Source organism: Cytobacillus solani, from assembly GCF_006704205.1.
GTDB classification, from domain to species: Bacteria; Bacillota; Bacilli; order Bacillales; family Cytobacillaceae; genus Cytobacillus; species Cytobacillus solani.
Genome location: NZ_CP041305.1, coordinates 1268772 through 1730144 on the forward strand (window position 1 = coordinate 1268772; position 461373 = coordinate 1730144).

Here is a 461373-nt window from a genome sequence, read left to right on the forward strand (position 1 = left end):
GCTGCCAGATCAATGATCATACACCTCACAATGATTTAGCCAACTAATTTATCGCAAATACTATTTGCTACTGCATGCCACAAATTTTCGTCAACTTGATAAGATTTTACTAAACTTTTGTACATCGCCTTTTGTTTATCTGTGAAATCAGGGTCATCCTGTGAAGGGAGCTTACTCCTTTCTTGATCAACAAGGTTTTGAAGCTTCTTCGCTCTCGGTCCCCATACGGCCAGTTCTTTCCCATCCTTATTGATAAAAATATAGATCGGAATCGCACGTGATGTTCCATTCGTTAAATATTGATCCATCAATTCTAGATTTTGATCTCTTAATAAAAAGCGCACGTCCATTTCAATTTCATCTGCAATTTTTAACAGAATGGGGTTATTTAAAAGCGCATCTCCACACCAGTCCTCTGATAAAGCAATGACCTTCAATCCTTTTCCTTTAAGAGGAGCCAATCTTTCCTTTTCTTCAGCCGATAAGGAAAATTGTTCAGAAATCTGTTTCGTCCCTGCTTGATTTACACTCATTCCTGAAATATACTGTTCAGCTGTTAATCCCTTTTCAAACCATTGATTTAAATTCATAAATAACCCTCCATTTCTTATATGTATTTCTTCCTTATTATTACATATTCCATTTATTAATGCGAAGCATCGATCTCCGATTGAAGTCTGCTGCGAATTTTGTCGAAAAGAGCTGTCCTTTCCTGGGAAATAAAAGGATATTATGTAATAGGAAAAAATAGAAAGGCTGATGGAAGATCCATCAGCCTTTTAAATAGTCGGTAATAACTAACATAGTGAACAGTAACCCACCGACAGTCAATACATTCAATATGTTGAATGTATGATTAATCCATCATTCGTTTCTTAAATGTAGCATACGCCAGTAGAAAGGAAGCAGCAATCCATGCACTTATTACTGCAAGATATGTCCAAACATCTCCAAATCCCCCACCTGCTTCAACTGCCTTTGCCAATTCAACTAGCTGGCTATTCGGCATATATTCCGCAACTTTTAGAATCGGGAATTTCTCAGCTAATCCAGCAGCAAATGACCCGAAAGTAAAGATAAAGAAAAATGGCATAATGACAACAGAAGCTTCCATGACTGACTTCGTGACAAGACCAAGGAGAGTTCCCAGTCCGATATAAAAAATAGCTGACAATATCATACCAACCGCAACAAGACCCATACTCTCAGGTTGATAATCGACAATATAAGCAGACAGAACAATGATAATCATCGTAGTAATAAAAGTGAGGAGACTCTTCCCCGCCAGAATTTCTAGTGTACTAGCTGGTGAAAGCATTAAGCCACGCAGGGTATTTTTCTCTTTTTCTTCTGCTATTAACGAACATTGAACATATGCCCCTACTAAAGACAGTGTCATATTAAATACAACATAGTGCATATCAATTGTCATATTCCCTTGCCAGCCATATAGAAAGGCCATAAATATTGGGATCACCACTGTAAAAGACACATACATATTCTTGCTGACATCTTTATAATCCTTTTGAAAAATCGCCATCGTCCGCTTCAATGAAAAAGTCATGATAATTTCCTCCCTGTAATTTCTACGAATATATCTCCAAGAGTCGGTTCATTCGAGTGCACAGATATAACTTTATTTTCACTCATTAGTTGATACATTGTTTGTGCACCTTTTTCTCCTTTATGAAGAATTTCAATCTTGCCATCTGCAAGCTCTACAGTTAGCGTGTCGTCCGCATACTTTTTCCGCAGCTCTCTTGGCGGGCCAATCAATTGGATTTTTCCATTATTTAAAAAAGCAACTCGATCACAAAGCAGCTCAGCCTCATTCATATCATGTGTTGTCAAGAAAATCGTCGTCCCATTCTCTTTTAGCTGCTCAAGCCCTTTATAAATATGCCTAGAATTAACTGGATCAAGCGCAGAAGTCGGCTCATCAAGAAACAATAGCTCAGGCTTATGTAGAAAGGCTCTTGCTAGTGTTACCCTTTGGAGCATACCTTTTGAAAGCTTCGAAACGACCTTCTTTTTGTTATCCTTAAGGTTTACCATCTCTAGTACTTCATCAATTCTTGATTCATTTACATCATATAGACCGCAATAAAGCTTCAAGTTATCCAAGACCGTTAATCTTTCATATAGTCCGCTGTTATCTGTCAATACGCCGATTTTTTTGCGATAACGAGCTTCCTTTAGCTTTGAAGCTGAAACACCGAAAACATATGCATCTCCGTCCGTTTGAGCTAATTGTGCAGTTAAAATTTTTATTGTCGTTGTTTTTCCGGATCCACTTGGACCTAAAAATCCAAATGTCTCTCCTTTTCTTACATTAAATGAAACATCCTTTAATGCTGTTTGATTGGCAAACATTTTTGCTAATCCCGCAACTTCTATAATGTTCTCCATTTTCATCCTCCTGGCAAATTTGATTTGTAAATTATCATGTATGCATCGGCACTGTATGGCGCCTCCGCTTTCGTATGATCTAATCTTATGAAACAAATCTTTGCCATGCATTATTATTTGGATGAAAAGAGCATTTAACAGACTGAATGGAGCATTATTCACATGGAGTGGAGCATTATTTAAGACCTAACATGCCCTTTAGTTCTGCCATTTTCGTCTTTGATAACGGGATAGATGACTTTTTCGCATCACCTAATACTAAAGTAAAGCTATTTCTTGTCCAAGTGACTACCTCACGAACCTTTTGCAAATTCACAATGTAAGAACGATGACATCTAAAGAACCCATATGGATGCAGGCGGTTCTCAAGTTCGGTCATTGTAAATACACTTGGATACATTTCTCCTTTAATATAAATATTGGACTGTCCTTCATTGCTTTCTATGTAATCTATTTCTGGCGGATCAAATAAAACGATTTTGTCATTCACCTTTGTAGGAATCTTTTCAAAGCGGACAGGCTGGATAATTATTTCTTCTTCAATTATTTGATCCTCAGATTTAAATTCTTCTTTTGATGGTGCATCAGTTGTTTCTTCGTCAAAAACGACATCCAGTACATGCAAACCCGTTTCGTCTAAGCGGCAGACCTTATCTGTCACTGAAAGTGCACTCTCCATGTTTCCGGTTAGTACAAGCACGCCTTTGCCTTTTTCACTCAGTTTTCTTACAAGCTTTAAAAATACTCGTTTTGTTTCCAAATCAGTATTCTGGTCAGGTTCTTCAAATATAAACAGGGCTGGATTCTGAAAAAGCAAGCGACCAAAATGAACTCGTCTTTTTTCGGAAGCGGTTAGCCTGCTAAGGCGAATATTCCGTTTAGGCTCTAGCTGAGTCATGCGCAGCGCTTCATCCATTGAAAGCTCCGAGCCATATAGTTTTTGGAAAAAGGAAAAGTGATCCTTTACACTCAATCTTTCGTATAATCCATCATCTAAAAGATACATGCCGACTTGATCAAAGTAAGCATCTTTTGATTTCGTGAGTTCTTGCCCATTTATGCTTAATTCTCCACTTGAAACAGGTAGCTCTCCTAAAAATAGCTTTACTAAAACGGTCCGCACATTCGTACTCGAATGAATAGCTACCACCTCATGCTCCGATACCTCTAAACAAAAGGCGGGAAAAACTAACGAATGCTCCTCATGTTTTTCTAAATCATTGATTTTCAAAATACTCACTGTGATCACCTAATGTTCATATAAAATATCAATAAGTTGTAAAAAGGAAAAAGACAATTTTTTTACATTTTTTTCTTTTCATATTATAACTTTATTATTTTACATTTTCACTACTATCTATTAGTTAATAGGACATATTTTTGTAGATTGTTATCTTTTCCTGGGAAATATAAGAGGTATTTGTCGAAAAAGGGCTGATGGAAAAATCCACCAGCCCTTTGCTGCCTTATCTTTTCTTTATTTCCTCTAATAATATCTTGTTCACTAATGGCGGGTTTGCTTGACCTTTTGTTGCTTTCATGATTTGACCCACTAGGGAACCAGCCGCCTTTTCTTTTCCGTTTTTGTAATCCTCAATAATTTTTGGATTATTATCTAGTACTTCTGTAACAATTTTCAAGAGGGCGCCTTCATCTGAAATTTGGACAAGTCCCTTGTCCTTTACAATTTGCTCAGCGCTTCCGCCATTCTCGATTAATTCTTTGAAGACCTTTTTCGCAATCTTTGAGGAAATCGTTCCGTTCTCAATAAGTTTAATCATTCCGGCAAGACCTTCAGCAGTCAAAGCTGTTTCAACCAGCTCCTTTTGTTCGGCCTTTAAGTAGGCTGACACTTCACCCATGATCCAGTTCGACGCTTGCTTAGCTTCTGCGCCAGCATGAACAGTCGCTTCAAAGAAATCAGCCATTTCCTTTGTTACCGTCAAAACAGCTGCATCATAAACAGGTAGGCCAAGCTCTTCGACATACCGTTTTTTCCGCTCATCTGGAAGCTCAGGAATCTCCGCACGAATTCGGGCTTTCCAGTCTTCATCAATATGAATGTCTAAGAGGTCTGGCTCAGGGAAATAACGATAATCATCAGATCCTTCTTTCACACGCATCAAGATCGTCGTGTTTGTTGCTTCATCATATCTAAGTGTTTCTTGTCCGATTTCGCCTCCAGCAAGCAAAATTTCCTCTTGGCGTTTTTCTTCATATTCTAATCCTTTACGGACAAAGTTAAAGGAGTTTAAATTTTTTAGTTCTGTTTTCGTTCCAAATTCTTCTTGCCCAACTGGACGGAGAGAAATATTGGCATCACAGCGCAATGAGCCTTCTTCCATTTTACAATCTGATACACCCGTATATTGAATGATTGACTTTAATTTTTCAAGATAGGCATATGCTTCGTTTGGTGTACGAATATCTGGTTCTGAAACAATTTCAATCAACGGTGTTCCTTGACGATTATAATCGACTAATGAATATCCATTGCCATGTGTCAGTTTTCCAGCATCCTCTTCTAAATGGATACGGGTAATGCCGATTTTCTTTTTATATCCGTCCACTTCAATTTCAATCCAGCCATGCTCGCCAATTGGTTTGTCAAACTGGGAAATCTGATATGCCTTTGGATTATCAGGGTAAAAATAGTTCTTTCGGTCAAATTTCGTAATTGGAGCGATCTCACAATTAAGTGCCATCGCTGCTTTCATCCCATATTCAACGACCTTCTTATTCAGAACCGGTAGAACACCTGGGTAGCCAAGATCAATTACTGTCGTATTTGTGTTTGGTTCAGCTCCAAAATGGTTCGGGCTCGCTGAGAAAATCTTCGAATCTGTTTTTAATTCAACATGGACCTCTAGTCCAATAACCGTTTCAAATTTCATTCCTTCTCCCCCCTTACAATCCAGGCTTTTGCTTATGAAATTCTGTTGCCTGTTCGAAAGCATGTGCCACACGATAGACCGTGCTTTCATCAAAGTGCTTGCCGATGATTTGCAATCCCAGCGGCAATTCGTTTACAAATCCACATGGTATAGAGATTCCAGGTACACCAGCAAGGTTCACTGGAATCGTTAAAATGTCATTCGCATACATCGTTAACGGGTCTTTTGTATTTTCATCTAGTTTAAAAGCTGGTGTAGGTGTCGTTGGCCCAATAATGACATCATATTTCTTGAATACTTCTTCAAAGTCATTTTTGATTAATGTACGAACCTTTTGTGCTTTTTTGTAATAGGCATCATAGTAACCCGAGCTTAGGGCAAATGTTCCAAGCATGATTCGGCGTTTTACTTCTTCACCGAATCCTTCTGCCCGAGTCTTTTTATATAAATCAATTAAGCTTTCCGCATTTTCTGTCCGATATCCATAGCGCACACCGTCAAATCTGGCAAGGTTTGCGGATGCCTCTGATGAAGATAATAAATAATAAGCAGCAAGTGCATATTTTGAATGCGGCAGTGATACTTCTTCCCATGTCGCACCAAGGTTCTCCAGCACCTTTAAAGCGTCTAATACTGATTGACGCACTTTTTCTTGTACGCCTTCGCCTAAATATTCCTTCGGCACGGCAATTTTCAAGCCTCTAATATCACCTGTTAAGGATTCAACAAAGCTTGGTACAGCAACATTTGCAGATGTTGAGTCCATCGGATCCAAACCAGATATCGCCTGCAATAAATAGGCGTTATCTTCAACCGTTCTTGTAATTGGGCCAATTTGATCAAGCGACGAAGCAAATGCAACAAGTCCAAAACGAGAAACGCGGCCATATGTAGGCTTCATTCCAACAACGCCACAGAAAGAAGCTGGTTGTCTAATCGATCCGCCTGTATCAGATCCTAAAGAGAATAATACCTCTCCTGCAGCAACAGAGGCAGCTGAACCACCGGAAGATCCTCCAGGAACTCGATCTAGATTCCATGGGTTTCTTGTCTTCTTGTAAGCTGAATTTTCATTCGATGAGCCCATCGCAAATTCATCCATATTTAATTTCCCGATCGTAATCGTCTCTGCCTGGTGCAATTTATTAACAACTGTCGCATCATAGATTGGATCAAAATTCTCTAATATTTTGCTAGCACAAGTCGTGCGCAATCCCTTTGTAACAATATTGTCCTTCACACCGATAGGCATTCCAAACAGAAGCCCTTTTGATTCATCCGTTCCTAGCTTATCATCCATTTGTTTTGCAGTTTCACGTGCTCTTTCTTCATCTAAAGTCAAAAACGCTTGTACTTTTTCTTCAACCTCACTAATGCGCTTGTACGATTCATCTACTAGATCGGTCACTTTCAACTCTTTTTTATGTAATTGCTCATGAAGCTCTGATACTTTATGATCAAATAAACTCAAAACCTTTCCCCCCTTATTCCATAATGGACGGTACTTTCACTTGACCGTCTTGATGTTCTGGTGCATTTTTCAGCACTTCAGACTGTGGCAATCCCTCTTGCGGGACATCTTCTCGCATCACATTTTTCATATCTAAGATATGAGATGTTGGTTCGACACCATCCGTATTTATTTCATTCAATTGTTCAGCAAAAGAAATGATCGCATCCAATTGATTCGTAAATTTCTCTGTCTCTTCTTCCGTAATTGCCAGTCTCGCCAAGTTTGCCACATGCTTAACCTGATCAGCAGAAATTCTAGACATGTAAGCCACCTCCAAATATGTTCTTTTCTTCACACAATATGATTTATCATATCAAACTTTCATGCGTTAAACCACTACCTGATTTGACATAATATCCGATCCTTCTGCCTATTTTAACATGATTTGCAGTCATTACGCAGTTAATACTCTATATATTAAAAAAAGCTGTACCCTATTGGATACTGCTCTTTTACCGATGAATATTATAGACTCAAGTTAGAATCTGGAAAAACATCATAGCTATTCATTCAGTTCACCGCCAACTGTACCTTTTTATTTTTTAAATTAACATGAATTTTATATTTTTGGCAGTTTATTTGCAATCATCCTTATTTATTTGCAAATCATTATATTTTTTTGCAAGATTACTTCTTTATTTGCAGCCTCTAGTATATTTGCAAGTTTCCTCCTTTAGTTTGCAAACAAAACGAAAGGAGTCCTATTGGCTCCTTCGTTTAAATACATTCGAAAGTATTGTAAAGGCACCTTTTTTCTCCTTGGCCTTTTCCTGTTTTTGCACTCCCGTTTCCTTTTGTACATAAATATCTTCTTTATCAATCGCATGGTCGTATGCAAGGACGAGACCAATTTCCGAGTTATGATCTTTATTTGTTACGATTGTATAATCTACTTTGTAATCTCCCGCAGCTTTTATATATTTTGAAAACTCGCCATAGCTCATATTTCCATTCAGGTACAGATGTGCCTTTTGATTTTCTTTTAATGCCGCCTCTACCTGTTTATACATTCCTGATTCTCTTACTTGCGACTGGGTTAGCGCAATAATTATTCGTTCTCGCAGTGTTCCGAGAAATTTCCTTCGTTCATCTGGCTTCGTTTGTTTTTCCCCATAAATCCCTTGCTGAATATAATCATCTACATTTTTTGACAAAGTCACATACCTCCCATTTATTTAAGGAAAAGAAGGGCTATTACTATGTATGTATTCATTTTAACAGTTGTGCTAGTATAATCATTACCTTTTTATACAAAAAAATCCTCCCTTCAAATGAAGAGAGGTGCAAAATAGGAGAAAAAAGTTAAAATCACGATAGAATGGATAAAACATGTTGAAGGCTCTGAATCCTTCATACTTTCAACATATTGTTTAGCAAAAGGGAATTAAACCTCTTGCTTTGCAGCAGTAAATTGCTCTTCTTCAGTAGACCCTTTTAGGGCTGTTGTTGAAGAAGTTCCACCAGTAATTGTCATAGAAACTTGATCGAAATAGCCTGTCCCCACCTCCCTTTGATGTCTTGTTGCTGTATAGCCATATTCCTCACTTGCAAATTCAGCCTGCTGCAATTCCGAGTATGCAGCCATGCCATAAGCCTTGTAACCGCGTGCTAATTCAAACATGCTATGGTTTAGTGCATGGAAGCCAGCTAATGTAACGAATTGAAATTTATACCCCATTTTTCCAAGCTCCACTTGGAATTTAGCAATGGTTTCTTCATCTAGCTTACTTCTCCAGTTGAAGGATGGGGAGCAATTATAAGCTAATAGCTTGCCAGGAAACTTTTCATGAATCGCTTCAGCAAAACGTCTAGCTTCTTCTAAATCAGGTTCAGAGGTTTCACACCATACAAGGTCAGCATATGGCGCATAGGCTAATCCTCGGGCAATCGCTTGTTCTAAACCAGCCTTCGTCCGGAAAAATCCTTCAGGGGTACGGTCGCCAGTAATAAATGGAGCATCATGTGAATCTACGTCGCTCGTAATTAAGTCAGCAGCATTTGCATCTGTACGGGCTACAATTAGAGTTGGCACGCCCATGACATCGGCTGCTAATCTAGCAGCAATTAGGTTTTTTACTGCAGTCTGGGTAGGCAGAAGCACTTTGCCGCCAAGATGACCGCATTTTTTCTCTGAGGAAAGCTGGTCTTCAAAGTGCACGCCGCCTGCACCCGCTTCAATCATCCCTTTCATCAATTCAAACACGTTTAGCTGCCCGCCAAACCCAGCCTCCGCATCTGCGACAATTGGAGCAAACCAGTCAATCGATTGATCCCCTTCCATATGGTGAATTTGATCGGCACGCTGCAGTGCCTGATTAATTCTTTTCACAACACTCGGCACACTGTTTGCAGGATATAGACTTTGGTCCGGGTACATATGACCAGACAGATTAGCATCTGCCGCGACTTGCCAGCCGCTTAAATAAATTGCCTTCAATCCCGCTTTCACTTGCTGTACAGCTTGATTTCCAGTTAACGCACCTAATGCTGGAACGAAATCCTCTTCATTAACAAGCTTCCAAAGCTTCTCCGCTCCCTTTCGTGCAAGTGTATATTCAATGTCAATCGATCCTCGCAGTTTAATTACCTCTTCAGCAGAATAAGGTCTATCAATTCCATTCCACCGCTCATCCATTTCCCAGCTTTCTTGTAATTGCTGCACTCTTGTTTCTGTCATAATTAAGTTCCTCCTTTAAAAATTCCGATAGATTTTTTGTGTGAGTAACTAGCTATGGGTTCATTTAAGGAATGAACATCTTTGTTGTTATAATACAGTTATCAAACTATGTTATTTATTGTATAACAACAACGATATTTTTGGAACAGTTAATTTTAAAATTTTCAGAAATTTAATTCGACATTCTTCGATAGGAACAAAAAAAGAGTGATCTGCCTAAGGCAAATCACTCTTTCATCTATTTGTTTTCTATTAGAACATTTCAGAAGTTGTTTTCGCTTGCATGTGAAGCTGGATGTAGTCAGGTCCGCCTGCTTTTGAATCTGTTCCTGACATATTGAAGCCGCCAAATGGCTGGTATCCAACGATTGCACCTGTACATCCACGGTTGAAGTAAAGGTTACCGACATGGAAATCTTCACGTGCTTTTTCGATATTCTTACGATTATTTGTGATAACTGCTCCTGTTAGACCATATTCTGTGTTGTTCGCAATTTCAATCGCATGATCGAAATCCTTCGCTTTTGTAAATCCAACGACAGGGCCAAAGATTTCTTCTTTCATAATGCGAGCTTCTGGGTCAAGGTCTGCAAAAATAGTTGGCTTAATGAAGTAGCCTTTGGAGTCGTCTCCTTCTCCACCTGTCATTAGCTTTCCTTCTTTTTTGCCAATTTCGATGTAGCTCATGATTTTATTATATGCACTTTGGTCTATTACTGTAGCCATGTAGTTATTCGGATCAGTTGGATCCCCTTGTGTTAATTCATTTGTTAATTCAACGGCACGATTTAACACTTGATCGTACACATCTTCAACGATGACTGCACGAGAACACGCAGAGCATTTTTGTCCAGAGAAGCCAAATGCAGATGCAACGATTGAAGTTGCAGCTAGCTCAAGATCTGCTTCCTTATCGACAACGATTGTGTCTTTTCCGCCCATTTCTGCAATGACACGCTTCATCCAAACTTGGCCTTCGCTTAATTTAGATGCACGTTCGAAAATACGAAGACCAACATCACGAGACCCCGTAAAGCTAATGAAACGTGTATCCTTATGGTCTACTAGGTAATCCCCAACCTCTGCACCACTTCCAGGTACAAAGTTTAGAACGCCCTTCGGAAGACCTGCTTCTTCCATCACTTCAACGAATTTCGCAGCAACAACTGGTGTTGTAGAAGCTGGTTTTAGAAGAACGGTATTCCCTGCTACGATTGCGGCAACCGTTGTTCCAGCCATAATCGCAAGCGGGAAGTTCCAAGGAGAAATAATGATTCCTACTCCTAACGGAATATAGTCATAACGGTTATATTCATTTGGACGGCTGTTTACAGGCACTCCGTCTTTAATGTTTAGCATTTGTCGCGCATAGAATTCAAGGAAATCAATCGCTTCCGCTGTATCTGCATCCGCTTCATTCCAAGGCTTTCCTGCTTCTTTTGTTAAAAGGGCAGAGAACTCATGCTTGCGGCGGCGAATGATGGCAGCTGCTTTGAATAAAACGTCCGCACGTGTTTCTGCTTTTACTTTTTTCCACGTTTTAAACGCTTCTACTGCAGCTTGCATCGCTTTTTCAGCAAGATCACGGTTGGCTTTAGACACACGGCCAATTACTTCTGTTTTATTAGCAGGATTATAAGATACGATTTTGTCTTCTGTAGAGATGCGCTCTCCGTCGATCACTAGATCGTAATCCTTTCCCAAATAACTTTCAACTGTTTTTAAACCAGTTAAATAGGCTTGGTGATTTTCTTCCAATTTAAAATTAGTAAATGGTTCATGTTTGTATGGTTGTACCAAAGTTTCCGCCTCCTATGTATTAATACTACACCCTTTTTACCAGATGCTATCCCTTTTAAGTATTAGTATATCTCTTAAAAAGGCTCCCAATCCAACAAGCTTATCTTATCATGTTTCATTTCACTACTTCAAACATTCTGTGTAAATGAATACTATACTACACTAATAATTGGAGATAATAGTGTGATTCTTACAATCAGTCATATTATCTCCAATTTTCTTATTGATATATATGAACAAATGGCTCGTTTTGATCTGCTTTACGGACAATAAGCCCTTCTGGACCATTCACTGATGAAATTTCCACTTGCACAGAAATATAAGCAGGAAAATGCTTCACAACAAGGGCGGTCACATATTGTGTGAAGCCAATTCCTTCTGCTTTTCCATAGAATTGAATAGGAATACTAATATTAAGCTCCTGAAGTTGTCCATCTGCATAAAAAGCCTTCCCTATTACTCCATTAAAATTAGGAAAATAGGCTTCTACATCCTGTTTAAAATTGAGAAAAGCATTTGCATCGTCTCGATAGCTCTCCGATGCTTCTGTTGATGGGAATTGGAGGTATTTCTCATTTACCTTTTCCCAGCCTCCAAGATTGGCACTTCCCTTTTCTGCATTCGCATAGGTAAAGAAAGTACCCGGAACAACGGATGTCCTGCTTTGTTGTTCAAATAAAGCAATTGTAATAGGAACATCCTTTAATTTATCTATTTTACGTAATCGCTTTAATACTTCATCGGCAAGCTTTTTTCCTTCTTTTTCTAGCTCTGCATGATCAATTTTCGTTTCATACCAAGCGCCGAATTGAACTTTTTGATAATAATATACCGAGTTCAAGGCTAGACCAACAACTACTCCACCTAATTTATATTTTCCCTCTTCAATTTTCTCATAATAATCATGCTCTAAAATATGTGCAAGATATTTTGGTGTTTCTTCTTTTCCATTATCAAGAGGATTAAGACCGAGGTTGTCTTCTTCCTCTAATTTTTTTTCCTTTAATTGTGCAGCCGAATACTTGCGATTTAGCCAAAGACGTACTTGATCGCTTTCTATAAATTGCCCTTCTTGAAATACATATTTATCTGTATCATACATATTCTGAGCCACTCTCATTAGCCCTGTCTCAAATTCAGTAAGATTAAATTTCGAATTAATATTATTAACGACAAGCCCTCTTGACTTACTTGGTTTGAAAGGCAGAATTGTTTGATAGTAATTATCTGAAATTTTGTAGTTTGGTATGATCGCTTTCTCTTTTGCGTCTCCTTTATCCTGAACGACCTCCTCCTGCTTATTAAAGTTCGGCGCACAGCCTGTAAGCAGAAGAACAAGAGACAGAGATAGCATTATTATTTTCTTCATGGCATTTCCACCTCTTACACATTTAATTCTTCAATCAGTCTCTCCTCGTCCCAAATCTCAATTCCTAATTCCTGTGCTTTTGCAAGCTTTGATCCTGCATCTTCACCAGCGATAACAATATCTGTTTTCTTGCTGACACTACCAGATACATTGCCGCCTAGAGCTTCGATTTTGTCCTTTGCTTCATTTCTCTTCAGCTTCTCTAACTTTCCAGTAAGCACGACTGTCTTTCCGGCAAAAATCGATTCTGATTGCTCTATGGATACACGCTTTGGCCCGGTATATTCCATGTTGACTCCCGCAGCTTTCAATTCATCTATCAGCGCTCTTGCTTCTTCCAATTCAAAATAACTGACAATGGAATCCGCCATTTTCTCCCCTATTTCATTAATTGCCGTTAATTGTTCGTAGCCTGCATTCATTAATTCATCCATCTGTACAAATTGCTGGGCCAATGTTTTGGCTACTTTCGCGCCTACATGTCGAATCCCCAGACCAAATAATAGCTTTTCAAGAGAATTAACCTTGGAGGCTTCTATTGCTTCCAGCAGATTATTTGCAGATTTTTCACCCATGCGTTCAAGCCCAATAAGCTGTTCAAAGGTAAGCTTATATAGGTCAGCTACATCCTGTATTAGATTTTTGGAAAATAACTGGCTGATTACTTTTTCACCAAGACCGTCAATATTCATTGCATTGCGGGATACAAAGTGGATTAAACCTTCTCGTATTTGTGCAGGACACTTCGGATTTATACAGCGCAGAGCAACCTCGCCATCCAAACGGACGAGTTCACTTTCGCATTCCGGGCAGTGAGTTGGCATGTGAAACTCAACTTCTTCTCCTGTTCTGCGTTCTGCTAAAACATTGACTACCTCTGGAATAATATCCCCAGCTTTTTTTATAACCACTTGATCACCCATTTTGATATCCTTCTCACGAATAAGATCTTCATTATGAAGGGAGGCACGTTGAACCGTTGTTCCTGCTACACGTACAGGCTCAAGAATCGCAGTAGGAGTAATCACACCTGTTCTGCCCACACTCAACTCGATCGACTTTAAAGTCGTGACGACTTCTTCTGCAGGAAACTTATAGGCAATGGCCCAGCGCGGACTTTTCGCTGTTGTCCCAAGCTCCTGCTGCTGATCAAGAGAATCTACTTTGATTACGATCCCATCAATATCATACACGAGGTTTGGCCGCTCGCTTGTCCATTTTTCGATAAATTCCAGGACTTCTTCTATATTTGCGCATTTTTTCCGTTCTTTATTTGTCTTGAAGCCAAGTGTATCTAATAAATCCAGTGCCTCACTATGGGATTCAACACCTGTCTCACCTGTATCTGACACTCCATATAGAAACACATCAAGATTTCTTGATGCTGCTATTCTCGGATCCAGCTGTCTTAAAGAACCTGCTGCAGCATTTCGAGGATTTGCAAAGGCATCCTCTCCTTTTTCAGCCTTCAGCTTATTTAAAGCCTCGAAAGAACGTTTCGGCATAAATGCTTCTCCACGTACTTCCATGGATAGATCTTTATTTAAGCGCAAAGGAATGGAACGAATGGTTCGTAAATTTGCAGTAATATTTTCACCTATTGAGCCATCTCCGCGCGTTGCCCCGAGGACAAATAAGCCCTCTTCATAGCGCAGGGAAACTGCTAATCCATCGATCTTCAATTCACATACATATGAAACATTTTCCCCTGCAGACTGTCGAACTCGACGATCAAAGTCCCTAAGATCCTGTTCATTAAAGGCATTTCCCAGACTTAGCATTTGAGATTGATGCTGTACCTTCTCGAACATATCAAGGATTTCTCCACCAACACGCTGAGTTGGAGAATCTGTCGTTTTCAGTTCAGGATATTGAGTTTCTATTTCTATCAGTTCTTTAAGCAGCCGGTCATATTCTGAATCCGGAACAGATGGCTGGTCAAGGACATGGTACTCATAATTATATTGATTGAGCAATGTTTGTAATTCTTTTACTTTTATTTCAGCAGTCTGAAGGTCCATATATCCAACCCTTTCTAGATAACATTAGCCTTTTGTAATCGGTGCAAATTTAGCCAGTAACCTTTTAATGCCGATTGGTTTTGGAAAAGCAATATCAAGTTCGGTGCTCTCTCCATCTCCTTTAACACTAACAACTGTCCCTGTTCCCCATTTGCCGTGAACTGCCTTATCGCCAACCTTCCAGCCGAGTTCATCCCCGCCAGTTGTATTCATCGCAGGGCGAATAACTGGCTTTCTTTGCGGCTGTCTTGAAGATGCAGTGCCAAATGATGAAGCTCCAAAAGGTGAAGCAGTTTTTTGAGCAGGCTGCACGCCGTCTAATAGTTCTTCAGGAATTTCTTTAATAAAGCGTGATGGCAGATTCATATTTGTTCGTCCGAACAATGTACGCATCTGAGCGTTTGTAATAAACAGTTCTTCCTCCGCTCTTGTGATTCCTACATAGGCGAGACGGCGCTCTTCTTCCATTTCCGCTTCTTCCATTAAAGAGCGGCTGTGAGGAAATACCCCTTCCTCTAAACCAATTAAAAAGACAACTGGGAATTCCAGTCCTTTTGCTGAATGAAGGGTCATTAGTACAACTGCATCCGCTTTTTCTCCATCATCATCTAACTTATCAATATCTGCGACAAGTGCCAAATCGGTTAAAAAAGCAACAAGGCTTTTGTCTTCACTGCCTTCTTCAAAATTTTTAGTCACGGAAAGAAATTCTTCCAGGTTTTCAAGTCGGCTCTGCGCTTCAATTGATTTTTCCGCAACAAGCATTTCTCTGTAGCCTGATTTCTCCAATATTTCCTCGACAAGCTCTGTTACAGAAAGGTATTCCTGCATTCGAGTATAACTTTTGATTAGATCTCTAAATTCAGCTGCTGCTTTTGTTATTTTTGGACTTAGACCAATTAGATCGATTGAATCCAGCGCATCAAACATTGTCATTTCATGGAGCAAAGCGAAATTGGCAATCTTATCAATGGAACCAGAGCCGATTCCACGCTTTGGTACATTAATGATCCTTTGAAGGCTGATATCATCATCAGGATTGGCAATTAAACGCAAGTAGGCAAGAATATCCTTAATCTCTTTTCGATCATAGAACTTGATTCCGCCAACAATTGAGTACTCCATATTCGATTTTAGAAGCACTTCCTCCATCACACGTGATTGTGCATTCGTTCGATATAAAATGGCGATATCAGATAGATTTCGATTCCCTTCACGCATCAATTCTTTAATTTTTCCAACAACAAATTGTGCCTCACCTTGTTCACTATCTGCTCGGTAATAGAAGATTTTATTTCCTTCCAAATTCTCCGTCCAAAGATTTTTCGGCTTTCGATTCATATTCCTTCCGATGACTTCATTGGCTGCTTGAAGAATTCTTTTGGTGGAACGGTAGTTTTGCTCGAGCAAAATGACCTGTGCATTTGAGTAATCCTTCTCAAATGAGAGGATGTTGGCAATATCGGCCCCTCGCCAGCGATAAATGGATTGGTCTGAATCACCAACAACACAAAGATTTCTAAAACGTGCAGCAAGAAACTTTACAAGCATATATTGAGCCCTGTTCGTATCCTGATACTCATCCACGTGAATATACTGGAATTTGCGCTGATAATATTCAAGTACTTCTGGCACCCGCTGAAATAACTGAATCGTTGTCATAATTAGATCATCGAAATCTAATGCGTGATTTCTTCTCAATCTTTTCTGGTATTCAGTATACACATCACTGATTACATTCTGAAAATAGTCGCCTGCCGTTTTTGCGAATTCCTCAGGTGTTGTTAACTCATTTTTTGCTGAGCTGATTGATCCGAGTATTGCACGAGGATCAAACTTTTTCGGATCAAGGTTTTTATCCTTTAATATTGATTTAATAACTGATTGCTGATCCGTCGTATCGAGAATTGTGAAATTCCGGTTAAAACCAAGCCGATCAATATCTCTTCTTAAAATTCGTACACACATCGAGTGAAAGGTAGAAATCCAAATTTCATCCGCTGCTCCACCCATCATTCTTTGAATCCGTTCTCTCATCTCTCTTGCCGCTTTATTTGTAAAAGTAATCGCCAAAATATTATAAGGGTTTACCCCTTTTTCAACCATTAAATAAGCGATTCGATGAGTTAATACTCTTGTCTTTCCACTGCCTGCCCCTGCCATGATCAAAAGGGGGCCATCTGTTGCCTTTACCGCATGCTGCTGCTGTGGATTCAATCCATTTAATAGTTTATCTGATAAATAATTCATCGACTTTCTTCACCACCATACAAACATATGTTCTTGAATTGATTCTAAATCTTCTTCTATTACGAATCAAGTTCTATAAAAGAGTTTTTTTATAAAATTTCTCACACACAAACCTAACTAATTTGTCCGAGAGGTGTACTTTTTACTGCGGGTACTGTTTTAAGTGCAGCACTTACATCTGTATATATAATGTTTCCAACGACTATGACATCTGAAGCCGCAGCCATTTCCTTCGCCTGCTCTGCTGTTTCAATCCCACCGCCGTAAAACAAAGTAGTCTTCTCTAATATTTTTTTCACTTCAGATACTGTTGCTGGATCGCCATATGTTCCACTATATTCTAGATAAAAAATCGGCAGCTGGAACATTTTTTCTGCCATCATCGCATATGCTTTAACCTCATCTATTGATAATGCTGTCTTCGCATTCGTAAGTTGGGCTGCCTTGCACTCTTCATTAAGAATACAATAGCCTTGGACTAAAATTTCTTCCCAATTCATCACTTCGCCAAATTCTTTAACTGCCTCATGATGAAGCCCTGTAATCCATTTTGTATCCGTACTATTTAAAACAGTCGGAATAAAGTAGAAATCAAATCCTGGTGTAATTGAATCAATCGCAGATACCTCAAGTGCGCAAGGAACTGTATACCTGCGGACTCGTGACATTAAATCAAGCACCTTTTCTAAAGTAACGCCATCCGTTCCACCAACAATTATCGCATCTGTTCCTGATTCACAAATCATTTCTAAGTGTTCATCAGAAATACTTTTATTCGGATCGAGTTTAAACACATGTCGCCACTCGCGGACATTATACATCCATACTTCCCCCATTCTATCATTCCATTTCACCATTATATCATTAGTATAATGATGAAAAAAGTAAAGCGCAGACGCCTTGATTTGCACTGACAATCATAAGAGGAACTGGCAGGAAGGGGTGGTTCTTTAACCTGTATGATGTACGGTTCAAGTTGGGACTTCCTCTCACTTATGAAAGACTTTTTTTCGGCGGCCTGAGCAATTTTGGTCTTCATTCCTATTATGAGTGACCTTTTTCTATGGGTTTACAAGAAAATCAAAAAAGCCTGAAACAACGAATGTTCCAAGCTTTCTTCGCTTAACCTGCTAACAGACATTTATAAACTGACTTCACCTTTGCAAGTCTGTCCTACCCATAAATTATTCTGCTGTTTCTGCATCTTCTTTCTTTATCCGTTCTAATGCCATTTCATATGCGTCATTTCCGTAGTTTAAGCAGCGCTTGACGCGAGAAATTGTTGCTGTACTTGCTCCAGTTTCTGTTTCAATTTTATGATAGGTTTTCCCTTCGCGGAGCATGCGGGCAACCTCTAGCCGCTGGGCAAGGGATTGAATCTCATTGACCGTACATAAATCATCGAAGAAACGATAGCATTCTTCTAAATCATTTAATGACAAAATTGAATTAAAAAGCTGATCGAGTTCTTTTCCTCTTAGTTTATCAATTTGCATGCATGTATCCCCTTTGTATAAAATTACTATTCCTTTACATCAAAAGAAACCGTTTGTTCAAGACCAGGGCTTGAAGGAATGATATTAATCCAAGTCCTTCCGGGTACAAGCCCTGCTTGTTTTCCATTTATGACAGGCAGAATTTTCCCATCGACATTTTCCCATTTTACTTCTTTCCATTTCCCTTTTTGAAGTAAATACGCCCTGCCGCCTGAAGTTAAATCAATCTTTCTGCGCCCTGCATTATCAATCACTTTATGATCAGTTTCGACAATAAAAATATTATCCAGCAATACTGGCTCTTCGGACTCATAGTCCTTAGTCAGTTCTCCATTTGTATACCGTTTATACTTTTCAAGCTCTTCATCATATTCATAAATGGAATTAAAAATATTGCTGTTAAAATAGGATACCATAACCGATAGTGCTTCTTCTCCATTTAGATTTTCTAACTCACTTTCATTCAAGAAAGTAAGCGCAGATGGTGCATCATCCATTTCATAGCTTCTTTTCTCTGCTCCCTTAAGGATATTTTCAAATGAAATATAAGAATTATGAGGAGCCTTCCGGAAACTTGCACGCTTAAAAAGTGTTCCATCATAGGTAATCCCATTTAAGTTATCAATATAGCCTTTATCAAGCATATCCTTCGCCTCTGGACTATACCCATGGGCAATATATAGACTGTCATACCCTTTTGCTAACTCAATATAATAATCCCTTGCGCTTCGTATAGGACCAATTTTCTCTGGCTGTTCACTCTGGTAAATAGCAAGAAATCGCGTTATATTTCCTTCCGCCAATAATTCATAAACGATATCTGCTTTCTCAAGTCCTGATTGCGGACGGGCTTTCGGATCATTATTGATCATAACCGCAACCGCTCGGCTATCCGATTTACTTTCTGTCCCAACACCAGTTAACGGAAATTGATAAGGAAGATCTTCTTCACTAGAATCCACAATAGATTCTTCTTCCGGAATCTCATTCAATTCATCTTCATTTTCAACGGCTGTATGATCATTTTTGCTGCAGCCTGCAATTAAGAGTAAGACAGCAATTGAAACAGCCATCCATCTATTAAACATAGAGCACCTCGGTATTTGATCTCGTCGTTTATTTAAGCTGAATATGTTGCAAAATTAATGAATCAATTTCATGATACGTATTGGTAAATCATCAAACTCTTTTATATTTTAACGCATTATCGTTGGAAAGAGTACTGTTTTATTCATCACATCATACATTCCTTGCTGAGTGATCCGAATATACGGCAAATGAGTGGATGAAAAAAATAAAAGTGAATAAATCGGATCAGAAAATTGATAGCCTCTTTCTCTCAAATAGACAAGAAGTTTCTTTTCTTGTTCAATTAACGTTTCAACTTTTTGATCAGACATTACACCTTTGACTTTTAGAGGAATTTCTTGAACAATTTCCCCTTTGTCAGAAACAACGATGCCTCCTCCAAGCTCCTTCATTCGATAAAAAGCCTTCATCATGTCTTCCTTGTTTTTGCCGATTAGTATAATATCACCAGTATTAGAAAACGAGCTCGCTAAACCATCTAAACGATCAGCAAATCCCTTTAATAATGTATTCATCCGCCATCGGCCATTTTTATCAATTAACACGAAAAAACATTCATCGTTCGTATCATTCAACCGATCAACTGAGGCATCAATCGATATGGAATATGGTTTTGTAATGACTGCGTTTTCCATTTTTATCCCGAATGGCATTGAGAACTGCAAATCTTCCGGATAAAGATTCCAATTTATCGTTAAAGGTTCAAACCCCTTATCTCCCCAAGAAATATCGGGATAAGCATCCAATGGCAGTCCATCCTTTTTCACCCATTTCCCCTTAGCCAGTACGGAAATGGGTGTCGGGTCTGTTTCAGAATAAAGGAAATTTATATTCGCCACTCTTCCGGTTGCAATCGCTCCATGAAGATGATTGATTTGATAATAACGAGCAATATTAATCGTCCCCATATTATAGGCATCAATCACCGGAACACCCTTTTCAATCGCAATCCGAATCATATGATCAATCATTCCCTGCTCATAGAAGGAAGAGGAAGAACCATCCGTTGTAAAAATCATTTGATCATAATAATCAATTCCAAGCTCATGCATTTCATCCAGAAGTACCGGCAAATCTGGACGGATCGAAGAATATCGTAAAGATACGGTGTAGCCTTGCATTAACCGGTTATATACTTCCTTCCCGGTCATCGCTTCATGATCACAATCTGCCCCAAGCAGCATTAATTTTGCCAACGTTTTTTCTGATGCACCCGGAAAATGGCCTTCAATTTTCTTTCTCATTCTCTTCGCTTCCTGTATCCAATGAAGCATTAAGTCATCGCCAGCTAATAATTTCGGCCAGGCTGTCAGTTCTCCTCCCTGAAGAACAGCCTCATGTTCAAGCCATGATTTTACATTCCGATGAGAAAAGATCACCTCTTCATTTTGAATTTCTGTTTGTGCATCAAATCTGCACCACCAATACATAGTTGAAGGAAGATTCCTTAATTCACTTAAAAAAGAGAACGCTCTATTTTTATCCATCTGCAATGCAAGGACCATATTATCATTAATTAGCGTCGTTGTACCAAACTGAGATGCATAGCTCGCAAACGAATGGGGATTATATAATTGAAACGGGTGGGCATGGGGCTCTATATAACCTGGAACAAGCATTAAGCCTTCACAATCCACAACTTCACAATTTTTGATGGTTACAGGCAGCATTTCCCCCACATAAACGATGCGGTCATTATATATCCAAATATTTGCCGTCATCCACTTACGAAATGCTTGATTAAGATAACGTGCATTTTTCAGTAATAGCGTCGGGGAAAGTTTTCCATCTAATACAGAAACATGATCACGTAAATATTTGTTTTTCCAACGGTAACGCTGTTCCAGCACAAGAATCCCTCCCTCTAGTTTCTTTATTTATCTGTATTTGTTATTAGTTAAAATGGCTATAAATCAAACAAGAAAGCCCTTTCATAGTTTGTTTTATATTACCATAATTCACTATTTAACGCATTAAAGAAATAGAAAAGTTTATGAAATATTCAAGAGGAGGGTAAAGGAATGAATATCAAACCGAATATCGGGATTGTCAATGCATTAATCCGCATTACTTGTGGGCTCACACTAGTGGCTTGCAGTACAGCAAAGCTTACGAAAAAACCTTGGCGTGAATCATACATGATCCTAGCATTTCTTGGAGCAATGAAGGTGGCTGAAGGAATTGTCCGTTTTTGCCCAATAACCGCTCTTTTTGAAAATAGACAAGAACTTCTTGGTTCAATGAACCAAAATGGGAACGGGGAAGATATCGAAATCAGCGATATCTTTCCATATAACCCTTCGTAAGTGTATTCAAAATAGCCCCCATCAATTGGGGGCTTCATAAAAAGGAGCGATTCATATGTTTTGGGAGTATTTAACTGATATGTCATTTGTATTGATTGCGTTGATTGGCAGTATCGTTGCTTTGCTATTTGTATTTATTCGAAAATCTAATAAAGGGCGTGCTGAATAGCCCGATGCCCAATATCCTTACGATAAAAGATGCCTGTGCAATGGACTTTTTTCAATTGAGCATACACCTTGTTTTGCGCTTCTTCCAGTGTCTTTGCCTTTGCACCAGCTAATAGGACACGTCCGCCATTTGTGAGAAAAAGTCCTAGATTATTTTTGTCGGTCCCCGCATGGAATACGTAAACATCGGAATTTATTTCATCTAGCCCTTCCAGTACGGCACCTTTTTGGTATTCGTCTGGGTATCCGACTGAAGCTGCAACAACACCAAGCATAACTTCTTCATCCCAAATGATTTCAGGTGTATTTCCATTGATAACTGCTAGCAACACGTCAGCCAAATCAGATTTCATTCTTGGAAGGATTACCTGTGTTTCGGGATCTCCAAATCGTGCATTAAACTCAATTACTTTCGGTCCAGATTCTGTAATAATTAATCCGGCATATAAAACTCCGCAAAATTCTCTTTCTTCTTGGACAAGAGCTTTAGCAGTTGGCTGCAGAATTGTTTTCACAGCCTCTTTAATAATCTCATTACTTATATGCGGTACAGGTGAATAGGCACCCATTCCGCCTGTATTAGGGCCTAAATCCCCATCATATGCGCGCTTATGATCTTGAGCAATTTCAAGTGGAATGACGACTTCTCCGTTCACTAAAGCCATAAGAGAAATTTCCTCACCTGTTAAAAATTCCTCCATGACGACTGTTGTAGAAGCGTTGCCGAATCTTTCATCTAAGAGCATTTCCTTAAGGCTATCTCTCGCTTCCTCCATTGTCATCGCAACAGTGACTCCTTTTCCAGCTGCTAAGCCATCTGCTTTAATGACAATCGGTGCACCTTTTTCTTCCAAGTAAGCAAGAGCTTCCTCATAGTTAGAAAATACCGCATACTCAGCCGTTGGAATCCCATACTTTTTCATTAATTCCTTGGCGAAGGATTTACTTCCTTCTATAACAGCTGCCTCTTTTTTCGGACCGAAAACGGTCAATCTCTCACTCTGAAAATGATCTACAATCCCAGCTAATAAAGGAACTTCTGGGCCAATTACCGTTAAACCAATGTCATTTTCTTTCGCAAAATGGACTAGCCTTTCTTGGTCACTTTCCTGAATATCCACTAACTGAGAGACATCTTCCATTCCTGGATTTCCGGGTGCTACAAATACTCGCTCTACTGTTGGACTTTCAAATAGCTTTCTGCAGATTGCGTGCTCACGGCCGCCTCTGCCAATGACTAATACCTTCATTTCTGGCACACCCCCAAAGATTCGATTAATGCTTAAAGTGCCTTACCCCTGTAAAAACCATAGCAATTCCGTACTCGTCTGCTTTTTTGATCGAATCCTCGTCTCTTACAGAGCCGCCTGGCTGAATGATTGCTGTAATGCCTGCCTTTGCTGCTGCTTCAACGGTGTCATTCATTGGAAAGAAAGCATCAGATGCCATAACCGCTCCAGCAGCCTTTTCGCCTGCCTGTTCAAGGGCAATTTTTGCAGCACCTACTCGGTTCATTTGGCCAGCTCCAATCCCAAGCGTCATGTCTGCATTATTCACGACAATTGCATTTGATTTCACGTGTTTTACGACTTTCCAGCCTAGCTTGAGCGCCTTCCATTCCTCCTCAGAAGGCTCCCTCTTTGTTGGCACAGATACGTTAGCATGATCCAATGTGTATTGATCATATTGCTGAACAAGCAATCCGCCTTCAACCGAAGTAAGTCTTATTTCTTCCTTTCCACTTGTAGGAAAAGGGATAGTTAATAAACGAAGATTCTTTTTCCCAGTTAATATAGCCAGTGCTTCTTTTGTAAAGGCTGGGGCAATAATGATTTCAAGGAAGATTTCATACAGCTTTCTGGCCGTTTCTTCATCAACCTCCCGATTAAAAGCGATAATTCCGCCAAAAATAGAAACCGGATCAGCTGCAAACGCCTTTGAAAACGCATCATAAACGGTTGTTCCGCTGCCAATTCCACATGGATTCATATGCTTCACAGCTACAGCGGCAGGCTCCGTAAACTCTTTAACGATTTGCAGGGCAGCATCGGCATCATTAATGTTATTATAGGAAAGCTCTTTTCCATGCAGCTGCTCTGCGTTAGCAATTGAAAATTCAGAACCAAGGGGCTTACGATAGAAAGCTGCCTTTTGATGCGGATTCTCTCCGTATCTTAGTGATTGCTTTCGTTCAAAAGTAACTGTAAGCTTTTCTGGCACTTCTTCGTTTACAAGGTTTGTCATATAGTCTGCAATCATCGCATCATATGCTGCTGTATGACGAAAAACCTTTGCGGCAAGCTTCCTGCGGGTTTCCTTTTCAACTCCACCTTCAGCTTTTAATTGAGATAGAACCGTTTCGTAATCTGCTGGATCCACAACTACAGTTACATGCTCATGATTTTTAGCTGATGCTCGCAGCATGGCAGGTCCGCCGATATCAATATTTTCAATCGCATCTTCTACCGTTACATCTGGTTTAGCGATCGTTTGCTGGAAAGGATATAAGTTAACACAGACAATTTGGATAGGCTCAATATGATGTTCTTCAAGCTGTGCCTTATGGGCAGGCTCATCAAACTTAGCCAGAAGCCCCCCGTGAATCATTGGATTTAAAGTTTTTACTCGCCCTTCTAGAATTTCTGGGAACCCCGTTACATCACTCACTCCGATTACAGGAACGCCACTTTCTTCCAATGCCTTTTTCGTACCGCCAGTCGAGATAATTTCATAGCCTTGCTCACTTAATTGCTTGGCGAATGCCGTTACACCTTGTTTATCGGACACACTGATAAGCGCTCTTTTTTTCATTTGTTATCCTCCTGACTAGTTGTAAATAATCGCTGCAATACTTGCGGGTATAATTTATGTTCAATTTCATGTATTTTGGCTTGGAGACTTTCAATTGTTTCATTTTCACTCAGCGAAACAGATTGCTGTGCAATAATTGGACCAGTATCCATCCCTTCATCAACGAAATGAATGGATACACCGCTCTCCTTCACCTTTGCTTTAAGCGCTTGGCCGATGGCATCCTTTCCCGGAAAGGCAGGCAAAAGAGAAGGATGAATATTAATAATCCTGCCCTCGTAGTTTTTAAGAAGCGTTGGACCGATTAAGCGCATATAGCCTGCCAGGACGACATAATCAATCTCTAATTCTTTTAATCTCTGTAAAATCTCTGTCTCGTACTCTTCTTTACTTGCATACTCTTTTGCCGTAAATACAAACGATGGGATTTTTTCTTTTATCGCTCTCTCAATGCTGTATGCGTCTTGGCGATCACAGACGAGCAGCTTAATAACTGCAGATAGCTTATCTGTCTTTACAGCATCTACAATCGCCTGAAAGTTTGTGCCGGTCCCGGAAGCAAATATGGCGATATTTTTCATAGGGTACCCCTATATATTTCAACATCTGGTTTCTCTACTACTTTACCAATGACATAAGCTTTTTCACCTAAGCTATTAAAATGTGCCATCACTTCATTTGCTCTTGCCTCATCTACTGCAATGACCATACCTGTTCCCATATTAAAAATATTGTACATTTCCTTACGATCCAGCCCGCCAATTTCCTCCATCAGCCTGAAAACAGCTGGCACCTCCCAGTTGCTCTCAATCAGTTCAGCACCTAATCCCTCAGGCAGCATACGGGGGATATTTTCAATAAAACCACCGCCAGTAATATGGGCCATTCCTTTAATAGGAAACTTATCCAAGGCTGATAAAATCGATTTCACATAGATTTTTGTCGGCCGCAGCAGCTCTTCCCCTAACGTGCAGCCTAATTCATCCACGTACTCTGTTAATGCTATATTTGCTTTCTCAAAAAATAGCTTTCTTACAAGCGAGTATCCGTTGCTATGAATACCACTGGAAGCTAGACCAATTAATACATCACCTGACTGAATATTTGTACCATCAACCAGCCGTGATTTTTCACAGGCACCAACAGAAAACCCAGCGAGATCATATTCTTCCTCACTATACATGCCTGGCATTTCCGCCGTTTCTCCACCAACAAGTGCACAGCCCGCCTGTTCACAGCCTTCAGAAATCCCCTTAACAATGGCCTCAATTCTAGCTGGTTCTGCTTTTCCACATGCAATATAATCTAAGAAATACAAAGGCTCTGCACCTTGTACAACAATATCATTTACACACATTGCAACTGCATCAATCCCGATTGTATCGTGTTTATCCATCTGAAAGGCAAGCATCAATTTCGTTCCGACACCGTCCGTACCTGAAACAAGTATAGGCTCCTTTAAATTTAAGACAGATAGATCAAACATACCCCCAAAACCGCCTAAACCACCAAGCACCCCTGGGCGGATGGTCTTTTGCACATGTTTTTTCATACGGGAAACCGCTTCGTAACCAGCTTCAATGTCCACACCGGCTTGCTTATAAGCATTCGCCATTATATTTTCCTCCTATAAGAACAGCGCAAGCGCCTTGATCATCGCCGTACAAACTGGAGGAGCTCTTCCTTTCGATAAAGGAAACACGGTGAGCGTGAGCGAACCGATGTTGACTTATCGTAGGGAGGAGACCTGAAGTTTGATAGTTATAGTCCGCTTGCGCTAGACAATTCTCCAACTTTATGTTTTTGCACTTTTTGAAAAGAAAAACGACATCTTGCCAATGCCGCTTTCCTTTTCATATGTCATTAAACAGTAGGAACCTTATCCTCTGAAGAGACAGGGTAGATCTCCGTTGGATACTTTCCAGTAAAGCATGCAAGGCATGAGCCGCGTGTTTCCCCGTCTTCCTTTCGTCCGATCGCTTCTACCATGCCCTCTACACTAAGAAAAGTGAGTGTATCTGCACCGATTATCTCTCTAATTTCTTCAACTGAATGGTTAGCAGCAATCAGCTCTTCTTTTGTAGAAGTATCAATCCCATAGAAACAAGGATTTTTAATGGGCGGTGAACTAATTAATACATGTACCTCTGTTGCACCTGCTTCTTTAAGCATAGAAACGATTCTTCTGCTTGTCGTCCCGCGGACAATGGAATCATCTACCATAATGACTCTTTTTCCATCCACCACACCTCGAACAGGAGAAAGCTTCATTTTCACCCCCTGCTCCCTTAACGATTGGGAAGGCTGAATGAATGTACGGCCAACATATTTATTTTTGATTAGTCCCATTTCGTACGGAATCCCAGATGCCTCGGCATAGCCAATCGCAACCGATATGCTGGAATCTGGAACACCTGTGACAACATCTGCCTCAACTGGAACCTCGATGGCTAATTGTTTTCCAAGATTTTTCCTTGCTGTATGAACATTAATTCCATTAATATTGCTGTCTGGACGAGAAAAATAGATATATTCCATTGTGCACATGGCGATATTAGAAGCAAATGCAAACATTTCTGAACGGAATCCTTGATCATCAATAATAAGCAATTCACCCGGCAGCACATCGCGCACAAATTCGGCTCCAACGATGTCAAAGGCACATGTTTCTGATGCAACAACATAGGCATCGCCAATTTTCCCTAAAGAAAGTGGTCTCATCCCGTTCGGATCTAGTGCTACCATCAATTCTGTTTCCGTCATAATGAGAAAGGCATAAGCACCCTTAACCATAGATAGTGCATTTTTCACCCTATCTTTAAAGGAAGAGAACCCTCCACGTTTAATTAAATGAGCCAGCACCTCTGTATCCGAGCTTGTTTGAAAAATGCTTCCTTGAGCCTCGAGCTGACTCCGTAATGCAGTGGCATTAATTAAATTCCCATTATGGCAAAGAGAAAGGCTCCCGCTTTGAGAATTGAACAGCAGCGGCTGGACATTTTCATAACCGCCGCCTCCTGCTGTGGCATACCTCACGTGTCCGATAGCAGCGTTTCCTTCCAGTTCCTGAATCGCTTCAGAAGTGAAAATTTCTGAAACAAGCCCCTCTCCTTTTTTCCCCTTCAATTTCACACCATCTGTTACAACAATACCTGTACCTTCTTGGCCACGGTGCTGCAGACTATGAAGCCCGTAATAAGTAATTTGCGAAGCTTCAGGATGTCCCCAAACACCAAAGATGCCACATTCCTCATTCAATCCTTTTAATTCAGCAAGCATGGGATTGCTCCTTTCCAGGCTTCTTTCAATACTTCAACCTGCTCGGCAAGCACTAGCCCTTCCTCTGAAGAAATTTGAAGGACAGGCAAATCTGTGACTTCTCCAATTAGCCTAGCATCTACTAAGCTTTCAAACGCTTGCTGATGCTCTTTTTTCACTGATAGCAAGAATCGGGATTGGGATTCACTGAACAATGCAGATACTGTATTACCCGCAATTTTTATATTTGCACCAAGGCCATCCGAACTTATAAGACTCTCCGAAGCAGCAACAGCCAATCCACCCTCAGCGACATCGTGAGCAGAAACAATCAGACCCTCACGAATGGCTTGTAATACTTGATTTTGGAACTTGGCTTCTTTTTCTAAATCAAGCTCGGGTGCTTTCCCAAATATCTTGCCATATGTGAGCTTTTGCAGTTCACTGCCGCCAAACTCATCCTTCGTTTCTCCTAACAGATAAATAAGATCTCCAGCTGATTTAAAGCTTTGAGTTGTCACATGCTCTATATCTGCAACAAGACCGACCATCCCAATAACGGGTGTAGGATAAATAGCTGCTCCATTTGTTTCGTTATATAACGATACATTTCCGCCGATGACAGGAGTCTTTAAAGTACGGCAGGCTTCACTAATTCCATCAGCTGACTTTTCAATCTGCCAGAATATTTCTGGCTTTTCTGGATTTCCGAAATTCAAGTTATCCGTTATAGCCAAAGGCTCTCCGCCTGAACAAACAATATTTCTAGCCGCTTCTGCGACAGCAATCTTGCCGCCTGTTTCCGGATCTAAGTACATATAACGTGAATTGCAATCCGTTGTCATTGCTAGGCCTTTCCGTGTTCCGCGAATTCGAATCACTGCAGCATCAGATCCTGGAGCAACCACTGTATTCGTACGGACCATATAATCGTACTGATCATATACCCACTCTTTGCTTGCAATCGTCGGCTGCTGAAGCAATTTGATCAGCGTTTCCTTATAATCAGCAACTGCAGGAATTTCATTTTCCATTGCTTGAAACTCACGATAATATTCAGGTTCACGAGATGGTTTATGGTAGACAGGTGCCTCTTCAGCAAGAGCATCCGCAGGAACATTTGCTACGATTTCTCCGTTATGGATAAGGCGAAGCATTTTATCATCTGTAACCCTGCCTATTGCTACCGCTTCAAGATCGTACTTGGAGAACAGATCCACAATTTCTTGCTCCCTGCCTTTTTTAACGACAATTAACATTCTCTCCTGTGATTCAGAGAGCATCATTTCATAAGCAGTCATGCCTGTTTCTCGCTGAGGAACAAAGTCGAGATTCATTTCAATGCCTGATCCTGCCTTACTCGCCATTTCAGCTGATGAGCTTGTCAGACCCGCTGCTCCCATATCTTGAATACCCACTAGGGCATCTGACTTCACGAGTTCAAGACACGCTTCAAGTAAAAGCTTCTCCATGAAGGGATCACCTACTTGAACAGCAGGACGCTTTTCCTCTGATTGATCGGTTAATTCCTCAGAAGCGAAAGTCGCTCCATGAATTCCATCACGTCCGGTTTTTGCTCCTACATACATCACTGTATTGCCAACACCATGTGCCTGGCCTTTTTGAATATCCTTATGGTCAATTAATCCTACACACATCGCATTGACTAATGGGTTACCCTCATAGGCTGATTCAAATTGTATCTCCCCGCCGACTGTCGGAATCCCAATACAGTTTCCATACCCTGCAATACCAGCAACCACTTCTTTAAACAGATACTTCGTACGTGCATTGTCCAGCTCCCCAAAGCGTAAGGAATTAAGCATAGCAACAGGACGTGCACCCATTGAAAAGACATCACGGATAATTCCGCCAACTCCTGTAGCCGCTCCTTGATAAGGCTCGATTGCTGAAGGGTGGTTATGGCTTTCAATCTTAAAAACAACAGCCTGCCCGTCACCGATATCAACAATCCCTGCACCTTCTCCCGGTCCTTGGAGTACCTTCTCACCGGTAGTTGGGAACTTTTTTAAGACTGGCTTGGAATTTTTATAGCTGCAGTGCTCGGACCACATAACAGAAAACAGACCAATTTCTGTATAATTTGGCAGACGCCCGAGAATCTTTTCAATCATCGCAAATTCTTCATCCGACAATCCCATTTCTTTGTATACCTTCTGTGCCTTTAATTGTTCTGGATTTGGTTCAAGCATTAACGACATGTGCTTCCCTCCATTGTTTTACGATCGATTGAAAAAGTTTCAAGCCATCTGCTCCTCCTAAAAGCTCATCCACTGCTCTTTCAGGGTGCGGCATCATTCCAAGAACATTTCCCTTTTCATTGATGATACCCGCAATATCTTCTAAACTACCATTTGGATTGCTGCCGTTATAAGTGAAAACAATTTGGTTGTTAGCCTTCAATTTAGCCAGTGTTTCTTCATCACAATAATAGTTGCCTTCACCGTGGGCGATAGGGATTGTAATCACTTCATTTTTTTCATATGCAGACGAAAACATCGTATGGTTATTTTCAACCGTCAATTCTACTTGGCGGCAAATAAACTTCAAGCTCTCATTTCTTCTCATTGCACCGGGCAGAAGTCCTGCTTCTAATAAAATTTGAAAGCCATTGCAGATGCCTAAAACTGGCTTTCCTGCTTCTGCGGCTTTCACAACCTCTTTCATTACATTGCTAAAGCGAGCAATCGCACCGGAGCGGAGATAATCCCCGTAAGAAAAGCCTCCGGGAAGAAGAATGCCGTCATACTCATCTAAGCTTTCTCTGTCATGCCAAACATATTCCACTTCAGCACCAAGCTCATCCTTCACAGCATGATACATGTCGACGTCACAATTGGATCCAGGAAAAACTATGACCGCAAATCTCACTGAGCAACAGCCTCCTCAATTTCATAACGGTAATCTTCAATGACAACATTGGCTAGTAAACGTTCACACATTTCCTTCACTGCTTCATCAATTGGCCGATCAGACTTTTCAATCGTCAATTCCATGTATTTACCGATACGGACATCTGTAACTTCCTGATAATTTAGCGAATGGAGCGAGCTTTTCACTACTGTTCCTTGAGGATCTAGCACACTTTCTCTTAATGTGACGAATACCTTTACTTTGTACATACTGATTGGCCTCCCAGTCTGGCTAGAATATTTTCATAAGCATCTGTCAAATTACCCAGGTCTCTGCGGAATACATCCTTATCTAGCTTCTCATTCGTTTGAATATCCCAAAGCCTGCACGTATCAGGCGAAATTTCGTCAGCTAGCAGAATATGTCCATCTTGGTCTTTCCCAAATTCAAGCTTAAAGTCGACAAGGCGAATGCCTAGCTCTTTGAATAAATCAGATAACACTTCGTTTACTTTCAGTGCCTTTTCTTTTAAAATTTCGACGTCATCTTTGCCGGCAAGCTGAAGGACTTCAATATGGTCCTCTGTTAGAAGGGGATCTCCCAGTACATCATCTTTTAAATAAAACTCTACGATTGGCCTTACGAGTGGGGAGCCTTCTTCTACTCCCAATCTTTTGGCAAAGCTTCCAGCGGAAATATTACGGACAACCGTTTCAAGTGGTATAATTTCTACCTTTTTTACAAGCTGTTCCGTTTCTGAAACCTTTTTAATGAAGTGGGAATCAATCCCAAGCTCTTGAATCTTCGAAAATAGCAAACTAGTAATCTCGTTATTCAAACGGCCTTTCCCGGTAATGCTTGCCTTCTTCTCTCCGTTAAAAGCAGTTGCTGAATCTTTATACTCAATCCAAACAATACGCTGATCGTTTGTTTCGTAAATTTTTTTAGCCTTGCCTTCATATAACAATGTTCCTTTTTCCACTTGGAAAGCCTCCTATTTTAAGAAGATTGGGAATTTTATTTTTATTAAAGAGGTAAGAAATGCTCTTACCTCTTATTTTTTATTAGATACGAAAATATAACTTTGGAGTTAGAGAATTGTCTAGCTCCAGCGCCTATCGCCTATCAAACTTCAGCCCCCTCCCTATGATAAGTCAACATCGGTTCGCTTTCGCTCACCGTGTTTCCTTTATCTCAGTCGCGGTCCTTCCAGTTTGTACGGCGATGACCAAGGCGCTTCCGCTTTTCTTATAATCCTAAACGATCAAAAATGGTATCTACATGTTTGATATGATAGTTATAGTCAAAGCAATCATCAATTTCTGCTGAAGATAGCTTTGCAGTGATTGTTTCATCCTGCTCAATGAGACTGCGGAAGTGAACTTGTTTTTCCCATGCCTCCATTGCTTTAGGCTGAACAGTATCATATGCCTCTTCACGAGTTAAGCCTTTATCAATTAGTGCAAGAAGAACACGTTGGGAATAGATTAAACCAAGTGTACGATCCATATTGCGTTTCATATTTTCCGGGAAGACCGTTAAGTTCTTCACAATATTGCCAAATCGGTTCAGCATGTAATTCAATGCAATTGTTGCATCCGGAAGAATGATTCTTTCAGCAGATGAATGGGAAATATCACGCTCATGCCATAATGCTACATTTTCATACGCTGTCATCATGTACCCGCGAATGACCCTTGCCATTCCTGTCATATTCTCTGAACTAATCGGGTTGCGTTTATGCGGCATGGCAGATGAGCCTTTTTGGCCCTTTGCAAAGAACTCCTCTACCTCACGCGTTTCACTCTTTTGCAAGCCGCGAATTTCAGTTGCAAATTTTTCAATGGAAGTCGCAATGAGTGCGATCGTGCTCATATAATGTGCATGACGATCACGCTGCAATGTCTGTGTGGAAATTGGCGCAGGCTGCAGGCCGAGCTTTTCACATACATATTTTTCAACAAATGGGTCAATATTTGCGTATGTTCCAACTGCCCCTGAAATCTTCCCATATTCTACTCCTGCTGCTGCCTCTTTAAAACGCTCAAGATTTCGCTTCATTTCCTCGTACCAAAGAGCAAGCTTTAATCCAAAAGTAGTCGGCTCCGCATGAACCCCATGTGTACGACCCATCATAACAGTATGCTTATGCTCTTTTGCTTTATTTTTTAATATCTCAACAAAACGCTCTAAGTCCTTTAACAAAATGTTATTTGCTTGTTTAATTGTGTAGGAAAGTGCGGTATCTACTACGTCCGTTGATGTTAAACCGTAGTGAACCCATTTGCGCTCTTCACCAAGTGTTTCTGACACGGCACGCGTGAAAGCAACAACATCATGTCTCGTTTCTTCTTCAATTTCTTTAATTCGCTGAATATCAAATGATGCCTTTTCACGGATTTTTTGGACATCTTCCTTTGGAATGTCACCGAGTTCTGCCCAAGCTTCACATGCTAGAATTTCAACTTCTAGCCATGCCTGAAAACGGTTTTCCTCTGTCCAAATAGCCCCCATCTCTGGTCTTGTATAACGTTCAATCATGTTTTATCCTCCGATCTTTTCTGTCACATCGGCCCATATCTTGCTTTTCACCATTTCAGCCAAAGCCTCTTCAACTGAATCACGTAAAAGCGTGACATGGCCCATTTTGCGTTTATACTTGGCTTCCTCTTTACCGTATAAATGAATTTTCCAGTCGGACAATGAAGGAATCTGATCAATGATTCCTTGCTGATGTTCTCCTAATATATTTACCATTACTGCTGGTTTTAATAGCCTCGTTTGTCCAAGCGGCCAATTACAAACCGCGCGAATATGCTGCTCAAATTGAGAAGTTTCACAAGCTTCGATCGAATAATGTCCTGAATTATGAGGTCTTGGAGCTAACTCATTAATGTAAATTTGACCATCTTTGGTCAGGAACATTTCTACTGCTAATGTTCCAACGAGTTCCAAGTTCTCTGCCAGCTGCTTAGCAGCTTGTACTGCTTGTTCCTCAACATGCCTTGTTACTCTTGCTGGCGCAATGGTCTGATGAAGAATGTTCTCTCTATGGATATTTTCTGCCACTGGAAACACAGCTATTTCAGCTTTGCTGTTTCGGCAAATAATTACTGAAATCTCCTTTTCAAAGGGAATCCATTTTTCTAGAACACATATGCCTTGATTAAGAAGCTGTTTTGCCTCTGTTATCTCTTCTTTGCTTTTTATTACATATTGACCTTTTCCATCATAGCCGCCTCTGGAAGTTTTTAATACCGCTGGAAGCCCGAACTTATCTATATTATCATAAATTGCCTCTTCCGTTTCGATTACGGCATATGGTGCGACCACTAAGCCAGCACTTTGGATAGCAGCCTTCTCTTGTATGCGATCCTGAGTAATTTCCAATAAAGCAGTTCCTTGTGGAACATAGGCATTCCTGCATAACCAGCTTAGAGCCTCTGCATTTATATTTTCAAATTCATAAGTGATTACATCACTCATCTTTGCAAGTTCTTGGATTGAATGAAGGCTGTCATACTCACCAATAATCTTGTAGTCAGCAACCTGCCCGCACGGAGAATCCTCAGCGGGGTCTAGCACAGCAATTCTGAATCCATTGACCTTGGCTGCAATCGCCATCATCCGCCCTAACTGGCCCCCGCCAATAATCCCTATTGTTTGGCCTGGTAAAATGACCTTATTAGACAAGTTCATCACTACTTTCTAAAACTTCCTGTTTTGTATTCTCTCTTTTCTGTTCTAAACGGTCAGCAATGATAGCATCTTGTGTACCTATAATCTGTGCAGCAAGCAATCCCGCATTCGTTGCTCCAGCTTTTCCGATTGCTACCGTTGCTACAGGAACTCCCCCCGGCATTTGCACAATAGATAACAAAGAATCAAGACCATTTAATGCCTTGGATTGAATAGGAACCCCTATTACGGGCAGGGTTGTTTTTGCAGCGACCATTCCTGGAAGGTGAGCAGCTCCACCTGCTCCAGCAATAACCACCTTTATTCCTCTTCCTCTTGCACTTTCCGCATATGAAAACATTAAATCTGGAGTGCGGTGTGCGGAAACAACCTTTTTTTCGTATCCCACTTCGAGCTCATCTAGTACCTTGCAAGCATGCTTCATTGTTTCCCAGTCTGACTTGCTTCCCATGATTACAGCTACTTTTGTCACCATTATTCTCCTCCAGTTCATCTATAAATCTATCATTTTTCAATAAAGTGAAACCGGGCATTTACGGCTGTTAGATCCCACACTTAGAATTTTTTGTTCCCTCAACTTCTTGAAGTGGGGGTCTTACATCCCGTTAATCTACGGTACAATATAAAAAACCCGGACAGACTCTTTCTACAATGAGAGAAAGTAATCTGACCGGGCACAAATAAGCATAATGAATAGAGTATCCATACTTCAATTGGATAACTTTCTTCATTCGCCGGGCTTATCGACTTTCCCTCATAGTCCAATAATTTACGGTTATCGGGTAGAAACTTATGGGCCATATTCCCATTATTATACGAGGGTATTCAGTTCATTTTTAACTTCTATATTCATCTTATCAACTTTATATGAGTCATGTCAACCTAAAATCGAACATTAACAGAAGTCATACATCTATCGTTCGTGTTTTACGATTGGATAACTTTCGCTTCGAAGATAATTTGCCGGCCTACTGGTTCATAGGTTACAGTCGCACCATTTTTAATTTCTTCAAAAATCGGCTTCTCCGTTCTTTTTACAGGCATATAGCCAGCTTTTTTTATTCGATCAAGGCACATATCTATTGTTTCATTTTCCTGTACCTCAAATAATATTTTCTGTTTTTCCTTACTCACGAAACAACTTTCCTTTCTTTACTGATTTCACCCAGAAACCGCCATGAATCGTTTTAGGCTCGTATGCGATAATAAACGCCTTTGGGTCTAGCTCTTTAATTGTTTGGTAAAGCTTTAATTCATACTTTCTTGGCGTTAAAATTTGCAGAGCCATTCGATCACCTTCTAAACCGTTTGCAGCCCAATTTGTTACGCCATACCCTTTATCCCTTAACATCTTCGGAACATCTTTATCATATTCCTTCGTAATCACATTTACAGTAATATAACCAAGCGCAAGCTTCTCCTCAATCTTCATGCCAACTATGACACCAATCCCATAACCAACGGCATAGGCAATCAAATTCTGTATTTCATTTAGATTATCTAGAACAAGCCCAAGTCCAATCACATAAATGACCACTTCAATTGTGCTAATGAATGCCGCAAGATATCTTTGCCCTTTTAGTGTCAAAATCATCCTGATTGTAAAAAAGGAAACATACACGATATTGATCACAAGAATTATCACGACCATTATAAAACTATTTTCGAGCAATGAAAATCCTCCTTTTAGGGTAATGGATTCATCCTTAGCAGCTAAGGCTCAGTGAGTTCTTATTTTATAGAATAAATGGGTGTTTGCGTACCTTTTAAAAAATTTACTAGTCATATATTTATTTTAACCTGTTTTATAGCTCTTGAAACGATAAATACAAATAGAATACTTCCATCGTGAGTTACATCCCGGAAGAGTTTGTTGATGTAGGATACTCATTTTTTCATGTAACTAAAAAGTTACTTTGCTGACTCTAAGCCTTTCTATACTCGCTTTTTCATTTATTTATTAATATAACAAAAAAAGAGTATCCAATGGATACTCTTTTTAATTTTGCCTAGCGACGTCCTACTCTCACAAGGGGGCAGCCCCTAACTACCATCGGCGCTGAGAAGCTTAACTGCCGTGTTCGGGATGGGAACGGGTGTGGCCTTCTCGCCATCGTCACTAGACCTATTTATGATGAGGTTTGTTCCCTCAAAACTAGATAATGCTAAAGAAGAAGTTGAGTAATCATTTATGGTTAAGTCCTCGACCGATTAGTATTTGTCAGCTCCACGTGTCACCACGCTTCCACCTCAAACCTATCAACCTGATCATCTTTCAGGGGTCTTACTAGCTTGACGCTATGGGAAATCTCATCTCGAGGGGGGCTTCATGCTTAGATGCTTTCAGCACTTATCCCTTCCGCACATAGCTACCCAGCGATGCTCTTGGCAGAACAACTGGTACACCAGCGGTGCGTCCATCCCGGTCCTCTCGTACTAAGGACAGCTCCTCTCAAATTTCCTGCGCCCACGACGGATAGGGACCGAACTGTCTCACGACGTTCTGAACCCAGCTCGCGTACCGCTTTAATGGGCGAACAGCCCAACCCTTGGGACCGACTACAGCCCCAGGATGCGATGAGCCGACATCGAGGTGCCAAACCTCCCCGTCGATGTGGACTCTTGGGGGAGATAAGCCTGTTATCCCCGGGGTAGCTTTTATCCGTTGAGCGATGGCCCTTCCATGCGGAACCACCGGATCACTAAGCCCGACTTTCGTCCCTGCTCGACTTGTAGGTCTCGCAGTCAAGCTCCCTTATGCCTTTACACTCTTCGAATGATTTCCAACCATTCTGAGGGAACCTTTGGGCGCCTCCGTTACTTTTTAGGAGGCGACCGCCCCAGTCAAACTGCCCACCTGACACTGTCTCCTGCCCCGATCAGGGGCATGGGTTAGAATTTCAATACAGCCAGGGTAGTATCCCACCGATGCCTCCACCGAAGCTGGCGCTCCGGCTTCCAAGGCTCCTACCTATCCTGTACAAGCTGTACCGAAATTCAATATCAGGCTACAGTAAAGCTCCACGGGGTCTTTCCGTCCTGTCGCGGGTAACCTGCATCTTCACAGGTACTATAATTTCACCGAGTCTCTCGTTGAGACAGTGCCCAGATCGTTACGCCTTTCGTGCGGGTCGGAACTTACCCGACAAGGAATTTCGCTACCTTAGGACCGTTATAGTTACGGCCGCCGTTTACTGGGGCTTCAATTCAGAGCTTCGCGTGAGCTAACCCCTCCTCTTAACCTTCCAGCACCGGGCAGGCGTCAGCCCCTATACTTCGCCTTGCGGCTTCGCAGAGACCTGTGTTTTTGCTAAACAGTCGCCTGGGCCTATTCACTGCGGCTTTTCAGGGCTATTCACCCTAAAAAGCACCCCTTCTCCCGAAGTTACGGGGTCATTTTGCCGAGTTCCTTAACGAGAGTTCTCTCGCTCACCTTAGGATTCTCTCCTCGCCTACCTGTGTCGGTTTGCGGTACGGGCACCTTATCCTCACTAGAGGCTTTTCTTGGCAGTGTGGAATCAGGAACTTCGGTACTATATTTCCCTCGCTGTCACAGCTCAGCCTTCACGCAAACGGGATTTTCCTCGCTTGCAGCCTAACTGCTTAGACGCACATATCCAGCAGTGCGCTTACCCTATCCTCCTGCGTCCCCCCATTGCTCAAACGGAGTTTGGTGGTACAGGAATATCAACCTGTTGTCCATCGCCTACGCTTTTCAGCCTCGGCTTAGGTCCCGACTAACCCTGAGCGGACGAGCCTTCCTCAGGAAACCTTAGGCATTCGGTGGATGGGATTCTCACCCATCTTTCGCTACTCATACCGGCATTCTCACTTCTAAGCGCTCCACCAGTCCTTGCGGTCTAGCTTCAACGCCCTTAGAACGCTCTCCTACCACGGACATCGTAGATGTCCATCCACAGCTTCGGTGATACGTTTAGCCCCGGTACATTTTCGGCGCAGAGTCACTCGACCAGTGAGCTATTACGCACTCTTTAAATGGTGGCTGCTTCTAAGCCAACATCCTGGTTGTCTAAGCAACTCCACATCCTTTTCCACTTAACGTATACTTTGGGACCTTAGCTGGTGGTCTGGGCTGTTTCCCTCTTGACTACGGATCTTATCACTCGCAGTCTGACTCCCATGGATAAGTCTTTGGCATTCGGAGTTTGTCTGAATTCGGTAACCCGATGGGGGCCCCTAGTCCAAACAGTGCTCTACCTCCAAGACTCTTTCTACATGAGGCTAGCCCTAAAGCTATTTCGGAGAGAACCAGCTATCTCCAAGTTCGATTGGAATTTCTCCGCTACCCACACCTCATCCCCGCACTTTTCAACGTGCGTGGGTTCGGTCCTCCATTCAGTGTTACCTGAACTTCAACCTGGACATGGGTAGATCACCTGGTTTCGGGTCTACGACCACATACTCATTCGCCCTATTCAGACTCGCTTTCGCTGCGGCTCCGTCTATTCAACTTAACCTCGCATGTAATCGTAACTCGCCGGTTCATTCTACAAAAGGCACGCCATCACCCATAAACGGGCTCTGACTACTTGTAGGCACACGGTTTCAGGATCTCTTTCACTCCCCTTCCGGGGTGCTTTTCACCTTTCCCTCACGGTACTGGTTCACTATCGGTCACTAGGGAGTATTTAGCCTTGGGAGATGGTCCTCCCTGCTTCCGACGGGATTTCTCGTGTCCCGCCGTACTCAGGATCCACTCTGGAGGGAACGAAGTTTCAACTACAGGGCTTTTACCTTCTCTGGCCGGCCTTTCCAGACCTGTTCATTTACCTCGTTCCTTTGTAACTCCGTGTAGAGTGTCCTACAACCCCAAGAGGCAAGCCTCTTGGTTTGGGCTAATCCCGTTTCGCTCGCCGCTACTCAGGGAATCGCGTTTGCTTTCTCTTCCTCCGGGTACTTAGATGTTTCAGTTCCCCGGGTCTGCCTTCAATACCCTATGTATTCAGGTAAAGATTCTATCCCATTACGGATAGAGGGTTCCCCCATTCGGAAATCTCCGGATCAAAGCTTACTTACAGCTCCCCGAAGCATATCGGTGTTAGTCCCGTCCTTCATCGGCTCCTAGTGCCTAGGCATTCACCGTGCGCCCTTTCTAACTTAACCTACTTCGGTCAATGATAAGCTGCGTATTTCTGCGTCAACTCAATCGTCAACATCCTCACGTGCCAACTACGCACGCTCCGGTGTTTCCTCAATCGTTTCCTTGAACTACTTGCTTCTCATTGCCCTCATGGTTTGTACTCTTATTTTGTTTCTAAAACATTATAAGAGAAAAAACTAAGATGGCGATTACTCGGTTATTCTTCTTTATTACATTATCTAGTTTTCAAAGAACAAAAAAGTTTCGAGAGAAAATCACTCTCTCAAAACTGAACGAACAATGGAACGTCTTTTAATGAAGTTAGACTTCATTTCATCCTTAGAAAGGAGGTGATCCAGCCGCACCTTCCGATACGGCTACCTTGTTACGACTTCACCCCAATCATCTGTCCCACCTTAGGCGGCTGGCTCCTTGCGGTTACCCCACCGACTTCGGGTGTTACAAACTCTCGTGGTGTGACGGGCGGTGTGTACAAGGCCCGGGAACGTATTCACCGCGGCATGCTGATCCGCGATTACTAGCGATTCCGGCTTCATGCAGGCGAGTTGCAGCCTGCAATCCGAACTGAGAATGGTTTTATGGGATTGGCTAAACCTCGCGGTCTTGCAGCCCTTTGTACCATCCATTGTAGCACGTGTGTAGCCCAGGTCATAAGGGGCATGATGATTTGACGTCATCCCCACCTTCCTCCGGTTTGTCACCGGCAGTCACCTTAGAGTGCCCAACTGAATGCTGGCAACTAAGATCAAGGGTTGCGCTCGTTGCGGGACTTAACCCAACATCTCACGACACGAGCTGACGACAACCATGCACCACCTGTCACTCTGTCCCCCGAAGGGGAACGTCCTATCTCTAGGATTGTCAGAGGATGTCAAGACCTGGTAAGGTTCTTCGCGTTGCTTCGAATTAAACCACATGCTCCACCGCTTGTGCGGGCCCCCGTCAATTCCTTTGAGTTTCAGCCTTGCGGCCGTACTCCCCAGGCGGAGTGCTTAATGCGTTTGCTGCAGCACTAAAGGGCGGAAACCCTCTAACACTTAGCACTCATCGTTTACGGCATGGACTACCAGGGTATCTAATCCTGTTCGCTCCCCACGCTTTCGCGCCTCAGTGTCAGTTACAGACCAGAAAGTCGCCTTCGCCACTGGTGTTCCTCCAAATCTCTACGCATTTCACCGCTACACTTGGAATTCCACTTTCCTCTTCTGCACTCAAGTCTCCCAGTTTCCAATGACCCTCCCCGGTTGAGCCGGGGGCTTTCACATCAGACTTAAGAAACCACCTGCGCGCGCTTTACGCCCAATAATTCCGGACAACGCTTGCCACCTACGTATTACCGCGGCTGCTGGCACGTAGTTAGCCGTGGCTTTCTGGTTAGGTACCGTCAAGGTACCGCCCTATTCGAACGGTACTTGTTCTTCCCTAACAACAGAGTTTTACGATCCGAAAACCTTCATCACTCACGCGGCGTTGCTCCGTCAGACTTTCGTCCATTGCGGAAGATTCCCTACTGCTGCCTCCCGTAGGAGTCTGGGCCGTGTCTCAGTCCCAGTGTGGCCGATCACCCTCTCAGGTCGGCTACGCATCGTCGCCTTGGTGAGCCGTTACCTCACCAACTAGCTAATGCGCCGCGGGCCCATCTGTAAGTGATAGCCGAAGCCATCTTTCAGCTTTTCTACATGAGTAGAAAAGGATTATCCGGTATTAGCTCCGGTTTCCCGAAGTTATCCCAGTCTTACAGGCAGGTTGCCCACGTGTTACTCACCCGTCCGCCGCTAATCTTTGGGAGCAAGCTCCCTCAGATTCGCTCGACTTGCATGTATTAGGCACGCCGCCAGCGTTCGTCCTGAGCCAGGATCAAACTCTCCAATAAAGAGTAAGATTAGCTCTTAAGTTTTAAAACTTGAATTTACGTTGACGTTTTTTGTTCGTTCAGTTTTCAAAGAGCAATAACAATTGATAGCTTCGCTCAAAAGCGACTTTACTAATATATCATCTATCAATTACAGTGTCAACTATTAATTTAAATTCAATTAAATTCTTATAAGTTGTTAACGACCGTTTTTTTATAATAACACCTCTTCACATATTCAGTCAACAATTATTTTTAATTAATACTTGATTATTTTTCCTTCAACTTTCTACTCATTATAAAGCAGACACAGTATGAAAATTCCTGGTAGTAAACTATTTTAGCGAAAAAGAGAAACCAGTCATCGTAAACATGACTGGTTTCCCCATTTATATTACGCCTTGGATATAGAGATAATATCTTCCTCCTTCAATTCAACCATACCTTGCTTTTTAATAACAACACCTTCTCCTTCCTTCAAATTAGTAAACACAATAGGGGTAATAATTGAAGGTGTATGATTCTTTACGAAATCAAGGTCCACCTTTAACAACGGCTGCCCCGCTTTTACATACTCATTTTCTTGTACACTAACTTCAAATCCTTCTCCTTTTAATTTCACAGAATCAATCCCTATATGGATTAAAATCTCCCGACCGGAATCAGATAGTATTCCTATCGCGTGTTTGGTTGGAAAAAGATTTATTATTTTACCGTCTACAGGAGATACGATTGTTCCTTCAGATGGAAGAATCGCAAAACCATCACCCATCATTTTCTCTGAAAAAACTGCATCAGGTACTTCCGTAATTGGCATCACTTCACCTTTAATAGGAGAAACGAATAGGTCTTTTTCCCCTTCGTTTTGAAGTGCATCTGGATTTACTTCTTCTATTTGCTGCTTCACTCCATCCTCAGGGGCTTTAACAGCTGCGCGGGGTCTTTTTCCATTCATAATGTCTTTCATTTGTCCTTTAATCGTTTCAGATCTCGGCCCAAAAATTGCTTGTATATTTTTCCCTACTTCAAGTACCCCTGCTGCACCAAGCTTTTTCAGGCGATTTTTATCTACATTATTAATATCATTCACCGATACCCGAAGGCGTGTAATACACGCATCAAGATTTGTGATATTTTCTTTTCCTCCCATCGCCTCTAGAACTTCATATGGCAAATCTCCACCTTTACCAGAAACCACAGCCTCTTCTTCCTCCTCTGTATCTTCCCGTCCAGGTGTTTTCAAATCAAATCTCCGAATGGCAAAGCGGAAACCAAAGTAATATAAAACAGCAAATACTAATCCAACAGGGATAACAATCCATGCATTTGTCTGCGGATTAATTAAACCAAATAATATATAATCGATCAGTCCCCCAGAAAAGGTCATACCGATTTTTACATTTAATAAATGCATAGTCATAAAGGAGAATCCTGCAAATATAGCATGTATACCAAATAAGACAGGAGCAACAAAAAGGAAAGAAAATTCAAGTGGTTCCGTAATCCCAGTTAAGAATGAGGTTAGTGCCGCCGAAGCCATAAGTCCGCCAACAACCACTTTCTTTTCCGGACGAGCTTCATGATAAATAGCTAATGCAGCTGCCGGCAAGCCAAACATCATAAACGGAAACTTCCCTGTCATAAATGTACCTGCTGTTAAATTTTGAACATTATCAGTAATTTGCTTCATAAATATCTTTTGGTCTCCACGTACTACTTCACCCGCTTTTGTAACATATTCCCCAAATTCATACCAAAACGGCGAATAGAAAATATGATGAAGTCCAAATGGGATAAGCGAACGTTCGATGACACCAAAGATAAATGCTGATATAGTTAAGTTGGCATTCACCATATTTTGCGAAAATGCATTTAAAGCTGTTTGAATCGGAGGCCAAATAACAAGCAGTAATAACCCCAGCAGAACCGCTGTGCCTGCTGTAATAATCGGAACAAATCTTTTTCCAGCAAAAAAACCTAAGTAAGAGGGCAATTCCATTTCATAAAATTTATTATAAAGGGAGGCCGCGATGATCCCCACGATGATTCCACCAAACACCCCGGTCTGGAGAGTCGGAACCCCTAAGACACTCGCATAGTTTAGTCCATTCACATCCTCTGCCGTAATACCTCCCGCTGTGCCCATCGTTACATTCATAATTAAGTAACCAATTATGGCTGCTAAACCTGCTACACCATCTCCTCCTGCCAAACCTACCGCTACACCTACAGCAAATAAAACAGGCAGATTTCCAAAGACAATATCCCCAGCGTTCTGCATGATTGAAGCAACCATTTTCACACTGTTATTATCCAGAAATGGAGCCAACTCGAGCAGTGCCGGATTCTTCAGTGCCGCACCTAGAGCAAGCAGTATTCCCGCTGCTGGCAAAAGGGCAACAGGCAGCATCAACGCTTTACCTACCTTTTGTAATACACCAAATGCTTTTTTAAACATACTTAAACCTCCCTAAAATAAGCAAAAAAACAACCATTTGACCTATCATTTGCATAAATAAAAAAGCATAAGCCAAAAGAAAGAAAAAGAAGACTTTATGGGTATCTTACCCAAAAGTCTCCTAATCATTTACTTTCATTACTTATGCTTTATAGACAAAAAAACGGAGATCCTTTTGACAGGGATCTCCGTTTCGAAATTATTGCAAGAAGATAAAGTATAGAAGAAAGATGACAAAGAAGAAATACATGATTGGATGAATCTCTTTTGCTTTTCCTTTTACAATCATTGTAATCGGATAGAAAATAAATCCAACTGCTATACCCGTTGCAATGCTGTATGAGAGAGGCATTGTAATCATCGTTAAAAAGGAAGGGACCGCAATTTCAAACTTCGTCCAATCAATTTTCCCAAGAGAAGATACCATCAACACACCGACAATGATCAACGCTGGTGCAGTTACCTCTGGTGTTACAACCTTTAATACCGGAAAAAAGAATAATGATAAAAGGAAACAGCCTGCAGTTACTAAGGAAGCAAATCCAGTTCTCGCACCAGCAGCAACTCCAGCAGATGATTCAACAAAAGATGTAACGGTTGATGTACCAAGAATCGATCCAGAAACTGAAGCAACAGAATCAGATAATAACGCTTTACCTGCACGAGGTAGCTTATTATCCTTTACAAATCCAGCTTGGTTCGCAACTGCCACTAACGTCCCTGCATTGTCAAAGAAATCTACGAATAAGAATGTTAAAATAATTCCAAGCATCGTTGCTGTGTAAAATGAACTATCTCCAAAAGAAGAGAATAAAGCACCAAAGGTAGGAGCAATACTAGGCACACTATCTACTACTTTAGTAGGTACGTCAATTAGATTGAAAATCATACCGACGATAATCGTAATGACCATTCCATAAAAAACGCCGCCCTTTACCCCTCTAGTCATCAATATGACAGTCACTATAATTCCAAAAATCGCAAGCAATGTATTAGGGTTTGATAAATCCCCAATTCCAACTAGAGTTGCATCATTATTTACGATAATTCCAGCACTTTGCAAGCCGATAAAGGTAATAAACAAACCAATGCCCGCCCCAACTGCATATTTAAGCTCAATCGGAATGGCATTAATTAGTTTTTCACGAAGACCTGTTAACGTTAAAATTAAAAAGAAGATACTCGAAATAAATACGGCACCAAGCGCATGCTGCCACGGAATCCCACTTCCTAATATCACCGAGTAGGCGAAAAAGGCATTCAAACCTAAGCCTGGAGCGAGACTGAGCGGATACCTGGCAACTAGACCCATTATTACGGAACCAATCGCTGCTGACAGGGCAGTCGCAACAAATACTGCACCATAATCCATTCTAAGGGCTGCAGGCAGGTCTGGTACATCTTGCAATGTTAATGTGACCGGGTTTACAACTAAAATATAAGCCATTGCGAGAAATGTTGTCAGCCCGCCCATTATCTCCCTACGATAATTTGTTCCAAGTTCTTCAAACTGGAAATACTTTCTCACACATTACTCCCCCTAATAAGTCTATTTATTTTCTTTTAAAATTTCTTTCATTAATGTATATTGCCGACATTGAATTAATAGCATTCAAATTAACTAAATATAAGGAATTTTCCAAAAATAATCGAAAGAATACTTACTTCCCTTATACTTCAGCAACATCCAATGGAAACAATAAAAAAAACGCTACGGAGTAAATGTACCGAAGCGTTGACAAACAGGGTTTATGTAAAATGTGTAGCACCTGCCTAATGTAAGGAGATCTACAAAACTTACACTTACCTCGTAGTCAAGCCATTTACGGTAGCTTGGTAGATACTTTTGGGCCATATTCCCCAGATTATACGACGTAAAACGACAATATTTAATTCCTCTTTATTCTATCAGCAAAAAATAAGTTAGTCAATATAAAAAGCGAACATTTTCATGTTCGCTTCAGTTATTGTTCGTATTTATATTTTTCATATGATAAAAATTACTAAGCGGGGCGCTTCCGCTTTTCTTTATTCCCACTCAATTGTTGCTGGTGGCTTGCTCGTAATGTCATAGACTACACGGTTAATGTGATTTACTTCATTCACAATCCGGGTTGAAATAATCTCAAGCACATCCCAAGGGATTCTTGCCCAGTCAGATGTCATCCCATCTATGGAAGTCACTGCACGAATGCCGATTGTGTAATCATACGTTCGGGCATCCCCCATTACACCTACACTTCGGATGTCAGGAAGCACGGTAAAGTACTGCCAGATATCGCGGTCTAGGCCTGCTTTCTTGATTTCCTCGCGTAAAATATAATCTGATTCACGAACGATTTCAAGCTTTTCTTCAGAAATTTCACCTAATACGCGAATACCAAGACCAGGGCCTGGGAATGGCTGTCTCCAAACAATTTCGTCCGGAATGCCTAATTCTGTTCCTAAGGCACGAACTTCATCTTTAAATAAAGTGTTTAGCGGCTCAATTAGCTTAAATTGCATATCTTCAGGTAGCCCGCCGACATTATGATGAGACTTAATTGTCTGTGCAGTAGCCGTACCACTTTCAATAATGTCTGTATAAAGCGTTCCTTGAGCTAAAAATTCGATTCCTTCAAGCTTTGTCGCTTCATCGTCAAACACATAAATAAATTCATTGCCGATAATTTTACGTTTTTGTTCCGGATCAGATACACCTTTAAGCTTGTCCAGGAAACGGTCTTGGGCATCCACTTTGATTACATTCATATGGAACCCTTCTGCGAATGTCTTCATAACACTGTCAGCTTCCCCTTTACGAAGCAGACCATGATCAACGAAAATACAAGTCAGCTGATCGCCGATTGCCTTGTGAATAAGTACAGCTACAACGGAAGAATCCACACCGCCGCTTAATGCACAAAGGACCTTTTTATTTCCAACCGTCTGACGGATTTTTTCCATTTCTACTTCAATAAAGTTTTCCATTGACCAGTCGCCTTTGCATGCGCAAATACCAAAAACAAAATTCTTTAAGATATCATTTCCATAAACAGAATGAAGTACCTCTGGATGGAATTGTACGGCATATAAGCCCTTTTCTTCATTACTCATCGCTGCAATTGGGCAAGATGGGTTTGTCCCATCAACCGTAAAGCCTTGAGGAGCTTCTACTACTAAATCACCATGGCTCATCCAAACCGTTTGTTCATCAGGAAGCTCAGCAAATAGCTTTGATTGATTTTCAAGCTTTAGTAACGCCTTTCCGTATTCACGATGCTTTGCCTTTTCCACCTTGCCGCCAAAATGCATCGTCATTAGCTGCATCCCGTAGCAAATACCAAAGATCGGCAATCCAAGATCAAAAATCTTCTCATCACAGTGGAAGGCACCTTCTCCATATACACTGTTTGGACCACCTGAAAAGATGATTCCTTTTGGATTTAACTGTTTAATTTCCTCAGCTGTAATCGTATGTGGATGCAACTCACTATATACGCCAAATTCTCTAATTCTGCGTGTAATTAATTGATTGTATTGACTGCCAAAATCCAATACAATAATCATTTCTTGATTGTTCCATTCTGTTTTCCCCGTCACACGGTTCACCTCATTATGTTAATTAAATTCTTTTAAACATATTTTTATTGTTCTCTTTTTTGCATAAAAAAATCTTAAAAACTAGCTAACCAAACAAAAAAACCAGAATTCTCCCTCACATTATGGCGAAGGCAGAATTCTGGTTCCTAAAAAGAAATAGCAAATAGAATCATCTGCCTTCATAGTCAAATCATTTACGGTGATCTGGTAGAAACTTTCGAACCATATTATCGAGGATATATGAAGGATACATTTAGTTTTTATTTATACCTATTGTATCAACAGGTCATTTTTTTGGTCAAGCTATTGTCTTTTTAATTAAATTTTCCCATAATTCCTTCGTTTCCTTCCAGCTTCCCTTTTGGAGATTTCCCCGGTAGATGAGCTGTTCATATCGAGCCGTTAACCTGCCCATCTCTCTAGACGAGAAGAACCGATCGACATAGTCTGCATAATCTCTAAGTGTTTGCCCATCCTTTCGATGCAATCCATAGCGTTCTAATTCTCTAAGTAATAGCATGTAAGCCTTTTGGAAGTTTTCATCTTTTTTCGTCCATTTGAATCTCAAAGTTAAATAATGCGGAAGCCATCGGCCACGGATTTTATAGATAATGAGGGCAAGGACAGCTAATACAATAATAACCAAAGCGATCCATTTCCAATAAGCCTCAAAGAAGTTTTTTATTGGAACGAATAACTTTTTAAATGAACCTTCAGAAGAAGCAGCTTGTCTCTCATTATTCTCTTTTAATTCCGGCTTATCCTTTTCCAATTCTTCAGGATTCATCACTGAAGGCTGATCATGACTTTGCGAAGCTGTGTCAAAGTTAAATTGAACACTATTTGAAAAGCCTTGAGTAGGTTCAAACGGAACCCATCCGATTCCAGGAAAATAGACCTCAACCCATGAGTGTGCATTGTTATTCGTAATTTCAAACATACGGCTTCCCGACTCACTTATTCCTTTGTACTCCCCTTCTGTATACCCTTTCACCCACCTTGCCGGTATACCGATAGACCTTGCCATTACAACCATCGAAGTCGAGAAGTTATCACAATATCCTTGTTTTGTGTCAAATAAAAACTGATCCACATAATCTTCATCATCTCCAGGTACAGCCACATCTTTCTGATCATAAGAGTACCCCGATCTACTAAAATAACTCTCTAACTCCCTTGCCTTCTCAAACCAGGAATCTTTCCCATCCGTAATCTCTTTAGCTAATTCCTGAATACGCTGAGGCAAATCCTCGGGAAGCTGTGTATACCTGTTGATCAATTCATTATTTTCAACTATATTTTTCTCTGAACTAGCTTCATTTAGAGCCGTTACACTGTATCGAGGAACAACATAATCAAGTGTATATTGTTTAATAGGAGAAGGACTATCCCCTTCTAAAGAATGAATTTTCTCTGTGGCCACTTCCAATTCAAAGGAAAAGAAGGAGGCTGCATCTATTTTCTTAATACCTAATGGGTAAACAATATGCGAATTGTTGTTCAGTGAATAAACTGTACTTGATTCCTTGACTGTTTCCACACCTGGTCTATTGAAAAAAGAAGTAATAGGAACTTGATCTGCAGAACCAAAAGGACTTCTTACTTCCCTTGAGCCTGAGGTAATCCACCCCTTCCCAGTGTACACATCCTTTGTCTCTACTTTCCAGTAATGACGTGACTCCGCTTCTACAGTGAAAACGACTTGATTGTCACCAATGAAAGGTCCGCCAAGACTAGAATCATCCAGTCCATACCCGATTTTCTGAACCCCTGTACCATCGCCGCTTTCTTTCCCATATGACGTTAAATATGGAACCGGATCAGGCCAGATTGGTTCTGCTTTCGGAGCAGCCAGGCCAAAGCCTATACTTACAACAATCATAGCAACTAAAGGGATCATCCATTTTCGTGAAAGATTTGTCTCTTTTTTGATTCCTTCTTTATCAAGAAGCCTGAAGAAGGTTAGCATCCCTAAGACGGCAAATCCTGAAATAACCGTTCGTACAATCGCCCATCCAGCTTTATATGGAGTAAAAGTATCTAACACCGTAATATAGACCAATGTCATGAAAAAAAATATAAATATTTGCTTACGATTTATTAACCAATATTGGATTAAATAAGTCATCAGCCAAAGCAGAACAAAAAACAAAAAGCTTCTGAAAAGATTGCTTAAATTTGCCCAATCTCTTGCCATTACAAACTGAAAGCTTTCGATAAAATCAGTAATAAATACAGAAACCCACTTAAATTGAAAAAATGCTTCATCGATATATAAAAAGTCTAAAGCAGCGATGATAAATACCCATTTTATACATCCGCCAATTATAACAGGAGTCCCGATGAACGAAAGCAAGAGTGAAATGAAAATAAAAGAGAGGAAGACCCAAATATTCGAAGTATCTGTTAGTTGTTCCAGCGGTCTTAGCCATTCCCAAAGCAGCAAAAAGCCAAATATATACATAATAAAAGTCATTAAATCCTTCTGTACCTTCCGTGATGTCATTATCGTACCACCTCCGAAAATACAGATGAAAATTGTCCATCATGCACCATAACTATACGTAAGCCCCTTGCATTTGCAGCAGCTTTTAAAGAAAGCTCATTCTGAGAAAGGAACTCCTTTTCATTTTTCAAGAGGAAGATCGTGACTGTTCCATTTTTCGAAGTAAACCTTCCTGCCTTTTCTATTAAGCTTCTAGTCAATTGTGCCGTAATAAGCATCATATTGTTGCTTTGAAGCAGAAAGGTATATTCCATTTCAAGCACACGATCGAACGGAACAGGACTGTTATCTCTTACCTTAGCTAAATGGTAAAATAGCTGTTGCTGCTGACTTTCTCCGCCTCTAACCGGGAAAGCAACACGCTCAGATGCAGAAGAAAGAAAGCCGATATGTGCCCCTTTTAAGAGAATTGCCTTTATGATGGATGCTGAAAAGGAAACAATCACTTCAAAATGATTGTCCGGCATACAATCCATTAGCATGTACACATCATGCGACTGTCTTTGCTCAAATTCCTTTGTCATAATATCATTCCGCTTTGCAGTCGCTTTCCAGTTAATCCATGAAAAACGGTCTCCAGGCTGATATTCTCTAATTCCAATCGCCATCGTTGTATCCCGTTGGACACGTTCTTTTGAAGCAGTCATCCCCTGATCATATTGATTTTCCATTGTCTTGTAGATAATCTCCTCATATGAAGGGTAAACAAGTATTTTATCTTCTGCTTGGAGCTGCCTTTCTTTTTCAATCAGTCCAAGGAGGTCCCCTGTCTTCATACGAATATTCCGAAAAAAATGTTCGCCTCTTGGTAACTTATCCACTTGATACTCCCAAGTGATTTCTTTACGGATGCCCGGGATTAGAAATACCTTTGATTGATTGCCCTGCTGCGAAAAGAAAAGAGGGTCGCCAATACAATCTTCTAATACTAGAAAGAACAACGGAAACGCAGATTTTCTTGTCATTGTAATCGTAACCTTTAATGTTTCTCCTGCATTATATTCACTCTTAAGGAAGGATCTCTTTGCCTCAAAATTCCTCATCGGATAAAAGGCAAGGGTAAGTGCATAGAGGGCAAATGGAAGGAAGCTATAAAATAAAAACCAGCTGACAAACCCGCCCTGGAACATAGCATAAGAAAAAGTAATCGCTATAAGCAAAAATAAAACGATTAATTTCCATACTTTTTTAATGACCGAAAAGAACCGATTCATATTATTTCACTAGCCTTCGTACTGGAACAGGTACTCTCGATACCACACGATCGACTATTTCTTCCGCTCGAATCCCTTCAAATTTCGCCTCTGATTTTAGAATAATCCGGTGGGCAAAAACAGCTGGAGCCAAATATTGAATGTCATCGGGAAGTACATAATCTCTGCCATACATAAATGCATAGGATTGTGCTGCTTTCATTAAAGCAATGGATCCTCTCGGGCTTACCCCAAGATAAACACTTGCATGAGTTCTCGTCCGACTAGCCAATTCTACGATATAGCGCTTGATTGTATCATCCACATGCACTTCTTTAATCTGTGTCTGCAATCCTCTTAATTCTATCAAATCGATTACTGGCTCCAGCTCATCAATGGGCTTTACTTTCTGCGCCCGATTTAATACTTCTATCTCATCCGCCATATCAGGATAGCCCATTTTCATTTTTAATAAAAATCGATCCAGCTGGGCCTCAGGAAGTGGATATGTGCCTTCATACTCAATTGGATTCTGAGTTGCCATTACAAAGAAAGGCTTTTCAAGCTGATGTGTAACTCCATCAATTGTGACGCTGCTTTCTTCCATTCCTTCCAGCAAAGCGGACTGCGTTTTTGGAGACGTACGATTAATTTCATCAGCTAAAATAATATTCCCCATAATAGGCCCTGGTCTAAATTGAAATTCCATTTCCTTTGGATTATAGATGGACACTCCTGTAACATCTGACGGAAGCAAATCGGGTGTAAATTGAATTCGCCTAAAGTTTGCACCCACAGACTTCGCCAGTGCACGCACCATCATTGTTTTCCCGACACCCGGAACATCCTCTAGCAATACATGTCCTTCTGCAAGCAAAGCAATGATACTTAATTCCGCTACGCTGCGTTTCCCAATCATTACTTTTTCTATATTTTTCAATATCTTATCTATCATCGGGTGAATATGTTCATGAGTCATAAAGATCCTCCTGTTATTAGCCCTATTTTTCTAAATTCATCCATTTATGTAATTCGATATTTTTTGTCAAAATCCTGCGGAAATTAAAATTCCCTGAAAGGAATTCCTCTCAGGGATATTTTTTGTATTCTGCTGATTTGCCGCAAATTCTTCAAAATGGTTTACATAATCTTCTCTTCAAATGCTTTATTATTCATTTCCATATTACTTCTCAACCCAAGCGCCCCTGCAATAATGTAAAGTACGCTTGGGACAAACATAAGAAAAATCGATATCGGAAAGGAAAGGACGCCACATGTAATCATTAATCCGCCATAAAGTTTATTGTCCATCCGATTCACCAGACAGCTCATGATTAACGCGCCTATTTGGATAATAAAAAATACAAATGTAATGATAGCAACCACCCAAGCAGCACCTGGGTCATCAGCTAAAAAACCAGCAATACTAAAAAAGAAACCGACTAAAGACAAAAGTATGCCTATTATTCCCCCGACTAATCCTAATACAAATTCCGCTGTTCTATTCATATACTCCTCCTGTTGCACACCACAATCTTAAATAAGATAATTTTCATTGTCCTATTCATTTTCCAGCTCTTTATACCACTTATCCTTCCACGCCTGAACCTTTGCATCAATTTCTTCATGCGCCTTTTTTGCCTCTGCATCTTTCTCTTCTTTAATCGCTTTAAAATGGTCTGTGCGCAAAATACGCATTTCCTCTGCTTTGTCAGAGACTTCCGTTCCATCTTCACGGCTAATCAGTTTGTTATCCTTTAAATAATAAACTGCCGTTTTTATTCTGTCAGCTTCCCGTTCAGATGCATGATAAAGGGGTCCATAAATATTCTGCAATCTTTCCATTTGATCTACATATTCATGCAGCTAAACACCTTGCGTCCCAATCAGCTGAAAAATACTTGGTTTCCATTTCTTTAAAATAACATCCTCAAACTCTGATTTATCACGAACAGTAGCATAATTACCTCCACCCGCTTCAGCAACCTGTTTTAGCTGCTTCTGCCCATCATCATCTACATCAAATCCAATAATATTTACCTTCGCCTCCGGTCCCGATATGACCGTACGCCAAAAGTGAAACATTCACATCCTCCTCAAGCTGATCTGTAAATTGCTTAATCGTTTCCTTGGCTAAATCCATCTTCACTCCACCAGCGACACTTGCTTTCATGCTTCCACTCACATCCATTAAGATGACTACATTTGTTATCTGTTTTTTGGCTATTTCAATTTCGGCTTCTCCATTTCCTCACTTGCGGATGGCTTTGCTTTGTCTGAACATCCAGAAAGAATAAATAAACATAGAATTATACTCAAACTGCCTGCTAAATAATAACTGCTTTTTCTTAGCATTTCATATCCTCCTGATTTGTACCTTACTGTTCATTTTCCGCACGTATTTGTTCCATCCGTTCAGCCCAATCATTGATCTTCTTATCAATCCGATTGACTTCATCATCAATTTCCTTTAATTTTTGTTCTTTTAATTGATTTGTAAGCTGTTTTAATCGCTCTCCATGCTCCTCAATTTTGCCAATTAGATTCTTTTTTTGTTCCTCTGTAATTAGGCCCTCAGCAAACATGACGTTCGCAGCTCCCATGAACCTTCCTTGCTCTACATTAATTGCATCTGAAATTTTCAGTGCCATTTTATGTATATCCATATTCATCCACGCAACCGTAAAGGTTCCCTTAGGTGTGGACCACTGCTTTCCGATAATATCAATCAGACCAGGCGGCACCCATTTTTGGATAACTGTACTTTTTAGTTCCTCCGTATTTTTCGCTGAGAAATATGCTCCTTGTCCAGCTTCCGCAACAGCCTTTAATTGATTCTCTTGCTTTACATCGACATCAAAGCCAATAATATTTACTTTACGATTTTCTTGCCCTTGTACAAATTGCTTTGCTTCAGCAATAGGGTCTCCATCACATGTTTCTGCTCCATCGCTTACTATATAAAGAGTGATCTCCCCATCTAGCGATTGACTAACTTCATATGCTTTTTTAATTGCACCTGCTAATGGGGTCCAGCCTTTCGCTTCGACACCATCAACTGCTTGATAGAAACCTTCTTCTTCATACTTTTGCAGCGGATAAACTTCATCTATTGTCGAACACGATAATTGCTTATCTTTATTTTCCTGAGATCCGGCATGCCCATAGATATAGAGAGAAACCTCACTAGCTGAGCCAATTGTTTTCGCAAAGCTTCGGACAGCGCTTTTTGCGATTTTCATTTTCTGCTCACCATCTACGTTCAGCAGCATACTAGAGCTTGCATCTAACATGATAATGGCTTTTGAAGGAGCTGCATTCTCTTGAACTGTTTCTTCTGAAACTTGCTCAGGTTCTGGCAAATACGGTTCATCAAATTCAGGCTTAAATGTTAGTAACTCCTTAACCACTTGCGGATACGCACTGTTGCCAATGTAATAAATGAGTGATTGATAAAGCTTATCCACATCATCCGTTTCACCTGCAACTGAACGCAAATGCTCAGTCAGCTCACTCTCAATTCCTTCTAACGTATGCAGACTTGGCCAGGATGCTGTTTCTTTTTCATAGGAAAAATTTGATGTAAGTTTGCCAGGCTGTGAGTTTGCAAAGTCCTCTATCGTTTCTGGGATTTTCACTGCCTCTATTTCTGTTAATATACTGTCCTTTTTTACTTCATCCTTTTTCTGAACATTTCCAGCTTCCTCTTCTACAGCCTTCTCTGGTTCTGCTTCAGGCTTTTCCTTGATTGTTTCATTTTTCTCCGAACAGCCTGAAAGAATTAGCAATAAAATAGCAATCATTGAAATTGTCCGTTTGAACACTTCCCCACCTCAATCAACGTTTTATAAAATTATATTACAGGATTCCCCGATAATTTTTCCTAAAATATACAAAAACAGGAAATAAGTTATAGGTATGGATTCATTTCTTCTAGGAAAAAAGATAGAATAATAGTTGTTGCTCGATGAAACTATTTTCACAAAAAAACCTTAATGGGCTTATTTGCCAATCAAGGTTTTTTCGATATGTCATAGCTAAGTTAGAAAAAGCCATGTCTCGTTCATTTTCATCTTGACAACATATTCTTTGGACACGCCTTCGTCTTCAACATCCACTTTCCTAGTTCCCTTTTACTATCCATACTACATTTCAATATTAGTGAATACAAAAAAAGCCCATTACCAAAGTACATAGTTATCCCTTGGTGACAGACTCCTCCAAAATTTCATTTCTATTAATTTGTGAACTAGTAAATCAAAATTTTTTATACCCGCCTAAATCGATAGCACTATATAAGTTATTTTATGAAGTAAGTTTTAATCCTATTGCTGCACCTAGAACCATAGCTATGAAGACCAGTCTTTTCCAGTTTTTTGATTCACCATATAAAAGCATTCCTAATATTGCTCCACCAGACGCACCAATTCCTGTCCATATCGCATAAGCTGTCCCCATAGGAAGTGTTTCCATTGCATAAGATAGAAGCACGAAGCTTGCTCCAAATCCAAAAACTAATAGAACAAGTGATTTCCAATTACGATCCCTATGAAGTTTATTTATCATAGCAACACCAAACATTTCAAATAACCCCGCTAAGACTAAAGAAGTCCACGCCATTAGGAATCAGCCCCTTCCTTAACGTCATCCTTTGTAACTAATTTCAAACCAATTACTCCCGCAAGTAACAGTAAAATCAAAAGTATTTTACTTATTTTAAATGGCTCTCCAAAAAATATTATTTCAGAAATAGCAGTGCCTGCAGTACCCAATCCCACAAAAACTGCATATACAGTTCCTACAGGAAGTTCTCGTCCCGCCCTTATCATTACATAGAAGCTTATGATAATGGATATCACTGTTCCAGTCCAAGTCAAAAAGTCATCAGCATGTTTTAAGCCAATAACCCAAAACACTTCAAAAAAAGCAGCAACAAATACTTTAATCCAGTTTGCATTCATATAAATGACACCTCCAATTTTATTTATTTTCCCCCAAAAAATAAAAAAGCCTGAGAGAAACTGATAAACAGTTTTCTCCCAGGCTTTTATCCCTCCGTGACACAGCAAGCTGTGAGTTTTCTCTCGGACCAGACCAACAGGTAGTTGCGGAACCCTAGAAAACATTTAAATTATTCATTTTTCTTTTATTATACGCACATTTAAAATTTATTCAAGATTAAAATTATGGGAATTTAGAATACAAGTTTCAAGTTTGCTTTTTTGTTTCTACAGTTTCTAGATTTATTTCTATACTCACTTTTCAACAAATTTTGGTATACTTTTAAATGGTTTGATAATAAAATATAATTGACTAATAAAATAAAATTTATCAAAAAAGAGGTGAATTCTTATGAATTATTTAGACTTATATTTGCAAAGACATCATTGCAAAAGATATGATGTCTATAAAAAAACCGGTGTGAGTCAACAGTTACTTGCAACTCACATCAATAAAAGCATTGAAAAATACTCCAGTAAAGTAATAATTGCAATTGCAGAAACATTAGATAAAACTCCGGGTGATGTACTAAATGAGCTCTTGCTTTTAGAGAAAGAAAAACCGACTTATGAAGCTTATAATCCAAATGATTTATTAGTGGGGTTAAAGTCAAAGTATGACAAGATTATTATACAAGGAGCATACTACAAAGAGGTAAAGAAAATAATGAACACTCAGCTTTCAGATAATGAACTTTTAGGAGTTGAATTGGGGAGTGCTGGTGTGTTATCCATTCTAATCTTTGCGATAGAATCCGTCATGGGCTTATTTAGTAATTCAGAAAAAATTGAAAAGGAAATAGAAAAAAGGTTACAATTGTATAATATTTTAGAGATGACTGATGAAAGTTTAGTTTTAGGTTTAAAACAATTAGATTATTAATCAAGTATTGTTTCATAATAACTTTTATCAAGTGTTCTGCATCTTTAATTGTACAAAAATAGGCTTAGCCCTTCTAAAAGGAAAACCCTGCTAAGTTCATATGATGAGTATCTTATATCAAATCAACTACCAAAAAGCTATTAAAGAATTAAGAGCCATTAACATAAAGAAAGAGCGTAATTCTTCCTGCTGAATTGCGCCCTTATGTGGAAGATTGATATTAAAGTAAAGCCACTTTGCGTAAGTACTATTTTAGTAAATAATATTTTCGACTACTTCGTAAAGTATGTCATTGAGATTAAATCATAATATATATCCTCATTAACTTTTATAGCTTTTACTTTACGACCTTCCTCAACAAAGCCGACCTTTGCATATAAAGATATTGCATTCGTATTTTCAGCGAACACCTCAAGGCAAACTTTTTCAATTAAAGGGTTTTCTTTTGCCCAAGCTAACAGTAAAGATAGCATAGCATTACCAACCCCTTGATTCCTAAATTCGTCAGCAACACTCATACCAAATGAACCTTGATGTTGTATTCTCTTTTTATGACCATTATGGAAATCTAAAAACCCAATAATATTGTTTTGATATTCTGCTACAATTGCTAACTTGCCATTGTCATCAAAAATCTGTTTTATAAATTGTTTTTGTTGTTCATAGGATACTTTGAATTCGGCTTCCGTAGTAAGTAAAAATGGTGCTTCGCTAATAATGGTTTGATTAAACCTCAATACCTTCTCCGCATCTTCAGGTAATGCCGTTCTTACTGTATATGGTTCGCCTTTATTATTGACGAAGTGCTTCGGTTGAATGAACCCCATAGAATATCACTCCCTCTTTTGTTTTATATTTAATTTCTTCCGAACTGTGTGATTCTCCTTTCTCATTACCTGCATTTATAGTTGAATTAAAAAAGCGATGCTTCGTTAATGAAGTATCGCGCCAATTAGTTGAACTAGATTTGTATAATTTTTTTGTTCATTTGAATACAGGTCGCATAAAGCTTCTCTCATAACTTAGAATACATTTCGTTTCCTCAGCAAATTTAAAAGCTTCCTGACATTCGGCATCCAATGCCATCTTTCCTCGGTACTCTTCATATGCTGCTAAACTAGGGAAAGTGAATAGGGCATAAGCAATATTATTAGCACCTTCATGTGGAAGGAAATATCCTTGATGTGAACCGCCTAATTTATTAACTAATCGAATCCATATCTTACCGTATTCTTCGAATTCCTTTACTTTATACGGGTCAATAACATATTTCAGATAGCATGTAACCATCTTACTCCCCCTAAAAATCTATTTTTTTATCATAACATAATATTCAACTAACCTCCCTCTATATAGAAAGGAAAACCTCTCGATTTCTCTTGTTTTCTCTGAATTACACAATAGTCTGTTTTAAAATTCATTTGAATATTGGAAGAGTTGCCCTAACAATTAAAAATGTATATTTCTTAGGTCTAAAGTATAGTTTTTTAATCTTTCCCCAAGCCACTTTTGCTAAGAACTAATAGTTATCAACAATCCCCCCTAAAGATGCAGCTTTTACACTGGGTTCTTTCATCATTTCTAGAATTTGATCCTTCGTCCCATAAACGACTACTCCTAATATTTCTATATCTTCTATTTTTATATTTTTAAAGGTACTGTATACTTTCTTATGTTCACTAGAAACACTCGTTTGAAGTAATTTGAGAAACCGATCATAATCATAGTCTAAATCTGCTGTTGAAGTAAAAGGACTATTTGTGGAAAAACCTAAAACATCATGTTCTCTAATAAATGTTGAAGACCAGTCATTTTCTTTTGCTTCTTTTTGAAATGCTTTTACTTCCCTATTCGTATACGTATTTATCCAAAACCAAGTCATTTCAGGAAGTACAGCAAAAGGTAATTCATTTGGCTTGTATGGCTTATCAAATGAGAGCGCAACCTCATATATTTTATCTCCCTGCATTTTTTCAATCAGTTCTTCATCCTGTTTGTATTTTTTATACGTAACATTAGGATGAAAAAACATCATTTCTCTCCAGCCGTTTTCTTTATAGGAAACTTGCCAATCCTCTCCAGTGACTCCGATACTTCCTCCTGAACCTCTTGAAATCAAAACAGATGGAATCAGACCAAACGAATATTGTTTTTGTTCGATAACGAGCGATTTGATTTTCATGTCTTTTGCCACTTTATAATTGCTTATTCCTCCTAAAAAACCTCTCGAATCAACTGTTTCGCTTATATAACCATTTGGCGTACTAAGTCTGATATAAGCATCCCATTGTTTAAATGTCTTTTGGCTATAATAAGCAGAAATAGCAAAGTTTAAAATGTTCAAAATAACAAATACGATTACCGAAATGATTCCAATCGTAAAAATCGTCTTCCTTTTGCCTTTTTTAATCGCTTTTTTTATCTTCCTTTCATCAAAAACATCATCTGTAAAGTCATTCATGAAGATTCCTCCATTTCTTTTGAAAATCTTTTCTTGCTCGAAACAAATACGTTCTAATGGTTTCTTCCTTCATTCCTAGTAATAGTGCCATCTCTTTATAACTTAGTTCCAGTTCGTATTTTAATAATAAAAGCTGCTTGTAATTTTCTTGTATACAATTTAAAGTAAGTGCTATTTCTTTATTCATTTCAATAGTTAATACATTAGATTCCGTATCATGGTCATTGGTGAAATTATTCCAGAAGCGATCATCATTAATCGAAATCACTTTTTCTTTTCCTTTTTTCTTTAGATTTTTTTTAAACTCATTCATAGCAATAGAGAAAATATACGAAAGAGCTTTATGTGAAGCAACACCACTGCTGTAAGCTATAAATTTTGTATAGCTTTCTTGGACAATATCTTCTGCATCTTCATGACTGCACCCGTTCTTTTTTAAATAAAAATAGATCATTTTTGCTTGCTTTTTATATAATTCCAATAGAAGCTGAGAATCCATAGTTCCTCCTCTCTACTATCCTCTATAAGTATAGAGTCCTTTTCCCTAAAAAAGTTTACAGCAAAGCAAAAATAAAATTAGAAAAAATAAAACCTTGACAGGCTTAAGCCTGTCAAGGTTTTTGGTTAAGCTTACTTATTGTTGAGTATAAGTATGGATTAACTCCGTTTTAAAATCTTCATACATAACCTGATAGCACATGTAAACTGCAATAAAAAACTTCCATATAAATGACAGTTTTTCCAACTTCCTTATTCTCCTACTATTTTTGCATCCTTTAACATTTCTTCTGTAAGTGTAATTCCTTCCTGCTCAGCTGCAGTTTTGTTAATAACAAGCTCTAAGCTTTCTGGAAAACCTACTGGAATCTCACTCGGCTTTTTCCCTTCAAGAATTTCGACTGCCATTTTGCCAGTTGTATATCCTAAGTCATGATATTCAAAGCCATATGAAGCAAATGTTCCGCGTTTAACTGAATCACTTTCCCCTACAAATGTTGGGATATCCTTCTCGTTGGCTACAGTAATAACTGATTCAAGAGCGGAAACAACTGTATTATCCTTCGGAATATAGAAAACATCCGCTCTTCCGACTAATGACTCTGCTGCTTGTTTTACTTCAGAGCTCGCTGATATGGTTGTTTCAACAGCCTCTAATCCAAGTTCCTTTAGAGCCTTTTTCGCGTTTTCCACATTAACAACAGAGTTAGGTTCCCCAGAGTTGTAAATCATCCCTACTTTCTTGGCATCAGGAAAAAATCTTTTAATTGCATTCATTGTATTTTTAATTGCGTCTGGATGTGTATCGGACGTACCTGTTACATTTCCACCCGGTTTTTCAAAGCTTTCAACTAATTCAGCACCTACCGGATCAGTGATTGCAGTAAACAGGATAGGAATTTCCTTTGTCGATTGAACAGCTGCTTGTGCACTTGCTGTTGCAATAGCTAAAATCAAATCATTATCATCCGCAACGAGATTTTGAGCAATCGTCATGTTGTTGTTCATATCTCCTTGCGCATTCTGGTAATCTAGCTTAAGATTTTTTCCTTCCTCGTAACCAGCATCCTTCAAGGCAGCAATAAACCCTTCACGTGCCGCATCTAATGATGGATGTTCAACCAGCTGCGTAATTCCTATTTTGACTGTTTCCTTTTCTTCCTTGCTTCCCCCTGCTTCTTTGCTTCCTGGTCCACAAGCAGAAAGCAATAATAGGGAGCTGCATAGCAATGCAGATAAAATCCTTTTCAAGCACTTTCCCTCCTTCGACTATTTCGTGCATGTTCTAGTTGAAGGCATAAGGATATGTACTCAGATGCAGTCATGGATAGTGTCCTTTCAGCCAATATTAGATTCATATTATTCATAATATTTAGATATTACCATATTTAGAAACATATAAACAATGATAACTTCTGCTATCAACGATTTTTTTATTAGAAATATTGAAAGTCCAAAATGTTGCTATTACAATGCTCCTAAACTGTCAAACCATTTACGATAAAATTGTAATTGTTCTGCAAGGCTAACACATTTTAATGTTTCTTCATATCCGAAAATGTGAACGATATCCTCTGTGGAAGCTGGCTTACCTAAGGTTAATTTATAAGCTAGCTCCCCGGTTCCCATAGATATTTGCATGGGGGATGGGTAAACATTTTCAGCTGCACCATTGCACAATATTTGAATCTGTTGAGCCTCTAACTGTTCTCTAAGTAATTGAAGCGATAGGAAAAAGCTTTCTCCCTGATGACTCATTCTACTTCCTTCTATTATTAATTCGATCAAAACAAGATCATCATTAACCGGTGATTCCTCAAACAACAATAGTTGTCCATTAATCAAGTTTCCCTCATTATTTATAAGTTTAATATTCTTCTCTTCTCCAATCATAACGGCTACCTCCTAAACGATGGATTTGGAATAAATTCTCCGGTTAATTTCCCTTTCTTCTTCACATGAGCTCTTACAATTACACTTGGCTTAATTCCACCGGGTATAGAATGCTCTAATTCCTTATTTAATATTTTTCAACTACATAGAGGAAAAAATATTAAATTTTTACACCTATCTACTTATTACCATCTGTTTAATATTCGGTCAATAACGCCTAACTTTCCGATATTACATACTTTTCATTTCAATAGATATAAAACAGTACTAAATCATTATTTTTACTATAAATAGCAAGAAACGCTTGGAAACTTAACCAAGCGTTTCAACTGCATTATTAATCGTAGCCCTTTCTTTCTTGCCATGCAGTAAATAATAAAGACCAGAGGATACCAAAACAACATTGCCTAAAATCATGTAAAGTGTACTATAGCCCGTAATTGGTGTGAAGAATCCCAATAGATAAGGTCCGAATCCAAGCCCTGCATCAAGAAAAATAAAGAAAGTTGATGTAGCTAATCCCATTCGATGAGGTGGAGTGAGCTTAATGGCAATTGCCTGTGTACATGACTGCATATTTCCAAATCCGAGTCCAATTAAGATGCCGGCTGCTAACAGCGTAACGCTGTTGTGAGCCAAACCTAAAAGCAGCATACCGGCTGTAAAGAAAATAAACGCCGGATACATCACATAGTTTGCTCCTTTTACATCCATTAATCGGCCTGTAAATGGACGTGAAACCAATACCGCTATTGAATAGACAAGAAAGAAAAAACTTGCTGCGCTAACAAGGTCAATTTCAATAGCATAGAAATTAATAAATGATAGGACACTAGAGTAACAGAATGCTACAACTAAAGTAATCAATGCGATCGGAACGGCCTTTGGCTCAATAAATTGAGAAAGCTTGAATCCTTTTATCTCATTTGTTTTTGCTGATCCTTCCAATACCGGTACATACACAAAGAATGCTGTAATCAGACTAATGATTCCTAAAACAAGGCAAAGACTAAAAATAATTTGTGTACTAGTATGCTGGCTCATATACAGACCAACGAACGGTCCGATTGCAGTAGCCAATGTGGCACTCATACTATAATAACCGACCCCTTCACCTCTTCGTGTTTCCGGGATAATCTGAGCTACAATTGTTCCCGTTGCAGTACTCGCAATACCTAACGTAATTCCATGCAATAAACGAGTAATAAGGAGGAAGACGATCCCGAAGTGGATAAAATATAATGTTGTCGATAAAATATATAAAATTAATCCAATAAACAATGTTCTTTTACGCCCAATTGAATCGATACTGCGGCCGATAAATAAACGGCCAATTAACGTCCCCACAATAAAAATTCCTGTTACAAGTCCTGCCTGGCTTGCTGTCGCATGATATTCATCTACCGCATAGACACCTATAATGACGATTAATAAATAAAAGACTAACGTTAACAAAAAATTGATGCTGGACACAATAATAAAATCCTTCGTCCATAATTTAGGCTTACTCACTTTTATTACCCTCTCTATTAAATAGGTTCTCTTGTATTTTAGGAAGAGTGTGAAAAGTAGCCTTTTGCTCGTCTTTCGCTACCCCTTCCATCACACTATTTTCTAAATCAGTTATTTTTTTTCTGCATCCCTGGTAAATCTTATCTCCTAATTCAGTTAACTGAATCACTTTTTCTCTCCTATCCTTACCGGGAATTTGCTTCACCATTTGCAGTTCTTCCAAACGGTGAACCCTCCTCGTAATGGTCGGCTTTTCTACATTATATCTAGAAGAAATATCTACAAGTGTCGACGGTCCATTGTTTTTTATATGATAGATAACTTGCCATAAAGAATAAGAAAGCTCATAAGCGCTCAATAATTCATTCAATGTAGTAATTAGTGATCGATAAAGACTTAAATAACGTTGAAAAAAACCTTCCAACTCTTACACTTCCTTTCACGAAATATAATTACCATAGATAACTATTACCAAAGGTAACTATATGGTTATTTAAAGAAAAAGTCAAGTTACTCTCTATTATATGGTAAAATATTCAAAGCTATAAGCTTATTGAATATCATTAAGAGAGGTGGTATTTGTTATGGAATATAGAGGATCCAGCGCCTATGACCAAGCTGATTTTTTTAACAGTTACACGAAAAGAAGGGATAGAAAGGACAGTCCCAACAATGCGATTGAAGGCCCTATCATAAAAGAACTTATTGGTGGCGTTCAATATAAGGATATTTTAGATTTAGGCTGTGGTGATGCCTCATTTGGTAAGGAATTACTAAAGCAAGGAGCAGCATCTTATACAGGAATAGAAGGTTCTGAACAGATGATAGCTTCTGCAGCTTTCAATTTATCTGGATTAAATGGAGCCCTTCTGCATGAAACTATGGAATCCTATCATTATCCTGAAAGCGATTTCGATATTGTCACCTCTCGTTTTGCCATACACTATGTTCAAGATATTCTTTTACTATTTCAAAACGTGCATAGCACCTTAAAAGATAATGGAAAATTTTTTTTCAGTGTGCAGCATCCGCTCACTACTTCTTCTTTTATAAGCAAGCAAAAAGGAGATAAGCGCGGGAACTGGGTCGTTGATGATTACTTTATAGAAGGAGAAAGGAAAGAACCTTGGATCGACCAAACCGTTGTAAAGTATCATCGAACCATTGAACATTACTTTAAAGCACTTACTGCATCTGGTTTTTCAGTGGTTGATTTACGAGAAGGAACACCTAAGCGTGAGCATTTTTCTAATGAGGAAGAGTTCACTAGAAGACTAAGAATCCCAGTCGTACTTGCCTTTTCCTGTACCAAATAAGCAGAAAAATTTATGTTCCTCAGTGTCATCTGCAATGGCAAAAGCCCCTTTTATACAGGGGCTTTTGCCTATTTAATTAACTATATGCAATCCTCTATATTTAAGGAGCGATCTGCCCATTGCCGATAGAACTTTTCTTCATGAGAGACTAGTAATACACTGCCTTTAAACTGAATTAATGCCTTTTGTAATGCTTCTTTTGTTTCCGCATCTAAATGATTGGTAGGTTCATCTAAGATAAGAAAATTGCACGGCGAAAGTACGAGCAGGCATAACTTCACTTTCGACTGTTCTCCGCCGCTCAGTGTCGCTATTGCTTGAGTCGTATGGGTATTCTTTACACCACATTGAGCCAATCGGCTTCGAATTTCCTTCAATCCCAATTTGGGATAAAAATCTGAGATGATTTGAAGCGGTGTTTTCGTTCCATCTTCCCATGCTAAATCTTGTTCGAAATAACCAATCTTTACTGATTCTGAAAATCGAAAACTGCCTGCTACAGCCGATATACGTTGTACAAGTGTTTTTAGCAATGTGGATTTACCGATTCCGTTGAAGCCTGTAATTACTAGCTTTTCACCGCCTAGAACGGAAAAATTCAATTTAGGCAATAAGGGTTTTCCGTAACCAACCTCTAGGTCGTTTACAGAGAGTGCAATCTGCGCGGAAAGTGAGATTTCCTTAAAGGCAAAAGCAGGTTTATGAGTGAAAGTTGGTGGTGCCAATCGTTCCATCCTTTCAAGCTGCTTCCGGCGCCCTTGTGCGATCTTCGTATTAACTCCAGCAATATTTTTTCTAATAAATTCCTCCGTCTTTTCAATCTTTTTTTGCTGGGCTTGATATTGCCTGACATAATCCTCACGTAAATGCTCTTTTTGACGAAGAAAATCCGAATATTTCCCAGCATACTTTTTGATCGTTCCAAACTCAATATCGCATATGCAAGAAGATACTTTTTCTAAAAAGTCATAATCATGGGAAACAACGATATAGGCGCCATCGAAAACGGCTAAATAATTGGCAAGCCATTCTACATGTTCTTTATCAAGGAAATTCGTTGGTTCATCCAGCAATAGAACATTTGGCTTTTCCAGCAAAAGCTTCGCCAGAATGACTTTCGCCCTCTGCCCTCCGCTCAGTTCATGAATTAAGCGATCCGTGCCAATTGCATTTATCCCTAACCCGTATACGACTTTATCAATATGACTGCCTATTGAATAAAAATCACTCGCCTCAAGCTTTTCCTGATAGGCTGCCGCTTGCTCCAGTAGATCATAATTACCTGTATCCGCCATCTGCTGATAGAGATCATTTATTTTCTGTTCTAGATCAAATAGATTTGCAAAGGCCGTGTTTAAATATTCAATAATTGTTTGCGTTCCCTTCATTTTGGCATATTGATCAAGATGTCCTATACGAATAGAAGATTGCCATTTGATCAAACCGTTATCCGGAATAATTTCTCCCATCAATATTTTTATCAGGGTGCTTTTCCCTGCACCATTTTGTCCTACAATCCCCATATGCTCGCCTTTGTATAAATCAAAACCTGCTTTATCATATAGAACCTTATCTATATAACTGTGGGTTAAATTTCTAACTTCAAGTAAACTCATTCTCATTCCTCTTTTCCTAAAAATAAAAAAAGCAAAGAGACGGCGTTTTTAGACGCCAGCTCTTTGCTTTGGGGTTTTGCTGCAATAGATGCAACAAAATTCTTTCAATAATCATTGAAAAATCCAAAACAAAGGGCCATAGACAAAGCATTGTCTATGGCCCTTTAATCTTTGTATCATCGGCAAATAGTCATACTCAAATAAGCATAGTACCCTACACTTTTATCAGCAAACGATTAGCCGATGAATAGAGGAAGCCGCGTGCTTCCTGATTAGGCTCCTGACACAATGCTTCATCGTATACATTTGTGCGGAGCAAATCTCTCTAATGAAAACTCGATTCTGATTATTCATTTTATGGAAGCACCTCCTTTCCTCTTTCTATATTACGATTAATTCATAAGGATGTTCTCTACATACAGCCTATAATGTCAAACCGCCATCCACAAGAACAATCGAACCAGTCATATAGCTTGCGCGATCTGATGCTAAGAAAGAAACCATTTCAGCTAGTTCTTTCGGGTCAGCATAACGGCCCATTCTCATATTTGAAATCTCTTCTGGAACATAACCGCCTTTTTCAAATTGAGTGGCTACACTAGCAGTTAGGGCTGTTTGTACCCCGCCCGGACATAGGGCATTAATACGGATTCCCTTATTAGCATATTCTAATGCAGCCCCTTTTGTAAAGCCTATCACTGCATGTTTACTTGCAGAATACACTGCTACACTGTGCTCAGGACGAACTCCAGCAGTAGAGGCTGTGTTAATAATAGAACCACTGCCTTGCTCTTCCATTACTTTTAACACATATTTCATGCCAAGGAAGACCCCTTTTACATTGATCGCCATAATTCGATCAAATTCAGATTCTTCCACTGAAGTGAATGGAGCAAACTTTTGAATAATACCTGCATTATTGAAAAATACATCTATACGTCCATATGTTTCGACTGTTTTATTTACATAATTTTGTACTTCTTCATCTTTTGAAACATCTGCTTGAACGAAGATCCCTTCTCCGCCCTGTTCTTTCACAAGCTTTAATGTTTCTTCCCCTGTTTCTTTATTGAAATCGACTAGAACAACGGTTGCGCCTTCACCAGCAAGTTTCAAACTGCTCGCTCTGCCAATCCCGCTTCCTGCTCCAGTTATGACAGCAATTTTGTTTGTTAATTCCATTTATAGCTCCCCCTTGTTATTAAATAGTTGATACATCAATTATTTTAAAACTTGCAAAGCTATATTTATTGCAATATTTTACGAATAATAGTATTTTTTTATCATCTTTAATACACAAAATAAATTCAACTAAACTTGAATGGAGCTTGTAATTAAAATGGAAATGCCAAAAGAAGAATTACTATCTATTTGTCAGTTAATTTATGAAGCTCATCAAATTCCCATTTATTATGTCAATACACTAGGTGAGATCGAATACGAAATTTCAACAAGTGACATGCGGAGAAATCCATACGATGTCCCGTTCAAGCAGCAGATAAGTGTATATTCTAATGAAGAGGATCCCAGTGATTTTCCTATCTTCTTTTCGAATTCTAATTTGAACTTCTTTTTTGTTCATCTGAAAATGGAGATTCATTTTTTAGGTTCTATTATAGTGGGACCTGTCCTTGAATCGGAAATTTCAGATGAAAATATCTCCAAAATTATAGACGCCTTTAAAGGAAACGTGAATAAAAAAAGTCTTACTGACTACTATCACTCCATTCCGATTATTGATAAACAGCAGCTGCTGGCGATCAGTTTATTAATGTATTTTTTGATTTACCGTAAAAAGCTAGATAAATCATTTGTCATACAAAACAATCATGCACTAAACCTCGTTAATATTGAATCAGAGGATTTAGATCTTGAGTTTTCTAATGGAAGAAGGAATTTAATTTTTCATTCAAATCTTTTATATGAACGAGTTTTGCTCGATTATGTTAAACACGGCCAAAAAGATAAATTAAAGGACATTTTCGACTACTCGATTATCGGTGAAGCAGAATTGGGGCTATTGTCAAAACGAAATCGTTTAAGAAGTGAAAAAAATCTGATGATAACAGGAATTGCACTTGTTTGCAGAGCGGCGATTGAAGGTGGTTTAAATGATGAAATAGCCTTTACTTTAAGTGATTTCTATATTCAGCAACTCGAGGAATTAGGAAGTTTGAAAGCCATTCTGAAATTAACAGAAGAAGCCATAAGTGATTTTACCAATCGTGTGCACCAATTAAATGTAGCAAAATATTCGGCACCCATAACTGCTTGTCAGAACTATATTTATAACCATCTGTATAGCGACATCTCACTTGATCACCTAGCAGAAATATGCCATTTAAGTCCCAATTACTTGTCATCCCTTTTTAGAAAAGAAGTTGGTGCGCCTATAAGTGAATATATTCAGCGGCTTAGAGTGGATGAAGCAAAAAGACTAATTGATTTAACAAACTATTCAATTGCCGAAATTGGCACATTTCTAAACTTCAACGATCAAAGCTATTTCATAAAAACCTTCAAAAAACATACCGGACTAACACCTAAGCAATATAGAGGAAGGGACAGAGAGACAGGATCATTGTCCCAGTTATGATAATGATCCTGATAAAAAGCTTCTATTGTAACCACAAGATTATGAAGAGACAAATAAAAAAAAAGACTACCTCCTGATTTTTAGGACCGCAGTCTTTAATCATTTAATTTGTTCAAAGCAGCAATCTCAGGGTACTGTAAAAGTAATTTTTCATTTGCACTTTCCATTTGCTCATAATATTTCGAATATGAAACACTTAATTTTTTCATCGCAGGAATAAATACATCATAATAACCACTTGTACGATTATATTCTTTCAGTATTCTTTGCATATGATAAACCGGTGATTGTTTATATTCCTCAGATTGCTTATATTCTAAGTATTGTTCTAACATTTCCCTATTTCCAGATAAAAATTTCTGGGGATCTTCTATAGATCGTTTTGTGTTCTCTATCATGCCATGAATATCTTCTATATTGATATGTTTTGTGCTTTCAACTAAAAACGATTGTACTTCTTTAGGAAAGTCTATAGATGGTGCGTTATCCAAAAACGTGATAATTTCTTCATAAGCAGCTTGCTGTTCACTAGTTGTAATAGGTTCATTCAAAAATCGTGCAAAATGTAAGCAGATAAATCGTCCATAGTATCCTGGGAATGCTTCCAACAACTTTTCTGTTACCGTTGCACCCTGCTCAATCGTTTCCAGTTCCTTATCAATTTCAGCAAAGCTATAGCCACAACTAAGCTTATCAAGAATAGCCTTTTTAGCTTTTTCCCGCTGTAAACTTAATTCCTTCTGTACGGATATCTTTTGAAGTGCAGAGCTAGTTTCATCCGCAAATATCATCTTAATTTCTTCTATTCTAAGACCAAGCTTTCGTAAAACGGAAATTTCCTTTAAGCGTTCAACATCCTTGTCACTGAAATCTCGATACCCATTTTCTAAACTGTCAGGAAAAATAAGATTTTGTTCTATATAATAGTTAATTGCCTTTTTAGTCAAATTTGCTAATCTGCTTGCTCACTCATCAACACGTTCTTCACCTCCATTTCATCTTAAACTAGCACCCAAGGGAATAGTCAATAGCTCTCTACTGAAAGGAGCGAGAACAAGAGTAACTGTCTTTTTTTATAAAAACAGTCTTTGCATAAAGAAAACCCCTTCCGAGCAGAGACTACACTTGAAAGGGGCACTTTTATTTATGCAATGCAGGAGCGGATATCACTCAGGCCGCAGCTGTTTCTTATTTCGACCATTAACAAACACATTCCCTTACACTACTTGTTCTATTTCCATAAGCATTTTACCTAACTCTTTATTGTTCCTTTCTGCAAACTCTTTCTCCCATTTAAAAATACTTTGGAATTCCTTCATAATTGGTTGTCTCCATTTTTTCACCCACTCTATATTAAAGAGCATCGCACCCGTTCTACGAACAAAAAAGTCACTAGCAGTCATAGTCATTTCATAATGAACCGAGTACTGTATTAATAATCGGATAAATAGAGGCAGCCCTTCTTTTACTTCTATTTTCTCTGCAAGTTGAATGAGAACATCCGAATTTGTTCCATAAATAGAAACTAGGCTGTATGCCTCATCATGAGAAAAGCCTGCACGAATAAATTCTCTCGTTTTTTCTTCTACGTAGCGGTCATATTCAGACGGCATTTCAAAATCTCCCCCTGAAATTCGCAAATGCTTTGTTTGACACGGACTAAAGAGAGAACCCTGTTTATCCAAATCCGCTGCAACAACATCGATAATTTGTTCTGCCATCTTTCGGTAACCTGTTAGCTTACCACCGGCAATAGTAATTAGACCTGTAGGAGATGTCCAAATTTCATCCTTTCTTGATATCTCAGATGGTCCCTTTCCTTCTTCACGAATTAATGGCCGAATTCCTGCCCATGAAGACTCAATATCTTTCATTTGCACCTGAACGTCTGGGAACATAAAATTGATCGCTTCGACTAAGTATTGTTTATCCTCCAAAGCTGCAACAGGATTTCTTATATCACCATTGTATTCTGTGTCAGTCGTACCCACATATGTCTTTCCTTTTCTCGGAATGGCAAAAACCATTCGTCCATCTGGTGTATCAAAATAAATAGCTTGTTTTAATGGGAAAATTGATTGATCAAATACAATATGTACTCCTTTTGTATGAAATAAATGTTTCCCTTTAATGAGTCTATCTTTTTTAACTAAAGATTCAATCCATGGGCCTGTTGCATTGACAATCTTCGAGCCAAATACCTTTACTTCCCTATCAGAAAATTGATCTACTCCGATCACCCCGATAATTTTATCTTCATCGTATATAAATGATTCAGCTTTAACATAGTTTAATAGTATGGCGCCGTTCTCAACAGCCTTTTTAGCAACCTCAATCGTTAATCTTGCATCATCAGTACGATACTCAACATAGTATCCTCCACCAATTAAACCATCTTTTTTTAATAAGGGCTCTTTTGCGAGGGTTTCTTCTTTCGACAACATTTTTCTTCGTTCATGTTTTTTTACACCAGCTAAAAAGTCATACATCCGAAGACCAGCAGAGGTAGAGTATTTTCCAAATGTGCCTTTTTTATAAATTGGAAGAAGCATCCACTCCGGGTGTGTGACATGAGGAGCGTTATTATAGACGATTTCACGCTCTTTACCCACCTCAGAAACCATTTTTATTTCAAACTGTTTTAAATAACGAAGGCCACCATGTACTAATTTCGTTGATCTACTAGAGGTACCTCCTGCAAAATCCTGCATTTCAATAAGTGCAACCGACATCCCTCTTGTAACCGCATCTAATGCTGTACCTATACCTGTGATGCCTCCGCCAACAATAACAACATCAAAATGCTGCTGATTTACTTCTTTCATCCATTGATCTCTTTTTGCAAAAGAAAATTCACTCATCTTGTTCTTCCTTTCTAGTATTGCTGCAAAAAAAATCCATACTTTTACACACCACAAAAAAACGCAGTGTAAAAAGTATGGTCTCTCATCTATTCTCCAACCAAAAAACTTTATATTTATTTTATTCTGAAAATGATATAATTGTTTTACTATTATTTACTTTTTTTACATTAAAGGAGACTTTTAATATGAATATTGTTGACCTCGTAGAATCTCAAATCATAGCTTCTGTTGTTGAAGAAAAAGATTTAGATGTTGCCTGCTGCTCAAAGCCAAATGTTGTGTTCTTGTTAACTGGTGATCTATTAACAAGTGCAGACTACATTAAAAAGTTACAATCTAATGGAAAAACTGTCTTTCTTCATTTAGATTTTATTGAAGGATTATCCAATTCAAAATCTGCTGTTGAATATATTGCTAAACACTTGAAACCTACTGGAATCATTACAACTAAAAGCCATGTTGTAAAGTATGCGAAGGAATATGGTTTAGTGACTATTCAACGTATCTTTCTTCTAGATGCTGCTGCTATTGAAAAAGGAATTGAAATGGTTAAATCCTGTAATCCAAATGCAGTCGAAATTCTACCTGGTATTATGCCCAAAATTATCGACCAGCTTGTGAATCGCCTGCCGCATCCAATCATTGCAGGGGGTCTCGTAACTGAAAAGAAAGAAGTGCTATCTGCATTAAAGGCTGGTGCACTCGCAGTTTCCGCTGGAGACCATTCCATGTGGAACTATGATTTATAATTGATCAATGTATTTTACACTATCTAATATATGCTTAGGCTTGTGAATTGAATCTTCTAAAAGCTCTTTTGTCGTTATTCCGGTCATCACTAGCACGGATGACATGCCTGCTTCATTGCCCATTTTGATATCCGTTTCTAAACGATCACCAATCATGAAGCATTGATCCACAGGCATCTTCAATACTTCTTTTAATACATACTGTGCCGTAAGCTGTGATGGCTTTCCAGTCACTTGAAATACAGACTCACCAGTAACAGCCTCTAACGCTCCAATCATCGCGGCGCAATCCGGAATCTCTCCTCCTTGAACAGGACAAGTACGATCAGGGTTCGTCGCAATAATTTTCGCACCATTCTTCCACGCTTGATAGGCATTATTAATTTTATTATATGTGAATTCCCTATCCCAGCCTAACACAACATAGGATACATCATTCGGCTTGTCTGATAGCTGAATCCCCTGCTCTCTAAGTTCATCTAACAAAGGCTCTTCACCGATACACATCACTTTTTCGTCCGGCTGCAATACCGATTTTAAATAGAGCGCAGTAATATAATTCGAATTAATCACTTCTTCTAATTCCACTTGAATGCCTAAATCATTTAGTTTTCTAACGTAATCAGATCGTCTCGAGATGGATTTATTTGTTAAAAAAATGACTTTATCCCCTCTTTTTTTTAGACGGCTAATGGCTTCTGGCACCCCATCAATGACATGCTCATCTACATAAATCGTTCCATCTAAATCAAATACATAGCCTTTCACCTTATGTTACCTCCTTAATCCCTACAAGCGCTGCTTTTTCCCTATATAACTAGCAAGCCCTTGAAGCACCAAGACTAAAGCTACTAGTATTACAGACATAGCTGCTGCTGAATAGTACTCTGCTCGAAGGATATTCTGAAAGATTGCTAAGCTCATAGGCGCCCACTCTGGTGGTGCAAGTAAAATTGATATACTCGTTTCCTTTATGACAGTAATAAATACAAGAACTGATCCTGCAGCAATTCCCGGTAATAATAATGGACCAATCACAGTGATTGCAGCTGTTAAGGGTGTAGCACCAAGATTAATTGCCGCTTCTTCAATATCTTGCTTAATTGCCCGCATCGCACCCATTGTCGATCGAACCATATAAGGAAGACGACGAATGGTATAAGCAATAATTAATAAAATTGCTGTACCTGTCAGCTGCAAAGGAGCCACATTAAATGTTTGGATTAATGCAATACCAAAAGCAATACCTGGAACAACCAGCGGAATGGAAGTCATGAAATCCATTTTCGCCGAATTTTGTCTTACGACGAAATATGAAACAAACGTAGCAATAATTACACTTAATACAAGTGCACCAATTGCTAGAACAATACTATTTTGGATATTTCCTAATGATGTTGAAAAAATAGTTTGATAGTGTTTAAGTGTATAGCCAGAAGGGAGTAAATCTTTCCCCCAAGTTGTAGCAACCGACTGAAGCAATACAGATAGCATAGCAAGCAGTGGCACTAGCACAATGATAAAAGAGTAGACTGATAGAGAACGAGTCACTACTTTATTTGTAACCATTTTTTGTTGTTTCGGCTTTCCTGACACTGATCCGTAATTTTTCCCTTTTGTCAGAATATGCTGCAACCAGAAGAAAAGTGCAGCAACGATAATCATAATGACAGTTAAAATCGCCGCTCCTCCCCAGTTGAAAAATCCTGAGATTTCACGGTATGCTTCAACAACCATTAAGTTTAAGTCTTTAGGTGCCAAAACGATCGGTGTTCCAAAATCTGAAAAGCTAACTGTAAATATTAGCAGTGCACTTGAAATGATCCCTGGAATGGCTAATGGAAACGTCACGAATATAAAGGTAAACCAGTTTTTCGCGCCTAAATTGAGCGAAGCTTCTTCTAGTGTTACATCGCTTATCTTAAAAGCGGCCACAAGCGGCCAAAGAGCATACGGGAAAAAGAAAAATACTTGAACTAGAATGATTCCCGTCATTGAATAAGGATCTATCAACATTCCTTCCCCGCCGAGCATCTCATAAAAATACGTTACCCAGCCCGCTCGACCGAACATAATAATGAAAGCGTACGCTGAAATAAAAGTAGGGATAATCAACGGAATTGTACATAATGCTGAGATCGTTTTTTTGAAAGGCATATTTGTACGGGCAATTCCGTATGCTAATGGAATACAAATCAAGATTACAAGAACCATAACAACAAGAGCTAAAGACAGACTATTTTTTAATGAATCTAAGTAACCCGCATTTGAAAATATTTGCCGATAGTTTTCTAGATTAATTGCTTTTAGTTTATCGATAGTTGAACTGAAAACGGCTGGATCAGTAAATGTCCCAATAATATTAACAGGCTCATTTGTAAAGCTGATTAGAAAGACAGCCAGCAAAGGGATAATTAGGAAAAGTCCAAAAAAGGCATAAATGAATATTTTTACTACGGAAAGACCATTAAACCTTGCCTTCATATGAGAAGTACCCTCCCATGTTCAATCGATAGTTTTACCTTTCTGCCCTCTTCAAAAATGCTCGTTCCAGATGAGTACGTAGTATCAACAATCATTTCTTGATTACCAACTTTCATGTCATATCTTACGGTTGGACCTAAATAAGTAGACATTACTACAATTCCTTCTAAAACAGTTACTTCCTCATTATTTACTGCCGTGTCATATGGCAAAACTTGAATATGCTCTGGCCGGATAACAGCTTTAGCCTGTTTCTTCTCAATCGTATTTGTTGATTGAAGCAGGAAACTATCTCCTTTTAATGTGGTCGGTCCATTCAGTTGATTATGATCAACAACCTCTACATCTAAAATATTCGATGTTCCTACAAAATCAGCAATAAACGGAGTAAGTGGATTACTATATAGCTCGGTTGGCGTGCCAATTTGAACAATATTCCCTTTATCCATAACTGCTACACGGTCTGCCATGCTCATCGCTTCTTCTTGGTCATGTGTTACAAAAATCGTCGTAATCCCTAAATCCTGCTGAATGGTACGAATCGTATTACGCATCGAATGGCGAAGTTTTTGATCTAGATTCGATAACGGCTCATCCATTAACAATACAGCAGGCTCCATGACAAGCGCACGAGCTAAAGCGACACGCTGCTGTTGACCTCCAGATAATTCACTTGTTAATCGTTCTGCATGCTGATCAAGCTCAACATATTTTAAAATTTCCATTACTTTTTCTTGGATATCCTTCGGTGTACGGCCTAAACGCTTTGATAATAATCGTGCATAGATGCCTAATTGCTTAACAGGATTACTTGCATTTAACTGCTTAATATTCAAGCTATAAGCAACATTGTCAAAAACATTCATATGTGGAAATAAAGCATAGCTTTGAAAGACCATTCCACAGTTTCTGCGGTTAGCAGGGATTTTCTCTACTTCTTTATCACCGATTTTAATCTTACCTGATGTTGGATGCTCAAACCCTGCAATACAGCGCATAGTAGTTGTTTTTCCACAACCCGAAGGTCCCAAGAGAGCAAAAAATTCGCCCTCTTGGATCTCAAGGTTTATATTGTGGAGTGCAGTAAAATCGCCAAACTGCTTTGTCATATTTTCAATAATTACTGAACCCATTCATATTCCTCCTACGTTCTTACTTACTGAAACTTGTCCTTCCACTCATTACGCACACGGTCATAATTTTCATTTACCCAATCAATATCTAAATCAACTGCAACCTCTTTTACTTTATCAATTGATAATGGCGTTTTTGATTCAACCTCTGGATTAATTGGAATATGATACCAGTCTGCCATAATTTGCTGCGCCTCTTTAGAAAGTAAGAAATCAATGAACTTTTTACCGCCTTCTGCATTTGGAGCTCCTTCAATTAATGTTGCTGGATTTACAAGAACTGGTGTTTTATCCGGTACGATAAAATCAACAGTCTCTCCTTTAGCCTTTTGTTCATAAGCCATGAAATCAAAGCCTATTCCAATATGGGCTTCACCCATTGCTACCGCCTTCGTTGGAGCAGATCCAGAATCCGGTGTGGAATTTGCTTGATCTACTAATTTCTCAAAATACTCCCATGCCTTATCTTCCCCTTGCCTCATCATTTGGTCCATAACCATAAGAGTTGCTGTTCCTGATGCCGCTGGGTTCGGGAACTGAATTTTTCCTTTCCATTTTGGATCTAATAAATCTTCCCAAGTTTTTGGTGCTTCTTCTTCAGAAACAAGCTCTGGATTATATGAAAAACCAAGTACAAAAATTTCTACTCCAACATATTTGCCGTCTTCGTGCTTTAATTTGATACCGTTTTCAGTAATGTCCCAGTCAGCTGCAAAATCTGGGATATAGGATGCTAGAATGCCTCTTTCTACTGCAGCTTCAAACGGTAAAATACCTCCGCCGCCATACCAGACATCCGCTTTAGGATTTTCCTTTTCCGCTAACATTTGATTGACTAAAACATTCGTTCCAGCGTAATGTACATCTACATTCCCACCAATTACTTCTTCATACTTTTTCGCTAGCTCTTTTGTAAAATCTGGTGTTTCAGGTGAATATAAAGTGATCCTTTTGCCATCTCCTTCACTGCTGCCTCCTGACTTTTCTCCAGCACATGCTGTTAACATACTAACAGCAAGTAACATGGCCCCAGTGAACTTAAACATTTTTTTCATCAGAAATCCCCCTTAGACTATTTTTGGCAAGAAAAAAATGAATGCTAAATAGCAACACTCCAGGATTTCTCCGAAAGCGCTCCCATTTAGGCATTCATCTCAGGTTCTCTGCCTTTTTTAAACTTGTTTATAAGTATAGTAGACAGAAATTAAATTAGCAACATAAAATTTATAAAATTTAAATTTATTAGAATTATCCATATTACAAAATATTTATTTTAGTCAGACTTTTTTATATATAATCTTGTTTAATTAGACAGATACACTTGAAAGGGGTACTTTTTTATAGTGCCTGTTTTTTTGAAGATGTTGTATTGCTTATTGGTTTGTTGCTTGTCTTGGAAGTATGGATTAGCTCCCCTTTAAGTCCTTTATAGGTTGAATAACACATAAACAGCATTAATATCGCAAGGGGGATAGAGGTAGCTACAAGTGCTGACTGCAATCCTTGTAAGCCGCCTGTCACAATTAGAACTGCAGATACGGCTGCAATGACGACGCCCCAAATGATCTTTGTGAACGAAGCAGGATTAGGATTTCCATTTTCACTAATCATACCTAGTACAAAAATCGCTGAATCTGCAGAGGTAATAAAGAATATAATCACAAGCACCATGGCCAAAATACTTAAAAACGTACTCATTGGGAAGAAATTAAAAAACTTAAATAAGGCAGACGTCACATCGGAAGAAACAGCTTCTGCAATGGCTGTTTTGCCGTGATTTTGGATAAGATCAAGCGCCGAACCACCCATCACTGCGAACCACAAAAATCCGCCAATAACAGGAATAAAGACAGCCCCCATCATAAATTCTTTAATGGTTCTTCCTTTCGAAATCCTTGCAACAAAGCTTCCTACAAGTGGCGCCCATGCAATCCACCAGCCAAAATAGAATAATGTCCAGCTGCCAATCCATTTCCCCTGCTCGGCATTATACGGCTCCAAGCGAAATGACATGCCTACAAAGTTTTGGACATAATCGCCAATTCCTTGTAAAAAAATTTTTAAGATAGATTGTGTAGGACCGAGGATCAACATAAACCCTAATAAAGCAAAGGCTAATAGCATATTCAAATTGGATAAGTGTTTGATGCCAGCCTGCAACCCAGAAACAGATGAGGAAAGGTAGAGAATGGTTGTAATAGCAATGATGGCTACTTGAGCGTAAAAACTAACCGGAGTCCCCCAAAGATAATGCATGCCGCTATTCACTTGAAGTGTTCCAAATCCTAAGGAAGTAGCAATTCCAATAACGATGGAAAGGATGACAATAATATTTATAAATTTACCAAAAGCACCGTAAATTTTGTCACCTACCAATGGATAGAAAACTGAACTTAAGGATGATGGCAGTTTTTTCCTAAACTGGAAGAAGGCTAATGAAACTCCAACAACAGCATAACATGCCCAAGCGGAAACTCCCCAGTGCAGATAGACAGTTTGCATGGCAAGCTTTGCTGATTGCTCGGAATTTGCTTGACCAAACGGAGGATCTATATAGTAGGAAACAGGTTCTGCTACACCCCAAAATACAAGGCTGATACCAATAGATGCACTAAAAAGCATAGCAATCCAAGTGGCTGTTTTATATTCAGGGCGATCATCGTCATCCCCCAAACGAATATGGCCAAATTTAGAAATGCCGATATACATACAAAAAACAAAGAAAATAAAGGTGCTTCCAAGAATAAACCATCCTAAATTATTATAAATAAAATTTAGTGATGAATTCGAGAATGTCTCTAATTGCTTTGGAGCAAAAACACCCAAACTAATCAACAATAGGCTAAGTACCAAAGAAATATGAAAAACAGCTTTCTTGCTATTCATCTAACCACTCCTTATTCAATTGATTTTAGTACAGGGTTCCTTTATATATGTAAGCGATTTCTAAAATACCAATCGTAAATCGATTGAATATAGTTGTTAGTCAGAAATTAGGATTGGCAACATATAAAAGCTAGAACTTCATATGCTGCCAGTATACTTATTACTCTACCATCACAGATGGCATCAGTGAGCTAACAATCTTAGACACCCTATCGCCAACTTCAGCTGTCGATGCCGCTCCCTTCATATCCGGAGTTAGCACTTCACCTTCTAAAAGCAGCCCTTCAATAGCATCAAGAACGAGTTGACCATATTTTTCATGCCCTATAAAGTCGAGCAGCTGACTTGCAGACCAAATGGCTGCAAGTGGATTAGCTAGACCTTTTCCGGCAATATCCGGTGCAGAGCCATGAATTGGTTCAAACATTGATGGGAAATTTCTTTCTGGATTAATATTCGCACCAGCTGCAAGTCCAATTCCTCCGGCTAAAGCTGCGCCTAAATCTGTTAAAATATCACCAAATAAATTCGACGTAACGACGACTTCAAATCTTTTCGGATCGGAAATCATCAACATTGCAGCTGCATCAACAAGATAAGAAGCCGTTTGGACATCCGGGAATTCTTTTGCAACCTCTTCGAACACTTGATCCCAGAATACCATCGAATAATTTAGGGCATTCCCCTTACTAATGCTTGTAAGTGATTTCCCTGCTTTTCTCGCTGTTTCAAACGCATAGCGGATCACCCGCTCAGTCCCCTTACGCGAAAATACACCGGTTTGCAGCACGACCTCATTTGCCTGCCCCTTGAATAACCAATCGCCAGCACCTGCATATTCACCCTCGCTATTTTCACGGATAAACAGCATATCGATATCTTCACGATTCACGTCTTTCAATGGGCATGGGGCACCTTTAATCAACTTAATGGGACGGATATTAATATATTGATCAAAGCTCTTTCTAATTTTTAACAGTAAATCCCATAGTGAAATATGATCAGGGACACCCGGGAATCCGACTGCGCCTAGAAAAATAGCATCAAAGTCTTTTAATCTCTCAACCCCATCCTCATCCATCATGACACCATGCTGGGAATAATACTCACACCCCCACGGAAAATACGTATATTCAAAATGAAGCGAACCATCTAATTCGGCGATTGTATTTAACACTTTGATCCCTTCTTGAAGTACCTCAGGACCAATTCCATCCCCGGCAATCACTGCAATATTATATATGCTCATTGCTATTCCCCTCGGTTCCAAACAACTAGCTTTAATTCTGTCATTTCTTCCACTGCATATTTAATTCCTTCACGGCCGGTTCCACTCTCTTTTACCCCGCCGTAAGGCATATGGTCAACCCGGAACGTTGGAATATCATTGATCATAACAGCCCCAACTTCCAGCACTTCACTAGCAAGCAATGCTTTATCTACATTTTTCGTATAAACCCCTGCCTGCAGACCGTATCTAGAATCATTCACGTATTCGATAGCTTCTTCAACAGATTTCACTTTATTAACAATAACCACTGGAGCAAACACTTCTTGGCAGGAAACCTTCAGCTTTGGATCTACATTTGTAATAATAGTTGGCTCCAATACACCATCGTCTGTTAATTTTCCGCCGGTTAATACTTCAGCCCCATTCTGTTTCGCCTCTTCAATCCAGCCTAAAGCACGTTCTGTTTCCCTTTCAGAAATTAACGCTGAGATATAAGTATTTGAATCTAGCGGATCACCTATTTTTAATTGTTTTGCTTCCACAGTAAACTTTTCTACAAATTCATCGTACACTTCTTCATGGGCGTAAACGCGCTGTAAGGAGATACAGACCTGTCCTTGATTCGAGAAAGCACCTGTTATATGACGGTCAACAACTTGATCAACATTCGTATCTTTATCTAAAATAACAGCAGCGTTTGAACCAAGCTCCAATGTTGTTCTCTTTAACCCAGCTTTGCTGCGGATTGAAATACCTACTGCCGGGCTGCCAGTAAAGGTAATCATTGCTACACGCTCATCTCTAATTATCGCCTCTCCTACGACAGCCCCTGAACCCATCACCACATTTAACACACCATCTGGCAAACCCGCCTCTTTAAACAGCTCTGCAATATATAGCGCAGATAATGGTGTTCGTGAAGCAGGCTTCAACACGATCGAGTTGCCTGAAGCAATAGCCGGACCTACCTTATGTGCCACTAGATTCATAGGGAAATTAAATGGTGTAATTGCCCCAATCACACCAATCGGCTTGCGTACCGTATAACCGATTCTTCCAACACCGCCAGGAGAAGCATCGAATGGAATCGTTTCTCCGTGAATTCGTTTTGCTTCTTCTGCAGCGAATTTATAGGTTTCAACTGTTCTTAAAACCTCGCCTTTAGCAAATGCAATCGGCTTCGCGGATTCTTTTGAAATAACCTCTGCAGCTTCGTCAATTCTTTCTTCTAACAGCTTTACAACATTTTCTAAAATAGCTGCCCGCTTATAAGCTGGCATTTTAGAGATCACTTGAAATCCTGAAACTGCCACTTTAATAGCATCCTTAGTCAATGTTTCATCTGCGAGTGCAACTTGGGCGATTTCTTCTCCTGAATACGGTGAGAATAGAGGGGCATACTCTGCCCCTTCTACATCTCCACCATTAATAAATAAATGCTTCTTCACTGATATTTTTACTTTTGTCATCGTCCTAACGCCTCCAATACCATTTCGTGAAATTGTACAATTGCCTTTTCAGATGAAGAGTAAACACCTTGGTTAAAGGCACGTGAACGGAAGCCTACTTGCTCCAATTCTACTAATTCAACATCCTCTGCTCTTACTTGTTCAGCAAATGTTACTAAGTCTTGTTCTTCTTGCGTTAAGTTTTCATCTCTGAAAAAGTAAGTATAAACCCCTAAAGTAGTTTCGTGGTCAATTGGGACCATCTGAATCGTTGCCATATTTGCTGGACCTGGATAGATGGTCACCATCAGATTTGGCCATAACCAGTAGAATTCTCCTCCCTGGAACTCTGCTTCATTTAAGTCTGTTGTACCCATTTTTTTATCTGGTTTCACAACAGATGCCTGGACTGAATAGTTTTGACAGGTAACAATTTGGTAGTTTTTCATATCTAACGTTGCGATAAAACTTGGATGGGCTACATGGCAGTGGTCACACTCTAAATAGTTATCAATAAACGCTTTCCAGTTTGCTTTAATAACCCGGGTCTTTTGGTTAATTCTCTTAAGCTCGCCTAAGAATGGGAACTTTCCTAAACGAGCAAAGAAATCACCGTACGCTTCAGCTAAAGGTGCAGCATGATCATCAAGATTAACGAAAATGAGTCCCTCTCCAATTTCCATCCTAACTTGACGCAAACAGCGGTCGCTTACACAATGGGCATCTTCACCAGAAAAGTTTGGAGCCTTATTTAATTGGCCATCTAAATGGAAAGTCCAGCCGTGATAGCCGCAGGCAAAAATTTTCTTTGTTCCTGAGTCAGCTTTTTCAAGCTTTGTTGCACGATGAGGACATACATTGTAGAATGCACGAACAACTTCATTTTTGCCGCGTGTTACAAGAATTGGCTCTCCAGCAACTTCAGTGGTGAAAAATTGACCAACTTTTTCAACTTGGCTTACATGACCGACGAGCTGCCATGACTTTGCAAACACATCATTAATTTCCTGCTGATATACCTGTGGATCTGTATATAGATCATAGGTTAATGTTCTTTTAAATATTTTGCCTGCCTTGTTTATCACTGGATTATAAGTTGCCATTGAAAATACACTCCTTCATTCACTTATTTTTTTAAAAGCTCATTCTTGTATTGCACTAAACACTCCGTTTAATTCCTCCCTAAAAAATGAGTCAGAAACAATTCATCTCGTAAATCTCTTTAACACTACAAATATAGTGTAAAGCGTTTACAGGATGCAGAATATTTAGTTAAATTAGAATAAGAGCATTTATAAATAGATAAATCTTACTGCACTTATTTATAAATTAATGCAATTATCGTGCCAACTTTTAAAAACCTTCTATATCATTGGAAAGTGTCAATCTTTCTTCAAATTTCACCAGGAATTTGAGTCGTTTTCAACTCATATGAACTAAAAACAACTCATTTAGGAAGGAGATAGAGCTCGATGTTAGATAAAATACAAATACCAGAAATTACAGGAGAAACATTAAGAAGAATTCTTGATCATTCATCCGATGAGATTTTTGTCATTGATAAAGACCAGCGGATTATTTTTGTGAATAGTGTGTGTGAAAAACATTACGGTTTAAAGCCCTCAGAAGTTGTAGGCAAATGTAACATAGAATTACTTGAGAAGGGGTATTGGAAACCATCCATTGTTCCATTGGTTTTTGAACAGAAGAAGCCAGTATCCATCAAGCAAACTACTTATATTGGGGCAGAATTAATAACAACGGCTGTTCCAATTTTAAATGAGGATAATGAAATTGAACTAGTAGTAACTACCTCACAGGAGATACAAACCTTTAAAAATATTAAAAAGAGCAGAGAAAGTAATCCTGCCAGCATCAATAGCTCTACACCAATTACAAATTGCAGCAAGATGAAAGACCTTTTAAAGGTTTGCGAAAAAATAGCTAAAGTGGATTCGACCATTCTTATTCAAGGAGAGTCCGGAACAGGGAAAGGGGTATTGGCTCATTACATTCATGAGATTAGCAAACGGAAACACAAAACATTTCTAAAAATAAATTGTGCTGCCCTGCCTGGGGATTTGCTCGAATCTGAGCTTTTCGGCTATGCCGAAGGGGCATTTACCGGGGCCAGCAAATACGGGAAAAAAGGGCTGTTGGAATTAGCAGACCAAGGAACATTATTTCTTGATGAGATCGGCGAGATGCCTTTATCATTGCAGGCCAAATTGCTGCAAGTTATCCAAGAGAAACAATTTATACCGATTGGAAAAAACGAAATAAAAAAAGTAGATGTTCGCATTATCGCTGCAACCAACCGCGATTTGGTGGATATGGTTAGTAAAAATCAATTTCGCGAAGATTTATTTTATCGCCTGAATATCATCGATCTCCATCTGCCGCCCTTAAGGGAGCGCAGGGAAGATATTATTCCACTGACCTATAATTTTTTATATAAATTTAATAAGAAATATGAGATGAATAAAATTATCTCACAGGAATGCTTAGACATGTTTTATTCATACTCTTGGCCGGGAAACATCCGTCAGCTTGAAAATGTCATGGAGAGGCTTGTTGTTACAAGCGACTCGATTATCCAAATCAGTGACTTGCCGGAGTTAATCACAAGGAATATCCGACCACAGGCCCAATACACACTCCCATCAAAGCTCGATGATGCCCTAGAACATGTAAAGAAAACATTAGTTGTTCAATCGTATAAAAAATATAAAAGTTCAAGAAAGGTTGCAAAAGATTTAAACATCAGTCAAACGAAGGCGGTAAAGCTCATTAACCAGTATTGCGGAGGGATGGTGGGAAAAATTTGATTTTGAAAAGACCTGTCTCTTTATAAAATAATGCAGCAGGTCTTTTCAATTTCAACCACAAAAGAAGCTTCCCGCTAAACGCTATGAAGATGCTAGTTAGAAGCCGTGTTCTATTAACCACTTCATAATGCTTTCCTCTCTGTTCTTACTATTTTCATACCTCCTATCGAATTTGCTCATTTTCTTCTGTGCAACAAGATTCCCATCTAACATAAACAAGACTCTTTCAGTTTTTGCAGCCACCTTGGCATCATGCGTGACAAGTATGACTGTTGTCCCTTTTCTATTAATCTCTGTAAGAATTGACATAATTTCTACTGTTGATTTGGAATCCAGCGCTCCGGTCGGTTCATCTCCAAAAATAATGTCCGGTTCATTTATTAATGCCCTGCAAATAGCGACTCTCTGCAGCTGTCCTCCAGAGCCTTGAGTAATTGTATTATTTGCAAGCTTTTCAATACCTGTCATTTTCAATAGTTTCTTTGCTTTAAGATTTACCGCATGTTTATCGGCACCTTTTGATACGAGAGCAGGAAACATCACATTGTCGATCAGTGATAGATTCTTTAAGAGGTTAATATCCTGAAAAATAAACCCCATGTTATTCAAGCGAATCCGCGCTAGTTGCTCTTCTTTTAGACTGGTGATTTCACTGCCTTTAAACTTTACACTGCCGGAACTTACTTTATCCATACCGCTTATATTATAAAGCAATGTTGTTTTCCCACTTCCGGATGGCCCCATAACCGATACGAATTCACCTTCTTCGATTTCCAGGTTTATATCTTTTAAGATATGAAGCTCATGATCATTTCCTAATTTTACCTTTTTGTTCATATTTCTTGCTTCTACTATCAGACTCATTTATATCCCCCTTGCAAACTAATAAAATTCACATCTACTATCTTAAAGTTACAGATAAATCATCTTTTACAGCTACTTTACAAGACACAAATATCGTAATACCAACTATTACAATCAATGCTAATGGACATAACAGCCAAGTCTGCCATGCAACATTAATTAATTCAATTTTTGCAGCTCCCATAAAAGTCATAGCTATACTTACTAGGATCTCTCCTAAATAACTGGAAGCGAATGCTCCAAATATGATTCCAAATACGAGTACCGTCAACGTTCCTGCCAAATATTGATGACTAATATTTTTAGAAGTTAAACCCATACTTCGCATAATGGCAATCTGAGACATATCCTTTGATAATAACATCCGGAGGAATAGTACAGTAATCAACACAATAATCATGACAGCAATGGCAATTCCCCCTAATACCATGGTGTACATTTGTTCAATAATATTTCCAAGTGTCTGTTGTGTGTATTCTTTAATATCATTAACTTGTGCAGAATCATACGTATTCTGATAGTCGTTCATTTTCTCGTGAATATCCACACCGGGCGCCACATCCATGCTCACAATATACCAAAGAACGGCTTCCTTATTTATTTCAAGACTTGCATCTGCTTTTGCTGTTTTTCCGCCATTTGTAATATCTTGATAAATACCAGTCACTCTCAACGTCTTTTCTTTCCCATTAACCTTTACTATTACCTCATCTCCAACCCTCTTGTTTAATGCGTCTTTTGAGGCATTCGCATAAGATAGTGAGATTTCTCCTTCAGCCTTTGGTGCCCTTCCTTCAAGGTATTCTAATGGGAATATGGAAAAATCCCCAATTTCAATATTAATATAGTCCCATGAATCTTCAGTATTTTTAATCTGGTATGAACTCGTGACGTATGCTGCGTTTTTCACAATCTCGGAATCATTTTTTATCTCTTCGAGCAGCTTGTTAAAATCTTCTGTTATTGTATCTGTCTTTCGAAAATCAATTCTAATATCGGATTTTTCAATGCCCATGTATGTAGAAAATTTTGGTGAATTCATGGTGTTATAAAGATTGATAGGAAGTATGATAATAAATGTACATACGATAAAAATTAAGAACAGCAGTCTATATAGTTTGCGTCGTATCCAAACATCCCTAAGTCCCATATAGATATTGGTGCTAAACCATTTATTCTTTTGCAGTGGAAAACTGTATTTGCGGTTCTTTCCACGCTCCATAATATTGGAACGTAAGGCTTCCACCACTGAAATTTTATCGATTCTTTTCAGTACTTTCTTGCAGTACATGACAATCATGAAATAAAACATAATTGGAGCGATAAGTGAAAGTACATACTTCAAATTTCCTGATAAATCTGAGGATATATAAAGTTTCATGTTACCGTTAATCAGATTAACAATTGCAAAGGAAAGCAAATACCCGATTGTACCAGCTAGTACCGACATCATTCTATATTTGTTCAGATATACCTTACTTATTTCCATTTTGGATATACCGATAGCTTTCATTACACCAATTTCTCTTATATCTTCATCAATCGTTGCTAAAAACGTAAGTCTAATACAGAGAAAACTAATAATAATCAATAGAATACTGATTAGTATAATGACCATGGCCACTGCGGTATCTGACAAAGCATTAAATACCAGGAATATTTTCCCATCTATTGCAGGACCGTTTGCTGGAAGTCCAGCTTCAATATAGGCAGTCTGAACAGCCAAGGAATCCCCGTTTTCATTTAGTTTGAATTCGATGAGATATTCTATTTCTCCTACCTGAAATTTCCGCATTTCATCATAGTCAACTTGATTCACAACAAACCGTTTCGAAGAAGTAAGAGAAGAGTTCATCTCATAATCTCTTGCATAATCGGAAATGACAAACTCTTTTTCATAGTCTCCATTTTTCACTGTAATTGTTTCACCGATTTTTAAATCATAATATTGCATGAAATAAATAGGAACCGCGACCTCACCTTCCATTACCTCAAGCTTTTCGTTGTCTAGATTTAAGATGAAGTCAAATTTTTCATTCTGAACAACAAATGAAATATCCTGTACAGTTCCCGACATCGTTTGATTTTTGCCAAAATGAATATGTCTTCCATCAAGCGTCAGAAGAACCATTGTCTCCTGCATCGCAATATTCTCACGATGTTTCTCAGTAAATTGATCAATCCCTGCCTGATCAAATTCTCCAGAATGCATCTGTGTAATATCAGCTGGCACTGCACGTTCCTGTAATTCTGACATCGATTGAATCAAATTGGCAATATTGTTGATCGCGCTAGCTGCCAAAATAACTGCCATCGTAATAAATACAAATACTGCTGTCGTTATTATTTTGGTCCTTTTAAAATCGTTCTTTACAATCTTAAAAAACATCACTTTCCCCCTGACTTTGTATTCCTCTTCTTTAGTATCCAGATTATTGAGAGAGTCATTCTAACTGCAAGCTCCCTTCATTTCCATCTTCTATTAGTAATTTCTATGTTTTTCACTAAATGGAGATCCTATATTATTCATTATCGTTGCTGTCTTCGCCACCAAACAGTTGCATGATGTACATAAGGCTTCCGCTTTCTGTACCAAGCAGCCTTTCTAAGTTGAAAACAAACGCACGTATACGTGATACTCTTTCTTCATTCGTCATCTCCACCATATCATCATCAAAAACAGTATTCATATATGCCACAACCATCTCCATGCACTCATACGGGAACGGCGTATCAAACAGTCCCTGCTCAATGCCCTCGCGGATAATACCTGCTAGTATCCCAGGAACGTTGTTAATGATGACCTTCTGTATTTTCTGATGCATAAGCGCGTTCTGCGGCTTATGCATGTGCTCCTTGATTTCCTCGCCGCTATCCCCCTTTACATTTAAAGCCATTACAACACCAATAATGCGCTCATTTACAGGTATGCTCTTGTCTACAGCAACTTCCCTTGCTGCATGTAAAATACGGTCACCATATCGGTCAATCAGCGCATCCATAATAGCCTCCTTCGATTGGAAGTGGTAATAAAGCGTTCCTCTTGCAATTCCGACCTTTTCTAGAATATCTTTTGTACTTGTTCCGTCAAAACCCTTCTGACCAAAGAGCTCCTCCGCTGCATCAAGTATTTCATTTCTACGTATCTCTGCATCTTTTACAACTCTCATTATTACATCTCCTTGTTTTATAGACTGACTGTCTGTCAGTATTAGCATAACACACCGTCGTTACTTGTCAATAGTTTGGAAAAACAGGGGATATAAAACAAAACTAAGAGGCCACTGAAAATTTCAGTGACCTCAAACAAAATGGTATTTTTAATGATTCATGACTGATAAAACTTTGTTTCATTAAGGGATTGCATGATTTATGGGTAATGTGATTGTGAATTTTGTCCCTTGCTGTAATGAACTCTCTACTGCAATCACACCCTCATGCGCTTCAATTAAACTTTTCACAATCGCCATACCTAACCCTGTTCCTTCAGATTTTTGTTCGGTTGTTGTGCCCCGGTAATAACGATTAAACAAATTTTGCTGCGTTTCCTTTGTCAAACCGATTCCATTATCTTGGATACAGATGGTTAATATACTTTGGTCCTTTACCAAGGTAGTTGTAATTGTAATAGGCGCTTCATTGTGGATTACTGCATTTATATATATATTTTGCAGTGCCCGTTTTAATAAATGAGAATCAACTTCCATCACTAAAGCATCGAGTTCCGTATACATTTCAAATTGATGTTTTTGCGCTCGCAAATCATTGCTAACATCAGCAAGCACTTGTTGGATAAAAGTAACAATATTTTGTGCTGTTTTACTAATGGGCACCAATTGTGCGCCCTCAAAACGTATGGCTAAATTTAGATCTTCTACAAGCTGCTCCATATGTGTCCCTTTATCATCAATTTCTTGAATGAAATTATGCTGCTCCTCTTTTGACCAATCATAATCCGGGCTTAGTAATAATTTAGAATATCCTTTAATGTAGGTTAATGGTGTTTTTAAATCATGTGAAACTCCTGCAATCCAATCCCGCTTCGACTCTTCTACCTGCTCACGTTCGCCCTTTGCTTTTTCTAGCTGTGAGCGCAGGTCAGAAAGCTGTGAGATCACTTCCTGATATAATCGATAGCGAATTTTTAACTTTCCTTTGCGTGTATATATTTTTTTTTGCTCTTGAAGAGTAGTAAAATCCTCATGAGCAAGCTGGTTAATCCCCTTCATCACAAGCATTAAGGGACTGCCAAAATACCAGCCAAATAGAATTATGCATAACAGTGTCACAATACAAATAACAATGGGCACTATCCACTCATACTTCTCACCAGCAAGCCCGAACTTTGGTAAAATAAGCTGCATAATAATTGGTATTATGATAGCTAAAAGCAATAACCAAAAAGCAAATCCTAATAATAGGTATCGAATAAAGCGGTGTTGAACTTTCACCTTGTATCACCTGTTGGAGGAATAAACTTATAGCCAATGCCTCGCAAGTTAACGATAATCGTTGGATTTCTCGAATGATCACCTAACTTTTTACGCAGCTTTGCAATATGAATTGTGACCGTTTTCTCTTCTCCAAACACATCCTCTCCCCATACAAGCTCATAAATTTTTGAAGTCGTAAACACACGGTTTGTGTTTTTACAAAAGAAATGCAATAATTCTAATTCCTTTGCAGTAGCTTTTACTGCTTCCCCATGCACAGTTAATAAAGCCTCATCCGGTGAAAATGAAAATGTGTTGTATTCATAGATTTTCTTTTCAAATAGCCCTATCCTATTTTCGTACACTCTCTGTCTGCGTAAAATGGCACGTATTCTCGCCACCACTTCAAGTGGATTAAAAGGCTTTGTAATATAATCGTCCCCGCCAATACTAAGCCCTGTTAATTTATCAAAGTCACTAGAACGTGCACTAATAAATAAAATGGGCGCTGTCGTTTGCTGACGAATCGCTGAACATAACGCAAACCCATCACCATCTGGCAGCATGACATCTAATAAAATAATATCGAATTCTTTTTCCTCTAAAGCCCGTAATGCCTCTTCTTTTGTTGATGCTGTTGTAATATTGGAAAAGTGCTCTCTTTTCAAAGTGATATCTAGCATTTTTAAAATGCCCATTTCATCATCCACAATTAAAATCCTTGCATGATCTGTCATACATTTTCCTCTTTTTATTTTCATTCTAGCATTTTTCCCCACCCCTACCCACCTTTCAAATAAAAATTACGTACATTTTCCATTCTGTTTACTTTGTTTTTACTTTCATCTTTTAAGCTGTAAATAAGCAAGTAGAAACAGGAGGCTTATGTATGACCTATATTATTCAGACACACCAGTTAACAAAACGATTTACACTCGATCCTGTCATTACCAATGTGAACATGAATATAAAAGAAGGAGAAATTTATGGGTTTCTTGGACCAAATGGTGCTGGTAAAACCACGATAATGAAAATGATATTAAACTTAGTTAAACCGACATCCGGTGAAATCATTATTCAAAACGAGCAGATCACTAAAGATTCTTATCATTATTTAAAAGACATCGGCAGTTTAATTGAATATCCAGTATTTTACGATAACCTTACCGCCTATCAAAACCTGCAATTGCATTGTGCATATATAGGATATAAAGATCATAATCGCATTGTTAAGGTTTTAGAAATTGTAGGACTCAGGGAGATAGAGAAGAAAAAGGTAAAAGAATTTTCACTCGGTATGCGCCAACGCCTAGCAATTGCACGTGCAATTGTCACAAAACCAAAAATATTAATATTGGATGAGCCAGTTAATGGGCTGGATCCAATCGGCATAAAAGAAATGCGTGAGTTATTTATCAAATTAAAAAAACAGTATGGAATGACCATTATAATTTCCAGCCATATTGTCTCTGAAATTGAGTCCATTGCCGATACAATTGGCATATTACATCATGGTAAATTAATTGAAGAAATCACAATGACTGAACTCCGCAAGCTGCAACAGCCAATGATTGAAATGGTAGTGAGTGACACTGATAAGGCAAAGCGTTTACTAGAAGAGGCGTTTGGTGCTAAAGTACAAATCTTTAGCGAAAAAACGCTGCAGATTACAAAAATAAACGAAAAGACAACCTCTATGACAAAGCATCTAATTCTTAATGGGGTAGATATCGAGAAAGTGGAAATAAGGCAGCAAACATTGGAAGAATACTTTGTTCGCCGCATTAACGGAGGGATCACAAATGCTGCAGATCATGAAGCTTGAATGGAACAAAAATCAGATGACACGTTATTTTAAAACCTTTGTATGCTGTATTTTGAGCATCTATGGTTTTGTCACATTAATAGCAATTGACAGTGGAGATATGGGTTCGTTCCAAGAATTTATGTCACTTATTACAGTTATCTCCAATATTACATTCATTACTTTTGGCAGTGTCATTCTATCGCGCTTAATCATTTCGGAATTTCGAACGAAAACGATGCAAGTGCTATTCACATACCCAATCGAGCGAAAAAAATTGTTACTGGCTAAATTAATCCTTGCCTATACCTTTACGACAGGAAGTTTATTGATTGGTATTTGTTTTATGCAAGTGATCACATTATTTCTACAGCCTTCTATCGGACTATTTGCAGGCACAATCACTTGGCAAGAAATAATAGCCACTTTTCCCAAAACAGTCACAAACGCATTTTCAATGGGTGCGATTGCATTAATTCCATTGTTTTTCGGCATGCGAAAAAAATCAACAGCGACAACGATTACCTCAGCTGTCATTATTGGCTTTTTAGTAAATTCAACGGTTTCAGATAGTGGAAAGACATTTAGCCTAGCCGATGTCGTCATTATTCCACTGATTCTAGCGCTGCTTGGAATCGGCATTGCTTATTTATCCTTCCGTTATATTGATAGAAAGGATGTAGCCTAATGAAACGAACAATTTTAGCAGTACTATTGCTCGGAATTGTAGGCACAGCTATTTTTTTTCTATATATAAAACAACCCGCTAAAACTATAACAATTGGTGAGTATGAAGCGGTGTCCCATCTCGATGTGTCACTTGATATGTTAAATACCGAATTTATCAACTCATCTGATGATAAAATACATGTACAAATAAAAGGACATCAATTAAATAAAAATATGGTAAACATTCGAGAAGAATACAATAGATTGGTGATGGAAGAGCAGCAACAAAAGAAAAAATGGACAGATCATATTCACATTCGTCAGACACCTACTATTCTCGTACAGCTACCTAAAGGTCAACTTAAAACACTTACACTTCATACGGATGATAGTAACTTAAATATTAATGACTTAGTGCTGGAATCAGTAGAGGTAAGGACTTCTGCGGGCGATGTCATTCTAGAAAATATGTCCATCTCATATGCAGATATCCAATCAAAAGATGGTAGTGTGTCAATAGCTGAAAGTACAATTGAAAACCTTTCGATTACGACAAATGCAGGTGATGTTGCCATAAAAGAAAGCAAGGGCATCACTCATAAGATACAAACAGTTGATGGGCAAATTTATATAACAGAGGCAAAGGAACAGCCAAAGGTTCAAGCAAAAAGTGCTTCAGGAGATATTCGTATTCACTATAAAAAAACACCCGATTCCCTTCGATTGACAACTGCTGGTGAAGATATTGAAATACTGTTACCACATTATAATAAGAAAGCACATATTATTGGTAAAGGCGTTAACATGCTTTCAGCTGAAACGGAAGATGGTGCAGTTTTGATAAAGTAGCCCACCATTCTTTTAAATTTCACAGATTGATAATCAAACGGAATAAAGCTTATAAAAAGAACCCCCCCTCTTTCATTAGGAGGGGGTAAAATACTTAGTATGTAAATTGCGAACATGAAGATCATGTACATGTTAATACCCTTGAAAACCTTGAAATATCACGAATTGGGTCAGATTACACCATGCCGCCCGTGAAGAGAAAACTGGATGACAACTTTATTTTGACTTTTAAACGAGTACAGTTTAGTTTTTCAGTGGAATTTTGTATTGGTTGATGAATAATCTAATCCATTTGTTTATCCACTGAAATTTTTACATTAAGCAAACATAAGCTCTGAAAGGTTTTCAACAACGTAATCTGGATGTAGTTTTATTCACCTACTTAAACTTAGCTGTTGAACCAGACCTAGTTCAAGCGCTTTCAAAAGTTTCTTTTGTTTCCATTGCCCATTGTTTATTCCTTTGTTGGTTTTAATTTTATAGGTTTAGGATTGGCGCCTATTTTTCCATCATGCTTCACGCGATGCCTGCTCGCTTTGGGAAGAGATTAGTCACAGACGATGGTAGGTTATCAAATGGACGCTGGCCTATAATGGAAGTACATTCTTATCTCCCCTTCTTGGATTCATTGCTACTCATTTATAAATAGACGTATTCCCGTTTGTTATCGTGTTTTATATGATTGTAATACTCATAGGTTTAGAAAAGCTCAATTTTTTAATGAGAACACGTCTTTGTATAATTGGGAAGGTTTTGACGACGATTAAGTAGGAAGCACAGGAACGGTACTGGTGTTTTTTTGCGAGGAAGCTAGAGAAGCTTCTCCATGCTTCCTCCATTTTTATTACCTTCTTCAGCTTCATCTTCCACTAAAAAACCGGCAAGGATCGACAATCACGATTACGTTGAAAGAACAAGCGCTGATATTTCCAGCCGCATCTGTAGCCGTACATGTGACAGTTGTTGTCCCCCGAGGAAAAAAGGAACCTGATGCCGGGGTGCAGACAGCTGTTGCGCCAGGACAGTTATCGATTACAGTAGGATCTGGAAAGCTGACAAATGCTCCATTACTTCCAGGATCATTAAATACCGTTATATCGTCAGAACAAGTAATCACTGGAGGTTCAGAATCGACTATTGTAACTGTAAAAGAGCATTCGGCAGTATTGCCAGCGCTATCAGTCGCAGTACAAATAACTGGTGTGATGCCTACACTAAAAAAGGTTCCTGATGCAGGGGAGCACGAAACCATCACACCAGGGCAGTTGTCGCTTGCAATTGGAGCCGGAAAGTTGACAATTGCTCCACATTGGCCAGGAGCATTTGATGTCATAATATCATTAGAACAAGTGATGTTCGGCGCTTGGGTGTCTTCGACAGTAACGGTAAATGAACAGGAATCAACTACAATTCCGGAGGCGTCTGTTAGCGTACATGTCACCATCGTCGCCCCTACAGGGAAAAAGGAACCGGAACCCGGGCTGCATGATGCAATAGCTCCAATACAGTTACCTGAAACGGTAGGAGTAGGATAGTTTACTACAGCTCCGCATTGGTTGAGATCATTTGCTACCGTGATATCGGCGGGACATACTATTTCGGGCTCACAGTCGTTGAGTAAAATCGAAATTGTGCCAGATGTAAAGTTTGTGACTGCTAGATCAACCAGTCCGTCTCCATTAAAATCGGCGGACGCTAGCGAGGTTGGGCCAAGTCCGCCACTTGAAAAAGGACTTCCAGGCGCGAGAGTGAATCCTCCCGTCCCATTTCCTAAAAGCAGCGAGATTGTGTTGTCGCTTGTGTTTGTGACCGCGATGTCTGGAATCCCATCGCAATTAAATTCCCCAAACGTAATATCACGTGTACCACCTATACCTCCGGTTGGAAAAGGACTACCAGAAGCTAGGGCGAATGCTCCCGAGCCATTCCCTAAAAGCACTGAGACAGCGTTGTTAATAAAGTCCGTGACAGCAAGGTCCAGAAATCCATCTCCATTAAAATCCGTGGCAATGATCTCTGCAAATACTGAACCTCCACTTGGAAAAGGACTTCCAGGACCTAAAGCGAATGCCCCTGCTCCATTCCCTAAAAACACTGCGATGGTGCCTGTAGAGTTTGAGACAGCGAGGTCAGCAAACCCGTCTCCGTTAAAATCGGCTGAAATGACGGCGGTTGGAGCAGCACTTATCAAATTAACACCGAAAACAAAGCTCCCCGTCCCGTTACCTATAAACACAGCGACATTGCCGTTTTGGTTTGAGACAGCGAGGTCAGGAATCCCGTCCCCATTAAAATCGGCAGAAGCAATATCGGATGCAGACAAACCTCCGCTAGAAAAAGGACTTCCGGGAGCGAGGGTGAACGCTCCGGTCCCATTCCCTAAAAACACCGAAACAGTATTGCCAATCCCATTCACAACAGCAAGATCAGGAAACCCGTCTCCATTAAAATCATCGGAAATGATCGAATCTGGACTCAGGCCGCTGCTAGAAAACGGACTTCCGGGAGCCGAAGCGAAACCGCCTGAGCCATTCCCTAAAAACACTGAGATATTGGCGGAAGTCTGATTTGTGACAGCGAGGTCGGGATTTCCATCCCCATTAAAATCTGCGACAACAAGATTAACCGGAGCAACACCACCGCTTAGGAAAGTTGATGTCTGAAATGATGGACAAGGCATAGTAAAACCTCCAAATTTGCTTTCATTGGAAAAAGATGAGGACTTTATTTGAAAAAGGAATTTCTTGATGGTGCGGGAGCCATATCTTTACATTAATTTCACTATAAAATTTTCATTGAGAACAAAAAATTGATTTTTTCATTCTACAACCTATGCTCAATTTTGAAATAAATGTAAAACAATATACCTCATATCCTGTGCTTCACTTGTAATCGGTTGTACAAATAGCCCTCTCTGTACCAATGTTTACATTATTATTGTATGGATTTTTGGATAATGAGATTGGGTTATTTATTGTTTTTAAATTAGCTTGGCTCCTGTACTTTAGTACAAGCAAATTTAGATTTTCATTATATGATATTGGAAAATTAATTAATTAATTAATATAAGGAGGGATGATTCAAGACCTAACCTAAGGGCTATATCTCAGAGCAGTTTAAAGAAGCGTCTCTTTTTTATTTATTAATTAAATAACTTTTATAATTGTGTATTATTTATTATAATCCAATAGTTCAATTAAGAATGTGTAGTTTTCACTCATATAATTGCAGGAATATGGCCTGAAAGCTTCTACTGCACGCTTATTTGGAGACAGATTTTGTTAATAAGCCCAGGAAATATCGTTCACTCACCTAAGTGCATAATATTTTTTGAGTTTTTTTTGATCGTTATATCAGAATAAAGAAGCATAGGGGCTGTTCTTGTCTTTTTTACGAGCAAGCAAGAGCCCCGTCCCCTTGCTTCGGAAAATTTGTGGTGATTTCCGTTTTTTTGCATATTGAAAGGAAAACTAATAAGGCTTTAAGAATGTGGCCCTGTTAATGTTTGCTGTTGTTTTATAGCCTTTGGTGTACATGTTCATTTAATTTTATTCGAATGAATAACTAAATGAGTATGTGCACCAAAGGTAGTGTAGCTAATCAACAATTGTTTAACATAGCCTCTAAAAATACTAAGGTGTAATTCACTGGGACTCTCCGATTAATCTCGCTCCACAGATTGATTTTTACAAAATAGCATACATTTTTGTTAATCATACGTTTGATTAACAAAAATGAAGCTCCTCAAAAGTCTAATGACTAATGAGAAGCTTCATTTAATTGGTAAGGTGTGATTACATCATGCCGCCCGTAAGCTGAGAGTGTGTAATATCTTTAACGATGAGTGTGAAAAGTACGTTAAATTAAGATTTTTTAAATTCTGTCTGTAACATCTTTAACGGGGATTTACCGTTTTTCATAGGATTGCGTTAGTTCAAAATGTTAGCATTTTCACTTCCGATTCTGCCAGCTATGTAATCAAAATTGTAATCTATAGCTTTTAGTAACGTCTATCTAAACCATATACTCAATATGTGAGAAGTAAGCTGCGCTGTTAAAAAACGGAAGCTGTCTCAATTTTCATTTGAGACAGCCACTTATGAATAGGATATGCGATTTCGCATTCACCATCGGCATTAACAAGTAACTTTGATAGTCCCTGTATTTACAAACAAATGCCTGTTATGCTTTTGGAGGTGTTCCCTCAGCGTTTGCTACAACTGCATCGATTTGGATTAAAGCATCTTGAGGTAAAGCTGATACGCCAACTGTTCTTCGTGCAGGAATACCGCTTGGGAAGAATGTTGTGTAAACTTCGTCTACAGCATCAACATCCGCGATATCTTTAAGGAAGATATTTACTTTAACCACATCGTCCATATCATGGTTGATACTTTCAATAATTGCCTTGATATTTTTTAAGCACTGTTCAGCCTGCTCTTTTATACCACCAGCTACTATTTCACCAATTTTTGGGTCCAAAGGTAATTGAGCTGAAAGGTGATTGTAATGAGAAAACGCTACAGTTTGTGTAGATAGTGAACTCTTTGGTGCATCTTCAGTGTTGTTTGCCCATATAACGATTCCATGTCTGTCTTCAACAGCTTGTGGAGGTGTACCATCTCCGTGTGACACCACTGCTTCAATTTGTACCAAAGCATCCATAGGTAAAGCGGAAGCTGCAACTGTTGTCCGTGCAGGGACATAGGCTACAGCCCTAGCAATAGCCGAGTCTGGGAAAAATGTTGTATAAACTTCATTTACCGCATCAATATCCGATAGGTCTTTAAGGAAGATATTAATTTTAACAATATCATCAAAAGGAACGTCGATACTTTCTAAAATTGCCTTAATATTCTTTAAGCACTGTCCAGCCTGCTCTTTTACACCGCCAGCTACCAATCTACCAGTTTTCGGATCGATAGGTAATTGAGCTGAAAGATTATTGTAATGAGAGAAAGACACGGTTTGTGTAGATAGAGAACTTGTTGGTGCATTTTCCGTGTTATTTGTAAGCTTTATGAGATCGCCTGCTTGTGGTGCGTTTGGAATGGTACCTTCACCGTGTGAAACAAGTGCTTCAATTTGCACCAAAGCATCCATAGGTAAAGCTGCAACTGCAACTGTTGTTCGTGAAGGAACATAGGTTGGGAAGTATGTTTTATAAACTTCGTCTACAGCGTCAATATCTTTGATATTCTTAACGAATACAGTGATTCTAACAATATCGCTCATAACATGATCAATGCTTTCTACAATTGCCTTGATATTTTTAAAGCACTGTTCAGCCTGCTCTTTTATACCACCAGCTACCAATTTACCAGTTTTGGGTTCGATAGGTAATTGAGCTGAAAGATTATTGTAATGAGAGAAAGCTACAGTTTGTGAATATAGACCGTTACCGTTTGGAGCATTTTCCGTATTTCTTGCTAATACTGCGTTAAAGCCGCTCATAATAGTATTCCCCTTTTAGATAATTTTTTTATAGATATATGTATTAACTCATGTTTCGCACCGAAATAACCGGCTAAACCATAAAAAATGATTTGTTTTGTAGAAATGCAAGGAATATTAAGTAGTTCAACCTTGCGACTTAACTATAAAATATAGGGCATTACAGGCGAATAAAACTGTAAGGAGATACATTGCAAAAAGATTAAATTATATAAAAATACCCGTATTGCTCATTTGCAATACGGGGGTCAAAGGTTTATTTCAGATTCGGTTTCACCTATATGTCTCTAGATACTTTTCAACATATAACCAAGACCAGGGTAAGTAACAGTGTATTAGTATCTTAGAACCCCATCGGCTTTAGCCGTGGGAGTATCAGGAAAAATATGTATCTCCAAGTAACCCAAGAAATGAAAAAAGAAGCCCCCCAAAAGTTCAATGAACTTAAGAGAAGCCTCTATTAATATCCTCAATGTTAGCAAACCACTCTCACCTTACTAACAAACCCAGTCATATCAATGGTTGGAGGGGCTTATTACATCATGCCGCCCATTCCACCCATACCGCCCATGTCAGGCATACCCATGCCTGCACCAGCTGGTTCTGGCTTATCAGCAACAACTGCTTCAGTTGTTAAGAACATAGCCGCAACAGATGCTGCGTTTTGAAGAGCTGAACGTGTAACCTTAGTTGGGTCAACGATTCCAGCTTCAACCATGTTTACCCACTCGTTTGTAGCAGCGTTGAAGCCTGTGCCGATTGCTTCGCGCTTTAAGCGGTCAACAACAACAGATCCTTCTAAGCCTGCATTGTGAGCGATTGTGCGTACTGGCTCTTCCATTGCACGTAATACAATGTTGATACCTGTAGCAACGTCGCCTTCAGCTTGAAGAGCTGCTACTTTATTGTATACGTTTAGAAGGGCAACTCCACCACCAGAAACGATTCCTTCTTCTACAGCTGCGCGCGTAGAGTTTAGGGCGTCTTCGATGCGAAGTTTGCGCTCTTTTAATTCTGTTTCAGTAGCAGCACCAACTTTAACAACTGCTACACCGCCAGCTAATTTAGCTAAGCGCTCTTGTAATTTTTCACGGTCAAATTCAGAAGTTGTTTCATCCATTTGAACACGGATTTGGTTTACACGGCCAGCGATTTGTGCACTGTCTCCAGCACCTTCAACGATTGTTGTGTTTTCTTTTGTAACGACAACTTTAGAAGCGCGTCCAAGAGAAGCGATTGTAGCAGATTTAAGGTCACGGCCTAATTCCTCAGTGATTACTTCCCCGCCAGTTAAAATCGCGATGTCTTCAAGCATAGCTTTACGGCGGTCACCGAAGCCAGGAGCTTTAACAGCAACAGCATTGAATGTTCCGCGTAGTTTGTTTACTACTAATGTAGAAAGAGCTTCGCCTTCAACATCCTCAGCAACTAACAATAATGGTTTGCCTTGTTGAACAACTTGCTCAAGTACTGGCAATACTTCTTGAATGCTTGAAATTTTCTTATCTGTAATTAAAATGTATGGATTATCTAGGACAGCTTCCATTTTTTCCGTGTCTGTTACCATATATGCAGAAGCATATCCACGGTCGAATTGCATACCTTCTACTACATCTAGCTCAGTAGTGAAGCCTTTAGATTCTTCGATCGTAATAACGCCGTCGTTGCCAACACGTTCCATTGCTTCAGCAATTAGTTGTCCTACTTCTTCGTCAGCAGCAGAAATAGCAGCAACTTGTGCGATGGATTCTTTGCTTTCGATTGGCTTAGAAATTGCTTGTAATTCTTCTACTGCAGTTAAAACTGCTTTTTCAATTCCTTTGCGAATGCCCATTGGGTTCGCACCAGCTGTTACGTTTTTAAGACCTTCACGAATCATTGCTTGAGCAAGTACTGTTGCAGTCGTTGTACCATCACCAGCAACATCGTTTGTCTTGCTTGCTACTTCAGCTACAAGCTTTGCTCCCATGTTTTCGAAAGCATCTTCTAATTCAATTTCTTTAGCAATAGTTACTCCATCATTTGTGATTAATGGAGAACCGAATTTTTTCTCAAGAACCACGTTGCGTCCTTTTGGTCCAAGAGTTACTTTTACTGCATCTGCAAGGGTATCTACACCGCGTAGCATCGCACGGCGAGCATCTTCACTAAATTTGATCTCTTTTGCCATTTGTAAAAACCTCCTCTAGAATTATGAAAAGTTATCTTTTAGAATCTATCTGAGTATTGTTTATTAACCGATAATAGCAAGAATATCATTTTCACGTAAAATCAAGTATTCTTTGCCTTCGTATTTCACTTCTGTTCCAGCATATTTTGAGAAGATGATACGGTCGCCGTTAGCAACTTCAAGGGCTACACGCTCACCATTTTCAAGAACGCGGCCAGTTCCTACAGCAACAACTTTACCTTCTTGAGGCTTTTCTTTAGCAGTGTCCGGCAAAACGATGCCGCTTGCAGTTTTTTCTTCAGTTTCAACAAGCTCGATAATAATTCGATCACCTAGTGGCTTTAACAAGTGAAACAACCTCCTCAATTTATATGTAATATTTTTTATTAGCACTCTATCCATCCGAGTGCTAACACAATTATTATATTAAAGAAAACGAACACTATTTGCAAGGGTGAAGCTCAAATTTTTACAAAAAATATTCATAGCCAAAATTTGCTTCAATCGAAGTATTATTTTGCAATAGTTATGACTATCGAACTGTTCTATTTGAAACTAGAAGCTAATTATGAGTAAAATGAAAGATGGTAGAGAAGCGAGTGAATAATCACCTCGGCCAACCAACCTATTAGAAGGAGACAATACATTGAAAAAAGAATACTGGATCATTCTTATTGCATATATAGCCATGCAATTTTCATCGATTATAGGCGTTCCACTTCTCATGTTTACCGGTACTTTTTTTGGCAAAAGTCCTAAAGACATGCAAGTACTTTCTGTACCCTATTGGATTGTCATTAGCTTTTCAATTACCTTCATTATTACTCTTGTGCTATTACGGAAAGAAATGAAAACAGTCCGGGAATTGCGGGATGCTTCTTCTGTTCCAACTTCTATCGCATGGGCAGTTGGAGGGATCTTCCTAGCCTATTTCGCCCAAATAATGGCGGCAAGTATCGAAAACATGGTTGGCATTGAAATGGGGTCCGAAAATACACAGGACATCCTGATGCTTATCCAAACCTTCCCGGCCGTAATAATCGTCAGTTCCATCATCGGACCTATATTAGAAGAAATCGTTTTTCGAAAAATCATTTTTGGATCCCTGCATAAACGATTGAACTTCTTTTTATCAGCATTAATCAGCTCTGTCATTTTTGCCCTAGCACATGCAGAGATTGAACATACGCTTTTATATTCTGCGATGGGATTTACGTTTGCTTTTCTTTATGTAAAAACAAAGCGGATTATTGTACCGATCTTCGCTCACGTGACAATGAATACACTTGTTGTTATTCTGCAGCTTAATAAGGAGCCAATAGAAAACTGGCTGGAAAAAATAGAAAAAATACAATCTTTTATTGGAGGATTTATATGAGAAGGTCACCATTATTTTCAGGCATTATCTATATTATTCTCGGTCTCCTCTTTACATACATCGCCATTCAAAACATACAAAGGGAACAAGGATGGGGAATTTTCACTGTATTTCTAATTATTATTGCAACCTTTGACTTAGGCGGCGGTCTGCGCATGGTTGCTTTTCATTTCAAATTAAAAAATAGCCTAAAAAATAAATGAGCCTCCATTTTGAGAGGCTCATTTACTTTAATATTTTATTCTTCTTTTTCACTTTCTGTCGGGTAATGCTTTAAGAAATAAATAAGAGACTGAAGCTCTACAGCTAAATCAATATGATGAATTCTTATTGTCGATGGGACAGATAGCCTAGCTGGTGTAAAATTCAAAATTCCATTTACACTTCCCTGAACAATCCGGTCAGCGATTGATTGAGCAGCAGGTGCAGGAACGGTTAATATCGCCACTTGAATATTGTGTTCTTTAATTACTTTTTCTAAATCATCCATATGAAAAACGGGAACTTCCCCAATTTTTGAACCGACTTTATTTACGTCTACATCAAAAGCAACTTCAATTTTTGTATTATTATTTTTCAAAAAGTTATAATTCAGAAAAGCAGTGCCTAAATTTCCTACTCCGATTAATGCCACCTTTGTCAGTTCATCCTGGTCTAATGTCTTCCGGAAAAATGTAAGCAAATAATTGACATTATACCCGTATCCCTTTTTCCCCAATGCCCCAAAGTAGGAAAAATCCCTGCGAATGGTGGCAGAGTCCACCTTTACTGCCTCACTTAGCTCAGCTGATGATACCCTTTGCTTGCCAGAGGAATGTAAATTTTTTAGAAATCGATAGTACAAAGGGAGCCTTTTTGCAGTTGCTTGCGGAATTTTCACTGATTCATTCGCCATTATTCATCCACTCTCCCAAAGTTACATTATTTAGTGTCTCTTTTAAAGTCTCCATTTTTACCGCCTGTTTTTTCAACTAAATACGTTCTGCCAATGATCATTCCCTTATCAACCGCTTTACACATATCATAAACGGTCAAAGCACAGACAGATGCCGCTGTGAGCGCTTCCATCTCAACGCCAGTGTTTCCTTTTGTTTTAGCTGATGCCGTAATTAATAGGGTATATTCCTCTTGATCCATTACCCATGAGAAGGAAATATCCACACCAGTTAGCGGAATAGGGTGACACATCGGGATGATTTCCCAGGTTTTCTTGCATGCCATCACTCCTGCAACTTGAGCGACTGCAAGGACATCCCCTTTTTTCATTTTATTAGAAGTAATTTTTTCATATATTTCTTTATTTACAATAATACTTGAGTGAGCAATCGCTGTTCGGACAGTTTCAGGCTTATCACTAACGTCAACCATTTTTGCTCGGCCCTCTTGATTAAAATGAGTAAAATCTGTCATGTACATACACCTCTCTACAAAATGATACACTATTTTTATCCATTTGTATGCAATTTGTACAACCATTCACTTACGCAAAATGTATCGGTTATTGCCCATCATATATGAATGAGTTACACTAACTCTAGAATATAGAGGTGAAAAAAATGATTTTATTACAAGTAAATCAATTAATGAAAAATTTTGGTGCTGATCCTATTTTATCGAATATAAAGCTAGAAGTACAAACAAGAGATCGAATTGCCCTTGTAGGCCGTAATGGAGCTGGTAAATCTACTCTACTAAAAATTATTGCAGGGCAAATGTCTTATGAGTCCGGAGAAATAATTAAGCCTAAGGATGTAAAAATAGGTTACCTAGCTCAAAATACAGGCTTAGAATCTGAACAATCCATTTGGAATGAAATGTTAACAGTATTTGCGCATTTTCAAACCCAAGAAAAAGAATTACGCAGGCTTGAAGAACGTATGTCTGATCCCGAAGCTATGGGAAATCAGCAGGAATATGAGCGAATTTTGTCCGAATATGATAAACGTCAAGTTCAATTTAAAGAAGAAGGCGGTTATCAATACGAGTCAGACATCCGTTCAGTTCTCCACGGCTTAAATTTCCATTCCTTTAGCTACGATACAAAAGTATCAACATTAAGCGGAGGGCAGAAAACAAGACTTGCTCTCGGAAAACTATTATTAACAAAACCCGATATTTTAATCCTGGATGAGCCTACCAATCATTTAGATATCGATACTCTAACGTGGTTAGAGCAATATTTACAAGGATACGACGGGGCCATATTAATTGTCTCACATGATCGTTATTTTTTAGATAAAGTGGTTTCACAAGTATACGAACTATCAAGACTTCAAATTCGTAAATATACAGGGAATTACAGTGCCTACCTCGACCAAAAGGCAGCAAATTTTGAACGTGAAATGAAAGAATATGAAAAACAGCAGGAGGAAGTAGCAAAGCTTCAGGATTTCATTCAACGAAATCTTGCACGAGCTTCCACAACAAAAAGAGCTCAGAGCCGCCGCAAGCAGCTTGAAAAAATGGAAGTAATGGACAGGCCCCTAGGAGATGAAAAATCTGCCTCTTTTGGCTTCCAAATTGATAGACAATCGGGAAATGATGTATTAAAGGCTGACTCAATCGCTATTGGTTATCATGGAGAAGAGATTTCAAACAGTATTTCCTTCAGGATTACTAGAGGGGAAAGCATTGCCCTTGTGGGACCAAATGGGGTTGGAAAATCTACTCTATTAAAAACAATCATTGATAGATTGTCACCTATTTCAGGTCATTTTCATTATGGATCAAATGTTTCCATCGGATACTACGATCAGGAACAAGCCGAACTATCATCGAATAAGCGAGTTTTAAATGAGCTATGGGACGAATTTCCACTTAAGCCTGAGAAGGATATCCGAACTGTGTTAGGGAATTTCCTTTTCTCTGGTGATGATGTTTTAAAGAATGTATCTACCTTAAGCGGAGGAGAAAAAGCTCGGCTAGCACTAGCTAAGTTAATGATGCAACAAGCAAATTTTTTGATTCTGGACGAGCCTACTAACCATCTTGATTTAGATAGTAAAGAAATATTAGAAAACGCACTTATCGATTATCCTGGGACTATCCTTTTCGTTTCTCATGACCGCTACTTTATTAACCGTATTACAACAAAAGTGATTGAACTGAGCAAGAGTGGCACAACTGAGTACCTTGGTGATTATGATTATTATATTGAAAAGAAGCAAGAGCAAGAAGAATTGAAGGCATTAGATACCGTACAAAATCATTCAGCATCAAATCAGCCTAATCAGGAAAAAACCAGCTATCAGCTTGATAAAGAAGCAAAAAAAATGGAAAGGCAACGCCAAAGAAGATTAGAAGAAGTAGAAAAGCAAATCGGAGAATTAGAAGTTCAAATATCTGAATATGAGCAGCAATTATGTGAGCCTGAGGTTTATCAAGATCATGAAAAAGTACTGGAGATTACGAATAAAAACAATGAGGCAAAAGGTAAATTAGACGAACTGGTCGAAGAATGGACCGAATTAGCAGATTAAGAAAAGCGGAAGCGCCTTGATCATCGCCGTACAAACTGAAAGGGCCGTGACTGAGATATAGGAGACACAATGAGCGATAGCGAATTGATGTCGACTTATCGTAGGGAGGGGACCTGAAGTTTGATAGGCGATAGGCGCTGGCGCTAGACATAAGAAAAAGGAACTGGGGATATGTACACCCTTTGTTCCTTTTTTGTCCACAAAACTATTCACAAAATATAGCCTGAAATGAAAGACTTCCACAGACTTTTCCACATTATCCACAATAAACAGCCTTATTATCCACAATTCCCACAGAAATTATCTGATTTTTCTATTTATCCACAAGAAAGTCCCCACTTTCCAATGAGGACTTCTTCCTAGCTGTTCCTTAATTGTGGATAGTAATATCGAGACCTGGATTTGCATTCAAAGCCATAGTTGATTGTATCCCTTTTTCAAATAAAACACTGCCTGCAGCAGCGATCATTGCCGCATTGTCTGTACATAGGGATAACGGCGGGATAACTAGCTCACATTCAGGAAGCTTAGTAAACTCTTCCTGTAAAGCTGTACGCAAACCTTTATTAGCTGCTACACCACCAGCTAATAGTACCTGTTTCACGTTATATTCTTTTGCAGCCTTACTTGTTTTTGTTACCAGTACATCAATCACACTTTGTTGAAAGCTTGATGCCAAATCCTCAGGCTTAATCTGGTCCCCTCTTTGTTCAGCATTGTGGACAGTGTTAATAACTGCTGACTTTAATCCACTGAAGCTGAAATCATAGGAGCCTTCCTCCAGCCATGCACGAGGCAATGAAATAGAAGGTTCTCCTTCCTGTGCTAACCGATCAATATGAGGCCCTCCTGGATAGGGAAGACTTAAAGTTCTTGCAACTTTATCATAGGCTTCTCCAGCAGCATCATCCCTAGTTTCACCTATGACTTCAAAATGGCCATGCTCCTTCATATACACAAGTTCTGTATGTCCACCCGAAACAACAAGTGAGAGCAAAGGAAATGCCATCTCCCTTACAAGCCGATTCGCATAAATATGTCCAGCTATATGATGAACCCCCACTAACGGAATCCCATGAGCAAAAGCAACGGCCTTTGCCGCATTTACCCCCACTAATAATGCCCCAACTAATCCAGGTCCTTCTGTAACGGCAATGGCACTTAAATCTTCGTAACTGATATTTGCCTGGTTTAGCGCTTCCTCTAGTACAATCGTAATTTGCTCTACATGATGACGAGAAGCAATCTCTGGAACAACACCGCCGAATCTTTTGTGGCTTTCAATTTGAGAGGCTACTACATTTGCAGCAATTTCTCTTCCATTTTTAATGATTGCAACTGCCGTTTCATCACAGCTTGTTTCAATTCCCATGATTAATTGATCTTTGTTTGTCATAAATTCACCCACATTACTAAAGCATCTTCTTGATTATCCGAATAGTAGTTCTTTCTAATTCCGCCATTTTGAAATCCAAGCTTTCGATAGAGAGACTGGGCAATCGAATTGGATACACGCACCTCGAGCGACATCGTCCTCGCTCCTCTCTCTGAGGCAATTTCCATCACTTGTCTCATTAATGCCTCTCCCAGCTTCCTTCCACGAAACTCCGGCAAAATAGCAACATTTGTAATTTGCGCTTCATCCACAACAATCCATACACCACAATAGCCTATGACTTTCCCGTCTTCTTCTAAACCTAAATACAAAGCATATTGATTTGTCGTTAACTCATTTAGAAATGCCTCTCTGCTCCATGGAAGGGTAAAAGATTCATGCTCAATTTTTAGAATGTCATCTACATCATTAATATCCATAAATCGGAAGGTTAAAGACTTATTCATACTGCTACTTCCTTATCTTCTCTTTATTCGCTTTGATCCAATTAGCTTCCGCTTCTGCTAAACGGATGTAATTAGGAACAAAAGAATGTATATCTTCAGCTTCCTTATCCCTGCCCAATAATGCAAGCTCAGCAGGTCGAGGATTATGCTCCGTTATTTCAGCAAAAACTGCTTGTGTTCCAATTATTTCTTCAAATGTTTTTCGATGAAGAGGCAAATCGTTCCCAATAAAAAGAACCTTATCACTTCTCTCTTTCAGTTCAGCAGCCCAGTCCATAGATAATACCAGCTGATCTTTATTCTTTGTGATTAAGTTCCCCTCACTGAATTGATAGAGACCCGTATATATTTGACCTCTGCGTGCATCAAATACGGGAGAGATCACACCTTCGAAATAACGGCCTGCAGATGCTGCTAATACCTCTAAGCTCGAAACGCCTGTCAAAGGGATATTCAATGTCCATGCTAACGTCTTTGCAATAGTCACACCAATTCGAACCCCAGTATACGAGCCCGGGCCTTTAGCAACAACAATCTTTGAAAGATCACTTGGCTTCACATCACAGTCTTTCATCAATGCTTCAATTGCAGGCATTACGCGTACAGAGTGATTTTTCTTTATATTTGTTATATATTCACCTATCACTTGATTTTCATCTAATAAAGCCACACCTAATGAATAATTAGACGTATCGATCGAAAGCAACTTCATATAAAAAACTCCTTACATAATTCCGCATATCTTTCACCTTTAGGGGTTACTACAATTTTTCTTGCTCCATTTTCTCCTAAAAACAAAGATATCATTAATAATTCCTGTGGAAGCTGTTCCTCTATTAAATGAGCCCACTCAACAACTGTAATTCCGTTTCCCTCGAAGTATTCATCGAACCCTAAATCTTCAAATGAATCCTCGACTCGATATACATCCATATGATAAAGAGGCATTCTTCCTTGATACTCCTTAATAATTGTAAAGGTAGGGCTATTCACGTTTCTTTTGATATCTAAACCAAGAGCCAGCCCTTTTGTAAACGTCGTTTTTCCTGCACCAAGATCGCCTTCTAAAGCAATTACATCGCCAGGCTTTAAAAATTCTGCAAGCCGTTTAGAAAAATCCATTGTTTCTTCGGGCTGGTTCGAGATAAACTCAAATTGCTTCATATTAATTACTCACCTTTATTTTCATTTAAGTCCCTTTTTTCAAAAGACTGTTTTCAACAGTGTTCATTTACATAGCTATCCTTTATTAAAAAACCTTACTAGAAAAGAATCAACTTTAGATAAAAGTCCGATCTTCTTATTCTGAACAAAAAAACCTTAGGATGGATCCTAAGGAGTATCTATTATATGTATAGTCTACATGATTTTTTGTTACTGAGCAAAAAAGCATGGATAAAAATAGACAAAAAAAAGACGAAACAATGTTTCGCACTTAACTTTTGTGTATAATGGCGGTCCGGACGGGACTCGAACCCGCGACCTCCTGCGTGACAGGCAGGCATTCTAACCAACTGAACTACCGGACCAGATTGCGGGGACAGGATTTGAACCTGCGACCTTCGGGTTATGAGCCCGACGAGCTACCGAACTGCTCCACCCCGCGATAATAATATTTTATATTAGTTAAACAGCCTAGCGACGTCCTACTCTCACAAGGGGACAGCCCCTAACTACCATTGGCGCTGAGAAGCTTAACTGCCGTGTTCGGGATGGGAACGGGTGTGACCTTCTCGCTATCGCCACTAGACCTATTTATGATGAGGTTTGTTCCCTCAAAACTAGATAATGCTAAAGAAGAAGTTGAGTAATCATTTATGGTTAAGTCCTCGACCGATTAGTATTTGTCAGCTCCACGTGTCACCACGCTTCCACCTCAAACCTATCAACCTGATCATCTTTCAGGGGTCTTACTAGCTTGACGCTATGGGAAATCTCATCTCGAGGGGGGCTTCATGCTTAGATGCTTTCAGCACTTATCCCTTCCGCACATAGCTACCCAGCGATGCTCTTGGCAGAACAACTGGTACACCAGCGGTGCGTCCATCCCGGTCCTCTCGTACTAAGGACAGCTCCTCTCAAATTTCCTGCGCCCACGACGGATAGGGACCGAACTGTCTCACGACGTTCTGAACCCAGCTCGCGTACCGCTTTAATGGGCGAACAGCCCAACCCTTGGGACCGACTACAGCCCCAGGATGCGATGAGCCGACATCGAGGTGCCAAACCTCCCCGTCGATGTGGACTCTTGGGGGAGATAAGCCTGTTATCCCCGGGGTAGCTTTTATCCGTTGAGCGATGGCCCTTCCATGCGGAACCACCGGATCACTAAGCCCGACTTTCGTCCCTGCTCGACTTGTAGGTCTCGCAGTCAAGCTCCCTTATGCCTTTACACTCTTCGAATGATTTCCAACCATTCTGAGGGAACCTTTGGGCGCCTCCGTTACTTTTTAGGAGGCGACCGCCCCAGTCAAACTGCCCACCTGACACTGTCTCCTGCCCCGATCAGGGGCATGGGTTAGAATTTCAATACAGCCAGGGTAGTATCCCACCGATGCCTCCACCGAAGCTGGCGCTCCGGCTTCCAAGGCTCCTACCTATCCTGTACAAGCTGTACCGAAATTCAATATCAGGCTACAGTAAAGCTCCACGGGGTCTTTCCGTCCTGTCGCGGGTAACCTGCATCTTCACAGGTACTATAATTTCACCGAGTCTCTCGTTGAGACAGTGCCCAGATCGTTACGCCTTTCGTGCGGGTCGGAACTTACCCGACAAGGAATTTCGCTACCTTAGGACCGTTATAGTTACGGCCGCCGTTTACTGGGGCTTCAATTCAGAGCTTCGCGTGAGCTAACCCCTCCTCTTAACCTTCCAGCACCGGGCAGGCGTCAGCCCCTATACTTCGCCTTGCGGCTTCGCAGAGACCTGTGTTTTTGCTAAACAGTCGCCTGGGCCTATTCACTGCGGCTTTTCAGGGCTATTCACCCTAAAAAGCACCCCTTCTCCCGAAGTTACGGGGTCATTTTGCCGAGTTCCTTAACGAGAGTTCTCTCGCTCACCTTAGGATTCTCTCCTCGCCTACCTGTGTCGGTTTGCGGTACGGGCACCTTATCCTCACTAGAGGCTTTTCTTGGCAGTGTGGAATCAGGAACTTCGGTACTATATTTCCCTCGCTGTCACAGCTCAGCCTTCACGCAAACGGGATTTTCCTCGCTTGCAGCCTAACTGCTTAGACGCACATATCCAGCAGTGCGCTTACCCTATCCTCCTGCGTCCCCCCATTGCTCAAACGGAGTTTGGTGGTACAGGAATATCAACCTGTTGTCCATCGCCTACGCTTTTCAGCCTCGGCTTAGGTCCCGACTAACCCTGAGCGGACGAGCCTTCCTCAGGAAACCTTAGGCATTCGGTGGATGGGATTCTCACCCATCTTTCGCTACTCATACCGGCATTCTCACTTCTAAGCGCTCCACCAGTCCTTGCGGTCTAGCTTCAACGCCCTTAGAACGCTCTCCTACCACGGACATCGTAGATGTCCATCCACAGCTTCGGTGATACGTTTAGCCCCGGTACATTTTCGGCGCAGAGTCACTCGACCAGTGAGCTATTACGCACTCTTTAAATGGTGGCTGCTTCTAAGCCAACATCCTGGTTGTCTAAGCAACTCCACATCCTTTTCCACTTAACGTATACTTTGGGACCTTAGCTGGTGGTCTGGGCTGTTTCCCTCTTGACTACGGATCTTATCACTCGCAGTCTGACTCCCATGGATAAGTCTTTGGCATTCGGAGTTTGTCTGAATTCGGTAACCCGATGGGGGCCCCTAGTCCAAACAGTGCTCTACCTCCAAGACTCTTTCTACATGAGGCTAGCCCTAAAGCTATTTCGGAGAGAACCAGCTATCTCCAAGTTCGATTGGAATTTCTCCGCTACCCACACCTCATCCCCGCACTTTTCAACGTGCGTGGGTTCGGTCCTCCATTCAGTGTTACCTGAACTTCAACCTGGACATGGGTAGATCACCTGGTTTCGGGTCTACGACCACATACTCATTCGCCCTATTCAGACTCGCTTTCGCTGCGGCTCCGTCTATTCAACTTAACCTTGCATGTAATCGTAACTCGCCGGTTCATTCTACAAAAGGCACGCCATCACCCATAAACGGGCTCTGACTACTTGTAGGCACACGGTTTCAGGATCTCTTTCACTCCCCTTCCGGGGTGCTTTTCACCTTTCCCTCACGGTACTGGTTCACTATCGGTCACTAGGGAGTATTTAGCCTTGGGAGATGGTCCTCCCTGCTTCCGACGGGATTTCTCGTGTCCCGCCGTACTCAGGATCCACTCTGGAGGGAACGAAGTTTCAACTACAGGGCTTTTACCTTCTCTGGCCGGCCTTTCCAGACCTGTTCATTTACCTCGTTCCTTTGTAACTCCGTGTAGAGTGTCCTACAACCCCAAGAGGCAAGCCTCTTGGTTTGGGCTAATCCCGTTTCGCTCGCCGCTACTCAGGGAATCGCGTTTGCTTTCTCTTCCTCCGGGTACTTAGATGTTTCAGTTCCCCGGGTCTGCCTTCAATACCCTATGTATTCAGGTAAAGATTCTATCCCATTACGGATAGAGGGTTCCCCCATTCGGAAATCTCCGGATCAAAGCTTACTTACAGCTCCCCGAAGCATATCGGTGTTAGTCCCGTCCTTCATCGGCTCCTAGTGCCTAGGCATTCACCGTGCGCCCTTTCTAACTTAACCTACTTCGGTCAATGATCAACTGCGCATCTCGGCGTCAGCTCTCTCGCTGTGCTCCTCACGTACTGAGTACGTTCCGGTGCTCGCTCGGTCGCTTCCTTGATCTGCTTGTTGCTCATTGCCCTCATGGTTTACACTCTTACTTGGTTTTAAAAACTCAATATAAGAGAAAAAACTAAGATGGCGATTACTCGGTTATCTTCTTTATTGCATTATCTAGTTTTCAAAGAACAAGGCTACTGATTTCAATCACAACGTGATTAAGCTTCGTAGCTATTCATCATGCTGCCTTGCGACGAGCTGAGGTTTATCTTCCTCGAACTACTGCGGCGCAGGAGCAAAATAATATGAGAGATTACTCTCTCAAAACTGAACGAACAATGAAACGTCTTTTAATGAAGTTAGACTTCATTTCATCCTTAGAAAGGAGGTGATCCAGCCGCACCTTCCGATACGGCTACCTTGTTACGACTTCACCCCAATCATCTGTCCCACCTTAGGCGGCTGGCTCCTTGCGGTTACCCCACCGACTTCGGGTGTTACAAACTCTCGTGGTGTGACGGGCGGTGTGTACAAGGCCCGGGAACGTATTCACCGCGGCATGCTGATCCGCGATTACTAGCGATTCCGGCTTCATGCAGGCGAGTTGCAGCCTGCAATCCGAACTGAGAATGGTTTTATGGGATTGGCTAAACCTCGCGGTCTTGCAGCCCTTTGTACCATCCATTGTAGCACGTGTGTAGCCCAGGTCATAAGGGGCATGATGATTTGACGTCATCCCCACCTTCCTCCGGTTTGTCACCGGCAGTCACCTTAGAGTGCCCAACTGAATGCTGGCAACTAAGATCAAGGGTTGCGCTCGTTGCGGGACTTAACCCAACATCTCACGACACGAGCTGACGACAACCATGCACCACCTGTCACTCTGTCCCCCGAAGGGGAACGTCCTATCTCTAGGATTGTCAGAGGATGTCAAGACCTGGTAAGGTTCTTCGCGTTGCTTCGAATTAAACCACATGCTCCACCGCTTGTGCGGGCCCCCGTCAATTCCTTTGAGTTTCAGCCTTGCGGCCGTACTCCCCAGGCGGAGTGCTTAATGCGTTTGCTGCAGCACTAAAGGGCGGAAACCCTCTAACACTTAGCACTCATCGTTTACGGCGTGGACTACCAGGGTATCTAATCCTGTTCGCTCCCCACGCTTTCGCGCCTCAGTGTCAGTTACAGACCAGAAAGTCGCCTTCGCCACTGGTGTTCCTCCAAATCTCTACGCATTTCACCGCTACACTTGGAATTCCACTTTCCTCTTCTGCACTCAAGTCTCCCAGTTTCCAATGACCCTCCCCGGTTGAGCCGGGGGCTTTCACATCAGACTTAAGAAACCACCTGCGCGCGCTTTACGCCCAATAATTCCGGACAACGCTTGCCACCTACGTATTACCGCGGCTGCTGGCACGTAGTTAGCCGTGGCTTTCTGGTTAGGTACCGTCAAGGTACCGCCCTATTCGAACGGTACTTGTTCTTCCCTAACAACAGAGTTTTACGATCCGAAAACCTTCATCACTCACGCGGCGTTGCTCCGTCAGACTTTCGTCCATTGCGGAAGATTCCCTACTGCTGCCTCCCGTAGGAGTCTGGGCCGTGTCTCAGTCCCAGTGTGGCCGATCACCCTCTCAGGTCGGCTACGCATCGTCGCCTTGGTGAGCCGTTACCTCACCAACTAGCTAATGCGCCGCGGGCCCATCTGTAAGTGATAGCCGAAGCCATCTTTCAGCTTTTCTACATGAGTAGAAAAGGATTATCCGGTATTAGCTCCGGTTTCCCGAAGTTATCCCAGTCTTACAGGCAGGTTGCCCACGTGTTACTCACCCGTCCGCCGCTAATCTTTGGGAGCAAGCTCCCTCAGATTCGCTCGACTTGCATGTATTAGGCACGCCGCCAGCGTTCGTCCTGAGCCAGGATCAAACTCTCCAATAAAGAGTAAGATTAGCTCTTAAGTTTTAAAACTTGAATTAACGTTGACGTTTTTTGTTCGTTCAGTTTTCAAAGAGCAACTTTTGGAGCGGGTGAAGGGAATCGAACCCTCGACAACAGCTTGGAAGGCTGTGGTTTTACCACTAAACTACACCCGCATTATTATTTATAAATGAAATCGAATGGTCGGGAAGACAGGATTCGAACCTGCGACCCCTTGGTCCCAAACCAAGTGCTCTACCAAGCTGAGCTACTTCCCGGATTAGATTAAGAGGTCGAAGAGGAAAGTTTATTTCATCCCTGCTTCTAACTTCCGAATTCTTATATTATAAATGGCGCGCCCGAAAGGAGTCGAACCCATAACCTTCTGATCCGTAGTCAGACGCTCTATCCAATTGAGCTACGGGCGCATTTATTAAAGCAACTTTTATATCATATATTAAATCAATTTAGTTGTCAATATATTTTTTGGTGCGGCCGAGAGGACTTGAACCTCCACGGGGTTGCCCCCACTAGGCCCTCAACCTAGCGCGTCTGCCATTCCGCCACGACCGCATTTAAATAGCGACAAAGTTAATCGTATCAATATTTTATAAAAAAGTCAATAATCAATCATGCGGGTGAAGGGAGTCGAACCCCCACGCCTTGCGGCGCTAGATCCTAAGTCTAGTGCGTCTGCCAATTCCGCCACACCCGCATATTATAAATGGTGAGCCATGAAGGACTCGAACCTTCGACCCTCTGATTAAAAGTCAGATGCTCTACCGACTGAGCTAATGGCTCTAAATAAAAAAATGGCTGGGCTAGCTGGATTCGAACCAACGCATGTCGCAGTCAAAGTGCGATGCCTTACCGCTTGGCTATAGCCCAATAATATTCTCAAAACAAAAATGGCGGTCCGGACGGGACTCGAACCCGCGACCTCCTGCGTGACAGGCAGGCATTCTAACCAACTGAACTACCGGACCAAAATTGTCATTCCATTGCATTTTCAATTAATACAAATTACCGAAAACCTATGGATGACCCGTACGGGATTCGAACCCGTGTTACCGCCGTGAAAGGGCGGTGTCTTAACCGCTTGACCAACGGGCCACATTAAAATTTCGCTGGCGGAGAAGGAGGGATTTGAACCCTCGCGCCGCTTACGCGACCTACACCCTTAGCAGGGGCGCCTCTTCAGCCTCTTGAGTACTTCCCCAAAATAAAAATGGCTCCGCAGGTAGGACTCGAACCTACGACCGATCGGTTAACAGCCGATAGCTCTACCACTGAGCTACTGCGGAATAGTACATATCATCTTTTTGACTCTTCCTATTATAAAAACCTGCCTATTAAAAGTCAAGAATGTTTTTCAAAAAAATAACCCTTTTAGTAGCACCTTATCTAAAAGACAAACCTTTTATATTTTCCCTTCATTCTTCTTAACTAATTTTCCCCTGCACTTTCCGCAAACGTATTTTTGTGTATTTATATTTCTTCTTCTATGATACTCTTGCCCACAGTTCTTACAAGAATAGATAATAATCTTCTTATCTCCATTCCTCCGATTATCCCCTGGCAGTGGTGAGCAAAAACGAGGAGCTCCAACAGCTTTCATTAATATCTTGAAATCTCGATCCTGGTGTTTATACCCTTTTCCCTCTATATGCAAATGATAGTGACAAAGTTCATGCTTTATAATGCCACATAACTCTTGATACCCTAGCTGCTCTAAATATTTTCGATTTATTTCTACATGATGGGTACTCAACATATATCGTCCGCCAGTTGTTTTAAGTCTTGAATTAAAGTAAGCCTTATGTCGAAATGGTTTACCAAATTCCACTAAAGAAATTTCTTCAACCAGTCTTTGTAACTCTAAATCATCCATCTTCCTCTTACCCCTAAGAAATATTGTCAACATGACAACCTATTATAGCATACATTATATATACCTTTTGATCTGAGGAGGTACTCATATGCCTGTATGGTTTCAAAATCAAATCCAACGTGCTTTCTACGAAAAAGATCGTAATCAAATAAAATTGTTAAACCAATGCTGGTTTTTCTACAGAAAAAAACACTGCTCATAGAAAGGCGAAAGCGCCTTGATCATCGCCGTACAAACTGGAAGGGCCGTGACTGAGATATAGGAGACACAATGAGCGATAGCGAATTGATGTCGACTTATCGTAGGGAGGGGACCTGAAGTTTGATAGGCGATAGGCGCTGCAGCTAGACATCACGAAAGGCGGAGGTAGCTTGTTCACCCCCGACAAGCATAAGACAAATCGGCAGGAAGGTTGTTCTTTAACCTTCTTGACGAGTTGGCTTATGACCTCGAGCCCCTAGCCACCGTAGCTAGACAATTAGAAAGGCGGAAGCGCCTTGCCCACCACCTACAAGAATGGAAAAAGCCCTTGCAAAGTGAAATATTTTCACCTGCAAGGGCTTGGCTATTGTTTAAGCCTCAACAATTTTTTTATTCATTTGGCGGGAGCATTGTTAATGATACTCTTCCTTTATTTTTATCAACAGAATCAACCCATACGGTAACTACGTCGCCTACTGAAACGACGTCAAGAGGATGCTTGACGAATTTTCGGCTTAATTTTGATATATGAACAAGTCCATCCTGCTTTACTCCAATATCAACAAATGCACCGAAATCTACTACGTTTCTGACGGTACCTTGAAGCTCCATTCCGAGATTTAAATCTTCAAGCTTAAGGACATCCTGCTTTAATAAAGGTTTAGGCAAATCATCACGGGGATCCCTTTCAGGTCTTACAAGTGCATCAATAATATCCTTTAACGTTAATTCCCCAATCCCTAACTCTTCCGATAACTGTGCAACATTCAATCCAGAAAGTGATTCCCTTAAAGCTGGACTCCCTAAATCAGCTGTTGTAAAACCAAAATTATTAAGCAGTTTCATTACTTCAGGATAACTTTCCGGGTGGATACCTGTACGATCCAACGGCTCTGTTCCATCTATGATTCGCAAGAAACCGATGGCTTGCTCGTACGTTTTAGCACCAAGTCTAGGAATTTTCTTTAGTTGTTTCCGATTCGAGAATTTGCCCTCTTCCTCACGCTTTTTCACGATGTTATTGGCAACCGCTTTAGACAATCCAGCAACATACTGAAGTAACGATGACGAAGCTGTATTTACGTTGACACCAACCTGGTTAACTGCTGTCTCAACAACAAAGCTTAATGATTCGGTTAATTTTTTTTGGGAAACATCATGCTGGTACTGCCCTACACCAACAGACTTAGGATCAATTTTTACGAGCTCTGCCAATGGGTCTTGAAGTCTGCGGGCAATTGAAACCGCACTTCTTTCTTCCACCTGCAGCTCAGGAAATTCCTCTCTCGCTAGATCTGATGCGGAATAAACACTCGCTCCAGCCTCATTTACAATGAGATAGAAAATTTCTTCATTTAGTTCTTTCAAAATATCTGAAATAAACTGTTCTGTTTCCCTTGAAGCCGTTCCATTACCAATGGCAACCATTTCCACCTTAAATGTCTTTAATAAATTAATAATTTGTGATTTGGCCTCTTTCGTTTTCGAGACAGGCGGATGTGGATAAATCACAGATATTTTAAGAACCTTTCCTGTTTCATCCACAACTGCTAGCTTGCAACCTGTTCGATAGGCAGGGTCAACAGCTAATACCACCTTGCCTTTTAATGGAGGCTGTAATAATAAATTTCGTAAATTCTCGGAGAAAATCATGATAGCCTGCTCTTCAGCTTTCTCCGTTAATTCATTTCGAATTTCTCTTTCAATGGATGGCTGAATTAGACGCTTATATCCATCCTCATAGGCTTCTTTCACAAATACAGCAGCGGGTGATTGCTCATTTTTAACCCACTTTTTATGAAGATATCTTAAAATAAACTCTACATTCGGCTTCACGCTTATTCGCAATATATCTTCTTTTTCTCCTCGATTAAGCGCTAACGTCCGATGCGGAACTATTTTTGCTAGTGGCTCCTCATATCCGTAATACATTTCATACACTTTCTTCTCATCATTTTTTTCGTCTTTAACAGCAGACTCGATTGTTCCGGTTTTTATCGTTTCATGACGAATCCACTTCCTGCTTTCTGCATCATCCGATACCCATTCAGCAATGATGTCCTTTGCCCCTGTAATAGCTTCTTCAACCGTTCCTACTTCTTTTTCTTCAGAAAGAAATTCGGCAGCCTTCTCGTTTACTGGTAGAGAAGTCGGAAAAGTAAGCAGCCATTCAGCAAATGGTTCCAAGCCCTTTTCCTTTGCTATCGTTGCCTTTGTTCGGCGTTTCTGTTTATATGGACGATATAAATCTTCTAACTCTTGAAGCTTACTCGCTTTTTGAATCTGTTCATTTAAATCATCCGTTAATTTCCCTTGCTCTTCGATTAATCGAACAATTTCCTCTTTCCGTTGCTCAAGATTCTGTATGTACTGCCAGCGTTCCATTATATCTCGAATTTGAACCTCATCTAAAGCTCCCGTTAACTCTTTCCGATAACGGGCAATAAATGGAACAGTATTCCCCTCTTCAAGAAGATTAATTGTATTCTTCACTTGTTTTAGCGATAAGGATAGCTCCGATGTAATCATATCTAATATTTGTTCTTGCCTATTTACTATTTTCTCCAAGGTTTTACCTCCAGCTTTTTAGGTCATCATCTTATCTTATCAAAATCTTGCTCGAGTTTCATACTGCCGCACTTCAATAGCAAATAAGCTTATCTTGTTTGTAAGATAAGCTCAAAATAAGCTTCCTGTCACGAACGCTATTCTGGATTCTTTTCCTTTGCGTTAATTGCTTCCCTTAACTTTTTTATTGCCTTTCTTTGCAGGCGTGATACGTGCATTTGCGAAATAGCCAGTCTTTCCCCTGCTTCCTTTTGACTCATATTCTCTATATACGTATATTGAATGACACTTCTTTCACGTTCAGTTAGTACATGCAATATTTTTTCAAGTACAAGAATTTGGTTTATTTTCTCATAGCCTTCATCTTCATTCCCTACAATGTCATGTAATGTTGTTGTCCCACCTTCAGAATCAGCATCAATCGAATGATCTACAGAAAGCGCATGATAGCTTTTGCTAATTTCCATTGCTTCTAATATTTCCTCTTCTGATACACCAACAACATCGGCAATTTCAGCCATTTTCGGGGACCGCTGCAACTGGATGGTTAGTTCATCAATTGTCGATTTTATTTTTGGACCCAATTCCTTTATCCTGCGAGGTACATGAACACTCCAAGTTTTATCACGCAAAAAACGTTTAATTTCTCCGATTATCGTTGGTACTGCGAAGGCTTCAAAATTCTTCCCATAGGTTTCATCATATCTTCGAATCGCCCCTAATAATCCAATTAGACCAACTTGAGAAATATCTTCATGAAAAGATTTCCCTTTCGAATATTTACGCGCAATAGACTCCACCATCTTTCGATAATGGAGGACAAGTAATTTCTGTGCCTCTTCATCTTGTTCAAGTTGGAAAGCCTTTATGAGTCTATTAATTTCTTCAGGAGTTATCTGGTTAGGTTGAGATTGTCTTGACATCCCTCTCCACCCGCTCTCCCTCAAGGTATTTGATCATGAAGACCGTCACACCCTCTTTGTTATGAATTCGAACCTCGTCCATTAACGACTCTATTAAGTAAAGACCTAAACCTCCTTCACGTAAAAACTCAACAGAATCATTCTCTTCATAACGGCCAATCCCTTGCTTAGCTGATAGAAAGTCAAAACTTTTCCCATTATCTGCTACCATTACTTCCAAACGGTTCCCATAAAGACCGAAGCCAACAATCACTTCCCCATGCTCATTATTGGTATAAGCATGTTGAATGGCATTTGTACAAGCCTCGCTTGTAGCAATCTTTAAATCTTCAATTTCATCATAGGCAAACCCCATTCGGCTCGCAATACCTGACAGTGTAAGTCTGATGACACTCAAAAATTCTGCTTTAGCAGGAATTTTCAATTCTATGTAATCAAACGATTGAGTCATTTAGCTTCACCTTCAATCTTGCTGGAAATATCCATAATAGTAGACAAGCCTGTGATTTCAAAAAGCCTCATTAATCGGTTGGATAACCCTAAAAGCCGTAACTGTCCATTATTTGAACGGATATTTTTAAAGACGCCAACAAAGACACCTAATCCAGTACTATCCATATAAGTAACTTCAGAAAGATTAATGATGATAACTGATTCCTTTTTTTCTGCCAAATGAAAAAGAGACTCCCTTAGTTTAGGTGCAGTATATGCATCAATCTCACCGCTAATATCTACAGTAGTTAAATGATCCTTTTCTTTCGTTTCAATTGAAATATTCATGACTGACCCACCTTTTTATGCCAATTTGCCTATTAAGTACCCTGATTTTACAGAGGGTAAACCTGTTATTTACAATTAATTAAAAAATAATTAATTTGAATTTTCGAAACATACCACTGATAAAAAAGGCAAGCATTTTATGCTTGCCTTGGGCAGACGATCTATTTTTTATAAAAATGGTGGCTGTTTAACCAATGTTCTATTTAGCTGTTCAAGATATAAAAACGCTCTTTAGCAAGAGCGTTTTGTATTAAAATTCGATGAGACCAAGGCTAATCTGCACAGCTTCATCCACTTTTTCCATCATTTCGTCATCGAGATGGGTAATCTTATCGGTTAAGCGCTGTTTATCAATTGTACGAATTTGTTCTAAAAGAATAACCGAATCCCGTTCAAAGCCATAACGCTTCGCATCAATTTCAACATGAGTAGGCAGCTTAGCTTTTTGAATTTGAGCAGTGATTGCTGCAACAATTACTGTGGGACTAAACCGATTCCCGATATCGTTTTGGATGACAAGCACTGGACGAACGCCACCTTGTTCTGAACCAACAACTGGGGATAGGTCTGCAAAATAAACGTCACCACGTTTGACAATCAAAGGATTACCCTCCGCTTACTAGACGTTCAACTGTATGTTCTGCCTCGAATTCCGCTTGAAATGCTTCAGATGCAATCGTCAAATTTATTTTCGCCATCTCCATATAGCCACGACGCATGGATTCACGAATTTGTCTCTTTTTCCGTTCACGCAAATACATTTTGGTTGCTTGATAAATGAATTCACTCCGGTTAACGTTTTCCTGTTTAGCAAAACCATCTAACTCTGTTAATAGATGTTGCGGTAATTTAACCATTATCTCTGTTGTTGCGCTAGACTCAGCCACAAACAAACACCTCCACCATCACTACACACCATTTTATATCTACCAATTTTAATATTATCATCAAACACGCCTTATGCAAAGAGGATTTATCAATTCTTCTGTATTATCGGCTAAAAAATTAAGTTTTTATGCATAATCTTATTTTTCCAGTAAAAAACCTGTCTTTCAGCTAAATTAATTACAGTAAAGAGTTAATAATCCTTTTAACTTTTCCATTCTTTTTATACACCCTTGGTATCCTTCCTGCTACCATACATGTAATTTCATAATTAATGGTATGAAGCTTTTCAGCAACCTCATTCACAGAAATATACTCTTCTCCCTGCTTCCCAATCAAAGTCACTACCGTCCCTATAGGTAACTCAGCGGGTAGCTTAACCATGCATTGATCCATACAAATTCGCCCAACAATTGGGACTCTTTGCCCCTCGATAAGCACCTCTTGACCTTGTAATTTGCGTATCCATCCATCAGCATAACCAATTGGCAAAGTCCCAATCCATTCATCTTCGGTTGCTTCATAGGTAGCACCGTAACTAAGTCTCTCTCCTTTACTAATCTTTTTAACATGTACAAGTTTTGTATGGAGAGAAAAGGCAGGCTTCAATCTAAATGGCAGCACTGGCTCAATCTCTGGTGAAGGTGTTAGTCCATACATAGAAATTCCCATTCTTACTGCATTATGGTGCGTCTCTGAATGTATTAAAGCAGCTGCACTATTTCCTGTGTGGATAAATTCTGGTCTTGCCTCAAACCAGGAAATCATTTCTTGAAATCGTTCCATTTGCCGTTCAAAATATGCGAAATTCAGCTCATCAGCTGTTGCAAAGTGCGTGTAAACACCTTCTAAACAGAAGCGAGGATCCTCTTTAATTGTGCTTTCTAGCTCCTTTAGCTCGTCTTTATTGCGCACACCTAGTCTTCCCATTCCAGTATCAAGCTTTACATGGATGTCTAACCTAGCATTAGAAGGAAGGATTTCCTTTGCTTCACACAGCCACCGCTGTTGAAAAACGGTTAATGAAATCCGATTTTCAACTGCAATTCTGACGTCTCCTGGTCGGCATATTCCTAACACAAGGATAGGTGCTGCTATTCCTTTTTTCCGGAGAGCAAGGGCTTCATCCAAAAACGCAACAGCTAAATAGGAGGCACCTGAATTTAATGCCTCTCTAGCGACCTCTTCGTCACCATGGCCATATGCATTAGCCTTCACAACTGCAAACACCTTCACACCTTCACCAACATGCCGCTTCATTTCATCCATATTATATGAAATATGATCCAAGTTTATTTCCGCCCAAGTATCTCTATAATAAGCCAATTGGCTGTCCACTAACTTCCCCATCCTTTTAACAGTCATAAATATTACTATTATCAAACTCTCTATATAAATTTGTCAAATTAATTTATTTTTTATCTGAATATTCACAAATAAAAAAGGCTCTTTTCAAAGAGCCTGAAAGTTAATACTTATTTTACTGTATTTCCTTGGACGGAACGGGCGATTGCAGTTAATTCTTCGTCCGTTAAATCATTAGATGCAATTAAATAATCCACTCCTTGATGTGTCCAAGTAATTGTATTATTAGAAAGAGCACCAATCGTGAAACCTAGGTCCACAGGGTCACCACTTACAGATGTTAATGAAGAAGCAGTCCTTACTTCTGCCTTTTCCTGAATAAGTGTAAATGATTTTTCACCATCATATGTTAAAACTACACGCTTTCCATTTTCCGTTTTTATTTCCTTTTGATCAATCAATTCATATTCTGAATACTCAGTAGGATATTTCACTGAGAACTCTTCATCTGCTACTTCTCCCATGACAGGAACTTCTAATTGAGCACTCGTCATATTCTTTTTCATATCAAAGTCTTTTTTATCTAAAGAGGTATTAAATTTCACACCCGTAAATTCAACGGTTACAAGCGCATTTTTATCTGTATCCATTACTTTCACACTTACAGGAGATAGATCTGACTTTTTCAGTGTAATTTCTTGGGTAGGAAGCATTTGGTTATTTTGATATTTCGTTTTTGTTTCAAATATATAATGTTGTTTTGTAGCTTTAAACGTGGCTTCTTTGTCGTCAATAATATCATTTATTAACGATTCATATAAATAAGCCTGACTGCTATTTTTCGGCCACTCGCTTTGAAACTTGAAGCTCTTATTTAGCGCAGGTGTAAGGACAAACACGCCTTCATCATTCCGAAGAATCATTTGGCTTTGATCCTTTTGCGCATTTTTAAGATCTACCTTATAATACATTGGATCCTTGTGCCAAACCTCAATATCATACGTTTGTGGCTCTGTTCCCATCTGCAATGTCATCTTCGCATTTGCCTTATAGCTTTTAATTTCCTCGAGCTTCCCGCTCAACTCCTTCGTTACGTCTTCTTGGGATTTCGTTCCGCAAGCAGACAATGCAATGACAATCAATAGCCCGGCTAACAGCATTAACCACTTTCTTCTCATTCCTTCAACCCCTTTAGTCTCGATTCAGTGTATTGTCCAGCCACTGCACTAAGCCAATTCCTAACGGAAAAATCAGCTTTGATCGCGCGTTTATTGTGGAGGAGATGGAGGCAAGATTTTCAGTTGCAAAAAACCAGCCTTGTCTCTCCTATTGCACTATGAATATATGAGACAACCTTTAAGAATATGCTAAAGGGAATGACAAGCTTTTATTTTTCTTTCAGTTCTTGTTTTTCAATAACAACCTGTGCAACGGCATATTCTTTACTATGGGAAATAGAAAGATGAACACCTTCATTAAACGGTTTGGAGATAAACGGCTTCCCTTTCTTATCTTTTTCGATTTCAATATCTAAAAATGACAAATTCCCGCCTAAACCTGTTCCTACTGCTTTCGAAAAGGCTTCTTTTGCCGCAAAACGTCCGGCTAAATACTCAGCTTGCCTTTCTTCTGTCAAACTGTTAAAGATCTCCTTTTCCTTCGCGGTTAATATTCTGTCAACAAACTTTCGCTGTCTTAAATAAATTTTTCTTATTCGATTAAGCTCTACAATATCTATCCCAATACCAGAAATCATTGGACATCATCCTTCTAATTAAATTATTCTATGCATAAACAATTAAGAGAAAAGAAAAGCGCAAGCGCCTTGGTCATCGCCGTACAAACTGGAAGGACCGGTTCTTTCGATAAAGGAAACACGGTGAGCGAGAGCGAACCGATGTTGACTTATCGTAGGGAGGGGGCCTGAAGTTTGATAGGCGATAGGCGCTGGAGCTAGACAATTCTCTAACTTCAAAGTTATACTTTCTTATCCTTTAATACAGGGAGGACCCACATGTTCACTAGAACGGAGAGCTTTAAACAATTTCTGCGCTATTACCCAGTAGTTTCTATCATTGTTTTCATTCATATTGTACTTTATTTAATATCCATCCTGCCATTTCTTCCAAACACATGGCTCTTTGAACATTTTGCTGGGGTGAATTTATATATTGTAGAAGGGGAATACTGGCGGTTGCTTACACCTATTTTTATGCATAGCGGCTTTTCTCATGTACTTTTTAACAGCTTTTCACTCGTCTTATTCGGCCCTGCTCTAGAGCAGATATTAGGGAAAGGCAAGTTTATCTTTGTTTATGTAACTGCTGGGGTGGCCGCAAATGTAGCTACATTACTTTTCGAGCCATTAACTTATATTCACGTTGGAGCTAGCGGGGCAATTTTTGGGTTATTTGGCTTTTTCGCAGCCATCATTATGTTTAGAAAAGACTTGATTTCTTATGCAAATGCACAGCTCATTTTAACTATTACTATCATCGGTGTAATTATGACCTTCTTGCAGCCGAACATTAATGTAGTTGCTCATTTAATTGGGCTCTTAGCTGGTTTTCTAATCGGGGCTGGCTTACTCTCGAATAAAAAAAGACCAACCTTTTCATTTAACCGTCCCTCTTCCAATCGTTTTGGAAACCATCGTCCTTCATTAAAAGAAATCGCTCTTTCTAAACGATTGCTATGGGGCATTATCATTATTCTAGCATTAGTAGGATTTTTATTCAGATAAAAAGGGGCATTTTCAGCCCCTTTTCCAATTCATTATTTATATTCTTTATACTCATCCCAAAGTTCTCGGTTTCCCCGATTGCTTAACTCTGCTATTTGCTTGATGCCACTTTCTAACTTTTCATCGACAACACTTGCATCACTAATATGCTTAATAATCATTTCATTTGCTTCATCAAAAGTTGATCTTGTTTCTCTGATTTCATTCATTACATCATTTGAGTAGTCACGCTGCTCCTCAATGGTGCTAATAACATCCTTAACCTCTGTTTGGACATTATTAATGACAGACAAAATATAATCAATCGTACTTGTTGTATTTGTGCTTAGTTGAATTCCTTCTTCAATTAGTCCTGTACTCATTTTCGTCGATTGCAAGGACCCATCAATATCCTTTTGGATATTTTGTGTCAGCACACTAATATTGTGCGTACTTTCCGCCGTATTTTCTGCCAGCTTTCGAACCTCTTCAGCAACGACAGCAAAGCCCTTCCCGTGCTCTCCAGCTCGTGCCGCTTCAATTGATGCATTAAGTGCAAGAAGATTCGTTTGGTCTGCAATTTCTTTAATTACTTTAACAATCATTTCAATTTCTTTTGACCGCTCATTTAATTGATTCATTTTAACAGAGGTTTCATGCAGCTGTTCACCAAGCTTTGCGATAAGACCCTCTACTTTACTTACAGAATCTCTTCCTTCTTCTGATATTTTCACCATGTCTACTGTAGATTCAATTAGGCTCTGGCCCTTTTCATGAAGTCCAATGGATTTATCATAAGACATTTGACTTATGACATTCACTTTATCAAATCGCTCCATGATTTTTCCAACTAAATCAGCAAGAATATTATGCTGTCCATTCACCATTTCATGCTGTTCAATTGCAATATTTATTTCATTATTAAAGCTTTCAATAAAACTATTAAGATATTCTTCATTTTGCTGAGCTTTTTCAAATATAGTCTTTAAGCGATTTTTCAACTCCGTATTTTCCTCTTGAAGCTGTGTCGATCCTTTTTTTGTTTTAAACATAGTCAGTCACTCCATTGTTCAATTTTCATACCACTTCAACCCGTTTTTCTATATATGTTATTGGAATCAGCTAGGTCTTATCCCCTACACCGAAATGGATTCGAAAAATCTGGGAGGGGCAACTCAATTTAAAACATAGTCCATTATTACTATCGGTTATTTTACCTTTTTATTTATTGATTTGAATCAAGAATTGAAGAATATTCAATAATTTTTTAATTTTTCTCGATTACTTTGTATACGAGTACCATTCATATATACCTTCTACATCCTTCTTTTCCAAATCAACCACTCTCCCACCAGTTCCACCTGAACCAGACATCACCGTTGCTTCAATCGAAGCCAATTTATTTTTATTTTGAAAATAGCTTTCTTTCATTACTAGTGATTGAATTCGATTTCTTTTCATAAAAATCGTATTTCTTATTATGGTTCGGTATCTCAAAGTCAGCTGCTGGTGATCAACCTTCCAGCCCGCGTCCATAAATTTTAAATACGACAGGAACATCGCAGGGATGACGATTAGAAGCGATAAATACCCCCATGGCCTAAAGAAAAGTACTGAAACAGCCATGATTGGCAGCATATATACAAATCCTCTAAATAAATACCGTTTTAAAGATCTTCTTGGAGCAGATAAAATGGAAGTCTCCAAATTATATTCAGGTAAATACGGAGATAAAATAGTCGTAATAACATTCCTTTTCGCGATTGGCACAAGCATTTCACGAGTACTTTCTGTATCAGTTGCAGATCCGCCAGCACTTTCAATATATACTGTACTTAATCCCAATGGCTGCCTTATGAGGTTTTCACTTATTCGAATCGCCTGAATGCGATGCAAAGGTATCGTAAGCTGCCTTTTTTCAAGCAGCCCTCTCGTAATAATGAAGTCATCTTCGTTCTTCTTTACAGTAAATCCAGCATACTTAAGCATCGTTCCAATCAGCGCAGCTGCCCACGCAACTAAAAAGCCAATAAATACAAGTAAACTGACAACAAGAACCCCACTTGAAATAAAATTCTCCAGCCCGTTGAAAACTTTTTCATAAGGAATAATTTCCTCAAATTGAAAGATAAATGCAATAACTGCAGAAATAACTACCCCTACTCCCCCGGACGTAGATGCAAGCAGAAAAAGCTCCTTCGGTGTTATTTGATAAAGAATGGTTTCTTTCTCATCTTTAACCACTTCTTGCTCGTCTATTGAGGTGCCATCTTTAGCGAAGGATAAAGCTTGTTGAATGATAGTTGCTTGACTCTTTGAAATAGCTGTTAAAACAGCCTCTGCCTCTCCACTTGAACCGGCGGTTTCAATTTTCACCTTCACTAGGCCAAATGGGCGCTGTAAAATCCCTTCTGACAAATCAAGACTTTGTATTCTTTCAAAGGGAATATATCTTTTCTTTCGTACAAACACGCCGTATTCAATCCGCAATTCCCCATCTTCTAAACGATATGTAAATCTAAGCCATGTAAGAATTCCAATGATCAATACTAAAACAATGACCCCTAAGGAGGCGAATAACTGAAATAAGCCGTTTTTGCTCCCAAATACAACAAATACTAGAAAGGGAATGATTAATTCCTTTAACTGTTTTATACAGTTAATGACAGCAGCTATGGGATGAAGCCGTTTTGGTTCAGACATCCTCATCAGCCACCCTCGCTAGCTTCGAAATGAAAAAACGCAGCTCCTCTGCTTCATCCATCTCCAGTGCCGGAATCTCATGAACGGTTGCGGCAGTAGATACGGTTATGGTTGCTAACTGATATTTCCGCAAAATTGGTCCTTGCTGCGTATCAACATGTTGAACTCGTATCATAGGAACTAATGTTCTTTTTATGATAAATACGCCATGCTGAAGCTCAATTTCATTTTCACGCACCTCATACCGCCAGCGCTTCCACCGTATTGTTGGAAGAAGCATAATAAAAAGATAGGCATACAACAGAAAGGTAAGAACGGCGATCCCAATAATCCAGCCCGGCCAATCAAAGATAATTGTAAGAGCGATCGCTGCTCCAGATACAAGGAAAGCAAAAAATGAATGAATAGCCCCTGATATCCTCCAAACGGTCAGCCCCTTCTTTGAAATTCTTTTTTGTGGTTCCAAAATCATGTGTAACCTCCTAATAATTAACTACTCTTATTAGTATACATGACCGAAAAAGGCATGTATAAACTTTAAAAGAAAACATAGAAAAAAAGAGAGCACTCTCTATGCTCTCTCTTTTGCTTAACGATAACTATTAGAATTAGATCGATTATTATTGTTATTATTGTTATTGCTGTTGCTATAGCGTTTATTTTGGGATCCTTGGCGTGATCTTACTGGCGCCTTTTGTCTTCCTCTTTGACCGCCATATGATTTATTTTTGTCATCAAATCTGCGTTCTCTTTTTTGTGGCAGCGGTTTTTCTTCTGTTAACTTGACTGGCGTTGTATCAGGTTCTTTTGTTAACATCTTTAATACTGCTTGAACAATCGTTGTTGCATCTTGCTGCTCTAATAATTCTTCAGCTGCTTGTTTATAATATTGCAGATTATTCGATTCCACAGATTGCAGAATTCGTTCGATAACAGCTTTTTGCTGACCTTCTAACGCCTCATCTAAAGTTGGTGGCTTCATGCGTTCCATTTTCCGTTTGGTTGTTCTTTCAACTACCTGCAGATATGATTTTTCTCTCGGTGTAATGAAAGTCATTGCTACGCCTGTTTTGCCAGCACGTCCGGTACGTCCAATTCGATGAACATAGCTTTCCGGATCTTGTGGAATATCGAAATTGTATACATGTGTAACACCTGAGATATCCAAACCACGTGCCGCAACATCTGTTGCCACTAGCACATCAATAGAGCCTTCTTTAAATTTGCGTAATACAGACATCCGCTTCGCTTGACTTAAATCGCCATGAATTCCCTCTGCATTATATCCTCTAAGGTTCAACGCCTCTGCCAATTCGTCAACCCGACGCTTTGTTCGTCCAAATATAATAGCAAGTTCAGGTGATTGAATATCAAGCAATCTTGTCAAAATATCAAATTTACTTCTTTCCTGTACTTCTAAGTAATACTGCTCAATTTGCGATACAGTTACTTCCTTTGTTTTCACACGGACGATTTGTGGTTCTTTCATAAAACGTTCAGCAATTTTTTTGATCGGACCAGGCATTGTTGCTGAGAACAAAAGAGTCTGGTGTTCTTCAGGAATTTGTGCAAGGATTGCCTCGATGTCCTCAATGAATCCCATATTCAGCATTTCATCAGCCTCATCGAGAATCACTGTATGAACATTTTCTAGACGTAACGTTTTTCGGTTAATATGGTCAAGCAGTCGTCCTGGTGTACCGACAATAATATGAGGACGGTTTTTTAACGCACGAATTTGGCGATTAATATCTTGGCCGCCATAAATCGCTAACACTCTTGTTCTTTTTCCATAGCCGATTTTATACAATTCTTCCGATACTTGAATAGCAAGCTCACGTGTTGGGGCAATGATAATTCCTTGAATCACATCTTGACTGTAATCAATTTTGTCGATCATCGGTATACCAAACGCTGCTGTTTTTCCTGTTCCTGTTTGAGCTTGTCCGATCAAATCTTTGTTTTCTAGACTCAAAGGAATCGTTTGTGCTTGAATTGGGGTCGCTTCTTCAAATCCCATTCTCTTAATAGCCTTCATCGTTGCAGGGCTGATGCCCAAATCTTGAAACTTTGTCAATGTGTTCATTCTCCTTCTAATCTTCGTAGAGTATTTTCCATTAATACAGGAAAGATATTTTCGTGAATTGGGTACGAGGATGATTCTTCATTTGTTTTCAATAGAGAAATCTTTACCTTACATGAAGAAACCCGCTTGAGAGGAAGGATGTGGCAAGGAGATTGGTTCCCCTTTAAATCTATATATACAAATTCACGTAATGAATGAGTGATCCGCATCCTACTTAATGCAGTATAAAAGTGAAAAAAGACATTCTCCAATTGGAGTATGTCCGGGTTTCTAAAGTGTTCCTCATGATCCTATAAAATTAATTTTATCATTTTCTATACACAATTGCAATCTGAGACAGTATTGGATTCCTTTAATTTCCTAACTGTTTTAAAAATTGGTGCACTTCCATAAAAAGGTCTTCACGTTCCTCACAATGGCAAATTAAATGCTTGGACTTCTTAAAAAATATCAGCTTTTTAGAAGTGGTTCCAATTCGATTATATAAATATTCTGCACTCTTCGGGGGAACTACTCCATCAATTTCCCCTTGTGCAATTAAAGTGGGGATAGTCACTTGAGACAAGATTGGCCGAATCGACGCAACCAATCTTCGAAACTGAATGGTTGCTGTAATAGGGGTAGCCTTGATTTTTCTCCTATATCTAATAAATAGTTCATTTTCTGTTAGCCTTCCCTTTGCTGCGTCCCTCAGGATTTCACCGATATCCTTAAAAAGCTGCTTCGGATTAACATAATAGGCAGCGGCGCTAAGCAGGACTAATTTAGCAACGGGATAATGAACAGACAAATAACTGGCAATTAGTCCTCCCATAGAAAAGCCAATAACATAAACTGTTTCACATTTTTCAATCAGCCTTTGTAATTCATGTTCCGCATGTTCAATCCATTTCTTATATTCTATACCCTTTAATTCGAGCTTATCCCCATGCCCCGGGAGAGTAGGTACAACTATTTCCCAATCCGTACGGTCCTTTAAATAGCTAGCTAAAGGCTCTACCTCATAAGGTGAACCTGTAAATCCATGTATACACATGCAGCCAATCATTTATAATCACCGCCAAATTAAGTTTATTTTGTTTTATTTTACACTAAAAGCTTTTTTCAATACTATTAATAGCACTCATAATTAAATCCCTTCAACTTCTTGTTGAAGGGATTTAATATTAATATCTCAGCCATTTTAATATCTCTTTTGGTGTAGCATTTTTTCCATACATTAAAATACCAATTTTGAATATTTTTCCTGCTAACTTCATAAACAGCCATATACTGATCAGAAGAATAATGATTGAAATAGATATTTCAATCCACGGCCAGCTTTCAAGCACAGATAGCCTCATAATTAATACAGCTGGCGATGTTAAAGGAAAGTACGAGGCTGCTTGTGCAATAATCCCTTCTGGGTCAGATATGACTGGAGAAAACAATGCTGCTGGCAGCCACGGCAATAAAAAAACAATCCCTTGGAAATTACTCGTTTGGTCCATATCCTCGAGAGTGGCACCAATTCCGGCAAAAATAGCAGCAAACAGAAGATAGCCTAAAACAGCAATAAAAACGAGCAGCAAGGTTTCTGGTACTAGCAAATATTCTAGAATCGGAAAATCATTTTTCCAAATGAAAAATGGAACAACTATTAAAATCCATGCAAAAACTTGAGTAATTCCAAGAGCAAAGTAACCGATTATTTTACCTTGCATTAATTCAGAGGAATCTACCGATGAGAGAACAATTTCAGCCACCTTTTCCTTCTTTTCATTAGAGGCGCTTTGAAAAATCATCATTCCTGTCATGACAATAGAAAAAAGAATGATACCTGCAAAAACTCCAGGAACAAGTCTTTTTAACGGATCTTCCTTCACTTCACCAACATCTTTTGATAAAGAAACAGCATCAATTGTGATTCCCTGATTAATGATATCTTTATCTTGCTGTGATAAATGAAGGTTTTCTATTTGCAAGTCTCTTAAAGGCTGCACCAATACATTCACTTGCTTTTCAAAATCTTTATCTATTTCTTCATTTGTATAAACAGTCAGCTTCCCTTGTTCCATCAAATTTTTACTGAAAGAAATATAAGCTGTATTTTCTGTGTTCTTTATTATTTCCTTCATTCCGCTTTCATCAGTTTCCGCCTCTTGAACATCCCATTCAATCCCTTGTGAGAGAAGCGTTTCTTCAACACTTTCCCACGTATTCATTTCATCCTGAATATAAACCTTCACAGGGTCAGATTCACTTTTAAACAAATCCATGAATGATGGCAATGAGGAAAAGATAATAAAAATTAGCGGCGTGATTAACAGGGAAATAATAAATGATTTGTTTTTCATATTTTTCCTATATTCCCACTTTGCTACCTTCATACTGTTACGCACTCTTTTCACCCTCTCCCAATAATTTTTTATCTGTTGCGATATCTATAAAAATTTCATGGAGCGAAATTCTGCTTACTGTTAGCTCTTGAATTTGAATCTCTTCTGGAAGCTGCTTTAACCAAGTGGATGGTTGGATATTTGCCTCCAAGTACAATGTTGCAAGCTCACCGCTCTGCTCGACTCTTTGAACCTGAGGGAGCCTTGCTAAAATACTCTCCTCATTATTCCCGCGGATTACACATTTATAGTTAGCATACTGCGCCTTCACTTCCTCCATCGTTCCGCTGATAACCTTTTGACCTCGGTGTATCATAAATAGACGATCGCATAATTCTTCTACTACATTCATTTGGTGCGCAGATAATAAAATCGCTGTTCCCTTATTCGCTAATTCTTTAATCTCGCTTTTAATCAATTCTTGACTAACAGGATCGAGCCCTGAGAAAGGTTCATCTAAGATAAGAAGGTCAGGCTCATGGATTATCGAAGCAATAAATTGAACCTTCTGTCCCATCCCTTTTGACAATTCTTCAATCGAGCTTTTTTCCTTCCCTTCGAGCCCTAATTTCTTTAAGTATGTCAATGCTCGTTCTTTAGCCTTTTTCACAGGATAGTCCTTCAATTCAGCAAAATAGAGCAGGATATCCATTATGCTAACCTTTTTATATAAACCGCGTTCCTCAGGAAGATAGCCAATTCTATGGCGAGGAATACTTCCTGCTGAGTGGCCATGAAATTTCACTGTCCCTTCATCAGGATGAAGAATTCCCATAATGCTGCGGATTGTCGTCGACTTCCCGGCTCCGTTTGGTCCTAAAATAGCCATTATTTCACCTTTTTTAACTTCAAAAGAAATATCCTTAATAATTTGTTTATTTTTAAAAGATTTACCAACTTGGTTTACTGCCAAAACAGGTCCACTCATTTCCCATTCAATCCTCTCTCCTAATTATGATGCCTTCCCAATAAGCATATAGGTGATAATCTCTTCTATTTCTAAGTTTTTGGCACGAAGCCATTTTAATTGCTTACTTGCTAAATACGACTCTGTTTCTTCTGCACATTTAGAAACTAGAATTCGTTCATTTTTCCGTTCGATTACTCCCGGGATGGGTTCGTTTGGAAGGGAATCCTCCATCCAATATTGCTTATATTGGCTCGTTAATTCTTCTTTTTCGAATTTTCCAAGCAGCTGCCCCTCTTTCATAACAACTACATAATCTGCAAGTTTTCGGATATCCTCAGCCTGATGACTTGAGATAATGATTAATTTTTCTCCTCTTTCCATCCATTCAACAATCACATCTAAGAGCAATTGCTTTGAAGGAATATCCATATGAGCAGTCGGTTCATCAAGTATTAAAATTTCAGCATCCCTAGCAAGTGTTAGTGCAAGATTTAGTTTTTGCTGGACACCTTGAGATAGCTTTCCATATTTTTTTGTCAGCGGAATTTGGTACATCTCCACTAACTGCTCAAATAACGATTGGTCCCATGTTGGGTACCATTTCGAAACAAGCTCCCTAAGCTGGTTTCCATTGAAAGAATCACATCCTACTAGTGTCTGCGGCAAATAGGCAATTCTTTTTTTCCATCCTTCCGCTTCACTATCTATCAGCTGTCCAAATACTTTTATTTCTCCTTCATTTTGTGCAGCTAAGCGCATCAAAACCTTTAATAACGTACTTTTTCCAGCCCCATTGTTACCGACAACAGCAGTGATGGTGCTAGCCTCAAAGGACAGGTCAATTGGTCCTAATTGAAAATCATCTACATTCTTTTTTAAACGATTTATTTCAATCCATTTTTCCATCGTCATCATGTCCGCCTTTCTCTTTCAAACTAGCGATGATTTCTTGAAAAACTGCTTCTATCTGTTCAAGGGTATAATCATGGCGCAGAGCTGTTTCTACAGCTTTTTCAATTGCTTGATAAACTGCGGAAACCGTTACTTCTTCCTTCTTAGATGCCTCAATCTCTGCGACAAATGTCCCTTTCCCTTGAGTCGTTCTTATGAATCCTTGGTATTCAAGATTTTGGTAGGCGCGCCGTGTTGTGATCACACTGATTTCAAGCTCCTTAGACAGAACACGTATGGATGGCAACGGTGTTCCGGCGGGCAGCTGACCTCCTGCAATAAGTGCTTTTATTTGCTCTTCAATTTGGTGATAAATTGGCTCTCTTGATTCCTTTGAAAGGCGAATAGGAAGTTCCACTTAATCGCCACCTTTCTTATTAATCCATTAGTGTAAATAATCCACTTTATCAATTCTTTTGTAGACATAGCCTTTGTAATATAAGAGACCGATGGCAGCCAACAAAATTGAAATAAGAATTGAAGGTAGCGGCCACTCCTTTGCAGCATACATAGTCATTTCGACAATTCCTTTATTAAACACATAATAGATCACTATAAGAACAGCAAGTATCCCACCATAGAATAGGACACTGTAGACGATTGCCTTTAATGTACTAATCTTCTCTCCGACATCACTTGCCGGAAACATGGAACCGCATAATACACCAAAACTAAGCCAGATAATCGAAAATACTAGATATGAACCGACGGGCATATATGCTCTATACTCTGATGAAAGCGTATAGATAAGAATAAGCACTAATATATGAAAGGGAATTGAAATCGTAAAATAACTAATGAATCTGCTCAATACAAGTACATTTTTCTTAACCGGCAATTGGTTAAGCATGATGAAATAAGGGGAGACCCAGATATCTCCTCCCATCCTTTTTAATTGATGCTCCTTTGGTCTGAACGAGGCAGCAAGCACCCAAAAAGTGAACAAAAAGAATACGTCAAAAACAATTGGAACATCTTCCATGATCGTGATCGAAAAAACCTCTGTAAAAAAAATGGCTAATCCAAATGATAAAGCAATAAGTGTAATAATTCCTTTCAATGATGCCTTCACTTCAAACATAGCAAGCCACCGCGCTTGTTTCCACTCGCTCATAGATAAGTCCTCCTATAGCTGTTATACTGTTTATATCTATATACACACTATATGATACATGGAAACTTTTTGCAACTGATTTCTAGTAAAATAAAAAATCCCTATTCAGAAAACTGAACAGGGATTTTTACAATTCTATTGTAATGCCGAGACAACTTCCTCGAGCATCATTCCTCTTGATGCCTTCACTAATATAATTGTGTCTTCATTTACTAATTTTTTCAGCTCATCAATAAGAGGCTGTTTCTCTGTATAAGCAAAAACTCGATTTGCTGGCAAGGAGATTTTTGCCCCTTCAGCAATATGCTTTCCTAGGTTTCCAAAAGTAAAGACATAATCTATTTTATTGGAGTCAATAGACTCGCCCATTTTGCGGTGGAATTCTTCTTCTTCTGGTCCTAGTTCAAGCATATCACCAAGAACAAGAACCTTATTCATATACCCAGGAAGATGGGCAATTAACTCAATAGCTGCATACATCGATGTCGGACTTGCATTGTACGCATCATTAATAATTTTTTCACCCATTTTTCCTTGAAGCAGCTCTGTCCTCATATTTGTCAATTTCAATCCGGTAAAACCGTCATTCATCTTTTCATAAGGAATACCGAAAAAATTGGCAACAGCCATGGCTGCCATCGCATTTAATACATTATGCGTTCCAAGGACAGGAAGAAAAAATGTTGACTCAGAAGCATTGATGACAAACGAGCTCCCAGTATCATTTTGTTCAATTTCCACTGGATAAAGGTCATTTTTGATCGTTCTTCCAAACGTCTTTGTGTCGATACTTCTTTCTAAGTTCTTTAATTGTTGTGTTAATAAAGGTTCGTCCCCGTAATAAGCAAGTAAGCCATTTTCCTGTAGACCGTTAACAATCTCCAGCTTTGCTTCCGTAATCCCTTCTCTTGAACCTAAATCTAGAAGATGGGATTCACCGATATTCGTAATAATAGCAGCCTCTGGCCGTGCTAAGCGGGTAAGAAAATCAATCTCTCCCTTGCTGCTCATCCCCATTTCTAGAACAGCCATTTCTGTATCTTTTTCTAATCCAAGAATCGTTAATGGGAGGCCAATTTCATTATTAAAATTCCCCTCTGTTTTTTGCACTTTGTATTTTAAGGAAAGCAGGTTTGCCGTTATATCCTTTGTCGTCGTCTTTCCATTACTTCCTGTAATCCCAACTACCTTAACATCCAGCTCATTGCGGTATTTACGCGCTAACTCTTGCAAGGCTATCAACGGATCCTCTACAACTAAAATAGGCAAATGCAGTGGCGGGTTAGGAACATCCTTTTGCCAAAAGGCTGCTGCTGCTCCTTTTTTAATAGCTTCCTCTACAAATCGATGACCATCTGAATTTTCCCCCTTAAAAGGAATAAACAGATTCCCCAAATTCAATTTTCTTGAATCAATACTGACACCGCTAATAGCTGTATCTTTAAATGCTGAAACGTCATTCTCAACTTTTATCATCTCAGAAATCTCACGAAGCGTTCGCTTAATCATCTATTTACCTCCTTTTCAGACAGCATTTTATTAATTGTGCATGCGTCATTATGTATAAAAGAGAGCACGCCGAAAATATCGCCGTGTCTTTTCGAATTGTCCAGCTCCAGCGGCTAGGGGCTCGAGGTCATAAGCCATCTCGTCTTGAAGGTTAAAGTACAACCTTCCTGCCGATCTGTCTTATGCTTGTCTCCCCTGGGCAAGCCCCCTCCGCTTTTCGATTTGTCTAGCTCCGGCGCCTATCGCCTATCAAACTTCAGGTCCCCTCCCTACGATAAGTCGACATCAATTCGCTTTCGCTCATTGTGTCTCCTATATCTCAGTCGCGGCCCTTCCAGTCTGTACGGCGATGATCAAGCCGCCTCCGCTTTTCTTTATTCCATCGTATGTTTAATATTTTGCTTTTCTGCATGTCTTTCTTTTGCAAGATTGACTAGTTTTTCAATCAGCTGCGGATATTCTACCCCAGTATGCTTCCAGAGTAACGGAAACATGCTAAATGGTGTAAAACCAGGCATGGTATTAATCTCGTTAATATACCATTTGCCTTCTCTTGTCAGGAAGAAATCAGCTCTTACAAGCCCTGAACAGTCAAGTTCTTTAAAGGCTTTGATTGCCATTTCCTTCAGTTCATTATATTCCGTCTCCGTAATTTCAGCTGGGATAATTAATGCTGTATTGCCATCTTCGTATTTTGCCTTATAATCATAAAATTCCTTCTTTGGAACAATCTCACCAGCGACCGAGCATTCCGGATAATCATTTCCAAGTACCCCCGCCTCGATTTCTCGTGCAGTGACACCTTCTTCAATGATAATTTTTCGATCAAATTGAAAGGCCTCTTTAAATGCTCGCTCAAGCTCTGAACGGTTTGAACATTTACTTATACCAACACTTGAGCCAAGATTCGCTGGTTTAACGAAACAAGGATAGCCAAGCTCATTTTCTACTTTATTGTAGGCATCATCCTTCGCATTTTCCCATTCGCTGCGGATAAACCATGTATACTTCACCTGTGGAAGACCAGCCTGTGCAAAAACGTTTTTCATAATAACTTTATCCATGCCTGCTGAGGAAGCAAGAACTCCATTGCCTACATAAGGAAGGTTCATAAGCTCTAATAATCCCTGTACTGTACCATCCTCTCCATTTGGTCCATGTAATAATGGAAAAATCACATCAAAAGGACCGCTCTGTTCGGATGCTTGAAATAAGTCAGGTGCTAAAGCTGCTTGTGGCAATGCTTCCGTGTTAGAAAATGCCAATTCTTTTATATTTGTCACAGGTCTCAATAATTGCTGACCTTTAATCCATTCCCCGCTTGTTGAAATATATATTGGATGAATTTCAAATTTCTCTAGATCTAATGCTTTTATTACAGCCATTGCCGTCTGCATCGAAACATCATGTTCTGCGGATTTACCGCCATATAAAAGACCAATTTTTGTTTTCATCATTTAAACAAACCTCCATTTGGAATTGCACCTACCTATTTTACCACTTACTTAATTAAGAAAGGGAGTGATTCATATATGTTTATTGAGGAATTTTTTCCCGACTGTCTCCGCCCATATTTATATATGTATGAATCACTATTAAGAAAGGAAACTTTTCTTCGTATGATTTCTATTTTACTTTTTATTCACTTAATCTATCGCTTCATACGTATGCAATTTTAAAAAAAGCTGCCTGATTTCACAGGCAGCCTTTTAATGTTGCTATTCTTCAGATTCAACCACTTCAGATTCATTATATTTATATTGCGAGCGGTCAACTGGAGTAAACCCTTCAGGCGTATAGAAACGCAATAGATCCCCATTGACAACCCTATCAGAAAGAGATAATTTATGACTCGCACTTTCCTGCAATTTTTCTGCTTCAGGTAATCTGTCTTCTTCTACTAGCAAACCAGTCTTTGAATCATAGAATTTGCCATCAATAGCAGTAATCGTTGAGCTTACAAAGTTGCCATTTCGGAAAGGAACTAGATCATCATGCTGTTCAGATAATAGATCTGTTCCGAACTGTACATAATCCTTTGTTTCTATTCCCAGCAAGTGAAGAAGGGTTGGGAGTATGTCCATTTGTCCGCCATACTCATGGTTCACTCCACCTTGCACGCCAGGCACTCGGATAAATAACGGCACTCGTTGTAAACCAGTGCTCTCAAAAGACGTAATTTCTTTACCTAGCACTTTTTCCATTGCTTTATTATGATTTTCTGAAATTCCATAATGGTCACCATACATGATAATAATCGAATTATCATATAACCCGGATTCCTTTAGGTAGTCAAAAAATTGCTTTAAGGCTTCATCAGCATAACGAGCTGTCTGGAAGTAGCGGTCAACTGATTTATCACCAGTTGTATGCGGGGCAATTGTCGCATCTTCATCTTTAATTGGATATGGATAATGATGTGTTACTGTAATAAATTTTGTATAGAACGGCTGTGGCAATGATTCCAATAGTGGAATGGATTGCTCAAAGAACGGCTTATCCATTAACCCATAATCCGCTAAATCTTCCGGCTTCATATCATAATAGCTTGAATCAAAAAATTTGTTAAAGCCAAATGATTTATAAATTTCATTACGGTTCCAGAAGCTTCCTGAATTCCCGTGAAATACTGCGGACGTATAGCCTTGCTGACCTAGAATAGCTGGTGCAGCCTGGAACGTATTTAATCCTTTTGTTGTAAATGCTGAGCCTGAAGGCAATCCATGCAATGAATTTTCCAGCATAAATTCTGCATCGGCCGTTTTGCCTTGTCCAGTTTGATGGAAGAAGTTATCAAAGTAAAGCGTGTTTCCTTCACTTGTCAATGAATTTAGAAACGGTGTTACCTCTTCCCCATTCAGCTTGTAATTAATCAGGAAGTTCTGAATGGATTCAAGATGCAAATAGATAACATTCATTCCTTCGCCCTTAGCAAAATATGCCGGATTTGGCTTAGCATAATTCGATTGAGTAAAGTTAACGACTTCTGTAATGTCATTGCTATCTGCCATAACCCTTTGGGCAGATGCTTTCGTGCTTTGAACCGCATCATAAATTGTGTAGTTATACATTCCCAAATATTTAACAATGTAGTTTCGGTCAAATCCTCTTGTTAATAGCTGAGGACGGTCTGCCTCTGCTATAGCAAGGTTTAAACTTGAAATCCCTAAAGCAAGTGATAATATAGCAGCTACCTTCCGGCGGCCAATATCTTTCACTTCAATCTTCACAAATTTAAAAGAAAGCAAGCCTATCAAAAGAATGATATCAATAAAGAATAAGAAATCATACGGTTTTAAAAGAGAGCTGATGCTTCCACTTACATCGCCAAAATTTTGTGTCTGCGTTAAAGTCGGCAATGTAATAAAGTCATTAAAGAATCGGTAAAACAATACATTGGCAAATAAAAGAAATGATAATAGAAAATCAATTATCAGCAAGAAAATATACTTTTTCCTTCCTTTAAAAAAGAAAGCTAGTCCCAAAAATAATAAAGAGGACCCTAATGGATTTAAGAATAATAGAAACTGTTGCAAGGAACTTTCAATTCCTAAGTCAAACTGTGTGGATTGAACAATAAATGTTTTCATCCATAGAAGAACAACTGCTAAAAAGAAAAAGACCACATATTTATTTAATATATTTTGATCTTTTTGAAACTGTTTATTCATTTTTACACCTTCCCCTATTCTTTGCATTACCGTATGAACATAACTAAGATCCATTAAACCGAAAACTCAAAGAAAGGTTATTTATATATTGATTAATTTTTTATCATTTTAACCGCGATAAACAATATATCATGTTTTACTAAAAAAATGAACCATTTTGATCTATTTACCAATATCCAATTTATGTTCTAAACGTTGAAGAAATGTCCAATTTTATTGAAAAAAATCACTTAATGACCGTGATTTCTATTGACCTAAAACTTCGCTCCAGCCTTAGGATGAACGGCTAATCGATCAATTAAATTCGAACTAGGTTTATTTAACCCAGATAATTGAACAGATACCCCATGAGCCCTCAGCTTTAATACAATTTTATCAATCGCTGCAACCCCTGAGTCATCCCAAATATGCGCGTGGGTGAAATCTATATCTACTTCATTTACATCTCCGTTATAATCGAAAGCCGTAACAAGTTCATCAACTGAAGCAAAAAACACTTGCCCTTTAACCGCATATACTTTCTTATTACCTTCTATTTTTGAGATTACCTGAACCTTAGAGATTTTTGCGACAAAGAAGATGGCACTTAAAATAATCCCTGCAAATACCCCTTTTGAAAGATCGTGAGTGAACACAGTCGTTACCGTTGTCGTGATCATGACTATGGAGTCTGTGACAGGCGTTTTAGCTAATCCTTTAATTGAAGCCCAATCAAAAGTCCCAATTGAAACCATAATCATCACACCAACTAGGGCAGCCATCGGAATCTGAACAACGATGTTTCCAAGTGCTAAGATCAAAAACATCAAAAAGGTTCCAGCAACAAGAGCAGAAAGCCTACCTCTTCCACCAGATTTTACATTGATTACGGATTGACCAATCATAGCACAGCCAGCCATTCCTCCAAATAATCCGGCAACAATATTTGCCACTCCTTGACCACGGCTTTCACGATTTTTATCACTAGCTGTATCTGTCATATCGTCTACAATAGATGCAGTTAATAATGACTCCAATAAACCTACAATGGAAAGAGCTAGTGAATATGGGAAGATAATTTTCAACGTTTCTAAATTTAACGGAACATCCGGGAAGAAAAAAGATGGGAGAGCAGATGTTAAAGTGCCCATATCCCCTACAGTTTTCACATCACTTTTTGTCATAATAGCAATAATAGTAATAACTATAATCGCAACTAATGGTGATGGAACTGCCTTCGTTATTCTTGGGAAAATATAAATGATCGCTAAAGCTCCAGCTACCATTGCATACATAACCCATGTTGCATCAACAAATTGTTCAAGCTGCGCCATAAAAATTAAAATAGCTAATGCATTAACGAAACCAATCATAACGGATCGCGGGATAAATTTCATAAAACGAGCCAATTTCAACACACCAAATAAAATTTGCAGAAGACCGGTCAAAATCGTGGCAGCAAATAAATATTGCATCCCATGATCAGCAACTAATGTAACCATTAGTAGTGCCATTGCTCCAGTTGCTGCAGAAATCATCCCAGGCCTGCCGCCTACAACGGAAATCGTTACCGCTATGCAGAAAGAGGCATACAATCCTACCATTGGGTCTACTCCAGCAATGATAGAAAATGCAATGGCTTCTGGAATAAGCGCTAATGCGACCACTATTCCAGCAAGTATATCTCCTCTAATATTGCCTAACCATTGTTCTTTAGTTGTTAGTACTTTCAAATAAACACCTCATTCTTAATCTTTTTCCAAAAAAAAAATGACTTTGAACTCGCATCAAAGTCGGGGCCGATAAAAACATATAGAATCATAACATATTTGCGAAGAATGACAAGACTCAATGAAAACGTTTACTCCCTTGCATTTTTTCAAATTCCTCCGTTTTTCTCTTAAATACTATATAAAGACTTTTAAAATAAAAAAGAGACACTTAAACGTGTCCCTAGGATAAATCACTTTTTGAAATTTGCGTAAGTGCTTGACCAGCTTTTTGATCAGCTTGTTCACGAATCGCTAGATCTCCGAGAGATACCATCCCAACTAAATTTCCATTATCTACAACAGGCAAGCGCCGAACCTGGTGCTGAGACATTAATTGTGCTGCTTCCTCTAAAGATGAAGAAGATGAAACAGTTATGACGTTATTTGTCATTACACTTTGAATCGAATCATTTGGAGCCCCATTTGTTAATCCTCTGACAACCATATCCCTGTCAGTGACCATTCCTACCACTTGGTTGTTTTCTACTACTGGCAGTGATCCAATGTTTAATGCCTGCATTTTAGAAGCAACCATGCTTAAATTATCTTGGTTAGAACAACTTTGAACGTTCGTGCTCATAACATCTCTTACTTGCATAGTGCCGTACTCCCTCCATTGGTAATAAACCTTACTGGAGTATTATTTGCAAGTTAAGCATTACTATTCAAATGAATTAGAAATTCCTATTCCTAATAAAATATTGAATGATTAAATGTGAAATTTCCCCTTAAACTCAGGACTTAACTCGCTCCAAACATCGAATAGATTACCATCTAAGTCACTAAATACAAAGTTTTTTCCTGCATGGCCCCTATCTTCTATATCTCCAACTTTTATTTGGCTTTTAAGAAACTCCCTATGTAATTCCTCTAAAGCAGATAATCCATTGACTTCGAACGTAAGTGAAAAACGTTCCTGGCCCTGATAATCATAGAAATTAGCCGTTTCATTTTCTTTTGCTCGCACTAGAAAAAAACTTTGATTAGCAAAATTAAGAATGGCTTTATCCTCGTCTTTATAGCTAAGCTCAGCCCCTAATTTACTGATATACCAGCTGGATGATTGCTCGATATTTCGGACTGGAATATAGGTTGTTCCTACTCTTAAAATTTTCCCTTTCATCTCAATCACTCCCTTTTAATAAACTATCTTCATACATTCTCTTCATCTCGTGCAAACCCTTTTTTTGCAGAAAAAAAGAGCTGCATATTTTATACGCAGCTCCTCTTAGTGATTATTTTAAAGGGATCCAAATCTCAGAATATAAATCTGGGCTTGAAGGATCTTCATCTGAATAAACTTCCAATTCAGGCGTTCCCGCATGTTCATATTGATTGGAAGGGAACCATTCTGAGAAAATTTGCTTCCATACTTTTGGCATTGCACCTGGCATAGGTCCATGCACCTCGAATACGCCCCATTTCGATGCTGGGATTTCTAGAGTTAGAAAATCCTCGGATGCATCTCCTATATGTTCTGTAGCAACCCAGTAATCAATGGATGGTTCGGACTGTGTTAACCTCTTATCTACACAGACCCCTAGAATCCCTTTAATTTCCCCATTATTTAACTCTGCTAATTTGCCAACCGTTCCATCCCCATTTACTTCATCCCACATTTTAGGGATTCCCTTTAGATTTTCCTCATTTTTTAATGAAAACTCTCTTTTAATACCTGCTACTTGAAAACTGTCTCTTTCCACAATTTTGTACCTCATCGGTTCCGCTCCTTTCAGATTCACCTGGATGACCAGGCGGTTATAGCAATTTAGCTTTCCAATGTTCTTTCTTGCCTCACTTGGTGTAATCCCGTGCTGCCTGCGAAATGCCTTTGAAAAAGCCTCAGGAGTGTCATAGCCATACTTGTATGCCAGGTCAATGATTTTGTGATCCGTATTGGATAATTCTTGAGCTGCTAACGATAATCGTCTTCGCCGAAGGTATTCACCAACAGAGACATCTGTTAAAATCGCGAAAGTTCTCTGAAAGTGAAATTCAGAAGTGTTTGCCTGCTTCGCAATACTTTCCATTGATAGATCCTCTAATATGCGTTCTTCCATATAGTTAATAGCCTTCTGCAACGATTCAACCCAACCCATATCGCTCACTCCTTAATGAAATAATAACAACCGTACTGCATTACTTCCTGTCAATTTATGCTTTGTTAAGACCGTTTTTAATCGAAAAACTCCATGTGCTTTTTTTCTTGCTGATAATACGTCAGTCTATCTTCTAAAGTACCTGTATGGAATTCAAATTTATGACCGTCCGGATCCGTAAAATAAATTGATTTTTTATCTTTTACATCTCTTTCTCGGCCTGTAAGGATATGTACATGTAATCGATTTAATTTCTCGTATACTTTCTCAAAGTCATCTTCCTCAATTGAAAAGGCGATATGTGTATAGGAATGGCTAATATCATTGCGAGGGATATCCCTTTCTTCATTCAGCGCAAGCCACATCCCATTCAAATCAAAATACGCCGTACTTCTCCCTTTTACTAAAAGCTTTGCATCAAAAACATTTTGATAAAAATCGATCGAATTCTCCAAATTTGAAACCGAAAATAAAAAGTGATTTAAGCCTTTAATATTCATCTTAAAGTCAAAATCGCTTCTAACCGGGAAACTAAATATGAATTGTTCTCCAATCTTCCCCATTTTCCGGCGGCCAGTGTCTTTATAACCGACTTTCTCATAAAGTTTCTGGGCAGCCAAGTTCCTTTTATTCACTGCTAATACAATCTCATCACACGACGGAAATTTCTGATTGACAAAATCCTTTATTTGCTCCATTCCTTTTTTCGCAAATCCTTTTCCCTGGTGAGAGTGATTAATGGAAAATGCCGTTAATAACATGGCATTCGGGTTATCAGAATACTCTTTTACTCGGTCACTTGAATGGAGTACAAAAAATCCAACTGGCTCATGATTGTTTAAAATGACAATTGGGTGCCGCTCATGAGTCATTTCTAGTGAATGAATGGGTAATGCAGTAAATTGTTCTTGTTCTTCAGGTAATTCAAATCGGCTTAACGATTCGAAGTATTCAGATTTATACAACTGTAAATTTACTTTCTTTATTGAGTGCATAAAGGAGTCCTCCTAATCTTTGGATGTTTCCTATTTTACCACAAGAACGTTTGTTTGGTACTAAGATTTTTTTAGATATTTTCCACAAAAAAGGAGTGTAAAACTTTTAGATTTTACACTCAACCACGATTCTTATTAATTATTTTTTACTGCCTTAATAATAAAACGGTCCGACCTTACCTCAATATATCCTTTTTCTTCAATTATCTTATGGATATTGTAAAGCTATGTTTCATACTTATGAATTGAAAAATCATCAATCTGCCAGGGTATAGCTTTTAAGTAGTAACAGATTGCTCCTACATCATAAAACCTTGTAAGCGGATATGCCTCTTCTTTTTCTATTATTGAAAAACCAGCTGCTTTAATATCCTCAACTGCCTTTGCTAGCTTCCACTGTATATAGCCAAAATCCATTGGGGTACCAAGGAGCTCATTCTGTTGTTCGTTATCAAGTATCCATATAGGAGGTCCTCTTATACGGTTGCTAATTATCTGTTAAAAGATTGTACATTTGTAATCACGTTACTAGTTTTCTGCCATTTTAATGCAAATATTTGAAACATTCAAATACAGATTGATACAATAGTGTACAGATAGGAGAGATAATATGACAAAAATACTTACAGGAAGAACAGTAACTATACGTCCTATTTTGGAAAATGATTTAAAACCGCTATGGGATTATATTTATGGAACAGAAAATCCAGAATGGAAAAAATGGGATGCACCCTATTTTCCTCTTGTTTTTAAAGAATATGAAGATTTCCAAAAAGATTTTATCAAGATTCCAGACAATGCCCCTGCACCAAGAATGGCCATAGAAGCCAATGGGAAATTGATTGGAACAGTAAGCTACTATTGGGAGCATCGTGAGTCCAATTGGCTGGAAGCGGGAATTGTTATCTATGATCCGCAGTATTGGAATGGCGGCTATGGAACGGACGCCCTATCCCTCTGGGTTGAGCACCTCTTTGCTTCGCTTCCACTAGTAAGAGTTGGGATCACGACATGGTCGGGCAACAAAAGGATGATGCGCGCTGCTGAAAAAATTGGGATGAAGCTTGAAGCTCGCCTGAGAAAATGCCGTCTGTATAATGGGGAATACTACGATTCCATTCGAATGGGGATTTTAAGAGAAGAATGGGAAGAGCAAAGCTGTTAAGATATGGTTTTTTCAAATACGAGACAATTCTACATTCTTGCAGGAAACAAGCTTCTTTCCATTGGTGACTGCTTTTTCTCTTTTCTGCTTTTTAAAGGCACCAATCTGCTCTATTGGTTACCATAACTTCTCATTTCCTGCTTTCTCGGTCGCCTATCAACTCTATTGGCGACCGTCGCTTTCCTTTTCCTGCTTACTCGGGCACCAATCGACCCTATTGGCTACTGTAACTTTCCTTTTCCTTCTTTTTCGGGCACCAATCAACCCTATTGGCAACCGTAACTTCCTTTCTCCACCATTTACGTTCACCAACAACTTTTATAAAAAAAGACCCGCTTCAATTACGAGCGAGCCTAACAGCAATGAGCCATGCATCCTTCCAGTACGAGCTCTTTCTCTCCATTATGAAGTTTAACAATCGTAAGGCTTGTGCCATGTATAAAAGGCGGATCCCAGAGCTGATCAATCGACGCATTTCGGCAGAGCAGGTAGAGTGTTTTAAGAACAACCCCATGTGTAACAACAAGCACATTTCCTAAAGGAGTTGTGTCGATTAATTCCTCTAAAAAGCTAGCAACCCGATCCATTACGTCTATAAATCTCTCACCTTCAGCATTTTCATACATATGAGGTTGATTCCAATATAAATCGTACTGAGAAGGAAATAGTTCCTTGATTTCATCCTCAGTTTTCCCCTGCCAAGCGCCTAGAGCAATTTCCATTAAGCGCTCGTCGGTTTCTATTGGAATATCCCTTTTTCCGCAAATATGCTTAGCTGTATCGAGCGTACGCTGACTAGGAGAGGAAATAATCCGCTCGAAAACGGTATCCTTCAGCCTCTCACCCAATAACTGTGCATCATTTCTGCCCTTCTCCGTCAAATCCGAATCGAGACGCCCTTGCATTCTTTTTTCTGTATTCCATTCTGTTTCACCATGTCTAATGATATATAAATGTAGCATTTTAACCCCTTAACTCGTAAAAATAACGCCCCGCTAGAGCCATCACTTCATCCTTTTTCCCCTCAGGATAAGCTGCGATAAAACAAGTTGATGGACCAGAGGACTTAAGCAGATTCAAGCTCGTATGAATCTCAGGCTCAGTAAATACTTTATTTAAAAATAAACCGTTCAATTCTGATAAAATCCCCCTCGATCCAACTGGCATAGTAACAACATCTGTCAGCGAACAAATTTTCTTAAACAACGACAATGGAGCGGCTTCCTCTTCCCTTTCTACTAACTCATTTCCTACTAATGGAACACCGATTACAGCCAGCATCGTTTGATCCGAGTACACAGGCTCATACATATTCTCCCTCGTTTTCCCGAGAACTGTAATCCCAATTGCTGACTGGCTCAAGGAAAAATTACTCTCTGTGCTTCCGGTAATAGAAACTCCATCCAGTTCAAGTTCAGCAAGACCCTTCCTAATTCCATCTATCAATGCCTGCCATGCCTCATCCCCGCAAAAGTTCTGCAATGTAACAGCAAACGGTTCCGCTCCTGCGGCCATACATTCCATAACTGCCACTCGAAAAGAGTAATAGGAAACCATTTCATAAGGGACCTTTACAGCATCTCCCGATTTCAGACCGATTGCTCCGCTATTATCACTCGCAATGACAATAGATTCTTCACTGTTAAAAGGGATACGAAGGACGTCCCTCATTGGCTTGCCCGTTCCTTAGAAATCACTAACTCTACAATGGGAGATAGCCGTGGAACAATAAGTAAGGCGATAATTGTGTTTAAAACAGAGCCAATAAAAAGAGACGGCACAATAGATAAATAAAAGGCTTTCCCCATTAAAAATAAAAATGGCAATGGCGCAGCAAATGTATTTCCTAAAATAAAGAGAATTCCCGCCTTCCACCTTTTCCTATTTCGATAAAAGAGTGAAAAGACGAAAGCTAAGAACGCCATTTCAACGGCTACTACAAAATGCAACGGACCAAGCGGCATGCCGCCTAGAAGCGCAGACAGCAAATGCCCCATCCCGCCGACAATAGCTCCAGCTGGACTTCCTAAAAGAGCAGCAGCCAGCAAAGCCGGGAAGGCATCTAACGCCACACTGCCAATGATTGCTGGAATCTTTAGGGCTGCCCCAATAGCAGTCAGCGCAACGAGCAGGCTGATCAAAGCCATTTTCTTTGATTTCATTTATTTATCCTCCTTACGCTTCCCCTCACGAAAAACCTTTGCGCTGCGGATGTACTCGACATCTTTTTGATTCAAACGGAAGTTAATCACTCGTGCTAAAGCAAAGAAGTAATCTGATAAGCGATTGATGAACTTTAATGATATTTCAGAAACCTCAGGATCTGCCTTCATTAGGGAAACAACTAATCTTTCCGCTCTTCTTGTAACAGTTCTTGCAATATGAATAGATGCAGATGCAGGAGTCCCGCCCGGCAAAATAAACCTCTCTATCTTAGGAGCCTCTTCAGTGAAAGCATCAATTCTTTTCTCTAAATACTCCACCGCTTCCATCGTTAACTTTAGCTCACGATTTTTTGTAACATTCGCTAAATCCCCGCCGCAATCAAAAAGCTCATGCTGAATTTTCTCCAAGTCTTCCAAAACGTCTTGAAAAATCGCTGGATCTAATTGTGTCATAGCTTGCCCGACAAAGCAGTTTGCTTCATCAACTGTCCCATACGCTTCTACCCGAATATCATCCTTGTCTACTCGTCCGCCAATAATGCTTGTTTTTCCTTTATCCCCAGTTCGTGTATAAATTTTCATTCATCCCATCCCCTTTTATTTGATTTTTTGGCAGATCCCATACCAGATTAAGTCGACCTTTTCTGCCGTTTCTGCTATATCTTGGTAGACCCATCCAGTTACATCCCGCCAGTTACGTTCTTCGGCAAGCATCGGCACAATTCCTTTTGAGATATCCGTTCCAATTAAAATTAATTTTCTATGCCCCGCTTCTTTCTCCCATTGAATCCAACTTTGTAATAGTATTCGCCATTTTTCCCTTATCTCATGAATGGCTAATTGACCATTCCATTCCTGAACCCATTTTTCAAGCCCCTCAAGGATCACATAATCCAGCCAGTTTTCTCTATTCTCTGGAACAGGATTGCCTTGATAGGCGGAAAACCATAAATGAGGAGCAGCGTTCAGCTTGTAGTGTTCCTTCACCCATTTGGACTTGCCGTTAAAGGCACCTCCTGTAACAAAATGCATCGCTCACCTCTCCTTAATCCATCCCGCGTCCAAATCAGCTCGTATCCTATGCCGTGTGGAATATTCCAATCCCAAAAGTCCTTCACATAAGGCGCATGCTTTGTTAAAAAATAACGAATAACCCCGCCATGTGTCATAACTGCAGCCCTATGAATATTCTCTTCCATTATTCTGTCAACTATCTTTTCCCAACCGCTTTCCACTCTCTGGGAAAATTCTGAAAAGGACTCTCCTTTAGGTGGTTTAACTGTAAACGGTGCATCTACCCACTTCTGATAAAAGAAATCACCCTTTAAATCAGCATAGGTTTTTCCTTCCCATTCCCCAAAATGCATCTCTCTTAGTTCGGATAAACGTTCTGGATGGCAGCTTGGGAACAGGATATCTGCCGTTATAAGACATCTGTCCAAATCACTTGAAAACAAAAGCTCATAGTTTTCTGTACGGCAAACCAGTTTCTCTTTTTCTATTGAACAAAGCGGTGAGTCCGTCCATCCAAGATAGGCATGACGCTTATTTGCTTCCGTCAGCCCATGGCGAAATAATGCAATAGCCACAGTATCATCCATAGCACAAGCTCCATCCCTTCTACACTCGCACCAAGCACATCCCCTGTCATACCGCCAAACCAGCTGATAATTTTCCTAGAAAGAATAAGCAGGAACAGTATGGATACGACTGTGAAAACAATCATTCCGAATAAAAGATGATTAAATAATATACCCGCTGCCGCAAGAAGAAGAATGACATAAATCGGATAAATGACAAGTGTTCTTTTATTCGATGCATTTTTAAACAAAGTACCTAACCCTTCTTTTTTCGCTGCTTTTACCTTTAAAAGTAAAACACCCATCACCATTTTGCTAAAAAAAGGGATCGCTGCAATAAAAAGATACGTAGCCGGAAGAGCCTTCTGCGTGATTTCATACATAAAGAAAAATTTGGCGGTGAGCAAAACAATAACAGAAAGGACACCAAATGCGCCTGTTCGCGGGTCCTTCATAATTTCTAGCCTTTTCTCCCGGTCTCTATATGAAAAAAAGGCATCGCTTGTATCCATCCAGCCGTCCAGATGAATTCCCCCTGTGATAATGATTCCTGCAAGCCAGAGAACCAGCGCTGCAGTTAACACAGAAAACGGAGTCCAATGAAGAATCGCGTAAAACAGCGACGCATAAATGCCACCTTGTATCAAACCTAGCAGCGGAAAGGTCTTAATTGCTTTTTCAAGATGATCCTTATCCATTGGCAGTTCGACTGGAACAGGAATGGAGGTGAAAAACTGAAAATTAATTAATAATCCTTTAAGCCATTTCATTTTCAGTTCTCCAGCTGAATATTATTTCCTTCAGCTTTTCCCAATTAAGATGCGCCACTAAGTGGGCGGCCAGCTCATCATATTTTTGATCCTTTAGCTTACTAATATAAACAGTTTCCTTTAATGGGATCCCCTTTGCATACCGCAGTCCATTCAGCCATTTATTTCTCCATTCATCATTATGAAAAAGGTGATGCAAATACGTACCGATGATTTTGCCATCATTCCCATAATATCCTTCTTCATTGCCATTGTTTAATAGGAGAAAACGATTTTCCTCCCCTTCACTAAGCTTCGTTTCACCTAAGTGTATTTCATAGCCTTGGATCTGCTGCTGAATGCCTGTTCGCGGATGCAAGGTTCCCTCCGCTCTGACCGTAACCTTTTCTCTTAAAAAAGTTGTTGTTGCTGGGATTAGACCTAAACCCTCTTCCATTAAACCAGCAACTCCAGTATCAGAGCCCTCATGATCTACCAATAACTGTCCAAGCATTTGATACCCGCCGCATATACCAACAATATGCCCGCCTCCGCTTTCAAATGTGTGGAGCCACTCATTAAGTCCTGCCTTCTTAAAAAACCGCAAATCGCGTATGGTGCTTTTTGTCCCTGGCAATATAACCGCATCTGGCTGACCAATTTCGTCAAGATGGCTGATCCAACGAATGGAAACATCATCTTCATAGTAAAAGGGCTCAATATCACTATAATTTGAAATATATGGCGGCTTAAGGACTACAATATCAAGGAAATTCTTCCCCCGATTTCCCGAAGAGGCTGGCATCGATAGAGAATCTTCTCCATCAATCATATGATTATCGATATGAGGGACTACTCCAAGGACGGGGATTCCTGTTCTTTCCTCGAGCCACTGCACTCCATCCTCGAATAGCGAAAGGTCACCGCGAAACTTATTAATAACAATGCCTTTTACTCTTGCTCTTTCCTCTTCAGTTAAGAGCTCTAACGTTCCAACAATGCTGGCAAAGACGCCTCCCCTATCAATATCCGCTACTAAAATCACAGGAATATCAGCCATCTGTGCAACCTTCATATTCACAAGCTCTTTTTCTTTTAAATTAATCTCTACCGGGCTCCCTGCACCTTCCATAACAACAACGTCGAATTCCTGACTTAAGTGGTGAAGGGCGGTTTGAATCGCCTTCAGTCCTTTTTCATAGAATAAATCGCGATATCCTCTTCCAGAAAATGTTTCAGTCGTTCTTCCGAATAATACAACCTCAGATTGCTGATCCGATCTCGGCTTTAACAAAATGGGATTCATCCATACGGTCGCTTTTATCTTTGCCGCCTCGGCTTGAATCCCCTGGGCCCGCCCAATTTCCTTCCCATCAAGGGTAACATAGGAGTTATTGGACATATTTTGTGATTTAAATGGTGCAACTCGAATCCCTTCATTGGCAAAAGCCCTGCAAACCGCTGTCGCTATCAGGCTTTTCCCAACATCCGATGCAGTTCCTTGAATCATGACTCCCTTCATGTCCGTCCACCCCTTTCATTCGTACCGGAATGCCTGCTTCCACAAGATAAGCCTCTTTTGCAATAGTAACTATTTGCTGGTGGAGACTGCCAAGCATTCTGCCATATGTAAAAACAAGCTCATTATTATTGATCATTTCATTAAGAACTTCATTACTTACTATAATTAGAGCACGACAGCTCTTCGCAATTTCCCCAACTCCCTCAATAATCGAACACATTATCTGCTCTTGAAAGAAGGATTCCTTCCATAGGTCTTCCTTAGTGAAAAATTCATTATTTAGTAACGTCGTTAAACAATCAAGGAGGACAACATCATTAGAAGTAAAGACTCTAGAAAGCCGCTTTAAATCCCTTGGCTGTTCCCATGTCTTCCAATTTAGCCCGCTCTTAGTTCGATCTTTTTGATGGCGGGCAATTCTCATCTCCATCTCGGGATCACTCGATTGGCCTGCGGCAATATAATGAAGACTTCCCTCTGTTTGATTCACGATATTAGCAGCAAGCCGCTCTGCAAAACTGCTTTTTCCACTCCGAACGCCCCCGCTTATAAAAATTAAAGATGACTGCTTGACCATTCTTTAATCGCCTCCATCAAACGGCTATTATCTTTAGAACCTTTGATTGCAAACCTTAGCCACTCGCCTCTAAGACCTGGAAAGTTCATTGTATGTCTAGGAATAATGCCTCTCTCAATTAAAAACTGAAACAACGGCAGCTGGTCCTTTAAAACCGGGTCCTTAAGTAAGTAGAAATTAACTTGAGAAGGAGAAAATTGAATTCCCTTTTCTTTATAAAATCCAAAAAGACGCTCACGCTCTTGTTTGATCATGCCTCTTGTTTCAATCATATGCGATTCACTTTCAAGACACCATTCACCAGCCATTAGCGCCAGCGCATTCATGCTCCACTGAGGCTGAAAAGCCGACAGCTCCTCAATTACTGATGGAGCTGCCATTAAATAGCCAAGGCGTAAGCCGGGAATCGCAAACATTTTTGTCATCGATCGAATAATAAGAAGGGTAGGAAAGTTATTTATGTATGGAACGATAGATTCATAATCAATAAGAAAATCATAAAAGGCTTCATCTACAATCAATAGACAATCATTTTTCTCACATGCTTTGATTAATTCAAGCACCAGTATTTTGGGATAAAAAACACCAGTTGGATTACTTGGATTGCAAAAAAACAGCGCATCCGCCTTTTTCAGTTTAGAAGCTATTCCTTCCTGCCACTCCCAGTTGTCAGGTTCCAATTGGTGGTAATCGATTGTACAGCCATTGATCCGGCATGCTTCCTCATATTCCGAAAATGCAGGCTGAACAATAACGACTCTTTTCCCTGCCAGCATTCTGCCAATTAGCGAGATAATCTCGGCACCGCCATTGCCAATCAATATTTGACTTTCTCGAATATCTTCTTTTATAGCAAGCTTCTTCTTTAATTGATAGCCCTTAGGGTCAGGATAATCACTTACTACATCATAAAGCTGATCCCATTTCTCCTTTAAAATCCTTGGCGGTCCAAGAGGATTAATATTCGCACTGAAGTCTATCTTTTGGTCAGGCATCGGTATTCGTAATGCTTCAAATAAATAATGCGGGTTAGCCCCGTGTGCAGGCCATTTCAATGAGCATCCCTCCCAGCCATAAAAGTAATAGAAAAATAGGAACCGTACGTGCAACAATTGTATTCGCTTTAAGTATGTGACTCTTCTCTAAATGAATAAGAGGATCCCCCATTTTTGCCCGGTTAGAGACGATGCCTTTATAATAATTAATGCCACCTAGCTGAATTCCTAGGATTGCCGCAACAGCCGCTTCTCCCCAGCCACTATTCGGACTTGGATGCTTTTTTGCATCACGCCAGACAATTTTCCATGCCTCTCTGACATTCATATATTCGGGCTGACTGCTGACAAGCATACAGATAGAAGTAATTCTGCTTGGAATCCAATTCACAGCATCATCTAAGCGAGCCGAAGCCCAGCCAAATTCTTGATACTTTTCATTTCGATAACCAACAATGGAATCACATGTATTAATTGCCCGGTACATCAGCGCTAAAGGCGCTCCGCCAATCAGTGCCCAGAATAAAGGTGCTGTAATCCCATCACTTGTATTTTCAGCAACCGTTTCAATTGCTCCTCTGACGATTTCAGGCTCTTCAAGTTTATCTGTATCTCTTCCAACAATGTATGATAGCTTCTGCCTAGCCTCTTCTATATCTCCCTTTTCTAAAGGAGCATATACAGAAAGAGCGGCCTTTTTTAAGCTTTTCTGGGCAATAGCAGTAGAGATCAAAATTCCTTCTGCCACTATTCCAGCAAGGGGATGAATCCAAAAAAATAAACGAACGATTAGAAAGGAAATTCCACCTACAATAAGCAAAACCGTTAGCAGCATCCCAATTCCTTTCGCTCTTCGTGAGGTTCCCTTATTCCAGCTTTTCTCTAGTTTATAAATCAAAGAACCGATCCAGCGAACAGGGTGCGGCCAATTCTCTGGATCTCCAATTATCCGATCTAGTATACAGGCAAATGTAATAGCAAATAGATGAAAAGTAATCATTTCTTTTTCCTTTTTCTAGACTTTTGGATGGCCATCATTGTGCATTCATAGACGCCTTTTCCAATTAATTTTCCTAGCGGTGTAATCGTTCCGGCATAGTCTTGTCTTTGCCCCTTTTGAGTGGCCGCAATTAATATACTATCCGTTGAGGTTCCTGTAGCAACGGTTCCTGTTACTGCATCCATAACTTCTAGATCATGCATCGCTTTCACCTTCGCTTCAGTAGCAGTCATAATGCTTTGAATGAAGGCTTCTTCTGTTAATTCTCCATTAACAAATACCCAGGTATTGATTGTTCCTGGTGTCTTATTAAAGGTATGCTCCTCGCTTCTTGCTGCATCAATAGCATTTCCTACTCCTGCTGTCACAACAATAAAGGCAGAAAAATCATCCGCCTGATAGAGTTGATGGCTCACATCCTCAGGATAAACGGCTGTCATCATCCCAACTGTTTCCCCAGGTTCAAAGTGATAAGATTTTAAATAATTGACCATTTCTCTTCGATGATCACTGCAATCATAATCCTTATCCACATGCCTATTCACAAAAAACTGATGCCATCCTGTTCCAGATCCGACAACGCCAGAAGACATCGTTCGAAGCGGAATCGGACACTTAAGTGCAATATATTCTTTGGATACTTCTAATAAGGATTCATCAATTGTAAAGCTTCCTTTTTCCTCAGAAAGTTCTTCTGGGAGCAGCACCATTTGCGGTGCAGGTACTTTCGGATGAGGCTGTTTCTGTATCTTCGTTCGATAAACCTTCCTAATTCGTTCTTCACGGAGGACTTCATTTGGAGTATGGTTAATATTAATTTCACCATTTTCTAATAGCAGCAGCCGATCACAATATAATCCTGCTAAATTTAAATCATGAAAGATAGAAATGACGGTTAGTCCTTTCACCTTCGTCCATTCCTTCAGCAAATCAAGTAATTCTTTCTGAAAGGAAAGATCAAGGTGATTCGTTGGTTCATCAAGAAGCAAAATTTCCGGTTCCTGAGCAAGTGCCTGAGCAAGAAAAACCCGCTGCCTTTCGCCGCCTGATAACTCATGAATAGGATGATCTTCAAAATGAGCGACACCCGTTTGTTCCATTACCTGCCTCACGATTCTTTCATCATCCGCAGACCATGTTTGAAACCAGCCTTTCTGATGTGCATACCTGCCAAGCGAAACCGTTTCCTTAACTGTATAAGAAAAGCTCTGGGATGTATGCTGAGGCAGAACAGCAACTACCTTCGCTAATTCCTTTGCCGTATACTCCTTAATCGGGATTCCTTTTAAAAGAATTGTTCCTTCGGAAAAAGGAAGTATCCCGCTGAGCATTTTAAGCAAAGTTGTTTTCCCGCTGCCATTAGGTCCTAAAATTCCGAACAATTCGCCCTGTTCCAATTCAAAGGAGACATTTTTCAAGACTGAATCAACTGAATATCCGCCTGTTAATTGCTGTACACTTAGCATCATCTACCCTCTTCTTTCCTTTCTTCTATTCATCAATATAAGCCCAAATACAGGTGCACCAATAAGTGCTGTAATGACACCAATTGGCAATTCAGTAGGAGAAATAATGGTACGGGCCACAAGATCGGCCAGAATGAGAAAGCCTCCACCTGCTAAAATGGAGAGCGGCAATAAATGCCTATGGTCCGGTCCCCATAACAGCCTTGTTAAATGCGGAATAACAAGTCCAACAAACCCAATGGTTCCTGAAACCGCAACGGCAGCCCCTGTTAAAATAGAGCCCGCAATTAATATCGTCATTTTTCTTTTTTGGACATTTACCCCAATATGCTGTGCTCTTTCTTCCCCAAAAGACATCGCATTCAATTCCCTGCTGTTTATAAGCAAAAGAAGCGAACCAATGATAAAGAAAGGAAAGATAATTTTAATATACGCCCAGCCTCTCATTGAAACACTGCCTAGCAGCCAGCCAATAATTTGTCTTAATTCCTCACCCGTAAGCGCAATCATAAGCGAAATAAGCGACCCTAAAAAGGAACTAAATATAATACCGGTTAGAATGATTGTTTCTACTTTCATCGATCGGTCAATTTGGCGGGCAAAAAATAACACCAAAAAAATAGTAATAAATGCAAAGAGAATACTGAATAACGGCAGAGTAAACATGCCTGCAACTGGAATGGAAATACTAAAGAATAATGTCAATACCGCGCCAACTGATGCTCCAGAGGAAACACCCAATGTATAAGGATCAGCAAGAGGATTCCTTAATAAACCTTGAAAGGCGGCTCCCGCAATTGCAAGAGACGCCCCAACTAAGCCTGCTAAAATAACCCTTGGCAGACGAATATTTAAAACAATATTCGAATACATCGGATCTATATTTTCATTTGGTGCGATACGAAAAATTTCTGCACCAATAATTTTAATAATGTCTATCACCGGAACAGAGACTGTTCCTATTGATATCCCAAACAGCATCGCAATGATTAGAAATGCTGCTGCAATCAAGTAGGCAACGAACTTATTATTTAAATACTTCAGGGTAAACAGCTTTTGCAAGTTCCTCTACTCCTTCAACAAGCCTTGGGCCTGTGCGGGTAACCATATCAGAATCTACATCCACGACTTCCTTATTCTTCACAGCGGTGATATCCTGCCAGCCATCTCTGCTTGTTACATTTCCAACTGGATCTTCTGTATAATATCCGTGAGTTGTGATGATTACATCCGGGTTTCTTTCAATAATTGCTTCTGGGTCCATTGGAATCCAGCCATCTTCCGTTACAATGTTCTTCGCATTAATGGTCTGCAGCATGACGTCCATGAACGTATTTTTACCAGGTGTAAAAATTTCTGGAGCAGGTGCTACTTCAACAAAAACAGTTTTCTGATCCTCTGTTTTTATTTCCTGTGCTTTTGCCTTTATTTCTTCAAGTTTTTCTTTCATGTCAGCAACAAGTGCTTCTGCCTTATCCTTTACGCCGTTTGCTGCACCAATCATTTCAATGGATTGATACACTTCATCGAAGTTTTTCGCATCATTCACTACTAGTACCGTAATTCCAGCATCTCTAAGCTGCTGGAGGCCCTCTGCAGAATTATGTGCACCAGATGCATGCGCAAGGACAAGATTTGGTTTTAAAGAAATGATTTTCTCTACATTAAATTCCATGCTGCCAATCTTTTCAATTTCATTTACTTCTTCAGGATAATTATCGTAATCGTTCACTCCAACAACTAGGTCTCCTAATCCTAATCCGAAAGTGATCTCTGTATTGCTTGGAATCAATGATACAATTCTTTCTGGCTTCTCTTGTATGACAACCTCATTATCAAGCGCATCTTTGATGGTGACTGGAAATGCTGGTTCTTCCTTTGGAGCTTGTGTTTCCTCACCTGATACATTTTCATTTTCCTTTTGATTATCCAAACTTCCTCCGCACCCAGCTAAGAAACCAACTGCCAGCAAAAGTGCAAATAATAATGAATAAAGCTTCTTCATTCTATCTTTCCTCCTAATTGAAAAAACATCTCCACAATTGATATGGAGATGTTTGAATAGGCATATCTTCAAAAGAGGTATGAAACCTGTCAAACACCCCCTATCCTCGTAGGCTGTGGCGCAAAAAGATCAGGCAGGTCTCCTGGCTCATGGTCATTGCTTTACTGCTCCTTCCCATACATCCTCGTACAGTGGCCATTGCAGTATGCTCCCATTTACAGTGGCGGGACCGCGTTGGAATTACACCAACTTCCCTTTTAAGTCTTTAAACATTGAAAGACACCTATCTTTACATATGTATAAAATTTTCCGCTAATTTCGATTATACACGATATTTTTTTGTATTGACGAATAAATTTATGATTTTGTCCAATAAAGTCAAGACAACGGCGAATATAATAGATTTTAGCGGCTTAAACATGAGCTAAACGGGCAATTCTTCTTCATTATCGGCCGTAAACTTTCCATTCACGTGATTTTTTATCAAAAACCAGCTTGGCTTCACAAGGTTCTTTTACAATGTTTTCATATTCCTCGTACATGTCGTCCATGTTTGAAAAGTCACCGATCGTCCATACTGGTATTTCTATTCTTGTACGATTTTGTTCAATATCCTTAATGGAAATAAGAGCGCCTTCTCTCATCAGCGGTTTCAAAAGACGAAGGATATCACTTGAAATTGATGGATAAGACCGTTTCTTCTTTATCCCAAGCAATGACTTTTCAACCTTAATCTGCCCCATTTTTTCAGGAATGACTTCACCTAGTAAGGAATAAAAATCACTGAAATCGCGGTAATATGTTTTATTATACCAACCATCATCATGTGCCAGGTAGACATAACGATTGCTTAGATGATTATAAAAAGGGAGCTTTAAATGTTCTTTCAAATGACCAAGGTACAGCAGCTCAGCTATGGATTGACTTGGCAGTTCATTTAATGCTTCTTCTTCTTCAAAATCAATCCAGCAAAAATCTCCATATACATAGACATCTTCTTCCATTAGCTTTTTTAATTTTTCTTTTGGCACAAACTCATGCAAGGTATGCATATTAAAATCCCCATCTTCATAGCGGTGCTTCAGCAATAGAAGATTATTTAGCGTGGCAAACAACGACTGGGCAAACTGGGCAAACTCAATACCATAAGTAATTGTATAGTGTTCACGTTCATTTATATGAATATAAATAATATCACGAACCCCTTGATTCCTCTTTTTCAATGGTGAAACCTCCGTACATTGTAAATAACTAATAATAAGATCATATCAAAGTATAGCTTATAATAAATCTAATAATGAATATTTTTATTTATATTAACCATAACACATTTTATTCCGCGGCAAAATTTTTTATAATAAGCGTGGCATTATAATATAGATAAAGGTCCGGCGGAAGGAGTGTGAGAAGTTTGATACAAAGCATGACAGAAAATCAGATTACTCTTCACATTATAAAAACATTAAAAGAGAATAAGAAAAAGGAATTTGAATTGATTCTCGATGAATTACAGCCATATGATATCGCACATATTTATGAAAACCTGCCGGAAAAGCATCAAACTCGCTTTTTACTATTTATGAATATAGATTTGATTGCTGACCTGCTCGAAGAACTGAATAAGGACCGTCAGCTTGAGGTATTGAATAAACTAGGAATTGAAAAAACAGGGAAAGTCCTTGATTTAATGGACAACGATGACTTAGCTGTTCTCTTAGACGATTTATCACCAGAAAAAATCGCCTCTCTTCTTTCCGGCATGAAGAAGAGTGAATCAGACATTGTCCAGGATATTATGAAGTATCCCCCTGAAACAGCAGGACGATTAATGACAAATCGCTTTGTATGGATAAGGGATTACTATACGGTAATTGAAGCGGTTGGGAAGCTGAAATCCTTTGCTGAATTTGCTGAAACAATCAATTATTTATATGTGATCGACCAAGACAGAAAGCTTGTTGGAGTTGTTTCTTATCGGGATCTCCTAATCGCAGAACCAGATGAACCCATTCGAAATGTGATGTATGAGCGTGTGATAGCAGTAACCGTTACTACCGATCAGGAGGAAGTAGCTAGACTAGTTGAAAAATATGATTTTCTCGCTATTCCTGTTGTCAGCGACGAAAATGTCTTAATGGGAATTGCGACAGTTGATGATATTATTGACGTTGTCATCCAAGAAGCAAACGAAGATATTGAAAAACTTTCTGCTTCAGGAAAATCGATTGACTTTGAAACGAAGGCTTTTGTTGCTGCCTATCGAAGGCTGCCTTGGCTGATTTTATTATTATTCATAGGAATTGTATCAGGCAGTATTATTAGCGGTTATGAAGATACATTACAAAAGGTTGTTGCTCTTGCTTTCTTTATGCCAATGATTTCGGGGATGACAGGAAATACAGGTACCCAATCATTAGCAGTTGTTGTCAGGGGGCTCGTTTCGAATGACATTAATAAAAATGTCATTTTCAGACTCATTATGAGGGAGTTTCTTGTTAGTTTAATCATTGGAATTGTTTGTGGAGTTCTTATTTCTTTAATTGCATTTTTCTGGCAAGGAAGTGCCATTTTAGGAGCAGTAGTTGGCATTTCTCTGTTTCTGACATTAATCATCGGGACACTTGCCGGGACAATTATACCAATCATTCTTTATCGTTTGAAGATTGATCCTGCAGTGGCATCTGGGCCACTCATTACAACATTGAATGATATTTTCTCACTTGTTACCTATTTTGGGATTGCCACGATGTTTATTAATCATTTGATGTAATAAATTAAGGAAACCATCTCCCTTCTTCTTACGTCTTATATTATGTGATTAATTTTACTTAAAAGGAAATCGAAATACATTGAAAGGCTATTTTTTCTTTGTTACGATGGTAAGAAAAGCAGAAGTGTCTTGATAATCGCCGTACAAACTGGAAGGGCCGGTTCTTTCGATATAGGAAACACGAAGAGCGATAGCGATTCGATGTTGACTTATCGTAGGGAGGGGACCTGAAGTTTGATAGGCGATAGGCACTGGAGCTAGACAATTCTCGAGCAAAGGAATTGAACGGAAATAGGTGCATGGTAAATGAATAAGCCAAAAAAAGTTGCGGAACGATTTGATTGGACACTATGTCTGTTGTTATTTTTATTTTTTCTTATTAGCTGTGTTGCTATCTACAGCGGCCAAGCATCAGGACAATATGAAGGAAACTTTGTACTCGGACAAATAAAAAACTATGCTGTAGGTATTTTCATAGTTGCTGTTGTCATGTATTTTGACAGTGAACAAATTAAAAGACTTTCTTGGGTATTTTATGGGATTGGCATTTTACTCCTTATCGGGTTATTTGTTCTTCCAGATAGCATTGTTCCTGAGAAAAAGGGGGCATCCCTCTGGTATGTCACTCCTTTAGGGCAAATTCAGCCATCAGAATTTGTTAAAGTCTTTTTAATTATTGCTTTAAGTAAGGTTGTCGTTAGTCATCATGAAAAAATTACAACCAAAACGATAAAAACGGATATTCTGCTCCTCCTCAAACTTGGTATAGTTACGGTTGTACCTCTAGGCTTGATTATTGTTGATGATTTAGGTACGGCGCTTGTTATTATTGCCATCTTGGCTGGGATCATTATGGCATCCGGCATCACTTGGAAGATTATCGTTCCGATGTTCGGAATTGGCGGGGCTTTTGCTGGAGTCATTCTATATATGGTTATTGCTTTTCCCGAAATTCTTGAAAAATATTTAAAAATTGATACGTATCAATTCTTTCGGATTTATTCTTGGCTTGATCCAGTAAGCCATAAACAAGGAGCTGGCTTGCAGCTTTATAATTCATTGCTCGCAGTTGGATCCGGACTTATTACTGGAAAGGGATTTGGCGACAGACAGGTTTATATCCCTGACAGCCATACTGACTTTATCTTTAGTGTAATAGGCGAAGAATATGGCTTTATCGGTGGCAGTATTGTCATTAGTTTATACTTCCTGCTTATCTATCACTTAACAAAAACGGCACTTGATACGAAGGATCCTTTCAGTACCTATATTTGTGTTGGTATCATAAGTATGATTACCTTCCATGTTTTCCAAAATGTCGGGATGACTATACAAGTATTGCCGATCACCGGAATCCCTCTGCCATTTATCAGCTATGGGGGCAGCTCCTTAATGGGCAATATGTTTGCTATGGGACTGATCTTCAGTATTAAGTATCATCAAAAATATTATATGTTTGAATCCGATGCAAACTACGTCGCAAAAAAAACAAGCTAATCCAAAAGGAGAAGGGATCCCCTTCTCCTTTTGGACTTTTTTATTTATTTGCTGCCCATAACCTTTTTTTCACCCTTACTTTAATAATCGATCTTATAAAAAAGATTCCAGCAAAAACTGCTAAAAGAATAAGACCAATATAGCTTAAATCCACTAGTTTCATTACCACACTTACCAATGTTGCTAAATATAATACACCAAGCAATAGGCTAATTTCTCTGTTTTCATAATATTTAATAAGTCTTACACCAATTTGTGAACCAATTAATCCACCTGCTACTAATATGAATCCAATTCTGTAATCAATAGAAATTGTAAAAGCGTAAGACAGAAAACCCCACATAACAATTAACAACACAGCAAACATACTCGAGCTAACAGCTTCTTTAGGGGCTATCCCTAAAAAGGTAATAGCAAGGGGCACGATGATGAACCCTCCACCCACTCCAAGTGTTGTTGAAATAAAACCCGCAAACAAACCGATAAAGATCATTTTAACAATGGAAGGTGAAGCGGGAGGAAGCTTCCCTTTTGCTTGATTTCTTTTTCCTTGCTTTAGCATCTTTAATGCAAAATAAGCAAGAAGGAAAATGTAAAAAATAGGAATGGCTAATTCATCCCATCCTTTCATTTCAAGAAAAAAGACAAACGGCTTGGCAATTTGTGTAGCTGCCATCCCACTGATGCCTATAATCATCCCTTCTTTCCAAAGAATACTTTTCATACGAATATGTGCTATTATGCTCGAAAGCGAAGTACCAATTGTAAACAATAAGCTTGTCGCAATTGCTTCAAGAGGAGAAAAGCCCATTAACATAAGCATTGGTGTTAGAATGAATCCTCCTCCTACACCAAAAAAGCCTGCTAATACACTAATACATCCCCCTAATAAGAAAAATGAAAAAATCCCCATAAATACTCCTAACTTAGTACATTTTCTTCCTATTGTAAGTTATTTTTCTCATACATGCCTTTAATATTAATTGAGAAGTAAGATTTTACTTGTATAAATAACTTATTTATAATTATTATAATTTAGTATTGATTTTAATATTATATCTGTTATAATGTAATTAAGATAATAAGAGGAGGAATTATGAATGGAAAATTTATATTCAGCATTAAATGTACAAGTTGCTAACTGGAGTGTCCTTTATACTAAACTGCATCGTTACCACTGGTTTGTAAAAGGACCGCAATTCTTTACATTACATGAGAAATTTGAGGAATTATACAATGAATCTGCAAGTGTTGTGGATGAAGTAGCTGAACGTCTCTTAGCAATCGGCGGTGAGCCAGTTGCCACTATGAAAGAGTACATTACCATTGCAACCATCGAAGAAACAAAAGGTGAAACAAATGCAAACGAAATGGTTTCAAGCCTTATTAATGACTATAAACATTTAAAAACAGAAATTAAGGAACTTGCCGGGCTTGCTGAACAATATGATAATGATGTCATTAATGACCTAGCAGTTGGCCTATTAGTTAAATTAGATACACATATTTGGATGCTAAGTGCCTACTTAGGAGAATAATAGAAATAGCAGAAAAAGTCAGTGAATTTTGTCACTGGCTTTTTCTTATGTTAATGTAATAAGGAAATAGTATCGGAAACATCATATTGTTAGAGTTGAAGAATATAGTTAATTAAATGTATATGAAAATAATAGAAAAGGAGAAATATATTATGCACTTTAAGCATATCGTCACTTCTGAAGACGAGCTCCGCTCATTATTAGGCACTCCTAGTAAAACAGTAGCAAATAAAACGATTTATCATCTAGACGGTCATTGTAAAGAGTTTATTTCAAAGGCTCCAATCGTATTCATTTCCACCTCAGATACCTCTGGACATTGTGACACCTCCCCGCGTGGAGATGAGCCGGGTTTCATACATATCATTGATGATCACCACTTCGTCATACCTGAAAGACCTGGAAATAAACGAATGGACTCACTTAGAAATATCATAGCTAATCCCTATATTGGCCTTCTTTTTGTCATTCCAGGATTAGAAGAAACTTTGAGAATCAATGGAAGGGCAGAAATTATAAGAGATGCAGGTATTCTAGAACAAATGGCTTCTCATGGAAAAACACCATTACTTGGAATCGCTGTAAAAGCGGAAGAATGCTACATCCATTGTGCCAAAGCATTTAAACGTTCAAAACTATGGCAGCCAGATTCTTGGCCAGAAAAGTCTGCTCTTCCCTACCCGCCGAAAATTCTTGCCGACCATATCAATATGCCCGATGTCAACAGCGAAACAATAAAAGCAGCGCTAGAAGAAAGTTATTCAAAGCGATTGTATTAAATGAGAAAAGCGCAAGCGCCTCGATCATCGCCGTACAAACTGGAAGGGCTCCGACTGAGATAAAGGAAACACGGTTTGCGGTAGCGAACCGATGTTGACTTATCGTAGGGAGGAGGCCTGAAGTTTGATAGGCGATAGGCACTGGAGCTAGACAATTCTCTAACTCCATAGTTATAGTTTCATATCTCAAAATATAAAAAGACCTGACTCCATTACAAGTCAGGTCTTCTTATTGTCTATTTTAATTCTGCCAAAACTTCTTCGATTTTTGCAAGTTCAGATTGTAAACCGCCTCCACTTAAGTACCAAAGTGGACCATCTAAGTATACGATTCGATTGTTTTTGTAAGCTTCTGTTTTCTTAACGATTTCATTTTCCATATCAGCTTTGATGTTAGACTCTCCACCTACTGCCGCAGTACGATCGATTACGAATAATACTTGTGGATTAAATTCCAAAATTGCTTCAAAACCGAAGTTAGAACCGTGAGAAGAAGATTCGATATCTTCTGTTACTGGTTTGAAGCCATAAATATCATAAATGTAGCCAAAACGAGAATTTGTTGAGAAACCAGATAATTTACCTTCGTTGTACATCGTAACTAATGAAGTTTCATAGTTGCCAGCTAATGTTTTGATTTTTTCTAATGCTGAATCGAATTTACCTAAGTATTCTTCAGCTTCTTTTTCTTTACCGAACATTTCAGCTGCCATATCTACTGAAGCTAAAAAGGTGTTCCAATAATCTTCCTCAGAAGTACCAACATATACTACTGGAGCAATTTCTTTTAATTCTTCATAGAATACAGATTGACGGCCAGAAATAAAAATTACATCCGGGTCAAGTTCAGCGAGATCTTCAAATAGTGGCTCCTTTAAAGTACCGATGCTTACATACTCATCAGCAGAATATGCTTCCAATTGAGCTGGTAAAGCAGAGTCTTTAGCAACCCCTACAACTCCTTCAACGCCAAGTGCATCTAATGTATCTAAGAAGCCAAAGTCAAATACTGCGATTTTTTCTGGCATCTTCTCGAATGTAACATCTTCAAAGGTATACTTCTCACTGCTATCTCTGCCCTCAATTGAAGCGACTGTTGGTGATATAGTCATTGGATAAGCAGCACCTTGCTCCTCCGCAGCTGAATTATTTTCTTTCGCTTGATCTTCAGCTTGAGTAGTATCTTTTGTCTTTTCATTTGAAGCTTTCTCGTCAGTGCCGCAAGCTGTAAGCATTAGAGACAAAGCTAATAGTGCACTGGCAAACTTCCACTTTTTCATATACGTTCTCCCCTTTTATGTATTAACATTTTCTTATCATTAATGATTATCATTATCACTGATAACAATTCTCATTATAGGATCTTTACTCACTCTCGTCAATACCAATCTATAAACTTTTTTGGAAATTTTTTATAATGATAAATATATCAAGTTTTATTAGCGTTTTTGCACTAATGGCCTTTTTTCAAAAAAACACCTAGAGAAAACAATTAAACTAGTAACCTTCCTCTAGGCATGCTCTTTGTAATTATATTATTGGTTTAAGCATGTGAATTAAAGTAAACACAAATGCGGCATCCATTTTGTTCTTGAATAGGAATATCCATATCGTAAATTTCGCGCAATGCATCTGAATTAATAATCTCATGTGTTGGCCCATTTTTGACTAGCTTACCGTCCTTCAATGCGACAATACGATCTGAATAAACGGAAGCGAAGTTAATATCGTGTAATACAATGACAACAGTTCTGCCAAGCTCATCTACAAGTTTCCGCAAAATTTTCATAATTTGCACTGAGTGCTTCATGTCTAAGTTGTTCAAAGGCTCATCAAGCAAGATATAATCTGTATCCTGAGCAATTACCATCGCAATAAACGCACGTTGTTTTTGACCGCCAGATAATTCATCTAAAAACTTATCCTGCATATCAGTTAAGTTCATATATTCAATCGCTTGATCAATGAATTTTTCATCCTCTGCTGTCAGACGTCCCTTCGAATAAGGATAACGGCCAAAAGCAATAAGCTCACGTACCGTTAATCGTACATTCAGATAGTTTGATTGCTTCAAAATTGAAACGCGTTTCGCAAATTCAGATGATTTCCATTTTTTCACATTACCTTGATCAAGTAATACTTCCCCAGTATCTGCTTCTAATAATCGGCTCACCATCGAAAGAAGTGTAGATTTACCTGCCCCATTCGGTCCGATAAACGATGTAATCGTACCCGGCTCAATTGTGACAGATACGTCCTCTACAACAGGTTTTTTGCCAAATCGTTTCGTTAAACCCTTGATTTCAATCATCCTGCTGCCCTACTTTCCTTTAATAATAAGTAAATGAAGTAAATACCACCGATAAAGTTAATAATAACACTTAACGTTGTACGTAATTCAAATACATGTTCAACAAGGAACTGACCACCGACTAATGCAATAATTGCAATTAAGCTTGCACCTAAAATTAATACAGAGTGTTTATACGTAACTAAATATTGATAAGAAAGGTTCGCAACGATTAAGCCAAAGAACGTAATCGGGCCAACTAAAGCTGTTGATGTTGCAATTAATACCGACGATAAAATTAATACATTCATTACCATACGGTCATAGTTAATACCAAGATTCATTGCATTTTCACGGCCAAGTGACATAACATCCAGCTTACCCATAATGCGATAACCGTAAATAAACGCAATGAATAAAATACCGACTGAAATATATAATAAGTCTGCCTTTACGTTTGAAAATGTAGCAAATAAGCGGTTTTGCAGGCTTAAATATTCGACAGGATCAATCAATACTTGTAAGAATGTCACAAAATTCCCTAAAAGCGCTCCTAAAATCATCCCTATTAAAAGGAGCAAATAAATAGGATGCTTATCAGCACGGAAAAGGAAACGATATAAAATGAGTGCAAATAATACCATTGCGATAATTGCTGCACCAAAATTCAAATATTTATTTAACACCCATACTGACATGGATCCTGCAAAGAAGTAAATGCACGTTTGTACGACTTCATACATAGAATCAAGACCCATTACAGAAGGTGTTAAAATGCGGTTATGTGTAATGGTCTGGAACACGACTGTCGAATACGCAATTGCAATCCCTGTTACAACCATTGCTGAAACACGAATCATCCGTCTTGGAAAAGCGTAATCAAAACCGCCTTTTATATCATAAAATGCGTATAACAAAATACAAATAAACGCTAATACTGCTAAAAAAATTAGCTTTGTACTATTTTTTCGCATATGCTCTCCCCCTAAATAACATAATTAAGAAGATCGCACTACCGATTACTGCCACAGTCACATTAACCGGAATCTCATATGGGTGAATGACAATACGTCCAATAATGTCACATATTAATAGAAATACAACCCCTAATATTGCTGTGTGTGGAATCGTTTTTCGTAAATTATCCCCTAAGTAAAGCGAGACAATATTAGGTACAATTAAACCTAAAAACGGAATGACTCCGACAGTTAGTACGACAGTTGTAGAAATAATCGCAACAAGGATTAGACCTAAATTTAAAACTACCTTATAACTTAAGCCTAAGTTTTTTGCAAAATCTTCGCCCATTCCTGCGACTGTAAATTTATTCGCATAAATATACGCTAAAATAACCGCCGGGACACTTACATATAACAGTTCATAGCGGCCAGCAATAACTAATGTAAAGCTCCCCATTAACCAAGAAGAAATATTTTGAAGAAGATCTGCTTCATATGCAAAAAACGTTGTAATAGATGACAAAATATTTCCATACATAATTCCAATTAACGGAACAAAAATGACATCCTTAAATTTAATACGATCTAAGATTTGCATAAAAATAAATGTACCTGCTAAAGCAAATGCGAAGCTAAAAATAATTTGCTGCGTATACGTTACATTTGTTAAGAACAGCATCGAGATTAAAATACCTAGTTTTGCTGCATCTAACGTACCAGCAGTCGTTGGCGATACAAATTTATTTCGGCTTAAAGACTGCATAATTAAGCCTGCAATACTCATTCCAGCTCCCGCCAATATAATAGCCATTAAACGTGGCACTCGACTAATTAAGAAAATTTGTGTCTCATCCGAATGCCAATCGAGCAAGTCACTTACCTTAATATCAATTGCACCTATAAATAGCGATATAAATGACAGGACTATAGTTGCAATAATTAACATCCATAGTTTCATATGTAGCCCTCATAATATGTTTATTCTCAGCATGACAATTAGAAGTTTATTATCATTCCAAGTGAAAATCCAATTTAATATATCGAAAAATCGAATATCAATCCCAGACTTTTCTCTACGTATTCATACACACTTATATTAGAATTATTCTAATTAAGAATCATTCTCACTAAAGTGCAAAAAAAATATTGATAATGAATTTCACTATCAATCTTAACTATAATTTAACTAAATTACTGGAAAAAAGTCAATATCTTATCTGATATTCATTCTCATTTTCACTAAATGTTCATAATGTAATTTAACTATATTGTAAAAATTGGGAGATTAATTGACCAATAGATGATAATGTCTGCCTTCCATCCTTTGGAACTGTTAACTGATCAATTAAGACAGCAGCATACACGTTTCTGTTCTCGTACTGTATAATCGCACAATCATGCTCAATGCCTAATAATTCACCCGTTTTATTTGCAACCTTGAATATATCTAAATCGATTTGATCAGATAACTTATTATTAAATTGCTGATTCTCCATAATTTCTTTAGCCTTGCTCGCGCTTTCATTAGATAAAATCTTATTTTGGCAGATTTCTTTTAAGCAAGTAAGCATGTCCGATGCAGTCGTATAATTATCTACCCCGTTATTCAAAGCTGTAAAATCCATCATTTTTCGATTGAGCTCCGTTTGATGCAAATTCAGCTCCTTCATCCCTTGATTAATTTGATCCATGCCGAGAAGATCAATTAATAGATTTGTAGCTAAATTATCGGAAACGATGATCATTAATGTCATTAAATCGATTATTTTTAACTTTAAATTTCCTGATAATGCCTGCAGGACCCCTGCTCCACCTACCTTTTCAACTAATGCTATTTGGATAGACTGCTGCAGGTCGAGAGTTCCCTTTCCAGACTGTCTGAAACATTCGACTAGGATCGGAACTTTAATTAGACTAGCCGAAGAAAACCTTCCTTCACTATTTATCTCTATTCGTTTATCTTCGGCTTCAATGATTAGACCTACTCTCCCCTTACATCTGGATGCTTCCGTATATACTTTTTCCCTAAGCTCGTCAAAATCTATCTTCTTCATTTTAGTACCGCCGCCTGTGGATATCTTTGGCGGCCATGGATATCTTTATAATACAAATGACAGGCTACAAAGTGATCCTTCTCTACCTCCTGCCATTCGGGCTTAATCGTTTGACATGCATCCATCGCTAAAGGACAGCGGGTTTTAAATACGCAGCCACTCGGAGGATTGATTGGACTAGGAAGCTCTCCTTTTAATATCATTCGTTCTCTTCTATCCTCTACATCCGGATCAGGAATAGGAATGGCTGATAAAAGCGCTTGTGTATATGGATGAAGAGGATTTTTATAAAGGTTAGCACTTTCTGTTTGTTCAACAAGATTACCTAAATACATGACCCCGATTCGGTCGCTTATATGTTTGACCATCGATAAATCATGGGCAATAAATAAAAAGGTTAGCCCCTTCTTTTTTTGCAAATCCTTAAGAAGGTTGACAACTTGTGCCTGTACGGAAACATCTAGGGCAGAAATGGGCTCATCAGCAATAATAAATTCTGGATCAAGTGATAATGCTCGTGCAATTCCAATCCTCTGTCTTTGGCCGCCGCTAAACTCATGTGGATAGCGATTGGCATGATCCCGATTTAAGCCTACGTCCTCTAATAATTGATAAATTCGCTCCAAACGCTCCTTCTTATCTGGATATAGCCCATGAACTTCCATTGGCTCAGAAATAATTTCTCTAACCGTTGAACGCGGATTTAATGAAGCATAAGGATCTTGAAAAATCATTTGCATTTTTCGCTGGAAAGCAAATCGCTCCTTACCTGTCATTTGATGAACATTTTCCCCTTCATATATGACTTCTCCCTTAGTCCGGTTATACAATCCAATTATTGTTCGTCCTGCCGTTGACTTCCCGCATCCAGACTCACCAACAATTCCAAATGTTTCTCCTTTCTTAATATAGAATGAAACACCATCTACCGCCTTTAATAACCGATCTTTGCCTAGAGAAAAATACTTTTTTAGATTCTTTACTTCTAATAGTGCATCCTTACCCATCCTATATCCTCCAATCATTTACCAAAAACGCTTTGCTGCGCATAATTCCTTCTCATAAATCGTATCCTTTAATTCGATTATTTCAATGCATTTTCCTGTATTAGGTGAATGAATTAATTTGCCTTCTCCATAATAAATTCCTACATGATGAATGCTTCCTTTTCCTTCTTCATAAGCAAAGAACAAGAGATCTCCCGGCTCCATTTCAGTTAGTTCAATCTCCTTTCCAGCTTGAGCCTGGTCATGTGCATCACGTGGAATGATATAGCCATTCGCTTTACACATCGAATAACTAAAACCTGAACAGTCGTAGCCAAAACTGCTCATCCCCCCCCACAAATACGGCAATTGAAGAAATTGCTCACCAGCTAAAACTATATCTTTACCGCTTCCCTTAGGGATTTTTTCTATGGAATCATAAATACATACGTCCTCTGCTCTCAGAAAACCCTCTCCTGTTGGTGTTTGAACTTGAATCCAGTTCTCATCCTTGCTAATAATCGGAAGAATCGTTTGATAGCTTAATGCAAACTGTGGTTTTCGGTAATAACAATAAAGGGCAGCTTTTTTTTCGGAAATAACAGCGACCGGACTTTTATTTATTGCCCAGTCGTCCCGCAAAATCAATTGGTCCTTAGGCATCCACCCTGGATATCCTCTATCATCTTTAGAGGAAGACTGACTCGGAACAATGACGTGAACCCAATTCCCCTTCTCTTCTATCACATGTACTTCTTCTCCGTATAAAACCTGTGACTGCACTAAGTTTTTATTACAGAGCTCTAAACTAGTCTCGTATGTTAAACTATTCAGCCATTCTTCAACATGTACAGGATGGCTTATTGCATTCTTATCGATTTCTCTTGGTGAATCATACGAAGTCCACACAGTAGCAACAGCAACATCAACTAGCCATTTAGGATTTTTCTCCAATTGCAATGCCCCCTTCGATATGAACATTCCTTATTCCTAAGCCAGGCTCCTTTGGAAAAGCAATCTTTCTCCCGTTGTATTTAATTCCTCCCTCGATCACTTCCTTGGCAAGCATTAAGGGAGCATCAAAGTCAAAACGTGTGATGTTCTTCTTACTGGCTGCAAAATGTGCCGCTGCAGATATTCCAATTCGTGTTTCAATCATGCTGCCTACCATGCATTCCATCCCGCAAACCTCTGCAAGCTGATTAATGATTTGTGCTTGATAAATTCCCCCTGATTTCATTAATTTTATATTGATTAAATCAGCGCTTCTCGACTTTACAACATCAAACGCTTGCTTAGGCGTAAATACACTTTCATCTGCCATTATTTGTGTATCTACATTGTCTGTTACTTGCTTTAGCCCTTCAATATCCCATGCTTTCACAGGCTGTTCCACCAGTTCAATATTTAAATCAAGACTTTCCATTTTTCTAATAGCATAAATGGCTTCTTTTGGCTTCCAGCCTTGATTGGCATCAAGGCGGATTTTCACCTTTTTGCCTACCCTGTTACGAATTTCACGAATACGTTCGATATCTGTTAAAATATCATCTTTTCCTACTTTGACTTTTAAGACATCAAATCCTTGCTGAACATAAGAAACCGCATCTTCTCCCATTTCCTCCGGTCCATTGACACTTACTGTAAAATCGGTTTCGATTTCATCTTTATGTCCGCCTAAATATTGATATAATGGCAGCTTGCAAAGCTTAGACAAGCAATCATATAGGGCCATATCGACCGCAGCCTTTGCACTTGAATTCCCTATCAGAATTGATTGGATTCCTTGAAAAATTTCTTCATAGTTTCTTAAACTTTGATTTTCTAAGAACGGTTTTAACACGTGATGAATAGCTGATTCTATGCTTGATAGACTCTCCCCTGTTATCACAATTGTCGGAGGAGCTTCTCCCCATCCAATCGTCCCATCCTCACATGTGATTTTCACAATAATTGAATCGGCTATATGAACGGTTCTTAATGCTGTTTTAAACGGCTTCATAAGTGGTATCGCTACCCTGTACGTTTCAATTTTGTCTATTTTCATTTTCTCCCACCCTTTTTGAACACTTCCAGTTACCGGACTCCACTATCAATAATTAATTGTTTTTCAGATGTGTCCATTTCTGCCTGAACACCTAAAGGAATGGAAATATGCGGGGAACAATGGCCGAATTTGAATCCTTTTAGAGCAGGTTTATTAGCTAAATGAGTATAATGAGAGATTACTTCGTCAAGCTCAAGTGAAAGTTCCCTTTCAGGTACACAATTATTAAAATCTCCGATAATTAGACCAGCCGCATCGGTAAGCTTACCAGCCATATGCAATTGATTAAGCATACGATCGATCGAACGCGGTTCTTCATTTATATCCTCTATTAACAGCAGCTTCCCTTTCGTATCAATTTCAAATGCTGTCCCAATGGTGCTTGCAAGCAGAGATAAATTTCCTCCAGTGATCTCCCCGCTTGCTTTTCCATCAATTAAAACTTCCAATTCCGAGACTTCATTCGGATACTGAATCGAGGTTAGTTCAAACAATTGCTTAAAATATTCCTTTGATAGAGGATCTGCATCGGCCTTTCCAATATCTGATGCAAGCATCGGTCCATGAAAAGTAATAAGACCCGTTTGCTGCCGGATAGCAGTATGCAAAAAAGTAATATCACTATAGCCCCAGAATATTTTGGGGTGATTTTTAATCATCTGATAATCTATTTGTGAAGCAATTCGTCCCGTGCCATATCCTCCACCTGCACAGATGACAGCCTTCACTTCACTATCCATAAACATAGTATGTAAATCAGCTAGCCGGTCCTTATCCTTTCCGGCCAAATAGCCATACTGGTCGTACACATGCTTGCCAAGCCTTACTTTCAGTCCTAATTCCTCTAAAAATGCAAAGGAACGCTGTAAATTCTCCTGATTTGGCGGGCTGGCAGGCGCAATGATCCCAACCGTATCTCCAATCCTTAACCTTTGTGGTTTTACTCCCATGCTGTCACATCCTTCATTTTATTGATCTTTCTTTACATCCATATTCAGTGATGAGAATAAATAAAGGTCGTCTAAATGATTATTTTTTTTAAAAGGGATGTTCAAGCGAACATCCCCATTTTAGATACATGTTTTCTTAATTTTTATCTGCCCATTTCAGTTCCAAATAGCCAACTGGGTGGCGGACAATACCCGAAACTGACTCATTTTGCAAATACACTTGATTATAGAAATGGATTGGGATGATTGGCATTTCTTCAAATAGAATTTTCTCTGCCTTATACATCATCTCATAGCGTTTCGTTTCATCTGCTTCATTTTTTGCATCTTTAATCAACTGGTCATATTCTTCATTGCTCCAGCCAGTACGGTTCATCGAATGGCCCGTTTGGAAGTTTTCCAGGAAGTTGATTGGGTCGGCATAATCAGCAAGGAAGGAGCTCCTTGAAAGCTGGAATTTTAAAGCTGTTTGCTCTTCAGCAAATACATTCCATTCCATGTTAGCTAGCTTCACTTCTACACCTAAATTATCCTTAAACATCTGTTGAAGTGCTTCAGCAATTTTCTTATGTGTATCACTCGTACTATAAGTCAAGGTCACTTCTGGTAGCTTTTCATATCCTTCTTCTTCCATCCCTTTTGCAAGCAGCGCCTTTGCTTCTTCAATATCTGTTTTCACAAGATCTCCCGCTGTTTCGCGGAAGTCTTTTCCTGCTGGATCATTAAAACCGTAAGCAACAAAACCATAGGCCGGCTTTTCTTTATTTTTTGTTACAAAGTCTACGATTTGCTGTTGATCAACCGCCATTGCAAATGCCTTACGAATATTTACATTTTGGAAAGGCTCCATTGTTAAGTTAAATCGATAGAAGTAATCCCCTGCCTGATCACCAACTTGCACTTTCCCTTCTGAGAATAGCTGCTCACTTAAATCAGCTGGTATATCGGAAACATCTAGATTTCCAGTTTGATACATTTGATATTCTGTATTTGTGTCATCCACAATTGCCCAATGGATTTTGTCTAACTTTACTGTACCTGCATCCCAGTACTCGTCATTCTTTTCCATTAAAAAGTGGCTGTCATGCTCCCATTCAGTTAGATTAAAAGGACCATTTCCAACAAATGTTTCTGCCTCAGCAAACCACTGTGGATTTTCTGTTGCAACCTTCTCGTTAATCGGGAAGAATGCCGGGTTTGTGATCACACTTAAAAAGTATGCCTGTGGACTAGTTAATGTCACTTCAAATGTTTTATCATCAACAGCTTTAACCTTTACATCATCTGCTGACCCTTTACCCGTGTTGAATGCTTCTGCACCTTCGATAAAATAGCCTAAGAAGGCTGCTGGAGAGCCTGTTTCAGGGTCTAATAGACGTTTCCATGCAAACTCAAAGTCACCAGCCATTACACTATCGCCATTTGACCATTTGGCATTTTCACGAATATGGAATGTATAGGTTTTCCCATCTTCAGACACATCCCATTTTTCTGCTGTCGCAGCTTCAGGTTCATGGTTTTGACCTAAACGGGTTAAGCCTTCCATTATATTATTTAACCCGCTCCATGAGACAGAATCAAAACCAATCGGCGGATCAAACGAGGTTGGTTCCATTCCATTATTAAGATAAAGAATCTTTTCACTCGCTGCCTCTTCCTTTGTACCTTCTTCTTTATCTGTTGGTTTAGGCTCATTTCCTGTTTCCTGTTTTGCCGTACAGGCAGCCAGAACAAAAATCAATAAGCATGTTAACAACAAAGATACATACTTCTTCACGCCACTTCCCCCTCTTTTTTTATGTTTCTAGCATTTCTAATTTCAGCTATATGATAATGGCTGAAAAAAAGAACAAACTACTTGATACTAGCAAGCATTTTTATGGCGCGCTCATCCTGCAGCCAGCAATCCACATGATGTTCCTGACTTAGACGAGTCTTAAATGGGTATTTCCGATCACAAACTTCCATGGCATATGCACATCTAGCTGTAAAAGGACACCCTGTCGGAGGTGAAAACAAATCAGGAGGTGAACCACCAATCGGCACAAGTTCTGTTTCTTCAATATCAAGACGTGGAACAGAATTTAATAAACCCTTTGTGTAAGGATGCTGAGGGTTATAAAAAATCTCCCTTCTTGATCCTGCTTCCACTATTTTTCCTGCATACATAACCACCACCCGATCCGCAACCTGTGCGACTACACCAAGATCATGGGTGATGAGAATAATGGATACGCCTGTTTTACTTTGTATCTCTTTAAATAAATCTAGTATTTGTGCTTGGATCGTGACATCTAAAGCTGTTGTTGGTTCATCCGCAATTAAAACTTCAGGCTGACAGACGAGCGCCATCGCAATAACAATTCGCTGTCTCATCCCCCCGCTGAATTGGTGGGGATAATGCTTTAAACGTTCAACCGGGTTTGGAATCCCAACAAGATCCAGCATTTCAAGTGCTGTTTTTTTTGCTTCCTGCCTTGTGACTTGTTTATGCTGTAAAACCCCTTCAATGATTTGTTCACCTATTGAGATTGTTGGGTTCAAAGCTGTCATCGGGTCTTGGAAAATCATCGAGATATCCGCCCCGCGGATATTTCTCATTTGCGGTTCTTTCACAGCTGTTAAATCCATTCCTTTAAAAAGTATGGAACCATGCTTAATTTTCCCAGGCGGATTTGGAATCAGACGCATAATACTTTGAGCGCTTACGCTTTTCCCGCAGCCTGATTCACCAACAATCGCTAATGTTTCCCCTTTGTATAAATCAAAAGTAACGCCACGAACAGCCTTGACTTCTCCACCATAAGTTTTAAAAGAAACATGGAGATTTTTTACCTCAAGAACTTTTTCCATGCTGCTTACCTCCTCAACTTCGGATCAAGCGCATCCTGCAGCCCATCCCCTAGAACATTAAATGAAAACATCGTCAGAGAAATGAAGAAGGCTGGGAAAAATAGCCGCCACCAATGTCCTGATAGAATCGTAGACAATCCATCACTAGCCATGGAACCCCAACTCGCCAAAGGGGGTTGGATTCCTAAGCCAAGGAAGCTCAAAAATGCTTCTGCAAAGATTGCTGAGGGAACCGTTAAAGTCATTTGGACAATAATTGGACCCATTGTATTTGGCAATAAGTTTTTCTTTATGATTCGAGAGGTTTTCGTTCCAAATGTTTTCGATGCAAGCACAAATTCGTAGTTTTTGATTTGAAGGACCTGTCCTCTAACAATTCGGGCCATCCCAACCCAACCGGTTATAGATAAAGCAAATATGATTGTAAACAAGCCAGGACCCATGACAACACTTATTAAAATAACGACAAGTAAATATGGGAGGCCATACAAAATTTCTACAAATCTCATCATTACATTGTCTGCTTTCCCGCCTTTATATCCAGCAATTCCTCCGTAAACGACCCCAATAAGAAAATCGATTAATGCGGCAACAGTCCCGACAAACAAAGATATTCGTGCCCCAAGCCATGTTCTCGAAAATACATCCCTGCCTAATTCATCTGTCCCAAACCAATGCTTACTAGAAGGAGGTAGATTTTGATTTGCAAGCTTTTGTTCTGCAGCATCATGTGGCGATATGATTGGTCCAAAAATAGCCATCACTATAAGGAGAATAAGAAATGTTAATCCTGCCATGGCTAATTTATTTTTCAGAAGGCGCCGCCATGCATCCTGCCAGTAGGATAAGCTTGGCCTTACAACCGCTTCCGCTTCCGTTTGATCCTTTACTTTTGGAACAAACCATTCATCAGGAATATTTGGTTCAATATGATGTTCATGCGGTTTCCTTAGTTCCATTAGCTTCCCTCCTTTTTATGCAGCTTGATCCGAGGGTCGAGGATGCCGTAAGCAATATCTACTAGAAACAGCATCATAATGAGAATCGCACTGTAAAATACCGTCGTTCCCATAATGACCGGGTAGTCGCGCTGGTTAATACTCTCAACAAAGTATTTGCCCATCCCCGGGATCGCAAAAATTTTCTCGATAACAAATGTCCCAGTCAGAATACTTGCTGCCAAAGAGCCTAGCACGGTTACAACAGGCAAAAGGGCATTCCTTAAAGCATGTTTAAAGATAATTTTCACCGGCGAGAGCCCTTTAGCCTTCGCTGTTCTTATATAATCCTGTGTAAGAACCTCTAGCATACTGGAACGGGTTAATCTCGCAATAATCGCCATCGGTCCTGTTGCGAGAGCTAAAGTTGGGAGAATCATATGCTTTGGGCTCACCCATGTGGCTACAGGCAGGATTCCCCAATTTACAGCCACCTGCTGAATAAGGAGGGTAGCCATAACAAAGTTTGGAATAGATATGCCAAGTACCGCTATCGTCATCGCCGTATAATCAAGAATCCCGTTATGACGAAGTGCAGCAATGATTCCAAGCGTAATTCCCGAAATAACTGCCACAATAAGAGTGACAAGCCCCAATTCGAATGAAACAGGAAATCCTCTTCCAAGCATTTCATTGACCGTTTGAGATGATTTTTTGATAGAAGGTCCAAAATCAAAAGTAATAACCGATTTTAAGTACAATCCATATTGGACAATTAGCGGTTCATCCAGATGATAGTATTTTTCTAGGTTTTTCTGAACGGTTTCATTTGTGGCTCTTTCCTCATTAAAAGGAGACCCTGGCACCGAGTGCATGAGGAAAAAAGTGAGTGTAATGATTAGCCAAAGAGTTACAAGCATGGCAATGAGGCGTTTTACGATGTAAGCTGTCATCAATTAACACTTCCTAACAGAATGATGTTCTCATTGCTAATTCAATCATCACAAGCATCGCTCGATACGCTTCCAAAATATCCTTCGCCTGGAAACGCACTATCGTTGTATTTCCTTCCATTTCTGTACCAGGCATTAAATGAGCCCATTCTGCCTGCCCATAGTTGGCAAATTCAATTCTCAAAAGCGGATGCTCTGGTGGAATCAGCGGTTTCACTAGATCTTTATTCTTAAATGCAGCTAAAGTCTTTTCCTTTAGAAGTTCTCCTGCCTTAGCCGGTGTCAATGATTTGACAGCTGAACGAGTAATCGTTTCCTTTACAATGGCAGTAGTCACATTCGGGATAAGCTGTTCTGCTTCCAATGCTGCACGGTCATCCCCTGCTACTAGAAGAACAGGTACACCATAGTACCCTGCAACGTAAGCATTGAATCCCATTTCACCAATTGCCACATCATTGATATACATATTTCGGACACCAAAAATCATTGAATGGGACATAACACCTAACATAGATGCCCTCGCATGATAGCCAATAAACATGGCACCTGAATAAGAAGAATCAAGCCCTTGGACCATGGAATATGGTTTCACATCCCCAACAATTACCTTTGCCTCCGGATGAATCCTTTCAATTAATAGATTATTCATTTTTGAATGGCTATCATTCACTAAAACCTCTTCACAACCTTCATTAAAGGCAGCTGCAATCACATGATTCGCCTCATCTGTCATAATCAAACGGCTTCGCTCGTAATTATGTTTGGAAGAGTCAACATGTGTATGATCAGCAAGTCCTGTGATTCCCTCCATATCAACTGAAACATATAGCTTCATTTACATCCCCCCTGTTATTTCATATACTATTTTCCTAGATTCTATTCCTACATTTTGAGTGTGAATCTATTAAATAAAAAAACCAGCTGTCAGAGAAAAAACACTAATCTCTAACAGCTGGATTTCATCTGCGATAAACAGAAAAAGCAGCTTATTATTTATTCTTTATTTGTAAATATTTAATATGAGCATTCTTAAACGCGACTATCAATGCTTTTTGCGAGGATCCAAAGTAGCGCTGCTCAATTTCTTCCGTTAACCTATCCACTTCCAAAATGGATTTTTCCACAAATAATGAATGGACAAAGCGAGTAGTTAAGTCAATGGTTGATGAGCATTCTGCATCAATAATCTTATCTGTTTTTCTATCAATGACAAGACCTACAAAAAAGGCTTTATATTGCTGCATGATAGGATTGTTGGATGAAGTTTTGCTATCCCCGATAACATAAACAGTGCCTTGCTGATACATGAACGTACCTCCTATAGAGCAAGGATATTACATGGGGTGTTCATGTGAAAAACATAAACATTCAATGTAATGCATAGCTCCTATAAGAATTGTAATATAACAGAGGTAGGCTTGACAACTACTTTATTTGACTTTTCTAAATATTTTATTAATTTATCATTAAGAACACTGGTTTTAATCCTGCTCCATATATTCTAATCCCTGATGAAATAATTGCTCTGCAGTTATCAGCGCTTCTCCTCCACCTTGGGCAAACAAATCATTTCCCCCGCCCTTCCCATTTATTAATGGCAAAAGTTTATTTGTTATTTCTTTCATGCTGCCATTCGGCGCCTTTCCTTTTGCACAAACAAATTGCAGCTTTTCTTCTGCATCATTCACGAAAAACACAACAGCCTCCTCTGATAGGACTGTCACTGCTCGAGCTAGCTTCTGTACTTCCTGGATCGATCGATTTTTAAATTGTTTACTTATAATTAATCCGTTGCTTGAAGATTTTCCGTTCGTAAGGAGATCTTTCGCTTCATATGCGACAAGCTCATCTTTTAATTCCTCAATAGATTTTTCAAGCATCTTTTTGTCTTCAATTAGCTTTTTCGCCGTGTCCGCAAGGTTTTCTTCAGGTGCGTTCAGTATACTCGTCAAGCGTTTGATTTCCTTTTGCTTTTGATGAAGCTGGTTGAGTACGCGGTCACCGCAAACAAAATGAACACGGATCTTTTTCCGCTGTTTCTCCCAATCTAAAATTTTGATTGCCTTTACTTCTCCAGTTGAATGCGGATGCGTTCCTCCACAGCCGTTGTAATCAAAATCAGGAATAATCACGAGACGGATATTTTCGGTGACAGAAAGCTGCTTTCTAAGACGATAGGAAGATAGCTCGTCCATTGTTACCCATTTCGTTTCAATCGAACGGTTTTCTAATATGATTTGATTGGCTAAATCCTCTGCTTCTTCCGCTTGTTCGTCTGTTAACTCCTCAATATCCAGATCAATCGTTAACACTTCATTCCCTAAATGAAAACTAACGGTGGCAAAACCAAATTTTTCTTCAAAAGCTGCCGACAGGATATGTTGGCCTGCATGCTGCTGCATATGGTCAAATCTTCTTTCCCAATCAATTTCGCCAGTTATTTCCCCAGGCTCGTTGAACGGTTGCGCTATATAATGACGGATCTCCCCATCGATTTCCTCCACATCAATAACCTTAATCCCATTTAACGTACCTGTATCATACGGCTGCCCTCCACCTGTTGGATAAAAGGCTGTTTCCTCTAAAATAGCGTACACCCTTCCTTGTTCATCCTTTTGCTGATCCTTTAAATGAGTTGTAAATGACTTTATGTATGGATCTTGATAATATAGTTTATTTTTCAATGAAAAAGGCCTCCAGTTTATTAGTTTTACTAAGTTTTTTTTGTGAACATTCATTTTTCTGTAAATGTAAATTATCTATTTTTGCGATATGCTATTTATTTTTGCAAAATTACTGGTTTTTTTGCGATATCCTATTTATTTTTGCAAACGCTATTAGATGCCTCTCTCATAATATTTCTTCATTTCGGCTTTAGGAACCATGCTGCCGCCCGTCCCCCAAATGATATGTGTAGCCTTTTTCAATGAGACATCGAGCTTGTTATTTCCTCCCATTTGCGATTTCAACAGCTGTACAGGTCCTAAAAATCCTGCAAGGGCAGACGGTTCAAGATATATTCCTTCCGTATCAGCTAGTATAGTCAGCAAAGTAAATAATTTTTCATCTTCTACTGTGTAGATCCCACTTATTTCTTTTTCAAGGAATTTCCCCACAAAGCCCGATGGTCTGCCAACCGCAAGTCCATCTGCCTCTGTTTGGTTATCCAGACCAAAGTCTTGGACTGAAACCTGATCATGCAATCCTGTCATTAAGCCAAGGAGCATACATGGCGAATGTGTAGGCTCAGCAAAAAAACAATGCACATGCTCTTTAAAGACTTGCTTTAGTCCGAAGGTTATCCCTCCAGGTCCGCCGCCAACACCACAAGGGAGGTAGACAACTAGCGGATTTTCCTCATTAACCTGAATGTTCATATCCTCCAGCTGTTTCTTTAACCGAATGGCAGCTACAGAATATCCTAGAAAAAGATGACGGGAGCTTTCATCATCAATAAAATACATATGAGGATCCCCAGCAGCCTGTTTCCTTCCCTGTGCAACTGCCTCGCTGAAATCAGAATTATGCTCGACTACATTGACCCCTTTTGCTCTAAGCAAGTCCTTCTTCCACCTCTTTGCATCTGCTGACATATGAACATACACGTTAAAGCCTAGCTTTGCGCTCATGATGCCAATGCTTAACCCTAAATTTCCTGTTGATCCAACTGCAATGGAATAACGGGAAAAGAAGTCCTTAAATGTTTGATCCGCAAAGACTGAATAGTCATCCTTCAAGGAGATCATTTGATGCTTCAATGCTAGGTCTTCCGCATACTTTAATACTTCGTAAATCCCGCCTCTTGCTTTAATGGATCCTGAGATTGGCAGATGACTATCACATTTCAACAAAAGACGGCCTGGTAATTCAAAATGATAGATTTGCTCCAGGCCCCTTTTCATTTGTGGGACAGATATAAGAGGAGACTCTATCAATCCGCTACTGTTTTCTGTTTCAGGAAAAACTTTTGCAATATAGGGCGCAAATCGAGCTAGCCGCTCTTCAGCATCCATAATGTTTTTAAATGAAAGTGAAGACGGCTCAGAAGCTGTTTGATACATAGGGTTTGTCCAAAAAACTTCCTTAAGATCTATTACTTCATTCAATAATGGGAGCCTTTTTTTCCATTCCACAAGAGTTCTTCCTAAAATAACTTTCTCAGACATTATAGCCACCCCTATTCAAAAATGATAATCTATTAATTCAAATTTGCCTGAAAGGCGTTTATTTTTCAAGTGAAGGATAGGAAAATAAAAAACAAGCAAGCTTTTATATCATCAGCCTGCTTGTTTTTCACTATATATCTTTATATTTTAAAGCGATTTGCTAGTTTCTCCATTTCATTTGCCGTATGAACGAGCATTTGAATGGCTGCAGACACTTCTTCCATGGATCCAGTTTGTTGCTCAGATGAAAGAGCAACATCCTGCATTTGGCTAGATATCTCCTTCGAAATCGATGCGATGTTTATTATTTGAATGTTAGCAGCACTTATCTCTTCCTGAATTTCAACAGTAGATGTAAGAACATGTTCAACTTCTTCACTTAATCCTTTCGTTGATTCCTTTATTTCATTAAAAGAGTGACCTGCATTTTTTACCTTTTCCATTCCAATTTGTACAATCTTATCTCCCTGCTCAGATAGTTGAACTGCTTCTGTTGTTTTACTTTCAATCTCAAAAACAATTGATTTTATACTTTCAATACTCTTTGATGTTTCCTCGGCTAAGGTGCGTATTTCTTCAGCAACAATAGCAAAGCCTTTCCCATGCTCGCCAGCCCTTGCACTTTCAATTGAAGCATTTAGAGCAAGCAGATTTGTCTGTTTAGATACATTCATAATTATATTCAGTATTTCCTTCACTCTATCCGATTTTTCCTTCAGCTCGTGCATTGTCTTTGAGACATTCGTTGAACTTAACCGAATATCGTCCATTTGTTTAATGGATTCTCCAATAATCACATTTCCATTCACGGCATAGTCGGAGACTTCACGCGAATTTTTTGTAGTGATTTTTATTCTTTCTGCTATATCATTCGTTTGAGTAGCAATTTTTTGAAAGATAGCCTGTATATGTTCAGCCTCTATTGCTTGATGATTAGATGACTCGGCAACGTTTTGGAATGTGGCAGAAATTTCTTCAACGATGTCCACTACTTCTGAAGTATTGACGGACAGCTCCTCAGTCGATGAGGCGACTTCTTTAGAGGTTGATGCGGTTTGAAGGAGAGCGCTCTTTAAGTTTTCAACCATGATATTAAAGTTTTCATTCAGAATTCGTATTTCTCCTGTTGCTTTAATTGTAGTTGCCTCTTTGCTTAAATCACCTTCAGAAATTCTCTTTGTATATTCTGTCAAAAACTTTAATGGCAGAATCGTTTTCCTTACATACAAAATAATAATTGTTCCAGCTGCAAGCAATGAAATAATTCCAACAATGATGGTTGATGATACCATACTCCAAGTTCTTTCCGTTAGAATCTCTGCATCGAAATCAATTGCACTAATTGCAACAATTTCACCATGCATATCATGATTTTTAAAAATAGGAGCATATCCAGTCAAGCGTTTCATACCCGAATAATCGTAAACATCTGAGAAAACTGGCGCCTTCGTTTCTAGTAATGTATTTAATATATCCTCATCAACAGGTGTCATGTCCCCAACTTTGATTCCTTGTTTGTTCGATTTTTCATCAGGAACAAGCACTTGCCCCTTGATAGACATAATATACTGGTTTTCAAAAATTGGCTTATGGGCCGTAGTCCAGTCGATTTTTTCACCAAGCTCTTCAGCCTGTGAAGACGTAAGCGAATTCAGGCTGTCAATATCATTCCTTGTTAAAAGACCAGTAGTAATATTCGCGCAGCCAAACAGTTCAATTCCGGCTGATTCCTTTACCTTTAAATAGGTCATTCGATAATTCGCAAACGAAATAACCGTTAAACTCACGAATATAACAACAGACACAAGACCAATCAGCTTTGTTAGAATGGATCTCTTCAAAGTAACCCTCTTTTCCACATTTAACATAGTAAAAATTTCCTGCTCTGATTATAAATGATTCATTCTACTCGAACTGTTATAAAAGTCACTACTTTTAAAAAAATTTGGTTGTTTTTATCGGATTTTGTCGAATTTTTCAGATAAACAAAAAAACACGAGGTTGTTATTTATACCCCGTGTTTCATCATTATTTTTGATTGGAATGGCAGGCAAAGCCTGTAACAAACTGCAGCCATGCATATACACCAGTTTTGACAGTTTCTGCTACATTCGTATCCTTGCTAGGATCCAAACAAACAAAATCTATATGCCGAACTGCTGTGTTTTTTCCTATTTCAAGCAGTGCATCGAATAGCTCTATGGCAGTTAAGCCTCCTGGTGTAGATGCTGGTACACCTGGTGCAACGGAAATATCAAGTACATCCATATCCACTGTGACATATATGCGATCCACCTGCTTGGCAAGTCTCTCCAGTGCATCCTGAATCGTTTTTACTACACCATCTTTTCGTGCTTGCTTTAATGTCACCATTTGAATCTTGTGCTCTTTTGCATAATCAACTAATGGCTTCGCATTAAAATACCCATGTAAACCAATATTTATTACATTTTCTCCCTTGACTGCATTTCCATCTATCAATTGTCTAATTGGTGTTCCATTTGCCGGCCCTAATTCTGCTGGATCTCTTACATCCAAATGCGTATCAAGCTGTAAAATTCCGATTGTTTCCTCAGGATGGGCATCCTTTACTCCTCTAACAGCACAAGCAGTTGTGGAGTGATCACCGCCAATCATACATGTCAAGGCATTCGGATAGTCAGCTGCTAATGCTTGAGTTGATTCCTGAATACGCCGGTGGGATAAAAGGATATCTGTCGTATGCATGGCTACATCTCCTGCATCCCCCACCCGAATAGAGGTTAAATCGATATCCTCATCCAAATTATAAGTAGCATAGCCTTTCCACATTTTGCGGAATTCTGTCGGATAAAGAGATGCACCAGAGACACTGATTGAGGAACGTGAAATAGGTGCCCCGTAAAGAATGAGGTCCGGTGATTCAGCGAATTTATCTAATGGCTGAACCCAGTGATGAACATATGTTGGTTGCCCTTCCGTTTGATTCCATGACCATTCAGGCTTTTGCAGCCAATTCTTTTTCATAATTATCCCACCACCTGAACGCCTTTTTTCCAAACCTTTTTGACATGATTAACTCCGAATAAGTATTGTAATTCCTGATAATTCTTTACGTTCCATAAAACGATGTCCGCTTGTTTTCCAGTCTCAAGTGAACCTACCAGGTCCTGACGGTTGATGGCACAGGCAGCATTATATGTTGCCGCTGTCAGCGCCTCTGCAGGAGTTAGTCTCATCGATATACATGCTAAATTCATCACAAGCGGCATCGATGTTGTTGGCGAAGACCCTGGATTACAGTCTGTTGAAATAGCTACTGCCACACCCCCATCAACCATTTTCCTGCCTGCTGCTGCCCCTTCACGCAAATAGAGGGCTGTTGCCGGAAGCAGACAGGCAATTGTTCCCGCTTCCGCCATTGCTTTGATTCCTTCATCCGATGCTTTTAACAAATGCTCAGCTGAAATCGCTCCAACCTTTGCAGCAAGTTCTGCCCCGCCGTATGGCTCAATTTCATCCGCATGGATTTTTGGTGTCAATCCGAGCTTTTTCCCTGCTTCTAAAATTCGCTCCGACTGCTCAGGCGTATACACACCCATTTCACAAAAAACATCGTTAAATTCCGCTAATGTTTCTTCAGCAACAACTGGAAGCATGTCATTAATAATATGGTCAACGAATGCATCTTCTTTTCCTTTAAATTCAGGAGGTACCGCGTGTGCACCCATAAAGGTTGGAACGAGATCAATCGTATGTGCTTCCTGCAATCGCTTCATCATCCGCAATTGCTTAAGTTCTGTCTCAAGGTTCATACCATAACCGCTTTTCCCTTCAACTGTCGTAACACCATGCTGAAGAAAAGAATCAAGCCTTCGGGATGTCTGCTCAAAAAGCTCTTCTTCTGTTGCTTCACGAGTCATACGGGTTGTAGCATGAATTCCGCCGCCGGCATTCATAATTTCCATATAGGTTGCACCTTCAAGACGCATTTCAAATTCACGCTCACGGCTTCCCCCGTATACAACATGTGTATGAGGATCGACCAATCCCGGAGTAACTAAATGTCCTGCTGCATCAACAATTTCTGCTTCATGAGCCTTTGCAGAATACCGTTCATTTAAATCCTTCGTAGTACCAACAGCTTGAATCTTTCCATCTTCCAGCCATAAGCTGCCATCCTCAATTATCCCTAACTCAGACATTGCTTCTTTTGAGCGTGGACCATTGCTGTTTGAGGCAAGTGTAGCAAGCTGCGATATATGTTTAATCCAAATTGGTTTCTTCATTTTTACTCATTTCCTTTATTAAGCATTGGGATGTTAACCCCTTTTTCTTGAGCTGTTTCTTTCGCCAAATCATAGCCTGCATCAACATGACGGACAATCCCCATTCCTGGATCTGTAGTTAATACACGCTCAAGACGTGCTTCCGCTTCCTTTGTTCCGTCAGCAACAATAACCATTCCTGCATGCATGGAGTAACCCATTCCCACACCGCCGCCGTGATGCACAGATACCCATGTTGCTCCGCCAACTGCATTAATCATCGCATTCAAAATCGGCCAGTCTGCAACAACATCAGAACCATCCTTCATAGCTTCTGTTTCTCTGTTTGGAGAAGCTACTGAGCCAGAATCGAGGTGGTCACGACCAATGACGATTGGTGCTTTCAATTCTCCGCTTGCCACCATATCATTAATGATTTTTCCAAAGCGTGCCCGCTCCCCATAACCAAGCCAGCAAATACGAGAAGGCAGTCCCTGGAATTCAATTTTTTCTTGCGCCATACGAATCCAATTGCATAAATGCTCATTATCGCTAAATTCACGCAAAATGACTTCGTCCGTTTTATAAATATCCATTGGGTCACCTGAAAGTGCTACCCAGCGGAAAGGTCCTTTTCCTTCACAAAATTGCGGGCGAATATACGCTGGCACAAATCCAGGGAATGCAAAGGCATTTTCTACCCCTTCATCCTTTGCAACCTGACGGATATTGTTGCCATAGTCAAATGTAACTGCACCTTTTTCCATCATTTCAAGCATGGCTTCAACATGTTTTGCCATAGCAGCTTTTGAAAGCTTCACATATTCTTCCGCATGACTCTTCCGCAGCTCTGCCGCTTCTTCAAGAGACATTTTTGAAGGGACATATCCATTCAGCGGATCATGTGCAGATGTTTGGTCTGTTAGTACATCTGGAATGAAATTTCGTGCAATCATTTCAGGCAGAATATCTGAGGCATTTCCGATAAGACCGATAGATAGAGCCTTACCAGATAGTTTTGCTTCCTGTGCAAGACGAATCGCTTCATCAAGGGAGTCTGTTTTCACATCTGTATAGCGTGTTTCAATTCGGCGATCAATGCGAGTTTCATCCACATCAATACCAATGCAAACTCCGCCATTCATCGTAACAGCAAGCGGCTGAGCTCCACCCATCCCGCCAAGTCCAGCTGTAAGCGTGATTGTATGTTTAAGTGTACCATTGAAATGCTGCTTAGCTAGTTCCGCGAATGTTTCATATGTTCCTTGCACAATTCCTTGTGAGCCAATATAAATCCAACTGCCTGCTGTCATTTGCCCGTACATCATCAAACCTTTTTTATCAAGCTCATGGAATGTCTCCCAATTTGCATAGGCAGGGACAATATTCGAATTCGCGAGCAGAACACGTGGGGCATCCGCATGTGATTTAAAAATCGCCACTGGTTTTCCGGATTGAACAAGCAGCGTTTCATCATTTTCCAACTCTTTCAATGATTTCACAATTGCATCAAAGCAATCCCAATTACGTGCCGCCTTTCCAATTCCTCCATAAACAACAAGATCCTCTGGACGCTCTGCCACATCCGGGTCCAAATTGTTCATTAACATCCGAAGTGCTGCTTCCTGCAGCCACCCCTTCGTATTCAAATCTGTTCCACGGTAACGCACAACCTTATCATTCGAAATCGCTTTCATTTCTAAATCCCTCCATTTCTATATTTTTATTTTATAATGAAATTTCGGATAATTTATTATAAATTAAGGATATTTTTATAATCTATTGCTTAACAATTTATTAAAATGACTATTATTATAAATTGATTCATTCTATTTTAATTTTAGGTGAGTTAGTATCCATGGATGGAGGATAGGAATAACATCCGTTTTTTCTTGGCTACTTATTTTCCATATTTTTGAGGAAAAGGGCAGCATGAGGCTTTTTCACCTCTTAACCCCAGTCCGAAAAGCCAAAGGGGTACTGCCTACATACTGTTTAAATTTTGCATTGAAATACGTTTGATGAGCATAGCCGATTAATCGTGCTACTTCATCTAATGAAATATCTGTTTCCTGCAGCAATCGCTTTGCTTCACGAATTCTTACTTGATGAAGATGCGTGCGGAAGGTTTGTCCTGATTCAGCCGAAAAGCGCCTGCTAAGCGTACTTTTGTTCATGCGCAGTCCTTCCGCACATGCCGCTAAATTCCATCCAGCATCCCAATAATTCGATTCAATCATTTCCTGTACTCTCTCCACTAGTGTCCGGGGACCGTCTTGTATTTGCTCCTGAACCTGAAGAAGCAATCTCTGGATAAATGTTAGAAACTCTTGAACAATTTGATAAATAACAGATTGATGAACAATTTGCTTAAAAACCTCATGATAACTCGCTTCAAGTGATATACTTTGTAGATTATATGCTTTCATATGTCTGCGGATTTGTGCGAGTACACTCGTTAATCGGATTCGAACCAATTCTGGGTCTGGATAAGGACGGTCATAAGTTAGAAATTCGCGCTCAACCCACTCTCTTATTGCCTTTATATTCCTTGTTTCAAGCATCTCAATCCATTGACGCTGCTCAAGTGGCGTAAGAAAGGGATCCATTTCTAAAGGAGCTAGTTGCTTATTTTCTTCCAAAATAATATCATAGCCCTCAAAAAAGACTCTTTTTGTTAATTGCCTCGTTTGCTGATACGTTTTCTTTAATGATCCTCTTGAAGAATCTATGTTAATAACAATTGCAAGCGGTTCATCCATTCGCTCTTTCCACCTTGATAGGAAAGAATGATAAACTTCCCTAATCGATTCTATTTTTTCATTCTCCTGAACACATAAAATAAAATCAGATAATGCAAAAAGCTTATGCTTACCTGGAAAGGAATAACGCTGTAGGGCATCATAGACAAACGGCAGTGTCTCAGGGTTCGGTGTCAAAAAGGCAACCATTGTTATCGGATAAGATCTGTTCTTATCTAACAAAAATAAATCTGGATAATCAATTGTGTAGGTATCTACTTTATCTCCGGTCTGATTTGAGAAGAAATTATGGTCATTTCTTGTTTGATAACGGATTTGCTGAATTTGTTTTTTCAAATCATCAGGTGATATCGGACGGAATAAAACATCTTCTGCACGAAAACGGAGTGCACGATAGGCAGTTTGAAAAATCCGCTCAGAGGATAGACCTAACCAGCGAATTTTATACCGTTGAAGCAGCTCACAGAATCCTTCACTGCTCTTCATCCAACCGTCCATATCCAAAATGACAAGGTCTGGTCGTTCATTTTGCACTGCTCTTGAAAACTCCTCCAGCGAATCCCATACCGTCAACTGAATACCAGGCAAATGTGATTCAATCATCCACCGAATCCCTTGAGCCTCTAACGTATCTTTTGCCATCACATGAATATTCAAATGTATCTCACCTCTAAAGATCAGCATAACTAATCAAACGTTTGATTAATAGATATATTCTGATTTCTTCTTAATCAAACGTTTGATTAAGGGGTATGTTCGCATTTTTTACTAATCAATCGTTTGATTAAGAAGCATAGTCGCAGTAAATAGAATACTAAATTAGAAAAAAAGCACTACACCTATTGGTGAGTGCCTTTTCAATTGCTTAATAGTTTACATATCTTAGAGGGTTAACAGAATTTGATCTGCTTCCATTCCAAGGTCCATGATGGATCTCAAAGTGTAAATGCGGTCCAGTTGAATTACCTGTATTCCCCATATACCCTAACAGCTGACCTTTTTCAACACTTTGTCCATTGGATACAGAAAGGGATTCCATATGACCATAGACAGTTGTCATGACTTGTCCATCAATTACATGTGTAATCATGACGACATTTCCGTAGCTGCGATCAAAATTCGCTTTGATTACCGTTCCCGATGCTGAAGCAACAATTGGAACTGCTTCTGTTCGGCCGCCTTTACCAATATCGATCCCTGAATGCAATCTGCCCCATCTTTGTCCATAATGCGATGTAAGCCTACCTGTTGCTGGGTTCATAAATGCTCCATTGGTAATTGCCGGAGGAGCGCCCACACTGTTGTTTCCATTATTATTAGCCTGTTTTTTTCTTTGTTCCTCTAGTTCACGCTGTTTCTTCTTCCAAGCTGCAATTTCACGTTCCATTGCCTTTTCCTGTGCAGCAAGTATAGCTGCTTCATCTTCAAACTCTAAAAGTTCTTCATGCATATGTTGTTCTTCTTGTTCTAATTCTTTATATAGTTTGTTTCTTTCAGCTTTTTGAATCTCAAGCTTCTTCTTCATTCCTTCAAGATCGGCCAATTTTTTATTAAGTTCTTCTAATTGTTTCTGTGCTTCTGCTTCTTTTTTATCAAGCAACGCCTTATCTTCTTGGTGCATGCGAAGTAAATCACGGTCTGCTTCCATGAATGAAGTTACCGCACTTACACGATTAATAAAGTCGCTAAAGCTTTGCGCACCTAATAATACGTCTATGTAGTTAATGACTCCACCATTTTCTTGAATGGAACGAATACGTTCCTTTAATAGTTCGTCTCTCTTTTTTATCTGTTCCTTTAGAACGGCAATCTCTTGTTGGAGTTTCTTAATTTCCTCTTTTGCATCTGCAATCTGAGCTTCTTTTTCTTTAATTTTATTCTCCGTGTCCGCAATTGTAAGTTCTAATTTATCTAGCTCTTTCTGAACTGCTGACTTTTCTTCTCCTATTTGCACTAAGTCATCTTTCTTTTGATTAATCTCTGATTGAACATTTGAACGTTTTTCTTGTATATCCTTCTTTTTTTCCTCTAGCTGCTTATTTGATACTGCATAAGCAGTGCTTGACATAGGCATTAGTAAACTGCCGCTGCCTATTATGATTCCTATTCCTAGAGCGAGAAATTTTCTTTTCAATTTCATCCATGTCTCCTCTCTATTACTTTAAAATTATCTATGTACTTTAAGATTCTATTACTATAGAAAAGTAATCCTCATTTGTCTAGTTATGGCGAAATTTCACAGGTAATTTATGAGGTAGAATGTAAAATGTTGTATATTATTTTGGGAAAATGAGTCATATTTTGTTGTATATTCACATCTTTTATATTATAGCATTGCCATTTATAAATTTAATCCCTAAAATTATTACATTTATATTTCAGTAGATTCCATCACTTGTAAAAATAAGTAATATTTCATAGAATGATTGTAAATCTTGATTAGAGGATGGTGCCTATGGTTATTAAACCTCGTAGTGAATCAAAAGAATTAAAGCTTTATCGAATGTTGAATATGCGCATGGATTTATCAGTTGAAGAAGTGCAGTATTATGGGAGCCTTGAAAAAGGTTTTGAGGGCGAAATTCAGTTTGATGCGTGGCTTGAAAGTTTGCCAGAATCAGAGAATCGGCTGATCCTGAATGATTTATTGCTTGAATGCAATCATACTACTTTTCAAATAGATTCGCTGCTGCTAGTTGACGAGACTCTCTATGTTTTCGAGGTTAAAAATTATGAAGGAGATTTTTATATCGATGAAAATGGAAGATGGCTTACTTTATCAAAGAAGGAAATAAAGAACCCCTTACTCCAATTGGAACGAAGTGAATCATTACTCAGGCAATTGCTTCAAAACCATGGAATTAAAACACATATAGAACCCTATGTAATCTTCATTAACCCCAACTTTCAACTCTATCAAGCTCCCCTCGGTCAACCCATTATATTTCCCACTCAGTTGAAACGATTTTCGAAAAAGTTACCTGTTAAACCAGCAAACAGAAAAGGCATACAAATTGCCGAAAAGTTACTATCTATTCATTTAAAAGAATCACCATTCAAAAGACTGCCTAAATATACTTATGAGCAGTTAAAAAAAGGGAATCATCTGTCAGTCCTGTCATTCTTGTGAGTTACAATTTCAAGATCAGATATTAGTATGCACAAAGTGCTCATGTAAGGAAGATGTCAGATCCTCAATTATCCGGAGTGTGGAAGAGTTTATCCTCCTTTTCCCAGATAGGAAAGTAACTACAAATGCTATCTTTGATTGGTGCAAAGGAATTAAATCTAAGAAAGTTATACGAAAAATTCTATCAGAGAACTTTACATGCATTGGTTATGGTAAATCTTCATATTATGTAGATTAATTAATTTTATGTGCCCTCTTTTTCTATTTATTTCCACATGTGAGCGCCATCCTCTTTTTATGCGACCTCTTTTTACACTTATAACCATTAATGAACTCTATTCTCTTTTTACGTGACCTCTTTTTACATTTATAACCATTAATGAGCTCTATTCTCTTTTTACGTGACCTCCTTTTACATTTATAACCATTAACGAGCTCCATTCTCTTTTTACGCGACCCCTTTTTACATTTATATCCATTAATGAGTTCTATCTTCTTTTTACTCGACCGTTTTTTCATTTATATCCATAAATAAGCTCTATTCTCTTTTTACGTGACCTCCTTTTACATTTATATCCATAAATAAGCTCTATTCTCTTTTTACTCGACCACTTTTTACATTTTTAACCATAAATAAGTTCCATCTTCTATTCATGCACCTTATTCCCCCAAATAAACAAGCCGCCCAGTATCCACCGAGCGGCTTGTTTCCAATTTATTTACCTTTATCAACCTTCATCGTTCGTCTAAGGACTTCTATTTCCTGTTTTAGCCTCAAGTTCTCTTGTTGGATTGCTGTGATTTCATCCTGATTGTCTTTCTTGGTTGGGGGCAGAAGTGTTACCTTGTACCAGTTTTTTCCGTCTAAAGTTTCCTTTTGGAAACTTTTATTAAAAATAGCTTTAGGGTAGGTCTTTTTAATATATTCAGTTTCTTCATTAGATAAGCGTAATTCCCTAATGTGTACGCCATCTCCAAATGACTCTGACAAAAACTCCTCGAATCTCTCGACTTCATTCAGTTTCAAAAGATACCCCTCCCTCAAAATTACCTCAATCAGTTTTTCTCTTTTTTCACAATCCCGCCGGAATACTCAATCGATCTCTCGACTAGTATATCCATTGCATCCACACAGTAAGGTGTCACTTCATCATTTAATTTCAAACATGACAGCTCCGTGCAGGCTAGGATGACACAGCTGCAGCCTTCATTATGAATCAAGTCCGTTATAATTTGTTCGATTACATTCACATCGATGTCTAAATCACTTTTCACATTATAAATTGTATTCATAATTTGGTCTTGATAGACCTTGTTCGGCTTATACAACTGCATATTGTAGGCATTACAGCCTTTTTCATATATGCCGCTGCTTACTGTACCATTCGTTGCTAAGATGCCCACCTTGCTTTGATCTCCGTATGATTGATGAATTGCTTTACAAGTCTCATCAATCATATGAATAATATTGACCCCGGTCATTTCCTGCATCTTATCATAGAAATAATGTGAAGTATTACATGGAATCGCAATATTTGCTACACCAGCACTCTCAAGCAGTTTTATATCTTTTTCAACCGCATGTAAAAAAGTATCTTCCTCTTTATTCAAAATCACACTTGTTCGATCGGGCAATGTAGCATGATTAAGAATAATCATATTAATATGATCTTGATCAGCACCAGCAACTGTATTTTCAATGACCTTTTCAAAAAAAACAGATGTGGCCATCGGTCCCATTCCGCCGATTACACCTAAGCTCTTCTTTCCCATTATTCAACCTTCTCAATTAACAATTTTTAGATCTACGCTCTATTCAAGTATTTCAATACGAAGTTCATTTTTTTCCCGCAGCAATTGCAAAGCAATCTCAGCTCCGTGGTCCATTCCTTGACAGCCAGCTAGAAGGACAAGATCTCCTTCTTCCGCCTTAGCCAATGCACGGGCAATCGCATCTGGTAATTCGTCATATAAATCAACCTGGATACGTGCTTCGCCCATCACCTCTTCAAAGACGCGCTGTTCCTCATCTGTCACCTTATCCTTAGCTGTTACATGAGAGACACTCTTCGTAGCAATGATCTCATACAAACCAAGCTTCGAAGCCCATTCAACAATCGCTTCCGCATTTTCCCGGTTAACTGTTGGTCCGCGCTCCCCACGAATGGCATATACTATATGAAGCTTTTTGTAATCCATATACTTTAACGTTTGCAGCGTTACATTGATATTTCCTGTATTAGCAAAATGATCATCAATAATCTTTATATCTTCTTCATAAATAAATTCAAAACGTCTTTCTACACCAGCAAAATTTTTCAACGTATGCTGGATCGTTGAGACAGCCACACCGGAAAGCAATGCTACCGTAATCGCAACCATTGAATTGTACACTGAATGAAGACCAGGAACAGACAACTCGATATCAAATTCTCCAGGGATGTATTCAGCCCCATTCGCTTTAAATGCCTTCAAAATTTCAACTGTAAATTTAGCTCTTCCCGTTGTTAAATCTAAGTTTTTACAATGGATATGCCCTTCTGTACTGTTCACACCAAAGGTAATTACTCGTGCATTTGTTTTATTAACAAGTGATGCGGAATAAGGGTCATCCAGATTTAAAACGGCCATGCTTCTTTCGCTCGCATTTCGAATGAGACTGGATTTCGCTTCAAAATACTGTTCAAAGGAACCGTGTGAATCGATATGTTCACGGCTGACATTGTTTAATGTAACAATATCATAATCAACTGTCTCTACTCGATGAGTCTCTAAAGCAGCTGACGATACCTCCATACAAACATGCGAAACATCTTTCTCAACCATTTGATTTAGGTAATTTTGTAAATCCAATGATTCTGGTGTTGTTAGCTCCGCAGGGATTGACATATCATCAATTTTGATTGAAACAGTTCCAATTAATCCTGTTTTAAAGCCTTCATTTTCAAGAATGGCATTGATCATATAAGATGTGGTTGTTTTCCCATTTGTCGCTGTTACACCAATCATCTTCATTTTTTTCGAAGGATGATCATAGAAGGCATCCCCTAATTGGGCGAGAGCAATTCTGCTGTTTTGCACAACAAATTGCGGGATATCGAATGCCTCTTGCACTTCTTCCACCACCGCAGCTACTGCTCCATTGGCTACTGCCTGTGCAAGGTATTTATGTCCATCTGTTTTATATCCGCGAACACAAACGAAAAGATGTCCATTGGAAACCTTTTGTGAATGGTAAGAAACACCGCTAATCCTCATATCCTTGTCATTATAAACACGCTCAACCGTTATCGAACGTAGAAGTTCCTCTAACTGCATCATTTACTACCTCTTTTCTGCATCTATCGATTATTTTCTTTTGAGCATCTTCCCAGCCGTTTTCCTGAAAAAGATCATTCCAGGCTTCGGATCTTGCCAATCCCAGATGGCATAAGCTTTTTTCTTGAAAAGCGATTTAAAAACTTCGCCTTTTGTCAATTGACCCGTTCGAATATAACCCTTTATCGCTAACATATCCTCATAAGCGTACCAAAATACACGATTTTTATCTTCTTTCACTGCTTTTGGTGGAAGTGGAGAACCTGTTAATTCGCGGTAGGTAATATAAGGAAAATTAACACCAACCTTATACAACAGATTGTTTAGGTTTGTAATTCTCGCATTAATTTCGATTAAATAATACTTCCCTGTATCCGCGTCTTTCTTAAACTCAATTTCAGCAAATCCTTTAAACCCAATTTCCTCTAAAAATTTTGCTCCGATTTCATAAAGCTCAGGAACATATTTTTGCTCTGTATAGACAGAGGCACCAAAATTGATTGGATATTGACGATGCTTTTGACAGGTTACCCAGTGGGTTACCTTTGAATCTTGGTTTAAATACGCATCAAATGTGTACATATGATCATCGAAACCAGGAATAATCCGCTGAACAATAACTTCTAAGCCTGCTTTTTCTGCTTTTGCTAAAGCTTCTTCCAATTCCTCTTTATTATGAACCTTAAATATCTTTCTCCTAAAAGTGGCTACAAAGGTAGGGGAATCCGTCGGCTTCACAATACAAGGATATTTAATGATCGTATCGATTTTCTCAAAAAAGTTCTCTTCATTCACTCGAACCGTTTCTGGTACTAGCATTCCTTTTTCCATTGCTAGTGCATGAAGGGCTTCCTTATTCATAACTTGCGAATACAAGCCTTTCTTCGTTTGAGGAATTAGATAGCTTTCTTTCAGTTCATCTAAGTACTCATCGATTACTTCTACATATGAATCATGACAAGGGATAAGAACTGGCTTTTCATTTTCCTTGCTCGCATATTCCTTTAAAAATTGCACGAAAGCTTTTGTTTCTTTTTTATAATGAGGAGCAATCAGCTGCTCCGAACAATACTTCGATTCTGCCCCGTATGTATCAGCTCCAGCATAATCCACTGCAACTGTATGTATTCCATTCACACCCAAACATCGGATGGTACTCAAACCTATATAATAATTACACCCTAAAATAACTGCTTTATTCAACTTATTCATCTCCTCGAATATCTATTATAACGACATTCATCAATATATAGATATTGACACAGAAATACGTAACCATGCAAGAGATAATACGGAATTTCGAACAAATAGCACAGGTATTTTATGGTTTGAAATACAATCTTCACATGTTAGAAAATTGACTACATTTTCGCTCAATTTAAATAAAAGCGGAAGCGCCTTGATCATCGCCGTACAAACTGGAAGGGCTCTTCCTTTCGATAAAGGCAACACGGTGAGCGTGAGCGAACCTATGTTGACGCAATCGTTGCGGAGGAGACCTGAAGTTTGATAGGCGATAGGATGCTTGCGCTAGACAATTCTCTAACTAAAAAGTTATAGTTTCGTATCTTTCAAAAAGAGCACACCCATTATGGATGTGCCCTAACTTCCTGAAGAGGCGGCCGCAGTAGCCGCAGCAGTCACAGCTGCAGCCGATGCCTGCTGTGCTTGAATCATCGCATGAATCGCTGTTGTCAGTCCAGCAGACGCATCAATGTAATCCTGTGATACAAAGGTTGCGGCTACCGTAATAGCCATCTCCTTATACCATTTAAATTCCTTCATTTCTGCTAGTTTGACAGCAAGGCTTGCTGCTTCCTTAATTTTCCCTGTAAGAGCAATGACACCAAGAGCAGGATAATGAACTTCCTTCACCTTTAGACCGCGACGGATAAGTTCCTCTTTTGTATAGATGACGTCTCTCACTAATTCGTGCTGAAAGTCTCCACACATCACAAGCATATTAGCCAAGAATTGCAGATTGTTTCCCTTCCATAGTCCCTTTTCGTTCAGCCCTCGGTAATAACGCTCGGAAATCTCAATTAGTTCTTTTACCCTTCCATCCCTTTTGGCTATAATCACAGCCGCCGGGTAATCATCATAAGAAGTAAGGAAACGGTGATGCTTTTTCATTTCTTCATATATCGCACTGATCCGGCTTGCATCCATTTCTTCATCTAATAAATATGCAGCAATATATGTGAACGCAGATGAACGCATATTTGCCTTTCGTAATATTTGATAATTATGATGTAAGCGGCTAATTTCCACTTCTGGATGGCTATCCTTTGCCATAATTAGACCAGTCATTGGAAAATATATCCCTCTTAGCGGCGAAAACATAGATGTACTGCTTTTCACAAGATCAGAGACTTTAATAAAAGCATGTCCATCAATTTTTTGTCCTTTTGCAGCAAATTGAGCAGCTGTCATAAGTACAAGCCGGCGATCCATCCAATTTCCTGCTGCTCGACGCAGTACTTCCACATTCTCTACAAGTAATTTTTTCTCCAATATCCATCACTCCGATCCTTCTCTATTATTTTCATTTACGAAAAATCAGAAAAAAAGTTCCCATATTTTGAATCTTTCTGTTATACATTTTCGTCTTAAAGGTTGAAACCCATTATTTCTCAGACATTTATAAATTGCATAGCAAATAAATATACTTACATGTATACTTTTGTTTGCAAGGTTTAAAGAAAATTGAATTATTTAGTTAGAGGTGCTTTTGTATGCAAAAGTGGGATTTGAATCTAAAAAAACATATTTCCTATCCTTTTATACTCATTATGCTTGTGCTATTTATCAAAATTACGGCATTTCAAATGGTCATTTTTGATAACAAGTCTATTTTCCATATTGTTCTCATTGAATTTCCCATGTGGGCACTCATGGTAACTGGTCTTCTTCTTATTTTCAAAAAGCGGAAATGGCTTTCAATCTGGCTATTTAATCTATGCTTATCTGCACTTTTTATCGTTATTATGTATTACACAAGGTATTTTTCAACCGTTCCTTCCTATTATGATGTTAAACAAATATACCAATCCAATTCTGTAGGAGGAACAGTCGCATTGCTTGGCAGCCCATATGACTTTCTATTTTTCTTAGATGTTGTGCTAATTCTGCCGCTAATTTGGTATTTTACTAAAATGTCTGATCCGCTTTCCTTTCAATCAGCTAAAAAATGGGCTATTGCCTTTAGCTGCGCAGGACTAGTTACTACAGTAATTGCGTTTTTCTATCCATTAGTGGATGTTTCTTACTTTGCCAAGAAGCATGGTTATATTCAATCCCAATTTGTTCAATTATATGAACGTGGAATTGGTACTGCCCTTGCAAAGAATGACCATTTATCCGATAAGGAATTAGAAAAATTAAAGGGAAATGTTTTTCTTCCTCCCTCCGAACATGAAACATTCGGCCTTGCTAAAGATCGCCATGTATTTACAATTCAGGTAGAGTCCTTGCAGGAATTTGTTATAAACAAATCGATTAAAGGGCAAGAAATAACACCAAATTTAAATAAACTTCTTAAGGACAGTGCCTATTTTGATCATGTTTATCAGCAGATCGGGGCTGGGAATACGTCAGATGCTGAATGGATTATGCACACTTCCCTTTACCCTGAGGGAATGGATCCAACAGTAAATGTCATTGATGGCAGTGATATCCCTTCCCTTGTACGTACATTGGAACGTAATGGATATGGAACATCTACTTATCATGCTGATGATATTACATATTGGAGCCGAGATAAGTTATATCCTGCTCTTGGATTTGACTATGTATATACAAGCGAAGATATTCCCAACAAGAATGAAATTGGGTTTGGACCAGCCGACGAAGTATTGTTTAGTTATGTAGAAAAGCAGCTTCCAGGTCAAATGGAAAATCATCCGCGCATGTACTCAAATATTATTACATTAACAAGCCACACCCCTTTTGAAATGCCAGATGAATACGAATATCTTAACTTGCCAGATTCATATAAGGATACGTATGTTGGGAATTATCTCCAATCCGTTCGGTATACTGATGAACAGATTGGGAAGTTTATTCAATCATTGAAGGAACTGGGCATATATGATCAATCACTCATCCTCATTTACGGGGATCACTCAGGCTTACATGGGGCACCAGTGACAGAGAAGGATGAACAGCTTTTAAAAGAAATGCTTGGGCATGATTACAATTTACATGACCGTTTTGTTGTCCCTGTTATATTTAACGCACCCGGAATCTTTAACGGGGAAACACATTCCCAATTAGGCGGCCAAATTGACCTTATGCCTACGTTATTAAACCTGCTTGGAATAGAGCATGATTCGCAAATGATTGGCCATAATCTTTTTCAATACAAAAAAAATCTGCTCGGAATGCGCTATTACATGCCAGGCGGTTCATTTATCAGTAATAACACTTTATACACAGCACCAAGTGCTAAACTTCCTGCGTTATTATATAATCGGGAAACGATGAAGAAAACGAAGAACACGAAGAATATGCAAAAATATATTGATAACACATTACAAATTATGCAGTATTCAGACTTTATTAGAAAAGAACAAGAGAAGAAATAAACACCCCGTATGCAGTCTCTATCTGGAGGCTGCATTTATTTTTTTATGACCGAATGCCCACTTCCAAACAAGTAAAAATATGGTATAATCATTACAGTTTCCTTCATTAACAGCTACTTTATCTTTCTAACAAATTATGCTTTATAAAAACAAATAGATTATCATATTCATAAGGAGGTCATTCGAATGCAAAGATATCGAAGAAGAAATACAACTGCATTCACCGTATTAGCCTACTTTACGTTTTTTGCAGGCGTGTTTCTATTTTCCATCGGTCTATACAATGCCGATAATCTTCAACTGAACGAAAAAGGTTATTACATTGCTGTTATGATTCTAGTTGCAGTTGGAGCGATTCTTACTCAAAAGGTTACAAGAGATAACGCTGAAGACAATGAAATCATTGCAGAGCAAGAAAGAAAGCAAAACCTTAATAAAATTGATTAATTACGTAAGGAAGACACAAACCCATGTGTCTTCCTTTTTTATATTTTTTTAAACATTGGATAAAACTAAGTACTTAATTTCATTTAAATTTAATTTAATTGTTGAACAATTTGCTAATTTATATCATAATATATATATATGAGCATATATTCATATAATAAAATAGGAGGCATCAATTATGGGACATCACCACGGTCATTCACATGGTCATAATCACTCACACGGTCATACAGGAAATAAAAAAGCTTTATTTTTGTCTTTTCTACTCATTGCATCTTTCATGATTGTTGAAGTTGTTGGGGGCTTATTAACAAATAGTCTCGCACTTCTTTCAGATGCAGGCCATATGCTTAGCGATGCTGCCGCATTAGGTTTGAGCTTGTTCGCAATTAAGCTTGGAGAAAGAAAAGCTTCTGCCTCAAAAACATACGGATACAAACGGTTTGAAATTATTGCTGCAGCATTAAATGGGCTTACACTCATTGTGATCTCCGTTTATATTTTCTATGAAGCATACCAGCGTTTTTGGAATCCGCCTGAAGTGCTTAGCGGAGGAATGCTGATTATTTCAAGCATTGGTTTACTAGTTAATATTATTGCAGCATGGATTTTAATGCGTGGGGATAAAGATGAGAATCTAAATGTTCGCAGTGCTTTCCTTCACGTAATCGGCGATATGCTTGGCTCAGTAGGAGCAATTATTGCCGCTTTGCTGATGATTTTCTTTGGCTGGGGAATTGCGGACCCGATCGCAAGTGTCATTGTTGCAATACTCATCTTAATCAGCGGATGGAGAGTAATGAAAGAGTCTTTCCATATTTTAATGGAAGGAACACCAGCAAACCTTGAGATGGACAAAGTGAAATCATCTTTATTAAAGATCCCAGAAGTAGCAGAGGTGCATGATATGCACATATGGTCGATTACTTCAGGCATGCCGATGCTAAGCTGCCATATGGTTATCGAGGGAGAAGGTGTTCACGATACCATTCTCCACCATGCACAATCCATTCTCCATGATGATTTTGAGATTGAACATAGTACGATTCAGATTGAAAAAATAGAGCATGGCTGCCCGAATCATCATGGAAGCTGCAATTAATGATGATTCGCATGCTCGATCGTTTGTCTTAAAATATCCATTACATGCTCGTCATCACATGAATAGAATAGGGAAGTTCCTTCTCTTCTAAATTTAACTAAACGTAAGTTTTTTAGAAAACGAAGCTGATGGGAGACAGTTGACTGCAGCAAGGACAGTTTTTCAGCAATATCGTTCACGGAATGCTCGCCCTCAAATAACAAATGCAAAATGCGAATCCTTGTTGGATCTGATAATGCCTTAAACGTTTGTGAAACTATGAAAAGAGTTTCTTCATCAAGTTCTTTTAAATGAAAATGCTGATCTTTTTCCAAATGAATCATCCTCCCTATCCCTATTATAACAATACTTGAAGAGGAAAAAATCATGGGCTTATGTAAAACCCATGATTTTTTTATATTATTCGCCAACAAAGATTACGGACATTTCTGTTCCTTCAATTAATTCCAGGTTTTTCGGAATACGCATGTACAAATATGGACTGTTCACTATAATATGGCTTCCTTTTTCCCTAGCACCAGTAAATTGATTGATCGTAAATTCATTTTTCACTATGGAAACTTTAACTTCTCTCTCTTTCGGTGGTTTAATCGTTAAGATATTATTCTCTAGCACATAGCTGAGTGGTTCACCAGCCATATCGGTGAAATCAAGTGTATCAATTGTCAGTGCACCAGCAAAACAGAAAACCTCTATTTTTCCGTCATCCACTTGTTTTCTCTCCACATGTAGTTCAGGAACGTTCCCATAGATTGTATCAATTTCAAGTGTCTTCCCTTGATAATTGTCAAAGTTCTTTTGATTGACTAGGTACTTCTCATCAATGTCTTCAATCCTTCCCGCTCTAAGTGCTTTATGAAGTTGATTATCCGCTTGACTGATCTCCTTTTCACTGACGGTTTCTCGAGCATGTAATTTTCCATCTGCAACAAATGGTGCAGCAGCCATTGAAAGAAGCAGCACACCCACATAAGTAAAAAGAAGCCAATGAGTTATTTTCACAGTAACAAACTTTTTGCGCTTATTAATTGATAGGAATGCAATAGCAAGTGCAACCAGTAATATAGGAATGATACTACTCATCTTCTAACCTCCATCCGATTCAAAATAGCAATGGAAGTAAAAAAGAATAAACAACTGGTCAATAATATCTTTAAAAGCAATAAAAGAAGGGATGGCTCAAAAAAGTAGAATTTAAAGATACTTGTTAAGAATGGCTCCTTTTGAACACTCGTTTTAAGCAGAATAGTACCAAAGAATAAAACAGGAACGAAAAGGATAAATAGTTTACTGACTTGAACTAACGTTCCTACTAAATAGCCGAATGCACTTATGCAGAATACATATAAAATGGTCATACTTATCCCAAGCGCAAGTTCCCTAAATCCGCTCTGAAAGCTGTATAACTGCTCATTAAAAATAAAATAAGCAATAATTTTCAGCAGGTTGTTTGCAAGCATAGCAGTAATTCCACCAATGATACTAGCTGTTAGTAAAAATATTATATTTGCAAGGCTACTGCTTAAACGATTTGTCACATAAGTAAAATCTTGATTTCGATAAGGCTTTGTAGTAATTATAATGGCTGTTACGAAAGCCCAAATCATTGTAAAAGCAATAACTAAGTCTGCGGAATAATACTTAACTTCAATACTAAGATAGCCTGAGGAGGCAAGCGTTGAACCAACACCGCCTAAAGAAAATAGCAAAGCTAATAATTGAATCCATATAAGTGAACTGAAAGAGTCGATATTTGCTTTTAGTTTAAAAAGATACTGTTTTTTTACAATATCCACTAAATTAGCGATCACTAAAGACATTGTCAATTCCTCCTTTCGATTCACTGGTTAAGTAGACACATAGATCACTTGCGGAAACAGAGGTAATCTTTAATCCTGCAAGACTAGCTTTCATAAGTGAAGGCTCATCGAAATCATTTTTCACCACTGCGTACAACGTATCTGCACCTATTTGATTCTTGTAAATCAGCTCTTTTTTATCCGACCATTCAAGAACAGTTGCAGTTGCGCCTTTTATACCAATCGCCCATTCTTTCAGTTCTTCCATTGGCATATGCAAATGTTTTTTGCCATCGTTTATCAGAAGAATATCTTCCAGTAAATCTTCTATTTCATCTAAATGATGACTAGAAAGTATAATTGTACGTGGAAAAGCCAGATAATCCTTGAGCAGCGCTCGGTAAAAGTCCTTTCTAACTACTGCATCCATACCTGTTGTCGGCTCATCAAAAATCGTTAACGGACATCTTGCTGCTAAGCCAACAATCATATTGAAAGTACTCGTTTTCCCCTTAGAAAGCCGCTGATGATAAGCCTTTCGATCAAAGGAAAAGTAATCAAATAGGCGTTCCGCCAAATCCATATCCCAATTTGGATAGAAACTACCCGCAGCTTCTAATAATTCGTATAGCTGCAATGCTGGTGGAAAGCTCATTTTATCATCGACAAAAATGGAGTGTGCAGACACATTTAGGCTATTAAATGGCCTTTCTGAAAAAACTTGGATCGTCCCAGAGGTTTCTTTGAGGAAACCTCCTATTATTTTCAACAATGTTGTTTTCCCTGCCCCATTTCGTCCAACCAGTCCTGTAATTTTATTTTCTTCAATAGAAAAGGAAAGTTGATTTAAGGCATTTTTCCCTATATAGGCTTTCGTTAAATCTTTACACTCAATAACCTTCATTGCTCCCCCTCCTCGTTTTGAACGGCCTTTATCATTTCAATTAATTCATCTTCACTCATTTGCAAACGAGCAGCCTCTAAAACCACTTCTTGTACTAATCGCTTCAATGTTTGGTTCTTCCGTTTGTTTATTATCATTTCTTTCGCATTTACTGAAACAAACATCCCAAGCCCCCGCTTTTTAAATAGGATGCCTTCATCAGCAAGCAAGTTAAGTCCCTTTGCTGCTGTGGCAGGATTTATCGTATACATTTCCGCTAACTGGTATTGGGAATACACCTTTTGGTCACTTTCAAAGTGGCCTTTCATAATCTCTGTTTCAATCCATTCTGCGATTTGCACATAAATAGGCTTCGTTCCATCCGTATTAAGAATAGAGATCGCCCCCTTCCGATATAGTGCATTACTGTTGTAATGTAGTATATATTATATTTCTAGAATATTCAAGTTCCCCACTCAAAATATTAGGTGCTACTATTGCGAGATGATTGGTATTGCATCCAACTGATTTTTCTGATAATATAAATTCCTTGTCACTCACGCTCCTATGTTTTTCTCCATTGCGGCTGAATTTGTAAATGGAAAGGAGATTCAAATGTCATTTCAACAACAGCACCCCGATTTTCAACATGAAGTTCAACGTCTAGACTTTACAAAGAAGTATATTGATGTCGTTATTAAGACGGCTGAAACGAGCAAGGACCAATTTCTAGAAAATATGAAAGAAGCTTTTCAAGATACGGATGCGCTCGAATCCAGCATGAGCTATTTATCCCTTTTAACCAATGCACGATTTTTTGAAATGTCCCGTGAAGAATTGAAAAATTTAAAGGTTGCGAGAAGGAAGCCATATTTTGCAAGACTTGATCTCTTACGTGAAGGCTTGGAAGAGAAAGAAAGCTTATACATTGGAAAAACGTCTTTATATTCGAGGGAGAATCAAGAACAAATTATTGTGGATTGGCGATCGCCGATTGCCAATCTGTATTATGAAGGACGGCTTGGTGAAGTTCATTACGAATCATATGAGGAAAGCTTTAATGGCTATTTATCCCTAAAACGTCAGTTCATGATTGAGGATGGGCAGCTTGATGAAATTCGTGATATTGATCTAACAACAACCGATGAGCTTCTGCAGGAATCACTTTCAAAAAGCTCAAGCAACCGACTTACAGAAATTATCTCCACAATCCAGGAGGAGCAGAATAAAATAATTCGGGCTGACTTAAATCGCCCAATTATTGTACAGGGTGCTGCTGGAAGCGGGAAAACAACGATTGCTTTGCACCGAATTAGTTATTTCATTTATCAATATAAAGAAAACTTTGCTCCTGAACAGCTGATGATTTTGGCGCCAAGCCGCCTCTTCATTGACTACATATCAGAGGCACTGCCGGAATTAGGCGTTGAGAAAGTCAGGCAAACGACTCTACAAGACTATATACAGGCATGCATTGCCCAAAAGCTGAACATTCAAGATGATGACAAGCTTGTACGCCTTTTGGAAAACTCAAATCACAGCGAAACGGAAATCGCAGCATGGGCATCCTCCATAAAAGGCTCCCCTGTCTTTCATCGAATATTAACTAACTATATTACTAGTATTTATGAATCCTTTTATCCTTCAAAGGATTTTACTGTCGATAAATTTCGGCTCTTCAGCTACAAAAAATTCATCCAACTTTTTAAGGATGACTATAATTATCTTCCTTTATATAGAAGATTGGAAAAGCTGAAAGCTGTCCTACAGAATGATCTCGCTAAGAAAAAGAAAAACATGATAGATAAAATCGAAACGTATTACGATGACCGGATTGAACGGGCAATCTATCGAGGGAAAGATCCAGACAAAAGAAGGCAATATGTATCTGATGCACTTGATAAAAAGGCCTTAAGACTTGCAGAAATAAAAAAGGCCATTAGAAGTGCCGTTTCTACTTATATGAAGCAGTTTCCAAAAAGGACGTTAATTCAATACTATCATTCTTTGTTCAATGATCCGAAGCAGCTTTACCATTGGGCAGAAGGTCAGCTCTCTGAACAAGAAACCCAGAATCTCTGCCAATATAATAGACAGCTTTTTGCAAAAAAACAGTTCGAGAGAGAAGATCTTGCTCTTTTGCTGTATTTACAGGTACACCTCTTCGGAATACCAAAGGAACTGAAAGCGAAAAATATCGTCATTGATGAAGCACAGGACTACAGCTTTATGGAGCTGCTCTCTCTGAAAAAAGCACTTGATACAGACATGTTTACACTTGTAGGCGATCTTGCACAGGGAATTCATTCCTATCGAGGACTGACATCATGGGAAGAGGTAGTGAATAATATTTTTCCGCGGGCAACATATACAGAACTGCAAAAAAGCTATCGTACGACTGTTGAAATTATGGAAAAGGCAAACGAGCTTCTGCGGCTGCTCCCCTACTCTTTCCCTGTTGTAGAACCAGTTGTCAGACACGGGGAAAGCCCAAAGTTTATTAAAAGAAAAAACGGAAAAGAACTCGTCAGCCAAATTGAACAACAAGTGACCCATTTAAAAAAAGAAAATTATAAAACGATCGCAGTCATCGGGAAAACAATGAAAGACTGCCGGCTCCTTTACAGCCTTTTCAAAGAACATTCCCATGAGTCTGTTAAATTACTGGAAGAGCAAGAAAAAATCCCTAAAGATGAAATGGTGATTGTTCCATCCTTTTTAGCCAAAGGCTTGGAATTTGATGCGGTTATGATCGTCTGTGTAGATGAGACATTTTCAAGTGAGTCAGAACTAGATATCAAGCTGCTTTATGTAGCAATGACAAGGCCTTTGCATCGCTTGTACTTTTACGGTGAACGAAAGGAAGACTTCATAATTTAGTTTTTCCTTAAGTAAAAGTGCCTGCCACTCTATATTTTTAGTAGCAGGCGCTTTTCCTATTCTTCTTCATCCTCTTCCCAAAATAAATCATCCAATGTTTTTGACAGTGCCTTACAAATAGCCACACATAAATTCAAGCTTGGATTATACTTCCCTTGCTCAATTAGCCCAATTGTTTGTCTTGAAACCCCTACAATCTTGGCTAAATCATCCTGTGATAAATCTTTTGCAACACGTGCTACCTTTAATTTTATGTTTTTCATTGCTTCCCCCCGCCTTTTTAGACTGTCATTCGTCTAAATCCTTTTCAGTTGCTTTTATACTAGCCTTCTTGGCAACGGAAAAGCCGCCAGCAAATAATACTAAAAAGAGCGGAAGATAGATCATTAGTGTGGCAAAAAATACGATGACAAAATAAAAGATGCTGTTCAATAAACCACTTCCATATACTATTGCACTTCGAATCCCAAAAAATAAACCTATAATTACACCTAATCCCAAACCAATATACACATTTTTTGAACTCATAGGGACTTTGCTGTTTCGATCATGAAGCTCCACTTCATCCGAAAAAATTCCTATGCTTGCTGCACGAACCGTATAGTAAATGCCAGACACGAATAAAATGATTAATTCAGTGGTAACTATCTTTGCATCTATCCCATACAGATAATACTTAGTAACAATTGAAATTAAACAAAGTATCATCACAATCGTGTAAATTTCCTTATAGATTTTGTTTTGCATATTGATCATTCGTTCGTCAGCTATTTTCTGTCTTTTACTTAGCCATTTCATGCTCATTCACTCCCTTAACAACTTCCTATATATCCTATTATATATTATTAATTACAAAATGCAACATATATATTACATTTTAATTTATATAAATTGCATTATCTATCCAACATAAAAAGAGTCTATTTTGTTTAAAAAACAAAATAGACTCTAAATTATTTTTTCCTTCGTATCTTCCACATGGGCTGAGGTGATTCTATTTAAATTAACGATTTCTTTAAATTACGCAAATAGTTATAGCGAATAAAGAAGAAATAAACAATCTGTGCAGCAAGAAAGCTGGCAAGAACAATGACTACCTCTCCTGCAATCGATAATGTAAAGTAGCTTTGCAAAGCCATAAACGCAAATCCGCTATGAATAAAGGCAACCACAATAGGAACAAAGAATAGCAATGCTAACTGGCGAGTCACAATCTTATTCAATTCTTGGTCGGTTAAGCCTATTTTCTTGATGGTTAAATATTGACGGCGGTCATAATCTAAATCCGCATAGAGACGGAAGTAAAGGAAGCTCCCTGCTGTGATAAAGAAGACTGCGCCTATTAATAAGGCAACAAATAACATCATCTTAAACATGCTCATTTGTATATTTAATAAGGTACCGCTGACTGTCATCGAATAGGAACTATCATCAGAAGGAAAGGCAACTCCATCTTTCACTAAATTGTTTGCAATACCTAACGTTTTCTCAATATCCTCTATATAAAATCCGGTAAATAACTCTGTACTTACTGGTGTAAGTTTTTCATATAATGGATCGCTTACGACCATTCCTTCATCATAAACAAGCTGCCAAGGCAATACAACATGCTCTGTTGAGCTTTCAGGCTCCAGCTTTATATCTTCCTGTTTTAATATAAAAGATAAAAAATTGGAATTTCCGAGGGATGATGACTTCATTTCCAGTGCATCTTGCTCTGCTAGAGGTTTTTCGGTAAAAACATATCCTGCTGCCTCTGCAATTTTTTTATAATTAGAGAAAGAAATGACAGCCAGTTCTTCAGGTGGATATAGAGCTTCTGAAGATGAAGATGCTATTTCAACTATTTTTATTGGCACTTGATTCTTGTGATAGCTCAGTTGTTTCTCTTTTAACTCTGACTCTATTTGTTCTAAATTCCTTTGATGAAGCGGCTCCTCATCCATCGCAATATAACTGATTTCCGCAGGATACTCAGTATCAATTTGCTCATTCAGCACATTCATTGAAGCAAGTGTCCCAACGGCACAAAATGCTACTGTCGAAACAATAGTAACCAAAAAAAACATCCTGGCATTATCCTTCAAACGATAGGCCAGACTAGAAATCGTAATTATATTTGTTTTATTCCAAAACAGCAATCGATTTTTCTGCACTAATTTCGTCATAAAAACTGATAGCTGGGTGAAGAAGAAGTAGGTTCCGATTATTGTCATGCCAATGACAGGCAGCATGCGAAACAATAATGAATACACCGTTGCTGTTGCAGCTAAATAATAGCTGACTAGCAGCAGCACGGCTGAAACCACTGAAAGGAATACCGATGTTTTCGGATCCTTTTTCGGCTTTTCTCCTGCCTGAAATAAATCGATTAATTTATTCACTCGGACAAGGATAGCTGTAAATAAGGATATGCAGAAGAATAAAATTAAAAAAGCGCTTATTGTTATGATTAATACCTTTGTTGATAGAATGAACGGCAGTGGTTCAATTCCAATCATTCTCGAACCAATCATTAAAAAAAGCTTCCCCGTGATTATTCCAATACCTATCCCTGTTAGAATAGATGCGATCCCAATAAGCATATTTTCCAAAAACACCATGCGATTTAATTGACTTCTCGTCATACCATGCATCATTAATATCCCAAATTCACGCTTTCGCGATTTTAGAAATGTGCTAACAGAATATAATACAAATAAAAAGGAAAAAACATACATAATCACTTCTGCCGCTACCATAAGCTGTACAGCAAGCGAGGCAGTCACCCCATTTTTAATATCAGGGTGAAAGATAAAAAGTGCATAGACAAAGAAAATGAGCACGGAGAAGGCACTGCTTAAAAAATACGCCGCATATGTCCGCTTATTACGGATGACGTTTCTAAAGACGAACTGTGGAAAGGTCATGACTATCCCCTCCTAACAATGCGAGCATATCAATAATTTTTTGGAAGAAAGCCTGACGGTTATCCCCGCGGTAGATTTCATTATATAATTCTCCATCTTTAATAAAGATGACTCGATGACAAAAGCTCGCAGCAACAGCATCGTGAGTAACCATTAAAACAGTCGCCCCATCTTCCTCATTCAACGCTGTCATCGTCTCCATAACATCCTTTGATGCTTTTGAATCCAAATTTCCAGTTGGTTCATCAGCTAAAATGAGTGAAGGTTTATGAATAATCGATCTCGCTATCGCTGTTCGCTGCATTTGCCCACCAGAGATTTCGTATGTCCGCTTTTTCAGAATTTGATCAATCCCTAGTTTTTTTGCAACTTGCTGAAGTCTAGCTTCCATCTCTCGAACACTTACACCATCAAGTGTAAGGGGAAGAACAATATTTTCCTCCACCGTTAATGTATCAAGCAGGTTAAAATGCTGGAAGACAAAACCAAGCTCACGTCTTCTGAATAAAGCTGTTTCTTTTCGATTGAGCACGTGCGGATTTTTGCCTCCAATAAATATCTCTCCCGATGTTGGACGGTCAATCGTTGCTATTAAATTTAAAAGGGTGGTTTTCCCGCTCCCGGACGGGCCCATAATCCCGACAAACTCCCCTTTTTCAATGGTGAAATTTATATTGTTAAGTGCTTTATGAGCCACTTTTCCTTCATAGATTTTTTCTATATGTCTTACGTCTAGTACCGACATACCGTTCACTCCCTGTTCATTTGTAGCATCATTGTATCTTGAAAACTGTAGCTCGTGCTATGTGGCTAACTTACAGTTAGCTTACAGACTTGTAAGGTAGCTAATCCTTAATTGTCCACCCCAGCATACATAAATGAAAAAAGTGCCTTCACGCGGTGCTGGGCATCGCGAAAAGACACTAGAAGATGATGCGTACAGTAGTCCCATGATTAACTTTTGATTCAATTTCGATTTGGTGGCCGAGTTTTTCACAGATTTGTTTTGCCAAGTACAGCCCCATTCCGGTTGATTCCTGAAAGTTCCTCCCGTTTTCTCCAGTAAAATACGGATCAAACACACGGAGAATGTCACTACTTGGAATTCCAACACCTTCATCTTGTATTTCCAATATCCTATTTTTGCCTCGACTGTACTCTCTAAAGTATACCTTTCGATTTTCCTCCACCGTATAGCGGATCGCATTCGTAATCAATTGTGTTATTACAAATGACAGCCATTTTTCATCCGAGACGATTGTTGAATGAACATCTATTTGAATGGATGGAAAAATACGCTTGCGAATAAATAAACGTTTTTGGTTTGAGGTAACCGATCTTACAATGGATTCTAAATAGAGGGTTTCTACATAGAAATCTCGTTCAAATGTTTCGAGCCGCGCAATATATAAGACCATTTCCAAGCCTTTCTTTAGGCGATCAATCTCATCAGCAATTGCCTTAAACCTTGGGTCGTCCTCTTCCTGAATCATTAAATGAATAACTGAAATCGGTGTCTTCATCTGGTGAACCCACTGATTAATGAACTGAATATGATCTTCCAGCCTATGTTTATAAGTATGTAAGTCTTTTTTATACTGACTATATTGATTTTTCAATAGCTGCTGTAAACCTTCAGTCAGTGGGGAACCTGCTCCTTGTGGTTCATTCACTAATTCGTCTATCGAAGTCAGCGTTTTTTCTAACCGCTGATAAAATCCTTTATTCCGTATATAGCGATAAATAAGGTACCCTGTAAGTAGACAGAGGCTCAGTACAGCAGCATACACACTCACTGCCATATTGCGATAACCATCGAGCCAATAAACAAGTAAGATTAGGAATAATTGCATGACATAAATAAGAAGGAGAGGCATTTGTTCCCGGAAAAATAACTTCATTCATCATGCCCCCAGTTTGAATTGAAACGATACCCTTGGCCGCGAATGGTTTGAAGTGCATTACTTATATGTAAAGCATCTAACTTTTTTCGAACACGTGTGATATACACGTTCAATGTATTATCGTCAACAAATGCCTGATCATCCCAAATTTTTTCTAATAATCGATCCCTGCTGACAACACGTTCTGATTTCTTCATTAATTCATCCAAAATTTTTGCCTCTGTATGACTCAGTTCAATGTTTTCATCATTGAACGTGAGAATCATTCGCTCTACATCAAGCTTTAAGCCTCCCACTGTAATAGTTCGGCCATTTTGAGAGGTTGCATATGAACCATATGCCCGTCTAAGATGGCTATTAATTTTAGCAATAACAATCTCAAAGTCAAACGGTTTCGTGATATAGTCATCCCCTCCGTTTTCCAGTGCCATCACTTGATCCATTTTACTATCACGTGCAGAAATAAATACGATGGGGCAAGTAGATAGATTTCTGATTTGACGGCACCAATAATAGCCATCATATTTCGGCAAATTTACATCCAGCAAAACGAGGTGTGGCTCATATTGTTCAAATTGCGATCGAACAGCATCAAAGTTTTCAACAGTCTTTACATCATAGCCAAATTTATTCAGATGCTCTTCTAATAAGCTAACAAGCTGCTTGTCATCTTCAATGATAAATATTTTAAACATCGCTACTCCCCTTTTCTTCTTTTAAAATTGTATCAAAAAAATAGAAGATAGCCTAAAAGCTACCTCCGATGAATTTGTAACCAACTATATATTTCGCTTTTTCTAGAAATGAAGCTGTAACCTCCCTTTCATTATTCATAGAGGTGCCCTGAGGTGAAAGGTAGGAAAAAAGCTGTCCCTCGTATATTAAACTGAATTTCTCACAGTTTGCTAAATCATTCGGTTTTACTAGGCTTGGGTGTTTACTACTAATTGCGATCCCGCCAGAATTTAAAATAGTCGCCACAAATTCCGAACAAAAGAAAGCTTTTTTTCTATTAATTTTTTTATTTAAAAGAACCCCAAAAAGACCAATAAAATTATATTTATACGCTTGCTTTTCAACTTCGATTTGTCTAACTCCATTAAGCATCTGTTTATATTCAAATTCTGAAACAGAACATTTGTAAACTGCACATTTTGCTTTCCTGAACAATTTCCCGTTCATATCTTCCTTTACAAAACCACCGATAAATGGGTTGTTTGCACGTTTTCTGCCAAAGCTATATGTTGTATCTAATTCTTTTGTAAAGGAAATGGAAGCATGATTTAATGGGTATTTCGTAAACCTTCTAATCATTTTAGTGAATAATGTCCCTGTATCTGTAAGAATGATATACACTTCCATTTCTAATCCCCCTTGTAGCAGCTGCTAAGCTCTCATATAATTTTAACGTATCTATTCTTAATTCTATATTCCTATAAATCCCTTATTTGCAGAACAATCGCGAGCTCTATCTTCATCTAGGACTAGAGTCTTATTATTAATAAAAACGCTTAAAATGGCATTAAAGTTTCACTTTTGATTATTTTCAGTATAAAGAAGAATATATAAAAAAAGCTTAAGAAAACTCTTAAGATTTTCTTAAGATTCCTAAGCTTTTTGATTTTCTTTTTACAATAGTAAATACTTGTATAAATGTTAGATTAATTCTCTCAAGTTACTTTATGGGCAGCTTTCTTAAATGGGTTTTATTCTAAAAAAGACTTTCGAAGTATGTTTTTGCTGCCCAATTACTTTCTTCAGTTTAAACACACTGATGCCTGCAATCATTAAAGTAAGTCCGACCAATTTGTTTATTGTAAATGAAATAGTTTCAAATCCAAACCAACCAAATGTATCAATAAGCACTGCAATAAAAAGCTGAGCTACTAGAACAATGGAAATTGCATAAGCTGATCCGAGCATACGAATCGCCTGCATTATACAATAGACAACCCCTACCCCAAGGAATCCACCTAATAAATAGATCTTATTCACATTTCCAACAGAAAACAGCTGTGTGTCGTCCATAATGATAAAAATTGGGAAAGATGTAAATAAACCTAACCCCAAGACTAAAGTAGTTGTCGCCCACATACCAACCTTTTCACTTACTCTTGTATTAAAGACCGTCTGCAGGCTAATGAATACACCAGCCATTATAGCAAACAACATTCCTTTCATGTTTCTCTGCCTCCTGCCTTATTCATAAATATTTCCATCAGCAAGTTTCTTCAGTCGCTGTATATCCTTTATATACAACGAACCTTTTTTTCGTTGTATAATCCCTTCCTTGCTTAGTTTGTGAATGACTCGATTTAAGTGACGGTAGCTTGTACCAATAAGATCTGCGATATCCATCAGATTTGATGTTTGCATTTCACTGTAAAAAAAGAGATCCTTCTCTTTCTGTTGACAGAGACAATAAGTAGCTTGCAAGGCGTATATCAACTGGATAGAGCATGTTTAAACTTGTGGCATGTGATTCCGTATAGAATTTTTCTGTGACAATTGCTAGTAAAAATTTCAGGAAATCAATTTGATTCGTTTCCATCCCTCTTAATTCGGCAAAATGAACACCAATAACTAGCCCTTCACTAACAGCTTCAACCGTGTTAAATACCTCTGTTCTTTTTACATATTCTATATCCCCAATTACAGCCAATGGTGTTTTGAAACGTACAATTAACGTCTTACCTTCTGGAGATGTTGTGAAAATTTTCACCTTCCCCTTCACAAGGAAATACATATGCTGAATTTCTTCTCCCTTTAAACATAAGATTTCTCCTTGCTGAAAGTGATAGAGAGACATTTTTCTTTTCACTTCTTCTGAAAAAATTGGATTCAGCCCAAACTGCTCTAGACATTCTAATAACTGATTTTTATCTATTATTTCCTTCACAATTTTCTCCTTTTTACAATTTAAATATAGTCACTCCTGCTATCATCATAACCATTCCGATTACTTGATGAATCGTAACATGAATTTTGTTCATACCGAAAAGCCCCTTCGCATCCACCATAAAGGCACATAGCAGCTGGGCGATTAACAGTATAGCAATCGCTAAAGACATGCCAAGTAGATTAATCGCTGTCATTTCTCCAACAACAATTACAACACCAAACATTCCTCCAAGCACATATATAAAAGGAACCTCTTTAAATCCCTTTCTTCCATCCCGAACAAATAAATAGATAATGGCAGAAAAAGTTAACCCAACGAGATGAACCATCGTGGTTGTATGCCATGGGCTAAGCTCCTCACCTAGTCTTGAATTAAATACACCTTGCAGAGAAATGAATATCCCAGCAATAATGGCAAATAAGACACCTTTCACACTTTCTCCTCCTAACATTTCTTTCTATTAAAATACAGAAGGAGAATACAAAAAAGGACAAATGTCCCTTTGTATAATAAAAGAGGCTCCATTTCTATCTAGAAAAGAGCCTCTTTCTGCTTATCCTGCAGCTTTTTCAGAGAATTGACTGTTGTAAAGATCGGCATAGAACCCATTACCTTCAAGAAGTTCTATATGTGTTCCTTGTTCAATCACTTTGCCTTGGTTCATGACAAGAATTAAATCGGCATCTTTAATTGTTGAAAGACGGTGAGCAATTACAAAGCTGGTACGTCCTTCTAATAACCGATTCATCGCCTGTTGAATAAATACTTCTGTCCTAGTATCTACACTAGAAGTTGCCTCATCCAGTATCATAATTGGCGGATCTGCAAGAATCGCTCGTGCAATCGTCAGAAGCTGCTTTTGACCTTGCGAAATATTAGATGCTTCTTCATTTAATACTGTCTCATATCCATCTGGCAGTGTACGAATGAAGTGATCGGCATGGGCTGCTCGTGCAGCTGCAAAGATCTCCTCATCTGTTGCTCCTTCTTTTCCATAAGCAAGATTGTCTTTAATCGTTCCATTAAAAAGCCATGTATCTTGAAGCACCATTCCAAAGCTTTTTCTAAGATCTCTGCGTGACATATTCCGTGTATCAAGACCATCAATCTTTATCTTTCCGCCATTCAGTTCATAAAATCGCATGAGGAGGTTAATCATCGTCGTTTTTCCAGCACCAGTTGGTCCAACGATGGCTACCGTCTGACCTGGTGAAACATTGATATTCATATCTTTTATTAACAATTCTTTCCCATATCCAAAATCCACATGTTCAAAGGTAACAGCACCCTTTGCACTCATTAACGTTTCTGATGTTACTTCTTTCTTTTCTTCTTCTTCATCAAGAAGTTCAAAAACACGCTCAGCAGCCGCAACAGTTGCTTGAATAATATTTGCAATATTAGCAGTTTGTGTTATCGGCTGTGTAAATTGCTTTGAATAAGTAATAAATGCCTGAATATCCCCAATGGTAATGGCTCTCTGCGTCACTAATATCCCGCCGACAACACTAATGATGACATAGCTTATATTCCCAATAAAAAACATGATTGGCATAATAATCCCCGATATGAATTGAGCTTTCCTTCCTGCATCATACAATTCCTCATTAACAACATCGAATTGCTTTAACGCCTTTTCTTCATGCCCAAATGCTTTTACTACTTGATGACCTGTGTACAGTTCTTCTATATGTCCATTTAATTGACCAAGAGTCCGCTGCTGATCAGCAAAATGTTTTTGTGATCTTTTCAAAATTGGTCCGATAGCAAACATTGACACTGGTAAACTAATAATTGCAATTAACGTCAGGATTGGGCTGATTGAAAGCATCATAATAATAATCCCGATAATCGTAACAATGGAGGTAATGAACTGTGTTAAGCTTTGCTGAAGTGTACTGCCGATTGTATCAATATCATTCGTTACGCGGCTTAGCGTTTCTCCGTTCGAACGGCCATCAAAATATTTAAGAGGCAATCTCCCCAATTTTTCATTTACATCCTCCCTAAGATCATACACCGTTTTTTGAGCAACACTAGACATGATATATTGCTGCAAATAGCTAAACAAACTGCTAAAAACGTATAGTCCGGCTAGTAAAAGTAGGATTTGCCCAATTTTTGTAAAGTCAATCTCCGCTCCAGGAACCCCCTGAAACTTCCCATATGCACCTTCAAATAATTCCGTTATCGCTGTTCCCATAATTTTTGGGCCAACAATCATGAAGATTGTACTCAAGATGGCCGCAACAAAAACAGCAGCCAATTGGTACCTTCGAGGCTTCAAATAGGCCAAAAGACGTCTCAATGTCCCCTTAAAATCTTTTGCTTTTTGCCCCATCATCATCATGCTTCCGCCACCTGGACCTTGCCCCATCTGTTGGCTATCTTGAGGTTTTTTCTTCTTGCTCATGCGATCTCCTCCTCTGAAAGCTGTGAAAGGGCGATTTCTCGGTAGACATCATTCGTCTCAAGCAGCTCCTGATGTGTCCCAATCCCTGCAATTCGTCCATTTTCTAAAACGATGATACGGTCAGCATCAACGACTGTACTGATCCTCTGCGCAACAAGCAGCATAGTTGCATCCTTTGTTTCATCTTTTAGTGCTTGACGAAGCTTTGCATCTGTCTTGAAATCAAGTGCAGAAAAACTATCATCAAATATATAAAGATCTGGTTTTCGAACAAGAGCTCTAGCAATCGACAATCTTTGCTTCTGTCCTCCCGATAGGTTGGATCCGCCTTGTTCAATTTCTGACTCATATCCATCTTTCATTTGCTGTATAAATTCTTCTGCTTGTGCAATTCGAGTGGCTTGTTCAATCTCATCTTGTGAAGCATTTGAATTTCCAAAGCGAATGTTCTCAGCAATTGTGCCAGTAAATAGCATTGCCTTTTGCGGCACAAAGCCAATTTTTGATCGTACCTCGCTTTGTGGGGCTTCTCTAATATCAACCCCATTCACACGAATAGAACCGCTAGTTACTTCATAAAAACGAGGAATCAAATGGACGAGCGTTGATTTTCCTGAGCCTGTCCCCCCAATAATAGCTGTTACTTCACCCCGCTTGGCTGTAAAACTAATATCTGTCAATGCAGGTTCTTCAGCACCAGGATAACTAAAAGTCACATGTTCAAACTCGAGTGTCCCTTGCTCACGATCTGCTTTCAGTTTTCCTTCATCAAGAAATGCCGGTTTCATATCAAGCACTTCATTGATCCTTTTTGCTGATACTGCTGCACGCGGAATCATAACAAACATCATAGAAGCCATAACAAGCGCGAACATAATTTGCATAACATATTGGATAAACGCCATTAAGTCCCCTATTTGCATGGCCCCATTATCAATACGAATTCCACCAAACCAGATAATCGCAACAACAGTCAAGTTCATAACAAGCATCATCACAGGCATCATAAACGCCATTACTTTATTCACTTTAATTGAGACATCTGTCAGTTCTTTATTTGCTTTCTTAAGACGTACTTTCTCCTGTGGTTCACGATTAAACGCCCGTATCACTCGAATCCCTGTTAAATTTTCACGTAAAACAAGATTTAAACGATCCAGTCGTTTTTGAACAGTTTGAAAAAGTGGCATCCCTTTTTTAAAAATAAAAAGAATTGAACCAATCAACACAGGCATTGTGATAACAATGATAATGGATAATTCTGCATCCTTTGAAACAGCCATAATGATTCCCCCGACTAACATAATCGGTGCGCTTACAACCATACGAAGCATCATGATGACTACTTGCTGGATTTGCGTAATATCATTTGTTGTTCGTGTAATGAGTGATGCCGTTCCAACCTCATCAAATTCCTGCAGTGAAAATTTCTCCACATGATTAAAAACCTTTCGCCGAATATCACGACCAAGTCCTATTGCAGCATTAGAAGAATAATAGCTGGCAATAACAGAAGCGATAGCACCTACTGCTGAAACAACAAGCATTAAACCGCCAATCTTCCAAATATAAGGGGTATCCCCTAAAACAACTCCTTTATCCACGATATCTGCCATCAGTGTAGGCAGAAAAAGTTCAGCCATTGATTGTACAAAGACAAGTCCTAAAACTGCTAAAATAATCCACTTATAAACGGATAAATGCTTCAGTAATTTTATCAATTCATTTTCCCTCCTTGATCTGTCACTTGGGATTCTAAATAGGCTGATAGAAGCAAATGTGATTCAAGCAGTTCTTCATACTGTTTGTCTGTTAACTGCTCCATAGCAGATTGAAATAGCTGATGAATTCCTCCATCTTGAAGGTGCATCCTTTTTAAAAATGCCTTCCCTTTGTCCGTAATCTTTAACTCCATCTCACGTCGGTTCCCTTCCACTTGCTGACGGTTTAAAAACCCTTCCTGAGCAAGACCATCCACAGCATGGCTCAGCGTGCTTTTAGGAAGAAAAGTTTGTTCTCCAACTTTTTTTTGTGTCAGTTTCATTTCTTTATGTAGAGTTAGTGTCATCAATATCGTATATTGCGGGACAGATAGCCCATTCTCAACGGCAATTTTTTGAACGAAGCGCACAATATTTTTCTGCACACTCCAAAATGAACGCAATAATTGTGTTGAGCGTACTAACTTTTGATTTTCATGTTCCATTAAACATACCCCTTTCATCACTACTTGATAGTTCAATAATGGACAGTTCAATATAGGAGTATTTAAATTTACACCTTTTTATTTTTGCAGTCAAGCGATAGCAAATTCCAAAGATAAACTTTCGGTGTCCAAAAACATAAAAAGACCAGCTAACTGTTTATTAGCTGGTCTTTTATTAGACTGATTTTTAGAAATCCTTAGATTTAGATTTTGAAGGCAATATATATCCTTCTCCTTTTTCATATAACTTCAATAATTTTTGAATGAAGCTTATCCTAGGGACAACATAGTAAACAACAACTGCTGAAACAATACTTATTAATGCTCCTGCAGCGACATCAGCAGGATAATGCACGCCTACCCACATTCTTGATATTCCTACTAAGATAGCGGCTATCATCCATAAAAAGCCGTACCCTTTTTTAAAAAGCCAAAAGGTCATACAAAATGAAAAGAAAAGTATGGTATGGTCACTTGGAAATGAGTTCCCCACTGTCTTTTCTATTAATTTATTCACATTGGCCAGTTCAGCAAAAGGCTGATAGTTTGAATGGAATGTTCCTGCTAGTTTTCCTATGATTTCAGCGAAAATAAAAGTAATTCCTGCACTTATTACCATCATTCTATTCTTATACTCACGAGTAAACCAATAAACGATCGTTGCCAGTGCTAAAAGATATACTGTATATTCAGCAATGAAAATAAACGGAGGGTTTAAGAATGTGTATTCTTTCCCTAAGTCGTTAATCATTCTAAATATATTAATGTTCGTTTCTGTAAATGACATTAGCTGCTTTCCCCCCTAATTTCTTTCTTATACTACAATTATGTCCCATGCGCTGTAAATGGAAAATTTGTTTACCTTACATTTGCTTACATTTTTGTAAGGTAAGAGTTTAAACCAATAGGTTAATAACTATTGCATAGAATTAACAAAACAATTAAAAAATAGATAACTAACTATATCTCAATGACATGGTTAGTTATCCATTTTTTAAAATCGCCATTTCCTATAAGAATTAGGCTAGCTATCTATTCATAAATGATGGGCCTAAATGGACTCGAACCATCGACCTCACGCTTATCAGGCGTGCGCTCTAACCAGCTGAGCTATAGGCCCGCATTATGGGGCGGCTGATGGGAATCGAACCCACGAATGTCGGAACCACAATCCGATGCGTTAACCACTTCGCCACAACCGCCAAAATAAAATGGCAGGGGTAGTAGGAATCGAACCCACACTGAAGGTTTTGGAGACCTTAGTTCTACCTTTAAACTATACCCCTATAAATGGTGGAGGGGGGCAGATTCGAACTGCCGAACCCGAAGGAGCGGATTTACAGTCCGCCGCGTTTAGCCACTTCGCTACCCCTCCATAAGCTTTAAAACATGCCGGCCAGAGGACTTGAACCCCCAACCTACTGATTACAAGTCAGTTGCTCTACCAATTGAGCTAGGCCGGCATAGTAAATATTAGTATATTATTTAACTCCAATATATTTATAGCGTCGTCCTGATCTCAGAAAGCTTTTACAAGCAGCAGCTCGATCAGTACGCTAAAGTATTTCAAGAAGCATATTCGATCGTGCTCTACCAATTGAGCTAGGCCATCATCATATAAATGGTGGCTCAGGACGGAATCGAACCGCCGACACAAGGATTTTCAGTCCTTTGCTCTACCGACTGAGCTACTAAGCCATATATTGTTTTATTTCCTAAACATTGATTGCATTAAAAACTGTGCGGCAAAGCCCTTTGGTCTTTGTTGCAAATTGAAAGTTTTCTATTCATGGAAGCATTGCTTCGCAGGTAAACTTTCAATTCTCTACCAACTGAGCTACTGAGCCAAATACAAATAAAAAAATAGCGGTCCGGACGGGACTCGAACCCGCGACCTCCTGCGTGACAGGCAGGCATTCTAACCAACTGAACTACCGGACCAAATTATTATACCAAATGAAGTGGAGGAGGAAAGGGGATTCGAACCCCTGCGCGGTTTGACCCGCCTGTCGGTTTTCAAGACCGATCCCTTCAGCCGGACTTGGGTATTCCTCCATATTAAATAAGTAGCGGCAGAGGGGATCGAACCCCCGACCTCACGGGTATGAACCGTACGCTCTAGCCAGCTGAGCTACGCCGCCAAAATATTATTTTAAATCTATGGTGGAGCCTAGCGGGATCGAACCGCTGACCTCCTGCGTGCAAGGCAGGCGCTCTCCCAGCTGAGCTAAGGCCCCATAAATAATAAAAAATCGGGAAGACAGGATTCGAACCTGCGACCCCTTGGTCCCAAACCAAGTGCTCTACCAAGCTGAGCTACTTCCCGTTAAGAATATGGCGCGCCCGAAAAGAGTCGAACCCATAACCTTCTGATCCGTAGTCAGACGCTCTATCCAATTGAGCTACGGGCGCATTTATTCAAATAGTACTGAGAAGTGATCTAAACTCAATGGGAAATTGGAGCGGAAGACGGGATTCGAACCCGCGACCCCCACCTTGGCAAGGTGGTGTTCTACCACTGAACTACTTCCGCACATAAAAGACAAATAATGGTGACCCCTACGGGATTCGAACCCGTGTTACCGCCGTGAAAGGGCGGTGTCTTAACCGCTTGACCAAGGGGCCCATATTAAATTAGACGAAAAAAATAGCCCAACATTAGGGCCTAGCCTGGCGGCGTCCTACTCTCACAAGGGGACAGCCCCTAACTACCATTGGCGCTGAGAAGCTTAACTGCCGTGTTCGGGATGGGAACGGGTGTGACCTTCTCGCTATCGCCACCAGACTATTGTTAGTTAAAGGATTATTCCTTCAAAACTAGATAACAGACAGACATCATGTATTTCATTTTGGTTAAGTCCTCGACCGATTAGTATTTGTCAGCTCCACGTGTCACCACGCTTCCACCTCAAACCTATCAACCTGATCATCTTTCAGGGGTCTTACTAGCTTGACGCTATGGGAAATCTCATCTCGAGGGGGGCTTCATGCTTAGATGCTTTCAGCACTTATCCCTTCCGCACATAGCTACCCAGCGATGCTCTTGGCAGAACAACTGGTACACCAGCGGTGCGTCCATCCCGGTCCTCTCGTACTAAGGACAGCTCCTCTCAAATTTCCTGCGCCCACGACGGATAGGGACCGAACTGTCTCACGACGTTCTGAACCCAGCTCGCGTACCGCTTTAATGGGCGAACAGCCCAACCCTTGGGACCGACTACAGCCCCAGGATGCGATGAGCCGACATCGAGGTGCCAAACCTCCCCGTCGATGTGGACTCTTGGGGGAGATAAGCCTGTTATCCCCGGGGTAGCTTTTATCCGTTGAGCGATGGCCCTTCCATGCGGAACCACCGGATCACTAAGCCCGACTTTCGTCCCTGCTCGACTTGTAGGTCTCGCAGTCAAGCTCCCTTATGCCTTTACACTCTTCGAATGATTTCCAACCATTCTGAGGGAACCTTTGGGCGCCTCCGTTACTTTTTAGGAGGCGACCGCCCCAGTCAAACTGCCCACCTGACACTGTCTCCTGCCCCGATCAGGGGCATGGGTTAGAATTTCAATACAGCCAGGGTAGTATCCCACCGATGCCTCCACCGAAGCTGGCGCTCCGGCTTCCAAGGCTCCTACCTATCCTGTACAAGCTGTACCGAAATTCAATATCAGGCTACAGTAAAGCTCCACGGGGTCTTTCCGTCCTGTCGCGGGTAACCTGCATCTTCACAGGTACTATAATTTCACCGAGTCTCTCGTTGAGACAGTGCCCAGATCGTTACGCCTTTCGTGCGGGTCGGAACTTACCCGACAAGGAATTTCGCTACCTTAGGACCGTTATAGTTACGGCCGCCGTTTACTGGGGCTTCAATTCAGAGCTTCGCGTGAGCTAACCCCTCCTCTTAACCTTCCAGCACCGGGCAGGCGTCAGCCCCTATACTTCGCCTTGCGGCTTCGCAGAGACCTGTGTTTTTGCTAAACAGTCGCCTGGGCCTATTCACTGCGGCTTTTCAGGGCTATTCACCCTAAAAAGCACCCCTTCTCCCGAAGTTACGGGGTCATTTTGCCGAGTTCCTTAACGAGAGTTCTCTCGCTCACCTTAGGATTCTCTCCTCGCCTACCTGTGTCGGTTTGCGGTACGGGCACCTTATCCTCACTAGAGGCTTTTCTTGGCAGTGTGGAATCAGGAACTTCGGTACTATATTTCCCTCGCTGTCACAGCTCAGCCTTCACGCAAACGGGATTTTCCTCGCTTGCAGCCTAACTGCTTAGACGCACATATCCAGCAGTGCGCTTACCCTATCCTCCTGCGTCCCCCCATTGCTCAAACGGAGTTTGGTGGTACAGGAATATCAACCTGTTGTCCATCGCCTACGCTTTTCAGCCTCGGCTTAGGTCCCGACTAACCCTGAGCGGACGAGCCTTCCTCAGGAAACCTTAGGCATTCGGTGGATGGGATTCTCACCCATCTTTCGCTACTCATACCGGCATTCTCACTTCTAAGCGCTCCACCAGTCCTTGCGGTCTAGCTTCAACGCCCTTAGAACGCTCTCCTACCACGGACATCGTAGATGTCCATCCACAGCTTCGGTGATACGTTTAGCCCCGGTACATTTTCGGCGCAGAGTCACTCGACCAGTGAGCTATTACGCACTCTTTAAATGGTGGCTGCTTCTAAGCCAACATCCTGGTTGTCTAAGCAACTCCACATCCTTTTCCACTTAACGTATACTTTGGGACCTTAGCTGGTGGTCTGGGCTGTTTCCCTCTTGACTACGGATCTTATCACTCGCAGTCTGACTCCCATGGATAAGTCTTTGGCATTCGGAGTTTGTCTGAATTCGGTAACCCGATGGGGGCCCCTAGTCCAAACAGTGCTCTACCTCCAAGACTCTTTCTACATGAGGCTAGCCCTAAAGCTATTTCGGAGAGAACCAGCTATCTCCAAGTTCGATTGGAATTTCTCCGCTACCCACACCTCATCCCCGCACTTTTCAACGTGCGTGGGTTCGGTCCTCCATTCAGTGTTACCTGAACTTCAACCTGGACATGGGTAGATCACCTGGTTTCGGGTCTACGACCACATACTCATTCGCCCTATTCAGACTCGCTTTCGCTGCGGCTCCGTCTATTCAACTTAACCTCGCATGTAATCGTAACTCGCCGGTTCATTCTACAAAAGGCACGCCATCACCCATAAACGGGCTCTGACTACTTGTAGGCACACGGTTTCAGGATCTCTTTCACTCCCCTTCCGGGGTGCTTTTCACCTTTCCCTCACGGTACTGGTTCACTATCGGTCACTAGGGAGTATTTAGCCTTGGGAGATGGTCCTCCCTGCTTCCGACGGGATTTCTCGTGTCCCGCCGTACTCAGGATCCACTCTGGAGGGAACGAAGTTTCAACTACAGGGCTTTTACCTTCTCTGGCCGGCCTTTCCAGACCTGTTCATTTACCTCGTTCCTTTGTAACTCCGTGTAGAGTGTCCTACAACCCCAAGAGGCAAGCCTCTTGGTTTGGGCTAATCCCGTTTCGCTCGCCGCTACTCAGGGAATCGCGTTTGCTTTCTCTTCCTCCGGGTACTTAGATGTTTCAGTTCCCCGGGTCTGCCTTCAATACCCTATGTATTCAGGTAAAGATTCTATCCCATTACGGATAGAGGGTTCCCCCATTCGGAAATCTCCGGATCAAAGCTTACTTACAGCTCCCCGAAGCATATCGGTGTTAGTCCCGTCCTTCATCGGCTCCTAGTGCCTAGGCATTCACCGTGCGCCCTTTCTAACTTAACCTAGTTCGGTCAACGATAAGCTTCACATCTCTTCGTCATCTTCGTTCGTCAGCATCCTCACGTACACACTACGTACGTTCCGGTGCTTCCTCGCTCGATTCCTCGACCTGTTCGCTTCTCATTTCCCTCACGGTTCACAATCTTATAAATAAGAAAGAAAACCTAAGTTTGTTTAAAAAAGAACTTACTTTTATGATGTCTTGTCAATTTGTTATCTAGTTTTCAAGGAACAAGTTTTGAGAGTTAGTTCTCTCAAAACTAAACAAAGCAAGAAACGTCTTTTAATGAAGATAGACTTCATTTCATCCTTAGAAAGGAGGTGATCCAGCCGCACCTTCCGATACGGCTACCTTGTTACGACTTCACCCCAATCATCTGTCCCACCTTAGGCGGCTGGCTCCTTGCGGTTACCCCACCGACTTCGGGTGTTACAAACTCTCGTGGTGTGACGGGCGGTGTGTACAAGGCCCGGGAACGTATTCACCGCGGCATGCTGATCCGCGATTACTAGCGATTCCGGCTTCATGCAGGCGAGTTGCAGCCTGCAATCCGAACTGAGAATGGTTTTATGGGATTGGCTAAACCTCGCGGTCTTGCAGCCCTTTGTACCATCCATTGTAGCACGTGTGTAGCCCAGGTCATAAGGGGCATGATGATTTGACGTCATCCCCACCTTCCTCCGGTTTGTCACCGGCAGTCACCTTAGAGTGCCCAACTGAATGCTGGCAACTAAGATCAAGGGTTGCGCTCGTTGCGGGACTTAACCCAACATCTCACGACACGAGCTGACGACAACCATGCACCACCTGTCACTCTGTCCCCCGAAGGGGAACGTCCTATCTCTAGGATTGTCAGAGGATGTCAAGACCTGGTAAGGTTCTTCGCGTTGCTTCGAATTAAACCACATGCTCCACCGCTTGTGCGGGCCCCCGTCAATTCCTTTGAGTTTCAGCCTTGCGGCCGTACTCCCCAGGCGGAGTGCTTAATGCGTTTGCTGCAGCACTAAAGGGCGGAAACCCTCTAACACTTAGCACTCATCGTTTACGGCGTGGACTACCAGGGTATCTAATCCTGTTCGCTCCCCACGCTTTCGCGCCTCAGTGTCAGTTACAGACCAGAAAGTCGCCTTCGCCACTGGTGTTCCTCCAAATCTCTACGCATTTCACCGCTACACTTGGAATTCCACTTTCCTCTTCTGCACTCAAGTCTCCCAGTTTCCAATGACCCTCCCCGGTTGAGCCGGGGGCTTTCACATCAGACTTAAGAAACCACCTGCGCGCGCTTTACGCCCAATAATTCCGGACAACGCTTGCCACCTACGTATTACCGCGGCTGCTGGCACGTAGTTAGCCGTGGCTTTCTGGTTAGGTACCGTCAAGGTACCGCCCTATTCGAACGGTACTTGTTCTTCCCTAACAACAGAGTTTTACGATCCGAAAACCTTCATCACTCACGCGGCGTTGCTCCGTCAGACTTTCGTCCATTGCGGAAGATTCCCTACTGCTGCCTCCCGTAGGAGTCTGGGCCGTGTCTCAGTCCCAGTGTGGCCGATCACCCTCTCAGGTCGGCTACGCATCGTCGCCTTGGTGAGCCGTTACCTCACCAACAAGCTAATGCGCCGCAGGCCCATCTGTAAGTGATAGCCGAAGCCATCTTTCAGCTTTTCTACATGAGTAGAAAAGGATTATCCGGTATTAGCTCCGGTTTCCCGAAGTTATCCCAGTCTTACAGGCAGGTTGCCCACGTGTTACTCACCCGTCCGCCGCTAACCTTTGGGAGCAAGCTCCCTCAGATTCGCTCGACTTGCATGTATTAGGCACGCCGCCAGCGTTCGTCCTGAGCCAGGATCAAACTCTCCAATAAAGAGTAAGATTAGCTCGATGAAAGATAATAAACTTCGCATCTCTTCGTCAACTCCCTCGCTCCGCTCCTCATGTACCCTCGTACAATCCGGCGCTCACTCAGTCGTTTCCTTGACCTGCTCGTTTCTTATCTTTCTTTAAAATAAGAATTAACGTTGACGTTTTTGCTTTGTTTAGTTTTCAAAGAACTATTTTTTAGCAGATTCATAATATAACATTATATAATCTCGCTGTCAAATATTTTTTAAATCATTTATGTCTTAGCGACAAAATATATAATATCAATTCTTCTTTTATTTGTCAATTAGTTTTATATAACTTTTAATAAATAATACATATTACTAATTTGTTATTTTTAAAAACGAACATAAAAGATAGATTTAATGCTATAGATTCAAAAAGGCAGATCAGTAAATACAGATCTGCCAGACAAATTAAATAATTTTCTATTCTAATTTGATTTCATTTTTTCTTCCTTTGTACCATTTATAAAACACGTTAGCCAATTCCTGCGGGACATCCTCTATTCCTGCATGATAGACAGGCTTTGCCCGGTTGATTGTCTTAATCGAAGCAAGGCCTAGAAGCTTTTGAATGATATTCCTTGAAACTCTTACTTCAATGACCTTTTCTCTTTTGGATACAAATAATGTAGTAGTCAGACTCCCTTTTTTGAATTGAACAAAACGATCATTCAGAACATATCGGGTATTATAGAAATCAAGTAATCTTGTTACACCAATGATAACGAACAGACAAGCAGATATTATCCACCATGCCTTCTCCACATTTAGAATAGCAGGTTTGAAATAATATAGGACTGCAGTTGTTATAATCCAAATCCAGCTTGGCCACAGCAAACGTACCCACAAGGATTTTTTCGGAAGTCTATCCATCTTTTCAGTTACCTCATATGTTGGCAATATATCTGAAACGATTTCATATGCACGTCTAATAGGAAGATATGGATAGAGAGAGTTGATCTCATGTTTATCTTCCTCGGAACCAAGCCCACCCGCACTGGTTAATTTTACTTCAGCTAGTCCAAATACTCTTTTTAATGTAGATTGTTTTATTTCTATCGCCTGTACCTTTTCTTTTGAAATAGAAAAGGAAGTTTCATTGATTACTCCTTTCGTTATATAGATTCGATCAAAATCGGAGGAAATTTCATATTTTCCGTATTTCAAATATGTCGAAACAATCCCAAAAGCCGCAGAAGCAATAACTAGGAATATAATGATGCCAAAAACAAGCCACCAGGAGTTCAAAATTTCGGAAATAACCCCTTCTGCCTCTTCTTCCACATGGAAGATATCATTTATTTTGAAATAAAGAGAAGCAATTAAAGGAATAAGGAGGAGAAAGCTAAACGATGTGAAAGAAGCTTTTAACGTATCCTTTTTTGTCGGTTTAAAATGCAAGACTCGAATTGAATTTACCTTTGAGTCATCCTCTTCATGGGGGAATGTTTCCATATTCGCGTCACTTTCCTGAATGGAAGGTAAGTCAACGTGTACAGTGCTAGACAAATGCGCCTCCATCCGATCGGCCTCTATCCTTGAAACGACTTCGAATTTTACCGATGCATTCTCCCCTTTAATACCTGTCTCAAAACTAATAGAAGTCACTCTAAATATCCGATGGAATAAAGCGGTATGCCGATTTATGTTTTGAATCTTTGAAAAAGGAATAGATCGCTCAGATTTACTAAAAATCCCTTTGTAAAGATAAAATGATTTATTATCAAATGCATATTTAGTGGTGAACCACTTGATAATGATCGAAATAAACGTTATTACGAAAGCTAGAATGAAAATAACCTTACCATATTTAATAAAGGCTGAATCTGAACCTGCCTTGATTACAAATAAAAAAACTACAAAGAAAATGGAGTTCTTTATTAAATTAAATAATTGAAAAAGCATAAGTAAAGGGTTATATCTCTTTGCCTGAATCACGATTCCACTTCCTTTACTTTCGCAAATTGAGCAATTTGATTCCTTAACTCAACAGCTGTCTCTTTTGGAAGTGCGGGAATTGTATGTGTAGATGCCATCGTTTCTATGGATACAGTGTAAAGGTCATATCTTCTAAGCAATGGTCCTTGGTTAGTAGCAACCGATTGAATCTTTGTCATTGGGATAAGCTGATGCTTTTCAATTAGTGCACCATATTTCAATTGCAGAAATTCTTCATCTACAGCATAACGCCATGTTTTATAGAGTAAAAATGGTCTAATAAATGACCAGACTGCAAATAGTACAGAGATACTTGCAACCCCAATTAATATCCACCCAATCCACTCTTTCCATGAAAACAAATAATCTAGATAAAATAAAACACCAAGTACGATGAATCCAATTACATTTTCAATTACTTCACTAATTATCCATACTTTAACCGCTTTCTTGGATAATTGATTTTGGGGTGAGAGGATATGAGAATTCATAAGTCCACTCCTTTCTTTCTAATCTAGCTGAAACTCTCTAGTTATATATACGGTTAAAGACGGAAATGGTTCTATTATATTTTTAAATGCATAGGAGAATTATCAAAAGTTTAATGCTGCAAAATAAAGAAGGAAGAAAAAAACGAATGACCAGCAAATCTGAATCTGCTGGTCATTCCTAGCAAGAACAAAATTGTTTTACCCTTGAATATCCCGGTTTTTATACTGTATAAAGCCCACAGCTATTATTACAATAGCAACAATAGTAAGGATGAATAGCTTCATATAATCTATTTCTTCAACAGGCAGCTTCGGTATATGATTATAAGGAGATAGTGTACTCATCCATTCAGGGAGTTGAAGTAACCCTCCTAAATATACGACAAAGAAGGAATAGGTTAAGTAAGCCCATACGATGCCAGACAGTTTTGGAGCAACACCAATCAATAATGCAGCTAATCCAATCATAATCCACATCGCAGGCAGATAGACCATTGCTGCACTATAAAGTCTGCCAAAAGCAATTCCTTCCTCCATTACCGAATTTCCGACTGCCCCTAATCCAATTGCAGCAAGCGATAGCATGGCAAACCCACTAACAATGGATATAACAAAATAACTCCCCATCAAGCGGATCCGAGATACAGCACGACTTAGTAAATGTTCTGTTCGATTCTTACTTTCTTCCCCTTTAAGCTTTAACATCGCCATTAGTGGTGGAATCGTACAAATCATTGAAATAACTGACATTAACATCGTTAGAAATTGCTCCGTTAACGAAAAGCCTTCAACCGGAGGCAATAAATTTTTCATCATATCATTATCTGCGAAAAAAGATTCTAAATCTCCTAAAACGGAACCGTAAGACCCACCCAAAATAAATGTCCCCACAGCCCAGGCAATCAGCCCTGTACGCTGTAGTCTAAGTGCTAACCCAAGCGGACTTAACAAAAAGGGAGACGCCTTTTTCCTGCCAGACTTGGCTCTTACAAACCCAGCCTCTAAATCACGAATTGCATTCAAATAAAGTGAAAGAACAACTAAAATAGATGCCACACCAACCGTTAAAAAAATTGGCCACCAGTAATTATTTACATATACCTCAGAACCTAGAATCCAACCTAATGGAGATAACCAAGATAGTGCCTCATTGCTTACATCACCAACGGCACGAAGCAGATAAGCTATCAGCAAGATTGTAATTGAAAATCCTATCGTCCCTCGAGAACTTTCTGAAAGCTGAGCAAACAATGCCGTTATGGCTGTAAAAACCATTCCTGTTGCCCCTATAGCTGCACCATATAAAAGAGAGCCTTCTAAGTCCATACTTTCAATGCCTAGAGCATTCAATCCAAATCCAACAATTAATGCTAACAGCACATTCACTCCAAATAAGACTAGGATCGTTGAATTTAAATTAGCTAAACGGCCAGCTGGAAGGGCGCGGATGATTTCAATCCGTCCATCTTCTTCATCTGCCCGGGTATGGCGCACAACAAGTAATATACTCATGATCGCCACTGCCATTGCCGTGAAAAGCAACATTTGATGAGCCATCATTGCACCATTTGTATAGTTTTCCAATCCATATCCTTGACCTACCATTGCCGTCATAGCTGGGTTCCTCATGGTTTCAGCTATCGCCTGTCTTTCTCCTTCATTCTTATACAAATCCGTAAATGATGCTGCAACGATAATTGTCAGAGTACTTAACGAAATTAACCACACAGGGATACGAACACGATCTCTCCTTACGATTAACCCTGAAAGAATCCTTGTATTTTTATATAATTGCTTCGACATTACTTAGCACCTCCCACTCCTGCTTTCGGAGTTTTCCCTGCACCTTCATAATGACGCATAAATAAATCTTCTAAAGTTGGCGGTGTACTTACTAAGGATAAAATGCCAAATCGACTTACATACTTGATCACATTATCCAACTCTTCGGCATCTACTTGGAATGAAAGGGCACGATCTTTCTTTTCTACACCATGTACTCCTCTCATTTCATTTAAATTAATAAGAGGTTGTTTTGTTTCTACCGCCAAGCTAGTTCTCGTTAAGTGACGCAACTCATTTAATGTACCTGTTTCAATCATTTTCCCTTGTCGTATAATTCCTACCTTGTCACATAATCTTTCAACCTCAGACAGGATGTGGCTGGATAGGATAACACTCTTCCCTGTACTTTTCGCTTCTAATACACACTCCTGGAATACTCTCTCCATCAATGGATCGAGACCTGATGTTGGCTCATCTAATATATAAAGATCAGCATCTGAAGAAAAAGCAGAAATTAATGCAACCTTTTGCCGGTTCCCTTTTGAATATGTCCGGCATTTTTTCGATGGGTCTAAATCGAATTTTTTTATCAGTTCTTCACGTCTGCTTTTATTGTTTGACCCTCGTAACTTTACAAAAAGATCAATTACTTCCCCTCCTGTTAAATTCGGCCATAAATTTACATCACCAGGAACATAGGCGATCCGTTTATGGATATCGACAGCATCTTCCCACACATCCATGCCAAAGATTCTCGCTTCCCCTTCAGTCGCTTTCAAAATACCAAGGAGTAAGCGTATCGTAGTTGACTTTCCCGCACCATTAGGACCAATAAACCCATAAACCTCACCTTCGTTTACCTCTATATTCACCCCATCTAATGCAGTAAACGCCCCAAACCTTTTAATTAAATTTGTTGTTTTTAATACACTCATTTCCATCCTCCTCAATTGTCTCTATAAAATTATGAAATATTTCAAATTATTTAGTTCATAATATACAAAATAGGAATCCTTGACAATAGTTTATGAACTATTTAATTTGTTTTATTTCATAAATTTCATTAAAATGAACATGAGGTGAAAAAATGGACGGGTTTGAACGACGCAGAGTACAGAAGAAAATGAATATATTAGAAGCTGCTTTAGCTTTATTTATGGAATATGGGGTTCAAAAGATCTCAATTGCTGAAATAGCCAAAGAAGCTAATGTATCCCAAGTAACGATATATAATTATTTTGACAGTAAACATAATTTAGTTCGTGAGGTTTTTCTATATTACGTAGAGAAGGCAATGGATGAATTTGATCAAATACTTAATGGGGATATTGCTTTTCCTGAAAAGATTAAGCAGATTATTTTCACTAAAAAAGAAACAGCCAATCAGATTCATGAAGATTTCTATCAATATCTAATGAAGGAATATACAACAGGGGTCAATTATATTGAGAAAATGTATGTAGAACAAATCATCCCTCGCTTAATTGATCTTTTTAATGAAGGGAAGAAGCAGGGACATGTGGATCCGAATGTATCTAATGAAGCCATTTTATTTTTTATCCAAGCGGTCCATGAATATATACAACGAGAAGATGTGTATCAAAAAATCCTCCCGCTGACTGAGGATATTATGAGGCTTATGTTTTATGGAATCGTGGGAAAAAAAGAAGATTAGCACGCAGGATAAAGCAGCATTAAAAGGAGTATGAAGGAAAGACTTCATACTCCTTTTTGATCCCTCGTTTATACTTGTGTTAATCTAATATATTGCTTATATTTTTCCGCATCAGACCTTTTGCATTCCACAATTATTTTTGTTCCATTGTCCTCATACTCACTTAACAGAATATGACTATTCTCATTAAAATAAGAAACGATCTCACCTTGCGCATAAGGAATGAGCAGCTCACATTGAATAGAATCACTAAATATCTCTTGACTGATTAATTGAGTTAATTCATTGAGGCCTAATCTATTCTTTGCTGATAAATACACACAATTTTGTTGACTGAACGGATATTCCGCTTCTGTTAAGTCTGCTTTATTATTTGCGTAAATGACAGGAATTCCTTCGATCCCAATTTCACTTAAAATTTCATTCGTCAGCCTTTTTTGCTCCTCATGATGCGGACTGGAATAATCCAAGACATGAATGAGTAAATCAGCTTCACCAACCTCTTCAAGGGTCGAGCGAAACGCCTTTATTAAGTGATGTGGAAGCTTATTAATGAACCCCACTGTGTCAGTTAATAAAAAGGTTTTGTTTTTTGTTAGCTTAATCTTTCGTACAGATGTTTCCAGCGTAGCAAATAACATATCTTTTTCAAAAACTTGCTTATCCATTGCCTCATTATATTTTTCCAGCATGGCATTCATTATTGTAGACTTACCGGCATTGGTGTATCCCACTAATGAAACAACAGGAATATTATTCTTTTTACGCAGCTTTCTTTGAGTCTTTCGCTGGTTTATTAATTTTTCAAGTTCTTTATTGAGCGCCGTTATTTTTATCTCAATTTTCCGGCGATCCAGTTCTAGCTTCGTTTCACCTGCTCCTCTATTCTTCAACCCTGCACCACCACCTTGGCGTCCGAGTGATTCTCGCATGCCGACCAGTCGAGGCAGCATATATTTCAACCTAGCCACCTCAACTTGCAGCTGAGATTCTCTCGTTTTTGCCCTGTTGGAGAAAATTTCCAAAATAAGCATCGTGCGGTCGATTACCTCACAGTCAAGCTCTGACTCTAAATTACGGATTTGCGAAGGAGACAGTTCATCATCGAAAATGACAACATTTGCATCCTTTTCTTTTAAAAGCGATAGTAGCTCTTCAACCTTTCCTGCCCCTATATAATGTGACTTATTTAATTGGTGTAAATTTTGAGTTATCTCACCAACAACTTCCACATCGCATGCCCCAGCTAAATTTGCTAACTCTCCCATCATATATTCAAAATCTGACTGAGTGCTATTTAGATTCACACCGACTAAAATGGCCTTTCTTTTCATAAATGATTTCCTCCATTTCATATAAAGTGAAACTCAATCAGTGGGGGTTTTCCTTTATCCTATCCCCCACTGATTCTTAGTTGAACCAATCGGGCATTTACGGGCTGTTAGATCTCCCACTTAGAATTTTTTGTTTCCTCAACTTCTTGAAGTGGGGGTCTTACAGCTCCGTTAATCTGCGATAAAATAAAAAGCACAGGCATCTGCCTGTGCTTAATTAATAAACGGAAATGGATATGTCTAAAAAAACCACAAAGATAGCTGTTGACAAAAAACTACAACTGTCAGAACGGTAAAGTGAAAGATCCTTCACAATAAGAATGGTCCATGAATCTATCCTTAATATTCAGCAAAATCCAGGCTAAATCTTCTAGCTTAAGATCCTGCTATCATTAAAGATAAATATCATGATATTAGATGAACTATTTTATTTTAAAGACAACAAAAAGAGAGTGAGTTCGTCCTCACCCTCTTTTTACATATGCCGTAAAATAAGGTTTCCTTAAAAAAGGCAGACCAATCCCGTTTACTCTGCGCACAAGCAGAGCCTTGAACGTATTCAATTACTGGTTCAAAGTTTGGAATCGAAGTCTGTTATCTAACACTAAGGAAAACCTCCATTCATTATAATTAACATTATCATAACATACCAAAGCAGCTATAACAACGCAAAAATTCAAAAATATTCCAGAATTATAATAATCAAAAGCAATTTAAAACTAATCAAACGTTTGATTAAGATATTAGCACTGATTTATGCTTTCTCCATCTTCACCTTAAACTTGTTATTTAATGCACGTTTTTGCCATACAATCGTCGTCGCTAACGTGATCACTAGGAGTATTAATCCTAAAACAAACGGATAAACTATTTTAACATCGTACAGTAGACCAGCAAGCGTTGGTCCTAAAACATTCCCTATACTCATATAAGCGTTATTCATTCCCATAGCAAATCCTTGCTCGTTGCCTGCCAGCTTGGAGATAAGTGTATTCAAAACAGGACGAAGGATAGAAGTTGCAAGGAAAATTAATAGTGTAATACCGAAGAAAAGCACATAGCTGGATGCGAATAACGACAGTAGAAAACCGAATGTTGCTACACCAATAAACATCGTCAATACGGTTCCTTCACCAAAACGGCTTACAATGCGATCGACGATAAATAGCTGAACGATGACACTAATAATCCCAGTAGAAGTAACCATAATGGCAATATCCTGCGGAGATGCACCAAACTGATTATCAACAAATAAACCAAGAACCGATTCATAAGCCATTAAACCAAAGCTCATGACAAGTGTAATGATGAGTGGAATGAAATAAGGCATCTTTACAGAACGTACCATTTTTCTTGCCATTGATTCATCCTCAGGGATATCACCCATAGCTCCTGACGGCAGATCATGCTGGCTTTCTTTAAGAACAATGATTGAGAAAACGACCGCTACAAGTGATACGACTGCCGAGATCAAGAAGGGCATCTTAAGGCCGAAATCAGCTAAAAAGCCACCGACTCCTGGACCTATAACAATCCCAAGTGACATAGCCGCTGAAACTAAGCTATTTCCCTTAGCTCGTTGATCCATGGTCGTAATATCTGCTACATAAGCGAAAATGGCAGGTACTAGCAGTGCAGCTCCTACCCCGCCAATAAACCGAGAAATATATAGCCACCAAATAGAATTAGTCCCATAAAACACAAACATAGAAGCCGTTAAGCCTATTAGCCCGTAAATAATCATTTTTCTTCGCCCATATTGATCCGTCCATTTTCCCGCAATTGGTGAAAAGATCAACTGTGCACCCGCAAAAATAGCAATCATTAAACCTGCAGCTGTTCCGCCTTGATTAATTGACTCCAAATAGGCTGGGAGGATTGGGATGATGATCCCAAAGCTGCCGATGGCAATAAACATATTAATCATCAAAATGGTCAATTTTTTCCTTTGATCCTTTGTCATATAATAAACACCTCTTTCCCTTAAATTCATTCGAATGAGAAGGTTCCTATCTAATGTTATAATCCCTTTACTACTTTAGGAGATTGATAACATAATTTTACAGCCGCTAAAAAGAAAATATCATATCACGATATACAAATGATGTCAATACATTCAAATAAAATTGGATGAAAATATTATTCTAAATCCTTTATTATAATCAGCACTCTATTAATCAAACGTTTGATTAATAGTTATTTCCTTTAATATTCCGAAAAAAAAAGGGATTAGACCAGCCTAACCCCTCCTCTTGTTGAAACTTTTTAAGAATAATCTTCAATTATTCAGACTTTTGAACATTTAATGCACTTTGAACCTGGCTTACAGCCGTTTGTGCTTGTGCAATTTCTTCCGCCGCCTGTTTAAGCGCCTGTTCAGCTAAAGCTGGGTCTGAAGAAGATTTTTCAATTGCTTGGTTTAATAATGTTTGTGTTAATGTTACATTGGCTTTTGCTTGATTTAATTGATTGACATCCATTTGTTGAGGCACTCAAATCTCTCCTTATCAATTTGAAATTACCTCTATATCTTAACCACACATGAAATTTTTATTATTAGAAAAAAACACCATGAATTAGTCTATTTACACTTTCCTAAAATCGAGAATTATTTTTCAAAAAAAGTCACAGGAAAATGTTCCTGCGACTCTTTCCTATATATACTATTTTTTTGTTACTCTTTTCTTAATGAATAAAACAACGAATACAATAACTGCCAGCGCTAAGAACGCATAAACAAAGTTTGAATAGATATCCATGTACTCCACAATCGTTTCCCATGAATCCCCCACTGCTGCACCGACATTCACAAGAATCACATTCCAAATTAACGTTCCTAGTGTTGTAAATAAAAGGAATACACCAAAGTTCATATGTGACATTCCTGCAGGTATAGATATCAAACTTCTAATTAATGGGATTAAACGGCAGAAGAAAACGGTCCATACTCCATATTTGTCAAACCATTGATCAGCCTTTTGAATATCCTTTTTCGTCAGGCGAAGAATATGTCCCCATTTTTCTATGATTTTTTCCATTCTGTCTACGTCGATCAGCCGGCCGATCCCGTAAAGGATAACCGCTCCAGCTACTGAACCAATAGTGGAAAAAGCAACTACTCCCAATACGGTTAATTCTGAAGTAGTTGTCATAAACCCGCCTAATGTTAGAATAACCTCAGATGGAATTGGCGGGAAAACATTTTCTAATGCAATCAGCAGTAATATCCCCATATATCCGAATTCATTCATAATCTCAGTAATCCAGTTTTCCATTTATGACACTCCCCATAAAATTTCATCCTCAACTAATTTATCATGATACATTCTCTTTTAACTTTCGATAAATCATTGCATCAAATAACTTATACACAAAAAACAATCCCACAAATCCTAAACTATAAGCAAACAGCATAGATTCAACAATAAGCAATAAGGTGGATGAAGCAAATAAAACAATCCAAAATACCCCTATAAATGTAAAGAAAATACAAGCTAGAATTACCCAGCCTAATAAATAGTAGTGTGCATGTAAATTAAATAGTAACGTATTTTTCGATAATGATAAAATCTCTTGGACCTTAAAATGGTTAATTGCCTCTATTGAAGCATCTTCCTTTGTCTTTCCTTGCTGAATTAAATCTTCCGCAAAGTCCTCTAAATAAGCTTGAAGCTCCCATTTATCCTCTTGGCTTAACGCAAGCTGAGCAACATAAGCATGGATATTGTTTTGTTTTTGGTACATCACATTCATTCGAATATGCCCAATATAATTGATGGCTCCCCATAAAACCGCAATGGAAAAGGAAAGAAGATAGCCAGTGGTTACTATAGCCGAATCAATCAAAAGATCAGCACGATCAATATAAAATATCAGAAAGCATAGAATTATTGATAGCAACAGAATCCAACTATAGTTTATATCATTTAAACTAAACATTTTCCGCATAAACTGACTCATTTTTTATCCCTCCCTCTATATAAACCGATCAACCATCTCAACAGTTTGCTTCCATTCATATATAGACTTTTGCAATAGATTCAATCCCTCCACGGTTACAGCATAGTATTTGCGCCTGCCGCCATGGCTTTCATTGCCCCAATAAGAAGTGATTGCTTGCTGTTTTTCTAATCGTTTTAATGATAAATACAGAGTAGCTTCCTGTATTTCAAAGGTTCCTTCTGTTCTTTCCTTTATCGCCTTTGAAATCTCATAGCCATAATTCTCCTTTTCTTTAAGAATAGAAAGAATAAGAAGATCAATCGTTCCTTTCAACATCTCTTTATTCAAAATCATAACCCCCAAAATTACTTAATAAAATTAAGTACTTAACAATCATAAGTTATATTACTTAAAATGGCAAGGTAAAAGAAAAGTGAAAGCGCTATGCTTAGTGACGTATGGACTGGACGTCTCCTGACTGAGATAAAGGAAACAACACGAAGAACGAGAGTGATTCGATGTTGACTTATCGTAGGGAAGGAACGGAAGTACATTAGTCGCTGGGCGCTGGAACTAGACAATTCTCAGACCCAAAAGATACACTTTTTTATCTGCAACAAAAAATCCACTGCTCTATTTTTTAGAACAGTGGATTTTTAATGGTTGTTATTTATTTCTTGTAAACTTTGTCATCACGCATCCGATCACTCTTATTAATCTTGCGAACCTAGAACCTCTTGCTTCTGCTCTACTTTCATATTATAAATTGGCAATATGAATAACAAACCAATAATAAACAAGATCGCTGCTGATTCAAAGATGGCAACTAATGAAAATTGTTCCTTTAGAATTCCTGCAGCACTCATTGTTAATACCATGGAACCCGTGAACAGCGGACTTAATATTCCATTGACCCTGCCTATAAAAGCAGATTCTGTTCTCTGCAAAATCATTGTATTAATTCCAATCTGGATACACGGAAGCATTAATCCGTTTAAAAACTCAGCACCAAGTGTTAACCAAAGATTTGTTGATAATCCCATGACTGCCAAGCCAATGCCATTAGCAAGCATTCCAAATATTAAAAGCTTCTGTGGTGGGACTTTTTTGGCAAATATCATGACTCCTGCCCCACCGATAATCATACCAATGCCATTAGCAGTAAGTAACCATTGCAGGTTTTCCTTTGGTAAACCTAATTGTTCCGTAACAAGAAAAATAGAGAGAGGCTGAACAAAACCAAGTCCAAGCCCTGCTGCTAAAAAGCATAAACCTAATTGGCTTAATTCCTTCTTATTTAACACATATTTAATGCCGCTCTTCATTTCTTCCCATAGTGAAGTCGTACGGCTCTCCTCTTCCATGAAGCGATCTTGAGGAAGGAAAGCTAAGGCAGCAGCTGATAGCAAGAATGCTATTCCTGTAATCGCAATGGAAATATTAATGCCAAATGCTTGAAATGCAAATGTTCCAAGAATTGGACCTAACACCATAAATACAGCAAATACCGTTTGATAGACAGACATCCCCGCCTGAATTTGTTCTTCCGGCAAATGCATCTTAAACAGCTTCATCCCAGAGGGCTGAGAAAATTGCGACAGAATGGCAGATATTAATGTTGCAAAAAACACAACCTGCCATGTTCCGAACATAAGTGTCACTAATACTGCAAATACAGATATGGCACTTAAGATATCACACCAAACCATTGTTCTTTTCGGACGCCAGCGGTCAGCAAACGTTCCTCCGATAAAAGAAAAGATAAAAATAGGCGCGAACTCAGCAACAGAAATCATTGAAACTGCAAAAGGATCTCCCTTTGTCTGCTCCATTACAAACAGCAGAACAGCAAAGTTTCGTACCCAAATTCCTATCTGTAAAAACAAGCCTGACATAATAATAGCTTGAAAAACCCGATTTCCAAACAGGCTTGATGAACGACCAGCTAATTGATTTGTTTCCAAAATAAAACCTCCTGTCAATATTCTAGACAGGAGGAGAAGGTACAATACAACACCAAAATGGCATAATACCCCTGATGGAAGGGACACAATGAACATATCGTTTGTATAAAAGTGTACAGACTAATCCTATCTAGAAAAAATGAATCGTATCATAAACGAATTTTTTCTTAACAAATAGGATTAATTGTTCATTGTTCCACGGACACCCTTCCTTTTTTTGATATTAACATCATAATTGAAAAATTATGGGAACGCAAGGTTTTTCGCAGCCTATTTTTTTACATATACTCTCAATTTAAAGCTCCCATTCACACTTCATATATAATTGATTCTCTTTTAATTCTGCCGTTAGTTTCCCATTCATTTTCAGCATTAGGCTTTTCGCAATAGATAATCCTAACCCTGTACTTTTTTCTGACCGGGTTTTATCTCCTTTGTAAAACCGGTCAAAAAGCAGATGAACATCTTTTTCGCTTAATTGATGTACAGGATTACTTATTATCAGTTGAACTGTTGAAGAAAGCTGATCAAGCTGTATTTTCACATTCCCTTTTGAATGTTTAACCGCATTAAGCACTAAATTTTCAATCACACGTTTAACTGCCGACGAATCAGCCTTCATTCGAATATCTTTCTCAGGAATATGAATGGAAGGCTCTAATCCCCTTTGGTTAAATTCCTCATAAAAACCTGCTAAAACATCAAATACCAAGTTATTCAATGAGATTGTTTCAACATTTAATGGATAATCTGCAGACTCAATGATCGATAATTCGAAGAAATCCTCTAATAAATCTTTCAACCTTAGTGCCCCATTTTTAACAATCTCAAAATACGCTGATCTATTCTCTGATGTATGTTCATCAGATTCCAAAAGTTGAATATACCCTAAGATAGAGGTCATTGGCGTTCGTATATCATGTGAAATATTAGCGACTGCCTGCTTTAACTCATTTTCTGTTCGCATTTTTTCTGCATTTGCCCTTTTTGTTTCATCTATTTGATCATTGATTTCTTTTGCCAGCTCTTCAAGATCCCTATCAAACAAAGTAAGGTTAATTTTTTTTCCCGTTATTTTGTTGTTCAGTTCCCTCAATTGACGGGCTGTACTCTTTATTTCTTTTTTCAAACGATAGTAGCGAGTGAGAAATAAAAGGGCTACTGCAGCACAGATAAACAACGTAATATAGTACATATCCTCACTCGCTTTCATCGTTATTTTATTTCTTTCTTCTGAAATACCCAGCTGCCTATAAGTCCAAAAACTGCAAAGGTTATGATTGGAACAAGCACAAATTTCAGAAGGGTGCCATGACTTATGTTAAATTCGCCGATTTCTAAAAACAGCTTGAACACTGAGTAATTAAAGATTTGTTCAATAAAAGAAAACTTTTGACTTAATGCATAGAAGATACTATCAAAAAGAATGAAGAATAAAATAAGAAAACCAATTGTCTTGCCGCTGTCAGTAAATATAATTGAAACTAAAGCCATAATGGAAGCAAATGCCGCTGCATAGATGATGGTTAAACCGAGAGTCCGAACGATGTAATCTAGTGCTGGCATATCATTAAAACCTGATAACATGGCTCCCACTACCATTATGACAATTGGGAAAGTTAATGAAATAATCATTGCTCCAATAGAAAAAATCATTAATTTAGAAAAGTAGATTCGAATTCTGCTATTGCCAGATGCTCCGATACTTTTCATTGTACCCATTGAATACTCACCGGAAATAAAGAAACCTGCAAGGATACAAGGGACAAGTTTAACGATGTAATTATTGCCGCCAAGTGCCGTATAAGCATACAATTCTTTCACCGAAATAGCATCTGCGCCAAATACTCCATCATTAAAAAAGATCAGCATCGGATAAAAAATTCCTGATGCAAGCAACCCAATAATTAATGTCGCAAAGGAACGATCCTTCCTTAACTTAAATAACTCTGCCTTTACTAAATTATCCATGCTGAACACCCCCGATCCGATTGGAGAAATATGTTTCCAAATCTTCCCCCATCGGCATGAATTGCTCGATTATTAGCCCTTCATCTGCAAGTGTCTTGGAAACACGGCCGGGAGCATCCAGATAGTCGAACAGCTTAATGGTACCTTCAGGCATGACTTCATATTGAGTTGTCCCAAGCTTCGTTTCAAAAATGGCTGCCGCTTTATCTGGATGATCGACTTTCACATGAATGTACTGCTGGCATCTTTCATTAAGTTCCTTTACTGTCAATTGCTCTAACAATTCCCCTTTATGAATAATTCCATAATGGGTCGCAAGTAAATGAAGTTCGCTTAATATGTGGCTCGAAATCAAGATGGTGATCCCATACTCCTGATTTAATTTCTTCAATAGCTCTCTTATTTCTACAACGCCCATAGGATCTAATCCATTTATCGGTTCATCAAGAATCAAAAATTCCGGATCACCTAATAAGGCAATTCCAAGACCGAGGCGCTGCTTCATCCCTAAAGAAAAATTCTTTGCTTTTTTCTTCCCTGCTCCTTGAAGACCGACAAGAGCAAGCATATTTTCCACACAATCTTTTCCAGGTATACCTTTTAAAAGTCTGTGCGTTTCAAGATTCTCCGCTGCTGTCATTTGCGGATACAAGGCAGGTCCTTCAATAATTGTCCCAATTCTTTTTCTAGCCTGAATAAGCTCTTGTTCACTGCTCTTTCCGAATAGCTCAATGGAGCCGCTTGTCGGATACGCAAGCCCTGTTACTACCCGTATGAGTGTTGATTTTCCAGCGCCATTTTGCCCAATAAATCCATAAATAGACCCCTTTTTAATCGTAAGGTCAATATTATCGAGAGCAAATTGATTCTTATATCTTTTTGATAAATGATTGGTTCTTAGAACGTAGTCATTCATTTTCTCCCCTCCCTCATGTGATGCTTTTAGTATAAAAAGGAAAACATAAGAAAGGCTTAAGATGATTCTTAAGAAAACCTTAAGATTTTAAACGATAGCCCATTCCCCATATTGTCTCGATATATTCTTCATTTGGATTGGCCTTGGCTAGTTTATTCCTTAAATTGCTCATATGTACATTAATCGTATTATCATCTCCATAAAATACTTCATCCCATACAGCTTCAAATACGTTGGCTTTGGTAAACACCTTCTTAGGTGAAGAGAACAATAGAACTAATATCGCGTATTCACGTGCAGTTAATGGTACCTCTCCTCCATTCACCTTTACTGCTTTTGCTTCTGTATCAATACTAATATCTTTATGCTTCAACTCTGGATTTTTCCGTAAATCCCCTGAACGTTTATATCTTCGCAAATGGGAGTCAATCCTTGCTGCAACCTCCTCAATATCGAAAGGTTTTGTAATATAATCATCTGCTCCTGTTCTTAATGTCTCAATTTTCGTTTTCTGCTCCAATTTTGCGGAGATGATGAGGACGGGAACCGAACTTTTTTTACTAATTTCCGCAAGGATTTCTTCTCCACTCATTCCAGGCAGCATTAAATCTAACAGAACCAGATCCCACTCTTGTCTTTCTAAATAAATCATCGCTTCAGTACCTGAAAAGGCAGGCTGTGGGGCATAACCGCTCCTTTTGATTATGCTGCATAGCAATTGGCTAATATCATTATCATCTTCCACTACTAAAATGTTTATCTCTATATCCATTTATCTTCACCTCATTTCTGTGTAAAAAATAAATTGTCGGTTCTGATTAATTAAACAAACCTTTATTTATGAAGAATTAACCAGCGCAGTAAAATTAGGCAGACCGACATTTATAAACGTGGTAGTTAGCAGATGCTCTTGAAGCTTTATTGATTTTGTATAGCTATCATAATCTTTCAAACAATCCTTTTACAATAACACCCTATCTTACAAAAATGTAAGAGTCTTTATAAGGGAAAACAATATATAATTCATCCGGACTCATGTAAGATAAATGAAGTCAGACTTACAAGGAGGTTTTATGGAAAACCCAAAAGCGAACAAACGAATTGATGTACTTGATTACATTCGAGGCTTTGCATTACTCGGTATTATTTTAGTTAACATTCTTGCACTGCTTCATATTAAAATACCAGATCCGCTTACTATAGATGCAAGCTACCAGCGTTTTCTATACTTATTTGTAGAAGGCCGTTTCTACACTATTTTCTCCTTTCTATTTGGAGTTGGCTTCTATCTCTTTATTACACGAGCCAATGCAAAAGGAAAAAAAGGGCATGTCCTTTTTTTACGCAGGATAGCTGCAATGTTTGTGTTCGGAATTCTTCATTCCTTGTTTCATCCAGGTGAAGCTTTAATGGTTTATGCCATTTGCGGTTTCATTACATTGCCTTTTTATAAAGTTAATAAACATATAAATTTAGCAATTAGTATCATTCTTATTATTATATTTGGTGTCATGGGAATAAAGGTAGCTTTACCTCTGCCTCTTATTTTACTAGGACTTGCTTGCGGACAATATGAAATATTTGAAAAACTGAAGCAAAAAACAAAACAGCTTTTTACATTTACAGTAATTATGCTTATCCTTAGCATGATTGGGTTGTATATCCAATACTTAAACATGCCTGAACAGCCATTTGAAACGATGATTTTACTAAGTGAAGATGGCCCCCTCGATCAGGCAAGTAAGTTTCTCCAAATCGGGGTAACAAACGGACCGATTATATCAGCCTTTTATATAGGAATTTTGCTCTTGCTCCTACAAACAAATATCGTACAAACCATTCTTAGCCCCCTTAAATATTACGGGCGAATGGCATTCACAAACTATATTGGTCAAACAGCTTTTATTTTACTTTTTGGCAGGATATTTCATTTCATAACCAATCTGACTTATGTCCAAACGCTTTATTTATGCTTAGCTATTTATGCTATTCAAATCCTCTTCAGTGTTGTTTGGCTGCAATACTTTAAGATGGGACCGCTTGAATGGATTTGGCGTATGTTTACGTACTGGCAAACAGTTCCTTTGAGAAAAACTGTGATTAAAGAAAATCATGTTCAAAATCATGGAGGCTTATAGAATAAAAACACCATTTGTTGATAAAAAATATGTGGCAAAAGTATATTATCTCCCAAAATCAGAATAAAAACAGAACGAAAAACGGACTATCCTTTATCGGAAGTCCGTTTTATTTACTCTATACAAATCGTATCCAAATGATGTTCTAACACACGAACGATTCGCTCCTTGTCAACCCGCTTCGGCTCAAGCAATGCATGAAGAGCAATCCCGTCAATAAGGGCATACAACCTTTCTGTTTCTACAGCTATATCCAGTTCTTTCCGCAGCAGGCCATACTGATCCATGGAATCAACTAGCTTTTTTATGCCATTAAAGACACCATCATCCTTTATATTAAAAATATCTTCCCTATGTCTGGCATGGGCAATAAAAGCAATCCATACCTCCATTTCGGCCATGGTTTCCTCATTTATAGGGACCATTTGCAATAAAATGCTTAAGATCATTTCTTTTGGCGGCAAATCCTTCCTAGTTATTTCATTAATACGTACAGTTGCCTGTTCCTTCACAAGATCCATCGCGTACACAAGCAATTCATCCTGTGTAGAAAAATAATGACGCAAGGCTCCAAGCGATAGCCCTGCTTCCTTTGCGATATTCCTAACGGTCGCTCCTTCCATCCCTAGATTTAAGATGACCCGCCATGTAGCTTCAGCAATTTGTTTTCGTCTTTTTTCATGATCAACAATTTTTGGCATAGTATTATTTTATCAATGAAAAATTAATTTTTCAATTTTATAATACAGTTGTATTATATAAAATAGCATGGTAAAATACTTTTTATATAATACATCTGTATTGAAAAGAGGTGCACGTTTGAATTTCCTTGCATGGATGATTATTGCGTGTGAGATCGGCTTCTGGGTCGTTATTGCCTTAGGTTTAGTCACTCGCTACGTATTTAAGATGAATAAGCTTGGTTTAGTATTTTTAGGCTTAACACCTGTTATTGACTTAATTTTATTAGTAACGACAAGTATTGATTTATACCGTGGAGCAACTGCATCTAGTATTCATGGGATTGCAGCCGTTTATATAGGTGTATCAATCGCCTTTGGGAAAAGTATGATTCAATGGGCAGACGAGCGCTTCCAATACTATATTACAAAACAAGGACCGAAGCCGGCTAAACGTTATGGGCTGGAATATGCTAAGCATTATCTTAAAGGATGGGGCAGGCATGTCATTGCATTTCTCATAGGTGCCGGGCTTCTTGCCGGGATGATTTATTTTATAAATGACTCCTCCCGAACCGAAGCATTAAGTGGGATATTAAGGTTATGGTCAATTATTTTAGGAATTGATTTTCTAATTGCCATTTCAAACTTTATCTGGCCAACGAAAGCGAAGGAAAAGCAAGTACATTCAAAGGACCGATGAAAATAGAAGCGGATTTTCCACTTTAGGAAAATCCGCTTTTTATAATTAAACAATAAAATAAGCGATAATTGATAAACAGATAGAAGCAATCCCCATGGCAATTAACGGCTTTAATGCTTTCGTACGCAAATCGTGAAGGCTGACATTCAGGCCAAGTCCGACCATTGCTGCTGTTAAACACCAAGTAGTAAGATTCGTTACCCCGTTCGTAAACGTTTCAGAAACAGGAATCGACTTTCCTAGTACATAACTGCCAACTACACTCATAATCATAAACCCAATGAGAAACCATGGAAATTCAATCCTCGTATCAGAATTTTTATCTCCTGCGTTTTTCTTTTTCATCATGTACATAAAAATAAAACATAGTGGAACGAGCAAAAATACTCTGCCTAGTTTTGCAAGCAAGCCAATAGCGAGTGCATCCTGTCCCCCAGGTGCAGCTGCTAATGCAACATGAGCGATCTCATGTAAACTAATTCCTGACCAAATGCCATATTCACTTGCCGTTAATGGAAGGACATGACGTAAAATCGTATAGCCAATTGCAAAAATAGTACCTACAAGTGCAATAATTCCAACCCCAATGGCTGTATCCTCATCCTTGGACTTGATAATTGGAGCAATAGCCGCAATGGCAGCTGCCCCACATACCCCAGTTCCTACTCCGACCAGCAGTGATATATTCTTATCTGCTTTTAACAAGCGGGCCAGCCAAACGGTTAACAAAATAGCAAAAACAATAACCCCAGCATCACGGATAAGTAATCCAAGACCATCCTCTAAAACCGTCCCGATATTGAGCTTTAACCCATATAAAATAATGGCAAATCTTAAGAGTTTTTTTGAGGAAAAACCAATACCTGCCCGCAAAAGCTCCGGGTATCCAAAAATATTCCGGTATAAAACCGCAATTACTATTGCGGAAGCCAGCTGACCAACATGGTCAAACCCAGGTAATTTTGCTAGTAAGTAGCCTAATAAAGCGATCAAAAAAGTAAACGCAATCCCACCGACCAATCTTCCAGTTGAGACAGGTTTTTTTTCTGGCTGAAGCTGTTCTTTACCAGTTGAATCTACTTTAGCTGCTTGTGCTGACATTTCAACACCTCCAAACTGATTGTAATCTTAGCATAATGTTTTCTTTACTATAAGGAAAATAATATTTTATAATGCTAATAATAAGTAAAACACATACCTAGCGGAGGTGATGATTTGGACCAGCAATTAGCTGTCTTTGTCACTGTAGCGGAAAAGCAGAACTTTTCACGTGCAGCTGAAGAATTACATATGACCCAGCCTGCTGTCAGCCAGTACATTCAAGCTTTAGAACGTGCAATGGGCACCAAATTATTAGAACGAACCAATAAATATGTCCATTTAAATAAAGCCGGAGAAATTGTTTACCATCATGCTAAAGAAATATTAGGGCTCTATGGGAAAATGCACTATTTAATCGATGACCTTACAAATAATCCAAATGGACTGTTATCCATTGGAGCAAGCTATTCTTTCGGGGAGTATGTTCTGCCTCACTTAATTGCTGACATGCAAGAAAAATATCCACAAATAAAGCCAGCCATCACCATTGGAAATACGAAGGAAATAGCTGAACTCGTCCTTGGACATCAATTAGATATCGGCATTGTGGAAGGACAATACAAGGAGAAAAATTTAAAAATTGAGCCTTTTGCAGTTGATAAGATGAGTATCATCGCCTCTCCAAAAAATCGATTATCACACATAGAAGGCGAGGTATCTATCGCTGATATTGAGGAAGAAACATGGGTTGTAAGAGAAAACGGCTCAGGAACAAGAGAAGCGACTGAGAAACTTTTTAAACAATTTAACATTGCACCTCAAAAAATATTAGAATTTGGGAGTACACAATTAATTAAAGAATCTGTCGAAGCCGGAATTGGCATTAGTCTATTGTCTGATTGGGTCATTCAAAAAGAAAGAGAAAACGGCTCATTAGCAGTAATCGATGTGAAGGGAATTTCTCTTACAAGAGAATTTTCAGTTGTTTTGCGCTCTCCCTTCCAAACAAAGGCGTTGTCTGTATTTTTAAAACTATTGAAAGATGAAAATGAGGAAATATGAAAAAGCTGATAAACGGCTCATAAGGCAATCGTTTATCAGCTTTACTAATGATCTTTCATATGAAAACTAGCTAAAATCAGGTGATTTATAAATCATTGGTTTTCCGAAACTAAAGTCATGTTCGATCATTTTTTCACTTGCCTGATGCGGATAGAGAACAAGATTTCCTTTAAATACTAATTCAAGCTTGTTCACCGCCAATAAATCTTGAGGTGTACATTGGCTCGGGGATTTATCAAGCATTCCTTTTTTTTCATTTAAAATGGTTGCAACAAATTGAGAGCAAAAGAACGCATTTTTTCGTTTAAGATTATATCTAAGCATAATGGCAATAAGTCCTAAGAAGTTATATTTATATAAATCTTTCTTTGCTTCAATTTGTCTAACCTTTGTTTGCATTTGTTCATATTCCTCTTCTGATAGGGAATAGCTATATATCTCACATCTCGCTTTTTTAAACAATCCCTCTGCAATTCTTTCCCTTACAAAGCCGCCAATAAAGGGATTATATGGCTTCTTGCGCCCGAAGCTGAATATATTCGTTAATTGTTTATCAAATGAAATCGATACATGGTTTAATGGCTGTTTCGTATATAGCTTGATTAATTTCGTAAAAAGTGTTCCTGTATCTGTAAAAATGATATAGACCTTTTTCTCCTCCATAATCTACCTTCACTTTCTTCTAGAATTCTAATCAATTTACTCTTCTCTTCTTATAGACGAAATAATACATAGAAAGGGGCCACCATAATACACAAAAAATTGGATAAACCGCCCAAATTGTGTTTGGAGAGGAGACTGCATTCACAGTAATGAAAAATAAGATGATTAATAAACTAGCATGTACCGAGAATGTGAAAAATGTCTTTTTCAACGCATGGTATAAAGATAACGGCCACCATAACACGACAAACGCAGGATAGATTGCCCAAGGATATCCGGGAGAGATGAGTATGTTCAAGATTAAATAATATAGAATTATACTTATGCTCCCTACCCATGCAATGGACATGGTCTTAGCCCTTTTTCCTAAAATAATTAGGATTGGCCACCATAGAATAGGAAAGATGGCATACAAGGACCACGGGTGAACCGGCGAATGAATCATATTTTCAGAAATAAGAAATAGAATAATGAGTCCACTGCATAAAATAGAAAATAGTTTATGTTTTTCCTGTTTCGCACAGTACAGACCAATTGGCCATAGCAGCAAGGCTAAAGAAGGATAGATAAACCATAAATACTCGGTGCTTGTTACATAATTTACGATCATAAAAAAGAGAATACTCATAATGCTTCCAGCTACCGCAAAACCAACATCATATTTTTTCATTTATTTCCACCCCTCATTTGGAACGCTGCCATTTAAAATACATTGTTAAAGGCCACCATAATACTGCAAACGTCGGATAAACAAACCAGATGACATCAGGAGAATAATAAAGGTTAATAAAAAGAAATAAAGCAATGATTAATGCGCTTCCCCAAATTGAATAACCTAAATTTAATTTCGTCATATTTTTCTTTATTGGCTGTTTGACACCAAGCTCCTTTTTCAAATCTTCTATATCCCCAAACTCCACAATGGCTTTATTAATCGCATCTTCCTCTTCTTTTCCGTTAGCCTTTAAATCCCAGACCTTTTCTTCAAGATTTTCCAAAACCTCTTGCTTAATTGCATTTTTTTGTTCACTTTCAGGAATGTCCTTAAACAGTTCTTCCACATGATTTTTTAACTTCTTCACTTTAACCCCTCCATAAATAAATCGATGATCGCCCTTACTTCCTTCCACTCTTTCACCATTTCTTGCAAGTAAGCTTTTCCCAGCGTTGTAATTCTGTAATATTTCCTTTTTCCGCCTTGGGAAACTTCCCCCAAGTAAGATTCAATTAGTTCTTTCTTCTCAAGCCGCTGGAACACTGCATATAAAGTTGCTTCTTTTATCTGAAATCGATTGTCTGTGCGTAAACTGATTTCCTTTGAAATTTCATACCCATAACGATCCTCTTCGTAAATCAAGCGCAAAATAATCGAATCCAAATGTCCGCGAATAATATCACTTCTAATCATTCTGACACACCCTTGTACATTCACTATTCTATCTGATAGAGTAATATTAACCGAAATTACTCTACCTGTCAAAGTAATTTTTATCCCTTTTTTAGCTTTTTTTGATTTTTTTGTAAAAAACAAAAGGAACATCTCCTTTTTCTAGAAGATGTTCCTTTTCAATTTTAGATTAGACGAACAATTTGCTTTTTCTTCCACGACCAGCGGTAATAAGAATACACGAATGCAAAGGTCACAATGAATGCTGCTGGATAACCAATCCATATCCCTTTGATGCCAAGATTTGTGTAACTGGATAACCAATACGCAACAGGAACCTCGATCAGCCAGATTGGAATAATACTTAAAACAGTCGGCCATAGGACGGTTCCGCTTGCCCGCATCGTCGAATTTAATATATGTGCATGCCCAATAATCACATAACTCCATAATGTAATCATAATCAAACTATTCGCAATTTCAATTGTTTCTTTACTTGTAATAAATAGCGAGAGGATGTTTTCAGAGAAAATATAGATAAGAATAATCAAGACCCCGCTGATTACATAATTAAATAAGACCCCTGTTCGAATGACCTGGTTTAATCGATCAAATTGACTGCCTCCAATAGCCTGTGCAGCAAACACAGAAACAGTGATGCTTAAACTGATTGCTGGCATCTGTACATAACTTGCCACTTGATTCACTACACCATATGCAGCTGTTGCATCCGATCCATAGCGGTTAACAAAAGTGATTACTGCGATTTCAGAAAGTGACAGCAAAATCATACTGATACTTGATGGAATACCGAGGCGCAATAGCAGTTTAAGCAATTCTTTATCCATTCGAAGATACTTCCGAATCGAAGCATCCATTTGCAGCGGATGCTTTACTCTGTGTAAATAGAAAAGCATGACAACAAAAGTAATGATAGTGGATAGTAAGGATGCATAGGCTGCTCCATACACACCGAGCTGCGGAACACCAAACCAGCCGAACACTAACAGCGGCAATAAAGCCACATTAAGAACAGTGCTGACAATTAGGAAATAAAAAGGCGTTTTTGAATCTCCTGTCCCCCGCATAAAAGTGGTGTATACAGAATACAAAAACAATACAGGCAATGACCAAAATAGAATTCTTGCATAATGAACACTAATATTTATAATATTATCCGGTGTGCCAATTAAGCGAAGAATATCCATGGCAAAGATTCCTCCGAGGATTGCCAGCACAACGCCTAAGATGAACGTAAATGTTAATGTTGTCCCTACGACAGCCTTAAGCTTTTCTTCATTTCTCGCTCCGAATGCCTGACCAATCAAGATTGCACTGCCTGATCCGATCCCGATGGCAAAAGAAATAAGCAGAAAGAATAAAGGAAAAAAAGCTGAAATAGCAGCCAATTCATTCACACCTAGCCAGCGTCCAACAATGACCATACCAAATAATTGACCAACAGATTGAAGAATATTGCTGAGAATCAAAGGAATGAGGAACATAAGCATGGGACGCCAGACTGGCAATGGGCTCGCTCCTAGACCTTCAGATTTAAGCTTTTCCATTTTTATATTTTGCTGTGATTCCAACTTTCATTTCTCCTTTTAACGGGTCTTATCCTGGTGATACCCGCGTTCTCCGAATGGCTGTAGCTGATTCAGCCATTTTTCTTCTAGTTTCTCTAATTCTTCCTTCTCATTGTAGTAGAGATCATCCTTCTCTTTCAAAATCTCTAACACTTCCATTTCAAAAGCGTCTTTTCCGTATTCGCTCCATTCTTTCTGGAGCATTTTATTTGTGTAGGCACCATTTTCTAACGCAAATTTTGTCCCATTTAATGTTTTTAAATTTCGTGTACTGCCAATAAAGATTTTATTGTTCTTTGTATTTTTAATTTGAAATATCCCTGCTTCAATTTTTATTTCTTTATATTGCTGCTTTAGTTCTTTTTTTCTGTCCATTTTTCTCTTTCCTCCCGATTATTTTTTCAGCCAATACTTGCTGCCATCTGCTTTTCGATCTAGAAAGCCGTATTCAATTAGATAGCGTCTTAATAATACATAATCATCGAAAGCATCATTTAATATTTGATTAACTTCCTTTTCCCCGTAAAACTTTTCACTATTGAAACGATTGGCTATTGCTCGAAGAACGACTAGCCTTTGCTTTTCCTTCGGTGGAAAGGATTTCAGTTGTTCATTTGTTCCCGCAGGAAAAAATTTCTTCAAGATTTCTTCATTTTCTTCCTTCGTCACATTGTATCGGTCATCTACCATTCTTGCTGTTTTATGAATATCAATGAAGTCTGGTTTATGATTGTCTTTTTCTTTTAAAAGCTCCATCAATGTTAAAAATAGCTTAGCCTGACGCTCTTTTTCTTTTAAGACAAAGCGATGATTCCGAATGGTCGATACACTGCCAATTCCCATGTCCTTCTGCACTTCCGCATCACTCTTCCCTTCATAAAAGAGCCGCAGAAGACGATTTTGATGATCTGTCAATCCCGTCAGCTTTTTATCGAGATCAATCAGGTAATCAAACACGGATTCATGTTCGCTCTGAATATGAAGAGACATATATCTTTCCGCTTCATAAAAAACATCCTCTGCTTGATAAACAATCCCCTTCTCCGTTGACTTCCCACATAAAAGACATATATAATGACGGTCTTCCTCAATATAACCTTGCTTCAATTCCTCAATTGAGGCATTCCAAAAAATTTCTGATAAACCCATTTATAGTCACAACCCTTATTTGTTTATATTATAGTAGACATTATATGTTTTTGTTTATTCATTGTCAAACAAATTAAAATTACATCTATATAACTGAGCATTTCCGCGAAATAAAAAGAACCTGACAAAATGCCAGATTCTTTTATTGATAAGCTTCTATATTTAATAATGTTTCTAAGTCTACCATTTCAAAGCCCTTTTCCTGCAATCCTTCAATTAATTCAGGCAATGCCTTTGCAGCTTCTGTCTTCTTCGCATCAGAGTGCATGAGAATGATGTCGCCATTTCTAACATGACTCATAACATTATTCACGATATTGCTTGCCTCTTTTTGTGACCAATCAAGTGTATCTATTGACCAAAGGACAACAGAATATCCCTCCTGCTGTGCCATCTCTACAACTTGTTTATTCGTCTCACCATACGGCGTTCGGATAATGGAAGGTTCTTTTCCAATAACCGATTTAATTGAATTTCCAGCTTGCTCAATTTCTATTTGAATTTCTTTTGCTGATAACTTCGGCAGTTCTACATGATTATAGCTATGGCTTAAAACTAAATGACCACTGTTATATGCCTTTTTCACAACTTCCGGGTACACTTCTACATTTCTGCCCAGAAAAAAGAAATTCCCTTTTACCTTATATTCATCTAAGATATCAATAATTGCTGGTGTTACTTTCCCATCTGGACCATCATCAAAGGTTAAAGCAACTTGTTTTTTATTTGGACCATTTATATACACATTCTTATTCTTTTGAGCAAATGAAACAATTTGTTTACGCCATTCCTTCATGCTTTCCCATGCCGATGCAGACAGTTGACTAGATTCCCCTTTAATATCAAGTACATACTCATCCTTTGCACGTTCTGAATTAAAAACAGATAGGTGATGAACGGCTTCTTCTTTTGATATAATGAATTTTAGTTCAATTTTCTGGTCTAATTCGTAAACATAAATCTCTTCATTATTTGCTTCCCTCAAATGGTCTGGCTGACCAAAACGTTCTTCAATCTGTACGGACGTAATTTCATTAAGTTCCTTAGCATAGGAACGGACATCAAATATTTCCCCTGCCTCATTAAATCCTAACGCAAAGTTTTTATTTTGATAGGTAGCATAGAAACCTTGACCTGCTTGATCGATCTGATCTGGCTCTCCCCACTCCGCTTTTACTTCATCTATTTTACTGTCCAGTACATTGTATGGACTGCCTAAGGTCATTCCGCTATCCGCTTTTTCCATCACTCGATTTAGCAAATCAGCAGCCACATTGCTTTCTTTCGGCTGCAGTCTATCTTCCCTCTGCTGTAATTGATCTGATGAAGCGGGGGTATCCGCATGACAAGCCGTTAATAGAGTAAATAACATGCCAATAACGAGTATGCTTTTCTTATTCAAGGTCCTATGCCTCCTTAAAAGTCATTACATCTTATCTGTCGGAAGCATTCAATTAAAAGTTGCAGGAATGCTTAAAGTCAGTTCTGCAAAACATTAGGATAATGCCTTCAAACCCGTTACACCGATTACGATAAGAGCCACACTTGCAATTCTTAGCTTATTCTTAGATTCCCCAAAAAGCACCATATTTAACAGAACCGCTCCTGCTGTTCCAATTCCAATCCACACCGCGTAAGCAATACTTAACTGCAAATAGTTGAATGAAGTGTATAAAAAGGCAAAGGAGGCACCAAATCCCCCTAAATAGATGATTCCATTTTTTATTGTTTTTTTCTGGCTATATAATTTTAATCCTAATACACCGATCACTTCACTTACAGCAGCACAAATGACAAACAACCAGCCCATACTTAAGCAACTCCTTTCGATACTGTTTCCTCTTCTTTGTTATCAGCTAGATTTAAACCGATAACCCCCATTATTAAAATTGCGATAAAAAGAAACTTCCCTATGCTAAAGCTGCCTCCGAAAAGGAAAATATCCATTAGGGCTGTTCCAATTGTTCCTACCCCCGCAAATACTGCATAAACGGTCCCTGTTGGAAGACTTTCACACGCTTTTGGTAGAAAGTAAAAATCAATCAGAATAATTCCGATAATGATTACCCATTGCCACCATGTCTCGGCTACATTAAATCCATACACCCAAATTAATTCAAATAAACAAGTTAAAAAAACATATATCCATGCTCTTTTCATTTTTTTGCTCTCCCTCTCGATGACTGACTGTCATTCATTTTTAATCATAAGAATTGGAACACTCAATTTTTGCTATTCTTGAATGCCTAGTCCATACCTTAAAAATTCTAAAACCTCAGCTTTTTGTATAGAAGCTTGATCATCCTGTTTTGAATCATATAAGTAAACCTGTTCAGCTGCTGATTCTACTAAGCCGATGAATAGCTTTGCAGTACGCTCAACATGAATCGAATCCCGGATCATTCCTGAAGACTTTGCCTCGTTTAGGAATTGGCTGATCCATGAATAGAATGGCTCATATACTGTTTCCCATTCCTTAATATGTTCCGTTGATCCCATACCCGCATAGATAAGCGCAAGAATTTCCCGGTAATCACATGTGATCTTAAAGATCGCATCAACTACTTGGGTAAGCTTTGCAGTAAAAGAGGCGTCCTCTTGTACTTCATTTTTCACCGCCGCAATGGTTTTCTCTACCATTACTTCTGCAATTGCCGGCATGACGGAAAGCTTAGAGGGGAAATACAAATAAAACGTGCCTTGTGCGATATTTGCTATTTTTACAATATCGGATATTTTCGTTTTCTCAATTCCCTTTTCACGAAAAACTTCAATTGCTGCATGAACAATCTTATCTTTTTTATTCATGATTTATTGTCCCTTCAAAAATATATGACTGACTTTCATTCATTTTATAAAAAATAATACGTGCTGTCAAAACGTAATGTCTCGTTTGTAAAGTTTCAAAGGGATCACTTTAGGGAACTTCTAAGAATACAATGAAACGATAAAGATCAGAGGAGTGTATAAAAAGTGTACCCGTCTTCCAATTATGGATACCAAAAAGTATGTAAGAATCAACCTATTGCCTTTCCGCCTCAGCATCAACAAACTCAGCCAGGGCTTGAATATTTAATGGTTCCAAGACCCATATCAGAGAAACCATCCTATAAAGGATCAGGGAAACTTAAAGGAAAAGTAGCCATTATAACCGGCGGAGATAGCGGAATCGGCCGTGCAGTCTCCTATGCTTTTGTTAAAGAAGGGGCAAAGGTCGTTATTGTTTATTTAAATGAACATAAGGATGCGAAGGAAACCGAACAAAGAATTAAAGAGCTTGGAGGGGAGTGCCTCCTCATTTCTGGTGATTTAAAAGATGAGAAAATGTCCCAGCAAGTTGTTCAGCAAACATTACAGGCATTTGGAAGAATTGATATCCTAATCAACAATCATGCCATTCAATATGTAAGAAAAAGCATACTCGAAATTACTAAAGAGCAGCTGGAACAAACGTTTCAAACAAATATTTTTTCATTCTTTTACTTAACGAAAGCCGTACTTCCTCATCTGAAGGCTGGCAGCTCCATTATTAATACAGCTTCCATAACCGCTTATGAAGGAAATAAGAAACTAATCGATTATTCAGCAACCAAGGGAGCTATTGTAGCATTTACACGTTCATTGTCCCTTTCTCTTGAAAAACAGCAGATTCGAGTAAATGCGGTTGCACCAGGTCCGATTTGGACCCCGCTTATTCCTGCGACCTTTTCCGAGAAAGAGGTTATAAAATTTGGACTGGATACCCCAATGAAAAGAGCCGGCCAACCATTTGAATTAGCCCCTGCCTATGTATATTTAGCATCTGAGGACTCAAGCTATGTTTCGGGGCAGATTATCCATGTGAATGGAGGGACAATGGTGAGTTCATAATAGCGCAGGTTTTTCATAGGTACGAAGCTGCCATTTAACATACACATGTCCAGGTCGGATCCTTCCTGTAACTGTCTTCCAAGAATTTTATTCTTCGTGGTCACAAGGTACCCATGCTTGTGACCTTCTTTTCTTTTTTTCACCTTTCACGGGCACATAATGACTCTTCTAGTGACCGCGATTGCTCTTTTCCTATCTTGCTCAGGTACATGGAACCCTCACTTGTGACCAGACTTCTCTTTTCCGACCTTACTCGGGCACATGGGACCCCCACTTGTGACCGCAACTTCTCTTTTCCGACCTTACCCGGGCACATGGGACCCCCACTTATGACCGCGACTCCTCTTTTCCGACCTTACCCGGGCACATGGGACCCCCACTTGTGACCGCATCCTCCCTTTTCACTCCTTTCACTGGCACATGCAGTCCCTATTTTAATCGGATCCTCATTGTTATATGTCTTGTATAAAGAAATATCCCATTCATTCTCCGTTCATATTCACTTCTTACAATGAAGTCAACATCAAACAGTAAGGAGTTGGATTGAATGCTTAAACCATTTCGTAAGTTAGTTCAATATACAAGCAGTCAAAAGGGAGCAAAGATGACTATCCTTGCCTGGATCTTAGCAGTTGTGCTTTTTAGCCTGCTAGCTCCATCGGCAAAAGAGTACGAGGTCAATAGTAAAGAAGGAAGCATAAAAGGAGACAAGCCATCAGAAGTAGCTCAACAGATTTTAAAGGAACAGTTTCCTTCTACGGATGGGCTGCCAGCCTTGCTTGTGTTTCACCGTGACGGGAAAATCTCAGAGGAAGACATCGGAAAAATTAATGAATTAAGTGAGTGGCTCGGATCAGACGAAAAGCCGGAACAGATTATGAGTGCACTTCCCTTTCATTCATTGCCGCCGAATGTTCAAAAACAGATGTATTCTGAAAATGAATCTACACTGCTCATTAATCTATCATTAGAGCCTGATTTAGAATCTTCTGAGACACTTGCAGTCATGAATGAAATAAAGGAAAAAGCAAATAAAATCGATATGAATGGAATGCAATTTGAAATCACTGGTCCTGCCGGGATTTCTGCTGATACCGTCTCTCTTTTCAAAAGTGCAGATATCGTTCTCATGCTTGCAACTGTAGCCTTAATATTTATTCTCTTGATTATTATTTACCGCTCTCCCATACTGGCAATCACTCCATTAATTATCGCGGGTATCGTTTACGGAGTTGTCGATCGAATTTTAGGATTGGCGGGGAAAAATGGTTGGTTCACCATTGATAGTTCGGCCGTATCCATTATGCTTATTTTGTTATTTGCGGTCCTAACAGATTATAGCTTATTTGTTTTCTCGCGTTATCGCGAGGAATTAAAGAAGCAGGAGTCTAAGTATGTTTCTATGAATGAAGCCATTTTCCACGTTTCTGAACCAATTGTTTTCAGTGGTGGAACAGTTCTTCTTGCAATGCTGACATTGTTTGTTACGATTTTTGAACCTTACAATCATTTCGCACCTGTTTTCTCGGTGGCAGTTGTCGTAATTCTCATCGCTGGCTTAACACTAATCCCTAGTATCTTCGCGATAATGGGACGCAAAGCATTTTGGCCGTTTGTTCCTAAGGTTGAAGAAGCACAGATAACAACACATGGGATTTGGTCTGCGATCAGTAAGCAAGTGATGAAGAAGCCAGCTTTATTAGGCGGCATCTTACTAATAGTCTTACTTATTGGCGTATTTAACTTTACTTCCATTCAATATTCTTTTAACCTATTAAAATCCTTCCCTGAGGACATGCCGTCACGGCAAGGTTTTGAGCTTCTTGAAGAAAATTACCCTGCAGGCCAATTAGCACCTATGACAGTATTAATTAAGTCTGACAAAGAGTTTCCTATAAATGCAGAGTTATTCGAAAAAGTGAATCATCTTGTTTCTATACTTAGTGACGAAAGCAATGTTGCCTCTGTTACTCCAACTATTCAGGATGAAATGTTGAATATTCCAGAATCACTGCCAAGAAATTATTTAGCAGAATCAAACAAAGCAATTAGACTTCAATTCGTGCTAGACAGCAATCCATATGAAAAAGAAGCACTTGATACAATCCAAAAACTGCGTGATTCAGAAGCATCCCTATTAAAAGCAAGCGGCTTTTCTACAGCGGATGTGAAGCTTCACTTTGCTGGCCAGACCGCTCAGCAATTAGATGTTAATCATATGAACCAGAGGGATATGATTGTCTTATTCTCACTTGTCACTGTATTTCTTACTATTATTCTAGGGTTCCAAACAAAATCTGTTATGATGCCAATTTTGATGATGGCAACGATTCTGCTATCTTTCTTTTCAACAATGGGTTTTGGCTGGTGGATATTCAAGCACCTTATGGGCTATGATGCAATCAGCTATCGATTGCCTGTTTACGCTTTTGTCTTCATGGTCGCACTCGGAATTGACTACAACATAATGCTTGTTTCAAGAATTAAAGAGGAAGCGACAAAGCTGCCATGGAGGGAAGCAGTTGGAAAAGGGGTCGCTGTTACAGGAGGCGTGATTTCCTCAGCAGGTTTAATCTTGGCTGCGACCTTTGCCGTGTTGATGACACAGCCATTACAGGAACTATTCTTATTCGGATTTACAATGGCATTCGGGATCTTACTCGATACATTTTTAATACGTGGCATATTCCTGCCATCTATTTTAGTATTGACAGGTAAAAAGGAATAATTGAGGCCTGATTCCCAACCATTAGTTATGGGGAATCAGGCTTTTTATTCAAAAATGACATAACATCTTTCTTCTTATTCAAAAAAGCCTGTTTTCCCAATTCAATCAGTTCATCGATAAATTTAATTTCATCAAAGGGCATTTCTTCCCCAAGATCCCCATTTAATCGAAAATAGTGATTACCAAGCAGATGCTGACAATGATACGTAACTGATTCGGATGACAATTGAAGGGCCAAGTCCAGCAATTTTGGTGTCATCTTCATTGATGGAAAATGAATTGGCAGCCAATGCTTTGCCCCCCAGTATTTTTCCTTCCCAATAGTAAAATCAATATGCTGCATACCTGTACCAATAGAAAAGATCTCTATTTCCTTTATATCTTTTTTAAAATGATGAAGTGCCTCCGTCACACAAACGAGCGATGGATTATTTGCCCATAAACCCCCATCAATGGACAAGTACTGATTATTAATATTGTTAGGCGGAAAAAAAAACCGGTGCCGAACAGGAGGAGAGAACAGCATCCCAAAGCTTAATAGATAAATCATCATTCTCCGTATGTCCGTAGTTCGATCGATGAATAAAGGGCTTTCCATTTGTCACATCCACTGCAGGGATCAGCAGCGGCTTTTTAATATCTGCAAGTGCCATTTCACCAAATGCCTTCCGAAAAAAACGACGTAAATACTGATCACTATATATACTTTTAAAAAGGCCCACCTTTGCTTGCCTGACAAAAATTTTCTTCCCATATAATTCATAACTTTTCATGACTTCTCTCATACTCTTCTTCAATACAATAGATGCAGATATAATCGCCCCTGTACTTGTTCCAGCCACCACATCAAATAAGTCGTCAATCGGACATTCCCACTCTTCCTCTATTGCTTGTAAAATAGAAATAGCAAATACTCCTCGAATTCCACCGCCATCAATGCAAAGCATTTTCATCTTTTTCACCTTGAAATTGCGTCTTTCATACTACTATTCCCTAAGTCATAGACCTTTAGCATGAACACGAATCGATTAATGAGTACCCTGTTATACTTGGGAAAATTCTATTTTATTTTCGGAGTCAGTATCCTCCCAGCCTTTACAAACATCAACCCATTCTTTTGCAGAGGAAAATTCAAAAATTTCATCACATGTAAGTTCAATGGCTGAGTTGGTACTTCCACAAGCAGGGAAAAGAGTCTCGAAACGTTTCATGGAGACATCTAAATAAACATCCAAATCATTCGCCAACCCAAACGGACAGACACCGCCAATCATATGCCCCGTTTGCTCCACTACCTCATCTGCTGAAAGCATGCGCGCTTTCAATTGGAAAGCTTGACGAAATTTCTTATTATCAATCTTTGCATCCCCAGCTGCAACAACAAGAATAGCTTTGTCCCCTTCTCCTCGAAATGAAAGAGTCTTTGCAATTCTTGCAGGAATGACACCTATTGCTTCAGCAGCCAGATCAACGGTTGCGCTTGATGTATCAAACACCATCATATCCATTTCACGATTCCATTTTTTAAAATGAGCTTTTACACTTTCAAATGACATCTTCATCCTTCCTTTCCGTATATTATGTAAAATAATACCATCCTTTATTGCGTTGAAGCAACAGGAGTGATGTGGAATTTAACTAAATCAGAGTACATTTCTCCTTTTTTTAGTATAACAATCCCGAATATTTTAAAATAATCTAATTATTAATACATTTATTTTTCACCATTTTTTCACTTTTCACCCATATTTTTCTGATATAATGATTTTTTGAATAGCTTTACTAAATTTAATAGTAAATAACCAATTAATAAAGGAAGTGTGTAACCAATTATGGCAACAGGATCTTATTCGATGAATGTAAATCAAGTGAAAAAGACAATCGACATGACGGTTAGTGGAAGTTTTACACCTGAAAAGGCACAAGAATTTATTAATGAATACCAGCGTAAAACAAGTGCTATTAAGGCTGATGAATTTATACTTCAATTTGATTGCCGAGATTTAAATCTAGTTACGCAAGAAATGATTCCAGATCTTGAAAACTGCTTCCGACTTTATCATAGTTCTGGGTTCAAAAAAATTGTTATTGAAATAAAAAAGAGTGCGGTCTTGAAAATGCAATTAAGCCGTTTAGCTCGCAATACCGGTTTAAATAATGTAGAGGTCACTGAAATTTAATACGATAAGTAAATGAGTAAGGCTTTTTTAGTCTTACTCATTTACTTAATACATTTATAAGACATCCATAGGAGACGTTATGACAAACATTAAAATCAATGCAATTGAGGTTTACCACCCTAATAAAATTGTTAAAAACGACTACTTTATTGATCATTTTAAACAAAAAGGCAGAGATATTACTCATTTTTTGGATGTTATGGGACGTAATGAAAGATACCTAATTGAGAATAACAGTGAAAATGGGATAACAATGGCGGTAGAAGCATCCAAACGCGTATTAGAAAAGGCAGGGTTAACAGGAACAGATATTGATATGATTATTTTTTCAACTCAAGTCCCAGAGAAAACTGTGCCTACCAATGCCATCTATGTTCACCATTCTATTAAGGGAAAAAAAGATACAATTGTAATGGATACAAACGCAAATTGTGCTGGAATGACCATTTCAATAGAGCAAGCTTCACGTTATATGTTATCTAATCCACATGTACGTACCGCCTTAATTATAGGTTCAGATAATTTTTCACTTATTGCTAATCCTGAAGAGGAAATCACATATGCTAATTTTGGCGATGCTGCTTGTGCCGTAATACTCGAGAAAACCGAAGAGAATACCGGATTTATCGATGCGATCTATGAAGTAGATTCCACTTATCGAGATAATATTCTTTATCCTGAAGAGGGTTTATCCCAGGCTATTAAAGGAGAAGGATCGATTGATTATATGAAATGGTTTCCATTTGATGGAAGCGTCTCTTTGCCCTTTACATATGAAAAAATCAAAAAACTATTAGAACGCAACCACTTAAAAAGTGAAGATATTGATAGTTATTGTTTATCACAATTTGCTCTCTCTAATATCCTAAAAATCCAAGAACATTTTAACATTCCTGATCAAAAAATAATGTATGTGGGTGACCAATATGGCTATACAGGAACAAGCAGTCCATTTATTGCCCTTTATGAAGGAATTGAATCTGGTCGAATAAAACGTGGAGATCATATCCTTTTTTGGACAATTGGCGGAGGCCACGAATTTATTGCGATGTTATTTAAATATTAAATTTCAACAAATTGTATCGGGCCATTTAAATGCATATCATTCCCACCATTTTTTATCAGTCAATTGACAAATACCAGCTAATTGTATATTGTAATAATAACTATACGCGAAAGGGTGACCCAATTAGATGAAGTTCTAATCCTATTTTTCGAAAGCAATCAATTGAAGACTGTCTTAGTTAGCAGATATCTGCTCTATTTCGTGTTGTCTTCAATCGAGGTTTTCAGAATAGGATTAGGTTTCTATAGTTGGTCCTTCAAAGGGAGTAGTCTCTTTGTGCACCCCTATGCCTCCTATTCTGAATGCAGATAGGAGGCTTTTTTGTCTCCAAGCACTTATGAAATGGGGATGATTGTATGATGCTATTAGAAGCAAACCATATCAAATTATTTATAAAAGACCGTTTATTATTAGATATAGAAAAATTACAAATTCAAAAACATGATCGAATTGGTCTTGTTGGCAGGAACGGCTGTGGAAAAACAACCTTATTAGAGGTTTTAGCAGGAGAAACATCTCCTGACAACGGAACGATCGCAACAAATGGCATATGCGAGCTTTTACCGCAGCTAAAAAGAACGGATACGACAAAAAGTGGCGGAGAGGTGACACAGGAATATATTAATGCCGCACTCGCAAAAAGCCCTGCTATTTTACTAGCAGATGAACCAACAACAAATTTGGATACGAGCCACATTGAATGGCTGGAAAAGAAATTCAAAAAGTCCCTCAGCGCACTTGTTCTTGTTTCACATGACCGTGCATTTTTAGATGCTTTATGTACGTCCATTTGGGAGCTTAATGAAGGAAAAGTGAAAGTATATAAGGGTAACTACTCCGATTACATGGAGCAGAAGGAATTGGAGCTGCACCAGCAGAAGCAAGCTTACGAATCATATGAGAAGAAGAAAAAACAGTTAGAGGAAGCATTAATATTAAAAGAGAAAAAAGCAGAACGAGCTACGAAAACACCGAAAAATGTAAGTTCGATCGAAGCGGGAAAATCCAAGCCTTACTTCGCTAAAAAGCAAAAGAAACTGCAAAAAACGGCAAAGGCGATTGAAACGCGTTTAGAAAAGCTTGATAAAGTTGAAAAAGTCAAAGATGCGCCTGTCATAAAAATGAATTTGCCTAACGAAGAAACCTTTAAAGGACGAATTGTCCTGCGAGCAGAAGATATACAATGTTCGATCGGTAAGAGATTACTCTGGAAATCTGCCAGCTTTCATGTACGCGGAGGAGATAAGCTTGCTATCATCGGACCGAACGGATGCGGAAAAACAACGCTCGTGAAAAAAATAATGAATCAGGAGGAAGGGATATCGATCTCCCCTTCCATGAAAATCGGCTATTTTAGTCAAAACATCGATATTTTAAATACAGAAAAATCCATACTTGAAAATGTCAGCACAACCTCGATACAGAATGAGACATTCATACGGACAGTCCTGGCGAGGCTGCATTTTTTCAGAGAGGATGTCTATAAGCCAGTTGGTGTCCTAAGCGGCGGGGAACGAGTAAAAGTAGCATTCGCTAAATTATTTGTTAGTGAAATTAATACAATTATATTAGACGAACCAACAAACTTTCTTGACATCCCATCAGTGGAAGCACTCGAAGCCCTCTTGCAGGAATATGAAGGAACCGTTATTTTTGTTTCTCATGATCGGCAATTTATCGAGAGCATTGCCACACGAATTTTAGCGATTGACAACCAAGAGATTCAGTTATTTGATGGGACATATGAGCAATTCAAAAACTATACACCAAAAGTTGCACACGATACAAAAGGGGATCAGCTCCTCCTATTAGAAACTAGGATAACAGAAGTACTGAGCCGCCTTAGTATGGAACCTTCTGATGAGCTGGAATTAGAATTTCAAAGACTTTTAGCTGAAAAGCGAAAATTGGCAAACCAATAACAAGGTAAAAACGGCAGAAATCGATCTGCCGTTTTTTCCATTATGCTGCGTTGATTTATTAAAAAGTGAAATTTTAAAGGAAAGAAAGCATAAAAACATTTACAAACTCATAGTCTTACTTTAGAATGTAAAACGTAATAATTACGATTTAAGCCGCTGATAGTTTCATGTACTAGTAAATTAATGAAGATTGGAGTTACACATATGAAATTTAAAAAACCTCTTCTCACCTCCCTATTTACATTCAGTCTAATGCTTTCAGGCTGCGGAAACACAGAAACAGCAAAGAAAGCTGACGGAGAAAACGTAGACAAGGATGAGGATAAATTAACTGTTTTAACAACTATTTATCCTCTAGAAGATTTCACAAAGAAAATTGGCGGAAACTATGTTGACGTTAAGAGTATTTACCCGCCAAATGTGGATGCTCATTCCTTTGAGCCTTCTACGAAAGATATGATGGGACTTGCTGTTTCTGATTTATTCATTTATACAGGAGTTGGAATCGAAGGATTTGCAGAGAAAGCAACAGAATCTTTGAAGAACGAGAACGTCGCTATTCTAAAAGCTGGTGATGGTATTGATCTATTAAAATCAACCCATGAGCATGAAGAACACGGTCATCACCATGGTGATTATGACCCTCATGTATGGCTGGATCCTATTCTATCAATTGAACTTGCTACTAATATAAAAAACTCACTAATCCAATTAATGCCAGAACATAAATCAGAGTTCGAAACTAATTTCTTGCAACTAAAAGGCGAATTAGAGAAACTTGACGAGGAATATAAAACGGCCATCGAGAATTCAAAAACAAAGTATTTGCTCGTTTCTCATGCAGCCTATGGATATTGGGAAGAAAGATACGGAATTGAACAGATTGCTATTGCAGGCCTGTCTCCAACACAGGAGCCTACACAGAAAGGCTTGCAAAGTATTATTGAAGAATCGAAGGAACATCAAATTCAATACGTGATCTTCGAACAGAACCTATCAACAAAAGTAGCGGAAATTATTCAGAAAGAGATTGGAGCCGAATCTCTTATTCTTCATAATCTAGAAGCAATTACAGAAGAGAATTTGAAGCAAAATGATGATTACTTTAGCATAATGAGAAGGAATCTAGAAACTATTAAGAAGGCATTAAACAATTAAGGTTTGAATCCCCCTTCCCTGCCACATGAATGGCAGGAGGGACTTTTTATTTTTTTGTTTGACAAGCCCTGATTAGTCACAATAGGCTGCTTGTTAAAATACACTTATCTTTTGTAGGAGGAATTCATGAAACGCCTTTTCCATGCTAATATCATAGATATAACGGGGATTTTAATTATCGGATTGGCTTTATTCTTTTTTTCATTTGGCTCTAATATAAAAAATCTATTTGAAGTACCAGCTTCTTTTTTAAACATGAATACGATATTTTTGAGTATTTTAATAGAAGCACTTCCTTTTGTACTCGTCGGTGTCCTTATCGCAGGAATTATCCAAATTTTCGTAACAGAAGAACATATCAAGAAATGCATTCCCAAAAATAAATTACTGGCTGTGCTTATGAGCTGTATTATAGGAGCCCTGTTCCCTGCATGTGAATGCGGGATTGTTCCTATTGTTCGAAGACTTATCTCCAAAGGGGTGCCTATCCACGCTGCGATGGGCTTTATGCTAACAGGACCTCTTATCAACCCAATCGTTATCGCCTCTACATACATGGCCTTTGGAAACAACTTTAAAATTGCAGGATTAAGAATGGGCTTAGGTTTTGTCATTGCCATTATCATATCCATCGTAATCAGCCTTCTTTTTAAAGGGAATCAATTTAAAACTGCACCCCAGAAGCAAACGATCCATTCACATTCACATACAAAAAAAGGGCCTTTTTTAAATCGATTTTGGTCTATGCTAACCCATTCGATAGATGAATTCTTTGATATGGGAAAATACTTAGTCATCGGGGCTATTTTAGCTGCCTTTGTGCAAACATATATGCCAGCTAAAGCGCTGCTAGAGGCTGGGGATGGAACAGTAGCCTCATTAATAGTAATGATGGGCTTAGCATATGTATTATCTCTTTGTTCCGAGGCGGATGCATTTATCGGTGCTTCATTCAGCAGTTTATTCCCAACATCTTCTATTCTAGGCTTCTTAATTTTTGGTCCAATGATTGATTTTAAAAATACAATCATGATGCTTAATGTCTTTCGATTTAAGTTTGTTATAAGTGTGTTAGCGTTGGTCGCATCAATTATATTTATTGTCCTTTTACTACTGAGCAGCTATATATAAGGAGGAGAAAAAGTGAAATTCAATTTTCAGCAGGCTGCAAGAGCACTCATATTGTTTGCTTTTTCTGCCATGCTTTTCAAGATGCATTATACTGGGGACTTAACTAAATATATTAATCCAAAGTACGAATCATTAAGTCAATCTGCCTCTATTCTATTTTTGATTTTGTTTTTCATTCAATTAACGCGAATTTGGACAGTTAAAGAGCAAGGTCATCATTGTCATCATGCTGATCATGCCTGTACCCATGATCACGGAGATTCCACTTTTAGTATAAAAAAACTCCTCTCATATGGGATTTTAATATTCCCGCTGATTACTGGATTCCTCTTGCCACCCAAAGTGCTTGATGCATCAATTGTAGATAAAAAAGGGGGTATGGCTATCCTGTCAAATCAAAAACAATCTGCTCAGAAAAATGAGGGGACAAATTCCGATCCAGCTGAACAAGCTGATCCTTCTGAACCACTTGAACATTCTATCGACCAATCAAACCTTGATTTTCCTGAAGAAGTCTCCCAAGATGAGTATGACAAGCTAATCCAAAAGCTTGAACAAAGCACTAACATTGAGATGAATGACTATGTATTTTCTCCTTACTACGAAGAAATCAGCTTTGATGTCAACCGGTATAAAGGAAGAAACATTACTTTAACAGGCTTTGTATACAAAGAAGAGGGCTTTGAACAAAATCAGCTTGTGTTATCGAGGTTTTTAATTACCCACTGTGTTGCAGATGCAAGTATTATTGGCTTTCTTTCTGAGTTCTCTGAAGCTGCCTCCGTTGAGGAAGACACGTGGATAGAAGCAACTGGTGTTTTAGACGTAACGACTTATGGCGGAAATGAATTGCCTATTATTAAAATTACCCATTGGAAGAAAATTAGTGAACCAGCAAAACCCTACCTGTATCCTGTTAATATTAAAATTTTATAAACAATACTCTTTCTTTTTGAAAAGGTATAAGCACTTAACGAATGAAGTGCTTATACCTTTTTTGCTATTTTGTTTCGCGGTGTAAAGTATGTCTCTTTAAACGCGGACAATATTTTTTCAACTCAATACGGTCAGGATTTGTCCGCTTATTTTTTGTCGTAATATAGTTTCTATCTCCTGTTTCAGTACAAGCTAATGTAATTTTCACTCTCATTGTTCTTTCCTCCTATTTATTCTGTTTCTTCTATTACAAACGGTGGTAGCGGGTCTTTGAATGTTGACCAATCCGCTAAGAGCTCTTCCTCTGTTAGCAGACATTTCTTTAAGGATTCTTCAATTTCATCCCGGTCCATATCAATCCCTATTAAAACAAGCTCAGTTAGGCGATCTCCATATACGTCATCCCACTTCTCCAGCAGTTCAGGTTCTTCGATTAATACTTGTTTCCTTTCCTCTTCTGGATAGGCTGCTATCCACTCACCAACACCTTGCAGGATAATGGAAGGGCCAGCTTGCGAGAGAAGTGCTGCTATATTATTTCGTGTGGCTATCCATATAAAGCCTTTTGCACGAACAACATCAACTGGCCAATCCTCTAGCCATTTCATCAGCCGCTCTGGATGGAATGGCAGTCTCCGTCTAAATACAAACGAGGAAATGCCATACTCCTCTGTCTCTGGGATATGTTCATTATTCAGTTCCTTGATCCAGCCTGCACTTTGGCTTGCTTTATCAAAATCAAATAATTTCGTATCCAAAACACAATTGAGCGGAAGCTGAGCATGATCCGTTTCGATTATACGTGCTTCAGGATTTAGCTTCTGCAGAACCGCTTTTAATTCACGAATATCCTCATGTTCTACCAAGTCGATTTTATTTAACAAAATCACGTTAGCAAATTCAATTTGGTCTATCAGTAAATCAACAACCTCTCTCGTATCTGCTTCATCTGTCGCTTCCTTGCGATCTAACAAGCTTTCACCAGAAGAGAAGTCATTCCAGAAACGATTGGCATCCACAACAGTGGCCATCGTATCCAGTCTGCATAATGATGATAAATCAATTCCTAAATTCTCATCCACATATGTGAAGGTTTGCGCCACAGGAACTGGTTCACTAATACCTGTTGATTCGATCACGATGTAATCAATGTCACCTAATGATGCTAGCTTTTCTACCTCTTTAATCAAGTCCTCCCTAAGGGTGCAGCAAATACAGCCATTTTGCATTTCTACAAGCTTCTCCTCTGTTCTTGAAAATCCGCCTTGTTTGACTAAAGAAGCATCGATGTTAATTTCACTCATATCGTTAACAATAACAGCAACTTTCTTTTCTTCTTTATTTTGCAAAATGTGGTTGAGTAAAGTTGTTTTACCCGAACCTAAGTAACCACTCAATACTGTTACAGGTATTTTTCTCATTAAATTCATTCTCCTTAATCAAAATGATTACGATTTATATAATAAAAAAATTAATCTATTGAATCTCCTTTAATACAACAAACCAACAGATAACCGTCCTTTTTCACCCCCACATTTAAAAATTTTAAATAGCTTCACAATTTCCCTATGATACAAATCGTAATAATTACGATTTACCCTTTGTTACAATACCATCTCTTTTTCGAAAAAACAAGAGTAATTATTAAATAACCCACCCTATTTTATAAAAAAAGTCAAAGGAATCAAGTTCCTTTGACTCTTATCATAGTAAATTCCATTTCCTTTCTTAGACCATTAGATTAAGAATGAAGTTTACCTTCACTCATTTTCATCTCATTTTCCAATTGCGCTATCTTCGCATCAATGGAGCTGCTGTGAAAAGCTCTGTTTACTTGATCCTCTAAACGATCAAGATAGCCTTCTATTGCTTGAAATCGAGAATATGGCTTATCGGAGTTAGAAGTTGAATCCAATAATTTGTTAATTTGGTGATTGGCTCGTGTGATATTTTCACGTCCCATTAACTCCATCCTGCGAATATACATGTCTTTAAGCTTACGCTTCATTTCTTCATATTTTCCTTCTAATTCTTCAAGCTGTCTTAAGATGTGATTCAGAGAAACTCTTAGGCGTTCGGCACGGTCTGAATAATGCTGATACTCTGCTGAGGCAAATTGATAGAGCTCTGTTTCCCCTGCTTTTGAAGCAATCTCTGACTGATGCTTCCTTTTTTCGGCAAGCTCTGCTGCTTCTACTAGCTCTCTTTCAAACTCATCCTTGAGCTGATATTGACGATCGACAAGCTTTTTTACCTTTTCTGTTTCTTGTTCACATTCATGAAGAAATTGATTAAGCAACGTAATCGGATTTTGATTTTCTTTTCTTTCCAGCACTTCGTTTAAATCAGCTTTTATTGTATTTTTAATTTTTGTAAGTAAATTCGTCATGACTCACTCTCTCCTTCATTCAATTATTTGTTGATGTCATTCCATTGCTTTTCAAAATTAACAAATGGGTCTGTTTCTTTAACAACCACCTGTTTGTTTTCATTCCATTTTTTATAAACTAGGTACAGGACGTATGCTGCCACAACTCCTATGATCGCAGGTGCATTGTGAATAGAAGCCATCAGAATAAAGAAACCGACCACCCCTAACCCAATTTTCCCTCCTGTTGAATCTGTCTTCAAAAATTGTTTAAAGATGAAATATAGAAGCGCAATACTTACTAGGAACCCAATCATAGGACCAATCGTAGAAAGTAATATCATCGCTGAAATTCCGCCGATTAATAACAAACCAAATTTTTTCATTTTGTTTTCTCCTTCCTTTATCTTGATTTCATCTTACCTTTATTTTTGAATTCTCATAACGAGCTTGCGCTTTATTTTCAACTAAGTCCCGAGACTTAGTGAGGGTCAGCCCCCAAAATACGAATTGTAAAATAAAATGTATTTTTCCAATATTTATTAAAAAGACATATAACTTTAAACAACTTATTTATAGTAGAATAAGAATCGCATGGGTATTTATACCGATTTAATAAAAACTGCACCTCCAAACAATTGGGGTGCAGTTCACTCAGGTAAGGTTTTTAATTTTAGTTACTTGAATCAATTCGATTATCTCACGATCGGGTCCCTCATAAAATACAGTGACCCACCCATTTCTTATGCTATAAGGTCCTTCCGATGGATAAAGTCCTTCTCTTTTCAGCTTTCTATTCCAACCCTCTATATCCTCCACTTGCCACGCTATATGAATAGAATGTAATCGTACTGGATTTTCCTCTGACTCAATTAGTTCAATTTGGACATTCCCATTCCGAAGAAAAACAATTTTTTCATCCTGAAACGTTAAATATTTCTCAAAGGAAAAACCAAACATTCGTTTATAGAACTGGATGGAATCATTTAAATTACTTACTAGAATTCCAGCATGATGCCACTTCATTTTCTCTCATCCATCGGCAGGATTAAATTCATATCTCCAAATTCATGCCATAGATACCCATCAGCTAATGCCTTTTTGTATGCCTTCATTAATAAACCTTTATCAATAAAAGCAGAAAGCAAATCTAAATGGCTTGCTTCTGGCTCGTGAAAGCCTGTAATTAAACCATCAACAGCCTTCAAAGGGTACCCTTTTTGAATATACAAACTTGTAATCCCTTCCTGTGGCTCCACATTTCCATCTGTATTGACCGCTGTTTCAAGTGCCCTTACAACAGTCGTTCCAACCGCAATTACTCGCCCATTATTTTTCCTTGTTTTATTAATCAATTCTGCTGTTTTTACTGGAACACAAAATTCCTCAAGATGTTTATTAGGGTTTGGCCAGCGATCATTGCCGTAATAACTTAAGCCAGCATGCAGCTGTATATAGGCAATGTTTACACCTTTTCCCTTCAGCATATTTAACAATCTCCAAGTAAATGCTCTTCCGGCCGATGGCATTTCTACAGATCCCGGAACAGAAGCATAGACGGTTTGATACATTTCTATTGGCCAAGGAGTTTCAATATATTCGTAATGGAGCGGCTCCCCGTATTGATAGAAGATTTCTAATAAATCTAATCCGCTCTTTGAAAAGGAAAGGACGATTAAAGGTGCCTCTGTTCCTAGCCCAGTAATAGTTGCTGTTAGTCCTCCAGGTAAATCAATCTTTTCTCCAACAGTGATAACTCCGCCAACGATAAGGGCTTCCCATTCTCTATCCGATAATTTTCTGGATAAGCGAATTTCAATCGTTTGCTTTCCTCTTTTTCCTTTTAATACTGCCGGAATGGTTCGACTATTATTTAAGACTAGTAAATCTCCCTCTACTAGATACGAATCCAATTTGTTAAAAAAATTATGGGAACAATCTCCTGTCACTGTATCTAAAGTCATCAAACGGACATGATCCCTCTGGATCCCTCGATATTCTGCTGGCATACGTGCATTTAAATATTCAGGCACTTGGAATGAACGTGCGGTACTCATCATTGTTCATCCCTCTTTCCTTGTAAAAAAGATTGTGCCTCAAACCGTTTTCCATTTAATTCAATCGAGTCATCTAATGCAAGGGTAACAAATATCTTGGCCACTTCATTAGGATCCTCTAGTTCATAATCGCATTCTGGGACAGCAACTTTATGCATTTCTGTATCCATTTCCCCTGGGTCCACCATGCTGACAGTGACTCCTGTGTCTTGTAGCTCATCCGCCCAAGTTTGTGTTAAACCTTCTACTGCAAATTTAGAGATGCCATATGCACCCCATTCTGCAAATCCTGTTCTGCCAGCTTCAGAGGTCAAATTGAAAATTCTCCCTTTGTTTCGAATCAACATACCTGGCAATACTCGCTTTGTAACGAGGAAAGGATTCACTGTATTGACCCGAAGCACTTCAGCAAAATCATGTTCCGGGTAATCAGATAATAGCGCTGGTCCGGGTCCAAATATAGAAGCATTATTAATTAATACATCGACACGTCCAAAGCCCTCTTCTACTATAGATACGAAGCGGTTTACATCCCTTATGTCAGAGACATCTGCTTCAACGGCAATCACTTCTGCTCCAAGTGCCAGTACCTCTTTCTCTATTTTGCGGAGCATCATTTCTCCTCTTGCACAAATAGCTAGCCGTACCCCTTCTTTAGCCAATGCTAATACTAATGCTCTTCCAAGACCTTTTGATGCGCCCGTAATCATTACAACCGGTTTTTTATCCATTAGAATCTCTCGCTTTCTATATTGTTCTTAACTTTATTTTAGAAAGAAAGCGTTCGCGAAGCATCGGAAGCGAGATGGAATACGGTTACTCAATTATGATGATAAACTTCTACTACTTTTGAATGAGAATTCATTTAGGACGCATAAAAAACGAAGACAAATTGGCTCCAATTTCCATCACTATTTCTTTTCAATCACTTGTATCCATTTATAATAACCTATTAATATAAGTAGTAATATCGGGTCAAACACTGCAGAATACTCCAACCTCCACCAGCCATATTCAAAATAGCCCCACGGAGGCGGAAGCTGGACAATACTTTCATAAAGTAATATGACTCCTACCCATATAGCCAAGTATAAGCATTTTTTCATAAAGGAACGTTTAAAAGGAAACCAGTTTAAAAATAGGATATTAACAGGAGGGACTAATATTGTGTAGGCAGGAAAGGCTTCCCAATCAATTCCTTTCGTTATATACCAATAGCCATGATATTTTAAATCGATAAAAATATCAAAAGTTAATTGGAATGAAATCGTGAAGAACCAGATGTGGACCATTTGATTCATAGTCAGATTCTTCTTTACAAAAAAAACGATCGTATTGATTGCTATAACAGAAAGGATTAATCCAATCATTCCAGCCCTCCTTGCCTGTTGTCCATTTATGATTTTGCATCTAACTTATATTAATAGTATTACCGATTGAACTATTGGTTTATGCTGACATTTATAAGACTAAAAAAAACGAAGATGTTACATATATAACATCTCCGTTCTCCCATTTCTTAAAAATCGATATTAAATTTATAACCTAAGCCACGTATAGACACAATATAAGGATAGTCCGAAAATCCAGCGATTTTCTCCCTGAGATTTTTAATATGGACGTCCACTGTCCTTTCGTTTATAACCTTTTCATTTTTCTTATATAATTCATTAATAATTTGTTCCCTTGATAATATCTGATCTGGATGTGTCATAAAAAGATACAAAAGCCGATACTCAAAATGGGTTAATTGAATTTCATAATCATGAAATTTTACGATCCCCTTTATCGGCTTGATTGTCAGTCCTTTAAAGCTTAGCTTGCTGCAGCGGTTAACGGTTCTTCTCAAGACAGTCTCTATTCTTATCAATAGCTCTTCAGAGTTTAGCGGTTTCACAATATAGTCATCTGCACCCATCTTCAGCCCTTGTATTTTGTCTTGGTCAGCACCTTTCGATGATTGTATGATAATAGGAACATTGTTAGAATTCTGGTTGCGAACCCAAGTACAAAAGTCTAACCCATTCATATCAGGAAGTTCTGTTTCAAGCAGGACGAAACAGGGGTCATACTTTAAAAATTTCATTTTGGCTTCTTCTCCATTCTCGGCCTCTATAATCTCAAAGCCATTTTTGGATAAATACCAATTAAGCTCAACCCGGTTTTCTTCGCTCTCATCAATAAGAAGAATCGTCTTTCCTCTCAGCTTCCCATCTTCCATAACAATCACCACATTTCTCTTATACAGTAAAACTAGCTTTATATTAAACTTCTATTTATCAGATTTCTTCTTGCCCGCTAAAGTTTCATAGGCTGCATCATCTGGTGCATCTCCATTCGGCCAGTCATGAATTTTGTTTGGAAAGTCTGGACGCTCCATTGAATTGATGTATGCTGCGATATTCATCGCTTGTTCTTCTGTAAGAGAACCTGCCTCATAATCACCTACGGGCGCCTTTGGCATATACTTTTGAATGTAGCCAGCAGCTGTTCGAACTCTAGCCATCCCGGCACCAATATTGTATGAGTTATCTCCCCAAAGTGCAAGTCCTGTTGCTCCGCCAGCACCATCTTCCCCATGACAAGTGATACATGCTTGCTGATAAAGTTCTCTTCCTTCATCTACATTCACTTTTGATAAATCGCCTTCTGCCTTTTTAAGCTTAGCCCACGGACGATCAGTCGTACCTTCTGGAACATTTGTTGAAATATAATTATAATATGCAACCATTGCCTTCATTTCTTCTCCCTCTTTAGGAAGGGGCTTTCCATTCATACTTCTTATAAAGCATCCGTTAATTCGATCCTCTATACTTACTTCTCGTCCGGCACGAGGATTATATTGTGGATATGTTTTTGAGATTCCAACTAAATCCAGAGAATCACCAACTCCTCCATTCGCATGGCAGCTGGCACAACTTAATGTATTGCCGACATACCCGTCTAAAACACTGCTTGTTTCATTATGATATTTTTGTCCTAGCTTAATTAATTCGCCTTCTTCCCCTTCTGGCACCTCTTCCATACTTGGCGGAGCATATGGATGAGTCTTTTCTTCTACTTTTGGTTCAGAACTCGCCAATTCCGTCTTTGCTGGCTTATCCTTTACATAAATATAAAGATACGTAAAGCCGGCTATCATCGTAACAATGATGGCCATTATTGGTAAGAACATCGGATTTTTAACTTTCATATTCATTCTCCTTTCGACTGCTGTTCATTTGGCATTTACTATGATTGAAATCACAAGTAAATTGTCTAAAAGGAGTGTTAAGAGTTGGTTAATTTGTCGTGAGCGTTTCGTGAACTTTGCAGTGAAAGGTATAGATTTCATATATTCTTCATATTTCAGAGCAGACTATATTTTATGCTTACTCAGAAAAATTCTGCTATATACTAACTTCTATAGAAAAGGTTTCCTTCAATCCTTTTTCACCTTTAGATGTAACTTTAATTGCTCTTGTTTTTGGTAAACGTTCTACCCAGTTTAATTCTAATAACCTTTCTAAAAGGGCATTTCCAAGTGCTCCAGCAAGGTGGTGCCGCCTTTCACTCCAATCCAGGCATTTGTGTGAAAATGAACGCCTCTTTGTCCCAACCTTTTTGAGATCAATTTGAAAATCAGCAAGGAACTCCTTTCCCTTTTCTGTAACTGTGAATTCTTTCGGTCCCTCATAAAGAATGCCTTCTTGAATAAGAGCATCTGTCAATTGCACGCCAAGTCCCCCTGCAAGATGGTCATAACAAGTCCTCGCTAAGCGTATGGCCTTATCTTCAGAAGCTTGTTTGAATGATTTAATTTCAATTGGCGGTGCAATTAATAGCAAGGATTCCATAACCTGAGCAACATCTTGATCTTGAATGCCATAATAGCGATGTCTTCCATGCTTCTCTACTGCCACTATATTTGCGCTGACCATTTTTGTTAAATGAAAGCTTGCTGTTTGTGGTTTAATTCCAGCCATATATGCTAATTCACTTACCGGATGATATCTGCCATCCATTAGGACAGTTAATATTGCTGCACGTGAAGGTTCACTAACAAGACTAGCAATAATCGCTACATTGGGATTTGCATTCACATAACCCCCTCCTTCTCATTGTATTCCATATTTCGATGGAGATTAGAATATTACTATTTTACAATAAATAAGAACATATAAGTAGGAGGAGAATAAAAATGGAAACTGCCTATCAAGCACTAAACATAGAAAGAATTCAGCCTAGCATTCTATACTATGGAACTCCCGTAATCTTATTAAATACACTAAATGAGGATGATTCCGTAAATATTAGCCCTATATCATCATCGTGGGCATTAGGGGATTGCATCATTTTGGGCATTGGTCTTGGAGGAAAAGCCATCGAAAATTTAGAACGACATCCTGAATGTGTAATCAACATTCCAAGTCCTTCATTATGGAGAAATGTTGAATCATTAGCACACTACACCGGAAAGAATCCCGTTCCCGAATTTAAGAAAAAAGTAGGGTTTGAGTATGGGAAAGATAAGTATGCCATTAGTGGATTATCACCAATTGAATCTAAGACTGTGAAACCTTCTCGAATTATGGAATGTCCTTTACAAATTGAAGCAGCAGTGAATAACATTCGGATTCCCGAGCATACCCCTGATTTTGCCATTGTGGAGACAAAGGCAATACACATCCATGCTCATAAAGATATTATTATTGGAGAAAATCATATTGATCCAAACAAGTGGAGTCCAATTATATATAATTTCCGTCATTATTTTAGCCTTAGTCATCAGCTGGGAAAAACATTTAGAGCGGAGATATAGTATTTGTTTAAAATAAAGGGGAAAGTCACCCTATCCCTAAAAATAGAGGGTAAGGTGACTTTCTTTTCCCATAAAGGAGTACTTTTATAAATGATAAAACCATATTTATTCCTTTTTATAATAATCCTGTGCATGATAGGCTTTAAATCCACAAGACTCATATAATTTTAATGCGTGCGCATTCTTTGCTTCTACTTCTAGAAAAATCGAAAATCCATTCTTATCTTCATTTAAAATGACGTTTGTTAACGCTTTTCGTCCAATGCCTTTGCCTTGATATTCAGGGAAAATAGCAAATCCGTAAATCCAAGCTTCTCCATTTAGATGAGAGATCCGCATTTTGCCAGAAGAAATCCCATTCGCTTCAATGATATAAAATTGATCCGTATTTTCCCGCTTGATTCTTTCATTATATTCTCGTGCATCCTCTTCTTCAAAGTTGAAGCACTGGACATCTAATTGGACTTCTGTTTCAAAATCATCGGGACTTGATAACCTTAATACCACATCCTCTTTATAAGAGAGTTCCGTTTCTTCCCATTTCATCTGATGCTCTGAAAATGCATAAGAACATGGAATGGATTGCAGAAAGCCTTTTCCAGATTCAGAATTGGATGGAGCATTCAAGAGAATATGCGAAGTTCCCCGTTCCTTCAACACATTTTCTGCCTTGCGATAAAGCTTAGTAAATATGCCTTTTCTCCGATAATCTGGTGCAACCATCCCACAAGCTTCCACTTTATTTCCAAACCCGTACAAACCTAGAAAACCAACTAACTTTCCATCTTCATAATGAAAAAAGTCATTTCCTTCATTTTCCTCACGTGATTGGAGCATATCCCAATTCAATTTCAATTCGAAGGGTTCACCCTTCTCACAAACATACTGTAGTTCCTTAATATCTGTTAACTGTTTCGCTGTCAGCATTCTTTACCTCCCTAAATTAAGCGATAGTAACTTATTCTTTATTTCTAGCATAAAATCCTTTTTATGAGTTTGTTGACATTGTTTGGGTAATTGCTAAGGAAAATAGAAATTAAAACAGCCGATTTTACCTTTAAGGAATCGGCTGTTTTATCTGTCTTACATTTATTGTCCGGTAATTTGGATCCGTTCTGAGTGAATCGGAAGAAAGTAGGTGACAAATCAGACCTATCATTTCCTCCAAATGAAAAATAGATGAAAAGAGTTGCGAATAAAACTAAATCATAACCGGAAAACTCAAACTCCTAATCCTTTCATTTAAGCTGTTCATTCAACACACTATCTTCTAAAACCGAAAATTTATCTCCATATACTCTCGTTAAATGTGTTTCACCCCATGCACATAGTAGATTAAGGATCCCTTCTAAGCTTCGTCCATATTCACTGAGTTCGTATTCTACTTTTGGTGGAACTTGATTGTACACGATTCGATTGATGACACCATCTTCTTCTAGCTCGCGCAGCTGTTGGGTGAGCATTTTTTGTGTGATAGTTGGCATGAGCCGCTTTAATTCGCTAGTTCGTTTTTTTCCGTGAGTTAGATGGCAGAGAATCACACACTTCCACTTTCCACCAATGACTTCTAATGTCGCTTCAACAGAAATATTGTATTTCTTTTTTTGCATTCTTGTCCTCCTCCTTACAGGCACCAAAAAGTACCTATATTACTTTTTGGTTTCTATATAACTTTAAAGTACGTACTTTTCTTTATGTCCTATATATCTCATAATAACATTTGCTGGCCGATTCATTCTATACTTTCTTTCAAAATATATTATTCGCCGAAAAGAAAGTTTCCATTTGTATAACAGAAAAAAGGAGGAAATAATATGGCTTTAAGTAAAAAGCAAAGCACGTTCGCGTTGCTTGCTTTAGCAGTTAGTGCCTTTGCAATCGGAACGACTGAATTCATCAGTGTCGGGTTGCTTCCGCTTATTGCAAATGATTTAAGTATTCCGGTTACCACGGCAGGATTAACTGTCTCTTTATATGCTTTAGGGGTAACGTTTGGAGCTCCTATTTTGACATCTTTGACATCGAGAATGTCACGCAAGTCATTATTACTTTGGATTATGATTGTCTTTATTATTGGTAATACTCTTGCCGCAATCTCTACAACAATTGGGCTCTTGCTAGTGGCACGTGTGATTTCAGCATTTTCACATGGGGTCTTCATGTCAATAGGATCGACAATAGCTGCCGATTTAGTTCCGGAAAATCGCAGAGCTAGTGCGATATCAATTATGTTTACAGGTCTTACAGTAGCTACGGTAACTGGTGTACCATTTGGAACCTTTATTGGTCAACAGCTAGGCTGGAGAACAGCTTTTATAACCATTGTTATCATTGGTGTCATTGCCTTTATTGCAAATAGCATTCTTGTTCCATCTAATTTACGAAAAGGAGTAAAAACTACCTTTCGTGATCAGCTTAAGCTTGTGAAAAATGGCCGGCTATTGCTTTTATTCATCATTACAGCATTAGGATATGGCGGAACATTTGTCGTATTTACATTCTTATCCCCATTGCTTCAAGACATCACGGGGTTTAAAGAAGGAACCGTGGCTGTCATTTTATTAGTTTATGGAATTGCGATTGCGATTGGGAATATGATTGGAGGGAAGTTATCGAATCAAAATCCAATTGGTGCATTGTTCTATATGTTTATTGTACAGGCAGTTGTCTTATTTATTCTGATGTATACAGCACCATTTAAAATTGCTGGTTTAATAACGATTCTATTGATGGGTCTGTTAGCATTTATGAATGTCCCGGGCTTACAAGTATATGTTGTCATGCTGGCTGAGCGCTTTGTCCCTAGTGCGGTTGATGTAGCATCAGCTATAAATATTGCTGCATTTAATGCCGGGATTGCGATTGGCTCCTATTTAGGCGGTCTCATAACAGACTCGATAGGGCTCATCCAGACATCTTGGATTGGAGCACTTATGGTTTTAACGGCTGCAGTCTTAACTGGATTTAGCAGAGCATTAGAACGAAAAGATCAAGTAAGTAAAATATAATAAAATTTTGGAGGGTTTAAAGATGATGGTTAAAAATTTACAAGATACAACAACTTTGCATAATGGTGTGAAAATGCCTTGGTTTGGAATTGGAGTTTTTAAAGTCGAAGAGGGTCCTGAATTAGTGAACGCGGTAAAAATAGCGATTAAACATGGATATCGCAGTGTGGATACAGCAGCGATTTATGAGAATGAAAAAGGTGTTGGCAAAGGGATCCAAGAAGGTTTAAAAGATGCAAGCATATCAAGAGAAGAGCTATTTGTTACTTCAAAGGTTTGGAACGCGGATTTAGGATATGAATCAACATTGCTGCTTATGAAGCAAGCTTAAAGAAACTTGGCTTAGAGTATTTAGATTTATATTTGATTCATTGGCCGGTTGCAGGAAAATATAAGGATGCTTGGAGAGCGTTAGAAACTCTTTATAAAGAAGGCCGAGTAAAAGCAATTGGTGTAAGTAATTTTCAAATTCATTATTTAGAAGACTTAATGAAGGATGCTGAAATCAAGCCGATGATCAATCAAGTAGAATGCCATCCACGATTAACTCAAAAAGAGCTGAAAGCATTTTGTGAAGACAACGGCATTCAGCTAGAAGCATGGTCACCATTAATGCAAGGTCAGTTACTAGATAACGAAGTTTTACAGGAAATTGCGAACAATCATAATAAATCTGTCGCCCAAATTATTTTGCGTTGGGACTTGCAAAACGGGGTTGTTACCATTCCAAAATCAACAAAAGAGCATCGTATTGTTGAAAATGCGAATGTATTTGACTTTGAATTGACGAAAGAAGAAATGGAAATCGTTGATGGATTAAATCAAAATCTTCGTGTAGGGCCAGATCCAGATAACTTTGATTTTTAATTTAAAAGAACTCGGACTCCGAGTTCACAGAGTGTAGAGAAAGAGTATTTTTTCTCTACACTTTTTTAATGATTGTCTTCAAATTGATTTCTTCTCCTTTAATTATTTTTTATAATATAGAGGTTTACTCCCGTATAACTAGTTGACATATTTGTATTATTCGAAGATAAAAAAGCCTGGAGACACCCCCAAGCCTTCAATAGTTCATATTCTCTTATTATTTAGATTCCGTATCTTGCTTCGGATCTGGCTGTTTTCCCTTCTCTTTTAACTCTTTATTCGTATCCATACTCTCCATTACTTTTCCATTTTCCTTCATTTCCTTGAAATTCTGTACCATCGTGCCGTTCATTGGTTTCAGAGTCTCTTTCATCTCTCTCTTCATTACACTCACCTCAAGTTATTATTTGATTTGATGAAAAGATTACTGAACTTTTTCATTGAAAAATTGAACAGAATATTGAGCTCCTTCACTTACCATATTATTATCCTCGATATCCCACGGATGTGGGTGTCCCCCTTTTTCAATTGGGAGATTTTCACTTTTATCAAAAGGAGTCGGCTTTACCTTTCGTTTCCAATCCCTTAGCACATCTTTAGCAAGGATTCGGTTTGGTTTAGACGATAACCATATGGCTGCCGCTGATGCTCCTACCCCTATACCTACTACCGTTAATGATTTTACAAGTGAAGCTTGTTTCATAATAAGTCCTCCTCGTCTATTATGTTTTAAGCTTTCTTAATGAATCATTCTATCTATTTCTCTACTAGATGTATTCCCTATTTCTATCAAATTAAACATTTTTCTTTTCACATGATTTCAAATGCATAATATTTATTTTATAAATATTGAATATATTATTCTATAATTATAGAATATAGAGAAATAAAATAAATGAGGTGCTATATTTGGATATTTTAAATCTTACAGGCAGAAAGAGAGAAACTTACCAAATTCAGCTAGAATACTCCCTTTTGTGGGAATGTGCATTAGGGATCGCAGCCATTACCAATACACCGCTTATTAAAACGTTAGATAAACCTCCCGCGTATTGGACTGATATTAGAAATTCTGCACCAAAAGAGTTATTGCAGCATTTAGACTTTGTCGAGAAGAATAATACGTGGAAAGCGCTACTCCAACTGCTGCATAAAAAGCCATTCATCCAGCTATCCGAATTTACAACGTATATAGAAGATCTCCCGAATATAGATTTAAAGTTTATTTGTTTGCCATTTATAGGCACCCACTATCAAGAAATCAGGCACAGTGCAGCAATCGGTGTGCAAACTGCAATGAAAGAAATGCAGCGCTTAACGAACGAACATCCTTATTTGCCTCACTATATAGCATTTATTTGTCAAGTAGATGGAAATCTCCTGAAAGAACATCTTATCTATGTCATGACAGGCTGGTACGGAACAGTTATAAATAATTGGCCTGAAAAGCTTTTGGCTATTTTACAAACGGATTATGAAGCGAAGAAATTAATGGCAGAAAAAATGGAATCTGAAGAATTCGTAGAATGGGCAACTGGCGGGGTTACTTATATACCAGAACCAAGCATACATACAGTCATTTTAATTCCACAATATATATACCGCCCATGGAATATCGAAGCAGATATAGAGGGAGCAAAGGTTTTCTATTATCCCATAGCCAATGAAAGTATCTCTCCCAATGATAAATACACACCTAATCACTTTTTTGTTCTTAAACATAAGGCATTAGGAGATGAGGTTCGAATGCGAATTATCAAAATGCTTAATGAGCATGACCGTACCTTACAGGAGCTTACTTCACAATTGAATATTGGAAAATCTACGATCCACCATCACCTTAAGATTCTTAGAGCAGCTAAACTAGTAGAAACGTTCCAATCCAAATATTCACTTAAAAGAAACGCACTCGAAGGATTAGCAAAAGAGTTAGATCTGTATTTAAATCAATGATAAGGCTATAGGTGGGAGATATATGAGGAACAGTATTTTTAAAAATCGATCGTTTGTATTTGTATGGATTGGAAATGCAATCTCTGAATTTGGCGGTGCTTTTGGGACCTTTTGCAATTCAATTCTTATTTATCAGCTTACTGGTTCCACAATGGCACTTGGGAGTATGTGGCTATTATATTTTCTCCCGTCCCTTATTCTCCAATTATTCATTGGTCCCTTTATCGATCGCTGGAGTCGAAAATGGATTATGGTCTTTTCTCAATGGGCTAGGGGGGGAATTTTTCTCATTCCGCTTGTTTCCTTACTAACAGGAACTCTCGAACCCTGGCATATTTTCGCAGTCCAAATCTTCGTAGGCTTGATTACGCCCGTATACACACCAGCGAATCAGGCAATCATCCCTTTCATTGTGGCAAAAGAACAGCTAAATACAGCTAATGCCTATTTAGATGGAACCGTAAGACTGATGACTTTTATGGCTCCAATTGCTGGAGGAGTAGTGGTGGAATACTTTGGTGTAAAACTAACTCTTTTCTTTGTAAGTGGGTTCCTTCTGGCAAGCGGTACACTATTACTATTTATAAAAGAGGAAAAGACCTCTCAAAATGAGCGAAAAACTTGGTTACAGCAATTTACTGAAGGAATATCCTACTTTTTCAAGCAGCCTATCATAGTTTGGCTAGGAATCTTTCTTGCTTTTGTTCAATTTGGAGTGGGCGCTGCCATGGTCATCAATCTTCCCTACATAACTACTGAGTTATCAGGTACCTATGCAGAATATGGTTATTTTATGGCAAGCTTCCCTCTTGGTTATGTAATCGGATCTATGTTAATCGGGAAAATCAAATACAAAAGCCGGCGAGTGATCATGCTAGGATCACTGGTTATAGGCGGATTTACTTATCTATTCCTTGCCATTAATCATAGTATGTATGTTGCATATATGACAGAGGCTATTGCCGGTATTGCCATGGCAATTTTCGGAGTACATAATATATCCATCTTTCAGCAAATAATACCAAACCATTTAATGGGGAAGGTCATTTCTGTAAGGCTTTTTATTATTCGTGGTGCAATGCCTTTAGGGGTAGCCGCAGGCAGCGTATTAAGTGAGCTATGGGGGATAAGGCCATTATATCTATTAATAGGATCACTCATTTGTTGTGTCTCTTTAATAGGTATCTTTCTCCCATATTTTAAATTTATTGATAATCCAATAAAAAAGGAGATGGCTTCATAATAAGAAGCTCTATAAACAAGCTGCCGTAATTGGCAGCTTTCTAATGAATCTAATCAATCAATGCTTCATTCATACGCTCAAGAAGTTCACCAAATATCTCTTTCTCTTTATTTGACCAGTTGTCTAACATTGCATGATAGCGCTCAATTCTCATTTTTTTGTCTATTATTAATTTTTCCCTGCCTATATCCGTAAGTCTAAATAAACTCACCCTTCCATCCGTTGGATCTGAAAAACGCGAAATATATCCTTTTGCTTCAATAGCAGATGCTTGTCTAGAAAGAGTTGATATATCTAAATTAAAGGTTTCAGCCAAAGCTTTTAATCGAGATGGACCAAATTCATCTAGATGCCTTAATAATAAATAGACAGATCTCTCTAAATGCCCAATTTTTTTATCGGAAATATCTAAATAAACAGCTCGTCGGATTAATGTAGTAAGTTCATATTCTATACGTTCAACTGCTTTTTGGTTTTCTTTTTGCAATGGATTCCCCTCCGCTTATATTTTATACAATTTAATTGATGATTGACAAATCGGCATTTACTTGTATAATACAAACATATACTTGTATCTTACAAGTATATGTTTGTAAAGTAAAGGTCTTAATTATCATCATCACGATTTCACATGAAAAAGGAGGCAGCTGTTCTTTATTTAAAGAACAGCAGTATTATGAAGGGACTACAAATTATCTACCAAATTGCAATCTTATATGCTTTCACATGGATTGGAAATGTTTTTCATCATATTTTCCCTATCCCTATTCCAGGAAGTATTATTGGTCTAATTCTATTACTTATTTGTTTATCACTTAAAATTATTCCATTGAAGATCATAGAGAATGGAGCAAACTTTTTATTAGCCTATCTGCCATTATTATTTATTCCTGCCATGATCGGAATTATGAATTACCCGTCACTATTCTCTATCAGCGGAGCGATCTTATGTTTGATCGGCATTGTTAGCACTATTGTGACCATGCTGGTGTCAGGAACAGCCAGCCAATTTTTAGAAAAGAAGACACTAAAACGAAAGGATAATAAAAAATGCAGCAGTCACTTATCGCAATCATTATAATTCTTGGAACTGTTGTTGTTTACTTAGCAATGGCGAAAATCTATGCAAGGCTTCCCTATCCGATTTTAATTCCCGTCCTTACTGCAACAACTCTCAACATTCTGCTTCTATTACTTACTAATATTTCGTATGATGAGTATATGATTGGCGGTAAGTGGATTAATTCTTTATTAGGACCAGCAGTTGTTGCATTGGCCTATCCACTTTATAAAAACCGCCACATATTAATAAGCTACATCTATCCAATTATTGTTGGTGTTCTAATTGGATTGTTTTCCGGTATGATCAGCGGAATCTTAATTGCAAAGGTTTTTGGAATAAACCGTGACTTAATTCTATCCATAATTCCAAAGTCAATTACTACACCTGTAGCCATTCAGATTGCTACAGATTTGGGTGTTGAGCCTTCTATGACAATGGTATTTGTCATGATTGCCGGTTTTTCTGGTGTTATTCTAGGGCCATTATTTTTAAAATGGAGCCGCATTAATAGCTCTATTGGCAGAGGGATTGCCTTTGGAAGTGCATCACATGCTCTCGGCACCTCGAAGGCATTTGAATATGGCGAACTGACAGCGTCCATCAGCTCTGTTTCTATGACATTATGTGCTGTTCTTGGGTCCATATTTGGACCCATTGTTGCATGGGCTTTTCATATTTAGAATCTCTGAAAAAGGAGACATTAAATGAGGCAATTACCGAACAAATTTGTACAAACAATCAAGTCTGTCCACAAAGAGAACGGTGAACAATGGCTGAAGCGTTTTAATAAGCTCATTGAGGAATGTGAGGAGCGCTGGGACATCCAGATCATGCCTCCATTCCCTTTGTCTTATAATTTCGTTGCGCCTGCTGTGCAAAAGGATGGGAAAGAAGTCGTTGTTAAGCTTGTCATTCCTGGTGAGGAATTCAATGCAGAGGTTTACACGATACAGCAATTTAACGGTCGTGGAATGGTGGGGATCATTGATGTGGATCTCAAAAAAGGAATTCTCATTCTTGAACGACTAACTCCAGGAAAAATGTTAGCATCCATAGAAGATGATGAAGCAGCGACACGTATTGCTTCAAGAGTCATGAAAGCATTGTGGGTTCCAGCATCGGATACTCTGCAAATTCCTACTAGTGAAGATAGGGAAAAAGCTTTATTAAACATATTGATAGAAAACCCTGAAGGAATTGGTCCCATTACAAAAGAGACGCTTCAGGAAGCAGCTAAAACATTTACAGCATTGAATAGATCAATAGAAAAGCCATACTTGCTTCATGGCGATCTTCATCATTACAATATATTGAATGCTGGCAGCGATTCATGGGCAGCCATTGACCCTAAAGGATTAATTGGTGATAGAGAATATGATGTCATTCAATTTTTATTGAATCGGCTGCCTGCAGAAAATTTGTCAGCTTTGATTGACAAGCGTATAGCCCTTTTAGCAGAGGAATTAGATCTCGATACTCATAGAATTTATTCATGGGGATTTGCCCATTCCGTTTTAGCCACATGTTGGTCTATTGAAGACCATGGGAATTATGATGAAGCTTTTTTTCATTCGATACAATACTTTTGGGACCATCGCCGACCTATTTAAGGGATCGGGTAAGATGGTCCTTTTTAATGACTCCGATTAATAAGCTTTCCTTCCTTTGGAATCCTCCCTTCAGCAATCCAGTCTTTAATGATTTGATTGAAAAAGGCCGGATTTGCGAGAGACAGTCCATGTCCTATATTTGGGATAATCATGCCTATACAATTTGGATTCCTCTGCACAATATCGATTGCTGACTTCTTCATTACGGCTTTCTCTTTTTCACCTACAGTAACCAATATCTGCGCCCTTGCTTCATGGAAATGATCGGGTATCTCAAATGACATATTTTCCTCTAGTATTCGAATCAAAGTATCAGATTTCATTTGACAGGTTTCTTTATAATAGATTTCAAAATTATCCTTCCCAATATAAAGTGTTCTTGCCTGAATTCTTGAAAATGACTGATTTTTGATAAGGGGAAATGTAAGTTTAATAGAGGGGCTGATCCACTTTTTCACCCAAAGCATAGGCCTTACTAGCGCACTATTGATCATTGCATAATCGATTAATTCTGGTTTCATGCTTAACATTTGAATGGTTACCTGAGCGCCTAATGAAAATCCAATTACAATCACTTGCTTTCCATCTGCTTTTTCTTGAACTAATTCAATTAGTTTTTCAGCAGAGTTTTTTATCGAAAAGTACGTTCCATCATCGCTCTTCCCTTGCTCAGGCAAATCTGGGACAATGCAATGATAATGCATGAAGAATTGAACCTGCTTATCCCACATCCAGCCGGTCACTCCTCCGCCATGCAAAAAAAGCATTAATGCGGCTTTTTTATCTCCGTATTCTTTATAATGCAATCGTTAGATCCTCCTTTAAGTACAGAATAAGTACGTTTGTACAATTCCAGGGTTTGGTACTTGTTTTTCTATTGCCTTTCCAGCCCATTTTTTTAGTTTTTCATCGTATACTCCTGCTTTTTTTAATAAAGGGGTTACTTACTATTTCTACTATATTTCAAATCATCCTTCTTTTTATGGCCTAGATATGTGAAAAGGGACATGGTGACTTTTCACCTTGTCCCTTTTCAACCCCTAATTTTCTGATGTGTATTTGATTTTAATCTTTTTATCCTGTTCAGGGGCTCGGATCGAATCAAAGCGCAAGTATAGTTTTTTAGGGTCTGCAAAGTAATGGCTTTCCAAATAGATAATTCGCTCATTCTCACTTATCCATGTATCCCGAACTGTATTCCTATTCCAGAATTCTCCTTTTTTATCCTCCAGCCTAAGCCGGAAAAGTCCTGACGAGGCGATTGAAGCCTGGAATAATATTAAAAGACTTTCTGGGAGTAATAAATATATTTCCTTATAAAAAGTAGTTGTGTGAAAAAAAAGAAACACGGAGGGATGTATATGGATAAGATTGTTTATACGATTCAGCCCCCTGATAATTTTTAGGGATTGTTGAAAATATATGAATCATTAGGTTGGAATTCTCTAAAATTAACTTTCAATGATTTAGAGAAAATGTGTAAACAAAGCTGGTTTGCAGTGTACGCTTTTGATGAAAAACAGTTAGTTAGGATAGGATAAGTTATTTCTGATGGTGTTATTACTGCCATTATATGTGGAGTTTGTGTAATGCCTGGTTATCAGTCCATGAGAATTATAAAACAGATTGTGACGGGGCCACATTGTAGTTTGGGTTATATAATTCTTCTTCTATTGCAGCATCGATCTCAAATCAATGAATAATTTCAGTGAATGTTGCTGTAAGAGTGAATCGGCCGCACATTGATTGCTAACACCTCAATGATCTATTTTGAAATATTGTACCAAATTAACAGGCAGCAAAAAAGGATAGCTAACCATACTAATGCACTATGGTCAGCTATCCTTTTACTTATTATTTGAATTACTTTTTTACGCGCCTTAGAGGATTCGAACCTCTGACCGTACGCTTAGAAGGCGTATGCTCTATCCAGCTGAGCTAAAGGCGCATGATATATGTATGGCGGAGAAGGAGGGATTTGAACCCTCGCGCCGGTTACCCGACCTACACCCTTAGCAGGGGCGCCTCTTCAGCCTCTTGAGTACTTCCCCAATTATAAAAATGGCTCCGCAGGTAGGACTCGAACCTACGACCGATCGGTTAACAGCCGATAGCTCTACCACTGAGCTACTGCGGAATAATAAATCATTTATGGTGGGCCTAAATGGACTCGAACCATCGACCTCACGCTTATCAGGCGTGCGCTCTAACCAGCTGAGCTATAGGCCCATTATATTATAAATAATGGAGCGGGTGAAGGGAATCGAACCCTCGACAACAGCTTGGAAGGCTGTGGTTTTACCACTAAACTACACCCGCATATTAAAATTGGAGGCAGCAACCGGATTTGAACCGGTGATAAAGGTTTTGCAGACCTCTGCCTTACCACTTGGCTATGCCGCCTTAAAAAATAATGGCTGGGCTAGCTGGATTCGAACCAACGCATGTCGCAGTCAAAGTGCGATGCCTTACCGCTTGGCTATAGCCCATTGAAATATCATCATCAATTACATCATTGAAAAATCTACATGATCTAACCAATTCTATATAAATTACTCAAATGGGGCGGCTGATGGGAATCGAACCCACGAATGTCGGAACCACAATCCGATGCGTTAACCACTTCGCCACAACCGCCATATTTAGAATGAAAATGGTGGAGGGGGGCAGATTCGAACTGCCGAACCCGAAGGAGCGGATTTACAGTCCGCCGCGTTTAGCCACTTCGCTACCCCTCCATATTGAATGAAGGTTAAAAAAGGATAAAAAAAATGGTGGCTCAGGACGGAATCGAACCGCCGACACAAGGATTTTCAGTCCTTTGCTCTACCGACTGAGCTACTGAGCCACACAATAAACTATATATTAACAGTAGGTCCCTACTGGAAAAAATATGGCGGTCCGGACGGGACTCGAACCCGCGACCTCCTGCGTGACAGGCAGGCATTCTAACCAACTGAACTACCGGACCATATTGCGGGGACAGGATTTGAACCTGCGACCTTCGGGTTATGAGCCCGACGAGCTACCGAACTGCTCCACCCCGCGATAGTAATACTATAAATTTTTAATTATGCTATTATCTTACAGTTAAAATAACCGCCCCGATTTCGGGAAGATTATTCAAGCAGCAGCTCAATCGGTGCGCTGAAGTAATTCCTTCGAAGCGTTTTCGATCGTGCTCCACCCCGCGATAGTAATATTAAATTAAATGGAGGAGGAAAGGGGATTCGAACCCCTGCGCGGTTTGACCCGCCTGTCGGTTTTCAAGACCGATCCCTTCAGCCGGACTTGGGTATTCCTCCGAAAAAATAAACAAAGCAGCTAAAATAGAACTGCCTATTTGAAGTAAGTTTATGGTGGAGCCTAGCGGGATCGAACCGCTGACCTCCTGCGTGCAAGGCAGGCGCTCTCCCAGCTGAGCTAAGGCCCCATAAAATATGAATGGTCGGGAAGACAGGATTCGAACCTGCGACCCCTTGGTCCCAAACCAAGTGCTCTACCAAGCTGAGCTACTTCCCGTTTTTATGGCGCGCCCGAAAGGAGTCGAACCCATAACCTTCTGATCCGTAGTCAGACGCTCTATCCAATTGAGCTACGGGCGCTATTTTTTAAAGTGGTGCCGAGGACCGGAATCGAACCGGTACGGTAGTCACCTACCGCAGGATTTTAAGTCCTGTGCGTCTGCCAGTTCCGCCACCCCGGCAAATAATTGGAGCGGAAGACGGGATTCGAACCCGCGACCCCCACCTTGGCAAGGTGGTGTTCTACCACTGAACTACTTCCGCAAATAAAATGATGCGGGTGAAGGGAGTCGAACCCCCACGCCTTGCGGCGCTAGATCCTAAGTCTAGTGCGTCTGCCAGTTCCGCCACACCCGCATTATTTAAATGGTGAGCCATGAAGGACTCGAACCTTCGACCCTCTGATTAAAAGTCAGATGCTCTACCGACTGAGCTAATGGCTCCAAAACGAAATTTTATTTCCTAATCTTTGATATCAGTCCTAATTGTGTTCCAAATCCCTGCGTGATTTGTCACAGATTGCTACAACTTGCTATTCAAGGATGAATGCTTCGACCTGCAAGTCTCCGCAATCCTCTACCGACTGAGCTAATGGATCTTTTTAGGAAACATGCCGGCCAGAGGACTTGAACCCCCAACCTACTGATTACAAGTCAGTTGCTCTACCAATTGAGCTAGGCCGGCATAATAAAATTATGGTGGAGGATGACGGGATCGAACCGCCGACCCTCTGCTTGTAAGGCAGATGCTCTCCCAGCTGAGCTAATCCTCCAAAATGGTGACCCCTACGGGATTCGAACCCGTGTTACCGCCGTGAAAGGGCGGTGTCTTAACCGCTTGACCAAGGGGCCCATATTAAATTAGACGAAAAAAATAGCCCAACATTAGGGCCTAGCCTGGCGGCGTCCTACTCTCACAAGGGGACAGCCCCTAACTACCATTGGCGCTGAGAAGCTTAACTGCCGTGTTCGGGATGGGAACGGGTGTGACCTTCTCGCTATCGCCACCAGACTATTTTTAGTTAAAGGATTATTCCTTCAAAACTAGATAACAGACAGACATCATGTAATTCATTTTGGTTAAGTCCTCGACCGATTAGTATTTGTCAGCTCCACGTGTCACCACGCTTCCACCTCAAACCTATCAACCTGATCATCTTTCAGGGGTCTTACTAGCTTGACGCTATGGGAAATCTCATCTCGAGGGGGGCTTCATGCTTAGATGCTTTCAGCACTTATCCCTTCCGCACATAGCTACCCAGCGATGCTCTTGGCAGAACAACTGGTACACCAGCGGTGCGTCCATCCCGGTCCTCTCGTACTAAGGACAGCTCCTCTCAAATTTCCTGCGCCCACGACGGATAGGGACCGAACTGTCTCACGACGTTCTGAACCCAGCTCGCGTACCGCTTTAATGGGCGAACAGCCCAACCCTTGGGACCGACTACAGCCCCAGGATGCGATGAGCCGACATCGAGGTGCCAAACCTCCCCGTCGATGTGGACTCTTGGGGGAGATAAGCCTGTTATCCCCGGGGTAGCTTTTATCCGTTGAGCGATGGCCCTTCCATGCGGAACCACCGGATCACTAAGCCCGACTTTCGTCCCTGCTCGACTTGTAGGTCTCGCAGTCAAGCTCCCTTATGCCTTTACACTCTTCGAATGATTTCCAACCATTCTGAGGGAACCTTTGGGCGCCTCCGTTACTTTTTAGGAGGCGACCGCCCCAGTCAAACTGCCCACCTGACACTGTCTCCTGCCCCGATCAGGGGCATGGGTTAGAATTTCAATACAGCCAGGGTAGTATCCCACCGATGCCTCCACCGAAGCTGGCGCTCCGGCTTCCAAGGCTCCTACCTATCCTGTACAAGCTGTACCGAAATTCAATATCAGGCTACAGTAAAGCTCCACGGGGTCTTTCCGTCCTGTCGCGGGTAACCTGCATCTTCACAGGTACTATAATTTCACCGAGTCTCTCGTTGAGACAGTGCCCAGATCGTTACGCCTTTCGTGCGGGTCGGAACTTACCCGACAAGGAATTTCGCTACCTTAGGACCGTTATAGTTACGGCCGCCGTTTACTGGGGCTTCAATTCAGAGCTTCGCGTGAGCTAACCCCTCCTCTTAACCTTCCAGCACCGGGCAGGCGTCAGCCCCTATACTTCGCCTTGCGGCTTCGCAGAGACCTGTGTTTTTGCTAAACAGTCGCCTGGGCCTATTCACTGCGGCTTTTCAGGGCTATTCACCCTAAAAAGCACCCCTTCTCCCGAAGTTACGGGGTCATTTTGCCGAGTTCCTTAACGAGAGTTCTCTCGCTCACCTTAGGATTCTCTCCTCGCCTACCTGTGTCGGTTTGCGGTACGGGCACCTTATCCTCACTAGAGGCTTTTCTTGGCAGTGTGGAATCAGGAACTTCGGTACTATATTTCCCTCGCTGTCACAGCTCAGCCTTCACGCAAACGGGATTTTCCTCGCTTGCAGCCTAACTGCTTAGACGCACATATCCAGCAGTGCGCTTACCCTATCCTCCTGCGTCCCCCCATTGCTCAAACGGAGTTTGGTGGTACAGGAATATCAACCTGTTGTCCATCGCCTACGCTTTTCAGCCTCGGCTTAGGTCCCGACTAACCCTGAGCGGACGAGCCTTCCTCAGGAAACCTTAGGCATTCGGTGGATGGGATTCTCACCCATCTTTCGCTACTCATACCGGCATTCTCACTTCTAAGCGCTCCACCAGTCCTTGCGGTCTAGCTTCAACGCCCTTAGAACGCTCTCCTACCACGGACATCGTAGATGTCCATCCACAGCTTCGGTGATACGTTTAGCCCCGGTACATTTTCGGCGCAGAGTCACTCGACCAGTGAGCTATTACGCACTCTTTAAATGGTGGCTGCTTCTAAGCCAACATCCTGGTTGTCTAAGCAACTCCACATCCTTTTCCACTTAACGTATACTTTGGGACCTTAGCTGGTGGTCTGGGCTGTTTCCCTCTTGACTACGGATCTTATCACTCGCAGTCTGACTCCCATGGATAAGTCTTTGGCATTCGGAGTTTGTCTGAATTCGGTAACCCGATGGGGGCCCCTAGTCCAAACAGTGCTCTACCTCCAAGACTCTTTCTACATGAGGCTAGCCCTAAAGCTATTTCGGAGAGAACCAGCTATCTCCAAGTTCGATTGGAATTTCTCCGCTACCCACACCTCATCCCCGCACTTTTCAACGTGCGTGGGTTCGGTCCTCCATTCAGTGTTACCTGAACTTCAACCTGGACATGGGTAGATCACCTGGTTTCGGGTCTACGACCACATACTCATTCGCCCTATTCAGACTCGCTTTCGCTGCGGCTCCGTCTATTCAACTTAACCTTGCATGTAATCGTAACTCGCCGGTTCATTCTACAAAAGGCACGCTATCACCCATAAACGGGCTCTAACTACTTGTAGGCACACGGTTTCAGGATCTCTTTCACTCCCCTTCCGGGGTGCTTTTCACCTTTCCCTCACGGTACTGGTTCACTATCGGTCACTAGGGAGTATTTAGCCTTGGGAGATGGTCCTCCCTGCTTCCGACGGGATTTCTCGTGTCCCGCCGTACTCAGGATCCACTCTGGAGGGAACGAAGTTTCAACTACAGGGCTTTTACCTTCTCTGGCCGGCCTTTCCAGACCTGTTCATTTACCTCGCTCCTTTGTAACTCCGTGTAGAGTGTCCTACAACCCCAAGAGGCAAGCCTCTTGGTTTGGGCTAATCCCGTTTCGCTCGCCGCTACTCAGGGAATCGCGTTTGCTTTCTCTTCCTCCGGGTACTTAGATGTTTCAGTTCCCCGGGTCTGCCTTCAATACCCTATGTATTCAGGTAAAGATTCTATCCCATTACGGATAGAGGGTTCCCCCATTCGGAAATCTCCGGATCAAAGCTTACTTACAGCTCCCCGAAGCATATCGGTGTTAGTCCCGTCCTTCATCGGCTCCTAGTGCCTAGGCATTCACCGTGCGCCCTTTCTAACTTAACCTAGTTCGGTCAACGATAAGCTTCACATCTCTTCGTCATCTTCGTTCGTCAGCATCCTCACGTACACACTACGTACGTTCCGGTGCTTCCTCGCTCGATTCCTCGACCTGTTCGCTTCTCATTTCCCTCACGGTTCACAATCTTATAAATAAGAAAGAAAACCTAAGTTTGTTTAAAAAAGAACTTACTTTTATGATGTCTTGTCAATTTGTTATCTAGTTTTCAAGGAACAAGTTTTGAGAGTTAGTTCTCTCAAAACTAAACAAAGCAAGAAACGTCTTTTAATGAAGATAGACTTCATTTCATCCTTAGAAAGGAGGTGATCCAGCCGCACCTTCCGATACGGCTACCTTGTTACGACTTCACCCCAATCATCTGTCCCACCTTAGGCGGCTGGCTCCTTGCGGTTACCCCACCGACTTCGGGTGTTACAAACTCTCGTGGTGTGACGGGCGGTGTGTACAAGGCCCGGGAACGTATTCACCGCGGCATGCTGATCCGCGATTACTAGCGATTCCGGCTTCATGCAGGCGAGTTGCAGCCTGCAATCCGAACTGAGAATGGTTTTATGGGATTGGCTAAACCTCGCGGTCTTGCAGCCCTTTGTACCATCCATTGTAGCACGTGTGTAGCCCAGGTCATAAGGGGCATGATGATTTGACGTCATCCCCACCTTCCTCCGGTTTGTCACCGGCAGTCACCTTAGAGTGCCCAACTGAATGCTGGCAACTAAGATCAAGGGTTGCGCTCGTTGCGGGACTTAACCCAACATCTCACGACACGAGCTGACGACAACCATGCACCACCTGTCACTCTGTCCCCCGAAGGGGAACGTCCTATCTCTAGGATTGTCAGAGGATGTCAAGACCTGGTAAGGTTCTTCGCGTTGCTTCGAATTAAACCACATGCTCCACCGCTTGTGCGGGCCCCCGTCAATTCCTTTGAGTTTCAGCCTTGCGGCCGTACTCCCCAGGCGGAGTGCTTAATGCGTTTGCTGCAGCACTAAAGGGCGGAAACCCTCTAACACTTAGCACTCATCGTTTACGGCGTGGACTACCAGGGTATCTAATCCTGTTCGCTCCCCACGCTTTCGCGCCTCAGTGTCAGTTACAGACCAGAAAGTCGCCTTCGCCACTGGTGTTCCTCCAAATCTCTACGCATTTCACCGCTACACTTGGAATTCCACTTTCCTCTTCTGCACTCAAGTCTCCCAGTTTCCAATGACCCTCCCCGGTTGAGCCGGGGGCTTTCACATCAGACTTAAGAAACCACCTGCGCGCGCTTTACGCCCAATAATTCCGGACAACGCTTGCCACCTACGTATTACCGCGGCTGCTGGCACGTAGTTAGCCGTGGCTTTCTGGTTAGGTACCGTCAAGGTACCGCCCTATTCGAACGGTACTTGTTCTTCCCTAACAACAGAGTTTTACGATCCGAAAACCTTCATCACTCACGCGGCGTTGCTCCGTCAGACTTTCGTCCATTGCGGAAGATTCCCTACTGCTGCCTCCCGTAGGAGTCTGGGCCGTGTCTCAGTCCCAGTGTGGCCGATCACCCTCTCAGGTCGGCTACGCATCGTCGCCTTGGTAAGCCGTTACCTCACCAACTAGCTAATGCGCCGCGGGCCCATCTGTAAGTGATAGCCGAAGCCATCTTTCAGCTTTTCTACATGAGTAGAAAAGGATTATCCGGTATTAGCTCCGGTTTCCCGAAGTTATCCCAGTCTTACAGGCAGGTTGCCCACGTGTTACTCACCCGTCCGCCGCTAATCTTTGGGAGCAAGCTCCCTCAGATTCGCTCGACTTGCATGTATTAGGCACGCCGCCAGCGTTCGTCCTGAGCCAGGATCAAACTCTCCAATAAAGAGTAAGATTAGCTCTTAAGTTTACTACTTGAATTAAACGTTGACGTTTTTGCTTTGTTTAGTTTTCAAAGAACTATTTTGTGACAGGATACTAATATATCATTTTATTTCAATAGTGTCAAATGCTTTTTTGAAATATTCTTCTGTTTCATCAACAGAGGAATTTGATTTTACCATAGATTACTAGAGCTCGTCAACTACAAGAAGATAAAACTTATTTTGCATTTTTTCTTCTAGCTGAGATTTACTATATTAATATTCTATTTTATAGAAGTCAATAGTATTACCAAATATATTTGTATAAACAATAACCTGTGATGCGTCAACCCCTTTCCAAATAAATAATACTCTCACTCTTTTTTCAAACACCTCAATCACCCCTTTTAAACTCGGACGACTTTTATATTAAATACGTTTCAAGCTTTTCTCCTTCTCTCCTGCTATATAATGAGGTTTTCTTTCATTATCTTTTAACTCTACTTACTTGTGAATATCTGTCAGTCATCAAACGATTCCGATATAGCTTATTTTCTCAATAAGAAATAAGCAAAATTAACTCCTGACAAAGGAAGCTAATATAGTTACCTAATAAATGAATAAAACTAGGAATAACCGTTTCTTCTAATAGGTTTTTCCTTTTAAGTGCTGAATGAGTACGTTGTACAATTCCAGTGTTTTGCACTTGTTTTTCTATTGCCTTCCCAGCCCATATTCTCTAGTTCTTCTGCTATTAATCGATTAAAAAATCCATGTCCAACTAAAACGACTGAATGATGTTCTTCTGCATACTTCACTAATTGAATGGCTGCCCGTTCGGCTCTCTGTCTAGCATTCGCTAAAGACTCACACTGTCTTGCATAGCCACTATACCATAAGCACCTTAAGAAAATGGCCCAGCTATTTGGACTAAATTTTACTCTCCATTTACTTGATAGAACAGGTAATTCTGCTTCGCGAAACAAGGAATCAGAAATGACTCTTTTCTGTTGATGTAATAGACTTGCAGAATCAATCGACCTTTTTAGATCACTCGTAACTAGCAGGTTCGCTGCTGCTACCTTTTCAAGCGTTCTCTCTGGGTAATTATTCTCTTTAAAAACCCCACTGGTATCATACTTTTTGACCCAGTCCTGAAATTCTTGACTTGTTAATCGGTTGTTTTCTATCTGCTTTGATTTTCCATGCCTGATTAATGAAATTTCCATCATATACTCCTGTTATTTTTTATAAGGGGATCTATTTACTGTTTCTATTATATTTCAAATCATCCTTTTTTTATTGCGTATGAATGTGAAAAAGGGACAGAGTCCTTCTGTCCCCGTCCCTACTCCTTATCTCATTTCGTCAGCTGATACTTTTATTTCTAGCTCTTCTATAACCTCAGGAGCTTTTTCCTGAAGATATCTAACAAATAACTTATCTTTAGGTAAATCAAGAAACAATTCTTCTACTATATAAGTGTTATTACCGAGATACTCGCGTTTCATTTCAACGCCATGATGCCAATTGCCTTCTGCGCTTTTTAACACAAGTGGTGAGAAATTTTGATAAAAGGCAAAACTGCTTTTATATTCATACTTAATCACTGCTGAATTATCTTCTTGCTTAATATCAGTAATTTTCATTGTACCCCTTTCACCTAGATTGAGCAGCTGGTTCTTCGCTTCAGGTAGTTCAACTAACCGCTCCTGAATAACTAAATCTTCATTACTCTTATTTTTAAATAATTGGATCTTCAATTCTTCTACTTCTTTGTCCAGTGGTTCGAATAACAAAGTGGCTTCTCTTAATGAATACCAACGGTTATCTTGTTTAATTTGGGTACCACCCCACCCTCCAGAGCTAGAATTAGAAACCTCTTTAATCACTCTGTCTTCTTGGTCAAGCAGGCGGATAGTCAACCAATCATCTTCTAGTTTGTTCTGATATGGTTCTTTATGTTGTAGTTTAATAGCCGTCGAGATAGGACTTAAGGTTATTTGTTTTAATGTAAGTTCTTCTCCCTCATAGCTTGCTTTTTTAGTAAAAGCAACCTTCTTAATTTCAGGTGTCTTCTTAATTGGAATCTTGAAAATAAATTTAAAATTCTGTTCCTGCCTATTATTAATAGTACCCTTGTATAAAAAATCAGCCTTAAATTCATCCGGCATATCCGATACTGCATACGTAAACATTGAGTAGCCAATCACCTCATGCTCAGAAACTTGCGTGAACTGATTACTTGAAGTACGACCGCCTATTAACCTGCCAACATTAGGGAAATGCAAATTAATATCATATGAACTAAAATTCTTAATCGGTTCTTCTGACTTAATCGAATAACTAATTGATAACCTCATCCCATCATAAACCGCTTCCTGAATTTCCATACTGATGCCATTTTCACTCTGTTGCTGCTGGATATTTTGTTTATCCTTAGTAGCAGCCCCTTTAAGACCTCCATCACCCAAGAATTGAAAGATCGATTCAAAGAAAGGTAGTTTAACTAAAGCCAATACTGGGTTAGTTGGCATATAGATGGCTGCACCTACCATCATTAGTACGATAACTGCCGGTAATAATACCTTTTTCTTTTTTCCAATAACACTTCGGCGGTCTCTTTTCTCTTTGAGCTTAGCATATACTTGCAGCTGATCTTCTCGATTAAATTCTACCTCTTCAAAGAGTTCACTGCTTTGTATTTTTTTATCGTGGTTCAAATATCCTCCCATTCGTATCCCTCCTCTTCTAATAATTTCTTAAGCCGCTCTCTTCCCCGTGTCAGCCTTGTTTTGACTGTATTCGCAGAAATCTTTAGAATTGCAGATATTTCTTCTACCGAAAAATCCTTATAGTAATATAGAAAAATAATTTCTTTATACTTAGGACTTAAAGATAGAACGATCTTTTTCACTCGAGTTTCCCGGTCCTTATACAGTAAATTTACTTCAGGATTTAATTCTGTATGCTCCTCTTTTTCCAGCTTGGCAAATGAAAAAATTCTTCTGAAATAACTGCTTTTCAAATAATCTTTACATTGGTTTATCGTAATTCTGTATAGCCATGTTTTTACAGATGATTCTCCTTTGAACTTATGAAGATTCTGATAACAGCTAATAAAAACCATTTGCACGATATCCTTTGCTTGTGTAGCGTCCTTCACATAAGAGAAAGCAAGTGAGGTTAATTCTGTGCCATACTCTGTCATTAACCCCTCTATAACAGCATCTATCGTTTTTTCCTTTGTAAGTGCATAATATGATTCACTTTTCTCTTCTATATACAAGACTATCCCCCCTTTATAGAATTCGTACTTAGACGATGTACCACTCAGTCTGGTTTCATTTTTACAAAAAAAAAGATCCGTACAGATTAGCACGTACCTTCTAATTGTTATGGTACTAAATTCTACTCAGATTCTATCGTAAAACGAACTTGCATCTATACACTACTGCATCAGTTCGGGCAGGGACGGGGAACCTTAGTCTCTCTTTTTAACTTCATTTATTAATATAGGAATGATTAAATATAAAGCATACGCAAAGGACATCCATACCGTAAATGCGATAATCTGCGAATGGCTTAATTCAGGAAAAATAATTTGGTGGTAAGCTATGGAGAATGTGTCTAATGATAGACCTATGATTGTACCAATAATTCCAAATTTAATGGCTGCGTTTTTTGATCGATCAAAAAAAAGGTATAGAGAAGTAACAGCAAACAATAATACCCCTGTGCCAGCAATTAATATAAGTGTACTAATGACAAATGAAGCTGTGCCAGGACTAAAGAGAACTTGTTTCCCAAATAGAACAAAAAACAAAGTGGCTAAGAACCATACGATCACTCCCCATAATACAGTTAAAAAGTGCCCCTTCATTTATCTATTATCCTCCTCTGCATGCATACTGGTAAATCCTTCAAATAAATATTCTAGCTCCTCATAAACCTTATCAACTGAGAATTTTCTGTTCAAAAGGGCCTGAATCGCCAATCCGTCTGCGATGGCATTAAATAATATTCCCCATGTATCAACGGAGACTCCATCTACTGGCGATTTGCTCCATACCTTTTTAAGATTTTCAGATAAAGCCATATTTTCATTTATCAAAATATCTCCAAGATGATCTTTTATTTTTGGATTATTAAATCCCGCAACCATTAATGAAAAAAATAATTTATGAAAAAATGAATCCTCTCTACAACGACTTTTTGCTGATTGTAATGATTGTTTAATTATCCCTTCATTAACCTGTGATATTTCTTCCCAGGAACTCTCACAAATATCTTGTACAATATCTACTAATATTTGCTCCTTCGTTCTAAAGTGATAATAAACCGTCCCTTGAGTCACGCCTGCTTTTTCTGCAACTGCTCTTAAAGTAAACTTTTCTATCCCACTATCAACTAAACATTGCTTTGCAAAATGGATTAATTCTCCTTTATTAATTACATTCGGCTTAGCCATTTTATCACCTCTTATTAGTTATTCAACTAACTAACTTAATCTACTTTTAATAATATACATAAAATTCTTGCCATTCAACCTTAAAAACATGCTAAACCGCAATATTTGATGCAGACCACAAAACTTTAAAAACTAAGCAGTAACTTTTATTGAAGGGTTTTATTGGAAAAGGGAGAATACTTAAGCATTGACTTTAAACAATTTACGGAAAGAGGGAAATAGAGTGGGAAAAGTGATTGGATTTGAACTAAATAGCCAGGAACCCGAAAAAGCTGCAAAGTTTTATTCTACTGTCTTTGGCTGGGAGATCGCAGAGCCTCATTGGGATTATCGGGAAGTATCAACAGGTAAGGATGCTCAGAATGGAATGAATGGCGGGATTGCAAAAGGTCCGCATGATTATCCTCACGGCACACGCATACAAATTGAAGTGGATTCAATTAATACAGCTATATCTAATGCTAAAAATAACGGAGCTATCATTGTACGAGACAAAATGGAATTTGACCATTTTTATCTTGCTTATTTAGTTGATCCAACCGGGCTTGGGTTCGCCCTTATTCAAAAAAAATAAACGAGGTAACTGCATCCCCTTCTACTTCTTAAGACTTAGTTGAACTTACTTCTTCAGCATCTATTTGATTTTTTAAAGATCCTTTATGCTTTAAGTATTCGTTTTTTAAACTTGGAGTGAGAGTGATGACTGAAATCTTATTGAGTCTTATAGAAAGTTGGGGAATTGCAGGTGTTCTTCTTTCCTTGTTTATTGAAGGAAGTGCGTTCCCCTTTATCGGTACATTCTTTATTGTAACCATTGGCTTTATCATTGATTTAACATGGTTTGAAATTGGCTGTATTTCGCTGCTAGGAAGCTTTTTGTATGCAATTGGCAGCTATATACCCTATTATATTGGCTATAAACTTGGCAACTCCGTTGAAAACAGATTAAGTGCAGCAAAGAAAGAAAGTTTAGCAAGAGCAAAAGCATCTTTCAGCAAGTATGGCGTATGGAGTGTTGCTATTTCAAGTCCTCTTCATTTAGGAAATATTGTTCCTTTCCTAGCTGGCATGTCTAATATGAAACTTCATCTATATACTTTACTCACTATGATTGGAATCGCTCCTACTACCTTTCTGTTTTTAAGCATCGGACAATTTTACAAAGGTGATACCGAATCAATTATAAAAATGGTTACAAATTATCAGACATTCCTGCTGTTAGGGTTGATCATTGTTACCATTCTATTTATTAGTTGGAAGTCATATGGTCATCGTCAGCATAAGAAAGCTGAAAATTTATAACGAAAGAGTGTGGTTTAAATGTTTCATGTTAAAGATGTTATAGCCGATCAGCTATTAGCAAATGCAAATGATCCTAGCTGGTATCTTCCATTTACTGACTCAGTTGAACATTTAACAGAAAAAGAAGCTTTTTGGAAGCCTAACAAGGATTGTCATAGTATCGCTGAAATTGTACAGCATTTACTTTATTGGAATGAAACATGGCAAACGAGATACAAAGAATCAAATGTCAAAGCTGTTTCGCCATTAGATAATAATAATGAAAGCTTCATTATCCCGGATAATCAAAGTTTTCAGAACCTAAAAGAACGCTTACTGCTTATCCTTTTACAGTGGCAGGATCTTCTAACAGCTGAAAAAGTAGAAAGTGATGTATACGGATTCCCTGAAAAAGTGAAATGGTGGGAGGTACTTGGGAATGCAACTACCCATAATGCCTATCATATTGGTCAAATCATTTATATTCGAAAGCTACAACAAAGCTGGGATGCTAAAAATATTAGTAATGACTAATTGATAATAAACAAAAAGCCCAATTTCGCAATAAAACTCTGTGAAATTGGGCATTAATTATTCAATATTCCTATGCAATTATTAATGATACTTTTTCAAAAAACATTAATCCTATTCCTTTTTATCAATAGTAAGACCGCCGAGCTTATTAGAAATTCATTTGAGAATTATATTTCTTTCTTTTTGGGCTTAAATAAAGGTAGCTGCAAACCAAATTACTAAACCAAGAACACCAAAATAAACAATAATAAAAACGGGATTATTGAAATGCCTCCATTTATATATCCCCTGCTATTGCAATTTCTCCATATATAACCTATGAAAAATATAGCATATATTAGAACATTGATAATCAAAAATAGAGATCCAGACTGTTAAACCATATCTGTATACTTTTCTAGAATAAACAACAAAGGATTACTAACTTTCCAAAAAGACATGTTAGTTAATCCTTATAAATAGTATAAATATTTTTCGTCCAAAACCGCATAGCTCTACGACACTGTGCTTCTTCAAATATAAAATTGACTCCGCAGGTAGGACTCGAACCTACGACCGATCGGTTAACAGCCGATAGCTCTACCACTGAGCTACTGCGGAATAATAAATCATTTATGGTGGGCCTAAATGGACTCGAACCATCGACCTCACGCTTATCAGGCGTGCGCTCTAACCAGCTGAGCTATAGGCCCATTATATTATAAATAATGGAGCGGGTGAAGGGAATCGAACCCTCGACAACAGCTTGGAAGGCTGTGGTTTTACCACTAAACTACACCCGCATATTAAAATTGGAGGCAGCAACCGGATTTGAACCGGTGATAAAGGTTTTGCAGACCTCTGCCTTACCACTTGGCTATGCCGCCTTAAAAAATAATGGCTGGGCTAGCTGGATTCGAACCAACGCATGTCGCAGTCAAAGTGCGATGCCTTACCGCTTGGCTATAGCCCATTGAAATTTCATCATCAATTACATCATTGAAAAAACTACATGATCTAACCAATTCTACATAAATTACACAAATGGGGCGGCTGATGGGAATCGAACCCACGAATGTCGGAACCACAATCCGATGCGTTAACCACTTCGCCACAACCGCCATATTTAGAATGAAAATGGTGGCTCAGGACGGAATCGAACCGCCGACACAAGGATTTTCAGTCCTTTGCTCTACCGACTGAGCTACTGAGCCAAATACAAAAAAATGGCGGTCCGGACGGGACTCGAACCCGCGACCTCCTGCGTGACAGGCAGGCATTCTAACCAACTGAACTACCGGACCATATTGCGGGGACAGGATTTGAACCTGCGACCTTCGGGTTATGAGCCCGACGAGCTACCGAACTGCTCCACCCCGCGATAGTAATATTATAAATTTTTAATTATGCAATTATCTTACAGTTAAAATAACCGCCCCGATTTCGGGAAGATTATTCAAGCAGCAGCTCAATCGGTGCGCTGAAGTAATTCCTTCGAAGCGTTTTCGATCGTGCTCCACCCCGCGATAGTAATATTAAATTAAATGGAGGAGGAAAGGGGATTCGAACCCCTGCGCGGTTTGACCCGCCTGTCGGTTTTCAAGACCGATCCCTTCAGCCGGACTTGGGTATTCCTCCATATTAAATAAGTAGCGGCAGAGGGGATCGAACCCCCGACCTCACGGGTATGAACCGTACGCTCTAGCCAGCTGAGCTACGCCGCCAAAATATTATGTTAATAATCTATATGGTGGAGCCTAGCGGGATCGAACCGCTGACCTCCTGCGTGCAAGGCAGGCGCTCTCCCAGCTGAGCTAAGGCCCCATAAAATAAAAAGAAAAACAAAATACGCGAACTATCGGCATTCAATTGGGAAATACCGGTATAAAAATTATGGTGGAGGATGACGGGATCGAACCGCCGACCCTCTGCTTGTAAGGCAGATGCTCTCCCAGCTGAGCTAATCCTCCAAAATGGTGACCCCTACGGGATTCGAACCCGTGTTACCGCCGTGAAAGGGCGGTGTCTTAACCGCTTGACCAAGGGGCCCATATTAAATTAGACGAAAAAAATAGCCCAACATTAGGGCCTAGCCTGGCGGCGTCCTACTCTCACAAGGGGACAGCCCCTAACTACCATTGGCGCTGAGAAGCTTAACTGCCGTGTTCGGGATGGGAACGGGTGTGACCTTCTCGCTATCGCCACCAGACTATTTTTAGTTAAAGGATTATTCCTTCAAAACTAGATAACAGACAGACATCATGTATTTCATTTTGGTTAAGTCCTCGACCGATTAGTATTTGTCAGCTCCACGTGTCACCACGCTTCCACCTCAAACCTATCAACCTGATCATCTTTCAGGGGTCTTACTAGCTTGACGCTATGGGAAATCTCATCTCGAGGGGGGCTTCATGCTTAGATGCTTTCAGCACTTATCCCTTCCGCACATAGCTACCCAGCGATGCTCTTGGCAGAACAACTGGTACACCAGCGGTGCGTCCATCCCGGTCCTCTCGTACTAAGGACAGCTCCTCTCAAATTTCCTGCGCCCACGACGGATAGGGACCGAACTGTCTCACGACGTTCTGAACCCAGCTCGCGTACCGCTTTAATGGGCGAACAGCCCAACCCTTGGGACCGACTACAGCCCCAGGATGCGATGAGCCGACATCGAGGTGCCAAACCTCCCCGTCGATGTGGACTCTTGGGGGAGATAAGCCTGTTATCCCCGGGGTAGCTTTTATCCGTTGAGCGATGGCCCTTCCATGCGGAACCACCGGATCACTAAGCCCGACTTTCGTCCCTGCTCGACTTGTAGGTCTCGCAGTCAAGCTCCCTTATGCCTTTACACTCTTCGAATGATTTCCAACCATTCTGAGGGAACCTTTGGGCGCCTCCGTTACTTTTTAGGAGGCGACCGCCCCAGTCAAACTGCCCACCTGACACTGTCTCCTGCCCCGATCAGGGGCATGGGTTAGAATTTCAATACAGCCAGGGTAGTATCCCACCGATGCCTCCACCGAAGCTGGCGCTCCGGCTTCCAAGGCTCCTACCTATCCTGTACAAGCTGTACCGAAATTCAATATCAGGCTACAGTAAAGCTCCACGGGGTCTTTCCGTCCTGTCGCGGGTAACCTGCATCTTCACAGGTACTATAATTTCACCGAGTCTCTCGTTGAGACAGTGCCCAGATCGTTACGCCTTTCGTGCGGGTCGGAACTTACCCGACAAGGAATTTCGCTACCTTAGGACCGTTATAGTTACGGCCGCCGTTTACTGGGGCTTCAATTCAGAGCTTCGCGTAAGCTAACCCCTCCTCTTAACCTTCCAGCACCGGGCAGGCGTCAGCCCCTATACTTCGCCTTGCGGCTTCGCAGAGACCTGTGTTTTTGCTAAACAGTCGCCTGGGCCTATTCACTGCGGCTTTTCAGGGCTATTCACCCTAAAAAGCACCCCTTCTCCCGAAGTTACGGGGTCATTTTGCCGAGTTCCTTAACGAGAGTTCTCTCGCTCACCTTAGGATTCTCTCCTCGCCTACCTGTGTCGGTTTGCGGTACGGGCACCTTATCCTCACTAGAGGCTTTTCTTGGCAGTGTGGAATCAGGAACTTCGGTACTATATTTCCCTCGCTGTCACAGCTCAGCCTTCACGCAAACGGGATTTTCCTCGCTTGCAGCCTAACTGCTTAGACGCACATATCCAGCAGTGCGCTTACCCTATCCTCCTGCGTCCCCCCATTGCTCAAACGGAGTTTGGTGGTACAGGAATATCAACCTGTTGTCCATCGCCTACGCTTTTCAGCCTCGGCTTAGGTCCCGACTAACCCTGAGCGGACGAGCCTTCCTCAGGAAACCTTAGGCATTCGGTGGATGGGATTCTCACCCATCTTTCGCTACTCATACCGGCATTCTCACTTCTAAGCGCTCCACCAGTCCTTGCGGTCTAGCTTCAACGCCCTTAGAACGCTCTCCTACCACGGACATCGTAGATGTCCATCCACAGCTTCGGTGATACGTTTAGCCCCGGTACATTTTCGGCGCAGAGTCACTCGACCAGTGAGCTATTACGCACTCTTTAAATGGTGGCTGCTTCTAAGCCAACATCCTGGTTGTCTAAGCAACTCCACATCCTTTTCCACTTAACGTATACTTTGGGACCTTAGCTGGTGGTCTGGGCTGTTTCCCTCTTGACTACGGATCTTATCACTCGCAGTCTGACTCCCATGGATAAGTCTTTGGCATTCGGAGTTTGTCTGAATTCGGTAACCCGATGGGGGCCCCTAGTCCAAACAGTGCTCTACCTCCAAGACTCTTTCTACATGAGGCTAGCCCTAAAGCTATTTCGGAGAGAACCAGCTATCTCCAAGTTCGATTGGAATTTCTCCGCTACCCACACCTCATCCCCGCACTTTTCAACGTGCGTGGGTTCGGTCCTCCATTCAGTGTTACCTGAACTTCAACCTGGACATGGGTAGATCACCTGGTTTCGGGTCTACGACCACATACTCATTCGCCCTATTCAGACTCGCTTTCGCTGCGGCTCCGTCTATTCAACTTAACCTTGCATGTAATCGTAACTCGCCGGTTCATTCTACAAAAGGCACGCTATCACCCATAAACGGGCTCTAACTACTTGTAGGCACACGGTTTCAGGATCTCTTTCACTCCCCTTCCGGGGTGCTTTTCACCTTTCCCTCACGGTACTGGTTCACTATCGGTCACTAGGGAGTATTTAGCCTTGGGAGATGGTCCTCCCTGCTTCCGACGGGATTTCTCGTGTCCCGCCGTACTCAGGATCCACTCTGGAGGGAACGAAGTTTCAACTACAGGGCTTTTACCTTCTCTGGCCGGCCTTTCCAGACCTGTTCATTTACCTCGCTCCTTTGTAACTCCGTGTAGAGTGTCCTACAACCCCAAGAGGCAAGCCTCTTGGTTTGGGCTAATCCCGTTTCGCTCGCCGCTACTCAGGGAATCGCGTTTGCTTTCTCTTCCTCCGGGTACTTAGATGTTTCAGTTCCCCGGGTCTGCCTTCAATACCCTATGTATTCAGGTAAAGATTCTATCCCATTACGGATAGAGGGTTCCCCCATTCGGAAATCTCCGGATCAAAGCTTACTTACAGCTCCCCGAAGCATATCGGTGTTAGTCCCGTCCTTCATCGGCTCCTAGTGCCTAGGCATTCACCGTGCGCCCTTTCTAACTTAACCTAGTTCGGTCAACGATAAGCTTCACATCTCTTCGTCATCTTCGTTCGTCAGCATCCTCACGTACACACTACGTACGTTCCGGTGCTTCCTCGCTCGATTCCTCGACCTGTTCGCTTCTCATTTCCCTCACGGTTCACAATCTTATAAATAAGAAAGAAAACCTAAGTTTGTTTAAAAAAGAACTTACTTTTATGATGTCTTGTCAATTTGTTATCTAGTTTTCAAGGAACAAGTTTTGAGAGTTAGTTCTCTCAAAACTAAACAAAGCAAGAAACGTCTTTTAATGAAGATAGACTTCATTTCATCCTTAGAAAGGAGGTGATCCAGCCGCACCTTCCGATACGGCTACCTTGTTACGACTTCACCCCAATCATCTGTCCCACCTTAGGCGGCTGGCTCCTTGCGGTTACCCCACCGACTTCGGGTGTTACAAACTCTCGTGGTGTGACGGGCGGTGTGTACAAGGCCCGGGAACGTATTCACCGCGGCATGCTGATCCGCGATTACTAGCGATTCCGGCTTCATGCAGGCGAGTTGCAGCCTGCAATCCGAACTGAGAATGGTTTTATGGGATTGGCTAAACCTCGCGGTCTTGCAGCCCTTTGTACCATCCATTGTAGCACGTGTGTAGCCCAGGTCATAAGGGGCATGATGATTTGACGTCATCCCCACCTTCCTCCGGTTTGTCACCGGCAGTCACCTTAGAGTGCCCAACTGAATGCTGGCAACTAAGATCAAGGGTTGCGCTCGTTGCGGGACTTAACCCAACATCTCACGACACGAGCTGACGACAACCATGCACCACCTGTCACTCTGTCCCCCGAAGGGGAACGTCCTATCTCTAGGATTGTCAGAGGATGTCAAGACCTGGTAAGGTTCTTCGCGTTGCTTCGAATTAAACCACATGCTCCACCGCTTGTGCGGGCCCCCGTCAATTCCTTTGAGTTTCAGCCTTGCGGCCGTACTCCCCAGGCGGAGTGCTTAATGCGTTTGCTGCAGCACTAAAGGGCGGAAACCCTCTAACACTTAGCACTCATCGTTTACGGCGTGGACTACCAGGGTATCTAATCCTGTTCGCTCCCCACGCTTTCGCGCCTCAGTGTCAGTTACAGACCAGAAAGTCGCCTTCGCCACTGGTGTTCCTCCAAATCTCTACGCATTTCACCGCTACACTTGGAATTCCACTTTCCTCTTCTGCACTCAAGTCTCCCAGTTTCCAATGACCCTCCCCGGTTGAGCCGGGGGCTTTCACATCAGACTTAAGAAACCACCTGCGCGCGCTTTACGCCCAATAATTCCGGACAACGCTTGCCACCTACGTATTACCGCGGCTGCTGGCACGTAGTTAGCCGTGGCTTTCTGGTTAGGTACCGTCAAGGTACCGCCCTATTCGAACGGTACTTGTTCTTCCCTAACAACAGAGTTTTACGATCCGAAAACCTTCATCACTCACGCGGCGTTGCTCCGTCAGACTTTCGTCCATTGCGGAAGATTCCCTACTGCTGCCTCCCGTAGGAGTCTGGGCCGTGTCTCAGTCCCAGTGTGGCCGATCACCCTCTCAGGTCGGCTACGCATCGTCGCCTTGGTGAGCCGTTACCTCACCAACAAGCTAATGCGCCGCGGGCCCATCTGTAAGTGATAGCCGAAGCCATCTTTCAGCTTTTCTACATGAGTAGAAAAGGATTATCCGGTATTAGCTCCGGTTTCCCGAAGTTATCCCAGTCTTACAGGCAGGTTGCCCACGTGTTACTCACCCGTCCGCCGCTAACCTTTGGGAGCAAGCTCCCTCAGATTCGCTCGACTTGCATGTATTAGGCACGCCGCCAGCGTTCGTCCTGAGCCAGGATCAAACTCTCCAATAAAGAGTAAGATTAGCTCTTAAGTTTTAAAACTTGAATTTACGTTGACGTTTTGCTTTGTTTAGTTTTCAAAGAACTATTTTGTGACAGAATTTTATTATATCATACTGTCGAAATGTTGTCAATTACTTTTTTGAAATAATTTCTGTGACAACAACAGATTTACATCTTATCAAATTAAACCGACTTTTGTCAACAACTAAAAAATTAAATAAATGAAAATTTATATCATTCATCTGATCTTTCAGCTGAGATATATTATATTACAATCATTTCTCTTAAAAATCAATAGCAAAATAGAAAAATCTTTTTTCAATATTGATCACTCACAAAAATTAACGACACTACTACTTCTTACAATTTATACTGCACAAATGGATTTCATCCTCTAAGCCATTTACTTTTGCCTAAATTATTTTACATTCTATCCGCAGCTTGCATCATGTAATCTAACAAATGCTTTACTGCTTCATACTTGCGTTTAGGATAAATGATATAGCTTTGAATGAAAGGTGCTTTTACTTTTGATCGATAGCGAAGCTCTGTAAGCTCCCCTTCTTGGATGAGTGTGTCAGCAATAGCAGATGGCAGCAGTCCGATAAAATTATCATTTTGCAAATAATGGATATATAATGAGGCATGATCAACTTGTAAAGCAAATACTTGCTTACCGACGCATTCTTCAAACCATAATTTATAACCTGGTCCCCACTCCATATGAATATAAGGCAATGCCGTTAAAGTACTTAAATCAATTTCCTCGGTAAAAGGATTATCCGCTCTGGCAACCAACTTAATTTCCTCACTTTTAAAGTTCACTACCTCTATTTCCGGATGGGATGGAGGAATATAGACGACGCCAAAATCAATGACACCATCAAGGATATGCTGCACGATATCCCACGAATGACCTGTTATAAAACGAAGAGCCGTTTTGGGATGTTTTATTTGAAAGTCTTTCATAATAGGGAAGAGCAAATAATCCCATAATGAATGTAGACTCCCTACGACTAGCGAGCTATCAAATTTTTCCTCCAAGTTCAGCTTTCTTGACCCTTCATCAACAAGTTCGACAATTCTTTTAGCATAATCCAATAATTCCTTTCCAGCAGCAGTCAGATGAACCTGGCGATTATCCCTTTCAAACAACATTTTGCCAAGGGAATGTTCCAACGCTTTAATTCTCATCGTTATAGTTGATTGCGACACATACATTAAATCAGCAGATTTAGTAAAGTTTTTTGTCTGTGCGACAGACAAAAAAGCACGAAGTTGTTGAATTTCCATTTCCCTCATCCTAACGATTCGATTTTATAATTAATACCATTGTAATTATTCGTTATACAAATAGCAAAGCCGTTGATACACTTTGTATTAAAGAGCATCGCTGACTTTGTAATTTAATATAGCTATTCATTCATTTATTTCTAAATTAGTCAAACAAAGGTGGGAACCAGATGAAAGCCATTCGATTATTATTAGTTAACTCGTTTCTTATGAACGTAAGTTTTTTTGCCTTTATTCCATTTTTATCTGCCTATATTACAGGAAACTTAGCCCTTTCCGCCGGAATCGCCGGGGTTGTCCTTATGCTCCGCCAATTAACACAGCAAGGTACATCCTTTCTCTCAGGAATACTCGGCGATCGCTTTGATTACCGGCTGATGATTAGTATCGGGATGATCTTGCGTGGGGCTGGATTCCTGTTGTTCGCCTTTTGCACTACCCCATTTGAATTAATTACTGCAGCTATTATTACAGGGATAGGAGGTTCATTATTTGAACCAACAAGCAAAGCTGCACTAACAATCTTTACTCCCTCTAAAAAGCGAGGCGACATTTTTTCTCTTGATAAAATCGTACGTCACTCAGGGATCATATGTGCTGGTATATTGGGCGGAATCTTATTGCAGCTTGACTTTTTCTACTCTTCTCTCGTTTGTGGAGGTATTTTTATCATCAGCGGCATCCTTACCTTTCTAATTCTTCCGAATGAAAAGGTAGCTGTCCCAAAGCAATCATTTGCGGATTCTTGGAAAAAAGTTAAGTCAGATCGTTTATTTATCTTTTTTACGATTAGCATGATCGGGTTTTGGTTCATGTTTATGCAATTATATTTAACGATTCCATTACATGCTGCAAAGGTATTTAACCATTCATCATATGTCTCAAGTCTATTTATTGTGTATGGAATCATCGTCGTTTTCTTTCAATATCCGCTGCAAAAATGGACAAAGAGATTTCAGAGATTATCAGTTATTAAAATAGGAATGAGCATTATGGGAGCAGGAATATTATTAGTCGGATTATCTGATAACTTCCTACTATTTTGGATAGGTTTTTGCACATATGCCGTTGGAATCATGCTCGTGGAACCAACCTCTTATGAATACACAGCGGATATAGCACCTCCTCAGTTTTCAGCCAGCTATTTTGGTTTTTCATTACTTGCGATGGCTATCGGTGGAGGCATTAGCCAAGGTGCCGGCGGATGGCTGTTTGAGCATATGCCGCAAGTCAACTGGATGATCGGAGCATTAGCAGGCATTTTCTCAGCATTATGTATACACGTGCTGCAATGGAGGAGGAGTAAATACGTTTCATTAAATGAGGTAAGCAGATAATAAAATATAAACAACAGGAGACGAACAGCACTCAGTACTATTCGCCTCCTGTTATTTATTAACCCTTAATTCCATAACAACGCCGAAAACAGGTCCACTGTCATCTACTTCACCATTTAAATAAAATCCAAACGATTCATATAATCTTTGAGCAGGTTCATTGTCGGGATGAAGACTTAAATAAATCTTTTGACAAGCATATTGCTGCTGAATATATTCAAGTAAAAGAGGCAAAAATTGTTTAGCATACCCATTGCCTTGATATCGGTAATCAATCATGAAACGATCAAGCCAAGCACTTTGATTTACTTCTGATGGCCATCCATACATGGCATACCCAACAAGTATTTCACCATCATACAGCCCCACAGAAACCCCATTGTTTTCGAATTTTGATTCCGCTAAGGAGTAAGCATTACTTTCAATAAATTGAGTTTGTTGTTCAGATACTGATAAACCAGCCACTAAACGCCAATTGTCTGCTGTTACTTCACGGATGTGAAGAGACATAATTCCATCTCACTTTCTTTTTTCCTAGACTGTTAAGTTACTTTATCTATATTAGCTTTTCCATCGAAATACTCCTGCTATCCAGCAGCTACTTTTTCTATATTTTTAGCCTTTTTGGGCGAATAACTAATCCCCGCAAACACTAGAAAAATTCCTACTAATTGGAAAATATCAGGGCGGTAATTCAAAATAAGCACATCTAATAAAATAGCAACAATCGGATCAATAAATACCAAAATAGCAATCGTTTGCGCCTTTAGCTCACGTAAGCCGCTGAAAAATAAGTAAAAGACAAATCCAGTATGAATGAACCCTGTAACAAGTATATAAAACCAATTTTCAAAGGTAAGATGAAGAAAGTTTGACCAATCTACTAATGGAAACAATAAAATAATCCCCAATGTTGTTTGAATAACTGTTGTCGCCAGTGGACTAAGGGTTTGGATCCCCTTACCCGTGATGGAAGTAAACGCATAGAATAATGCTGCTGCAAATGCCCAAAGAACCCCATTTGATAGGAAATCAGCAATAGATGATTGTTGGTGAATTCCTCCAACCAACAAGGTACCTAAAAAGCAGATAAAGAAAAACAACATTCCTAATCCGGTTATTTTTTCTTTAAAGATGAAAGTGCCTAGAAGAAGTACAATGACTGGCGCTAAATGATAGATGGAAACCGCCACAGTAATAGGCATGACCTCGATTGAACGAAAGAAAAAGACCCAGTTTATGACAAGAAAAACACCACAAAGCAGCGCAAGTATATACTCCCGGCGAGGAATAACCGTCTTTTTCTGATTTTTTGTTTTTAACGAATGGAATCCCCAGATTATTCCCAGAAGTATACTTGCACAAACGCAGCGGACGAAAACCAATTCAATGGAGGGAAGTCCGGTTTTTATTGAAAATAAACCAATAGAACCGAATATAGCCATTGAGAGCGCAAATTTAAGTTTTGGATACATATTGCTTCCTCCTTAAGTAGTTATTACAATAACAACTATATTATTTTGATAAAAAAACAGCTTATTCTAAGCTGTTTTTTCCCGTCATTACTTGAATTAAGTCTTCTCGACTTTTCCAAAGCGCTTCTAGCTTACCGGGGCCGAGCATATTAATAGTTTCTTCTACCATAATATCGTGCCGAATATATTCAGTTGCAATAAGGACAAGGGCAGGATCCGTTGACTTTACAGCCCATTCAGAACCTCTGTCGCTAAATTTCGCAATTAGCGCTTCTTCTTCATCCCGAATGACAATCGTCAAATATCCACCCATTCGTTTGCTAACAATATCTGGTGCCATATAGTTGTGATGATAAGTATGACCTAGCGACTTTTCTTCAGCTCCAAATAAAACTGTAAATATCGGGATGGATCCCTCCTTCTCCCGAATAGCCATTTCAATCTCTTTCACAATCGGTGACCATACGGATAGCCAAATCTCCTTTTTCGAGAGGCGAATCATAGAAATCATTTCTTGAACAATATGCTCATAATGGACAATCCTTGTCACCACATCCACTTTCTGGTCACTTTCAAACATAGTTAGCGACGTTTCCAGCCATTCTAATGATGTATTCATCTCTTCTTTTAGACGAGAAAGCAGCTGTTTCGGCTCAACCGGTTTGTAAACAATAGGATCGGAAGGAACTGTTTGAATTGCTCCTTTATCAAGGAGTTTCCCCAGTACTTCATAAATCATGGATCTTGGAACGCCAGAACGCTTGCTTAATTCATAACCGGTAACAGCGGGTGATTTCAATAAACCTATGTATGCTTTGCATTCATACTTTGAAAAACCATGTTTTTGCAATTCTATAATAGCTTTATCCTCCATATGCCCCTCCACGATAGTAGTTATATTACTAACAACTATAATCGAATTATAATAAAAAGTCTATAGATAAATCTTAATAGACTGATTTATACAAAAACAATGACAAGTAATGTCCCTTAGACAAATAATAAAACGAGCATGACAATGCCCGTTCTCGATTTTTCCTCTGGAATCGATAATGATGTTGTTAGTCTTAGGACCGTAAACGGCTGTTTCGCATAGCGGGCAGTAGTTTTAGTTCATTGCCTTCGTTCAAAAGATACTTTTGATAATCTGAAGATTCAAGACCGTAGAGAGCAATCTTCCCCGCACGATCAAAATGAAGCCCCCATCCGTATTTTTTTGGAAGCATCGAGGCTCTTAAACAAGCCTGGGATTTTTGAAATAGCTCTTCTCTAATCTGAGTTCCTCTTGCCCGCAGCTCTTCCTCTGGAATCAATTTATGGCGTATATATACCTCAAAAATTAGACCCTCCTGAGTGTATGTATATGGATGGCTTGAGAGAAGATCATATTCAATCCGGGATTTGGTTGCACCTCCCTTTCGAAGAGGAGGCACAATTCCTTCCATTGCCAGGCAATCTGGCGCAACGGTAATAAATGTCTGATAATAATTGATATCCTTCTTTTTCAACATCTTCCCTCCTTTCTCACAGAAATACTATATTCTTTTTCCCTATTCTACTAACATTTAATATTGCAAATGGCTATTTGTTTCGCTTTTGCAAAAGAATACTATATAAAAGCAAAGCACCTAGATTAAAAATCGCAATAATAATTGTCATTGGAACTGCGCTTTGTTCACCAGCAATACCTACTAACGGAGAAACAATGGCTCCCCCTATAAACGGCAATAAACCAAGGAGTGCAGAAGCACTTCCAGCAGACCTTCCTTGACTTTGCATGGCTAATGAAAAGGAGGTTGTCGATACAATCCCAACACTTGCCACAACTAGAAATAATGCAATTGCCATAGCAAATAAAGAAAGATGTAAAAAGGTAACGAAAAGCAAAACTATACTTCCTGCAGCTGCAAGAACAATCCCGCCCATTAATAGTTTTACTTCATTAATGGTATTAGCTAAGCGCCCAGTTATTTGAGCCGAGGCAATAATTCCTATTCCATTCAGCGCAAATAATAAACTAAATTGCTGCGGCGTTACATTGTAAAGGTTTTGCAGGACAAAAGGGGAACCCGCAATATACGCAAACATGCTTGTTGATATAAATGCTTGCGTCAGCGCAAATCCCATAAACAGGCGATCCTTAACAAGATTGCGGAACGTCTTTAGTGTAGCCAGCATACCACTTTCTGACCTTTTCTCTTCAGGCAAGGTTTCTGGCAGGAAAAGAGCAACAACAAGAAACATCACTAATCCGATAATTCCTAGAATAATAAATACGGTTTGCCAACTAGCAAACTGTAAAATAACCCCACCCGAAATAGGTGCAAGAATCGGCGCCGCACCGTTGACAAGGGCTAAGAGTGAAACAAACTTCGTTAAATCTTTGCCCGTATATTGATCTCGTGCGGTTGCCCGAGCAATGACAATTCCTGCTGCTCCTGTCAGACCTTGAATAAAACGGAGCAAAATAAGGACCCATACATTTGGACTGAACGCACATAAAACAGACGAGACCGAATAAATGATTAATGTCAGTACAAGCGGTTTCCGCCTCCCCTGTATATCACTTAACGGTCCAAAAAATAATTGTCCTAGTGCCAGACCTAATAAACAAAAGGTTAAACTCAACTGTGCAAGAGAAGCAGTTGTCTGCAAGTCATCCGCCACTATCGGCAAGGATGGCAAATACATATCTAAAGATAGTGGACCAAAGGCTGTCAAGGAGCCCAATATAAGGACCATCCATACTTTCGCTAATGGTTTCTTTACATGAATTTGTTGTAGAGAATTCATAATTACTAATAAGTCCTTCCTTCTTGGGATTCAACAATTTTGAGCAGTTCCATTAAATCATTAATAATGAAATCTGCTTCAGCATGCCCCCAGTATATGTCCTTTTTCCATACCGCTGACAGTCCTATATTTTTAGAGCTCAGCACATCATTTTCTGGGTGGTCACCCACGTACATACTTTCATAGGCTGCCGCATCCAATTTACTTAATGCCCTCTTAAATATTTCTGGATTCGGCTTTTTTATTCCTTCCCATTCAGAAATTAGAATGGCATCAAAATAGTTTTCAATCCCTAAAACCTTAATATTATCCATTTGAAATTTTCCTTGTCCATTCGTAATGATCCCTAAGCGGATGGATCTTTCCTTTAAACTTTCTAATATGTTTATGAGATTAGGAAAAGGAACACAGCAGCTGCTAAATTCATTTATACAGTCCTGATGTAAGATCTCCTGGGATATTCCGCTAATATTAAATTTACCGATCAATTGCTGATAAACCTTATTCTTTCCAACATATCCTCTCTGTTCTAATTCTATAAACCTAGAAGTATACTTCTCTATTGGAATATGTCCTAAATATTGATATAGCCGCTTGTATTGTTCATCTAAAAAATTTTTAACGATGCATCTCGATTTAATAACGTACCATCTAAATCAAATAAAACCGCTTTAATCACTTTGCGCTCCTTATTCATATTATAGTAAATTAACTTCGTAGCATTTTGATAGAAACGAAATAAGACCGCCTTTCGACAGCCTTATATTTCCACCATTTAAATTATTTTGGCATATACACAAGTATCTCTTAGTTCATTCGTTTCAGCAGATAATCCTTCGTTCCTTAGGATACCTTCCAATACAAAGCCCAATCTTTCCGGAATTGCGCGGCTTTTTATGTTTGTTGATTCACAGCGTATTTCTATTCTTCGAGCCTTTAGCTCGTTTACCGCAAAGTCTGTAATGCCTTGAACCGCCTCTGTCATATATCCTTTACCGCTATGTCTTGTATCAATCCAATAGCCTATTTCAAATTTCGGAATCGACCAATTGATTCTATGTAATCCAGAGGAAGCAATAAATTCTCCTGTTTCCTTTAAGAAAACAAGCAACCTCAAGTCATCTCTCTTTAAAAAGTTAATATATGACTCTCTAATATTAATTTCTACATCTGTTTCCGACTGTTCCTTCTGAGCAAACGGCATCCATGGCTTCAGCTCAGTGATTGAAGCTTTAATAGAATCATATACCACCTTTCCATCTCCTGGTCTCGGCATTCGTATGATTAGTCTTTCTGTTTCAAACTCCTCAGGAAAGTCATATAATAATGGATTCATAGCCCTCATCCTTTAGCGTTTTATATAGTTATAACGAATTCACTCCGATCGCACAAGCAATTTCATGAAAAATCATAAATATTTAAAATGGATTGCGGTAATTTTGTCGAAAAATCGATATATCCTTAATTTCGTAGATATATGAGTCACTTTCGTAGATATATCTTAAATTTCGTAGATAAATGGGCTAATTTCGCAGATAAATTATGATGGTACTCAATAATTTTTTATATGCACTTCATTACAGTATCCCCAAATGCACGAATATCTGCTAAATAATCGTATCCAGGAGGGGAACCAAAGCTATTAAACATGCGAACAGCAATGATATTGTGTTTAGGAATCACTAATAACGCTACACTTGTATATCCAAGTATTTGAAAAGAACCCTCAGGCACAAGTTCCCCTATTTCCGTCTTCTTTGCAGGCAGATTCTTCACAAACCATAAAAAGCCGTTTTGGGGAAGATCCATATTTATTAATTCGGGACTTTGCAGAGAGGTAGCCAGCCGAATGATCTCCTTTGCCACGACTTGTTTTCCATCAATACACCCCTGCTTTAAATGAAGATATCCCCAATAAGCAAGCTCTCTTGTGGATACATACATGTTTTTCTTATTTCCATCCGTCCCTTTGTCAGTAGACCAAAACTTGTTATCTGGGTCTCTGATCACTTCCGCTAATTTCTCACTATGGTCATCATGCCAGCCTGTTTCATTAAATGCTAAAGGATTGAAAACCTGTTCTTTTAAGATTTCAGCAATTGATTTACCTGTGGAACAGTGGATTATTTGCGTCAATATTTCTATGCTTATTTCTCGATATGCCCAGCTCTGCCCTGGCGGAAATTCACGAATGTTATTCCCCTCAAATCTATCTAATCCATGGGTATGCGTTAGCAAGTGCCTAATCGTTGTATTACCAAAAACTTCAGTATGTACTGCAGGCAGATATTTCACTGCTTCATCATCAATTGATTGAATGTAACCATTATATATCGCGTATGCAGCTGCAAAACCGATATAACTTTTTCGGACAGACGCTACATGAAATTGGGAGTCTTCTTGAACCGGACGTGCATCAGGAGCTTTTGAGTGCTTTCCCCAATATGCTTCCGAAGCAATTTGGTCATTGTGAATAACCATTACACTCGCACCAGAGCAATCTACCATGTTAGATGTATTTCTAACATGTAATTCAACAGACTGGAATTGGTTATTTAATTTCTTTTTCAGCTTCAATCGTCATGTACCTCCTACTATATGGATGACTGTTACCTTATTCCAAACAGAGCTCCAGTCCTTTTTCTTCAACCGCTCCTCGTAAATTAACGTAAGTTCTTTCGTTTCTTTGAAAAAAGGGGTAGGTTTTACCTCCATATTTAATACATCCCTAATTCCACAAGGTGCAGTCAAAATCAGATTGTCGCCATCATCAAGCTTAACTCCTAGTGCGGTAACTGTTTCAGGAAATTTTGAAATCGCATCAACAGAAGAAAGATACGGAGGAAAATGATTAATAACATGCATTCTCGCTTGGTTCTTTACCGACCAAGGAATAGCCGGCAGACGTGAATGAAGCTCTTTTTCAAGCCTTTTTTCCTCTGATTCATCCAGATTCGTCTGATCAAAGTAGATAACATCTACATCTGGTATTCTCGTTCTCTCACTAAACCCGTGAAGCACATCCCAAATTTTCGATCTAACAACCCCCGCACAAATCCACCAATCAGGTAAATTCAATTCTTTTGCATTCCGTAAAAGCTCCATCATCCATTGATCTTCTTTAATTATTGCAATTATATCTTCTTTACTTTTAAGCATCTGGAAAACTCCTTTTTAAAAGGGATATATAACTATTTCGTCTATTCTTATAAAATTCCTTTTAACGAGATTCATATAATAAGCGAACACCCAATATAAACAGCTGTTCCCCACATGACGATTGCCGATACTTTATTTAATACCATTAGCAATCTACCTGATTTGTCCATCTTCCCTGTGATTCTTCCAGCAACGCCTAACCCCATAAACCATGCCCAGGAAACAAAGATGCACACGACAGCAAATGCCGCCTTTTCATTTCCTGCATACTTTAATGAACTCGTCCCTATTACACCGATTGTATCTAGAATAGCATGTGGATTCAGCAGTGAGACTGACATGGCAAATACCATTTGCTTTTTCGGGGTGAACGAAACAATCGTAGTCTGTTCATTACTCTCCGGTTTACTTCTCCAAGTAACAAACCCCATATAGATTAAAAACAAAAAACCCGCAGTGAGAAGAATGACTTTTAACCAAATGTATTCAAGAACAACAACCGACACCCCTAAAACAGCCAGGGAAATTAATAGCGTATCGCAAATAGAGGCAGTCATAATGACTGGCAGCACTCTTCGAAACTGAGACTGAACCGCACCTTGATTAAAAACAAATACATTCTGCACACCCAATGGCAAGATTAACCCAAATGCTAAAATGAACCCATGAAGAATTGCTTCTAACATGTATACATCCCCCACTTTCTTCATGCTCCCATTGTATAAAAATTAAATGGCACAATCTCCAACCAATTGGTTGTGTTTATTTCCAACCAATCAGTTTATAATGGTATAAAAATTAGAAAGTGTGATTGTATGTCGGATGAATGGAAACTAAATAGATCATCTTCAATTCCCCTTCATCACCAAATATACGAATATTTAAAAAGGAAAATAATCAATGGTGAATGGTCGGTCGGAACGAAAATCCCACCTCAACGTGACCTAGCACAAAAATTCCAAGTAAATCGCAGTACGATCGTTTATGCATTAGGAGAGCTTTCTGCGGATGGATTAATCGAGGCTAAAGTAGGAAAAGGCACATTAGTTGTCAATAACACATGGAGTTTACTTGCTGCCACACCACCGCCTGATTGGATCAGCTATGTAAAATCAGGTGCTTATCATCCAAATACGCAAATCATCCAAGACATTAATGCGGCAGAAACAGACCCCGCCATCATTCGACTTGGTACAGGAGAGCTTTCTCCTGAACTTTTGCCTGCACAAAAAATGAAACAAATATTCCACAGAACCCCTTCGCTTTCTTTAGGGTACTCGGAACCAAAGGGAAGTCTGTACTTACGCGAAATAATAAGTGGATATATCAAATCTAAAGGGATTAACGCCTCCCCATCTTCCATTATGATTGTATCTGGCGGACTTCAAGCGTTACACTTGGTCTCCGTCGGCTTATTGCACCGTGGCTCCACTATCCTGCTTGAAACACCTTCCTATCTAAATTCAGTCCATGTCTTCCAATCAGCAGGAATGAATTTATTTGGTATTCCCATGGATCAAGAAGGGATTCAATCTCAATCAATCGGACGTCTAAAAAGGCAGCATAATGGAGCGTTACTTTATTCAATCCCTACATTCCACAATCCAACAGGGATAGTCATGTCTTTAAATAGACGCATGGAGCTCCTAAATGTATGTATGAAAGAAGGAATCCCCATTATTGAAGATGATGTATATGGAGACCTATGGTTCGAAAATCCGCCACCTCATCCATTAAAATCAATGGATGAGCAGGGGCAAATTTTATACATAGGGAGCATGTCTAAGACTCTTGGACCAGGTTTGAGAATTGGCTGGATCGTTGGTCCGGAGCCTGTCATTGATCGTTTATCAGATATAAAAATGCAAACAGATTATGGATCAAGCTCTTTATCCCAATTTGCGGTTGCTGAGTGGCTGTCAAGCGGGCTTTACAATGACCATTTAGCGGAGATACGAGCTGAATTACTCGTACGGAGAGATTTTACTATAAATCTTCTAAATACATATTTTAAAGATATTGCCACTTGGAATGTGCCTAAAGGAGGCTTTTATATTTGGCTTTCTATCAATAAACAAATTTCCATTCATCTATTGTTTAGAAAAGCCTTAAAAGAAGGAATACTACTAAACCCAGGAAATGTATATGATCGAAGTAACCAGCACCATTTACGCTTGTCTTATTCATATGCTCCAATGGAGCAATTCGAAAAAGGGCTCATTCGGCTGGCAGAGATTATTCATGATCTCATTTGTTTGAGTTAATGTTTAAAATTCAAAGTCAGAGTTTATTCGGCTTCAACTGCCAAATATTATAATAGGCGTATTTTGAAACATGATCTCAAAATACGCCCTTTGTGTGATTACCCCACTTCTAACCAATGTTCTGGGATCCTTAAAGCAGATGGCAATTTCGTATAAACATCTCCCCTAGCCGCATTCACTTGAGCTTGAGTAAGAAAAAGACTTCCTGTGAGATTAGCTCCTCTTAAATCAGCGTCCCTAAAGTCAGCTCCAATTAAGTCAGCCTCTCTCATATCTGCTCCTCTTAAGTCTGCTGCGATTAACAAAGCTCCCCTTAAATTGGCACCTCTAAGGTCAGCCTTTCTTAATTTTGCTGCGATCAGGTCACTTCCCCTGCCTATTTTGCTGTACTTCTTTTGACTTTTCTTTAAAGTGATTTTAGCTCGCACTAGTTCACTTGTTCGAAGAAGTAATTCATTCACTTTCATCCTGTGAGCCGGTATGTCGAGGCTTAAGATAGATTCAGAATGCAGGTTTGTCAGAGATTCTGTTTCTTCTATAGCAGCCCGCAAATCTATATATATTGATTCGGCTTCCTCCTGACAAAGGGCTTCATTTAAGTAATAAAGCATTTCATGAAGCTGCTGCATACGCGGTAAAACATCAAACATTTCCTTAGTTAAGGCTGGATGATCACGCCAGTCTTTTCCAAGATAAGTCACTTGCGATACCTTCTGTCCGGCACCAAAGCACTCATAGGAAACACAGCCTCGAAATCCTTTCTCCCTGAGATGATTATGAATTCCGCAGCGAAAATCTGCTTGTAGGTTAGGACATGGAGTTCCCCCATCCTTATTAAAAGCAAAATCAGCAGATTTCGCATAAGGGAGAGCAACACAGCACAAACCGAAACAATTTTTACAGTCTGAACGTAACTCATCAGGAATTGTATTCTTTTTCATAAAAGCACGTACACTCCCTCTCATGCATTAATACAAGCTGCGTATTTCTACATTTTCTGGTAATTTAAATGGATTTTCTTTATTTATACGATCATAAAACATGATGCCGTTTAAATGATCCATCTCATGCTGAATAACGATTGAACCATAGCCTTTCAATTTGTATTCAACTTCTTGTCCATTTATATCATATGCTTTTACTCTAATTCGTTCATATCTTGGTACATACCCAATCACTTCCCGATCCACCGAGAGGCACCCTTCCCCTTCAGGCAGATAAATCATATTTACTGAATGGCTAACAATTCTTGGGTTAATCATCATATACTCGGCGTCTTCATTTCTTTCATCCAAAAAAAGCGCAGCAAACATTCGCTTATCAAGACCAATTTGGTTAGCGGATAACCCTGACCCTGGGCGTAATTTATATTTCTTTGAGATAGATGGGGTCTGGCTGTTTTTCAAATATTGAAGCATGCATAGTAAAGCTTCTTTATCTTCTTCTAAGAGCGGAATGTTTACTTCTTGCGTTTTTACTCGTAATACATCCGTTCCTTCTTGGACTATATCTTTCATTGTAATCATGTAATCTGAATGAAATTTACTCATATATGAACACCTCATTAACTTTCTTATTTAAAACATATAATAGGAATGAAAAAGATGTCCAGTATATTGGACATCTTTTTTATCCTTCAGCTTGGTGCTCATTTTTACAACTGCCTAAAATAGTAGCTTTATTTCCCCTTCAAATATTCCATCTCTTCAATTATTTTAATCATCTGTTCAAATGTTAATTCTGGATGTGACAGTATTACACTGTATCCGAAACCATCCTCAGCCCAGTTTAGCAGTCGAAAGCCTTTTATATCTGTTTTATCCCCTTTTAATCCGCGGATGTTCATTCCTTCGCCATCAAATTCTTTATTTTCCTCGTCAATTGCGAATACATTCAATGAGAAATATGGAAGATTGTCTTTAAAATAAGTTAACGTTAATTCCGGGTTGATATCACTTCCACCTGACATAACCGTCATTTGTTCAATTGCAATGCCGTCTTCTTCTGGTACATACAGGAAGGGTTTCTCCATTATTTCCGCGGCATCTTCTAAAGAATCCACCGGCTGTTCTTCGATCATAGCTGAAACATCCTTTATCTCAACATCTTCAGGCAATTTCAACGTGAATAACGATTTCTCAAATGTCGGGTTAAATTCGATTTCCTTATATTCAACAGAGACTTGAATATCACCACTTGTCGAAATGCTTTTTAGAACCAGCCAATGTTCTTTATCCACCCAAATTTCTTGATTACCGTACAATGTGCTTTCATCCTTCACTTCCGCTTTTAGATGAAACACATCCCGTCCAATCATTTTTTCTTCACCAACTAGTGTAATAGAATGCGTGTCTTTAATGGCATCCAAAAGAATCTCTGCCTGCTCTTTCGGGGACTGATGCATTGGTGTATCTTCTGTCACCTCAATGACAAATGCAGTATTCGTGGCTGCTTCATATGAAGTCAGCTTATTGCCATCATTCACTGTAATTGATTTTTCCCCTGTGTCCGGCATTACCGCTTCTGTTCGACGTTTTCCGTCTTCAGAAACCCATTCCTTTAATTCAATATTTCCAGTTTCATCATTAAACTTCATGACAGATTCACCATAGTATGCGGGCATTTTCGCATTATCTGCCAACGCCTTTTGTACTACTTGCTCCGGAGAAAATTCATTACCCTCCGCCGAACAAGCTACTAAACTAATAGACATAACAGCTGCTGCGCTAATTACCTTTAATGATTTTAAAAATTCCATCCTCTTCATTCTCCTTTATTTATTGAAGGAAGCCAGCAAATCACACATGTACCAACTTGTTTCTCTGACGCTATTTCTACTGTACCGCCATGCTTCTCAATAATTTGTTTTGTGATACTTAACCCAAGACCTGTACCTGAACCTCTATTTTTTGTACGAGCGGAATCGACCTGATAAAGAGGCTTAAAGACTTTTTCTAGCTCTGTTTGTTCAATGCCCTCACCGCTATTCTGAACGATCAAATACATACCTTCTTGTTTTGTTAATAGCGGTTTAACAAATGGCATGATAGAAAGGGGAAGGTGATTCGAATGGATCGCAGCTAGCAATATATGATCCTTGGAATCCGAATGCTTAATCGCATTACTCATTAAATTATCCATTACTCGAAGCATTTGCTTAGGATTGACAAGGTAAAATTCTTCTACTGTAGAAAGCAATTCAAGTGTAATCCCCTTTTCCATGCAAAGCGGCTCATAATCTGAGATAAGCATGTCAAAAAATTCTTCTCCATCAACTTCTACAAGCTCCATTTCATACGTTGGGGTTTGAAGGAGTGTGTACATCAATAAATCATCTAGCATATGTTTCATATAGTTCGATTTATCGACAATCACTTTACTATATTCATTGATCTTCTCCTCGTTAGGAATCTTCCCAACTAGTGCTTCCGCATAGGTTCGAATAGATGTGAGCGGTGTTTTTAAGTCGTGAGAAATACTTGCTATCATATATTCTTTTTCACCCTGCTCCTCTATAAGCTTTTGTTTAGCAGTAATAATTTGAAGGCGCATTTCATCAAAACTTTTTGCGAGCTCACCAATTTCATCATTCACTTCATAAATAGGTGAAACTTCATTTTTTTCCGCGAAGGCTTTCATTTGTTTCATCAACAATCGAAGCGGCTTATTTAATTTACGATTGACAAGAAATGCAACAATAGTGAGAATAGCAACAAAGAATAGGACAAAGATGCCAATAACCAGCCAGGTTCGATCAGAAACGCCCTTCACCCACTCGTTACGTGCTAATCTGACCTCATAGATGCCAATAATATCTTTCCCTTGTAGAACTGGCGATCGATAGGTATACGCATAGTAATCTTTTTCAAATTCATATAAGTTTTTATAAAGTTTATCGGTGCTGGCAATTGTATCAATCTGTGTTTTTATTGGATTGGACGTATATAATAAAAAGCCCTCCTTTAAATATAGATTGATCTCTATATGCGCTCCTGTTAACTTATTAAGTTCTTCATATGATCTGCCGAGCTGGAACATTTCTGGTGTATCTATTACCTCTATTATTTTTTGGAGCTCAACCCATTTCTCAAAATACTCTTCTACATTTTTTTCTTGATGATAAGCATTAATCCAAAGAAACAGGACGTATGCTGCAACTAGCGGGAGGATCATAACGATTAGATAGGAAACAAGCAGCCAAGTTTTTATTTTCACGACGGCACACCAATAAAGCGATATCCTTTCCCCCAGATGGTTTGAATAAAATGCGGAGATTTAACTGGGTCCTTTAGTTTTTCCCGAAGAGATTTAATATGGACTGTAACAGTATGTAATCCTTCTATATCTGCCTGCTGCCATACGTGTTCATAGATCTCATGCTTAGAAAATATGCGGTTGCCATTTTCAGCTAGCAAACATAGCAGCTCAAATTCTTTATTTGTTAATGGGAGCTCTTCCCCAAATAAAAATACACATTGTAAACTATAATTGATTGTTAAGCCTCGATCATAAAGAAGTTCATGTCTCTCTTCTTCTATACGGTTATAACGGAACCAGCGTCTCAAATGAGAATCAATGCGTGCCTTTAATTCTGCTAAACTAAACGGCTTGGACATATAGTCATCCGCTCCGAGTCCTAACCCCTCAATTTTATCGACATCATCTTTACGCGCACTAATAATGATAATCGGTATGTCACTTTTCCAGCGTACATTGCGGCATAATGCAAATCCATCCATTTCAGGAAGCATTAAATCGACTAGCATCAAATCATACGAACCTGACTGAAAGTCATTTAACCCCTCTAGTCCCGTTGTAGCCCACGTCACTTTATGTCCTGCTGTTATTAGCGTATCACGAATAATACGTGCGATTTCGGTATCATCTTCTACTAGTAAAATGTTTGCTTCCATCTGATTTCCTCCCAAAACAAAGATAGCATGAAAAAATGATAGGATTTAAAACTTTATAATTACTTTACTTTTATCATAGTAGAAATTGGCATCTTTTACATTCAATATAAATACCCCGTTCTATTTTAGGACGGGGTGAAAAACAATATTTATTTTTATTTATTCCTTTACACTTTATAAATTCTCGCCTCATATGGAGCAAGCTTGATAGCAGCTGTCTCCGCATGATCCTCTATTTCAAGATTTGCCAGCATTAGATATGGCCTTTTATAGGTAATCCCTTCCACTGGTTCAACAGACACCTGCTTTTCCGATAGATTACACAAAACAAGCACCTTCTCTTGACCTAATGTACGAGTATAAGCGTAAAGCGATGGATGTTCTTCTAACACTAAATCATATGCACCATACACAAATATCTCATTTGATTTACGTAAGTGAATCATCTTTTTATAATAATTCAATATAGAGTGCGGGTCTTTTTTCTGGGTATTTACATTAATTTTAGTATAGTTCGGATTTACTTTGAGCCATGGGATACCTTTTGTAAATCCGGCATTTTCTTCAGCAGACCACTGCATAGGCGTTCGTGAATTATCTCGGCTTGTTCTCCTGATGATGTCCATCACTTGCACAGAGGATTCTCCTTGTTCTATTCGGTGCGTATATAAATTCTTTGTAGCAACATCATTATATTCCTCTATGGTTTTGTAGTTCACATTGGTCATACCCAATTCCTGTCCTTGATAAATGAATGGCGTTCCCTGCATAAAGAAGTACATCGTCGCAAGTGACGTCGCACTTTCCCTCCAGTATTCACCGTCATTTCCCCAAGTAGATACACAGCGTGCCTGATCATGATTTTCTATAAATAACGCATTCCATCCGCTTCCTTCTAATGCTTTCTGCCACCTTGTTAAAACACGTTTTAGCGCCGGAATGTTGAGCTTTTTCTTCGTTTCAGCATCCCATAGACTTAAATGTTCAAACTGAAAAATCAAATTGAATTTTCCATCTGCCCAATCCACCCATTCATGAATATCCTCTGTACCAACACCATTTGCCTCTCCAACAGTCATAATGTCATACTTCGCAAAAGTTTCTTGTTTTAATTCTTCAAGGTAGGTCATGATTCCCGGGACATTCATATACTTCTCCCATGCAGGAACATAAGGAAGCTGATCTGAATTTGGCATATCCGAAAATGTTGTATCTTTTTTAATATGACTGATTGCATCTACTCGGAATCCATCAATCCCTTTATCTAACCACCAATTGATCATTTCATATAAAGCATCTCTTACATTCTTATTCTCCCAATTCAAGTCAGGCTGCTTCTTCGAAAATAAGTGTAAGTAGTATTGCTCCGTTTCTTGATCAAATTCCCAAGCAGATCCATTAAAAATACTTCCCCAGTTATTCGGCTCTTTCCCGTCGACCCCATCTCTCCAAATATACCAGTCACGCTTTTCGGAACTTTTCGAAGACCTGGATTCAATAAACCAAGAATGTTCATCGCTTGTATGATTAATGACTAAATCAATTATTATCTTCATACCGCGCTGATGTACTTCTTTTAGGAGCAGATTGAAATCTGCCATTGTGCCGAACTCTTCCATGATTTCTTGATAATTACTAATATCGTATCCATTATCATCATTCGGTGACTGATACATGGGGCAGATCCAAATGACATCGATTCCTAAATCCTGAATGTAATCTAATCTAGAAAGAAGTCCTTGCAAATCTCCAATTCCATCATCATTCGAATCTTGAAAGCTTCGTGGATACACCTGATAAGCAACTACTTCCTTCCACCAAATTTTCTCCATATTATCCCTCTTTATCTGTTGTTGTTTATTCAACCAATCCGTTCATTCTTTTACAAGATTCTCTTTCAATTAAAGCAGTTGACACAAAATGGGACCTCACTGCCACCTCAGGATTACTTACCATTTCTAATAAAAAGTTTGCTGCTTCAAAGCCTAGTTCAAAAATTGAAATATCAACAGATGTTAAAGGTGGCTTCACATATGCTGACAGTGCGTGGTTATTAAAACTCACGATAGAGATATCCTTAGGGACTTGAATGGAAAGCTCTTCTAAATAACGTATGATCTCATATGCAACCAAATCATCATGTGCAACGATAGCAGTCGGTGGAGCATCTAGCTTCATCAAGTCATGAACAGAGCCTTTTCCTTGTGATTTAAATACATCATCATGGATAAAATATGCATCTGAATATGAAAGACCTGCCTCCATTAGAGCTTGACGGTATCCTTCCAAACGGTCAGATGAAACGACATAGTCTAGATTCCCTCCAATGAAGGCAATTTGTTCGTGCCCTAAGCTAAAAAGATAATCAACTACCTCATGTGCTATTTGTCTATTATCATTATCAATATATGTAATTTCATCCTTGTATTGATACGGACGGCCTACCATTGTAAACGGAAAGCCCGAACGCTTTAAATAGTTCATTGTCCGATCATTCACCCGAGAGTAAAGCAGAATAATTCCATCTACCTTTCTTCCTTGCACCATTGACACAACTTCTTGATAAATCTCTTCCTCTGTACCGCCTGTAGATAAATAAATTCCATATTGGCTTGAATGAGCACTTGTGCAAATCCCACGAATGACTTCAGGAAAAAAAGGATTTTGGAATGCCAGTGAAGTAGAGTGCGCCATGATTACACCAATTGTTTTCGTGCTTTTTGCAGCTAAGTTTCTCGCTTGAAAGTTTGGATGATACGCTAAACGCTCCATTACCTCTCTTACTTTACGCTTCGTTTGTTCACTAATTCTTGGACTATCTGCAATTACACGTGAAACGGTAGACGGGGAAACATTGGCTTCTCTCGCTACATCTATGATTGTCACAGTCATTCGAACACCCTCCTTTTTTTACATTTTACTTTACGGCTCCCTCTGACACACCTTTTATTATTTCTTTTTGGGCAAAGAAATACAGGATAATGACTGGGATGATCGCCAATGTTAACCCAGCCAATGCTAGATGCCACTGCTTTGTGTACTCTCCAAAGAAAAAGAACATCTTTAACGGAATTGTCTCCATCCCTTTCTGGTTAATAACAAGCGATGGAAGCAAGTAATCATTCCATATCCAAATCGTATTCAAAATGGCAACAGTCACTGTTATCGGCTTTAGCATTGGGAAAATAATGTACCAAAAAACTTGAAATTTGTTCGCTCCATCAATTGTAGCAGCCTCATCTAATGATTTGGGAATAGAAGATAGAGCGCCATGATATAAAAAGATCGATAAACTTGCGCCAAACCCCAAATACATAAATATCAATCCGCCGCGATTGAGCATTTCAAACTTCCCAAAGATTGTCACGAGCGGAATCATGACAGATTGGAATGGGATGAGCATTGCAGCCACAAATACAAAGAAGATAATTGTACTTAGACGGCTCTTTACACGTGAAAGGGCATATGCTGCCATCGATGAAAAAATAACAATAATGACCACGCTAAGCACGGTAATCAAAACCGAGTTGGTGAAGGTTCTTAAAAAATCCAATTCTGAAAATGCCTGCACATAGTTTTCAAATGTAACAGTACTAGGCGGCTTCAATGTATCCTCAAAAATTTCCCGTTTAGTTTTCAGCGAGTTTACGATCATTAAATAGAAGGGCGCCAGCCAAATAAGCGCTAAAAATATCCCAGCTGCCTCTAGGGGAACTAAATGCTTTTTCCGCACTACATTTCCACCTCACGTTTCTTAGAAAGATAGACTTGCAGTAAAGCAATAACTGCAACAATTAAGAAAAAGATAACCGCTTTCGCCTGTGCATAGGCCATATCATAACGGCCGAATGCTGTGTTAAAAATCTCCATCGCTACCATTTGTGTTGAATTATATGGGCCCCCACCTGTTAAAGAGAGGTTTTGATCATAAAGCTTAAACGTATTCGACAAGGTCAAAAACATACTTACCGTAAACGCTGGAGCAACTAACGGAAACACAACATGGCGGAAACGCTGGAGAGCATTAGCACCATCTATTTCAGCTGCTTCAATTAACTCTTTCGAAATACCCTCTAAATAAGCAATATAAATCACCATAATATACCCGGACATTTGCCAGCTCATCAATATAACAAGTCCCCAGAACCCAGTTCCTGGCGTTGAAAGCCAGCCTTGTAAGCTTTCAATTCCGACAATAGAACCAAAGCCTGCAAATGCCTTAGTAAAAATAAACTGCCAAATGAATCCGAGAATAAGTCCGCCAATTAAATTAGGCATAAAGAAAATGGTCCTCAATGCTTTATTTGTTTTTAATTTTGCTGTAACGATTAATGCAAGTGATAAACCTATTAGATTAATTAGAATCACAGAAACGATTGAAAATTTTACCGTGAACCAAAGTGAATCCACGAAACGCTCGTCTTGGAACAATGCGATATAATTATCAAAACCTATAAATCCCTTCGTCTGAATGCCATTCCAATCTGTGAATGAATAATAAATCCCAAGCAATAAAGGGGCGATGACAACTAGCAGTAACGCAGCTAGCACCGGCATTAAAAATAGCCAATAGGATAGATCTCGTTTACGCATTTGTTCACCTCTTCGTAAATAAAAGATTCTTTACATTTCTCAATCTCACAAAACAAAGTAGCGCGAAGGCTACTTTGTTTCTCATTTACATGGATAATTACTGACGCGAAGACTCCCACGCCTTCTTCGTAGCATTGATCACATCTTCCCAGCTTCCTTCATCACTTAAGTATTTCTGAATCTCAACACCTAATTCATCCTGTCCCCATCCAGTTGGATATCCCATGAATGTCCAGCCAATCGTTTTGCCCTTTTCTGCATATTCATAAACAGCTTTTGAAAGCGGATCTGATATTTTCGAAGAATCATAGCCGTTGTACGCAGGTATAAATTTGAAATCATTTAACACTGTTTCTTTCCCTGTATCTGAAGTGTAAAGCCAATCCAAGAATTTCTTCGCCTCTTTAACAACAGCTTCATCTGCATTGCTATTTACTCCCCAATACATTGGAATCCCTACTGGAATATGATCCCCTTTGTACCCTTCTACCGGAATCGGCAATAATCCAATTCCATTACTAGCAAATTCCTCATCAATACCTGCAATGGACCCATACACCCAGTTTCCTTGTTGAATAATCGCCACTTTTTGTAAGGAGAATAACTCTTCTACTTGTTTTGAATAATCAAGGCTAACAGTCGGCTGCACTGAAAAGTCATTCTGCAGATCGAGGACCTTTTGGAACGCATCCCCATATTGAAATTCAATATTTTTTGACTCAAAAGCTTTTAATACATTACTATCGAACTCTGGAGCAATAAACGTATTGGATAAATGCAATCCAGTTACCCATGTTTCTTTCCCTGGCAGAGCAAATACCGCTTCAAGACCTAATTCGCCTTTTTTGCTGTCCAGTTCCTTAACCGCTGCCTCTAAAGAAGCAAAGTCAACAATCGTCGAAGGATCGATTCCAGCTTTTTCGAATATATTTTTGTTATATATAAATCCGTAGCCTTCCTGATTATACGGAAGTCCTAGCACTTTACCATCTACTGTGACCCCATCAAGCGTCCCATCTAGTGCTGCATCGGCTGCTGCTGAATCGGATAAGTCTGCTAATTTATCCTTCCAATCTTCTACATCCTGCGGTCCTCCGATATTATATATAGCTGGCTCATTGCCGGAAGCAAACTTCGAACGAAGTGCTGCACCATAATCTTCTCCTCCGCCTACAGTCGTAATATTAATTTTCACATTCTCATTTTCTTCTTCGTACGCTTTTGCAACTGCCTCGAATTGGTCTTTAAATTCTACTTTAAATTGAAAAATATCTAATGCTACTTGTTCATTTTTCGAATTATTATCCGATTTGCCTGCTTCGTCTGAACTGCAGCCTGTCAAAAACCCAGCTAAACCAATTGAAGCTGCTAATATTCCTGCTCGCCATTTCCTTTTCATTTTTCTCTCCCCCAAAATTTATTATTTTGTGAAAACGTTTGCGCAAATGAGCAAAAAGAAGAGCAAAGCTAATGAAAGCGTTTGCGCATTGTAGATTTAAAATTATCCTATCACATCGTCTAAGCTATCACAACTAATTTATTTAAAATTCTGTTTTTTCGCGTTAGGGCTCTCTGTACACTAAAATAAATTTGCTATCTCGTTCGCACAGTATTTCTTGAATGAATTTTTCTATCCTTCTTGTTAAATTAATCGATAATAAGCATTGCTGCACCAAGCATTCCTGCTTCATTGCCAAAAACAGCCCGCCTCATCTCGAATGGTTTAAGCTTTAATGGTTCTACTCTCTCAAGCAGGAGATCCCACCAATCATCCGCCGAATCTGATACCCCTCCGCCGATTACGACACATTCCATGTCCAGTACTGCCTGAAGGCTGGAAATAACAATAGCAAAATCAGAAAGAAAGCGTTCGCGAACCGAGATTGCACTTGCTACTCCATCCACTGCTAACCGGAAAAGATTTTGCGGTATCGCAAGATCACCTGTTTCGGGATCGATTACATTCTCCTCGCGAATTAGCCTTCTCAATGCCGTGCCAGATACATATTGTTCACTGCAGCCTTTTCTGCCACAACCGCAAAGCAAACCATTTGGATATAAGATCATATGGCCAACTTCTCCGGCACCTCCGTTGGACCCATTCATTATGCGCCCATCGAAAACGAATCCGCCTCCGAGTCCTGTTCCAACCGTCAAACAAGCAACCCTTCGGAAACCCTTTGCTGCTCCTAATTGAACTTCCGCAAGAGCTGCACAGTTCGCATCATTATTGACTTCAACCCTCAGACCCGTTGCCGTTTCCAACTGGGATTTAACCGCAGTCCCTTGCCATCCTTCTAGCTCTTTTTCAAAAGTGATGATACCTGTCTCAGCGTCGACCATTCCTCTTGTACCAATACCTATTCCTGTAAGATCAGGAAATTCCTTTTTTATTCTAAGAATCTGTTCTTCTAAATACGGATATAGAGGAATCTTTGTAGGAATCGTCCAATCTGCCAATACTTCGCCTAACTCACTTACAATACCAAAACGGATTTTTGTTCCTCCAATATCAATACCGGCTATTTTCCCCACCTTACTGCCTCCTTTCATAAGCAAGCACAAACGCCTCATAAGGGCGAAGGTTTATTATTTCTTTTTCTATTTTAAGAGTATCATAGTTTGCTATGATAAGATTCCCTTTCCAATGTGGAACATTACATTCCTCACAGGTTATCTGCTCCATCTGTTTAGAAAAATTGGCTACAACGAGCCATTCTTCCTCCTTTGTTTGCCTTTTATATACAAATAAATATGGATGGTCTGGCAATAACAATTGAAAATTTCCATAAGTTATGATGTCAAGCTCTTTTCTCAAACGAATCAGTTTTTGATACGTATAAAAAATAGAGGATCGATCGGCAATGGCTTCCTCTGCATTTATTCCATATGTATTCGGATTCATCCGGATCCATGGAACCCCATCTGTAAATCCCCCATCTGCCGTCCATTGCATAGGAGTACGTGCATTATCCCGTCCTTTCGCATAAATACTTGCCATGATTTTTTCATGAGGGATTCCCAGTTCCCGTTTCTCTTTATACATATTGAGCGTTTCAATATCCCGATAATCATCAATCGCATCAAACTGCACATTAGTCATGCCTAGCTCTTCTCCTTGATAAATATATGGAGTCCCTTGAAGCATATGCAGACAAATGGCCAGCATTTTCGCTGATTCCTCCCGATACATCTGGTCATCCCCAAACCTTGAGACAATTCGCGGCTGATCATGATTATTCCAATACAGACTATTCCACCCAACACGATGCAGCTTATTCTGCCATTTCTCAAAGTTTCGCTTTAATTCTTTTAACACTAACGGCCGAACATCCCATTTTTCAAAAGGACCGCTGTCGAGATTCATATGTTCAAACGTGAATACCATATTCACTTCCTGATTCTCCGGATTTGTATAGATTTGCGCATCCTCAGTCGTTGCTCCTGGCATTTCCCCTACTGTTAACACATCATAATGGCGTAATACCCTTTCATTCATTTCTCGTAAATACGTGTGAATCCTTGGTCCATTCATATAAAACGGGCTTCCATCTCCATACTTTTGATTAGGAGGAATTGCTCCATTAGGAAATTGCAGGTCTTTCGAAATAAAGTTGATCACGTCCATGCGAAATCCGCCAATTCCTTTATCCAGCCAAAAGGTCATGGTGTCATAAATTTCATTTCGAAGGGGCTCATGCTCCCAGTTCAAATCAGGCTGTTTTTTAGAGAATAAATGCAAATAATACGCATTCGTATTTTCATCCTTTTCCCAAGCAGACCCAGAAAAAACAGAACCCCAATTGTTCGGAGGATTGTGTTCATTCCCTGTACGCCATATGTAATAATCCCGATAGGCTGAATTTATGGATGAACGCGATTCAACGAACCAAGCATGTTCATCAGATGTGTGATTCACAACTAAATCCATCACAATTCGAATGTTTCGGTGTTTTGCTTCTTTAATCAATTGTTCAAAATCAGCCATTGTACCAAATTCTTTCATGATCGCCTGGTAATTCCGAATATCATAGCCATTGTCATCATTCGGTGAATCATAGATGGGACTCAGCCAAATGACATCTATCCCTAGCTTTTGCAAATAATCTAATTTTGAAATAATCCCCTGCAAGTCACCAATTCCATCTCCATTTGAATCCATAAAGCTTCGCGGATAAATTTGATACACTACACTGCGTTTCCACCACGGATCTATTGACTTGGTCAAATCCCTCCACCACCTACAATATTTCGATGGAATTATTTTAATATTTCCATAACATTTATGCAAGCGTTTGCATTATTAGGAAAGGAGAGCGGCCATTTTCACTCTGCTCTCCTCTTCTAATTTATTTCGTTTTAGCTGCTTCTATTACACGTTTCATTGCCTGGATTTGTCCTAAATGAATGGATTCGTGAAACAACGAAAAGTTACTAATCTCACCGAACGTTTCCTGACCCAAAAATGGTGTGGGCAATTTTTCACTAAAACGTTCAGCTGGGATCTCTTTCATGCGCATTAATTGATCTTTTAACTGTGCTGTCAGTTCAGAAACAGAAGGAACTTCACCCTGCCAATCTGAAGGTTTTGTACCAGTTGCAAATAGCTCCATATAATTCGCAGGGATGCTTGTTGTTTTTTTAGGATATCCAAACATAAATTGCTCTGCTGAAGTTAACACATGACCAATATGCCATTTGATTGTATTGTTAAAACCTTCAGGCTGAACATCTACAATCTCTTCATTTAAGCCAGCAATACTTTTCAAAAAGAACCCCCGTGTTAATTCCATATTTTTAAATAATAACTCACTCATTTTAACAGCCTCCTTATTTTTGTTAATACAATTTTATTCTATACGAAACTCATCTAATACTTAAATGAAAGATGCTGACAAAGTTCATGAATTTTCCATAAGTTTCTCGTTCTATTTTTTATAGAATGAACATAACAGGATGGAAAGGAAGTGGAATATGTTTATTAAAGCTAGAAGTAAATCGGCTGAATTACTAATTCTCAGATCATTAGATGCCAGAATGAATCTAAAAGCGAATGAACAACTGTATTACTTGAACTTGAAGAAAGGATATGAAGGAGAGGTGAAGTTTGACTCATTGATAGGTAGTCTCGATCATAATTGTTTGATATTGAATGACTTGCTGCTTGAATGCAACAATACAACCTTTCAAATTGATTCTTTACTTATTACGCAAGATACGGTTATCCCCTTCGAAGTAAAAAATTATGAAGGCAATTACTATTACCAAGATAAGAATTTCTATATTTGTTCTACTGGAAAAGAAATTACGAATCCACTGCATCAATTGAATCGCATTGAGACACTGCTTCGCCAATTTTTTCAAAAGCACGGATTCAACCTTTCTATAAAAGGTTACCTTACCTTTGTTAACCCCGAATTCTTCTTATACAAAGCACCCCAAGATGAGAAAATGATCTTCCCTCCACAATTAAATTACTTTATAAAAAACTTAAATATGAAACCATCAAACCTCAATAGCTTGCACCGCAAACTAGCCGACCTATTAATAAAAGCTCATATCCCGGAATCACCTTACACCCGGCTACCCACATATCATTATGGTCAGCTGCGGAAAGGGATAACTTGTGCGGCTTGCCAATCATTCCTTCTCATTGTTAGTGAAAGAAAAGTAGTCTGTGATCAATGCGGGCATAAGGAAAATATACAGACGGCTGTCGTTCGAAGCGTGAAGGAATTCAAGCTGCTTTTTCCAGATACAAAGGTTACGACCAATACTGTTTATGATTGGTGTCAGTTGATAAAGTCAAAAAAATAATATGGAGAATATTAAAGGAGCATTATAAAACAATCGGATATGGTCAGTGGTCTTATTATGAATAAATAGATTACTGAAGATCATTTTTGAACATAGCTCACATTGGGTACACTTTTCTATCTTTCTGCTAGTTTTCGGGAATCAATAAGGCTTGTTGGGTTCGCTTTTCTATCTTTCTGGTAGTTTTCGGGAATCAATAAGGCTTGTTGGGTCCGTCTTTCTGCTTTTCTACTAGTTTTCGGGAACCAATAACGCTTATTGAGTTGCTTTTCTGCCTTTCTACTAGTTTTCAGGAACCAATAACGCTTGTTGAGTTCGCTTTTCTGCCTTTCTGCTAGTTTTCGGGAACCAATAACGCTTGTTGAGTTCGTTTTCTGCCTTTCTACTAGTTTTCGGGAACCAATAACGCTTGTTGAGTTCGCTTTTCTGCCTTTCTACTAGTTTTCGGGAACAAATAAGCCAAAAAAAATTAAAAAAATCCATGTTGAACGTATTTGTTCAACATGGATTCCTATTCAGGATCATTATTTTAACCCTCTTGACCAAACGCACTTTCATCCATATAGGAAACCTCCCAGAGATGGCCATCAAGATCCTGAAAGCTCCACCCATACATAAATCCATGGTCCGTTGGTTCATTCGAATGCTTTCCGCCAGCTGCTAATGCCTTGTTTACAATCTCATCTACTTGTTCTCTGCTATCAGCGGATATTGCTACGATTACTTCTGTACTTTTTGCAGTATCGGAAATACCCTTCTTCGTAAAAGTCTTGAAAAAGTCTTCTACCAATAGCATCACAAATGTATTCTCGTTGATTACCATGCATGTTGCATTTTCATCGGTAAATTGAGCATTAAATTCAAATCCTATTTGTGTAAAAAATTCAACAGATTTATTTAGATCTTTCACCGGCAAATTTAGATATAGCTGCCTTGCTTGCAATCCCATTTGACTCACCCCATTTTAGAATTCTATTCTTTCATTCATAATATAACTCAAAGAGGATAAGCCTGTAAAATATCATTACACAAAATTCCGAATATTTATGATATATTAACCCGCTGTTATTAAAAAAACCTGCAAGGCTATTTTCGCCTTGCAGGTTTTTTGTTCGATGGGAGGATGGATTCGCCCCTAATCCCGACTAGTTTTCCTGAATGTCTTTACGGTTTTTCTTAAATATCTTAGATAACACTTCATAGACGATTGGTACAACGATTAATGTTAATAGCGTTGAACTTGTTAATCCGCCGATTACTGTAATTCCAAGACCTTTTGAAATGAGACCGCCTCCGCCTGTTCCGAGTGCTAATGGGATTAAAGCACCGATTGTTGCGATTGCTGTCATTAGGATTGGACGCAGACGTGTTGCACCCGCTTCGAGTATGGCTTCACGCATGGTCATTCCATCACGTTCCATGTGAATAATACGGTCTACAAGTACGATCGCATTTGTTACAACAATACCTATTAACATTAGCAGACCCATCATGACAGATACAGAGATCGTTTCACCCGCGATTAATAAACCAACAAATGAACCAATAACCGCAAACGGCAACGAGAATAGAATCGAGAATGGTGCCACACCTTCACCGAATGTAACAACAAGGATGAAGTATACAATTGCGACTGCCGCAATCATCGCTACACCAAGCTGTGTAAATGTTTCAGTCATGTCGGCTTGCACACCGGCAACGCCAACAGTTACACCTTTAGGTAAATCTAATTTATCTATCGCTTTATCTACTTTAGATGTTGCTTTGGAAATATCATCACCAATGATTGTTCCAGAAACACTTGCATAGTATTCCCCTTTACTGCGCGCAAGGGTATTTAACGTTGTCCCCTTCTCAACTGTTACTAGTTTAGAAAGCGGCATCGTCGTGCCAAGTGCTGTTGGTACTTCTGTTGCTAAAATATCATCGACTGATTTTGGCTGTTTTGTTTGTTCTTGCTGAACGATGACTTCTAATGTATCTCCGTCTTTTTCAACCGTTGTTAATACATCTTGCGTTTTATTTGGGTTTAACATCATGACAATTTGACCAGTTGTTAACCCATACTGCAGTAACTCATCTTGTTCTACTTTAAATGTATACTCAACATAAGCATCTTCTGCACTTGAGGAAACATCTTCTAAGCCTTCCGTTTCCTTCATGACATCTTCTACCATTTTTACAGCATTATTTAGTTTATCTAAATCTTCACTATAGAAGGTATAGCTCACTTCATTTGTTGACATCGACATAGACGAGAAGTTCTGGCTCTTCCATTCACCAGTTTGGCCAATATTGAACACATAATCTTCAATATCTTCGCGAACTTCTGGGAAGTCTTCCATTTCAGGGTCAAAGATAAGATACATTAATGCACCGCCTGCTCCTCCACCCATCATTGCCGACATCTCATCACCACTCTCAGTTACAGAAACTTGAACGATATCAATGTCATCACGCTTTAACATCTCTTCCTCAACAACTGCCACATTGGCTAATGTGTCTTCCTTTAATTCTCCTGTTTCTGGTGTGTACGTTAAGTACATCACTTTTTCCTCTTCACTGCCCATAAAGCTAAAGCCAATTAATGGTGTTAATGCCAAGCTGCCTGCTAATAATACAATGGAAATAATGGACGTTATTACTTTATGGTTCAATGTCCAATTTAGAACTCCTTTGTACCATTTAGCTAATTTACCGGCCTCTTTATGACTGCCTTCCGTCTTTTCACTATATAGCTTCTTCTTAAATAAGAAGTGAGATAACGCAGGTACAACTGTAATAGCCACAATTAATGAAGCACCAAGCGCAAACGTCATTGTTAATGCGAATGGCATAAACAGTTCGCCGACCATCCCGCCAACGAAGATAAGCGGAGCGAATACCGCAACTGTTACTAATGTGGATGATAGAATTGGTTTGAACATTTCAATCGTCGCTTCACGTACAAGCGCACGACCTGTTAACTTCTCTCCCTTTAAATGGAGACGACGATAAATATTTTCTACTACTACGATGGAGTCATCAATTACACGGCCGATCGCCACAGTAATCGCACCAAGTGTCATAATGTTTAGCGTAATATCCAGCCAATTTAATAGCAATAAAGCCATAAAAATGGAGACTGGAATGGATATAATCGAAATAATAGTAGATTTAAAGTCACGCAAGAATAGAAGGATAATCAATACAGCAATTAACCCGCCAAATAATGCTTTTTCAACCATCGTTGAAACGGAATCTTCAATCGGTTTCCCTTGGTCAAGCGATACATCAACTACAAGACCATCGATCTTTTTCTCTTCATCTTTAATTAAATCCTTTACACTGTTTACAACATCAACTGTGTTTGCTTGCTGCCCTTTAACAATTTGAATCGCAATCGCATTTTCACCATTCGTACGTGAAACAGATTGTACTTTACCTACTACTTCAATAGTAGCAATATCGCTAAGCTTCACAAATGGAGATGGCTGTGTGGCAGATGGTGTCACAGGAATAAGCATTTCCTTTAATTCATCCGCTGTCATGAACTTTCCATCAATTGCTACAGCCTGTTCACCTTCTTCAAATTCGTAAAGCCCTAATGAAACAGCCAAGTCACTTGCTTGAATCATTTCTTTTACTTTATCTTCTGTTAAACCAAGTTCAGCCATTTTTGCTTCATTATAAGTAAGCTGAACCTCTTCGATATGCTGACCAGTAATTGTTGCAGAGGCAACTCCATCGATTTTCTCGATTTTAGGAAGTAAAATTTCCTCTACTGTTGAAGTCAGTTCAACAATATCCTCTTTCTTACTGCTCACGCTCAATGCAACAACTGGCATCATGTTCATGCTTATGGCTGTAATGGTCGGCTTCTGTGCATCCTCTGGTAAAGTCACTGCATCGATCGCAGATTCTAATGCACGTTTCGCTTCATCCATATCGATTCCGTAATCATATTCGACCTGAATATTTGCCATGTTCGAATATGAATTAGAATAAACAGCTTTCACATCTTCAAGGTTTTCTACCGCTTTCTCCAAAGGCATGGATACTTCATTCATCACTTGTTCAGGAGTTGCTCCAGGGTAAACACCCATTACCATTAAGTATGGAATCGAAATATCTGGAATCGTCTCCGTTTTCATTTGTGTACCTGAATAAATACCAGATACAGTAATAATTATTGTAAGCAACCATACTGCTAGTTTATTCTTCAGGACAAAATTGACTAACCCTTTCACTTTTACACCTACCCTTAATTGACTTATCAAGCTCATTTTTTTATAATAATGACTAATAAGTCATTTGTCAACAAATAGGCCTAGGAGCGATTATATAGATGATTAAAAAACAATTAATTATGGAGAAAGCACTGGAACTCTTTGCTCAGCAAGGAATTGAAGCTACTCCCATTCAACAAATAACAGATTATTGCGGCATTTCAAAAGGGGCTTTTTACCTATCATTCAAGTCAAAGGACGAACTGATCATCGATTTAATTGACCATTTTATGATGGAGATTATCGCCGATATTGACTACACGGTCAACAATACAAAGAATGATGAAGAGCTTTTATATACCTTTTACTACTCAACATTCGATTCTTTTCATAAGCATTCCGACTTCGCCAAAATCTTCATTAAAGAACAGACAAAATCATTCAATGAAGAACTTATTGTGAAAATTCATTATTACGACCGATTAATGGAAGGCATTATCTTATCATTGATTGAGCGTTTATACGGTGAAAAGGTAAAGCATACAAAATATGATTTAATTTATTGCATCAAAGGGCTAATGAACAGTTATTCCGGATTGTTTTTATTTAATAATGCCCCATTGAATAGAGACTTGCTCTGCCAATCACTTGTAGAAAAAACAAACCTTCTGGCAAGTCATACAACCGTTCCATTTATTACACCTGAAGATTTCCAAATGCTAAAGCACCCAATAAAAGAAGAGATAACAATGGAGCAGATCATTGAAATGATTGAACAAATATTAAAAGAAATAGAGGAGCCAATTGAAAAAGAATCTTTAATTCTATTAAAGCAGCACCTGTTGGAACCAACTTTAAGTCCTGCTATTGTAAAAGGCCTGCTTGAGAATATTCGAAATCATCCTCATTGTAAATGGGTGTCTTATTTACTCTTTAGATATTATGAGCTTGAAAAATAAGAAAGGCAGAATGCTTACCTTGCATTCTGCCTTTCTTATTTTGTTTATATTTTAGATATTTCTAAACATTCAATATTCTAGTAAAATAGGAGGTATTATAAAACGGTATCTTCCAAAAGGAGAATTCGCATGTTTGAACTGCTGCTAACGATGCTTGAACGGCTTGGAATTATCGTGACTATTGCATTTATCTTAACGCGGTTTCAGTTTTTCCGAGATATGATCTACGGGGAGAAGTTAAATCGGCACCAGCAATATACAGCTATACTATTTTTTGGCTTTTTCGGCATCATTGGCACCTATTCAGGACTTTCCTTAAATACCGATACACATGTTTTTAACCGGTGGGCAATCGAACTTTCGGCGGATGAGGCACTTGCTAATTCAAGAGTCATTGGTGTTGTCCTCTCTGGACTGTTTGGCGGCTACAAAGTTGGGATTGGAGCTGGATTAATCGCGGGAATTCATCGCTTTACTTTAGGTGGATTTACTGGCATTGCTTGTGGATCAGCCACGATTATTTCAGGCATCCTCGCAGGATTTTTCCATTGGAAAAATAAGTATGTCAAGCTATCCACTGCCTTTTTTATAGGAGCCTTGGCAGAAAGTATACAGATGCTTATTATACTACTCATTGCCCGACCATTTGATAAAGCTCTTACCTTAGTTGAAATTATCGGACTCCCTATGATCATCGCCAATGGGTTAGGATCTGCACTTTTTCTGCTTATCATTAAAAATGTGATGAACGAAGAAGAAAAGGCAGGGGCTTCGCAGGCGCAATTAGCACTGCGGATTGCTGATCAAACGCTTGTCTATTTGCGCAAAGGGCTTAATACCGACACTGCTCTTGCTGTCTGTACAATCCTGCACAACGAAATCCAAACAAAAGCTGTTGCTCTGACCAATTTGACTGATATTCTCGCACATGTAGGTGTGGGCGATGATCATCACAAACCAAATAGCCCGATTCAGACTCAGATAACAAGAGACGTCATTCAAAACGGCAAGCTGATTGTAGCCAACGATCAAACGATCCATTGCCGGGTAGCAAGTTGTCCGCTTGGTGCAGCTGTCATTGCCCCATTAAAACAGCGCGGCGAAACCATCGGTACACTTAAATTTTATTTCAGCAATAATAAAGAAGTAAGTAGCCTAGCTATTGAGCTGATTTCCGGTCTTAGTGAACTTCTTAGTAACCAGCTTGAAATTTCAGAGGCAGACAAGGCCTATCAGCTGGCGAAGGAAGCCGAGATTAAAGCATTGCAAGCACAGATCAGTCCTCACTTTTTATTTAATTCCTTAAATATCATTGTTTCCTTAATTCGAATTGATCCTGATAAAGCTCGAAAGCTTCTCGTTTCCCTTTCCCACTTTTTAAGGCAAAATTTAACAACAACAACCGTCAGCCTGACTACTCTAGAACAAGAGCTTAAGCACACGAAGGCATACTTATCTATAGAAGAAACACGCTTTGTTGATAAACTGAGAGTCTTTTATGAAATTGATGAAGAGGCTCTTCTAGAAAAAATCCCTCCATTGACGTTACAGCCAATAGTAGAAAATGCGATTAAGCACGGAATTAAGGACAGGGATCACGATTGCATCATTAAGGTTTCTATTAAAAAACAACAGGCAATGACATACGTAAAGGTAATCGATAACGGGCAGGGAATAAACGAAGAAAAAGTAAAAAGAATTGGTAAAGAAACGATTCAGTCTGAATCAGGCTCAGGACTCGCACTTTATAATGTGAATCGAAGACTGACAATGATGTTTGGAACTAATTCGGCTCTTTCCATTAAAAGTGAGTTTGGTAAGGGCTCTACAATAGGCTTTGCCATTCCACGAGCGGAGGAAGTTATAAATGAAGAATACAATCAAAGTGTTAATAGCTGATGATGAACGGTACAGCAGGGATGAACTAAAACATTTACTAAAGGCTTTTTCTTCGATACAGGTAGTTGATGAAGCTGAATCTGGGGAAGCTGCTATTATGAAGGCAGTCCACCTTCAGCCTCATGTCGTGTTTCTCGATGTTGAGATGCCCAAAATGAATGGGATGGAGGTGGCTAAATCGCTAATGGCATTAAAAAAAGTTCCTTTAATCATTTTCGCAACTGCTTATCCGCAGTTTGCTGCGGAAGCATTTCGTTATGAGGCAACCGATTACTTACTTAAGCCGTATGACGAAGAAATGGTCAGGCAAACAGTCCAACGAATTGAAAAACAATTACTCTCTAAAGCCAAACATGAAACAGTTAAAACTGCTGGAAAACTTGCCATCGAAGAAGATGGAGAAATCATTTATATTGAACCAAAAGATATTATCTATATGTATAGGGATGATAAGGTGTCTAGAATCATTGCTAAATCTGGCAGCTATGAAACAAAAATATCACTTAAAGAGCTAGAAAGCCGTCTAAACCCATTCTCCTTTTTCCGGATTCACAAAAGCTATCTTGTAAATCTAGAATACGTTACTCGGCTTACCCCATGGTTTAACGGAGCCTATCAACTAGAAATGGAGAATCGGAAGGAAATGCTATCCGTCAGCCGAAACTATGTGAAGGCATTAAGAGCTCGTTTGGAAATATAGAAGTTGTCAGATAATACAGACTACTACTTGCATCTTAATCTGCTTTAACTGCCTTTTAATCTGTCATTTTTGCATTTTAGACCCAAAATGGCCACATATGAAACTAGCTCTTTTATACTTTATGTAAACGTATTCAAATTTTCCTAAGGAGGTTTTTTATGTTTACATTTCTGGGCTGTATCGCACTCTTAATTATTGGTTATTTTACTTATGGAAAATATGTTGAAAAAATGTTTGGCGTGAAAGCAGCACGCCCAACACCAGCCCTTACCCAAGCTGATGGCGTCGACTACATTCCAATGAGTACAAAGAAGAATTCATTGATCCAGCTGCTTAATATCGCTGGTACTGGGCCTATCTTCGGTCCAATCATGGGCGCACTTTATGGACCGGTAGCTTTTATCTGGATTGTCGTCGGCTGTATTTTTGCTGGGGCTGTTCATGATTATTTAACTGGAATGATTTCCATTCGTAACCGTGGTGCGCATCTGCCTGAACTTGCGACCAAATTTCTAGGGAAAGCGATGAAGCATGTTGTTAACGCATTTGCCCTTCTGCTTCTATTATTAGTTGGAACTGTTTTTGTTACCACTCCTGCAGATCTTCTTTACGTTCTAATGGATGGCAAAGTAGCCTTATTTCTTATTGTCGGAGCCATTTTCATTTACTACATTTTAGCTACACTTTTGCCAATTGATAAAATTATCGGTCGCCTTTATCCATATTTCGGCGCATTATTATTAATTAGCGCTGTTGGTGTATTTATCGGATTACTCGTTACAGGCGCTAATATTCCGGAAATTTCTTTAAGTAACTTCCATCCTGCCAATGCACCTATTTTTCCGTTACTATTCTTTACAATCACTTGTGGCGCCCTTTCAGGCTTCCACGCTACACAAACACCCATTATCTCCCGAACTACACAAAATGAAAACCAAGGCCGTAAAATTTTCTATGGCATGATGATTGCCGAAGGGATTATTGCTATGATTTGGGCAGCAGCAGCTATGAGCCTATTCGATGGCTATAACGGACTGAATGACCTATTGGCAGCTGGCGGACCAGGCCTGATCGTGAGTGAAGTATCTAAGATGATGCTTGGAGGTATTGGTGGAACACTTGCCGTTCTTGGCGTTGTTGTCTTGCCAATTACTTCTGGAGATACCGCTTTCCGAAGTGCACGTATGATTATCGCTGATTATCTCAATTTTGCACAAAGGAAATTTTCAAGCCGTTTATGGATTGCTGTTCCCTTATTTGTTATTTCACTAGCCTTAACGCAGATAGACTTTAATATTCTATGGAGATATTTCAGCTGGGCCAACCAATCGACAGCCGTTATTGCTTTATTCGTTGGAGCTATGTACCTATATATCGCTAAGAAAAATTACTGGGTTTCCCTCATACCTGGAACCTTTATGCTAGTCATGGTTTTAGCCTATATATTAAATGCTCAAATCGGTTTCCGTCTGCCGATGACTACTTCATGGATTGGTTCTGCCATTGGCACTGTCATCCTAGTCGCCTTATTCTTCCATACTGCTAAAAAGAACCGAGCACTTGCCCTTCCGCTCGAAGATGATGTTTCTAACTGGAAAAAGGCAGCCTAATGGGCTGCTGCAACCCTAATTATCGAAAGACGGTAAATGAACAAGAAGAGAATGTGAATTTCAAAGGAAATGATTCTCTTCCTTTTTTTATCAAAATCACAATTATAGTCATTGTCATTACGGAAGTCTCATTAACAGTTATTTTAGTATAGTCAAATACTAAAAGTGCACGTTTCCACGTGCACTTTTAAATTGAAATAGGAGGCATTCAGAATGAGAATTTTAGTCGTTGGAGCAGGAGCCATTGGAGGATATTTCGGCGGCCGTCTGATAGAAAAAGGAGAGGACGTAACCTTTCTAGTTAGAGAAAAAAGAAAGCAACAGCTTGACCAGAATGGGCTATTGATTGAAAGTATTTATGGCGATTTGAAACTGAAGCCAAAAACTATTTTGAGCGGAGATAACACAGACCCGTTTGATGTTATTCTTGTTTCTACAAAAGCTTATCAGCTTAAAGGTTCAATGGAGAGCTTTCATTCCTATGTAAATGAAAACACAATGATCCTGCCCCTTCTGAATGGCTATGCACATCTTGATAAATTAGTCAGTGAATTTGGAGAAGAGCGCGTCCTTGGAGGCTTATGTTTTATCGAATCCACACTTGATAACAGTGGAAAAATCCTTCAAACAAGCCCTGTTCATGAGTTAGTTTTTGGTGAACGATCAGGAGAAAAGACAAAACGGATTCTTAAACTTCGGGATTCTTTTTCCGGAGCTAAAGCGACCTTTACTCTTTCTGAAAATATCGAACAGGAGATGTGGCATAAATATTTATTTATCACAACTGTTGCCGGTATTACTTCCTTATTCCGCTCGCCAATTGGACCGATTCTTGAGCGGGAGCATGGCCTGAAAACGATTGAAAAGCTCCTAAATGAAACAGCGGCGATTATGAGGGAAATCGATGCCCCCATTGATGTCCACATTAAAGAAATACAGCTAAAGAGAATAATGGGACTTAGCTATGGAATGAAATCTTCTCTGCAAAGAGACATGGAGAAACAACAGCCAACTGAAGCCGACCACTTCTTCGGATACCTTCTTCAGCATGCAAAAGAAAAGGGAATTGAATCCCCTGTACTCTTGGCAATATATGCAAATTTAGCAGTATATGGAGCTGGTCTCTTCTCCTTAAAATAGGCAGGATAAGCATTAAATCAAGTAATTAATTAAGCATTTTAAACAGAATTAGGATGAGGTACCTGTCCCCTCATCCCAATTAATCAGCAATACGGATTTTCATTTCAACGATATATTCATGTTCGTTTGGAGAATAATTACTGGAAGTAAATAATTCATAAATATCTCCCACTGCTCGGAAATTATGATCGGTTACATAATCCATTAGTTTTTTTAAGTTTGGAAAGTATACTTCTGGTGAGAAAATATAGTAAATACAAGCGTAGCGGGCAGCTGGTATTTTCGATACCTCTATCTCAGTAGAAATCGTGGAGATTCGTTTATCTGTTAAGATTGGCGTAAAAATTTTCGTATAGGTAATTTCGTCAATATGTGAATATGGCTGATGAGATATAATAGCCCCATAGCTATTATTAATCACCCCTTCTTCCGCCTCAACAATTCGTTTCAATTCACTATACGATGCGTTTAAAAGGTCTAAGGGGGTTAAATTTTTGGCAGCTGCTTGTATGATGCGCATTTCTTCCTCTTGCCGAATAACCACTTCACCAAAAGCAGGATAGTTTAACTGTTTTTGAATACGTTTTTTTGCATGCACAACATTTTGTTGAATCTCTCTTAAACGAGCAAGCTGAGCCTCAATAATCTCCTCCTGTTCATTCATAAACTGCAATAACTCTTCCCTTTTTAACTGCTGAACCTTCTTAATATCCTCTAACGATGTCCCAATATATTTAAGCGACTTAATTAAATCTAAGTGGTATAGCTGTAAATCTTTATAATATCGATAATTTGTTTCCGGATCGACGTAAGCAGGCTTAAATAAACCAATTTGGTCGTAATATCGAAGTGTCTGAATCGAGACATTTGCCAGTTTTGCTACCTCTCCAATTGTATATAAAGTTTCTTCCATCCCATCATTTCCTTTTTCTATCCTATTTCTTGAGGTCTTCCCTTCTTCATTTGTACCGGCTGTTTCCAAACAACTGAAAGAACAACACCAATCACCAAAAAGACTGCAGAAAAATAAAACGGATAATTTAAATCTACATCAAATAGGATTCCACCGACAATAGGGCCAAACACATTTCCGATACTTGTAAACATAGAGTTCATCCCGCCAACGAATCCTTGCTCGTTCCCTGCAACTTTTGACAAATATGAAGTAACAGCTGGCCGCATAAGGTCAAAGCCAACAAAAATAAAAAAGGTAACCAATAAAATGCTTAAATAGGAGCTAGCTACAGTCATAACCAATACAAGGATTGCTGAAAAAATAAGACAGTAGCGAATCAAACGGATTTCACCAAAGTACAAGGTTAACCGGTCAAATAAAGCAACTTGTGCAATTGCTCCAATAATCGCTCCTCCTGTAATCGCAATCGCAATATCCTTTGGTGTAAAGCCAAATTTATGATCAACAAATAGGGAAAATAACGATTCAAATGAGGCTAGGCCAAATGCCGAGATTAAAATGATCATAAAGGCAATAAAATACATCGGTGACAAAATTCGTTTAATCCCCGACTTCTGCTCCTCCATTTCCTCTTCATGATTTCTTTCTGGTTCACGAAGCGTAATGATTGATAATATAGCGGCAACTAACGCAAGTACTGCTGCTGAAAAAAACGGAATACGCGAGCCGATTTCAGCTAAAAAGCCCCCCACTCCCGGCCCAATGATAAAACCCGTTGAAATGGCGGCTGACATATAGCCTAATGCTTTCGGGCGCGTTTCGACTGTTGTAATATCAGCAATAAATGCGGTTACCGCAGGCATAATAAACGCTGCACTTACCCCGCCAAGCATCCGAGAAATAAAGAGCACTTCTACCGTTTTCCCTAATCCAAATAACAATTCCGAAGCACTAAAGAATAATAGACCAAGAATAATCATTTTTTTACGCCCAAACATGTCGGCCCAGCGACCTGCAAGCGGGGATACTAGTAATTGTGTAACAGCAAACGCTGCAACCATATACCCAACCACAGAACCTGATAAATGCAGCTCATTCATAATTGTCGGCATAACTGGAATGACAAGTCCAATTCCTAAAAAAGCAATAAATAAATTCATCAATAAAATAGCTAATGTTGTATTTTGATTTTTCATCTCTTTCCTTCTCACTTTCTATGCAAAACGTATAAGTTACAATATAAACCCTATAGTAACTATAGAGTCAATTATTTTGTGTCTACGCCTTGCAAAACATAAAAAAATGGAGCTCCCATTTAATAGGATCCCCATTTTAATGTTTCTTATTGTGCAGTTAATCCACCGTCAACTACAAACTCAGAACCTGTGCTGTAGCTAGATTCATCTGAGGACAGGAATAAAACAAGATTAGAAACCTCTTCAGGCTTAGCCACTCTTCCTGTTGGAATATATTTCGCAAATTCCTTAATTGCCTCTTTTGAATCTTCTTGTACGATCATTGGCGTTTCAATCACTCCCGGGTGAACGGAATTTACACGAATACCGTATTGTGATAATCCGAGCGCAGCTGCTTTTGTCATTCCTCTTACTGCAAATTTTGTATCTGTATATCCGATCGCGCCACCAACAAGGCCGTTAATGGATGAAATATTTACTATCGAACCGCCATTGCCTTTTTTCATTGAAGGGATAACTGACTTCATGCCAAGAAATACAGAAACCTGATTAATATCAAGAATTCTTCTGTAATCCTCTTCTGATGTTTCTTCAATTGATTTATTCATACTAATGCCTGCATTATTGACTAATACATTAACAGGACCAAAAACTTTTTCAGTTTCTGAAACAACCTCTTCCCAATTTGCTCCTTTAGTAACATCCAACTTAATGAATTTCGCATTTTCTCCTAGTTCATTTGCTAATGCTTGTCCTTCTTGTTCAAGAATATCAGCGATCATTACTTTTGCGCCTTCTTTTATAAATAAGCGTACATGAGAAGCTCCCATTCCACGTGCTCCACCTGTAATAATCGCAACTTTGCCATTTAATCTGCTCATGTTCATCCTCCAATATTTTATTTTACATTTGATTTTTTTCTATCATGAATACTCTTTACTAGCTTCTCTTGAATCTTTAAATATTGATTAATTTCTTCTTCACTCAACACTTCAAAGAGCTGTGTAAAAACATCTTTGCCAATTTTCTGCGCTTCAGTCAATGCTTGCTCCCCAGCAGCAGTCATCTTTAATTGAATGGTACGACGGTCATTTTCGTTATACATTCTTTCAGCAAGACCTAGGTTAACAAGCTTTGTCGCAATATTTGTCATGGCTCCTTTTGTATAGCCAACCGTTTCCGCTAATTCTACCTGCTTCTGAGGTCCCTTTGTCCGCAATTCATACAGCACTAAAATGGGTGAAATACCAATCGGATAAGGAAATGCCTTCGTAAATCTCATGATGTTGTCGTTATTCATTTGTTCAATCGCTTGAATAAGTTTGAAAATATTTGTTTGATTCAAAAAATTCCTCCTAAAAAGCCGAGAATTTTAATGAAGCATTAATGAGCCGCCATCAACCATAATTGTTTGGCCAGTAATGTATTGTGAATCCTCTGAGGCTAAGAATACCGCAACTCGCCCAATATCATTTTCTACATCGCCGAAACGTCCCATTGGAATTTTGCTTCTAACTGCTTCATAATATTCAGGCTGTGCTTCTGACCATGCTTGTACACCTGGTGAGTAGGCAAGCGGGCTAATGATATTTACATTAATACCAAATCGTCCCCATTCATTTGCTGCTACACGTGAAATTCCACGAATAGCTTCTTTCGCAGCAGCATAAGCACCTTGAGTTTCGTGTCCAGCAATTCCAGCACCAGATGCAAAGTTAATCACATTTCCTTTTGTTTCCTTTAAGTAAGGAAGTGCCGCTTGCATTAAATAGAATGTTGGATAAAACCCTGTACCAAATGATAAATCTAAATCAGCTTGCGTGGTTTCTTCAATCGTTACTTGTTTTGAAGCATGTGCATTATTTACTAACACATCTAATTTACCATATTTTTCAACAACTCTTTTAATAATTTGACCAAGATTTTCGCGATCCATTAAGTTCGCTTGAAGAAACATTGATTTTGGAGAAATAGCGTGTAATTCCTTTTCCATTGCTTTTCCGGCCTCTTCATTTAAGTCTACAATTGTTACGATTGCCCCTTCTTTTACCATTGCTTTCGCCATCCCACTGCCGATGCCGCCTGCACCGCCAGTAATAATAATGACCTTATCTTGTAATTTGCCCATCCAAAGCATCCCCTTTTAAAAATCATCTACAAATATAGTTTAGCACTAAACTATTTTAATTAAAAGTATTATCCCTCAAAAGAATATAGGTACTTTGTGCCATCTGCTCAGACGGGACAGATGCGGACAGGTCCACTTGTCTCAATACAAAAAGAAGGGACAGAATACTGTCCCTTCTCCTAAACCTGAAGTGATTTTGCTTGCATCTGGTACATCTGATTATAGATGCCGCCTTGGGCGAGCAGCTCGTCATGGGTGCCTTGTTCTTTAATAATGCCGCGGTCTAATACAAGAATGCGGTCGGCATTTTTGATGGTTGAGAGGCGGTGTGCAATGATAAATGTTGTACGGCCTTTCTTTAACACATCCATTGCATGCTGAATAATTTCCTCTGTTTCTGTGTCGATATTGGATGTAGCTTCATCCAATATTAATATTGCCGGGTCGAAGGCAAGCGCGCGTGCAAATGAAATAAGCTGACGCTGACCGGATGATAGCGTGCTGCCTTTTTCAATAACAGGTTCGTCAATGCCTTTTTCAAGATGGCCAAGCACTCGTTCCGCTCCTACTGCTTTCAATGCCTCTTCGACCTTTTCCCGTGTAATTCTCGGATCATTCAAACTTACATTCGAGGCAATCGTACCTGTAAATAGATATGGATCCTGTAAAACAATCCCCATATGCTGGCGTATCGTTTGTCTTGGCATAGCCGTTACATCTGCACCATCAATATAAATTTTTCCTTTCGATGGATCATAGAAGCGAAATAGCAGGTTCATAATCGAACTTTTTCCAGACCCTGTATGACCAACAAGTGCGACTGTTTCCCCGCGCTTCGCTTCAAAAGATAAATGCTTTAAAACATATTCTTCGTCTTTATAGGCAAATGAAACATCTTCAAACACAACATTTCCTGCATATCTTGGCATTGTTTCTTGTGAAACCTTTTCTCCAGTTATATCTAATACTTCAAATACACGCTTTCCAGCAACGAGTGAGCGTTCAAGCTGTGAGAACTGATTAACCACATTCGTAATCGGATTAAATAATTTTGTTAAATAATCAACGAATGCGTAAAGCGTTCCAGCAGACACCAACTCAACGGCCGTTAACGATTGCGTCCCGAAATAGATGATAAATATTGTAAACATAATAAGTCGTAATGTATTTACAAGGTTAAATGAGGTGGCCGAATCCAAGAACAATAGTTTTCTCCCATAAGCATAATGTTCCTCATTCATCTCATCGAATTCATTCGTCATTTGCTTTTCACGGCGAAAGGCTTGAATGATTGTCATCCCTTGAATGGATTCATTAATCATTGCATTAATATCGGCAATTTTTGTACGAATCACTTCATTATATTGCGATGCAAATTTTCGATACAAAATCATCCATAGATATACAATCGGAATCATGACCAAGGCGATCATTGCCATTTTCCAATTTAAAATAAACAGTGCGATATATACACCTGCAATAGAAATGAAGCTTGTTGCAAAGTTAGAAAGCACCTGCACATATAAATTCCTTACTGCTTCTGTATCGTTTGTGATACGTGCAACAATTTTTCCAGCTGGCAGATGGTCAAAATATTGAATAGGTAATGTTTGAATATGCCCAAATACATCCTTGCGAAGCTTTTGTACTACCCGATTAGCACCGATTTGTAAATAAATATACATAAAATAACGCAAAACCGCTGTTGCAATAGCTAAGATTAAATATAAACAAAGCAGCCAGGCAATTGGCTCCATTTCAATTTTCCCAATAGTCATATGTTCATCAATAATATATTTAGCAATAAAAGGACCTGCAAGCTCGGTAAAAACAGCAACCGTTAAGAAAAATAACCCAAGAAAAATGGGTCCCTTATAGTACATAGCATACTTCGTTAATCGTTTACTCGTACTCATGACACGCCTCCTTCTAGCTGTTGACGGTCAAATTGTTCCTTATACCAGCCATTTTGTCTGAGCAGCTCTTCATGCGTTCCTTGTTCTATAATCTGTCCCTCATCGAGTACGATAATTTTGTCTGCATGCTGCACACCAGATAAACGGTGGGTGGTAATAATTGTCGTCTTCCCACTTCGTTCATTCTGTATGTTTTGGATAATCCTCGTTTCCGTCTTTGCATCAACTGCTGATAGCGAATCATCTAGGATTAATATTTCAGGATCTTTGATGAGTGCACGAGCAATCGACACCCGCTGCTTCTGTCCCCCCGATAAGGAGACACCCTTTTCACCGACAAGTGTTTCAAGCCCCATCGGTAAATTTTCCAAATCCTTTTCAAAATAGGCAAGATGAATGGCTTTCTTCAAATCAGTTTCCGTTGCATCATCTTTTCCAAATAAAATATTTTCTCGTATCGTACGTGAGAACAGCACATGATCTTGCGGAACATAACCAATCCAATCAAGAATCTGCTCCTTTGTTTGGGATGCTATATCGATACCGCCAATATTTAATTTCCCTTCATCAATTGGATACTCACGCAGCAGCTGTCTTAGAAAGGTTGTTTTTCCTGCACCCGTTTTTCCTACAATCCCAAGTGTTTCACCCTTTTTCAATGATAAGGAGATTTGCTGTAAGTTCTTCACCTGGCTCGTCGGGTATTGAAACATCAAGTCATCAAACCCAATCGTACTCGGTGACTTTATTGCAACAGGGTCATTCGTGTTTTGTACATCTGCTTTATAATTAAGTGTTTCCTGCACACGGTCTAGTGAAGCATTCCCCTGCTGCATAACATTAATTAACTCTCCAATGGCAAAAATCGGCCATACAGCTAGCCCTAAATAGACATTAAAAGTTACAAGCTGGCCGACAGTCATTTCCCCATTTGACACGAGAAATGCACCATAACCAAGCGCTACAACAAAGCTAATGCCTGTTCCGATTTTGGTTATCGGACCAAATAACGCATTAATTTTCGCTGTATGCATATTCTTCCTGTATACTTCCTCACTCATATCTGCAAAGTTCTTTTCATCTTTATTCTCTTGGACATATGCACGAATCACGCGCACGCCAGCAACAGACTCTAGGACACTATCATTCAGTTCACCAAATGCATCCTGCGCCTTCATATATCGTTCATGTACAAGCTTCCCTAAATACTGAATTAGCACAGCCATGATCGGTACAGGCAGCATCGCAAAAAACGTTAATTTCCATGAAATCATAAAGCCCATCGCAAATATAATCGAACCTAAAAATAACGTAGAATCCATTAATGTCATGATTCCGAATCCCGCTGTTAAAGAGACGGCATTCAAATCATTGGTCGCACGTGCCATTAAGTCACCGGTCCGATTTTTCTCATAAAAAGTCGGCGTCATTTTCAAAAATTGCCGCATTAATTTACGGCGCATTAATTTTTCAAGATTAAGCGCACCTTCAAATAATCGATATTGCCAAAAGAAATTCAAAAAATAGCCAAAGACAATAATTGCAGCGAAAATTAATATATATTGACCTAATACCGCTTTTGTCATTTCTCCAGCTGTTATTATGTCGATAATGGATCCAAGTAAGTATGGCGGAACCACTTCTAACAGAGTGGCAATCAATAATAAGATAATCGCAATAGTATACTGCTTCCAATACTGTCTAAAAAACCAGCCTAGCTTCCCTAAAACATCAAACATGTATCATACCCTCTTCCCTTCTTGAGCTGTTGTACAACCGCTACCCGCTATCCAGCAACTCACTATTAAAAATCAAACATCTTACTCTGTTCCACATCGTCCTCGACTCCTTTTCATTATTCCACTAAAAAATTCCATCAACAAAAAGATGCATACCCTAGAAAGAGCATGCATCTCTAGAAAAGGCATAGGAGTGTACCTATACCTTTTTATCGTATAATGGAATTCGCACTTATACAGAAAAGAGGCAAGGACAATGTATGAAATTAATAACTATGAAGCGTGTTCTAAGATCTCGCATTGTCCATTCCTCCTTTGTAAAAATTATTTAGTGTTCTTGAAGATTACCATTTTTATCTAATAATTGTCAACAGTCAGATAACACGAAATTTGTATCAGCCATTTTTTAGCGGTTATAACGCAGCACCATTAATGCCAAAAGCAGAAAAAACCTCTTAGGTGAATAGAAGCCTAAGAGGTTTTTCCGATAAAACTATTTTAATTCTAGATTATTTATTGATTTAAGGAATCATCTGAACCAGTTGATTGGTTATTCCTTTTCTTTTTTCGAATGAAACCAAATAAAGCTGCAATTCCAGCTACCGCAATTATGCCAAATTTTTTCCCAAATGCAAGAATAACAGCTAGGATCCCTGCCTTTTTAGCTACAGCTAGACCTGCACCACCTAGAATCAGTCCAGTTAAACCGTAATCTGCTACTTTATCAGTAGACTTATCAAAATCTTCATATTTTTTTCCATCATTCACTTTGAACTTTGAAAGTATTTTTTCATCAAGCAGCTTTTTATCCGCTTCTCTGTTTTGTGGATCAGTTACAAGAATAACTGAGATGTTTCCCTCTCTTGTTAGGATTCTTGTATTATAATTTAAAAATGTTTCCTTGTTTTCGTCTTCAAGTAACATTGACCAAGTCAGATTATGCGTTTTTTCCTCATAGAAAGGCTTAATATCCCAGCCCGTTACATAAAAACGGTCGCCTGGCTGGCGTTCCTTATTTGCTTCTTCAGTACCTTCCTTATAACTCTTTAATAGTGCTTTTGCATCTATTTTCTCTTTTTCAGCATCTTTAATGTGACCAGACTCCTCATAGTCAAAAAAGACTGCCCATGTTGCATTCTCATCTGTTGGAAAGATGCTGCCCACTTCAAGACCTGAAACTGGATCCCCGTAATCCATACTCATTTTCTTCGTATTTTCTGCATCAAGAAAGATGAATTCTGGGTCAAGATCAACTGTGGCAATTCCACCAAGATCAACGGGTTGTCCCCCCTCAATCCAATTATAATCTTCTTCTGCTGCCACTGTTGTACTAAACATCATGCATAGTACAAACAACATTAATACCAATCGTTTCATTATAAAATTTTCCTCCCAATCTCTCATACATAAATAAATTAAAACAAAAATCCTATACCAAAATTACCCATTTATGATTTTATCATACTATTATTACAATAAAATGGGTATAATTGCATGATTTTTACAATTGATTAAGGCTATGAATTTTTCTTTTTCTGAAAATCATACTAATTACTCATATTAGTAAAGTTTTAAAGGATCTTCGTTCACATAAACACTATGTAAACCTTAGTAAATCGAACTATTTTTGTAAGCTAAGATTTTTATAGATTTCAATTTATTTGTACCCACAACATACTTACAGCATTGTTTTTACCCCTACAAACAATCCTAAAGAACTAGATCTTTAGACCCTTCTTTTTATAAATAGTAGAAAGTTTAAGAAAAAATTTTCTATATATAATTTTGGTCTTTATCTATCGTTCATCACATATTTTTTAGAGAGTAGAGTATCACATTTTATATGAAATAGGGGAGACGAAAATGTTTACAGTAAATTTTTTTGAAAACAAAAATCTTTTATTAAGCCAATTGCTCAATAATGTCCCATCTGTTGGTGAAAACCTAACCATTAAAGGACGTAAGGGGAAGGTTTCAAGCGTTACTAGTTCAGATGAGAGAAACTACCATGTACAAGTTCTTCTAGAAACAGTCAGTAAAAACAAACCTACTATAGACAACACAAAAAAGAAGAAAAGATAATCGGGAGATAAAAATTCTATTTTTTATTTTCTAGTCAACAAAGACAAGTAAATTTATACTGTATATTCGCTTTAAAGTTGGGGACAGGGTACCTGTCCCCTAATGATTTCATTAATCAGAAAGTGTATGAGAACACAAGAACCTGGAAACAATATCCCTTAATCTTTAGATTAATAAGCAAACGATATTGAGGGATAGAATTGGAGAAAAAGTTCATTCAAGCTATTCAAAGCTTTGCACACCCACTCAATGATCTTCGGGATCTAGATGTACTAATAAAAGGAATGAATAACGAGAAGTTTGTTTTACTTGGTGAATCCTCACATGGGACCTCAGAATTTTATAACATTCGAGCAGAACTTTCAAAAAGACTAATTCTGGAAAAAGGTTTTACCTTTTTAGCAGTTGAAGGTGATTGGCCGGTTTGTCAGAAAGTCAATGAATATATTAAAGGCTGGGATCTGAAAAGCAACCATGCCCGAGATGTATTACAGGCATTTAACCGCTGGCCAACCTGGATGTGGGCCAACGAGGAAATGGTTGAATTTATAGAATGGGTAAAAGCCTATAATCAAAGACAGCCTCTTGAGAGAAAAGTTGGGTTTTACGGGATTGATGTCTACAGCCTTTGGGAGTCATTAGATGAAATAGTGAACTATTTAGAAGAAACAAACTCACCTGATATTGTGGCAGCAAGAAAAACAATTGCCTGCTTTGAGCCATTCAATCGTCAACCCGAAAAATATGGTATATCTGCAGCTTTCTATTCAGCTGACTGTCATGATGAAGTCATAAAACTGTTAACAGATATATCTTTAAAAAGGAATATCTATTTGGATAATGAAGAAAGTGGATTAAACCTTGAGGTCAATGCACTTATTACGGCAAATGCAGAAAATTACTATCGGACAATGATAACAAACGATAATGAATCATGGAATATCCGCGACCGCCATATGGTTGAAACATTGAACAGAATTATGATGTTCTTCGGGAATCAGGCAAAGGGAATTATCTGGGAGCATAACACCCATGTTGGCGATGCTAGAGCAACAGACATGGCAGATGAGGGAATCGTGAACGTCGGACAATTATTGAGGGAACAAGAAGAAGAAGAAAATCTCTTTATTATTGGATTTGGTACACATCGCGGTTCAGTCATAGCTGCTGACAAATGGGGCAATAACTTCAAACAAATGATCACCCCTCCAGCCCAAGCTGACAGCTGGGAAGACCTTATGCACAGGGCCAATACTAAAAATAAAATATTACTATTTAATAATGAAAATAGGCATGTATTCAATCATCCCATCCGACATCGTGCCATCGGCGTCGTATACAACCCTCTAGACGAGCATTTAGGAAATTACGTACCCTCAAAAATGTCCGAACGATACGATGCGTTTATTTATATCAATAACACGAATGCACTTCATCCACTTGCGGGACAGAGAGACAGAAACCGTGTCCCAGCAGAGAATCAGCAATAGGATGCAAATGGAAAGGGAATCAGCCATTCTAGAATAAAGTAGAAAAACAACCAGTTACTGTAAAAAAACAGCAGCTGGTTGTTTTAATATTATTCCCTGCCAATTTCCGGTCTATTTCAAAGATTGAAATAGGATTTGTTCGTTTTGAACTACGTATTTCCCATTACCTAGATCATACATACCGGGTACATAACGATACACTCGGTATTTTTCTCCCTTTTTCAAAATACGCGGGAGTTTTTTTGTTTTGTTGATTTTTTCCCATACAACTAATTCACCATTGTTCTTATATAGAATTACTTTTCCTCGTAAAACTTCCTTTGTACCATCGCTATATTAAAGATGGCAAGATTATCAAGGATTTTTTCTCGTTCCTTGGCATCCGTAGGCAAGCTGTCTTTTAAAGGCAGAACAATAGAAACTTCGCGGCTTTGCATATTTGTTTCAATTTCCATCGGTCGGCCAAGTACCTGCACAGTTTGATTATAAATACCTTTAAAGTTTGCTTTTTCATTGGTTGGATATCCTTATCGTTATTTAGAATGATTTAGCGTAAATTGTCATACAAAATAATCATAATATATATTATTTCTTAAGGATTGCATAGAAGTTCAAGAAAATAGTAAAAATTCCCATCTAATGTCATATAATCATATAAGTCTTTTCTCACTTCAATTATCTGCATGACTAAAATCACTATGTTAAACTACCATTTTTTAGTACAAATTGATCAAATTTCTCATCCCGTAACATTAGGTATATTTTGCCACTATTAGACCTTTTTACCCTTGTTCAATTACCATATTATAGTAGGATTAGAGAATAATTTTTATTTGGAGGTTGTTTAGATTTATGCCAAAAAAACTAGTTACCTTGCTCATTGCTATGCTAGTAGCTGCATTCGTTTTAGCCGGGTGTAGTGGAGATAAGCAAGCATCTAAGGAGAAGGAATCAGAAGGTTCTAAAGAAACAGCTGCAGCAGAAGCGGATAAGAAAGAAAAAAATGAAGATACAGAAAAAGAAACAGAAGAAGCCGATACAAAAGAAAATGAAGGTTCCAGCGACTTTTCGGAATTAATTAGTTACATGGAAAAAGAAACAGAAGGAACGACTAAGATCCTTTATGAAAATGACACTCCGCAAAAGCACGAGATGGAAGGGGTTTCTGTCTCATTAGATGCATATAAACTTGTTGAATTAAAAGACTTTCATACAGATTTTATGATTCCGTTTAATGATCAAACAAATGGTGGCGTCATTATTGCCAAATATACTGTGAAGAACGAAACAGATAAAGATGCTTATTATATGCCTGCGTTTTATCTGAATTTTACAGGTGCTTCGAAGGCATATAATAATTATAGAGATCTTTTGCCTGAAGAGGAACAGCTGCCAACAAAACTAGCTCCTTCCAACGGATACTTAATTAAATCTGGAGAAACTATTTCCGGCTATTATACGTACCCATTTGGTGATGATCATTTAAAACAAGTACTTAATTTATCAACTGCAGCCATAGAGGTCCCTGCTCCACTAGCTGTAAAAGATGATTTTTCTTCTTCATTCGGAAAAGAAGGACAATTCACACTGTCACTGAATGAAAGCGGCGAGAAAAAAGTAGAAGGTAATAAGAGCTTTTATCAAGATAAGGCAACCATTGATGATATGGGCACGAAAACAATGATCGAAGAGAAAAATGGAATTGGTAAAAGTGAACCTCTTGGTGATGCGACTGTTACTTTGGATGGGTATCAATTCACTGAATTTGTACCAAACGAAGTGGAAGCACCGCGATTTGAAGCGTTCAATAATGGGGTTGTTCTATTAACTGTAAAGTTTAATATTGATAATAAAGGTGCTTCAGAGATTGCCCAAAGTTCAATCAGCTCTAAACTAACGGTTAATGACGGAACACAATATATGCTTAACGAAGGCATGTTACTAAATTATAAATATAGTGATGTAATTGCACCTGGAGCTAAAGGTGAGCTGCTGCAAATCTATGTATTAGAAAAAGAAATGTATGATAAAATTTGGAAAGATAAATCATTTGAAGTTGAAGTAGGACCAATGAGAGATAAAGAAGCAAAAGATCTTTCAAAAGGGAAAAAGGTTACATTTACTCTAAAATAATTTGATCTTCATAAGCCTTTCCTCGTTTTTAATCGAGGAAAGGCTTTTTATTTATTCTATAGCGCCTCACATCTCTGTACTTCTTTAGAAGACCCGGCAAAACGATCTCCTGCCCGATAAAAGAAAACACTAAGTAATACAATAAGGGCCATTGTGCCAAATAAATAGGCTCCGCTTCCAAACGTTAATAGCCAACCGCCTATGATAGGACCGACGAAGCTGCCGACATTTCTAAACTGAGCTGCCCCTAAGTAAGTTCCCTTTTGATCATCTGGCGCAATTTGATCAATTAGAATATTCATAGAAGGAAACGTAAAAATTTCCCCTAATGTTACGACAGCGATAGCCACAATAAGCATAGGGAGATTTGTTCCAAAAATAAAAAGAATATAACCGGCAACAAAAAAGAGAATCCCAATGGTCATTGCATTGACAGCTGATATTTTTTCACTCCAAAGACTAATTGGAAATTGCAGCAGAATGACAATCGCAGCGTTTAATGCAATTATGACTGAATATAAATAAACCCCATTTTCGAAATTTATTTCTAAAAATTGTGGAATAGTAGAGTCCAATTGAGAATACCCAATATTAATAAAGATCGCCCCTAAAATAAAGAAAACAAGTGCACGATTAGAGGTCACAATTTTTAGCATTTGAAAAATATGAACCGGTGACTTGCTTATAACCTGCCGCATCGTATAGCGATTTAAAATAATGAAGAGAAAAACACCATAAACACAATACATAAAACCTGTAATAAAAAATGGGATGCTCTGCGTTGAAACAGTAGCAATGTAAGCCCCTAGCAACGGCCCGATTACACCTGCAATATTAATGGCTGTATAACGAAGTGTAAACATCCTTTTGCGCTGATTAGGTTCAGTGAAATCAATCATTAACGCTTGTGTCGACGGCTCAAAAAAGGAGCGGCATAACCCATTTAAAGCGTTCAGGAAAATAAATAGGTAAATACTTTTGGCTAATCCAAAACCAATAAAGACAAAGCTCCAAACAAAAATCGTCGTAAGGATAACCTTTTTTCGGCCAAATCGATCGGTCAAATACCCGCCAATAAAACCGCCAATTGTCGCAACAAGTGGTGCGACTCCTACCGTAATTCCGATTAATACCGGATGAACATCCTGCGTATTATGCAAATATAAAGCCAAAAATGGAATAGCCATAAAACTGGCTATTCTTGTAAAAACCGTGCCCCCAAGGATAACCCAAACAAGGATATGGAAAGATTTTGTCTTTTTCATTATGTACGTATCCCTTTCTTATAGAAACTGTCCATCAATTTGCAAAAAAATTGCCACAAAAAAACACACGTTCGATTATGTTGATTATAATCGAAGGCGTGTTCCTTTTAAACATTTTTTTGTAATTAAATGGTTTATAAAAGAGACTTTCATGATAAATTGTTGTTTACTATATCACACAAGAATTTTTTCGAGTTTTTTTACAGAGGTTTCATTCGTACATATATTTTTAAAGTGTGTCAGAAGATAGTCTATGGCTTCTTCTCTATTAATTTCAATTAATTCTATCTGATTTCTTTTTGCCCAAGAATCATACGTTTCAAAAGAAGTGCTGCTCCAGCCATTCTTTTCCCCATTCTCATCCGTTTTTTCCTGAATGCCTGAAATAACTATATCCATTGTTCCTTGCAATTCTACTAATGCATTTTCAAATATCTTCTTTTTTTCTTTCTCCCGCATATCTGCTTTCGTCCTCAATGTTCTTGTATCGATCCCTTCTTCAAGACTAATAATCCTGAACAAATGCAGCGCTTCTTTTGATACATTCCCATTGTAATAACGTTCTTCAACCGAATCATTATAGCCAAGCACCTTTTTCACATAAGGGAGTAACTGTCGGGATACAAGTATTGATTTTTTCTTCATAAATTTCCCGTACCCAGCTACCCCTTCTGCAGAAAACTTCGTCCTCCAATTCCAAGGATCGAATTCTGTCCCAGAATGCCAGGCTTCTTCCAAAGTAATGCTATTCAAGGATGGAAAATCAGGTATCAAAGGGGCCAGAGGCAGCAATCCAACCTCTTCAACTACTTTTACAGCTTCCTCATATGTTTTCACTTTATAATCCATCAGCATAGCTCCTTTATATAAATCTTTTCCTTTTATTTTCGATAAACTCATTAAAATTCCCTTCTTGTTGAACAAGCCCTCTGGGCAAATTCTTTCATTTTTTCTAAAGATATGTGCCGTGATAAGATAGCAGATTTTAGGTAATAAGAAGCAGTTATTTAAGAGTATGTAAAGGAGAATTGCTATGAATTATAAAAATATTACAGTTGCCGGGAGCGGTGTTTTAGGAAGTCAGATTGCATACCAAACCGCTTTTAACGAATTCAATGTAGTTGTATATGACATTAATGATGAGACGTTAGCATGTGCAAAAGATAGAATTATGAATTTAAAGCCACATTACCAAGAAGATTTAGGGGCAAAGGAGGAAGAGGTTAACAATGCTTACAATCGAATTTGTTTTAGCAGTCACATGTCAGAAGCTGTTCGTGATGCAGACCTCGTAATTGAAGCCATTCCTGAAGTGGTTCAAATTAAAATAGATTTTTACTCTGAGCTTGGGAAAGTTGCACCTGAAAAGACGATTTTTGCATCGAATTCTTCCACATTGCTGCCAAGCCAATTTGCAGAGGTAACTGACCGTCCAGAAAAATTCCTGGCTTTACATTTTGTCAATGAAAATTTGAAAAACAATACCGCTGAAATCATGAACATCCAGGAACAGATATGAAAGTGTTTGATGAAGTCATTGAATTTGCTAAAGCCATTGGGGAATGGTTGCCTTGCCATTACAAAAAGAGCAGCCTGGCTATATTTTAAATTCTTTATTGGTTCCTTTATTAGATGCATCTCAAATGCTATTAATAAAAGAAATTGCTGATTCAGAAACCATTGATAAAACGTGGATGGTAGGAACAGGCGCACCACTTGGTCCGTTTGCGATTTTAGATGTAGTAGGCATTAATACCGCTTATAACATCACTCTTGCAACTATTTCCTCGTCCCACTAAATATCCCCCAATTTATCGACTAGTTTAATCGAAAGGTACACGCTGGCAGTTCTCAATTGCGGGACATAAGGACAGGTTCCCTGTCCCAGTGTCCAAATCGTTTATAAAAGAAATTACCTTTATACACTAATAAGTTTGTGGGACAAAGTTCCTGTCCCCTCGTCCCATCACTTAAAAAGATAATATACATAGTCCGTTGGAATTCCTCGTTCACCTTGCTGATGCAGCATGGCTGATATGTTTCCGCGGTGGTAGGTGCCATGATTGACTACATGGTGAATAAGATCGGCAAGTACGAATTCCGTACGTCCAAATCGAGGGTGCTCAGTAATAATGATTTGCTCTCCATCCTGCTGCTCTGCAAAAAAATGATAATATTCTTCTGAAAGCGAATGATAAAGACCTTCAAGTTCGGCGATAGATACTTCAGATGCCTCTTGCTTTCGGCGGTTAACCGCTGTAACTGTATCCTGATAACTGCTTCCCTTCATCGTCTCCAGCCACGTGACATCTGTTGCATACAGGTGGACCATTACCTCTGAAATCGATGAGAACACACTATTGATCCTCTCTTTATAAATCCCCTCAGGCAATTGCTTCAAATGCTGGAATACTTTCTGGTTAGCCCAAACATGGTAATCGTACATTTTCTTGGCTCTGTTATCTTTCATTTCCCTATTCCTCCCAGCTGCTATATTTCTTTGAAATTATTTACTACAAAAATCTTTATTCTACACATATTCATTAATTCCTTTTCACATAGCTTTGAAAAACACACTTGATTCCTATTTAAAACAAAAATAGGACAAGGGTCCTGTCCCCTCGTCCCACCATATATTTTATTTAAACCAGCCTTTAATCCATAATCCGATTAACATAGTAGAGCCAACCACAAGCATTACTGTTAATACACCGAAGTATCCAAAATGCCAGGAGAGTTCCGGCATATATTCAAAGTTCATTCCATAAATGCTTGCGATAAAGGTTAAAGGGACAAAAACAGATGTCATCACAGTAAGCGTCTTCATAATCGTATTCATTCGATCAGAATTAATGGAAAGATAACTATCCCGAATATCTGCTGTCATTTCCCGATTGGACTCAATCATTTCAGAAAGCTTCAGCAAATGGTCGTATATATCCATAAAATAAATCCGTTCTTCTTTAGGAATGATTAAGTTCTCAGAGTTTAAAATCCTATAAAGTAATTCTCGCATAGGTAAAATGGTTCTGCGCAATCTAAGCAGTTTTTTCCTGATTTCATAAACTTCCTCAATTAAATTTTGGTTTGCATCTTTTGCTTCGATTTCATTTAATTCATCTTCCATTTGATAAACACTTGGGAAAAATTCATCTACAATTTTATCCATTATTAAATAGTAAATATATTTTGCACCTTTACTTATAACAGCTTTATCTTCTATTATTCTTTGTTGAATGAATTCAATTTCAACTGAGGATGTAAGATGAAAAGTTACAATGAAATTATGTCCTACAAATACATCCACTTCTTCAGGCATTAGTGAAGATTGGTTTAATGTATGCAAAACAAAGAAATCATAGCCCTCGTAATGGTCAAGTTTAGGACGCTGTAAAAAGTGCAAGCAGTCTTCTATCGCAAGTGGATGGAAATTAAAATGTGTTTTAAGAAGCTTCACTTCCTCTTCAGCAGGAGAATCAAAATCTACCCAATACCATTTTATATTTTGATCAGTTAAGCGATCCATTGGTATATCTTTTATCAGTTTTAAATCGACAGTAACAGCAAAAATCCGAATCATGTATTAGATACCTTCTTTATTTTTCGTCAATACACACTAAGCTTTTGCAATCATTACAAAAAATATTAATCGAAAGAAGTCTTAAAAGAAAAAGCACTGTAGTTCATTTCAAACGAATCACAGTGCTGTTTGGGATAATTTTTATTCTTTTCATTTTAATGCTGGCAGTTTTGACAGAAGTACGTTTTACGCGAGGAAATTTCTTTCATTGCAATCGGTGAATGACACCGTCTGCAATTTTCCCCTTCACGGCTATGGACATACATTTCATAGCCTCCTGTTTTGCCATCTCCCTTAAAAAGGGGCTCCTCCATATAACCGCCTTGTTGAATCCCGAGCTGAAGAATATGCTGGATTGATTCGTATAGGCGAGCAAGATCATCAGGATCTAGTTCATTTATTTTTCTTTCTGGCAGAAGCTGTGCATGCCAAAGAATTTCATCCGAATAGCGATTCCCGATGCCAGCAATGACCTCTTGATTCAGCAGTGTTGTTTTCAAACCCCCTCTTTTGTCTTTCATGATGGTATGAAAAGCATGGAGAGAAAAATTTTGATCAAGCGGCTCAGGCCCAATTTGTTGATATTCCTGCTGTACCATTTCATGTGATAAAAGATGTAAATACCCTAAACGGAGACCAATAAAGTAAAGGTGATAATTTCCAAAGGATAATTGTACCTGTACCGTTCGATCTGGACGGTCTTCTTCCTTTCCAAAAAACATTCGGCCACCAAGCATTAAATGCAAAAGTAAATTTGAGTCATTTTGCAGCTGGAAAACTAGATATTTCGCTCTTCTTTCAATGCCTTTTATTTTCTGATTTAAAACAAGAGAAGTAAATTGCTCAACTGGTACATTAATTGATTTTTCCCGGTTTATCGTGACCTCCGTAATTGTTTGACCGCCAATCAATGGTCGCAGCAACAATTTATACGTCTCCATTTCGGGTAGTTCCGGCATGATTTCACTCCTACATAAACATCTTTCATCGTATTATTCCGCCATACCTATACCCCTATTCTGGCAACAGCTATTTTTCAACTTTTCTTGTCGAACTTCCTTTAATTGTTTGCGTTTATTTCCTCACTGAAATGCTCAATCACAGCCTGAACACTCATGACGCCAAGATTTCCTTCCTTTCGCTTTCTTATCGCCACAGACCTATCCCTTGCCTCTTGATCACCGATGATTAGCATATAAGGAATCTTTTGCTTTTCCGCTTCTCTTATCTTAAGTCCCATCTTCTCAGACCTCGAATCCAATTCCACTCGTATTCCCGCAGATTCTAATTGTGATTTAACTTCAGAAGCATAATCAATATGGGAATCTGAAATAGCTATTATTTTTGCCTGAACAGGTGCCAGCCATAGCGGAAAATCACCAGCAAAATGTTCAATTAAGATTGCCATGAACCGCTCAACTGAGCCATAAATCGCCCGATGAATCATTACAGGGCAATGAAGCTTCCCATCTTCACCTACATATGAGCAGCCAAACTTTTCTGGCATTTGGAAGTCAAGCTGAACTGTTCCGCATTGCCAGCTTCGTCCGAGTGAATCCAAAATATGAAAGTCAATTTTTGGTCCATAAAAAGCTCCATCTCCAGGATTGATTTGGTATGGCATCCCTTTGCTTTTTAAAACAGACTCTAATGCGAATTCAGCTTCATCCCAAATTTCTTTTGAACCCATGTATTCGTCAGGCCGAGTTGAAAGCTCTACCTTATACTCAAAACCAAAATGAGCATAGAATTCATCAATCAAGGATAATACCTTATCTATTTCGGATTCAATTTGGTCTACCCGGACAAATAAATGGGCATCGTCTTGTGTAAAGGAACGCACCCTTAGCAGTCCATTAATAGAGCCTGACAGTTCATGGCGGTGGACTAACCCAAGTTCAGCAAAGCGAATCGGCAATTCACGGTAACTTCTTCGTTTATTGTTAAAAATTAAAATCGCTCCGGGACAGCTCATTGGTTTAATCGCATAACTTTGTTCATCCACATGAGAGAAATACATATTATCCTTGTAGTGCTGCCAATGACCTGACTGCTCCCAAATTTCCTGTTTCATCATAATAGGTGTTTTAATTTCCTGATAGCCTGCCTTTTGGTGCTTCTCTCTCCAAAGGTTTTCAAGCTCATTACGAATGACCATTCCTTTTGGCAGGAAGAAAGGCATCCCTGGTGACTCTTCCATTGAAGTAAAAAGCTCTAACTCTTGACCTAACTTTCGATGATTTCTTTTTTCTGCTTCGATTTGATTAGACATCTTAAAGTCCCCCTAATTTTTAAAATCTTTATAAATAAAAAAACGCACCCATCCCTATAAAAGGGACGAGTGCGGTCGTGGTGCCACCCTAATTCCATAAGGCACATGATGAAATGTGCTTTATGCTCAAAAAGATAACGGATTTACCGATTATAGTTAATTTGGTTTTAAACCAGTTCCCCATAATTGCTCCAAGGCGGTAAACTATTCCCTTTTCTTCAGGGCTTCCAGCCAATGACCCTGTTCTCTGGTAAGAAAATTAAAAATAATTCATGTCCTTTTCAACGCGATAACTATTTGATTTTATCTAGAAAAGCGCAAGCGCCTTGATCATCGCCGTACAAACTGGAAGGGTCACGACTGAGATAAAGGAAACACGGTGAGCGAGTGCGAACCGATGTTGACTTATCGTAGGGAGGGGACCTGAAGTTTGATAGGCGATAGGCGCTGGAGCTAGACAATTCTCTAACTCCAAAGTTAAAAATTCTGATACTATAAAAAAAAACGCACCCATCCCAACAAAAGGGACGAGTGCGGTCGTGGTGCCACCCTAATTCCATAAGGCACATGATGAATGTGCTTTATGCTCAAAAAGATAACGGATTTACCGATTATAGTTAATTTGGTTTCAAACCAGTTCCCCATAATTGCTCCAAGGCGGTAAACTATTTCCTTTTCTTCAGGGTTTCCAGCCAATGACCCTGTTCTCTGATAAGAAAGTTAAAAATAATTCATGTCCTTTTCAACGCGATAACTATTTGATTAAAAAAAACGCACCCATCCCAATAAAAGGGACGAGTGCGGTCGTGGTGCCACCCTAATTCCATAAGGCACATGATGAATGTGCTTTATGCTCAAAAAGATAACGGATTTACCGATTATAGTTAATTTGGTTTCAAACCAGTTCCCCATAATTGCTCCAAGGCGGTAAACCATTTCCTTTTCTTCAGGGCTTCCAGCCAATGACCCTGTTCTCTGGAAAGAAATTCAAAAATAGTTCATGTCCTTTTCATAGCTAATAACAGATCGTATTATTATTGCAAATAACTGTATTACAGATATTTAAAAATGTCAAGCGGATTTTAAAAAAACATTGTATACATTACACTTTAACTTTTCTAGTATAATTTTACACTGTAATCCCGCATGGCTGTCAGGCTGACAGCTTTTGTTAAGGTTCTTTTTATCAAGTAAATACCTATTGCCCGTAATTGCAGACTCTATTTCTTCCAGATTGTTTTGCTTGATATAAAGCTTTATCTGCATCCTCTATTAGCATAGTTGGGTCTTTTGTCGTTTCTTGATAGCATGCTACTCCAACTGAAATAGTAAGGTCGATTTCTTTCCCTGAATGCAATGTAAAAGGTGTGTCCTCAACATTCTTTCTGATACGTTCCGCTAATTCATTTGCTCGATTTAATGGGCAATCTAAAAGGAGAACTGTAAATTCTTCTCCGCCATTTCGGCTTACTATATCAAAGGTTCTAGTACTTTGCTGAAGTCTTAATCCTAATTCCCTCAGAACCACATCGCCCTCTGAATGCCCGTACGTATCATTTACCTTTTTAAAAAAGTCTATATCAATAAATAGAAGAGCTAGTTTCTGTTCATTTGTTTGTAAATCTTTGATTAAGTGTTCAAACACTTCTTCAAATTTCCTCACATTGTTTAATCCTGTTAATCCATCTGTGGTAGATTCTGTTTGGTATTTATTAAATAGTTTTTGGCTTTTTCTTATATAGGCTAGTACATAAAATGATAAATAGGCTGATAAATATGAAACGATCCAATAAATAGGCAAAACCTTCAAAACAATGATAAGGCTACTTACAAGATAACTAAATACAATGGAGAACACCAAATTATTAAAGGTTACTATCGCAAGGATTTTTACTTTTTTAGAATAATTTTGTTTTGAAAAAAATAATGCAAACAAAGTCCCCGACACACTAATAAGTATCGCAAGATAAGAAGATACACTCGCTGAAATTAGAAACCTTCCTACAAGCGTCATAATCATGGAAATCAATGCAGGTATTGCTCCACCATAGTAGGCTAATAGAATAGTCGGAATATGCCTGAGATCCACCATTGTATTATCGACGGTGATACTATATTGCATAAGAGTATTACTTAAAACGCCGCCTAATACACCTATTAAAATCTTTATTTTAAGCGTAGATTTAGTTTGCAGCGGATACTTATTTGATACTTGAGAATAGAAAAACAAAACTGATACGAGAATAGCCAAATTCGTAAAAAGGTCTTTAATCATCATTTTTATCACCAAAAAGAAAGATAGCATACTTTCAAGCCAATGAAAATCATTATTTCCTTCCATTCCCTACTCATTCAAACCGTAAAAACTTAATAAAAAAAGAACTATCAGTTTGACAGTTCTTTTGCTGTTTCTGGCTTATCTGATAAATTTAAAAGAACAACTCCGCCAATAATCAGGATGATGCCCGACAATTTAAGCATGTTAAATAGTTCACCCCATACTAATACACCAATTAGAGCGGTTAAAGCGGTTCCAACACCTGACCATATCGCATAGGCCAAACTTAATGGAATCGTCTTAAGGCACAATGATAAACAATAAAACGAAAGTGCATAACCTATAATAACTCCAACTGAAGGGAATAAAACTGTAAACCCTTCTGACATTTTAAGCATTGAAGTTGCAAATATTTCTCCGATTATAGAAATAGATAAAAAGGCATATCCCTTCATACTTGTGTCCCTCCATATTAATGAGCTCCTCCAACATTCAATAGAATGACTCCACCGATGATTAAAAGCAAACCTATTAGCTTTTTGCTGCTAAACTTTTCTTTGTAGATTGTAAATCCTACTACCGCTGTAAGCGCCGTTCCTAATCCTGCCCAAATCGCATAGGCAACTCCAAGTGACAAAGTTTTTAACGATATAGATAAAGCATAGAAGGCAATCCCGTATCCGATTACGATTCCTAAAGAAGGAAAAATTCTCTTAAACCCATTTGAAACTTTAAGCATGGAACTCCCAAATACTTCGCTTACAATGGCAATTAATAAAAGGACAAAAGCACTCATCCTTATTCCTCCTTGATTGTCATCTTTACTAATTGTTGGAATACCGCCTCCTGCATCTCCTTTTCTACTTGAGCTACATTTAACAATTGCGAGTAATATAGTCCATCTAACACTAAGCGAATGATCATGGCGGTAACTCGATTGATCCCATCATCTTCTAACTTGGTTAAAATAGATTGATAGCTTTCAGATATATTTTGAACAACACCTGAATTTAATAAAGCAGCAGCTGAAATACCCACGTTTAGCTCCGCATTATGCTCCAGGTCAAATTTTGATGCTTCGATTAAAGCGCGAGACCACTTCCCTTTCTCAATAGGATCCTTTTCAGCGAAGCTTTTAAAATTATGACAAAACTCATCAAAGATGTATATCGCTATCCCCTTTATCAATAAATCTTTATTTGGATAATGATATAACAACCCACCTTTGCTTATTCCTGCTCGTTTCGCCACTGCATCCAATGTCAAAGAATGAAAGCCACTGTCAAGAACAATTTGCGTTGCTGTTCTCAAAATTAATTCGCGTTTTTCATTGGCTTTTGAATCCATTTAGCTCCTCTCCTTACATATATTTAAACTATTCCTTATCCTTATTGTACCGTCTGGACGGTTTTTTCGTCAAACTAACACCACTTAATAAAACATTGTATCTACACATTCAAATGGAGTGAGGCGATTACTTATTTTCGTAATCTAATTTATGTATCCTCAAATGAATTTAACAAGATAAAAAATTTTATCTTGTTAGTAAGGCAGAATCTGCAGAAAAAATAAATAAAGAGTAATTTAACAGTTGTTTATATAAGAATATGCTTATATAATAATATAAGCTTAGCTATTCAAATTTATATGATGATTGATTGGAGGTTTACCATTGAAACATGAGTTAGATATCGAAACAGCAGCCAATATCCTCAAGCTTTTAGGAGACAAAACTCGTTTAACCATGATAAAAATTCTCGCTGATCACGAGTGCTGTGTATGTGAATTTGTAGCCCTTTTTCAAATGACCCAACCTGCTGTAAGCCAGCATTTAAGAAAATTAAAAGACAGTGGCCTAGTAAAGGAATCAAGAAAAGGCCAATGGGTATTTTACTCTTTAAATCCTTCACACACTTATTATGACTTTGTCCGTAATGTAATCAGTCATTTGCCAAATCAACTATCTAAATTAAAAGAGTTAGAGGCACAAGGGAAACGTATTTCTTGTGACTAACAGCATGGAGGATTCTACATGATTTCAATTATTTTAGCCATTATAATCTTTTTAGCTACATTGACTTTAGTCATTTGGCAGCCAAAAGGTTTAGGCATCGGCTGGTCTGCATGTGGAGGTGCTCTCTTAGCACTTCTAGTTGGAGTTGTAGACTTTAATGATGTGATCGATGTGACATCAATCGTATGGAACGCAACCTTAACGTTTATTGCCATTATCATTATTTCCTTAATTCTTGACGAAATTGGATTTTTCGAGTGGGCAGCACTACATATGGCTAGAGCAGCAAGAGGAAACGGGATTCTCATGTTTGTCTATGTGTCCTTACTTGGCGCAATAGTAGCTGCATTGTTCGCGAATGATGGCGCCGCGCTCATTTTGACACCCATTGTATTAGCCATGGTTCGTAATCTAAAGTTTAATGAGAAAATGGTATTCCCATTCATTATTGCAAGTGGATTCATTGCAGATACTACATCACTTCCCTTAATCGTAAGTAATTTAGTGAATATCGTATCTGCTGACTTTTTTGGAATTGGGTTTGCTGAGTTTGCTTCAAGAATGATCATTCCAAACTTCTTTTCATTAGCTGCAAGCATTCTTGTGCTTTTTCTATTTTTCCGTAAAAGCATTCCGAAGAATTATAATATGTCCCAACTGAAGCAGCCCGCCCACGCCATTCGAGACAAAAAAATGTTCAAATTATCATGGGGTGTATTAGGCATACTGCTTCTTGGATATTTTGCTAGTGAATTTACTAGGATTCCAGTATCAATTATTGCTAGCATCGTGGCGATTTTTTTCCTTTTCATGGCTAGAAGAAGTCATGCTGTGAATACACGTACAGTTATTAAGGGAGCTCCTTGGGCCATTGTATTTTTCTCAATTGGTATGTACGTGGTTGTTTATGGATTAAGAAATGAAGGGCTTACTGATGTGTTAGCCGATCTTATTCAAGCAACAGCTGATCAAGGTTTATTTGCTGCAACAGTAGGAATGGGATTTATTGCTGCCATTCTCTCTTCGATCATGAATAATTTGCCTACAGTTATGATTGACGCACTTGCAATTGCGGACACTCAAACAACTGGGATCATACGAGAAGCACTTATTTATGCGAATGTAATCGGGTCAGATTTAGGTCCTAAAATTACACCAATAGGTTCTCTCGCAACTTTATTATGGCTTCACGTCCTTTCGCAAAAAGGAGTCAAAATCTCTTGGGGGACTTATTTTAAAACAGGCATTGTGTTAACTATTCCAACCTTGTTTATTACTTTAGTTGGGTTATATATATGGTTGTTAATCATTCATTAAGCATAAAAGGAGGAGAAAATTCATGAAGAAAACAATCTACTTTTTATGTACAGGAAACTCTTGCAGAAGCCAAATGGCAGAAGGATGGGCAAAGTATTATTTAAACGGCGAGTGGAATGTATACAGTGCTGGAATTGAAGCGCATGGATTAAACCCAAATGCAGTCAAGGCCATGAAGGAAGCAGGTATTGATATTTCTAAGCAAACCTCAGATATAATTGATCCTGCTATTCTAAATCAAGCCGACTTGGTCGTTACTTTATGTGGAGACGCAGCAGACAAATGCCCGGTTACACCACCACATGTAAAAAGAGAGCATTGGGGATTTGATGACCCGGCAAAAGCAGAAGGAACAGATGAAGAAAAATGGGCTTTCTTTCAGCGTGTGCGTGATGAAATTGGCGATAAATTAAAACATTTTAGCCAGCTGCAATAGGCAAGAAATAAGATGATAAGAAAGAAAATCCCAACTTTGATCAAAAAGTTGGGATTTAATGTAACAATCAATTATTTCTTTACAGCATGTATATAATGAATCGTTTCAAAGGCAGATAGATAATCTTCTCGGTTGCGAAAATAACGATCATCAATCTCAATTGGAGTTAGATGCTCATATATGAGTAGCCCTACATCTTCTAAAAGGCTTTCCATTTCACCATAGGCGAAACAGGATTTCATCGGTTCCCCGCCAACAGCTGCCATGGCTACTGTATTTTTCACTCGATTGGATAACCCCGATTCGTGAAATAAATTCTCATCTGCATAGTCAAATACTATGGAACTGCCCGAAGGCATTTGATCAAATAGATCTTCAAGCAAATCCTTGATTTCTGGTTTCGTTAAATAGTAAGTGACACCCAAAAGGCTAAAAAAGGACTTTTCTTGCTTAAATCCAGCTTTTGTCAATGCTGTATTAGTGAATTCCTTAGTAAAGTCCATAGGAACAAAATGCAGGTTGTTCGGTATTTCTAGGTGCGCATCAGCTATTCTTTTCTTCTTAGACTTTTGTGTAATTGGATGATCAACCTCAAAAATATTTAGACTGCTAGTTAATTCAGGATAGCGGAAAGAAAATGTATCCAAACCAGCTCCTAAGATCACATATTGTTTAACTCCTAACTCTACTTCATTTAATAATACGGACTCACAATATGCAGCCCGTGCCAATGGTGTCGGTGAAAGCTGTACTTGTGTAATCCATTTTAACACTTCATCCGAATTATTTTTAAACCTTTCAGCAATCTCTTTATTGAAAAATTGTATCCCTTGGACCATGTTCTTTTGAATATCTATTAACTCATTTTTAGTTATTAGTTCCTTGGCTATAAAATCATCAAAAATCTTGGGTGTATCAAATTGGCTATGGTATGCTCGACCAAATGCTGAAACTAATGACGTAACTGATTCATTTTTTTTCACACAATCGTCCCCCATAAAAAAATAAGATTCCCCTGGCCAGGAGAATCTTATTATATAACCGAAAATATTAATTGTAAATTATAGCATAAATAAAAAAATTTGTCAAATTTATTGCCCTTATTTAAAGAATTCATATAAAAGTACAGAATGTATTTCATCGTTTATGTTTTCCTTTGTCTGCACTCGTTCTATTAATCCTTAAAATTCTTATCCCTCAGCATGCCGTTTCCCCCTTTTCATTGTAAATAAATCGGTTTATTAATTTTGAATATACTTATACCTGCAAACTCATAGAGACTGTTCTTATGTTAAATCCTAATTTCTCATACAGCTTAATGGCATGATTGCCTGCAAATGCACTTAGCCGGACTTCTGAATGCCCTTCTTTTTTTAAATGGTCAATTCCCTTATTCATTAACTTTATAGAAATCCCATTCCCTCTAAATTTTTCTAAAACATATAATTCATAAATAAACCCATATTTTTTATCAGTGAATTGGTCCTTGCTTGTTCCTATGAGGATCCATCCCATTAATGTATTGTTTTCTGTTGCAATTAAATAAGAGCTGCCCTTTTCCAAAAGTGGCTCTACAAGCTGTTTAATTTTCTCATTTGACGGTTTTATTTCACCCAAAGTGCCATCAAATACGGCTTGTGGTGAAAGTGTAATAATTTCATTAAGTTCCAACTTAGTAGGTTTTCTAATATCCATTTATCATAGTCCCTTCAATATCCTTTTACTAAGTTTAACATATTATCCAAAGGCCTTTTTCTAAAACCAAGCATCATATTCATTAGTTTTCCGTACTATTTACAAAAAATTGACAGCTTTATCACACAAGTCATTCAGATAAGTATATCTTCCGAGTTAAACGAATAAATGCCTCTAACGGAGGTGTCATCAATTTATCTTTATGCCAAGCTATTTGAGTATAAAGCGGTGAATCGAAAGTCTTCCACGAAAATCCCTTCATTCTTCCCTCCTTAATATCTTTTTCTACGACCATCTCGGGTAATAGTGCCACACCTAGTCCCGCAATGACACATTGCTTGATTGCCTCAATACTGACAAATTCTATTTTATCTAATGGATATACACCCGCGGATTTAAGCGAGTCTTCAAGCATTATTCTATAAGAACATCCCGTTTCTGTCAGTAACAGCGTTTCATACTTAAGATCTTCTAGTGAGAGAATGGAATTAGGATGGTTGAGTGCGACAACCAGCTTCAATTCCTCTTTGATAAGTTCCTCTACTCTCAAAGAACCCTCTGGTCTAACCTTATCCATAATAAAAGCAATATCTAATGCCCCTTCCATAAGCTGTTTTCTCGCCATCTCATCCGAATGTGCCGGTTTAAAAATGAGCTTAACTTTTGGAAATGCATCCTTGAATTCTTTAAGAATTAATGGTAATCGATAGGTGCACTGGCTTTCCTGGGCCCCTATTGTTAAAGTACCTGTTGGTTCTTCCTCTCCATTTGCAGCCAGTATGGCTTCTTCACTTAACCGAATCATCTTTTCAGCATATTGCTTAAACATGTGTCCAGCCTCTGTTAATATTAATCGTTTTCCTAGACGTTCAAATAAAGGTTTGCCAATTTCGTCTTCAAGGGCTTTTATTTGTGCTGTTACACTTGATTGTGCAAAATTCAAAAGTTTAGCCGTCTGCGTAAAATTCAAATTTTCTGCGGCATGACTAAAAGTAATTAATTGTTTAATCTCCATGTGAACCGCCTTTTATAATCGTTTTTTTCGATTTAATTAATCAAAATAATCACCTTTATCGATTTATACAATCATTATAAGATAGAGCTAATCAAGGAACAATTAGTATACAAATTCATTTCGAGAAAAGGAGTATTTTACAATGACAGTTACCGTTTTAGACGGAGGAACCCGACCTAATGGAAATACTGAAATACTGACAAACCATGCCATCCAAGGAAAAAATGCGGAAATAATTTACTTGAAGGATTACCAAATCCACCCGATTATTGACATGCGGCATTCACCAGAAGGCTTTCAGGACAGAAATGATGATTATAATTCCATTATCGATCGTATTCTCCCGCACGAGATTTTAATATTCTCAACCCCCATTTATTGGTATAGCATGTCAGGAATAATGAAAAACTTCATTGATCGATGGTCTCAAACATTAAGAGACCCTAACTATCCTGATTTCAAAAGGAAAATGGCTGAAAAAAAGGCATATGTCATTGCTGTTGGAGGAGACGATCCATCTATTAAAGGACTGCCGATGATTCAGCAATTTAAATACATTTTTGATTTCGTTGGAATTGATTTTGCGGGATATATTATTGGAAATGGAAACAAGCCTGAGGAGATTAATCAAGACATTGAAGCATTATTCAAAGCTGAACAGCTTCAGAAAAAGCTAAAATAAGACCAAGAATTAGGGATTTAAAAAGATAATAGTAAAGGAATATCCCCTAGGGGCATTCCTTTACTTGAACATGCTATTAAGTCTCCAATTTTATTAAGAATTTAAATCATATATACGCCCTTTAATCAAATATGCTGCACTCTCCGCAATATTCGTGATATGATCAGCTGTTCGTTCAAGATAACGATTAATAAATAATAATTGAACTAACTGATTTGTTTCCTCTGGATGCTCGCTTAAGTAGCTAGTGATCCGCTTATATGTCTCACCATAATACTCATCCACTTGGTCATCTAAACTGGCTACTTCTTTTGCAAGCATCATGTTTTCATCTAAAAATGCCTGTACTGCCTTTTGCAGCATGATAATCGATATTTCCTTCATTTCTTCAATATTTGTCATGCTTAATAGCGATTTGGAATTTCCAATTTTTATCGTAGATTTTGCAATATTTACAGCAAAATCTGCAATTCGCTCAATATCTGAAGAGATTTTTAAGGCACCAATAATTCCTCGTAAATCTCTAGCAACAGGCTGCTCTTTTACCATGAGCCACACGACAAATTGATTAATTTCCGCTTCCAAATTATCAATGGCCGTATCTTCTTCGATTACTTTTAATGCCAATTCAATATCTTGCGTTTTGAAAGCAGTAAAAGCCTTTTCAAACGAAGAAACCGTGAGCCGGTTCATCTCTATTATTTTATCTTTTAATTCCTGCAGTTTATTCTCATAGTTTTCACGAACAACCATTTATTCTCACTCCTATATTTAACCGAATCGGCCAGTTACATAATCTTCCGTTCTTTGATCCTTCGGCATGGAAAAGATATTATTTGTTTCGTCATATTCAATAATTTCTCCATTTAAGAAAAAGGCTGTTTTGTCCGAGACTCGTGCTGCCTGCTGCATATTATGAGTAACAATTACGATTGTATAATCCTTTTTCATGTTGGCAATTAACTCTTCTACTTTTAACGTTGATATTGGATCTAATGCAGAAGTAGGTTCGTCCATTAAAATAATCTCTGGTTTCATCGCAATGGCACGTGCAATACAAACACGCTGCTGCTGCCCGCCTGATAGTCCGAGCGCTGATGTCTTCAAACGATCTTTCACTTCATCCCAGATTGCTGCACCACGCAAGCTCTCTTCAACAATTTTATTTAATTCTTTTTTGCTTTTTATCCCCTGCATTCGCGGACCATATGCGACATTATCATAAATACTCATTGGGAATAGATTGGGCTTCTGAAATACCATCCCTACCTTTGTCCGCAGCTTGATGACATCATTTGTTTCGTATATATTTTCGTTATCAATCACTATATCCCCTGTAATTTTGACTCCATCAATTAAATCATTCATACGGTTTAACGATCGTAAAAAAGTTGATTTTCCGCAGCCAGATGGACCGATTAAGGCTGTTACTTCTTTTTCATGAATATCTAATGATACTTTATAAAGTGCCTGTTTATCACCATAGAATAAGTCTAAGTCTTTTACATTAATTTTAGCTGTTTCATTTGTTTGCTTCGAATTCCTTACTTCTTCATTGCGTTCAATCACTGTTGTCCCCATTCATTACACCCCTCTTAATAGTCAGCTTTGTTTAACTTTTTGGATATAAATGTAGCCGAGAAATTCAGAATCAAAATGATTACAATTAATACGATTCCAACCGCAGCTGCAAGTTCAATGTCACCTGACTCTTGAGTTACTAAAAAGGAATGGACCGTTAATGTTCTTGCCGATGAAAAAATCCCTTCTGGCATTGCGGCTACCGTCCCTGCTGTTAAAAAAATCGCTGCGGATTCACCAACAATTCGCCCGATTGAAAGAATAATCCCAGAAAGAATACCTGGCATCGCACTTGGCAAAATGACTTTATATAGTGTTTGAAGCTTCGTTGTCCCTAAAGCAAGAGATCCTTCACGATAAGAGAGCGGCACTGTTTTTAATGCTTCCTCTGTTGTTCGGATAATGACTGGCAATACGATGATCGTCAATGTTAACGAAGCAGCGATGATTGACATCCCGAATTTTAGCGTTGTCACAAAGAATACTGCACCGAATAGTCCGTAAATAATAGATGGAATTCCTGTTAAGCTTTCCGTTGCATAACGGATTAGCCTAACCAATCGGCCTTGTTTTGCATATTCCTGTAAATATACAGCTGCCAATATCCCGATTGGAGTAGCTATTATTAATGAAATAAAAATTGTATAAAGGGTTGTAACGATCATCGGCCATATGCCGCCATGCCCTACTGGTGAGTAATCACCGAAAATAAAATTGAAGTCAATTAATCTAAATCCTTTGTAAAAAATATATCCAACAATAATAACGAGTACGGCTACGGTCAAGAAAGCAGAAGCCCAAAGAAGTCCAAGCAGCAGATGATCCTTAAACTTTCTCAACTTAATTTCCACCCTTCGAACTAATTTTTGCTAATACAAAATTCAACAATAAGATAAAGGAGAATAAAACAATTCCGGTTGCAAATAACATTTCTTGATGTGTACCAAATGCATAGCCCATTTCCAGCGCGATATTCGTCGTCAACGGACGAACACTGTCAGTTAAGCTTGTTGGCAGAATAAGGCTATTTCCCGCGACCAAAATAACGGCCATCGTTTCTCCAATTGCTCTCCCTAAACCTAGTACAACCGCTGCCATAATTCCTGACTTAGCTGCTGGCACAACTACTTTAAAAATAGTTCCAATTTGAGAAGCCCCTAATGCCAAGGAACCTTCACGATACATTTTTGGTACAGCACGAATGGCCGTTTCAGCTACAGTAACAACCGTTGGCAGCATCATGATTGCTAAAACAAGGATGACCGCCAATAAGCTTTGCCCTTTTACTAACCCTAAATTGTTTTGCAAAAAAGGGACAATGATGGCAAGTCCGAAAACACCATATAATACGGAAGGGATGCCTGCCAGCAATTGCACTGCAGGAGAAATAATTTTTGCTACTCTTTTCGGTGCAATTTCAGCTAAGAATATAGCTGTAAATAAACCTACTGGAACGCCAATGATTAGCGCACCTATTGTGGCGAATAAAGAAGCGACGATCATTGGGAAAATACCAAATTTATCTTCACTTGGCACCCAATCCATTCCAAAGATAAAGTCAAAAAAGCTATAACCTTCTGCCACAAATGGATGTGAGCCTTTGTAAAATACAAATCCGACGATCAATAATAAACTGACTACTGAAAGAAGTGCACAGAACAGAAATATTCTTGCTGATAACTTCTCTAGCATATATTTCCTTCTATTCGATTTTTTGATAGTTATGGATTGCTTTTCATTAGATATGCTTGGCATGTTGCATTCCCCCACGGTTGCTTTTACAGATAGTATTTTATGTGGAGCTATCAATAAAAGTTAATTATTTTACTGGTATAGCTCCAGCTTCTGATACAATCGCTTGTCCATCTGAACTTAAAATAAAATCAATAAATTGTTTCCCTGCTTCAGTTATGTTGTCTTCCTTGTGGACAAATAAGAATGGCCGTGACAAGCTATATTTTTGTTGCAGTACATTTTCCGCTGTGGCCTTTACTCCATCAATTTGTATAGTTGATATAGTGTCATCAATATATTCGAACGATATAAAACCTACTGCATGCTTGTTTGTAGCGACAGTTGTTTTAATATTCCCGTTGCCGCTTGCAATAATGGCATTTCTTATTAATTCACCGGAACTATACCCAACTATTTCTTGGAATGCATCACGAGAGCCTGAGCCGTCCTCTCGAGATACAACAACAATTTCCATATCCTCTCCACCAAGCTGGTTCCAGTTTGTCACTTCCCCCGTAAATATTTGCTTCACTTGCTCTAACGTTAGATTATTCACTTTATTGCTTGGATGAGTGACTACTACAATTCCATCGTAAGCGATGATTGTCTCCTTCAAACCATTTGCCTTTTCTTCTTCTTTCAAATCACGCGATGACATACCGATCTCTGATACACCGCTTGTTGCATTTGTAATACCGGCAGATGAACCAATCTGATTAACTTCTATATTAATATTCTCATTATTGTCTTTAAATTTTTCAGCTAGTTTTTCTGCTAAAGGTCCTACCGATGTAGATCCCGAAATAGATACTATTTCTTTACTGCCGTTCGACGATCCAGTGCCATTTCCAGTAGTTTCGCCACATGCTGATAATACAGCGGCTAAAAATAACACCAATAATCCGATTGTTGTTTTTCTAATAAACGTCATATCTAAGCCTCCAAGATAATCGATTGGCAACGACTCTGTTCCCTTCTGTCATCTATAATAAGCTTGCTTAGTAAATGTTTTATTAACGGTTTGTAAAGAGTTTGTAAATTTTATAAATGAGGTGTAAATAAATTATGGTATTTATGTAAAAGGGGACCAGAATTTAGTTTCGAAGCATATTTTTTCTTCCCTACTATCGAAAAAGCTGAGATCTTTAAAAAATCTCAGCCTGTTCATATAAAAAACCTGATATAATCAGATTTTTGTTAAATATTTATAGATTCATATTCACTAAAATTTTACATTGGCTGCGATCTTTTGTTAGCAATTCAAATCCCTTTTCTACAATATCATCTAGTGCAATCTTACTTGTTATAACTACCTTACCATCAATCACACCACTTGCAAGCAGACGGATGACTTCAGGGAATAAGCGAACATATGCGTATGATCCACTAATCTTCGCTTCTGTCCTTACAATCATATTAGGATCAAAATTAACTGGCTTTTCCCAAACACTTACAACCTTGAATTCTCCGCCTGGACGTACAGAGCCAACCCCACTTGTAAATGTTGCCTGAACACCTGCAGCATCATAGGCCACATTTACTCCTCCATTTGTTTTTTCACGGATAAACGCAGCTGCATCTGTATCAATTGGATTAATCACATGTGCAGCGCCAAGTTCTAATGCTTTTTGACGACGTTCCTCTGATACTTCTACTACAAAAATTTCACTGGCTCCTGCTGCTTTGACAGCTTGTAATAACAATAATCCGATTGGACCAGCACCAAATATGGCAGCAGAATCCCCTAGCTTTAATTGGCTTTGACGGACCGCATGAACAGCAACGGCTGTTGGCTCAACAAGGGCACCAAGCTCTAAACTCATAGTTTCAGGCAGATGGAAAATATTCTCCTGCTTCACCACTGCAAATTGAGCAAATCCGCCTGATACTGTATATCCATACCCTTGTCGAGCAGTACACAAATTAACAAAACCTCTTTGGCAATTATCACATTTTCCACAAGGAAGGAGAGGTTCAACGGCTACACGATCGCCTACTACTGCATTTGTTACTCCTTCTCCAACGTCCACAACTACACCCGAAAACTCATGGCCTAAAACAGGCTGAGTACGTATTGGATAAGCACCCGCTAAATACTCATGCATATCACTCCCACAAATACCGGCATACTCCACCTTTACCTTTACCATTCCTTTTTCAAGGACAGGCATGTCTGCTTCTTCTACTCGAATATCTCTTGGTCCATATATTTTTGCTGCTTTCATTTTCCCTAACCTCTTCTCTTACTCTTGAGTTGCTTGAAGCCCATTGATGATAAAGCTTACAGCTAGATCTGCTACCTGTTCTGAAGACAATTCCGATTGAGTCCGGTTCAAAAATGCATTGTTGTGAGATTGCATTAGTGTCCCCATTATAAAATTAAGCGCTGCATCGACCGATGGAAAACCAATTGCTTTTTTATCCTGACACTCTTGTAAAATCACTCGAAGCTGCTCCCAAGATGGGAGAAAGACATCTGTCAGCATTTCTAATCTCGGACTATTCATCACTAACTCTTGCTGTAAAATTCTAATTAATTCATGTTCTTCATTTCTAAAAATAATAAACTGTTTACAAAAGCCCCTAAGTGCACCTAGAGGATCAGATAAATCATATTTCATATTCATAAATAGCTTCCTGATCGGTTCAAATAGGTAAAAGAAAACATTTTCTTTTCCTCCAAAATGATAGGACACTAGGGCTAAGGAAACATCTGCTTCCTGACAAATCTGTCTAACGGTTGTCCCTTCATATCCTTTTTCTGCAAACAATAATTTAGCTGCAGAAAGGATTTGATCTTTAACCTCTTTATTTTTTTCATTCCCTCTTGTTTGTTTGAATTGACTCATCCCCTTTATCAATTTTAAACAAACGTTTTGAACATCTGTTCAATTTTAAGTATACGCTTATGGTTTTATATGTCAATGAATAAGTAATGGCCGCAGTATAAGATAAACAACCATTCCTTGCATATAGTGAATAGCAAGGGAGGAATTGCAATGAACATAATTAAAAAGGATATTCATCAAATACAAATAGAATTTGGGAAGTGGCCCAAGGCGAAAAGGATTGTACTTATTTCTATTTTGAGCAGCATCGGGGCCATTTTTCAATCAGCAGGAGGGTTTTTACCAGGAGTTGGTTATTTAATTAGCCCTTTGGCTAGCGCCCCCATCATGCTATGCACGATTTTCTCAATTCCGCTTGGTCTTGCTTCCTATGTTTCAACAGCTCTATTACTTTTGATATTACAGCCTGCCGAGCTGATTATTTTTCCATTTACAACAGGCCTGTTGGGTCTATTTATTGGAATTTCCTTTAATCTATTTCAAAAAAAATCAAGTCATATTTTGAGCGGATCGGCAGGCTTAGTGCTTGGAATCTGCATTTTATTATATGGTGTAAAATTCCCTGTGTTAGGGCCTGCCTTCTCCCGTCCATTTAACATTGCCATGATAGGCTTGATTTTTATTTTCTCTGCTTTTTATAGCTGGATCTGGGTTGTTTTATGCACTAGACTCATAAAAAGAATCAGAGAATTATATTTTCGCAACCTCCCAGATGACACCCGTCTCAAGTAATTGCTCTAATACTAATCCCCTCACATGCTCACTTGGGTAGGATGAGACACTAAATGGAGAAAAGGCACCTGTTAGAACTCTTTCATTGCAATTCCAACGAGATGAAAAAAGAGATGATCCTTTAGTCGCCGGCTATTGTCCTTCCAGACAACAGCCGAATTCGTTGTTGTTCCTGGCACGAAAACAACACGATTATTATGATATCCACATAACTTTGCAGACCTGCCACAATAACCTTTATCGTCCCATCCTCCTGTATCATCGTAATCGAGCCTCGGTCGGCAACATATATTTTCCCCTCGATAATAAGCAATTCCCGTTGGATGTCCACATGAATTCCACTAAAGAACCTTTACTCATTCTCTAATTTAATCTCAATCAAAGTTAGTTCATTTTGCGCTAATGCCTTATCAAGTATTTCTTCAAATTCTTGAATAGAAACTGGCCGCTCTCCTCTTATGCCAAAACTTTTGGCAAGCTGCACAAAATCAGGGTTTCCAAAAGCAGTACCATGATTATTGCCCAATTTTTTCAGCATCATTTGTTCTTCAAGTTTCAGCTTCGAATCATTAAGGACAATCATCACAAACACCAAACCAAGTCTTACTGCTGTTTCAATTTCTGCAAAGTTCATTAATGCACCGCCATCACCAGTTATACAAATTACCGGATCAGCTGGACATGCCAATTTTGCCCCAATAGCACCAGGAATAGCTATCCCCATTGAAGCTAAGCCGTTTGATATGATAACCTTATTTGGCTTCTTTGGCTGATAGGTTTGGGCTATAGAATTTTTATGAGAGCCGACATCCGATAAGACAATCGTATTTTCGCAGGTACGCTTTTCAATAGCATGTAAGATCGATGTAATCGATAAAGAAGAATCTGCCCCACCATTCAAATGGAAGACCTGTTTTATTTGCTCTCGCAAATTTCCAGATGGCTCCCATGGCTTAGGATTAATTTCAAGCTCAATCAACGCTTGCATTACCCGCTTTAAATCTCCAACGAGCTCGCTTTGAAGAGGATAATATTCATCCGGTTCAGCCGAAACAGCATTTATATGAATAACCGGTACCTTCTTTTTATTCCACTCCTTAGGGAGACGCTCCACAAAATCATAGCCAATAACGATAAGCAGGTCAGCCATTTCGATTCCCAGCAACACCTCATCCTGCTGGCTAAAGCCAAACGTAAAATAATTGAACGGATGATCTTTCGGAAGAATTCCTTTTGCTTTCATGCTATGGATAACTGGCGCTTGAAGAAAATTAATGAATGTCTGTACCTCTGTTACCGCCTCCGCTCTAATAACCCCGTTTCCAATGATGATAAACGGCCTTTGGCTATTATTGATTTTGGCAATTGCAGCGATAATCTCCTCGTCCACGGACATGAATGTTGGTGTCGGTGTAATAGTTATCGCATCATTAGAAATCTCTTGAGCCGCTAAATTTTCCGGTAATTCCACGATAACAGCACCTGGTTTTTCCATTTTTGCCGTTCGAAAGGCTTTATGTACGATCTCTGCGAGCGTTAGAGAATCCTTGATTTGAATGCTCCACTTCGCTGCAGGCTCGAATATTTTAACCAAATCCAAATATTGATGGGATTCCTTATGCTGTCGTTCAAATCCAACCTGACCGATAATCGCCACAACGGGTGAAAAATCAAGAGTGGCACTGGCAATCCCGGTTAATAAATTGGTTGCCCCCGGCCCCAATGTAGACGTACACACACCTGCTTTATGAGACAGCCTCGCATAAACATCTGCCATAAAGGCCGCCCCTTGCTCATGCCTCGTATTCACAAACTGAATTTGCTTTGATCTAGAAAGCGAATCAACTAGATCCAGTGTTTCTTTTCCCATTATTCCAAAAATATATTCCACACCCTCATTTTCTAAACATTGAACAAGAATATCTGTCGCTTTCATATGATCCTCCCAAATAGACTTTTCACTTACAAAAATAAGTTGTTTTATTATAGCTTTGCCTATTATTCCAGGAATCATTATATGTAACTACACCTTGTTTTTTCGTTATATTTGTTCCCAGTTATGATGGATATGGCTACCCGTATACCAGGGAGAAAATTTTCTGGACGATTGAAGTTGATAAAACAAAAGAAAGGGACCCTCTTTAGCCCCTTTCCTTTGTGCTTCATAAATATTAGACTGATTGTTATCAACTAAACAATTTGATTATAGACATTCTCAAAACCATAACGATCAATGAATTTTGCAAAAGGCTCTCTTTTTTTACCGTGCTGCGAATAAATATCGATGATCGCAGTAACAGCTTCATATAGTTCCTCAGGTGTGAGCTTTCCCAAAATTAACGTACCTGCTCTAGCATCCGCTCCCTTTGATTTGCCGCCAATATACAAGTCATATTTGTCTCTTACTTTCATTACACCTATGTCATTGATTAACGGTTCACCACAGCCAATCGGACATCCTGTATAGGCCGGGCGCAGAGTAAATGGAACGGGTCTTCCAGCTATTAATTTATTTAATTCTATAGCTACAGGCATTCCCTCTTCTTCTGAACCCTTACAAAAATTACATGTTCTTAAGCTCTTTACAAAGTTTCCAACTGGATAACAGGATAATCCCACTGCATTAAATTCCTTTTTAATAACTTCAAGCTCACTCTCTGGAACTTCAATATATAATTGTTGAAAGGTTGTTAATTCGATTTCATCCTCTTCCTGCATGTATTTTGCTATGACCGATAATTGCTTGGCATTTAGCTTCGAGCCAAACGCTATCCCCCCATTAATAGCCAATTTCGCCATCATACTTATTCCATCTCCCACTCTTCAATTTAATCTAACTTTTAATTGTACACCCGTTAGGTATATGAAAACCTCCTGTATTAGCGATTCAGAAATTCGATGATTGCTTCTTCATTCCCTGCTGGTGCCGTCACGCGATCTGCTTCTTCCCCATTTTTAATAAGGATAAGAGTTGGAACGCTCATAACCCCGAATTTTTGGGCTAAGTCAAGCGACTTATCAACATCTACATCATAGAACGCCATCTCATCACCTAATTGTCTTTCTACGTTCTCAACAATAGGAGCCAGCTGCCTGCATCCAGAACACCACTCTGCTGTAAATTTTAAAACCATAGGCTTTTTCATATCTATGATTTGCTTTTCAAATTCGTTTAAATTCATTTCTTTTAACATCGCGATATTTCTTCTCCTTTCGAATTATGAATCGTTTATCATAAATTTATATTACTATACCCCCGTATAGTAATCAATAGGCATTTACTTATATTTATTAAATACATAGTTGACTTTACCCTTAGGGAAACGTGTATAAATGAATGGAACAGCGTATTGATATATAAACTCCAGTCAAAAAAATTGGGAAATGGGAGGTGGACACTTGCTATCGATTGGCGAATTCTCAAAGATATGCAAAGTATCTACAAAAACACTTCGATATTATGATGAAATTGGTTTAATTACCCCTGATGAGATTAATCCCGAAAATGGTTATAGGTTTTATTCCATCAGCCAGCTAAAAAAGATGTTATTGATTAATCGCCTGAAATCTTTTCATTTTTCTCTTGAAGAAATCAAAGCCACTTTAGAAATGGAAGAAGATCAATCAGAAGAGAAACTTTATTCTGCCCTTACTCGCAAAAAAAGGGAGATACAGGAAAGACTAAATGCCTTTGAATATACCCTAAATCAAATAAGTTACGATATTTTAAATTTAAAGAAGGGGAAATCTATTATGTCACACCTTGACTATTTAGAAGTACAGCTTGTTGAAACCCAACCAATGAACCTTCTTTATATACGCCAGATGATGAGTAGTGACGACTATGCTGCAGGATATGGCAAGTATTTTAGCAGGCTATATGAAAAGATAGCTGCTGAAATGCTTACCTTACTTGGCACCCCAATGACAATTTATCACAGCCCAGAATACAATCCTGCAGGCAATGATACAGAGTTTGCGATTCCAATAGAGGAAATTATAAAGGGAACGAGAGATTTGCCTGGAAGCCTTTGTGCAAAAACTGTTTTAAAGGGCTCCTATTCAGAATTAACATCGGTATATGCCAAGCTGTGGGAATGGGCTGAAAATGAAGGATATGAATTAGTGAAATCTCCATATGAAGTATATATGACTGACCCCTATCAAGCTAATGTTCCTGAAGATTTTATTACCGAGGTTTATTTTCCTGTTAAGAAAAAGCAGCAGGCTAAACACCATTTGCCAAAACTAACTTCTAATGGGAGGCATACTAAATGAAAAGAAACTATTTGCCAACGACAGAATGGCGGATCGCCGCCCCAGAAGCATTGGAAATGGATGCTGAAAAGCTTTCAAAGCTAGATTCTATAATAACAACTGAGTACAGCAATATGAACGGGATTGTGGTCGTAAAAAATGGAGCGATAGTTTATGAAAGCTATTATAATGGCTATGGATCTGATAATGTGCACCATGTGGCATCTGTAACGAAAAGTATCCTATCTGCTCTTATCGGGATTGCCATAGATACAGGATATATAAAAAATGTAGACCAAATGGTATTAGATTTCTTCCCTGAGTATTTTCCCGAAGGTGCTGAAACAGTAAATCGAGAAATCACTATACGCCATCTTCTTACGATGACAGCTCCATATCCATTTGAGGACTGGCACGAACCGCTGGATAAGATGTGTATACAGCCAGACTGGGTAAACTATACGCTGGATATGCTGGGGCAAAAGGGGAGTATTGGAACATTCAAGTATTCGACTGCGGGGGCACACTTGCTTTCAGCCATCATCACTCGCAGCACTGGAATAAATGCCCGGGAATTTGCCAACGAACATTTATTTAAACCACTAGGTATGAGGGAAATTCCTGATTATAAAATGGCGGCATTTGGGTTTGATGATTTATTCGGAAAAAATGTACAGGGATGGGTTAAAGACCCAAACGGCATCTCTACAGGAGGATGGGGACTTACACTAAATCCCCGAGATATGGCACGTTTTGGTTTACTATATCTAAACCATGGCATTTGGGACAATACACAGATAATCTCCAAGAAGTGGATCCTCGAATCAACAGCGATGAACTCCAATCATTACGGTTATCTATGGTGGTTACTTAATGAAAATGAGCTGTTAGCATACTCAGCACTAGGTGATGGAGGGAATGTTATTTGCTGCATACCAGAGAAAGACCTAGTTGTAGCCATTGCATCAGAATTCATGGTAAATGCTCGTGATCGGTGGACGCTGATAAAAGAACATATTATCCCTGCAATAATTGACTAAATCTCATTGCCACTATGTCGGGCAAAATGAAAGTAGTAACATTTAAAATTGGGAACCCCTGTGTTAAACAGGGGTCTGCTTTATGACTGAATGTACAATTTAATTTCATTTCCTTCCACCTTGAAACTTTTCATAGCTGGTTTACTTTCAAAATGGATTTCATTCAATATAAGATTCCTTTGCACTAATTCATCATATTCGTTCAATATTTTTTCAAGCCATGGATCAGCCTGAATATAAAGGTCTGCTCGTAAATCAACTGGCAGGTTCAATTCCTTTCGATAAGTTTGAACAGACCGAACAAATTCCCTTACTAGCCCTTCTTCTTTTAATCCTCGTGTTAATGTTGTATCTAATAAGATTAAGAATTTACTTCCTTCTGATAACTCATAACCATCTCTTCCCTTTTTCTCAATAAGCACGTCATCCATTGTAAGAGTTATTGTTTCACCCGAAAATAATGATAATTGCATTTCTCTTTTTGCAATAAATTTTGCTATTTCTTCTGGAACTAATTTATCAAGTTTATTTTTCACTTCACCCACGGATTTTCCCAACTTTGGTCCAACTGCAGAAAAATTCATCTTAAGATCAAGCTGCAGCAAATCTTGATAATCTTTCTTAAACTCTACTTCTTTTATATTCATTTCTTCTTTTATAATAAACGAATACTTTTGCAGCTCAGATAGAATAGATGCATCCGTCGGAATTACCATCAACTTGGCTAATGGCTGTTTTGTTTTTATTCCCGCTGTATTTCTAACGGATCTTGTTAGTTCTATTATTTGTAAGACGGCATCCATTTCTTTTTCTAGATGTTCATTAATTAGTGTTTCATCTGGTTTAGGATAATCCGATACATGCACACTATCTTTCACTAAGTTGGAGTAAATATCCTCCGTAACAAAAGGAATATAAGGAGCCATAAGCTGTGACAGATTCTTTAACACAATAAATAAGGTGGTAAATGCTGACTTCTTATCATCGGTCATGCCACTGCTCCAAAAGCGTTGTCTGGAACGTCTTATATACCAGTTACTAAGTTCATCAACAAATAATGAAATCGATCTAGCCCCTTTGGTTATATCATATTCTTCTAAACTTCGTGTAACTTCCCTTATAACAGTATTCAACCGGGATAGAATCCACTTATCAAGAGTTGTTCTCGTCCCACCCAAGTCCCTTTCTGGATTAAATTGGTCAATTTCTGCATACATCGAGTAAAAAGAATAAACATTCAAAAGTGTATCTATAACTTTGGACTTAGCATGACTGACCGTCTTTTTAGAAAATCGCTTATTATTCCATGGAGAGCTGTCAGCTAACAAAGCCCATCTTAGCGAATCCGCACCAAACTCATTAATTAACTCAGTTGGATTAAGTGCATTTCCCTTACTTTTTGACATCTTTTGTCCATTCTCATCTAAAATATGACCTAAAGAAAGGACACGCTTATAAGGTGATTGTCCCGTAAACAAAGTAGAAACTGCTAATAAGCTGTAAAACCACCCTCGTGTTTGGTCAACCCCCTCAATAACGACATCAGCGGGAAATTGCTTCTTAAAGGTACCGTTATTTTCAAACGGATAATGATATTGAGCAAATGGCATTGAGCCGCTATCGAACCATACATCAATCACTTCACTAGTTCGATTCATCGTACCACCGCAAGAGCAAGTTAATTGCACCTTATCTACATAGGGTTTGTGCAACTCTATGGTTTCTGGCACTTCACCCGCTGAAAGCTCTCTTAATTCTTTAATTGAATTAGGGGCTTTTTCTTTCCCGCATTCTTTACAAATCCAAACGTTTAACGGGGTTCCCCAATATCTGTTTCTGCCAATATTCCAGTCAACCATGTTATCTAAAAAGTTCCCAAACCTTCCCTCTTTCATATGAGAAGGGAACCATTGAACTTTTTGGTTATTTAATTGTATTTTCTCTTTCACTGCTGTTGTCTTAATAAACCAACCCTTCATGGCATAATAAAGAAGCGGACTGTCACATCGCCAACAGTGGGGATAGCTATGTTCATATTTTTTCTTATCAAATAACAAATTTTGCTTTGATAGCATTTTTATAATTTCTATATCACAATCTTTGACAAATTGTCCTGCAAGTGGAGTCACATATTCCTTATAGCGACCTTTAGAATCAACTACATTTACATAATCAAATTGATTATCCTGAATGGCCTTGTAATCGTCTTCTCCATGTGCTGGTGCGATATGCACGATACCTGTTCCACTTGTATCCGTAACAAAATCTGCACCAAGAATTTTATGGCCATTTGATACAGTAGCATAATTAAAAGGCGGCTCATAGGAGAGTCCAACTAAGTCTTTCCCTTTCATCACATCTAGGATCTCATATTTCCCCTTCATAACAGCAGGAGCCAAAGATTCTGCAAGAACTAATATATCTAACCCTTGTCTAACTCTTACATAGTTTATATTTGGATTAACAGCAACCGCAATATTACCCGGCAATGTCCACGGTGTCGTTGTCCATCCTAAAAGATATTCGTCTGTTCTTCCCTTTAAGCGAAATTTTGCTGTAACGGATAGATCAGAAACATCCTTATATCCTTGTGCAACTTCATGAGAGCTAAGTGAAGTCTCACAATGAGGACAATAAGGAACAACCCGATGGCCTCTATATAAATAGCCTTTTTCATGTATGGAGGATAAGATATTCCAGACAGATTCAATATATTCGTTGTTTAACGTTATATAAGGGTCTTCCATGTCCACCCAATAGCCAAGAGCTGTAGTAAATTGCTTCCATTCATTTTCATATTCAAAGACACTATCTTTACATTTTTGAATAAACTTTTCAATACCATATTCTTCGATTTGATCTTTCCCACGAATATTTAACTGTTTTTCAACCTCTAATTCCACCGGTAAGCCATGTGTATCCCAACCCGCTTTTCTTAAAACCTGATAGCCTGACATAGTTTTGTATCTTGCCACAAAATCCTTAATCGTTCTCCCAAGAGCATGACCAGCATGTGGCAAACCATTTGCTGTTGGCGGCCCTTCATAGAAAACATATGTCTCTCTTCCCTCTCGGTTAGCTATCGAACGCTCGAACGTTCGATCCTTTTCCCACTTTTTCCGAACTCTTAGTTCCCTTTCCATACTGGATTCCTTCAACATTCGCACCCCCTATTAAAATAAAAAAACTCGACCCTACATACGTAGAATCGAGTTTATATATATAAATATATAATCTGCCTTAAAAAATAAAAAAAACCATAGTAGCGGTTTTTTGAATTAATTACACTACGTACTATCATACGTGTCCTGGGTATCGGTAGAATGCCGTCAAAGTTTAAAATTTCTTTCAACCTTGCTTCTCGGAGAGGATTTTCATTATGGTCTTAACGTTGACTTTCAGCACTTCATCAACTCTCTGTAGATAAGATAAACATAATTACTCTTTCTCGTCATCAAATTAATTATTAAATTATCCCTAATCTTAACTAACAATATTTTAAAAGTCAAACTATTTTTACGCTTTAACAAATGACTTTTATTTTTCATTATATATGAATATGCTTGCTGAAGAAGAGAGAATTCAAGAAAAAAAGCCATCAAATCATTGATGACTTCTTCACTAACTTCTATACCCTTTTGAACGTACTGCTATATATTGTTATTCTGCCTTAAAAATCTTTACGATATTCACTACAAGCACCTTTGCAATGGAATAAGCTGGGATGACAAAAATAATCCCGATAATCCCCATAAAGTTTCCAGCTGATAATATCAATACAATGATAGTTAATGGATGGATTTTTAGCGTTTTCCCCATAATATTCGGAGAAACGATATTTCCTTCAATTTGTTGAGCAACTAACATAATAATCGCTACATAAAGAGCCATTACAGGATCCTGAAATAACGCTACTAGGAATGCGGGAACAACTGCAATATATGGCCCTAAAAACGGAATGACGTTAGTAAACATTCCGAACATCGCTAAAACAAGTGAATAGTTCAGACCAATAATTAAGTAGCCAATATACAAAAGTACACCGACAATAATACTGACAAGCATTTGACCTTGAATATAGGTTGAAATGGTCTTGTCCATTTCTTTTAATATATTTTTCACATGGTCCCTTTTAGACTGTGGGAACAAAACAGCCACACTCGGTGCAAAACGATGACTATCCTTTAACATATAAAATAAAATAAATGGAACAAGGACAAGATAGAAGATTGTATTAATAAAACCGCCAATCCATCCGAAAACACCAAGAATTCCATTCGCAATATTCCCTGCATTGGATTCCAGTCTCGTTTCTAACTCTGTACTCGCCTTGAGAAATGCTTCTTGAACGAAGTCTGGAAAAGTAGATCGATTTTCCTGAACATATTTAACCCCATCCATTACGGTGGAAACCATAGCTGGCAAATTATCTACAAATCGTTCTAATTGGTCATTGATGACCGGTCCAACCAATCTTATAATTCCATAAATAATCAAGATGATGGCAACATAGGCAACTAAAATGGCGATCCATCTCGGTACTTTCTTCTTTTCTAGCCAATTCACTAATGGCCGGCACAAATAAAACAAAATGCCAGCAACAACAAACGGTAAAAAGATTGTTTTAAGCAACACAACAATTGGTGTTAAGATAAATTGATTTTTATTTAATAAAAACACAATGATTAAAAATAAGATGATAGCAATCATACTTTTAAACCATCTTTTTTCTAACATCGACATATCCCATTCTCACTTCCTAATACTGCAAATATTTCCCTCTCTTGAATATTACAATTAAATGGCTAAAATTCCAATCATATTATGTTGGAAATAATATTAAATGTCCTGTTTTTCTTGCACCTATCCATGATTTATAAACGATACAGCAGGCTGTAAATAGGTGCCATCTGGCTTGCAGCTGAGCCGGGTGGCAAATACAGAATCAGTGTTATCTATACGATGCCTGGCTCATAAGAATATTGCAGTGTTAGGCTAACTTAGATGATATCAAAGCCAAATTTCTCAGAGACGAAGTTTGGCTTTCTAACATTATTAGAACTTATAATTATGTACTTATAAATTCTATTGTGTTTTTTTCTACACTTATTGCCTTATTAGAGCTTTTGATAATAATATCAAAGTGCTGGCTGTACGGATGCATAAACAATTCATACTGAATCCGGCGTTCTTCATGAGATTGCCTTAAATAATTTATATCGGTAAAGGTTGTTTTACCAGCAGCCCCATGTCCTGAAATGCCAATAACAATCTGTTTATCTATCATTTTGAGCCAATTTACGATTTCTTGTAATAACCTATCCATCATCGACCTCCACTTTTTATTCATGTACTAACCTATTTTAATGAGAGAAATATGGGACCTTAATAAAATAATGAAATTAATCCTCCCAATAAAAAATAGCATCCAAGACTAAATATTCTCCAGGTTCACGATAAATCGTTGGAATTTCCGTTTGAAAAGACAAAGGCTGATTCAATTTTTCTGCTTCTAACAGTTCATAATTAAACTCTATTAAGGCTTGTTTCAATTGCACTGCAATTTTTTGGAATTTCTCGCTTAAATTGAATAAATTGGGGCCACCAAGTAAAGAACCATATGCCCCACCAACTACTTCATTCGTTTCGAAACGAATTGTTTTATATCTGTCATCTTCACCCATGAGAGCTACAGGTGCTAAACGACAAATATCAATAATAATCCCTTCCGTCTTTATCTCTCTACGGCCGTATTTCTCTTCAACGACTATAACATCTCCCTTTTGATAACAAAAAAGTTCAATAAAGGAGGCATAGCCACTGCCAAAATGATTCCACTCTGCTTCACATACTAGATTAGGAATACGGTTTATTCGATGAAATAACCGTCGGATATACGCTTCAATTTCTTGCTCATTTTTTGTATCATAAGGGAATTTGTTCCCTACGACTTTCCCTTCAATCAAATCTTGTAATTGTTCATTAGAAAACATTCACGAAACCCCTCTCTTGAAAATAGTTGAACAAGATTGTGAGCTCAAATAATTACCAAAAACCTTTATTGTGTTTTATCCATGATATTCAGGATGGTTATGACGATTACAGCCAAAAAGATAACAGGCTGTTTGGATAGTTATATCGAACTCCATAGTCGGAATATAGCCAGATGTGACTTTTTCAAACATTTGTTCATATTCTTTTTTGTCATTAAGCAACTCTTTAATATAGACTTGTTTATCCTTTTCTGACCAATCTTCATCACATTCTTCTTCATATGCTTCTTTAATATCTATTATCTTTTCATTTATTCCTTCGCTCAGCAGTTCTTTAGCTAGAATAGGATTATACATTTTCAGCAAGGAATAAATATATCGACTAATCCATTTCGGTTGTTTTGCGTAATTATTCCATCCTTTTTTAAACCATGTTATTGCCTCTTCGTAACACCCCAATTCTACATATAAATCTGCAACCTCAACTTCTCCAACAAATTCATCATCATCCTCAGAGAATGCATCAAGTTTACATTTTGCCTCACTTTTATTATCTAATTCAATCAAACATCTTATATGGCTATACATGGCCAAATCAGAGGGTTCTGAACCTAAAAGAAAATATTTTGAAGCCTCTTCTATGTGTCCGAGATGATAATTAGCCACCGCTAAATTATTGTAAGCCGGTTTTGAAGGCTGGATGGAAATTGCCTTTTCCAATATGTCTTTTGCGGATTCCCACTTTACTTGTCTACAATAAATCTCCCCTAACAAATTATAAGGAAAATGAGATTTGGGATTCATCCTTAATATTTCTTCTAATAAAGGAAGAGCATTGATATCATTATCTTCCTCATTACAATAAATCCATGCAAGATTATTAAGAGATTGTATATCTCTTGATCGTCCTACTGCTTCTATAAATAGTATTAATGATTCATCATATTTATTTTCTTCTAGCAATTCAATCGCTTTTTGGTTAAGATTCAATGGAAGTCCCTCACTATAAAAAAGTATGCTTTATTATTATGCTATCATCTCCGCTCGTTTCCTAAAACTATAAAGATTTTAAAATTTACTTAAAGGCGATGGAAACTATGCTCCACCGCCTTTATCTTCATTTCATACATAGACTCCAGTTTATTTTGCAAATGGGTCTTTATGATCAAAGCTATTATTATGAATGACATCAGAAATAAGATATTGGTAAACCTCATCAACAATTTCTATTCCATTTTTCTTACTTTCTATTTCACAAATTGTATTAATTTGCCCAGGATAAAATACTTGATCAAAGCCTGGGGCAGGTTTAACATTTGTTAAATCAGACATCGTTCTGATGATATTTTCTTTAAATTTAGGTAAGCTCGTAAAAAATGCTGGATTGATCACGACATGAAGCTGACCTAGATTTCGGTCCTCAGTCAAGTCATGATACATGGATGTCACCTTATTTCCAAATGGCAAGCCTAGAAGAACCCCCGATAAAATATCAACCATCATCATTAACCCGTAGCCTTTTGGCCCTGCTATCGGCAATAAAGCATTTACTTTAAATGGATCTCTCGTCGGCTTGCCATTTTTATCGACGGCCCAGCCTTCTTCAATCGGAGCATTTTTTGAACGGGCATGCAGTACTTTACCCCATGCCTGCACGGTTGTCGCCATATCAAAAATGATATTCTCTCCATTATTTCCAGGTGCTGAAAAAGCAATCGGATTTGTACCATAATACGGTTCTGCTCCGCCATAAGGAACAACCATTGGATCTGACTGACAGACGGAAAGTCCGATTAGATCTTCATTAGCAGCCCTTTCAACGTAATAAGAAAGAGAGCCGCTATGGCCAATTCTTCTAACCCCTACAACAGCAATGCCATTTTCCTTCGCCATTTGAATGGCTTCTTCCATTGCCTGTTTCGCAGCGACATGCCCAGCCCCATTGTCACCATCGAAAACAGCAGAACATGGTCCTGTTTTTTCGATGGTAAAGTTTGGATTTGTGTTTGTTCCTCCCTTTGAAATTCTTTCAGCATAGTATTCTACACGCATAGCTCCATGGGAGTGAACACCTCTTGCATCTGCATGGACTAGCACATCTGCTACTACTCCTGCATGTTTTTCTGTTAATCCAGCACGGTGAAGCTTTGTTGTGATTAAATTTTCCAGTTCTTGTCTCATTACTTTCATCGTTTTAATAAAACCCCTTTTTTTAAATGACTTCTATAAAAATTTTAGGGTTTAAAACGATGATCGTCATTATTACAATTAGACAAAATAACTATTCTATTTTGTTCACTTTAAACAAAAGTTCGTTTCTTTTTATCCTTAGTGACTATACAATTAAATTAGATTAAATTTGATAGATTGAGAGGAACCCCTATGAAAAAGCTAGAGGATTTATTTATTGTTGATGTTTTTCAAGAGGCGGAAATCATCGCGGGGCATGCTGGATTAAAACGAAGAGTCGATACAATCGAAATATCAGAAACACCTGATGTCTTTCACTTTATGGCCGAGAATTCTTTGTTATTAACGACTGGCTATGCTTTTCAGGAAGATCCTCGTACACTCAGCAAGTTTATTTCAGAAATCAATGAGCGACCATGCGCTGGGATGGCCATTAAACTGAAACGCTTTATCGATAATATTCCAGACGAAGTGATCAAGCTGGCAAATGCCTTAGATTTCCCAATCATTCGAATTCCAGAATCTTTAACTTTAGGAACTGTCTCCCATCAGCTTTTGGGATTTCTATGGGACAACAAGATTGAAGAGTTATTTTACGCTATTCACGTACATAAGAAATTTACGAATATGATGATGAAGGGCTATAAATTACAAACACTCATTGAAAACCTCGGAACCTTATTAAAGTGCCCTGTTCTGCTGCTTAATCCAATTGGCGATATTATTTCTTATTCTCATCATTTCGAACAAAATACGATGAAAAATGTGAAGGAGGAAGTCAGTTCTATTATTAAAAGCGATATAGATCATTACAGAGAAAAAAATAAGTTTTTTATTCAAAACCCTCATGCATTGGAAATAAAAATGCCGATCAATATTTTCCCTGTCAAAACAACTCGTCTATATCCATTTCTACTCCTAATTTTCAACTATGACAGGCTGCCGTATCCTTCCTCACAATTAGCGATCGAACAGGCATCTACGGTCATATCCTTTACTTTATTAAAAAATGAAGCGATTAAAGAAAATAGCCGGATGTTAGAGAATAACTTTTTCGGGTCGCTAGTTGATGGCAATATTACAACGAAACAGGAAATGATTCATCGAGGAAAGCAGCACGGCTTACTTGATCATCAAAAATATATTTGCATCGTCTGCACGATTGATAAAGAGAAAAGTGCAGATATGATGAACAGAATTTACGACTATTTGAACGAATACTTAAACATATCTTTCTGTCAAACAGAAGCTAATCCGATTGTCTTTCTCAAAGATGCCTATTTCGTTATTTTGCTGCAATTCCCACTTAATACGAATGAGCCTGTTAAAAGCTTGATTAAAGATAGACTTGAGAAATTTCAGCAGGAAGTTATGGAAAACGTTAAGGTTTCTCTTTCCTTTGGTGCAGGAAGTCTCGTAAAAGAGGTTATCGATATAGCCATTACTTATAACGAGGCTGTTGAAGCATGGGAAAACGGTTTTGATCTATTTCAATATCACTTTATTCACTTTTATGAAACAAAGCAATTAAAGGAATTAATGCATCTACTCCCTGAACAAAATATTAAAAAATTCTATGAAAATACATTGCGTTCTCTCTCCTATCCTAAATCAAAGGATGAGGATGATTTGCTACATACATTAATAGTTTACCTCGATCATCATTGTGAAATTTCAAAAACAGCTAAGAAGCTGTTTGTCCATCGCAACACAGTAAAATACCGCATTGCCAAATGTGAGGACATTTTAGGCTACTCTGTCCATGACTCAGAAAACTCCCTCCACCTTCGCATGGCTTTAATGATGAGAACGATGTATACGAAATAAGAAGACAGACGAGAACATAACCAAAAAAATCGCATTTTCATTGTACCCGAAGTAGGTTATGTAAAAGAGGCGATGTCAAAATAATTAGGAGGTTTTTTATCAATCATGTAGAATTCTCTAATACATCTGTACTGGGAGGTTAAGAAAATGCAAAAGACGGCTTTGTTGATTATAGACATTCAAAATGCCATGTTTGATGAGTCCAACCCGATATACGACGGAGAACAGCTTCTCAAAAATCTTCAGGATTTAATTAATAAGGCACGTACTGCTAACGTCCCTGTTTTTTTTGTTCAACATAATGATGAAGAATTCAAACGTGGAACTCCTGAGTGGGAGATTCATTCTTCAATTTCTCCAAATGAAGGAGAAGCTGTAATCCAAAAACACACACCCGACTCTTTTCACGAAACCGAGCTTCATGAAAAACTTAAAAAAGAACAAATCGAAAATCTTGTTATTGCAGGAAATCAAACCGAGTATTGCGTAGATACTACGAGTCGCCGTGCATTTAGTCTCGGCTATACTATCACACTTGTCAAAGACGCTCATCGGACATGGAATTCCAATACCTTAAGTGCTAAACAAATTATTGATCATCACAATGAAGTGTTGGGTAATGCTTTTGCTACCCTTAAGGAAACAAAAGAGATTCAGTTTTCATATGGGCAGATTAGTTTAAATTAATACCGTTTGTATTGCTACTACTTTAATAAAAAATATAAAGATACAATTTTGCAATAACAGGTGCACTTCTTCAAGAAATTCTGGGCTGCGGCGGCAACCTATTTTTTCTTCAATTAAAGGAATAGGATAGTACAATAGAGGAATATAAAAAATGGCAATATCTGTGGTTATTATATTTCCACAGATATGCCACTAGCTGATTTTAATGACTTATAAAAATAATAACTGGAGCAGCTTTTTATTTGTTTGTTTGCTCAACATATTTTTTAAAATTATTTAAAATCGCCTGCCATCCTTGTTGTTGAAACTCAATCGGTTGTGAAGTTTCCGCATCAAAAGCTTCAATTACTTCGGTTCCGTATTCTTGACCTTTAAAAGTGATTTTTACTTTTCTTCCATCACCCATAGTATAAGCAATAACCTCATGTAATTTTACTTCATCATAGATTCCGCCAAAATCGAAACCAGCACTGCCATCTTTGGCTTCCATTCTTGAAACAAATTTTCCTCCTGCTCTTAGATCATTTTCAGCAAAAGGTGTGTGCCAATCATCTGAAGCATTATTCCATATTTTTATATGATTTGGCTCTGTCCAATACTTCCACACCTTTTCTAATGGTGCTTGAACTGTTGTTTCTACTGTAACTGTTTTAAATGTTTGCATTTGATTTCCCTCCTCTATAAATACAAAAACTTTCCTGTAATCTGTCCACATGAGGTGCCTAAATATATTATAAGCATTCCCAATAAATTTAACTATTAAAAATAGTTAAAAAATAATTCGATATTTTGTTTCTATATATGTGAGAACTAGTATATCAAAAATGTCGATTTCCTTTTAAGAACATCTTATTATACTGTTATAAACAACATGGTATCGTTTCACAAATTACACATTAGAAGAATTAAATTTTATCTGATCACTAGTTAAAACACGTCTTAACAAGACAAGAATATTTTAATATAAAACTGCACTAATCCTCCATGGACGAATGCTCCATCCATCTTGTTAAAATAACTATAGCCGCCAGGTTCGTATTATAGACTAATTACAAAAGCCTGTTAAAATAAAACAGGCTTTGTGGTTAAAATTGTTAATTTTCTTGTTGGACATAGGGCTTATGCTCAAGATGATGAATGGTTTTAATAAAACGAATGGTCTTAGTTTTTGCACGCATGACAATAGAATCTGTTTCAACTAAGTTGTCTCCTAAATAGCGCACTTCTTTTAATATATCTCCTGATGTTACACCTGTAGCTGCAAAAATAGCATCATCCCCTGATACAAGATCATTTAACATTAAAACTTTATCTGGATTGTCTATACCCATTTGTTTACAACGTAAGATTTCATCATCATTTTCAGGTAGTAATCTTCCTTGCAATTCTCCACCTAAGCATTTTAGTCCAGCTGCGGCAATGACGCCTTCAGGTGCGCCGCCACTCCCTACAAATAAATCAACACCAGTGTCTGGCAATGCAGTAGCAATTGCAGCACTGATATCATTATCAGAAAATAATTTCACCCTTGCCCCTTTTGCACGAATACGGTTAATTAAGTCTTGATGTCGATCTCTTTCAAGAATCATAATTGTTAAATCTTGCACTCTCTTTTTATTTGCCTCTGCCACAATGTCTATCGTTTTCTCAATTGAATCGTTGATGTTTACTTTTCCTGCAGCAGCAGGGCCCACTGCTAATTTTTCCATATACATATCTGGAGCGTGAAGCAGAGTCCCTTGGTCAGCGATGGCTAGAACCGTAATTGCATTTGAATACCCTTTTGCAACAATATTAGTTCCTTCAATAGGATCTACGGCGATATCTACTTGCGGTCCATTACCTGTACCAAGTTCTTCTCCTATATATAACATTGGTGCTTCATCCATTTCTCCTTCACCAATGACCACTTTACCTTGCATATTTACTGAATCAAAAATCTTTCTCATAGCATTAGTAGCAGCACCGTCAGCACTTATTTTATCGCCTCTCCCCAGCCAACTTGCGGCAGCTAAAGCTGCTCCTTCAGTAACACGTACAACTTCCAATGCGAGTTCACGTTTCAAAATAAACCCTCCAAAAATTAAGTTTTCATACAACAGTAATTAGTATAACACATTCCAATTATAGTGCTACACTATAGATTGATATGATTATCTCATTCATACATAATGAATGTGATTAAAAATAGGTTTATGTAAAGATAAAGTATGAGTAGACTTTTGTAGTTGCAGGTATTTTCTGGTTTTAAGCTGGAATCTCAAAGATGAGTACATCAATATGCAGATGAACAATGATAGAAATTATTTGAAATAAAATATTGTCATTAATAAATAGCACATTAATAAATAAGGCATGTTTATAATTAAACATGATTAATTAGTAGGAAGTTCTTTAACAAATTATCGCATTTCTTAATTGCCAAATACAAAAAAGAAACTGATTAGATTTTTATCGCTAATCAGTTTCTTTTAAAATTTATTTGAGTTGGTGGTTTACAGACTAAGTTAGAATTTTTTGTAGCTTTATAATAAAGTTTGATAAGAAACATGCTACAAACGCTGTTTTATCAACATGGGTTATTTTTGTTTTTGAAAAAAAGATTGTTCAAAACTTAATTTGGACTATGATGCGTTCACTTGTTTTTAAAATAAAGATTGATCAAAACAATCACAAAATCTTGATTTGATAGCCGCCTTCCATAAATAACTGGTATTTTGATCAATCTTCTTATAAACGGTTAAACTTTATTTTAAAATTACATTATTAATATTCAACACTTAAATTTGGTATCAATGGCTTGTTTTCAATAGGTGATGATAAGGAAATCAATGTAGTGGAATCGCCATACTTCATACTATCATTTTCAAATAATTCAAGTTCCTTTGTTGATTCAACTACTACTTTAATCAAATAATTGTATTCCCCGCTAATTCGGTGACACTCTACTACTTGTGAAGCCTTCTTACAATAATCAACGAAATTATTGCACTTTGTGTTAGGCCCAGTATCAGCGTCGGTGCAACCAAGCTCGATATTGATTTAGAAAATGCGTTTAGAAAAAAGAGAGAGATAAATAAACATAGGAATTGGGATTAATAATTTTTAAAATTTTATGGTATTGCTTAAAAAAGACCCTAAAGATAAAAAGAAAAGTTTTATCTTGGTATTTATTATAAAGTTTAAATGGAATCCGGTTTTCGTTTTGAAGGCCGGATAATTCACTAACATTTTCTTACCGTTGTAAATATGCGGTTATCTTAACTACAAAGTGACAATCATTAATAAATCAATGGTTGTCACTTTGTTTAAATGTATTCTATGTACTATATTTTATTTGTTAAGGGGTTATTCTCAGGTACTAATTCCTTTGAGAATTCAGTTAAAGCAGTTGCGTTTGGCATTTCTTGCTGATCGGCTTCGAATATTTTTTATTACATTTTGTATATTATTCGGCATATTACTGTTTCGATTTCTTCTAAATCCATTTTACATTAAAATCTCTACAATTAATTCTGATGGTTCCTTTATATAAGTGTGAAAGAGAAAATTTATTTGTTTTAATAAAGTTATTTCACTGCGCCAGTTTTGCATGGTTCTAAAATAATCTCATTTAATTTTAGATTCACTGGGTTTGCGATGGTGTCTCCAACTGGGCATGTCTTTTCAATAAACGCTACAAACTCTTCCACTTTTTCTCTAGGTGCATCAGTCGCAATATGTATATTAAAACGAATATCAGAATAACCGCGGCGTACATCAGATTTATTCAAAAAGCCATCTGTGTCAAGGTCCCCTTCTACATCAATCCATAGATCATCAAATTCTATTTTGAACTTTCTAGCATACACTCGAGCAACAATTGCTTGGCAAGCACCTAATGCAGCTAAAGTTAATTCAACAGGATTCATTCCAGTGTCAGTTCCACCTAATTCCTTTGGCTCATCAATAATAATCTCGAAATTACGAGATTTAGCTTTAACCTGAACCCCCTGTTGCAAATGAGCAGTCGCTTGAAAAGTTGTCTTAGGCATAGTTCATTCATCCTTCCATTTGATGTAATTTTATTTCCAAATAATTTCTATTTACACATATAATATAAGTCTTTTCAAATAAATTGTCTGTAGACACATTGTGAAACATTGAGCAATATGTGTTTATAGAAAACAAAATCGAAAACGACCTGTTCAGCTTATTGTCCGAGTGATGGAAGCTGAACGGGATTTAATTTATCAGAAAATGCCCTTGATGAAAACACAAAATCTTAGCGCGTACATACTCAAGATAGCGATTGCAACGAATCTTCAAACGAAAATGCTGTGAAAAATTGAATGGAGGAAAGTAAAAATGATGAGTGATGTATTTAGAAACATTATCGAGTTTTTGAAAAGTACAGCGCCAATATCAATCATCTCAAATATTATAATCTGTGCTATTTTGCTTGCTGTGGGACTGTTATTATTGTTGAAAAAGCAACAACAAACTAAAGAGAAAAAAATTGGTGGTTGGGTTTGTATATCCATTTTAGATTTTTAGGGGCTATATCTAATTGGGTTTTCTCGTATGTAGTTTTCTAATGTGGTGAACATGATGATTAATAAAATGTATGCTACGATGGATAATGCTTGTAAAAAAGCAAGTGAGCTTACAGGAGTATCCGTTCGATTTCCAAAACCAAGTAAACGGTCACTAAGGATTAGCGCGGTTACAAATGGATTGATAGGAGTGGGCTTACATTATTCGGAGTTTTATCGCCGTATAAATGGACAATATTATTAGGTTCGTTAGGTATTACAGGTAGCATAACACAGGCATTAGCTTTCTTGGTTTACTATAAATACTATAAAAATCAATATAGTTAACTAGGATTTAAAGAAACAAAAAGACGGATAACTTTACATTGAATACTGTAAAGTCATCCACTATAACTAGTTAAGTTACCGCACTTTCCTGACGCTACCCCTAAATATAAGTAAAAAAACAAAAAGGCAGCCATCTGGTTACCTTTTTATTTATACCTGCCCCCAGAGAAAATATAGTTGGCAAGGTTATCATTCAATACGTAGTCCACTATGATAATCACAATCTAAATTCCATACCATCCTCAGCAATATGAAATCCTCTTTCTTCAATTAGCTTTCTTATTTGCCGATTCGAGTCAATGGCAGGGTTCGAATGATTTAGATGGGTAAAATAAATCTCTTTCTGGCCTACTAAATTTTGAAGCTTATCCATTGTTTCTGTCATGAGAGGGTGGGGGATTTCTCTGAAATCACGGCCAATTTTTTCAAGATCCTTTGTTGAATAGAATGTTCCATCAAGTAAACAAACGTCAACTTCACTGCATGCGTTGTAAATGTCCTGGCCCCATTCATCCCAGCGATCGATATCTGGAATGTAAAGGACTTTTTTATTTGGTCCTTCAATTTCAAAGGCAAAGGTTTCAGAGAATTCATTTCTATGTGGAACTTCAATTGGTTTAATCTTTACAAGCTGAGAAATGCGAAGGGTTTGTACATTGCTCAGTTCTAACACATTGATATACTTTAGATAAGTTAATTGGTTCCAAGGTGCATGGTTTTCTAATAATTGTTTCATTTTTCCACCTGCAAACACCGGTACACCAGCAGCACCAATTGCTTCACGACCTAAAAAAAGCAACCCCGGGTAATGACCTAAATGGGCATGGGTTAAAAAGATACTATCCATAAGCTGTCCTTGCATATTGTATTTTAATTGAAGCTTAGTCATTTGTTCTTTTAAATCAGGTGACGCATCTATTAAATGCCATCTTCCCTCATGAGGAAGAACAATAGCCAATGAGGCAGCAAGACGCCTAAACTTCGGATTGTTGATCGCCTCAGAACAGTTTTTGCAAAAGCAATTCGGATGTGGAAGTCCAGCATCTTGTGCTGTCCCCAATACATTTAAAATCACGTCATTCATAGTGAAATTTCCCCTTTATCTTTCAATAGCTTCTCATCTTCATGATAATTCTTCTTTGAAATCGTCCATCCAGTAAAGCCGAATATGATATTAATAAGCGGAACAAGGAAAACAAAGAAAGCATACGGAATAAATTGACCTGGGCTAACATCCAGAATGCTAGTCGCAAATACAGCAGGAACTCCCCATGGTACAAGGTTTATACCAACTGTACCGGCTGCTTCAACACAACGTGAAAGGTTTTTAGTATCTATACCCATATCCTTATATTTTTTTACGAATGTTCTCGCCGGTAAAATGATCGCCAAAAATTGTGCGCCACTTGCAAATGCTACAACAAATGTAGATAGAATGGTTGAACTGATTAAGGTCCCCGTTGTTTTTACCCTTCGCATCATTTTCCGTGTTAATTCTTCGAATGATCCTGTCTCTTCTAAAATACCTCCAAGAGCGGTAGCAATGATTAATAAAGCAATTGTACCCAACATGGACATTATTCCGCCACGATTTAGCAATGAATCTAATGCATCTGCACCTGATTCAACGGAATACCCACTTGTCATTACTTGAATAATATCTGATACAGAAGATCCCTGGACAAATATGGCAAGTACTCCACCAAGTAGGCTAACGCCCATTAATGCAGGAATTGCAGGAGTACGAATAATCATTAAAAAGATGGTTAGCACCGGCATAAGCAATAAAAGAGGATGAATCAAAAAAACATTGTCCAGACCGGTCTTGATTGTATCAATTACGTTCGTATCTGCACCATCGCTAGCAGCCGGGGAATTACTGACAATCCAATACATAAGGATTGATAAGAAAAATGCAGGCAGAGTATCCCAAAGCATGTGCTTAATGTGACTAAATAAATCTGTTTCAGCCATTGCAGGAGCGATATTCGTTGTGTCAGAAACGGGGGACAATTTATCTCCAAAATAGGCCCCTGAAATCACGGCACCTGCAACAAGTCCCGGAGCAAAGCCAAGTCCTTCTCCAATCACCATGAAAGCAAGTCCAATTGTAGCAATAGAAGTGAAAGAGCTTCCTAATGTAACAGAAACAATGCCAGTTACAAGGGCTACAATAGGGACAAATATTTCTGGCTTAATAATGGACAGTCCATAGTATATGATCGTTGGTATTACGCCGCTTGCAATCCATGAACCGACTATCATGCCAATAATAAGTAAAATAAACACTGCAGGTAATGCTCTGGCAACTCCATTAACCATCATTTTCTGAACCTCATCCCAGCTCCAGCCTGAACTCTTCGCAACGATTGCTGCCATAATTACCCCGATCATTAATGGAATATGCATACCTGCTTTCCAAACGAATATTGATAAAGCTGCAGAAATGATTAAAGCTAGTATAGGAAGGATTGCAATCCCCATAGTAATTTCTTTTTTCATCTTATGATTCTCCTTCTAAATGATTAAAAAATAAAAAAAGCCCCATCCCAAAAAAGGGACGGAAGCTCCGTGGTACCACCCTAGTTAACAGATTACTCTGTTCTCTTGTTTAGATAACGGCCGAAACCGGAAATTCAGCTCCCTAATTGTAATTCACTATACTTCTTGCCTGATTTTCACCGCTATCAGGTCTCTGCTTTCAAGAATTGTATTAGCTACTGTAATAGTTCAACGCTTTTATGCTTTTGTGCTTTTGTGTAATTAAGTATAAAGATATATTAGAAGAAGATTCTTCATTAGTCAATGATTTTTTCAATAAAAAACACAATATTATTTAGAAATGTAAAATTAAAAGTTGTTTCAGATCTTTGAGAGTACATTCTCTGAATCCCATATAATCCCGAATTTGGGCTCGGTGATATTTGATGGATCCCCCATCCCAATCATATTCTGGAAATAAATTGGCATGCGCGTGTAAAAAGATAATAAAGTTATATAGTTTAATAAGCCAAACAAGCATAACCCCGTTCTAAATTTAGGACGGGGTTAAAAAAGGATACGATTAGCTTCCCAAATGCGGTACTGCATCTTACCATTTTCTTTATAACGATCTGAATAAAAATCTCGAAGAATAAAGTGATAAACATCTTTTAGTGAATAGTTATTTGTTGGATCTAAGTCAATATCTTGGACATAAAAAAGTTAAGTCCCATTCCTTATGCTGCTCGGCATAATGTTTCTTCTTCATCTGGTGTTAAATAGTTTATTGCGCCATGAATTCGCTTTCGGTTGTACCAGCTTTCAATGTAAGTAAATAAGGCTACTTTTGCAGTTTCAAAGTCCAGATATCGGTTCCTATAAACCTCTTCTTTTTTCAATGTTGCATGAAATGATTCCATACATGCATTGTCATACGGACAACCTTTTCGACTAAATGATTGAATGAATCCATGTTGCTTTAACTGCTTTTGGAATGCTTCACTCGTATATTGTGTGCCTAAATCCGTATGCAAAATAACCCCTTCATTAGGGTCTTGATTTTGAATGGCATTGTCTAGTGCTTGTGTAACCAATTCAACCGTCATTTGTCGGGCAAAGTTATATCCTACGATTTTCTTAGAATGAAGGTCTAGCACTGAAGCTAAGTAACACCAGCCATCTTTATGTGTGTGAATATATATCAGCTACCCATTTCTCATTAATAGAGGTTGTTTGAAAATCCTGCTCTAATCTGTTTTCACGTTCTTCTATATGACCTTGAAATGATGCAGGACGATATTTTTTAACAATAATAGAACGAACTCCAGCCTGTTTCATTAAGCGTTGTACACGTTTGATGCTCACCTGAAATCCTTCTTTACGCAATAAGTAATGAATTTTAGGAGCTCCATAACGACCCTTACTTGCTTTATGGATTTCTCGGATACGTTTGGTTATTTCCTCATTTTCTATTTGATAGGCCGAAGGCATTTTATGGGCAGCTTGATAATAAGTACTTTTAGGCAACTTTAATACACGACACATGGTTTTAACAGGATAGTGTGCCTTTTCTTCATTGATATGTTCGATAATTTCTTGATCCATTACTTTTTCGCGAATATGGTCATAGCCTTTTTTAATATTTCTACCTCTTGTTTTAAACGTAAATTTTCTTTTTGAATAGCTGCGATTTCAGCGGGTGTTAATGACTCATTTCCCCCAATAGGAGAATGCACTTTAATCCATTTATAAATAGTTACTTCTGAGACACCATATTCGCTAGCAAGCTGGTTGACGGGAGTACCAGCACGATAAAGTTCAACAATCGTTTCTTTGAATTCTTGATTGTAACGTTTTTGTTTCATAACGGACACGTCCTCTCTTAATTTCTAGGATAAGGACTTAACTAAAATGTGTCCATACTTCTATACTAGCTCCATTAGCATTCCTGTAGAACGTTAATTATCAACTTTGAAAAAAATAGAGCCCCTCAGTAAGATATGAGTATAGACACCACTCTAAAACTCACATTCTAAGGAGGAAGCTCTAATATGAAGTTTAAAATGCAAGACAAACAAAATCAACTAATAGAAAGAATTTCAGATAAACATCTCGTTGTTGGGGTAGATATTGCACAAAAAACGCATGTTGCCCGAGCTGTGAATTTTCGTGGAATAGTGATTGGTGAACCCCTTACTTTTGAAAATAATGAAGAAGGGTTCGACAGTTTATTTCAGTGGATTAATAGGTTAAAAATTTCAAAAGGTTATAGTACCGAAATAGTTGGTATGGAACCGACTGGACATTACTGGTTAAACTTATCTAAATGGCTATACGATCAAGGTGTGGATGTAGTAACTGTAAATCCTCATCTTGTTAAAAGGAACAAAGAAAATCGTGATAACACCCAATCCAAAAGTGATAAGAAGGATGCCCTTGTGATTGCGGATATGGTCAAGAATGGATACTACTCCTTTATTCGCCCAACTTCGGAAGCATTTGAGGAACTTAGAGTACTAATGTCAAATCGAGACGTTATTGTTAAACGTCTTGTGAGCTCTGCGAATCAAATTAACCGATGGGTAGATGTTGTATTCCCTGAATTTCGGGAGGTTTTTAAAGATGTAAAAGGAAAAGGAGCCATTACGACTCTTCGCTTATTTCCAACACCAAAGGAACTGCGTTCCTTAGATGTCAAAGATATAGTAAATGGATGGAAATCATTAATGAAACGACAACCTGGCTTGAAGAAAGCTCAATTATTGATTAAGCTATCTAAGAATTCTGTAGGTACCACTCAAGCCTACGATGCTTATAAACTACACCTAAAAATGTTACTCGACGAATTTGATCTCGCCACAATCCAACTTGAAACAGTCGAAAAAGAAGTAAGTGAAGTACTTAAAAACATTACTTTTTCAGATAAATTACTTGGTATTAAAGGATTAACTGAAGTAACCCTAGGTGGCATTTTAGGTGAAACTGGCGACCTCAGTAAGTTCGCACATGGTAATTCTCTATTACGTCATGCAGGTCTACATCTAGTAGAGGCTAGCTCAGGTAAATGGAAAGGACAAATTGTAATTTCTAAACGAGGAAGGTCTCGTTTAAGGCGATATTTATTTCTAGCAACACTTAGTCTTGTGGCAAATAATCCTGAGTTTAAAGCTCTTCACTCTTATAATGTTGAGGTTAAAAAGATGAAGAAAATGAAGTCAATAATGAAACTTATTGGTAAGTTGGCAAGATTATTAGTTGGAGTGGCCCGGCGAAACGAGTCTTATTGTCCAGAAAAAGTATACCCATTAATACCAGCAGCATAACCCAATTATCTTCAGTTGAACACGACTAATAAAAATTGTTGAATATTGGCTTATTCGTAGGATCTCAAAGAAAGCACGGAGTACTGGAATACTTAAACAAAAGGGCATTGCGACCCATTCCGTTAGCAAAACCGGCCTCCACCCCTTGGATAGGCATGACGAAGGAATGAAAGGGCTTAGACCCGTTGAGACATGGGAGGGATAGCCTCCAGGGGCGGCGTGGAGTAAGCGTGCAGTATACTGGAAATAAGTGGGGTATTTGTTCTACTCCTCTATTCCCGCATGCATTCATGTAGCCCAAATATCTATAATTATTTCAATCATCCGTTATTGTTCTTACAAAGTGGTTTGAAATCCTGCGAATAAGCGAGCATTTGAGAGAAAACAGAATCTATCTGAGGGAGTTTAAGTACATTTCTTCACAATCTCACATAAATATCTGTATAATGATAATAAAGTTATTGAATATTGATTAATAAAAGCTAAGAGCCTTACTACATTCTACGTAGCAAGGCTCTTTAAAGTAGTTTCAAATTACTTCCATCTGTTTATATATTACTTAAAAAATGAATAATAAAGTTGTTTACTTCTTATTGAACTAACGTATCTTTTCGTTTAAGAGTAACTCTTCACAATTACTTGATATTATATAGGTGAATTGAAAGATAAATTAATATTTAGTTTAGTAGTTGTAAAAGTAGATTATTTATATGATTCTCTTATAATTTTTCAAAAAGGAGAGTTTATGAAAAAGATTATTGTTTTTATATTAATGATATTTATATTATTCTCAGGATTGGCAACACAAAGTTATGCGCTATCAGATTCGAAATCTGCGGCAATACAAGCGTTGCTAGATGATGCCCGTCGTATATCAGGTGTACCGGGAATGTCAATCTCAATACTTGCTGATGATGAAGTGTTCTACTTTTCTTCAGGGTATGCAGACCGTGAAAAGGGGTTGTCTGCAAGTGAAAATACACTCTATGAGTTAGCCTCGGTCAGTAAAGCTTTTACCGGTATGGGTATTATGCTGTTGGAAGAGCAAGGGCTGCTCTCAATGACTGACCCTGTCCAAAAATATTTACCTTGGTTTACTTTAAAGTATCAAGGGAAACCTGTTGATATGCAAAGTCTTACACTAAATAACTTTCTTCACCATACCAGTGGTCTAACAAATATTAGGCATACTCAAAATATTCCACAAGGCAATACACCGGATATGTTGCAAAAGACTGTGGAAATGCTCATAGATGCTGAATTGGCGTTCCCTCCCGGTGAACAGTATAACTATGGAACCGTTAATTATGACGTATTGGGTTTGGTTATTGAGATTGTCTCGCGACAAAGCTATGAAGATTTTATGAGGGAACAGGTATTTCAGCCGTTAGGTCTTCACCAGACGTATGTTTATAAAGAAGATGCTCAAGCCACTGGACAGTTGGCACAGGGCTACCGTTCTTCCTTTTTTATGACAACTCCATTTAAAGCTCCGGATTATGCTGGGAATAAACCAGCAGCCTACATCATTTCTAATACAAAAGATATGGCGCGTTGGATGGGCATACAGATGGGTATCGTGCAGGACATACCCGAAATATTTCACACGGTTATCGAAAAATCACATAGGGGTGATATGTCTGTTTCGGCTGTCAACGATATGTATTATGCGGCAGGCTGGTCGGTAAACGCCGACCAAACGATTATAGAACACACTGGGGGCAATCCAAATTTCAGAACCCAAGTAGCCATACTGCTAAATGAAAGAACAGCCATCTGCTTGCTGAGCAACAGCGCAAATACCAATATAAACCTGGTACTAAAAGTTAAAGATATATTAGACGGCAATCTAACTCAGTCATATGAAATAAGCGGCACACAGCTTTTGGATATCATTTTGTCGTCTATCACAATTATTCTTTGCCTATTGGCCGTTTTGCTAATTCTCTTAGGATTACGCAGAAGGAAAACGAATGAGCGGCAGCCAATGACAAAAAAGAGAATAATCGTAACAGTTATTTTCCTGCTCGCTACGATTGCCCAGGGTATACTGTGCTGTGCTTTCGATTGGTCAACGATACTTATTTGGCAAACATATAGCGTTCTTACAGCTTTGATTTCGTCAGCATTATTAACAGCAAGCATTACATGGTTTGTATACACTCACCGATAGAATACCTCGCTCCCAAGATAAGCATAATGTTAAGTAATTAAATTTCAATTTATCGGTATGCTTAATTTGAAAAACATAAGACACTTCGGTGTCTTTTTTAATTTCATCGACAATTTTCTCAGTCAAACCTAATTACTATTGCTTCCACTAACCTGCTCTGTTCGTGGAATAAGGATTTTTAAACAACTATATTATTTTTAAATGACTTTATTGTAAATTAAACATCTTTATTATTTCTGCACAATATCCAGTTTTGTTTAAAGTCTTATTCCATTAAATGGCCCTATAATGGAATAAGACCTAAATCGATTCATTCCTATGCTCAGTATTGAATTTAATTTCATTTTGATAATGTTTAAGATAAGCCCTCATCCATCAGCTTTCGAATAACAAGGTCACCTCCACTCTCTTTTTTCTTTTATTTTTTTCAAAACCCTTCTAATTGATAAAAAAACATTTCTAATTAATCTACTTTCAAATCCTTTAACGCATGATTCAAAAATACAGTAACATTTCGTTTTATACGTCTAGTGCGCTGGGATGATGAATCATTGTGTGCTTTTCACCAGTTTCAGAAGGAAGAAATGGTTGTAAACACCGATTATGATTCACGGTCTAACTAACGCGCAGTAATGATCCTGTACTTCATGACAATTAATATGAACGATTTCAAAGAAGGGTACGTCTTATCTATGGCCAATAAGAAAGGCTTGTAACTAAAAGGAGGAGTATGGATTGAAAAAAATTAAAAGTATGTTTTTCATAGTGGGGTTGTTTCTTTTCCCACTTACAACTTTTGCCGAAATGAAACAGCTTCCCTCAGGCTTAAAGGTGGATCAAGTTGAGGAGACAGTTGATCATATAATGGAGAAGTATATTGGAACGGAAATTCCTGGTGCAGCCCTAGCTATAGTAAAAGATGGTGAAGTCCTATTATTAAAGGGGTACGGATTGGCTGATATAGAGCAAAAGCTAGCGGTCGATCCGGAGAAAACGGTCTTTGAAGCCGGATCGGTATCTAAGCTATATACATGGAGTGCTGTTATGCAGCTAGTGGAGCAGGGTAAGTTAGATTTAAAAACAGATATTCGCGAATACTTACCTGAAAACTACCTTAACCTCACATTTCCAGATAAAGTGACTATGATGGATTTAATGAACCATACAGCTGGATTCGAGGATAAAGCAGATCAGCTGTTAACGACTGATCCAGAAAAAGTGATTCCACTAGAAAAATTTTTATCATCGGAATATTATCAACCAAAGCAAGTATTTAAACCAAGCACAGTTACAGCTTATTCAAACTATAGTACCTCGTTGGCAGGGTTAATTGTGGAACGTGTGTCAGGAAAGGGTTATGCCGATTATATGCAGGAAAATATTATTGAAAGGCTTGGAATGCCGCATTCAACCTTTGCAACAAACTATCTTGAGATTCCTAAAATCGCTGATTTTAAAGGGAAAAGCTATCGAAAAAATGGTGATCACTTTGAGACTGTTGATTGGGCATTTGTAAATGATACTCCAGCAGGTTCTTTAAATACCACGGCAGCGGACATGGCTCAATTTATGATCGCACAGCTTGGTTCGGAGAACACTTCATTATTCGAGCATATGAGCACTTTGGAAAAAATGCATGAACAAACATATCAAGTTCATGAGCTTTTACCAGGAAATGCTCATGGATTTTGGGAGCGATATAGTGGGGAGTATCGGTTACTTGAACATGGTGGGAATGTCATTGGGTATACCTCACAACTGACTCTTGTTCCGGAAGAAAAGTTTGGATATGTGCTACTAATGAATGTGGCGAATGAGATGACAGGATTAAGAGTTGATTTAGTTGATAAATTAATAGGAAAAAATGAATCTATTGAACATGGGGAAAATAGTGAGAATGACGAGGTTGTTCAAGGCACTTATCGAATGGCAAGGGGACTGTACACCAACTTTTTAAAGCTTTTACCGATTGTGAGCAATAGTGATGTCACTATTCAACAAAATCCTCAAGGAGGGATCAACTTTATATCGACGATGGCACCTGAGCCAATTCACTATATTGAAACAAGCCCACTGCTCTATGAACGTGCTGATGATACACTCACTTTATTAGATAAATCAGGCATAGATACAAGTCGAATCGCTTTTGACTTGGATGATAAAGGGAATGTGATAAAGATGTCACATGGAGTAATCAGTGATTACCTGCCTGTAAAACTAAAGGAGCGTGTGGACATAAACCTAGCTTTCATTTTGATTAGTGTAATAACGTTTATCCTCTATACAATCGTTTTCGCCGTTAGATGGGGAGTAAGGAAATTAAAGAAGAAAGAGAAAGGAAACTTGCATTGGGCTACGCCATTATTATCTGGTGCGGGACTCTTAGTAATAGTAAACAGCATCATCCTATTTAGTCGTTTTACGTCCGATCCATTTCAACCATTATCACAAATGCGTATTCATGTGTGGATAAATTGGTTATTCCCTATAATGACTGTAGTTTGTGCCTATTTCATCTTTAAACATTTTAAAAACAGTAAGATATTTGGTAAAATAACGCAATTACTTTTGCTTTTCGTTTGTTTTATTTTCAACTTATTTCTTCTCAATTTCTACTTAATTTAATCTATCAAAACCGGGCAGTGTTTGTCCGGTTTTTCAATAAATACGATGAGGATGCTTATGTTCCCACGTAAACAACATATTTTTAATGTTTAACTCCATAATGTAGTTCTACAAATTGATTGTATTTTTTGGTTCCTTTCAATGTAAGGTCTAATTGATAATCCCCCTCTTTAAATAACGGAATTCCTTTTCCAATTATAGTTGGGGCAACTGTTAAAATAATTTCATCAACTAATTTTTTTTCCACAAAAGATTGTAACAATTCTCCTCCACCAACAAGCCAAATGTTTCTTCCTTCTTGATTTTTCAATTTATTTGTAAAACGAACTATATCATCATTAATAAATTTGACATCTTCAGTATCTTCAATTGAAGACCTTGTAAAAACATAACATTTTTTATTTTTATATGGGAATTCCCCTGGTACGTGTCTTGTCATCCAATCATAAGTTTTTTTGCCCATTAAAACTGTGTCCACTGTCTCATAAAAATCTGAATATCCATTATCACCTTCACCTTCAACATTAAATAACCATTCTAAAGACTCATCTTTCGTAGCTATGTAACCATCTAAACTCATAGCAATAAACAGTACCAAATCACGTTTTTCACTCATAAATATCCCCCTGTAAATAATTACTGAACATACGTTCTTATATAGTATAACAATAATTTTTCCTTATTCAACTAGTCGAGTAGAAGGGAACCTCTCTACCTCTCGGTAGATTGTATTCCTCCCCCCTCACAGAACCGTGCTTGCGCAATTAACGCACACGGCTCCTCCTAATTATCATTCACATAATGTAGCTAGTTTCTTTTCTTAAGTCATATATGTTAACCTTAATTCTTGCATAAGGTAATGGGTATTTATTAAGAAAGAGTCTGAATTTATCCCAAGTAAATGATTTCCTTTGACTTCTTCTATTGAGCCATTTAAACAGTAAGTATCCGATTTTGTCTCTGAATTTATTTACACTTTGGGTATTATCCGTTATGCAATAATAATTGTAATAACCTACAAGAGAGCGTCTAAATCTATCAATAATTATATGAATATTTTTATTTCTATTAATCTTCAACCATTCTTTAGATTCTTTAAGTTTGCCTTGGACTTTCTTCCTGCTTGATTTCCGTTTCACTCGAAAGTTTCCTTGTTTACTTTTCCCACAATAGTGTGTAAAACCAAGGAAATCAAAGGTTGTAGGTTTACTATTTCCCTTTTGTTTTGCATCTTTCTCCGCAAACCTTCCAAAGGGAATAATTTTGGTTTTATCCTCAGCTATTTCTAAGTTAAATTTCTTTAATCTCATTTTTAATGATTGGAAGAATTGTTGAGCTTCACTTTTAGATTGAAAACAACAAACAAAATCATCTGCATATCTCACTATGAATGCTTGTCCTTTACACTGTTTTCTAACCCTTTTCTCGAACCAAAGGTCGAGGACATAGTGGAGATATACATTGGCTAATACTGGAGAAATCACTCCACCTTGCGGTGTGCCATTATCTGTCTTGTATTTCTTTCCTTCCTCCATATATCCACCTTTAAGAAACCTACCAATAATTCTAAGTAAGTTAGGGTCAGCGATTCTCAGTTTTAAGAACTCCATCATCCATGTGTGGTCAACGTTGTCAAAGAATCCTTTAATATCTACATCTACTACATAATTTACTGACCTCTTTTCAATATAGTGGTTCAGTATTTTCAAAGCATCGTGACAGTTACGATTTGGACGGAATCCAAATGAGCAGTCTAGAAAATCATTTTCATAGATGGTATTTAATATTTTCGTAATGCCTCTTTGTACAATCTTATCTTCATGTTCCGGTATTCCCAATGGTCTTTTCTTGTTTGAATTGAGCTTTGGAATATACATTCTCCTTACTGGAACAGGGCGATAACTTTTGCATTTAAGCCTATTAACTAAGTCTTCTATGTTTTCTTTTAGATTTTCATTGTATTGCTCTTTAGTTGTACCATTAACCCCAGTTGCCTTTTTGTTTGGTAACTCATGATGACATTGAATTAGTGATTGCTCATTTAATAAATGTGCAAGAGATGTAAATTTCATTTTAGGATCAGATTTTGCTAATTCTGCTATCCTTAGTAGTTTTGTTTCCATTTATTATACCTACCTCTGTGTGTAGTAAATGTGTCCCTAGTAAGGGTGATAACTGGTAGCTAGCCTTTCCTCCATCGGCATTACCCAACTTCATTGGTACTACGCTGCTATCCGACTCCCTACCAAGCGTTTGGCTTCCTAACTTATTATCGCTTGTACACCATACTTTTCTAAAAGAAGAGACCGGTAGGGTCTCCCGAGTTGCCGCATCATATCCATGTGTAACGTGCCAAGGTCTCTGACCCCAGAGAGGTTTCATTATTCTTGCCATTGCGAACAATGAAATATTGCTTTCTGCTGCAGGTAAAGCATCAGCCCTCTCGATTTACTAACTTTATGGGGCTCAATCCCTTCAACCATTTGGCTTTCGGCCCGTTACCTAACTGTCTACGCTTAAAGACTAAAGTTACCTTTAGCCCTCCAAGACTCGCTACGAGTGAATGGCTAGTTCTTGCTCGACGGGAATCCCACCCGCTATATGATACGACCTAGGCTCGGCCGCACACCTGCGACGTTAGCTTAAGTACAGCTCTTCACAATCTCCACTTTTCTATAAAGAGTTATTCTTTTGTGGAATAGAGTGACTTACATCTTTTAACAACATAATTATTTTTTAAATGACTTTATTGTAAATTAAACAACTTTATTATCTCTGACACTTACTTCTTAGATAGCGAAGGAGCTTTAAGGCCCTTTCAAAACACAACCTCATTATTCGGGCGGCAGCACAACAGCATCCAGGACAGCAAATAACGCTATCCAGGATGCTGTAAGTGTCGCTTCGGTATTAAATGCCCCGATAACAACCAGCTGTAGGAATAGCTACACCTGGTAAGTTCCTGTTCCATTTACCTTACGGCCATACCGAACGAGCCGAAAATCCTCAAAAGAATAAAGACAAAAATCTAAGAGCAAAAAAGGATAGCCGGTTCCCACCGTTTTTTTTATTTGTTTTCTCCTTTTCGCCCATTTGCATTCCGGATCGTATCATCACGCAGCGTTTCTAAGCTTCCAATCGGTCGGGACCCCGAACCCAACCGATTCCAAGCTAAGAAACGAGTCAATCGGGCAAAATAATCCCCTTTGGAAACTCCTGCTATTCGGAATGCAAATAGAAGGAGAAAAAATAAAAAAAGAGAAAAAAAGCATTCAAAAAACAACAAATTTTAGAGAAAAAAGAGCAAAAAAATGAACGTATATGAAATCGTTACTCAGAAGATTATTGAAAAATTAGAAGCCGGAGTGATCCCTTGGAGATTAATGTGAATGCAGTTAATTGGTTGACTCAAAAGCCGTATAGAGGGATAAATACAATGCTATTAGAACCTGGTGAATACGCAACTTTTAAACAAATAAAGGATGCTGGCGGCAGAGCGTATTGTACATCTCATTTTTATGGGATAAAGGTATAAAGGTTATTATTCTCTATGCTTGTTTATGTTTTTTCCCAATCTTACGGGAGAAATGGAACAGAAAGTACTTCTTACTAGACAACAATGATACTTATAAGATTACTCCAAAAGTCAAAGCAACGGTACTATCCAATTTGCGATTACAACGATAAGGTAATTTCGATATTAACCGAAGATCATTTTACTATTTTGTTTTGAAACCGACCAATCTGGTAAATCAATGAGCATACTTTCCTAAAATGGGAGAAAAACCATTTTAAGTACATCGTTTAAAAGATTTTTATCATAGTTGTTAAAAAGTTGATAACTATATGTTTTTATAGTTATACGAGGGATTTAATCTTTTAAGAAAAAGAGGGATTTAAAATGAAGAGCATGATAGAAGTTCAAAATGTAAGTAAAACTTTAAACAAACGAAAGGTTATTCAAAATATGACTTTTAATGTTATGAAAGGAGATATATGTGGATTTATTGGTCCAAATGGAGCCGGTAAAACTACACTTATGAAAATGGCCACTGGACTAATAAAGCCCAGTGAAGGAGAAATTTTTATAAATGGGATTAATGTCCAAAGGGATAGAGAAAAAGCGCTGTTTGAAGTTGGAGCAATAATAGAAGTCCCAGTATTTTTTGAATATATAACTGGAAGAAAAAATCTTAGAAATCTTGCTAGATTAAATATTGGAATGGACCGTAAAGAACAGTTAAAAAAGGTTGAAGAAGTATTAGAACTTGTTGGACTAAAAGACAGGGGCAACGATCTGGTAAAAAATTACTCTTTAGGAATGAAACAAAGACTAGGTATTGCACAGTCGCTACTTAACAATCCGTCCATTGTTATTTTAGACGAACCTTCTAATGGGCTTGACCCCATTGGCATGAAAGACTTACGTGAATTAATACTCAGTCTTGCAAAAGAATTTGATATTACCTTTTTTATCTCTAGTCACCTTCTTGATGAGCTTCAAAAGATTTGTAATAAATATATATTTATTAAAGAAGGGTGTATTAAATGGATTGGGGATGCTAATAGCTTAGTAATTGATAAAGAAAAAGACTTGGAAGAAGTTTTTTTAGACTTTATGGAATAATTCCCCTTTTATCGAACAATAAATTGAAAAGTCCCGGAAACCTTTAATAAATATGAAACAAAGGAAGGTTTTAATGTTTAAATCATTAATTATATATGAATTTGAAAAGTTCTGGTTTAAAAAGATAAACATTGTTTGTCTTATTGCAATACTTATAGTTAATTTTTTATCACTGAAATTCGCATTACAATCTAACAAAGCAGCAGAAATGACAGATATTGTATTCAGTTCAAGTCTTAACTTTCACATAACTAGTTTACAAGAAATGCTTTTAACCGCCTTTAATGCAATTATAATAACGTTTTGTATTTTAAGCTTCCATGAAGAATATAGAAAAGGTAATTTAAGAATGACATTCATGAGAGGGATTTCGATACGAAAATTATATATAGCAAAATCCTTAGTAATGAATCTTAATATCCTTTTAACAATTTTAATTCACCTTATAATTTCTTTACTTATTGCTTTAATAATTCTTCCTAAAACAAGTTCTTCACCTTTGTATTTTAAAGAAGGACTATACACCATAAGTGATGTCGTATTTTTTTCCATTAGATACTACTTTTTAGCATATTTGAGTCTTTTAACTTTTGGAAGTATTATTGAAGTTTTATCAATTAAATGCAAATCAGTAGCCGGTGTTTTAGGGCTAAGTTTGGGATTTGTATTTCTTAATTTTATTTATATTTCTTACGTATCTTTCTTATTAAAAGACTATCCAATTAGTGACCCGATGGTACTAAAATATAATTCAATATCTCTTGTGTTTGTCCAAGCAAAAGGAGCAGCATATTTTGCTGCTGGATTTACAGATGTTTTTTTGTATAGCATGATTATCATTTATTTAATTTTCAAATCTTTATCATATTTAGCTTTTACAAATAAAAATTATTTAGAATAAAGGAGGACTATTTTATGTTGAGAATTATTTTATCAGAATTCGGGAGAATATTCTCTAAAAAAAGCACAAAGATTATATTCCTAATTACTGGTTTATTTCCGGTATTGATCTTCTACTTTTTTCAACAACGATGGGGTATAGACTATTATATAGTTAATGGAGTAAATTACTCATTAAACAATCTTAATTACCCAGTAACTCAAATGCTCGAATATAACTTTTTATTTCTTTTTATTATTTTACCATTATTTTTTAGCGAATCTTTAAGTTCCGAAATTGATTCTGGCGGGTACAAAATGATTCTACTTAGGCCGTTTAAAAAGTGGAAACTTTTAGTTGGCAAGTGGATTGTTTTAATGCTGACATATTTCAGTATGCTCTTGTGCGTATTTCTTATTAACTTCCTGATAGGAAACCTATTCCTGCCTCATGTGAAATTTACAAGTTATTACAATATCAATGAAAACCTAAACCCTTTTGATTCTATGGTTTATAATTTAAAATTCTATTTAATTATTTTAATAGTGCATCTAGCTGTTCTCTCTATAATTTCATTTTTAAGTATTGCTTTCAAAAAAACAATAATAGCCTTCTTTGGAAGCATAACATTAATGATTGGTGGTATGTATATATCCCTACCTTTACAAAATATTCTATTTAATACACCGGATGTTGCTTACTCTATTTTAGGAGGAACATATGAACTTTTAAATATGTTAATATTTATACTAGTTTCCTTTTCAATATTTGGCGTAGCTTTATGGATGTGGAATAAAAGAATTGGTAGTATTGCATAGAGTGCCTTATCTCAACCACTTTATAAACCCTCAGCGCGTTCATAATGGCAAACGCGCTTTTTTAGAATAATCAATCAGGCATTGATGTAAAGTAAGCTTGGGAAAATCAAACCAGATCCTTTTATTAATTAAGATGTCCCATCCGTAAATAGAAAAGGGAGGAAATATTAAATTGGGGGAACAAATACTTATTGTAGATGATAACGAAGAGATCATTTCGTTTTTAAAACCTGCTCTAGAAGTAGAGGGATATATTGTAGACCACGCTTTGAACGGAAAAGAAGCTTTACGAAAAATAAAGAAAGAGTTTGATATCATATTATTAGATGTTGGACTTCCTGACATAGATGGTTTCACAGTTTGTGAAAAGATAAAACAAGTTAACTCTTGCCCGGTTATTTTTTTAACAGCAAAAGGTCTTGAGCAAGAAAGGGTTAAGGGTTTCCTAGTAGGAGGGGTTGATTATATCGTCAAACCTTTTTCTTTGAAAGAACTAATACTCAGAGTAAAAGTACATATCAATCAATTAGATCGAAAATATGAGAGAACATTCATTAAATCAGGGGAAGTCGAAGTTGATATTTCAGCGAAGAGTATTAAGATAAACGAACAACTAATTGACGTTACTAAAAAGGAATATGAAATTATAGAACTTCTATCTACTCATCCAGGGCAAGTGTTTTCCAAAGAGAAAATATTCGAATTAATATGGGGATATACGAGCGATAGTGATATTACTACTATCACTGAGCATATCAGAAGAATTCGTTCTAAAATTTCCACGAATACATCCTTTGATAACTGTTATATAAAAACAGTATGGGGGGTCGGATATAAATGGGAAGATTGAAATACCTAAATAGAAATTTAAAATTAAAAACGCAGTTTCTTTTGTTTTTCATATTAAGTGCTTTAATAGCTGCTTTCCTAAGTATCATAATTGTCTCAATTTGTATTTTCTTATTTGAAGATCTCAAACAAGTCAACGAAATAAAGGATTATGTTAAATTAAATACTGAGAATGCCTTGGATCAGAACTACCAAAAGGAACTGAAACGCAGGATACCAGACGATTTTGATTATTGGCTTTTTATAACCGACGATAATATACCTTACACCTCCTCGTCTAATTCCATACCTACTGAACTATCTAATATTATACAAAATCGTCCTACAGAGGAGGTTAATGTAGCAACAGACGAAAACCGTATAATTTCTTATATACCATTACATAGTAAAAGTATAGATGGGGCCTTTATTTTAGAGTATAAAGATACGTTGTTTCTAAACTCAAAGCTCATTAATAAAATGATTAATAAAACAAGCTATTCAGCTTTTTTTAATCTTTTTGTATTTATCCCTATATTGATACTTTGCCCTTTTATTACGGCATTTATCTTTTCTTTATTGTTGGCTAGGAGCATTAATAAGCCTTTAAAAGAATTAATTAATGCTAGTGAAACAATTAAACAAGGTCGATTAGATTTTGTAATCAATACCTCCTACAACAATGAAATAGGACAAGTACTAAAATCGTTTGAAGAGATGAGAGAAACTCTTCAAGAGTCATTAAAAAAACAATGGACAATGGAAGAACAACGTAAAGACATGATTCTCTCTTTAACACATAATATTAAAACGCCCGTAACCATTCTTAATGGCCATTTAGAATTAATATCTAATTATGGACAAAATTTAACGAGTGCTCAAAAGAAAGAATCTATGGATGTTGTAGTTACTAACGCTGATAGGATACGGGTAATGATTAATCAGTTAAACGAGATTTGGGACTTGGAAAGAACCAACTTTTCATTGTTTATTCAAGATGTATCTTTATGTAAGTTTACAAAGGTAATAAAAGATAACTTTGATCAAATTTGTTCAAAGAAAAATATCGCTTTTGAAATCGTATCATCTATTCACAAAGAAGATACATTCAGCTTTGATCCCCTAAGAATGAATGAAGTATTTGAAAATATTATATCAAATTCCATTAAATTTACTAATAATGGGGAAATAAAATTTGAAGTAAAGAAAGAAGGAGATGGCATATGTTTTAAAATTTCCGACACCGGAACCGGGTTTAATGAGAAGGACCTTGAATACATATTCAATAAAGATTATAAAGGAGATGAAGGGGTTAAGTCTACCAGTAGCTCCGGGCTTGGTCTCTACATTTGTAAACTTATTGTAGAAAAACACAATGGAAAGATTAAAGCCTATAACAATTGTTCGGGCGGTGCAAGTATCGAGATTTTCTTGCCGTCTTTAATGAATAAAACTAAAATACAATCTCCCTCATATTTTTAGATGGGCTATTTTACAACGAATAAAAAGAATCCATTTTGATCAATCACTTTAATTAAAAAGGATTCTTTTTTTCTACCTATTTTGTTAAACAAACGCGCCCGATTCTTGAAGATCGTTCCATCATTATTACTAAAGAAAAAAAGCCCACCGTTGTTCAATAAGATTAAAAAGAGATTTAGTTACCAGTTCTATTAATAACAACGTCAGGGTGTGCTTTGTAAGTTTTTTACTTCCATAAACCTTTTTAAGTTATATACAAAAACCATGCTTTGACATCGTCTAAAGCATGGTAATTATTTTAATTAATTTAAAACTGCTAAGTTAATTTTTTTCGCTCATCTATTTATTGAATTCATTAACTGGAAGAAGTATTCAGGTTTATGAGTCTTATTTAGGTTATACCATGAATGTAATGTATCTGGTGCAAATACATCTAATTTTTTCAGTACTTCCATCGCAAATTCCAGAGGAGCTACTCCTGATGCAGTGACCAAATCCTCACCAGATACCACAGGTCCCATCTCATGAAATTCTTCGCCTTTATAATTAGGACAGACCATTTTAATGTACTCTAAGTTATTGCTTGTATGCTTTCTAGAATCTAGATATCCAATATTCGCTAGTCCCTCAGTTGCACCACAAATTGCAGCAACAATAGTCCCAAGCTTTAAAGCTTCGCCAGTTTTTTTCAAGATAGGTTGATGAATATCTTCTCTCCAAGTATTCCCTCCAGGTAAAACTAAAAGATCTTTACTCTCAAGAGTACATTCATCAAGGGAAATATCTGGTTTTATGCTCAGACCTCCCATCGTAGTAATAATTTCTTTATTAACTCCTACTGTAACTACTTTTAAAGGTGCTAAATCTTTTTTGAAAAATCTTCCTGAGTTTAGTTCAGCAATTAAATATCCATATTCCCAGTCTGACATTGTATTAAATACATAAAGATAAACTTTTTTTCTTTGCATCCATTAACACTCCAATTACAATTGATATAGCCTATTATAATATAACTTCCCTGACAGCTAACGTCAGGGAAGTTATCATACTTGATGAAATTTTATTAATTCCGACAGAACTTCAATAAGTCTTTTCTTAAGACTTACTGGCTCAATAACTTGAATAGATTTACCGTACGGTAAAAGTAAATAAGGTGCATATGTATGTATCATATTTTTTTCAAGAAGAAATACTGCTTGATTTGATGTCCGTTCTTGTAAATAATGTCCTAAAAACCAATGTTGGCAAATATCACCCAACGCCCTTGCGTTTCCATTAATAACCAAAGGAATAATCCCTTCCTTATCTTCTATAGTTGGAAGGAGGTTTTTCATAAAAAAGTCACGTGCTGAAAAATTTTCTGGCCGGTTAAACTTATTTTCGGTTAGCATTAGACTTTCAATTCGATCTACTCTAAAACTACGAATATCATTCCTAAGATGACAAAATCCAATCACATACCACTTATTATTCCAATAAATAATTCTGTACGGATCAACCAATCTATACTTTGATTGCTCTTCGCCACTTTTATGGTACAGAATTTTTGTAGAGTATCCATCAGCTACGGCCTGCTCCAACTCCTTCAAGAAAGGTTCCATAGAGAGGGAACTTAATCGACTTATTACTTCAAGACTGGTTAAATGTTGGTTTATCTTTGTTTCCTGCTCTTGATTTGAATATTTGCTTAGCTTTGAAATAGCCCTATTTAGTGCTTCACCTCCATAATATCCGGCTTCTTCTGCAAAAACAGCAGCGTGAAATAGTGAGGTTTGCTCCTCAAAATCAAAAAAAAGAGGAGCTTCAATAAAATTGTTCAATAAAGTGTATCCACCGTTATGTCCTGTGTCTGAAATTATAGGTACACCACTTGTTGAAAGTGTATCAATATAACGATACACAGTCCTTATATTCATCTCTAACTTTTCTGAAATTTGTTTTGCAGTAATTTTTTCACCTGAACTAAGCATCCATAGAATTGCCAGTATATTGTCAATTTTAGGCATATGAATCCACCTCTATATGGAATTTATTATCTATCTTATAAGTTTATTTTTTCCTTAATTGGTAATAAGTAAATTTTACAGTATTTATCATTAAAATTTAACTTATTTCCTTGAATTAAACTATTCTGTCTTGTTAGCATTCCTGTAGAACGTTAATTATCAACTTTGAAAAAAATAGAGCCCCTCAGTAAGATATGAGTATAGACACCACTCTAAAACTCACATTCTAAGGAGGAAGCTCTAATATGAAGTTTAAAATGCAAGACAAACAAAATCAACTAATAGAAAGAATTTCAGATAAACATCTCGTTGTTGGGGTAGATATTGCACAAAAAACGCATGTTGCCCGAGCTGTGAATTTTCGTGGAATAGTGATTGGTGAACCCCTTACTTTTGAAAATAATGAAGAAGGGTTCGACAGTTTATTTCAGTGGATTAATAGGTTAAAAATTTCAAAAGGTTATAGTACCGAAATAGTTGGTATGGAACCGACTGGACATTACTGGTTAAACTTATCTAAATGGCTATACGATCAAGGTGTGGATGTAGTAACTGTAAATCCTCATCTTGTTAAAAGGAACAAAGAAAATCGTGATAACACCCAATCCAAAAGTGATAAGAAGGATGCCCTTGTGATTGCGGATATGGTCAAGAATGGATACTACTCCTTTATTCGCCCAACTTCGGAAGCATTTGAGGAACTTAGAGTACTAATGTCAAATCGAGACGTTATTGTTAAACGTCTTGTGAGCTCTGCGAATCAAATTAACCGATGGGTAGATGTTGTATTCCCTGAATTTCGGGAGGTTTTTAAAGATGTAAAAGGAAAAGGAGCCATTACGACTCTTCGCTTATTTCCAACACCAAAGGAACTGCGTTCCTTAGATGTCAAAGATATAGTAAATGGATGGAAATCATTAATGAAACGACAACCTGGCTTGAAGAAAGCTCAATTATTGATTAAGCTATCTAAGAATTCTGTAGGTACCACTCAAGCCTACGATGCTTATAAACTACACCTAAAAATGTTACTCGACGAATTTGATCTCGCCACAATCCAACTTGAAACAGTCGAAAAAGAAGTAAGTGAAGTACTTAAAAACATTACTTTTTCAGATAAATTACTTGGTATTAAAGGATTAACTGAAGTAACCCTAGGTGGCATTTTAGGTGAAACTGGCGACCTCAGTAAGTTCGCACATGGTAATTCTCTATTACGTCATGCAGGTCTACATCTAGTAGAGGCTAGCTCAGGTAAATGGAAAGGACAAATTGTAATTTCTAAACGAGGAAGGTCTCGTTTAAGGCGATATTTATTTCTAGCAACACTTAGTCTTGTGGCAAATAATCCTGAGTTTAAAGCTCTTCACTCTTATAATGTTGAGGTTAAAAAGATGAAGAAAATGAAGTCAATAATGAAACTTATTGGTAAGTTGGCAAGATTATTAGTTGGAGTGGCCCGGCGAAACGAGTCTTATTGTCCAGAAAAAGTATACCCATTAATACCAGCAGCATAACCCAATTATCTTCAGTTGAACACGACTAATAAAAATTGTTGAATATTGGCTTATTCGTAGGATCTCAAAGAAAGCACGGAGTACTGGAATACTTAAACAAAAGGGCATTGCGACCCATTCCGTTAGCAAAACCGGCCTCCACCCCTTGGATAGGCATGACGAAGGAATGAAAGGGCTTAGACCCGTTGAGACATGGGAGGGATAGCCTCCAGGGGCGGCGTGGAGTAAGCGTGCAGTATACTGGAAATAAGTGGGGTATTTGTTCTACTCCTCTATTCCCGCATGCATTCATGTAGCCCAAATATCTATAATTATTTCAATCATCCGTTATTGTTCTTACAAAGTGGTTTGAAATCCTGCGAATAAGCGAGCATTTGAGAGAAAACAGAATCTATCTGAGGGAGTTTAAGTATAATTCTTTACAATCTATTTCCGATTTTTAGTATAACTCATCAACCGCGTTATTCAACAATCTGGCCCTTTAACTGAATAACAAATGAGCATCTATTAGCTGGTTTAATTGAATAACTTAAATTAGATTATTCTCGACCTGAAAACAGTAATTTCTATTTTCACTAACTCCCTCTAAGTATAAGTGTATTTCTTCACGAACTTGATTGAAAAGAAACACAGGATTTTTAACTACCCTGTGTTTTTAATTTCTATTCAATTGTGTAATTATAATCTTCAAAGTAATTATTGTCCGATTCCATTACAAAATAAATCATTGCAATCCGGCTTATCGTCATATCAACTTCTAAGTTCTATTAATTTAACCAATTTGTTTTTATTTCTTCGACAACTATTTCGGGGGAATCCCAGTGCAACATGTGAGTAGCATTGGGAATTTCTTTTACTAGCCCGTTTGTTTTTTCTATAAATGTTCTAACTACCTTTTCTCTATACCCATTCCAGCTATTAGGGAGCGTAGCTCTTAATAATATAATTGACAGTGGAAGATACTGGTATATATCCTCAGTTTCGTGTTTGTGCATTGCTTTGACTATACTATTAGCTGTTGTGCCTTTTATATTTAAATAAATCATACCATCCTTTTCTACTGCACGGTCCTTTGCTGCAATTTCTAATAAAGGAGACCATCTTTTATAAGCTTTCTTTTCAGTATTGATGAATTCGTCCCAATTAACAAAAACATACTCATTAAATGCTTTTTCATAACTTGCAGCATCATCATCCATCGTTTGACCTTTAAGTCTTTTTGTTTGGTAACCACCATCAATAAGAATGGTCCCTTTTATTTTTTCAGGATAGTTCACTAAGTAAAATAAAGATACAAAACTTCCCCAAGAGTGAGATAAGAAGTAAAATTGATCAATGTTAATAATTTTAAATAGTTCATTTAACCATGATATAAAATTAGGCATTTCGTATTCGTCTGGCGATTTGAATGACGTTGTTTGTCCATGTCCTGGTGCATCTATCGAAATAAATCTATATTCGTCTTTTAACTTTTCAGCAATTTCAATAAATGTAAGGGCAGTCCCACTAAGTCCATGGAGACAAAATATAATTGGCTTTTCTTTATTACCCCATTCCGTAATAAATACTTTCATTTCTCCATGATTGACGAAATATCTTTTCAAAATATCAGCTCCATATTTTTAGCTATTACTAAATATTCTTTTAAAACCTATATATTCCTTCTCTATCCATCCATGGAAGTTAAGATTATATCGAATGGAAAAAAGATATTTTTACTATTTTCTTATGAATGTAATGTTGGTTTGAAATAAAGTTTGGTTTAAAATAGCTCATAAACACTATTTTTACGTTAAATAAAAAGAACCCATTTTGAAAAATAGAATGATCAAAATGGGTTCTACAGTTTTGAGTACAGCTAGAATTTTTATAAAAAAGTTTAATAATTTCTTAATAAACTAAAGCTCCCCTTAGTTTATTAAGATAAAAGAACTGAGTAAAATCCACACTCAACTCTTTCGAAGGCATTCACGATGCCGTAATATTTAATAAATATTAACCATCTCAACTATTTTTTTCGTACAGCCTCAAATGTAATCAGTTGAGTTTCTTTTAACGGTCGTTTCTTGTAATTATATTCAGCAGAGCAAGTTATTTCAGAAAAACCAATACTTTCTAATATGAATTTGAATTCCTCAAGTCCATACCAACGCATTTTAAACTTTTGTAATTCTGTGTCCACTAACTTACCTTTTCTCCATTTTTCATATTTCAAGTGAGATAAGGTATATTGAGAAATCCAATTAATTTCAACGGATTTGTTTTCTAATAAAATACCTTCCTCTTCAGATAAAGAAAAAGTTGAAGTTGAGATTTCTCCTGTACGCCAACCATTTGGTATTTCAAGGTCGATTATTACTCGTCCCCCAGTAATCAGATGACTATAAAAACATTTTAGAGTTTCTTTAGCGTTCTCCAATGTCTCAATTAAACAAAAAGAACCTGTAGGTATGACAATCGCTTCATATTTTGAAGGTAATGAAAAATTACAAAGGTTACCTTCATATAAATTAGGATTTAATCCCCTTTCTCTACAACGTTCACGGCAAGAAGTTAACATTTGGGGTGAATAGTCAATGCCGTCAACAGTATAACCATTCTCAAGTAAAGGAATTAAAAAACGACCTGAACCCACTGCTGCTTCAAGTATCTTCCCCTTAGTACCTCTTAATCTTTCTAGATAATATTCAATGTCACCACGTACTGAATGGCCAACAGGTTTTGTAAAATCATAAAGCTCCGTACTTAGACTACTATAATAACTAAACAATTCAATTCCTCCGATTTTATATGCGGAAGAACTTATTTGGATTATTAATCCTTCCGCACCTCAAATTTGTTAGATGTATGGAAAGAACTGACTATCATAATGAATCACTCGCTTTCTATAAAATATAGTAGTAGTATACTCTTTGGAGTTAAATATTGCAAATATTTCCAAAACGATTGCTTTTCTATAAATGGTGCAACTTTATTTCAAACGGTATAACTTTCTTTAAAATGGTACGTCTTTTTTATAAACGGTATGACTTTATTTCAAATCTACACGTACCTCTATGAAGTTTTATTTCATCAGGTAGTAATTTAACTAAATTCGCTGAAAGTCCAACAGTATAAGCACAGCGAATTAAATCTTCTTTTGTTGTTTGATATGTTTGAAGTGCTGCTTGCCTTCTTTCGGTAATTGAATCATAGTCTGTATAATTCAAATAAAACTTATAATCGATAGTATTCAAAATCTCTCCCCCAAAATAAAAAAAACATTCGTTCGCTTATTTTAATTATAAGCAAACGAATGTTAAACTTCCATATTTAAACAACTTTATTATTTTTTAAACGACTTTAATATTTTTTAAACAACTTTATTATTTGTGAACAATTTTTGTTGGTTTGAAAGAAAGTTTGATTAAAAATACTTCGAAAACCTATATTTTACTATAAATTAAAGGAATCCATTTTGAAAAAAAGATTGATCAAAATAAATTGTTATCCAGCAGATTTAAGTTTCAGTTTTATAAAAAAGTTTGATCATTCCCAGATGGTGTTGCTCAAGAATCACACCTTTTAATGAAATAACTTTATTTCTGAAGCATAATTCATTAACTCATTAATTGTTTCTCTAGATTGTTGTTCAATATCACCCTTTAAAAACAACCTCAGCATACATGAATTCATCAATGACAATCTTTACACGTATATTTTCCCCGTCAAGCCAGCAAACATACCTATAGTTATTATCTTCATAAATTAAAGTGGATTATTTCACAAACACCTAAACAATATTTCAAAATGTAATTTAAATTAGAGTACATTTTATTTTTTGGAACAGCTCCCTATTATAATTAACAATCTAACATACAACTAATTTCGAACAGGTTCCCGAACATTAGAAGGTGGATACGAACGATTAGGACTTTCAATTAAAAACATTACCTTTTCTTTCAATTCTTTCAGATGAGCCCTTTTTTCATCTAACTCATCTTCGTAAATAACAAAGCTCTCATTTAGTGTCGATTTAATACAAAAACCTCGACTAGTATCATATTCTTCCGAGGTATGGGCTAACAAATTTCTTAAATCAATTTCAACCTCCCATTGTTCAAAAATCTTCTCGTGTACCCTTTTATAATATGGGGTTGTTTTGTTTTTTAGTCGGTGAAATAAATCTTTATACGATTTATTATCGTCTCCAACTGCATCAAGCTCCACTCTTAATAACCACTCTAATTCAGCATGTTCACACATATATAGACCGCGTATTGCATTCAATTCATCCCAACGACTAAGGCTTATTTTTACCGCACTCTCAAAATCTTGTTCTACTGTAACTGAACTTGCCAATGAAATAAACGTGAAATTAGAAAATAATTGAACCCTAGTTTCTCTAAGCTTAGCAATTATATCTTCTCGAATTTGGTCGTAATCATTGTTTGAATATAGAACAAAAAATTGTTTGAATAATCCTTGATTTCTAACCTCAATTAGATATTCTAGTCCTGTTTCATTATCGTCTAAATTATAGTCAGAAATAAAAAAGTCTACTCGCCTATTCTTGTTTGTTAATATGTCTTTAGCTTCTTCAAGATTGCTCACTTGTTCAATATGACTTTCATATCCCTTATTCTCAATAGCCGATTTTACGAATTTTAATCTTCTTTCATGTCCTCGATCCCCTGGTCTATCTTCTAACCAAATGACCTCCACAATTCTCCTCATTTTGGTTTCACCTCTACTTTAATTGCAAAATCTACAATATTTTGATGAGAACTTGCTGAAATATTCCATCCGAACTCTTCACAAATTTCTTTAACTAGGAACATTCCAATTCCTGTACCATTTTTCTTACTTGTGACACCTAAATCGAACATCATATCTACGGGTTTAATTTCTATAGGACCTGTATCAGAAATAAAATGTAACTCACTTGTCTGATCATGGAATTCTACTCTAATAAAGCTTGCATTTCTTTCTGCTGCATTAGTTATTAAATTATCTAACAATACTCCTAATTCAAATATTTCGACTTTAGACATATATGGAGTACTTCCAATATTAATTTGTATTTCCCCTCTGGATAACCGGATAGTCTCTAAATAACTTCGAACATAACTTTTTAAATCTATTGTTTGCTTACCTATAATGTCATAATTATTTAATCTCAAGAATTGCTGCTTAATAGTCGCTAACTTATCGGAATATTTTTTCAGATCTTTCAAATGCGGCAATATACGTATCCATTCTTTTGAATTTGAAAAATCACTAGCTAAGTCTTCAACAGTATAAATCAAATCATTACTTATAATTGTTAATTCATGAACTAGTAATTTTTGTCTTTTAGGATCACTTTCGCTCAATAAAATATCTTTCATATTATTTTGATTTTTTAAACTACTATTCTCTACTTTCAGCCCCGTATTTTCTTCATCTAATTTTTTTGATTTTTTTTCAGCTTGAATACGTGCCTCCGTCTCAGCTTCTTTGGCACGTCGTTCTTCTTCTTTTGCTTTTCTTTCAGCCTCTTTTGCTTTTCTTTCTTTTTCAAGTTTCATTTGTGAAAGAGTCTCAGCATCTGCTTTTACAACATTTGAAATTGCTAGTCTTTCTCTAATTAATCTACCTACTATAGGACTAACGATATCACTAAGAAGCTTAACCCTCTCATCTTCCATTAACAAGCCTTCACGATTGGTACTAGAAATATCAGGTAAAAAGTCATCATCTAGTATATCAAAAGAAATTTCTCCTTCTATATAATTTGCAAATGCTTGTGTGCTCCCCAATAATTCTAAAAAATTGTCGATAGCTAGTTTATCCCTTATGTAAAGTTTGAGTCTATTAGAGTTATAAACTCCGTTCTTCATAAACCTAGTATCATTTTTGTCAGCTTCATCCTTTTTGATTGTTGCGTGGATGCCTATCCACCCTTTTAATTCATATGGTCTTGTAACTCTTTCTCCATCTACCCCTATAAACTCCTTTTCACCTGCTATCTTATGTTTTTCAGATATTTTATCAGGTGTTAGAATAACTACTTCTCTTTCTTTTGCATTCAATGCTGCTATTTCTAAATCTGTTAAGTTACCTTCATTAATACGAGTTTTAATTGGGATAGATTTCTTTAACTCATAGCTCTTTAAACCTTCAGTAGTCTCAAAAAATCCGTAAAAATTATGAAAGGCAACTTCTTTCTTTACAGTTTGATACACAATGGATTCACCTAATTTAGTTACATAAGCAATTTCTAATTGTGCTCCTAAATCATCTAAAAGATAGTAGTCCGCAATTCTACTCTTTAAGCCTTCTAATTTTTTTTCAGCAAAATTTGTCATATCTACATTTGTCAATTTAATAAGCGTTCCATGTTGATAGTTGCTCCATATATATTCATTATCTATCGCTACATCTTCATTCCTAATTTTATCCAATTTAGGAATATCTGAGGCTTTGACATTTGTTGAATCCAAAACCCATGAAGATTCCACTCCATCTTTTTTAGTAACAATATAGTACTTTTTAGAAAGATATAATCCAGCAAGCTTTCCTACACCTTTCCTTCCTTTCACTTTATCTGATAAATTCTCGCCTGCTTCTCTTTTATTTCTACCTATCAATGCATATTTATTAAGCAAATCAGAGTAACTCATACCGCTACCATCATCAAAAATTTCAATTGTGGAGTTTTTTTTGTCAATAGAGTTAATATAAATTCGGACAGTTTTTGCTCCTGCATCTAAACCATTTGCAACTAACTCTGAAATGGCACTCCATTTATTTGTATACATTTGTTTCCCTAAAAGATTTAAGGCATAAAAAGAGAAATTAAAGTATATTTCATTACTATTACTCTCCATACTTTACTCCCTACCTATTAAGAAATTTTCATCAAAAAAATCTTTCAACTGCTGTGCTATGACCATAGCTAACAACGGAGGTACAGCATTACCAATCTGGCTATTAATACTTTTTATAGCACCAATAAACTGAAAGGTATCGGGAAAAGACTGTATCCTTGCCCCTTCTCTTGGTGTTAAAGCTCGATTTTGTATTGGATGTATACATCTTAACGAGGAGGGAGTAGTTAAATTATTTGTAATTGTTGAGCTTGGTCTATCCCACCATAACTTCCCGTAAGTATTATCATAACCAGAAGTCAAATAGTATTTTTGATCTAGCGCCCCTGATTCAACTAAACTATTAATATAGTTACGACCTTCTCCAGGTATAACCGCCTGCATTATTGTCAACATCTTTTCTCCATTAGTACCATTAACATGATTCATCAAATAATTACATTGATTTCTCATCAATCTTTGATAATTAGTATACGGAGCATTTTCATAAAGATGTTTAGTCTCCCCATTCCCTAAAGAAGGTAAATCTCCTATTGCATCCTCTAAAGTTAAAAATTCATTATCAATTTCAGGTGCAGGAAACTGCCAATCATGTACAATCTCTAGATCTTTTCTAATCCCTATTAAGAAAACTCTTTCTCTATTTTGTGGAATACCAAAATGTTTAGCATTTAAGACACTATCTTTTATCTCATAAGATAAATCAATACCGAAATCAGAAAAATCACTAAATGATTTTTTTATATCTTCTAAAACAGGAAGTTTCTCATCATTCTTCATCGACAATAGACCTGTAACATTCTCAAATAGAAAGACTTTTGGTTGTACAAATGTCAACACTCGTCTATATTCTTGATACATTTTTGCACGCTCGTCATATTGCCTCTTCCCAACCGTACTAAAGGACTGGCACGGTGGGCCCCCTATCACTAGATCTACATCAGTATAATCAATATTCTTTTCTTGTAAGTAAGATTCATTTATATCTGTTATGCTACAATTCAACATTGGAATTTCAGGAAAATTCAGTAAGAAAGCATCAGATGCATTTTTATTAATTTCATTGGCAAATAAAATATCAAACTCATTAGACTCTATAAAAGTATTATTTTCAATCCTATTTTTAAAGCCAAATGTCAAACCACCTGCCCCTGAAAATAAATCAACCACCCTAATCATCTATAAGCCCCCAATTTAATCTAATACCTAATATTTTAGCAAATTTCCGACAAAATTCACATAACCAATTATTCTAGCATATTTGACTCCGAATTATTTCTATTTGATAAATTAATACTGAGTCACTAATAAACAGTTTAATTATATATAAAAAGAGCAACTAGCTAAAAACTAGGTATTTCATGAAATACTGTTAAAAATATTTATCTACAAAGTGGACTCCAACTGTACTTTTCATCTTTTAATTCCACAATATCTAAATAAATGTTAGGACAAATTGATGAATAATGTCTTGCTGCCTTCGGGTAATCTCTAAATTTATTCATTCTCCCAAATAGAGTCCCTTTCTTTTCAAATTCTTTTACACGATTTCACTCGATAATTTCTTTCTCATTCAATATATATAATCTCTATCATAAAGTTTCATATTTGCTACTCCCGCCCAGTAATGTCTAGTAATGTAATTTGTTCAATAAAGCCTCTGCCCTATGCTGAACCCCTTTAGAACTGTGTTTAGCTTTCACTACTGCAATACCTTGATCTTCAATGCTTTTCAATGACTTACTTGTCCAGGTTCCACTATCATTCACAAGATTTATAAGCAGTCGATCATATATAGTTTTCCATTCACGAGTTACTAGCGATGATAGAATCAACATCGACAAAGAGCGATTTTCGCGTTCAATTTCTATAATGTTGAATTGTTTCCCATTCCCTAAATATATTTGGGCAATTACATACCGTCGCTTAGTGACATTATCACTCAATTTCGTAAATCTACGTTCACCGTGACCATCTGGCAACACATCCATAATTACTTGTATTGTTCTTATTATGGGATATTGTTCAAGTGCTTTGAGGACATTAATAAAATCTTGCAACTCTCCCTGCACCTGAATTTCATGTAGCATTTGATGCTCTAATCCTCGCTCAAGTTGTTGACCACCACTGTCTGCTGTAGATCGAATAGAATCATGATTAATATAGTATTTCTTTGTGTTTTCATCTTCCTTCATTCGTTGCTTGGTAGGGCTACCTTTAATACGCTCAATTCTAGGAACTAATGTATATTCATGTTTTAACTGATTCATTTGCACGAGATCAAAGTCTTCTGTAGAACCATCTAATTGTTCATCTAATGTAAAGCCCTCTTCATTGCCCTGTCTATTTAGAGAACGATAAGTGTATTTCTTTGCCTCATCGGATTTCTCTTGATCTTGTATTTCTGGATGTGAAATTGAAATATGTTGGTACGGGATATCTTTGTTTTTCACATTAACAATTTGTAATACTGTACACATGTTATTCTTCTCTTTTACACGAGCTGTTATTGTAATCGGTTGTGTAAAGCTCCATTCGAACCTCAAAGCCCTTTCTTGCAACCAAGTAAATGCTATACTTTCATATATCTGTCGTAGATCAGGGTTTGTCAGCAACCACACCAACTGGTAAATGAACGTTGGCTTTGTGTATTTCAATTCATATTGTGATGAAAAGCTAAGATGTATTTTATTAGGTTCGTATGTTTCTGTGAAGAACTGAGGAAATGAATTCGATTCGATCATGCGATATAAAAGAAAACCATTCGGAGCTAATATGCAACGCAATACTTCAACAACTGGTAAAATAACATTCTTTCCATTGAAAGTGAACACGAAACTACGGGAAGTTGCAGGATCACTGCTGCCTTGTATAGACCAAGGTCGTTCATGATATTTAACTTTATTAGGATAAATAGTCATATCTATCTCTTGTACACCTTCAGGGGCTTTACTTGCCGTTATGATGCCATCGGTATAAAAATGTTGAATTGCTAGGCATGGTAATGTACCCCAGTCCATTAATATACCTTCTGTACGACCTTGTGAGCGAAAATATGCTTTAATCATCATTTTATAATCATATGGGAATGGTTCACCAATCCATAGTAGTTGTGCTTTTTCACCTTTAGCAAAAGGCCAAGCAATTTTAACCTGTTGTTTGCTCATAACTTTCCACTTCCTGTTTTGTCCGTAAATATACTTCCAAATACGGTTTTATTTCATGAAAATGATGTGACTTCACAGCGCCAATACGCTGTACCTTCCATAATAAAACTGGTTCTTGCCTCTGTAATATTCGATCAATAATCTTACAACAACGTCTGATTTGGAATTGCTGAGTAGATTCCGTAGTTTCAGATAGAAGCTTTTTAGTCTGGGGGAGCTTATCAAGATGTTTATCCAAATTTGATAATATTCCAAGCCGTTTTCCAATAATCGAGATTGTAATTCGAACAGGTTTATCTAGTTCAATTAGCTCCTTGTAAAGCTTCTCCACTTTAGAGTGGTATTCTCGATCACGTGAGGCCCAATCGACAATTGCTAGATTATTCTTCTTCTCTCGAATTATAGGCAAGTGTTCGAACAGCCATTCTTTATCATGACGATACAAGTACATATATTCTTTTGGGAAACACTTACGAATTTGTGTTCTTGAATAAATTGGGCATTGTCGCATTCCTTTTAATAATTGTTTTCGATAAATTAGCAACATCGAAGGAATATCGTTTTCTGATAATCCTTCTATTTTTATCTCCAAAGAGAGATATTTTTTAACCGTTTTCGAATCTACACCAAGCATTTTAGCTAATGTTCTTGCACTGTGCGTCCCTTCGGCTTTCAATTCACGTAATTTTCCGTTCCAGACATCTCCAAACACTTTTATACGTCCAATACGATATTTATCTCCAGATAATCTATCAGGACCTTTTCTAGCATAAATAAAGCCACAAGAGCATTCAAACGTACCAATAGGTGCTTTTGATTTAAAATCTCTCGTAACATTTACTTCAGGAATCACACATTCCTTATAATGATTAGCTGCCTTATTTAAACAAGGCCATGGGCCACAACCGAAAGGACCTGTATCAGTTTCAACTTGTAAAAAAGAATCTACATCTTGTTCTAAGAAATAAAGCATAAGCAAATGACGGAAAGGATGTGAATGGCGTTTTAGATTGCGTGTAATGATCCTCAGCCAATTGTACTCATCATCAACATCGATTTCTGATTCATATTTAACTAAAAATCCTTTTGGAAACTTTGATTGAAATGCTTTGTATAGCTCATTCTGCCGAACTCGATTAGAAGTTGTTATTAATTTGCGCTCACGTAAAAGAACACGATATTTATGATTAATAGATTCTCTTGAAAATCGATCTATTGGGACTTGCAGCAATTGATAAGCCTTCTTTGCCAAAGCAATTTGAATAGCTTCGAACTCTTTTGGTTCAACTTCTTGAATCATTGATAAGTTCAGTGACCTTTTATCGAATCGAATAAATTCTATTCGACTCTGCTTTGAAGGATCTACAGGATACTTCTTTAATTTCAATTCATGATGCGCACAGAAATCAATTCCTTGTAGCTGATGCTCACGATGAATATAGGGTTCTCCATACTGATCAATATCATTAGCAGCACATTCTGGACAATAACAGAGCCAGTCTTTTTTACAAATACCTCCTGCGACCATCCCAAGTCTTATGTAAAGTCCTTTTCCATCTCCTTGAACATCATGTAGAAGTTCTTTCTGGCGGTTCTTAGAAAGAAAAGGAGCATAGAAAGGATAAATTGTATGCTTGGCTAATAGGCTCTCAACAGAATAGTTAGAGCCAAATTGCTCAACTAGTACAGAAAAATGGCTGCCAATCTCTACACTTGGTATCACAGTACGACTTTGAAATACTTCTTCCAATGTGTCCTTACAATCGATATTGCCACTATAAAAGTGATAACGAGCAATCGCTGAATACATCAATTCATCAGGATATGGGTTCGTAAAGAACGGTAGCATCCAAAATCCCCCTAGTTTTATTCGACATACTTCTATCATGTCGATCAATCTAGGTTTTTAGACACCTCATAACTTAATTTCTAATTTACTTATAGAATTCTTGTAGTGGACTTTTAATAAATCCTTTTAATTTCAACAATTCATAAGGGTGTTGTTTTTTTTCAATTGCTGCTGTTCTTAATGTTAACAATGGCAATAATTCTCCCTTTTGCATCTTTGATTCTTTATTTTTTTTCTTTTGTTGATTTATTGTAATAGCTTGTTGAATTGAATCTGTTTTTAATACATTTAAATCTGTATCAATCGGGTTATTTTCAACAATTTTGATTATAATTCGCTTAATATCACTCAATTCCAGATTATCAAAAATTCCTAGTGAGGCTACCTCCACAGTTAAATTTTCTATCGTATCCTGTCGCTTATATCCCAAAGTATTTTGTCGTTCTTTCATCGCCTTTTTGATTTTACCTTCATACTCTGTGTTTTGCTTATGGTTAATCATCAGATCATCTAGATTAATCATAATATCCTCGTACTTATACATCGCTTTTAAATCGTTTTTACGAATTGCATTAAGCATTGGTTGGATAATTTTCATATCCTCTTTTGCTGTTTTCTTCAGAACATGTGGAGTAATTCTTTCTTCTTCATTTGATTCATCAAATAAAGCTCGCTCCTGTGCTAAAATAAACAAGTTTACTGCAACCGAAGTTATCCCCTGACATTCCTCATAAAAAGTCTTTTTCACATCTTCAGTAAGTTCTGAGCGTGTTTTAAGACATTGTAATTCCCATAAAGTTTCTAAAAAGAAATCCCATTCCTCACTGTCCTCAGCCATACGATCCCAAATAATCGCACCGTCACTTGCTGCACGACGAGCTTGTCTGAAGTTACCTTTAAATAATTGCTGTGCCTTTGAAGTACCAATTAATACTGTGGGGATACCAACTGTATTTGATAGCGTAACAAAGAAATTCAGCATTTCCTCTTGGTCGTTCTTAGAATGTAAAAGGTGCTGAATTTCATCGATGACTAGCACACCAATACCATACATACTTGCTAATGAAGTCATATGTAAAAGCATTGTTGATGTAATACGATTTAAGTAGCCGTACTTCTCTAGGTAACGAGTTCCTAATAAGTCATCAATCGCTTTGAAAAAGCTTTTGCAAAGTGTTGATAAGCTGCCATCATATGGACAATCAATTTTAAGCCAAACAATTTGTGTACGATTAAAAGGCTGGCCTTTATACGTCTCATGCTTAATAACTTGAGGATACATAAGTAACAATCGTTCAATTGCTGTTGTTTTACCAATACCAGATATACCGATAATTGATAAACTATCTGCTGTAGAACGAATATAATTCAAGCGCTCATCAATATATTTATGAGCTTCTTCCTCATCTTCACGTAATTGGTGTAATACTCGAATACGTTCAAAAAACGTTTTCTCTAAAGGATTTCGAGCTAAGTAACCTCTACGTATTAGCGTAGAAAGTCTCCGTTCTACTTCAAAATGAATTGGTAAAGGCTGAATAAAGTTTTTCACACGTTTTAGCACATGATATCGGATATTCGTTTCACTTTGCTTTTCTTGCTGTGTAATACGTGGGGTCACCATAAATCGCTCTAGTACATTGTCTTCATCGAAAATACACGGAAGAGCCTCGATGAATGGATTGTTACTATACTCAGATAAAGCTTGTTCCCTATATGTTGCTTTCTCAAAATCACCTTTAAGGACAAGATTATTCGTCTTTTCCAAACTTCTCATCTCGCTTCTTCTTTAGTTTTTCCATTAGTCGCGAACTGGATTTTTTAGGTATGTCATCTTGCACTTTTTCTTTTGTTACAAAATCAATAACATCTGGTTGATCACTGACTACAGCTAGCGATAAATCAAACTTCTCCTCTACACGATTTAACTGTTTTTCCGTATGTTTGTTATCTCTTATCGAAACAATTTTTTCTTTCTTACTTGTCGGTTGATTGAATGATTGCTTTTTCTTCTTCTCTGCTTTTTTTATTATTTCATTCATCATGGCATCCATATTAATTGTTAGCTGTACTTGATGAGATCGTTCGATTTCTTCCAATTCACTACGTAGCTGTTGATAAAAAACGATTTCCTCTAAAAAGTCGTTTCGATACTGTTGGCTTGGCTCAAGTAATATACACGCTTCATAATCCATACCATTATCATGAGGAATATATATCTTCTCGACATTACGAGGATCATAAACAATTTCAATACTGCGATTTTTTAACTTCAAGTACCACTGTTCTTCAATTGCTTGTCGTGAACCATATAACAAGTTTTTAAACTTAATACCGGCTCTAGAAATTGTTGCCTTGCCACGTGGTAACACATTTAAGCGTAGAATATTACGATCGATTGTTCTTAATCGCCCTTTACGATTTTGAATGCCCCAGTTCCATAAATTAACCGGTGTTGGTACTAAACCGTCTGTAATCATTTCTTTTTCCATTGGATATTTATCAATGATTTTATGATTATGATGAAGGACTAGCGTAATAATTAATGTTGTGAATTCTTTAAGATTTAACGTAGCATCTAAACGATAATCTTGATCTCCACGTTCTCGATATTCCTTTTGAATTGCACCAGGAGCCTTCTGTTTTATCTTGCCGTTAAACGTACGAAATTTGCGCTCAACAATTCCTTTTAAATCTCCTCGGTATGCTGTCGTATTTTCTATTTTTATATTTAAGTTATTGATTAAATTTTCGACAGAATATCCTTCAAACTCTCCACGATCTGCAATAATAATTTCAGGTAAATGTTTTGTTGGCCATTGTTCCTCAGTAATCTCGATTCCATATTTCTTACAAAACTCCACCTTGTCTGCTACCATATTATCTAAAGCCATCATCGCTCCAATCCATGAAGGTCCTTCTAATCCAACATATAGTCCTGTTATTATTCGTGAATACACATCAATGACAGCATAAATAACAGGGCGACCAATGACTTTATTTACATCCAACGAGCTCACTAAATAAATATCTGCAATTGTAGCATCAATTTGAAAGCGAGTACCTGGACCATTTGTTTCTGATTTTGAATCACTTAAAATAGGACGATGCTTTAGTTCATATTCTTTAGCACTTTTACGGAACTGAATATCTTTCTTTGGATCTTCTATTTTCTTAAACCAATAGTAAAACTGATTGTAAGACGGAATTCGATTTGCTTCCCATACTCTGTATTTCATTTCACCATTTTCTTTATAACGGTCTGAATAAAAATCACGCAATATGAAATGATAGACATCTTTTAATGAGTAGTTGTTCGTTTTTCGGTAAAATTTATTAATGGCATGCTCAAACTGAAGCTTCACTTCGTCTGTTATATTAATGCCAGTTTGATAATCGCCACTAATGTTCACTCTACGTGGACGACCTGTTTTGGCTTCTTTCAAAGACTTGGCTTTACCCTTGCCACCAGAATTTGCATAGTCAGGTAACATGGCATTTTTATTCATACCACGCTGCCAATACCGACTAAGTAATTTTTTTATTTTCGTTTTTCCAAGTCCACTTGTCTTAACGATATCAGTAATTTTCTTTTCTCTTCCTTTTTTTCGTAGTAACTCACTTATATTAGGGAGGATATATTCTTCTACTGTTCGCCAATCTTCTTCACGTTTACGAATTTGAACTTCTGTAAGCTCATTATCTGGGATAGCTTTTGCAAAAGGATCACTTACAACAAGAAGTTCATCTTGATTCATCTCTGTCTGTAAGTTTAAATAAAGTTCCCTTTGGGGCATAGCACTTGTCGTATCAATATTAACTATATATACATAAGATTCTTCTATCTCAATAACACGTAATCTTCTTGAATCAGATACATATTGAAGCACTTGGTTAATCAATATCATCCGTATTTCACCTTCTTCAGATTGCTATCATCAATCGACTTAATGGTGATTGACTTTTCCAAATTTAAAGGCTCAATCATATCTATGATGATGATTTTTCGAGATAATAAATGATAAAACAACGTTACACCACTACCAAAAGGCAAATGCGTATCTGTATCAAATTCATTTGTGATTTTACGAATGCTTTCAGTAGTTCCTAATAACCTTTGCATTAAAGAAACAGATAAATCTTCAATATGCAGTGCACTCATTTCTCGAAATACATCATAATCTCGAATGTCATAGTAATCGTGGATATAACTAATGTTTCTCGCCAATGTTTTAGGTATTTCTTCTTCTGTTACAATGCCCCAATCAATTTCTTTTCGGTGCCAATACTCACGTTCAATCTCAAATTTTTCAAGTATACGCTCTTTTAATAATTCATCCCTCATTTTAATTGTATGAGCTACCTCAAATACGCTTTGTCCATTATTAATCGTTAATAAAAAATCCGTTGTCATCACAATCGGTTCTCCTGTTTTAGGGTCAGTAGGATGTTTAATACCTAACTCATCTGCAATAACAAGTGTTTCTTCCAATGGTAGTAAAGGGAATTGCTCACGAATATCAATAATAAAATCCGAAAATTCAGTTATATAAAAGTAGTTTCGTTCTAAATCTGATAAAAACTCATGCTGTCTGTTTGTCTTTATCCCTTTCAAGCGAGTAGATCTACCTAACGAAGACACATCTTGAATTTTTAACCATGGTTTATATTCTGAACCAATACCTGAGCCACGGCCCTCTTTTATCCATTTCTCAATTTTAGATGTTCTTTTTCTTTTTGACATAAAAACACCCCTTTAGACAATCATATCTAAAGGGGGTAAGCTTCGCAACTTTCTTATAAACATCGTGACTTTCTTCAAAACATCGCAACTTTCTTATAAACATCGTGACTTTATTTCAAAGCCACAATTTTTACAAAGCAACCCTTCCTGCCTACTCCACCGTTACACTCTTAGCCAGGTTTCTCGGCTTATCAACATCGCAGTCGCGGTGCAGTGCAGCATAGTAAGAAATAAGTTGTAGTGGTAAAACAGAGACAAGAGGTGTTAATAGTTCGTGCACTTCTGGAATGATGAAGGTATCGCCTTCAAATTCCAGTCCTTTCATGGAGATGATGCACGGGTTAGCGCCGCGGGCAACGACTTCTTTGACATTTCCGCGAATACCTAAATTAACAATTTCTTGTGTTGCTATTGCGATAACAGGGGTGCCTTCTTCGATTAAAGCGATTGTACCATGCTTTAGCTCTCCTCCAGCAAATCCTTCCGCTTGAATATAAGAGATTTCTTTTAGTTTTAGTGCACCTTCAAGGCCTACATAGAAATCGATGCCACGTCCGATGAAGAAGGCGTTGCGGGTAACTGTTAGAAACTCACGGGCAATTGATTCGAATTCTTCCTTTTCATCACAAAGCACTTCCATCGCATTGGCGATAATGCCTAACTCTCGGACAAGATTGAAATTCGGTTCCATGCCGCGGCTTTTTGCCGTTACTTCAGCTAAGATGACTAATACAGCTAGTTGTGCCGTGTAGGCTTTTGTTGAAGCAACGGCAATTTCAGGACCAGCATGCAGCAGCAAAGTATAATCCGCTTCACGTGACAGCGTAGAGCCTTGTACGTTTGTGATTGTAATGGCTTTATAACCCATTTCCTTTACCTGAACAAGAACGGCACGGCTGTCAGCTGTTTCCCCGCTTTGTGTGATAAAGATGAACAATGGTTTTTCAGAAAGCATAGGCATGTTGTAGCCAAATTCACTTGAGATGTGTACCTCTACAGGGATTTTTGCCAATCTTTCAATGAACTGCTTTCCAACAAGACCTGCATGATAAGAAGTACCTGCTGCAATGATGTAAATGCGGTCTGCCTCATTCATGGCAGTAATAATCTCCTGATCAATCGTTAACTCGCCATTGTCGTTTTGATATTTTTGAATAATTTTGCGCATCACTAAGGGCTGCTCATCAATTTCTTTAAGCATATAGTGAGGGTATGTGCCTTTTTCAATATCACTTGCATCAAGTTCGGCTGTATATGGCTCACGGGTAATAACATCCCCATTAAGATTTTTAATCGTCACTGCATTTCTTGTTACGATTACCATTTCTTTGTCCATCAGCTCTACATATTGATCTGTCACTTGCAGCATCGCCATCGCATCAGAAGCAACTACATTAAAGGAATCACCCAAACCTACTAAAAGCGGACTCTTGTTTTTTGCAACAAAGATTGCTTCTTCATTTTGGTCATCTAAAAGTGCAAGTGCATAGGATCCTTTTAATAGCTGAAGCGTTTTGCGGAACGCTTCTTCAGTACTTAGCCCTTCGCCAGCAAATACTTCAATTAGCTGAACAATGACCTCTGTATCTGTTTCGCTCGTAAAGTTCACATCCTGCAGGTATTCACGCTTTAAGATTTCATAGTTCTCAATGACACCATTATGAACAAGCGTAAAACGGCCTGATGCACTTTGATGAGGATGAGAGTTGATCGTGCTCGGTACCCCATGAGTAGCCCAGCGAGTGTGACCAATTCCAGTCTGGGCAAGCACATCAAAATCAACTGTATTACGTAAATCTGCTATACGGCCTTTTTCTTTAAAAACATGAACGCCTTTTTCATTGATTACAGCAATTCCTGCTGAGTCATAGCCTCTATATTCAAGCTTTTCTAAACCTCTAAGTAGAATTTCCTTCGTATCATTTAATCCAATATATCCTACGATTCCGCACATACTTCTTTTCCTCCTGATGAGAAGGGGCAAGAAGCCAATTAGGGCAGTCTTGCCCCTTATCTCTGTAGTTAAATTTAAATTCGTATGATGTCAGACAACTCCACCTGAACATACGATACTCTTTTTGCTTTGTAAATTAGCATTCCCTACTCTTTGTCCATTAAGTTACCCTAATGCTTTAAAGAAGAGATGACGGTTTGCTTTAACCGGGAGGCATCCGCCGATTGATCGATAAACCTCCTCCTCGTCAACTAATCCCCTCTATCCGATCGGAATTAGTCCAGGCGCTTCTATTCCATTCTATTATCCTACTGCCCACCTTTCTTTTTTTTAAACACTATTTTGTAAAAAAATTTACAAAGCACGATAATCATACAATATAGGCAGCAACTAGTCAACCAAAAACGAAAGAGGAGCTCCTTGAACACCCCTTTAAATAAAATATGCATAAGGGAGTCTTTTCGTTCCCTTATGCATTCTATATCTTATTCTTCGTCTAAACCCATTTCTTGCTTCACAACTGAGGCAATACGTTCAACATAGGCATTGCACAGCTCCTCTGTTGCCGCTTCCGCCATCACCCTCACAAGTGGCTCCGTTCCTGAAGGACGTACTAATATCCGCCCGTTTCCTTTCATTTCATGCTCAACTTCAGTAATAATCGCACGTACCTTCTCATTATCTGTTACATGATGTTTATCAGTCACTCGAATATTGACAAGCTTTTGTGGAAATTTTTGCATTTCCTTTGCCAGCTCAGATAATGGCTTCTTTGTCATTTTCATTATATTTACGAGCTGCAAACCTGATAAAAGTCCGTCCCCTGTTGTTACATAATCGAGGAAGATAATATGGCCAGACTGCTCACCGCCAAGATTGTAGCCGTTCTTCTTCATTTCTTCAACCACATATCTGTCTCCGACTGCGGTTTGAATGCTTTCAATTTCATTTGCTTCAAGTGCTTTGTAGAAACCAAGATTGCTCATAACAGTTGAAACAACTGTACTATGCTTCAATCGGCCTTGTTCCTTCAGATACTTTCCACAAATGTACATAATTTGGTCACCATCGACAATATCGCCATTCTCATCAATCGCAATCAGGCGATCTCCATCTCCATCAAAGGCCAGACCAATATCCGCTTCCCGTTCCTTCACAAATGCGGCAAGGGTTTCAGGATGTGTGGAACCGACTCCCTCATTAATATTCAACCCGTTAGGAGAAGCACCAATCATGGATAAATCCGCATCTAAATCTGCGAATAGATGGGATGCAAGTGATGATGTTGCTCCATGTGCGCAATCTAAAGCAATATGTATGCCTGAAAAATCCTCATCCACCGTCTGCTTTAAATATTGGAGGTATTTCTGTCCGCCTTCAAAATAATCATTTACTTGCCCAAGATCGCCTCCAACTGGTCTAGGCAGCTGATCTTCCTCCATATCCATTAAGCTTTCAATCTCAAGCTCCTGCTCATCTGAAAGCTTAAATCCGTCTGGACCGAAAAATTTAATCCCATTATCAGCAACAGGGTTGTGGGAGGCAGAAATCATCACTCCCGCTTCCGCACCAAGTGCCTTTGTTAAATAGGCAACACCTGGAGTCGAGAGAACACCTAAGCGCATAACCTCCGCACCAATGGATAGTAAGCCTGCCACTAAAGCCCCTTCAAGCATATGGCCTGAAATCCGTGTATCACGACCAATCAAAACCTTCGGGTGATTTTTATCCTTAGTTAAAATATATCCTCCACATCGACCTAATTTAAAGGCCAATTCAGGGGTTAATTCACTATTTGCGACCCCGCGTACTCCATCCGTACCGAAATATTTTCCCATACCTATTATCGCTCCTTCTTTCGTTTTTCTAGATTATACTTCCTTTTGAGTAATCGATATTTTTGCCGTTTCCGTCGCCAGCTTCCAATCAATATCCGTCGGACCTTTAACACTAATTTTTACTTCATGGTCCCCTTCACTTAAATTAGCTAAATCCAGAAAGACATTAAAGTCACTCGCCTGCAGCTCTGCAATCTTATCGCGTTTCCCTGTAACCGTTAAATTAGCCCCATTAGCTGGTGTCTGGAGGGAAGCCTCATATTCGCTGGCTAGTCCCGTTAGATGAATAGGGAGATTTGAGAACATCTTGTGTTCATCTGCCTCTTCATTATTTTTACTTGTTTCACTATTTTTTTCACTCGTCTTTATTGTTGTTTTAACAGTCGTTGGATTGACTTCTTTTATTTCATCCGAAATAATGACTGGCAAAGTGATTTCTGTATTTCCATTCACTTGGCTAAGATCCACTTCCACTCTTACATTTTCCGTTTTATCCAGCACCTCTTGACTGCCATAAATCTTTGCTTCGGTTACATCAAGTGAAATCGATTCAACAGAAATATTCTCTGGCGGACTTCCCTTTTCAACGATTTTAATTGGTACGACCTTACTCAAGCTTTTAACAGGGATAATTACATCCACCGTTTCCTGTTCGATGAATACATCTAACTTATTCATGTTCTTATCTAATACAAGAACTTGAGCTTCTCTTCTTACGGTTTCCCTAATCGGGTCTTTAATATTTACGGCCGCTTTTACATAGGTAATTCTTTCGATTACATCTTTCGCACCGGTTATCTTCACTTTCTTTGGCTCAGCCTCAGGTGCTTCTGAAATATAGCCATCTTCAACTAATGACTGATCAAATTCAACATCAACTTTATATTCCTTTGTAACCTTTTCTTGTATACTGACATTGACATATGCCGGATCAATGGTCACATCCAATTTATCCGAAATATCCCTAATTTTGATTGGTACCCTTTCTGTACCTATTTCGGCATCAGATAAATCCACATACACTTCAAAATTCCTTTGTACCTTTGCTGGCTGAAGGACATTTTTTGGTCCTTTTATTGTAAGTTCAACTGTATCTGGTACACCAGTGACAATTAAGTTCTCTGTATCATAATACGTCTTAACCGGAACATCAGATAGTACCTCTGTGTCTTGCTCTCCTGGAACATTTACATTCGATACATTTTTAATTGGATCATATACGGATTGGAAAAGCAGTAAGGCAAGGATTAAGGCAACTATTTTCATAAACCAGCGGGTATCAACAAGTTTATCGATAAATTTATCCATTTTTCTTCACCCTCCAGTTCCAACGTCCTGAAGAAGTTTGTTTTACATTATTTTTAGCGATTAGTTCATTCGTAAGCAATTCCTTGAATGCTTCTGATTTCAAATCCCTGTGCAGCTCGCCATTTTTCGTCAGCGAAACACTGCCGGTCTCTTCTGATACGATTACGGTTAAACTATCTGTTACTTCACTAATTCCAAGAGCAGCCCGATGTCGTGTTCCAAGCTCTTTTGAAATAAACGGGCTTTCTGACAAAGGCAAATAGCACGCAGCAGCAGCAACCGTATTCTTTTGTAAAATAACAGCTCCATCATGTAATGGAGTGTTAGGGATAAAGATATTTATTAGCAATTCAGAGGAGATTTTTGATTCAAGCGGAATACCTGTTTCAATATAATCACCCATTCCCGTTTCACGCTCTACGGAAATAAGCGCACCAATACGGCGCTTTGCCATATAATCAACAGCTTTAACAATCGCCTCTACCATTTTCTCCTGATCTTCGCCCTCCTGATTGCCACTTCTTGAGAAAAGGCGTCCTCGCCCTAATTGTTCAAGCGCTCTTCTTAGTTCAGGCTGGAAAATAATTGCAATTGCCAAAAATCCCCAAATAAGTACTTGTTCCATCATCCATCCTAATGTTTGCAGGTGGAAGGTATCGCTGATAATTTTCACGAGGAGTATAACGAATATTCCTTTTACTAATTGAACAGCTTTCGTCCCACGTACAATGGTAATAAGCTTATAGATGACGAACCATACAAGGAGAATGTCAACAGTATTAGCCAAAAATTTCAGTATAGAGAAATCTGAAAACAACGACATTGTCCTTCCTCCAAAAATATATTAATACAGTGCATGCGTCTTGCCCTTATTAAGGGAACTCTTCGGGCTTGAGCCAGACTGTTCAAAATACGATTAGTTCTATTCATTTCGTAACTTTCATATTATATCATTGAAAGCAATCCCATTCCAATGAGGAATATACTTGAAATAAAAAATAGGAACACTGCATACATGCAGTGTTCCTATTTTACTTTGCTGCTTCAGGTTCTTCTTGGTCAAAAATAGAAACCACCTCTGTTGCGGTCTTTTTGATGTGATACCACAGCCAATCAAAAATCGCATTCACTTCTTTAATTTCTCCTGTCACTTGACCAGCAGAAGCAAGGTACTTTTCTCCATTGATGACGGTAACATCGCCTTCAACCTGTCCCTCAATCTGGATTTTTCCATTTTTCACAGTCACATCGCCTTTAACAACTTCTCCTTTAGGGACAATGACGGTATCATTTTGGACGATAAGATTTGGCTGCTTGGATACTGAAAATTCATGATCCTGCTCCCATGAAGAAAATAAACTTCCTGCCATAAGCACGATGAATAAAGAAGCTGCCGTAAATAAAGGATGATGCCTGACCCAACGCTGAAAACCGACCTTACGTTTTTCCTTAGGCAATTTAGCCATCACCTTTGCAGTAAAATCCGATGGCACATTTATATGTGAAGTACTCTGAACAAGAGCAATGGTCTTTCGTAACTCATGAAAATGTGTTTGACACTCCTTACAGCTTTGGAGATGTGCTCTTAATTCTTGTTCATTTTCGGCTGAGATCTCTTCATCTAAATATTCATGCATATAAATGATCATTTCTGCTGGACACTTCAAAGTTCTCACCCTCTTTTATTATACATGCCGTAATTGGTTTCTTAATGCTTCTCTTCCTCTGTGTATTCTAGTCTTAACCGTACCTAAGGGCAAATCCAAAATCTTACTAATTTCATTTAAGGATAGCTCTTCAATATACTTTAATACAATAACAGTACGGTATTTTTCAGGAAGCTTAGAAATCTCCCTCTGGATGGTTTCCTGTAGCTCTAAGCTCTCTACATCGTCTTCAGGCAAGCTTGTATCTGATGCAATTTGTGAATACATTGTTAGTCCGTCTGTACCTGCCACCTCTGCATCTAAATAATAATCAGGCTTCTTCTTTCTGATCCGGTCGATACAAAGATTTGTTGCTATTCGATAAAGCCACGAAGAGAACTTTAGATTAATATTAAAGCTATGGATATTGACGTATGCCCTCAAAAAAGCCTCTTGAGCAATATCTTCCGCCTCATGCCTATTTCCTAGCATTCTGTAACAGATTTGAAATACCTTTTCTCCATATATTTCAACCACTTCTGCATAAGCATCCTGATCGCCTTTTAATACTTGTTTTATCCTTTTCTTTACGATTGCTTCCATTTTTTTACCTCCGCTCAACATGCGGCTAATCGACATTACGAATCGATAGCGGAAAAGGTTTCACTTTTTTTAAAAAAATACTCATTATATCTATATTAACAAATTTTTACTTACTTGGATGGTTTTTTTCCTATTGGTGTAAAAGAATATTAATTATAGAAGTTCAATTGAATGCCTAATAAAAAAACAAGAACATAATGTTCTTGCTTTCAACTATACTATAATAACTTTTCCCCAAATAGCGATCCCATTAAGGCTACAGCAACAGTTGCTGTTTTATTCTTATCATCGAGAATCGGATTTACTTCTACAAATTCAGCTGATGTAATAATCTCAGATTCAGCCAGCATCTCCATTGCTAAATGGCTTTCACGGTAGCTTATGCCTCCTAGTACCGGAGTTCCTACACCTGGTGCATCATTAGGATCAAGTCCATCTAAATCTAAAGAAAGATGTACACCATCCGTGTTTCCCTTTAAATAGGAAATCGCTTCTTCCATAACCTTCGTCATCCCAATGCGGTCAATCTCATGCATCGTATAAACCTTAATACCCTTCTCCTTAATCAAGGCTCGTTCCCCTTCATCTAATGAACGTGCGCCAATAATTACAATATTTTCAGGCTTAACCTTCGGTGCATATCCACCAACATTCGTTAATAACGGATGCCCCATTCCAAGGCTTACCGCAAGCGGCATCCCATGTATATTCCCAGTTGGCGATGTCTCTGCCGTATTTAAATCTCCATGTGCATCATACCAGATAACACCAAGATTATTATAATGCTTCGCTACCCCAGCTAGTGTTCCAATCGCAATACTATGATCTCCACCAAGAACTAATGGAAATGAACCTGCTTCAATTACCTGATCGACTTCCTTAGCAAGCATTTCTGACTTTTCTGCAATTAAATGCAAATTTCTAAGATTCGATTCTGGATCTATCTCTACTTCGGGTCTTCCAATAGCAATGTCCCCTCGATCATGAACTTCATCAAATAAATTTTTTAGCCTTTCATTTATACCAGCGTAACGGATAGCACTTGGCCCCATATCCACTCCGCGTCTCATTTGTCCCAAATCCATAGGCATCCCAATAATGGCAAGCTTCTTCATGAAAAGATTCTCCCTTCATCCCTGTATCTATCTCTATTTTAACCATATTAAAAGAAATGACTCAACTCGACAAAAGCATGTATATATATACGAAAAATGAGTAAGATTCTAAAAATTAATATAGTTAGTCACTTAAGTATGTAGCCTTTACACTGGGCTTCATGAATTTATTTCTGACCGTAATACGTTTTACAATGAATAAGAGAAAAAAGACCTAAAAGGATTCATTCCCTTAAGGTCTTTTCTTCATCATATAAATGAGCCATGAAGGACTCGAACCTTCGACCCTCTGATTAAAAGTCAGATGCTCTACCGACTGAGCTAATGGCTCAAAAATAATGGCTGGGCTAGCTGGATTCGAACCAACGCATGTCGCAGTCAAAGTGCGATGCCTTACCGCTTGGCTATAGCCCAATGATTCTAATATCATTTGCAAAAAGGACAATGATTATTCTTAAAAAATAAAAAGGACTAGTTTATTCTTGTCCATTTTTAATATTGCTATTAAAAATAATGGTGGAGGGGGACGGATTCGAACCGCCGAACCCGAAGGAGCGGATTTACAGTCCGCCGCGTTTAGCCACTTCGCTACCCCTCCGAAAGTTATAAAACATGCCGGCCAGAGGACTTGAACCCCCAACCTACTGATTACAAGTCAGTTGCTCTACCAATTGAGCTAGGCCGGCAAAATAAAATTAATGGTGGAGGATGACGGGATCGAACCGCCGACCCTCTGCTTGTAAGGCAGATGCTCTCCCAGCTGAGCTAATCCTCCGAAAATGGTGACCCCTACGGGATTCGAACCCGTGTTACCGCCGTGAAAGGGCGGTGTCTTAACCGCTTGACCAAGGGGCCATATAATTGATTATGGTAAGCTCCCAAGCGGGCTCGAACCGCTGACCTCTTCCTTACCATGGAAGTGCTCTACCTGCTGAGCTATGGAAGCATAAAAACTACCTGCTCAAATAGATCTTCAGAAAAAATGGCTCCGCAGGTAGGACTCGAACCTACGACCGATCGGTTAACAGCCGATAGCTCTACCACTGAGCTACTGCGGAATATTTAAAGCCTAGCGACGTCCTACTCTCACAAGGGGACAGCCCCTAACTACCATCGGCGCTGAGAAGCTTAACTTCCGTGTTCGGGATGGGAACGGGTGTGGCCTTCTCGCCATCGTCACTAGACCTATTTATGATGAGGTTTGTTCCCTCAAAACTAGATAATGCTAAAGAAGAAGTTGAGTAATCATTTTGTCCAGCTACGGCTCCTAACTTCTCGGTCGTTTCGATCCGCCCCTACAAATCCAAATGCGGGATTTGCATGGTCGGCTCTCCAACGCCTCTCGAAGTTGAACAGTCGCCTTCGCCTTTCATTTTGGTTAAGTCCTCGACCGATTAGTATTTGTCAGCTCCACGTGTCACCACGCTTCCACCTCAAACCTATCAACCTGATCATCTTTCAGGGGTCTTACTAGCTTGACGCTATGGGAAATCTCATCTCGAGGGGGGCTTCATGCTTAGATGCTTTCAGCACTTATCCCTTCCGCACATAGCTACCCAGCGATGCTCTTGGCAGAACAACTGGTACACCAGCGGTGCGTCCATCCCGGTCCTCTCGTACTAAGGACAGCTCCTCTCAAATTTCCTGCGCCCACGACGGATAGGGACCGAACTGTCTCACGACGTTCTGAACCCAGCTCGCGTACCGCTTTAATGGGCGAACAGCCCAACCCTTGGGACCGACTACAGCCCCAGGATGCGATGAGCCGACATCGAGGTGCCAAACCTCCCCGTCGATGTGGACTCTTGGGGGAGATAAGCCTGTTATCCCCGGGGTAGCTTTTATCCGTTGAGCGATGGCCCTTCCATGCGGAACCACCGGATCACTAAGCCCGACTTTCGTCCCTGCTCGACTTGTAGGTCTCGCAGTCAAGCTCCCTTATGCCTTTACACTCTTCGAATGATTTCCAACCATTCTGAGGGAACCTTTGGGCGCCTCCGTTACTTTTTAGGAGGCGACCGCCCCAGTCAAACTGCCCACCTGACACTGTCTCCTGCCCCGATCAGGGGCATGGGTTAGAATTTCAATACAGCCAGGGTAGTATCCCACCGATGCCTCCACCGAAGCTGGCGCTCCGGCTTCCAAGGCTCCTACCTATCCTGTACAAGCTGTACCGAAATTCAATATCAGGCTACAGTAAAGCTCCACGGGGTCTTTCCGTCCTGTCGCGGGTAACCTGCATCTTCACAGGTACTATAATTTCACCGAGTCTCTCGTTGAGACAGTGCCCAGATCGTTACGCCTTTCGTGCGGGTCGGAACTTACCCGACAAGGAATTTCGCTACCTTAGGACCGTTATAGTTACGGCCGCCGTTTACTGGGGCTTCAATTCAGAGCTTCGCGTAAGCTAACCCCTCCTCTTAACCTTCCAGCACCGGGCAGGCGTCAGCCCCTATACTTCGCCTTGCGGCTTCGCAGAGACCTGTGTTTTTGCTAAACAGTCGCCTGGGCCTATTCACTGCGGCTTTTCAGGGCTATTCACCCTAAAAAGCACCCCTTCTCCCGAAGTTACGGGGTCATTTTGCCGAGTTCCTTAACGAGAGTTCTCTCGCTCACCTTAGGATTCTCTCCTCGCCTACCTGTGTCGGTTTGCGGTACGGGCACCTTATCCTCACTAGAGGCTTTTCTTGGCAGTGTGGAATCAGGAACTTCGGTACTATATTTCCCTCGCTGTCACAGCTCAGCCTTCACGCAAACGGGATTTTCCTCGCTTGCAGCCTAACTGCTTAGACGCACATATCCAGCAGTGCGCTTACCCTATCCTCCTGCGTCCCCCCATTGCTCAAACGGAGTTTGGTGGTACAGGAATATCAACCTGTTGTCCATCGCCTACGCTTTTCAGCCTCGGCTTAGGTCCCGACTAACCCTGAGCGGACGAGCCTTCCTCAGGAAACCTTAGGCATTCGGTGGATGGGATTCTCACCCATCTTTCGCTACTCATACCGGCATTCTCACTTCTAAGCGCTCCACCAGTCCTTGCGGTCTAGCTTCAACGCCCTTAGAACGCTCTCCTACCACGGACATCGTAGATGTCCATCCACAGCTTCGGTGATACGTTTAGCCCCGGTACATTTTCGGCGCAGAGTCACTCGACCAGTGAGCTATTACGCACTCTTTAAATGGTGGCTGCTTCTAAGCCAACATCCTGGTTGTCTAAGCAACTCCACATCCTTTTCCACTTAACGTATACTTTGGGACCTTAGCTGGTGGTCTGGGCTGTTTCCCTCTTGACTACGGATCTTATCACTCGCAGTCTGACTCCCATGGATAAGTCTTTGGCATTCGGAGTTTGTCTGAATTCGGTAACCCGATGGGGGCCCCTAGTCCAAACAGTGCTCTACCTCCAAGACTCTTTCTACATGAGGCTAGCCCTAAAGCTATTTCGGAGAGAACCAGCTATCTCCAAGTTCGATTGGAATTTCTCCGCTACCCACACCTCATCCCCGCACTTTTCAACGTGCGTGGGTTCGGTCCTCCATTCAGTGTTACCTGAACTTCAACCTGGACATGGGTAGATCACCTGGTTTCGGGTCTACGACCACATACTCATTCGCCCTATTCAGACTCGCTTTCGCTGCGGCTCCGTCTATTCAACTTAACCTTGCATGTAATCGTAACTCGCCGGTTCATTCTACAAAAGGCACGCTATCACCCATTAACGGGCTCTAACTACTTGTAGGCACACGGTTTCAGGATCTCTTTCACTCCCCTTCCGGGGTGCTTTTCACCTTTCCCTCACGGTACTGGTTCACTATCGGTCACTAGGGAGTATTTAGCCTTGGGAGATGGTCCTCCCTGCTTCCGACGGGATTTCTCGTGTCCCGCCGTACTCAGGATCCACTCTGGAGGGAACGAAGTTTCAACTACAGGGCTTTTACCTTCTCTGGCCGGCCTTTCCAGACCTGTTCATTTACCTCGTTCCTTTGTAACTCCGTGTAGAGTGTCCTACAACCCCAAGAGGCAAGCCTCTTGGTTTGGGCTAATCCCGTTTCGCTCGCCGCTACTCAGGGAATCGCGTTTGCTTTCTCTTCCTCCGGGTACTTAGATGTTTCAGTTCCCCGGGTCTGCCTTCAATACCCTATGTATTCAGGTAAAGATTCTATCCCATTACGGATAGAGGGTTCCCCCATTCGGAAATCTCCGGATCAAAGCTTACTTACAGCTCCCCGAAGCATATCGGTGTTAGTCCCGTCCTTCATCGGCTCCTAGTGCCTAGGCATTCACCGTGCGCCCTTTCTAACTTAACCTACTTCGGTCAATGATCAACTGCGCATCTCGGCGTCAGCTCTCTCGCTGTGCTCCTCACGTACTGAGTACGTTCCGGTGCTCGCTCGGTCGCTTCCTTGATCTGCTTGTTGCTCATTGCCCTCATGGTTTACACTCTTACTTGGTTTTAAAAACTCAATATAAGAGAAAAAACTTACTTGGTTTTAAAAACTCAATATAAGAGAAAAAACTAAGATGGCGATTACTCGGTTATCTTCTTTATTGCATTATCTAGTTTTCAAAGAACAAGGCTACTGATTTCAATCACAACGTGATTAAGCTTCGTAGCTATTCATCATGCTGCCTTGCGACGAGCTGAGGTTTATCTTCCTCGAACTACTGCGGCGCAGGAGCAAAATAATATGAGAGATTACTCTCTCAAAACTGAACGAACAATGAAACGTCTTTTAATGAAGTTAGACTTCATTTCATCCTTAGAAAGGAGGTGATCCAGCCGCACCTTCCGATACGGCTACCTTGTTACGACTTCACCCCAATCATCTGTCCCACCTTAGGCGGCTGGCTCCTTGCGGTTACCCCACCGACTTCGGGTGTTACAAACTCTCGTGGTGTGACGGGCGGTGTGTACAAGGCCCGGGAACGTATTCACCGCGGCATGCTGATCCGCGATTACTAGCGATTCCGGCTTCATGCAGGCGAGTTGCAGCCTGCAATCCGAACTGAGAATGGTTTTATGGGATTGGCTAAACCTCGCGGTCTTGCAGCCCTTTGTACCATCCATTGTAGCACGTGTGTAGCCCAGGTCATAAGGGGCATGATGATTTGACGTCATCCCCACCTTCCTCCGGTTTGTCACCGGCAGTCACCTTAGAGTGCCCAACTGAATGCTGGCAACTAAGATCAAGGGTTGCGCTCGTTGCGGGACTTAACCCAACATCTCACGACACGAGCTGACGACAACCATGCACCACCTGTCACTCTGTCCCCCGAAGGGGAACGTCCTATCTCTAGGATTGTCAGAGGATGTCAAGACCTGGTAAGGTTCTTCGCGTTGCTTCGAATTAAACCACATGCTCCACCGCTTGTGCGGGCCCCCGTCAATTCCTTTGAG

Annotated in this window: 396 protein-coding genes, 72 tRNA genes, 18 rRNA genes, 7 pseudogenes, 5 riboswitches and 4 other annotated features (2 of these 502 running past the window's edge); of the genes and pseudogenes, 81 read left to right on the plus strand and 412 right to left on the minus strand. The window is 38.6% G+C overall.

Annotation, left to right across the window (positions count from 1 at the left end; translation table 11 throughout):
• From FI644_RS06400 to FI644_RS06485, 18 genes are all read right to left on the minus strand, one after another.
• Nucleotides 1–13 carry the 5' end (the start) of an NAD(P)H-dependent flavin oxidoreductase gene (locus tag FI644_RS06400; protein WP_142108177.1) on the minus strand. It extends 1040 nt beyond the left edge of the window, so only the first 13 of its 1053 coding nucleotides appear in the window; the start codon lies at nt 11–13; the stop codon falls past the left edge of the window.
• A 22-nt stretch (nt 14–35) separates the two neighbouring features.
• A complete protein-coding gene (locus FI644_RS06405) occupies nt 36–590 on the minus strand; it encodes a thioredoxin family protein (protein ID WP_053479269.1) in 555 nt (184 codons plus the stop codon).
• Between the two features lie 266 nt (nt 591–856).
• Complete coding sequence (locus tag FI644_RS06410; RefSeq protein ID WP_053479270.1) at nt 857–1564, minus strand: ABC transporter permease; 708 nt, start codon at nt 1562–1564, stop codon at nt 857–859.
• Nucleotides 1561–2409, minus strand: a complete 849-nt coding sequence (locus FI644_RS06415) for an ABC transporter ATP-binding protein (RefSeq protein ID WP_053479271.1) — start codon at nt 2407–2409, stop codon at nt 1561–1563. Before FI644_RS06415 ends, FI644_RS06410 begins: the two co-directional genes overlap by 4 nt.
• A 175-nt stretch (nt 2410–2584) precedes the next feature.
• Nucleotides 2585–3649: a LytTR family transcriptional regulator DNA-binding domain-containing protein gene (locus FI644_RS06420; protein WP_053479272.1), complete on the minus strand. Its 1065-nt coding sequence runs from the start codon at nt 3647–3649 to the stop codon at nt 2585–2587.
• A gap of 226 nt (nt 3650–3875) precedes the next feature.
• Nucleotides 3876–5303, minus strand: a complete 1428-nt coding sequence (gatB, locus tag FI644_RS06425; RefSeq protein WP_053479273.1) for an Asp-tRNA(Asn)/Glu-tRNA(Gln) amidotransferase subunit GatB — start codon at nt 5301–5303, stop codon at nt 3876–3878.
• A 13-nt stretch (nt 5304–5316) separates the two neighbouring features.
• Nucleotides 5317–6774 (minus strand): Asp-tRNA(Asn)/Glu-tRNA(Gln) amidotransferase subunit GatA, encoded by a 1458-nt coding sequence (gene gatA, locus FI644_RS06430; protein WP_053479274.1) that lies wholly within the window; start codon nt 6772–6774, stop codon nt 5317–5319.
• A 13-nt stretch (nt 6775–6787) separates the two neighbouring features.
• Complete coding sequence (gatC, locus tag FI644_RS06435) at nt 6788–7078, minus strand: Asp-tRNA(Asn)/Glu-tRNA(Gln) amidotransferase subunit GatC (protein WP_053479275.1); 291 nt, start codon at nt 7076–7078, stop codon at nt 6788–6790.
• A gap of 439 nt (nt 7079–7517) precedes the next feature.
• Complete coding sequence (locus FI644_RS06440; protein WP_053479276.1) at nt 7518–7970, minus strand: YueI family protein; 453 nt, start codon at nt 7968–7970, stop codon at nt 7518–7520.
• Nucleotides 7971–8200: 230 nt separating this feature from the next.
• On the minus strand, nt 8201–9493 hold the full coding sequence (gene aceA / locus FI644_RS06445) for an isocitrate lyase (RefSeq protein WP_056682331.1): 1293 nt from the start codon (nt 9491–9493) through the stop codon (nt 8201–8203).
• A gap of 252 nt (nt 9494–9745) precedes the next feature.
• Nucleotides 9746–11293 carry an L-glutamate gamma-semialdehyde dehydrogenase gene (pruA, locus tag FI644_RS06450; protein WP_053479278.1) on the minus strand — a complete coding sequence of 516 codons (1548 nt, stop codon included), beginning with the start codon at nt 11291–11293 and terminating at the stop codon, nt 9746–9748.
• Nucleotides 11294–11513: 220 nt separating this feature from the next.
• The gene (locus FI644_RS06455) at nt 11514–12662 is read right to left on the minus strand and encodes a CamS family sex pheromone protein (protein WP_056682330.1); all 1149 of its coding nucleotides are present in this window, start codon (nt 12660–12662) and stop codon (nt 11514–11516) included.
• A 14-nt stretch (nt 12663–12676) separates the two neighbouring features.
• Entirely contained in the window at nt 12677–14683 is a 2007-nt protein-coding gene (ligA, locus tag FI644_RS06460; RefSeq protein ID WP_142108178.1) for an NAD-dependent DNA ligase LigA, read from the minus strand.
• A 24-nt stretch (nt 14684–14707) separates the two neighbouring features.
• Complete coding sequence (gene pcrA / locus FI644_RS06465; protein WP_053479281.1) at nt 14708–16933, minus strand: DNA helicase PcrA; 2226 nt, start codon at nt 16931–16933, stop codon at nt 14708–14710.
• A 113-nt stretch (nt 16934–17046) separates the two neighbouring features.
• Nucleotides 17047–17754 carry a heptaprenylglyceryl phosphate synthase gene (pcrB, locus tag FI644_RS06470; protein WP_053479282.1) on the minus strand — a complete coding sequence of 236 codons (708 nt, stop codon included), beginning with the start codon at nt 17752–17754 and terminating at the stop codon, nt 17047–17049.
• A gap of 363 nt (nt 17755–18117) precedes the next feature.
• On the minus strand, nt 18118–18429 hold the full coding sequence (locus FI644_RS06475) for a YerC/YecD family TrpR-related protein (RefSeq protein ID WP_053479283.1): 312 nt from the start codon (nt 18427–18429) through the stop codon (nt 18118–18120).
• Nucleotides 18430–18455: 26 nt separating this feature from the next.
• Nucleotides 18456–19517 carry a DUF3048 domain-containing protein gene (locus tag FI644_RS06480; protein ID WP_056682325.1) on the minus strand — a complete coding sequence of 354 codons (1062 nt, stop codon included), beginning with the start codon at nt 19515–19517 and terminating at the stop codon, nt 18456–18458.
• A gap of 108 nt (nt 19518–19625) precedes the next feature.
• Nucleotides 19626–21368 (minus strand): adenine deaminase C-terminal domain-containing protein, encoded by a 1743-nt coding sequence (locus FI644_RS06485; RefSeq protein ID WP_056682322.1) that lies wholly within the window; start codon nt 21366–21368, stop codon nt 19626–19628.
• Nucleotides 21369–21539: 171 nt separating this feature from the next.
• Between FI644_RS06485 and FI644_RS06490 the strand changes: the two genes are divergently transcribed.
• Together FI644_RS06490 and FI644_RS27335 are read left to right on the plus strand one after the other, a co-directional pair.
• Complete coding sequence (locus tag FI644_RS06490; RefSeq protein ID WP_053479286.1) at nt 21540–21824, plus strand: YgaP family membrane protein; 285 nt, start codon at nt 21540–21542, stop codon at nt 21822–21824.
• Nucleotides 21825–21879: 55 nt separating this feature from the next.
• On the plus strand, nt 21880–21993 hold the full coding sequence (locus FI644_RS27335; RefSeq protein WP_342668460.1) for an EYxxD motif small membrane protein: 114 nt from the start codon (nt 21880–21882) through the stop codon (nt 21991–21993).
• Here FI644_RS27335 and purD read toward each other — a convergent pair.
• The 31 genes from purD to FI644_RS06640 form a co-directional block, all read right to left on the minus strand.
• Nucleotides 21971–23242, minus strand: coding sequence for a phosphoribosylamine--glycine ligase (purD, locus tag FI644_RS06495; RefSeq protein ID WP_053479287.1), 1272 nt, complete (start codon nt 23240–23242; stop codon nt 21971–21973). The genes FI644_RS27335 and purD overlap by 23 nt on opposite strands.
• A gap of 25 nt (nt 23243–23267) precedes the next feature.
• Nucleotides 23268–24803: a bifunctional phosphoribosylaminoimidazolecarboxamide formyltransferase/IMP cyclohydrolase gene (gene purH, locus FI644_RS06500; RefSeq protein ID WP_053479288.1), complete on the minus strand. Its 1536-nt coding sequence runs from the start codon at nt 24801–24803 to the stop codon at nt 23268–23270.
• Nucleotides 24800–25384: a phosphoribosylglycinamide formyltransferase gene (gene purN / locus FI644_RS06505; RefSeq protein ID WP_053479289.1), complete on the minus strand. Its 585-nt coding sequence runs from the start codon at nt 25382–25384 to the stop codon at nt 24800–24802. The genes purH and purN overlap by 4 nt, the downstream gene beginning before the upstream one ends.
• Complete coding sequence (gene purM, locus FI644_RS06510; RefSeq protein WP_053479290.1) at nt 25381–26418, minus strand: phosphoribosylformylglycinamidine cyclo-ligase; 1038 nt, start codon at nt 26416–26418, stop codon at nt 25381–25383. Before purM ends, purN begins: the two co-directional genes overlap by 4 nt.
• A gap of 248 nt (nt 26419–26666) precedes the next feature.
• Nucleotides 26667–28082 (minus strand): amidophosphoribosyltransferase, encoded by a 1416-nt coding sequence (gene purF, locus FI644_RS06515; RefSeq protein ID WP_056682314.1) that lies wholly within the window; start codon nt 28080–28082, stop codon nt 26667–26669.
• Nucleotides 28067–30283, minus strand: coding sequence for a phosphoribosylformylglycinamidine synthase subunit PurL (gene purL, locus FI644_RS06520; RefSeq protein ID WP_142108179.1), 2217 nt, complete (start codon nt 30281–30283; stop codon nt 28067–28069). Before purL ends, purF begins: the two co-directional genes overlap by 16 nt.
• Nucleotides 30267–30953, minus strand: coding sequence for a phosphoribosylformylglycinamidine synthase subunit PurQ (gene purQ, locus FI644_RS06525; protein WP_053479293.1), 687 nt, complete (start codon nt 30951–30953; stop codon nt 30267–30269). The genes purL and purQ overlap by 17 nt, the downstream gene beginning before the upstream one ends.
• The gene (gene purS / locus FI644_RS06530) at nt 30950–31204 is read right to left on the minus strand and encodes a phosphoribosylformylglycinamidine synthase subunit PurS (RefSeq protein WP_053479294.1); all 255 of its coding nucleotides are present in this window, start codon (nt 31202–31204) and stop codon (nt 30950–30952) included. Before purS ends, purQ begins: the two co-directional genes overlap by 4 nt.
• Nucleotides 31192–31917 (minus strand): phosphoribosylaminoimidazolesuccinocarboxamide synthase, encoded by a 726-nt coding sequence (gene purC / locus FI644_RS06535; RefSeq protein ID WP_053479295.1) that lies wholly within the window; start codon nt 31915–31917, stop codon nt 31192–31194. The genes purS and purC overlap by 13 nt, the downstream gene beginning before the upstream one ends.
• A gap of 266 nt (nt 31918–32183) precedes the next feature.
• The gene (purB, locus tag FI644_RS06540) at nt 32184–33476 is read right to left on the minus strand and encodes an adenylosuccinate lyase (protein WP_142108180.1); all 1293 of its coding nucleotides are present in this window, start codon (nt 33474–33476) and stop codon (nt 32184–32186) included.
• A gap of 3 nt (nt 33477–33479) precedes the next feature.
• A complete protein-coding gene (purK, locus tag FI644_RS06545) occupies nt 33480–34634 on the minus strand; it encodes a 5-(carboxyamino)imidazole ribonucleotide synthase (protein ID WP_181758208.1) in 1155 nt (384 codons plus the stop codon).
• Entirely contained in the window at nt 34621–35109 is a 489-nt protein-coding gene (gene purE, locus FI644_RS06550; RefSeq protein ID WP_053479297.1) for a 5-(carboxyamino)imidazole ribonucleotide mutase, read from the minus strand. Before purE ends, purK begins: the two co-directional genes overlap by 14 nt.
• A gap of 262 nt (nt 35110–35371) precedes the next feature.
• A riboswitch (purine riboswitch) is annotated at nt 35372–35473 on the minus strand.
• Nucleotides 35474–35561: 88 nt separating this feature from the next.
• Nucleotides 35562–35768 (minus strand): NETI motif-containing protein, encoded by a 207-nt coding sequence (locus FI644_RS06555; RefSeq protein ID WP_053479298.1) that lies wholly within the window; start codon nt 35766–35768, stop codon nt 35562–35564.
• Nucleotides 35761–36306 (minus strand): DUF2179 domain-containing protein, encoded by a 546-nt coding sequence (locus FI644_RS06560; RefSeq protein ID WP_053479299.1) that lies wholly within the window; start codon nt 36304–36306, stop codon nt 35761–35763. Before FI644_RS06560 ends, FI644_RS06555 begins: the two co-directional genes overlap by 8 nt.
• Nucleotides 36307–36641: 335 nt before the next feature.
• Nucleotides 36642–36758: ribosomal RNA gene (rrf, locus tag FI644_RS06565) — 5S ribosomal RNA — on the minus strand.
• A gap of 67 nt (nt 36759–36825) precedes the next feature.
• A 23S ribosomal RNA gene (locus tag FI644_RS06570) occupies nt 36826–39758 on the minus strand.
• Between the two features lie 320 nt (nt 39759–40078).
• Nucleotides 40079–41629, minus strand: a 16S ribosomal RNA gene (locus tag FI644_RS06575).
• The 16S, 23S and 5S rRNA genes sit together here, the layout of an rRNA operon.
• A 373-nt stretch (nt 41630–42002) precedes the next feature.
• Complete coding sequence (gene ptsG / locus FI644_RS06580; protein ID WP_053478143.1) at nt 42003–44066, minus strand: glucose-specific PTS transporter subunit IIBC; 2064 nt, start codon at nt 44064–44066, stop codon at nt 42003–42005.
• A gap of 199 nt (nt 44067–44265) precedes the next feature.
• Nucleotides 44266–45594: an NCS2 family permease gene (locus FI644_RS06585; RefSeq protein ID WP_053478142.1), complete on the minus strand. Its 1329-nt coding sequence runs from the start codon at nt 45592–45594 to the stop codon at nt 44266–44268.
• A gap of 263 nt (nt 45595–45857) precedes the next feature.
• Nucleotides 45858–45959, minus strand: a riboswitch (purine riboswitch).
• 135 nt (nt 45960–46094) lie between these two features.
• Nucleotides 46095–47648 carry a glutamine-hydrolyzing GMP synthase gene (gene guaA, locus FI644_RS06590; RefSeq protein WP_053478141.1) on the minus strand — a complete coding sequence of 518 codons (1554 nt, stop codon included), beginning with the start codon at nt 47646–47648 and terminating at the stop codon, nt 46095–46097.
• Between the two features lie 162 nt (nt 47649–47810).
• A riboswitch (purine riboswitch) is annotated at nt 47811–47912 on the minus strand.
• Between the two features lie 34 nt (nt 47913–47946).
• On the minus strand, nt 47947–50154 hold the full coding sequence (locus tag FI644_RS06595; protein WP_053478140.1) for a transglutaminaseTgpA domain-containing protein: 2208 nt from the start codon (nt 50152–50154) through the stop codon (nt 47947–47949).
• Nucleotides 50154–51368, minus strand: a complete 1215-nt coding sequence (locus FI644_RS06600; protein WP_053478139.1) for a DUF58 domain-containing protein — start codon at nt 51366–51368, stop codon at nt 50154–50156. Before FI644_RS06600 ends, FI644_RS06595 begins: the two co-directional genes overlap by 1 nt.
• Before the next feature lies 1 nt (nt 51369).
• Nucleotides 51370–52326 (minus strand): AAA family ATPase, encoded by a 957-nt coding sequence (locus FI644_RS06605; RefSeq protein WP_053478138.1) that lies wholly within the window; start codon nt 52324–52326, stop codon nt 51370–51372.
• A 161-nt stretch (nt 52327–52487) separates the two neighbouring features.
• Nucleotides 52488–52856, minus strand: coding sequence for a DUF4064 domain-containing protein (locus FI644_RS06610; protein ID WP_053478137.1), 369 nt, complete (start codon nt 52854–52856; stop codon nt 52488–52490).
• Nucleotides 52857–52907: 51 nt separating this feature from the next.
• On the minus strand, nt 52908–53192 hold the full coding sequence (locus FI644_RS06615; RefSeq protein WP_053478136.1) for a hypothetical protein: 285 nt from the start codon (nt 53190–53192) through the stop codon (nt 52908–52910).
• Nucleotides 53193–53213: 21 nt separating this feature from the next.
• Complete coding sequence (locus FI644_RS06620) at nt 53214–53432, minus strand: hypothetical protein (RefSeq protein ID WP_053478135.1); 219 nt, start codon at nt 53430–53432, stop codon at nt 53214–53216.
• Entirely contained in the window at nt 53368–53520 is a 153-nt protein-coding gene (locus FI644_RS06625) for a hypothetical protein (RefSeq protein WP_172797609.1), read from the minus strand. Before FI644_RS06625 ends, FI644_RS06620 begins: the two co-directional genes overlap by 65 nt.
• A gap of 50 nt (nt 53521–53570) precedes the next feature.
• Nucleotides 53571–53702, minus strand: coding sequence for a hypothetical protein (locus tag FI644_RS27120; RefSeq protein WP_256376286.1), 132 nt, complete (start codon nt 53700–53702; stop codon nt 53571–53573).
• Nucleotides 53703–53725: 23 nt separating this feature from the next.
• On the minus strand, nt 53726–55171 hold the full coding sequence (locus FI644_RS06630) for a vWA domain-containing protein (protein WP_142108181.1): 1446 nt from the start codon (nt 55169–55171) through the stop codon (nt 53726–53728).
• Nucleotides 55172–55652: 481 nt separating this feature from the next.
• Entirely contained in the window at nt 55653–55967 is a 315-nt protein-coding gene (locus FI644_RS06635) for a DMT family transporter (protein WP_053478133.1), read from the minus strand.
• On the minus strand, nt 55967–56308 hold the full coding sequence (locus FI644_RS06640; protein WP_053478132.1) for a DMT family transporter: 342 nt from the start codon (nt 56306–56308) through the stop codon (nt 55967–55969). Before FI644_RS06640 ends, FI644_RS06635 begins: the two co-directional genes overlap by 1 nt.
• Nucleotides 56309–56381: 73 nt before the next feature.
• A riboswitch (guanidine-I (ykkC/yxkD leader) is annotated at nt 56382–56477 on the minus strand.
• Between the two features lie 222 nt (nt 56478–56699).
• Here FI644_RS06640 and FI644_RS06645 point away from each other — a divergent pair.
• A complete protein-coding gene (locus tag FI644_RS06645) occupies nt 56700–57230 on the plus strand; it encodes a helix-turn-helix domain-containing protein (RefSeq protein ID WP_056682276.1) in 531 nt (176 codons plus the stop codon).
• Nucleotides 57231–57502: 272 nt separating this feature from the next.
• On the opposite strand, the gene FI644_RS06650 is transcribed toward FI644_RS06645, so the two are convergent.
• The 8 genes from FI644_RS06650 to FI644_RS06685 all read right to left on the minus strand — a co-directional run bounded on the left by FI644_RS06650 (nt 57503) and on the right by FI644_RS06685 (nt 64018).
• Nucleotides 57503–58057: a GNAT family N-acetyltransferase gene (locus FI644_RS06650; protein WP_053478130.1), complete on the minus strand. Its 555-nt coding sequence runs from the start codon at nt 58055–58057 to the stop codon at nt 57503–57505.
• A gap of 157 nt (nt 58058–58214) precedes the next feature.
• Nucleotides 58215–58520: an NIPSNAP family protein gene (locus FI644_RS06655; protein ID WP_053478129.1), complete on the minus strand. Its 306-nt coding sequence runs from the start codon at nt 58518–58520 to the stop codon at nt 58215–58217.
• A 229-nt stretch (nt 58521–58749) separates the two neighbouring features.
• Nucleotides 58750–59691 carry an anti sigma factor C-terminal domain-containing protein gene (locus FI644_RS06660; protein ID WP_053478128.1) on the minus strand — a complete coding sequence of 314 codons (942 nt, stop codon included), beginning with the start codon at nt 59689–59691 and terminating at the stop codon, nt 58750–58752.
• Nucleotides 59684–60190, minus strand: a complete 507-nt coding sequence (locus FI644_RS06665; protein ID WP_053478127.1) for an RNA polymerase sigma factor — start codon at nt 60188–60190, stop codon at nt 59684–59686. The genes FI644_RS06660 and FI644_RS06665 overlap by 8 nt, the downstream gene beginning before the upstream one ends.
• Nucleotides 60191–60441: 251 nt before the next feature.
• The gene (locus tag FI644_RS06670) at nt 60442–61440 is read right to left on the minus strand and encodes an ABC transporter substrate-binding protein (RefSeq protein WP_053478126.1); all 999 of its coding nucleotides are present in this window, start codon (nt 61438–61440) and stop codon (nt 60442–60444) included.
• A 216-nt stretch (nt 61441–61656) separates the two neighbouring features.
• The gene (locus FI644_RS06675) at nt 61657–62082 is read right to left on the minus strand and encodes a hypothetical protein (RefSeq protein ID WP_053478125.1); all 426 of its coding nucleotides are present in this window, start codon (nt 62080–62082) and stop codon (nt 61657–61659) included.
• 312 nt (nt 62083–62394) lie between these two features.
• A complete protein-coding gene (locus FI644_RS06680; protein WP_053478124.1) occupies nt 62395–63600 on the minus strand; it encodes an MFS transporter in 1206 nt (401 codons plus the stop codon).
• Entirely contained in the window at nt 63587–64018 is a 432-nt protein-coding gene (locus FI644_RS06685; protein ID WP_053478123.1) for a MarR family winged helix-turn-helix transcriptional regulator, read from the minus strand. Before FI644_RS06685 ends, FI644_RS06680 begins: the two co-directional genes overlap by 14 nt.
• 160 nt (nt 64019–64178) lie before the next feature.
• Here FI644_RS06685 and FI644_RS06690 point away from each other — a divergent pair, with 160 nt between their 5' ends.
• Nucleotides 64179–64910 carry a class I SAM-dependent methyltransferase gene (locus FI644_RS06690; RefSeq protein WP_053478122.1) on the plus strand — a complete coding sequence of 244 codons (732 nt, stop codon included), beginning with the start codon at nt 64179–64181 and terminating at the stop codon, nt 64908–64910.
• A gap of 80 nt (nt 64911–64990) precedes the next feature.
• Here the strand turns inward: FI644_RS06690 and FI644_RS06695 are convergent, their stop codons facing one another.
• Together FI644_RS06695 and FI644_RS06700 are read right to left on the minus strand one after the other, a co-directional pair.
• The gene (locus FI644_RS06695; RefSeq protein WP_053478121.1) at nt 64991–66526 is read right to left on the minus strand and encodes an ABC-F family ATP-binding cassette domain-containing protein; all 1536 of its coding nucleotides are present in this window, start codon (nt 66524–66526) and stop codon (nt 64991–64993) included.
• Between the two features lie 423 nt (nt 66527–66949).
• On the minus strand, nt 66950–67708 hold the full coding sequence (locus tag FI644_RS06700) for an SDR family NAD(P)-dependent oxidoreductase (RefSeq protein WP_053478120.1): 759 nt from the start codon (nt 67706–67708) through the stop codon (nt 66950–66952).
• A gap of 157 nt (nt 67709–67865) precedes the next feature.
• On the opposite strand from FI644_RS06700, the gene FI644_RS06705 reads away from it, so the two are divergent.
• A complete protein-coding gene (locus tag FI644_RS06705) occupies nt 67866–69122 on the plus strand; it encodes a helix-turn-helix domain-containing protein (protein WP_142108182.1) in 1257 nt (418 codons plus the stop codon).
• A gap of 95 nt (nt 69123–69217) precedes the next feature.
• Here FI644_RS06705 and FI644_RS06710 read toward each other — a convergent pair.
• Nucleotides 69218–70075 (minus strand): annotated as a pseudogene (locus FI644_RS06710) (MerR family transcriptional regulator); the annotation flags it as partial.
• Between the two features lie 264 nt (nt 70076–70339).
• Nucleotides 70340–71983, minus strand: a complete 1644-nt coding sequence (locus tag FI644_RS06715) for a glycerol-3-phosphate dehydrogenase/oxidase (protein ID WP_142108184.1) — start codon at nt 71981–71983, stop codon at nt 70340–70342.
• Nucleotides 71984–72171: 188 nt separating this feature from the next.
• Between FI644_RS06715 and FI644_RS06720 the strand changes: the two genes are divergently transcribed.
• A complete protein-coding gene (locus FI644_RS06720; protein WP_142108185.1) occupies nt 72172–72735 on the plus strand; it encodes a glycerol-3-phosphate responsive antiterminator in 564 nt (187 codons plus the stop codon).
• On the opposite strand, the gene FI644_RS06725 is transcribed toward FI644_RS06720, so the two are convergent.
• The 8 genes from FI644_RS06725 to FI644_RS06760 form a co-directional block, all read right to left on the minus strand.
• Complete coding sequence (locus FI644_RS06725; protein WP_053478116.1) at nt 72730–73503, minus strand: HAD-IIA family hydrolase; 774 nt, start codon at nt 73501–73503, stop codon at nt 72730–72732. The genes FI644_RS06720 and FI644_RS06725 overlap by 6 nt on opposite strands.
• Nucleotides 73504–73524: 21 nt before the next feature.
• Nucleotides 73525–75219, minus strand: coding sequence for an ABC transporter permease (locus FI644_RS06730; protein WP_053478115.1), 1695 nt, complete (start codon nt 75217–75219; stop codon nt 73525–73527).
• Nucleotides 75216–76352 carry an ABC transporter ATP-binding protein gene (locus tag FI644_RS06735; protein ID WP_142108186.1) on the minus strand — a complete coding sequence of 379 codons (1137 nt, stop codon included), beginning with the start codon at nt 76350–76352 and terminating at the stop codon, nt 75216–75218. The genes FI644_RS06730 and FI644_RS06735 overlap by 4 nt, the downstream gene beginning before the upstream one ends.
• A 23-nt stretch (nt 76353–76375) precedes the next feature.
• The gene (locus tag FI644_RS06740) at nt 76376–77407 is read right to left on the minus strand and encodes an ABC transporter substrate-binding protein (protein ID WP_053478113.1); all 1032 of its coding nucleotides are present in this window, start codon (nt 77405–77407) and stop codon (nt 76376–76378) included.
• A 283-nt stretch (nt 77408–77690) separates the two neighbouring features.
• On the minus strand, nt 77691–79238 hold the full coding sequence (locus FI644_RS06745) for a BCCT family transporter (protein WP_142108187.1): 1548 nt from the start codon (nt 79236–79238) through the stop codon (nt 77691–77693).
• 160 nt (nt 79239–79398) lie between these two features.
• Nucleotides 79399–80487 carry a tartrate dehydrogenase gene (locus FI644_RS06750; RefSeq protein WP_053478111.1) on the minus strand — a complete coding sequence of 363 codons (1089 nt, stop codon included), beginning with the start codon at nt 80485–80487 and terminating at the stop codon, nt 79399–79401.
• Nucleotides 80488–80489: 2 nt separating this feature from the next.
• Nucleotides 80490–81938: an aldehyde dehydrogenase family protein gene (locus FI644_RS06755; protein ID WP_142108188.1), complete on the minus strand. Its 1449-nt coding sequence runs from the start codon at nt 81936–81938 to the stop codon at nt 80490–80492.
• Nucleotides 81935–83020 carry an aromatic ring-hydroxylating oxygenase subunit alpha gene (locus FI644_RS06760; protein ID WP_142108189.1) on the minus strand — a complete coding sequence of 362 codons (1086 nt, stop codon included), beginning with the start codon at nt 83018–83020 and terminating at the stop codon, nt 81935–81937. Before FI644_RS06760 ends, FI644_RS06755 begins: the two co-directional genes overlap by 4 nt.
• A 369-nt stretch (nt 83021–83389) precedes the next feature.
• Between FI644_RS06760 and FI644_RS06765 the strand changes: the two genes are divergently transcribed.
• Nucleotides 83390–84745, plus strand: coding sequence for a sigma-54 interaction domain-containing protein (locus FI644_RS06765; protein ID WP_142108190.1), 1356 nt, complete (start codon nt 83390–83392; stop codon nt 84743–84745).
• A 96-nt stretch (nt 84746–84841) separates the two neighbouring features.
• Here the strand turns inward: FI644_RS06765 and FI644_RS06770 are convergent, their stop codons facing one another.
• The 5 genes from FI644_RS06770 to FI644_RS06790 form a co-directional block, all read right to left on the minus strand.
• Nucleotides 84842–85609, minus strand: coding sequence for an ABC transporter ATP-binding protein (locus FI644_RS06770; protein WP_053478108.1), 768 nt, complete (start codon nt 85607–85609; stop codon nt 84842–84844).
• Nucleotides 85610–85646: 37 nt separating this feature from the next.
• Complete coding sequence (locus tag FI644_RS06775) at nt 85647–87998, minus strand: ABC transporter permease (RefSeq protein ID WP_056682252.1); 2352 nt, start codon at nt 87996–87998, stop codon at nt 85647–85649.
• A gap of 133 nt (nt 87999–88131) precedes the next feature.
• A complete protein-coding gene (locus FI644_RS06780) occupies nt 88132–88779 on the minus strand; it encodes a TetR/AcrR family transcriptional regulator (RefSeq protein ID WP_053478106.1) in 648 nt (215 codons plus the stop codon).
• 183 nt (nt 88780–88962) lie between these two features.
• On the minus strand, nt 88963–90060 hold the full coding sequence (locus tag FI644_RS06785) for a sensor histidine kinase (protein WP_142108191.1): 1098 nt from the start codon (nt 90058–90060) through the stop codon (nt 88963–88965).
• Entirely contained in the window at nt 90057–90779 is a 723-nt protein-coding gene (locus FI644_RS06790; RefSeq protein WP_142109003.1) for a response regulator transcription factor, read from the minus strand. Before FI644_RS06790 ends, FI644_RS06785 begins: the two co-directional genes overlap by 4 nt.
• Before the next feature lie 152 nt (nt 90780–90931).
• Between FI644_RS06790 and FI644_RS06795 the strand changes: the two genes are divergently transcribed.
• The 3 genes from FI644_RS06795 to FI644_RS06805 are packed head-to-tail and all read left to right on the plus strand — an operon-like array spanning nt 90932 to nt 93364.
• Nucleotides 90932–91867 carry an ABC transporter ATP-binding protein gene (locus tag FI644_RS06795; RefSeq protein WP_053478104.1) on the plus strand — a complete coding sequence of 312 codons (936 nt, stop codon included), beginning with the start codon at nt 90932–90934 and terminating at the stop codon, nt 91865–91867.
• Nucleotides 91845–92534, plus strand: coding sequence for an ABC transporter permease (locus FI644_RS06800; RefSeq protein WP_142108192.1), 690 nt, complete (start codon nt 91845–91847; stop codon nt 92532–92534). Before FI644_RS06795 ends, FI644_RS06800 begins: the two co-directional genes overlap by 23 nt.
• Nucleotides 92534–93364, plus strand: a complete 831-nt coding sequence (locus FI644_RS06805) for a DUF4097 family beta strand repeat-containing protein (RefSeq protein ID WP_142108193.1) — start codon at nt 92534–92536, stop codon at nt 93362–93364. Before FI644_RS06800 ends, FI644_RS06805 begins: the two co-directional genes overlap by 1 nt.
• An 859-nt stretch (nt 93365–94223) precedes the next feature.
• Here FI644_RS06805 and FI644_RS27340 read toward each other — a convergent pair.
• The 4 genes from FI644_RS27340 to groES all read right to left on the minus strand — a co-directional run bounded on the left by FI644_RS27340 (nt 94224) and on the right by groES (nt 101336).
• On the minus strand, nt 94224–96044 hold the full coding sequence (locus FI644_RS27340) for an FG-GAP-like repeat-containing protein (RefSeq protein WP_075209074.1): 1821 nt from the start codon (nt 96042–96044) through the stop codon (nt 94224–94226).
• Nucleotides 96045–97546: 1502 nt separating this feature from the next.
• Nucleotides 97547–98818, minus strand: a complete 1272-nt coding sequence (locus tag FI644_RS06815) for a RidA family protein (protein ID WP_056682246.1) — start codon at nt 98816–98818, stop codon at nt 97547–97549.
• 535 nt (nt 98819–99353) lie between these two features.
• Nucleotides 99354–100988: a chaperonin GroEL gene (gene groL, locus FI644_RS06825; RefSeq protein ID WP_053478085.1), complete on the minus strand. Its 1635-nt coding sequence runs from the start codon at nt 100986–100988 to the stop codon at nt 99354–99356.
• 63 nt (nt 100989–101051) lie between these two features.
• The gene (groES, locus tag FI644_RS06830; RefSeq protein WP_053478084.1) at nt 101052–101336 is read right to left on the minus strand and encodes a co-chaperone GroES; all 285 of its coding nucleotides are present in this window, start codon (nt 101334–101336) and stop codon (nt 101052–101054) included.
• Between the two features lie 298 nt (nt 101337–101634).
• Here groES and FI644_RS06835 point away from each other — a divergent pair, with 298 nt between their 5' ends.
• Nucleotides 101635–102366 carry a CPBP family intramembrane glutamic endopeptidase gene (locus tag FI644_RS06835; RefSeq protein ID WP_053478083.1) on the plus strand — a complete coding sequence of 244 codons (732 nt, stop codon included), beginning with the start codon at nt 101635–101637 and terminating at the stop codon, nt 102364–102366.
• Nucleotides 102363–102569 (plus strand): YdiK family protein, encoded by a 207-nt coding sequence (locus tag FI644_RS06840; RefSeq protein ID WP_053478082.1) that lies wholly within the window; start codon nt 102363–102365, stop codon nt 102567–102569. The genes FI644_RS06835 and FI644_RS06840 overlap by 4 nt, the downstream gene beginning before the upstream one ends.
• A 35-nt stretch (nt 102570–102604) precedes the next feature.
• Here FI644_RS06840 and FI644_RS06845 read toward each other — a convergent pair whose 3' ends face one another.
• Both FI644_RS06845 and moaC read right to left on the minus strand, forming a co-directional pair.
• Nucleotides 102605–103261 (minus strand): redox-sensing transcriptional repressor Rex, encoded by a 657-nt coding sequence (locus tag FI644_RS06845; protein WP_053478081.1) that lies wholly within the window; start codon nt 103259–103261, stop codon nt 102605–102607.
• A 26-nt stretch (nt 103262–103287) separates the two neighbouring features.
• Nucleotides 103288–103776 carry a cyclic pyranopterin monophosphate synthase MoaC gene (gene moaC / locus FI644_RS06850; RefSeq protein ID WP_053478080.1) on the minus strand — a complete coding sequence of 163 codons (489 nt, stop codon included), beginning with the start codon at nt 103774–103776 and terminating at the stop codon, nt 103288–103290.
• Nucleotides 103777–103922: 146 nt separating this feature from the next.
• On the opposite strand from moaC, the gene FI644_RS06855 reads away from it, so the two are divergent.
• A complete protein-coding gene (locus FI644_RS06855; protein ID WP_053478079.1) occupies nt 103923–105845 on the plus strand; it encodes an ABC-F family ATP-binding cassette domain-containing protein in 1923 nt (640 codons plus the stop codon).
• Nucleotides 105846–106215: 370 nt separating this feature from the next.
• Here FI644_RS06855 and tsaD read toward each other — a convergent pair whose 3' ends face one another.
• The 21 genes from tsaD to FI644_RS06960 all read right to left on the minus strand — a co-directional run bounded on the left by tsaD (nt 106216) and on the right by FI644_RS06960 (nt 116278).
• Nucleotides 106216–107241: a tRNA (adenosine(37)-N6)-threonylcarbamoyltransferase complex transferase subunit TsaD gene (gene tsaD, locus FI644_RS06860; protein WP_053478078.1), complete on the minus strand. Its 1026-nt coding sequence runs from the start codon at nt 107239–107241 to the stop codon at nt 106216–106218.
• A complete protein-coding gene (gene rimI / locus FI644_RS06865; protein ID WP_056682058.1) occupies nt 107238–107687 on the minus strand; it encodes a ribosomal protein S18-alanine N-acetyltransferase in 450 nt (149 codons plus the stop codon). Before rimI ends, tsaD begins: the two co-directional genes overlap by 4 nt.
• A 4-nt stretch (nt 107688–107691) precedes the next feature.
• Nucleotides 107692–108399: a tRNA (adenosine(37)-N6)-threonylcarbamoyltransferase complex dimerization subunit type 1 TsaB gene (gene tsaB, locus FI644_RS06870; protein ID WP_053478076.1), complete on the minus strand. Its 708-nt coding sequence runs from the start codon at nt 108397–108399 to the stop codon at nt 107692–107694.
• The gene (gene tsaE, locus FI644_RS06875; protein WP_053478075.1) at nt 108396–108851 is read right to left on the minus strand and encodes a tRNA (adenosine(37)-N6)-threonylcarbamoyltransferase complex ATPase subunit type 1 TsaE; all 456 of its coding nucleotides are present in this window, start codon (nt 108849–108851) and stop codon (nt 108396–108398) included. The genes tsaB and tsaE overlap by 4 nt, the downstream gene beginning before the upstream one ends.
• A gap of 288 nt (nt 108852–109139) precedes the next feature.
• Nucleotides 109140–109216, minus strand: a tRNA-Asp gene (locus FI644_RS06880).
• A gap of 3 nt (nt 109217–109219) precedes the next feature.
• A tRNA-Met gene (locus tag FI644_RS06885) sits at nt 109220–109293 on the minus strand.
• Nucleotides 109294–109320: 27 nt separating this feature from the next.
• A 5S ribosomal RNA gene (gene rrf, locus FI644_RS06890) occupies nt 109321–109437 on the minus strand.
• A 67-nt stretch (nt 109438–109504) separates the two neighbouring features.
• Nucleotides 109505–112437 (minus strand): 23S ribosomal RNA (locus FI644_RS06895).
• A 420-nt stretch (nt 112438–112857) separates the two neighbouring features.
• Nucleotides 112858–114408: ribosomal RNA gene (locus FI644_RS06900) — 16S ribosomal RNA — on the minus strand.
• An 81-nt stretch (nt 114409–114489) separates the two neighbouring features.
• Nucleotides 114490–114563 (minus strand) — tRNA-Gly (locus FI644_RS06905).
• Nucleotides 114564–114588: 25 nt separating this feature from the next.
• Nucleotides 114589–114665: transfer RNA gene (locus FI644_RS06910), tRNA-Pro, on the minus strand.
• A gap of 73 nt (nt 114666–114738) precedes the next feature.
• Nucleotides 114739–114815, minus strand: a tRNA-Arg gene (locus FI644_RS06915).
• A gap of 59 nt (nt 114816–114874) precedes the next feature.
• Nucleotides 114875–114960: transfer RNA gene (locus FI644_RS06920), tRNA-Leu, on the minus strand.
• Between the two features lie 60 nt (nt 114961–115020).
• Nucleotides 115021–115102 (minus strand) — tRNA-Leu (locus FI644_RS06925).
• 10 nt (nt 115103–115112) lie between these two features.
• Nucleotides 115113–115188, minus strand: a tRNA-Lys gene (locus tag FI644_RS06930).
• A 12-nt stretch (nt 115189–115200) separates the two neighbouring features.
• Nucleotides 115201–115275, minus strand: a tRNA-Gln gene (locus FI644_RS06935).
• A gap of 21 nt (nt 115276–115296) precedes the next feature.
• Nucleotides 115297–115373: transfer RNA gene (locus tag FI644_RS06940), tRNA-Asp, on the minus strand.
• 55 nt (nt 115374–115428) lie between these two features.
• Nucleotides 115429–115500, minus strand: a tRNA-Glu gene (locus tag FI644_RS06945).
• Nucleotides 115501–115515: 15 nt separating this feature from the next.
• Nucleotides 115516–115606: transfer RNA gene (locus FI644_RS06950), tRNA-Ser, on the minus strand.
• Nucleotides 115607–115616: 10 nt separating this feature from the next.
• Nucleotides 115617–115691, minus strand: a tRNA-Asn gene (locus FI644_RS06955).
• A gap of 116 nt (nt 115692–115807) precedes the next feature.
• The gene (locus FI644_RS06960) at nt 115808–116278 is read right to left on the minus strand and encodes a SprT family protein (RefSeq protein ID WP_053477854.1); all 471 of its coding nucleotides are present in this window, start codon (nt 116276–116278) and stop codon (nt 115808–115810) included.
• 88 nt (nt 116279–116366) lie between these two features.
• Between FI644_RS06960 and cmpA the strand changes: the two genes are divergently transcribed.
• Complete coding sequence (gene cmpA, locus FI644_RS06965) at nt 116367–116480, plus strand: cortex morphogenetic protein CmpA (protein ID WP_142108194.1); 114 nt, start codon at nt 116367–116369, stop codon at nt 116478–116480.
• A gap of 389 nt (nt 116481–116869) precedes the next feature.
• Here cmpA and FI644_RS06970 read toward each other — a convergent pair whose 3' ends face one another.
• The 9 genes from FI644_RS06970 to acpS all read right to left on the minus strand — a co-directional run bounded on the left by FI644_RS06970 (nt 116870) and on the right by acpS (nt 124696).
• Nucleotides 116870–119008, minus strand: a complete 2139-nt coding sequence (locus FI644_RS06970) for a Tex family protein (protein WP_181758211.1) — start codon at nt 119006–119008, stop codon at nt 116870–116872.
• Nucleotides 119009–119184: 176 nt separating this feature from the next.
• Nucleotides 119185–119970: an RNA polymerase sigma factor SigB gene (gene sigB / locus FI644_RS06975; RefSeq protein WP_142108196.1), complete on the minus strand. Its 786-nt coding sequence runs from the start codon at nt 119968–119970 to the stop codon at nt 119185–119187.
• Nucleotides 119948–120421 carry an anti-sigma B factor RsbW gene (gene rsbW, locus FI644_RS06980; RefSeq protein WP_142108197.1) on the minus strand — a complete coding sequence of 158 codons (474 nt, stop codon included), beginning with the start codon at nt 120419–120421 and terminating at the stop codon, nt 119948–119950. Before rsbW ends, sigB begins: the two co-directional genes overlap by 23 nt.
• Nucleotides 120418–120750 carry an anti-sigma factor antagonist gene (locus FI644_RS06985; protein ID WP_056682040.1) on the minus strand — a complete coding sequence of 111 codons (333 nt, stop codon included), beginning with the start codon at nt 120748–120750 and terminating at the stop codon, nt 120418–120420. Before FI644_RS06985 ends, rsbW begins: the two co-directional genes overlap by 4 nt.
• A gap of 250 nt (nt 120751–121000) precedes the next feature.
• Entirely contained in the window at nt 121001–121351 is a 351-nt protein-coding gene (ndoA, locus tag FI644_RS06990) for a type II toxin-antitoxin system endoribonuclease NdoA (RefSeq protein WP_009336311.1), read from the minus strand.
• Nucleotides 121352–121355: 4 nt separating this feature from the next.
• Nucleotides 121356–121637: a CopG family ribbon-helix-helix protein gene (locus tag FI644_RS06995; RefSeq protein ID WP_053477859.1), complete on the minus strand. Its 282-nt coding sequence runs from the start codon at nt 121635–121637 to the stop codon at nt 121356–121358.
• A gap of 178 nt (nt 121638–121815) precedes the next feature.
• Nucleotides 121816–122961: an alanine racemase gene (gene alr, locus FI644_RS07000; RefSeq protein WP_305791048.1), complete on the minus strand. Its 1146-nt coding sequence runs from the start codon at nt 122959–122961 to the stop codon at nt 121816–121818.
• Nucleotides 122962–123110: 149 nt separating this feature from the next.
• On the minus strand, nt 123111–124118 hold the full coding sequence (locus FI644_RS07005) for a LolA family protein (protein ID WP_053477861.1): 1008 nt from the start codon (nt 124116–124118) through the stop codon (nt 123111–123113).
• A gap of 209 nt (nt 124119–124327) precedes the next feature.
• Entirely contained in the window at nt 124328–124696 is a 369-nt protein-coding gene (gene acpS, locus FI644_RS07010; RefSeq protein WP_053477862.1) for a holo-ACP synthase, read from the minus strand.
• Between the two features lie 258 nt (nt 124697–124954).
• On the opposite strand from acpS, the gene FI644_RS07015 reads away from it, so the two are divergent.
• Complete coding sequence (locus tag FI644_RS07015) at nt 124955–125683, plus strand: rhomboid family intramembrane serine protease (RefSeq protein ID WP_053477863.1); 729 nt, start codon at nt 124955–124957, stop codon at nt 125681–125683.
• A 32-nt stretch (nt 125684–125715) separates the two neighbouring features.
• Here FI644_RS07015 and FI644_RS27235 read toward each other — a convergent pair whose 3' ends face one another.
• The 20 genes and pseudogenes from FI644_RS27235 to FI644_RS07110 all read right to left on the minus strand — a co-directional run bounded on the left by FI644_RS27235 (nt 125716) and on the right by FI644_RS07110 (nt 146246).
• Nucleotides 125716–126714: a methyl-accepting chemotaxis protein gene (locus FI644_RS27235; RefSeq protein ID WP_053477864.1), complete on the minus strand. Its 999-nt coding sequence runs from the start codon at nt 126712–126714 to the stop codon at nt 125716–125718.
• Between the two features lie 229 nt (nt 126715–126943).
• On the minus strand, nt 126944–128365 hold the full coding sequence (locus FI644_RS07025) for a PH domain-containing protein (RefSeq protein ID WP_056682038.1): 1422 nt from the start codon (nt 128363–128365) through the stop codon (nt 126944–126946).
• Entirely contained in the window at nt 128358–128837 is a 480-nt protein-coding gene (locus tag FI644_RS07030) for a PH domain-containing protein (RefSeq protein ID WP_053477866.1), read from the minus strand. The genes FI644_RS07025 and FI644_RS07030 overlap by 8 nt, the downstream gene beginning before the upstream one ends.
• Nucleotides 128838–128954: 117 nt before the next feature.
• Nucleotides 128955–130442 (minus strand): degradosome RNA helicase CshA, encoded by a 1488-nt coding sequence (gene cshA / locus FI644_RS07035; protein ID WP_053477867.1) that lies wholly within the window; start codon nt 130440–130442, stop codon nt 128955–128957.
• A gap of 361 nt (nt 130443–130803) precedes the next feature.
• Entirely contained in the window at nt 130804–131499 is a 696-nt protein-coding gene (locus tag FI644_RS07040; protein ID WP_142108199.1) for an alpha/beta hydrolase, read from the minus strand.
• Between the two features lie 118 nt (nt 131500–131617).
• Nucleotides 131618–132832 (minus strand): ABC transporter permease, encoded by a 1215-nt coding sequence (locus tag FI644_RS07045; protein ID WP_142108200.1) that lies wholly within the window; start codon nt 132830–132832, stop codon nt 131618–131620.
• The gene (locus tag FI644_RS07050; RefSeq protein ID WP_056682022.1) at nt 132825–133757 is read right to left on the minus strand and encodes an ABC transporter ATP-binding protein; all 933 of its coding nucleotides are present in this window, start codon (nt 133755–133757) and stop codon (nt 132825–132827) included. Before FI644_RS07050 ends, FI644_RS07045 begins: the two co-directional genes overlap by 8 nt.
• 24 nt (nt 133758–133781) lie before the next feature.
• Nucleotides 133782–134645, minus strand: coding sequence for an ATP-binding cassette domain-containing protein (locus FI644_RS07055; RefSeq protein ID WP_053477948.1), 864 nt, complete (start codon nt 134643–134645; stop codon nt 133782–133784).
• Nucleotides 134629–135048 carry a GntR family transcriptional regulator gene (locus tag FI644_RS07060; protein WP_053477871.1) on the minus strand — a complete coding sequence of 140 codons (420 nt, stop codon included), beginning with the start codon at nt 135046–135048 and terminating at the stop codon, nt 134629–134631. The genes FI644_RS07055 and FI644_RS07060 overlap by 17 nt, the downstream gene beginning before the upstream one ends.
• A 27-nt stretch (nt 135049–135075) precedes the next feature.
• The gene (locus FI644_RS07065) at nt 135076–135804 is read right to left on the minus strand and encodes a hypothetical protein (protein ID WP_053477872.1); all 729 of its coding nucleotides are present in this window, start codon (nt 135802–135804) and stop codon (nt 135076–135078) included.
• Between the two features lie 135 nt (nt 135805–135939).
• Nucleotides 135940–137313 carry a UDP-N-acetylmuramoyl-tripeptide--D-alanyl-D-alanine ligase gene (locus tag FI644_RS07070; protein ID WP_142108201.1) on the minus strand — a complete coding sequence of 458 codons (1374 nt, stop codon included), beginning with the start codon at nt 137311–137313 and terminating at the stop codon, nt 135940–135942.
• A 374-nt stretch (nt 137314–137687) separates the two neighbouring features.
• Nucleotides 137688–138767 carry a D-alanine--D-alanine ligase gene (locus tag FI644_RS07075; RefSeq protein WP_053477949.1) on the minus strand — a complete coding sequence of 360 codons (1080 nt, stop codon included), beginning with the start codon at nt 138765–138767 and terminating at the stop codon, nt 137688–137690.
• A 264-nt stretch (nt 138768–139031) separates the two neighbouring features.
• Nucleotides 139032–140984: a lipoteichoic acid synthase gene (gene ltaS / locus FI644_RS07080; protein ID WP_053477874.1), complete on the minus strand. Its 1953-nt coding sequence runs from the start codon at nt 140982–140984 to the stop codon at nt 139032–139034.
• A 254-nt stretch (nt 140985–141238) separates the two neighbouring features.
• Nucleotides 141239–142696, minus strand: coding sequence for a SulP family inorganic anion transporter (locus tag FI644_RS07085; RefSeq protein WP_053477875.1), 1458 nt, complete (start codon nt 142694–142696; stop codon nt 141239–141241).
• Nucleotides 142697–142916: 220 nt separating this feature from the next.
• Nucleotides 142917–143333: a CBS domain-containing protein gene (locus tag FI644_RS07090; protein ID WP_053477876.1), complete on the minus strand. Its 417-nt coding sequence runs from the start codon at nt 143331–143333 to the stop codon at nt 142917–142919.
• Between the two features lie 111 nt (nt 143334–143444).
• Entirely contained in the window at nt 143445–143858 is a 414-nt protein-coding gene (locus FI644_RS07095; RefSeq protein WP_053477877.1) for a VOC family protein, read from the minus strand.
• 112 nt (nt 143859–143970) lie between these two features.
• Nucleotides 143971–144834, minus strand: coding sequence for an AraC family transcriptional regulator (locus tag FI644_RS07100; protein WP_053477878.1), 864 nt, complete (start codon nt 144832–144834; stop codon nt 143971–143973).
• Between the two features lie 77 nt (nt 144835–144911).
• Entirely contained in the window at nt 144912–145334 is a 423-nt protein-coding gene (gene fosM / locus FI644_RS26785) for a FosM family fosfomycin resistance protein (RefSeq protein ID WP_053477950.1), read from the minus strand.
• A 123-nt stretch (nt 145335–145457) separates the two neighbouring features.
• Nucleotides 145458–145829 (minus strand): annotated as a pseudogene (locus tag FI644_RS26790) (GNAT family N-acetyltransferase); the annotation flags it as partial.
• A 225-nt stretch (nt 145830–146054) separates the two neighbouring features.
• The gene (locus tag FI644_RS07110; RefSeq protein WP_053477879.1) at nt 146055–146246 is read right to left on the minus strand and encodes a hypothetical protein; all 192 of its coding nucleotides are present in this window, start codon (nt 146244–146246) and stop codon (nt 146055–146057) included.
• Between the two features lie 193 nt (nt 146247–146439).
• Here FI644_RS07110 and FI644_RS07115 point away from each other — a divergent pair, with 193 nt between their 5' ends.
• Complete coding sequence (locus tag FI644_RS07115) at nt 146440–146994, plus strand: GNAT family N-acetyltransferase (protein WP_053477880.1); 555 nt, start codon at nt 146440–146442, stop codon at nt 146992–146994.
• A gap of 353 nt (nt 146995–147347) precedes the next feature.
• On the opposite strand, the gene FI644_RS07120 is transcribed toward FI644_RS07115, so the two are convergent.
• The 15 genes from FI644_RS07120 to FI644_RS07190 form a co-directional block, all read right to left on the minus strand.
• Nucleotides 147348–147956 carry a histidine phosphatase family protein gene (locus tag FI644_RS07120; protein ID WP_053477881.1) on the minus strand — a complete coding sequence of 203 codons (609 nt, stop codon included), beginning with the start codon at nt 147954–147956 and terminating at the stop codon, nt 147348–147350.
• 1 nt (nt 147957) lies between these two features.
• Nucleotides 147958–148665: an AIR synthase family protein gene (locus FI644_RS07125; RefSeq protein ID WP_053477882.1), complete on the minus strand. Its 708-nt coding sequence runs from the start codon at nt 148663–148665 to the stop codon at nt 147958–147960.
• On the minus strand, nt 148662–149156 hold the full coding sequence (locus FI644_RS07130; protein WP_053477883.1) for an ECF transporter S component: 495 nt from the start codon (nt 149154–149156) through the stop codon (nt 148662–148664). Before FI644_RS07130 ends, FI644_RS07125 begins: the two co-directional genes overlap by 4 nt.
• Nucleotides 149157–149741, minus strand: a complete 585-nt coding sequence (locus FI644_RS07135; protein WP_053477884.1) for a cob(I)yrinic acid a,c-diamide adenosyltransferase — start codon at nt 149739–149741, stop codon at nt 149157–149159.
• Between the two features lie 15 nt (nt 149742–149756).
• The gene (locus tag FI644_RS07140) at nt 149757–150191 is read right to left on the minus strand and encodes a bifunctional adenosylcobinamide kinase/adenosylcobinamide-phosphate guanylyltransferase (RefSeq protein WP_053477885.1); all 435 of its coding nucleotides are present in this window, start codon (nt 150189–150191) and stop codon (nt 149757–149759) included.
• Nucleotides 150143–150760: a histidine phosphatase family protein gene (locus FI644_RS07145; protein ID WP_053477886.1), complete on the minus strand. Its 618-nt coding sequence runs from the start codon at nt 150758–150760 to the stop codon at nt 150143–150145. The genes FI644_RS07140 and FI644_RS07145 overlap by 49 nt, the downstream gene beginning before the upstream one ends.
• Nucleotides 150718–151509: an adenosylcobinamide-GDP ribazoletransferase gene (gene cobS, locus FI644_RS07150; protein ID WP_053477887.1), complete on the minus strand. Its 792-nt coding sequence runs from the start codon at nt 151507–151509 to the stop codon at nt 150718–150720. Before cobS ends, FI644_RS07145 begins: the two co-directional genes overlap by 43 nt.
• Entirely contained in the window at nt 151496–153010 is a 1515-nt protein-coding gene (locus FI644_RS07155) for a cobyric acid synthase (RefSeq protein WP_053477888.1), read from the minus strand. Before FI644_RS07155 ends, cobS begins: the two co-directional genes overlap by 14 nt.
• On the minus strand, nt 152925–153587 hold the full coding sequence (locus FI644_RS07160; RefSeq protein WP_053477889.1) for a bifunctional adenosylcobinamide kinase/adenosylcobinamide-phosphate guanylyltransferase: 663 nt from the start codon (nt 153585–153587) through the stop codon (nt 152925–152927). Before FI644_RS07160 ends, FI644_RS07155 begins: the two co-directional genes overlap by 86 nt.
• On the minus strand, nt 153566–154642 hold the full coding sequence (gene cobD / locus FI644_RS07165; RefSeq protein ID WP_053477890.1) for a threonine-phosphate decarboxylase CobD: 1077 nt from the start codon (nt 154640–154642) through the stop codon (nt 153566–153568). Before cobD ends, FI644_RS07160 begins: the two co-directional genes overlap by 22 nt.
• Complete coding sequence (gene cbiB / locus FI644_RS07170) at nt 154617–155582, minus strand: adenosylcobinamide-phosphate synthase CbiB (RefSeq protein ID WP_053477891.1); 966 nt, start codon at nt 155580–155582, stop codon at nt 154617–154619. Before cbiB ends, cobD begins: the two co-directional genes overlap by 26 nt.
• On the minus strand, nt 155579–157048 hold the full coding sequence (locus tag FI644_RS07175; RefSeq protein ID WP_056687027.1) for an adenosylcobinamide amidohydrolase: 1470 nt from the start codon (nt 157046–157048) through the stop codon (nt 155579–155581). The genes cbiB and FI644_RS07175 overlap by 4 nt, the downstream gene beginning before the upstream one ends.
• 3 nt (nt 157049–157051) lie before the next feature.
• Nucleotides 157052–158029 (minus strand): FecCD family ABC transporter permease, encoded by a 978-nt coding sequence (locus FI644_RS07180; protein ID WP_379998234.1) that lies wholly within the window; start codon nt 158027–158029, stop codon nt 157052–157054.
• A 46-nt stretch (nt 158030–158075) separates the two neighbouring features.
• Nucleotides 158076–159053, minus strand: coding sequence for an ABC transporter substrate-binding protein (locus FI644_RS07185; protein ID WP_053477893.1), 978 nt, complete (start codon nt 159051–159053; stop codon nt 158076–158078).
• 115 nt (nt 159054–159168) lie between these two features.
• Nucleotides 159169–159355: riboswitch (cobalamin riboswitch) on the minus strand.
• Nucleotides 159356–159499: 144 nt separating this feature from the next.
• Complete coding sequence (locus FI644_RS07190) at nt 159500–160276, minus strand: hypothetical protein (protein WP_053477894.1); 777 nt, start codon at nt 160274–160276, stop codon at nt 159500–159502.
• Between the two features lie 188 nt (nt 160277–160464).
• On the opposite strand from FI644_RS07190, the gene mgtE reads away from it, so the two are divergent.
• Both mgtE and FI644_RS07200 read left to right on the plus strand, forming a co-directional pair.
• Nucleotides 160465–161823 carry a magnesium transporter gene (gene mgtE / locus FI644_RS07195; protein ID WP_142108202.1) on the plus strand — a complete coding sequence of 453 codons (1359 nt, stop codon included), beginning with the start codon at nt 160465–160467 and terminating at the stop codon, nt 161821–161823.
• Between the two features lie 306 nt (nt 161824–162129).
• The gene (locus FI644_RS07200; protein WP_053477895.1) at nt 162130–163320 is read left to right on the plus strand and encodes an FtsW/RodA/SpoVE family cell cycle protein; all 1191 of its coding nucleotides are present in this window, start codon (nt 162130–162132) and stop codon (nt 163318–163320) included.
• Between the two features lie 40 nt (nt 163321–163360).
• Here the strand turns inward: FI644_RS07200 and FI644_RS07205 are convergent, their stop codons facing one another.
• The gene (locus FI644_RS07205) at nt 163361–164233 is read right to left on the minus strand and encodes a sulfite exporter TauE/SafE family protein (RefSeq protein ID WP_053477896.1); all 873 of its coding nucleotides are present in this window, start codon (nt 164231–164233) and stop codon (nt 163361–163363) included.
• A 187-nt stretch (nt 164234–164420) separates the two neighbouring features.
• On the opposite strand from FI644_RS07205, the gene FI644_RS07210 reads away from it, so the two are divergent.
• Together FI644_RS07210 and FI644_RS07215 are read left to right on the plus strand one after the other, a co-directional pair.
• Nucleotides 164421–164858, plus strand: coding sequence for a Dps family protein (locus tag FI644_RS07210; RefSeq protein ID WP_053477897.1), 438 nt, complete (start codon nt 164421–164423; stop codon nt 164856–164858).
• A 152-nt stretch (nt 164859–165010) separates the two neighbouring features.
• Nucleotides 165011–165637, plus strand: a complete 627-nt coding sequence (locus FI644_RS07215) for a pyridoxamine 5'-phosphate oxidase family protein (protein WP_053477898.1) — start codon at nt 165011–165013, stop codon at nt 165635–165637.
• A gap of 236 nt (nt 165638–165873) precedes the next feature.
• Here the strand turns inward: FI644_RS07215 and FI644_RS07220 are convergent, their stop codons facing one another.
• The 23 genes from FI644_RS07220 to FI644_RS07330 form a co-directional block, all read right to left on the minus strand.
• A complete protein-coding gene (locus FI644_RS07220) occupies nt 165874–166917 on the minus strand; it encodes a siderophore ABC transporter substrate-binding protein (RefSeq protein ID WP_053477899.1) in 1044 nt (347 codons plus the stop codon).
• A gap of 263 nt (nt 166918–167180) precedes the next feature.
• A complete protein-coding gene (locus tag FI644_RS07225; RefSeq protein ID WP_053477900.1) occupies nt 167181–167948 on the minus strand; it encodes an iron ABC transporter ATP-binding protein in 768 nt (255 codons plus the stop codon).
• Nucleotides 167945–168901 (minus strand): iron chelate uptake ABC transporter family permease subunit, encoded by a 957-nt coding sequence (locus FI644_RS07230; RefSeq protein WP_053477901.1) that lies wholly within the window; start codon nt 168899–168901, stop codon nt 167945–167947. Before FI644_RS07230 ends, FI644_RS07225 begins: the two co-directional genes overlap by 4 nt.
• Nucleotides 168888–169844 carry an ABC transporter permease gene (locus FI644_RS07235; RefSeq protein ID WP_053477902.1) on the minus strand — a complete coding sequence of 319 codons (957 nt, stop codon included), beginning with the start codon at nt 169842–169844 and terminating at the stop codon, nt 168888–168890. Before FI644_RS07235 ends, FI644_RS07230 begins: the two co-directional genes overlap by 14 nt.
• A gap of 301 nt (nt 169845–170145) precedes the next feature.
• Nucleotides 170146–170940: a serine hydrolase gene (locus FI644_RS07240; protein WP_231690149.1), complete on the minus strand. Its 795-nt coding sequence runs from the start codon at nt 170938–170940 to the stop codon at nt 170146–170148.
• A complete protein-coding gene (locus tag FI644_RS07245) occupies nt 170937–171947 on the minus strand; it encodes an ABC transporter ATP-binding protein (RefSeq protein ID WP_053477903.1) in 1011 nt (336 codons plus the stop codon). The genes FI644_RS07240 and FI644_RS07245 overlap by 4 nt, the downstream gene beginning before the upstream one ends.
• Nucleotides 171948–171965: 18 nt before the next feature.
• Nucleotides 171966–172880 carry a C40 family peptidase gene (locus tag FI644_RS07250; protein ID WP_281176484.1) on the minus strand — a complete coding sequence of 305 codons (915 nt, stop codon included), beginning with the start codon at nt 172878–172880 and terminating at the stop codon, nt 171966–171968.
• A complete protein-coding gene (locus FI644_RS07255) occupies nt 172864–173973 on the minus strand; it encodes a dipeptide epimerase (protein ID WP_053477905.1) in 1110 nt (369 codons plus the stop codon). Before FI644_RS07255 ends, FI644_RS07250 begins: the two co-directional genes overlap by 17 nt.
• A gap of 29 nt (nt 173974–174002) precedes the next feature.
• Nucleotides 174003–174923: a S66 peptidase family protein gene (locus tag FI644_RS07260; protein WP_053477906.1), complete on the minus strand. Its 921-nt coding sequence runs from the start codon at nt 174921–174923 to the stop codon at nt 174003–174005.
• Between the two features lie 136 nt (nt 174924–175059).
• The gene (locus FI644_RS07265; RefSeq protein ID WP_053477907.1) at nt 175060–176700 is read right to left on the minus strand and encodes a peptide ABC transporter substrate-binding protein; all 1641 of its coding nucleotides are present in this window, start codon (nt 176698–176700) and stop codon (nt 175060–175062) included.
• A 77-nt stretch (nt 176701–176777) separates the two neighbouring features.
• Nucleotides 176778–177776 (minus strand): ABC transporter ATP-binding protein, encoded by a 999-nt coding sequence (locus FI644_RS07270; RefSeq protein ID WP_053477908.1) that lies wholly within the window; start codon nt 177774–177776, stop codon nt 176778–176780.
• 5 nt (nt 177777–177781) lie between these two features.
• Entirely contained in the window at nt 177782–178735 is a 954-nt protein-coding gene (locus FI644_RS07275) for an ABC transporter permease (RefSeq protein ID WP_053477909.1), read from the minus strand.
• Entirely contained in the window at nt 178735–179667 is a 933-nt protein-coding gene (locus FI644_RS07280; protein WP_053477910.1) for an ABC transporter permease, read from the minus strand. Before FI644_RS07280 ends, FI644_RS07275 begins: the two co-directional genes overlap by 1 nt.
• Nucleotides 179668–179680: 13 nt before the next feature.
• Nucleotides 179681–180505 carry a D-aminopeptidase DppA gene (dppA, locus tag FI644_RS07285; protein WP_053477911.1) on the minus strand — a complete coding sequence of 275 codons (825 nt, stop codon included), beginning with the start codon at nt 180503–180505 and terminating at the stop codon, nt 179681–179683.
• A gap of 154 nt (nt 180506–180659) precedes the next feature.
• Nucleotides 180660–180977 (minus strand): DUF3870 domain-containing protein, encoded by a 318-nt coding sequence (locus tag FI644_RS07290; RefSeq protein ID WP_053477912.1) that lies wholly within the window; start codon nt 180975–180977, stop codon nt 180660–180662.
• Nucleotides 180978–181151: 174 nt separating this feature from the next.
• On the minus strand, nt 181152–182354 hold the full coding sequence (locus FI644_RS07295) for an alanyl-tRNA editing protein (RefSeq protein ID WP_231690150.1): 1203 nt from the start codon (nt 182352–182354) through the stop codon (nt 181152–181154).
• A gap of 153 nt (nt 182355–182507) precedes the next feature.
• Nucleotides 182508–183836, minus strand: coding sequence for a D-serine ammonia-lyase (gene dsdA, locus FI644_RS07300; RefSeq protein WP_053477914.1), 1329 nt, complete (start codon nt 183834–183836; stop codon nt 182508–182510).
• A 140-nt stretch (nt 183837–183976) separates the two neighbouring features.
• Entirely contained in the window at nt 183977–185677 is a 1701-nt protein-coding gene (locus tag FI644_RS07305) for a methyl-accepting chemotaxis protein (protein ID WP_172797604.1), read from the minus strand.
• A gap of 187 nt (nt 185678–185864) precedes the next feature.
• A complete protein-coding gene (locus FI644_RS07310; protein WP_053477916.1) occupies nt 185865–186842 on the minus strand; it encodes an agmatinase family protein in 978 nt (325 codons plus the stop codon).
• Between the two features lie 2 nt (nt 186843–186844).
• Nucleotides 186845–188104, minus strand: a complete 1260-nt coding sequence (gene hutI / locus FI644_RS07315) for an imidazolonepropionase (RefSeq protein ID WP_053477917.1) — start codon at nt 188102–188104, stop codon at nt 186845–186847.
• A gap of 2 nt (nt 188105–188106) precedes the next feature.
• The gene (gene hutU, locus FI644_RS07320; RefSeq protein WP_053477918.1) at nt 188107–189780 is read right to left on the minus strand and encodes a urocanate hydratase; all 1674 of its coding nucleotides are present in this window, start codon (nt 189778–189780) and stop codon (nt 188107–188109) included.
• 246 nt (nt 189781–190026) lie between these two features.
• Nucleotides 190027–191502 carry a response regulator transcription factor gene (locus tag FI644_RS07325; RefSeq protein ID WP_053477919.1) on the minus strand — a complete coding sequence of 492 codons (1476 nt, stop codon included), beginning with the start codon at nt 191500–191502 and terminating at the stop codon, nt 190027–190029.
• A 208-nt stretch (nt 191503–191710) separates the two neighbouring features.
• Nucleotides 191711–192985 carry a murein hydrolase activator EnvC family protein gene (locus FI644_RS07330; protein ID WP_053477920.1) on the minus strand — a complete coding sequence of 425 codons (1275 nt, stop codon included), beginning with the start codon at nt 192983–192985 and terminating at the stop codon, nt 191711–191713.
• Nucleotides 192986–193300: 315 nt separating this feature from the next.
• Here FI644_RS07330 and FI644_RS07335 point away from each other — a divergent pair, with 315 nt between their 5' ends.
• Nucleotides 193301–193975 (plus strand): nuclease-related domain-containing protein, encoded by a 675-nt coding sequence (locus FI644_RS07335; RefSeq protein ID WP_231690151.1) that lies wholly within the window; start codon nt 193301–193303, stop codon nt 193973–193975.
• A 715-nt stretch (nt 193976–194690) separates the two neighbouring features.
• Here FI644_RS07335 and FI644_RS07340 read toward each other — a convergent pair.
• From FI644_RS07340 to FI644_RS07360, 5 genes are all read right to left on the minus strand, one after another.
• Complete coding sequence (locus FI644_RS07340) at nt 194691–195002, minus strand: hypothetical protein (protein WP_053477922.1); 312 nt, start codon at nt 195000–195002, stop codon at nt 194691–194693.
• Between the two features lie 29 nt (nt 195003–195031).
• Complete coding sequence (gene cuyB / locus FI644_RS07345) at nt 195032–195748, minus strand: cysteate racemase (protein WP_053477923.1); 717 nt, start codon at nt 195746–195748, stop codon at nt 195032–195034.
• A 39-nt stretch (nt 195749–195787) separates the two neighbouring features.
• Nucleotides 195788–197296, minus strand: coding sequence for a Mur ligase family protein (locus FI644_RS07350; protein WP_053477924.1), 1509 nt, complete (start codon nt 197294–197296; stop codon nt 195788–195790).
• 27 nt (nt 197297–197323) lie between these two features.
• Complete coding sequence (locus tag FI644_RS07355; protein ID WP_379998211.1) at nt 197324–198496, minus strand: carboxylate--amine ligase; 1173 nt, start codon at nt 198494–198496, stop codon at nt 197324–197326.
• A gap of 399 nt (nt 198497–198895) precedes the next feature.
• Entirely contained in the window at nt 198896–199807 is a 912-nt protein-coding gene (locus tag FI644_RS07360) for a DUF4003 family protein (RefSeq protein WP_053477926.1), read from the minus strand.
• Nucleotides 199808–200028: 221 nt separating this feature from the next.
• On the opposite strand from FI644_RS07360, the gene FI644_RS07365 reads away from it, so the two are divergent.
• From FI644_RS07365 to FI644_RS07375, 3 genes are all read left to right on the plus strand, one after another.
• Nucleotides 200029–201879: an LTA synthase family protein gene (locus FI644_RS07365; protein ID WP_053477927.1), complete on the plus strand. Its 1851-nt coding sequence runs from the start codon at nt 200029–200031 to the stop codon at nt 201877–201879.
• Nucleotides 201880–202065: 186 nt separating this feature from the next.
• A complete protein-coding gene (locus FI644_RS07370) occupies nt 202066–202326 on the plus strand; it encodes a YiaA/YiaB family inner membrane protein (RefSeq protein ID WP_053477928.1) in 261 nt (86 codons plus the stop codon).
• Between the two features lie 178 nt (nt 202327–202504).
• Complete coding sequence (locus FI644_RS07375; RefSeq protein WP_053477929.1) at nt 202505–203428, plus strand: cation diffusion facilitator family transporter; 924 nt, start codon at nt 202505–202507, stop codon at nt 203426–203428.
• On the opposite strand, the gene FI644_RS07380 is transcribed toward FI644_RS07375, so the two are convergent.
• The 5 genes from FI644_RS07380 to FI644_RS07400 all read right to left on the minus strand — a co-directional run bounded on the left by FI644_RS07380 (nt 203425) and on the right by FI644_RS07400 (nt 206472).
• The gene (locus FI644_RS07380; protein ID WP_053477930.1) at nt 203425–203751 is read right to left on the minus strand and encodes an ArsR/SmtB family transcription factor; all 327 of its coding nucleotides are present in this window, start codon (nt 203749–203751) and stop codon (nt 203425–203427) included. The two genes, FI644_RS07375 and FI644_RS07380, sit on opposite strands and share 4 nt — an antisense overlap.
• A gap of 76 nt (nt 203752–203827) precedes the next feature.
• Nucleotides 203828–204511 carry a hypothetical protein gene (locus FI644_RS07385; RefSeq protein ID WP_053477931.1) on the minus strand — a complete coding sequence of 228 codons (684 nt, stop codon included), beginning with the start codon at nt 204509–204511 and terminating at the stop codon, nt 203828–203830.
• Nucleotides 204508–205248 carry a hypothetical protein gene (locus tag FI644_RS07390; protein WP_053477932.1) on the minus strand — a complete coding sequence of 247 codons (741 nt, stop codon included), beginning with the start codon at nt 205246–205248 and terminating at the stop codon, nt 204508–204510. The genes FI644_RS07385 and FI644_RS07390 overlap by 4 nt, the downstream gene beginning before the upstream one ends.
• On the minus strand, nt 205229–206131 hold the full coding sequence (locus tag FI644_RS07395) for an ATP-binding cassette domain-containing protein (protein WP_053477933.1): 903 nt from the start codon (nt 206129–206131) through the stop codon (nt 205229–205231). Before FI644_RS07395 ends, FI644_RS07390 begins: the two co-directional genes overlap by 20 nt.
• A complete protein-coding gene (locus FI644_RS07400) occupies nt 206128–206472 on the minus strand; it encodes a GntR family transcriptional regulator (RefSeq protein WP_281176483.1) in 345 nt (114 codons plus the stop codon). The genes FI644_RS07395 and FI644_RS07400 overlap by 4 nt, the downstream gene beginning before the upstream one ends.
• Nucleotides 206473–206725: 253 nt before the next feature.
• On the opposite strand from FI644_RS07400, the gene helD reads away from it, so the two are divergent.
• Complete coding sequence (gene helD / locus FI644_RS07405) at nt 206726–208990, plus strand: RNA polymerase recycling motor HelD (RefSeq protein WP_053477935.1); 2265 nt, start codon at nt 206726–206728, stop codon at nt 208988–208990.
• A 56-nt stretch (nt 208991–209046) separates the two neighbouring features.
• On the opposite strand, the gene FI644_RS07410 is transcribed toward helD, so the two are convergent.
• From FI644_RS07410 to FI644_RS07580, 36 genes are all read right to left on the minus strand, one after another.
• The gene (locus FI644_RS07410) at nt 209047–209253 is read right to left on the minus strand and encodes a helix-turn-helix transcriptional regulator (protein ID WP_053477936.1); all 207 of its coding nucleotides are present in this window, start codon (nt 209251–209253) and stop codon (nt 209047–209049) included.
• Between the two features lie 25 nt (nt 209254–209278).
• The gene (locus FI644_RS07415) at nt 209279–209788 is read right to left on the minus strand and encodes a DUF6773 family protein (protein ID WP_053477937.1); all 510 of its coding nucleotides are present in this window, start codon (nt 209786–209788) and stop codon (nt 209279–209281) included.
• A 200-nt stretch (nt 209789–209988) separates the two neighbouring features.
• Complete coding sequence (locus FI644_RS07420; RefSeq protein ID WP_053477938.1) at nt 209989–211899, minus strand: ABC transporter permease; 1911 nt, start codon at nt 211897–211899, stop codon at nt 209989–209991.
• The gene (locus FI644_RS07425; RefSeq protein ID WP_053477939.1) at nt 211874–212644 is read right to left on the minus strand and encodes an ABC transporter ATP-binding protein; all 771 of its coding nucleotides are present in this window, start codon (nt 212642–212644) and stop codon (nt 211874–211876) included. Before FI644_RS07425 ends, FI644_RS07420 begins: the two co-directional genes overlap by 26 nt.
• A 178-nt stretch (nt 212645–212822) precedes the next feature.
• A complete protein-coding gene (locus FI644_RS07430; protein WP_053477940.1) occupies nt 212823–213800 on the minus strand; it encodes a sensor histidine kinase in 978 nt (325 codons plus the stop codon).
• Entirely contained in the window at nt 213797–214498 is a 702-nt protein-coding gene (locus FI644_RS07435) for a response regulator transcription factor (RefSeq protein WP_053477941.1), read from the minus strand. The genes FI644_RS07430 and FI644_RS07435 overlap by 4 nt, the downstream gene beginning before the upstream one ends.
• 52 nt (nt 214499–214550) lie before the next feature.
• Nucleotides 214551–215165: a hypothetical protein gene (locus tag FI644_RS07440; RefSeq protein ID WP_075209068.1), complete on the minus strand. Its 615-nt coding sequence runs from the start codon at nt 215163–215165 to the stop codon at nt 214551–214553.
• A gap of 333 nt (nt 215166–215498) precedes the next feature.
• Entirely contained in the window at nt 215499–215984 is a 486-nt protein-coding gene (locus FI644_RS07445; protein WP_142108203.1) for a DMT family transporter, read from the minus strand.
• Nucleotides 215985–216002: 18 nt separating this feature from the next.
• Nucleotides 216003–216179, minus strand: coding sequence for a helix-turn-helix domain-containing protein (locus FI644_RS26795; RefSeq protein ID WP_321172075.1), 177 nt, complete (start codon nt 216177–216179; stop codon nt 216003–216005).
• A 1-nt stretch (nt 216180) separates the two neighbouring features.
• The gene (locus tag FI644_RS07450) at nt 216181–216702 is read right to left on the minus strand and encodes a Crp/Fnr family transcriptional regulator (RefSeq protein WP_231690152.1); all 522 of its coding nucleotides are present in this window, start codon (nt 216700–216702) and stop codon (nt 216181–216183) included.
• 13 nt (nt 216703–216715) lie between these two features.
• On the minus strand, nt 216716–217138 hold the full coding sequence (locus FI644_RS07455) for a DMT family transporter (protein WP_053477943.1): 423 nt from the start codon (nt 217136–217138) through the stop codon (nt 216716–216718).
• Between the two features lie 120 nt (nt 217139–217258).
• Nucleotides 217259–219118, minus strand: a complete 1860-nt coding sequence (locus FI644_RS07460) for an ABC transporter ATP-binding protein (protein WP_053477944.1) — start codon at nt 219116–219118, stop codon at nt 217259–217261.
• The gene (locus tag FI644_RS07465; RefSeq protein WP_053477945.1) at nt 219115–220839 is read right to left on the minus strand and encodes an ABC transporter ATP-binding protein; all 1725 of its coding nucleotides are present in this window, start codon (nt 220837–220839) and stop codon (nt 219115–219117) included. The genes FI644_RS07460 and FI644_RS07465 overlap by 4 nt, the downstream gene beginning before the upstream one ends.
• Nucleotides 220836–221324 (minus strand): MarR family winged helix-turn-helix transcriptional regulator, encoded by a 489-nt coding sequence (locus tag FI644_RS07470; RefSeq protein WP_053477946.1) that lies wholly within the window; start codon nt 221322–221324, stop codon nt 220836–220838. Before FI644_RS07470 ends, FI644_RS07465 begins: the two co-directional genes overlap by 4 nt.
• Nucleotides 221325–221511: 187 nt before the next feature.
• Nucleotides 221512–222111 carry an undecaprenyl-diphosphatase gene (locus FI644_RS07475; RefSeq protein WP_053477947.1) on the minus strand — a complete coding sequence of 200 codons (600 nt, stop codon included), beginning with the start codon at nt 222109–222111 and terminating at the stop codon, nt 221512–221514.
• Between the two features lie 259 nt (nt 222112–222370).
• A tRNA-Ile gene (locus tag FI644_RS07480) sits at nt 222371–222444 on the minus strand.
• Nucleotides 222445–222450: 6 nt separating this feature from the next.
• Nucleotides 222451–222526: transfer RNA gene (locus tag FI644_RS07485), tRNA-His, on the minus strand.
• Between the two features lie 10 nt (nt 222527–222536).
• Nucleotides 222537–222610 (minus strand) — tRNA-Trp (locus FI644_RS07490).
• 5 nt (nt 222611–222615) lie between these two features.
• Nucleotides 222616–222699: transfer RNA gene (locus FI644_RS07495), tRNA-Tyr, on the minus strand.
• 15 nt (nt 222700–222714) lie between these two features.
• Nucleotides 222715–222787: transfer RNA gene (locus FI644_RS07500), tRNA-Thr, on the minus strand.
• Between the two features lie 159 nt (nt 222788–222946).
• A tRNA-Phe gene (locus FI644_RS07505) sits at nt 222947–223022 on the minus strand.
• Nucleotides 223023–223191: 169 nt separating this feature from the next.
• Nucleotides 223192–223265 (minus strand) — tRNA-Asp (locus tag FI644_RS07510).
• A gap of 21 nt (nt 223266–223286) precedes the next feature.
• Nucleotides 223287–223379 (minus strand) — tRNA-Ser (locus FI644_RS07515).
• Nucleotides 223380–223391: 12 nt separating this feature from the next.
• A tRNA-Met gene (locus tag FI644_RS07520) sits at nt 223392–223465 on the minus strand.
• A 20-nt stretch (nt 223466–223485) separates the two neighbouring features.
• Nucleotides 223486–223561, minus strand: a tRNA-Ala gene (locus tag FI644_RS07525).
• Between the two features lie 15 nt (nt 223562–223576).
• Nucleotides 223577–223650: transfer RNA gene (locus FI644_RS07530), tRNA-Pro, on the minus strand.
• A gap of 9 nt (nt 223651–223659) precedes the next feature.
• Nucleotides 223660–223736 (minus strand) — tRNA-Arg (locus FI644_RS07535).
• Between the two features lie 46 nt (nt 223737–223782).
• A tRNA-Gly gene (locus FI644_RS07540) sits at nt 223783–223857 on the minus strand.
• Nucleotides 223858–223874: 17 nt separating this feature from the next.
• A tRNA-Glu gene (locus FI644_RS07545) sits at nt 223875–223949 on the minus strand.
• 43 nt (nt 223950–223992) lie between these two features.
• Nucleotides 223993–224109: ribosomal RNA gene (gene rrf / locus FI644_RS07550) — 5S ribosomal RNA — on the minus strand.
• A 64-nt stretch (nt 224110–224173) separates the two neighbouring features.
• Nucleotides 224174–227106: ribosomal RNA gene (locus FI644_RS07555) — 23S ribosomal RNA — on the minus strand.
• A gap of 311 nt (nt 227107–227417) precedes the next feature.
• Nucleotides 227418–228968, minus strand: a 16S ribosomal RNA gene (locus tag FI644_RS07560).
• Between the two features lie 445 nt (nt 228969–229413).
• A complete protein-coding gene (locus FI644_RS07565) occupies nt 229414–230928 on the minus strand; it encodes a PH domain-containing protein (RefSeq protein ID WP_053478162.1) in 1515 nt (504 codons plus the stop codon).
• Complete coding sequence (locus tag FI644_RS07570; RefSeq protein ID WP_053478163.1) at nt 230925–231419, minus strand: PH domain-containing protein; 495 nt, start codon at nt 231417–231419, stop codon at nt 230925–230927. The genes FI644_RS07565 and FI644_RS07570 overlap by 4 nt, the downstream gene beginning before the upstream one ends.
• A gap of 198 nt (nt 231420–231617) precedes the next feature.
• Nucleotides 231618–233222 carry an ABC transporter permease gene (locus FI644_RS07575; RefSeq protein ID WP_142108204.1) on the minus strand — a complete coding sequence of 535 codons (1605 nt, stop codon included), beginning with the start codon at nt 233220–233222 and terminating at the stop codon, nt 231618–231620.
• The gene (locus FI644_RS07580) at nt 233222–234139 is read right to left on the minus strand and encodes an ABC transporter ATP-binding protein (RefSeq protein ID WP_053478165.1); all 918 of its coding nucleotides are present in this window, start codon (nt 234137–234139) and stop codon (nt 233222–233224) included. Before FI644_RS07580 ends, FI644_RS07575 begins: the two co-directional genes overlap by 1 nt.
• A 152-nt stretch (nt 234140–234291) precedes the next feature.
• Here FI644_RS07580 and FI644_RS07585 point away from each other — a divergent pair, with 152 nt between their 5' ends.
• Nucleotides 234292–234879, plus strand: a complete 588-nt coding sequence (locus tag FI644_RS07585; RefSeq protein ID WP_053478166.1) for a TetR/AcrR family transcriptional regulator — start codon at nt 234292–234294, stop codon at nt 234877–234879.
• A gap of 68 nt (nt 234880–234947) precedes the next feature.
• Here the strand turns inward: FI644_RS07585 and hflX are convergent, their stop codons facing one another.
• The 11 genes from hflX to FI644_RS07645 form a co-directional block, all read right to left on the minus strand.
• Nucleotides 234948–236213, minus strand: a complete 1266-nt coding sequence (hflX, locus tag FI644_RS07590) for a GTPase HflX (RefSeq protein WP_082446472.1) — start codon at nt 236211–236213, stop codon at nt 234948–234950.
• 754 nt (nt 236214–236967) lie between these two features.
• Nucleotides 236968–238176, minus strand: a complete 1209-nt coding sequence (locus tag FI644_RS07600) for an MFS transporter (protein WP_053478168.1) — start codon at nt 238174–238176, stop codon at nt 236968–236970.
• 319 nt (nt 238177–238495) lie between these two features.
• Entirely contained in the window at nt 238496–238693 is a 198-nt protein-coding gene (locus FI644_RS07605) for a hypothetical protein (RefSeq protein ID WP_380000889.1), read from the minus strand.
• Nucleotides 238694–238876: 183 nt separating this feature from the next.
• Nucleotides 238877–239488: a DedA family protein gene (locus tag FI644_RS07610; protein ID WP_053478170.1), complete on the minus strand. Its 612-nt coding sequence runs from the start codon at nt 239486–239488 to the stop codon at nt 238877–238879.
• A 40-nt stretch (nt 239489–239528) separates the two neighbouring features.
• Complete coding sequence (locus FI644_RS07615; protein WP_142108205.1) at nt 239529–240173, minus strand: hypothetical protein; 645 nt, start codon at nt 240171–240173, stop codon at nt 239529–239531.
• Nucleotides 240174–240188: 15 nt separating this feature from the next.
• Nucleotides 240189–240509: a PadR family transcriptional regulator gene (locus FI644_RS07620; RefSeq protein WP_231690167.1), complete on the minus strand. Its 321-nt coding sequence runs from the start codon at nt 240507–240509 to the stop codon at nt 240189–240191.
• Between the two features lie 359 nt (nt 240510–240868).
• Nucleotides 240869–242119, minus strand: coding sequence for an MFS transporter (locus FI644_RS07625; RefSeq protein WP_053478173.1), 1251 nt, complete (start codon nt 242117–242119; stop codon nt 240869–240871).
• A 295-nt stretch (nt 242120–242414) separates the two neighbouring features.
• Entirely contained in the window at nt 242415–243332 is a 918-nt protein-coding gene (locus FI644_RS07630) for a sensor histidine kinase (protein ID WP_321172078.1), read from the minus strand.
• A 2-nt stretch (nt 243333–243334) separates the two neighbouring features.
• Nucleotides 243335–244090 (minus strand): ABC transporter permease, encoded by a 756-nt coding sequence (locus FI644_RS07635; RefSeq protein ID WP_142108207.1) that lies wholly within the window; start codon nt 244088–244090, stop codon nt 243335–243337.
• Nucleotides 244083–245006, minus strand: coding sequence for an ABC transporter ATP-binding protein (locus FI644_RS07640; protein WP_053478175.1), 924 nt, complete (start codon nt 245004–245006; stop codon nt 244083–244085). The genes FI644_RS07635 and FI644_RS07640 overlap by 8 nt, the downstream gene beginning before the upstream one ends.
• Nucleotides 245007–245085: 79 nt before the next feature.
• Nucleotides 245086–245778, minus strand: a complete 693-nt coding sequence (locus tag FI644_RS07645; protein WP_056681990.1) for a response regulator transcription factor — start codon at nt 245776–245778, stop codon at nt 245086–245088.
• Nucleotides 245779–246079: 301 nt separating this feature from the next.
• Between FI644_RS07645 and FI644_RS07650 the strand changes: the two genes are divergently transcribed.
• The gene (locus FI644_RS07650) at nt 246080–247144 is read left to right on the plus strand and encodes a DUF418 domain-containing protein (RefSeq protein WP_142108208.1); all 1065 of its coding nucleotides are present in this window, start codon (nt 246080–246082) and stop codon (nt 247142–247144) included.
• 113 nt (nt 247145–247257) lie between these two features.
• On the opposite strand, the gene FI644_RS07655 is transcribed toward FI644_RS07650, so the two are convergent.
• Nucleotides 247258–247845, minus strand: coding sequence for a TetR/AcrR family transcriptional regulator (locus tag FI644_RS07655; RefSeq protein WP_053478177.1), 588 nt, complete (start codon nt 247843–247845; stop codon nt 247258–247260).
• 118 nt (nt 247846–247963) lie between these two features.
• Between FI644_RS07655 and FI644_RS07660 the strand changes: the two genes are divergently transcribed.
• A complete protein-coding gene (locus tag FI644_RS07660; RefSeq protein ID WP_053478178.1) occupies nt 247964–248527 on the plus strand; it encodes a hypothetical protein in 564 nt (187 codons plus the stop codon).
• 45 nt (nt 248528–248572) lie between these two features.
• On the opposite strand, the gene FI644_RS07665 is transcribed toward FI644_RS07660, so the two are convergent.
• Nucleotides 248573–249628, minus strand: coding sequence for a YeiH family protein (locus FI644_RS07665; RefSeq protein WP_056681988.1), 1056 nt, complete (start codon nt 249626–249628; stop codon nt 248573–248575).
• Between the two features lie 114 nt (nt 249629–249742).
• Between FI644_RS07665 and FI644_RS07670 the strand changes: the two genes are divergently transcribed.
• On the plus strand, nt 249743–250630 hold the full coding sequence (locus tag FI644_RS07670) for a LysR family transcriptional regulator (protein ID WP_053478179.1): 888 nt from the start codon (nt 249743–249745) through the stop codon (nt 250628–250630).
• A 66-nt stretch (nt 250631–250696) separates the two neighbouring features.
• Here FI644_RS07670 and FI644_RS07675 read toward each other — a convergent pair whose 3' ends face one another.
• From FI644_RS07675 to FI644_RS07725, 11 genes are all read right to left on the minus strand, one after another.
• Entirely contained in the window at nt 250697–251293 is a 597-nt protein-coding gene (locus tag FI644_RS07675) for a hypothetical protein (protein ID WP_075209067.1), read from the minus strand.
• A 31-nt stretch (nt 251294–251324) separates the two neighbouring features.
• On the minus strand, nt 251325–251963 hold the full coding sequence (locus FI644_RS07680) for a hypothetical protein (protein ID WP_053478180.1): 639 nt from the start codon (nt 251961–251963) through the stop codon (nt 251325–251327).
• Nucleotides 251964–251976: 13 nt separating this feature from the next.
• Nucleotides 251977–252375 (minus strand): permease prefix domain 1-containing protein, encoded by a 399-nt coding sequence (locus tag FI644_RS07685; RefSeq protein WP_053478181.1) that lies wholly within the window; start codon nt 252373–252375, stop codon nt 251977–251979.
• Nucleotides 252372–252701 (minus strand): PadR family transcriptional regulator, encoded by a 330-nt coding sequence (locus FI644_RS07690; RefSeq protein ID WP_053478221.1) that lies wholly within the window; start codon nt 252699–252701, stop codon nt 252372–252374. The genes FI644_RS07685 and FI644_RS07690 overlap by 4 nt, the downstream gene beginning before the upstream one ends.
• Before the next feature lie 164 nt (nt 252702–252865).
• Complete coding sequence (locus FI644_RS07695; RefSeq protein WP_053478222.1) at nt 252866–254248, minus strand: MATE family efflux transporter; 1383 nt, start codon at nt 254246–254248, stop codon at nt 252866–252868.
• Between the two features lie 39 nt (nt 254249–254287).
• The gene (locus FI644_RS26620; RefSeq protein ID WP_053478182.1) at nt 254288–254644 is read right to left on the minus strand and encodes a GIY-YIG nuclease family protein; all 357 of its coding nucleotides are present in this window, start codon (nt 254642–254644) and stop codon (nt 254288–254290) included.
• A gap of 18 nt (nt 254645–254662) precedes the next feature.
• Entirely contained in the window at nt 254663–255418 is a 756-nt protein-coding gene (locus FI644_RS07705; protein WP_053478183.1) for a DUF2087 domain-containing protein, read from the minus strand.
• A 142-nt stretch (nt 255419–255560) separates the two neighbouring features.
• The gene (locus FI644_RS07710) at nt 255561–256820 is read right to left on the minus strand and encodes a polysaccharide deacetylase family protein (protein ID WP_053478184.1); all 1260 of its coding nucleotides are present in this window, start codon (nt 256818–256820) and stop codon (nt 255561–255563) included.
• A gap of 93 nt (nt 256821–256913) precedes the next feature.
• Nucleotides 256914–257228, minus strand: coding sequence for a DMT family transporter (locus FI644_RS07715; protein ID WP_053478185.1), 315 nt, complete (start codon nt 257226–257228; stop codon nt 256914–256916).
• A 2-nt stretch (nt 257229–257230) separates the two neighbouring features.
• Nucleotides 257231–257578, minus strand: a complete 348-nt coding sequence (locus tag FI644_RS07720) for a DMT family transporter (RefSeq protein ID WP_053478186.1) — start codon at nt 257576–257578, stop codon at nt 257231–257233.
• 72 nt (nt 257579–257650) lie between these two features.
• Nucleotides 257651–258229 carry a TetR/AcrR family transcriptional regulator gene (locus FI644_RS07725; protein WP_053478187.1) on the minus strand — a complete coding sequence of 193 codons (579 nt, stop codon included), beginning with the start codon at nt 258227–258229 and terminating at the stop codon, nt 257651–257653.
• A 162-nt stretch (nt 258230–258391) separates the two neighbouring features.
• Between FI644_RS07725 and FI644_RS07730 the strand changes: the two genes are divergently transcribed.
• Entirely contained in the window at nt 258392–259288 is an 897-nt protein-coding gene (locus tag FI644_RS07730) for an SDR family oxidoreductase (RefSeq protein WP_056681985.1), read from the plus strand.
• Between the two features lie 547 nt (nt 259289–259835).
• Nucleotides 259836–262016 carry an MMPL family transporter gene (locus tag FI644_RS07735; protein ID WP_056681983.1) on the plus strand — a complete coding sequence of 727 codons (2181 nt, stop codon included), beginning with the start codon at nt 259836–259838 and terminating at the stop codon, nt 262014–262016.
• 25 nt (nt 262017–262041) lie between these two features.
• Here the strand turns inward: FI644_RS07735 and FI644_RS26800 are convergent, their stop codons facing one another.
• From FI644_RS26800 to FI644_RS07745, 3 genes are all read right to left on the minus strand, one after another.
• Entirely contained in the window at nt 262042–262569 is a 528-nt protein-coding gene (locus FI644_RS26800) for a patatin-like phospholipase domain-containing protein (protein WP_246067034.1), read from the minus strand.
• On the minus strand, nt 262496–262969 hold the full coding sequence (locus FI644_RS26805) for a patatin-like phospholipase family protein (RefSeq protein ID WP_246067037.1): 474 nt from the start codon (nt 262967–262969) through the stop codon (nt 262496–262498). Before FI644_RS26805 ends, FI644_RS26800 begins: the two co-directional genes overlap by 74 nt.
• A gap of 90 nt (nt 262970–263059) precedes the next feature.
• The gene (locus FI644_RS07745; protein WP_053478191.1) at nt 263060–263572 is read right to left on the minus strand and encodes a YbaK/EbsC family protein; all 513 of its coding nucleotides are present in this window, start codon (nt 263570–263572) and stop codon (nt 263060–263062) included.
• Between the two features lie 276 nt (nt 263573–263848).
• Between FI644_RS07745 and FI644_RS07750 the strand changes: the two genes are divergently transcribed.
• The 6 genes from FI644_RS07750 (at nt 263849) to FI644_RS07775 (ending at nt 270409) form a co-directional block, all read left to right on the plus strand.
• Entirely contained in the window at nt 263849–264196 is a 348-nt protein-coding gene (locus tag FI644_RS07750; protein ID WP_053478192.1) for a hypothetical protein, read from the plus strand.
• Between the two features lie 79 nt (nt 264197–264275).
• Nucleotides 264276–265262 carry a ketoacyl-ACP synthase III gene (locus FI644_RS07755; RefSeq protein ID WP_053478193.1) on the plus strand — a complete coding sequence of 329 codons (987 nt, stop codon included), beginning with the start codon at nt 264276–264278 and terminating at the stop codon, nt 265260–265262.
• A gap of 356 nt (nt 265263–265618) precedes the next feature.
• Nucleotides 265619–267184: a Vga family ABC-F type ribosomal protection protein gene (locus tag FI644_RS07760; protein WP_053478194.1), complete on the plus strand. Its 1566-nt coding sequence runs from the start codon at nt 265619–265621 to the stop codon at nt 267182–267184.
• 204 nt (nt 267185–267388) lie between these two features.
• Nucleotides 267389–268342, plus strand: coding sequence for a metal ABC transporter substrate-binding protein (locus FI644_RS07765; RefSeq protein WP_142108209.1), 954 nt, complete (start codon nt 267389–267391; stop codon nt 268340–268342).
• A gap of 126 nt (nt 268343–268468) precedes the next feature.
• Nucleotides 268469–269473 (plus strand): permease, encoded by a 1005-nt coding sequence (locus FI644_RS07770; RefSeq protein ID WP_053478196.1) that lies wholly within the window; start codon nt 268469–268471, stop codon nt 269471–269473.
• A gap of 12 nt (nt 269474–269485) precedes the next feature.
• Nucleotides 269486–270409, plus strand: a complete 924-nt coding sequence (locus FI644_RS07775) for a TIGR03943 family putative permease subunit (protein WP_053478197.1) — start codon at nt 269486–269488, stop codon at nt 270407–270409.
• A 64-nt stretch (nt 270410–270473) separates the two neighbouring features.
• Here the strand turns inward: FI644_RS07775 and rpmG are convergent, their stop codons facing one another.
• The 11 genes from rpmG to FI644_RS07830 all read right to left on the minus strand — a co-directional run bounded on the left by rpmG (nt 270474) and on the right by FI644_RS07830 (nt 278916).
• Complete coding sequence (gene rpmG / locus FI644_RS07780) at nt 270474–270623, minus strand: 50S ribosomal protein L33 (protein ID WP_053478198.1); 150 nt, start codon at nt 270621–270623, stop codon at nt 270474–270476.
• 16 nt (nt 270624–270639) lie between these two features.
• On the minus strand, nt 270640–271830 hold the full coding sequence (locus FI644_RS07785) for a GTP-binding protein (protein ID WP_053478199.1): 1191 nt from the start codon (nt 271828–271830) through the stop codon (nt 270640–270642).
• A 320-nt stretch (nt 271831–272150) separates the two neighbouring features.
• Nucleotides 272151–272798, minus strand: a complete 648-nt coding sequence (locus tag FI644_RS07790) for a PspA/IM30 family protein (RefSeq protein ID WP_142108210.1) — start codon at nt 272796–272798, stop codon at nt 272151–272153.
• Between the two features lie 23 nt (nt 272799–272821).
• Nucleotides 272822–273163 carry a lmo0954 family membrane protein gene (locus FI644_RS07795; protein ID WP_053478201.1) on the minus strand — a complete coding sequence of 114 codons (342 nt, stop codon included), beginning with the start codon at nt 273161–273163 and terminating at the stop codon, nt 272822–272824.
• Nucleotides 273164–273431: 268 nt separating this feature from the next.
• Nucleotides 273432–273803: a VOC family protein gene (locus tag FI644_RS07800; protein WP_056681979.1), complete on the minus strand. Its 372-nt coding sequence runs from the start codon at nt 273801–273803 to the stop codon at nt 273432–273434.
• Entirely contained in the window at nt 273800–274837 is a 1038-nt protein-coding gene (locus tag FI644_RS07805) for an S-adenosylmethionine:tRNA ribosyltransferase-isomerase (RefSeq protein ID WP_053478203.1), read from the minus strand. Before FI644_RS07805 ends, FI644_RS07800 begins: the two co-directional genes overlap by 4 nt.
• Nucleotides 274834–275565, minus strand: a complete 732-nt coding sequence (locus FI644_RS07810; protein WP_053478204.1) for an SDR family oxidoreductase — start codon at nt 275563–275565, stop codon at nt 274834–274836. Before FI644_RS07810 ends, FI644_RS07805 begins: the two co-directional genes overlap by 4 nt.
• 180 nt (nt 275566–275745) lie before the next feature.
• Complete coding sequence (locus tag FI644_RS07815; RefSeq protein ID WP_056681976.1) at nt 275746–276204, minus strand: hypothetical protein; 459 nt, start codon at nt 276202–276204, stop codon at nt 275746–275748.
• 149 nt (nt 276205–276353) lie between these two features.
• Complete coding sequence (locus FI644_RS07820; RefSeq protein WP_053478223.1) at nt 276354–277055, minus strand: response regulator transcription factor; 702 nt, start codon at nt 277053–277055, stop codon at nt 276354–276356.
• A 51-nt stretch (nt 277056–277106) separates the two neighbouring features.
• Entirely contained in the window at nt 277107–278027 is a 921-nt protein-coding gene (locus tag FI644_RS07825; protein ID WP_053478206.1) for a c-type cytochrome, read from the minus strand.
• Between the two features lie 196 nt (nt 278028–278223).
• A complete protein-coding gene (locus tag FI644_RS07830; RefSeq protein ID WP_053478207.1) occupies nt 278224–278916 on the minus strand; it encodes an ArsR/SmtB family transcription factor in 693 nt (230 codons plus the stop codon).
• A gap of 98 nt (nt 278917–279014) precedes the next feature.
• Here FI644_RS07830 and FI644_RS07835 point away from each other — a divergent pair, with 98 nt between their 5' ends.
• The gene (locus FI644_RS07835; protein WP_053478208.1) at nt 279015–279635 is read left to right on the plus strand and encodes a flavin reductase family protein; all 621 of its coding nucleotides are present in this window, start codon (nt 279015–279017) and stop codon (nt 279633–279635) included.
• Between the two features lie 105 nt (nt 279636–279740).
• Here the strand turns inward: FI644_RS07835 and FI644_RS07840 are convergent, their stop codons facing one another.
• Together FI644_RS07840 and FI644_RS07845 are read right to left on the minus strand one after the other, a co-directional pair.
• Nucleotides 279741–280562: a GNAT family N-acetyltransferase gene (locus FI644_RS07840; protein WP_053478209.1), complete on the minus strand. Its 822-nt coding sequence runs from the start codon at nt 280560–280562 to the stop codon at nt 279741–279743.
• 311 nt (nt 280563–280873) lie between these two features.
• Nucleotides 280874–281245: a winged helix-turn-helix transcriptional regulator gene (locus FI644_RS07845; RefSeq protein ID WP_053478210.1), complete on the minus strand. Its 372-nt coding sequence runs from the start codon at nt 281243–281245 to the stop codon at nt 280874–280876.
• Nucleotides 281246–281449: 204 nt separating this feature from the next.
• Here FI644_RS07845 and FI644_RS07850 point away from each other — a divergent pair, with 204 nt between their 5' ends.
• On the plus strand, nt 281450–282643 hold the full coding sequence (locus FI644_RS07850) for an MFS transporter (RefSeq protein ID WP_053478211.1): 1194 nt from the start codon (nt 281450–281452) through the stop codon (nt 282641–282643).
• Nucleotides 282644–282668: 25 nt separating this feature from the next.
• Nucleotides 282669–283510: pseudogene (locus FI644_RS07855) on the plus strand (aldo/keto reductase).
• A gap of 217 nt (nt 283511–283727) precedes the next feature.
• Here FI644_RS07855 and FI644_RS26275 read toward each other — a convergent pair.
• A complete protein-coding gene (locus tag FI644_RS26275) occupies nt 283728–283895 on the minus strand; it encodes a hypothetical protein (RefSeq protein ID WP_156319161.1) in 168 nt (55 codons plus the stop codon).
• Between the two features lie 39 nt (nt 283896–283934).
• Nucleotides 283935–284213 (minus strand): YbyB family protein, encoded by a 279-nt coding sequence (locus FI644_RS07860; protein WP_053478212.1) that lies wholly within the window; start codon nt 284211–284213, stop codon nt 283935–283937.
• Between the two features lie 206 nt (nt 284214–284419).
• On the opposite strand from FI644_RS07860, the gene FI644_RS07865 reads away from it, so the two are divergent.
• Nucleotides 284420–285463 (plus strand): ArsR/SmtB family transcription factor, encoded by a 1044-nt coding sequence (locus tag FI644_RS07865; RefSeq protein WP_053478213.1) that lies wholly within the window; start codon nt 284420–284422, stop codon nt 285461–285463.
• A 22-nt stretch (nt 285464–285485) separates the two neighbouring features.
• Entirely contained in the window at nt 285486–286706 is a 1221-nt protein-coding gene (locus FI644_RS07870; RefSeq protein ID WP_142108211.1) for an MFS transporter, read from the plus strand.
• Nucleotides 286707–286755: 49 nt separating this feature from the next.
• Here the strand turns inward: FI644_RS07870 and FI644_RS07875 are convergent, their stop codons facing one another.
• Nucleotides 286756–287193, minus strand: coding sequence for a MarR family winged helix-turn-helix transcriptional regulator (locus FI644_RS07875; protein ID WP_053478215.1), 438 nt, complete (start codon nt 287191–287193; stop codon nt 286756–286758).
• A gap of 189 nt (nt 287194–287382) precedes the next feature.
• Between FI644_RS07875 and FI644_RS07880 the strand changes: the two genes are divergently transcribed.
• From FI644_RS07880 to FI644_RS07890, 3 genes are read left to right on the plus strand one after another with little or no spacing between them, the layout of a single operon-like run.
• Nucleotides 287383–287787, plus strand: coding sequence for a CidA/LrgA family protein (locus tag FI644_RS07880; protein WP_053478216.1), 405 nt, complete (start codon nt 287383–287385; stop codon nt 287785–287787).
• Complete coding sequence (locus tag FI644_RS07885) at nt 287757–288449, plus strand: LrgB family protein (protein ID WP_142108212.1); 693 nt, start codon at nt 287757–287759, stop codon at nt 288447–288449. Before FI644_RS07880 ends, FI644_RS07885 begins: the two co-directional genes overlap by 31 nt.
• Before the next feature lie 24 nt (nt 288450–288473).
• Nucleotides 288474–289379, plus strand: coding sequence for an aminoglycoside phosphotransferase family protein (locus tag FI644_RS07890; protein ID WP_053478218.1), 906 nt, complete (start codon nt 288474–288476; stop codon nt 289377–289379).
• A 23-nt stretch (nt 289380–289402) separates the two neighbouring features.
• Here the strand turns inward: FI644_RS07890 and FI644_RS07895 are convergent, their stop codons facing one another.
• A complete protein-coding gene (locus tag FI644_RS07895; RefSeq protein WP_053478225.1) occupies nt 289403–290146 on the minus strand; it encodes an alpha/beta fold hydrolase in 744 nt (247 codons plus the stop codon).
• 642 nt (nt 290147–290788) lie between these two features.
• Between FI644_RS07895 and FI644_RS26810 the strand changes: the two are divergent.
• Nucleotides 290789–291055: pseudogene (locus tag FI644_RS26810) on the plus strand (GNAT family N-acetyltransferase); the annotation flags it as partial.
• 198 nt (nt 291056–291253) lie between these two features.
• Here FI644_RS26810 and FI644_RS07910 read toward each other — a convergent pair.
• From FI644_RS07910 to FI644_RS08060, 31 genes are all read right to left on the minus strand, one after another.
• Nucleotides 291254–291327 (minus strand) — tRNA-Arg (locus tag FI644_RS07910).
• Nucleotides 291328–291339: 12 nt separating this feature from the next.
• Nucleotides 291340–291430 (minus strand) — tRNA-Ser (locus FI644_RS07915).
• An 11-nt stretch (nt 291431–291441) separates the two neighbouring features.
• A tRNA-Asn gene (locus tag FI644_RS07920) sits at nt 291442–291516 on the minus strand.
• Nucleotides 291517–291531: 15 nt separating this feature from the next.
• A tRNA-Ile gene (locus tag FI644_RS07925) sits at nt 291532–291608 on the minus strand.
• A 16-nt stretch (nt 291609–291624) separates the two neighbouring features.
• Nucleotides 291625–291698 (minus strand) — tRNA-Gly (locus FI644_RS07930).
• Between the two features lie 10 nt (nt 291699–291708).
• Nucleotides 291709–291782, minus strand: a tRNA-Cys gene (locus FI644_RS07935).
• An 11-nt stretch (nt 291783–291793) separates the two neighbouring features.
• Nucleotides 291794–291868: transfer RNA gene (locus FI644_RS07940), tRNA-Gln, on the minus strand.
• Between the two features lie 72 nt (nt 291869–291940).
• Nucleotides 291941–292016, minus strand: a tRNA-His gene (locus FI644_RS07945).
• Between the two features lie 17 nt (nt 292017–292033).
• A tRNA-Tyr gene (locus FI644_RS07950) sits at nt 292034–292117 on the minus strand.
• Between the two features lie 34 nt (nt 292118–292151).
• A tRNA-Phe gene (locus FI644_RS07955) sits at nt 292152–292227 on the minus strand.
• Between the two features lie 46 nt (nt 292228–292273).
• Nucleotides 292274–292350: transfer RNA gene (locus FI644_RS07960), tRNA-Asp, on the minus strand.
• A gap of 3 nt (nt 292351–292353) precedes the next feature.
• Nucleotides 292354–292427, minus strand: a tRNA-Met gene (locus FI644_RS07965).
• Between the two features lie 164 nt (nt 292428–292591).
• Nucleotides 292592–292684, minus strand: a tRNA-Ser gene (locus FI644_RS07970).
• Between the two features lie 52 nt (nt 292685–292736).
• A tRNA-Ala gene (locus tag FI644_RS07975) sits at nt 292737–292812 on the minus strand.
• Between the two features lie 12 nt (nt 292813–292824).
• A tRNA-Pro gene (locus FI644_RS07980) sits at nt 292825–292901 on the minus strand.
• A gap of 6 nt (nt 292902–292907) precedes the next feature.
• Nucleotides 292908–292984, minus strand: a tRNA-Arg gene (locus tag FI644_RS07985).
• Nucleotides 292985–292996: 12 nt separating this feature from the next.
• A tRNA-Leu gene (locus FI644_RS07990) sits at nt 292997–293085 on the minus strand.
• 7 nt (nt 293086–293092) lie between these two features.
• Nucleotides 293093–293167: transfer RNA gene (locus FI644_RS07995), tRNA-Gly, on the minus strand.
• A gap of 11 nt (nt 293168–293178) precedes the next feature.
• Nucleotides 293179–293260 (minus strand) — tRNA-Leu (locus tag FI644_RS08000).
• Between the two features lie 10 nt (nt 293261–293270).
• Nucleotides 293271–293346 (minus strand) — tRNA-Lys (locus tag FI644_RS08005).
• A gap of 168 nt (nt 293347–293514) precedes the next feature.
• Nucleotides 293515–293587: transfer RNA gene (locus FI644_RS08010), tRNA-Thr, on the minus strand.
• Between the two features lie 12 nt (nt 293588–293599).
• Nucleotides 293600–293675 (minus strand) — tRNA-Val (locus FI644_RS08015).
• Nucleotides 293676–293679: 4 nt separating this feature from the next.
• Nucleotides 293680–293754, minus strand: a tRNA-Glu gene (locus FI644_RS08020).
• Between the two features lie 43 nt (nt 293755–293797).
• A 5S ribosomal RNA gene (gene rrf / locus FI644_RS08025) occupies nt 293798–293914 on the minus strand.
• Between the two features lie 64 nt (nt 293915–293978).
• A 23S ribosomal RNA gene (locus FI644_RS08030) occupies nt 293979–296911 on the minus strand.
• 311 nt (nt 296912–297222) lie between these two features.
• A 16S ribosomal RNA gene (locus FI644_RS08035) occupies nt 297223–298773 on the minus strand.
• A gap of 639 nt (nt 298774–299412) precedes the next feature.
• Nucleotides 299413–299982, minus strand: a complete 570-nt coding sequence (locus tag FI644_RS08040; RefSeq protein WP_246067039.1) for a histidine phosphatase family protein — start codon at nt 299980–299982, stop codon at nt 299413–299415.
• A 123-nt stretch (nt 299983–300105) separates the two neighbouring features.
• A complete protein-coding gene (locus tag FI644_RS08045) occupies nt 300106–301485 on the minus strand; it encodes a DUF4179 domain-containing protein (protein WP_142108214.1) in 1380 nt (459 codons plus the stop codon).
• Complete coding sequence (locus FI644_RS08050; protein ID WP_053477959.1) at nt 301470–302039, minus strand: sigma-70 family RNA polymerase sigma factor; 570 nt, start codon at nt 302037–302039, stop codon at nt 301470–301472. Before FI644_RS08050 ends, FI644_RS08045 begins: the two co-directional genes overlap by 16 nt.
• Nucleotides 302040–302234: 195 nt before the next feature.
• A complete protein-coding gene (locus FI644_RS08055; protein WP_142108215.1) occupies nt 302235–302633 on the minus strand; it encodes a DUF5367 family protein in 399 nt (132 codons plus the stop codon).
• Nucleotides 302634–303221 (minus strand): TetR/AcrR family transcriptional regulator, encoded by a 588-nt coding sequence (locus tag FI644_RS08060; protein WP_142108216.1) that lies wholly within the window; start codon nt 303219–303221, stop codon nt 302634–302636.
• Between the two features lie 223 nt (nt 303222–303444).
• Between FI644_RS08060 and FI644_RS08065 the strand changes: the two genes are divergently transcribed.
• The 3 genes from FI644_RS08065 to FI644_RS08075 all read left to right on the plus strand — a co-directional run bounded on the left by FI644_RS08065 (nt 303445) and on the right by FI644_RS08075 (nt 305036).
• Entirely contained in the window at nt 303445–303795 is a 351-nt protein-coding gene (locus tag FI644_RS08065) for a VOC family protein (protein WP_053477956.1), read from the plus strand.
• Nucleotides 303796–303920: 125 nt separating this feature from the next.
• The gene (locus FI644_RS08070; RefSeq protein WP_142108217.1) at nt 303921–304523 is read left to right on the plus strand and encodes a DedA family protein; all 603 of its coding nucleotides are present in this window, start codon (nt 303921–303923) and stop codon (nt 304521–304523) included.
• Between the two features lie 18 nt (nt 304524–304541).
• Complete coding sequence (locus tag FI644_RS08075; protein ID WP_142108218.1) at nt 304542–305036, plus strand: DinB family protein; 495 nt, start codon at nt 304542–304544, stop codon at nt 305034–305036.
• A gap of 528 nt (nt 305037–305564) precedes the next feature.
• Here the strand turns inward: FI644_RS08075 and FI644_RS08080 are convergent.
• The 18 genes from FI644_RS08080 to FI644_RS08165 form a co-directional block, all read right to left on the minus strand.
• Nucleotides 305565–305636 (minus strand) — tRNA-Asn (locus FI644_RS08080).
• Nucleotides 305637–305651: 15 nt separating this feature from the next.
• Nucleotides 305652–305728, minus strand: a tRNA-Ile gene (locus tag FI644_RS08085).
• Between the two features lie 16 nt (nt 305729–305744).
• Nucleotides 305745–305818, minus strand: a tRNA-Gly gene (locus FI644_RS08090).
• Between the two features lie 10 nt (nt 305819–305828).
• Nucleotides 305829–305902: transfer RNA gene (locus FI644_RS08095), tRNA-Cys, on the minus strand.
• An 11-nt stretch (nt 305903–305913) separates the two neighbouring features.
• Nucleotides 305914–305988 (minus strand) — tRNA-Gln (locus FI644_RS08100).
• A gap of 72 nt (nt 305989–306060) precedes the next feature.
• A tRNA-His gene (locus tag FI644_RS08105) sits at nt 306061–306136 on the minus strand.
• Nucleotides 306137–306153: 17 nt separating this feature from the next.
• Nucleotides 306154–306229 (minus strand) — tRNA-Phe (locus FI644_RS08110).
• Nucleotides 306230–306242: 13 nt separating this feature from the next.
• A tRNA-Asp gene (locus tag FI644_RS08115) sits at nt 306243–306319 on the minus strand.
• 3 nt (nt 306320–306322) lie between these two features.
• Nucleotides 306323–306396, minus strand: a tRNA-Met gene (locus tag FI644_RS08120).
• Between the two features lie 164 nt (nt 306397–306560).
• Nucleotides 306561–306653: transfer RNA gene (locus FI644_RS08125), tRNA-Ser, on the minus strand.
• 12 nt (nt 306654–306665) lie between these two features.
• A tRNA-Met gene (locus FI644_RS08130) sits at nt 306666–306739 on the minus strand.
• 24 nt (nt 306740–306763) lie between these two features.
• Nucleotides 306764–306839: transfer RNA gene (locus FI644_RS08135), tRNA-Ala, on the minus strand.
• Nucleotides 306840–306909: 70 nt separating this feature from the next.
• Nucleotides 306910–306985 (minus strand) — tRNA-Val (locus tag FI644_RS08140).
• Between the two features lie 4 nt (nt 306986–306989).
• A tRNA-Glu gene (locus FI644_RS08145) sits at nt 306990–307064 on the minus strand.
• Nucleotides 307065–307107: 43 nt separating this feature from the next.
• Nucleotides 307108–307224 (minus strand): 5S ribosomal RNA (gene rrf / locus FI644_RS08150).
• 64 nt (nt 307225–307288) lie between these two features.
• Nucleotides 307289–310221: ribosomal RNA gene (locus tag FI644_RS08155) — 23S ribosomal RNA — on the minus strand.
• A gap of 311 nt (nt 310222–310532) precedes the next feature.
• Nucleotides 310533–312083, minus strand: a 16S ribosomal RNA gene (locus FI644_RS08160).
• Between the two features lie 414 nt (nt 312084–312497).
• On the minus strand, nt 312498–313367 hold the full coding sequence (locus FI644_RS08165; RefSeq protein ID WP_053478068.1) for a LysR family transcriptional regulator: 870 nt from the start codon (nt 313365–313367) through the stop codon (nt 312498–312500).
• A 170-nt stretch (nt 313368–313537) separates the two neighbouring features.
• Between FI644_RS08165 and FI644_RS08170 the strand changes: the two genes are divergently transcribed.
• A complete protein-coding gene (locus FI644_RS08170) occupies nt 313538–314704 on the plus strand; it encodes an MDR family MFS transporter (protein ID WP_053478067.1) in 1167 nt (388 codons plus the stop codon).
• Between the two features lie 51 nt (nt 314705–314755).
• On the opposite strand, the gene FI644_RS08175 is transcribed toward FI644_RS08170, so the two are convergent.
• From FI644_RS08175 to FI644_RS08220, 10 genes and pseudogenes are all read right to left on the minus strand, one after another.
• A complete protein-coding gene (locus FI644_RS08175) occupies nt 314756–315214 on the minus strand; it encodes a GNAT family N-acetyltransferase (RefSeq protein ID WP_053478066.1) in 459 nt (152 codons plus the stop codon).
• Nucleotides 315215–315291: 77 nt separating this feature from the next.
• Entirely contained in the window at nt 315292–316179 is an 888-nt protein-coding gene (locus FI644_RS08180; protein ID WP_056681928.1) for a DMT family transporter, read from the minus strand.
• A 61-nt stretch (nt 316180–316240) separates the two neighbouring features.
• On the minus strand, nt 316241–317053 hold the full coding sequence (locus tag FI644_RS08185; RefSeq protein ID WP_053478064.1) for a TrmB family transcriptional regulator: 813 nt from the start codon (nt 317051–317053) through the stop codon (nt 316241–316243).
• Between the two features lie 193 nt (nt 317054–317246).
• On the minus strand, nt 317247–317690 hold the full coding sequence (locus FI644_RS08190; protein ID WP_053478063.1) for a DUF6157 family protein: 444 nt from the start codon (nt 317688–317690) through the stop codon (nt 317247–317249).
• A gap of 70 nt (nt 317691–317760) precedes the next feature.
• Nucleotides 317761–318972 (minus strand): multidrug effflux MFS transporter, encoded by a 1212-nt coding sequence (locus tag FI644_RS08195; protein WP_053478062.1) that lies wholly within the window; start codon nt 318970–318972, stop codon nt 317761–317763.
• Nucleotides 318973–318977: 5 nt separating this feature from the next.
• Nucleotides 318978–319651: pseudogene (locus FI644_RS08200) on the minus strand (HAD family hydrolase).
• A gap of 96 nt (nt 319652–319747) precedes the next feature.
• Complete coding sequence (locus tag FI644_RS08205; RefSeq protein ID WP_053478061.1) at nt 319748–320308, minus strand: GNAT family N-acetyltransferase; 561 nt, start codon at nt 320306–320308, stop codon at nt 319748–319750.
• 227 nt (nt 320309–320535) lie between these two features.
• A complete protein-coding gene (locus FI644_RS08210; protein ID WP_053478060.1) occupies nt 320536–321549 on the minus strand; it encodes a serine hydrolase domain-containing protein in 1014 nt (337 codons plus the stop codon).
• A 3-nt stretch (nt 321550–321552) separates the two neighbouring features.
• Nucleotides 321553–322131 carry a nucleotidyltransferase family protein gene (locus FI644_RS08215; RefSeq protein WP_056681925.1) on the minus strand — a complete coding sequence of 193 codons (579 nt, stop codon included), beginning with the start codon at nt 322129–322131 and terminating at the stop codon, nt 321553–321555.
• Between the two features lie 71 nt (nt 322132–322202).
• Nucleotides 322203–322817, minus strand: a complete 615-nt coding sequence (locus FI644_RS08220; RefSeq protein WP_053478058.1) for a LysE/ArgO family amino acid transporter — start codon at nt 322815–322817, stop codon at nt 322203–322205.
• A 129-nt stretch (nt 322818–322946) separates the two neighbouring features.
• Between FI644_RS08220 and FI644_RS08225 the strand changes: the two genes are divergently transcribed.
• Nucleotides 322947–324395 (plus strand): aminotransferase-like domain-containing protein, encoded by a 1449-nt coding sequence (locus FI644_RS08225; RefSeq protein WP_053478057.1) that lies wholly within the window; start codon nt 322947–322949, stop codon nt 324393–324395.
• Nucleotides 324396–324493: 98 nt separating this feature from the next.
• Here FI644_RS08225 and FI644_RS08230 read toward each other — a convergent pair whose 3' ends face one another.
• From FI644_RS08230 to FI644_RS08290, 13 genes are all read right to left on the minus strand, one after another.
• The gene (locus tag FI644_RS08230; protein ID WP_053478056.1) at nt 324494–325336 is read right to left on the minus strand and encodes a pentapeptide repeat-containing protein; all 843 of its coding nucleotides are present in this window, start codon (nt 325334–325336) and stop codon (nt 324494–324496) included.
• Between the two features lie 27 nt (nt 325337–325363).
• Nucleotides 325364–325945 carry a peptide deformylase gene (gene def, locus FI644_RS08235; protein ID WP_056681922.1) on the minus strand — a complete coding sequence of 194 codons (582 nt, stop codon included), beginning with the start codon at nt 325943–325945 and terminating at the stop codon, nt 325364–325366.
• Between the two features lie 128 nt (nt 325946–326073).
• On the minus strand, nt 326074–327153 hold the full coding sequence (locus FI644_RS08240) for a LolA family protein (RefSeq protein ID WP_053478054.1): 1080 nt from the start codon (nt 327151–327153) through the stop codon (nt 326074–326076).
• Between the two features lie 5 nt (nt 327154–327158).
• Nucleotides 327159–328610: a sensor histidine kinase gene (locus FI644_RS08245; protein WP_053478053.1), complete on the minus strand. Its 1452-nt coding sequence runs from the start codon at nt 328608–328610 to the stop codon at nt 327159–327161.
• On the minus strand, nt 328607–329308 hold the full coding sequence (locus tag FI644_RS08250; RefSeq protein WP_053478052.1) for a response regulator transcription factor: 702 nt from the start codon (nt 329306–329308) through the stop codon (nt 328607–328609). Before FI644_RS08250 ends, FI644_RS08245 begins: the two co-directional genes overlap by 4 nt.
• 167 nt (nt 329309–329475) lie before the next feature.
• Nucleotides 329476–331140: a glycoside hydrolase family 13 protein gene (locus FI644_RS08255; RefSeq protein WP_142108219.1), complete on the minus strand. Its 1665-nt coding sequence runs from the start codon at nt 331138–331140 to the stop codon at nt 329476–329478.
• A gap of 25 nt (nt 331141–331165) precedes the next feature.
• Complete coding sequence (locus FI644_RS08260) at nt 331166–332200, minus strand: LacI family DNA-binding transcriptional regulator (protein WP_142108220.1); 1035 nt, start codon at nt 332198–332200, stop codon at nt 331166–331168.
• Nucleotides 332201–332225: 25 nt separating this feature from the next.
• Nucleotides 332226–333041 carry a carbohydrate ABC transporter permease gene (locus tag FI644_RS08265; RefSeq protein ID WP_053478049.1) on the minus strand — a complete coding sequence of 272 codons (816 nt, stop codon included), beginning with the start codon at nt 333039–333041 and terminating at the stop codon, nt 332226–332228.
• Entirely contained in the window at nt 333041–333901 is an 861-nt protein-coding gene (locus tag FI644_RS08270; protein ID WP_053478048.1) for a carbohydrate ABC transporter permease, read from the minus strand. Before FI644_RS08270 ends, FI644_RS08265 begins: the two co-directional genes overlap by 1 nt.
• 97 nt (nt 333902–333998) lie before the next feature.
• On the minus strand, nt 333999–335300 hold the full coding sequence (locus tag FI644_RS08275) for an ABC transporter substrate-binding protein (protein ID WP_053478047.1): 1302 nt from the start codon (nt 335298–335300) through the stop codon (nt 333999–334001).
• Nucleotides 335301–335548: 248 nt separating this feature from the next.
• Nucleotides 335549–336436 carry an ROK family protein gene (locus tag FI644_RS08280; protein ID WP_142108221.1) on the minus strand — a complete coding sequence of 296 codons (888 nt, stop codon included), beginning with the start codon at nt 336434–336436 and terminating at the stop codon, nt 335549–335551.
• Nucleotide 336437: 1 nt separating this feature from the next.
• Nucleotides 336438–338063 carry a glycoside hydrolase family 13 protein gene (locus tag FI644_RS08285; RefSeq protein ID WP_231690161.1) on the minus strand — a complete coding sequence of 542 codons (1626 nt, stop codon included), beginning with the start codon at nt 338061–338063 and terminating at the stop codon, nt 336438–336440.
• Nucleotides 338064–338250: 187 nt separating this feature from the next.
• Entirely contained in the window at nt 338251–338718 is a 468-nt protein-coding gene (locus tag FI644_RS08290) for a DinB family protein (protein ID WP_053478045.1), read from the minus strand.
• 157 nt (nt 338719–338875) lie between these two features.
• Between FI644_RS08290 and FI644_RS08295 the strand changes: the two genes are divergently transcribed.
• Nucleotides 338876–339718, plus strand: coding sequence for a nuclease-related domain-containing protein (locus FI644_RS08295; RefSeq protein WP_246067041.1), 843 nt, complete (start codon nt 338876–338878; stop codon nt 339716–339718).
• 529 nt (nt 339719–340247) lie between these two features.
• Here the strand turns inward: FI644_RS08295 and FI644_RS08300 are convergent.
• Nucleotides 340248–340667, minus strand: coding sequence for a VOC family protein (locus FI644_RS08300; protein ID WP_053478042.1), 420 nt, complete (start codon nt 340665–340667; stop codon nt 340248–340250).
• A gap of 196 nt (nt 340668–340863) precedes the next feature.
• Nucleotides 340864–343947: an efflux RND transporter permease subunit gene (locus tag FI644_RS08305; protein ID WP_056681905.1), complete on the minus strand. Its 3084-nt coding sequence runs from the start codon at nt 343945–343947 to the stop codon at nt 340864–340866.
• A gap of 98 nt (nt 343948–344045) precedes the next feature.
• Between FI644_RS08305 and FI644_RS08310 the strand changes: the two genes are divergently transcribed.
• The 5 genes from FI644_RS08310 (at nt 344046) to FI644_RS08330 (ending at nt 350234) form a co-directional block, all read left to right on the plus strand.
• Nucleotides 344046–344885, plus strand: coding sequence for a TetR/AcrR family transcriptional regulator (locus tag FI644_RS08310; protein ID WP_056681902.1), 840 nt, complete (start codon nt 344046–344048; stop codon nt 344883–344885).
• A gap of 129 nt (nt 344886–345014) precedes the next feature.
• Nucleotides 345015–346784 carry a sensor histidine kinase gene (locus tag FI644_RS08315; protein ID WP_142108222.1) on the plus strand — a complete coding sequence of 590 codons (1770 nt, stop codon included), beginning with the start codon at nt 345015–345017 and terminating at the stop codon, nt 346782–346784.
• Nucleotides 346753–347484 carry a LytR/AlgR family response regulator transcription factor gene (locus FI644_RS08320; RefSeq protein WP_053478038.1) on the plus strand — a complete coding sequence of 244 codons (732 nt, stop codon included), beginning with the start codon at nt 346753–346755 and terminating at the stop codon, nt 347482–347484. Before FI644_RS08315 ends, FI644_RS08320 begins: the two co-directional genes overlap by 32 nt.
• Before the next feature lie 158 nt (nt 347485–347642).
• Nucleotides 347643–349094, plus strand: coding sequence for a carbon starvation CstA family protein (locus FI644_RS08325; RefSeq protein ID WP_053478037.1), 1452 nt, complete (start codon nt 347643–347645; stop codon nt 349092–349094).
• A 213-nt stretch (nt 349095–349307) separates the two neighbouring features.
• Entirely contained in the window at nt 349308–350234 is a 927-nt protein-coding gene (locus tag FI644_RS08330; RefSeq protein WP_056681895.1) for a ketopantoate reductase family protein, read from the plus strand.
• 79 nt (nt 350235–350313) lie between these two features.
• On the opposite strand, the gene FI644_RS08335 is transcribed toward FI644_RS08330, so the two are convergent.
• The 8 genes from FI644_RS08335 to FI644_RS08370 form a co-directional block, all read right to left on the minus strand.
• Nucleotides 350314–351147: a MerR family transcriptional regulator gene (locus tag FI644_RS08335; protein WP_053478035.1), complete on the minus strand. Its 834-nt coding sequence runs from the start codon at nt 351145–351147 to the stop codon at nt 350314–350316.
• A gap of 17 nt (nt 351148–351164) precedes the next feature.
• Nucleotides 351165–352346, minus strand: a complete 1182-nt coding sequence (locus FI644_RS08340; protein ID WP_053478034.1) for an MFS transporter — start codon at nt 352344–352346, stop codon at nt 351165–351167.
• Between the two features lie 146 nt (nt 352347–352492).
• Nucleotides 352493–353227 (minus strand): glucose 1-dehydrogenase, encoded by a 735-nt coding sequence (locus FI644_RS08345; protein ID WP_056681890.1) that lies wholly within the window; start codon nt 353225–353227, stop codon nt 352493–352495.
• 17 nt (nt 353228–353244) lie between these two features.
• Nucleotides 353245–353691 carry a MarR family winged helix-turn-helix transcriptional regulator gene (locus tag FI644_RS08350; RefSeq protein WP_056681887.1) on the minus strand — a complete coding sequence of 149 codons (447 nt, stop codon included), beginning with the start codon at nt 353689–353691 and terminating at the stop codon, nt 353245–353247.
• 27 nt (nt 353692–353718) lie between these two features.
• A complete protein-coding gene (locus FI644_RS08355) occupies nt 353719–354474 on the minus strand; it encodes an SDR family NAD(P)-dependent oxidoreductase (RefSeq protein ID WP_142108223.1) in 756 nt (251 codons plus the stop codon).
• A 179-nt stretch (nt 354475–354653) separates the two neighbouring features.
• Nucleotides 354654–356390, minus strand: coding sequence for an ABC transporter ATP-binding protein (locus FI644_RS08360; protein ID WP_056681881.1), 1737 nt, complete (start codon nt 356388–356390; stop codon nt 354654–354656).
• Nucleotides 356387–358129, minus strand: coding sequence for an ABC transporter ATP-binding protein (locus FI644_RS08365; protein WP_056681878.1), 1743 nt, complete (start codon nt 358127–358129; stop codon nt 356387–356389). Before FI644_RS08365 ends, FI644_RS08360 begins: the two co-directional genes overlap by 4 nt.
• 513 nt (nt 358130–358642) lie before the next feature.
• Nucleotides 358643–359506 carry a DUF2167 domain-containing protein gene (locus tag FI644_RS08370; RefSeq protein ID WP_245637750.1) on the minus strand — a complete coding sequence of 288 codons (864 nt, stop codon included), beginning with the start codon at nt 359504–359506 and terminating at the stop codon, nt 358643–358645.
• A 486-nt stretch (nt 359507–359992) separates the two neighbouring features.
• On the opposite strand from FI644_RS08370, the gene FI644_RS08375 reads away from it, so the two are divergent.
• A complete protein-coding gene (locus FI644_RS08375) occupies nt 359993–360211 on the plus strand; it encodes a hypothetical protein (protein WP_053478027.1) in 219 nt (72 codons plus the stop codon).
• Nucleotides 360212–360411: 200 nt separating this feature from the next.
• Entirely contained in the window at nt 360412–361701 is a 1290-nt protein-coding gene (locus FI644_RS08380) for an erythromycin esterase family protein (protein WP_056681873.1), read from the plus strand.
• 296 nt (nt 361702–361997) lie between these two features.
• Here the strand turns inward: FI644_RS08380 and FI644_RS26280 are convergent, their stop codons facing one another.
• Nucleotides 361998–362156: a hypothetical protein gene (locus FI644_RS26280; RefSeq protein ID WP_156319156.1), complete on the minus strand. Its 159-nt coding sequence runs from the start codon at nt 362154–362156 to the stop codon at nt 361998–362000.
• A gap of 397 nt (nt 362157–362553) precedes the next feature.
• Between FI644_RS26280 and FI644_RS08385 the strand changes: the two genes are divergently transcribed.
• Nucleotides 362554–363834 (plus strand): DUF5068 domain-containing protein, encoded by a 1281-nt coding sequence (locus tag FI644_RS08385; protein ID WP_056681870.1) that lies wholly within the window; start codon nt 362554–362556, stop codon nt 363832–363834.
• A gap of 56 nt (nt 363835–363890) precedes the next feature.
• On the opposite strand, the gene FI644_RS08390 is transcribed toward FI644_RS08385, so the two are convergent.
• Both FI644_RS08390 and FI644_RS08395 read right to left on the minus strand, forming a co-directional pair.
• Entirely contained in the window at nt 363891–365099 is a 1209-nt protein-coding gene (locus FI644_RS08390; RefSeq protein ID WP_056681866.1) for an MDR family MFS transporter, read from the minus strand.
• A 174-nt stretch (nt 365100–365273) separates the two neighbouring features.
• A complete protein-coding gene (locus FI644_RS08395; protein WP_246067042.1) occupies nt 365274–365999 on the minus strand; it encodes an AlkZ-related protein in 726 nt (241 codons plus the stop codon).
• 133 nt (nt 366000–366132) lie between these two features.
• Here FI644_RS08395 and FI644_RS08400 point away from each other — a divergent pair.
• Nucleotides 366133–366877 (plus strand): annotated as a pseudogene (locus tag FI644_RS08400) (3-hydroxyacyl-CoA dehydrogenase); the annotation flags it as partial.
• Nucleotides 366878–367065: 188 nt separating this feature from the next.
• Here the strand turns inward: FI644_RS08400 and FI644_RS08405 are convergent.
• The 8 genes from FI644_RS08405 to FI644_RS08440 form a co-directional block, all read right to left on the minus strand.
• Nucleotides 367066–367569, minus strand: a complete 504-nt coding sequence (locus tag FI644_RS08405; RefSeq protein ID WP_053478024.1) for a DinB family protein — start codon at nt 367567–367569, stop codon at nt 367066–367068.
• A 168-nt stretch (nt 367570–367737) separates the two neighbouring features.
• Nucleotides 367738–368679: a magnesium/cobalt transporter CorA gene (corA, locus tag FI644_RS08410; RefSeq protein ID WP_056681832.1), complete on the minus strand. Its 942-nt coding sequence runs from the start codon at nt 368677–368679 to the stop codon at nt 367738–367740.
• 155 nt (nt 368680–368834) lie between these two features.
• Nucleotides 368835–369638 carry a bifunctional DNA-formamidopyrimidine glycosylase/DNA-(apurinic or apyrimidinic site) lyase gene (gene mutM / locus FI644_RS08415; RefSeq protein ID WP_053478022.1) on the minus strand — a complete coding sequence of 268 codons (804 nt, stop codon included), beginning with the start codon at nt 369636–369638 and terminating at the stop codon, nt 368835–368837.
• A 101-nt stretch (nt 369639–369739) separates the two neighbouring features.
• Nucleotides 369740–370951 carry a threonine--tRNA ligase gene (gene thrS, locus FI644_RS08420; RefSeq protein ID WP_053478021.1) on the minus strand — a complete coding sequence of 404 codons (1212 nt, stop codon included), beginning with the start codon at nt 370949–370951 and terminating at the stop codon, nt 369740–369742.
• Nucleotides 370952–371009: 58 nt separating this feature from the next.
• Nucleotides 371010–371245, minus strand: a binding site (T-box leader).
• A 226-nt stretch (nt 371246–371471) separates the two neighbouring features.
• Nucleotides 371472–371706 (minus strand) — a binding site (T-box leader).
• Nucleotides 371707–371738: 32 nt separating this feature from the next.
• Nucleotides 371739–371973, minus strand: a binding site (T-box leader).
• Between the two features lie 176 nt (nt 371974–372149).
• On the minus strand, nt 372150–373292 hold the full coding sequence (locus FI644_RS08425) for a diguanylate cyclase (protein ID WP_245637748.1): 1143 nt from the start codon (nt 373290–373292) through the stop codon (nt 372150–372152).
• 44 nt (nt 373293–373336) lie between these two features.
• Nucleotides 373337–373684, minus strand: coding sequence for a DMT family transporter (locus FI644_RS08430; RefSeq protein WP_053478019.1), 348 nt, complete (start codon nt 373682–373684; stop codon nt 373337–373339).
• Nucleotides 373685–373701: 17 nt separating this feature from the next.
• On the minus strand, nt 373702–374025 hold the full coding sequence (locus FI644_RS08435; RefSeq protein WP_053478018.1) for a DMT family transporter: 324 nt from the start codon (nt 374023–374025) through the stop codon (nt 373702–373704).
• A 2-nt stretch (nt 374026–374027) separates the two neighbouring features.
• A complete protein-coding gene (locus FI644_RS08440; RefSeq protein WP_056681829.1) occupies nt 374028–374576 on the minus strand; it encodes a TetR/AcrR family transcriptional regulator in 549 nt (182 codons plus the stop codon).
• Nucleotides 374577–374901: 325 nt separating this feature from the next.
• Between FI644_RS08440 and FI644_RS08445 the strand changes: the two genes are divergently transcribed.
• The 3 genes from FI644_RS08445 to arsC are packed head-to-tail and all read left to right on the plus strand — an operon-like array spanning nt 374902 to nt 376996.
• Entirely contained in the window at nt 374902–375243 is a 342-nt protein-coding gene (locus tag FI644_RS08445; RefSeq protein ID WP_053478016.1) for an ArsR/SmtB family transcription factor, read from the plus strand.
• Between the two features lie 18 nt (nt 375244–375261).
• Nucleotides 375262–376560, plus strand: coding sequence for an arsenic transporter (locus FI644_RS08450; RefSeq protein ID WP_053478015.1), 1299 nt, complete (start codon nt 375262–375264; stop codon nt 376558–376560).
• Nucleotides 376561–376582: 22 nt separating this feature from the next.
• Nucleotides 376583–376996 (plus strand): arsenate reductase (thioredoxin), encoded by a 414-nt coding sequence (gene arsC / locus FI644_RS08455; protein WP_142108224.1) that lies wholly within the window; start codon nt 376583–376585, stop codon nt 376994–376996.
• A gap of 71 nt (nt 376997–377067) precedes the next feature.
• Here the strand turns inward: arsC and FI644_RS08460 are convergent, their stop codons facing one another.
• The 3 genes from FI644_RS08460 to FI644_RS08470 all read right to left on the minus strand — a co-directional run bounded on the left by FI644_RS08460 (nt 377068) and on the right by FI644_RS08470 (nt 379706).
• Nucleotides 377068–377979 (minus strand): class I SAM-dependent methyltransferase, encoded by a 912-nt coding sequence (locus FI644_RS08460; protein WP_142108225.1) that lies wholly within the window; start codon nt 377977–377979, stop codon nt 377068–377070.
• Nucleotides 377980–378253: 274 nt separating this feature from the next.
• Nucleotides 378254–378691, minus strand: a complete 438-nt coding sequence (locus FI644_RS08465) for a GNAT family N-acetyltransferase (RefSeq protein ID WP_053478012.1) — start codon at nt 378689–378691, stop codon at nt 378254–378256.
• 130 nt (nt 378692–378821) lie between these two features.
• Nucleotides 378822–379706, minus strand: coding sequence for a LysR family transcriptional regulator (locus tag FI644_RS08470; protein ID WP_053478011.1), 885 nt, complete (start codon nt 379704–379706; stop codon nt 378822–378824).
• A 142-nt stretch (nt 379707–379848) separates the two neighbouring features.
• On the opposite strand from FI644_RS08470, the gene FI644_RS08475 reads away from it, so the two are divergent.
• Nucleotides 379849–380388: a flavodoxin family protein gene (locus FI644_RS08475; RefSeq protein WP_053478010.1), complete on the plus strand. Its 540-nt coding sequence runs from the start codon at nt 379849–379851 to the stop codon at nt 380386–380388.
• A 93-nt stretch (nt 380389–380481) separates the two neighbouring features.
• Here FI644_RS08475 and phoU read toward each other — a convergent pair whose 3' ends face one another.
• The 7 genes from phoU to FI644_RS08510 form a co-directional block, all read right to left on the minus strand.
• Nucleotides 380482–381141 carry a phosphate signaling complex protein PhoU gene (gene phoU, locus FI644_RS08480; RefSeq protein ID WP_053478009.1) on the minus strand — a complete coding sequence of 220 codons (660 nt, stop codon included), beginning with the start codon at nt 381139–381141 and terminating at the stop codon, nt 380482–380484.
• Between the two features lie 18 nt (nt 381142–381159).
• Entirely contained in the window at nt 381160–381969 is an 810-nt protein-coding gene (pstB, locus tag FI644_RS08485) for a phosphate ABC transporter ATP-binding protein PstB (protein ID WP_082446467.1), read from the minus strand.
• A 14-nt stretch (nt 381970–381983) separates the two neighbouring features.
• Nucleotides 381984–382808 carry a phosphate ABC transporter permease PstA gene (gene pstA / locus FI644_RS08490; RefSeq protein WP_056681826.1) on the minus strand — a complete coding sequence of 275 codons (825 nt, stop codon included), beginning with the start codon at nt 382806–382808 and terminating at the stop codon, nt 381984–381986.
• Nucleotide 382809: 1 nt separating this feature from the next.
• Nucleotides 382810–383724 (minus strand): phosphate ABC transporter permease subunit PstC, encoded by a 915-nt coding sequence (gene pstC, locus FI644_RS08495; protein ID WP_053478007.1) that lies wholly within the window; start codon nt 383722–383724, stop codon nt 382810–382812.
• Nucleotides 383725–383788: 64 nt separating this feature from the next.
• The gene (locus FI644_RS08500; RefSeq protein WP_053478006.1) at nt 383789–384634 is read right to left on the minus strand and encodes a phosphate ABC transporter substrate-binding protein; all 846 of its coding nucleotides are present in this window, start codon (nt 384632–384634) and stop codon (nt 383789–383791) included.
• 274 nt (nt 384635–384908) lie between these two features.
• A complete protein-coding gene (locus FI644_RS08505; protein WP_053478005.1) occupies nt 384909–385928 on the minus strand; it encodes a 2,3-butanediol dehydrogenase in 1020 nt (339 codons plus the stop codon).
• 18 nt (nt 385929–385946) lie between these two features.
• On the minus strand, nt 385947–386552 hold the full coding sequence (locus tag FI644_RS08510; protein WP_053478004.1) for a TetR/AcrR family transcriptional regulator: 606 nt from the start codon (nt 386550–386552) through the stop codon (nt 385947–385949).
• 150 nt (nt 386553–386702) lie between these two features.
• Here FI644_RS08510 and FI644_RS08515 point away from each other — a divergent pair, with 150 nt between their 5' ends.
• Entirely contained in the window at nt 386703–387284 is a 582-nt protein-coding gene (locus FI644_RS08515; RefSeq protein ID WP_053478003.1) for a hypothetical protein, read from the plus strand.
• A 121-nt stretch (nt 387285–387405) separates the two neighbouring features.
• Here FI644_RS08515 and FI644_RS08520 read toward each other — a convergent pair whose 3' ends face one another.
• The 4 genes from FI644_RS08520 to FI644_RS08535 form a co-directional block, all read right to left on the minus strand.
• The gene (locus FI644_RS08520; RefSeq protein ID WP_053478002.1) at nt 387406–387615 is read right to left on the minus strand and encodes a hypothetical protein; all 210 of its coding nucleotides are present in this window, start codon (nt 387613–387615) and stop codon (nt 387406–387408) included.
• Nucleotides 387616–387636: 21 nt separating this feature from the next.
• Nucleotides 387637–389220 carry an acetolactate synthase large subunit gene (locus FI644_RS08525; RefSeq protein WP_142108226.1) on the minus strand — a complete coding sequence of 528 codons (1584 nt, stop codon included), beginning with the start codon at nt 389218–389220 and terminating at the stop codon, nt 387637–387639.
• 254 nt (nt 389221–389474) lie between these two features.
• Nucleotides 389475–390086 carry an NAD(P)/FAD-dependent oxidoreductase gene (locus tag FI644_RS08530; protein WP_053478001.1) on the minus strand — a complete coding sequence of 204 codons (612 nt, stop codon included), beginning with the start codon at nt 390084–390086 and terminating at the stop codon, nt 389475–389477.
• Nucleotides 390087–390163: 77 nt separating this feature from the next.
• Nucleotides 390164–390478, minus strand: coding sequence for a thioredoxin family protein (locus FI644_RS08535; RefSeq protein ID WP_053478000.1), 315 nt, complete (start codon nt 390476–390478; stop codon nt 390164–390166).
• 205 nt (nt 390479–390683) lie between these two features.
• Here FI644_RS08535 and FI644_RS08540 point away from each other — a divergent pair, with 205 nt between their 5' ends.
• Together FI644_RS08540 and FI644_RS08545 are read left to right on the plus strand one after the other, a co-directional pair.
• The gene (locus tag FI644_RS08540; RefSeq protein WP_053477999.1) at nt 390684–391562 is read left to right on the plus strand and encodes a MerR family transcriptional regulator; all 879 of its coding nucleotides are present in this window, start codon (nt 390684–390686) and stop codon (nt 391560–391562) included.
• Nucleotides 391559–392581, plus strand: coding sequence for a serine hydrolase domain-containing protein (locus FI644_RS08545; RefSeq protein ID WP_053477998.1), 1023 nt, complete (start codon nt 391559–391561; stop codon nt 392579–392581). Before FI644_RS08540 ends, FI644_RS08545 begins: the two co-directional genes overlap by 4 nt.
• Before the next feature lie 80 nt (nt 392582–392661).
• Here the strand turns inward: FI644_RS08545 and ileS are convergent, their stop codons facing one another.
• The 6 genes from ileS to allD form a co-directional block, all read right to left on the minus strand.
• On the minus strand, nt 392662–395742 hold the full coding sequence (ileS, locus tag FI644_RS08550) for an isoleucine--tRNA ligase (protein ID WP_056681823.1): 3081 nt from the start codon (nt 395740–395742) through the stop codon (nt 392662–392664).
• A gap of 499 nt (nt 395743–396241) precedes the next feature.
• The gene (locus tag FI644_RS08555; RefSeq protein WP_231690156.1) at nt 396242–397318 is read right to left on the minus strand and encodes an AI-2E family transporter; all 1077 of its coding nucleotides are present in this window, start codon (nt 397316–397318) and stop codon (nt 396242–396244) included.
• 331 nt (nt 397319–397649) lie between these two features.
• Nucleotides 397650–397907, minus strand: a complete 258-nt coding sequence (locus tag FI644_RS08560; RefSeq protein ID WP_053477995.1) for a hypothetical protein — start codon at nt 397905–397907, stop codon at nt 397650–397652.
• A 76-nt stretch (nt 397908–397983) separates the two neighbouring features.
• On the minus strand, nt 397984–398574 hold the full coding sequence (locus FI644_RS08565; protein WP_053477994.1) for a hypothetical protein: 591 nt from the start codon (nt 398572–398574) through the stop codon (nt 397984–397986).
• A 75-nt stretch (nt 398575–398649) separates the two neighbouring features.
• Entirely contained in the window at nt 398650–399564 is a 915-nt protein-coding gene (locus FI644_RS08570; RefSeq protein WP_142108227.1) for a tetratricopeptide repeat protein, read from the minus strand.
• Between the two features lie 150 nt (nt 399565–399714).
• A complete protein-coding gene (gene allD, locus FI644_RS08575; RefSeq protein ID WP_142108228.1) occupies nt 399715–400764 on the minus strand; it encodes an ureidoglycolate dehydrogenase in 1050 nt (349 codons plus the stop codon).
• Between the two features lie 192 nt (nt 400765–400956).
• Here allD and FI644_RS08580 point away from each other — a divergent pair, with 192 nt between their 5' ends.
• A complete protein-coding gene (locus FI644_RS08580; RefSeq protein WP_053477991.1) occupies nt 400957–402591 on the plus strand; it encodes a PucR family transcriptional regulator in 1635 nt (544 codons plus the stop codon).
• Between the two features lie 147 nt (nt 402592–402738).
• Nucleotides 402739–403278, plus strand: a complete 540-nt coding sequence (locus tag FI644_RS08585; protein WP_053477990.1) for a cysteine hydrolase family protein — start codon at nt 402739–402741, stop codon at nt 403276–403278.
• Between the two features lie 238 nt (nt 403279–403516).
• Here FI644_RS08585 and FI644_RS08590 read toward each other — a convergent pair whose 3' ends face one another.
• From FI644_RS08590 to FI644_RS08605, 4 genes are all read right to left on the minus strand, one after another.
• Nucleotides 403517–403942, minus strand: coding sequence for an SRPBCC family protein (locus FI644_RS08590; protein WP_172797595.1), 426 nt, complete (start codon nt 403940–403942; stop codon nt 403517–403519).
• A gap of 430 nt (nt 403943–404372) precedes the next feature.
• Complete coding sequence (gene glpX, locus FI644_RS08595) at nt 404373–405344, minus strand: class II fructose-bisphosphatase (protein WP_053477989.1); 972 nt, start codon at nt 405342–405344, stop codon at nt 404373–404375.
• A 700-nt stretch (nt 405345–406044) separates the two neighbouring features.
• Complete coding sequence (locus FI644_RS27345) at nt 406045–406320, minus strand: Lrp/AsnC ligand binding domain-containing protein (RefSeq protein WP_369692294.1); 276 nt, start codon at nt 406318–406320, stop codon at nt 406045–406047.
• A 527-nt stretch (nt 406321–406847) separates the two neighbouring features.
• Entirely contained in the window at nt 406848–407312 is a 465-nt protein-coding gene (locus FI644_RS08605) for an OsmC family protein (protein WP_053477988.1), read from the minus strand.
• Between the two features lie 313 nt (nt 407313–407625).
• Here FI644_RS08605 and FI644_RS08610 point away from each other — a divergent pair, with 313 nt between their 5' ends.
• Nucleotides 407626–407814, plus strand: coding sequence for a hypothetical protein (locus FI644_RS08610; RefSeq protein ID WP_053477987.1), 189 nt, complete (start codon nt 407626–407628; stop codon nt 407812–407814).
• 543 nt (nt 407815–408357) lie between these two features.
• On the opposite strand, the gene FI644_RS08620 is transcribed toward FI644_RS08610, so the two are convergent.
• The 3 genes and pseudogenes from FI644_RS08620 to FI644_RS08630 all read right to left on the minus strand — a co-directional run bounded on the left by FI644_RS08620 (nt 408358) and on the right by FI644_RS08630 (nt 412486).
• Nucleotides 408358–409224, minus strand: a complete 867-nt coding sequence (locus FI644_RS08620) for an MBL fold metallo-hydrolase (protein ID WP_053477985.1) — start codon at nt 409222–409224, stop codon at nt 408358–408360.
• Nucleotides 409221–410642: a Na+/H+ antiporter NhaC gene (nhaC, locus tag FI644_RS08625; RefSeq protein WP_053477984.1), complete on the minus strand. Its 1422-nt coding sequence runs from the start codon at nt 410640–410642 to the stop codon at nt 409221–409223. The genes FI644_RS08620 and nhaC overlap by 4 nt, the downstream gene beginning before the upstream one ends.
• Nucleotides 410643–410693: 51 nt before the next feature.
• Nucleotides 410694–410883: a binding site (T-box leader), on the minus strand.
• A gap of 475 nt (nt 410884–411358) precedes the next feature.
• A pseudogene (locus FI644_RS08630) lies at nt 411359–412486 on the minus strand (IS3 family transposase).
• A 186-nt stretch (nt 412487–412672) separates the two neighbouring features.
• Here FI644_RS08630 and FI644_RS08635 point away from each other — a divergent pair.
• The 3 genes from FI644_RS08635 (at nt 412673) to FI644_RS08645 (ending at nt 418742) form a co-directional block, all read left to right on the plus strand.
• Entirely contained in the window at nt 412673–413944 is a 1272-nt protein-coding gene (locus tag FI644_RS08635) for an IS110 family RNA-guided transposase (RefSeq protein ID WP_056681801.1), read from the plus strand.
• A gap of 745 nt (nt 413945–414689) precedes the next feature.
• Entirely contained in the window at nt 414690–416117 is a 1428-nt protein-coding gene (locus FI644_RS08640; protein WP_056681939.1) for a serine hydrolase domain-containing protein, read from the plus strand.
• A gap of 735 nt (nt 416118–416852) precedes the next feature.
• Nucleotides 416853–418742, plus strand: a complete 1890-nt coding sequence (locus FI644_RS08645; protein WP_053477982.1) for a serine hydrolase domain-containing protein — start codon at nt 416853–416855, stop codon at nt 418740–418742.
• Nucleotides 418743–418824: 82 nt separating this feature from the next.
• Here the strand turns inward: FI644_RS08645 and FI644_RS08650 are convergent, their stop codons facing one another.
• Both FI644_RS08650 and ltrA read right to left on the minus strand, forming a co-directional pair.
• The gene (locus FI644_RS08650; protein WP_053477981.1) at nt 418825–419358 is read right to left on the minus strand and encodes a dihydrofolate reductase family protein; all 534 of its coding nucleotides are present in this window, start codon (nt 419356–419358) and stop codon (nt 418825–418827) included.
• A 178-nt stretch (nt 419359–419536) separates the two neighbouring features.
• Nucleotides 419537–420865: a group II intron reverse transcriptase/maturase gene (gene ltrA, locus FI644_RS08655; protein WP_142108229.1), complete on the minus strand. Its 1329-nt coding sequence runs from the start codon at nt 420863–420865 to the stop codon at nt 419537–419539.
• A gap of 1262 nt (nt 420866–422127) precedes the next feature.
• Here ltrA and FI644_RS27475 point away from each other — a divergent pair.
• From FI644_RS27475 to FI644_RS08685, 6 genes are all read left to right on the plus strand, one after another.
• Nucleotides 422128–422277 carry a hypothetical protein gene (locus FI644_RS27475; protein ID WP_379999449.1) on the plus strand — a complete coding sequence of 50 codons (150 nt, stop codon included), beginning with the start codon at nt 422128–422130 and terminating at the stop codon, nt 422275–422277.
• 366 nt (nt 422278–422643) lie between these two features.
• Nucleotides 422644–423369 (plus strand): ABC transporter ATP-binding protein, encoded by a 726-nt coding sequence (locus FI644_RS08665; RefSeq protein WP_053477980.1) that lies wholly within the window; start codon nt 422644–422646, stop codon nt 423367–423369.
• A gap of 73 nt (nt 423370–423442) precedes the next feature.
• The gene (locus FI644_RS08670; protein WP_053477979.1) at nt 423443–424270 is read left to right on the plus strand and encodes an ABC transporter permease; all 828 of its coding nucleotides are present in this window, start codon (nt 423443–423445) and stop codon (nt 424268–424270) included.
• A 14-nt stretch (nt 424271–424284) separates the two neighbouring features.
• A complete protein-coding gene (locus tag FI644_RS08675; protein ID WP_053477978.1) occupies nt 424285–425067 on the plus strand; it encodes an ABC transporter permease in 783 nt (260 codons plus the stop codon).
• Nucleotides 425068–425239: 172 nt separating this feature from the next.
• Entirely contained in the window at nt 425240–425917 is a 678-nt protein-coding gene (locus FI644_RS08680; RefSeq protein ID WP_142108230.1) for a response regulator transcription factor, read from the plus strand.
• Nucleotides 425905–427377, plus strand: coding sequence for a HAMP domain-containing sensor histidine kinase (locus FI644_RS08685; RefSeq protein ID WP_056681791.1), 1473 nt, complete (start codon nt 425905–425907; stop codon nt 427375–427377). The genes FI644_RS08680 and FI644_RS08685 overlap by 13 nt, the downstream gene beginning before the upstream one ends.
• Nucleotides 427378–427712: 335 nt before the next feature.
• On the opposite strand, the gene FI644_RS08690 is transcribed toward FI644_RS08685, so the two are convergent.
• Both FI644_RS08690 and FI644_RS08695 read right to left on the minus strand, forming a co-directional pair.
• On the minus strand, nt 427713–428345 hold the full coding sequence (locus FI644_RS08690; protein ID WP_053477975.1) for a type 1 glutamine amidotransferase family protein: 633 nt from the start codon (nt 428343–428345) through the stop codon (nt 427713–427715).
• Between the two features lie 75 nt (nt 428346–428420).
• Nucleotides 428421–429383 carry a helix-turn-helix transcriptional regulator gene (locus FI644_RS08695; protein ID WP_142108231.1) on the minus strand — a complete coding sequence of 321 codons (963 nt, stop codon included), beginning with the start codon at nt 429381–429383 and terminating at the stop codon, nt 428421–428423.
• Nucleotides 429384–429628: 245 nt separating this feature from the next.
• On the opposite strand from FI644_RS08695, the gene FI644_RS08700 reads away from it, so the two are divergent.
• A complete protein-coding gene (locus FI644_RS08700; RefSeq protein WP_056681801.1) occupies nt 429629–430900 on the plus strand; it encodes an IS110 family RNA-guided transposase in 1272 nt (423 codons plus the stop codon).
• A 767-nt stretch (nt 430901–431667) separates the two neighbouring features.
• Here FI644_RS08700 and FI644_RS08705 read toward each other — a convergent pair.
• The 29 genes from FI644_RS08705 to FI644_RS08845 all read right to left on the minus strand — a co-directional run.
• Nucleotides 431668–432504: an alpha/beta fold hydrolase gene (locus FI644_RS08705; RefSeq protein ID WP_142108232.1), complete on the minus strand. Its 837-nt coding sequence runs from the start codon at nt 432502–432504 to the stop codon at nt 431668–431670.
• Between the two features lie 404 nt (nt 432505–432908).
• Nucleotides 432909–433670, minus strand: coding sequence for a class I SAM-dependent methyltransferase (locus FI644_RS08710; protein ID WP_053477972.1), 762 nt, complete (start codon nt 433668–433670; stop codon nt 432909–432911).
• A 244-nt stretch (nt 433671–433914) separates the two neighbouring features.
• Nucleotides 433915–434136: a hypothetical protein gene (locus FI644_RS08715; protein WP_056681785.1), complete on the minus strand. Its 222-nt coding sequence runs from the start codon at nt 434134–434136 to the stop codon at nt 433915–433917.
• A 625-nt stretch (nt 434137–434761) separates the two neighbouring features.
• Nucleotides 434762–435616 (minus strand): hypothetical protein, encoded by an 855-nt coding sequence (locus tag FI644_RS08720; protein WP_142108233.1) that lies wholly within the window; start codon nt 435614–435616, stop codon nt 434762–434764.
• Nucleotides 435613–437751 carry an ATP-binding protein gene (locus FI644_RS08725; RefSeq protein ID WP_142108234.1) on the minus strand — a complete coding sequence of 713 codons (2139 nt, stop codon included), beginning with the start codon at nt 437749–437751 and terminating at the stop codon, nt 435613–435615. The genes FI644_RS08720 and FI644_RS08725 overlap by 4 nt, the downstream gene beginning before the upstream one ends.
• A 3-nt stretch (nt 437752–437754) precedes the next feature.
• Nucleotides 437755–438930 carry a DNA cytosine methyltransferase gene (locus FI644_RS08730; RefSeq protein ID WP_142108235.1) on the minus strand — a complete coding sequence of 392 codons (1176 nt, stop codon included), beginning with the start codon at nt 438928–438930 and terminating at the stop codon, nt 437755–437757.
• A gap of 452 nt (nt 438931–439382) precedes the next feature.
• Entirely contained in the window at nt 439383–440918 is a 1536-nt protein-coding gene (locus FI644_RS08735) for a Tn7-like element transposition protein TnsE (protein ID WP_142108236.1), read from the minus strand.
• A complete protein-coding gene (locus tag FI644_RS08740) occupies nt 440899–442767 on the minus strand; it encodes a TnsD family Tn7-like transposition protein (protein ID WP_142108237.1) in 1869 nt (622 codons plus the stop codon). Before FI644_RS08740 ends, FI644_RS08735 begins: the two co-directional genes overlap by 20 nt.
• A gap of 85 nt (nt 442768–442852) precedes the next feature.
• The gene (locus tag FI644_RS08745) at nt 442853–444544 is read right to left on the minus strand and encodes an ATP-binding protein (RefSeq protein WP_142108238.1); all 1692 of its coding nucleotides are present in this window, start codon (nt 444542–444544) and stop codon (nt 442853–442855) included.
• Nucleotides 444519–446675 (minus strand): TnsB C-terminal domain-containing protein, encoded by a 2157-nt coding sequence (locus FI644_RS08750; protein ID WP_142108239.1) that lies wholly within the window; start codon nt 446673–446675, stop codon nt 444519–444521. Before FI644_RS08750 ends, FI644_RS08745 begins: the two co-directional genes overlap by 26 nt.
• The gene (locus FI644_RS08755) at nt 446672–447511 is read right to left on the minus strand and encodes a TnsA endonuclease N-terminal domain-containing protein (protein ID WP_142108240.1); all 840 of its coding nucleotides are present in this window, start codon (nt 447509–447511) and stop codon (nt 446672–446674) included. Before FI644_RS08755 ends, FI644_RS08750 begins: the two co-directional genes overlap by 4 nt.
• Nucleotides 447512–447662: 151 nt before the next feature.
• Nucleotides 447663–449465, minus strand: a complete 1803-nt coding sequence (gene glmS, locus FI644_RS08760; RefSeq protein WP_142108241.1) for a glutamine--fructose-6-phosphate transaminase (isomerizing) — start codon at nt 449463–449465, stop codon at nt 447663–447665.
• A gap of 485 nt (nt 449466–449950) precedes the next feature.
• Nucleotides 449951–451303 (minus strand): phosphoglucosamine mutase, encoded by a 1353-nt coding sequence (glmM, locus tag FI644_RS08765; RefSeq protein WP_053477967.1) that lies wholly within the window; start codon nt 451301–451303, stop codon nt 449951–449953.
• A gap of 33 nt (nt 451304–451336) precedes the next feature.
• Nucleotides 451337–452611, minus strand: coding sequence for a CdaR family protein (locus FI644_RS08770; RefSeq protein WP_053477966.1), 1275 nt, complete (start codon nt 452609–452611; stop codon nt 451337–451339).
• The gene (gene cdaA, locus FI644_RS08775) at nt 452604–453434 is read right to left on the minus strand and encodes a diadenylate cyclase CdaA (protein WP_053477965.1); all 831 of its coding nucleotides are present in this window, start codon (nt 453432–453434) and stop codon (nt 452604–452606) included. Before cdaA ends, FI644_RS08770 begins: the two co-directional genes overlap by 8 nt.
• Before the next feature lie 208 nt (nt 453435–453642).
• Nucleotides 453643–454278, minus strand: a complete 636-nt coding sequence (locus FI644_RS08780) for an anti-sigma factor family protein (RefSeq protein WP_053477964.1) — start codon at nt 454276–454278, stop codon at nt 453643–453645.
• Nucleotides 454279–454296: 18 nt separating this feature from the next.
• Complete coding sequence (gene sigW / locus FI644_RS08785; protein ID WP_053477963.1) at nt 454297–454860, minus strand: RNA polymerase sigma factor SigW; 564 nt, start codon at nt 454858–454860, stop codon at nt 454297–454299.
• A gap of 218 nt (nt 454861–455078) precedes the next feature.
• Entirely contained in the window at nt 455079–455975 is an 897-nt protein-coding gene (gene rocF, locus FI644_RS08790) for an arginase (protein ID WP_053477962.1), read from the minus strand.
• A gap of 258 nt (nt 455976–456233) precedes the next feature.
• Nucleotides 456234–456306, minus strand: a tRNA-Lys gene (locus tag FI644_RS08795).
• Nucleotides 456307–456314: 8 nt separating this feature from the next.
• A tRNA-Gln gene (locus FI644_RS08800) sits at nt 456315–456389 on the minus strand.
• Between the two features lie 100 nt (nt 456390–456489).
• A tRNA-Tyr gene (locus FI644_RS08805) sits at nt 456490–456573 on the minus strand.
• Nucleotides 456574–456588: 15 nt separating this feature from the next.
• Nucleotides 456589–456661 (minus strand) — tRNA-Thr (locus FI644_RS08810).
• Between the two features lie 13 nt (nt 456662–456674).
• Nucleotides 456675–456750 (minus strand) — tRNA-Val (locus tag FI644_RS08815).
• A gap of 5 nt (nt 456751–456755) precedes the next feature.
• Nucleotides 456756–456830, minus strand: a tRNA-Glu gene (locus tag FI644_RS08820).
• Nucleotides 456831–456848: 18 nt separating this feature from the next.
• Nucleotides 456849–456921 (minus strand) — tRNA-Thr (locus FI644_RS08825).
• 37 nt (nt 456922–456958) lie between these two features.
• Nucleotides 456959–457033 (minus strand) — tRNA-Asn (locus FI644_RS08830).
• A gap of 9 nt (nt 457034–457042) precedes the next feature.
• A 5S ribosomal RNA gene (gene rrf / locus FI644_RS08835) occupies nt 457043–457159 on the minus strand.
• Between the two features lie 190 nt (nt 457160–457349).
• Nucleotides 457350–460282 (minus strand): 23S ribosomal RNA (locus FI644_RS08840).
• A 457-nt stretch (nt 460283–460739) separates the two neighbouring features.
• A 16S ribosomal RNA gene (locus FI644_RS08845) occupies nt 460740–461373 on the minus strand (it continues 917 nt past the right edge of the window).

Bases quoted from the DNA above. Each gene is read 5' to 3' on its own strand.
- FI644_RS06405 (WP_053479269.1), bottom strand. From the start codon at position 590: ATGAATTTAAATCAATGGTTTGAAAAGGGATTAACAGCTGAACAGTAT.
- FI644_RS06410 (WP_053479270.1), bottom strand. From the start codon at position 1,564: ATGACTTTTTCATTGAAGCGGACGATGGCGATTTTTCAAAAGGATTAT.
- FI644_RS06415 (WP_053479271.1), bottom strand. From the start codon at position 2,409: ATGGAGAACATTATAGAAGTTGCGGGATTAGCAAAAATGTTTGCCAAT.
- gatB (WP_053479273.1), bottom strand. From the start codon at position 5,303: ATGAAATTTGAAACGGTTATTGGACTAGAGGTCCATGTTGAATTAAAA.
- gatC (WP_053479275.1), bottom strand. From the start codon at position 7,078: ATGTCTAGAATTTCTGCTGATCAGGTTAAGCATGTGGCAAACTTGGCG.
- aceA (WP_056682331.1), bottom strand. From the start codon at position 9,493: ATGACAGAAACAAGAGTGCAGCAATTACAAGAAAGCTGGGAAATGGAT.
- FI644_RS06455 (WP_056682330.1), bottom strand. From the start codon at position 12,662: ATGAAGAAAATAATAATGCTATCTCTGTCTCTTGTTCTTCTGCTTACA.
- ligA (WP_142108178.1), bottom strand. From the start codon at position 14,683: ATGGACCTTCAGACTGCTGAAATAAAAGTAAAAGAATTACAAACATTG.
- pcrA (WP_053479281.1), bottom strand. From the start codon at position 16,933: ATGAATTATTTATCAGATAAACTATTAAATGGATTGAATCCACAGCAG.
- pcrB (WP_053479282.1), bottom strand. From the start codon at position 17,754: ATGTATAATGTCCGCGAGTGGCGACATGTGTTTAAACTCGATCCGAAT.
- FI644_RS06475 (WP_053479283.1), bottom strand. From the start codon at position 18,429: ATGCAAATTGATAAACTAAGAGGAAAAGAACTCGATCAGCTTTTTAAT.
- FI644_RS06480 (WP_056682325.1), bottom strand. From the start codon at position 19,517: ATGTTTAATAGATGGATGGCTGTTTCAATTGCTGTCTTACTCTTAATT.
- FI644_RS06490 (WP_053479286.1), top strand. From the start codon at position 21,540: ATGAATATCAAACCGAATATCGGGATTGTCAATGCATTAATCCGCATT.
- FI644_RS27335 (WP_342668460.1), top strand. From the start codon at position 21,880: ATGTTTTGGGAGTATTTAACTGATATGTCATTTGTATTGATTGCGTTG.
- purD (WP_053479287.1), bottom strand. From the start codon at position 23,242: ATGAAGGTATTAGTCATTGGCAGAGGCGGCCGTGAGCACGCAATCTGC.
- purH (WP_053479288.1), bottom strand. From the start codon at position 24,803: ATGAAAAAAAGAGCGCTTATCAGTGTGTCCGATAAACAAGGTGTAACG.
- purN (WP_053479289.1), bottom strand. From the start codon at position 25,384: ATGAAAAATATCGCCATATTTGCTTCCGGGACCGGCACAAACTTTCAG.
- purM (WP_053479290.1), bottom strand. From the start codon at position 26,418: ATGGCGAATGCTTATAAGCAAGCCGGTGTGGACATTGAAGCTGGTTAC.
- purF (WP_056682314.1), bottom strand. From the start codon at position 28,082: ATGCTTGCTGAATTAAAAGGATTGAATGAGGAATGTGGCATCTTTGGT.
- purL (WP_142108179.1), bottom strand. From the start codon at position 30,283: ATGTCGTTAATGCTTGAACCAAATCCAGAACAATTAAAGGCACAGAAG.
- purS (WP_053479294.1), bottom strand. From the start codon at position 31,204: ATGTACAAAGTAAAGGTATTCGTCACATTAAGAGAAAGTGTGCTAGAT.
- purB (WP_142108180.1), bottom strand. From the start codon at position 33,476: ATGATTGAACGTTATACAAGACCAGAGATGGGGGCTATTTGGACAGAG.
- purK (WP_181758208.1), bottom strand. From the start codon at position 34,634: ATGAACTTGTCTAATAAGGTCATTTTACCAGGCCAAACAATAGGGATT.
- purE (WP_053479297.1), bottom strand. From the start codon at position 35,109: ATGGTGACAAAAGTAGCTGTAATCATGGGAAGCAAGTCAGACTGGGAA.
- ptsG (WP_053478143.1), bottom strand. From the start codon at position 44,066: ATGTTTAAAAAAGCATTTGGTGTATTACAAAAGGTAGGTAAAGCGTTG.
- FI644_RS06595 (WP_053478140.1), bottom strand. From the start codon at position 50,154: ATGACATCACGGAAGGTACAGAAGGATTTAATGACTTTTATTATGTAT.
- FI644_RS06600 (WP_053478139.1), bottom strand. From the start codon at position 51,368: ATGAATCGGTTCTTTTCGGTCATTAAAAAAGTATGGAAATTAATCGTT.
- FI644_RS06605 (WP_053478138.1), bottom strand. From the start codon at position 52,326: ATGACTCATGAACATATTCACCCGATGATAGATAAGATATTGAAAAAT.
- FI644_RS06610 (WP_053478137.1), bottom strand. From the start codon at position 52,856: ATGAATAGAACAGCGGAATTTGTATTAGGATTAGTCGGGGGAATAATA.
- FI644_RS06615 (WP_053478136.1), bottom strand. From the start codon at position 53,192: ATGGAAAGATTGCAGAATATTTATGGACCCCTTTATCATGCATCTGAA.
- FI644_RS06620 (WP_053478135.1), bottom strand. From the start codon at position 53,432: ATGTTTCACTTTTGGCGTACGGTCATATCGGGACCGGAGGCGAAGGTA.
- FI644_RS06625 (WP_172797609.1), bottom strand. From the start codon at position 53,520: ATGAAAGCAAGTGTCGCTGGTGGAGTGAAGATGGATTTAGCCAAGGAA.
- FI644_RS27120 (WP_256376286.1), bottom strand. From the start codon at position 53,702: ATGCTAAGAAAAAGCAGTTATTATTTAGCAGGCAGTTTGAGTATAATT.
- FI644_RS06635 (WP_053478133.1), bottom strand. From the start codon at position 55,967: ATGGCGTGGACTTCTTTAGTCTTAGCGGGGTTATTTGAAATGTTTGGT.
- FI644_RS06640 (WP_053478132.1), bottom strand. From the start codon at position 56,308: ATGAATGCAAACTGGATTAAAGTATTTGTTGCTGCTTTTTTTGAAGTG.
- FI644_RS06645 (WP_056682276.1), top strand. From the start codon at position 56,700: ATGAATTATTTAGACTTATATTTGCAAAGACATCATTGCAAAAGATAT.
- FI644_RS06650 (WP_053478130.1), bottom strand. From the start codon at position 58,057: ATGGGGTTCATTCAACCGAAGCACTTCGTCAATAATAAAGGCGAACCA.
- FI644_RS06655 (WP_053478129.1), bottom strand. From the start codon at position 58,520: ATGGTTACATGCTATCTGAAATATGTTATTGACCCGTATAAAGTAAAG.
- FI644_RS06660 (WP_053478128.1), bottom strand. From the start codon at position 59,691: ATGAATGACTTTACAGATGATGTTTTTGATGAAAGGAAGATAAAAAAA.
- FI644_RS06665 (WP_053478127.1), bottom strand. From the start codon at position 60,190: ATGGATTCTCAGCTTCTATTGGAATTATATAAAAAGCAAGCAAAAATG.
- FI644_RS06675 (WP_053478125.1), bottom strand. From the start codon at position 62,082: ATGATTGGAGAAGAGAAGAATATTAAACTTATAAATAATGAGGGAAAC.
- FI644_RS06690 (WP_053478122.1), top strand. From the start codon at position 64,179: ATGGAATATAGAGGATCCAGCGCCTATGACCAAGCTGATTTTTTTAAC.
- FI644_RS06695 (WP_053478121.1), bottom strand. From the start codon at position 66,526: ATGAGTTTACTTGAAGTTAGAAATTTAACCCACAGTTATATAGATAAG.
- FI644_RS06700 (WP_053478120.1), bottom strand. From the start codon at position 67,708: ATGGAATTAACAAACAAAATTGCTGTCATAACTGGAGCAGGAAGCGGG.
- FI644_RS06705 (WP_142108182.1), top strand. From the start codon at position 67,866: ATGGAAATGCCAAAAGAAGAATTACTATCTATTTGTCAGTTAATTTAT.
- FI644_RS06715 (WP_142108184.1), bottom strand. From the start codon at position 71,983: ATGAGTGAATTTTCTTTTGCAAAAAGAGATCAATGGATGAAAGAAGTA.
- FI644_RS06720 (WP_142108185.1), top strand. From the start codon at position 72,172: ATGAATATTGTTGACCTCGTAGAATCTCAAATCATAGCTTCTGTTGTT.
- FI644_RS06730 (WP_053478115.1), bottom strand. From the start codon at position 75,219: ATGAAGGCAAGGTTTAATGGTCTTTCCGTAGTAAAAATATTCATTTAT.
- FI644_RS06735 (WP_142108186.1), bottom strand. From the start codon at position 76,352: ATGGGTTCAGTAATTATTGAAAATATGACAAAGCAGTTTGGCGATTTT.
- FI644_RS06740 (WP_053478113.1), bottom strand. From the start codon at position 77,407: ATGAAAAAAATGTTTAAGTTCACTGGGGCCATGTTACTTGCTGTTAGT.
- FI644_RS06745 (WP_142108187.1), bottom strand. From the start codon at position 79,238: ATGAATAGCAAGAAAGCTGTTTTTCATATTTCTTTGGTACTTAGCCTA.
- FI644_RS06750 (WP_053478111.1), bottom strand. From the start codon at position 80,487: ATGAGCATATATAATATTGCAGTGATTGCCGGGGATGGAATTGGTCCT.
- FI644_RS06755 (WP_142108188.1), bottom strand. From the start codon at position 81,938: ATGACAAAAGTAAAAATATCAGTGAAGAAGCATTTATTTATTAATGGT.
- FI644_RS06760 (WP_142108189.1), bottom strand. From the start codon at position 83,020: ATGGCAACTTATAATCCAGTGATAAACAAGGCAGGCAAAATATTTAAA.
- FI644_RS06765 (WP_142108190.1), top strand. From the start codon at position 83,390: ATGTTAGATAAAATACAAATACCAGAAATTACAGGAGAAACATTAAGA.
- FI644_RS06770 (WP_053478108.1), bottom strand. From the start codon at position 85,609: ATGAGTCTGATAGTAGAAGCAAGAAATATGAACAAAAAGGTAAAATTA.
- FI644_RS06775 (WP_056682252.1), bottom strand. From the start codon at position 87,998: ATGTTTTTTAAGATTGTAAAGAACGATTTTAAAAGGACCAAAATAATA.
- FI644_RS06780 (WP_053478106.1), bottom strand. From the start codon at position 88,779: ATGAGAGTTGTAAAAGATGCAGAGATACGTAGAAATGAAATACTTGAT.
- FI644_RS06790 (WP_142109003.1), bottom strand. From the start codon at position 90,779: ATGACAGATCATGCAAGGATTTTAATTGTGGATGATGAAATGGGCATT.
- FI644_RS06795 (WP_053478104.1), top strand. From the start codon at position 90,932: ATGACCTATATTATTCAGACACACCAGTTAACAAAACGATTTACACTC.
- FI644_RS06800 (WP_142108192.1), top strand. From the start codon at position 91,845: ATGCTGCAGATCATGAAGCTTGAATGGAACAAAAATCAGATGACACGT.
- FI644_RS06805 (WP_142108193.1), top strand. From the start codon at position 92,534: ATGAAACGAACAATTTTAGCAGTACTATTGCTCGGAATTGTAGGCACA.
- FI644_RS27340 (WP_075209074.1), bottom strand. From the start codon at position 96,044: ATGCCTTGTCCATCATTTCAGACATCAACTTTCCTAAGCGGTGGTGTT.
- FI644_RS06815 (WP_056682246.1), bottom strand. From the start codon at position 98,818: ATGAGCGGCTTTAACGCAGTATTAGCAAGAAATACGGAAAATGCTCCA.
- groL (WP_053478085.1), bottom strand. From the start codon at position 100,988: ATGGCAAAAGAGATCAAATTTAGTGAAGATGCTCGCCGTGCGATGCTA.
- FI644_RS06840 (WP_053478082.1), top strand. From the start codon at position 102,363: ATGAGAAGGTCACCATTATTTTCAGGCATTATCTATATTATTCTCGGT.
- FI644_RS06845 (WP_053478081.1), bottom strand. From the start codon at position 103,261: ATGGCGAATGAATCAGTGAAAATTCCGCAAGCAACTGCAAAAAGGCTC.
- moaC (WP_053478080.1), bottom strand. From the start codon at position 103,776: ATGACAGATTTTACTCATTTTAATCAAGAGGGCCGAGCAAAAATGGTT.
- FI644_RS06855 (WP_053478079.1), top strand. From the start codon at position 103,923: ATGATTTTATTACAAGTAAATCAATTAATGAAAAATTTTGGTGCTGAT.
- tsaD (WP_053478078.1), bottom strand. From the start codon at position 107,241: ATGACAAACAAAGATCAATTAATCATGGGAATTGAAACAAGCTGTGAT.
- rimI (WP_056682058.1), bottom strand. From the start codon at position 107,687: ATGAATAAGTCTTTAACCTTCCGATTTATGGATATTAATGATGTAGAT.
- tsaB (WP_053478076.1), bottom strand. From the start codon at position 108,399: ATGAAGTTGCTTTCGATCGATACGTCTAATTATTCATTAGGTGTGGCT.
- tsaE (WP_053478075.1), bottom strand. From the start codon at position 108,851: ATGAAGCAATTTGAGTTTATCTCGAACCAGCCCGAAGAAACAATGGAT.
- FI644_RS06960 (WP_053477854.1), bottom strand. From the start codon at position 116,278: ATGGATGATTTAGAGTTACAAAGACTGGTTGAAGAAATTTCTTTAGTG.
- cmpA (WP_142108194.1), top strand. From the start codon at position 116,367: ATGCCTGTATGGTTTCAAAATCAAATCCAACGTGCTTTCTACGAAAAA.
- FI644_RS06970 (WP_181758211.1), bottom strand. From the start codon at position 119,008: ATGATTACATCGGAGCTATCCTTATCGCTAAAACAAGTGAAGAATACA.
- sigB (WP_142108196.1), bottom strand. From the start codon at position 119,970: ATGTCAAGACAATCTCAACCTAACCAGATAACTCCTGAAGAAATTAAT.
- rsbW (WP_142108197.1), bottom strand. From the start codon at position 120,421: ATGACTCAATCGTTTGATTACATAGAATTGAAAATTCCTGCTAAAGCA.
- FI644_RS06985 (WP_056682040.1), bottom strand. From the start codon at position 120,750: ATGAATATTTCAATTGAAACGAAAGAAAAGGATCATTTAACTACTGTA.
- FI644_RS07005 (WP_053477861.1), bottom strand. From the start codon at position 124,118: ATGAGAAGAAAGTGGTTAATGCTGTTAGCCGGGCTATTGATTGTCATT.
- acpS (WP_053477862.1), bottom strand. From the start codon at position 124,696: ATGATTTCTGGTATTGGGATAGATATTGTAGAGCTTAATCGAATAAGA.
- FI644_RS07015 (WP_053477863.1), top strand. From the start codon at position 124,955: ATGTTCACTAGAACGGAGAGCTTTAAACAATTTCTGCGCTATTACCCA.
- FI644_RS27235 (WP_053477864.1), bottom strand. From the start codon at position 126,714: ATGTTTAAAACAAAAAAAGGATCGACACAGCTTCAAGAGGAAAATACG.
- FI644_RS07025 (WP_056682038.1), bottom strand. From the start codon at position 128,365: ATGTCTGAACCAAAACGGCTTCATCCCATAGCTGCTGTCATTAACTGT.
- FI644_RS07030 (WP_053477866.1), bottom strand. From the start codon at position 128,837: ATGATTTTGGAACCACAAAAAAGAATTTCAAAGAAGGGGCTGACCGTT.
- FI644_RS07040 (WP_142108199.1), bottom strand. From the start codon at position 131,499: ATGATTGGCTGCATGTGTATACATGGATTTACAGGTTCACCTTATGAG.
- FI644_RS07050 (WP_056682022.1), bottom strand. From the start codon at position 133,757: ATGAGTGGACCTGTTTTGGCAGTAAACCAAGTTGGTAAATCTTTTAAA.
- FI644_RS07055 (WP_053477948.1), bottom strand. From the start codon at position 134,645: ATGGAAAAATGGATTGAAATAAATCGTTTAAAAAAGAATGTAGATGAT.
- FI644_RS07065 (WP_053477872.1), bottom strand. From the start codon at position 135,804: ATGAGCGAGTGGAAACAAGCGCGGTGGCTTGCTATGTTTGAAGTGAAG.
- FI644_RS07070 (WP_142108201.1), bottom strand. From the start codon at position 137,313: ATGATTAAGCGAACGCTTCGTGAGATTTCTGAGATGATAAAAGTTGAG.
- FI644_RS07075 (WP_053477949.1), bottom strand. From the start codon at position 138,767: ATGAAAACAAAAATTGGTCTTTTATATGGCGGTAAATCCGCAGAACAT.
- ltaS (WP_053477874.1), bottom strand. From the start codon at position 140,984: ATGAATAAACAGTTTCAAAAAGATCAAAATATATTAAATAAATATGTG.
- FI644_RS07090 (WP_053477876.1), bottom strand. From the start codon at position 143,333: ATGCAAGTAAGAGATGTTATGAGCACGAACGTTCAAAGTTGTTCTAAC.
- FI644_RS07095 (WP_053477877.1), bottom strand. From the start codon at position 143,858: ATGAAAGGGAAAATTTTAAGAGTAGGAACAACCTATATTCCAGTCCGA.
- FI644_RS07100 (WP_053477878.1), bottom strand. From the start codon at position 144,834: ATGGGTTGGGTTGAATCGTTGCAGAAGGCTATTAACTATATGGAAGAA.
- fosM (WP_053477950.1), bottom strand. From the start codon at position 145,334: ATGAATATTAAAGGCTTAAATCACTTTTTATTTTCGGTTTCAAATTTG.
- FI644_RS07110 (WP_053477879.1), bottom strand. From the start codon at position 146,246: ATGGATTTTGGCTATATACAGTGGAAGCTAGCAAAGGCAGTTGAGGAT.
- FI644_RS07115 (WP_053477880.1), top strand. From the start codon at position 146,440: ATGACAAAAATACTTACAGGAAGAACAGTAACTATACGTCCTATTTTG.
- FI644_RS07120 (WP_053477881.1), bottom strand. From the start codon at position 147,956: ATGCTACATTTATATATCATTAGACATGGTGAAACAGAATGGAATACA.
- FI644_RS07125 (WP_053477882.1), bottom strand. From the start codon at position 148,665: ATGAGGGACGTCCTTCGTATCCCTTTTAACAGTGAAGAATCTATTGTC.
- FI644_RS07130 (WP_053477883.1), bottom strand. From the start codon at position 149,156: ATGAAATCAAAGAAAATGGCTTTGATCAGCCTGCTCGTTGCGCTGACT.
- FI644_RS07135 (WP_053477884.1), bottom strand. From the start codon at position 149,741: ATGAAAATTTATACACGAACTGGGGATAAAGGAAAAACAAGCATTATT.
- FI644_RS07140 (WP_053477885.1), bottom strand. From the start codon at position 150,191: ATGCATTTTGTTACAGGAGGTGCCTTTAACGGCAAGTCCAAATGGGTG.
- FI644_RS07145 (WP_053477886.1), bottom strand. From the start codon at position 150,760: ATGGATGATACTGTGGCTATTGCATTATTTCGCCATGGGCTGACGGAA.
- cobS (WP_053477887.1), bottom strand. From the start codon at position 151,509: ATGAAATGGCTTAAAGGATTATTAATTAATTTTCAGTTTTTCACCTCC.
- FI644_RS07155 (WP_053477888.1), bottom strand. From the start codon at position 153,010: ATGAAGGGAGTCATGATTCAAGGAACTGCATCGGATGTTGGGAAAAGC.
- FI644_RS07160 (WP_053477889.1), bottom strand. From the start codon at position 153,587: ATGGTCAAGCAGTCATCTTTAATTTTTATAAGCGGGGGCGTTCGGAGT.
- cbiB (WP_053477891.1), bottom strand. From the start codon at position 155,582: ATGATTACTTTTCATCTATTTGCTATTACATTTGCCTGTATACTAGAT.
- FI644_RS07175 (WP_056687027.1), bottom strand. From the start codon at position 157,048: ATGCTAAGTGTACAGCAATTAACAGGCGGATATTCAGTTGATTCAGTC.
- FI644_RS07180 (WP_379998234.1), bottom strand. From the start codon at position 158,029: ATGCTGTTTGGGATATCAATAGGAACAGTCTCTGTTCCGGTGATAGAC.
- FI644_RS07185 (WP_053477893.1), bottom strand. From the start codon at position 159,053: ATGAAGAAGCTTTATTCATTATTATTTGCACTTTTGCTGGCAGTTGGT.
- FI644_RS07200 (WP_053477895.1), top strand. From the start codon at position 162,130: ATGAATAAGCCAAAAAAAGTTGCGGAACGATTTGATTGGACACTATGT.
- FI644_RS07205 (WP_053477896.1), bottom strand. From the start codon at position 164,233: ATGGGGATTTTTTCATTTTTCTTATTAGGGGGATGTATTAGTGTATTA.
- FI644_RS07210 (WP_053477897.1), top strand. From the start codon at position 164,421: ATGGAAAATTTATATTCAGCATTAAATGTACAAGTTGCTAACTGGAGT.
- FI644_RS07215 (WP_053477898.1), top strand. From the start codon at position 165,011: ATGCACTTTAAGCATATCGTCACTTCTGAAGACGAGCTCCGCTCATTA.
- FI644_RS07220 (WP_053477899.1), bottom strand. From the start codon at position 166,917: ATGAAAAAGTGGAAGTTTGCCAGTGCACTATTAGCTTTGTCTCTAATG.
- FI644_RS07225 (WP_053477900.1), bottom strand. From the start codon at position 167,948: ATGATTGAAATCAAGGGTTTAACGAAACGATTTGGCAAAAAACCTGTT.
- FI644_RS07230 (WP_053477901.1), bottom strand. From the start codon at position 168,901: ATGCGAAAAAATAGTACAAAGCTAATTTTTTTAGCAGTATTAGCGTTT.
- FI644_RS07235 (WP_053477902.1), bottom strand. From the start codon at position 169,844: ATGAAACTATGGATGTTAATTATTGCAACTATAGTCCTGTCATTTATA.
- FI644_RS07240 (WP_231690149.1), bottom strand. From the start codon at position 170,940: ATGAAGAAGATAGATTTTGACGAGCTTAGGGAAAAAGTATATACGGAA.
- FI644_RS07245 (WP_053477903.1), bottom strand. From the start codon at position 171,947: ATGGGTAAGGATGCACTATTAGAAGTAAAGAATCTAAAAAAGTATTTT.
- FI644_RS07255 (WP_053477905.1), bottom strand. From the start codon at position 173,973: ATGAAAATAGACAAAATTGAAACGTACAGGGTAGCGATACCACTTATG.
- FI644_RS07260 (WP_053477906.1), bottom strand. From the start codon at position 174,923: ATGGGAGTAAAACCACAAAGGTTAAGGATTGGAGATACGGTTGGGATC.
- FI644_RS07270 (WP_053477908.1), bottom strand. From the start codon at position 177,776: ATGGAAAAAGTTCTTGAGGTAAAAAATCTCCATGTTTCTTTTAAAACT.
- FI644_RS07275 (WP_053477909.1), bottom strand. From the start codon at position 178,735: ATGGAACTAAGGAAACCGCATGAACATCATATTGAACCAAATATTCCT.
- FI644_RS07280 (WP_053477910.1), bottom strand. From the start codon at position 179,667: ATGACAGCTTACATCGTAAAACGCCTCATTGCCATGCTTGTAACTCTT.
- dppA (WP_053477911.1), bottom strand. From the start codon at position 180,505: ATGAAGCTATATGTTTCAGTTGATATGGAGGGAATCACAGGACTTGCT.
- FI644_RS07290 (WP_053477912.1), bottom strand. From the start codon at position 180,977: ATGTATCAGCAAGGCACTGTTTATGTTATCGGGGATAGCAAAACTTCA.
- dsdA (WP_053477914.1), bottom strand. From the start codon at position 183,836: ATGTCTGAGAAAGTTATTTTAGGAAGAACTCTTGTGGAATGGAAAAAA.
- FI644_RS07310 (WP_053477916.1), bottom strand. From the start codon at position 186,842: ATGAAAAAGAATTGGCTGCAAAAGCCTGAATGGTCATGGAATCAAACG.
- hutI (WP_053477917.1), bottom strand. From the start codon at position 188,104: ATGAAGAAACCAATTTGGATTAAACATATATCGCAGCTTGCTACACTT.
- hutU (WP_053477918.1), bottom strand. From the start codon at position 189,780: ATGAAAGCGATTTCGAATGATAAGGTTGTGCGTTACCGTGGAACAGAT.
- FI644_RS07330 (WP_053477920.1), bottom strand. From the start codon at position 192,985: ATGAAATTGAAAAGAAAATTTCTCGCTCTAGGAATAGGAATCATAATA.
- FI644_RS07335 (WP_231690151.1), top strand. From the start codon at position 193,301: ATGGTTATTAAACCTCGTAGTGAATCAAAAGAATTAAAGCTTTATCGA.
- cuyB (WP_053477923.1), bottom strand. From the start codon at position 195,748: ATGGGAAAGAAGAGCTTAGGTGTAATCGGCGGAATGGGACCGATGGCC.
- FI644_RS07350 (WP_053477924.1), bottom strand. From the start codon at position 197,296: ATGATGCAGTTAGAGGAACTTCTACGTTCGATAACGGTTGAGCGTGTT.
- FI644_RS07365 (WP_053477927.1), top strand. From the start codon at position 200,029: ATGCAAAAGTGGGATTTGAATCTAAAAAAACATATTTCCTATCCTTTT.
- FI644_RS07370 (WP_053477928.1), top strand. From the start codon at position 202,066: ATGCAAAGATATCGAAGAAGAAATACAACTGCATTCACCGTATTAGCC.
- FI644_RS07375 (WP_053477929.1), top strand. From the start codon at position 202,505: ATGGGACATCACCACGGTCATTCACATGGTCATAATCACTCACACGGT.
- FI644_RS07380 (WP_053477930.1), bottom strand. From the start codon at position 203,751: ATGATTCATTTGGAAAAAGATCAGCATTTTCATTTAAAAGAACTTGAT.
- FI644_RS07385 (WP_053477931.1), bottom strand. From the start codon at position 204,511: ATGAGTAGTATCATTCCTATATTACTGGTTGCACTTGCTATTGCATTC.
- FI644_RS07390 (WP_053477932.1), bottom strand. From the start codon at position 205,248: ATGTCTTTAGTGATCGCTAATTTAGTGGATATTGTAAAAAAACAGTAT.
- FI644_RS07395 (WP_053477933.1), bottom strand. From the start codon at position 206,131: ATGAAGGTTATTGAGTGTAAAGATTTAACGAAAGCCTATATAGGGAAA.
- helD (WP_053477935.1), top strand. From the start codon at position 206,726: ATGTCATTTCAACAACAGCACCCCGATTTTCAACATGAAGTTCAACGT.
- FI644_RS07410 (WP_053477936.1), bottom strand. From the start codon at position 209,253: ATGAAAAACATAAAATTAAAGGTAGCACGTGTTGCAAAAGATTTATCA.
- FI644_RS07415 (WP_053477937.1), bottom strand. From the start codon at position 209,788: ATGAAATGGCTAAGTAAAAGACAGAAAATAGCTGACGAACGAATGATC.
- FI644_RS07420 (WP_053477938.1), bottom strand. From the start codon at position 211,899: ATGACCTTTCCACAGTTCGTCTTTAGAAACGTCATCCGTAATAAGCGG.
- FI644_RS07425 (WP_053477939.1), bottom strand. From the start codon at position 212,644: ATGTCGGTACTAGACGTAAGACATATAGAAAAAATCTATGAAGGAAAA.
- FI644_RS07430 (WP_053477940.1), bottom strand. From the start codon at position 213,800: ATGAAGTTATTTTTCCGGGAACAAATGCCTCTCCTTCTTATTTATGTC.
- FI644_RS07435 (WP_053477941.1), bottom strand. From the start codon at position 214,498: ATGTTTAAAATATTTATCATTGAAGATGACAAGCAGCTTGTTAGCTTA.
- FI644_RS07440 (WP_075209068.1), bottom strand. From the start codon at position 215,165: ATGGAAGTGTATATCATTCTTACAGATACAGGGACATTATTCACTAAA.
- FI644_RS07445 (WP_142108203.1), bottom strand. From the start codon at position 215,984: ATGAAAGGAATGTTGTTTGCTATAATGGCTGGTGTATTCATTAGCCTG.
- FI644_RS26795 (WP_321172075.1), bottom strand. From the start codon at position 216,179: ATGCAAACATCAAATCTGATGGATATCGCAGATCTTATTGGTACAAGC.
- FI644_RS07460 (WP_053477944.1), bottom strand. From the start codon at position 219,118: ATGAGCAAGAAGAAAAAACCTCAAGATAGCCAACAGATGGGGCAAGGT.
- FI644_RS07470 (WP_053477946.1), bottom strand. From the start codon at position 221,324: ATGGAACATGAAAATCAAAAGTTAGTACGCTCAACACAATTATTGCGT.
- FI644_RS07475 (WP_053477947.1), bottom strand. From the start codon at position 222,111: ATGTCATTTACAGAAACGAACATTAATATATTTAGAATGATTAACGAC.
- FI644_RS07570 (WP_053478163.1), bottom strand. From the start codon at position 231,419: ATGAATTCTCATATCCTCTCACCCCAAAATCAATTATCCAAGAAAGCG.
- FI644_RS07575 (WP_142108204.1), bottom strand. From the start codon at position 233,222: ATGTCGAAGCAATTATATAAAAATACAAGGATTCTTTCAGGGTTAATC.
- FI644_RS07580 (WP_053478165.1), bottom strand. From the start codon at position 234,139: ATGAGTGTATTAAAAACAACAAATTTAATTAAAAGGTTTGGGGCGTTT.
- FI644_RS07585 (WP_053478166.1), top strand. From the start codon at position 234,292: ATGGACGGGTTTGAACGACGCAGAGTACAGAAGAAAATGAATATATTA.
- hflX (WP_082446472.1), bottom strand. From the start codon at position 236,213: ATGAAAAGAAAGGCCATTTTAGTCGGTGTGAATCTAAATAGCACTCAG.
- FI644_RS07600 (WP_053478168.1), bottom strand. From the start codon at position 238,176: ATGACAAAGGATCAAAGGAAAAAATTGACCATTTTGATGATTAATATG.
- FI644_RS07605 (WP_380000889.1), bottom strand. From the start codon at position 238,693: ATGGATGTCAATCAATTAAATCAAGCAAAAGCCAATGTAACATTAACA.
- FI644_RS07610 (WP_053478170.1), bottom strand. From the start codon at position 239,488: ATGGAAAACTGGATTACTGAGATTATGAATGAATTCGGATATATGGGG.
- FI644_RS07615 (WP_142108205.1), bottom strand. From the start codon at position 240,173: ATGAGTCAGTTTATGCGGAAAATGTTTAGTTTAAATGATATAAACTAT.
- FI644_RS07620 (WP_231690167.1), bottom strand. From the start codon at position 240,509: ATGATTTTGAATAAAGAGATGTTGAAAGGAACGATTGATCTTCTTATT.
- FI644_RS07630 (WP_321172078.1), bottom strand. From the start codon at position 243,332: ATGAAAGCGAGTGAGGATATGTACTATATTACGTTGTTTATCTGTGCT.
- FI644_RS07635 (WP_142108207.1), bottom strand. From the start codon at position 244,090: ATGGATAATTTAGTAAAGGCAGAGTTATTTAAGTTAAGGAAGGATCGT.
- FI644_RS07640 (WP_053478175.1), bottom strand. From the start codon at position 245,006: ATGAATGACTACGTTCTAAGAACCAATCATTTATCAAAAAGATATAAG.
- FI644_RS07645 (WP_056681990.1), bottom strand. From the start codon at position 245,778: ATGGATATAGAGATAAACATTTTAGTAGTGGAAGATGATAATGATATT.
- FI644_RS07650 (WP_142108208.1), top strand. From the start codon at position 246,080: ATGGAAAACCCAAAAGCGAACAAACGAATTGATGTACTTGATTACATT.
- FI644_RS07655 (WP_053478177.1), bottom strand. From the start codon at position 247,845: ATGCCAAAAATTGTTGATCATGAAAAAAGACGAAAACAAATTGCTGAA.
- FI644_RS07665 (WP_056681988.1), bottom strand. From the start codon at position 249,628: ATGTCAGCACAAGCAGCTAAAGTAGATTCAACTGGTAAAGAACAGCTT.
- FI644_RS07675 (WP_075209067.1), bottom strand. From the start codon at position 251,293: ATGGAGGAGAAAAAGGTCTATATCATTTTTACAGATACAGGAACACTT.
- FI644_RS07680 (WP_053478180.1), bottom strand. From the start codon at position 251,963: ATGAAAAAATATGATGTTGGTTTTGCGGTAGCTGGAAGCATTATGAGT.
- FI644_RS07690 (WP_053478221.1), bottom strand. From the start codon at position 252,701: ATGATTAGAAGTGATATTATTCGCGGACATTTGGATTCGATTATTTTG.
- FI644_RS07695 (WP_053478222.1), bottom strand. From the start codon at position 254,248: ATGGAAAAGCTTAAATCTGAAGGTCTAGGAGCGAGCCCATTGCCAGTC.
- FI644_RS26620 (WP_053478182.1), bottom strand. From the start codon at position 254,644: ATGGACAGAAAAAAAGAACTAAAGCAGCAATATAAAGAAATAAAAATT.
- FI644_RS07705 (WP_053478183.1), bottom strand. From the start codon at position 255,418: ATGGGTTTATCAGAAATTTTTTGGAATGCCTCAATTGAGGAATTGAAG.
- FI644_RS07715 (WP_053478185.1), bottom strand. From the start codon at position 257,228: ATGGGCTGGTTGTTTGTCATTTGTGCTGCTGTAAGTGAAGTGATCGGT.
- FI644_RS07720 (WP_053478186.1), bottom strand. From the start codon at position 257,578: ATGAAAAGAGCATGGATATATGTTTTTTTAACTTGTTTATTTGAATTA.
- FI644_RS07735 (WP_056681983.1), top strand. From the start codon at position 259,836: ATGCTTAAACCATTTCGTAAGTTAGTTCAATATACAAGCAGTCAAAAG.
- FI644_RS26800 (WP_246067034.1), bottom strand. From the start codon at position 262,569: ATGATGATTTATCTATTAAGCTTTGGGATGCTGTTCTCTCCTCCTGTT.
- FI644_RS26805 (WP_246067037.1), bottom strand. From the start codon at position 262,969: ATGAAAATGCTTTGCATTGATGGCGGTGGAATTCGAGGAGTATTTGCT.
- FI644_RS07745 (WP_053478191.1), bottom strand. From the start codon at position 263,572: ATGTCATTTGAAAGTGTAAAAGCTCATTTTAAAAAATGGAATCGTGAA.
- FI644_RS07750 (WP_053478192.1), top strand. From the start codon at position 263,849: ATGGCAACAGGATCTTATTCGATGAATGTAAATCAAGTGAAAAAGACA.
- FI644_RS07755 (WP_053478193.1), top strand. From the start codon at position 264,276: ATGACAAACATTAAAATCAATGCAATTGAGGTTTACCACCCTAATAAA.
- FI644_RS07760 (WP_053478194.1), top strand. From the start codon at position 265,619: ATGATGCTATTAGAAGCAAACCATATCAAATTATTTATAAAAGACCGT.
- FI644_RS07765 (WP_142108209.1), top strand. From the start codon at position 267,389: ATGAAATTTAAAAAACCTCTTCTCACCTCCCTATTTACATTCAGTCTA.
- FI644_RS07770 (WP_053478196.1), top strand. From the start codon at position 268,469: ATGAAACGCCTTTTCCATGCTAATATCATAGATATAACGGGGATTTTA.
- rpmG (WP_053478198.1), bottom strand. From the start codon at position 270,623: ATGAGAGTGAAAATTACATTAGCTTGTACTGAAACAGGAGATAGAAAC.
- FI644_RS07785 (WP_053478199.1), bottom strand. From the start codon at position 271,830: ATGAGAAAAATACCTGTAACAGTATTGAGTGGTTACTTAGGTTCGGGT.
- FI644_RS07790 (WP_142108210.1), bottom strand. From the start codon at position 272,798: ATGACGAATTTACTTACAAAAATTAAAAATACAATAAAAGCTGATTTA.
- FI644_RS07795 (WP_053478201.1), bottom strand. From the start codon at position 273,163: ATGAAAAAATTTGGTTTGTTATTAATCGGCGGAATTTCAGCGATGATA.
- FI644_RS07800 (WP_056681979.1), bottom strand. From the start codon at position 273,803: ATGAAGTGGCATCATGCTGGAATTCTAGTAAGTAATTTAAATGATTCC.
- FI644_RS07805 (WP_053478203.1), bottom strand. From the start codon at position 274,837: ATGATGAGTACCGCACGTTCATTCCAAGTGCCTGAATATTTAAATGCA.
- FI644_RS07810 (WP_053478204.1), bottom strand. From the start codon at position 275,565: ATGGATAAAAAACCGGTTGTAATGATTACGGGCGCATCAAAAGGTCTT.
- FI644_RS07815 (WP_056681976.1), bottom strand. From the start codon at position 276,204: ATGATTGGATTAATCCTTTCTGTTATAGCAATCAATACGATCGTTTTT.
- FI644_RS07820 (WP_053478223.1), bottom strand. From the start codon at position 277,055: ATGGAAGATGGGAAGCTGAGAGGAAAGACGATTCTTCTTATTGATGAG.
- FI644_RS07825 (WP_053478206.1), bottom strand. From the start codon at position 278,027: ATGAAAGTTAAAAATCCGATGTTCTTACCAATAATGGCCATCATTGTT.
- FI644_RS07835 (WP_053478208.1), top strand. From the start codon at position 279,015: ATGGAAACTGCCTATCAAGCACTAAACATAGAAAGAATTCAGCCTAGC.
- FI644_RS07840 (WP_053478209.1), bottom strand. From the start codon at position 280,562: ATGCTGACAGCGAAACAGTTAACAGATATTAAGGAACTACAGTATGTT.
- FI644_RS07845 (WP_053478210.1), bottom strand. From the start codon at position 281,245: ATGCAAAAAAAGAAATACAATATTTCTGTTGAAGCGACATTAGAAGTC.
- FI644_RS07850 (WP_053478211.1), top strand. From the start codon at position 281,450: ATGGCTTTAAGTAAAAAGCAAAGCACGTTCGCGTTGCTTGCTTTAGCA.
- FI644_RS26275 (WP_156319161.1), bottom strand. From the start codon at position 283,895: ATGAAGAGAGAGATGAAAGAGACTCTGAAACCAATGAACGGCACGATG.
- FI644_RS07860 (WP_053478212.1), bottom strand. From the start codon at position 284,213: ATGAAACAAGCTTCACTTGTAAAATCATTAACGGTAGTAGGTATAGGG.
- FI644_RS07870 (WP_142108211.1), top strand. From the start codon at position 285,486: ATGAGGAACAGTATTTTTAAAAATCGATCGTTTGTATTTGTATGGATT.
- FI644_RS07880 (WP_053478216.1), top strand. From the start codon at position 287,383: ATGAAGGGACTACAAATTATCTACCAAATTGCAATCTTATATGCTTTC.
- FI644_RS07885 (WP_142108212.1), top strand. From the start codon at position 287,757: ATGCAGCAGTCACTTATCGCAATCATTATAATTCTTGGAACTGTTGTT.
- FI644_RS07890 (WP_053478218.1), top strand. From the start codon at position 288,474: ATGAGGCAATTACCGAACAAATTTGTACAAACAATCAAGTCTGTCCAC.
- FI644_RS07895 (WP_053478225.1), bottom strand. From the start codon at position 290,146: ATGCTTTTTTTGCATGGCGGAGGAGTGACCGGCTGGATGTGGGATAAG.
- FI644_RS08040 (WP_246067039.1), bottom strand. From the start codon at position 299,982: ATGATGGAAATTTCATTAATCAGGCATGGAAAATCAAAGCAGATAGAA.
- FI644_RS08045 (WP_142108214.1), bottom strand. From the start codon at position 301,485: ATGGGAGGATATTTGAACCACGATAAAAAAATACAAAGCAGTGAACTC.
- FI644_RS08055 (WP_142108215.1), bottom strand. From the start codon at position 302,633: ATGAAGGGGCACTTTTTAACTGTATTATGGGGAGTGATCGTATGGTTC.
- FI644_RS08060 (WP_142108216.1), bottom strand. From the start codon at position 303,221: ATGGCTAAGCCGAATGTAATTAATAAAGGAGAATTAATCCATTTTGCA.
- FI644_RS08070 (WP_142108217.1), top strand. From the start codon at position 303,921: ATGACTGAAATCTTATTGAGTCTTATAGAAAGTTGGGGAATTGCAGGT.
- FI644_RS08075 (WP_142108218.1), top strand. From the start codon at position 304,542: ATGTTTCATGTTAAAGATGTTATAGCCGATCAGCTATTAGCAAATGCA.
- FI644_RS08165 (WP_053478068.1), bottom strand. From the start codon at position 313,367: ATGGAAATTCAACAACTTCGTGCTTTTTTGTCTGTCGCACAGACAAAA.
- FI644_RS08170 (WP_053478067.1), top strand. From the start codon at position 313,538: ATGAAAGCCATTCGATTATTATTAGTTAACTCGTTTCTTATGAACGTA.
- FI644_RS08175 (WP_053478066.1), bottom strand. From the start codon at position 315,214: ATGTCTCTTCACATCCGTGAAGTAACAGCAGACAATTGGCGTTTAGTG.
- FI644_RS08180 (WP_056681928.1), bottom strand. From the start codon at position 316,179: ATGTATCCAAAACTTAAATTTGCGCTCTCAATGGCTATATTCGGTTCT.
- FI644_RS08185 (WP_053478064.1), bottom strand. From the start codon at position 317,053: ATGGAGGATAAAGCTATTATAGAATTGCAAAAACATGGTTTTTCAAAG.
- FI644_RS08190 (WP_053478063.1), bottom strand. From the start codon at position 317,690: ATGTTGAAAAAGAAGGATATCAATTATTATCAGACATTTATTACCGTT.
- FI644_RS08195 (WP_053478062.1), bottom strand. From the start codon at position 318,972: ATGAATTCTCTACAACAAATTCATGTAAAGAAACCATTAGCGAAAGTA.
- FI644_RS08205 (WP_053478061.1), bottom strand. From the start codon at position 320,308: ATGAATCCATTATTATATGACTTTCCTGAGGAGTTTGAAACAGAAAGA.
- FI644_RS08215 (WP_056681925.1), bottom strand. From the start codon at position 322,131: ATGCTTAAAAGTAAAGAAGATATAATTGCAATAATTAAAGAAGATCAA.
- FI644_RS08220 (WP_053478058.1), bottom strand. From the start codon at position 322,817: ATGTTAGAAGCAATTCTTCATGGGTTCATTTTAGCATTTGGGTTAATC.
- FI644_RS08225 (WP_053478057.1), top strand. From the start codon at position 322,947: ATGTCGGATGAATGGAAACTAAATAGATCATCTTCAATTCCCCTTCAT.
- FI644_RS08230 (WP_053478056.1), bottom strand. From the start codon at position 325,336: ATGAAAAAGAATACAATTCCTGATGAGTTACGTTCAGACTGTAAAAAT.
- def (WP_056681922.1), bottom strand. From the start codon at position 325,945: ATGAGTAAATTTCATTCAGATTACATGATTACAATGAAAGATATAGTC.
- FI644_RS08240 (WP_053478054.1), bottom strand. From the start codon at position 327,153: ATGGAATTTTTAAAATCATTAAAGGTAATTAGCGCAGCAGCTGTTATG.
- FI644_RS08250 (WP_053478052.1), bottom strand. From the start codon at position 329,308: ATGGAAGCAAACATTTTACTAGTAGAAGATGATACCGAAATCGCACGT.
- FI644_RS08255 (WP_142108219.1), bottom strand. From the start codon at position 331,140: ATGGAGAAAATTTGGTGGAAGGAAGTAGTTGCTTATCAGGTGTATCCA.
- FI644_RS08260 (WP_142108220.1), bottom strand. From the start codon at position 332,200: ATGACTGTGACAATCATAGATGTAGCGAGAGAAGCCAATGTTTCCCCG.
- FI644_RS08270 (WP_053478048.1), bottom strand. From the start codon at position 333,901: ATGCGTAAACGAGATCTATCCTATTGGCTATTTTTAATGCCGGTGCTA.
- FI644_RS08275 (WP_053478047.1), bottom strand. From the start codon at position 335,300: ATGAAAAGGAAATGGCGAGCAGGAATATTAGCAGCTTCAATTGGTTTA.
- FI644_RS08285 (WP_231690161.1), bottom strand. From the start codon at position 338,063: ATGGATTCAAATGGAGATGGAATTGGTGACTTGCAGGGGATTATTTCA.
- FI644_RS08290 (WP_053478045.1), bottom strand. From the start codon at position 338,718: ATGAGTGAGTTATTATTTAAAAATATGGAATTAACACGGGGGTTCTTT.
- FI644_RS08295 (WP_246067041.1), top strand. From the start codon at position 338,876: ATGTTTATTAAAGCTAGAAGTAAATCGGCTGAATTACTAATTCTCAGA.
- FI644_RS08300 (WP_053478042.1), bottom strand. From the start codon at position 340,667: ATGGGATTGCAAGCAAGGCAGCTATATCTAAATTTGCCGGTGAAAGAT.
- FI644_RS08310 (WP_056681902.1), top strand. From the start codon at position 344,046: ATGATTAAAAAACAATTAATTATGGAGAAAGCACTGGAACTCTTTGCT.
- FI644_RS08315 (WP_142108222.1), top strand. From the start codon at position 345,015: ATGTTTGAACTGCTGCTAACGATGCTTGAACGGCTTGGAATTATCGTG.
- FI644_RS08320 (WP_053478038.1), top strand. From the start codon at position 346,753: ATGAAGAATACAATCAAAGTGTTAATAGCTGATGATGAACGGTACAGC.
- FI644_RS08325 (WP_053478037.1), top strand. From the start codon at position 347,643: ATGTTTACATTTCTGGGCTGTATCGCACTCTTAATTATTGGTTATTTT.
- FI644_RS08330 (WP_056681895.1), top strand. From the start codon at position 349,308: ATGAGAATTTTAGTCGTTGGAGCAGGAGCCATTGGAGGATATTTCGGC.
- FI644_RS08335 (WP_053478035.1), bottom strand. From the start codon at position 351,147: ATGGAAGAAACTTTATATACAATTGGAGAGGTAGCAAAACTGGCAAAT.
- FI644_RS08340 (WP_053478034.1), bottom strand. From the start codon at position 352,346: ATGAAAAATCAAAATACAACATTAGCTATTTTATTGATGAATTTATTT.
- FI644_RS08345 (WP_056681890.1), bottom strand. From the start codon at position 353,227: ATGAGCAGATTAAATGGCAAAGTTGCGATTATTACAGGTGGAGCACGT.
- FI644_RS08355 (WP_142108223.1), bottom strand. From the start codon at position 354,474: ATGGGCAAATTACAAGATAAGGTCATTATTATTACTGGCGGTGCAGGC.
- FI644_RS08360 (WP_056681881.1), bottom strand. From the start codon at position 356,390: ATGAGTACGAGTAAACGATTAACGAAGTATGCTATGTACTATAAGGGA.
- FI644_RS08365 (WP_056681878.1), bottom strand. From the start codon at position 358,129: ATGTTTGATGTTTTAGGGAAGCTAGGCTGGTTTTTTAGACAGTATTGG.
- FI644_RS08370 (WP_245637750.1), bottom strand. From the start codon at position 359,506: ATGAAACGATTGGTATTAATGTTGTTTGTACTATGCATGATGTTTAGT.
- FI644_RS08375 (WP_053478027.1), top strand. From the start codon at position 359,993: ATGTTTACAGTAAATTTTTTTGAAAACAAAAATCTTTTATTAAGCCAA.
- FI644_RS26280 (WP_156319156.1), bottom strand. From the start codon at position 362,156: ATGGAAATTGAAACAAATATGCAAAGCCGCGAAGTTTCTATTGTTCTG.
- FI644_RS08385 (WP_056681870.1), top strand. From the start codon at position 362,554: ATGCCAAAAAAACTAGTTACCTTGCTCATTGCTATGCTAGTAGCTGCA.
- FI644_RS08390 (WP_056681866.1), bottom strand. From the start codon at position 365,099: ATGAAAAAGACAAAATCTTTCCATATCCTTGTTTGGGTTATCCTTGGG.
- FI644_RS08395 (WP_246067042.1), bottom strand. From the start codon at position 365,999: ATGAGTTTATCGAAAATAAAAGGAAAAGATTTATATAAAGGAGCTATG.
- FI644_RS08405 (WP_053478024.1), bottom strand. From the start codon at position 367,569: ATGAAAGATAACAGAGCCAAGAAAATGTACGATTACCATGTTTGGGCT.
- corA (WP_056681832.1), bottom strand. From the start codon at position 368,679: ATGATTCGGATTTTTGCTGTTACTGTCGATTTAAAACTGATAAAAGAT.
- mutM (WP_053478022.1), bottom strand. From the start codon at position 369,638: ATGCCGGAACTACCCGAAATGGAGACGTATAAATTGTTGCTGCGACCA.
- thrS (WP_053478021.1), bottom strand. From the start codon at position 370,951: ATGTCTAATCAAATCGAAGCAGAAAAAAGAAATCATCGAAAGTTAGGT.
- FI644_RS08425 (WP_245637748.1), bottom strand. From the start codon at position 373,292: ATGGAAGGAAATAATGATTTTCATTGGCTTGAAAGTATGCTATCTTTC.
- FI644_RS08430 (WP_053478019.1), bottom strand. From the start codon at position 373,684: ATGAAGGGATATGCCTTTTTATCTATTTCTATAATCGGAGAAATATTT.
- FI644_RS08435 (WP_053478018.1), bottom strand. From the start codon at position 374,025: ATGAGTGCTTTTGTCCTTTTATTAATTGCCATTGTAAGCGAAGTATTT.
- FI644_RS08440 (WP_056681829.1), bottom strand. From the start codon at position 374,576: ATGGATTCAAAAGCCAATGAAAAACGCGAATTAATTTTGAGAACAGCA.
- FI644_RS08450 (WP_053478015.1), top strand. From the start codon at position 375,262: ATGATTTCAATTATTTTAGCCATTATAATCTTTTTAGCTACATTGACT.
- arsC (WP_142108224.1), top strand. From the start codon at position 376,583: ATGAAGAAAACAATCTACTTTTTATGTACAGGAAACTCTTGCAGAAGC.
- FI644_RS08465 (WP_053478012.1), bottom strand. From the start codon at position 378,691: ATGGATATTAGAAAACCTACTAAGTTGGAACTTAATGAAATTATTACA.
- FI644_RS08470 (WP_053478011.1), bottom strand. From the start codon at position 379,706: ATGGAGATTAAACAATTAATTACTTTTAGTCATGCCGCAGAAAATTTG.
- FI644_RS08475 (WP_053478010.1), top strand. From the start codon at position 379,849: ATGACAGTTACCGTTTTAGACGGAGGAACCCGACCTAATGGAAATACT.
- phoU (WP_053478009.1), bottom strand. From the start codon at position 381,141: ATGGTTGTTCGTGAAAACTATGAGAATAAACTGCAGGAATTAAAAGAT.
- pstB (WP_082446467.1), bottom strand. From the start codon at position 381,969: ATGGGGACAACAGTGATTGAACGCAATGAAGAAGTAAGGAATTCGAAG.
- pstC (WP_053478007.1), bottom strand. From the start codon at position 383,724: ATGCCAAGCATATCTAATGAAAAGCAATCCATAACTATCAAAAAATCG.
- FI644_RS08500 (WP_053478006.1), bottom strand. From the start codon at position 384,634: ATGACGTTTATTAGAAAAACAACAATCGGATTATTGGTGTTATTTTTA.
- FI644_RS08505 (WP_053478005.1), bottom strand. From the start codon at position 385,928: ATGAAAGCAGCAAAAATATATGGACCAAGAGATATTCGAGTAGAAGAA.
- FI644_RS08510 (WP_053478004.1), bottom strand. From the start codon at position 386,552: ATGAGTCAATTCAAACAAACAAGAGGGAATGAAAAAAATAAAGAGGTT.
- FI644_RS08515 (WP_053478003.1), top strand. From the start codon at position 386,703: ATGAACATAATTAAAAAGGATATTCATCAAATACAAATAGAATTTGGG.
- FI644_RS08525 (WP_142108226.1), bottom strand. From the start codon at position 389,220: ATGAAAGCGACAGATATTCTTGTTCAATGTTTAGAAAATGAGGGTGTG.
- FI644_RS08530 (WP_053478001.1), bottom strand. From the start codon at position 390,086: ATGATGGCGAAATTGGCTATTAATGGGGGGATAGCGTTTGGCTCGAAG.
- FI644_RS08535 (WP_053478000.1), bottom strand. From the start codon at position 390,478: ATGTTAAAAGAAATGAATTTAAACGAATTTGAAAAGCAAATCATAGAT.
- FI644_RS08545 (WP_053477998.1), top strand. From the start codon at position 391,559: ATGAAAAGAAACTATTTGCCAACGACAGAATGGCGGATCGCCGCCCCA.
- ileS (WP_056681823.1), bottom strand. From the start codon at position 395,742: ATGTTGAAGGAATCCAGTATGGAAAGGGAACTAAGAGTTCGGAAAAAG.
- FI644_RS08555 (WP_231690156.1), bottom strand. From the start codon at position 397,318: ATGTTAGAAAAAAGATGGTTTAAAAGTATGATTGCTATCATCTTATTT.
- FI644_RS08560 (WP_053477995.1), bottom strand. From the start codon at position 397,907: ATGGATAGGTTATTACAAGAAATCGTAAATTGGCTCAAAATGATAGAT.
- FI644_RS08565 (WP_053477994.1), bottom strand. From the start codon at position 398,574: ATGTTTTCTAATGAACAATTACAAGATTTGATTGAAGGGAAAGTCGTA.
- allD (WP_142108228.1), bottom strand. From the start codon at position 400,764: ATGAAAGTAATGAGACAAGAACTGGAAAATTTAATCACAACAAAGCTT.
- FI644_RS08580 (WP_053477991.1), top strand. From the start codon at position 400,957: ATGAAAAAGCTAGAGGATTTATTTATTGTTGATGTTTTTCAAGAGGCG.
- FI644_RS08585 (WP_053477990.1), top strand. From the start codon at position 402,739: ATGCAAAAGACGGCTTTGTTGATTATAGACATTCAAAATGCCATGTTT.
- FI644_RS08590 (WP_172797595.1), bottom strand. From the start codon at position 403,942: ATGCAAACATTTAAAACAGTTACAGTAGAAACAACAGTTCAAGCACCA.
- FI644_RS08605 (WP_053477988.1), bottom strand. From the start codon at position 407,312: ATGCCTAAGACAACTTTTCAAGCGACTGCTCATTTGCAACAGGGGGTT.
- FI644_RS08610 (WP_053477987.1), top strand. From the start codon at position 407,626: ATGATGAGTGATGTATTTAGAAACATTATCGAGTTTTTGAAAAGTACA.
- FI644_RS08620 (WP_053477985.1), bottom strand. From the start codon at position 409,224: ATGAATGACGTGATTTTAAATGTATTGGGGACAGCACAAGATGCTGGA.
- nhaC (WP_053477984.1), bottom strand. From the start codon at position 410,642: ATGAAAAAAGAAATTACTATGGGGATTGCAATCCTTCCTATACTAGCT.
- FI644_RS08635 (WP_056681801.1), top strand. From the start codon at position 412,673: ATGAAGTTTAAAATGCAAGACAAACAAAATCAACTAATAGAAAGAATT.
- FI644_RS08640 (WP_056681939.1), top strand. From the start codon at position 414,690: ATGAAAAAGATTATTGTTTTTATATTAATGATATTTATATTATTCTCA.
- FI644_RS08650 (WP_053477981.1), bottom strand. From the start codon at position 419,358: ATGAGTGAAAAACGTGATTTGGTACTGTTTATTGCTATGAGTTTAGAT.
- ltrA (WP_142108229.1), bottom strand. From the start codon at position 420,865: ATGGAAACAAAACTACTAAGGATAGCAGAATTAGCAAAATCTGATCCT.
- FI644_RS08665 (WP_053477980.1), top strand. From the start codon at position 422,644: ATGAAGAGCATGATAGAAGTTCAAAATGTAAGTAAAACTTTAAACAAA.
- FI644_RS08670 (WP_053477979.1), top strand. From the start codon at position 423,443: ATGTTTAAATCATTAATTATATATGAATTTGAAAAGTTCTGGTTTAAA.
- FI644_RS08675 (WP_053477978.1), top strand. From the start codon at position 424,285: ATGTTGAGAATTATTTTATCAGAATTCGGGAGAATATTCTCTAAAAAA.
- FI644_RS08685 (WP_056681791.1), top strand. From the start codon at position 425,905: ATGGGAAGATTGAAATACCTAAATAGAAATTTAAAATTAAAAACGCAG.
- FI644_RS08690 (WP_053477975.1), bottom strand. From the start codon at position 428,345: ATGCAAAGAAAAAAAGTTTATCTTTATGTATTTAATACAATGTCAGAC.
- FI644_RS08695 (WP_142108231.1), bottom strand. From the start codon at position 429,383: ATGCCTAAAATTGACAATATACTGGCAATTCTATGGATGCTTAGTTCA.
- FI644_RS08700 (WP_056681801.1), top strand. From the start codon at position 429,629: ATGAAGTTTAAAATGCAAGACAAACAAAATCAACTAATAGAAAGAATT.
- FI644_RS08720 (WP_142108233.1), bottom strand. From the start codon at position 435,616: ATGAGGAGAATTGTGGAGGTCATTTGGTTAGAAGATAGACCAGGGGAT.
- FI644_RS08725 (WP_142108234.1), bottom strand. From the start codon at position 437,751: ATGGAGAGTAATAGTAATGAAATATACTTTAATTTCTCTTTTTATGCC.
- FI644_RS08730 (WP_142108235.1), bottom strand. From the start codon at position 438,930: ATGATTAGGGTGGTTGATTTATTTTCAGGGGCAGGTGGTTTGACATTT.
- FI644_RS08735 (WP_142108236.1), bottom strand. From the start codon at position 440,918: ATGAGCAAACAACAGGTTAAAATTGCTTGGCCTTTTGCTAAAGGTGAA.
- FI644_RS08740 (WP_142108237.1), bottom strand. From the start codon at position 442,767: ATGCTACCGTTCTTTACGAACCCATATCCTGATGAATTGATGTATTCA.
- FI644_RS08745 (WP_142108238.1), bottom strand. From the start codon at position 444,544: ATGAGAAGTTTGGAAAAGACGAATAATCTTGTCCTTAAAGGTGATTTT.
- FI644_RS08750 (WP_142108239.1), bottom strand. From the start codon at position 446,675: ATGATATTGATTAACCAAGTGCTTCAATATGTATCTGATTCAAGAAGA.
- FI644_RS08755 (WP_142108240.1), bottom strand. From the start codon at position 447,511: ATGTCAAAAAGAAAAAGAACATCTAAAATTGAGAAATGGATAAAAGAG.
- glmS (WP_142108241.1), bottom strand. From the start codon at position 449,465: ATGTGCGGAATCGTAGGATATATTGGATTAAATGATACGAAGGAAATT.
- glmM (WP_053477967.1), bottom strand. From the start codon at position 451,303: ATGGGAAAATATTTCGGTACGGATGGAGTACGCGGGGTCGCAAATAGT.
- FI644_RS08770 (WP_053477966.1), bottom strand. From the start codon at position 452,611: ATGGATAAATTTATCGATAAACTTGTTGATACCCGCTGGTTTATGAAA.
- cdaA (WP_053477965.1), bottom strand. From the start codon at position 453,434: ATGTCGTTGTTTTCAGATTTCTCTATACTGAAATTTTTGGCTAATACT.
- sigW (WP_053477963.1), bottom strand. From the start codon at position 454,860: ATGGAAGCAATCGTAAAGAAAAGGATAAAACAAGTATTAAAAGGCGAT.
- rocF (WP_053477962.1), bottom strand. From the start codon at position 455,975: ATGAAGAAGCTTGCCATTATTGGGATGCCTATGGATTTGGGACAAATG.